Consider the following 452,513-nt stretch of genomic DNA (forward strand, 5'->3'; position numbering starts at 1 on the left):
GGACGCGCTGCGGGCCCAGCAGCGCGTTTTCGCCAGCACGGGCGGTCTGCACGCCGCCGGGTTGTTCCGCGCCGACGGGTCGCTGCTGGCCGTGCGGGAGGACGTGGGGCGGCACAACGCGGTCGACAAGGTGCTCGGCTGGGCGTTGCTGGAGGGCCGGGTACCGCTGTCGGACTGCGGGCTGCTCGTGTCCGGGCGGGCGTCGTTCGAACTGGTGCAGAAGGCCGCGATGGCGGGCATCCCGTTCCTCGCCGCGGTGTCCGCGCCGTCCTCGCTGGCGGTCGAACTGGCCGAGGAGAACGGCATGACCCTGGTCGGGTTCCTGCGCGGGACGAGCATGAACCTCTACACCGGCGACCAGCGCGTGCTGGAGCCGGCACGGGCGTGACGGTCAGATCCGGGGCATGACCTCGGCGGCGAGACGTTCCATCTGCTCGAACTGGTCGGCGAACGGGGTGAACAGGATCAGCTCGGCACCCGCCTCGGCCACCTCGCGCACCCCGGCCACGCACTCCTCCGGCGTGCCGGCGACCGCGACCGCCTCCAGCCCGCGCTTGCCGTAGATGGCGGCGAGACCGTCGGCCGCGTGGCGGCGCGCGGCGTCGCCGTCGTCGTCGATCGCGATGTAGACCCGCTTGGCGACCCGGAAGTCGTCGCGCCCGGCCTCGGCGAGCAGCTCGCGCACCGTCCGGACCTGACCGGCGAACGCCGTCGTGGTCGCGGAGCCCGCACCGAAGAAGCCGTGACCGAACCGGACGGCACGCTTGAGGGCATTGGGGTGGCTGCCGCCGAACCACAACGGCGGCCCGGGTTTCTGGAACGGTTTGGGTTCCATCGCCGCGCCCTCCAGCTGCCAGAAGCGCCCGCCGAAGTCGACCGTGTCCTCCGCCCACAGGGCTTTGACCAGGCGGATGCCCTCGGTGAACCGGGCGACGTGGGCGTCGCCGTCGATGCCGAACGCCCCGAAGGGCCGGTTGCGGCCGCCGCTGCCGACACCGACCTCCAGGCGGCCGCGGCTGAGCTGGTCCAGCGTCGCGAGGCTCTTGGCCAGGTGCACCGGGCTGTGCAGCGGGGTGACGTAGACGGCGCAGCCCAGGCGCAGCCGCTCCGTGCAGGCGAACGCGTAGGCCATCGTCTCACTGGGCGCGAGGTGCGGGAACCGGCCGAGCGTCTGCTCCTGGGTCCAGCCGCTGTCGAACCCCAGTTCCTCCGCCCGGCAGACATAGGCGCGGAAGGCGCCGGGGTCGAACGTGCCGTCGGCGACGAACTGCGGAATGGAAATCGCGAACCGCATGACGACGACACTAGCGGTACCGGGTGTATCACCGTGGGGATTTCGCGCGACAAGAGAGTCGAGACTGATGTTGAATGGCCCGGGAGGCCCAGGTGACCGAGGACGAAGCGACCGAGCCGCGCAGGCGGCCCAGCCGCCGTTCGGTGCTGATCGCAGGGGCTTCGGGCCTGGGTATCGCCGCGTTCGCCGCCGGTACCGCCACCGGGGTGCTACCGGTGAGCGAGGCCGTGCAGCGGGTGCTGGGGGTGACGTCGTCCTCGCCCGCCACGCAGATCGGCGTGGCGAAGGTCGAACGGGTGTGGTCGCGCTACCGCAACCGGATGGTCGACCTGGTGATGTTGCTGCCGTCGAAGTCGCCACCGCCGAACCTGCCGATGTCGCTGCTGCTGCACGGCCTGCACGGGCGGGCGCGGACGGCGGCGCCGACCGGGACGCTCGCCGAGCTGGCCAGCCAGGTCGCGCGCAAGCGGATTCCGCCGTACGGGTTCGTCGCGGTGGACGGCGGCGACAGCTACTGGCACGAGAACGTCCCGGGCGACGACCCGATGGGGATGCTGCTCGAAGAGGTCCCGCAGTGGCTCCGGGAACGCGGCCTGGGCGGCACCGACGGTCTGCCGTTCGCCTGCACCGGCATGTCGATGGGCGGTTTCGGCGCACTGCTGTACGCGCGCCGGCGCGCCGAGCGCCGGGAGCCGGCCGGGGCGCTGGCGTTGATGGCGCCGGCGCTCATCCTGTCGTGGCCGGAGATGAGCAAGCGGAACGCCTTCCACGACGAGGCGGACTGGGCGTCGATGGACCCGCTGAAACACCTCGACGCGACGGCCGGCACCCCGACCGCCGTGTGGTGCGGTACGGAAGACGCGTTCGTCGCCGGCGCCCGGCGCTTCATCACCGCGCTGAAGCCGGAGATCGGCTACACGGCGAAGGGCAAACACGGCGACTCGTTCAACCGCACCGTGGTACCCAGCCTGATCAGCTTCCTGGGCAGGCACCGCCCCACGGCATGACGAACCGGGCCACCGCCACGCGGCTCGCGTCGCGCCGTGGCGGTCGTCAGCGGACTGAGCGGCCCAGCGCCGAGATCAGCCACAGTCCGAGGAGCGTCGCCGTGAAGAGCAGGCTCGTCCAGGTCAGCAGGGGACGGAACTCGGTGCCCGCCCGGCGCACCCGGGTCAACGCGTAGAACCCGAAGCCGAGCACCGGGAGCGGGATCGCGGGCAGCACCGACAACCGCACGGGGGCGGCGACCACGCACGCCAGCGCCATCAGGCTCAGCAGACCGAGCATGACGCGGTGCAGCACCACACTGCTGAGGTACGGCGCGATGATCCGGAAGGTGAGGTCAGTGATGCCGCGCACGTCGTCCCGCCCCTCCGGAACGACGTTGTCCCCGGCCGTCACGACCGGAGCGGTGCCTTCACCGGCACCCGAACGGCCAGCCCCCTCCACGCTCATTCGGCTAGCTTAGCGAGCGCGGAGCGGACCGTTGCACAGAGATCAGGCAGTCTTCTCGCCGCGCTCGCTGCTGCGACGACGGGACGGCTGACGCGACACGATCGTGGGATTGACGTTCTCCCGCACCGTCTGTTCGGTGATCACGACCTTGGCGACGTCGGTGCGGCTCGGGATGTCGTACATCACCGGCTGCAGCACCTCTTCCATGATCGCGCGCAAACCACGTGCACCGGTGCCCCGCAGCACCGCCTGGTCGGCGATCGCCTCGAGCGCGGTCTTGGTGAACTCGAGCTCGACGTTGTCCATCTCGAACAACTTCTTGTACTGCTTCACCAGGGCATTGCGCGGCTCGGTCAGGATCCGCACCAGCGAGTGCTTGTCCAGGTGCGTCACGTTCGCGACCACCGGCAGACGGCCGATGAACTCCGGGATCAGCCCGAACTTGATCAGGTCCTCGGGCATGGTCTCGGAGAAGACGTCGCTCTCCTCGATTTCGGACTTCGTGCGGATCTCGGCGCCGAAACCCAGCCCGCGCTTGCCGACCCGCTCGTTGATGATCTTCTCCAGGCCCGCGAACGCACCTGCCACGATGAACAACACGTTCGTGGTGTCGATCTGGATGAACTCCTGGTGCGGGTGCTTGCGCCCGCCCTGCGGCGGCACCGAGGCCGTCGTGCCCTCCAGGATCTTCAGCAGCGCCTGCTGCACACCCTCACCGGACACGTCCCGCGTGATCGACGGGTTCTCCGACTTGCGGGCGATCTTGTCGACCTCGTCGATGTAGATGATGCCCGTCTCGGCGCGCTTGACGTCGTAGTCGGCCGCCTGGATCAGCTTGAGCAGGATGTTCTCGACGTCCTCGCCGACGTACCCGGCCTCGGTGAGCGCCGTGGCGTCCGCGATCGCGAACGGCACGTTCAGCATCTTCGCCAGGGTCTGCGCCAGGTAGGTCTTGCCGCACCCGGTGGGCCCGAGCAGCAGGATGTTCGACTTGGCGAGCTCGACCGGCTCGTCCTTGGCGTCCTTCGGGCCGGACTTGTCCTCGGACTGGATGCGCTTGTAGTGGTTGTACACCGCCACGGCGAGCGTGCGCTTCGCGTCGCTCTGGCCGATGATGTACTGGTCGAGGAACTCGTGGATGTCGAGCGGCTTCGGCAGCTCGTCGAGCTTGACGTCGCCGGCCTCGGCCAGCTCCTCCTCGATGATCTCGTTGCACAGGTCGATGCACTCATCGCAGATGTAGACGCCAGGTCCGGCGATGAGCTTCTTCACCTGTTTCTGGCTCTTCCCGCAGAAAGAACACTTCAGCAGGTCCCCGCCGTCGCCGATCCGTGCCATGACCGTTGACCTGTTCCCCTCCGGTGCGCCTGCCCGGCACACCTGATCGTGTTCCTGCCCTCGCCGCCGAGCCAGCGGGAAAAACGTGGCCGCTGCCCCTAGACGGTACCCGCCCGGAGCGCCGCGCGGGAGGACCTGCGGGCGCCGGGCGCCCCGAGACCCTAAACCGGGGGCCGGGGCGCACCGGGTAGGACACGCACCGGCCCCGCGGCGAGGACTCAGCCGATCTGCGACGCCTTGCGGTACGGCAGCACCTCGTCGATAATGCCGTACTCCTTGGCCTGCTCGGCGGTCAGGATCTTGTCGCGCTCGATGTCCGCACGGACCTCTTCGGCGCTCTTGTTCGTGTGCTTGGCCAGCGTGGTCTCCATCAGACGGCGGACCCGCTGGATCTCGTTGGCCTGGATCTCCAGGTCCGAGACCTGCCCGTAGGTGCCCTCGGTGGCCGGCTGGTGGATCAGCACGCGGGCGTTGGGCAGCGCGAGCCGCTTGCCCTTCGTGCCGGCCGCCAGCAGGACCGCAGCCGCCGAGGCGGCCTGACCCAGCGCGACGGTCTGGATGTCCGGCCGCACGAACTGCATCGTGTCGTAGATCGCCATCAGCGAGGTGAACGAGCCACCCGGCGAGTTGATGTAGATCGTGATGTCGCGGTCCGGGTCCTCGTGCTCGAGGTGCAGCAGCTGGGCCATCACGTCGTTGGCCGACGCGTCGTCCACCTGCACGCCGAGGAAGATGACCCGCTCCTCGTACAGCTTGTTGTACGGGTTGGACTCCTTGACGCCGTAGCTGGTGCGCTCCACGTACGACGGCAGGATGTACCGGGACTGCGGAAGCTGGAAGTTGTTCATGAGAGCTTTCTCCTCGTCAGGCCCGGTCAGCGGCTGCCGTTGCTGGACGGGAGCTGGTTCTCCCGGGTGAGGACGTGGTCGACGAAGCCGTACTCCCGCGCCTCCTCGGCGGTGAACCAGCGGTCCCGGTCGCCGTCGGCGATGATCTGCTCGACCGTCTGGCCGGTCTGCTCGGCGGTGATCCGCGCCAGCTCCTGCTTCCACTTGCCGAAGACCTCGGCCTGGATCGCGATGTCGGACGCGGTGCCGCCGACGCCGGCCGACGGCTGGTGCATCAGGATGCGCGCGTGCGGGAGCGAGTAGCGCTTGCCGGGGGCACCCGAGGACAGCAGGAACTGCCCCATCGAGGCGGCCAGGCCCATCGCGTAGGTCGCCACGTCCGGCTCGATGAGCTGCATCGTGTCGTAGATGGCGAAGCCGGCCGTCACCGAGCCGCCGGGCGAGTTGATGTAGAAGCGGATGTCGGACTCGGAGTCCTCCGCGGACAGCAGCAGGAGCTGCGCGGTGATCCGGTTCGCCACCTCGTCGTTGACCTCGGAGCCGAGGACGACGATGCGCTCCTGGAGCAGCCGCTCGTACACCGAGTCGGTCAGATTGAGGCCCGCGGTCGAGCTGCGTGCCTCTGCCTTGTGCTGCGTCACGTCTGCCTGCCTTTTCACCGCTGTGGCTCTCCGCCAGGAGATCCACTGTGCACTGTCGAAGATGCTGAGATCTTGTAACCGACCCTAACGAACTCGGGCGGCCCGGCATGCCCGGTACCGCCCAAGTTCGCTGACAGCTTTATTTCTCGGAAGCAGCCGCGGGTTCCTCGGTGACCTCGGTCTCAGTGGCGGCCTCGGTGGCCTCCTCCTCCTCGCCGAAGAGGTCGCCCAGGTCGAGCTCGGCGCCGGAGGCGTCGGTGACCGTCGCCCGGCGCACGATCGAGGCCAGCGCCTTGCCGCGGCGCACGTCGGCGAAGATCGCGGACAGCTGGCCGGACTGCTGGGCCCGCTGCACGTACTCGTCCGGGCTGATGCCGAAGCGCTGGGCCTGGTAGATGATCCGCTCGGTCAGCTCGGCGTCACCCACCTGGACCTGCTCGGCGTCGGCGACGCTGTCCAGCAGCAGCTGGGTGCGCACCGCCTTCTCGGCCTCGGTCCGCAGCTCGGCGTGGAACTCCTCGAGGGTCTTGCCCTGGGTCTCCAGCACCTTCGCGAGGTTCTCCTCGCTGTGGTCCAGGTCGTGGATCGCGTCGTGCTTGCGGTTCTCGACCTCGGCCTCGAGGACCTTCTCCGGCAGCGGGACCTCGACCGACTCCAGCAGCTCGTCCAGGATCTTGTCCCGGGCCTGCACACCCTGCTGGACCTTCTTCATCTTGGCCAGGCGCTCGCGCAGGTCGGCCTTGAGCTCGTCGATGGTGTCGAACTCGCTCGCCAGCTGGGCGAACTCGTCGTCGGCCTCGGGGAGCTCGCGCTCCTTGACGCTCTGCACCGTCACCGACACCTCGGCGTCGCGGCCCGCGTGCTCACCGGCCACCAGCTTGGTGGTGAAGGTCTTCGTCTCGCCCTCGCCGGCGCCGATGATGGCCTCGTCGATGCCGTCCACCAGCTGGCCCGAGCCGATCTCGTAGGACAGGCCGGTGGTGGCGGCCTCCTCGACCTCCTCGCCGTCGACCGTGGCGGACAGGTCGATCGACACGAAGTCGCCGTCCTGGGCGGGACGCTCGACGCCCTTGAGGGTGCCGAAGCGGGCGCGCAGGTTGTCCAGCTCGGCGTCCACCTCCTCGTCGGTCACCTCGACGTCGTCGACGCTGACCGACAGCCCGTCGAAGTCCGGCAGGGTGATCTCCGGGCGGATGTCGACCTCCGCGGTGAACTCCAGCACCTCGCGGTCCTCGAGCTTGGTTACCTCGAAGTCGGGCTGGCCGAGGGTGCGCACCTCGCCGGCGCGGACGGCCTCCAGGTACTTCGCCGGGATGGCCTCGTTGACGACCTCATCGAGCACCGGCGCGCGGCCGATCCGGCTCTCCAGGACGCGAGCGGGCACCTTGCCGGGGCGGAAGCCCGGGATGCGCACCTGCTGGGCGATCTTGGAGTAGGCGCGGTCGAAGTTCGGTTTGAGTTCGTCGAACGGCACCTCGACATTGATCTTGACTCGCGTCGGGCTGAGCTGCTCGACGGTGCTCTTCAACGTGTTCTCCTCGAGCCGTGAAAACCTGGTTTTCGGGTGGTAGCCGACAAGCGGGCACGGCGGTGCCCAAAGGCCGAGTCTAGGCCAGCGACTTGACAGCACCGGCCCGGCCCTGCTTGCCACGCGGCGCGGCCGCGGCGGGGACTCTCCGTTTACATTCTCCCACGCATTGTCTACCGTCGTGATCCGCAGTCCCGCAGTCCCGCCATCCCCAGGAGCGCCGGTCCGTGACAGCCGATGCCCAGGTCCAGGGTCGTTCCCCGGAACTGGCGGAGACCCCCACGCGGCTGCCGGCGGTCGTCGTGCCGACCGTCGCCCTGCTGGTGGGCGGCCTCGGTGTGTGGGCGTGCGCGCTCTGGCTGGCGCTGGTCCGGCACGCACCGGCCGCGGTGACGATCCCCCTGCACACGGTGGCGGTGCTCGCGCTGTTCACCGTCCTGCACGAGGCCGCGCACCACGCGGCGGGCAGCCTGACCTGGGTGAACGGGGCGCTGGGGCGGGTGGCGCTGCCGTTCGTGTCGCCCTTCGGCGGCTTCCCCGCGGCCCGCTACGTGCACCTGACCCAGCACCGCTCCGGCTCGCCAGCGCACCTCACGCCGTGGAACACGCGCGGACCGGCGTGGACGCTGCCGCTGCGCTGGGCGACCGTCGACCTCTGGCACGTGTGGCGCTACCTCGGCACACCGCGGCGGCCGACCGCGGAGAGCGCCGAGATGCTCGGCATGCTGGTGTTCCTGCCGTGCGTGCTCGCCGCGGTGGTCGGCACCGGGCACGGGCAGGAACTGGCCGTGGTGTACCTGGTGCCGCAGCGGCTCGCGCTCGCGCTCGCTTCGTGGTGCCACGACTGGCGCCCCCGGCGGCGGCCGAGCGGCTACCAGCGGGTGCACGCGGAGCGGCCCGGCCGGCCGTTGTTCCACCACGCCCCCACGATCCCGTCGCCCCGTGCACCCGAGCCGGGAGCGCCCGCGCCGGCGCAGTTCCACCCGCTGACCGTCACCGGGGTGCGATGGCTCACCGGCGAGGCGGTCGCGGTGACGCTCGCGGTGCCGCCCGGGCTGCGCGAGGTGTTCCGGTTCACGCCCGGACAGCACCTGGTGCTGCGAGCCCAGATCGACGGTGCACCGGTGGACCGCCGTTACGCGATCTGCGCCGGCCCCGCCGAACCGGAGCTGCGGGTGGCGATCAAGCGGGTGCCCGGCGGCCGGTTCTCCGAGCACGCGATGGGGTTGCGGCCCGGAGAGACTATCCTGGCCCGGCCGCCGTCAGGAACGTTCACCATGCGGGCCACGCCGCGGCACGTGGTGGCCGTCGCCGCCGGGTCGGGCATCGCGCCGGTGCTGCCGGTCGTGGTGCACCTGCTCGGCACCTCGCCACGCAGCCGGGTGACGTTGCTGTACGTGAACCGATCGGGGGACGACACCCTCTTCGCGGCGGAGCTGTCGGAGTACGCGCGCCGCTTCGAGGGGCGGCTGCGGGTGACGCACTACCGCACCGACGAGCGCGACCCGTGGCTGCGGCACTCCCGTGGCGACCGCCCGTTCGAAAGCATCGGCAAGGCGCTGGCCATCTCCTACGAGCGGTACGTACCGGGCGGGCTGGACGCCGGGCGCATCCGGGACCTGCTGGAGGCCCGGTTGCACCCGGCGAAGGTGGACGAGTGGCTGGTGTGCGCGCCGCCCACGGTCTCCGGACCGGTGTGCGAGGCGCTGGCCGCGCACGGCGTGCCCGCCGCCGTCGTCCACGTCCAGCACTTCCACCGGCCGGCTTAGCCGCGTGCTGGTGCGCGGGCTGGAACGTGGGCCCGGGCGGGCAGCCCGTGCCGCCGGCCCTCAGTTGCCGGCTCCGGCCAGCTCGCGCTCCAGCAGCCACGCGCACAGGCCGATCCCGGCGGTGCAGCCCGCACCCGCCGCGGCAACGACCTGGGCGCGCGGGCTGACGACGTTCCCGGCCGCCCAGAGCCCGGGGACGGACGTGGCCCCGCGGGCGTCGACGGCGACGAGCCCGGTACCCGGGTCGCGGGTGGCGCCCAGTGCGGTCAGGATCGCGTCCCGCGGCACCGGGGTGGGCGCCACGAAGATCGCGTCGCACGGGATGGTTTCGCCGTTGTCGAGTTCGACGTCCCCGGTGGCGCGCGTGACGCGGGCGTCGATCACGCGCACGCCGTACGCGGTGAGCCGCTGCCGCTCGGCATCGCTGAGCTCGGCGCCGCACAGCGTCACCGAGGGGCTCTGACGGCGCAGCAACGCGGCGAGGTGGGCGTTGCCGATCACCACGATGGCCTGGTCGCGCACCTCGTAGCCGTGGCAGTGCGGGCAGTGGTGCACATCGCGCGCCCACCGCTGCGCCAGTCCCGGAATCTCCGGCAGCTCGTCGGTCAGCCCGGTGGCGACCAGCACCGACCGGGCACGCAGCACCCGGCCGTCGCCGAGGCGGAGCTCGAACGTGCCGTCCGCGGCCCGGTGCGCTCCCGCCACCGGGGCGTGCTCGAGGATGCCGCCGTAGCGGGTGAACTCCTCCTGCCCGGTCGCGAGGAACTCCTTGGGCGCCATGCCGTCCCGCGTGAGGTACCCGTGCATGTGCGCGGCCGGCCCGTTGCGCGGCTCGCCCGAGTCCACCAGGAGGGTGGCGAACCGCGCCCGGGCGAGCGCCACGCCCGCCGACAGGCCGGCGGCTCCACCACCCACGATCACGCTGTCCCACAGTGTTGTCTCCATACCCGCACCATCCGCGCGGCGGCACGGTTATGACAAACAATCTTGCCGAAACCGGGACGGATTGCTTTCCTGTGTGGTGTGGACGCAGAACCGACGGTGGGTGCCGTGCTCGAGCAGATCGGCCCCCGGCTGCGGCGCGCACGGGAACGGAAGAGCGTCAGCCTGGCCGACCTGGCGCGCCGCACCGGCATTTCGACCAGCACGTTGTCGCGGCTGGAATCGGGTCAGCGGAAACCGGGCCTGGAACTGCTGCTGCCGATCACGGCCGCGCTGGGCATCCCGCTCGACGAGATCGTGGCCGCGCCGCGCATCGTCGACCCCCGCGTACCGCAGGAGCCGACGCGGAAGGACGGGCGGGTGGTGGTCCCGCTGTCCCGGCACCAGGGCGAGCCGCGTGCGTACAAGCTGATCATCCCCGCGCACGACGAGGAACCACACCTGCGGACCCACGCCGGGTACGAGTGGGTCTACGTGCTGCGCGGGCGGCTGCGCGTCCGGCTCGGCGAGCACGACTTCGTGATGGGCGCGGGTGAGGCCGCCGAGTTCGACTGCCAGATCCCGCACTGGTTCGGCGCGGCGGGCCGCGGCGCGGTCGAGGTGCTCAGCCTGTTCGGCAAACAGGGTGAACGCATCCATCTCCGCACCGCGCGCCCCTGAGCCGGCGCACCTCCGGGCGGCGCGGGCGAAAGTCCGATGCGGACCGTGTCAGCCCGGGCCGGAGCCGTGCGCAGCGACCGCACAACGCCGCCGGCTGTCCGGCGAGCACCGTGCGCAGTGCCAGGGTGTACGGCCTCACCGCCCAGGGGTCGTAGGGGCATTCACAGGCGGGCATCACGGCTGTCTCAGGCCGCCCACAGGCGCGGCGCGGACAGTGGAAGCAGGACAGCAGGAAGGAGGCCGCCATGCACCGCCTCGCCACCGGCCCCCGGTGGGGCGCCGCCACCGCCCGCGGACCCCGCTCGGTGAACGCCGACGCCACTGCCGCGTACACCGACCCCACCACCGGCGAGGTCGTGTTCGCGCTGGCCGACGGCGTCGGCGACGAGAGAACAGCGGCCCGGGCCGCCCGCATCGCCGCGGCGGCCGCTGTCCGGGTGCCCGCGTCGCAGGGGCCCGCTGCCGCGCTGGCGGCCGCGCAACGGGCGGTCCGGACCGAGCCGGGTGGTGACTGCGCGCTGGTGGTCGCGATGCCGGCCGACGGTGGTTACCGGCTCGGCTGGGTCGGGGACGTGCGGGCCTACGCCTGGGACGGCGACTCGCTGCGGCAGCTCACCCGGGACCACACGCTGGCGCAGTACTTCCGCGAGCGCGGCCAGGTGCCCACCCCCAGGATGGAGCACCTGGTCACCACCACCGTGCGGACGGCACGCCCGGCCGAGTTCGGTGCCGCGGAGGCGCCCGTCCCCGCCGGCCTGCTGCTGACCAGCGACGGCGTGCACAAGACCCTGACCCGCGCCGCGATGGCCGAGCTGCTGCGCCTGCCGTCGAACGGTGCGCACGACCTCGTGACCGCCGCGCTGGCCGCGGGAGGCCGGGACAACGCGACCGCCCTGATGGCCGATTTGGCGCCGCGCCTGCCCGGGGCGGCGACCACCAAGCTGCCCACGGTCACCCCGGCCTGACAGAATCTGCGGAATGACCACGGAGATCGTCGTCCCCGATCAGGCCCTCGTCGAGAAGCTGCTGAACAACCTGGAGCTGGAGTACGTCCTCGACGAAGACGGTGATCTCGGCGTCCCGTTCGAGCACTTCCGGATGTACTTCATGCTCCGCGGTCCGGACGAGGGACATTCGTTCGCCGTCCGCACCTTCTACGACCGCCGCCACGCGATCGAGGCCAAGCCGCACCTGCTGGAACTCGTCGACGACTGGAACCGCCGGAGTCTGTGGCCGAAGGTCTACAGCTACACCGGCGACGACGGCGCGGTCACGCTGGTCGGTGAGGCGGTGATGCTGATCGGCGCCGGCGTCACCCTCGAGCACTTCGCCACCAGCACCGCGACCTGGATCCGCGCGTCCGTCGCGTTCGACGGGTGGCTCGTCGAACAGCACCGCCTGCTGGCCGACGAGACGTAGCACCGTCACCCCCGCACCGGCGGCACCGCGTTGTCCCGGATCACCTGCGCGTAGAAGTGCGCGCTCCGCTTCGGGGTGCGGACCTGCGTGCGGTAGTCGACGTGCACCAGCCCGAACCGTTTCGAGTAGCCCTCGGCCCATTCGAAGTTGTCCAGCAGCGACCAGTACGAGAACCCGCGCAGGTCCACGCCCTGCGCGAGCGCTGCGTGCGCGGCACGCAGGTGGGCGGCCAGGAACTCGACCCGGTCGGTGTCGTCGATCCACCCGTCCGGCCGCACCGCATCGTCGTATGCCGCGCCGTTCTCCGTGACGTACAACGGAACCGCCGGGTACTCCCGGTGCACCCGCACGAGCGTCTCGGTCAGCCCGTCCGGCTGCACGGACCATCCCGAGTGGGTCACCGAGGCCGCGGCGTCGGGCACGAACCCGACGCCGTCCGCGCCGACCCACTCCAGCCCGCCCGGCTCCACCCCCGGCCGCAGCGAGGCGGTGACCTCGTAGCCGCGGTAGTAGTTGATGCCCATCTGGTCGATGGGCGCACCGATCAGCGCCAGGTCGCCGTCGCGGACGTGGGAGCCCAGGCCGAACGGCTCCAGGTCCGCCAGCAGGTCGTCCGGGTACCGCCCGCGCAGCACCGGGTCCAGGAACAGCCGGTTCTGCAGCCCGTCCACGCGGCGCGCGGCGTCGGTGTCCGCGGCCGAGCCGGAAGCCGCCCGCACCGGGTACAGGTTCAGGGTGATCCCGGCCTGGACGTCCGCGGCGCGCCGGATCTCGGCCAGCCCGAGGCCGTGCGCGAGCAGCAGGTGGTGCGCCGCCGCGACCGCCGCCCGCGGTTCCCGCCGTCCGGGCGCGTGCAGACCACGGGCGTACCCGAGAAAGGCCGAGCACCACGGTTCGTTCAGCGTCGACCAGAACGGCACCCGGTCGCCGAGCCGGTCGGCGGCGGTGGCCGCGAACTCGGCGAACCGGTACGCGGTGTCCCGCGACGCCCAGCCGCCGCGCTCCTCCAGCGCCTGCGGCAGGTCGAAGTGGTACAGCGTCGCCCACGGGGTGATTCCCCGCTCCAGCAACGAATCCACCAGCCGCTCGTAGAAGTCCAGCCCCTCCGGGTTCGGTGCGCCCCCGTCCGGCCGGACCCGGGACCAGGCCAGCGAGAACCGGTACACCCCGACGCCCAGCTCGGCCATCAGCGCCACGTCCTCGGGGAACCGGTGGTAGTGGTCGGCCGCCGGTTCCCCGGTGTCGCCTCCCGCCACCGCGCCCGGACGGCGGCAGAACGCGTCCCAGATCGACTCGGTGCGACCGTCCACAGTGGTCGCGCCCTCGATCTGGAAGGCCGCCGTGCTGACTCCCCACGCGAACCCGGGCGGGAACTCCAGCCCCGCGGTGACCTCTTCGCCCACAACCGACATGCTCACCCTTTCACCGCGCCCTGCATGATCCCGGCCACGATCTGGCGGCCGAGCAGCAGGAAGACGATCAGAACCGGAATGGTCGCCAGCGTGGTCCCGGCCAGCACCAGCGAATAGTCGACGTAGTGGCCGCTCTGCAGCTTCTCCAGCGCCACCTGCACGGTGGGGTTGCCGGCGTCGAGCACGATCAGCGGCCACAGGAAGTCGTTCCACGACATCATGAACGTGAACATCGCGAGCACCGCGGCTGCCGGGCGGATCGCGGGCAGGCAGACGTGCACGAAGGTGCCGAACACGCTGCACCCGTCCACCCGCGCCGCCTCGATCAGCTCGTAGGGCACGGCGTCCACTATGTACTGGCGCATCCAGAACACGCCGAACGCGGTGACGAGGTTCGGCACGATCACCGCCTGCACGTGCCCGGCCCAGCCCAGCTCGGACATCATGATGAACAGCGGGATCACGCCGAGCTGCGTGGGCACCGCGAGCGTGACGACGATGAACGCGAACAACCCGTTCGAGCCGCGGAAACGCATCTTGGCGAAGGCGAACCCGGCCAGTGCCGAGAACAGCACCGTCGTCACCGTGACCGTGCCGGAGACGATGACGCTGTTGCCCAGCGCTCTCCAGAACGGCACCGAGTCGAACACCCGGCCGGCGTTGGACCAGAAGTTCCCGCCCGGCAGCACCGGCGGCAGGTGGTCGGACAGCATCCCGGTGTCGCGGCTGGCCACCAGGAACGACCAGTAGAACGGGAACAGCGAGCCGAGGACGAACGCGACCAGCGTGGCGTAGACGAAGAAGCGCGAGCTGCCGCGGCGCGAGCGCAGTCCCAGTGCGGTCATCGTTTCGGTCCCGTCGTCGTGGCGAGCCGCCGGGTGATCAGGAAGTTGACCAGCGCGATGAGCACGATCAGCAGGAACAGCAGCCACGCGATCGCCGACGCGTACCCGAGGTCGAAGCCCTCGAACGCGGACTGGTACAGGTACAGCGTCAGCGTCTGGAACTGGTGCTGCGAACCGCCGTTGTTCGACCCCGGCATCGCGTCGAACAGCTTGGGCTCGGTGAAGATCTGCAGCCCGCCGATCGTCGAGGTGACCACCACGAAGATCAACGTGGGCCGCAGCATGGGCAGGGTGATCGAGAAGAACCGGCGGACCGCGCCCGCGCCGTCGACCACCGCCGCCTCGTACACGTCCCGCGGCAGCGCCTGCATCGCCGCGAGCACGATCAGGGCGTTGTAACCGGTCCAGCGCCAGTTCACCATCGTGGCGATGGCCAGGTGGCTGGCGAACCGGTTGGCCTGCCACTCCACCCGGTCCAGCCCCACCGCCTCCAGCATCGCGTTCACCAGCCCGTAGCGGGGGCCGAACAGGTTGGCGAAGATGATGCCGAGCGCGACCAGGCTGGCCGAGTACGGCAGCAGGATCCCGACCCGCCAGCCGGCCGGGAACCGCAGGCGCAGCGACAGCAGTGCCGCCAGCAGGACCGCGATGATCACCTGCGGCACGCTGGAGAGCAGGAATATCGAGATCGTGTTGCCGACGGCGTTCCAGAACTGCGGGTCGCCGAGCAGGGCCGTGAAGTTCGCCAGCCCGATGAACTTCGGGTCGTCGTCGCCGACCTCCCAGTCGAACAACGACACGTAGCCGGTGTAGAGCAGGGGGAACAGGCCGGTGAGGCCGAACACCACGAAGAACGGTGCGATGTAGAGGTACGGCGAGAACTTCACGTCCCAGCGCGACAACCGGTGCCGCAGCGACGGTTTCGCCGGTTCCCGCGGCGAATCCTGCCGCGGGAGCTGTTCGGCCACGGTGGTCATCGGCCCGCTCCCCCTCGGCTCACTTCACGATCTTCTTGGCGCCGTCGACCACCTGCTGCCACGCCTGGTCCGGCGGCGTCCCCTGCTCGACCGCCTGCAACGCCGGGCTGGTGACGTTCTCCTGGATCTGACCGTCCCCGGGGCCCTTGTACTGCGCCCGCGTCACCTTCCTGGCCTGATCGGCGTAGAGCTGGCCGACCTTGGCGTCGCCGAAGTAGGGCTCGGTCTGCTGCAGCAGTTGCGGTGAGGTCAGCGCCTGCACCTGGCTGGGGAAGTTGCCGCGTGCCTGGAACGCCTTGAGTTGCTGCTCCGGCGCGGTAAGCCACGCCGCCAGCTCCGCCGCCTCCTTCGGGTGCTTGCTCTGCTTGGGCACGGTCAGGTACGAACCGCCCCAGTTGCCGCCGCCGTTGGGGAAGGCGTCGGTGACCGCCCACTTGCCGGCGTTGCCCGGTCCGGCGTTCTCCTCGACCACCCCGAGCATCCACGATGGACAGACGGTGGTGGCGAAGGTGCCCTGCTGGAAACCGGTTTTCCACTCGTTGCCGAACGCGATGAGCTTCGCGGACTGCCCGTGCCGGATGGCGCCGGTGATGCGGTCCCAGGCCGCCTTGATGCCCGGGTTGGTCTCGATGGTCAGCTTGTCGGAGCGGTCGAGGTATCCCGTGTCGAGCTGGTTGACCATGGAGTTGTACAGCTGCGAGGACGCGTCGAACCACGCCTTGCCGCCGGTGCGCGCCACGTACTCATCGCCCGCGGCGAAGTAGGAGTCCCAGCTGGCGAACAGCGTCTTGACGCCCTCGGGGTCCGACGGCAGCCCGGCTGCCTGCAGCAGGTCCGTGCGGTAGCACAGGGCGAGCGGGCCGATGTCGGTGCCGTAGCCGATGAGCCGGCCGTCGCGGTCCTTGCCGGCCTCGTACTTCCAGGTCAGCCACCGGTCCGGGGTCGCGTCCGCGGGCCCGATCGCGGTGAGGTCGTTGAACTTGGACGACTTGTCGATGATGTCGGAGAAGTGGCCCTCCTCGACCGCGACCACGTCCTCCAGCCCGTTGCCCGCGGCCAGCTTGGTGATCAGGTTCTGGTGGTAGGGCCCGCCCTCGCCGGTCTTGTGGTGGGTGATCTTGATGCCGGGGTGGAGGCGTTCGTACTCCGGGATCAGGTTCTCGTAGCCGAACTCGGTGAAGGTGCCGATGGACAGCTCGATCGGGCCGTTGCCGGCGGACCCGGCGGTCCCGCCGCCACCGCAGGCGGCCAGGCTCGCGCCCAGCACCGCGAGTCCGATCGCGAGGCTCACGCCCTTGTGAAGGTGTCGCACGTCGATTCCCTTGCTCGTGGGGTTCGAGGGAGAAGGATTTTGGGAGCGCTCCCAGAACGAGCTTGAGTGTGTCCCCAGTCACGAGCCGTGTCAAGGTGCGCTATTCTTGGAAGCGCTCCCAGGCTTGGCGGAAGGTGACCCGGTGACCGCACACGGCAACCACGACGGCCGTCCGACGCTGGAGGACGTGGCCGCCTTCGCCGGGGTGTCCCGATCCACGGCCTCGCGGGTGCTCAACGACGACCCGAACGTCAGCGCCCGCGCGCGCGAGGCGGTGCGTGCGGCGGTCCGCGACCTGGGCTACTCGCCGAACCAGGCGGCGCGGTCACTGGTGACGCGCCGCACCGGCGCGGTGGCGGTGGTGCTGTCGGAGCCGGAAGAGGCCCTGCTCGGCGACCCGTACCGGACGGCGGTCATGCGCGCCGGGTACCGCGAACTGGCCGCGTCGGGCATCCAGATGGTGCTGATGTTCTGCGACGGGCGCGACGACCTGACGCGGACGTTGCGGTTCCTGGAGGGCGGCCACGTGGACGGCGCGCTGGTGTTCGCCCCGCACCAGTCGGACCCGCTCCCCCGCGCGCTGCGGTTGCTGCGGCTGCCGGTGGTGTTCGGCGGTCCCGCCGGCGGAGTGGCGCGCGGGGTGCACGTGATCGACTTCGACAACGAGTCCGGCGCCCGGCTGGCGGTGGAGCACCTGGTGAGCCTGGGCCGCCGCCGGATCGCGACGGTCGCCGGGCCGCAGGACCAGACCGCGGCGGTGCACCGGCTGGCCGGCTGGCGCCGGACGCTCGCCGACGCCGGCCTGGACACGACCGGCCTGGCCGAGGAGGCGGACTTCACGCTCGACGGCGGCCGGGAGGCGATGGACCGGCTGCTGGCCCGGCAGCCCGGCCTCGACGCGGTGTTCGTGGCGAGCGACGTGATGGCGGCCGGGGTGCTGCGGTCGCTGAGCGCAGCCGGGCGGCGCGTTCCCGCGGACGTGGCCGTGGTGGGGTTCGACGACCACCCGGCGCTGGCCGCGGCGATGAACCCGCCGCTGACCACGGTCCACCAGGACCCGGCAGCCCAGGTGCGCCGCATGGTGGCGACGCTGACGGCACTGCTGGCCGGGGAGACGCTGCGGCCGCGCCGCCAGGTGCTCCCGGTGTCGCTGACCCGCCGCGAGTCGGCGTAGGCGCGCGGGGAGCGCGACGGCTCCCCGCGCGCCGGGTTCATCCGCCGGCCAGTCCGATGTGGACGACCTTCGTCACGGTCATCTCGTCCAGCAGTTCCGGTCCGTACCCGAAACCCTCACCGCTGGCATTGCGCGGATGGGCCGCTCCGGCGGGCGCGCCACCGAAGACGTCGTTCACCTTCACCGTCCCGACCGGCAGCTCGCGCCACGCGCGCTGGGCGTGCGCCATCGAATTCGTCAGCACGGTCGCGGTCAGGCCGTACCGGTCGTCGGCCGCCTCCGCCAGCGCCTCGTCGAAGTCGCCGACCACCTGCACCGGCGCGACCGGCCCGAACGTCTCCTCCGTCATCACCCGCATCGACCGGGTGCACCCGGCCAGCACCGTTGCCGGGTAGTACGCGCCCGGTCCGTCCGGCAGCGTGCCGCCGGCCAGCACCTGCGCGCCCCGCTCGACGGCATCGCGGACCTGGTCGTGCACGTGCGCGCGCTGACGCTCGTCCACCAGCGGGCCCATCGGGACCTCGGTGGGCCGCTTGCGGGCCTCCTCGGCCAGGGCATCCAGGAACTCGCGCGCGAGGTCGCGGTGCACGTAGATCCGCTCCACGGACACGCAGATCTGCCCGGCGTTGGCGAACGCACCCACCGCGGCCTGCGACGCCGCCAACCGCGGATCGACGTCGGCGTCCACGATCAACGCGTCGTTCCCGCCGTTCTCCAGCAGCACCTTCGCCCCGGTCCGCGCCGCCGCGGCGGCCACCGACCGCCCGGTCGCGGTGCTGCCCACGTGCGCGATCACATCCACGCCGTCGCACTCCGCGAGCCACGCACCCACGGAACCGTCGCCGTCCAGGCACTGCAAGACGTCCAGCGGCAGGTGACGGGCGATCAGCTCGCTGAGCATCCGCCCGACGTGCGGGCACCGCTCGCTCGGCTTGTGCACGACGACGTTCCCGGTCGCCAGCGCCGCACCCAGCAGCCCGCAGGCGACCGCGACCGGATCGTTCCACGGGGTCAGCGCCACCACCACGCCGCGGGGTCCGGGGACCATCAGGTCCGTCGCGTCCCAGCCCCCCTGCAAGCTGCGCCCTCGGTGCGCCGGTCCGAGCTCCGCGTACTGCTCCAGCGTGCCGGCACCGGCGAGCACCCCACCGCGCGCGTCGTCCGGCAGTTTGCCGGTCTCCCGCGTGTTCATCTCCGCCAGCTCGTCCGCTCGCTCGCGCAGCTCCTTCGCCGCGGCCTTGAGCGCCTCCGCGCGCTCGCCCGCCGGCGTGCGCGCCCACACCGCGAACGCCGCACGCGCGGCGCGCACCGCACCGGCGACCTCCTGCTCGGTGGCGGCGGTGACACGTCCCACCAGCTCGCCACTGGCCGGGTCGTGCACCTCGAGGGTGCCCGGGACGTCCTCACGGGTCATCAGCTCAGTCATCGCACCTCCTGTCCGCGGTGCGAGTACCCCTGCTGCTCCGCTGCGACACCCGGGACTCAGCCCTCCGCGATCTGCTGCGCCTTCGCGTACGCCAGCTGCAGGAAGTCGGCACCGGTCAGGGCGGACAGCGCGGCCGTGACCAGCCGGGTGAGCCGGGGCGCGAAGACGTGGCCGATCGTGAACGCGGTCACCACCCACATGTCCAGGCAGAACGGGCAGGTGAGCAGTTCACCGATGCTGTGCCGGAGCCCGGAGGGCTTGCGCACTTCTTCCATCACCTCGGCCGGACCGCCGGTGTCAGCGTATCGGGTGAACGGGGCGCGCAGTGGGCTGGTGACGGCGTCCTTGCTGAGGGTGCGGGCCAGCTTGTGGGTAGCCATCGCGGTCAGGACGATATCGGAAACACGCAGGTCCCGCGGGAGTCTCCGGCCGGTGACGGCCGCCGCGACCGCCGCCGCCGCAACGAGCGAGGTGTAGACGAGCATGACGACCAGGTAGCCGCCCAGCGGACGATCGTTGGACCCGCGGTAGGTGTCCGCCTCGGCACGGCCCGCGGCGGCGAGGTCCCGGATTCCGGCGTGCTGCGCCATACGCTCTCCTGATGCTCGGCTGTTCGTGCGAGCACCGGGTACCCCCCGAGGTCCACGGGCAACCGCCAGGCCGCGAAGGAGGAGAAATGCCGCACCACAAGTACCTCTTCCGCCGCGCGACGCCCGATGACGCCGCCGCGATCCGCGAGCTGGTCCACGCCGCCTACGCCAAGTGGGTGGACCTGATCCGGCGGGAACCCCTCCCGATGCAGGCCGACTACCGGCAGGCCGTGACCGCCCACCAGATCGACCTGCTCTACGACGACGACGAACTGGTCGCGTTGATCGAAATGATCCCCGCGGTGGACCACCTGCTGATCGAGAACGTGGCGGTGCGGCCGTCGGCTCAGGGTGCGGGCTACGGGCGGCTGCTGATGCGGCACGCCGACCTGGTGGCGCAGACGATGGGCCTGCCCGGCGTGCAGCTCTACACCAACGCCCTGTTCACCGAGAACATCCGCTTCTACCGGCGGCTGGGCTACCGGGTGGACCGCGAGGAGCCGTTCCACGACGGGGCTCTGGTGCACATGAGCAAGGCGGTGTGAGCCGCTCACCTGCCCTTGTGCGGCTTCTTGTGCTGCCCCTTGGCCTTGCCGTTTCCGTTGCCGTTGCCCGGGTTGCCCTTGACGTGGGAGTCCTGCGGCGCCACGGGCGCCGCCTCGGTGCGCGCCGGGGCGGTGTCCACGACCGGCGCCGGGGCGTCGCTCGTCATCGGCGGAGCGACCACCGGCGCGGCCACGGCCGGGGCCGGGGCGGAGGCCGGGGCTTCGGCGGTGGCGCCGCCGAGGAGGACCAGCGAGCACGCGGCCGCGGCGGCCGTCGACGCGAACCCGGCCGCCACCCGCAGGCGCCGCCGGGGCCGGGTACGGGGCAGCGGGCGCGTCACCCCGCTCAGCACGGCCGCGACCTCGTGCGCCGGCGGTCGCGCCTGCGGATCCCGGTCTCCCATCCTGCGCAGCAGATCCGCGACGTGCGCGGGCAGCCCGTCCGGCACGACCGGTGGCCGCAGCAGCCGCGCCACCGCCGATTCGGTCAGCGATCCCGGGTACTCGCGCCGCCCGGACAGGCATTCGAGCAGGACCAGCGCGAGTGAGTACACGTCCGCAGCAGGACCGACCTGGTCACCGCGGACCTGCTCGGGCGCCATGTACGCGGCGGTACCCACCACCGTTCCGGTCGTGGTGAAGCGTGTGCTGTCGTGGCCCTGCGCGATGCCGAAGTCGCCGAGCACCGCGCCGTCCGGGGAGAGCAGCACGTTGGCGGGCTTGACGTCCCGGTGCGTGATGCCCGCCCGGTGCACGTAGGCCAGCGCGTCCGCCAGGCGCGCCCCCAGCTCGATCGTCTCGTCCACGGTGAGGGGTCCCTCGGCGATCCGTTCCGCGAGGGTCGGGCCGTCGACGAGCCGCATCACGAAGAACGGGCGCCCGTCCCGCACGCCGGAGTCGTACAACGGCACCAGAGCGGGGTGCCGCAGCCGGTCCAGGATGCGGAACTCCTGCGCCTGCCGCCGCTGCTGCGTGCGGGTGGCGCCGGCGGGGAAGATCTTGATCGCGACCTCGCGTCCGGCCACGCTGTCCCAGGCGCGGTGCACATCGGCACTGCCTCCGCCACCGATCCGCTCCTCCAGCCGGTACCGCTCGCCCGTCTCCACATCGGAGCGCTACCCCGGCGCGGGTTCCGGCAAACCCAGGAGTGGCCCCAGCGCTGCGCTTCCGCGAGAGTGGTTTCCATGAGCAGCACTGAGGTGCGCGACGGGGTGTCGTTGACCAACCTCGACCAGTCACTGTTCGCCGATGCGGGTGCCACGAAACGCGACCTGGTCGACTACCTGGACGCGGTCGCCGACCGGATCCTCCCGGCGCTGCGGGACCGGCCGCTGTCGGTGATCCGGCTGCTGCGCGGGCAGGACGCGTTCATGCAGAAGAACCTGCCGAAGTACACGCCGGAGTGGGTGCCGCGGGTTGGCCTGTGGGCGGAGAGTTCGCACCGGCAGGTCACCTACGGGTTGTGCAACGACCGCCGCACACTGCTGTGGTTCGCCAACCAGCGGGCGATCGAGTACCACCCGACGCTGGCCGTCGCGGGGCAGCTGGACCGGCCCACGCACCTGGTCCTGGACCTCGACCCGCCCGAGGGTTCGGCGGCGTTCGGCCTGGCCGTGCGTGCGGCGTTGCTGGTCCGCCAGGCGCTGGCCGACTGCGGTCTGGCGGGTGCGGTGAAGACCAGCGGCGCGAAAGGGGTGCACGTCGTGGTACCGGTGCGCGGTGCGGACGCGGAGCAGGCCGCGGCGTCGACCCGGGCGCTGGCGGCGCGGGCCGAGAAGCTGGACCCGGACCTGGCGACGACGGCGTTCATCCGGGAGGACCGCGGCGGGAAGGTGTTCCTCGACTCGACGCGCGCCGGCGGGGCGACGGTCGTCGCGGTGTACAGCCCGCGGGTGCGGCCGGGCCTGCCGGTGTCGTTCCCGGTGCCGTGGAGCGACCTGACGAACGTCACCCCGGCCGATTTCGTGCTGCGCGAGGCGTTGCGGCTGCTGGACGGGCAGGACCCGTGGGCCGCGTCGCTGCCCGCGCCGCAGGAGCTGCCCGCGGACCTGATCGAGCACGGCCGCACGATTCCGATCGCGCGCGTCCAGGCCATGCACGAGGGCAAACGGAGAGCCCGGGCACGCCGCGAGCACGGCGGCTGAGGCCGGTGCGCGGGCAGCCCGATCATCGGGTGCCAGACACCCGGGCCGGTGCGCAAGAGAGCGGGCGACGGGAATCGAACCCGCACCACCAGTTTGGAAGACTGGGGCTCTACCATTGAGCTACGCCCGCATGCACCCGCATCGCACGGGCGCGTCTGCGAGTCTAGCGGCTCGCGCTAGAGTGATCGCACCGCCCCGGCCTCTGGGGCGACCGGGATGTGGCGCAGCTTGGTAGCGCATCCGCTTTGGGAGCGGAGGGTCGCAGGTTCAAATCCTGTCATCCCGACCAGTTCGCACCGCCGGTGCGGGTCGAAGCGGCTTGTGCCCCGCGTGTCGGGGCCCGCCCGGCACCGCGCAGCGTTGGTACGGTCGGTGACGTGCCGGCGTTGATCCTGCTCAACGGCCCGCCCGCGTGCGGCAAGTCGACGCTCGCCCGGCGGTACGCCACCGATCATCCGCTGGCGCTGAACCTGGACATCGACCTGGTGCGGAGCCTGATCGGGCGGTGGCGCGATGATCCGCACACCGCAGGCCGGCTCGCGCGCGAAATCGCTCTCGCCGCCGCGCGTGCGCACCTGGCGTCCGGGCACGACGTGGTGATCCCGCAGTTCCTCGGCCGCCCGCCGTTCATCGAACAACTCGAGTCGCTCGCGCGCGAGGTGGGCGCCACCTTCCACGAGGTGGTGCTGCTCGACAGCAAGGAGAACACGGTGCGGCGCTTCGCCGACCGCGCCCGTGCCGCGGCCGATCCGCTGCACGTCGAAGCCCAGGAGATGATCGGGCGCGGATTCGACGACGTGCCGGCGATGTACGACCGGCTGATGGCGGTGATACCGGCGCGGCCCGGGGCACGGATCGTGCACGTCGAAGACGGCCACGTGGAGCGGACCTACCAAGCCCTGCTGCGCCACCTCGCCTGACGGCTACCCGCCCACTTGCCGCGCCGTTGCCATGGCGCGGTCGGTCTCCCAGAACGCGCGCATCGACATCACCAGCCCATCGGCGTTCACCCGGTACACGAACACGCCGTCGGCGTCGACGCGGTACCCGCCGGGCAGGTACGTCGTGATCGTGCCGACGTTCGCCACCTCGTCGCCCGCCGCGAACGAATCCTTGATCACGAACTCGAACCGCTCGACCTTCGCGATCGCCAGGTCCCAGAACGCCGAGATCCCCGCGTGCCCGTGGTGCCCGCGGCCCTCCTCGTCGAACATCGACGGCCCCACCGGGTCCTCGACCACCGCGTCTTCGGCGAACAGCGCCAGCCACTCGTCCTTCGCGCCGCGGCAGGTCGCGTTCATCGATCGCCACGACGCGGCCCGTGCCGGGGGCTGCTCCGCCGCGACGTCCCAGCAGACCGAAACACCCATGATCGCGAACCCCCTCAGAACCGGGAAATGATCTCGTCGGCGAACCTGCGGATGGCGTCCTTCTTCGGCCCGACCGGATCGCCGAACCCGATGCCCTCGAACACCCACGGCTGCGTGACGATGTCGGTGACCCCGATCTCGCCCTGCTCGCGGTAGCCGTCCAGCCCGAACCTGTCGATGCACACCGCCTGGATCTCGAACGGCTCCCGCTCCCGCCCGTACTCCGCGCGCAACTCCGACAGCCGCGCGATCGTGGTGCGCAGGTCGTCGAACTTCATCATCGCCGAGGACCAGCCGTCGCCCGCGCGCGCCGCACGTTTCAACGCCACCTCGGTGTGGCCGCCGATGTAGAACGGGACGCGTTTCGACGGCGCTGGGCTCATCTGCAGCTTGTCGAAGTCGAAGAACTTCCCGTGGTATTCGACCATCCCGCCGCCGAGGATGAGCCGCAGCACCTCGATCGCCTCGTCCACCCGCTTGCCCCGGTTCGCGTACGGCGCACCGCACCATTCGAACTCCTCGGGTGACCAGCCGACACCCAGCCCGAGCCCGAACCGGTCACCGGACAGCACCGCGACCGACCCGACCTGCCGCGCGAGCAGCACCGGGTTGCGGGACCCGAGCTTGAGCACCGAGGTGTAGAACTCGATCCGCTCGGTCACCGCGGCCATCGTCGCGACCGCGACGAGCGGGTCCGCCCACGGCGTGTCCGCAGTCCAGAACCGGCTGCCGTCCGGGGTGTAGGGGTACTCCGCGGACACGTGTTCGGAGTAGAACAACGAGTCCGGCAGCGCGATCGCGGAGAAGCCGCATTCCTCCGCGGTGCGCGCGAGCTCGGTGAACTGGTCGAGGGGGTTCATCGCGACCGAGAGCGTGAACTTCATCCCCCGAGACTATAACGTGTTCTAGTTTTCGTCGAGTTCCGCGGACCGCTCCGTGACGGGCAGGCACTCGGCGAGCACGCCCACGACGTCACGCCAGGCTCGCTGCGCGTGCCGCGGGTGGTAGCCGACGCCGGGAACCACCGGCTGGTCGACGGGCGGGTGGTGGAAGGCGTGCAGGGCACCGCCGTAGACGACCAGACGCCAGTCGACGCCCGCGTCCTGCATTTCGGCGGCGAACGCCTCGCGCTGCGCGGGTGCCATGATCGGGTCTTCCGAGCCGACCCCGGCCCACACCGGGCAGCGGATGCGCGCCGCCTCACCCGGCCGCCCCGTGGTTGTCGCGTTGACCGTCGCGATCGCCCGCAGGTCGACGCCGTCGCGCCCGAGTTCCAGCCCGATGGCGCCGCCGGTGCCGTAGCCGATGGCGGCGACCCGGCCGGGGTCGGTGCGCGGTTCGGCGCTCAGCACCTTCAGCGCCGCATGACCGATGTCGCGCATCCGCTCCGGGTCGGCGAGCAGCGGCATGCACCGGGCCAGCATCTCCTCCGGGTCGGCCAGGTAGCGCCCGCCGTGGATGTCGAAGGCGAGTGCCACGTATCCCAGCTCGGCGAGCGCGTCGGCGTGGCGGCGCTCGACGTCGCTGAGCCCCGGCCCCTCCGGCCCGACCAGGACCGCGGGCCTGCGACCGGTACCAGCCGGAAGCGCGAGGTGCCCGATCATCGTCAGGCCGTCGGCCGGGTACTCGACCGTGCGCGTGGCAATCGTCATGAGTCCCGACGGTACTGATCATCGAGCGCGCCCGGGCCGGTGTTCACTGCCGGCGGAACCGCGGTGACCGGCCCCGAACGAGTGGCCGTGCGGCCCGGGAACCATTGCGGCGGCGTCCGCGTTGTCCGGTTCAAGACACCGAACTACCTGGAGTGAGCCATGGGCACCGCGATCACCGTGATCGTGCTCCTCGTCCTCGTCGTCGGCGGCATCGCCTACTTCGCCAAGGGCCAGGCCAAGACGCGGCAGCGTCAGCTCGACGACGCCAAGGCCGACGCCCGGCGTCTCGTGGAGCGCCTGGGCGGCCAGGTGCTCAACCTCGTGGGGTCGAACGAGCCGGCGAAGCAGGCGCTGGCGGACGCGTCCGAGCGGTACAACGCGGCGGGCTCACAGCTGGAGCAGGCGCAGACGGCCGAGCAGGCCAAGCTGGTCAAGGAGACCGCGCTGGAGGGCCTCTACTACGTGCGCGCGGCGCGTGAGGCGATGGGCATGGACCCGGGACCCAAGCTGCCCGAGGAGGTCGAGCGCGAGCGCGCCGGCAAGGTCACCGAGGAACGCAGCGTCGACGTCGAGGGGCGCCGCCTGCACGCCTCGCCCCAGCCGGGTGACGAGACGCCGTACTACTACCCGGGCGGACGCGTGGCCGGCCGTCCGGTGCCACAGGGGTGGTACAGCGAGCCGTGGTGGAAGCCGGCGCTCGTCGCGGGCGCCTGGGGGCTGGGCTCGGCGCTGCTGTTCAGCGCGATGTTCAGCGGCATGTCGGGTATCGCGAGCGCTGCGGCCTGGGAGTCCGGTTACGACGCCGGCCAGGAGGACGCGATGGCCGACGCGGGCGGCGACTTCGGCGACGGCGGTGACCCGGGTGACCCGGGCTCCGACGGCGGCGGGGACTTCGCCGGGTATGACGGCGGCGGCTTCGACGGCGGCGGGGACTTCGGCGGGTTCGACGGCGGCGGGGACTTCGGCGGCGGCTTCGACATCTGACGCATCAGCGAACAGCGGGCCAGGCACCACGTCCGGCCCGCTGCGTCACGCCGCCTGGCAGACCGGGCACCAGTAGAGGTTCCGTCCGGCCAGCTCGCTGTGGGCGATCGGCGTGCCGCACACCAGGCAGGGCTGTCCGGTGCGCCGGTAGACGTAGACCTCACCGCCGTGCCGGTCCTGCCGCGGTGCACGGCCAGTGACCTCGGGCAGGTGCTCGTCGTCGACGGTGTCGATGCGGCCGATCCGCACGCCCTTGCGCATCAGCGCGACGAGATCCGCCCACATCTCCTTCCACTGCACGGAATCCACCGCACGGCCGGGCACCATCGGGTTGATCCGGTGCCGGAACAAGACCTCCGCGCGGTACACGTTGCCCACCCCGGAGATCACCGACTGGTTCATCAGCAGCGCGGCGATCGACGTGCGGGACGCGGAGATCCGTTGCCACGCCTCGTCCGGGCGGGCGTCGCGGCGCAGCGGGTCGGGCCCGAGCCGCGCCGTGATGGCGTCCACCTCACCCGGGGTCAGCAGTTCGCAGCGGGTGGGGCCGCGCAGGTCCGTCCAATGTGTCCGGCCGGAGAACCGCAGCCGGACCTGTCCGACCGGCGGCGTTTCCGGCAGCTCCGCCTCGGTGAACGTGCCGTACAGTCCCAAGTGGACGTGCACGGACCCGATCGCGCCGAAGTCGTGGAACAGGTGCTTGCCGTACGCCTCGGCGCGGAGCATGACCTGACCGTCCAGAAGGGCCGCTTCGCGCGCGAAGCGGCCCTGCGGACTCGATACGCCGACCGGTGCGCCCGCGTAGCGCCGCTGGTGCAGGCGGGCGAGCCGGTGGAGGGTGTGCCCTTCGGGCATCAGTGGGGCAGCGGCGGCGGGGTGCCGGTGCGCTCGTAGTCGAGCATCTGCTGGATCCGGCGGACGTGCCGCTCGTCCTCGGACGGCGGGGTCGACAGGAACGCGTCGACGATCGCGGTGGCCTCGTCGACGGTGTGCATGCGGGCGCCGATGCCGATGAGCTGCGCGTGGTTGTGCTGGCGGGCCAGCTCGGCGATCTCCGGCTTCCAGGCCAGCGCCGCCCGGGCGCCCGCCACCTTGTTCGCGGCGATCTGCTCACCGTTGCCCGAACCGCCGATGACGATGCCCAGGCTGCCCTCGTCGGCCACCACGCGGCGGGCGGTCTCGATGCAGAAGGCCGGGTAGTCGTCGGCGGCGTCGTAGACGGCCGGGCCGATGTCGGTGACCTCGTGGCCCTGGCCCTTCAAGTACTCGACCAAGTGGTTCTTCAGCTCGAAACCGGCGTGGTCTGATCCCAAGTAGACGCGCACGGGTTGGAGTCTCGCATCCGGGCCGGACCCCGGCATGCCGGGGGTGTGGACACCTTCGCCCGAGCCGGGCACGAGCTGAGGCGGGAGTGGGGCCGTGGCACGGACGGGCGGCACTGCGAGAATGCTCGGCGGGCCGCGAACTGATCGCCCACCGCCACGTGCGCGACGGCCCCGGTACTCGTCGGCGATCTGCTGGAGGCGGCATGACCTGGCTCGAACTCGCCGACGGGGTGCACGCCCGCCGCTACGAGCACCTCGACCAGACGCTCGGCCTGGTCGTCGGCGACGAGCGGTGCCTGGTGATCGACACCGGGGGCGACGAGGTGCAGGGCGCGGAATTCGCGGCGGAGGTCCGGCGGATCACTCCCCTGCCGTGGACCGTCGTGATCACCCACGCCCACTTCGACCACCACTTCGGCACCGCGGCCTTCCTGCCCTGCCCGATCTGGGCGCACGAGCGTTGCCGGGACGCCCTGGCGCGCGAAGGTGAGGCCGACCGGGAGGCGTGGACACGCCGCTTCCACGACGAAGGCCAGCCGGAACGCGCCGCACGGCTGGCCGTCGCGCGCCTGGTCCTGCCGGACCACCTGCTCACCGATCGTGCCGAACTCGACCTCGGTGGCCGGACGGTCGAGCTGGTCCACCCCGGCCCGGCGCACACCAACCACGACGTTGCCGTGCACGTGCCGGATGCCGGGGTGCTCTTCGCCGGTGACCTCGTCGAGCAGGGCGCGCCGCCCTCGATCGGGCCGGACGCCCATCCGCGGAGCTGGCCCGCCGCGCTGGACCTCCTGCTCGCCCTGGGCCCCGGCACGGTCGTGCCGGGGCACGGGGACCCGGTGGGACGCGAGTTCGTCGCGGCCCAGCGGGACGAACTCAGTCGAAGTTGAGCTCGCCGCTGCGGGTGCGCTTGAGCTCGTAGAAGTCGGAGTAACCGGCCAGCAGGCGGGCGCCGTCGAACACCTTGACGGCGTCCTCGCCGCGCGGGATCGAGCTCAGCACCGGGCCGAAGAACGCCACCCCGTCGATGTGGATGGTCGGGGTGCCGACGTCCATGCCGACCGGGTCCATGCCCTCGTGGTGGCTCTTCTTCAGGGCCTCGTCGTACTCGGTCGACCCGGCCGCCGCGGCCAGGTCGGCGGACGCGCCAACAGCCTCCAGCGCCTGCTTGGTGACCGACGGGATGTCCTTGTCGCCCTGCTTGTGGTAACGCGTGCCGAACTCGGTGTAGAAGTCCCGCAGGATCGCCTCGCCCTTCTCCTGGGCGAGCGCGGTCGCCACGCGCACCGGACCCCACGCCTTCTCCAGCAGCTCCCGGTAGTCCGCCGGCAGGTCGCGGCCCTCGTTGAGGACGGCGAGGCTCATCACGCGGAAGTTGAGATCGAGGTCGCGCTGCTTCTCGACCTCGAGGATCCAGCGCGAGCTGATCCAGGCGAACGGGCACACCGGGTCGAAGTAGAAGTCCACGCGCGTGCGCTCGGTCATCGATGTTCTCCCTGTGGGAAGTGGGGCTGGCTCTCCACCGGCCCAACACCGAGCGCACGGCGCTTGTTCCCCTGCGCGGGCATGATTGGATAGCGGGATCACCGAGAATGACAACCGCGAGCGTTTCCGAGGTGCCTGTGCCCGCCCCTAATCTGACCCGTGACCAAGCCAAAGAGCGTGCCGAGCTGCTCGAGGTCGAGTCCTACGACATCGCCCTCGACCTCACGGACGGTAACGGCGGCCCGGGCGAGAGAAGCTTCGAGTCGAAGACCACGATCCGGTTCGCCGCCACGAGACCGGGCGCGAGCACGTTCGTCGACATCGTGGCCGGTTCCGTCCGCTCGGCCACGCTGAACGGCCAGGCGCTCGACGTCTCCGGCTACGTCGAGGACGACGGGATCACGCTGCCCGGCCTCGCCGAGACCAACGAGCTGGTCGTCGAGGCCGACTGCCGCTACATGAACACCGGCGAGGGCCTGCACCGGTTCGTCGACCCGGTCGACGACGCGGTCTACCTGTACACGCAGTTCGAGACGGCCGACGCCAAGCGCATGTTCGCCTGCTTCGACCAGCCCGACCTCAAGGCCACCTACCGGCTGACGGTCACCGCACCGAGTGACTGGAAGGTGGTGTCCAACGCGCCGGTGGAGAGCACCGAGAAGACCGCCGAGGGCGCCACTCGGACGGTGTTCGCGGTGTCCGAGCGCATCTCCACCTACCTGGTCGCGCTGATCGCCGGCCCGTACGCGGAATGGCACGACCAGTACACCGACGAGCACGGCACCATCCCGCTGGGCATCTACTGCCGCGCCTCGCTCGCCGAGCACATGGACGCCGAGCGGCTGTTCACCGAAACCAAGCAGGGTTTCGGTTTCTACCACGAGGCGTTCGCCACGCCGTACCCGTTCCGCAAGTACGACCAGCTGTTCGTGCCGGAGTTCAACGCGGGCGCGATGGAGAACGCGGGCGCGGTGACGTTCCTGGAGGACTACGTCTTCCGCAGCCGCGTCACCCGCTACGCCTACGAGCGGCGTGCCGAGACGCTGCTGCACGAGATGGCGCACATGTGGTTCGGTGACCTGGTCACCATGCGCTGGTGGGACGACCTGTGGCTGAACGAGTCGTTCGCGACGTTCGCGAGCGTGCTGGCGCAGGCCGAGGCCACCGAGTACGAGCACGCCTGGACCAGCTTCGCCAACATCGAGAAGTCCTGGGCCTACCGGCAGGACCAGCTGCCCTCGACGCACCCGATCGCGGCCGACATCGTGGACCTGCAGGCGGTCGAGGTGAACTTCGACGGCATCACCTACGCCAAGGGCGCCAGCGTGCTCAAGCAGCTGGTCGCCTACGTCGGGCTGGAGCACTTCATGGCCGGGCTGCGGGTGTACTTCGGCAAGCACGCGTGGGGCAATGCCACGCTGGCCGACCTGCTCAGCGCGCTGGAGGAGGCGTCCGGCCGCGACCTGTCCGGCTGGAGCGCGCAGTGGCTGGAGACCACCGGCCTGAACTCGCTGCGGCCGAAGTTCGACACCGACGACGAGGGCCGGTTCACGTCCTTCGCCGTGCTGCAGACCGGGGCCAAACCGGGTGCGGGTGAGCTGCGCACCCACCGCATCGCGGTCGGCGTGTACGACGACGAGGGCGGCAAGCTGGTCCGCAAGCAGCGGGTGGAACTGGACGTCGAGGGCGAGCGCACCGAGGTGCCGGAGCTGATCGGCCGGCCGGCGGGCAAGCTGGTGCTGGTCAACGACGACGACCTGACCTACTGCACGATGCGCCTGGACACCGGTTCGCTCACCACGCTGGTGGACCGGATCGCCGACATCACCGAGCCGCTGCCGCGCACCCTGTGCTGGTCGGCGGCGTGGGAGATGACCCGCGAGGCCGAGCTGAAGGCGCGCGACTTCGTGCAGATCGTGCTGCACGGCATCCACGCGGAGACCGAGGTCGGTGTCGTGCAGCGGCTGCTGCTGCAGGCGCAGACCGCGTTGAACTCCTACGCGCAGCCGTCGTGGGCGGCGGCGCAGGGCTGGCCGCAGTTCACCAGCACGGTGCTGGAGCTGGCCCGGGGCGCCGAGCCGGGCTCGGACCACCAGCTGGCGTTCGTCAACTCGCTCACCGGTTCGGTCCTCGACGAGGCGACGCTCGACGTGCTGGCCGGCTGGCTGGACGGGTCGAACCCGCTGGAGGGCCTGGTCGTGGACGCGGACCTGCGCTGGCGGTTGCTGAACGCGCTGGTGGCGCACGGCCGGGCGGGCGACGCGGAGATCGACGCGGAGCTGGCGCGCGACGACACGGCGACGGGCCGCCGCCACGCCGAGCACGCCCGCGCCCTGCGGCCCACCGCCGAGGCGAAGGCGGACGCCTGGCAGCGCGCGGTCTACGACGACGACCTGCCGAACGCGATGAGCAACGCCATCATCGGTGGCTTCTCGCACCCCGGGCAGAAGGGCCTGCTCACCGGCTACGTGAGCACCTACTTCGGCGCGATCGACGAGGTCTGGTCCCGCCGGTCGAGCGAGCGGGCGCAGCCCACGGTGGTCGGCCTGTTCCCGGCCTGGGCGGTCGAGCACTCGACGGTCGAGGCGGCCGACGAGTGGCTGGCCGGCGAGCACCCCGCTGCCCTCCGGCGGCTCGTTTCCGAGGGCCGGGCCGGCATCGTGCGTGCCCTGGCCGCGCGGGAGTTCGACGAGGCCCAGTAGGAAATGGCCCGGTAGGAAAGACCCAGTACGAAGACGGGGGCGCCGGCAACACAGCCGGCGCCCCCGGCGCAGTAGCAGAGGGGCGGCCGCGCACGCGACCGCCCCTCTGCTACTGCTTCTGCTCCTACCGCCGGGATCCGGCCTGGTCGGCCAGCATGCGCAGGCCGGAGACCAGACCGCCGATGAGGTCGCCCTCCTTGAAGGACGCGACCATGCTCATCACGGCCAGCTTCGCGCCGCGGTCCGGGAGGCGCCGCACCGCCTCGGAACCGGTCACGATCTCCACGACCCGCTCGCCCGGCGACACCGCGATCAGCACCGCGTCCGCGGAGCTGGGCTGGATCGTCGAGTGCAGCTCCTCGGCGCGGGCGCGGCTCTCGGCGCCCAGCTCGCCCAGGTAGACGCTGAAGTCGATCCCGGTCTCGCGGCTCGCGAGCGTCAGGGCCTCGTCGAGACGGGCCAGCTGAACGGTGGTGAATGGGCTGGATGGAGCAGCGGGCTCGTACATCCGCGCCACCGAGCGGCGGCCGGTCGCCGTAATGGCGACCCCGACCTCCTGCTCCTCGTCCGATCCTCGCTGTCGGGTCAGCTCACCAGCTGCCACGGGCTCCTCCTGCCGCCGTCACGCTCACGTTCCCGCTCGCGTCCTTGTCCTCCACCGGTGCGCCGGAGTGCGTGTCGTGCACCGTCCCGATACCGTCCGGGTTGCCGCTCCACCACATCGGCGGGTGCTCCCAGGCCTGCCCGGGCCGGTAGCGCGGTGTGCCGGTCAGCTTCGACCGCAGGGTGAGCAGGGCGATCACCCCGTAGATCGCGGCCGGGATCAGCGCGAAGATCAGGATCGTCTCTCCGATGTTCACGTCAGCAGGGTAGCCCGGCCGGCCCGGACACGCCGCAGCCGGTCACGACCGCTCGTCGCCTCCGGGACGCCGTCCGCCGAGCGTCGTGCCGGCGTTGGCGCGATGGGCTGAACAGCGGTCCAACGAAAGGTTGCAACTCCACGTACAGCCGGCGGTACCCGGCGCCATTGCCTTGTTCGCCGCGACAGTTCCTCGTAGCTTTTTCACCTGTACGGGCCTTGCGCCCCGCTCCCCTTCCCCATGAGTAACCGCACAGGTCCCGGGAGGACACATCATGAATCTGCTCCGTACCCTCGCTCAGACCAACGACGAGCACGCTCAGTCACTGATCGACGCGTTCAGCGCCTGCACCACCCGGGGCACGCGTGTGACCCGTGGCACGCGCGTCACCGCCGGTACGCGAGTCACCCGTGGAACCAGGGTCACGCGTGGCACCCGGGTGACCGCCGGCACCCGCGTCACGCGAGGGACGAGAGTCACCCGGGGCACGCGCGTCACCGCGGGTACCCGAGTGACCCGCGGCACCCGGGTCACCAGGGGTACGCGCGTCACCAGCGGTACGCGCGTCACCGCCGCCTGACGGCCCGGACCACCACCGAGACGCACCACGTCGGAACGCCCCGGCTCACGACAGCCGGGGCACCGGGGTGTCCCGGAATCAGGCGGCGACACCCAGGTAGGGCTGCCACAACGGATCCGCGTCGCCCGAGTGCACCAGCAGCCGCCAGTGCGGGCCGCGCGGCGCGGTCGGCACGACCCGGAGCCGCCAGCCCAGCTCCTCCAGGAGCCGGTCGGCCTTGCGGTGATTGCACTTCGCGCAGCACGCGACGCAGTTCTGCCAGCTGTGCGGGCCGCCCCGGCTGCGGGGCAGCACGTGGTCGATCGTCTCGGCCCGGGCGCCGCAGTAGGCGCACTTGTAGCGGTCCCGGTGCATGAGCCCGGCCCGCGTCAGCGGCACCTGCGCCCGGTAGGGCACCCGCACGTACGTCGACAACCGGATCACCGACGGCACGGGCAGCGACAACGTCGCCGCGTGCAGCGTCAGCCCGGCCGGATCGCCGTGCACGACCTCCGCCTTCCCGCACATGACCAGCACCACGGCCCGCCGCAGCGGGAGCGCGGTCAGCGGTTCGAACGTGGCGTTGAGCAGCAGCACGCGCCGCCGGCCCATGGCGAACGCCCCGGGGGTGCCGGAACCGGCCGGATCCCGCCCTCTACGCTGACCCGAGGGTCGGCTCACGCGGCCGCCTCGGGGGGGTGGCCCACTGGGCTGAGGTCCGCCGCCGGGCGGCCCCTGACCCTGATGAGCGCACAGGGCTACCTCCGGCGCCTGCCCGCCCACCGTCTGGTCGGGGGCGCCGAGGGGGATCGGTTGTCGGTCTGGCACTCGACCACCTCCACCGGTGCAGCCATAGTCGACCACAGATCACACCCGATGCGCACCTGTGTTAGAAGACGTGTCCTGTGAAATTCGTTCGACGTCCGCGTGACGACGGGCGGAAACGGCCAGAAAGGGATCCCCGAACCCCGTGACGCCGCTGCTCGACCAAGCACCCGAGTGCATCAACCAGACCGGTACCTGGTGCTATCAAGTGTTCCAGATCACCCACAACGAGTGGCTGGCGGCCTCCGCCAACTGGCTGATCGCCAAGCCGCTGACGATCATCCTGATTCTCCTGGTCGCCCTCCTCATCCGCTTCGCGCTGCACAAGCTGATCGACCGGATCACCACGATGCCGCGGAGCAACGGCGGCAAACTGCCCACGATCCTGCGCCCCCTGCGCGAACGGGCCCCCGACATCCTCGGCCCGGTCGTGGCCGAACGGCGCCGCCAGCGCGCCAAGACGATCGGGTCGGTGCTGAAGTCGCTGACCTCGTTCGTGGTGCTCGGTCTCGCAGCCATCTACATCCTCGGCGAGCTGGGCATCAACCTCGGCCCGCTGCTCGCCTCGGCCGGTGTGGTCGGTATCGCACTGGCCTTCGGCGCGCAGAACCTGGTCAAGGACTTCCTGTCCGGCATGTTCATGATGCTGGAGGACCAGTACGGCGTCGGCGACGTCGTGGACATCGGGCCGGCCACCGGCACGGTGGAGTCGGTCGGCCTGCGCATCACCACGATCCGGGACGTCAAGGGCACCGTGTGGTACGTGCGCAACGGCGAGGTCACCCGGGTCGGCAACTCCAGCCAGGGCTACGCGATCGCCCTGGTCGACGTGCCGCTGAGCTACAGCGCCGATGTGGAACGCGCCACAGCCGTGCTGACCGAGGCCGCCCGCGCGGCCGCCGCCACCGAGTCACTGGCGGTCGACCTGCTCGAGGAGCCGGAGGTGCTCGGCGTGGAGAAGGTGACGCCGGAGACCATCGAACTCCGGCTGACGGTCAAGGTGCGGCCGGGCCGCCAGTGGGCCGTCCAGCGCCAGTTGCGCGCGGCGTGCCTCACGGCGCTGGAGGAATCCGGCGTCCTGTCCGCCACGGCCACGGCACAATGAGGGGGTGACCGGTATGAGCGAGCCCCAGTCCTTCTACGACGCCGTCGGTGGCGAACCGACGTTCCGCAAGATCGTCGCCCGGTTCTACGCCGAGGTGGCGAAGGACGAGGTGCTGCGGCCGATGTACCCGGAGGAGGACCTGGGGCCGGCCGAGGACCGGTTGCGGCTGTTCCTGATGCAGTACTGGGGCGGCCCGCACACCTACTCCGACCAGCGCGGACATCCCCGCCTGCGGATGCGGCACGCGCCGTTCAAGATCGGTCCGATCGAACGGGACGCGTGGTTGCGCGCGATGCGCGTCGCCGTCGACGAGGCGGCTCTGCCGGAACCGCTGGAGACCCAGCTGTGGAACTACCTCGAGATGGCCGCGCACAGCATGATGAACTCCTGGGTCTGACCGGCTCCCGTGCCCGTCCGGGACGGGCACGGGAGGTCCGGCGTCAGCCCAGCTTCGCCAGCTCGTTCGCCAGCGGCTCCAGCACCTCGGGCGTGTGCGGCGGCGGCAGGTAGATGATCGCGAGGTCCAGTCCCTGCTCACCGAGCGCGGCAGCCTCGTCCGCAACCTTGGCGTAGTCGAGGTCCGTGTCCAGCCGCACGTGGCTGGACAGCATGATCTCCTTCGGGTCGCGGCCGACGTCCGCGCAGTGGGCGTGCAGCACATCGCGCTTGCGGGCGAACTCCTCCGGGGTACCGCCGACGAAGTTCCAGTGCTGCGCGAACCGGGCCGCGGTGCGCAGGGTGCGCTTCTCGCCGCTGCCGCCGATGCAGATCGGCGGGTGCGGGCGCTGGATCGGCTTCGGCTCACACCGGGCGTCGGTGAGCTGGTAGTACTCGCCCTTGACGGTCGTCGTCTCCTGCGTCAGCAGGCCGACGAGCACCTCGCACGCCTCCTCGAACCGGTCGCTGCGCTGCTTGACGGTGCCCAGCTCCATGCCGTAGGCGCCGGACTCCTCCTCGTTCCAGCCGGCGCCGATGCCGATCTCCAGCCGCCCGCCGGAGACGATGTCGAGCGTGGCGGCCATGTTCGCCAGCAGCGCCGGGTGCCGGTAGTGGATACCGCTGACCAGGGTGCCGAGGCGCAGCCGCCGCGTGGCCTGCGCGAGCGCGGTCAGCGTCACCCAGCCCTCCAGGCACGGGCCGGCCGGGTCGGAGAAGATCGGGTAGAAGTGGTCGAAGGTCCAGCCGGACTCGAAGATCTCGATGTCGTCGGCCGCCCGCCACACGGCGAGCATGTCCGGCCACTCGGTGTTCTGGGGTGAGGTCTTGAATGCGAAGCGCATGACCCGACCCTAATGACCTGGAGCAGCTCCAGCGCAAGTCAGAAAAGCAGCGGCAGCAGCGCGTGCCGCCGCCGCACGACGGCGCCGTAGCGGGCGTCCAGCCGCATCCACGAAGTCGTCGCCGTCACCCGGACGACGTCGTCCGGAATGGACGAGTCGAAGAACCCCATGCCGGACAGCGCAAACAGGCAGCGCATCTGGACCTTGACCTCGAGGTCACCGGCGCTGACCGTCAGCACGGCCTGATCCATCAGCGACGCCGGCGGCGTGCCGTGCGGGCCGGCGTTCTCCCTGGCGAGCGCCACCCCGCGATCGGTGAGGTCGCTGATCACCGTCGTGGGCAGCTCGTCGACCAGCTGCCACCCGGCACCGGCCGGAAGTTCCCCGTGCCACAACAGATCCCGCGGCGGCCCCGGGTCCATCCGCTCGCCGCCGGCGACGGTCAGCGCCGCCAGCAGCTCGTTACCGGACACCGTTACGTCGCCCGGCTCGACCTCGCCGTGCACGGCACGCGTCGCCAGGCAGTCGAACGGTGTGGACACCCAGGCCTCCACGACGCCGGTGCCGCGGTTGCGCAACCGCACCGCAGCCTGGCCGTCCAGCCGCACCGCCCGGGCCACGAAGGCCCCGAGCGTCTCGCGGTCGCCCCGGTCGGGGATGCGCAGGTCGGTCACGCGCCCGCCTCCGTCAGCCGGGTCTGCAGGAACTCGCGTTCCTCCAGGGTCAGGCGGCGCGGCCGGCCGGTGGTGACGTCGTAGGGCGCGAGGACGGTCTCGGCGGTGACCGCGACCGGGGCCCCGGCGTCCGGACCGTCGTGCACCCGGTAGTCCAGGGTCAGCGACGCGAACTTCAGGTCCTTCAACGAGATCTCCACCCGGATCTCCTGCCCGTCCACCACGATCGGGGCTCGGTAGTGCACGGCCAGCCGGACGACGACCATGCCCTTCGCGAACTCCGCGAGCCCGGCGCGCCCCGCTTCGTCGAACAACAACGGCACCCGTGCCTCTTCGAGCAACGTCACCATGTTCGCGTGGTTGACGTGCCCGAACACGTCCATGTCCGACCAGCGGGGCCGCACCTTCGCTACGTACACCCCGATATTCCTACCTCACCGTGCTCCGCAGCTGGCGGGCGGCGACGGACAGCGTCGCGAGGTCGAGACGGCCCGACTGGTTGATCTCGTCGAGCGCGACCCGCGCCCGGGCCAGCCGGGACGCGTTCGTCTTCTCCCACTGCGCGATCTTGCTGTCGGTGTCGTCCTCCGGATCGCTGTGCCGCAACGCGTCCAGCGTGATCGCCCGCAGCGAGGAGTACACGTCGTCCCGCAGCGACAACCGCGCCAGCGCGTGCCAGCGGTTGCCCCGCTCCAGCGCGCTGATCGACGTGAGCAGCCGGTCGACGTCCAGGTGCGCGGACAGCGCGTAGTACAGCCGCGCCGCGTCCTCCGGACTGCTCTCCGCGTCCACCCCGGCCTCCCGGACGGCCAGCTCGGCCACCTCGACGACGTCGAGCAGGCCGTAGGCGTCGAGCAGCGCGCCCACCCGCAGCGCCAGCTCACGCGGCACCCCGGCCTCCGCGTACCGGTCGGCCTGCTCGCGCACCGCATCGGCCTCGCGGCCACGCAGCAACGTATCGGCCTTCGGCGCCAGCGCGGCGACGACCGGCCCGAACCGCGAGATCTCCGCGCCGACGGCCAGCGGTTGCGGGCGGTTGGCGAGGAACCAGCGCGCGGCGCGGTCCAGCAAGCGCCGCGACTCCAGCATCATCGCGTCCTGGACCTCGGTGGGCACCGCGTTGTCCAGGGCGTGGATGTCGTTCCACAGCTCGTTGAGGTTGAACACGCGCGTGACGATCGTGTACGCGCGCACCGCGTCGGTAGCGGTCGCGTTCATCTCCTCGGCCAGACGGTACGCGTAGGACACGCCCGCACCGTCGACCACTTCGTTCACCAGCAGCGTGGTGATGATCTGCCGGCGCAGCGGGTGCTCACCGATGCGGTCGCCGAACCGTTCCCGCAGCGGTTGCGGGAAGTACTCCGGCAGGCGCCGCGCGAACACCTCGGCGTCCGGCAGGTCGCTGGCCAGCAGCTCGTCCTTCAGCTCCAGCTTCACGTGCGCCAGCAGCGTCGCCAGCTCCGGCGAGGTGAGGCCCTGACCGGCCTTCTCCAGCGCCTGGAACTGCTGCTTGCTGGGCAGCGCCTCCAGCTTGCGGTCCAAGGCCCCGGCCTGCTCCAGGCTCGCGACCAGCCGCGCGTGCACCGGCAGCATCGGCACCGCGTGCGCCCGGCTGACGCCGAGCACCCCGTTCTGGTGGTAGTTGTCCGCCAGCACCAGACGGCCGACCTCGTCGGTCATCTCGTGCAGCAGGGCGTTGCGCTGCTCGCGGTCCAGCGCACCGCTGCTCACCAGGTGGTCGAGCAGGATCTTGATGTTGACCTCGTGGTCGGAGCAGTCCACGCCGGCCGAGTTGTCCAGCGCGTCCGTGTTGATCTTGCCGCCGGTGCGGGCGAACTCGATGCGCCCCCGCTGCGTCAGGCCCAGGTTGCCGCCCTCACCGACCACCTTGACGCGCAGCTCGTTGCCGTTCACGCGCACCGCGTCGTTGGCCTTGTCACCGGCGTCGGCGTGGCTTTCCGTCTCTGCCTTGACGTACGTGCCGATGCCGCCGTTCCACAGCAGATCCACCGGCGCCAGCAGGATCGCGCGGATCAGGTCGGCCGGCGCGAGCTGCGTGACGTCGTCGGCCAGGCCGAGCGCCTGACGCACCTGCGGCGACACCGGGATCGTCTTGGCACTGCGGGAGAACACCCCGCCACCCTCGCTGATGAGGGAACGGTCGTAGTCCTCCCACGACGACCGCGGCAGCTCGAACAGCCGCTTGCGCTCCCGGAACGACGACGCCGCATCCGGGTTCGGGTCGAGGAAGATGTGCAGGTGGTTGAAGGCGGCCACCAGGCGGATGTGCTCGGACAGCAACATGCCGTTGCCGAACACGTCCCCCGCCATGTCGCCGATGCCGACGACCGTGAAGTCCTCGCTCTGGGTGTCCACACCCAGCTCGCGGAAGTGCCGCTTCACGCTCTCCCAGGCGCCACGCGCAGTGATGCCCATCGCCTTGTGGTCGTAGCCGATCGACCCGCCCGAGGCGAACGCGTCGCCCAGCCAGAAACCGTACTGCGCGGACACCTCGTTGGCGATGTCGGAGAACGTCGCGGTGCCCTTGTCCGCGGCGACCACCAGGTAGTTGTCGTCACCGTCGTACCGGACCACCTCCTTCGCCGGTACCGTGCGGCCCTCGACGAGGTTGTCGGTGAGGTCGAGCAGGCCGGAGATGAACATGCGGTAGCAGGCGATGCCCTCGGCCAGGTGCGCGTCGCGATCCACCCCCGGGTCACCGGTGGGCACCGGCGGCCGCTTCACCACGAACCCGCCCTTCGCGCCGACCGGCACGATGACCGCGTTCTTCACCGCCTGCGCCTTGACCAGGCCCAGGATCTCGGTGCGGAAGTCTTCCCGGCGGTCCGACCAGCGCAGGCCACCGCGGGCGACCGAACCGAACCGCAGGTGCACGCCCTCCACGCGCGGCGAGTACACGAAGATCTCGAACCGCGGCCGCGGCTCGGGCAGGTCCGGAACGCGCTGCGGGTCCAGCTTGAGCGCCAGGTACGGGCGGGGACGACCGTCGCCGCCGGTGACCCGGTAGTTGGTGCGCAGCGTCGCGCAGATCACCGACAGCAGGCGCCGCAGGATGCGGTCCTCGTCCAGGCTGGTGACGCCGTCGATCATCGTCGAGATCTCGTCGACGAGCGCGTCGGTCTGCGAGTCCTCGGCCGGGTCGGTGGCCAGGTCGAACCGGTGCTCGAACAGCCGCACCAGCTCGGTGGCGATGTCGGTGTGGGCGAGAACGGCGCGCTGGATGTACTCCTGCGAATACGGCGTGCCGGCCTGGCGCAGGTACCGGGAGTAGGCCCGCAGCACCGCCGCCTGACGCCAGGTCAGCCCGGCGCGCAGCACGAGGGCGTTGAAGTCGTCGACCTCGCAGTCGCCCCGCCAGGCAGCGGCGAACGCGTCCTGGAACCGTTCCCGAAGGTCGTGCTCGGCGTCGCCGAGATCGGTCAGGCCGATCCGCAACCCGAAGTCGTACACCCAGGATCGGGTGCCGTCCCAGCGGCGCAGCTCGTAGGGCCGCTCGTCGACGACCTCCAGGCCCATCCGCTGCAGCACGGGCAGCACGGCCGACAGCGTGACCCCCTCACCGAGCAGGTAGAGCTTGAACCGCCGCTCCCCCGGCTCGGCACCCTCCGGTGTGTAGAACGACATCGCCAGGTCGTCCGGGCCGGACAGGCCCTCCAGCTTGCGCAGGTCCGCCAGCGCCTCGACCGCGGTGAAGTCCTCCTTGTACGCCTCCGGGAAGATGCCGGAGTAGCGCTGGCCCAGCTCGGTGGCCGACTCCTCGCCCAGGGTGGCGGTGGTGCGGCCGGCCTCGCCGGCCCGCTCGCGCCGTTCCGCGAGGATCGCCTCGACCATCAGGTCGTCCCAGTTGCGCACCGCGGCGTTGAGCCGCTCCTGGATGCGCAGCACGTCCGGCTCGACGCGGCTGGCCGGGTCGGTGTGCACGATGAAGTGCACCTGCGCGAGCGCGGTCTCGCCGACGCGTGTGCCGTACTCGAGGTGGGTGCCCTCGAGCTCGGCGAGCAGGACCTCCTGCATCGCCAGGCGGGAGCGGGTGGTGTAGCGGTCGCGCGGGAGGAACACCAGGCACGAGTAGAAGCGGCCGAACGTGTCCCGGCGCAGGAACAGCCGCAGCCGACGGCGGTCGGACAGGGTGATCGCGCCGACCGCGGTCGAGTAGAGCGAGTCGAGGTCGGCGGAGAACAGGTCCGCGCGCGGCCAGTTCTGCAGGACCTCCAGCATGCGCTGACCGGAGTAGGACTCCATCGGGAAGCCGGCGCGGTGGATGACCTCACGCACCTTGCCGGTCACCACGGGCACGTCGAGGACGTCCTCGTGCAGCGCCGAGGTGGTGAACATGCCGAGGAACCGGTGCTCGCCGGTCACGTTGCCGCGGTCGTCGAACGTCTTCACGCCCACGTAGTAGGGGTAGACCGGGCGGTTCACCGTGGACGGCGCGCTGGCCTGGGTGAGGACGAGCAGGTGCGGCGCGAGGGCGGTGGCGGCGCTGTCCGGGCCGGCGGTCAGGCTGCGCGCAGCGAGGCTGTCCTGGCGGAGGACGCCGAGGCCGGAGGCGAGGACGGCCCGCAGGGCCGGCTCGTCGGTGCCCGGGTCGGGGTCCTCGACCAGTTCGTAGCGGCGGTAGCCGAGGAACATGAAGTGGCCGCGGGCGAGCCACCGCAGCAGGGCGGCACCCTCGCCCACCTCGTCGGCGGGCAGCGGCGGTGGCGTGGCGTCGAGTTCGGCGGCGAGGCCCTCCGCGGCCTGGATCATCTTGTCGGTGTCCTCGACGACCTCGCGGACGTCGCCGAGCACGGACGCGAGGTGGGTGTCCAGCTCGCGAGCGCGGTTGTGGTCGGTGATGAGGTCGATCTCGACGTACATCCAGGACTCGAGCATCGCCCCGTCCGGCGGGTCCGCGACGTCGGCCGCCGGGTGGACCTTGATCAGCTCGCCGGTGATGTCCCGGGTGACGGCGACGATGGGGTGCACGAGACGCTGCACCTGGACGCCGTCGCGGGCGAGCTTGGCGGTGATCGAGTCGACCAGGTAGGGCATGTCGTCGGTGACGATCTGCACCACGGTGGCGTCGCGGGTCCAGCCGTCCTCGGCGGTCGTGGGGTTGAGCAGCCGCACCGCGGGCCGTCCCGGCATGCGCTTGCGGGCGAACTCCTGGTGCGAACGCACCGCGCCGACGAGGTCGACCGGGTCGTCGCCCAGGATCTCGTCGGCGGGGATGTGGCGGTAGTAAAGGTGGATGAGGTCGGCGATGTCCGGCGCGTGCCGGGCGGCGGCTTCGATCAGCTCGTCCCGGATCTGCTCCGGGCTGGCGGGTCGCTGGCGGTTGTCGGGGGCTGTTCCGGACGTGGCTCCGGGGCGGACGGACACTCTTGACGAGCTCATCTCAGGCAACTCTCCACCGAGTCTGATCGCGCGCGTGACGCTGAACGAACACCACCATAACCAGATCGTAAATCGTGCTCACGCCGGACCATCGGATCGTTGAATCGATGCACAATCGAGGCACCGATGCGGGGTACTTCTGCCGTGCCCGTACCCGGGTCGGCCGTCGCTCGGCTCCCGGGTGAACCGCTGCCTGCTCACGCCCGACGGCTCGTTATTGCGCCACGAAGTACGTGCCCCCGCCCCACCCGCCTCGTGCTCGGGTAGGTGTGCAGAGCGTCACCCGGCCGCATCCACGGCGCGGCCGACGACGTGGCCAGAGCCACAACCGGCCGTCCCAACGGCTCGCGCCTCAGCACATCTGACGCCCCGCACCCGGCCACTTGGCCCCGCGTGTTCCCGGCCGCAGCGATCTCCGGGTGGCGCACGGCCCACCGGCGCGGCGCAACCGCCCGGACCGAAGCGCGGGCGTCCCGGTGCCACCGGCTCGGCGCCGCGCCGCCACCACCGATCCGGCTTCGCGGCCGCCCCAGCAGCACCGCAAGCCGGGTAGCGGCGCGGGTCAGCGGTCGCCGCGGTGGCGGCCGTTCCCGGGCTCCGCTCCGTTGCGCCCGTAACCGTTGACGGGCCGCGGCTCGGACACCGATTGGTTACCGAGTCGCTTCACGAGTGCCGCCGCACTGGCCGTGCCGGCCTGGTGTTCCGCGAGGGCGCGGGCAAGCAGGTCGGCGAGGCCCGCGTCCTCGGGCAGGTCGTCGTCGGGCACCCCGGACAGCTCACGGCCGAACGGTTCGCCGAGATCGTCGTCCCGGAGCACGGGTGCGCTCGTGAACGGGGTGCCGGACGCGCCGGTGGTCGTTCCGGTGTCCGAATCCCCGGACTCGTCCCACGGTGCCAGCGACGGTGGCAGCCGCAGCCGCGGCAACCAGTTGTCGATGACCGGCATGCCCGGCGCGGGCTCGGTCGTGCCGCGGGTCTTCCCCTCCGGCTCGTCCTTGCGCAGCGGAGACACCTCGGCGCGGCCGACCGGCTCGGCGTCCGCACTCAACCAGGACTCGACGGCCGAGGGGCTGCCCCGCCCGTGCGAGGCACGCGCATCGCCGGCTTCCCGCGCGGCCTGTCCGCGCCCGAGGAAGTCCAGAATGGATTCGACCCGTCCCGTCGGCTCCCAGTTCGCCTGCGCCGCGGCGAGGTGCCTGCGCGGCTCAGCGCTGTCCGCGGCGCCCGTCGCCGCACGCCCCTCGGAACCCGGATGCGCCTCAGCACCAAGCCGGCTCGACTCCCCATCGGCTGCTTCCCGCCGGGCGGCTCCGAGGTCGGCCTCATCATGCCCGGCAGGCCCGAACGACGCCTCCTCCCGCACTGGGACCGCCGCGCCCGGCCCGTCACGGCCGGTGGTCTCGTCGCTCGCCGGGGCGGTCAGACCACGGCTCAGCTCGTCGTGGGCAGCGGACCGGGCGCTTTCGGTGCGCGCCGCGGCTTCCTGGCCGTCGTCCTCGGCACGGCGGCGGCCACGGGATTCCGGCCGCTCCGGCTCTCCGGAACCGGCTGCCCGGCGGCGGCCCCCGCCCGCGCCGCCGCTGACGCCGAGCCGGTCCAGCACACTCCGCGCCGCGACGGACCCGTGCTCCGCATCGTGCCGGGTCTTCCGGGGCACCCGTGCGCCGGATCCCGGGTCTGCGTCGGCCGAGGCGACCGATTCCGCGGATTGCTGCCGCTCGTCCGCTCGCCGGCGGCCGCCCGGTGCCGACGGCACGGCTTCCGCGGCGTGCTCTGCTCGTGCGGCCGGTATCCCGGGCCGGGGGACCTCCGCGACGACGTCCGACCGGTGACGCCGCGCCTCGCCCGCGCGCGCTGTCCCGGGTACGTCCATCCGCCGGGCCTGCTCGACCACCGCGCTCTCGGCCGGGCGCGCCGGGTGCACGGCCTCCGTCGATGGCTCCTGCGCCGCACGCTCGTCAGCGGGCTCGGGTGCCAGGGCCCACCGGGACCGTCCGCCTGCCGCGGTCTCCACCGCCTCCTGGGGCCCGGACGCCGCTGCTTCCACCTCGGCACCCGGTTCCCGGCTCGCCACGACCTTCGGCTCGGGCACGGAGAGCGGCGCGACCGAGACCGAAGCCGTCGCACTCCCGGACGCCGAACCCAGCACGAGGTCCAGGTCGACCTCGGCGTGCCCGCCGCCACCGAACTCGCCCGCCAGCAGGCCCACCGCTTGACGCCGGGCCCGCGCGTGCACGTGCTCGGCGGCCCGTGCCAGTTGGAGGCACTCGATCGCCTCGGCGTAGCGGCCGAGACGCTCCTCCACGTGCGCCAGCTCCGTCCACAGCCGCGCCGTCAGCGCGTACAGCTCGTGCCGCTCGGTGGCGTGCACGGCGTCACGCAGCATCCGCGCGGCTGCCTCCACACTCCCGGCGGGCAGCAGCACGCGGGTGGCGACCGCCATCCGCAGCCACCCCGCCGGAGCGACGGACGCCGCCCGCGCCGGCTCGTCGAGCAACGGCTGCGCGATCTCCAGCGCGTTCGCGCCGTCACCGCGATCCAGTAGTGCGCACACGAGCTGCAACACCAACCGGATCCGCACCACCCCACCGTCGTGCTGCGCATCCTCGAGCTGATCGAGGAAACCGAGCCCGGTCCGCGCCGCGTCGGCGGCACCGATGACGTCCCCGTGCCGGCGACGGTGCGCCGCCACCGCAACCCGCAGCAACGAGCGCGCCAGCAGGCGGCCGTCGCCGTCCAGGTCTTCGTCGACGCCGCACAACCGGTCGGCCTCCGCCAGTGTCCGGTCCAGTTCGGGTTTGCGCCCGAACTGCGACAGGCAGCCGACCAGCTGGCTCAACGCCGCCGCCTTGCGGACACCACCGAACTCCGGCGCGTCCAGCACCGGTCGCAACGCGGCGAGCCCCGTCAAGGGTGCGCCGACGCTGCGGGCGCAGATCGCGAGGTCGGTGCGCAGCTGCGCGGCCAGGGTCGTCTGCCCCGTCTCCTCCGCAGCACGCAGAGCGGCCACGGCCCGGCCCACCGTCGGTGCCCGGAGACCGAGCCGCACCCGGGCGGACACCGCGAGCCCCTCACCCCGGACCCACAGCTCCTCCGTCCCGGCAGTCTCGGCCAGAGCCGCGGCCCGCTCACCGAGCACGAGCGTCAGTTCGGGTGCACGCACCTCGAAGTCGGCGGCCTGGTCGAGCAGGTGCTCGACCGCCGCGATCTCCGTGCTCCGGCCACCGCCCTGGAGGCGCGGCCGGCTGTGGTGGGTGGCTGCCAAGAGGACTCCGCTTCCGTGTCGGCTCGAGCGTGCTAGCACGGGCTCACCCGCTCAGTCGCGTGTCAGCTTGCGGTGCGTCACCCGGTGCGGCCGGGCCGCGTCCGGCCCCAGCCGCTCCACCTTGTTCTTCTCGTAGCCTTCGAAGTTGCCCTCGAACCAGAACCACTTGGCCGGGTTCTCGTCCGTGCCCTCCCACGCGAGGATGTGGGTCGCGACGCGGTCCAGGAACCACCGGTCGTGCGAGATGACCACGGCACAGCCGGGGAACTGCTCCAGCGCGTTCTCCAGCGAGCCCAGGGTCTCCACGTCCAGGTCGTTCGTCGGCTCGTCCAGCAGGATCAGGTTCCCGCCCTGCTTGAGGGTCAGGGCCAGGTTCAGCCGGTTGCGCTCGCCACCGGAGAGCACACCCGAGGGCTTCTGCTGGTCCGGGCCCTTGAACCCGAACGCGCTGACGTACGCCCGCGACGGCATTTCGGTCTGCCCGACGTTGATGTAGTCGAGCCCGTCGGACACCACCTCCCACACCGTCTTGGCCGGGTCGATCCCGGCACGGTTCTGGTCCACATAGGACAGCTTGACGGTCTCGCCGATCTTGACCTCGCCGTCGTCCGGCTTCTCCAGCCCGACGATCGTCTTGAACAGGGTCGTCTTGCCGACACCGTTCGGCCCGATCACACCGACGATGCCGTTGCGCGGCAGCGTGAAGGACAGGTCGTCGATCAGGACGCGATCCTCGAAGCCCTTCTTCAGGTGCGAGACCTCGACGACCACACTGCCCAGCCGGGGTCCCGGCGGGATCTGGATCTCCTCGAAGTCCAGCTTGCGGGTGCGCTCGGCCTCCGCGGCCATCTCCTCGTAGCGGTCGAGACGGGCCCGCGACTTGGTCTGGCGCGCCTTGGCGTTCGACCGCACCCACTCCAGCTCGTTCTTCAGGCGCTTGGCGAGCTTGGCGTCCTTCTTGCCCTGGACCTCGAGGCGTTCCCGCTTCTTCTCCAGGTACGTGGAGTAGTTGCCCTCGTAGCCGACGACGCGGCCACGGTCGAGCTCCATGATCCATTGCGCGACGTTGTCCAGGAAGTACCGGTCGTGGGTGACCGCGAGGACGGCGCCGGGGTAGGTGGCCAGGAACTGCTCCAGCCACAGCACGCTCTCCGCGTCCAGGTGGTTGGTGGGCTCGTCGAGCAGCAGCAGATCCGGCTTGGACAGCAGCAGCTTGCACAGCGCCACCCGGCGGCGCTCACCACCGGACAGGTGCGTCACCGGCTCGTCCGGCGGCGGGCACCGCAACGCGTCCATCGCCTGCTCGAGCTGCGAGTCCAGCTCCCACGCGTCGGCGTGGTCGAGATCCTCCTGGAGCCGGCCCATCTCCTCCATCAGCTCGTCGCTGTAGTCAGTGGCCAGCAGCTCGGCGATCTCGTTGAAGCGGTCGAGCTTCACCTTGATCTCGCCGAGCCCCTCCTCGACGTTGCCGCGCACCGTCTTGTCCTCGTTGAGGGGCGGTTCCTGCTGGAGGATCCCGACGGTCGCACCCGGCTGGAGGAACGCCTCTCCGTTGCTCGGCTGATCGAGTCCCGCCATGATCTTCAGCACGGTGGACTTGCCGGCACCGTTCGGACCCACGACGCCGATCTTGGCGCCCGGGTAGAACGCGGTGCTGACATCGTCGAGGATGACCTTGTCCCCGACGGTCTTGCGCACCTTTTTCATGGTGTAGATGAACTCGGCCATGCCCACGATCGTAGAGCCGCGCCGGCCACGACCGAACGCCGGTCACCATCCCGCGACGCAGAGTCAACCCTCGGTCACCGTCAAGCACCGGAGGCGTCACGGGCCCAGGCCTCCGCCCGGCGCGGCGAGAGCCGGCCGCGGCGCACGTACCGACCCGTTCGCCAGGGCGTCGACGGTGGCGCCGGAAGGGTCCCACGACGGGATCCCGGACGGCACAACGGGTTCGGGTCGTGGCGGCCGCCGCAGGGAGACGTCGCAGTGGGCGAGCTTGGGTCCGATCGCGAAAGCCTCGAGTTCGAGTTGAGCACGAGCCGCGCCGGTCTCCGCATCGCCGCCGCGCAGCCGGCCGTGGACCACGACCGGATCGCCCCGGCGCAGCGCGCTTGCCACCGAAGACGCCGGGCCCCGCCGGCAGACGACCCGCACCGAGAACCGCCTGCCCGGCCCCCATTCCGGTCTGTGCCGGTCGAACCGGCGCTCGTCGCTGCGCGCCCGGAAGATCGCCAGGTCGTGCCCGTCCCGTCCCACCCGCTCGACCGTGACGTCGCTGGTCATCGTGCCCACCACGGTCACCGTCATCTCCCCGATCGCCATCGCCGTGCTCCCTTCCTCGTCGTTCCCGGCCTCTCACCAGGGTGCCCCGGAAACGCACGATCGGAAGGAAGCGCGCAAAATCGATGGAAATCTGTGGATGATTTCGAGCGATGTGGACAACTCGCCGGGAAAACCGGCGACGTCGGCGAAACTGTCGCAGCGTCGTGCTACGAGCGCGGCTTGCCCTGGTCCGCCATCTGCTTGAGCATCGCGTTGTAGGCCGCCAGCTCCTGCTCCCCGCTGGCCTCCTCCCGGCGGTCCTTCCGCTTCGCCTCCCGCGCGTCGGCGCGTGCCCACTGCAGCAGCAGCGCGATCAGCACCAGCAGCGCGGGCACCTCGCCCGACGCCCACGCGATCCCGCCGCCCAGCCGCTGGTCGGCCAGCAGATCGGACACCCACGGCAGGTGCAGCGCCCGGTAGAAGTTGTCGCCGATGACGGTCTGCTTCGACATCAGGATCACGCCGAAGAAGGCGTGGAAGGGCATGGCGGCGAACATCATGCCGAGCCGTCCGAGGTGCGGCAGCCGCCGCGGCGCCTGGTCCACCCCGATCACCGGCCAGTAGAAGACGTACCCGGTGAGGAGGAAGTGGACGTTCATCAGAAGGTGCGCCCAGTGGTAGTTCAGCGCCGCGCCGAACAGGCCGGAGAAGTACAGAACGTAGAACGAGCCGACGAACAGAACCAGCGCGACGACCGGATGGGTGAGCACGCGCGAGATCGGCGAATGCACTGCGGCGAGCAGCCATTCCCGCGGACCCGGCGGGGCGTCCCGGCCGGCCACCGGCAGCGCCCGCAGCGCGAGGGTCACCGGGCCGCCCAGCACGAACAGCACCGGCGCGACCATCGACAGGAGCATGTGACTGCCCATGTGCACGCTGAACATCGCCGGCGAGTAGCGCCCGATGCCGGACGACGTGGCGATCAGCAACACGAAGCACCCGCCGAGCCACGCGGCCGTCCGGCCCGCGGGCCATGCGACCCCCTTGCGCCGCAGCCGCCGCACGCCCGCCAGGTACGACACCGCCAGCACGATCGCCGCGGTGCCGAAGACCAGGTCGAACCGCCAGTCGAACAGCAGCCGCAGCACGGTGGGCGGGCCCGGCAGGTTGTAGCCGATGAGCAGTTCCGTCGTCGAGGGCTGCACGGCTTCCTGCGGCGGCGGGGTGCGGCCCAGCGCGGTGGCGATGCCGATCGTGACGAACATGATCAGCACCTCGATCGCGGCCAGGCGCAGCAGCTGCCCACCGCCCTGGCCCTCGACCACCGCCCGCACACCGCGGGAACGTTGTTGCTGGCCGAACACCCCGAGCACGAGCAGGGCAACGACCTTGGCCACGACGAGCAGGCCGTACTCGGTGGTGAACAAATCGGACAGCGGCAGCCGGACCAGCGCGTTGATCACGCCGGACACCGCCATCACGATCCAGCACACCAGGGCGAGCCACGAGAACCGGCGCGCGGCGAGCGCCAGGTGATCGCCGCGCCGCCAGCCGAGGGCGAGCAGCGCGACCAGGCCGCCGACCCACAGCGACGCGGCCACCAGGTGGTAGAGCAGGCTGTTCGTGGCGAGGTCGTGGGAGCCACCGCTCGCGGAGTGCCCGGTCACCGCGACCGGGACGAGCCCGGCGAGGGACACCCCGAACAGCACCGCGGTCCATCCCCAGGACAGGGCGAGGCGGCAGCCGAGCACCAGCAGCAGCGCGATACCCGCGGTCCACAGCCAGGCCTTGGGCTGTTCGATCGCGTCGACGAGGTCGAGCAGGACCTGCGGCGAGAACAGCTCGGTGACCGGCTTGCCCGCCGCGTCCGCTGCGGTGAACAGGACCGAGGCGAGCGCCGCGAAGAACCACACCCACGCCGCGGCCCCGGCGGTGCGCAGGGCGGCGTACCCGTCCCGGTCCAGGATTCCGGACTTCTGCGGCGGCACCAGGAACGTCGCCAGCAGCAGCGACCCCACGCACACCACCGAGGCGGCGTCGGCGAGCACCCGCACCACGCCGACGCCGTACTGCGTCACGAGGCCGGGGTCGGGCAGGCCCACGATCTGGTACGTGGCGCCGCCCGACAACGCGAGCAGCGCGACGGCCACCACCGCCGCCAGCAACCCGCACACCAGCAGCAGCGGGAGAACACTCGCCCGGCGGGAGGTCGCGGGCTCGGAAACTTCGGAGGGCACGTGTCGAGGGTAGGCCCGCCTCACACGGGCAGCTCAGCAGCCGCCCGTTCGCGGTGACGTGCGCGACTCGCCCCCGCCGCGGCCGGAGCGATCAACGCCGCCAGAACCGCGACCAGCACAAACGAAGCGGACAACGAGGTCACCTGAGCGAGTCCGCCGATCAGCGGCGGGCCGGCCAGGAAACCGGTGTACGCGACGGTGGTGACGAACGCGATCTCGCGTTCCCCGCCGCTGCCGTCGGCCCGCTTACCGGCCGCACCGGCGAGGCTCAGCGCGACCGGGAACGCCGCGGCGAGCCCGGTGCCGGCCAGGACGAACCCGGCGAAGGCCGGACCCGCGGCCGGCACGACGGCCGAGGTCAGCAACCCCGCCCCGGCCACGACGGCGCCGGCCACCAGGGTGCGGGTGGCGCCGAAGCGGCGCTGCATCCACGCGCTGCCCAGACGGGTCACCGCCATGGCGAGGGAGAACGCGGTGAAGGCCAGCGCGGCCGCACCCTGCCCCGTGCCGTGCTCGGTCACCAGCAGCAACGCCGACCAGTCCGAGCTGGCCCCCTCGGCGACGGCGGAACACAGCGGGACCGCGGCGAGCAACCACAGCACCGGACGGCGGGCCGGGGCCGTGCGGGGCTGGCCCACCCGCCGCTCCACACGAGGAGCCGATCGGGGCAGACCGCGGTGGACGAGGACCAGCACGAGCGCGGCCACGACCGCGGCTACGAGGAAGTGCCGGTCGGTTGACCAGTGGCGGGCCGCGGCGAGCCCGGCGGCGGCCGACGCGACCAGGCCGCCGAAGCTGAATCCCGCGTGGAACACCGGCATGATCGCCGTGCCGCGGCGCCGCTCCACGGCGACCCCGCCGACGTTCATCGCCACGTCCAGCGCGCCGCTCGCGAAGCCGAGCCCGAACAGGGCGATCGCGAGCCACGCGACCGACCCGACGAGCCCGGTCACCGCCAGCACGGCGCAGCTCAGCAGCGTCGAGGCGATCATCACGCGGCGTGCCCCGAACCGCTCCGACCAGCGCCCGGACAACGGGGCCGCCAGCAGAAGCCCGGCGGTGCCGCCGAGCAGCGCCAGCCCCAGCGTGCCGGGGCCGGCGCCGGCCTGGTCGGCGAGCGCGGGCACCCGCGGTGCCCACGATCCGTAGACCGCGCCGTTGAGCGCGAACACGACGAACACCGCTACCCGGTCGCTGATCCCGATCACCTCTCCCACAATGACTTAAGCGCTTCAGAAGGTCAACCGGGTTCCGGGTCCGTCTACACTCCCGCGCATGACCGGTACCCGTCGGCGGCGCCCGACGCTGGACGACGTCGCCACCGCCGTGGGTGTCTCGCGGGCGACCGTGTCCAACGCGTACAACCGGCCCGACCAGCTCTCCGCCGACCTGCGCAACGAGGTACTGCGGGTCGCGAAGCGCCTCGGCTACGCGGGTCCCAACCCCGTCGCGCGGAGCCTGGCGACCCAGCGCACCGGCGCGATCGCGTTCATGCTCGACACCGGGTTGTCGGCGGCCTTCTCCGATCCGGCGCTGTCGATCACCCTCGACGCGCTGGCGAGCCGGGTCGACCGGGAAGGTCACGCGCTCCTCCTCCTGCCCGGCGGGCACGATGGCGGGCCGCGCGCCGACCGGGTGCTCGCAGCCCAGGCGGATCTCGCGGTGGCCTACTCCCTGGCGGACAACGCACCGGCGCTGCGAGCGGTCAAGCAACGCGGGCTGCCGCTGGTGGTGATCGACCAGCCGATCGTGCCCGGTGCCGCGCGGGTGTCGACCGACGATCGTGGCGGCGCGACGGCCGCAGCCCGGCACCTGCTGGAACTGGGACACCGGCGGTTCGCGATCCTGTCCGCGCAGTGCCTGTCCGAACCCCGGGGCGGTCCCCTGACGGCCGCCGAAGCCGCGCGGAGCCGGTTCCGGGACAACCGGGAGCGGCTCGCCGGTTACCTGGAGGCGCTGGGGGCGGCCGGCATCGACCCGGGTGCAGTGCCGATCTGGGAGGTGTCCGGGGTGTCCCGCGACGCGGCGATGCCTGGCGCGGCCCGCCTGCTCGACGACGAGCCGACCGCGATGCTGTGCATGTCCGACGAACTGGCACTGGCCGCGCTCGCCGTCGCGCGGCGACGCGGCCTGCGGGTGCCCCGGGACCTGTCCGTCGTCGGGTTCGACGACACCCCACCGGCCGCCTGGTCGGATCCGCCGTTGACGACCGTGCGGCAGGACCTGGTGCGCAAGGGGCAACTGGCCGGGGAGCTGGCCCTGCGCCTGCTCGCGGGCCATCGCGCGCCGGCGGCGACCACATTGGACGTCGAGCTGGTGGTGCGCGGTTCCACGGGGCCCGCCAAATAGCAGAGAAATCTTCCCTTCGGCAAGAACCAGTTTCCGCACCTGTGGACAAGTGCGTCCCGGGGCCCCGATCGAGTTAACGGGAACTACTTATCCACAGAAGTAGAAATGCCCGCTGACAAGATCGCCGGGACACGCCACTGTGGAACCCGGAACCGCCAAGGGCGGCAACCACAGGCACCTCACAGGGGAGATGAGAAATGTTTGGGAAAGTTCGCGCGTACCTGCCCAAGGCGCTCGTTCTGGCCGCGCTCGGATTGCTGACCACCGGAGGAATCGCCGAAGCGGAAACCGCTCCGGCCATTCCCAACGGCTGCGAGCAGGGCGAATTCTGCGCCTGGTCCGGAGGGCTCTACGCCGGCACGGTGCAGTTCCTCGACCTCCGCACGGCCAATCCCGGCGAATGCATCCCGCTCGGCGGGGCCACGCGCTCGTTCGTCAACCGGCTGGACCGCGAAGTGACCGTGTACCAGGGCGAGGACTGCTCCACAGAGGGCGACTTCAGCACGTACCCGGGCCACGGGACGTTCGTACCGCAGGCACCGTTCGTGGTGCGCGCCATCCAGATCTGGGACTACTAGCCCGGAGTCCCGCAGACGAGACCAGTTGTCCGCTCGCTCCTGGGGACGTGAGTCCGAGCGGCGACCGGTCCGGGATCCGCATCCGCGGTTCCCGTCCGCGGGCGCGGCGCGGGCACACGTCGCGCCCGCGGATCCTCACGCGTGTTCGGGCAGCTCGTTGCCGCTCTCGCGGCCGGTCAACGGTCGTCGTCCTGGCCTCGCTGCCTGTGAAGGTGCGAGCGTGCACGTTCGAGGAACTGGCCGAGGAAGCCGGGGGCACCGGCGGGAACGCGGGTCGCTTCGGTTGCGAGGGGCAGGGACCACAGCCCGGATCCGCAGCACTCGACCTCGGACAACGCGCTCATCGGCGCCGGCGGGTGATAGAGCCGACCTGGCGCCCGCAGGGGTGCTGTCCGCGGCAGGGCACCCCCGCGCCGGCCCAGGTGCTCCGCGGAGCCGCGAGGGCCTGCGCCGCGTGGAGTGTCGCCCTGGCGGCGCGGGCACGGCGTGCCGGCCGGTGACGGCGGCTGGGAAGAGGCCGGCCCCGCGTCAACCGCTGCCGTGGTCGCCTCGCTGGTCAAGTGCGCTCACGGAAGGGGTTGAGCTCCTCGGGCGGGATGGCCGCCGCGGGGCGGGTGAGGATCGCCCGGATCCGGGCCGGATCGACCTTCGGCGTCCGGTCCGCGGTGAGCAGACCGTTGCGTTCCTGCTCGGTGTCGGTCAGCTGGGTGTAGCAGAAGCCGGCGAGCGCGGGCGAGGCGAGGACGGTGGTGACGAGCTGCTCCAGGCGGGCGACCAGGTCTTCGTCATCCGTCACGGTGGCGTAGCCGAACCACTTCTCGTCCTCGGCGGGCACGTAGGACAGGCCACCGAACTCGGTCAGCATGACCGGGCGGCCGGGTGCGGCGGCGTCGAGCAGGAGGCGACGACCGCCGGGCCGTCCGTTGGTCACGGTGTCGTGCACGGCGTCGGGATCACCGTAGCGAGTGGACAGTGAGGCGCCCGCGGGGGCGTAGTCGTGCACACCGACGATGTCGGCTTCGGGGATCTCCCAGCCGTCGTTGCCGATCACCGGCCGGCTCGGATCGACGCTCTTGGTGAGGTGGTAGAGGGATCGCGCGAAGTGAGCTTGGGCCCGGTCCATGGCGATGTCCGGGACGCCCCAGCTCTCGTTGACCGGTACCCAGGTGACGATGCAGGGATGGCTGCGGTCGCGGCGCAGGATCTCCAGCCATTCCCGGGTGAACCGCTCGACGGCTTCCGGAGCGAACTCGTAGGCGTTCGCGGTCTCACCCCAGACCAGCAATCCGAGCCGGTCGCACCAGTAGAGGAACCGGGGGTCCTCGGCCTTCTGGTGCACCCGGACACCGGTGAAGCCCAGCTCCTTGACGAGCTCGACCTCCCGGCGCACCGCGACCGCGTCCGGCGCGGCGAGGTGCGACTGGGGCCAGTAGCCCTGTTCCAGAACCATCCGCGGGTAGTACGGGAGGTGATTGAGGAGGAAACGACCATCAGCCGCACCGACATCACGCAGACCGAGATAGCTCGACACCGTATCGGTGGGCGCTTCGGCGACGTGCAGTTCGACTGCGGCGTCCACCAGCACGGGGTTCTCCGGAGACCACAGCAGCCGGTGCCGATCCTGTCCGTGCCGCAGCGCGGGTACGGCGACATCGAACCGGAACCGCCGCCGGTCGACCCGCACGGCCTGTTCGGCCAGGATTTCGTCGCCGAGCCGCAACGCCACGCGAATCGTGACGGCTTCCGCGGGTGCCACGGAGAGCTCGCCCTCGCAGACGACGGATGCCCGGCTGATCTCGGGCGTCCAGTGCAGTTCACGCAAATGCAGGTCGGGCACCACTTCCGCCCACACCGGCTGCCAGATTCCGGTGGTGCGGTGGTACCAGATGTCGTGCGGCTCGGGATGCCAGTCCTGCTTGCCCCTGGGCTGAGTGCCTTCGTCCGGCCGGTCCTCCGCCCGCAGGACGACGACCTGCGGACCGTCCGCCCGCAACGCCGGAGTGATGTCGAAGGAGAACGGTGTCTGCCCACCTTCGTGGCCGCCGACCGGATTTCCGTTGATCCACACGGATGCCGCGTAGTCGACCGCGGCGAAGTGCAGGACCAGGCGGTGTCCGTGCGGGATCGACGGCGCGTCGAACTCGCGCCGGTACCAGACGACGGCGTGCGGTTCGGTCGCACGCACGCCGGAGAGCTCCGATTCCGGCGGGTACGGCACGGTGATCGTCCGGTCGAACGGTTCCGGCTCGGCGAACCACCGGTCGGCGAGGCCGCGGTCGTCATCGTCGAACGCGAAGCCCCAGGTGCCGTCCAGTTCGAACCACTCGGACCGGACGAGTTGCGGTCGGGGGCACAGGCGGTCCGGGTCGGCGACGATCATGGCGAGAACCCTACGACAGGAAGGAGGATCGAGCATGGCGCCCTGAGCTGGTGAACACCGCGCTCCGGTCCGCCGGCCGCGTGCGAAGGATCCGGCGACCGAGGGAGGGGCTTCGAACCAGCCCGCCCAGGTCACGCCCGAACGGACCGGCGCACCTCGGACCACGCCCCGGCGAACCAGCCCACTCTGGAATCCCCCGGGCGAACCAGCGCAACCGGGAACCACACCCACCAGCCCATCCTCGAGCCACACCCGGCAGGCCGCACCGCCCCACGGCCACTCCCGACGAACGAGCCCGATCTGCAATCACCCTCAGCGAACCAGCCCGCCCCACGGCCACGCGCCGGCAAACCAACCGAGCCCATGCTCACACCCCAGCGGACCGGCCGCCGCCTCACGCCCCGGCGAACGACCCGTCGGCTGCCGGGCGTGCCTCGGCAGGGCGTCCGTAGGCGCGGCCGTCGTTGCTGCGCTGGAGCAAACCTTCGTCAACGAGGAAACGGCGGAGCGCGGCGTGGTCGTCGTGGATGGGCGCGAGCTTCTCGCGAACCTCGCGCTCCGTGTAGATCCGGCCCGGCTCGAACTTTCCGGCGAGTTCCGTGAGCAGGGCTCGACGCAGCTTGCCCGGCCGTGGGATCGCCGTGAGCCGTCCGCGGCGGAACAGCGCATCGAGCGGATCGGCCGGTCGCCTCGCCAGCGCATCGCGGAAGGCTTCGGGGACGGGCCGGTAGCGACCCTCGGCAAGGGTGACGAGCCCAGCTGAGACGAGCCGGTTCGCGAGCTTCGCCGTGCGCCGGTCGTCGCCGGGCAGGCCGTCGGGCTCCGTGCAGATCCTGGCGAAGAGCATCAGGCGTTCGGGATCCGCCAGCGCGGAAACCAGCGCTTCCGGTGAGGCCATGACCCCGACCGTACCGCCCGATCGCCCCGCCGGTGAACCCGTTTTCCTGATCACTCCGCGCACCGGCAGCCCCACCGGGGAGGCGCCCGCCAGGCAGCGCACAACCGACACGGCCGGACGCCGGGCGCACACTCCGGCCGCCAGGGGCCCGGCCGGGGGTGCTGCATCGACCGCACTCGCCGCCGACCGCCGCTCAGCATCCAGATCAACGTTGTCGTCCCCCGCCCACCGAGCCGGCGACCCGTCGCTCCCGCGCTCAGCTGGACGGGTCGGCACCACGGTCACCCGCAGATCTGCGGGCCGGCACTCCAGCGACGGCAGTGTCCGCACCGAGCGCCAAACCGCCAGGCGCACCGGGCCGGTACGCCGCCGGGCAGGGAGATCCGCCGGCACCCGCGACGCGGCCGCCGGCCGCGTGGTGTCAGTCCCGGACGTCGGCGACGACGCAGCTGATGTTGTCCGGTCCGCCGCCCGCGTTGGCGAGCTCCACCAGCCGCCGCACCGCTTCGTCGGGTTCGGGCACGGTGCTCAGGACCTCGCTGAGCTGGTCGGGTGACGCGACGTCCGACAGGCCGTCCGAACAGATCAGGTACCGGTCGCCGGCCCGGGCGTCCAGCACGAACAGATCCGGCTCCGGCTCCCCGGCGCCCTGCAGGGCCCGCGTCAGCACCGACCGCTGCGGGTGGTTCATCGCCAGTTCCGGCGAGATCCGCCCCTGGTCCACCAGCTCCTGCACCACCGTGTGGTCCCGCGTCACCTGCACCAGCTCGCCCTCGCGCAGCCGGTACGCGCGGGAATCACCCACGTGCGCCACGGCGAACGAATCACCGTTCCACGCCAGGACCGTCAGCGTGGTCCCCATGCCCTGCAGCCGGCTGTCCTCCTCGACGAGCGCCCGCAACCGGCGCCCCGCATCGGACACCGCACCGGCCAGCGCCTCCAGGTCGACCTTCGCCGACTCGGCCGCCACGCGCTCGTCCAGGGCGGCGATCGCGGCGACCGCGCCCGAACTCGCGACCTCACCGGCGACGTGGCCGCCCATCCCGTCGGCGACCGCCAGCAGACGCGGACTGGTGTAGACCGAGTCCTCGTTCGCTTCGCGTCGCTGCCCGACGTCGGAAGCCACGGCGTAGGAAATCGTCAGCGGCCCAGGTTCCATACGTGAAGTAAAGCAGCGGCCCGCGAAGCCCGGCACAGCCTCACCCCGTCCGAGGCGCCATGGGCCACAATCACGGGGTGTGGTTCGCCGTCCTGGGTCCGGTCGAGGTGCGCTCCGCGGCCGGAAACCCGGTGGCCCTCGGCGGGCCACGACCCCGGTCCCTCCTCGCGCTCCTGCTGCTCGACGCGGGTCGCGTCGTCGGCACCGGGCGGCTCGTCGAGGGCCTCTACGGCGACGACCCGCCGCGCGACGCGGCCAACGCGCTCCAGGCACAGGTGTCCCGGCTGCGCCGCAAGCTCGGCGACGAAGCGCGCATCGAGTCCCACCCGGCCGGCTACCGGCTCGCGGTCGACCCGGACCGCGTCGACGTCCACCGCTTCACCCAGCTCGCCGTGGCGGGCCGGAAAGCCCTCGCCGCCGGCGACCACACCCGTGCCGCGCGGCTCCTGGATGAGGCCCTCGCACTGTGGCGCGGCCCGGCGCTGGCCGACGTCCGCGACGCGCCCTTCGCCGGAGCGCAGGCCGTCCGGCTGGACGAGCTGCGCACCGCGGCGATCGAGGACCGTGCGGAAGCCGACCTGGCCCTCGGCGAGTCCCGCGGCGTGATCGACGAGCTGACCGCGCTGTGCGCCGCCCACCCCCTCCGCGAGCGCCCGCGGGTCCTGCTCATCCGCGCGCTCGCGGCCGACGGGCGCCAGGCCGAGGCGCTCACCGTCTTCGCGGACGCACGCCGCGCGCTCGCCGAGGAGCTGGGCGCCGACCCGTCGCCGGAACTCGCCGCCGCCCACCTCGCGGTGCTGCGCGCCGAACCGGTGCCGGAACCACGGAAACTCCCCGCCCAGCTCACCAGCTTCGTCGGCCGGGAACCGGAACTGGCTCGGATCGCCGCTCTGCTGGCGGACAACCGCCTGGTCACGCTCACCGGTCCCGGTGGCGCGGGGAAGACGCGGCTGGCCGTCGAGGCCGGCAGCCACGCCGACGGCGACGTGTGCTTCGTGGACCTGGCGCCCGTCGCGAGCGGCACCGAGGTCGCCCAGGCCGTCCTCACCGCGCTCGGCCTGCGGGAGACCGGGATGTTCCCCGCCGCGGCCGCGCCGGATCCGGTCGAGCGCGCGGAGGTGGCCCTGGCCGACCGTCGCGTACTGCTGATCTTCGACAACTGCGAGCACGTCATCACCGGCGCCGCCAAGCTCGTCCACCGGCTGCTCGCGGCCGGCCCCGGGCTGCGGGTGCTCGCCACCAGCCGGGAACCGCTGGGCATCACCGGTGAGGCGTTGTGCCCGGTGCCGCCGCTGGCGTCGCCGCCGCCGGGCACGGCCGCGGACGAGGCTCTCGGCTACGAGTCGGTGCGGCTGTTCGCCGAGCGCGCAGCGGCAGTGCGGCCCGGGTTCCGGCTCGACGACCAGACCGCACCACAGGTGCTGCGGATCTGCGCCGCGCTCGACGGGTTGCCGCTGGCGATCGAGCTGGCCGCGGCCCGCCTGCGGACCCTGCCGCTGGACCAGCTCGAGTCCCGGCTCGGCGACCGGTTCCGCCTGTTGTCGAAGGGCAGCCGCACCGCCGCACCGCGGCACCAGACGTTGCGCGCGGTGGTCGGCTGGAGCTGGGACCTCCTCGAACCGGACGAACGGGACCTGGCACGGCGGTTCGCTGTCTTCGCGGGCGGCGCGACCGCGGATGCCGTCGCGGGCGTTTGTGGACTGTCCGAAGCGGACGCCGAGGACCTTCTCGACAGCCTTGTCGACAAGTCTCTCGTGGAGTTCTCCGGGGACCGGTACCGGATGCTGGAGACGATCCGGGCGTTCAGTACGGAGCTTCTGGACGAATCGGGCGAACGCGAAGAGCTCGCCCGCGCGCACGCGGGGTACTTCCTCGCGCTAGCCCGGACCGCCGACCCGCACCTGCGCCGCAGCGAGCAGGTCGAGTGGCTCGCGCGGCTGACCGCGGAGCGGGCGAACCTGAACGCCGCTCTGCGCTGGGCGGTCGAGGCGGACACGACGCTGGCACTGCAGCTGGTCGGGGCACTGTCGTCGTACTGGCGCCTGCAGGGTGTACGGACGGAGATCGCTCCGCTGGCGGTGCGCCTGCTCGCCAACCTCGGCCCCGAGCCGCTCACGGAGGCCGGGGAGCTCACGGAGGAATACACACTGGCCGTGCTCAACGCGGCGCCCGCGGAGCCGCCCGGGCTGGACGAGCACCTGCGCCGGGCGGATTCGATCATGAGCTCGCTGCGCTGGCCGGTGCGACAGCCGTACCTGCTGGTCTACTGGGCGTTGTTCGCCGGGCCACCGGCGCCCGCGCGCCAGCCGACCGAGCTGGAGCTGGCGATGTCGGGCGATGCCGATCCCTGGTTCGGCGCGCTGCGGGACTTCTCCCTCAGCTACCTCCAGCTGTTCAACGGGGACATCGCGGGCGCCGAGCAGACCTTCCACCAGGCGCTGGAGTCGTTCCGCACGGTCGGCGACCGGTGGGGTGCGGCGCAAGTGCTCGACGGGCTCGGCGAGCTCGCGGACCTGCGCGGGGACCGGGACCGGGCGCTGGCGCTGGTGGACGAGGCGATCGGCCTGCTCGGCGAACTCAACGCGACGGAGGAGCTGGCCGAGCTGACGCTGCGGCGAGCCGACCGCCTGCTGCGCGCCGGCGACCTGAGTGACGCGGAAGCCGGCTACCAGAGCGGCGCGGAGCTGGCGCGGCGGGCCGGTGCCTCGACGCTGCTCGCGCTGGCCGAGCGCGGGTTCGGCGATCTGGCGCGCCGCCGCGGCGACTTCGCGCCGGCGCAGGCGCGGTACGAACGCGCGCTGCGCGGGCTGGGCGCGGACTGGCAGAGCGGCGCGGCCAGCGCCCAGACGCTGACCGCGCTCGGCCGTCTCGCCGAGGCCACGGGCGACCTGACCGATGCCCGGGCGCGGCACCGGCGGGCGCTCGGGATCGCCCTGGCGCAGCACTTCCGGTCGAACATCGCCGACGCGCTGGAAGGGCTCGCGGGGACCACGTTGCTCGACGGGGATCCGGACGCGGCTGCCGAGCAGCTGGGGATGGCTGTCGCACTGCGTGGCGCGGCCCGGCGGGGCGACCAGGACGTGGCGGCGGTGGCGGCGCGGTGCCAGCAGCTGCTCGGTACGGACGCATTCGCCGCCGCCTACGAGCGCGGCGCGGAGATGCCGTACGACGAAGTCCTCGCCCGGCTGACCGCTGCCGCGGACCGCACGCCGCACGAAGCGCGGTGATCCTCCCCGCTCCCGCGCGGCCGTGGCCTCAGAGGCCGTAGTCCTTCAGCCGGAGGGTGTTGGCCGCCTTCACGGTCATCTTGTCGAAGACCCCGGAGAACAACCGGGTGGTCAGCAGGCGGTGCGACTGGTTCCGCACCCACAGCCCCCGCGCCGTCCGGGGTGCGAGGAACGGACCGGTGCCCTTGGCCTGCTTGGCGCCCGCCTCGGCGGCCGGGCGCACCTCCGACTCGTACCGCGGGAACGCGACGGTGTGGTCCCCGCCCGCCGCCGCCAGCTCCCCGGCGAGCACGTGCGCGGCCATCATCGCCAGGCCGGTGCCGCTGCCGCCCGGTCCGACGCCCCAGCCCGCGTCACCGACCAGAGCGACCCGGCCGCTCGTGTACGCAGGCAGACGGATGTGCGCGAGCTCGTCGAAGTACAGGTCGTCCGCCTCGCGGAGGGCGGCCAGCAGCCGCGGCACCTCCCAGCCGACCCCGGCGTAGACCTCGGTGATGAGCCGCTTCAGCTGGGCCTCGTCCTTGCGGTCGTAGCTCGGCCCGTTCACGGCGAACACGAAACCGACGCTCGCGGGGCCGTCCGGGTCCTGCGCCGCGTACGTCACGCCCCGGCCGGGCACGTTGTAGATCAGCCCGGTGTGGTCGAGGCGCAGGTGGTTCGGCGCGCTGCACCCGGCGTAGACGTAACCCATGTCCGTCCGGAACCGTGACTCCGGCCCGAACGTCAGTGCCCGCACCGCCGAATGCAGGCCGTCGGCACCGACGACCAGGTCCACGGTGCGCGGCGCGCCGTGCGCAAAAGCCACCTCGACCGCGGATCCGGTGTCGGTCAGCGCCGTGATCCAGTCGCCGAAGACGTACTCCGTGTCGGCACGGGTCGCCTCGTACAGCACGCGGCCCAGGTCGCCGCGCTGGATCTCGACCTCACCGCTGATCATCGCTGCCGGCAGGCTCGCGATGCGGTTCCCGGACGCGTCGAGGATGTGCTGCTCCCCCATCGACGTCCGCCGCGCCCGGACCTCCTCCAGCAACCCCATGCGGCGCAGGATCTCCATCTGCTCACCGCGGAAGTCCACGGCCTGCCCGCCCTCGCGCAGCGCGGGTGCCCGTTCCACCACGGTGGTCGAGTAGCCAAGGCGGTTCAGCCAGAAGGCCACGGACGGCCCGGCGATGCCGGCACCGGAGATCAGCACGGTCTTGCTCATGGTCGCTCTCCTCGTCGTCTCGGATGAGGTGAGCTTCGCCGGGTGCACTGACCGTCGGCTGACCGTCCGCTGACCGGGTGACCCGCCGCGCGTTACCCTGCTGCCGTGCTGGTGCTGCTGCCTCCGTCGGAGACCAAGGCCGCCGGTGGGGACGGGCCGCCGCTGGATCTCGGCGCGCTGTCGTTTCCCGACCTGAACCCGCTGCGCCGCAAGCTGGCCGACGCGCTGACGGACCTGGCGGGGAGCGTTCCGGAAAGCCGGAAGGTGCTCGGTTTGTCAGCGAGGCAGGTGGACGAGGTGGCGCGCAACGCCGAGCTGTGGGCCGCGCCCACCCTGCCCGCGCTCGAGCGGTACACCGGGGTGCTCTACGACGCACTCGGGTACGGCTCGCTGCGGTCGGCCGCCCGGGCGAAGGCGGATCGCCGGCTCGCCGTCGCCTCGGCGTTGTTCGGTGTCGTCCGCGGCACCGACCGCATCCCGGCCTACCGGCTCTCCGGCGGCACCGCACTGCCCGCGCTGGGCAGCCTGCGGTCGCTGTGGCGCCCGGTGCTCGAACCCGCACTGGCCGAAGTGGACGGTCTGGTCGTGGATCTGCGTTCCGGCGCGTACGCCGCGCTGGCTCGCGTCCCGCACGCGATCACCGTCCGCGTGGTCTCGGCCAGCGGTCAGACCATCAGCCACTTCAACAAGGCGTACAAGGGAAAGCTCGCCGCCGCGCTGGCGACCGCCGGGCGCGAACCCGCCACGGTGGAAGGGCTGATCGGCACCGCCGAGCGCGCCGGCATCACCCTGGACCGGGTCGGCGAGCAGGAACTGGAGCTGATCACCGACCGGTGAACCGCTCCGGCCGGTAGGGCGCCAGGTCCACCGGCACCTCCTCGCCCAGCGCGAGGCCGGCGACGAGCCGTCCGGCGAACGGTCCCACGGTGAGCCCACCGGGACCGAAGCCGGTGGCGAGCAGCACGTCCGGGCGATCCTCGAGCGGGCCGAGCAGCGGCAGGCCGTCCGGCGAGGCCGGCCGGAACCCGATCCGCGTTTCCAGCAGCGTTGCCTCCGCCAGCCCGGGCGCGACGGTCAGCGCGTGGTCGAGCACCTCCCGCTGGCCCGCCGCGGTGATCCGGTGGTCGAACCCGGAACCGGTCTCGCGGGTGGCGCCCGCCACGACGCGGGAACCGGGGAAGGCCAGCAGATAGTGGCTGGACACCGGCAGCACCACCGGCCAGCGCGCGGTGTCCACCCCGGGCAGCTCGAAGTGGCTGATCTGGCCGCGCTGCGGCGCCACCGGCACCGACGGCACCAGCTCGCTGGTCCACGCGCCCGCCGCCACGACGACCCGGTCCGCGGCCAGTTCCTCACCGGCGACCCGCACGCCGCGTGGCGTCAGCTCGGCCGCTCCCGCGACGATCCGCGCGCCCCGCCTCACCGCGGCGCCGAGCAGTGCCTGCCGGAGGCGCCGCCCGTCCACGCGGCCGCCGCCGGAGACGTGCACGGCGGCCAGCTCGGGCGCCAGGACCGGGAAGAGCTCGCTCGCCTGCGCGGGATCGAGCCGGGTGACCTCGCCCGCGGCCGGCTGGCCGGCGGCACGCTCGCCGACCCGGCGGTACGCCTCGTCCAGTTCGGCCTCGTCGGCCGACACCACCATGCCGCCGACGACCTCGAACGAGGTGTCCTCCGCGCCGTCCTCGGCCAGCTGGCCGAGCAGTTCCGGGTAGTACGCCGCCGCGGACGCGGCGAGCCGGTACTCGTCGTCGCCCCGGCGGCTGGCCCACGGGCACACGATCCCCGCACCGGCGGACGTCGCCACCCTCTCGCGGCCGGCGTCGACCACGACCACCTCGGCGCCGCGACGGGCGAGCTGGTGGGCGGTACTCGACCCGGCGATCCCGGAGCCGATCACGATGACACGCACGTCCGTCAGTGTGCCCGACAAAATCGGTTGCGGCCGCGGTTGCGCCGCGGGCAGGATCATGCCCACGCCGGTGCGCTGGGCCCGGTGGTGAGCGGAGGAGGTGCGTCGTGTCCGTCGTTGTCCTGGGCTGTGCCGTCACCGCCTGCACTGTCCTCACCGCCCGTCCCGCCCCACCCGCCTGATCCCGGCGCCGGTGGGGCACCTCATCCAGGAGACCCACCAGTGCGCCAGCACGATTTCGAAGACTTCACGCCCCGTCGCCGACGTTCCCGGTTCGACGACGAGATCAACCCCGTCCGCCGCGGCCGCCTCACCGAGGGCGAACGGGAGCGGCTCGCCCGCCTGCGCGAGGACGCCTACGCCGAGCCCGAGATCCCGGGCGGCGCCGACCGCTACTCCACCTGGGACAGCGCCGAGCACGGACCACGCCCGCACCCGGTGTGGGTGGTCACCGACCTGGCCGCCGTCGACACCGAGCTCGGTGTCCTCAAGACCGGCAAGGAAGCCGACGTGCACCTGCTGCGCCGGGGCCTGCCCGGCGGCGGCACGGACTGCCTGCTCGCCGCGAAGCGTTACCGCTCCAGCGAGCACCGCCAGTTCCACCGCGACTCGGGCTACCTCGAAGGCCGGCGCATGCGCCGGTCCCGGGAGACCCGGGCCATGGCGCAGCGAACCTCGTTCGGCCGCAACCTCATCGCCGAGCAGTGGGCGGCCGCCGAGTTCGCCGCGCTCAGTCGGTTGTGGACGATCGGCGCGCCGGTGCCGTACCCGGTGCAGCGGGACGGCACGGAACTGCTGCTGGAGTTCGTCGGTGACGCCGACGGCACCGCGGCGCCGCGCCTGGCACAGCTGCGGCCCGGGCCGGACGAACTACGCGTCCTGTGGTTCCAGACACTCGGGGCGCTCGACGTCCTGGCGTCGGACGGGCTCGCGCACGGCGACCTGTCGGCCTACAACATCCTCGTCCGCGACGGCCGGATCGTGCTGATCGATCTGCCACAGGTCGTCGACGTAGTGGCGAATCCGCGGGGAACCGAGTTCCTCGATCGTGACGTCCGCAACATCGCCGGGTGGTTCGCGGCACGAGGATTGCAGGTGGAGACCGAGGAGACGGCCGCCGGCCTGCGGGAGCGGGCGGGGCTGACGTGAAGGCCACTCCGGTCTTCAGGTAGCCTGATCACAGTCCGCAATCGGGCGACGTGAATTCGGGTCGCCCCCTTCCTGGGACGCGGACACACCACCGATGGCGCAGCCGCGCCGGGTTCGTCCATGTGAAAGCCCGCCGAACTTGTTCTTCCGCCTGCCTGCGCGCAGGCACACCGGGCCTCCCTTGCGACGTACCACCACGTCCGAGAGGCAGTGCGTGAGCATCACCCTTGAGTCCACTTCCACCGTGCAGTCGTTTGCCGACCTGAACCTGCCCGAGCCGCTGCTCGGCGCGTTGCGCAAGGCCGGCATCGACGCACCCTTCCCGATCCAGTCGGCGACCCTGCCGGACGCGCTCGCCGGGCGCGACGTGCTCGGCCGGGCGCAGACCGGGTCCGGGAAGACCCTCGCCTTCGGGCTGGCCCTGCTGGCCCGCCTCGACGGCGGCAAGGCCCGGTCGCGGAAGCCCCGCGGCCTGGTCCTCGTGCCCACCCGCGAGCTGGCCCTCCAGGTCAGCGACGCGCTCACCCCGCTGGCCCGCGCGCTGGGCCTGTGGTGCCGGACCGCCGTCGGCGGGATGGCTTTCCCCCGGCAGGCCGACGCGCTGCACCGCGGCGTCGACCTGCTGATCGCCACGCCGGGCCGTCTGTCGGACCACGTCCGGCAGGGCACCGCGGACCTCAGCGAGGTCCAGTTCGTCGCCATCGACGAGGCCGACCAGATGGCCGACATGGGCTTCCTGCCCCAGGTCCGGGAGATCCTGGACCTGACCCCGGCGGACGGGCAGCGGCTGCTGTTCTCCGCGACGCTGGACGGTGACGTCGGGCAGCTGGTCAACCGCTACCTGCACGACCCGGTGGAGCACTCGGTCGCGCCGGCCACGGCCAGCGTCGACACGATGGACCACTACGTGTTCCAGGTCTCCCGCCAGGAGAAGCAGTCCGTGATCACCGAGATCGGTGCCCGTGAGGGCCGCACGATCATGTTCGTGCGCACCAAGCACCACGTCGACCGGTTGACCGACCGGTTGCGTGAGCGCGGGGTGCGGGCCGGTGCGCTGCACGGCGGCAAGTCGCAGGGCCAGCGCAACCGGGTGCTGCAGGACTTCCGCGACGGCCACACCACGGTGCTGGTCGCCACGGACGTCGCCGCTCGCGGCATCCACGTCGACGACGTCAGCCTGGTGCTGCACGTCGACCCGGCCGCCGACCACAAGGACTACCTGCACCGCGCCGGCCGCACCGCGCGCGCCGGGGCGTCCGGCACGGTCGTCACGCTGATCACCCCGGACCAGCGGCGCACCGTGCGCCGGATGACCGACCAGGCCGGCGTCCGCGCCGACCAGCTGGTGGTCCGTCCCGGTGACGCGAAGCTGTCCGACATCACCGGAGCCCGCGAGCCCAGCGGTGTTCCGGTGGTCGACCGTCCGCGTGACACCGCGCCGCGGCGGGGTGGCTCGCGCGGGTTCGGCGGGCCGCAGCGCCCGCGCCGCAGTGGCTACGGTGACCGCGACCGCGGGCACGGCGGCGGGTACCGGCAGGGGCGTCCGGGCCGCGGCCCCCGCCGCAGCACGTCGTCCGCCGGCTGACCCGGGGCGTTGAGAACCGCCGCGACCCGATCCGGGTCGCGGCGGTTTTTCGTTCCAGGTGCCGGACCCAGGTTCGAACCACCCTCAGGCGGGCTGTTCTGCGAGTGCGGCGTCGTAGGCGGCACGCAGCTGGGCGAACACCGACTCGCGTCCTGCCGGGCGGGGGATCCCCAGGTGCTGCTCGCGCAGTTCGTCCATGAAGTCGTCCCACAGCGCCGGGCCGCCGCGCTCCAGCAGCTCGGCCCGGACGGCCAGCTCCCGCGTGACCGGCAGGTGCCGGCAGCCCCACGCGCCGAGGTGGGCCATGATCGGTACGAGCTGGATCGCCGGCTCGGTCAGGCTGTAGATCACCTTCTGCTTGTGCGCCGGGTCCGGGGCACGCGTCACCAGCCCCAGCCGGGTGAGCCGCTGCAGTCGCGACGCGAGGATGTTCGACGCGATCCGCTCCTCCGAGTTGTGCAGCAGCTCGCGGAAATGACGCCGGTTGCCGAACATCATGTCCCGGATGACCACCAGCGACCACTTGTCGCCGAGCACCTCGACCGAGAGGTTGATCGGGCAGCCCGACCGGCGTTCGTCCGTCACACCCGGCACCCCCTTCCGCTTGCAGTTTACAACCGGTTCTTCGTGCCTTACAGTTCCCAAAACCGGTTGCAATCCGCAATCAGTAAGGGAGGCGTGATGAGCACGGTGTACAGCAATCTGAGCGTGTCGGCGGACGGGTTCCTGGCGGGGCCGCGGCAGAGCCGGGAGAACCCGCTCGGCGAAGGCGGTCTGGCCCTGCACGAGTGGCACCTGGAGCGGGCGGCGGACAACCGGGCCGAAACCGACGCGATCGTGGACGCCGGCGCCTTCATCATGGGGCGCAACATGTTCGGCCCGGTCCGCGGCGAGTGGGACGAGGACTGGCGCGGCTGGTGGGGCGAGGAGCCGCCGTACCACGGCCCGGTGTTCGTGCTGACCCACTTCCCGCGTGAGCCGGTGGTCATGGCGGGCGGCACCACGTTCCACTTCGTCACCGACGGCATCGAGTCCGCGCTGGCGCAGGCCCGCGCCGCGGCCGGGGACCGGGACATCTCGATCGCCGGCGGCGCGTCCACGGTGAACCAGTTCCTGGCCGCGGGGTTGCTCGATGAGCTGCGCCTGCACATCGCCCCGATCGTCCTGGGCGAGGGCGAACGGCTCTTCGCGGGCCTGCGCGGTCTGGACATGGAGGGCACCTCGTCCCGCACCGGGGCGCGCGCCATCCACGTGACCTACCGCATCCGGCGCTAGACCTCGAACAGTTCGAAGGTGCAGGCGAGCGGCACCCCGGCCGACTCACCCGCGGCGGCCGCGAACCGCCGCAGGAACGGCTCCGGTTCGGCCATCTCGCCGCCGCCCAGCGCGGCCAGGTACGCCTTGTGCTCGCGCAGGGACGCGACGGCCAGGTCGAACGTGCCGGTGATGTCCACGGCGTGCGTCGGCGAGGGCGAACCGCTCACCGCGATCCACCGCACGCCGCCCCACGGGTCGAGCCCCAGATCGCGGAACAGCCAGCGGTTGGCCGCGTCCCGGACCGCGTCCAGGGTCGCCGCGCCGACGTGGCGGTGGTCGGCCATGTTGAACCCGCCCCCGTCGAACGTGTCGCGGTGGTTGATCGTCAGGACCAGCTCCGGGCGGTGCCGCCGGATGGCCGCGGCGATGTCGCGCCGCAGCGGGATGCCGTTTTCGATGAGGCCGTCCGGGTGGTCCAGGAACTCGACCTCCTCGACGCCGACGACCCGGGCCGCGGCCCGTTGCTCCCGCGTGCGCAGCGGCCCGGCCTCCTCGGGTGGCATGCTGTCGATCCCGGCCTCCCCGTGCGAGGCGAGCAGGTACACCACGGACTTCCCCTGGCGCGTCCACCGCGCGATCGCCCCGGCGGTGCCGTACTCGAGATCGTCGGGGTGGGCGACCACCGCGAGCGCCCGGTTCCAGTCCTCCGGCATCGCGGCCGGTCTGGTCTCGGTCATGGCCCCTCCACTGTCCGGCCCGGGTGCGGTGCGACACTGCGTCACGTGAACGTACCGGCACCCTCCCCAGCGCAGGTTTTCGACTGGCTCGACGTCGCGGCGGAGAAGCGCGCTGCTGCCGGACTGTCCCGCCGGTTGCGGCCGCGCACAGCTGCCTCACGGGAGCTGGATCTCGCCGGGAACGACTACCTGGGCCTGGCCCGTGACAAGCGCGTGGCCGGTGCGGCCGCCGCGGCCGCGCTGCGCTGGGGTGCGGGCGCGACGGGTTCCCGGCTGACGACCGGGTCGACGGAGCTGCACACGGAGCTGGAGTACGAGCTGGCCCGGTTCTGCGGCGCGCAGGCCGCGCTGGTGTTCCCCTCCGGGTTCACGGCCAACCTGGGCGCCGTGACCGCGCTGTCCGGCACCGAATCGGCGATCGTCAGCGACAAGCACATCCACGCCTCGTTGATCGAGGGCTGCCGGCTGTCCCGCACGGATGTCGCGGCGATCAACCACGTCGATCCGGCGGCGGTCGAGCACGCGCTCGCGACGCGCCGCAAGCCACGCGCGCTGGTGGTCACCGATTCGGTGTTCTCGATCGAGGGGGATCTCGCGCCGCTGCGCGAGCTGTCCCAGGTGTGCCGCAAGCACGGCGCGGCGCTGCTGGTGGACGACGCGCACGGGTTCGGGGTGCTCGGTGACGGCGGCCGCGGCGCGGTGCACGCGGCCGGGCTGGCCGGCGAGCCGGACGTGGTCACCACCATCACGTTGTCCCACTCGCTCGGCGCGCAGGGCGGCGCCGTCCTCGGGCCGCGCCGGGTGATCCGCCACCTCGCCGAAACGGCCCGCAGCTTCGTCTCCGGCACCGGCCTCGCCCCGGCCGGCGCGGCGGCGGCGCTGGCCGCGCTCGGGGTGCTCAAGTCCGAGCCCGGCCTGCCGGAGAAAGTCCTCACCCACGCGATGACGCTGGCGAACGGGCTCCGCGCGGCCGGGTTCCGGGTGAGCAGCCCGGAAGCCGCGATCGTCTCGGTGCAGGCGCCCTCCGCCGAGGCGGCCGCCGAGTGGGGGGCCCGCTGCGCCGAGCAGGGCGTGCTGGTCGGCTGCTTCCAGCCGCCGTCGGTCCCCGACGGGGTGTCCCGACTGCGCCTGACCGCCAGGGCCGACCTCGCCGAGTCCGATGTGGACACCGCGGTCAAGGTGATCAGCGAGTCGGCACCAGCCGGCGCCGCATCCTGATGTGCGGAATGCCGTCCTCGTCGAACTCGTCCCCCTCGGCGACGTAGCCGAACTTCTCGTAGAAGCCGCGCGCGTAGGTCTGGGCGTCGAGCACGCTGTCCGCGTCGCCGACCGAGATCAGCGCCGCCGTCATGAGCCGGGCGGCCAGCCCCCGCCCCCGCGCGCGCTGCGCGGTGACGACCCGGCCGATGCGCTGGACCCCGTCGCATTCGTCGAGAACGCGGAGGTAGGACTCGACGCCGTCGGGCCCCTCGATCCAGAAGTGCCGGGTCGTCGGGAGCAGATCCCTGCCGTCCAGCTCCGGATACGGGCAGTCCTGCTCCACGACGAACACATCCACCCGGAGCCGGAGGATGTCGTACAGCTGCTGCGTGGTGAGGTCCGGTCCGCGGACACCGCTGTCGGGGTTCACGAACTCCTGATTACCAGAACACGAGCCGCGACGATTCGGCTTCGCTGCGAATCTCGCCGGCGTAGGTCAGCACCCGCGTGTAGACGCCCGGCTTGCCCGGCCGCGCGCAGCCGTCGCCCCACGACACCAGCCCGATCAGCGTGTCGCCGACGACCAGCGGGCCGCCCGAGTCGCCCTGGCACGCGTCCACCTGGCCCTGCGGGTATCCGGCGCACACCATCGAGCGGGAGTCGTAGTTGGAGTAGCTGGCCCCGCAGCCGGCGTCGCTGACCACCGGCACGTCGGCCTTGCGCAGGTAGTCGGAACGGGCGCCGCCGTCGGCGGTGCGGCCCCAGCCCAGCACGGTCGCCTGCGTGCCCTCGGCGTAGGGCGAGTCGTCCGCGGGCAGGTTCACCGGCCGGTAGGGCAGGCTCTGGGCCAGTTTCAGGACCGCGACGTCGTCGCCCTTGCCCGGATCGGAGAAGGAGTCCGGCACCCACACCTCACGCACCGGCACGACCTTGCCGTCGTTCGTGCGCTTGTCCTGCCGGCCGGCCACGACCCGCAGGTCCGACCGCTGCACAGCCTTGGCGCAGTGGGCCGCCGTCGCGACCGCCGTGGAGCTGACGAGGACACCGCCGCAGAACTGGTTGCCGTTCTTGTCGGTCAGGTACACCGCGTACGGGTAACTGCCGATGGACGCCTCGGTGCCGCCCACGATGTTCGGGCGGGCGCCGCTGCTCGGCATGGCCACCGCGGCCACCGGCAGGAAGGCGGCGGCGGCGATGGCCGCGGTCAGCGCCAGGCGGAACTTGCGGTCGCGTCGACGGTGCTTCGCCATGCGCGCTCCCTTCGAGAAGGCTGGTGGTCCCCCGGGTGGCAACATCTCGTCGCCGGCCGACTCCGGGCCGTGAGATTGCCGCACATACAGTAATGGACAAGCGCCCGGACGCATGTCACCGGATCGGGTGGTCCTCCGTCTGGGAAGCTGGACGGGTGCGAGGAATCGTGGCGCTGCTGCTGGCGCTCGGGCTCGTGGCGTGCGGCGCCCCGCCCGGGCCGCCGCCTCCGCCGCCCGCGCCGTCGCCCCCGGTGACCACGACCACCACCGCACCGCCGGCCTCCGGCACCACCACTTCCGCCGCTCCCCCGTCCTGGCAAGTGGGCGCCACCCCGCTGCCCCGCAGGCCGGACGGCTTCGGCGAGATCCGCCCGACGCCGGCCGCGCTGCGCGACCGCCGCCTGCCCAGCCAGGACTTCCTCCCGCCGCCCGCCGGCGGCCGCTACGCGTCCACGATCGCTCCGGTCCCGCCGGACGTGCTGGCCCGCAGCACGTGGCAGTCCGCGTGCCCGGTTCCCGCATCCGCGCTGCGGTACCTGACGATGTCGTTCTGGGGCTTCGACGGGCGGGCGCACACCGGCGAGATGCTGGTCAACGCCTCCGTGGCGGGAGACGTGACGCGGGTGTTCGGGCAGCTGTTCCAGGCGCGGTTCGCCATCGAGGAGATGCGGGTGACCTCCCCGGCCGAGCTGGACGCGCCCCCGACCGGGGACGGCAACAACACCAGCGCCTTCGTGTGCCGCCCGGTCCGGGGCCAGACGAACTGGTCCGCGCACGCCTACGGCCTGGCGATCGACCTGGACCCGTTCTGCAACCCGTACACCAAGGGCGATCTGGTGCTGCCGGAGCTGTCCTCGGCGTACCTGGACCGGTCGTGGGTACGGCCGGGCATGGTCGAACCGGGCGACGCGACCGTGCGGGCCTTCGCCGCGATCGGGTGGAGCTGGGGTGGCGCCTGGCGGGAGCCGACGGACCGGATGCACTTCACGGCCACCGGCGGGTAGCGACGGGAACAGATTCCGGGTCCGCACCGGTTGTACCGGATCGAACCGCTTTGGGAGGTTGGACACGTGCCGCATTACGACCTGGTGATCGTCGGGACCGGCTCCGGGAACTCGATCCTCGATTCCCGGTTCGCCGGCTGGCGGACGGCGATCGTCGAGAAGGGCGTGTTCGGGGGCACGTGCCTGAACGTCGGGTGCATCCCGACCAAGATGTTCGTGCACACCGCGGACCTGGCCGCGACGCCGGCGGTGTCGAGCCGCTTCGGTGTGGACGAGACGCTGGACAAGGTGCGCTGGACCGACGTCCGCGACCGGATCTTCGGCCGCATCGACCCGATCGCCGCGGGCGGGCGCGAGTACCGGCGCAACCACGAGGACAACGCCAACGTCACCGTGTACGAGGGGCAGGGGCGCTTCACCGGCCGCAAGGAGCTGACCGTGTCGTTCGCGGACGGGCGGCCGGACGAGGTGGTGACCGCGGACCGGTTCGTGCTCGCCGCGGGCGGGCGCGCGGTGGTGCCGGACCTGCCCGGGCTCGAGGACGTCCGCTACCACACCTCCGACACGGTGATGCGGCTCGACACCCTGCCCGCGCGGATGGTCATCCTCGGCAGCGGGTTCGTCGCCGCCGAGTTCGCGCACGTGTTCCGCTCGTTCGGCGTCGAGGTGACGGTGATCGCCCGGTCCGGCGCCTTGCTGCGCAGCGAGGACTCCGACATCAGCAAGCGCTTCACCGAGCTGGCCGCGCAGCGGTACGACGTCCGGCTGGACCGCAAGACCGTGCGGGTCCGCCCCTCCGGCACCGGGGTGGCGCTGGACCTGGAAGGCCCGGACGGCGCGGAAACCGTGACGGCGGACGAGCTGCTGATCGCGATCGGGCGCCGGCCGAACACCGACCTGCTGGACGTGGCCGCGACCGGGGTCACCACGACCGAGGACGGGCACGTGGTGGTCGACGACCACCAGCAGACCGTGGTGGAGGGGATCTACGCGCTGGGTGACATCTCCTCGCCCTACGAGCTCAAGCACGTCGCCAACCACGAGGCGCGGGTGGTGCAGCACAACCTGCTGCACCCGGACGAGCCGATGACGGCCGACCACCGGTTCGTGCCGCACGCGGTGTTCACCTCGCCGCAGATCGCGTCGGTCGGCCTGACCGAGCAGCAGGCGCAAGCGCGGGGCGTGCGGTACGTGACGTCCACTCAGGACTACGCGGGCATCGCCTACGGGTGGGCGATGGAGGATCTGAGCGGGTTCGCGAAACTGCTCGCCGACCCGGACACCGGGCAGCTGATCGGCGCGCACATCATCGGCCCGCAGGCGCCAACGGTGATCCAGCCGCTGATCCAGGCGATGAGCTTCGGCCTCGACGCCAAGTCCATGGCACGCGGCCAGTACTGGATCCACCCGGCGATGCCCGAGCTGATCGAGAACGCGCTGCTGAACCTGCCGCTCTAGTCAGGTAGCGGCCGCGGGGCCGCCGGTGCTCAGACGTAGCGCGGGCGGCCCGCGAAGAAGCCGAAGACCATCACCATCGCCACGACGGCCAGCAGCATCGCGAACGACACGGTCCACCCGTGCGTCACGTCGTGCAGGAGGCCGAACAGGAACGGACCCACGGCGGCCAGCAGATAGCCGATCCCCTGCGCCATCGCGGACAGCTTGGCCGTCTCGGCGCCCGTGCGGGCTCGCAGCGCGATCGTGGTCAGCGCCAGCGAGAACACCGCCATGCCGATACCGAGGAAGATCGACCACACCAGCGGCGCGGCGGCCGGGGCGATCATCAGGCCGGCCACGCCCACGACGCCGAACAGCCCGAGCAGCACGATCCACCCGCTCTGGCTGCCCCGCCTGGCCGCCAGCGGCGGCACGACCAGGCTGATCGGCAGGCCGAGGAGCGACACCAGGCCCAGCATCAGCCCGGCGTCCCCGCGGCTGACCCCGGCGTCCATCAGCACCTGCGGCAGCCAGCCCATCACGATGTAGGCCAGGCACGACTGCATGCCGAAGAAGATCGTCACGATCCACGCGAGCGGGCTGCGGAACAGCGAACGGGCGCTCGCCGCGCTCTCGCCGGACGCCGGTCCGCCCGGCCGGGTGCGCGCGGCCGCCAGCCACAGCACGAGCGCCGCGGCCGCCAGTGCCGCCCAGCTGCCGAGCCCGGGCCGCCAGCCGCCGAACGCGCTGTCCATCGGCGGGGTCAGCGCCGAGCCGAGCGCACCGCCGGCCTGCAGCGCACCCGTGTAGAGGCCGGTCATCAGGCCGATCCGGGTCGCGAAGGACTCCTTCACCACGACCGGGATCAGCACGTTCGCCAGCGCGATGCCGGCGGTGCCGATCAGGGTGCCGCCCAGTACGACCAGCGGTCCGTCGAGCACCCGCAGCACCAGGCCGCCCGCCAGCAACGCGAGCGCGAGCGTCACCGCGGTCGCGATGCCCAGGCGCCGCGCGACCACGGGCGCGGTCAGCCCGGCGAACGCGAAGCACAGTCCGGGCACCGTCGTCAGCGCGCCCGCCCAGGTCGAGGAAGCGCCCAGCGTGTCGCGCATCTCGTCGAGCACCGAGCCGACACTGGTCACCGCGGGGCGCAGGTTCAGCGCCGCCAGCAGGACGGCCACCGCCAGCAGGCCGGTGCCGATGAGCACCCGGTGCGCGGGGACGGATCTGTGCTCCTGCACCGAGGCTTCATCGTGGACCGTCATGGCGCTAGTATGACAAACATAGGATGATCGGGTGAAGGGACTATCCCAGTGCCACTCGCCACTACCCGCCGGACCGGCCTGGTCGACCAGGTGATCGGGCAGCTCAGGGATGCCATCGCGCAGGGCGAATGGCCGATCGGGCAGCGGATCCCCACTGAACCGGCACTCGCCGAAAGCCTCGGCGTCGGCCGCAACACGGTGCGCGAAGCCGTCCGCGCGCTCGCGCACAGCGGGCTGCTCGAGGTGCGTCAGGGCGACGGCACCTACGTGCGGGCGACGAGTGAGGTGTCCGGCGCGATCCGCCGGTTGTGCGGCTCGGAGCTGCGGGAGGTGCTGGGCGTGCGGCGGGCGCTGGAGGTCGAGGCCGCGCGGCTCGCCGCGACCGTCCGCACCGACGACGAGCTGGCGATCATCCGCGCGCTGCTCGACCAGCGCGACGAGGCCTACCGCGCGGAGGACATCGAAACCTACGTGCGCGCCGACACCGAGTTCCACCTCGCGGTGGTGCGCGCCGGCCACAACGAACTGCTCACCGAGCTGTACCGCGGAATCCTGGAGGCGGTCACGGCGAGCGTCGCGGCCACCACCAGGCCGCACCTGCCGGAGACCGAGGCGATCGGCCACCGTGGCCTGCTGGCGGCCATCGCGGCCGGCGACGCCGACCGCGCGATGGCCGAGGCCGCCGGCTTCCTGGACGAACTGATCAGGGAAGCGTGAGGATCTCCGCGCCGTCCGCGGTCACCACGAGGGTGTGCTCGAACTGGGCGGTCCAGCTCTTGTCCTTCGTCGTGACCGTCCAGTCGTCGTCCCAGATGTCGTAGTCGATCGAGCCGAGTGTGATCATCGGCTCGATCGTGAACGTCATGCCCTCCTCGATGACCGTGCTCACCGACGGGTCCTCGTAGTGCAGCACGGTCGGCGCGGTGTGGAAGGCCGGGCCGACGCCGTGGCCGGTGAAGTCGCGCACCACGCCGTAGCCGAACCGCTTCGCGTAGGACTCGATCACGCGTCCGATGACGTTGAGCTGGCGGCCCGGGCGCACGGCCTTGATCGCCCGCATCGTCGCCTCGTGGGTGCGCTCGACCAGCAGGCGCACCTCCTCGGACACGTCACCGGCGCAGAACGTCGCGTTCGTGTCGCCGTGCACACCGCCGATGTAGGCGGTGACGTCGATGTTGCAGATGTCTCCGTCCTCGATCACCGTCGAGTCCGGGATGCCGTGGCAGATCACCTCGTTCAGCGACGTGCAGCAGGACTTCGGGAAGCCGCGGTAGCCCAGGGTGGACGGGTAGGCGTGGTGATCGAGCAGGAACTCGTGCACCACCTTGTCGACGTCGTCGGTGGTGTTGCCCGGCTTGACGGCCTTGCCGCCCTCCTCCAACGCCTGCGCGGCGATCCTGCTCGCCACGCGCATCGCCTCGATGACCTCGGGCGTGCGCACACCGTTGCCGGTGTCCCGCTTCGGCGCCGGCTTGTCCACGTATTCGGGACGCGGAATGCTGGCGGGAACGGGGCGGCGCGGCGTCTGGACGCCGGGGGTCAACGGAGCACGCTGGGACATGGCTCCACCCTACGACCACCGCGCCGGAGGCGGCCGTGAGCCCGGTCAGAACAGGACGGTCGCGTACCTGCCGACCTGACTGAACCCGATCCGCCGGTACGCGGCCAGCGCGGGGCTGTTGAAGCTGTTCACGTAGAGGCTCGCGGTGCGGCCGAGACCGTTCACGAGGCGGCTCACCACGGCCGCCGTCCCCGCGGCACCGAGCCCGCGCCCGCGCCGGTCCGGGCGCACCCACACGCCCTGGATCTGTCCGACACTGCGGGACAGCGCGCCGATCTCGGCCTTGAACACGACCTCACCGTTCTCGAACCGGGCGAACGCGCGGCCGCCGGCGATCAGCTCGGCGACGCGGGCGCGGTAGCTCGCCCCGCCGTCGCCGTCGCGCGGGTCGACGCCGACCTCCTCGATGAACATGGCGATCGCCGCCGGCAGGTACCGGTCGAGCTCGTCCGGCCGCACCGGCCGCACCATCGGGTCGGGCTTCACGACGGGCTCGGTGTCCATCGCCATCAGCGGCTGATCGTCGCGGACCTCGCGGGCCGGGCCCCACTCCGCCGCCAGCTCGTCCCACAGCCCGAGCACCTGCTCGGCCGGGCCGACCAGCGACGAACAGACGCGTTGCTTGCGCAGAGCTCGGTCGGCGAAGGAGCGCAGGGCCGCGGCGTTACCGCGCAGGGGAATCAGGTTGGGACCGGAGAAGCACAACCCCGGCAGCCGGCCGCCGCGCGTGCCCCGGTAGTCGGCGGCCCACAGCTCACCGCCGAGCCGCCACGGGTCCAGGCCCGCCACCTCGACGCGAGCGCTGACCATGCAACTGGCCACCGGGTCCGCCGCGAGCACGGCGCGGACGACGGCCTGATCCCGTTCACTGAGCAGCCGTGCACCGGCGAGCCGCAACACATCCACCAGATTGCCAGACGGAGTGGTGGAACGGGAAATCGTGGACGATCACGGTGCGCCGCGGTAGGTGCCGAAGGTCCACAGGTCACGTCGGCGTGCACACCGCCGGTGCGCCTGGTGCTGCCGTCAGCGGAAGCCGAGCACCGCGGTGACGAACTCCAGCGCCGAGCGGGTCCCGTCGTACCGGAACGCAGGCCGGACTATGGGCGGGTTTCCGGTCATGCTCCTGTGTCTGCGTCCGGCGTGGCCCCGGGGTCCGGAAGGAATGGGAACTCCTCGGTGATCCAGGTGCGGGGCGAGCAGCCGGCAAGAGCGCGCCACTCGTTGGACAGATGGGCCTGGTCGTAGAACCCGCACTCGGCGGCGAGCGTGGCGAGGTCGGCGGGACCGCGCCGGAGTCTCGCCGCGGCGCGTTCGAAGCGGAGCACGCGGGCAGCCTGTTTGGGCGGCACGCCCAGCTCGCGGCGGAAGCGTTCGGTGAAGTGGCGGCGGCTCCAGCCGATCTCCGCGGCGAGGTCCGCGACGCGGATCAGGCCGCCGGCCGCGGCCAGGTGGCGCCAGGCCCAGGCGACCTCCGCGGACGGTCCGGCCGGTTCGCGGTCCGCCCGGGCCCGGCGGAACACGTCGTCGAGGATCCGGAAGCGGTGCTCCCAGTCCGGTGCTGCCGCGAGTCGTTCGGGGAGGTGTGCCGGCCCCAGCTCGGCGAGGTCGACGACCTGGTTGCTGAGCTCGGCGGCCGGAACCCGGAACAGGGCGGGCAGCGCGAGGGGATCGATCTCGACCTGCACGCCGGACTGGAACCCCTGCTGCGCGATCACCGCGGGCGCGATGTGCAGGCCCCCGAGCGCGGCGCTGACCCGGATGGGTCGCTGCCCGGGCCGGGGCAGTCCGGTGAAGTGCAGCGGCTCGGCGAGGCTGACGACGAGCGTGACGTGCCGCGAGGGCAACGCGCGGTGCGTCCGGAGTGTCCCGCCGGCCTGGGTGTAACCGATGTAGCGGGTGATCAGCGGCCGCAACTCGGGATGCGGCCGGCGGACGGCCCACTCCGCGCCGGTCATGGCCTCAGAACCCGGCGGTCTCCAAGCGGATTCCGAACGGCTCACCGATCTCGGCGGGCTGCCCGAACGGGACCCGCACGGTGCGGCTGTAGACACCCTGGACCGGCTCGGTGAACAGCGAGACGGCCGGACCGTCCTCGTCGAAGGCGTCGATCAACAGGTACTGCGGGATGCCACCGTGGGCGTAGGCCCACTTCTTTTTCTTCCGGTCGTGTTCGCCGTTGCTGGGTGAGGTGATCTCGACGGCCAGGAGCACGTGCTCGGCCAGGACGGGATCGGAGTCGTCCGGGACGGCATCCCGCGGAACGACGCAGAGGTCCGGCACGTAAATGCTTCCAGTCGCGTGGATACCGACACCCAGAGTCTGGAAGATCCCGCACCCCGCAGGGCGAACCCGGCGTAGTGCATCGTCCACCAGATCCGCGATCAGGTTGTGCTTTCCCCCAGGCGGCGGCGTCATCTGAATCCCCTCGGCAGTGAGCTCCGGGCGCCAGCCCTCCGGCACCTGGAGTTCACGCCAGGTGTCCAGCAGCCGTTCCCAGGCCATCGCCGAACCCGCGAAAGCGGTGCTCATCGACCCACCCCGTTCCTGCCGTCCACGCGCGCGTCCCCCAAGGATAGCGGCCGGAGGGCCCGGACTGTGCCCTCTGCGACGGAGATTAGCTGACCGTCACGACCGGCTGACCGCTACCTTCCGCGTCACCCGACTCCTCGGCGATCCGCATCGCCTCTTCGATCAGCGTCTCGACGATCTGGTGCTCCGGCACGGTCTTGATGACCTGGCCCTTGACGAAGATCTGGCCCTTGCCGTTGCCGCTCGCGACGCCCAGGTCGGCCTCGCGCGCCTCACCGGGACCGTTCACCACGCAGCCCATCACGGCGACGCGCAGCGGGACCTCCATACCCTCCAGGCCCGCGGTCACCTCGTCGGCCAGCTTGTAGACGTCCACCTGCGCGCGGCCGCACGACGGGCACGACACGATCTCCAGCTTCCGCGGCCGCAGGTTCAGCGACTGCAAGATCTGGATGCCGACCTTGACCTCCTCGACCGGCGGCGCGGACAGCGACACCCGGATCGTGTCGCCGATGCCCTGCCGCAGCAGCGCGCCGAACGCCACCGCCGACTTGATCGTGCCCTGGAACGCCGGGCCGGCCTCGGTGACGCCGAGGTGCAGCGGGTAGTCGCACTGCTCGGCGAGGATCTCGTAGGCCCGGATCATGACCACCGGGTCGTTGTGCTTGACGGAGATCTTGATGTCGTGGAAGTCGTGCTCGGCGAACAGCGACGCCTCCCACAGCGCCGACTCGGCCAGCGCCTCCGGCGTCGCCTTGCCGTACTTCTTCATCAGCCGCGGGTCCAGGGAACCGGCGTTGACGCCGATCCGGATCGGCGTGCCGTGGTCCTTCGCCGCCTGGGCGATCTCCTTGACCTTGTCGTCGAACTTCTTGATGTTGCCCGGGTTGACCCGCACCGCGGCGCAACCGGCCTCGATCGCGGCGAACACGTACTTCGGCTGGAAGTGGATGTCGGCGATCACCGGGATCTGCGACTTCTTCGCGATCGCCGGCAGCGCCTCCGCGTCGTCCGCGGACGGGCAGGCCACCCGCACGATGTCGCATCCGGCGGCGGTGAGCTGCGCGATCTGCTGCAGCGTCGCGTTCACGTCGGCGGTGAGCGTCGTGGTCATGGACTGCACCGAGATGGGGTGATCGCTGCCGACGCCGACGGAGCCCACCATGAGCTGGCGCGTCCGGCGCCGCTCGGCGAGCACGGGGGGCGGGAGGGCGGGCATACCAAGCTCGACGCTCATCGAATCCTCTGCGGCCTGAGACGGGCTGCTGACGATGTCCAGCTTACTCACAGGCCGTGCCCCGCCCGGTGCGGACCGGCCGGGACGGCTGCTTCGGCGACTGGGACCTGACCTGCGCGAACGCGGCGCTACTGCAACTTGATGGGGTTGACGATGTCCGCGGTGACGGTGAGCAGGGTTACCGCGCCACCGATCAGCACCAGGACGACGGTGACCGCGGACAGCTTCGAGTAGTCGACGGGACCACCGGCGGCCTTGCCGCGCAGCTTGCGGATCCAGTCGCGCACGCGTTCGTACCAGACGATCGCGATGTGCCCGCCGTCCAGCGGCAGCAGCGGCAGCAGGTTGAACACGCCGACGAAGAAGTTCAGGCTCGCCAGCAGCAGCAGGAACAGCGACCACAGCCCGGCCTCGACCGCCTCGCCACCGATGCGGCTCGCCCCGACCACGCTGACCGGCGTGTTCGGGTCGCGCTCACCGCCGAAGATCGAGGACACCACGGCCGGGATGCGCTGGGGGAACTCGACCAGGCGCTGCCAGGTCTGCACGAACATGTCACCGGTGAACGTGGCGGCGCCGCCGAGCGCGGTGACCGCGTTGTAGTGCAGCGTGCCGGGGAAGGTGACGCCGATCGAGCCGACGGAGACGACCTTCTCCGGCCCCTTGGGGTTGGCCGGGTCCGGGACCGGGCGGTCGACCCGCACCACGTCGACCGTCAGCGGCACGATCCGCCCGTCGCGCTGCACTTCGAAGCGGGCCGGGCCGGACAACTGCTGGATCAGCGCGGTGACCTCGGCGTAGGTCTTGGTGGGCGTGCCGTTGACCGACACGATCTCGTCGCCCGGCTGGATACCGCCGGTCTTGGCGGGGGCCGCGTCGCCCGGACGGCACACCGGGTTGGCGAACTCCTGGTCGGTGGTCGCGCTGCGCACGCACTCGGAGACCGTGGCGATCTGCGGCTTGCCCACGACGGCGTTGGGCAGGCCCATCGTCGCGGCCATCAGGTACAGGACGACGAAGCCCAGGATGAAGTGGGTGACCGACCCGGCCGACATCACGACCGTGCGCTTCCACGTCTTGAACCGCCACATCGCGCGTGGCGCCTCGTCCGGCGTCACCTCGTCCAAGGCGGTCATGCCCGCGATGTCGCAGAACCCGCCGAGCGGGATCCACTTCAGGCCGTACTCCGTCTCGCCCCGCCGGAAGGAGAACACCTTCGGGCCGAACCCGACGAAGTAACGGCGGACCTTCATGCCGAACGCCTTGGCGGTCACCATGTGCCCCGCCTCGTGCAGCGCGACGGACACGCAGATGCCCAGCGCGAACAGCACGACCCCGAAAATGTAGGCGAGCACTCCGCTACTTCCCTCCGGTCAGGATCTCCGCGGCCCGGGCTCGCGCCCACTCCTCGGCCGCCAGTACCTCCGCGACGTCGCTCGGCGCACGACGCCACTCGTCGGCGGCCTCCACCACCTGGGTAACAGTGTCCACAATCGCCGTGAAGCCGGCGTTCTGCGCCAGGAAGGCGGCCACCACCTGCTCGTTCGCCGCGTTGTACACCGCGGGCAGGCAGCCGCCGACGGTGCCGGCGTGCCGGGCCAGTTCCACCGCCGGGAACGCCTCGTTGTCCAGCGGTTCGAAGGTCCACTGCGCGGCCTGGTCCCACCGGCAGGCCGGGGCGGCGCCGGGCACCCGGTCCGGCCAGTTCAGCGCCAGCGCGATGGGCAGGCGCATGTCCGGCGGGCTGGCCTGGGCCAGCGTCGAGCCGTCGGTGAAGGTGATCATCGAGTGCACGACCGACTGCGGGTGCACGACCACGTCGATCCGGTCGCACGGCACGCCGAAGAGCAGGCTGGCCTCGATCAGTTCCAGGCCCTTGTTGACCAGCGTGGCCGAGTTGATGGTGACGAGCGGTCCCATCGACCAGGTGGGGTGCGCCAGCGCGTCCGCGACCGTCACGTCCACCAGGTCGGCGCGCTTGCGGCCGCGGAACGGGCCGCCCGAGGCGGTGAGCACGAACCGGTCGACCTCCTCGGCACGGCCGCCGCGCAGCGCCTGCGCCATCGCCGAATGCTCGGAGTCGACCGGGACGAGCTGGCCGGGCCGGGCCTTCTCGAGCACCAGCGGCCCGCCGGCGATGAGCGACTCCTTGTTCGCCAGTGCCAGGGTCGCGCCGGTCTCCAGCGCCTGGAGCGTCGGTGCCAGGCCCTGGGAGCCGGGCATGCCGTTGAGGACGACGTCGACCCGCACCGCGCCGATCAGCTCGCCGACGGCGTCGCGGCCGGCGAAGATGCGCGGCAGCTTGAACTCGCCCCGCGAGTAGCCGCGCTTCTGCGCCTCCGCGTACAGCGCGAGCTGCAGGTCCTCGACCACCGTGGGCCTTGTCACTGCCACGGCGTCGACCCGGTGCGCCAGCGCCTGCGCGGCGAGCAGCGCCGGATCGGACCCGCCCGCGGCGATACCCGCGATGCGGAAGAGGTGCTGGTTGCGGGCGGCGACGTCCAGGGCCTGGGTGCCGATCGAGCCGGTCGAGCCGAGCACGAGCACGGTGCGGGGTGCGTTCATCGAGGCCATTGTCGCGAACGCGTCCGAGCGGGTCATCGGCGCGGGGCGCGTCGGGGTGTGGAATCATCCAGTTGGACGTTCGTGCAGGGCCTGGAGGAGTGATCGTGGCGAGCAAGGCGGTCGAGAAGCGGCAGCAGGCCGCTCCGGCGAAGGTGGACCCGCGGGACGAGCCGTCGGCCGAGTGGGGCTGGCACGGCAGGTTCCCGAAGGGCGGACGCATCGCGGGCTGGATCTCCGTCGTCGTGCTGCTGGCGATGATCTACAACAACCACGAGAACAACACCGAGAACGTGTGGCTGGTCGGCATCGCGATCGCCATCGTGATCGGACTGCTGCTGGACCTCCGGAAGAAGCGCACGGCCTGGCGCCGCTGACGCACCGGACACGATGAGGGGCCCCTCGGCGAGGGGCCCCTTTTTGCTGCTCAGGCGTCCCGCCGGGCGAAGAGGAAGCCGGTGACGGCGAGCGCGGCGACGAGCCACCCGGCCAGCACCAGGCCACCCAGCGCGGGTGGCAGGGGGCCCGGCCGGTAGAGCGCCGCCCCGGCCCGGTCGGGCAGGTAGGCGGCGGGCAGCAGCGGGGACACCACGTACACCAGCGTCACCACCGTCGCCAGCGCCCCGACGAGACTGCGCACCGCGAGGCCGACGGCGAGCGCGAGCAGGCCGATCAGGACCAGGTACGCGGCGGCTCCCGCCACCGGCACGCCGGACGACAGCGCGCCGGTCAGCGCGGCGGCCGGGGTGGCGACGGCGAGGTAGGCGAGCACCTTCCCGGTGAGCAGCACGAGCCGGTCCGGCACAGCGGCCAGGCTGGTGCGGATCTGCCCCCCGGCGTACTCGGTGGCCGCGGCCAGGACCCCGAGCAGCAGGAATCCCGCCTGACCGAACTCGACCGCGCGGTGGCCCAGCGGGGGCGCGACGACCACGGTGAGGGCTACCGTCCCCGGCACCACGCGCAGGGTCGCCAACTTGATCAGCTCGGCGAGGACGACGTGGCGGAGCGCGTTGCTGCCCGGCACGTCAGGCGTCCCGCCGGTGGAAGACCACCACGCCGATCCCGAGCGCGAGCACGGTCCACCCGGCCAGCACGAGACCGCCCGCGGTGGGTGACAGCGGCGCCGTCAGGGGGCTGTTCCGCACGAACAGTTGCGCCCCTGCCGCGTCGGGCAGGAACTTCGCCGGCGGGAAGACCTTGGCCAGCAGCAACGACACCGAGACCACCGTGGTGTTGGCGATGAGCACGACCAGCGGCACCACCCCGCCGCGCGTCACGGTGGCGACGGCGAGCGCGATCAGCGACATGCAGGTGCAGTAGAGGGAGACCCCGCCGATCCGCCAGCCGAGCGCGTCGAGCGCCTGCGCGGGCGACACGCCGTGGGGACCCAGCAACGGCTGTCCCACGACGACCCCCAGCACGACCGACGCGGCGGTCAGCGCGGCCGTCACCAGCGCCACGACCACCGCTTTCGCCGTGAACAGCCGGACGCGGCGTGGCTGGCTGGTCAGGCTCGGCGTGATCTGCCGCCCGCCACCGGCGTCGGCCGCGCCGGCGGTGTACTCGCTGCTGATGGCGACGACACCGAGCAGCACCCCGGCGGCGGCGCCGACGGCACCGGTCTCGATGCTCAGTTCGGTGAGGTTCCGGTCGCCGAGCGGATGGCCCTCGGCGAGCCGCGAGCGGATGGTGTTCGCGTTCAGACCGGTGATCGCCGGAGCGGCGACGAGGCAGATCCCGGCCGCGATCCGGGCCGGCCACAACGACACCAGCTTGCGGAACTCGGCGCCCAGGTACGTCATCGGCTCTCCCCGGTCAGCGCGAAGAAGGCGTCCTCCAGCGATGCGTGCCCGGCGGTGACCTCGGCCACGGATCCACTGTGGACGACCGTGCCGCGGTTGAGCACCACGAGGTGGTCGGCCGTGCTGGCCAGCTCGCTCATCAGGTGACTGGACAGCAGCACCGTCCGGCCCTCTCCCGCGTAGGCCCGCAGGAACTCCCGCAGCCACCGGATACCGTGCGGATCGAGGCCGTTCACCGGCTCGTCCAGCACCAGCACGTCCGGTTCCCCGAGCAGCGCCGCGGCGAGCCCGAGCCGCTGGTTCATGCCGAGGGAGAACGCGCCGACCCGCTTGCGCCCCGCGTCACCGAGCCCGACGAGGTCGAGCACCGCGGCGATCCGCCGCCGCGGGATGCCGTTGCTGGCGGCTACCCATGCCAGGTGGCCGCGCGCGGTTCGCGAGCGGTGCGCCCCGCTGCCCTCCAGCAGCGAGCCCACGGTCCGCAACGGATTCCGCAGCGACCGGTACGGCTTCCCGCCGATCAGCGCGGCGCCCGCGTCGGCCGAGTCGAGGCCGAGGAGGATGCGCAGCGTGGACGACTTGCCCGCCCCGTTGGGGCCGAGCAACCCGGTGACCTGACCGGCCTTCGCGGTGAAGCTGACCTCGCGCACCACGACCTTCGCGCCGTGCCGCTTGACCAGACCCGATATTTCGATCATGCCGCCAGCCTGTGGCCTGGCGGGGCCGGGCGGCATCGGCCAAAGGTTGACACTCAACGGCGCAGCGAGTCGACGAACCCGGTTTCATAGGCGAGGACGACGAGTTGTGTCCGGTCCCGGACGCCGAGCTTGTCGAACAACCGGCTGAGGTACGTCTTCACCGTCGCGCGGCTGAGGAACAACGCGGCGGCGATCTCGTCGTTCGACATGCCTTCGGCGATCGCCGCGACGACGTCCCGTTCGCGTTCCGTCAGCTCGTCGAACCGGGCGCGTTCCGGCTGGTCGCGGCGCCGGCCGAACTCCGCGATCACCCGGCCCGTCACCTCGGGCGCCAGCATCGCGTGCCCGTCGTGGACCGTCCGCACCGCGCGGAGGATCTCCGGCGGGCCGGCGTTCTTCAGCAGGAACCCGGAGGCTCCCGCGCGCAGCGCCTCGTACACGTACTCGTCGAGGTCGAAGGTCGTCAGGATCAGCACCCGGGCCGCGGAGGACGCGCACACCTCGCGGGTGGCCGCCAGCCCGTCCAGCACCGGCATCCGGATGTCCATCAGCACCACGTCCGGACGCAGCCGGCGCGCCGCGGCGACCGCGGCGGCGCCGTCCCGCGCCTCGCCCACGAGCACCAGACCCGCGTCGGCGGTGACCAGTTCGCACAGCGAGCCGCGCAGGAGGTCGTCGTCCTCGGCGACGAGAACGCGGATCCGCCCGCTCACCCGCGGGGCTCCGGCAGCACCGCGCACAGTGCGAAACCGCCGTCCGCGGTCGAGCCGGCCGTCAGTTCGCCGCCGAGCGACTCCACCCGCTCCCGCAACCCGATCAGACCGAACCCTCCCCCGGCGTGACGTCCGCCGCCCATGGTTCCACCGCTGTTGGTCACCTCCACGACGACCTCGCGGTCGAGCACCACGACGGACACCGCGCACCGGCAGCCCGGCGCGTGCGTGGCCGCGTTCGTCAGCCCTTCCTGCACGATCCGGTACACCGCCAGCCCCGTGCTCGGGGGCAGGCCGTCCGCGTTCCGCACAGCGAGGGTCACGTCGATGCCGGTGCCGCGCACCCGTTCGGCCACGGCTTCGAGGTCGGCGATCCCCGGCTGAGGCGCGCGTTCGGCGGGGCGAGCGCTGTCCCGGACCGCGCCGAGCACCGACCGGAGATCGGTCAGGGCGTCCTTGGCCGTCCGCTCGATACGGGTCAACCGGCTCGTCAGCTTCGCGGCGTCGTCCGAGCCGACGTGGGCCGCGACCCCGGCGGTGACCGCGATCGTGCCCAGCGAATGCGACACGACGTCGTGCACCTCCCGCGCCACCCGCAATCGCTCTTCGAGCACCGCACGGCGCGCGGCTTCCTCCCGCTCCCGCCGGATCGATTCGCCGAGCCGGAACGCGCCCGCCAGCACCAGCAGGCTCACCATGACGTACCGCAGGACGTCGTCCCACGCCGTCGATCCGGCCGTGAGCAGGACGGCCACGACCACGACGAGCGTCACCGGCGCGACCCGGGAGGAGCGTGCGCCGCCGGCCCGGACCACCAGCGGGTACAGCGTCCACGCCGCCGCGACGAACGGATCGGGCGTGAGGCCGAGCAGCGCGCCCGCGAGAGTCACCGTCGCGACGACGCCGAACGCCACCGCCGGCCACCGCGACCGCATCAGGACCCCGGCGACGAAGAGCGGCACGAGCACGACGACCGGTCCCGGTGGGAGCGGAAGCCAGAACACCGCCACGCACAGCACGGCGACAGCCCCGTCGGTCAGGACCTGCCGGGACGCACGTGGAATCGGCACGAGGCCCAGATTAGAGGCGGCCGGTCTGCGCAGCCCCGGGTGATCAGCCCTCGGCGGCCAGCTGCCCGCACGCGGCGGCGATCTCCTGCCCGCGCGTGTCCCGCACGGTGCAGGCCACGCCGCCCTCGTTGACGCGCCGCACGAACTCACGTTCCACCGGCTTCGGCGAAGCGTCCCACTCCGAGCCCGGCGTCGGGTTCAGCGGGATCAGGTTGACGTGCACCAGCCGGCCCAGGTGCCGGCGCAACCGCTTCGCGAGCAGGTCGGCGCGCCACGGCTGGTCGTTCACGTCGCGGATCAGCGCGTACTCGATCGACACGCGGCGGCCCGTGGTGTCGGCGTAGTACCGCGCCGCCTCCAGGACCTCGTCGATCGGCCAGCGGTTGTTCACCGGCACCAGGGTGTCGCGCAGCTCGTCATCCGGGGTGTGCAGCGACACCGCCAGCCGGACCTGCATCTTCTCGTCCGCCAGCCGGCGGATCGCCGGGGCCAGGCCGACCGTCGACACGGTCACGGAGCGCTGGGAGATGCCCAGGCCGTTCGGGGCCGGATCGGTGATGCGCCGGACCGCGGCGATCACCCGCTTGTAGTTCGCGAGCGGCTCGCCCATGCCCATGAACACGATGTTCGACAGCCGCCCCGGACCGCCGGGCATCAGCCCGTCCCGCATGACCGCGGCGGCCGAGCGGACCTGGTCGACGATCTCGGCCGTGGACAGGTTGCGGGTCAGCCCGGCCTGACCGGTCGCGCAGAACGGGCACGCCATACCGCAGCCGGCCTGACTGGAGATGCACAGCGTGGCCCGGTCGGGGTAGCGCATCAGCACGCTTTCCAGCAGCGTGCCGTCGTGCGCGCGCCACAGCGTCTTGCGGGTGGCACCGTCGTCGCAGGCCACCGCGCGCACCTCGGTGAGCAGCGGCGGCATCAGCTCGGACACCAGCCGCTCGCGCGCGGCGGCGGGGATGTCGGTCATCGCGGCCGGATCGGCGGTCAGCCGGGCGAAGTAGTGGTTCGACAGCTGCTTGGCGCGGAACGGCTTCTCGCCGAGGTCGCTGACGGCCGCCGCGCGTTCGGCGGCGGTCAGGTCGGCGAGGTGGCGAGGCGGCATCCCACGCCGGGGAGCCTCGAAGAGCAGCGGCAATGTCGACACAACCACACATTGTCCCACGCCCTCCCGCGTCCCGGCCCCGCGGCCCGGCCGGGCGCCGCCCCCTACTGCGGCCGGGTGGCCCGCAACGAGTACAGCAGCGGAACCCGGGGGCGCCCGGCCGGGAGCCGGTAGGCGACACCGTGCCGTTCCAGGACGGCGAACCGCTGCCAGAGCGTGAAGTCGTGCTCGTGCAGGAAGTCCAGGCGCAGGCCGGCGTCGAGCAGCGCCGTGACCACCTCGCCCAGGCCGTGGGCGAACTCCACCGACCGGGCGTGCTGGACGCGCGCCTCCCGGTCGGCGTAGGTGCTGTCGTTGTCCTCCCAGACCTGTGGCCCCTCGGCGAAGTAGTCGTAGGTGACCGTGCGGCCTTCGTCCTCATCGAGGACGTCGGCGAACGGGTGGAACTCCGCCAGGTAGAGGAACCCGCCCGGGCGCAGCAGTTCGGCGACCGTGCGGGCCCAGCGGCCGACATCGGGCAGCCAGCACAGCGAACCCAGTCCCGTGTAGACGATGTCGTAGGTCTCACCCAGCACGGACACGGCGTCGTACACGTCGGCCGCGACGAACCGCGCCGGCAGTCCGGCCTCCTGCGCGACCTCCCGGGCCGCGTCGATCGCCTTGCCGGAGAAGTCCAGACCGGTCACGCGGGCGCCGCGACGGGCCCAGGACAGGGTGTCCAGCCCGAAGTGGCATTGGAGGTGCACGAGGCTGCGGCCGTCGACCTCGCCGACCTCGGCCGTCTCGAACTCCCGCAGCGTCTGGCCGCCCGCCCGGAAGCCCGCCAGATCGTAGAAGTCGCTGTCCAGGTGGACCGGGACCCGATCGTCCCAGAGCGCCCGGTTGGTCGTGAGGTAGTCCGCGTCTGCCACGCCACGCAGCGTAACGATCACCGTGGGAGGTGGCGAACGGTTTTCCCCCGCTTGCACTCCGATAGTTTCCGATATATCGTGAACATGTCGGAACAGTACGGAAGGAGAACCGACATGAGACACCACCCATTCCCCCCGCACCGTGAGCGCCCGGCCTTCGGCCCCTTCGCCCGCGGCGGTTTCGGAGATTTCCCCCCGGGCTGGGGCCCGGGTGGACCGCGCGGCGAGTTCCGGGGACGCGGCGGTCCACATGGCCCGCACCGCGGGCGGCGAGGACGCCGGGGCGACGTGCGCGCCGCGATCCTCGCCCTGCTCGCCGAACAGCCCCGGCACGGCTACGAGATCATCAGTGAGATCGCCGAACGCAGCGGTGGCTTCTGGCGGCCGAGCCCGGGCTCGGTCTACCCGACGCTCCAGCTGCTGGCCGACGAAGGTCTGGTCGTGGCTCGCGAAGAGGGCGGCAAGCGCCTGTTCGAGCTGACCGACGCCGGCCGTGCGGCCGCAGAAGGCCAGGACGGGAAGCCGCCGTGGGAGCAGATCGCCCACGACGTCGACCCCACCGAGGTCGATCTGCGCAAGGCCGGCGGGATGCTGGCCGCCGCGGCGGTCCAGGTCTCCCAGGCCGGGACCTCCGGTCAGAAGCGGCGTGCGGCGGAGATCCTCAACGAAGCCCGCCGCTCGATCTACGCCGTGCTCGGCGAGATCGACACCGACGACGCCGACGGCACGGACGACACCGAGTGACCGGGCAGCACGAGGCCGGTGGGCTTGACGCGGACGAGCACGCGATAGCCCACCGGCACCGTGAACCCGGCCGCCGGGGAGTGCCGGCCCCGCGATCCGTTGTCCCGTAGGACTTCGTCGATGGCGCGGTCGGCCACTCCGGGGCTGAACTCGATGCGCAGCACCGCCGACAGGCTCTCCGCGTCGGCGAACCACCACCGGGCCGTCACCCGCCGGCACCGGAAACCCTGGGCCGCGAAGAAGTCGTCCACCGCGGCCGGGTCGTAGTCGGGCAGATCGGCCCGCATCCACCTCCCGTACGGCTCACTGGAGCCGTCCAGATCCACGATCGCGAGCGTTCCCCCGGGCCGCAGCACCCGGTCCGCCTCGCGCAGACCCGGTTCGCAGCCGGGCCCGAAGAAGTACGCGGTGCGGGCGTGCACCACGTCGGCACTGGCGTCCGGCACCGGGAGCAGCTGCGCGGAACCCCGCAGCACCCGCACTCCGGAGAGCTCCGCGACGCGGCGTTCGGCCCGGGCCACCAACGGTTCGTGTGGTTCCACGCCGATCACCGACCGTGCCGTCGCGGCGAAGTGCGGCAGGTGGAAACCATCCCCGCAGCCGACGTCGAGCACGTCCTTGCCGGCCCAGTCGCATTCCGCGGCCAGCACCCGCCAGATGTCGCCGCCCACGTCCTGGGCGCGGTTCTCCAGCTCGTAGGTGTCCGGGTAGTACCAGATGTTGGGGCTGGGCAGGACGTCCGCCCGGGACGTGGTCCGCTGCCCACGCCGGGCGATCTTCCACACACCACAAGGATAATCCAGCGGGTTTCCGGAAAGCGCTTCGTCTTCCGCTTAGACTGCTGCTTCCCCACCGATCGGAGGCGGTATGTCCCTCGGATCCTCGGCCCCGTCGCCACTCCCGTCCGGTGTGCCCTGCTGGGTCGAACTCGCCACCGTGGACGAGGCGGCGTCGCACCGGTTCTACGAAGGGCTCTTCGGCTGGACGTACCTGCTCAGCCGCGATCCCGCGACGCGCACCGGCCGGTACCTGATCGGCACGCTCGGCGGCGTGCCCGTCGGCGGGCTGTACCAGGCCGCGCCGGGGCAGTCGAGCGCGTGGATGATCAACATCTCGGTGCACAACGCCCACGCGGCGGCGAGCTGGGTGCAGCGGCTCGGCGGGACCGTCACCCTGGAGCCGACCGTGCTGCCCCACCGCGGCTGCATCGTGCACGCGATCGAACCCTCGGGGGCACCGTTCGTGCTGTGGCAGCCACCGCCGGACTGGGCGTTCGCGACCGGCCATCCGAACACCTTCGACGGCGCCGACCTCAACACCCGCGACGGCGGCGCCGCGGACCACTTCTTCTGCCGGCTCTTCCAGTACACGAGCCTGCAGGTGGGCGACAGCCGCGGCATCGACTACGCGGAATGGCGGCTGGAGCAGGAACCGGTGCTCTACCGGTACGTGATGGGCCCGGAGTACCCGCCGCAGACCCCGCCGCACTGGATGGTGTACTTCGCGGTCGACCCGGCGCGCGGCGCGGACGCCACCGCCGGGCACGCGCTGATGCTCGGCGGCACCGTGCTGGTCGAGCCCTACGACACGCCTTGGGGCCGCATCGCGATCCTGGCCGACCCGGCCGGCGCGGTGTTCTCGATCATCGACCACGCGCAGGTCGGTGAGGGCTGGGGCCGTGCCGAGGTGGACGACCCGTACGACGACTAGCGCTGTACCTACCAGTAGGTACAATCGGGAGATGCGGAACTCCGGGTCCTCCCCGCTGCACCGGGTGGTGGTGCTGGACCAGCTGCTGCCGGAACCGTTGCCGGTGCGTCGGGTGGAGATCCGGCGGATCACCATCGCACCCGGCTACGCGGCTGGGCTGCACATCCACAACGGCCCGGTGTTCGGCAGCATCGAGACGGGCTCGGCGATCTACCAGATCGAGGGCGGACCGGAGACCGTGCTCCGGCCGGGCGACGTGTTCTACGAGCCGGAAGGCGTGCGGATCGCCCGGTTCGACGCGCAGGAGGACGGCGTCACGTTCCTCGGGTACTTCCTGCTGCCCGACGGCGCCGACGCCGAACTCGTCTTCCCCGGCCCCCAACCGGGCTAGGGCAGGAACGCCGACAGCAGCAGGAACGACACCACGGCCGACGGCAGGAGCGAGTCCAGCCGGTCCATCAGGCCACCGTGCCCGGGCAGCAACGTGCCCATGTCCTTGATCCCCAGGTCCCGCTTCATCAGCGACTCCACCAGGTCGCCCAAGGTGGCGGTGAGCACGATCGCGACACCGAACACCACGCCCTGCCACACGTGCCCGTCCAGCAGCAGCGTCAGGGTCAGCGAGCCCGCGACGACACCCGCGACCAGCGATCCGGTGAACCCCTCCCACGTTTTCTTCGGGCTGATCGACGGAGCCATCGGGTGCTTGCCCTTGAGGACACCGGCGATGTACCCGCCGGTGTCCGACGCGACGACCCCGATCAGGAACGCCAGCACCCGGCCCACCCCGTCGGCGGGCGGGATGAGCATCGCCGCGAACGCACCGAACAACGGCAGGTACGCGGCGGTGAACACGGACGCGCTGATGTCCCGCAGGTAGCCCTCCGCACCGCCGGGCAGCCGCCACAGCAGGCACGCCAGGACGGTGACCGCGAACGCGATCAGCGCCCCCCGGTAGCCGAACGGCCAGGCGAGCCAGATCATCGCCTGGCCACCCACCAGCAACGGGACCAGCGCGAGGCGGATCTTCGCGGCCCGGCCGAGCGCCTGCGCGAACTCGTAGGTGCCGACGGCGATCGCCGCCGCGATGATCCCGATGAACAGGTACCGCACGGTGAGCAGCGACACGAGGATCGCCGCGCCCAGCAGCAGCCCGACGCCGATCGCCGCGGGCAGGTTCCGGCCGGCCCGGGACGTTTTCTTGGCCGGTTCAGCCGGCTCCGGAGAAGCCACGGGGGCCTTCTCGCGTTCTTCGCTCACCTGGGGCATCAGACCTCGAGCAGCTCGGCTTCCTTGTGTTTGACGAGCTCCTCGACCTTCGCCACGTAGTTGTCGGTCAGGTGCTGCAGTTCCTTCTCCGCGCGCGCGACCTCGTCCTCACCGGCCTCGCCGTCCTTGGCGATGCGGTCGAGCTCCTCCTTGGACTTGCGGCGCACACCGCGGATGGTGACCTTCGCGTCCTCACCCTTGGCCTTGACCATCTTCACCATCTCGCGACGGCGCTCCTCGGTCAGCTGCGGGATGGTGATGCGGATGATCTGGCCGTCGTTGCTCGGGTTGACCCCCAGGTCCGACTCGCGGATGGCCTTCTCGATCGCGCCGAGCTGCCCCTGGTCGTAGGGCTTGACGATCACCATGCGGGCCTCGGGGATGTTGACACCGGCCACCTGGTTCAGCGGCATCATCGAGCCGTAGGCCTCGACCATGATGCGGGCGAACATGCCCGCATTGGCCCGGCCGGTCCGCACCGACGACAGATCCTCCTTGGCGAAGGACACCGCTTTTTCCATCTTCTCCTCGGCATCGAGGAGGGTCTCGTCGATCACGGCTACTCCCGTTGTCTGTGCTGTTGTTCCCGGTCCGCGGCTGTCAGGCGCTCGGCCCGGCCACGGGGCTGCTCACCAACGTGCCGATCCTCTCACCACGCACCGCCCTGGCGATGTTCCCCTCGGTGAGAAGGTTGAACACGATGATGGGCATGTTGTTGTCCATGCAGAGGCTGAAAGCGGTGGCGTCGGCGACCTTCAGCCCGCGCTCCAGCACCTCGCGGTGGCTGATCTCGTCGAACATCTTCGCGCTCGGGTCGCTCTTCGGGTCGGCGGTGAAGACGCCGTCCACGGCTTTCGCCATGAGCACCGCGTCGCAGCCGATCTCCAGCGAACGCTGGGCAGCCGCGGTGTCGGTGGAGAAGTAGGGCATCCCGGTGCCGGCGCCGAAGATCACGACACGGCCCTTCTCGAGGTGCCGCTCGGCGCGCCGCGGGATGTAGGGCTCGGCGACCTGGCCCATGGTGATGGCGGTCTGCACGCGCGTGGGCACGCCTTCTTTCTCCAGGAAGTCCTGCAGCGCCAGGGAGTTCATCACGGTGCCGAGCATGGCCATGTAGTCGGCCCGGTCGCGGTCCATGCCGCGCTGGGACAACTCGGCGCCGCGGAAGTAGTTGCCACCACCGATCACCACGGCCATCTGGACCCCGGTGCGGACGACGTCCGCGATCTGCACCGCCACGGAGTGCACGACATCGGGGTCGAGGCCGAGCGCTCCCCCGCCGAACATCTCGCCACCCAGTTTCAGCAGCACCCGCCGGTAACCGCCGTCGGCTCGTTTCGCCTCACCCATGTCCGCCTCCGCCCGATCGGTGCCGCCCTGTGGTGCCTGCCTTCGCGAGTGTGCCCCGTCCCCGTGTTCACGGAGACGGGGCACCTCACGTCACTGCCGTCGCGTTACGGCTGGCCGACCTCGAACCGGGCGAACCGGGTGACGGTCACGCCGGCCGCGTCGAGCAGCGCCTTGACGGTCTTCTTGTTGTCGATCACCGACGGCTGCTCGAGCAGCACGGTGTCCTTGTAGAACGCGTTGACCTTGCCCTCGATGATCTTGGGCAGCGCCTGCTCGGGCTTGCCCTCGGCGCGGGCGGTCTCCTCGGCGATGCGACGCTCGTTGTCGACCAGGTCGGCCGGCACGTCCTCGCGGGTCAGGTACTTCGGCTTGAGGGCCGCGATCTGCAGCGCCGCGTTGCGGGCCGCCTCGGCCGCGCCGTCGCCACCGCCGGTGTACTCGACCAGCACGCCGACCGCCGGGGGCAGGTCGGTACCGCGGCGGTGCAGGTACGTCGCTACCTGGCCGTCGAAGGCCACCACGCGGCGCAGCACGAGCTTCTCGCCGATCTTGGCGGCCAGCTCCTGCACGGCGTCGCCGACCGACTTGCCGCCCTCGAGCTCGGCAGCGGCCAGCTTCTCGACGTTGTCGGTCTGCAGCGTCTGCGCGACCTTGACGATCTTGTTGGCGAGCTCCTGGAACTGCTCGTTCTTGGCGACGAAGTCGGTCTCGGAGTTGATCTCGACCAGCACGCCGCCGTCGCCGGCGACGAGGCCCTCGGCGGTGGCGCGCTCGGCGCGCTTGCCGACGTCCTTGGCACCCTTGATGCGCAGGAACTCAACGGCCTTGTCGAAGTCGCCGCCGCTCTCCTCGAGCGCCTTCTTGCAGTCCATCATGCCGGAGCCGGTGAGCTCGCGGAGACGCTTGACGTCCGCCGCGGTGTAGTTCGCCATCGTGCGGTGTCCGTTCCTCTCGGAAAGTGTGGGGGCCGCGCCTGCGCGGCGCGGCCGTGCCGGAAAGATTCAGGAGGCGGTGGTCTGCTCGGCCGGGGCCTCGCTGCCCTTGAGCAGGTCCTGCTCCCACTCGGCCAGCGGCTCGTCGGACACGCCCGGCTCGGGCTTGTCCTGGCCCTCGGCGGCCGGGGCGGAGCCGTTGCGACTGGAACGGGCCATCAGGCCGGCGGCGGCGGCCTCCGCGACCACCTTGGTGAGCAGCGCGGCGGAGCGGATCGCGTCGTCGTTGCCCGGGATCGGGTAGTCGACCTCGTCCGGGTCGCAGTTGGTGTCCAGGACCGCGACGACCGGGATGTTCAGCTTGCGCGCCTCGCCGACGGCGATGTGCTCCTTCTTGGTGTCCACGATCCAGACGGCGCTCGGCACCTTCTGCATGTCGCGGATACCGCCGAGGGTGCGCTCCAGCTTCTCCTTCTCGCGGGTCAGCGTCAGGATCTCGCGCTTGGTCAGACCCTGGAAGCCACCGGTCTGCTCCTGCGCCTCGAGCTCCTTCAGGCGCAGCAGCCGCTTGTGGACCGTCTGGAAGTTGGTCAGCATGCCGCCGAGCCAGCGCTGGTTGACGAAGGGCATGCCCACGCGCTGCGCCTCGCGGGCGATCGCCTCCTGGGCCTGCTTCTTCGTGCCGACGAACATGATCGTGCCGCCGTGCGCGACGGTCTCCTTGATGAACTCGTACGCACGGTCGATGTAGCTCAGCGTCTGCTGCAGGTCGATGATGTAGATGCCGTTGCGCTCGGTGAGGATGTAGCGCTTCATCTTCGGGTTCCAGCGGCGGGTCTGGTGCCCGAAGTGCACGCCGGAATCGAGCAGCTGCTTCATGGTGACGACGGCCATGGCCGGATTCGCACCTCTTCTGTGTAGCGCGCGCCCGTGGGCGCGCTGGCCGGTTTGCGTCGCCGTCGGCCGGGTGGCCGGCGACCCTGGTGCCGTGCCGATGCCCGGACCCCGTGGATCACTCCTCGGGGACCGCCGGGCGTCGTGGGTTCCGCGGACGGAACCTGCACGTGCACGCGAAGTCGACCTGTCGTGACAGGCCGCGCGAACAGTGTACGCCCTGGCGGCGTGCGGTTCACCAGGGGCAAGGATGCCGCCCCCGGTCGGGTGGTCCGGGCTGTCCCGGGCCCGGACGGGGCCTGGTTGTCCACAGGCGGCCGAGTTGTCCACAGATTTCGGTGGTGCCCGCTGCGGGAGCCGATCGTGGGCCAGGCTGGCGTGATGATCGTGGTGATTCGCCGATTGCTGGGGGCCCTACTGGGAGCGCTGCTGGTCAGCGCCGGTGCGCTGATCGGGGTGGCTGCTGCCGCGGGGCCGCCACCAGGGTCCGTGGCTGCCCCGCCGGACACCGGGGCGACGTTCGCGGCCGGCGCGGGTGGGCGGTCGTTGCGGACCGAGCTCGCCGCGGACGGCTCGGCGTCCCCGGCCGAGGCGGCCGGCGGGCCGGCATCGCCCGCCGCAGCTGCCGGCCCGCTGCTGCCGGCGTCAGCGGCGGACGGCTGGGCGGCGGACGGGTGGGCGGTGTCGGCCGCGTACGCCCGCCCGCTGGTGCCGCCGGCCGTGGACGGGTGGGTGCCGGCTACCGAGGTGATGGCCGATCGGCTCGAGCCGCGCTTCGGGTGGCCGTTGTCGCCGCCACCGGCCGTGGTGCGGCCGTTCCAGGCGCCCGCCGATCCCTACGGGCCGGGCCACCGCGGGGTCGACCTCGCCGCCGCGCCTGGCCAGCAGGTGCTCGCCGCCGGGCCGGGTGTGGTGGTGTTCGCGGGGATGGTCGCCGGGCGCCCGGTGGTCGCGGTGGACCACGACGGCGGACTGCGCACGACCTACGAGCCGGTCACGCCCACGGTTCCGGTCGGGACGCAGGTGTGGCAGGGGCAGCCGATCGGTGTCGTCGAAGCGGGACATCCGGGCTGCCCGGTCGAGGCGTGCCTGCACTGGGGAGTGCGCCGCGGCGAGGAGTATCTGAACCCGCTGACCCTGGTCCAGAACAACGCGCGGATCCGGTTGAAGCCCTGGGATGGCTAGGCGCGGCCCGGACGGCCCGGCTCAGACGCCCGCCTGCTCGGTCAGACGCGCCCGCAGCCGGAGGACCGCCCGGGTGTGCAGCTGGCTCACGCGCGACTCGGTGACCCCGAGGACCCGGCCGATCTCGGCGAGCGTCAGCCGTTCGAAGTAGTACAGGCTGACCACGATGCGGTCGCGTTCGGTCAGCTGGGCGATGGCCTCGGCGAGCTGGCGCCGGTTGTCCCGGTCGACGAGGACGGCCACCGGGTCGATGGCGTCGTCGTCGGGAAGGGTGTCCACCAGCGAACCGCTCTCCCGGCCGGCCGCCACCAGGTCCTCGAGCGCCACGACGCTGGTCAGCTGGAGCTGGCTGTAGAGGTCGCGGAGCTCGTCGAGGGTGATGCCGAGTTCCTCGGCGACTTCGTTGTCGGTCGGGGTGCGGCGCAGCCGTCCACCGAGCCGCTCCAGCGCCCGCTCCACCTCCCGGGCACGGCTGCGCACCACGCGGGGCACCCAGTCCTGGGACCGGAGGTCGTCCAGGATCGCGCCGCGGATCCGCTGCATCGCGTACGTCTCGAACCGGAGGCCACGCTCTGGCTCGAACTTCTCGATGGCATCGATGAGGCCGAAAATGCCGGACTGGATGAGATCACCGACGTCGACGTGCGTCGGCAACCCTGTGCCGACCCGGCCGGCGACGTACTTCACCAGCGGCGCGTAGTGCAGCACCAGCCGTTCCCGCAGCCGCTGCTCGGGACATGCGCGGAACTCGCGCCACACCGCCTGGATCGCGGAGTCGCCGTCACCCGGGCCGCGGGCGGGAGGAGCACTCGGCTGCGCACCATCGCCCGTCACCGCCGTGGTGCTCGCGGCACCAGCCGTGGCCGCCGCTGCGTCGTCGCCCGGCGCTCCAGCCGGGCGGGCACCCCGATCCGCGGCAGGCTCCGTCGGCTCGGCGGGGACGTTGTCGTCCGCGCGCGATGTCGGCAGCGTCGGGCGCCCCGCCTGGTCGCAGGCAGGGCGGGCGGTAGTCGCTCGCAACTCGGCCGTCACGCGGAAACCGTTCTCGGCAGCGGGCTCAGGTCGTTCTCCGGGCTCGTACGGGGTGAGCGGCGCCGACGATCCTGCCTGCCGTCCTCCGAGGTCATCGGGATCGGGGGTGGGCTTGGTCATGGATCGCCTTCAACCGCTCGACGGTCACGTGGGTGTAGAGCTGTGTCGTGGCAAGCGTAGCGTGACCGAGCAGCTCCTGAACGCTGCGAAGGTCCGCACCGCCCTCGAGCAGGTGCGTTGCCGCGGTGTGCCGCAGCCCGTGCGGGCCCATGTCCGCCGCCGCGGGCACCGCCTCGAGGGCTTCGTGCACCACCCGCCGGACCGTCCGCGGATCCAGGCGGCCCCCGCGCACGCCGAGGAACAGCGCGGACGGATGCGGCTTCGCCACCGCACTTGACACCGCCGGGCGGCCGTGATCGAGCCAGGTGCGCAGGGCACGGTCCGCGGGCGCGCCGAAGGGCACCATCCGCTCCTTGCCGCCCTTGCCGAGCACGCGGATCAGCCGGCGTCCGAAGTCCACGTCGTCGATGTCGAGCCCGCACAGCTCCGAGACCCGGACGCCGGTCGCGTACAGGAGTTCGAGGACGGCGTGGTCCCGCAGGGCGACCGGCTCCTGCTCGGCGGCACCACTTCCGGCGGCGGTGAGGACCCGCTCCGCCTCGTCCGGCCGGAGCACCGACGGCAGGGTCCGGTGCACCCGCGGCGCCACCAGCTTCGCCCCCGGGTCCTGATGCAGCGCGCCTTGCCGGCGTGCCCACGCGGTGAAGGTCCGGGCCGCGGCGGCCCGCCGGGCGAGCGTGGTCCGCCCTGCACCGGTGCTGCGCTGGTCGGCGAGCCAGGACCGGAGTGCGCCGATGTCCAGCCCGTGGAGGGCCGGGACGTCCGGTTGCGGCTCCTCCCCGTGCAGGAACGCGAGCAGCGACACCACATCCCCGACGTAAGCACGCACCGTGTGCGGCGACAGCCCCCGCTCGAGCCGGAGGTGCCGCTCGTAGTCGTCGACCAGACCCGCGGCGGAGCGCGGCAGGGTGTCCCGGAGGGCGTGCACAGCCACCTTCCGGCTCCGAGATTCCCGTGCGGACATGGTTGTTCACGCTGCGCGAAGGGTCGCGTCCGGTCAAGCATCGCCACACCGGCGGCCGATGACGATCGCATCACCTCCTCGTCCTGCCGCGCCACCCGCTGTCGCAGCGCTCGGCGAGCTCGTCGAGTTCGAGAGCGGGCAGCAGTGCCCGGACCCGGGCGACCGGCACCCCGGATTCCGTGGCGATCTGCTCGGCGGATTTGCCCTCGCGTTTGTGCAGCGCCTCGTGGACACGCAGGGCATCGGGACCGAGACCGTCCGTGGGCCGCTTCGCACGCACCTTCTCCGGCCGGGGCGTGCCGAGCCGTCCGACGGTCTCGATGACGTCCTCGACCGAGGCCACCAGCGCCGCGCCGGCATCACGGATCAGCTCGTGGCACCCGACCGACATCGCGGAAGCGATGGACCCCGGGACCGCCATCACGACCTTCCCGAGCGCCCGGGCCGTCGTCGCGGTGTTGCGGGCCCCGCTGCGGCGGCCGGCTTCGACGACTACGGTGCCCTCGCTCAGCGCTGCGATCAGGCGGTTGCGGACCAGGAAGCGGTGACGGGCCGGCGGCGTTCCCGGCGGGTACTCGCTGACCACCAGGCCGCCGAGCTCCGCGATCTTGTCGAGCAGGACGAGGTGGCCGGCCGGATAGCCCGCATCGAGGCCGCAGCCCAGCAGCGCGACCGTGGTGCCGCCCGCGGCCAGCGCTCCGCGGTGCGCGGCGCCGTCCACGCCGTACGCCGCACCGGAGATGATCGGCACTCCCCGGCCCGCCAGCGAGTAGGCCAGCTCCCCGGCCACGTGGTCGCCGTAGTCGGAGGCCGCGCGGGAACCCACGATCGCCACGGCCTGTTCGGTGGCCTCGTCCAGCCGGGTACGGCCGCGCACCCACAACGCGAGTGGCGGGGCGACGCCCGGCACACCGCGCGCGGCGGCGAGTTCGAGGGACAGCAAGGGCCAGCCCGGCCACGCGTCGTCCTCCGGCGTCAGCAGCCGCATCCCGAGACGTTCGCCCTCGTCGAGGTCGCGCTGGGCCTGGTCGTGCTTCCGGCGGGCTTCGGTCTCGTCACGCACCCGGCTCGGGCACTCGCCCGTGCGGATCGCTTCAGCCGCCGCGACCGGACCGTGCTGGGCGACGAACTCGACGACAGCCGGTGCCGGCGGTTCGGCGACGCGGAGGAGATAGGCACGGGCGAGGCGCACGGCAGCGGAGTCGGCGGCGCCGGCGGAGTCGAGGGGGCCGGGTGGTTCGGGCGGCGGAACCCGGGTGGTGCTCATGCCGCCCTCCGGTCCCGGAATTCCAGGGCGGCGGCCACGTGGTCGGCGTCCGGCTCGCCGGTTTCGGCGAGGTCGGCCAGCGTCCACGCGATGCGCAGGCACCTGTCCGCGCCGCGGGCGGTGATCGCCCCGCGTTCGAGGCTTCGGTCCAGCAGAGCGGTAGCCCCGGACGGCAGGGCGAACTCCCGGTGGAGGGCCGGACCCGGCACCTCCGCGTTGGTCCTCCACCCGTGCGCGCTCCAGCGAGCGGCAGCCCGGTCACGAGCCGCCAGGACCCGTTTGCGGACCACCTCCGTCGACTCCGGTTCGCGGCCGTCGTGGCGGCTCATGGCGGTCAGCGGGCGCAGCCGGACCCGCAGGTCGACGCGGTCGAGCAGGGGGCCGGACAGCCTGCTCAGGTAGCGGCGGCGTTCGGTCGGGGAGCACGAGCAGTCGGTCTCCCGGGGCGGGGCGCACGGGCACGGGTTGGTGGCCATGATCAGCTGGAACCGGGCCGGATAGCGGACCGAGCCGCGTGCCCGGGCGATGCGCACCTCGCCCTCCTCCAGCGCGGTGCGCAGCGAGTCCAGGCGTTGCGCCCCGAACTCCGCCGCTTCGTCCAGGAACAACACCCCGCGATGGGCCTGGCTGACCAGGCCCGGCGCGGCGATCCCGGCGCCGCCCCCGATCAACGCGGCTTCGGACACCGAGTGGTGCGGGGCGATGAACGGCGGGACCTTGATCAGCGGCGCGGTCGGCGACAACTGCCCGTACACCGAGTGCACGGCCGTGACCTCCAGCGACTCCTCCGCCGTGAGCATCGGCAGAAGCCCGGGCAGGCGCCTGGCCAGCATCGTCTTACCCACACCGGGCGGGCCGGTGAGCAGCAGGTGGTGCCCGCCCGCGGCCGCCACTTCCAGCGCCCAGCGGGCTTCGGGTTGTCCGATGACGTCGGCCAGGTCCGGCACCCCGGGTGGCGCGGCCTCGGCCGGTGGGTCCGGCCGGGCGAGGGCGTTCTCGCCCTCCAGCCAGGCCACGACGTCGCGGAGCCGGGCCGCGCCGTAGACCTCCACTCCGTCCACGAGTGCCGCTTCGACCAGCGAGTGCGACGGGACGATCGCCCGCTTGACGCCCGCCTTGCGCGCGGCGAGCAGGCCGGGCAGGACACCGCGGATCTCCCGGACCCGCCCGTCGAGCGCCAGCTCCCCCAGCAGCACGGTGCCGAGGAGGCGGGTGGCCGGGACCTTCCCCGCCGACGCGAGGACGGCCACCGCGATCGCGAGGTCGTAGCCCGATCCGAGCTTGGGCAGGTTCGCCGGGAACAGGCCGAGGGTGAGCTTGTCCTCGGGCCAGTGCTGGCCGGAGTTGCGGATGGCCGAGCGGACCCGGTCCTTGGCTTCGCGCAGACCCGCGTCGGGCAGGCCGACCAGTTTGATGCCGGGCAGGCCGCCGCCCAGATCGGCCTCCACCTCGACCAGGCGGCCGTCCAGCCCCACGAGCGCCACCGACCAGGCGCGTCCGATGGGCATCAGAACGCCCCGGGGATGTGCCGGACGCGGGGCTCGCCGCCCGGCTCGGCGTAGACGGCGATGACGTCGAACCGGACCCGGCACCAGCCGACGCGGTGGATGCTGAGCCACTGCCCGGTCAGGCGCCGGATACGGGCGATCTTGTCCGCCGTGACGGCCTCGGCGGGGTCGCCGAAGCTCTCCTGGGCGCGGGTCTTCACCTCGCAGATGACCAGGGTGCGGCCGTCGGTGGCGACGAGGTCGAGCTCGCCCTGGCGGCACCGCCAGTTCCGGGACAGCACGACGAAGCCGAGCTTCTGCAGGTGGCGGACGGCGATGTCCTCGCCCCTGCGGCCGAGTACGAGATGGCGAGCGGGTCTGGCCGCGGTGGTCATGGCAGGTCCCCCAGGGTCGGTGGTCGTTCACTGCCTCCGACGGTGCCAGGACCAGGGGTTTCGCCGACAGATGCCGTTGCCGGACCTGTGGACAAGTGGGGTGTTGTGGACAACCGCGGTGGACCGCGGCCTGGGACGGCGGAATTGTCGGACCCGTCTGGTATCCGCGCGGCGGGCCGGAAGCTCGCGTCACCGGGGCAGACAGCAGCGGGGACGTCCCCGCCTGGAGGACGTCCCCGCGCAACGCCGGACCGGCTCAGCCGGAGAAGGGCCCCTCCTCGGGGAGCCGCAGCTCGGGCTTTTCCAGCTCCTCCACGTTCACATCCTTGAACGTGATCACGCGAACGTTCTTCACGAACCTGGCCGGGCGGTACATGTCCCACACCCACGCGTCGGACATCCGCACCTCGAAGTAGACGTCTCCCCCGCTGTCCCTGACCTGCACGTCCACCGCATTGGCCAGGTAGAACCGCCGCTCGGTCTCCACCACGTACGAGAACTGGCTGACGATGTCGCGGTACTCGCGGTACAGCGACAGCTCCATCTCGGTCTCGTACTTCTCGAGATCCTCTGCGCTCATGAAATCCGCGCCCCTCCTCGCGAGTTCAACCGGTCTTCGGCGGCGGAACTCCCATTCTGAACCACGGCGCCCTCCAGAGCACGTACCGGAGCATCGGACTGCCCCAAGGCGGCGGCGGTGAGCATCACCTTCCGCGGCGGACGCATGCCGTGCGCGGCCGCCGCGGCCGCCACATTGGTGTACGACCACCGGTGTACCTCACACGGCCCGTGTTCGACGAGCGCCGCGCCGTGGTCCAGGGTCGTGTACCCCTTGTGCACATCGAATCCGTACACCGGGTACCGCCCGTGCGTCTCGGCCATGATCCGGTCCCGCGTCACCTTGGCGAGCACCGACGCCGCCGCCACGCAGGCGACCGCCCGGTCCCCCTTGATCACCGGCACGCTCGGTGCCGGCAACCCGGGCACCTTGAACCCGTCCGTCAGCACGTACCCGGGGCACTCCCGCAACCCGGCCACAGCCCGGCGCATGCCCTCGATGTTGGTGACGTGGATACCGAGCTGGTCCACCTCTTCGGGGGAGATGACGACGATGCAGTAGTCCAGGGCGCGGGCCACGATCCGCTCGTACACCCGCTCGCGGGCCGGCGCGGTGAGCAGCTTCGAGTCGTTCAGCTCCGCCAGCCGGGCCGCGTCCCCCGGCCGGAGCACGCACGACGCCACCACCAGCGGACCGGCACACGCCCCGCGGCCCGCCTCGTCGACCCCCGCCACCGGGCCGAGGCCCCGCCGATCCAGCGCCGATTGCAGACCCCACGCGGTCTCGCCCCGCACGATCGCCCTCGGCGGACGGAACGAGGCCGAGACCAGCGTGGCCGAAGACCTACCCAACCTGGTTACCGCTTTCGCTCGACCGCCTCGCGCACCTTGGCGCCCAGTCGCCGGCCGCCCCACAGCACGGGCCATGCGGCGACGGCCCCGAACCCGAGCGGGACGCCCTCCTGCCACGCCGGCGCGCTCATCCCGAGCGCCACCGGTTGCGCGGACGCCTGCGGGTCGTGGTCGCTGACCCCGCCCCACCGGCCGGGCGGCAACACGATGATCCTGGCCTTGCCGATGATGTTGTCCACCGGCACGGCCCCGCGGACCCCGCCGCCGCCCTGGCAGCGCGAGTCACACGAGTTGTTGCGGTTGTCGCCCATCACCCAAACGTAGCCCTGCGGCACCGTCACCGGATCGAACGACTCTTGGCGCTGGTGGTCCGGATCCTCCCAGTGGATGTACGGCTCGTCCAGTGCCTTGCCGTTGACCACGACCCGGTTCTGCGCGTCGCAGCACTGCACGGTCTGGCCGCCGGTCGCGATGATCCGCTTGACGAAGTCCCGCTCGTCCGGCGGCGCCAGGCCGAACACCGATCCGATGTTCTGGAAGAAGCGCACCACCGGGTTGGACGACCGCTCGCTGTCGGTTTCGTTCTCCACCCACGGCTCGGGGCCCTTGAACACCACGACATCACCCGGTTCCGGGTCGGTGAAGTCGTAGGTGATCTTGTCGACCAGAACCTTGTCGCCGTAGCACCCGGTGCACCCGTGCAGCGTGGTTTCCATCGATCCCGACGGAATCGTGTAGACCCGCGCCAGGAATTGCTGGAACACGAATGCGAGCACCAGCGCCACAACCACCAGAATCGGCAGCTCTACCCAGAACGAGCGCTGTTTCTTGGGTTTGCGGCGCCGCCTTTTCCGATTTGCACCGGCATCGCCGTGCTCGTCCGGATCGGGGCGTTCGGGCTCGTCCTCAGCAGCGCTGGAGGGCACAGGTTCGACCACTTCGCCAGGCTATCGGAGAGCGTCCGAGCGCTCAGGACGCGGTCGGAGCCTCGCGGCGCTCCTTGATCTTGGCGGCCTTGCCGCGCAGCTCACGCAGGTAGTAGAGCTTGGCGCGCCGCACGTCACCGCGCTTGTGCACCTCGATCTTGGAGATGTTCGGGCTGTGCACCGGGAAAGTGCGCTCCACGCCCACACCGAACGACACCTTGCGCACGGTGAAGGTCTCGCGAATACCGCCACCCTGGCGGCGGATCACGACGCCCTGGAAAACCTGGACACGCTCACGGTTTCCCTCGATAACGCGAACGTGCACCTTCAGCGTGTCACCCGGGCGGAAGTTCGGGATGTCGGAACGCAACGACTGAGCGTCCAGGGCGTCCAGGGTGTTCATCGGGAGTCCGTCCTCGTCCTTCGTCTGTCTGGCAGTCATCCGAGCACGCGCACGCTCACCAAGGGGCAGGCGACCCGGGGGCTTGTGGCAGGCGCGCACCACCGGTACGGCCAACCTGTCAAGTATGGCAGACGCGTCTGCGGCCGGATCACCCGGCCTGCCGCCGCTGCGACCGGACACGGTCGAGCACGGCGAGATCGCGCTGGTCCAGCGTACCGTCCGGCAACCGGTCGAGGAGATCGGGGCGGCGCAGCAGGGTCCGCTCCAGCGCCTGGTCGCGCCGCCACCGGTCGATCAGCGCGTGGTTGCCCGAGCGCAGCACCTCCGGCACGGCCAGGTCGCGCCACACCTCCGGGCGCGTGTAGCTGGGGCCTTCGAGCAGGCCGTCGGAGAACGAGTCCTGCTCGGCGGAGACCGGGTTCCCCAGCACGCCGGGCAGCAGGCGGACGGTGGCCTCGACCATCACCAGCACCGCGGCCTCGCCGCCGACCAGCACGTAGTCGCCGATGGACACCTCGTCGACCGGCATCCGGCGCGCGGCGTCCTCGATGACCCGCTGGTCGATGCCCTCGTACCGGCCGCACGCGAACACCAGGTGCTGCTCGCGGGCGTAAGCGCGCGCCGTCTCCTGGGTGAACGGCCGGCCCGCCGGCGTGGGCACCACCAGCCGGGTGTCCGGCCCGCAGACCGCGTCCAGCGCATCGCCCCAGACCTGGGGCTTCATGACCATGCCGGGGCCGCCGCCGTAAGGCGCGTCGTCGACCGCGCGGTGCACGTCGTGGGTCCAGTCCCGCAGGTCGTGCACCCCGACCTCGATCAGGCCCCGCTCGATGGCGCGGCCCAGCAACGCGGCCCGCAACGGGTCCAGGTACTCGGGGAAGATGGTGACGACGTCGATCCGCACGGCGCGAGCGTAACCAGCCGCTCAGCCGGCGTCGTCGAGCAGGCCCTCGGGCGGCTCGATGACGACGCGACCGCCCGCGACGTCCACCACGGGCACGATGGCCTGCACGAACGGCACGAGAACGGTGCGCCCCTCGCGGTCGAGCGCGAGCAACTCGCCGTGCGGCGCGTGCACGACTTCGGTGACGGTGCCGACGACCTGGCCGTCGCTCAGCTCGGCACGCAGACCCTCGAGCTCGTGGTCGTAGAACTCGTCCGGGTCGTCCGTGGGTGGCAGATCGGCGGTGTCGGCGAGGAGCAGGGCGCCACGCAGGGCCTCTGCGGCCTCACGCGTGACGACCTGCTCGAAGGTGACCAGCAGCCGCCCGCTGTGCGGGCGGGCGGCTGCGATGGTCAGCGGGCGCGTGGTGCCGTCGCGGAAACGCGCGGTCACCGGAGCGCCCTCGCGGAAGCGTTCCTCGGGCGAGTCGGTCCGGATGTCCACGGCGAGTTCGCCGCGCACACCGTGGGCCTTGGCGACCCGCCCGACGACGACGTCCACGGAGGGGTCAGCGGTCGGTGTCGACGACGTCCACGCGGACGCCGCGGCCACCGATGCCGCCCATGACGGTGCGCAGCGCGGTCGCCGTCCGCCCGCCACGGCCGATCACCTTGCCGAGGTCGTCCGGGTGGACGTGAACCTCGAGGGTGCGGCCGCGGCGCGTGGTGATCAGGTCGACCCGGACGTCGTCCGGGTTGTCCACGATCCCGCGCACCAGGTGTTCGAGGGAGTCCGCGAGGAAACTCACGCCTCGTCCTTCGCCGCCTCGTCGTCGGCCTTGCGGGCCGGCTTCTTCTTCGGCGTGGTGGCCTCGTTCGAGGGCTCGTCGCCGGCGGCCGCGAGGGCCTGGTTGAACAGCTCTTCCTTGGTCGCCTTCGGCGCGGCGACCTTCAGCGTGCCCTCGGCGCCCGGCAGGCCCTTGAACTTCTGCCAGTCACCGGTGATCTCCAGGATGCGCTGCACCGGCTCGGTCGGCTGCGCACCGACACCCAGCCAGTACTGGGCGCGCTCGGAGTCGACCTCGATGAAGCTCGGCTCCGACTTCGGGTGGTACTTGCCGATCGTCTCGATGGCCTTGCCGTCCCGGCGAGTGCGCGCGTCGGCGACGATGATGCGGTAGTACGGCGCACGGATCTTGCCGAGGCGCTGGAGCTTGATCTTGACGGCCACGGTGTGTGGGTACTCCTTGGTTCTCTGCGTGCTCGCGGGTGTCGGGTCACGATCCGTGTGGGGACACCGGACGAGTACCCGAAGCTTTCGGTCGCCACGGCACGGTGAGAGGGCCCGGCCGCAGCAGGCAAGCGACAATTGTGCCAGACGCGGTGGCGGGCCCCGCACCGGGCGTCTAGATGGCCATCACGCCGAGTGCGGTGAGCAGCATCGCCACGGCGGGCAGGAAGTTGTTCATCTGGTGGGCGACGATGCTGCCGAGCAGGCGGCCGGTGAACAACCGGGCCAGCCCGATCGGGATGGCGATCACCAGCAGCAACGTGGTGCGCAGCGGTTCCAGGTGGCTGGCCGCGAAGACCGCCGTGGACAGCAGGAACGCCGCCAGCCGCGCCCACTTCTCCTGCCCCCAGTGCAGCCGCTCGACCGCGCCCCACAGCAGGCCCCGGTAGATGATCTCCTCGCAGATCGGCCCGAGCAGCCACAGGTAGGCGAACATCACGATCGCCGCGCTCACCGACATGGGCTGCTCCTCGACCAGCGCGCTGATCGCCGACCCGGCGTTGGCCTCACCGACCGCCTGGGTCCAGATGAACGCGCTCACCGTGGTCAGGACCAGCCCGAAGGCGCCGAGCTTGAGCCCGAGCTTCACGTCCGCCCAGTGCCAGGACAGCCGCAGGTCGATCGCCGGCCCGTTGCCACGCAGCCGCGTGATCAGGATCGCGACCAGCGCGGCGAGGACCGTCGGGGCCATCGTCCCGATCAGCACGTCCCGCGCCGGCAGCGGCTCCCCCGGCGGGGCCGGGCCAAACAGGACGCTGACGAACGCGGCGGAGGCCAGCAGCACGGCCTCGACCACCAGGAAGGCGCCGAAGCCCCAGCGGTGCGCCGGCGCGGCCTCGGCGGCGGGCAGATCGGGCCGGTCGAGCTCGCCCGGATGTGCCGTCACGGCCTGCCTCCCTCTGATCCTCGCCCAGCACCTCCCGAGCCTAGTCGCCATGGTCGGCGCACTCAGGACCCGGTGAACAGCAGCAACGCCGGCACCAGGTTGTTCGCCGCGTGCGCGACGAAACTCGCCCCCACCCGGCCGGTCCGCCACCGGGCCACGCCGATCGCGAGCCCCTGGACGAGCAGCGCCAGCGTCCGGGTCGGTTCGCCGTGCAGGTAGGCGAAGACGACCGCGGTGAGCACCACGATCACCCATTGCGGCAGGCGGTGGTGCTCGAGCGCCCCCCACAGCGATCCCCGCACCAGCAGTTCCTCGGCCATCGGCGTGGCGATCACCACCACGACGGCGGCCAGGGCCAGCCACACCAGTTCGTCGCTGCCGCCGCTCTCGGCGAGGTCGGTGAGCGGGCTGTCGGAGACCCGGTCGGTGCCGTAGACGCCGAGCAGCACCAAGTTCACCAGGTAACCGGCCAGCAGCGCGAGCACGCCGCAGGCCAGGCCCACCTTCACGTCGCGCAGGGTCGGCAGCCACCCGAAGTCGGCGTGCGGCCCACTGCCCCACCGTTTCGAGGCGACCAGCGGCGCGAGGCCGAGCAGCAGGCTGGGCACGAACGCCAGCAGCAGGACCGGTCCGACGTCGAGCAGTTCCAGCGGGTCCACGCTGGCGTGCCCGGACCGCATCACGGTCATCACGACCGTGACGAGGTGGTACGCACCGAGACCGGCGAAGAACGCGAGAAATCCCCAGTGCGCGCCCAGAACCAGCCGGCTGCGCACATCCTCCCCGACGTCCTGGCTCAACCTCGACCCGCTCATGGACTTCAGGCTAGGTGGCTGGGCGCGATCGTTCGACCCCGGGCCGTGAGCGCTCAGCGGATGAGTGCACCACGCAGGACGATGTGCCGCGGTGACCGGAGCGCGGACAGGTCCTCGCGGGGATCGTGGTCCAGGACCAGGAAATCGGCGGGCGCGCCCTCGGCGATGCCCGGGTGACCGAGCCAGTCCCGTGCTGCCCAGGAGCCCGCAGCCAGCGCCTGCTCCGCGGTCATCCCGGCGCGCCGCAGCGCCGTCAGCTCGTCCACCAGGCGGCCGTGCGCGATCATGCCGCCGGCATCGCTGCCCGCGTACACCGGAACGCCCGCGTCGAGCGCGTTGCCGACCAGCTCGCCGACCCGGGCGTGCAGGGCGCGCATGTGCGCCGCGTACCGCGGGTACTTGCCGGCCTGGTCGGCGATACCCGGGAAGTTCTCGATGTTGATCAATGTCGGCACCAGCGCCGTGCCGCGGCGCGCCATCTCGGCCAGCAGCGCGGGGTCCAGGCCGGTGCCGTGCTCCAGGCAGTCGATGCCGGCGCCGATCAGCCCGGGCAGCGCGTCCTCGCCGAACACGTGCGCCGTGACGCGGGCACCGGCTTCGTGGGCGACCTTGATCGCCTCGGTGAGGACGTCGTCCGGCCACAACGGAGCCAGATCACCCACCGAGCGGTCGATCCAGTCACCGACCAGCTTGACCCAGCCGTCGCCGTCGGCCGCCTGCTCGGCGACCGCGGCGGGCAGCTCGTCCGGGTGCGCGAGGTCGAGGCCCAGGCCCGGGATGTAGCGCTTGGGCAGCGCGAGGTGCCGCCCGGACCGGATGATCCGCGGCAGGTCGTGGCGTGCCTGCAACGGCCGGGTGTCGATCGGCTGGCCGCAGTCGCGGATCAGCAGCGTGCCGGCGTCCCGGTCGGCGAGCGCGTTGGCCGCCGCGCCGTCGAGGCCGGTCGGCCCGTCCGGCCCGATCGCCGGGTGGCAGTGCGCGTCGACCAGTCCCGGCACCAGGAACCCGTCCTGGACGAGCGTCGCCGCGCCCTCGACGGGCGTGAACGTGATCGTGCCGTCGCTGATCCAGACATCGCGCCGCACGCCGTCCGGCAGCACCACCGCGCGCAGGTGCATCTACTTGTTCTTCGGCAGCTTGAACTTGGCCGGGTCGAAGCCCGGGACGTCGTTCATGCCGCCGCCCAGCTGGGACAGGTCGGGCATGCCGCCACCGGCGGGCGGGAGCATCGGCATGCCGCCGGGGAACCCGCCACGCACCTTCGGCTGGGTGGGGCCCTTGCCCTTCTTCCCCTTCTTGCCCTTCTTGCGCTTGGTGGCGCTGCCGCCGCCGAAGCCGAAGCGGCCGGCCATCTGCTGCATCATCTTGCGGGCTTCGAAGAACCGGTTGACCAGGTCGTTGACCTCGCGCACGGTGACACCGGAGCCGACCGCGATGCGCTGGCGCCGCGAACCGTTGATGATCTTCGGATCGGCCCGCTCGGCCGGGGTCATGCCGCGGATGATCGCCTGCAGCCGGTCCAGGTGCTTGTCGTCGACCTGGGCGAGCTGCTCCTTCATCTGCCCCGCGCCGGGCAGCATGCCCAGCAGGTTGCCGATCGGGCCCATCTTGCGGACCGCGAGCATCTGCTCCAGGAAGTCCTCCAGCGTGAGCTGACCGGTGCCCAGCTTCGCCGCGGCCTTCTCGGCCTGCTCCTGGTCGAACGCCTGCTCGGCCTGCTCGATCAGGGTGAGCAGGTCGCCCATGCCGAGGATCCGGCTCGCCATCCGGTCCGGGTGGAAGGTGTCGAAGTCCTCGAGCTTCTCACCGTTGGAGGCGAACAGGATCGGCTGGCCGGTGACCTGGCGCACGGACAGCGCCGCACCACCGCGGGCGTCGCCGTCGAGCTTGGTGAGGACCACACCGGTGAAGCCGACACCGTCGCGGAACGCCTCGGCCGTGGTGACCGCGTCCTGACCGATCATCGCGTCGACGACGAACAGGACCTCGTCGGGTTCGACCGCGTCCCGGATGTCGGCGGCCTGCTTCATCAGCTCCTCGTCGACACCCAGCCGTCCGGCGGTGTCGACGATGACGATGTCGTGCTGCGCGTGCCTGGCCTCCTCGACGCCGCGGCGGGCCACGTCGACCGGGTCGCCGACGCCGTTACCGGGCTCGGGCGCGAAGGTCGGCACGCCGGCGCGCTCACCGACCACCTGCAGCTGGGTGACGGCGTTGGGGCGCTGCAGGTCACAGGCGACCAGCAGCGGCGCGTGCCCCTGCTTCTTGAGGAACAGCGCGAGCTTGCCGGCCAGCGTCGTCTTACCGGAACCCTGCAGACCGGCGAGCATGATCACGGTCGGCGGGTTCTTCGCCAGGCTCAGACGGCGGGTCTCGCCACCGAGGATGCCGATGAGCTCCTCGTTGACGATCTTGATGACCTGCTGCGCCGGGTTGAGGGCCTCGGAGACCTCGGCGCCCTTCGCGCGCTCCTTGACGTGCGCGATGAACTCCCGGACGACGGGCAGCGCGACGTCGGCCTCCAGCAGCGCGATGCGGATCTCGCGCGCGGTGGCGTCGATGTCGGCGTCGGTCAGCTTCCCCTTGCCCCGCAGGTTCTGCAGGACCGAGGTGAGCCGGTCGGAGAGGGTGTCGAACACGGGTGTGCACGCTCCAGCTGGTCGTGGTTGTCCGCCTGCGGCGTCTCTCCAGGGTAGCCGCTGGGTGCGGGTGGCCTGTCAGGCCCGCCGCGCTCGGCCACGGCCGAGTGGGCCCGCCGCGTCGCGGGGAACGAAGTGCGGGTGGCCCGCCCCCTCGACGGGTCACCCGCACTCCTTCCTACCCCGGTGGCCCGCCCCCTCGCCGGCCCACCGGCAGACGCCGCGCCGCCGGTCTCCGGTGCTCGCCCACCCCCAGTACCAGCGAGAACCATCGGCCGTCCGTGGTGCGACGTCCTCAGACTGCCGGTTCCGGGGGCGGCAGGGCAGCGTGAGAACCCCCAAGTGGCGCTAGGTAGATCTACTCAGGGGTCCGGCCGGCCGTGCTCGCCGCGCGGTGGTGTGACCCGTCTCCACCGAGGGCATGACGCGGTTCCCGGGAAAAATTCCGCGCCGCGGTCCGCGACCGTTCGCATCCAGCCACGCTAGCGCGAGTAGAACATTGTTCAACAGCGTCGAACGGGTGATCACGCCGCCGCGGCAAGCACCGCCCGTTCGACCCGCTGCCGCCACCCCGGGTCCAGCCGGCCGGTGCGCGGCGAGACGGCGAAGGAGTCCACGACCGCGGCGCCGAGCGTGGCGACCTTGGCCCACTTCACCTCGGCGTCGCAGGACCGCAGCGCCCCGGCGACCCGGTAGAGCAGCCCGATCCGGTCCGTGGCCCGCAGTTCGAGCACGACCGTGCTCGATCCGCCGGTCTCCTCGTCGAACCACAGCACCTTCGGCGCGGCCGCCACGTGGGCGGACCGGTAGTCCCGTTCCTTCGCGGCGATCTTCGCCTCCAGCGGGAGCGCGCCGGAAACGGCCCGCGCGAGCTGTTCACGCAGCAACGCCGGATCGGGCGGCGATCCGAACTTCGGCGACGCGGTGAAGATGCCGGCCCGTCCGCCGTCGTGGCCGCGCAGCACCGCGGTGTGCACTTCCAGCGAGTGCAGCGCGAGGACCCCGGCCGCGGGCGCCAGCAGGTCCGTGTGTGCCGGCGCGGCGACCACGACGGTCACCACCTTGCCGTCGGAGGTGATCAGCACCTCGCCGCGGCCGGACGCGACGGCGGCCGCGACCAGCTCGCGCCGGCGGGCGTCCAGCGGCTCCGGCGGCCGGAACCCGTGGCCCTGCACGACCTGGCGGCACCGGTGGACCAGGCCCGCGACCAGGCCGGCCTTCCAGTCGGTCCACATGCCCGGGCCGGTGGCGAGCGAGTCGGCCTGCGTCAGCGCCTGCAGCAGCTCCAGCAGGACCACGTCGTTGCCGACGGTCGCGGCCACCCGCGCGATCGTGCCCGGTTCCTCGATGTCGCGCCGGGTCGCGGTATGCGCCAGCAGCAGGTGGTGCCGCACCGCGCCCGAGACGAGCGCGACGTCCGGACCGGACAGGCCGATTCGCCGGGCGACCTCGGCGGAGATCGCGGCGCCCAGCTCGGAGTGGTCGGCGTCGCGGCCCTTGCCGATGTCGTGCAGCAACGCGGCCAGCAGCAGCAGGTCAGGCCGGGACACCGTGGTGGTGAGCTTCGCGGCCTCGACCGCGGTCCGCACCAGGTGCCGGTCGACCGTCCACGAGTGCACCGGCTCACGCGGGGGCAGGTCCCGCACAGCGCCCCATTCCGGGAACAGCCGGGCCCACAAGCCGGTGCGGTCCAGCGCTTCCACCGCGTCGAGCAGGCCCTCCCCCGCACCGAGCAGTTCGGTGAGCGAGTCACGCGCTGCCGGCGGCCACGGCGTGCGCAGTTCCGGGGCCGACTCGGCAAGGGTGCGGAGGGTGCCGTGCGAGATCGGCGCGCGGGTGCGGGCGGCAGCGGCCGCGACCCGCAGCAGCAGCGCGGGGTCCTTGGCCGGCACCGCATCCCGGGCCAGAGCCACCTCGTTGCCGTGCAGCACGACGCCGTCGTCCAGCGGGGTCCGGCTCGGCCGCCGCCCGAAGCGGCCGCGCGGGGGTTCGGCGGTGGCGCGCAACGCCACGTCGACGGCATAGCCGACCGCCCGGCCGGCACCGGACAGCTTGCGCGCGAGCGCGAACCGGTCGCCGAACCCGAGCTCGGCGGCCACCGGTCCGGCGTCCACACCGGACAGCACGTCCCGGTCCCGCCGCAGTTCACGCCGCAACTCGGTGCGCACGTCCAGCAGCAGTTCCCGGGCCTGGCGCAGTTCCTCCCCCGGACGGTCGGTGAGCTGGGCGGCGGCCAGCGCCCGCAGCACTCCGAGGTCGCGCAGACCGCCCCGGCCGTACTTGAGGTCGGGCTCGGCGGACTGGGCGATCTCCCCGCTGCGCTCCCAGCGCCGCCGGGTCGACTCCGCCAGTTCCGGTAGGCGGGTGCGCGCGGTTCGCCGCCACTGGTCGCGCGCGGCCGCGGCGAGCCGGCCGGTGAGCTCGGCGTCCCCGGCGAGGTGCCGGGCGTCGAGCAGCCCCATCGCGGTGCGCAGGTCCGCGGAAGCGACCTGGAGCGCCTCCCCCGGCGTGCGGACCGAGTGGTCCAGGCCGATGCGCGCGTCCCACAGCGGGTACCACAGCGCGTCCGCGATGGTGGCGATGTCCGGGTGCTGGTCGTGCACCAGGACCAGGTCCAGGTCCGAGAACGGCACGAGCTCGCGCCGGCCGAGGCCGCCCACGGCGACCAGCGCGACACCCGGTCCGGCGCCCACGCCCGCCGCCGCGGCGGCCTTGCCGAGCCGGAACTCGTACAGGTCGACCAGCGCGGCACGCAGCGCGGACGCGCCCACCCGGCCTGCCAGCAACCGGTTCACCGCCTCGGCGAGCTCGCCCCCGGCCATCCGGTTCGTCCTAGATCGCGTCCGTACCGCGTTCGCCGGTACGGACCCGGACCACGGTCTCCACCGGGGTCACCCAGACCTTCCCGTCACCGATCTTGCCGGTGTGCGCGGCGTTGACGATCGCGTCGATCACCTTCTCCACGTTGGCGTCGTCGGTGAGCACCTCGACCCGCAGCTTGGCCACGAAGTCCACGGCGTATTCGGCACCGCGGTAGACCTCGGTGTGCCCCTTCTGGCGGCCGTAACCCTGGACCTCGCTGACGGTCATGCCGAGCGAACCGAGCTGCTCCAGCGCGGCGCGGATGTCGTCCAGGGTGAACGGCTTGACGATCGCGGTGATCAGCTTCATGCCTTGCTTCCTTCCAGGGCCGCCCTGTCCTTCGACGGGAGCGAAGCGGGGTTCGATCCACTGTGGCCGCCGATTCCGCCACCGGCGAAGTCGTACGCGCTCTCCGCGTGCTGCGCCTCGTCGATGCCGCTGGCCTCGTCCTCCTTGCTCACCCGGAAACCGCCGGCCACCTTGATGATCCCGCCGATGATCAGCGTCAGGACGAACGAGTAGCCGAGGACCGCGAAGGCCGCCGCGGCCTGCTTGCCGAGCTGGCTCCAGCCGCCGCCGTAGAACAGCCCGTCCGCGCCGAGGGGGTTCACGCTGGTGGTGGCGAAGAACCCGATCAGCAGAGTGCCGACGAGACCACCGACGAGGTGCACGCCGACCACGTCGAGTGAATCGTCCAGCCCGAGCCGGTACTTGAGGCTCACCGCCAGCGCGCAGAGCGCACCGGCCACGACACCGAGCGCGATGGCGCCGAGCGGGGTCACGAAACCGCAGGCCGGGGTGATCGCGACGAGACCGGCGACCGCGCCGGAGGCGGCCCCGAGGGTGGTCGGCTTGCCGAACCGCAGCTGCTCGACGAGCAGCCAGCCGAGCACCGCGGCGCCGGTGGCGACGGTGGTGTTGGTGAACGCGACACCGGCGAGGTCGCCGGCGCTCAGCGCGGACCCGGCGTTGAAGCCGTACCAGCCGAACCACAGCAGCCCGGCACCGAGCAGGACGAACGGCACGTTGTGCGGGCGGCCGGTGTCGCGCGGCCAGCCGCGGCGCTTGCCGAGCACGATCGCGAGCGCCAGGCCGGCGGCACCGGCGTTGATGTGCACCGCGGTGCCACCGGCGAAGTCGAGCGCCTTGAGCTTGTTGGCGATCCACCCGCCGGCCGCGTCCGGACCGAGGAAGCCGTTGAACGAGAACACCCAGTGGGCGACCGGGAAGTACACGATCGTCACCCAGACGACGACGAACAGCGCCCAGCCCCAGAACTTCGCGCGGTCGGCGATCGCACCGGAGATCAGCGCCGGGGTGATGATGGCGAACATCAGCTGGAACATGACGAACACGAGCATCGGGATCGCGTCGCCGCCCGGCCAGGCGACCGCGGGTGAGGTGTCCGTCGCGGCGGTGGCGAAGCCGACCAGCTTGCCCCACGTACCGGCCAGTCCCGCGTGGTCGAAGCTGCCCAGCAGGCCGCCGAACGAATCGTTGCCGAACGCCATCGTGAACCCGTAGAGCGTCCACAGCACGGCGACGATCGCCAGGCAGATGAAGTTCATCATCAACATGTTCAGCACGCTCTTCACGCGGACCATGCCGCCGTAGAAGAACGCCAGACCTGGTGTCATGAGCATGACCAGCGCGGCGCTGGCCAGCACCCATGCGGTGTCTCCCGCGTTCAGCACATCGTCCTCCCGTACCCGAGGTGGTGACGGCGAGTTTTGGAGTCCCGTGTTTCACCGGGCCGCACCCGGCGTTTCCCGCGGGTGAACTGTGGGGCCGCTCGTGTTACGAGCACGTTTCGCGCCGCCGGGACGCCGGGCGGCCGCCGGTCGCGGATGTGATGAGATGAGGGTATGACGAGGCCCGCACCGCTGCCGGACGCCGTCCTCGCGGCGTTGCGGTGCCCGCTGTGCGGCCGGCCCTGCACGCTCGACGGCCGCGCGCTCCGCTGTCCGTCGCGGCACTCGTTCGACCTCGCCAAGCAGGGGTACGTCAACCTCCTGCACGCCGGTGTCCCGGCGGGCACGGCGGACACCGCGGAAATGGTCGCCGCCCGGATGGCGTTCCTGGGCGCCGGGCACTACGCCCGGCTGCGCGACCTGATCGCCGGGATCACCGCGGAGGCGGCCGGTGACGGGCTGGTCGTGGACGCCGGTGCGGGCACCGGGTACTACCTCGCCGGGGTGCTCGACAGGCTGCCGGAGGCGACCGGGCTGGCGCTCGACGTGTCGGCGCTCGCGCTGCGCCGGGCGGCGAAGGCCCACCCGCGGCTGGGAGCCGCGGTGTGGAACCTGTGGGAGCCGTGGCCGGTGGCGTCCGGGGCGGCCGCGGTGGTGCTGAACGTGTTCGCGCCGCGCAACGGCCCGGAGTTCCACCGGGTGCTACGGCCGGACGGGACGCTGCTCGTGGTCTCGCCGGAACGGGGGCACCTGGCCGAACTCGCGTCGCTGGCGCCGGTCCTGGATGTGGACGAGCGGAAGGAAGAACGCCTCGACGCGGCGTTGTCGGCGCACTTCGCACTGGCCTCCCGGGAGGGACTGCGGGAGCGGGTGACGCTGAAACCGCAGGAGATCCGGGACGCGGTGCGGATGGGCCCGACCGGGCACCACCCGGAGCGGCTCACGGCGCTCGCGGACGTGACCGAACCGGCCGAGGTGACCCTCGCGTTCTCGCTGTCGGTGTACCGGAGGAAAACATGACGGCCGTGCCCGCGACGGCGATCACCGACCCGGACTGGCTGGCCGAGCAGCTGCGCCGCACCGCGGCCCTCTACGGCGACGGCGGCCCGGTCGTGACCGGCACGGTCTGGTGGTACTCGGTATCGGCGATGCTGGTGACGCCCGCGCTCGACCCGCTGGTCGCGACCGGCCGGGCGATGGACCCGGCGCTGGACGCGGTGACACTGGAGGTGGTGCCGGACGGCCGGGTGCTCGACGCCCGCTCGTCGCGGCCACTCGGGTCCGATGTGGACGAAATCGGCAAGGCACTGGGCGGCGCGCTGGACACCGGGATCGCCGCCGTGGCGGAGGCCAGCGGCGCCGGAACCCGCGCGCTGTGCGCGATCGCGACCGATGCGATCGCGAACGTCCTGGTGTGGGCCGCGAAGACCTCCGGTGATGCCGCGCGCGGGGTGGCGCTGGCCGGCCAGGTGGTCGCCGCGGTGGGCGACCACCTGCCGCGGCCGCGGTTCGTGGACGTCGGCGGGACACCGGTGGTGCGGCGGGCGTCGTGCTGCCTGATCTACCGCACCGGCGGGGCGGGCAAGTGCGTCAGCTGCCCCCGGCAGACACCCGCGGAACGGGCGCAGCGGTTGCGGATGACGTTCGGTTAACGGGTCAGGAAGCCGTCGAGCAGCTTGTTGACCGCGTCCGGCACCTCGAGGGCCGCGAGGTGGGCCGCGTCCTCGAGAAAGACCAGTTCGGCACCGGGAATGGCGGCGGCCACCTCCTCGAGTTCCCGCGGCGGGAAGGTCGCGTCCTCGCGGCCGCCGATGACCAGTACCGGGGTGCGGACCGAGGCGAGCAACGCCCGCTGGTCGGGCCGCCGGGAGACCACGCTGGTGACCGCGAACGTCAGGGACCGCACGTCGTTGCGCCGCGCCAGCTCGATCACGCGGGCCACCACGTCCGGGCGCGTGCGCAGTGAGGTGGGCCCGAGGAACGCCTTGCCGACGGACCGGGTGAGCGGCGGACGGATGCCGCGCAGGAGCTTCGCCATCGCGAGGAGCGCGGCGAACTCGGCCTTCTGCCGCCGTGGGGCCGCCGACGCGGTGCCGTTCATCAGGGTGCTGGTGAGCACCCGATCGGGATGACGCGCGGCGAACGTGGCACCGACCATCGCGCCCCACGAGTTGCCGAGGAAGTGCGTCCGGCCGAACCCGAGCGCGTCCAGCAGGTCGATGACCGCACCGGCGCACTCGTCGAGCGTGAAGGTCCTGCGCAGGGCGCTGCTCGCGCCGTGGCCCGGCGGGTCCACGGCCACCGTGGTGAACCGGTCCGACAGGTGCTCGACCTGCGCCTGCCACAGCGTGTGGTCCATGAGCAGGCTCGGCCACATCACGATCGGGTCCCCGGAACCCCGCAGGTGCACCCGGAGGGTGCCGAGCGCGGTCGGCACGCCGCGATCCTCGTCGATCATGCGGTCACGGTACGCGGCGCCCGCCGGTTCCACCTGCACCCGGATGCCGCACCGTCCGCGCCTCGGGAGAGCTGGCCCGGTCCGCGGGCGGGCAGGTAGCGTCGGCCCGGTGAGTGAGCGCAGCTGGGGCTTCCGCACGCGTGCCCTGCACGCCGGTGGGACGCCCGATCCGGTCACCGGGGCGCGTGCGGTGCCGATCTACCAGACCACCAGTTTCGTCTTCGAGGATGCCGCCGACGCGGCGAACCTGTTCGCGTTGCAGAAGTACGGCAACATCTACAGCCGGATCGGCAACCCGACCGTGGCGGCGTTCGAGGAACGCATCGCCAGCCTGGAGGGCGGCATCGGCGGCGTGGCCACCGGCAGCGGCCAGGCCGCCGAGTTCCTCACGTTCGCGGCGCTGGCCGAGGCCGGCGACCACATCGTCGCCGCCGGCGGGCTCTACGGCGGCACGGTCACCCAGCTCTCCGGCACGCTCGGCCGGTTCGGCGTGGAAACGACTTTCGTCGCCGGGGACGACCTCGACGACTACGCCGCCGCGATCACCGGGCGCACCCGGCTGATCTTCACCGAGGTGATCGGCAACCCGAGTGGTGACATCGCGGATCTGGCCGGGCTCGCCGACCTCGCGCACAGCCACGGCATCCCGCTGGTCGTGGACGCGACCCTGGCGACCCCGTACCTGTGCCGCCCGATCGAGCACGGCGCCGACATCGTGCTGCACTCGGCGACGAAGTTCCTCGGCGGGCACGGCACCACGCTCGGCGGCATCGTCGTGGAGTCCGGGAAGTTCGACTGGGGCAACGGCAAGTTCCCGCGGATGACCGAGGTCGTGCCCAGCTACGGCGGCCTGAAGTACTGGGAGAACTTCGGCGAGTACGCGTTCTGCACGCGGCTGCGGGCCGAGCAGCTGCGCGACATCGGCGCGGCGCTCTCGCCGCATTCGGCATTCCTGCTGCTCCAGGGCGTGGAAACGCTGCCGCAGCGGATGGACGCCCACCTGGCGAACGCCCGGGCCGTCGCCGAGTTCCTCGACGCCGACGACCGGGTGGCGTGGGTGAGCTACGCGGGGCTGCCCGGTCACCGGCACCACGACCTGGCGAAGAAGTACCTGCCGCTCGGCCCGGGTGCGGTGTTCTCGTTCGGGGTGCGGGGCGGCCGCGCGGCCGGGGAGAAGTTCGTCGAGTCGGTGGAACTGTTGTCGCACCTGGCCAACGTCGGCGACGCGCGGAGCCTGGTCATCCACCCCGCCTCCACCACCCACCAGCAGCTCTCCGACGAGCAGCTGACGGCCGGCGGGGTGGGGCCGGACCTGATCCGGCTGTCGATCGGCCTGGAGGACGCCGAGGACATCCTGTGGGACATCGACCAGGCGCTCACCGCGGCGGTGAAAGCCGCATGAGCACGGAGACCACGGAGACCACCGAGAACACCGTGCCCGCCGGAGCCGTCCGGTCGGCATCGCCGCTGTCCTGGACAGCGCCGTCGGCGCGGGAGCGGCTCGCGCTGCTGTCCCGCACGAAGTCGGTCACGATCGTCGGCGCGTCGGACAACCCGGCGCGGCCGAGCTACTTCGTCGCCACCTACCTGCTGTCCTCCACCGACTACCAGGTGAACTTCGTCAACCCGCGGCTGTTGTCGCTGCTGGGGAGGCCGGTGTACCCGGCACTGGCCGACGTTCCGGGCGAGCTGGACCTGGTCAGCGTGTTCCGCAAGCACGCCGACCTGCCCGGTGTGGCCGAGGAGGCCATCCGGGCGGGAGCCCGGACGCTGTGGCTCCAGCTGGGACTGTGGCACGAACCGGTGGCGCAGCGGGCCACCGGCGCCGGGCTGGACGTGGTGATGAACCGGTGTGTGAAGATCGAGCACGCGCGGTTCGCGGGTGGCCTGCACCTGGCCGGGTTCAACACCGGGGTGATCAGCTCGCGGCGGCGCCTGCGGCCGTGAATCTGCCCGCCGGACGGCGTTTTTCCGCCGGAGATGGTCCGCCTGGGACGGCCGCGCGTGTCAGACTCGGTGGTGTGACGGGAAGTTCGCCGGGCGAAGGTGGGTTGTGCTGGTCATGGCAGACGGTGTGAAGGTGACGTTCGTCGGCGGTCCGACGGTGCTGCTGGAGCTGGGCGGCAAGCGGTTCCTGGTCGATCCGACGTTCAGCCCCGCTGGCGTGCACGAGACGACGCCGGGGCGGCCGCTGACCAAGACCGAGGACCCCGCGCTGACCGCGGCGCAGATCGGGCCGGTCGACACGGTGCTGCTGTCCCACGACCAGCACGCCGACAACCTCGACCCGGCCGGGCGGCAGTACGTCGCGGAATCCCTGCTCACGCTGACCACCCCCGCCGGTGCGCGGCGGCTGGGCGGGACCGCGCAGGGACTGGCGCCGTGGCACCAGCTGCACATCGGGCGGGTCGCGGTGACCGCCGTGCCCGCTCTGCACGGGCCGAAGGGCAGCGAGGAGGTCACCGGTGAGGTCACCGGGTTCGTGCTGACCGGCCAGGACCTGCCGACGGTGTACGTGAGCGGCGACAACGCCTCGCTCGACGTGGTGCGCGACATCTCCCGGCGGCTGCGCAAGCTGGACCTCGCGGTGCTGTTCGCCGGCGCGGCCCGGACGTCCCTCTTCGACGGCGCTCCCCTCACCCTGACCAGCGAGGACGCCGCGGAGGCCGCGCACATCCTGCGGGCGCGCGCCATCGTGCCCGTGCACACGCGCGGGTGGGCGCACTTCAGCGAGGGTCCCGACGAGGTGCGCAAGGCGTTCGCGGGCGCCGGGTTGAGTGACCGGCTGCACGTGCTGGAGCCGGGTGAGAGCGTGGTGATCGCCTGACCCGGGGCACGTCCGCCTGCTTCCGGTTTCCGCGGACGGGCGGTTACGGTGCCGACGTGCAACTGGAAGCCGATTTCACCACCGAGCCGTTCCGCGGCGAGGGCGAACCACCCGAGCACGCCGTCCGCGCCCGCGAGGCCGCCGAGGCGGCCGGCCTGGCCGTGGACTTCGGCCCGCTCGGCACCACCGTCCGCGGCGAGGCGGACACCCTGATCGAGGCGCTCCCGGCGATCGCCAGGGCCGCGCTGACCGGCGGTGCGGACCGCCTCACCCTGCAGCTGTCCACCCCGGCCGCCGCACGCGAACCGGCCGGCGGCGCACCCACCTCGCTGGACCGGCTCATCATCGAGGTCGAGCGGGAGCTCGGGGCGCGCCTGGCCGATCTGGACCGGGCCGGCAAGCAACGCGCCGTGCGCCTGCTGGAGGAACGGGGCGCCTTCGCGCTCCGGCGCGCCGCGCCCACGGTGGCCGAGGCGCTCGGCGTCACCCGCTTCACGGTCTACAACTACCTCAACCGGGAGCCCTGATCCGCAGGCGAGCCGGGCACGCGAGCCGCCGCGCGGCGGTGGTGCCCAACCCCGGCTCCGGCTCGCGACCGGAACGAATTCCCCCAGCAGGTTCGTGAGCACCTCCGGCTGGTTCTCGGATACGGCGCGTGGATCGAAACCGGTACCCGGGCGTGCACGGGGTTCGGCCTGTCACGGTACGACGCGCGCCGCCTGGCGGTCGCCGGTGAGGCCGTGGTCGCGTCCGCACGAAAATTGTTGAGCGACCGATCCAGATAGTGTTTACTGATCACATGGCCCGCACGCGTGAGTTCGACACCGACGCCGCGCTCGAACGCGCGATGGAGGTGTTCCGCGAGAAGGGCTACGAAGGAGCGTCCACCCGGGATCTGACCGGCGCCATCGGCATCGGGCCGGGTTCGCTCTACGCGGCGTTCCACAACAAGGAGGGGCTGTACCTGGCCGCGTTGCGGCGCCACTGCGAGCACCTCGCCCACACGACGCAGCAGGCGCTCGCTTCGAAGCGGTCTGCGCGGACGGTGGTGCGCGGGCTGCTGCAGCTGGCGTTCACCGGCAGCGATCCGGCGCACTGGGGGCCGGGCTGCCTCCTCCTGCGCGCCGCGACCGAGCGCGCGGGAGCCAACCCGGAACTCGACCGCATGCTCCGCGACGCGTCCCGGGCGGTGGAGGCCGCCTTCGCCGAGATCCTCACGGATGGCCGGCGTCGCGGTGAACTCCCGCAGGACCTGGATGCAGCCGCGGCCGCGCACTTCCTCGTCACCACGCTGCAGGGACTCCGCGTGATGGCGCTGCTGGGCTCGGATCGGGCGAGCCTGTCCGCGACCGTGGAGACCGCCCTGCGGTGCCTCGGCTGATTCCTCCCGCTCAGATTATGGATCGATTGCTCAAGAAAGGTTGCCTGATGGTACGTGGACGCGAAGTCCGGCTGGTCACCCCGCTGGACGGCCTGCCGAAGCCGGCGAACTTCGAGGTCGCCGAGGTGACCGTGCCGGAACCGGGTCCCGGTGAGGTCGTCGTGCGGAACCGGTTCTTCGTACTCGAACCCGGGGCCCGCCTCGCGATGGAAGCCCTGAGCGCGGGCGTACCCGGGTTCGACGTGGACGGATTGCGGGCGCACACGATCGGCGAGGTGTTCGCCTCGGGCTCACCGGATTTCCGACCCGGGGACACGGTCACCCACGTGCTCGGCTGGCGCGAGTACTCGCTGGCCGGGACCGGCGGGCTCACCCGGGTCGATCCGGATGCCCTGCCCTCGCTCACCGCCCACCTCGCGGGCGGGCTCACCAGCTACGTCGGGCTCACCGAAATCGGCCGGATGCGGCCCGGCGACACGGTGTTCGTCTCCAGCGCGGCGGGCACGGTGGGCAGCCTCGCCGGTCAGATGGCCCGGCTGCTCGGCGCCGGGCGCGTCATCGGAAGCGCGGGCAGCGCGGCGAAGGTGCGGTACCTCGTCGGCGAACTCGGGTTCGACGCGGCGTTCGACTACCACGACGGTCGGCTCGCCGAGCAGCTCCTCGCCGCCGCACGGGGCGGTGTCGACGTGTATTTCGACAACGTGGGCGGTCCGCACCTCGAGGCCGCGCTCGAGGTGATGAACCCGCACGGCCGGGTCGTCCTGTGCGGTGCGATGTCCCGGCAGGGCAGCGACGAGGTGCCACCGGGACCGTCGAACCTGCTGCAGGCCATCGCGAAACGGCTCACCCTGCGCGGGTTCACCGTCAACGAGCACCTGGACCGCGCCGCCGAGTTCACCCCCGTCTTCGGGGAGTGGCTGCGCGCGGGGAAGATCCGCTATCGGGAAACGGTCGTCGACGGCCTCGACCGGGCACCGCAGGCGTTCGCCGATCTCCTGGCCGGCCGGTACACCGGCCGGGTCCTGGTGCGCGTCAGCTGACGATGTGCTCCGGGCGCACCGGCACCCGCGGCAGTTCCTTGCCGGTCGCGGCGCGGATGGCCGCCACGATCGCCGGGGTGGAGGAGATGGTCGGCGGCTCGCCGACGCCGCGGAGGCCGTACGGCGCGTTCGGGTCGGCCAGCTCCAGCACGTCGACGTCCATCGGCGGCATGTCGAGGACGGTGGGGATCAGGTAGTCGGTGAACGACGGGTTGCGGATCTTCCCCTCGTGCGTCTGGATCTCCTCCATCACCGCCAGCCCGAGCCCCTGCGCCGAGCCGCCCTGGATCTGGCCCAGCACGGCCTGCGGGTTCAGCGCGCGGCCGACGTCCTGGGCGCAGTCGAGCGCGACGACCTTGACCAGGCCCAGTTCGGTGTCCACGTCCACGACCGCCCGGTGCGCGGCGAACCCGTACTGCACGTGCGCGTTCCCCGCACCGGTCTCCGGGTCGAGCACGTCGGTCGGCCGGTGCCGCCACTCCACGGTCTCGTCGATCACGTCGTCGCCGAGGACGTCCACCAGGTCGGCGACCACACCGTCCCGCGTGGACACGACCTTCCCGCCGACCAGGTCCACCTCCCCGCCCACCCCGAGCCGCTTGACCAGCGCCGCGTGCACGGCCAGGCACGCGGCCCGCACCGCTCCCCCGGTGACGTAGGTCTGCCGGGACGCCGACGTGGAACCCGCGTTGCCGATCGAGGTGTCGGCGGGCAGGATCGCCACCTGCTCCACGCCGAGCTCGGTGCGCACGATCTGCTGCAGCACCGTCACCAGGCCCTGACCGACCTCGCACGCCGCGGTCTGGACCGTGGCCGCCGCCTCGCCGCCCACCACGCGCAGCTGCACGCGGGCGGTCGAGTAGTCGTCGAAGCCCTCGGAGAAGCAGATGTTCTTGATGCCGACCGCGTAGCCGACGCCACGCACGACACCCTCGCCGTGCGTGGTGTTCGAGACGCCGCCGGGCAGTGTCCGCAGGTCCCGCTCACCGGACGGCTCCGGCGGCAGCGGTTTCGCGGCCACCCGCCGCACCAGCTCGGCGACCGGTGCGGGCGAGTCCACGATCTGCCCGGTCGGCATCCGGGAACCCTCGCTCATCGCGTTGCGGACCCGGACCTCGACCGGGTCCAGTCCGCAGGCCGCCGCCACCTTGTCCATTTGGGACTCGTACGCGAACGCCGCCTGCACCGCCCCGAAACCGCGCATCGCGCCGCACGGCGGGTTGTTCGTGTACGCGCCCCAGCAGTCCACCACGACGTTGTGCACCTCGTAGGGCCCGACGCCGAGGGTGGCGGCGTTGGCGACGACCGCGCTCGTGGACGAGGCGTACGCACCGCCGTCGAGGAAGATCCGCGCCCGGACGTAGACCAGCTTCCCGTCGCGGTCGGCGCCGTGCTCGTAGTACAGCTTCGCCGGATGCCGGTGCACGTGGCCGTAAAACGACTCCTCGCGGTTGTAGACCATCTTCACCGGCTTGCCGGTGTGCAGCGCGAGCAGGCACGCGTGGATCTGGATGGACAGGTCCTCGCGGCCGCCGAACGCGCCGCCGACCCCGCCGAGTGTGAGCCGCACCTTGTCCTCCGGCAGCCCGAGCGCGGCCACGATCTGCCGCTGGTCGACGTGCAGCCATTGTGTGGCGACGTAGAGGTCGACGCCGCCGTCCTCGGCCGGGACGGCCAGTCCGGACTCCGGCCCGAGGAACGCCTGGTCCTGCATGCCCACCTCGTACACGCCCGACACCACCACCTCGGCGGTCGCCGAGGGGTCGCCACGGCGGATCGGCACGTGCCGCACGACGTTGCCGTTGGGATGGACCTTCGGGCCGTCGCCGCGCACCGCCTGCTCCGCGTCGGTGACCGGGTCCAGCACCTCGTAGTCGACGCGGATGCGCGCAGCCGCCCGCCGCGCGGTCTCCGGGTGGTCGGCCGCCACGAGCGCCACCGGTTCGCCCTGGTAGCGCACCACGTCGACGGCCAGCACCGGCTGGTCGGGGTGTTCCAGGCCGTACCGGTTCACGCCCGGCACGTCCTCGTGCGTCAGCACCGCCTCCACGCCCGGCACCGTGAGCGCGCCGGTGATGTCGATGCCGCGGATGCGCGCGGCGGGGTGCGGGCTGCGCAGCGTCACGCCCCACACCATGTCCTCGTGCCACAGGTCGGAGGAGTAGGCGAACTCGCCGCGCACCTTGACGACCCCGTCCGGGCGGCGCGGGCTGCTGCCGATCCCCTGCGTCGTCGTCGTCCGCTCGGCCGTGGTCATCGCAACCTCCTGCTCGCCGCGACCAGGTCACGGGCGATCGCGGCCTCGTCGCCGGTGCGCAGTTCGCCGTCGGCAACCACCGTCCGGCCGCCGACGAGCAGCAGCTTCAGCGGCGGGGTGGCACCGAGCACGAACGCGGCCACCGGATCGTCGATCCCGGCGTGGGGCAGGCCGGTCAGGTCCCACACCGCGAGGTCGGCGAGCTTGCCGGGCTCGATCGAGCCGAGTTCGCCGTGCCGGCCCAGGCACCGCGCGCCACCCATGGTGCCCATCCACAGCGCCTCGCGCACCGACAACGCGGTGGGCCCACCACGCTGCCGCGCCTGCAGCAACGCCTGGTGCAGCTCCTCGCCGAGCCCGCCGGACTCGTTGGAGGCCGCGCCGTCGGCACCGAGCCCCACCGGGGCACCGGCGTCGAGCAGGTCGCGCACCGGGGCGATGCCGGTGCCCAGCCGTCCGTTGGACGTCGGGCAGTGCGCCGACCCGGTGCGGGTCGCGCCGAGGCGGCCGACCGCGGCGCGGTCGAGGTGCACGGTGTGCGCGAGCCACACGTCGTCGCCGAGCCAGCCGAGTTTGTCGGCGTATTCCGCGGGCGTGCAGCCGTTCTCGGCGATGCACTGCTCCTCCTCGTCGAGGGTCTCGGCGAGGTGCGTGTGCAGCCGCACTCCCGTGCGCCGCGCGAGTTCCGCGGCCTCGCGCATCAGCGTCTCGCTGACCGTGAACGGCGAGCACGGCCCGGCCGCGATCCGGATGCGCGCATCCGGCGCCGGATCGTGGTGGGCCGCGATGGCCGCTTCCGTGCCGAGCAACGCGGCGTCGGTGGTCTCGACCAGGCTGTCCGGCGGCAGGCCGCCGTCGGATTCGCCGCGGTCCATCGAGCCGCGCACGAGGTGCGCCCGCACCCCGATCCGGTCCGCCGCGGCAACGAGCGCCTCGATCTGGTCCGGAGCGTCGCGGGGGAAGACGTAGTGGTGGTCGGCGACGGTGGTGCAGCCGGTCAGCGCGAGGCGCGCCATCCCGGCGGCCGCGGCGGCGTGGGTGACGTCCGCGTCGAGCCGCGTCCAGATCGGGTACAGCTGGACCAGCCACTCGAAGAGCGTGGCGTCGGCGGCGAGCCCGCGGGTGGCCCACTGGTACAGGTGGTGGTGGGTGTTGACCAGGCCGGGCGTGATCAGGCAGCCGGAGACGTCGATCCGCGGCCCCTCCGCCGCGGCCCGTCCGGGTCCGACGGCGGTGATGGTGGCGTCGTCGAGCACGACGTGCCCATCGCGGTACTCGGTGCCACCGGCATCGACGGTCGCGATGGCGGCGTGCTCCAGGATCAGCCTCATCGCCTCACCGCCCGCACGGCCTCCAGGATCTTCTCGTACCCGGTGCAGCGGCACAGGTTCCCGGCCAGCGCCTCCCGGATCTCCTCGTCGCCCGGGTCCGGCACCCGGTTCAGCAGGTCGTGCGCGGCGATCACCAGACCGGGCGTGCAGAAGCCGCACTGCACCGCGCCGGCGTCCACAAAGGACTGCTGCACCGGGTCCAGCCGGTCCCCCTCGGCGAGTCCCTCCACGGTGCGGACCTCGCGGCCCTCGGCCTGCCCCGCCGCGACCAGGCACGCGCACACCGGCGTGCCGTCCAGGTAGACCGTGCACGAGCCGCATTCGCCCTGTTCACACGCGTTCTTCGAGCCGGGCAGGCCGAGCCGCTCGCGCAGCACGTACAGCAGGCTCTCGCCCTCCCACACGTCGTCGGCCTGCCGCTCCTCGCCGTTGACCGTCACGTTCACGCGCACGTCCGTTGCCCTCCCAGGTAGTCCTGCCAGGCCCAGCCGAGCGTCCGGCGGGCGAGCACCGCCAGCGCGTGCCTGCGGTACTCCGCGGTGCCGCGCACGTCGTCGATCGGCGCCGCCGCTCCGGCGACCAGTTCGCCGAAGCGGCGCTGGACCGGATCCCCGAGCGGTGCCGGCGCGTCCCACGGCAGCTCGCCGGTGAGGAACTCCTCGGCGTCGTGCGCCCGGCGCGGCGTCGGCCCCGCCGACCCGATCGCGGCACCGGCCCGGCGCCGCCGCGGGTCCAGCGCGACGGCGAACGAGCAGACCGCGATCACCATCGCGTTGCGCGTGCCGACCTTGGCGAACTGCTGCGGCCCGGTCGCGACCGGCAGGTGCACGGCGACGATCAGCTCGTCCGGCGCCAGCGCGTGCTTCTTCACGCCGACGTAGAACTCGTCGGCCGGGATCATGCGGGTGCCGCGCACGGACGCGACCTCGACCCGCGCACCGGTGGCCAGCAGCACGGGGTGCGTGTCGCCCGCGGGTGAGGCCGCACCCAGGTTGCCGCCGACCGTGCCGCGGTTGCGGATCTGCGGCGAGCCGACCGTCCGCGCGGCCATCGCCAGGCCGGGCAGCTCATCACCCAGTTCAGTGATGACGCGGGTGTACGGAACTCCGGCGCCCAGCCGGACCGTGCCGTCGCGTGTGGTCCACGCGGCCAGCTCCGCGACCCGGGTCAGGTCGAGCAACGCCTCCGGGCGGCGGTGGTCGAAGTTGAGCTCGACCATGACGTCCGTGCCGCCCGCAAGGGGCACGGCCTCCGGGCGCTCCGCCTTCGCGGCGAGCGCCTCGGCGAGCGTCGCCGGTCGCAGGAAGTCCATCACAGCAGTAGACGCCCGGGACACGCGCACCGGCAACGGCGGCTCGGTACGAACCGACAGCGGCGGGACGCCGTCCGGTTGTGCTTTCCTACAAATCTGATGACCACCGTGCGGGCACTGCTGGAGATCCCGGAGCTGCGGCTGCGGCTGCGCACCGGCGCCGGGCGGCTCGGCTGCGCGGTCAGCCGGATCTACGTGACCGAGCTGCCCGACCCGAGCCGGTACGTCTCGGCGGGCGAAGTCGTCCTGACCGGGTTGCTGTGGTGGCGCGAACCGGGCGATGCGGAACCGTTCGTCGCCGCGCTCGACCGGGCCGGAGTCGCCGCGCTGGCCGCCTCCGGCGCGGACACCGGCGGCATCCCGCCGGACGTCGTGCAGGCGTGCACGCGGCACCGCATCCCGCTGCTGGAGGTGCCGGCCGATCTGTCGTTCGCGGTGATCACCGAGCGGGTGGTGCTGGAGCTGGCCGCGGCGCGGGGCCGGGAGCCGAGCGCGGCCCGCAAGCGCTTGCTGGCCGCCGCGACCGAGGACATCTCGCTGCCGGCACTGATGCGGCAGGGCGCGGTCGAACTGGGCGCGCCGTGCTGGGTCCTGTCGGCCACGGGACGAGTCGTCGCGGGACCGGCGGATCCACCCGATGACCTCGCCGGGCAGGTCGAGCACGTCGTGCCCGGCCGCGACCTGACCGTCCACGACGGGTGCGCGCTGATTCCCGTCGGCGGCAGCTTCGCGGTGCCGTGGCTGCTGGCGGTCGGCCACCCGGAACCGGGGGAGCTGGCCGGGGAGCTCGCCGATCTGGTGCGGCTGGCCCGGGCGCGGACGGACCAGGTGCGGCGCATGGCGGCCCGCCCGGCCGAACCGTTGCTGCACGCGCTGGCGGACGGTGGGCCGGTCACCGACGCCGTCGCCGCCGCCGGGTTGCCGGAGGACAGCGAGATCCGGGTGCTGCTCGCGCGGGCTCCCGACGACGGCCCGGACCTGGCGGCGGAGGTGCTGGCCGAGCTGCTCGCGGAGGCCCGGCCGGTGGTCGGCGTGGTCGGCGAGGACGCCTGCGCCCTGATCGCGGGCCCGGGCAACTGGATGCGCGTGGCGGCCGAGGGCCTGGCCCGGGCGGACCGGCTGATGTCGTGGTCAGGCTTCCGCCTGGGTTCCGGCGGCCCCGCGGGGGTGGACGGTCTGCACGGCGCGATGCAGGAAGCGCGGCACGCGGTCGAACTGGCGGCCCGCCGCGGTGGGCGGATCGAGCTGGTGGCGGGCGAGGACCTCGCGGTGCACCAGCTACTGGCCGCCGGTGCGCCGGACGAGCTGCGCCGCTCGGTGCGGGAGCGGGTGCTCGGGCCGCTGCTCGCCTACGACGCGGCGCAGGGCACGGACCTGGTGCACAGCGTGCGGGTCTACCTGGAGTGCTCTTCGTCGCCGACGGCGGCGGCGCGGGCGCTGCACGTCCACGTCAACACCCTGCGGTACCGCATCACCCGGGCCTCGGAGCTGCTCGGCGTGGACCTCAACGACTTCGTCACGCAGGTGGACGTCTACCTCGCACTGCAAGTTACCGTCTAGACACATCAACTGGTAACGTCCGCGCGATGGAGCGATTCGAGACGCCGGACGGCACGGTGCGCTGGACACGGTCCGGTGCGGGCTCGCCCGTGGTGCTGATGCACGGCACGCCGTTCTCCTCGTACGTCTGGCGTGATGTCGCGGCGGCACTGGCAGACCGGCACGAAGTGTTCGCCTGGGACATGCTGGGGTACGGGCAGTCCGAGAAACGGGCCGGTCAGGACGTGTCGCTGGGCACGCAGGCGAAGATCTTCACATCGCTGCTGGAGCACTGGGGCCTGGACGAACCGGCGGTGGTGGCGCACGACTTCGGCGGCGTGGTGTCGCTGCGCGCCCACCTGCTGCACGGCGCGCGGTACCGCCGGCTCGCGCTGGTGGACGCGGTGGCGATCGCACCCTGGGGCACGTCGTTCTTCCGGCTGGTGCGCGAGAACGCCGCTGTCTTCGAGCGCCTGCCGGCACACCTGCACGAAGCGATCGTGCGCACCCAGACGGCGACGGCGTCCCGGCCGGGCCTGCGTGCGGAGGTGCTGGACCGGCTGGCGGAGCCGTGGCTCGGCGATGACGGCCAGGCCGCGTTCTACCGGCAGATGGCGCAGGCGGACCAGCGCTACACCGACGAGATCGAGCCCCTGCTGGGTTCACTGGACCTGCCGGTGCTGGTGTGCTGGGGCGAGGCGGACGAGTGGCTGCCCGTCGAGCGGGGCAAGGACCTCGCGTCCCGCATCCCGGGCGCACAGCTCCGGCTGCTGCCGGGCGCGGGTCACCTGGTGCAGGAGGACGCGCCGGCCGCCCTCACCGCCACCCTGCTGGACTTCCTCCCCGCCTGACCGGGCGTGAGCGTGGGACTCGCGATCGCCGCGAGTCCCACGCTCCCGGCCGGGGCTACTTGATCCGCTCGTAGGCGGGCAGGGTCAGGAAGTCGACGAACTCGTCGGCGAGCGCGACCTCCTCGAACACCTCGATCGCCGGGGTCAGCAGGTCGGCCGGGATCTGCCCGTCGAGCTCCTTGCGGACGTCGTCGAGCACCGACCTGACCAGCTCGCGGGTGACCTTCTGGCCGTTGTCCAGCTCCGTGCCGTTCTGCACCCACTGCCAGATCTGCGACCGCGAGATCTCCGCGGTGGCGGCGTCCTCCATCAGGTTGTGGATGCCCGCCGCGCCGTTGCCGCCCAGCCACGAGGCGATGTAGCGGACGCCGACGTCGACCGCACCGCGCAGGCCGGCCTCGGTGGCGCTGCCCTCGGTGCTCGCCACGTCGAGCAGCTGGTCAGCGGTGACCGACACGTCCTCACGCAGCCGGTCGAGCTGGTTCGGCTTGTCGCCGAGGACCTTGTCGAACTCCTCCTTGCACAGCTCGACCATGCCCGGGTGTGCGACCCACGAGCCGTCGAACCCGTCGTTCGCCTCGCGCGCCTTGTCGGCGTGCACCTTCTTGGAGGCGTTCTCGTTGACCTCGGGGTCCTTGCTCGGGATGAACGCCGCCATGCCGCCGATCGCGAACGCACCACGCTTGTGGCAGGTGCGCACCAGCAGCTCGGTGTAGGCCCGCATGAACGGCGCCGTCATGGTGACGCTGTTGCGGTCGGGCAGCACGAACTTCTCGCCGGCGTCCCGGAAGTACTTGATGACGCTGAACAGGTAGTCCCAGCGGCCTGCGTTGAGGCCGGAGGCGTGCTCGCGCAGCTCGTAGAGGATCTCCTCCATCTCGAACGCGGCCGGGATGGTCTCGATCAGCACGGTGGCGCGGATGGTGCCGTGCTCGATGCCCAGCTCCTTCTCGGCCCAGGAGAACACGTCGTTCCACAGGCGGGCCTCGAGGTGGCTTTCCATCTTGGGCAGGTAGAAGTACGGGCCCTTGTCGTTGGCCAGCAGGGCGCGGACGTTGTGGAAGAAGTACAGGCCGAAGTCGACGAGCGCGCCGACGCCCTTGCGGCCGTCGAAGGTCAGGTTGTGCTCGTCGAGGTGCCAGCCGCGCGGGCGGACCAAGATCGTCGCCAGCGGGGCGTCCTTGCGCAGCTCGTAGTGCTTGCCGTTCGAGTCGAGCTCGATGGTGCCGCGGATCGCGTCGGACAGGTTGACCTGCCCGCCGACGACGTTGTGCCAGTGCGGGGTGTTGGCGTCCTCGAAGTCGGCCAGCCACACCTTCGCGCCCGAGTTGAGGGCGTTGATCGTCATCTTGCGCTCGGTCGGACCGGTGATCTCCACGCGCCGGTCGCGCAGGGCGGGAGGCGCCTCGGCGACCTTCCAGTCGCCCTCGCGGATCTCCTTGGTCTCGGGGAGGAAGTCCAGGCGCCCGGTGCGCTTGGCCTCCTCACGTCGCTTCGCGCGCGCGGCGAGCAGCTCGTCGCGGCGGGCCGCGAAGTTCGTGTGCAGCCCGGCCAGGAAGTCCAGCGCTTCCCGGGTCAGGATCTCGTCGCCTCGCTCGACGGCGCCGCCGAGCACCTGGACGTCAGCCATGCGGAACACTCCCAGAAGGACTTGCGGTTTGGTTTTTACATCCCGGACTATAGTTTCTGCATAGCGGAAGCTCAATGTGAGGAGACGCGGTGGCCGAAGAGAAGGTGGGACGAGACGGCGGGGTCGGTGGGGTCCAGTCGCTGCGCCGCGCGTTCGAACTGCTCGAGCGGCTGGCCGACACCGGCGGCGAGGCCAGCCTGTCCGAGCTCGCGGCCAGCTCCGGCCTGCCGATGCCGACGATCCACCGCCTGATCCGCACGCTCGTGCAGCTCGGCTACGTGCGGCAGAACACCAACCGGAGGTACGCGCTCGGCGCCCGGCTCATCCGCCTGGGTGAGAACGCGAGCATGCAGTTCGGCGCCTGGGCGCGCCCGCTGCTGGCCGAACTGGTCGAAGTGACCGGCGAGACGGCCAACCTGGCGGTCCTGGAGCGCGACGAGGTGGTGTACGTGTCGCAGGTGCCGTCGAAGCACTCGATGCGGATGTTCACCGAGGTCGGGCGGCGCGTCCTGCCGCACGGCACCGGGGTCGGGAAGGCGATCCTGTCGCAGCTGCCCACCGAGGAGGTGCGGGCGCTGCTGAGCCGCACCGGGATGCCCGCCTACACCGACCACACCTTCACCGATCCGGATGCGCTGCTAGCCCACCTGGCGCAGGTGGCGGCGCAGGGTTACGCCGTCGACGAGAGCGAGCAGGAGCTGGGGGTGCGGTGTGTCGCCGTTCCGCTGACCGGCACCCCGGCCCCGGCGGCGGTCTCGGTGTCCGGCCCGTCCGGCCGGTTGACGCTGGATGCGGTCTCGCGGATCGCCCCGCTGGTGCAAGCCACCGCGGCAACGTTGTCGACCTACCTGGAGGAGAGCGCCTGAACCGCCACCCGCCGGTGAACCGCCAACACGCCGCCCCCAGCGGCCAACACACCGCCCCCACCGGCCAACACGCCGCCACCAGCGGCGAACACGGCGCCCGGACCAGCCAACACACCGGGGCGCGGCGTGTTTGCCGCTTCGGGCAGCGTGTTTGCCGCTCCGGGCGGTGAGTTGGTCAGTCCGGGCGGTGAGTTGGCCGGTCCGGGTGGGGGCAAAAAGAAGCGCGCCGTCCTCCCCTGCGGCGCGCCTTTTTCACTCTGGCGCGCCCGGGGCCGGCTTGTACAGCGTTATCCGACGTCGTCACCCGAACGAGTGACGGTGCTCATCCCAGCAAGGCGTCGACGAAGGCGGCCGGCTCGAAGGGCGCCAGGTCGTCCGGCCCTTCGCCCAGTCCGACGAGCTTGACGGGCACGCCGAGCTCGCGCTGGACCTGGAACACGATGCCGCCCTTGGCGGTCCCGTCGAGCTTGGTCAGCACGATGCCGGTGACGTCCACGACCTCGCGGAACACCCGGGCCTGCATCAGGCCGTTCTGACCGGTCGTCGCGTCCAGGACGAGCAGCACCTCGTCCACCTTGGCCTGCTTCTCCACCACCCGCTTGACCTTGCCGAGCTCGTCCATCAGGCCGGTCTTGGTGTGCAGCCGCCCGGCCGTGTCGATCAGCACCGCGTCGACCCCGGCGGTCACGCCGCGCTTGACCGCGTCGAACGCCACCGATGCCGGGTCGGCGCCCTCCTTGCCGCGCACCACCTCGGCCCCGACCCGCTCCGACCAGGTCTGCAACTGGTCGGCGGCCGCGGCGCGGAAGGTGTCCGCCGCGCCGAGCAGGACCTCACTGCCCTGCGCGACCAGCACTCGCGCGAGCTTGCCGGTGGTGGTGGTCTTGCCGGTGCCGTTCACACCCGCGACCAGGACGACCGCCGGCTGCTTGGCGCCGTCCACGGTGTGCGCCAGCGCGCGCACCGAGCGGTCCCAGCCCGGGTGCAGCGCATCGGTCAGCACCGTCTTGAGCACGGTCCGCGCCTCCGCCGAGGTCCGCACGGCACGCGCGGTCAGCTCGGTGCGCAGCTTCTCCACGATCTCGGTGGTGGTGGCCGCTCCGAGGTCCGCCATCAGCAGCGTGTCCTCGACGTCCTGCCACGAGTCCTCGTCGAGGTCACCGGCGCCGAGCAGGCCGAGCAGGCTCTGCCCGAACATCGACCGCGACTTCGACAACCGGCCGCGCAGCCGCTCGATCCGCCCGCCGACCGGCTCCGGCTCCTCGACCGCGACGGCCGACGGCTCGGGTTCCCGGGCGGCCGGGACCTGCGGCGCCTCGGTGACCGGCGGCGCAGCCGGGGTCTCGGGCGCGGGCGGCACCGACGGGACTTCGATGTCCGGCGGTGCGGCTTCGGCCTCCGGCAGGCCCACGTCGACGATGCCGCGGCGGGGCGCGTCACGGGGCACGGACGCGTCGTCGCCGACACCGGGCTGCCCGTCGACCTCGGTGCGCTCGCCCGCGGGGTGCTCGGGTGGTTCGACCGTCTCCGTCTGCTGCCCGCCAGGCGCCAGGGCAATACCGCCACCGGCCTGGTAGCCCCCGCCTCTCGGCGGCTTCGTCTCGCGCTCGGCCTCGGCCTCGGTCAGGCTGATCTTCCGCCGGCGGGCGACGACCAGACCGCTGATGAGGAGGATCGCCAGCAGGACGACGACCACCAGAATGATCCAGAACCAGAGGTTTTCCGCCACGTCGTCATCCTCGCATCCGGCGACCGGCCGGGCAGGGCACCCCTCACAGACTCGGCTGGGACAAGAAATCACCGGATGTCTTGCGTTCCCGTCAAAAGTGGACTAGACCACTCGGTCATGCGCGTCGTCGGGCTGATCTCCGGCACGTCGGTCGACGGGATCGACGTGGCGGTCGCCGAGCTGGACGTGACCGGCGACGAGGTCGTGCTCGTCCCGCTCGGGCACTCCTCGCTCCCCTACCCGGACGACCTGCGGCGCGACCTGCTCGCCGCGCTGCCGCCGGCCGCGGCCACGGTGGAGCAGGTGACCCGGCTGGACACCCGGGTCGGGCAGGCGTTCGCCGAGGCCGCCGCCACGATGTCCGCCGGAGCCGACCTGGTCGCCTCGCTCGGCCAGACCGTGTTCCACTGGGTAGAAGACGGTCGCGCTCGCGGCTCCCTGCAACTGGGACAGCCGGCCTGGATCGCCGAGCGCACCGGGCTGCCGGTGGTCGCCGACCTGCGTGTCCGCGACGTCGCCGCGGGCGGGCACGGCGCTCCGCTGGCGAGCACCCTGGACGCGCTGTGGCTGCGGGACCTGGCGCCGGCGGTCGCGCTGAACCTCGGTGGCATCGCCAACGTCACCGTGGTGCGACCGGACGGGGTGCTGGCCTTCGACACCGGCCCGGCCAACGCGCTGCTGGACCTGGCGGCGCACGACGTCACCGGCGGCGCCCGGAGCAGCGACCTCGACGGTGCGATCGCCGCCCGTGGCCGGGTCCACCCCGAGCTGCTGGACCGCCTGCTCGCCGAGCCCTACTACGCGGCGCCGCCACCGAAGTCGACCGGCAAGGAGCTGTTCCACGCCGGTTACCTGCGCGCCGCGACCGCCGGCCTCGACGTGGCGGACGAGGACCTGCTCGCCACCCTCACCGAGCTGACCGCCGTCACCGTCGCGCGCGCCTGCGCCGGGGCCACCACGGTGATCGCCTCCGGCGGCGGCACGGACAACCCGTCGCTGATGCGCGCACTCGCCCGCCACCTGCCCGGCACCCGGCTGGCGACCAGCGACGAGTTCGGCCTGCCGCGCTCGGCGAAGGAGGCGTACCTGACCGCGCTGCTCGGCTGGCTCACCTGGCACGGCATCCCGGCGAACCTGCCGGCCGCGACCGGCGCCCGCGGGCCGCGCCTGCTCGGCAGCATCACCCCCGGCGCACACCCGCTCTCGATGCCCGCTCCCCATCCGGCGACCGTCACCCGTCTGCGGGTAGCGGCTGCCCCGGCCCAACCGATAGGAGTGCCAGATGCACCCAGTTGACCTGGCGATCATCGTGGTCTACCTGGCCGCGATGCCCGCGATCGGCGTGCTCGTGGGGCGCCGCCAGCGCTCGGCGCAGGACTACTTCATCGGCGAACGCAGCCTGCCGTGGTGGGCGGTGTGCTTCTCGATCGTCGCGACCGAGACCTCGACGCTCACGGTGATCAGCACGCCCGGTCTGATCTGGGCGGCGTCCGGCAGCTACAACGGGCTGACGTACCTGCAGCTGCCGTTCGGTTACATCATCGGCCGGACGCTGGTGTCGTTCGTGCTGCTGCCGCGCTACTTCAAGGGCCAGCAGACCACCGCGTACGCCTTCCTCGGGCAGCGGTTCGGCTCGACCATGCAGGGCGTGGCGTCGGTGGCGTTCATCGTGACGCGCCTGCTGGCCGAAGGCGTGCGGCTGTTCGCCGGCGCGATCCCGATCCAGGTCATCCTCAAGCACTTCGGGCTGCACACGTCCTACTGGCAGATCGTGGTGGTCCTGACGGCGCTGACCGTGATCTACGCGCTGGTCGGCGGCATCAAGGCAGTCGTGTGGGTGGACGTGATCCAGCTGTCGGTCTACATCGGCGGCGCGATCATCGCGATGATCGTCCTGGCGGGCAAGCTGCCGTCGGACTGGACCTCCCGCGCCGCCGACGCCGGGATCTTCCGGCTGTTCGACTTCAACTTCGACATCCTGCACCTGCTGACCAGCCAGTACGCGTTCCTGACGGCGGTGGTCGGCGGTGCGATCTTCACGATGGCCTCGCACGGCACCGACCAGCTGATCGTGCAGCGGTTCCTCGCCTGCCGCAGCATCGCCGACGGGCGCAAGGCGCTGATCGGCAGCGGGATCGCGGTGACCATCCAGTTCGCGCTGTTCCTGCTGGTCGGCGCGATGCTGTGGGCGCACAACGGGTTCCGCACGCTGCCCCAGCTGGGCATCAAGGGCGACGACGTGTTCACCAACTTCATCACCAGCGAGCTGCCGGTCGGCGTCGCCGGGCTGCTGATCGCGGCGATCCTGGCGTCCACGATGGGCGCGCTGGCGTCGGCGCTGAACGCGCTGTCCAACTCCACGGTGGCCGACCTCTACCAGCGGTTCACCAAGCGCCCGCCGGAGGATTCGAAGCTGCTGCGGCACGGCCGGATCTGGACGCTGGTGTGGGCGGTGGTGTTCGCGGTGTTCGGGTCGCTGTTCAGCAGCCGGAACAACCCAGTGATCGAGCAGGGCCTGTCGATCACCGGCTACACCTACGGCGCGATGCTCGGCGCGTTCTTCCTCGGCATGTGGGTCAAGCGGGCCCGCCAGCTGGACGCGATCATCGCGTTCGTGGTGACGGTGGCGGTGATGGCGGTCGTGGTGCTCGCGGTGAAGATCCCGCCCGCTCCCGGCGCGAAGCCGGTGGTGCTCGCGTTCCCGTGGTATACCCTGCTCGGCGTACTGATCACGCTCGTCGTGGGCGGCGCGCTGTCCCTGCGGCACCGCACCGCGGAGACCACGGCCCGGAAGGAACCGGAGCCGGTTTAGATGGACGCCAACGTCCTGCTCTCCACCGCGCAGACCTGTACGGAGTTCCTGTCCGCACACCTCGAACGGGACTGGTCCGTCCCGGTTCCGGAGATGGACCTGACCGTCGCCGGGGTGGTCGCGCACATCAGCGACTCCCTGCACTGGTACGCCTACGACCTGACCGCGGGACCGGTCGAGCTGTCGACGATGGAGTTCCACGTACGGGCGGGCTCACCGCCGGCGGAGCTGCTGGTGACGCTCGGCACGACAGCGAAGGTGCTCGCCGCGGTGGTGGCGACCAGCTCGCCGGAGGCGCGCGGTTTCCACCCGTGGGGCATCGCCGACCCGGCCGGTTTCGCGGCGATGGCGGGCGACGAGCTGCTGGTGCACACCTTCGACGCCGCACGCGGTCTCGGCGTCGAGTTCGAGCCGCCGGCCCGCCTCGCGGCCGCCGCGTTGTACCGGCTGTTCCCGTGGACGCCGATGGACACCGACCCGTGGCCCACCCTGTTGTGGGCCAACGGGCGGGCGTCACTGCCGGGCCATCCGAGGCTGCAGAAGTGGCGCTGGCACTGCGCGCCGCTGTCCGAATGGGACGGCAGCGCCCCGATCAGCTAGTCCTGAGCCGGTGACGGGGCCGCCTGCGAGAAGACCGTGTAGCGCGACGCCGACCAAGCGGGGGCGCCGGAAACCGGTTCCAGCCGCACCTGCACCGAGGTCTGACCGGCCGTGGCCGGGGCCGGGATGTCGAAGCTGTCCTCCAGCCACCGCGAGTACGTGTTGCCCAGCGGCTGGTACCACTCCCCGACGAGCCGGTCGTTGACGAACACCCGCGCGTCCTGGAACGCCTGCGCCTGGTCGGACACGCGGTGCAACCGCAGGCCGCCGTTCGCCTGATCCACGCGCGCCGTGAACGTCACCGGCTGGGTGGTCGACGTCGTGGTGGCGGTGACCGGGGTGGTGTCGCCCTTGCCCTCGAAGGTCGACGTCAGCGAGGCCCGGGTCTCACCCGGGGCGGAATACCCGTGCGCCACCCGGCTCGCGTCGTCGCCGGTCTCCACCACGTCGGTCTGGCTCAGCGATGGCGTGTCCTGCCCGTACCAGTAGGACGTCGAGCTGTACTCGGCCGGCATGGACGAGCGGTCGCCGTGCTCGATGTCGAACTCGATGCCGTTGCCGAACGGGGCCCCGTCGCCGAGCATCAGCCGGTAGGCGTTGACGCACACGTACCGGCAGCCGTCGGCGGCGTCCTCGCGGCTGACCAGCCCGGCCTGCGGCATGGCGTACGGCACGCCCTCCACGTTGCCGTCGCGGCCGTCCAGGAAGTACCAGCCGGACTCGTAGAAGTCCTCCGACCCGGTGCCGTGCATCGCCGGGCTCGCCGAGCCGTCCGGGTACATCCGCTCGTCGCCCTCGAGGAAGTTCAGCTGGTTCTGCCCCGGCGGGATGTCTCCGCGCATGGTGGTCGTGACCCCGTAGAACACGCCCCGGCCCTGGCTGGTGAGGAAGTTCCAGTCCTGCCCGGGCACGGTGTGCGCGCGGTGCTGGGTGGCGTGGAAGTAGCCGACCGAGCCGTCCCGCAGTCCGGCGGCCACCCCGGCGTCCGGCGCGGTGGTCACCTCGACGCTGCCGCCGGTGACCGTCACACCCGAGGTGTTGACCAGCTCCGCCACCGCGCTGCGCGCGTACGGCATCGGCCACCACGCGGTGTACGCGCCGTTGTCCGTGGTGTCGATGCTGTGCAGCAGGGTCCGCGACGCGTACTTGCCCAGGCCGGAACCGAAGAACTCGCCGACCGGGGCGTCCACCGTGGTCCGCCCGTCGAAGGTCAACCGCAACCGCAGACCCTCCAGCACCGCATCGGAAGCCGCGACCTGTCCCGGATCGGCCGCGTAGCGGAAGTGCCGCAGGCCCGCCCACTCCTGGCCGTCCACTGTGTACTCGTGTGCGGCCTCCTCGCCGGGGTGGTTGGGACCGATGTCGAGCACGTCGGTGCGCACCCATTGACCGCCCACCAGGCTGTGCACCTCGTAGCGGAACTCGTTGACGTCCTTGCTGGAAGAGACGAACCGGGTCGCGACCGGCAGCTGGGACCGGCCGCGGGTGAGGCCGGCGGGCACCTCGATGGTCTGGTCCAGCCAGCCGCCACCCGCCCGTGCCGGTCCGCTGGAGAACTGTCCGACGGTCTGGCCGCCGACGACGAGGTCGGCGCGCTGCTCGCCGATGCCGGCGTCGATGCGGCGGGTGATGCGCACGCCGTCGTTGTCCGGCGCGACGCTCGCCGTGAACGAACTGCCGCCGGGGCCGTACGCGCGACCGTCGTCGGACAGTCCGGGCGCGGCGATGACCTGTGGCAACCGGAGGCGGAGCTGGGTGATGCGCTGCGCGCCGGACGGCAGCGGGATCGAGGCGGCGGTGCCCGCCGGGACGTCGAACGAGGTGCCCTGGGTGCGCGCGCCCGGCGCGGCCGCTTTCGGGTCGCGCACCCCGAAGGCGCGCAGCCGCTGGATGACGTCGGCGGCGCGGTCGGCCGGGTTGAACGTGCGCACGCCCGCCGCATCGGCGAACTGGCGGTAGGTGACGTGGTAGAAGTGCGGGTTGTGCTCGGTGGTGATCCGCATCGAGCTGGTGTAGGGCATCGGCACCTTGATCACCGAGCCGCCCATGGTGTCGGCCGAGTTGCCGACCAGCGGCCACACGAACGGCGCGCCCTGGGCGCCGTTCACGACGTCCTGCAGCGAACGCTGGAGCACGACCCGGCCGTCCAGCTCGATGGTGATCCGGCCGATGTCCGCGACCGAGGTGGGTGCGTAGGTGAACCAGATCGACGAGATCTCACCGGCGCCGCGGGCGTCGGCCAGGACGCAGTCGCCGTCGGCTTCGTGACGCAGGCACGAGTACGTGCCGTCGAAGCCGTCGTCGTTGTGCCCGGTGCGGTCGAAACTGGAGAACTGCTTCACCTGCTCGCCGGGCCGCAACCGGGCCAGCCCGTCGAGCGATCGGTAGATGTCCCAGCCCACCGGTCCCTTGCCCGTGGCGGCCGGGGCGGGTGCGGCCTGGGCGGGAACTCCCGCGGTGAAGGCGAGCACGAGCGCGGCGACCGCCAGGAGAGACCCTTTTTTGCGCACGACGAAGAAACGTCCGGACACAGTGAAGACCCCCCAGCCTGGACTGGACCATTCGCGCGATCCCCGCGAGAAACCGGTTCCCTGAACATAGTGCAAGCCGCCACGGGCGTGTCCTACCGCGCTCGGACACTTTCGAGGGAAGGGTTCGGTCGGCATCCGTCAAGCGGCGCCCGCCGTTGATTGTTGAACGATCCTCTTGAAGGATCAGAGATCAGTGTGCTACTTTCCGGATCCGCTCCCGACTGGAAAGGCGGCACGATGAAACTCCGCGGAACTCTGCTCGCCGCAGGCGCCATCACCGCGACCGCCACCGCTGTCTTGGCCACCACGGGCGCCGCCGCGGCCACCACCTATACCCCGCCCGGGGGCTGGGACCACACCTGGTCGACGCCTGATCACAGCGCGACGGTCTACGTCGAGGAGCACGGCGACGTGATCAAGCTGTGCGACACGAAGGCGAACGGGAACTCGGCACAGGTGCTGGTGTTCCAGCACGGCTGGCGTAAAGCCTGGTGGACAGCGAAGGGGAACGGAACCTGCGTGATGCACCGGGCATCGGAGGGCGACCCCTACGATCTTGACGAAGTCGAGACCAAGCTCTATTTCCACGGTGCAGAAACGGAGGCAGACACCATACGCAGTTTCAGCAACGACCACTGAGCGGCCCGCGAGCACGATCCGCCGCGTCCACGGGAGGGCCTCCGCCCAGGACCAACCGGCCCGAGCAGCCCGAGGGACTTCCCCATCCTCCCGGAACCCGCCCGAAGAGCGAGCGGATGCCGCGATCGGAACTCCGGACGGAAGTGCGAAAACCAGGCTGGTCGACCGGAGCGTGGGCTGTTACGGGCGGGGCGGGGAAGAGCCCGGCCGGACCCCGATCTCCCGCTCGCACACCGCCGAGATGGCAAGCAGCCGGCCCTCGTCGAAGTGCCGGCCGGTCAGCATCACCCCGACCGGCAGTCCGCCGGACTGCGCGAGCGGCATCGACAACGCCGGGAGACCGGTGACGTTCGCGGGCGCGGTGTTGGTCAGCACGGCCCAGCCCCGCCGCACGCGCGCCGCGTCGGACGGTGCCGAGACGGTGTGCGGCAACCCGGGCGTGGTCGGCGACAGGAGCGCGTCGACCCCGGTGAGCGCGCGGACGTACCCCTGTTCGAGCCGTGCCCGCGCGTTTTGCGCCCTCGCGTACCACTCGCCGCGGTACGCCTCCTGCAGGTAGGCCCCGGCGAGCACCACCGCCTTGGCTGCGGTGCCGAGCTGCCCGGCACCGTCCCGCCAGCCCTGGGCGATCCCCTGCGCCAGCTCCGGCCAGTAACGCCCGCGCCACTGGTAGCCGTTGCCGCCCGCGGCCAGGAGCGCCGCCGTGCCTTCCACGGTGGTGCCGAAGCAGAGCGCGCCCGCGGCGGCGAGTTCGGGCAGATCCACGATGACGACCGTCGCTCCGAGTTTCGTCAGCCCGGTCAGCACGTCCTCGAAGGCAGCCCGCACGTCCGGCTCGGCACCGGCCACGCACTCCCGCACGACACCGAACCGCACCCCGGCCAGATCGGCGGGTGCATCCGCCACCGCCCGCGAGTAGCCGGACGGCGGGGGGAGGTCCCGCTGCCGGGGATCCGCTCCGTCGGGCCCGGCGAGCACGTCGAGCACCCGGGCCAGGTCTGCCGTGGTGCGGGCCATCGGTCCGAGGTGGTCGACCGTGTGGTCGATGCCCAGCGAACCCGTCGCGGGCACCAGCCCGTGGGTGGGTTTCAGGCCGAACACCCCGCACCACGCGGCCGGCACCCGGACCGAACCACCCTGGTCGGCGCCGACGGCGACGTCGACCGCGTCGTAGTGGAGCGCGGCCGCGCACCCGGAGGACGAGCCACCCGCGGTGCGGGCGTGGTCGAACGGGTTGCGCACCGGCCCGCCGAGCCCGGAATCGCCACCCGCGGCCAGCCCGAGCTCGTCCATCCGCGTGGTGGCCACGATGCGGGCGCCCGCCGCGCGCAACCGGGCGACGACGGTGCTGTCCGCATCCGGCCGGAACCCGGCGAGCAGCGCCGAACCCGCCGTCATGGGCACGCCGGACACCGCGATGCAGTCCTTCACCGCCACGCGGACCCCGTCCAGCGGACCGGATCCGGTCGGTTCGGCGTCCGTCCACAGGGTGACCGCGTTGAGCGGGTCGTCCGCGGTCGTCGGTGAGCGGGTGGGACGACCACTCGCCGGGCCGGGTTCCGGCGCCGGCAGCGCGCCGATGGTGTCCAGGATTTCGGTGACCAGTTCCCGCACCGCGGGCAGTTCGGCCGCGCCGACCGGCAGGCCGAGGCGGTCGGCCTGCCGGAGGGCGTCGGCGCCGGACAACGGCGAGCTCATCGCAGCGCCCGCCCGGCAGCCACCGCCATCGGGTCGCCGCCGCGGTGGGGCTCGCGCACCCAGCCCTTGTCCCAGCTCGACATCTGCTGCATGTCGATGTTGATGGCAGTGAAGTACCAGCGGCCGTCGATCTTGCGGAACTCGTCGTTGTACCAGCCCGTCATGAGGACGGGTTCGAACTCGCCCGAGCCGTCCGCGCGGGCCATCGTCGCGAATTCGAGCAGGTCCCAGCGCCCCGTCGCGGTGTCGCCGGAGGCCGCGACCTCGATCACCGGGTTGACCATGAAGTGCGCGGCCCACGGCATCATCCCGGCCACCCCGGAGAACCACTGGTGGATGGCGTCGTGCCCGTGGTGCTCACCGAAGACGTTGCTGCGCCACACGACGTCGCCGTCCGGCGCGAAGAGCGCCATCAGCGCATCGGGGTCGGCGCCGAGGTCGCAGGTCCGGGCGTAGTCGCTCTTGAGCTGCCGGATCGCTTCCAGGTCTTCCAGCCGCTGCAGGCGGGCGAGCAGGTCGTTCATGCGGGTGTCCTTTCGAGTTCGGCGGTGGTGTTCTTGCACAGGGAACGGCAGGAGCGTTCGGCGGCGCAGCAGACCGAGCAGATCGCGCCGCGGTGGAACGGGCAGGAGACGAAGTCGGCGGGCGCGTGCCGTTCGGAACACACGACGCAGCGCACGAGATCGTCACCGGGAACGACCTCCTCGGCGGTGGAGGCGACGGTGTAGTACCGGCCCTTGGTGGCCAGGGCGATCGCCGGCACGAGGACGAACGCCGCGGCTGCCGCCACGAACGGAGCCAACGTCATGCCCAGCGGCCCGAACAGTCCGAACGCCGGGGGAACCGACACGACGAGCGCGCCCGCGATGGCGCCCAGCCCAACCGGGTTGAGCGCGGGCAGCCGCGACCGGCGGTACTCGAACTGCGGCGGGGAAAGACGCAGCAGCCGCTTGTTGATCGTCATGTCCGCGACCACGCACGCGATCCACGCCAGCATGAAGACGCCACCGAACGTGAGAACCGCGTTGAGCCTGCTGTAGAGGTCACCGAACATCAGCGCGCCACCGAGGACCACGGTCAGCACGACGAACCAGTGCCGGCCGGGCGTCACCCCGAACACGCGGCAGAAGAACCCGGCGAACTGCAGCGACCCGGAGTAGGCGTTGCTGAGGTTGATCCGCAGCTGGGTGGTGACGACGAACAGCACACCCCACACCCCGAACACGCCGGGCAGGTACTTGCCGGGGTCGGTCTCACCGAACCGCAGCGACAGCCACGCACCGAGCAGCGTCGGGCCGAGGAACGTCACCGCGGCGAAGACCGGGCCCACCACGAACGACCCGAGCCGCCGGCGCCGGGCCGGGATGAACCGGCCGAAGTCCGCCGCGACGGGGATGGTCCCGGCGACACCGAAGGCCGCGGCGAGCAGCTGCAGCACCGGTGGCCCGGCATCCGGACCGGCACCGGCGGCCGGCCGGTAGGACCAGAAGCCGACGTCGACGGGCGTGTGCGCGGCATGCCAGATGGTCAGGGCCATGAACACCGCGAACACGGGAAGCGTCACCCACATCAGGATGTTCACCAGGCGCAGGCCGTACCAGGTCAGCGGGATGAACACGGCACCCGCACCGGCGTAGACCAGCCACCGCGGCACCGACGGCCACTGCGCCATCACCGCGTTCGCCATGATCGAGCCCTCGAACGCGAAGAACAGCAGCGAGTTCACGGCGAAGATCAGCGACGTCACCGTAGATCCGAGGAAACCGAACCCGGCGCCGCGGGTCAGCAGGTCGGAGCCGAGACCGCTGCGGGAAGCCGCGCTGGTCCACAGGTAGGCCAGCGCGCCGACGATCACGGTCGCGACGAGCAGCCCGACGACGAGGTTGACGGTGCCGTAGGCGTGCACGAGCGTGCCGCCCCAGGAGAAGAAGAACATCGCAGTGGTGATGCCGAACATGACGCCGAACAGGGACGGCACGCTCCACCGCTGGTAGCTCGAGGGCACCGGGCGCAGCGCGTAGTCCTCGCGGTTTTCGGCCCAGTTTTCGGAAACTTCGGTTGTGGTCATCGAGTCCTCCCGGACGGGAGCTGGGCCAGGTCTCCGGCGCGCGAAAACGCCGTGACCAGGCTCTTCGGTCACCCGCGGCGACTCGCCGCGCAGGTACTTCCCGGTCGCCCCGAGGTTCGCGGTGGCGACCAAGGCACGGCGCCGCCGGAGGCGACGATGCCGGTGGTGCAGGCCGAGCCCGGCCCCGCGGTAGCGGCGGGCGGCGGCCCCGCAAACTCTGCGCCACCGGCCTCGTCCGGTGCATCCCGGTGAACTCGCTTTTGGCCTATGTGAAAATCCGCGGGTACGCCGACGGTGGGCGGCAGGGGTTTCCTACGCCTCCTGGCGCAGGCGCTGGCTGATCACCTTCGTGATGCCGTCGCCCTGCATGCTCACGCCGTAGAGCGCGTCCGCGATCTCCATCGTCGGCTTCTGGTGCGTGATGATGATCAGCTGCGAGGACTCGCGCAGCTGCTCCAGCAGGCCGATGAGCCGGCGCATGTTGGTGTCGTCCAGCGCGGCCTCGACCTCGTCCATCACGTAGAACGGCGACGGGCGGGCGCGGAAGATCGCGACCAGCATCGCCACCGCCACCAGGGACTTCTCGCCACCGGAGAGCAGCGACAGGCGCTTGACCTTCTTGCCCGGCGGGCGGGCTTCGACGTCGACACCGGTGGCCAGCATGTCGTCCGGTTCGGTCAGCACCATCCGGCCCTCGCCGCCGGGGAACAGCACCGAGAACACCGTCTCGAACTCGCGCGCCACATCGTGGTAGGCGGACGCGAAGACCTCGAGGATCTTGTCGTCCACCTCCTTGATGACCGTCAGCAGGTCCTTGCGCGTCGCCTTCAGGTCCTCCAGCTGGGTGGACAGGAACTTGTACCGTTCCTCCAGCGCGGCGAACTCCTCCAGTGCCAGCGGGTTCACCTTGCCCAGCAGGGACAGGTCCCGCTCGGCCCGCTTCGCGCGCCGCTCCTGCGTGCTCCGGTCGTAGGGGATCGACGGCGGCGCGCTGACCTGCTCGCCGAGCGCCTTGGCCTCCTCGTACTCGGCCATCTCCTGCGCGCTCGGCGGCACCGGCACGTCCGGGCCGTACTCGGCGACCAGGTCGTCCAGGCCGATGCCGAAGTCGTCGGCGATCTTCGTCTCCAGCTGCTCCAGGCGCAGCCGCTGCTCGGCGCGCAGCACCTCGTCCCGGTGCACCGCGTCGGTCAGCTTCTCCAGCTCGTGGGTCAGCTCGCGGACCCGGTTGCGAACCTGGGTGAGCGCCGCCTCGCGCTGCTGCCGCACCACCTGGGCCTCGTCGCGCTCGGCCGCGGCCCGCTGCACGGACAACTCGATCCGCTCCAGGGCCAGCTCACCGGCGTCGACCACGGCGGCGGCGATCGCCGCACCGCGTGCCCGGGCCGCGCGGGCCTTCTCCGCCCGCTCCCGCGCCGCCCGCTCGGCGTGCGCGGCCCGGCGCAGCGATTCGGCGCGGCCGGCGATGCTGCGCGCCCGCTCTTCGGACGTGCGCAGTGCCAGCCGCGACTCGACCTCCTCCTGCCGCACCGCGGCGAGCCGTTCGGCGGCCTCGTCGCGGGCGCTGGTGTCCGGGTCCTCGTCCACCGGCTGTTCGGCCACCGCCGCCAGCCGCTCCTCCAGTTCGGCCAGGCTGGCCAGCGCCTGCTCGCGACTGGCCTCGACCTTCGCGCGCTGGTCCCGCAACCGGGTCACCTCGGCCTCGGCCGACCGGGCCGCCTGCTGCAGCCGGTTGAGCCGTTCCGACGACCGGGCCTGGCGGACCTTCGCCTCGGACAGCGCTTCCTTGGCCTGGCCCACCTCGTCGCGGCGGGCCTGCTGCTCGGCGCGGGCGCCCTCCAGCTCCGCGGCGGTCTGTTCCAGGCGCCGTTCCGCGGCCGCCAGCCGCTCCCGCGCCTCGTCGACCGCGGCCTGCACCTCGATGACGCTTTCGCTGCGGCCCGAACCACCGACGGCCCAGTGCGAGCCGAACACATCGCCCTCGGCGGTCACCGCGCTCACCTCGGGGTGCGCCGCGACCAGCCGCCGCGCGGCGTCGAGGGTATCGACCACGGCGATCCGGTCGAGCGCGCGCGCCACGGCCGGGCGCAGCACCTCGGGCGCGGTGACGACGTCACGCGCCCAGCGCGCACCGTCGGGCAGCGACGGCCAGGACGCGGTGCCCGCCGGGTGCGGCGCGCCGCCGAGCAGCACGCCCGCGCGGCCGGACTCGTTGTCCTTCAAGAACTTCAGCGCGGCGATGGCCTCCTCGCCGCCCTGGACGGCGACCGCGTCGGCGACCGGTCCGAGCGCCGCGGCGAGCGCCACCTCGTAACCCGGCTCGACGGACAGCAGCGCCGCGACCGAGCCGAGCAGCCCCGGCAGCCGGTCACCGGCGCCGAGCAGCTCGCCCGCGCCGTCCTTGCGCCGCAGGCCCATCGACAGTGCGTCCACCCGCGCCTTTTCCGACGCGATCTCGCGCTCGGCCTGCCGCTCCGCCTTGACGAGCTCCTCCACCCGGGCCTTCGCGGCCTGGTTGGCCTGCACCGCGCGGTCGTGGCGGTCCTGCAGGCCGGCGTCGTCGGACTCCTCGGCCCCGCCCTCGGCCCGGGCTTCCTCCAGCTCCTCGACGGCGATCTCGGCGCGGGCGGCGGCCTCGTCAATGGCTGCGGTCAGGCGGTCGATCTCGTCGGAGGTGGCGCTGTTCTTGCTGCGCAACGCCTCGACCTGGCCGGTCAGCTTCGCCAGGCCCTCCCGCCGGTCGGCGATCGCGCGGACCGCCGCCATGTGGGCTTTCTCCGCGGCCTGGACCTCGTGCTCCAGCTCCTCCCGGCGCAGCACGGCCTCGGCGAGGGTCTCGCGGGCCATCATGACGGCCTCGTTGAGCTCCGCCTCGCGTTCGGCGACCTGCTCGGCCTCGGCCAGCAGTTCTTCCGGATCGCGGCCGCCGGTCGAGGAGTCGACGTCGGCGGACAGGTGCCGCTGCCGCTCGACGGCCAGCCGCACGGTGCCGCGCAAACGCTCCGCCAGCGCGGACAGCTTGAACCAGGTGTCCTGGGCGGCGTTCAGGCGCGGGGCATCCTCCGCGACCATGGCCTCGAGCTGGGCCTCCTCGGCGCCGGCGAGCTCCAGCGCCTGTTCGACCTCGGCGCGGCGGGCGCGGGCGGCGTTCTCGTCCGCTTCCTCCCGCGCGATCGCCGCGCGCTGGGTGACCAGGTCGTCGGCCAGCAGGCGCAGCCGCGCGTCCCGCAGCTCGGCCTGCACGGCCTGCGCCTTGCGGGCGATCTCGGCCTGCTTGCCCAGCGGCTTGAGCTGACGCCGCAGTTCGGCGGTCAGGTCGTTGAGCCGGTCCAGGTTCGCCTGCATCGCGGTGAGCTTGCGCAGCGCCTTTTCCTTGCGCTTGCGGTGCTTGAGGACACCCGCGGCCTCCTCGATGAAGGCGCGGCGCTCCTCCGGCTTCGACTCGAGGATCTGCGACAGCTGGCCCTGCCCGACGATGACGTGCATCTCCCGGCCGATGCCGGAGTCCGACAGCAGCTCCTGGATGTCCAGCAGCCGGCACGAGCTGCCGTTGATCTCGTACTCACTGGCGCCGTCGCGGAACATCCGGCGGGTGATCGAGACCTCGCTGTACTCGATCGGCAGGGCGCCGTCGGCGTTGTCGATGGTCAGCGTGACCTCGGCGCGGCCGAGCGGGGCGCGACCGGAGGTGCCGGCGAAGATGACGTCCTCCATCTTGCCGCCGCGCAGGTCCTTCGCACCCTGCGTGCCCATCACCCAGCGCAGCGCGTCGAGCACGTTCGACTTCCCCGACCCGTTCGGGCCGACGACACAGGTGATGCCCGGCTCGAACCGCAGGGTGGTAGCCGAGGCGAAGGACTTGAAGCCCTTCAGCGTCAAGCTCTTGAGATGCACGTGGCGGGACCCTTCAACGCCTGGGTGATCCGCCGAGTCTATCGGTGGCCGGCCCGCGTCCCGGTCTTGACCGTGGGCGTGTTGTCCCCAGCCGCCCCTGCTGTCACTCCCGGCATAGCAGTCACTCCTCCACGAAACCGTCCAGCCCGCCCGCCGCCGGTGACCAGTGTTCGACGACATGATCCACACGACCGGGTGACGACGAGGACCGGAGGAGGTCGAGCAGCTGCTCACAGTGGCTCCGTGCACCCTCGGCTACCACCCGAACACGGCCGTCGTCGAGGTTGCGCGCGCTGCCCACCAATCCGAGCTCGAGCGCCCGGCACCGGGTCCACCAGCGGAAACCCACTCCCTGCACCCGCCCGGCGACCCATGCCGTGAGCCGGGCGGCATCCTTTTCACCTTCCACGGTCCCCATCCTGCCGGAAGCTTTCCGACTGCGGACAGTGATCATTTCGGCGCTCCTGGCGAGTCGGTCCTCACTCTTGGTGCTAATCTCACGGGCAGGCGCCACCATTCGGGCTCACTCGCCCGGGTGTGCTCAAGCCGCTTTCCCCGCCCAGTCAAGGAGCGACAATGGCCCATGTGGGGTCACGATCGGGTCGTCGGACCGAGATCTCGCAGGTCTCACCGCCGCGCGACTCCGCCACGCGCAGCCAGCGCAGCGGGTACGTGCTGCTCGCGGTGAGCGGCGCCGTGCTGGCCACCGCCTTCGGCGGGCTGGCCACGATCATCGCGCCGGATGCGGCACCGAAGCTCGCGGGCCCGGGTGGCGTCAACTCGAGCTCGGGAGCGCAGCTGGTTCCCGGCGTCGCGGCCCCCGGCCAGACACCGATGACGGTGAACGGCGTGGCGCTGCCCGCGGGAAACCGCACGGCCGTGGTCAGCACCAACCCGGACGGCACGCAGGTCGTGACGCTGCTCCCGCCGGCCGGATCGAACGAGGCCCCGATCGTGTTGCCGCCGGGCACCCCGCCGCCCCCGCGCAGCGACGAGCCCGGCGGGTCGTCCTCGACCAAGCCGAGCAACCCCCCGTCGAGCGCGAGCACGGCGCCGTCGTCGACCCCGAGCAGCAGCAGCTCCCCGCCGCCGTCGTCGACGAGCAGCAGCCCGAGCGAGACGGCGTCGAGCAGCGCTCCGCCGGCCTCGTCCAGCGAAGGCGGCAGCAACCCGTCCGCCGGGTGATCCACCGACCGCCGCGGACGGTCAGGCTTCGAAGCGGTAGCCCATGCCCGGTTCGGTGATCAGGTGCCGCGGTCGCGACGGTTCGCGCTCGAGTTTGCGCCGCAGCTGCGCCAGGTACACGCGCAGATAGTGCGATTCGTTCTCGTACCCCGGCCCCCACACCTCGCGCAGCAGCTGCTGCTGCGCCACCAGCCGGCCGCGGTTGCGCACCAGCAGCTCCAGCACGCCCCACTCCGTCTTCGTCAGGTGCACCTCGACGCCGTCCCGGTGCACCTTCTTCGCCAGCAGGTCGAGCGTGAACGACCCGGTCTCGACCACCGCCTCGCCCTCGGACGCCGGCACCGCCGACCGTCGCAACGCGGCCCGCAGCCGGGCCAGCAGCTCGTCCATCCCGAACGGTTTCGTCACGTAGTCGTCCGCACCGAGGTCCAGCGCCTTCACCTTGTCCGGCGACTCGCCGCGCGCGGACAGCACGATGATCGGCACCGTGGTCCAGCCGCGCAGGCCGCTGATCACGTCGGTGCCGTCGATGTCCGGCAACCCCAGGTCCAGCACCACCACGTCCGGCTTCGTCTCGGCCACCGCCCGCAGCGCTGCCGCGCCGTCGTGCGCCGTCACCACCTGGTACCCGCGCGCGGTCAGGTTGATCCGCAGCGCGCGCACGATCTGCGGCTCGTCGTCGACGACCAGGACCGTGCCGGTCTGCTCGGTCACGGAGCCACCTCCTTCAGCGTCACCGGCACCACGTCCGGAGCCTGGCACGCCTTGAGCGCCACGACCACCGTCAGTCCACCACCGGGGGTGTCCTCGGCGCGGACGGCGCCGCCCATCGCCTCGGTGAATCCTTTCGCGACGGACAACCCGAGCCCGACCCCCGGCGTGGCGTCCCGGTCGCCGAGCCGCTGGAACGGGGCGAACGCCGCGTCCGCCGCGCCCTTGCCCAGGCCCCGCCCGTGGTCGACGATCCGCAGCTCGACCCACTCCCCGTAGGCCGAGCCGCGCACCGCCACCGGCCCCGCACCGTGCCGCAACGCGTTGTCCAGCACGTTCGCGATCACCCGTTCCAGCAGACCGGGATCGGCCAGTACCGCGGGCAGTCGCTCGTCCACCTCGACGGCCACCGCCTCCGAACCGTCCACATTCGACAGCGCGTGCGCCACCACCTCGTCGTACCCCACGGGTCGCAGGTGGGTGCGCACCGCACCCGCCGCCAGCCGGGACGAGTCGAGCAGGTTGTTCACCAGCCGCGCCAGCCGGTCGGTGGACTCCTCCGCGGCCTCCAGCAGCTCCTCGGTGTCCTCCGGCGACAGGTCGATGTCACGCGCCCGCAGGCTCCCGATCGCCGCCTTGATCGACGTCAGCGGGGTGCGCAGGTCGTGCCCGAGCGCGGACAGCAACGCAGTGCGCAGTTGCGTCGCCTCGGCCTGCCGCTCCGCCTCGGCCTGCGCCGCGGCCATCCGCTGCTGCCGCAACGCGAGCAGCGCCTGCCCGGCCGCCGCCTCCAGCGCCCGCCGGTCCGCCGCCGGCAACGCACGGCCCCGCAGCGTCAGGTGCACGTCCGCGGTCACCGGGATGTCCACATCGGCCTCGTCCGGCTTGCCGCACGGGTTGACCCCGGCGTGCTCGACCACCTGCCACCGGCCGTCCCGCTTCTCCAGCAGCACCACGCACTCCATGCCGAAGTTCTCACGCACCTTGTCCAGCAGCCGCGGGAGCGGCTCGGCGTGGGTCAGCACCGTGCGCGCGTACGACGCCAGCAGCGACGCCTCGGTCCGCGCCTGCGCCGCCTGGGTGGCCCGCCGTGCGGCCCGGTCCACGACCAGCGCGACCAGCACCCCGACCAGCACCATCGCAACCAGCGTGATCACGTTGCTCTGCGCGTGCACCGTCAGGGTGTAGAGCGGCTCGGTGAAGAAGAAGTTGAGCAACCCGGCCGACAGCAGCGCCGCGACCAGAGCCGGTCCCAGCCCGCCGACCAGCGCGACCACGACCGCGGCGAGGAAGTAGTCGACCACGTCGGTGGAGAAGTCCAGGTCGCGGCGCAGCGCCATCCCGGTCACGGTGGCCAGGGCCGGTGCGAGGAACGCGAGCACCCAGCCGATCAGCAGCCGCGACGGCGCCAGCGGACTGCGCCGCCCGAGCCACGACCGGAGCCGCCCGCCGGCCTCGGCGTGGGTGACCATGTGCACGTCGATCTGCCCGGACCGCTGCACCACGCTGGCGCCGATGCCCTCGTCGAACAGCCGCGCTACCCGCGAGCGCCGGGACGTGCCCAGTACGAGCTGGGTCGCGTTGACGCCGCGGGCGAAGTCCAGCAGGGCGCTCGGGACGTCGTCGCCGACGACGGTGTGGAACGTGCCGCCCAGCTGCTCGGCGAGCTTGCGGTACCGGCCGGTCTCGACGTGCCCGAGCGGGGACAGCCCGTCGCCACGCAGGACGTGCAGCACCAGCAGGTCCGCCCCGGCGCGGGTGGCGATGCGGCTGCCGCGCCGGACGAGCGTCTCGCTCTCCGGACCGCCGGTGATGGCGACGACCACCCGCTCACGGGTCTCCCAGGTGTCGGTGATCCGCTGCTCGGCCCGGTACCGCTGGAGCGCCACGTCGACCTGGTCGGCCACCCACAGCAACGCCAGCTCGCGCAGGGCGGTGAGGTTGCCGGTGCGGAAGTAGTTGCCGAGCGCGGCGTCGATCCGCTCGGCCGGGTAGACGTTGCCGTGCGCGAGCCGCCGCAGCAGCGCCTCCGGCGTGATGTCGATCAGCTCGACCTGCTCGGCCCGGCGCACCACCTCGTCGGGCACGGTCTCCTGCTGCGCGACGCCGGTGATGCGCTCGACCACGTCGCCGAGGCTCTCCAGGTGCTGCACGTTCACCGTGGACAGCACATCGATGCCGGCCGCGAGCAGCTCCTCGATGTCCTGCCAGCGCTTCTCGTTGCGTGAGCCGGGCACGTTGGTGTGCGCGAGCTCGTCCACGACGGCCACCTCGGGGGCGCGGGCGAGCACCGCGTCCACGTCGAGCTCGCCGAACTCGCGGCCGCGGTGGCGGATCCGCCGCCGCGGCACCGTCTCGATCCCGTCGAGCAGCGCCGCGGTCTTGACCCGCCCGTGCGTCTCGACCAGGCCGACGACCACGTCCGTGCCGCGCTCCCGGCGGCGCCGCGCCTCGCCCAGCATGGCGTAGGTCTTGCCCACCCCGGGCGCCGCGCCGAGGTAGATGCGCAGCTCCCCCCGGCGCGGCGGGTCCTTCTCGACGTCCACGCGTTCAGTGTGCTCCTGCCCGCTGGACCGCGAGGTTGAGTGCGAGCACGTTCACCCCGGGAATGCCGATGCCGTGACCAGTGGTGTTGTCCTCGACCAGCCGCCGGACCCGCTCCTCGCTCAGGCCGGTGTTGCGCGCGACGCGCGGCACCTGCAGCTGCGCGTAGGCCGTGCTGATCGACGGGTCCAGGCCGGAGCCCGAGGCGGTGACCGCGTCGGCCGGTACCGCATCCGGCGCGACACCCTCGCGCTGCGCGACAGCCGCCCTGCGCTGCTCGATCGCGGCGACCAGCGCGGGGTCGAAGCCACCCTTGTTCGACCCACCGGAGACCGCCGGGTCACCGGCCGCAGACGGCCGGGTGTGGAAGTACGGGTCGTGCACCGGGTCGGCCGGCACGGGGTCGATCCCGATCAGCGCGGATCCCGCGACCCGGCCGTCCACCGTCACCAGCGACCCTTCGGCCTGGTCGTGCAGGCCGGGCAGGCGGGACACCGCCCACACGCCGAGGGGGTAGACCACCCCCAGCAGCACCGTGAACACCAGCAGGACGCGCAGGCCGGCACCGGCCTGGTTGAGCAGTGATTTCACCATGTCGGCTACCCGATTCCAGGGATGAGGCGGACCAGGAGGTCCACGAGCCAGATGCCGAGGAACGGCGTCACGATCCCGCCGGCCCCGTAGATCAGCAGATTGCGCCGCAGCAGCGCGGACGCGCTCGACGGCCGGTACCGCACACCCCGCAGCGCGAGCGGGATCAACGCGACGATGACCAGCGCGTTGAAGATCACCGCGGACAGGATCGCCGAGCGCGGCGTCGCCAGGTGCAGGATGTTCAGCGCGGCCAGCTGCGGGAAGATCGCCACGAACATGGCAGGCAGGATCGCGAAGTACTTCGCGAGGTCGTTGGCGATGCTGAACGTGGTGAGCGCGCCGCGGGTGATCAGCAGCTGCTTGCCGATCTCCACGATCTCGATCAGCTTCGTCGGGTCGGAGTCCAGGTCGACCATGTTGCCGGCCTCCTTCGCGGCCGACGTGCCGGTGTTCATCGCGACCCCGACGTCGGAAGCCGCCAGCGCGGGGGCGTCGTTCGTGCCGTCCCCGGTCATCGCCACCAGGCGGCCGCCCTCCTGCTCCCGGTGGATCAGCGCCATCTTGTCCTCGGGCCTGGCCTCGGCGAGGTAGTCGTCGACACCGGCGTCGGCCGCGATGGCCTTCGCCGTCAGCGGGTTGTCCCCGGTGATCATCACCGTCCGGATGCCCATCCGGCGCAGCTTGTCGAAGCGCTCCCGCATGCCGGGCTTGACCACGTCGGACAGCCGGATCACGCCCCGCACCACCGCCCGGCTGCCGGTCAGCTCGGCGACCACCAGCGGGGTGCCGCCCTGCTCGCCGATCTCGCCGGCGACGCGCTCGGTCTCGGCCGGGAACTCGCCGCCGTGCTCGGTGACCCAGGCGCGCACGGCGCTGACCGCGCCCTTGCGGACCTGGCGGCCGGGCAGGTCGGCACCGCTCATCCGCGTCTGCGCGGTGAACGGGACGAACTCGCCGCCGTCGGGGACCGGCGTCCCCTCGGTCAGTTCGACGACGCTGCGGCCCTCCGGTGTGCCGTCGGCCATGCTGGACAGCCGGGCAGCCTCGGCCAGCTGCTCCGGGGTCGTCGAGCCGACCGGGATCAGCTCGGTCGCCCGCCGGTTGCCGAAGGTGATGGTGCCGGTCTTGTCCAGCAGCAGCGTCGACACGTCCCCGGCGGCCTCCACCGCACGCCCCGACGTGGCGAGCACGTTGCGCTGCACCAGCCGGTCCATGCCGGCGATGCCGATCGCCGACAGCAGCGCCCCGATCGTGGTCGGGATCAGGCACACCAGCAGCGCGGTCAGCACGATCACCGGCTGCTCGCGGCCGGAGTAGGCGGCCATCGGCTGCACCGCGACGACCGCGAGCAGGAAGATGATCGTCAGCGTGGACAGCAGGATCGTCAGGGCGATCTCGTTCGGCGTCTTCTGCCGCGAGGCGCCCTCGACCAGGGCGATCATCCGGTCCACGAAGGACTCCCCCGGCTTGCTGGTGATCCGCACGACGATCCGGTCGCTCAGCACGGTGGTACCGCCGGTGACGGCCGACCGGTCGCCACCGGACTCGCGGATCACCGGCGCGGACTCACCGGTGATGGCGGACTCGTCGACCGTGGCGATGCCCTCCACCACGTCGCCGTCACCCGGCACGATCTCCCCGGCCTCGACGACCACCAGATCACCGGGCCGCAGCCCGGCGCCGGGCACGCGTTCCTCGCCGGCCGGGGTGATGCGCCGCGCGATCGTCTCCTTCTTGGTGCGGCGCAACGACTCCGCCTGCGCCTTGCCCCGGCCCTCGGCGACCGCCTCCGCCAGGTTGGCGAACACGACCGTGAACCACAGCCAGACCGCGATCAGGATGGTGAACACGTTCGGCTCGGCCACCGCGAACACCGTGGTCAGCAGCGATCCGGCCCACACTACGAACATGACCGGGTTGCGGACCTGATGCCGCGGGCCGAGCTTGCGCAGCGCCTCGGGCAGCGCGGTCAGCAGCTGCCGCCCGCTGAACACCCCCGCCCCCACGCGTTCCGGTTCCGCCGGTGTGGCGACGGGTTTCTCTTCGGTGAGGGTCATGCCAGGGCCTCCGCGACGGGACCGAGCGCGAGCGCGGGGACGAACGTCAGCGCCGCGACGAGAACGATGGTGCCGGTGAGCACCGAGCCGAACAGCGGCCCGGTCGTGGGCAGGGTGCCCGCGGTCCGCGGCACCTTCTGCTGGGCCGCGAGCGACCCGGCCAGGCACAGCACCGCGATGATCGGCACGAACCGGCCGACCAGCATCGCCACCGACAGCGACGACTGGAACCACCCGCTGGTGGCGGTGAGCCCGCCGAACGCGCTGCCGTTGTTGTTACCGGCCGAGGTGTAGGCGTAGAGCACTTCGGACAGTCCATGCGGACCGCTGTTGCCCATCGCCGGCACCGTGCCCGGCACGAGCAGGGCGGCGCCGGTCCCGAGCAGGACGACCGCCGGCATCGCCAGCATCGCGATCGCCGAGGCGGTGACCTCGCGCTTGCCGAGCTTCTTGCCCAGGTACTCCGGGGTGCGCCCGACCATCAGGCCGGCCAGGAACATCGCGATGATCGCCATCACCAGGATGCTGTACAGGCCGGTGCCGACCCCGCCGGGCGAGAGCTCGCCGAACAGCATGTGCAGCAGCGGCATCCCGCCGCCCAGACCGCTGAAACTGTCGTGCATGGCGTTGACCGCGCCGGTCGAGGTGCCGGTCGTGCTGGTGGCGAACAACGCGGACGAGCCGATGCCGAACCGCTGTTCCTTGCCCTCCAGGCCCGCCCCGGCCAGCAGCGCTGCGGGACCGTTCGGATGCGCCTCGGCCCACCAGGTCACCGCCAGCACGAACGTCCACAACAGACCCATCACCGACAGCAGCACGTACCCCTGCCGCGGATTGCCCACCAGCCGGCCGAACGTGCGGGTCAGCGACACCGGGATCACCAGGATCAGGAAGATCTCGACGAGGTCGGTCCAGGTGTTCGGGTTCTCGAACGGGTGCGCCGAGTTGGCGTTGAAGATGCCGCCGCCGTTGGTGCCCAGTTCCTTGACGACCTCCTGACTCGCCGCCGGCGCCAGCGCGATGGTGTTGCGCGCGCCGTCCGGCCCGGTGACGGCCACACCGGCGCGCAGGCTCTGCGTGACACCCAGCGCGACCAGCACGACCGCGAAGACGGCCGCGATCGGCAGCAGGATCCGCACGGTGCCGCGCGTCAGATCGACCCAGAAGTTGCCCAGCCGGTCGGTCTTCGCCCGCGTGATCCCGCGGACCAGGGCCATCGCGACCGACAGGCCGACCGCCGCGGACAGGAAGTTCTGCACGGTCAGCCCGGCCATGGCGACGAGGTGTCCCATGGTCGTCTCGGGCACGTAGGACTGCCAGTTGGTGTTGGTGACGAAACTGACCGCGGTGTTGAACGCGGTGCCCGGCCCGACCGGGCCGCGGCCGAGGCTCAGCGGCAGCGACGACTGGAGGCGCTGCAACAGGTACAGGACAACGACGGACACCAGCGAGAACCCGAGCACGCCGAGCGCGTAGGTGGGCCAGCGCTGCTCGGCGGACGGGTCCACCCGGCACACGCGGTACAGGCCGCGCTCGAACCGCAGGTGCCTCTCGCTGGTGAACACGCGCGCCATGTAGTCGCCCAGCGGCCGGTGCACGAGCGCGAGCGCCGCGAGCAGGATGCCGGCGGTGACCAGGCCGGAGGCTAGGTCGGACATCAGAACCGCTCCGGCCGCAACAGCGCGACGAACAGGTAGACGATCAGGCCCAGCGCCAGCACCCCGCCGGCCACGTTGGCCACCACCCCGGCGCCGTTCACAGCCGCTCCAGTCCGCGCAACGTCAGCACCAGCACCGCGAACACCGCGATCAGCAGCACCGCGTACAGCAGATCCGCCACTTCACACCTTCCGACAGGGTCACTCGTGGGTCACTCGATCGGTGACCGTTCCGGTGACAGCCTGCACTCGGGCGGGCTCGTTCCCGGCCTGCCTGACGGCACCTTGATACCGGTCCGGCGCGCGTTTACGAGTCATTGAGGTGCGTGTGCAACCGACCACAGTCCGTGCAACGCATCCGGTCAGAGCGGACCAATCGCGCAGACAGCTACCGAAGAGTTGTGTTACGACGGTGTTACACATAGTTGTAGTTGCTCAGTATCTGGAGGGGAGCACGTATGTGCGGCATCACGGGCTGGGTTTCCTTCGAGACCGACCTCACCCAGCGGCGCGAGGTGCTCGACGCCATGACCGAGACGATGGCCTGCCGCGGCCCGGACGATTCCGGGACGTGGCTCGCCCCGCACGCCGCCCTCGGGCACCGGCGGCTGGCCATCATCGACCTGCCCGGCGGCCGCCAGCCGATGTCGGTGGCCACACCGGCGGGCGAGGTCGCCATGGTCTACAGCGGTGAGGCGTACAACTTCGCCGAGCTGCGCCGCGAGCTCGAGAGCAAGGGCCACACCTTCCGCACGGACAGCGACACCGAGGTCGTGCTGCACGGCTACCTGGAGTGGGGCGAGCCCGTCGCCGAGCACCTCAACGGCATGTACGCCTTCGCGATCTGGGACGCGCGCGACGACGAGCTCGTCATGATCCGCGACCGGATGGGCATCAAGCCGTTCTACTACTACCCCACCCGCGACGGGGTGCTCTTCGGCTCCGAGCCGAAGGCGATCCTGGCCAACCCCGTGGCGAAGCGGATCGTCGACGCCGACGGGCTGCGTGAGCTGTTCTCGTTCACCAAGCAGCCCGGCTGGTCGCTGTGGCACGGCATGTCCGAAGTGGAGCCGGGCACGATCGTCCGGGTCGGCCGCGACGGCCTGCGCACCCGCACCTACTGGAAGCTCGAGGCGCGCGAGCACACCGACGACCGGGACACGACGGTCGCGCGGGTGCGTGAGCTGATGACCGACATCGTGCACCGGCAGCTGGTCGCGGACGTCCCGCGCTGCGTGCTCCTATCCGGCGGCCTGGACTCCAGCGCGATCACCGGTCTGGCCGCCGCGCGGCTGCGCGAGGAGGGCGAGCAGTTGCGCACCTTCTCGGTCGACTTCGTCGGGCAGGAGGAGAACTTCAAGCCCGACGAGATGCGCGACACCCCGGACGCCCCGTTCATCCGGGACGTGGCGAAGCTGGTCGGCTCGGCGCACCAGGACGTCGTCCTCGATCCCGCCGCACTGACCGATCCGGCCGTGCGGCGCGCCGTCCTCGCGGCCCGGGACATCCCGGTCGGCCTCGGCGACATGGACACCTCGCTGTACCTGCTGTTCAAGGCGATCCGCGCGGAGTCGACGGTGGCGCTGTCCGGCGAGTCGGCCGACGAGGTGTTCGGCGGGTACCGGTGGTTCCACGACGGCACCGCCCGTACCGCCGACACCTTCCCGTGGCTGGCGTTCCGCACCGGCGCCCACGACCGGGGCGGTCTGCTGCCCCGGGACGTGCAGTCCCGGCTCGACCTGGAGGGCTACATCGCCGACCAGTACCGCACGGCGCTGGCTCAGGTCGAGCACCTGGACGGCGCGAGCGCGCTGGAGCGGCGGATGCGCGAGGTGTGCCACCTGCACCTGACCCGCATGGTGCGGGCACTGCTGGACCGCAAGGACCGGGCGTCGATGGCAGTGGGGCTGGAGGTGCGGGTGCCGTTCTGCGACCACCGGCTCGTCGAGTACGTCTACAACACGCCGTGGTCGCTGAAGACGTTCGACGGCCGCGAGAAGAGCCTGCTGCGGCACGCCACCAGGCACGTGCTGCCGCAGTCCGTTGTGGACCGGGTGAAGAGCCCGTACCCGTCCACACAGGACCCGGGGTACGCCGCGGCGTTGCAGCAGCAGGCGAAGGAGGTGCTGGCTTCGCCCGACGACCCGGTGTTCGCGCTGGTGGACCGGGCCTGGGTGACCGGCGCGGTGGGACAGGACCCGGCGACGATGCCGTCGCGGACGCGCCACGGCCTGGATCGGCTGCTGGACCTGCACCACTGGCTCGACCTCCGCCGCCCGGAGCTGCGAATCTGAGGATTCGCTGTGAAATCCGGACATCGGGCACAAGTGGGTGTACGGCGGCGTTGGACAGGTCAGGAGAGGTGAGACAGATGACCCAAGCATTCACGCAGACCGCGTTCACCAGCGCGCGCACGAGCACGCGGCTCCCGACCCTGCCCACCGGCTGGCCGATCGGGTCCTACGAGTCCTACGAAGAGGCCCAGCGGGCGGTCGACCACCTCGCCGACAACGACTTCCCGGTGGCTGACGTCACGATCGTCGGGGTGGAGCCGATGCTGGTCGAGCGCGTCGCCGGCAAGCTCAGCTGGGGCCGGGTCCTCAGCAGCGCGGCGATGTCGGGTGCCTGGTTCGGTATCTTCGTCGGCCTGCTGCTGACGATGTTCACCCCGGGCGCCGGGCTGCTGCCGATCCTGTTCGGGCTCGTCGCGGGTGTGGCGTTCAGCATGGTGTTCGCCGCCATCAGCTACGGCGCCACGCGCGGTCGCCGCGACTTCGTGTCGCAGACCCAGCTGGTGGCGCGCCGCTACGACGTGCTGAGCCAGCCGCGCAACGCCGAGAAGGGCCGCGAGCTGCTGGCAAACCTCGCCGCGCGGGCGCACGTGTTCAACTGACCGGTCGAGCTCATGGCGAGCCCCGGGCCGGTTTCCGGCCCGGGGCTCTTCCGCGCCCGGGGTTCATCGGGGTGCGGCACCTGCCGCGAGGGCTTCGGCGAGCCGCGGCACCTGGAGCTGTGACCACGGGCTGAACACGAACGGCGTGCGGCTCATGCTCTCCACCAGATCGGCCCACCCGGCCCAGCGCCATTCGCACACCTCGTCAGGCGCCGGCAGCGGGTCGGACTCGGCCTGCGCGATCCACACCGGGCAGAACTCGTTCTCCACCACCCCGCCGGCGTCGGTCGCGGTGTAGCGGAAGTCCGGCAGCACCGTGCGCAGCCCGCCGACCGCCAGCCCGAGCTCCTGCTGCGCCCGGCGGACGATGGCCTCCGCCATGTCCTCGCCCGGCCCGGGGTGCCCGCAGAACGAGTTGGTCCACACCCCCGGCCACGTCTTCTTGCCGATCGCGCGCCGGGTCATCAGCACCCGGCCGGAGCGGTCGAAGACGTAGCAGGAGAACGCCAGGTGCAGCGGCGTGTGCGCGTCGTGCACCGTGCTCTTGGGCGCGGTGCCCACCGGCGCGAAGCGTTCGTCGAGCAACACCACGAGTTCTTCCTGGGGCACGTGTCCCGCCTTCCGTGGGGTCAATGGGTGCGCCGCGGCCGGGGCTGGCAACGCGGGCAGAAGTAGGACGACCGGTTCATGAACGGCTCCCGGCGGATCGGCGTGCCACAGCGGCGGCACGGGCGATCGCCCTGGCCGTACACGTTGAGCGAACGGTCGAAGTAGCCGGACTGGCCGTTGACGTTGACGTACAACGCGTCGAACGACGTGCCGCCCGCCCGCAGCGCCTCGTTCATCACCTCGGCGGCCGCTTCCAGCACCGCCGCGCCCTGCGCGCGCGTCAGCTTCTCCGTGGGGCGGGCCCAGTGCAGCCGCGCCCGCCACAACGACTCGTCGGCGTAGATGTTGCCCACCCCGGACACCAGCGTCTGGTCGAGCAGCGCGCGCTTGATCTCGGTGCGCCGGGAACGCAGCGCCGTGACCGCCGCGGCCGGATCGAACTCCGGGTCCATCGGGTCGCGTGCGATGTGCGCGATCGGCGCAGGCAGCAGCGTGCCGTCCGAGGTCACCAGATCCGCCAGCGCGAGCCCGCCGAACGTGCGCTGGTCGACGAACCGCAGCTCCGGACCGCCGTCGTCGAAGCGGATGCGCACCCGCAGGTGCTTCTCGTCGGGGGCGCCCTCGGGCTGGACGAGCATCTGGCCGCTCATGCCCAGGTGCGCGAGGATCGCCTCCTTGTCGGAGAGCTCCAGCCACAGGTACTTGCCGCGGCGGCGCGCCGCCTCCACGCGAGCCCCGGCGAGACGGCCGGTGAAGTCCTCCGGACCCAGCTCGTGACGGCGGATCGCGCGCGGGTGCAGCACCTCGACGCGCGCGATCCCGCGGCCCGCCACGTGGGCCTCCAGCCCGCGGCGCACCACCTCGACTTCGGGAAGCTCAGGCACCCCATCACCCTAACCGCCACCAACGACAGTTCCCGAGATCCGACCGGGTCGCCGCGTCACAACAGACGGTGACGGCCCTCCCGCACCAGCCAACTCACCACCCGCACCAGCAAACACAGCGTCACCAACGGCAAACACGCTGCCCGCACGGGTGAACACGCCGACCCCACCGGCAAACACGCCCCCGGCGGCGTGTTCGCCGCCCCCGGCGGCGTGTTCACCGCTCCCGGCGGCGTGTTCGCCCCTCCCGACGGCGTGTTCGCCCCTCCCGGCGGCGTGTTTGCCGCTCCCGGCGGCGTGTTTGCCGCTCCCGGCGGTGGGTTGGCCGCTCCCGGCGGTGGGTTGGCTGGGAAACGGCGAAGCCGGGCCGCCGCGCGTGGCGGCGACCCGGCTTCGCGGGAACGAAAACTACTCCGAGCCTCGGGAACTACTCCGAGCCCTCGGGCTTGAGCTCCTCGGAGAGCGCGCGCCAGGCCGTCTCGGCGGCCTTCTGCTCGGCTTCCTTCTTGGTGGTGCCGGAGCCGTTGCCGAAATCGCGCCCGGCCACCAGAACCGTGGCGCTGAACTCCTTGCGGTGGTCGGGCCCGGTGTCCTCGACCTTGTACTCCGGCACGCCCAGCCCGGCCGACGCGGTCAGCTCCTGCAGGCTCGTCTTCCAGTCCAGCCCGGCGCCGCGCAGCGGGGCCTCGGCCAGCAGGTCGTCGAAGAGCCGGTGCACGAGCGCGCGGGCCGCGTCGATGCCGTCCGCCAGGTAGACCGCGCCGATGACGGCCTCGAGCCCGTCGGCCAGAATGCTCGCCTTGTCGCGCCCGCCGGTGAGCTCCTCGCCCTTACCCAGCAGCAGGTGCGCACCGAGCCCGCCCGGGCCGAGCCCGCGCGCGACCCCGGCCAGTGCATGCATGTTGACCACGCTGGCCCGCAGCTTCGCGAGCTGGCCTTCCGGCAGCTCGGGGTGCGTGCGGTACAGGTGGTCGGTGACGACCAGCCCGAGCACGGCGTCACCGAGGAACTCGAGCCGCTCGTTCGGCGGCAACCCACCGTTCTCGTACGCGTACGAGCGGTGGGTGAGCGCCAGCGTGAGCAGCTCGGCGTCGAGTTCGACGCCGAGCGCTTCGAGCAACGGTTTCGGGTCGGCGGCCGGCCCTCCCGATCTCGACCTGCCCCCCATCCTGGTCAGCGACCTCAGGCGGGCTCGACGACCTGACGACCGTCGTACTGGCCGCAGGTCGGGCAGGCCACGTGCTGCGGCTTCGGCTGCCGGCAGGCCCGGTTCGAGCAGGGCACCAGCTGCACGGGCGTCGCCTTCCACTGCGCACGACGGTGGCGCGTGTTGGAGCGCGACATCTTCCGCTTCGGGACGGCCACGACTGAATCTCCTCATCCACGGTTCGCTCACGCGGGCGCGAGCGTGCTTACTCACTGCTTACGAGCTGCTGCCCGTTCAGGCTTGCCGGCCGGGCCCACCCGCGGACGAGTCGCCGAAGCGCTCGACCAGCGCGGCCCACCGAGGGTCTATCGTCTCATGCCCGTGTCCGGGGCCGAGATCGGCCCACTTCCCACCGCATTCGGGGCACAGCCCGGGGCAGTCCTCGCGGCACAGCGGGACCTGCGGCAGGGCGAGCACGACCGCGTCGCGAACCAGCGGCTGGAGGTCGATCCGGTCGTCGACCAGGCGCATGACCTCGTCTTCGTCGGTCGTCTCGTCGGTGGTGGAGTCCGGGTAGGCGAACAGCTCGGTCAGCTCGACCTCGACCTCGTCGTCGATCGGGTCGAGGCAGCGCGAACAGGCCCCGGTCGTCCGCACCGCGGCGGTGCCGGTGACCAGCACACCCTCCACGACCGACTCGAGCAGCAGGTCCAACTCGACCTCGGCGCCCTGCGGCACCACGATCACGTCGGGCACGCCCAGCTCGACGCCGGTCGGCGCGGTGCGCTGGATGGTGCGGCTCAGGCCGGCGCGCCGGCCCAGCTCACGGGTGTCGACGACCCACGGGTCGCGGGCGTCGGGGGAGACATTCTGCTGAGACATCGGTCCGTTGGGTAGAGGGTGTGCAGAGGGCTGCGGGCAACCTCACCACTCTACGCCCTCCCCCGGTCAGGGCTGGAAGTCGTACAGGGGCGTGGGCCGCTGGCCGCCGAGGCCGGACGGGGCGCGCAGGTGGTTGCGGCCGGAGTCGACCGTGCGCAGGGTCGTGGACAGCAGTTCGGAGAACTCGGCGAGCTTGCCGTCGACGTAGGCGTCGCAGTCGGCGCGCTGGCGGTCGGCCTCGGTGTGGGCCTCGTCCACGATCCGGGCGGACTCGGCGTGCGCGGCCTGCACGACCTCGGTCTGGGACACCAGGCGGGCCTGCTCGTGGCGGCCGTCCTCGACGGCGCGCTCGTAGGCGTCGCGACCGGCCTGCATCATGCGCTCGGCCTCGGCGCGGGCCCGCTCGGTCAGGTTGTGGTACTCGGCTTGGCCCGCGGAGATCATCCGCTCGGCTTCGGCGCGGGCGTCGGCCATGATCTGCTCGGCGCGCGCGTGCGCGTCGGCGACCATGCGCTCGGCCTCGGCGGCCGCCTCGGAGGTGACGCGGTCGGCCTCGGCGTTGGCGTCGGTCACCGTGGTCTCGGCCTGCGTGCGTGCCTTTTCGAGCAGGTCGTCCCGCTGGTCGAGGACGTCCTGGGCGTCGTCGACCTCGCGGGGCAGCGCGTCCCGCACGTCGTCGAGCAGTTCGAGCACGTCCCCGCGCGGGACCACGCAGCTGGAGGTCATCGGCACACCGCGTGCCTCTTCCACGATCGTGACGAGCTCGTCCAGCGCCTCGAACACCCGGTACACAGCAACTCCCTAGGTGGCCTGTCCCCATCCGGCTTGCCCCAAGTCTGCCCGGTTCGCGGCGCAAAGGGCGGGAGGCGCGATACCGGGCGTGTCCGAGTGGTGCCGCCGCGGTGGCCGGGAACGGGACCGACGGCCCCCGGGAGCCGTCGTCCGGTCAGGCGCGTCCGGCCAGCTTCGCCGTCAGCTTCGCGAACACGACGTCCGGGACCAGGTTCTTCACGTCCCCGCCGTAGGTGGCGACCTCCTTGACCAGCGAGCTGGACACGAAGCCGTAGGCGGGATTGTTCGACATCAGCAGTGTCTCGACGCCGGAGAGCTCGCGGTTCATCTGCGCCATCTGCAGCTCGTAGTCGAAGTCGCTGACCGAGCGCAGGCCCTTCGCGATGGCCACGATCTCGTTGCGCCGGCAGTACTCGACGAGCAGGCCGTGCCAGGAGTCCACGCGCACGTTCGGCAGGTGCGCGGTGATCTCCCGCAGCATTTCCATCCGCTCGTCGATGGAGAACAGGCCCTGCTTGGACTTGTTGATCATGACCGCGACCACGACCTCGTCGAACAGCTTGGCCGCCCGCTCGATGATGTCGAGGTGGCCGTTGGTCACCGGGTCGTAGGAGCCTGGACACACCGCACGCCGCATGGCGCGGACGCTATCAAGCTCTACCCGCCCTGGCGCGGTGAAGTGACGTACTCCGCCCAGTACAACGCCGTGTCGCCGTAGCGCGAGGTGCGCATGGGGTGGAACCCGGACGGCCAGTCCGGTTCGCCGTCGCGCAGCGCGCGTTCGACGATCAGCAGACCGTCCTCGGCGATCCAGCCGTTGGCGGCGAGCGTGGCCAGCACGGCCCCGATCTTCGCCGCGTCGACCGAGTAGGGCGGATCGGCCAGCACCAGCTGGAAGGGTTCGTCCGCCGGCTGCGCCAGCACGGTCTCCACCGGACCGGAGCGCACCGACCCGCCCAGCCCCAGCGCGGCCACGTTGGCCTTGAGCACCTGCGTGGCCCGCCGGTCGGACTCGACGAACACCGCCTCCGCCGCGCCGCGGGACAACGCCTCCAGGCCCAGCGCACCGGAACCGGCGTAGAGGTCCAGCACCCGCGCGCCGGTCAGCTCCCCCGCCGCCTCCAGCGCGTTGAACAACGCCTCCCGCACGCGTTCGGACGTCGGCCGGGTGCCCTGCGCCGGCACCTTGAGCCGCCGTCCGCTCGCCGCCCCGGCCACGATCCTCGTCACACCCCCATCATCGCGCTGTGTTCTGCGCGGTGTTTTGCCCAGGACCCGGTGAACGGTGCGCGCGGCACGCGTAGAGTCAATCTTCCTGTTGCCGGCGAGTGAGCTGTAGGAGCGCTGCGTGTCGGAACCTCGGGTCAGACGGGCCGAGATCGCCATCGAACAACACCACGTGGACCGCGTCTACACCCGGCTCGCCGAACTCCGGGTGCAGGCGGAGGCCATGCGGGCCAAGGGTTACGAGATCGGCCACGGCGCCCAGCGCGAAGCTGTTTTCGAGCAGGCGTCGATGCTGTTCGAGCGGGACATGATGGTCCACCACGCGACCCAGACGCTGCAGACCCTCGACGCCGAGTACGAGGGCCTGGTGTTCGGCCGCCTCGACCACACCACCGGCGAGAAGATCTACGTCGGCCGCCTGGGCATCCGCGACGCCGAGTTCGACAACCTCGTGACCGACTGGCGTGCCCCCGCGGCCGCCGCCTTCTACCAGGCCACCGCCGAGGAACCGATGGACGTGGTGCGCCGCCGCGTCATCCGCTGCTCCGGGCAGACGGTGCTCGACGTGGACGACGACGTGCTGATCCCGGACGCCGTCGGCGACGACATGCAGGTGGTCGGCGAGGGTGCGCTGATGGCCGCGCTGGGCCGGTCGCGCGGCGACCGGATGCGCGACATCGTCGCCACGATCCAGAAGGAGCAGGACGAGGTGATCCGCGCACCGTGGCGCGGGGTCACCGAGATCACCGGCGGGCCGGGCACCGGCAAGACCGCGGTCGCGCTGCACCGCGCGGCGTACCTGCTGTACCGGCACCGGCGGCAGCTCGGCGGGGCCGGTGTCCTGGTCGTCGGGCCGTCCGGCGTGTTCACGAACTACATCTCCCGGGTGCTGCCCTCGATGGGCGAGACGAACGTGGAGCTGCGTGCGCTCGGCGCGGTGCTCGACGGCATCGAGACCGACCGGCAGGACCCGGCGCCGCTGGCCGCCATCAAGGGGTCGCTGCGCATGCGCAAGGTCCTGCTCAAGGCGATGCGGGACACGCCGCCGGACGTGCCGGGCGAGATGCGGATCCTCTACAAGGGCGACGTCCTCAAGCTGGGCCGCAAGGAGCTGGAGAAGGTCCGCCGCAAGGTGCACGGGCACGGCGGGCCGCCGAACCGCTCGCGGGTGCGCGCGGCCGAGGCGCTGCTGGCGGCCCTGGCCGACCGTGCCGAGGAGAACGCGCGCACCGACGGCCGCACGGTCGACCGCGACGAGCTGATCCACGATCTCGGCGAACGGATCGACTTCCACCGCTTCCTCGTGGTGTGGTGGCCGGTGCTGTACCCGGGCGAGATCCTGCGGTGGCTGGGCGATCCGAAGCGGCTGGCCAAGGCCGCGCGCGGCGTGCTGACCCCGGACGAGGTCGACCTGCTGGCTGCGTCGTTCGCGGATCGCGAGCGCGAGTGGACGGTCGCCGACGTCGCCCTGCTCGACGAGTTGCGCGTGCTGGCTGGGCCGCCGCCCAAGCGGCGCCGCCGGGCGCAACAGGTCGAGCTGGACGCGGCACCGCCGGAGCGCGGGTTCCAGGGCAAGCCGCACCGGCCGGAGCACTACGACGAGTACTCGCACATCGTGGTCGACGAGTCGCAGGACCTCTCGCCGATGCAGTGGCGCATGGTCGGCCGCCGCGGCAAGTACGCGAGCTGGACGGTCGTCGGTGACCCGGTGCAGAGCTCGTGGCCGGATCCGGAGGAGGCCGCGCTGGCGCGGACCCAGGTGTTCGGCGCGCGGACCCCGGTCCGCCGCTACACGCTGCGCACCAACTACCGGAACTCCGCGGAGATCTTCGACCTGGCGGCGAAGGTGGTCGCCGGGCACGCCGCGGAGGGTGAGCTGCCACGCGCGGTCCGCACCACCGGGATCGAGCCCGACGTGCGCGTGGTCGAACCCGGCGGCGTGGAGAGCGCGGTGCCGGCCGCGGCGAAGGAGCTGCTGGACGCGGTCGAGGGCACGGTGGGCGTGATCTGCGCCATGGACCGGGTCGCCGAGGTCGCCGCGTGGGTGCGCGGCCAGGCGGACGAACGGCTCAAGGTCGTCGGCAGCCTCGACGCCAAGGGCCTGGAGTACGACGCGGTCGTGCTGGTGGAGCCGACCGAACTGATCACCGAGTCGCTGACCGGCCGCCGCGTGCTCTACGTCGCGCTGACCCGCGCCACGCAGCAACTGACCGTCGTGGCGTCCGACGACGACTGGCTGCCTGCGGAAAGGTAGGCGGACGCCCGGTCACATCGCCCCTTGTCGCCCGGCTCGGGACATCCCGGCGCGGGGTTCTCCTCCGCGGGGAAGAGGCGCGGCGTGCCGGGCGTTGGAGGTTGCCGTGAGTTCCCTGTCCGAGGTCGCGCTGTCCGTGCTGGACCTGTCCCCCATCCCGAGCGGCGCGGACGCGCGCACCGCGCTCCGCAACACCGTCGAGCTGGCCCGGCACACCGAGCGACTCGGTTACCGCCGGTTCTGGGTCGCCGAGCACCACAACATGCCGGGCATCGCGAGCTCGGCCACGACCGTCCTGATGAGCCACGTCGCCACCGCGACGGAGACCATCCGCGTCGGGTCCGGCGGCATCATGCTGCCCAACCACGCGCCGCTGGTGGTGGCCGAGCAGTTCGGCATGCTGGAGGCGTTCCACCCGGGCCGCATCGACCTCGGCATCGGCCGGGCGCCCGGCACCGACCATCGCACGGCGATCGCGCTGCGCCGGTCCGCGCAGGCGCTGGGCGCCGACGACTTCCCACAGCAGCTGACCGAGCTGATGGCTTACTTCGACGGCGAGGGCGCGGTGCGCGCGGTGCCGAGGTACCAGCCGCCGATCTGGCTGCTCGGATCGAGCGGGTTCAGCGCCCGCCTGGCCGGGGAGCTCGGGCTGCCGTTCGCGTTCGCGCACCACTTCAGCGCCCGCAACACGATCCCGGCCGTGGAGCTGTACCGCGAGTCGTTCCGGCCGTCCGCGGCGCTGTCCGAGCCGTACGTGATGCTCGGCGCGGCGGTGATCTGCGCCGAGACCGACGAGCGGGCACGGTGGCTGGCCGGTCCGAGCGGACTGCAGTTCCTCAGCCTGCGCCGCGGCAACCCGATCCCGCTGCCCACCCCCGAGGAAGCCGCCGGGTACGCGTATTCGGACCTCGACCGGCTCCTGGTGGACGAACGCCTGGGCACCACGATCCACGGCTCGCCGTCGACGGTGCGCAAGGGCCTGGAGACGCTCGCCGGCGACACCGGCGCCGACGAGATCATGATCACCACGATGGTGCACGGCGTGGCCGATCGGCACCGGTCGTACGAGCTGGTCGCGGAGCTGACGCGGGGGTGACACCGAGGACGGGCGTCACTCGGGTTTCACCGCGCAGAGGCGAGGGAGCCAGGCCGGCGCCCGGCCGGCCTGGCTCCCCGGTCAGGACAGCCAGGCGGTACGCACCGGCGGCATCCCGCTGCCGCCGCGCACCGTCGGCTTCACCGCGAGGATCTGGTTCACCCCGATGGCGCCGCGTTCGAAGCTCAGCGCCGACGCGGCCATGTACAGCCGCCACACGCGGGCGCGTCCGGGGCTGCTGAGGCGCACCGCCTCGTCCCAGTTCGCCTCCAGGTTCGCCACCCACGCGCGCAGCGTGCGCCCGTAGTGCTCACGCAGCGCCTCGACGTCCCGCACCTCGAAGCCAGCGTCCTCGAGCGCCCCGGCCATCACGCTGACCGGTTCCAGCTCGCCGTCCGGGAACACGTACCGGTCGATGAACGACGTCCGCTGGTCACGGGCCGGCGCGGACGGGTGCCGCGAGATGGCGTGGTTGAGCAGCCGCCCCTCCGGGCGCAGCAGCTCGAACAGCGACTTCGCGTACACCGGCAGCATCGAGGCGCCCACGTGCTCGGCCATCCCGATGCTGGAGATCGCGTCGAACGGCCCGTCGGACACCTCGCGGTAGTCCTGCACCCGGATCTCCACGAGATCCGAGAGGCCCTCCTCCGCGACCCGCTTGCGCGCGAAGTCCGCCTGCGCCTGCGACAGCGTGACGCCGACCGCGTGCACGCCGTACTCCTTGGCCGCGTGGAGGACGAACGTGCCCCAGCCACAGCCGACGTCGAGCACCCGCATGCCCTCGCGCAACCCGAGTTTGCGCGCCACCAGGTCGACCTTGGCGATCTGCGCCTGCTCCAGCGTCGTCTCCGGCTCGGCCCACACCGCGCACGAGTAGGTCATGGTCGGCCCGAGCACGAGCGAGTAGAAGTCGTTGCCCACGTCGTAGTGGTGCGAGATCGCCGCCGCGTCCCGCTTGCGCGAGTGCATCCGCCCGCCGAGCCGGATCTCCTCCGGCGGCGGCTTCGGCGGAAAACCCACCACCCCCAGCTTCAGCGCCGTGCGGGCGAGCTCCCGGCGCACGGCCCAGGTCAGGTCGAGGTCGAAACTGCCCTGGTGCACCAGGGCGTCGAGCCGTTCCAGCCCTTCGACGAACGGGCCCTCGAGGTCGATCTCCCCCGCGACGTACGCCCGCGACACGCCCAGCTCGTTGGGCTCGAACAGCAGGCGCCGCAACGCGCGCCGGTGTTTGATGTGCAGCAGCGGAGCGTCCGGCGGACCGGTCTCCGTGCCGTCCCAGCAACGAATCCGAATCGGGACATTCTGGCCCAGCGCCGTGTGCAAAAGCTTTCCTACGGCGCCGGCGACTCCGCCTGCGCTACCCACGAGGCTCATTCAAGCACGCGTCGCGGGAAATAGCTTGTATCAGCGAAGTAGTTCACCAATGCAGTGCATCACCGGAGCCAGGACCGCCAGTTCATCCGGTTTGCCGGAAACGCATTCGGTGATCGCCGCGCCCACGACCTCGAACTCCGCGAGTGCGGACAGCGCCGCGACGAGCTGGTCGATACGCATCCCGCCGGGTTCCGGATAATCCATGCCGGCGAACACAGTGGGATCCAGCACGTCGAGATCGAGGTGCACGTACAGCCGTTCGATTCCGGCGGCCCGCAGCTCGGCGACGATCCGCGACGGTTCCCCGTCCACCGAACGGACCAGCCCCGCCTCGATCGCGGCCCGCTCGGCCGGGTCGACCGACCGGGTGCCGACGAGCACCGCGCGGCCGGGCGCGATCGTCGGCACGGCCGCGAAAGCGGGGTCCCCGTCCCCCAGCAGCGACCGCAGAACCATCCCGTGGAAGCCGCCCGACGGCGAGCTGCCCGGCGTGTTGAGGTCGGCGTGCGCGTCGAACCACACCACGCCGAAACGTTCACCGTGCTTCGCGCGAGCAGCCGCGACCGGCACCAGATCGGCGGCGCAGTCGCCGCCGATCGTGAGCACCGGACCGTCGGCGAGCGCGCCGGTGTGCCGCTTCCGGTTGTCCAGCAACGCGTCCCGGTTCGCGATCCCGTCCACCACGGGCGTGCCACCGGGCGCCAGCGGCACCTCCCGCACCGGCACACCCAGCACGTCACCCGCCCACGCGGACAGGGCCCGGCACCCCGCGGGCAGATCGCCCGCCCGGGGTGTCCGGGCCCCTTGCCACTGCGGTACCGCCTGGATCAGCACGGCGCCGACTCTAGCCAGCGGCGCGCCGGCGGCGCCACGCGGTCGGTTTACTCGAGCACGATCAGCAAATCGCCACCCTCGACCTGCTGGACCGAGTTGATCGCCAGACGCGCCACCCGGCCCGACTCGGCCGCGGTGATCGCCGCCTCCATCTTCATCGCCTCGATGGTCGCGACCGTCGCGCCCGCGGACACCTCGTCGCCCTCGGCGACCTGCAGCGTGACCACCCCGGCGAACGGCGCGGCGACGTGCTTGGGGTTGGCCTTGTCGGCCTTCTCCGCCGCCGGCAGGTCCGCGGCCACCGACCGGTCGCGGACCTGGATCGGGCGCAGCTGGCCATTCAGCGTGGCCATCACGGTCCGCATGCCCCGCTCGTCGGCCTCACCGACGGCCTCCAGCTCGAACAGCAGCCGCACACCCGGCTCCAGGTCGACCGCGTACTCCTCGCCCGGGCGCAGACCGTAGAAGAAGTCCTTGCTGGGCAGCACGCTGGTGTCGCCGTAGGCGCGGCGGTGCTCCTCGAACTCCTTGGTGGGGCCGGGGAACAGCAGCCGGTTCAGCGTCGCGCGGCGGTCCTTCGCCAGGCCCTCGCGGTCCTCCGCGGACAGCTCGGTCTCCCGCTTCGGCTCGGCACGGCCCTCCAGCGCCTTGGTGCGGAACGGCTCCGGCCAGCCGCCGGGCGGGTCACCCAGCTCGCCGCGCAGGAACCCGATCACCGAGTCCGGGATGTCGTAGCGGTTCGGCTCGGCCTCGAACTTCTCCGGCTCCACGCCGGCACCGACGAGGTGCAGCGCGAGGTCGCCGACGACCTTCGACGAGGGCGTGACCTTGACCAGGTGACCGAGGATGCGGTCGGCGGCGGCGTACATCGCCTCGATCTCCTCGAAGCGGTCGCCCAGGCCCAGCGCCTTCGCCTGCGTGCGCAGGTTCGACAGTTGCCCGCCGGGGATCTCGTGGTCGTACACGCGCCCGGTCGGCGCGGCGAGGCCCGCCTCGAACGGCGCGTAGATCTTGCGCACGATCTCCCAGTACGGCTCGAGGTCACCGACCGCCCGCAGGCTCAGTCCGGAGGGCCGCGGCGAGTGGTCGGTCGCCGCGACGATCGCCGACAGCGACGGCTGGGAGGTCGTGCCCGCCATCGACGCGACCGCGCCGTCCACCGCGTCCGCACCGGCGTTGATCGCCGCCAGGTAGGTTCCCAGCTGACCACCCGCGGTGTCGTGGGTGTGGATGTGCACCGGGAGGTCGAACTCCTTGCGCAACGCGGAGACCAGCTTCTCGGCGGCGGGTGCGCGCAGCAGGCCGGCCATGTCCTTGATCGCCAGGACGTGCGCGCCGGCACCGACGATCTGCTCGGCCAGCTTGAGGTAGTAGTCCAGCGTGTACAGCTTCTCGCCCGGGTCGGACAGGTCCGAGGTGTAGCACAGCGCCACCTCGGCGACGGCCTTGCCGGTCTCGCGGACCGCGTCGATCGCCGGGCGCATCTGCTCGACGTCGTTGAGGGCGTCGAAGATGCGGAAGATGTCGATACCGGTGCTGGTGGCCTCCTCGACGAAGGCGTTGGTCACCTCGGCCGGGTACGGCGTGTAGCCGACGGTGTTCCGCCCGCGCAGCAGCATCTGCAGGCAGATGTTCGGCACGGCCTCGCGCAGCTGCGCCAGCCGCTCCCACGGGTCCTCGGCGAGGAACCGCAGCGCCACGTCGTAGGTCGCGCCGCCCCAGCACTCCAGGGACAGCAGCTGGGGCAGTGTGTGCGCCACGACCGGGGCGACGGCCAGCAGGTCCTTGGTGCGCACCCGGGTCGCGAGCAGCGACTGGTGCGCGTCCCGGAAGGTCGTGTCGGTCACGCCGAGCGTCGGCGATTCGCGCAGCCACCGCGCGAAGCCCTCCGGGCCCAGCTCGGTCAGCTTCTGCTTCGACCCCGCCGCCGGCTCGCCCGCGGGCAGCGACGGCAGCTTCGTGGCCGGGTCGATCAGCCGCGGCCGTTCGCCGTGCGGCTTGTTGACCGTGACGTCGGCGAGGTAGGTCAGCAGCCGGGTGCCGCGGTCGGCCGAGTGCCGCGCGGTCAGCAGGTGCGGCCGCTCCTCGATGAACGAGGTGGTGACGCGGCCGGCGGCGAAGTCCGGGTCGTCGAGCACGGCCTGCAGGAACGGGATGTTCGTGGACACGCCGCGGATGCGGAACTCGGCCAGGGCGCGCCGGGCGCGGCCCACCGCGGTCTTGAAGTCGCGGCCGCGGCAGGTGAGCTTCACCAGCATCGAGTCGAAGTGCGCGCTGATCTCGGTGCCGGCGAACGCGGTGCCGCCGTCGAGGCGGATGCCGGACCCGCCGGGCGAACGGTAGGCGCTGATCATGCCGGTGTCCGGGCGGAACCCGTTGGCCGGGTCCTCGGTGGTGATGCGGCATTGCATCGCGGCGCCGCGCAGGTAGACCTTGTCCTGCGACAGGCCGAGGTCGGCGAGCGTCTCACCGGCGGCGATGCGCAGCTGCGACTGCACCAGGTCGACGTCGGTGACCTCCTCGGTCACCGTGTGCTCGACCTGGATGCGCGGGTTCATCTCGATGAAGACGTGGTTGCCGTCCTTGTCGAGCAGGAACTCCACGGTGCCGGCGTTGCGGTAGCCGATCCGGCGGGCGAAGGCGACGGCGTCGTTGCAGATGCGCTCACGCAGCTCGGGGTCGAGGTTGGGCGCCGGTGCCAGCTCGATCACCTTCTGGTGCCGCCGCTGGACCGAGCAGTCGCGCTCGAAGAGGTGGATGACGTTGCCTTCCCCGTCGGCAAGAATCTGCACCTCGATGTGCCGCGGGTCGACGACGGCCTTCTCCAGGAACACCGTGGGATCGCCGAAAGCGGATTCCGCTTCGCGCATCGCGGCCTCGATCGACTCGCGCAGGTTCGCGGGGTCGTTGACGCGGCGCATCCCGCGGCCGCCACCGCCGGCGACGGCCTTGACGAACACCGGGAACCCGATCTCCTCGGCGGCCGCGGTCAGCTCGTCGAGGTTGGTCGACGGCTGCGACGAGCCGAGGACCGGCACGCCGGCCTCACGGGCGGCGGCGACGGCGCGTGCCTTGTTCCCGGTCAGTTCCAGGATTTCCGCGCTCGGGCCGACGAACGTGATGCCGGCGTCCTCGCACGCGCGCGCGAGATCGGGGTTTTCGGACAGGAATCCGTAGCCGGGGTAAACCGCGTCCGCGCCGGCCTTGCGCGCGGCGCGGACGATTTCGTCGACGTCGAGGTAGGCGCGGACCGGGTGTCCCGGCTCGCCGATCTCGTAGGCTTCGTCGGCCTTCAGACGGTGCAGCGAGTTGCGGTCCTCGTAGGGGAACACCGCCACTGTGCCCGCGCCCAGCTCGTAGCCCGCGCGGAACGCCCGGATGGCGATCTCCCCGCGGTTGGCGACCAGCACCTTGCGAAACATGCCCGGTCCTTCCCTGTTCACGGATCGGTGGTGCTGTGACGTTACCCTGCCGATCCCGCTTTTCGGGAGTTCAGTCCCGGGTGATGGACCTCATTCGCGCGCATGCGTATACCGCACGCCTGTGCGGGGAACTCAGCCTGCCGCCGCCGGGGTGCCGGACCGGGTGTAGAGCAGCCGGTTCGGGGTGCCCTGCGGTACGCCGGTCAGCACGTCCGGCGTCGCGTTGCGGATCAGGGCGTCGGTGACCTGCTGGGGCGTCGCCTCCGGGTGCTGGGCGCGGTAGAGTGCCGCGGCGCCCGCGGCGAGCGCCGCCGACATCGAGGTTCCGGAGAACGGCGACGCCGGCGTGCTGCCGGACGCGGTGGACGGCACGTCCACCCCCGGCGCCAGCAGGTCGACCCCCTGCCCGGAGTTGGACTTCGGGGCGAAGGCGTCCGCCTGGTCCACCGCGCCGACGGTCAGGACCTCGGGGATCCGCGCCGGGGAGGAGAACGACGAGTCCACGCCCGACCAGCCGGCCGCGGCGACCACCGGCATCGTCCCGGCGAGCCGGCGCACCGCGTTGTCCAGGGCGTCGCTGGCCGGGCCGCCGAACCCGATGACCGCGACCGCGGGCTGCTTCGCGTTCTGCGACACCCAGTCGACCCCCGAGATGATGTTGTTGAGCCGCCCGTTGCCCGCGTTGTCGAGCACCTTGACCGGCACGATCCGCGCGGCCTTGGCGACCCCGTACCGGGTGCCGGCGACGAGCCCGGCCATCCGGGTGCCGTCGCCGTTGCCGTCGGCCGCGTTGTCCGTGCCGTCCACCAGGTTGCGGCCCGGGCCCACCCGCCCGGACAGGTCCGGCAGCGCCGCGTCGACCCCGGTGTCGATCACGTAGACCGTCACGCCCTCGCCGGTGCTGTCGTAGTGGTAGACGTGGTCGGCGGCCTTGTCCCGCTGGTCGATCCGGTCCAGCGCCCAGCTGGGCGGGTCCTGCTGCGCACCCGGGGCCGCAGCGGCGGGTGCCGCGGCGGCGAGGACGAGGAGTACCGAACCGGCGACCGCGCGCAATCCTGAAAACAGCACGCCCCAGCGTTGCGCCGCTGTCGATCATGCACAACTCGGACCGTCGCCCGATCGTGCGTCAGGACTTCTCGAGGTACTCCGCGCGATCGGAGTCGACCAGGTCCGAGACCATCAGCGCCAGGCCGGGATGCCGCTCCAGGGCCGGGTCGCCGCTCACGATCTCCTGCGCCCGTTCCCGCGCCCGCGCGATGACCTCCTCGTCGCGCAGCAGGGACAGCAGCTTGAGCCCGGACCGCTTACCGGACTGGGCCGCACCGAGGATGTCGCCCTCCCGCCGCAGCTCCAGGTCCAACCGGGACAGTTCGAAGCCGTCCGTTGTGGACTCCACCGCGGCCAGCCGCTCCCGTGTCGCGGTGCCGTCCAGCGTTTCGGTGACCAGCAGGCACAAGCCCGGCACGCTGCCCCGGCCCACCCGGCCACGCAGCTGGTGCAGCTGGCTGACACCGAACCGGTCGGCGTCCATGATCACCATCATGGTCGCGTTCGGCACGTTCACGCCGACCTCGATCACCGTGGTCGCGACCAGCACGTCCAGGTCTCCCGCGGCGAACGCCCGCATCACCGCGTCCTTCTCGTCCGGCGGCATGCGGCCGTGCAGGATGCCGATCCGCAGCTGCGACAGCGGGCCGTTCGCCAGTTCCGCGGCGACGTCGAGCACCGCCAGCGGCGGCCGCCGGTCACCGCCGTTCGCGTTCGACGCCGGTTCGTCGCCGATCCGCGGGCACACCACGTACGCCTGGTGACCCTTGCGGACCTCCTCGATCAGCCGCTGCCACGCGCGGTCCAGCCACGCCGGCTTCTCCGCCACCGGCACCACGCTGGTCTTGATCGGCGAGCGGCCGACCGGCATGTGCCGCAGCGCCGAGGTCTCCAGGTCGCCGTACACCGTCATGGCGACCGTCCGCGGGATCGGCGTCGCCGTCATCACCAGCACGTGCGGGCTGCCGCCGTTCGCCGCGCGCGAGCGCAGCGCGTCCCGCTGCTCGACGCCGAACCGGTGCTGCTCGTCCACCACCACGAGCCCCAGGTCGGCGAAGGACACGGTGTCCTGGATGAGCGCGTGCGTGCCGACGACGATCCCCGCGGCACCACTGGCGGCGTCCAGCAACGCCTGCTTGCGTTCCTTCGCCGGCATCGACCCGGTCAGCAGCGTCACCTTCGTCGCGTTCTCCGCCGCACCCAGCTCCCCCGCCTGGCCCAGGTCGCCGAGCATCTCCCGCAGCGACCGGGCGTGCTGCGCGGCGAGCACCTCGGTGGGCGCGAGCATCGCCGACTGCCGCCCGGCGTCGACCACCTGGAGCATCGCCCGCAGTGCCACCACCGTCTTGCCGCTGCCCACCTCGCCCTGCAGCAACCGGTTCATCGGGTGCTCTCCCGACAGATCGGCCGCGATGTCCTCGCCCACCGCGCGCTGACCCTCGGTCAGTTCGAACGGAAGCCGCCGGTCGAACGCATCGAGCAGACCGCCGGTGGTGCGCGCGCAGGCCGGCGCCGGCCGCGACACCGCGGAGAACCGGCGCTGCGCGAAGATCAGCTGCACCGCCATCGCCTCGTCCCACTTGAGCCGCTTCTCCGCGGCTTCGCGGGCGGCGTGGTCCTTGGGGCGGTGGATGTTCTGCAGCGCGTCGAACAGGTCCATCAGGTGGTAGCGCTCGCGCAGCGCACGCGGCACCGGGTCCTCCTCCCGCTCCAGGGTGTCCAGCACCTGCCGCACACAGCGGGCGATGGACCAGGACGGGATGCCGGATGCCGCCGGGTAGACCGGGATGATCGCGCCGAGGAAGTCGTCGAGCGCGCTGTCGTCGTCGCCGTCGACCATCTGGTACTCGGGATTGGCCAGCTGCAACGTGTTGCGGAACGCGGTCACCTTGCCCGCGAACAACCCGGTGCGGCCCAGCCGCAGCTGCCGCTCGTGCTGGTGCGGGCGGCCGAAGAACGCGCAGGACAACCGGCGGTGGCCGTCGGTGATGACCAGCTCCAGGATGTGACCCGGCTTGTTGCGCATGCGGCGCATGGTGACCTTCTCCACCCGGGCCATCACGGTGGCGTGCTCGCCGATCTCCAGCCCCGCGATGTCGGTCAGCTCGCCGCGCTCGGCGTAGCGGCGCGGGTAGTGGCGCAGCAGGTCGGCGACGGTGTGGATGTCCAGCGACTCGGCGAGCGCCTTCGCGGTCTTGGCGCCCAGCAGCGGGGTCAGCTTGTCACGCAGTCCGGTCACGCGCGTTCACTCCACACCGATCAGCAGCACGGCGTCCGCCTGCCCGCCGGGGTAATCCACGAACTCCACCTCCGGTCGCCGCGCGCGCAGCCGCTCCCGCAGCTCGCCGGTCAGGCCCGCGGGCGCCGCCGTCCCGGTCAGCACCGTGACCAGCTCGCCACCGACGGCCAGCATCCGCTCCAGCACACCCATCGCGGCGTCCGCCGGGGAGGACCCTTCCGGTTCGACGAGCACGACCTCGCCGTCGACGAACCCGATCAGGTCACCCGCGTGGGCCCGCCCCACCCAGGTTATCGACTCCTCCGCGGCCACCACGAGCTCGCCACGCCGGGTCGCCGCGGCCGCCTCCGCCATGGCCACCACGTCGTCGTTCGCGCGGCGCTGCAGGTCGTGCACCGCCAGCGCGGCGAGCACCTGGACCGGGGAGGCGCACGGGATGACCACGACGTCCCGGTCGCCGATCATCGGGTGTCCCGCGGCGTCGTCGGCGGCCCTGGTCAGCCCGGCGCCGCCGGCCAGGACGGTGACGTGCCCGGCCGCCCGTTCGGTGATCAGGCCGAGCATCTCCTCGACGCTGGGGGTGGCGTGGTCCGGTACCGCGAGCACCGCGAAACCCTCGTCACGCAGCAGCGCGGCCAGCTCCTCGCCGTGCACCACGGCGACCACGGCGCGGTCCGGGCCGGACGGCGGCTCGATCGGCGTCGGGGTGATGAGCGGTTCGACGCGGATCCCGCTCGGACGGCCGGCCCGCAACCCGGCCTCGATGGCGGCGCCGATGTCCGCGCAGTGCACGTGGACCGCGTGTCCCCCGGCGCCGTCGCCGGCCACCGTGACGCTGTCACCGAGCTCGGACAGCGCGCGGCGCAGCACCGGCACCTCCGCGTCCGCGACGCCGTCCAGCAGGTACATGACCTCCCACGCGTAGGGGGCCGGGCCGGTGTCCGGTTCGCCGCCGCTGTGCGCTTCGCACGAGTGCGGGACCTCGGTCTCGCTGCCGGTGACCACGCCGGCGAGCGCGTCGAAGACGGCGACCAGCCCGCGCGCACCGGCGTCGACCACCCCGGCCGAGGCGAGGACGGGCAGCTGGTGCGGGGTCTGTTCGAGCGCTTCGGAGGCGGCCTTCGCGGCGACGGCCACGACGTCCGGCAGCTCCCCGGGCTGCACGGCGACCGCCTGGGCGACGGCCTGCAGGACGCTGAGCATCGTGCCCTGGACCGGCCGGGCGACGGCGTCGGTGGCGGCGCGGTGCGCGCTGGCCAGCGCCTTCGCCAGGGCCGGGCCGTCCAGTTCACCGGCGCTGCTGGTGCTGCCGGTGCTTTCGGCGAGACCGCGCAGGACCTGCGAGAGGATGACGCCCGAGTTGCCGCGCGCGGCGGCGACGGCCCCACGGGCGAGGACGGACAACGCGTGCGCAGCGCTCGTGACCGGCTCGGCGGCCAGCCGGGCGTGCGCACCGGACATGGTGTGCAGCAGGTTGGAGCCGGTGTCGGAGTCGGCGACCGGGTAGACGTTGATGCCGTTGATCGCCGGGCACAGCACCTCCAGGCTGTGCACGCAGGCCGCCGCCCACGCTGTGATGGCATGCTCGTCCAGAGCCCGCACCGTCGCCCTCCTCCCTGGTCAGGCCAGGGTAGCGACCCGGGCGCGGGGCGGCGAAGCACCGTCGTTTACTATGGTCACCAGTGTCCGGCCCGCGCCGGGCGTGTTTTGTCTTCCCTGATCGTCAAAGGAGTTCGACGTGGCTGCCGTGTGCGACGTCTGTGGCAAGGGACCGGGCTTCGGCAAGTCCGTCTCGCACTCCCACCGGCGTACCAACCGCCGCTGGAACCCGAACATCCAGACCGTGCACGCCAGGATCGGCGTGTCGCAGCGCAAGCGGCTGAACGTCTGCACGTCGTGCCTGAAGGCCGGCAAGGTCGTTCGCGGCTAGTTTCTGCAGACTTCACGAAACGGCGGGTGCCCTGAGGCATCCGCCGTTTTCGCGTGCCCGGGGTGGCGCTAGAGTACGCCGCCGTGGCTGGGAAACCGTTGCACGAAATCGTCGAGGCCGGCTGGGCGAAAGCACTGGATCCGGTGGCGGACCGCATCGCCGCGATGGGCGAGTTCCTGCGGGCGGAGATCGCCGCCGGACGCAAGTACCTCCCGGCGGGCGAGCACGTGCTGCGGGCGTTCCAGCAGCCGTTCGACGACGTCCGGGTGCTGATCGTCGGACAGGACCCGTACCCCACGCCCGGGCACCCGATCGGGCTGTCCTTCGCGGTGGCGCCGGACGTGCGGCCGCTGCCGAAGAGCCTGATCAACATCTACCGGGAGTACTGCGACGACCTGGGCCACCCGGCGCCGTCCAACGGTGACCTGACGCCGTGGGCGGAGCAGGGGGTGCTGCTGCTCAACCGGTCGCTGACCGTGCGGCCGGGCTCCCCCAACTCGCACAAGGGCAAGGGCTGGGAAGAGGTCACCGAGCAGGCGATCCGCGCGCTGGCCGCCCGCGGCAAGCCGATGGTGGCGATCCTGTGGGGCAGCAACGCGCGCAGCCTGAAGCCGCTCCTCGGTGGCGTGCCGTGCCTCGAGTCGGTGCACCCGAGCCCGCTGTCCGCGCACAACGGCTTCTTCGGCTCCCGCCCGTTCAGCCGGGCGAACGAGCTGTTGCAACGGCAGGGCGCCGAGCCGGTGGACTGGAAGCTCCCCTAATCCAGCCGCCGCAGGGCGCCGCGGAACCACTGCGCCCGCTCGACGTAGCCGTCCACCACCTGCTTGATCTTGTCCGCCCCGAAGGACTTGTTCTCCCGCACCTTCGCCGGCACACCGAGCGCGATGTGCCCGCCCGGCACGTGTGAGCCGTACGACAGCACCGCACCGGCGCCGACCATCGCGCCGTCGTCGAGCACGCTGCCGTTGAGCACCACCGAACCGGACGCGATCAGGCATCCGCTGCCGATCCGCGCGCCCTCGACGTGCACCGCGTGCCCGATCGCCGACGACGGGCCCAGGATCGTCGGGTCCTTGGCCGTGCAATGCAGCACGGATCCGTCCTGCACGTTGGACCGCGCGCCGATCTCGATGAACCCGTGGTCGCCGCGCAGCACCGCCTGCGGCCACACCGACGCGTCCGGCCCGATCCGGACGTCACCGATCACCGTCGCGTCCGGATGCACGAACGCGGACGGGTGGATCGACGGGGTCAGCTCACCGAGTGCGTAGATCGCCACGATCGTCCTCCAGGTCTTTGCCCAGGCACACCGAGAGCGGATCGTCCCGGTAGATGCCGAACTTCGGGATGCCGGTGTAGCCGGCGGACCGGTACAGCGCGATCGCCTCCGGCTGCTTGCGCCCGGTCTCCAGCACCAGCCGCCTGCGCCCGGCCACGCGCGCCGTCCGCTCCAGTTCGGCGAGCACCGCCCGGGCGAAACCCCTGCCCCGCGCGGAATCCACCACGTACATCCGTTTCAGCTCGGCCTCGTCCTCGCCGCGGACCCGCCAGCCACCGCACGCCACCGGTTCCCCGTCCACGTAACCGACCAGGAACAACCCGTGCGGCGGTGCGAACTCGGCCGGATCGACCGGGGTCGCGTCGGTGTCGCCGTACCGCACCACGTACTCCTGCTGCACGGCGTCGATCAGCTTGACCGCGTCCGGCTCGTCGTAGGCCACCACCCGGAGTTCCACGACGGCCAATCTAGAGAGCTAACGCCAATGCTCCCAGCCGCTTTCGCCGTGGTACTGCTCACCGTCCACGGTCACGCCGGAATCCGGCATGGTGACCGAGCCGATCCGGCGCCACCCGCCCGGCAGGTCCGCGAACGACGGGAACGTCGCCACCAGCGCATGGTCCTCACCGCCGGTCAGCACCCACGTCATCGGGTCGGCACCCAGCGCGGTGCCCACGTCCACCAGCTTCTGGTCGACCTCCAGGTGCTCGGTGAGCACGTCGATGCCCACACCGGACGCCTCGGCGATGTGACCGAGGTCGGCGAGCAGCCCGTCGGAGACGTCGATCATCGCCGTCGCCCCGGCCACCGCGGCCGCGGGGCCGGCCGCGTAGTCGGGCTCGGGCGCGCGCTGCGCGTTGACCACCGCGACCGGCGAACGGAACCCGCGGCCGAGCGTGGCGAGGCCCGCCGCCGCCCAGCCGAGCCGTCCGGACACCGCGACGATGTCACCGGGCCGCGCACCGGACCGCGTGACCGGCTCGCGGCCCTCCAGGTCGCCGAGCGCCGTGATGCTGACCACCAGCTGGTCGGCGCGCACCATGTCGCCACCCACCACCCCGGCGCCGGCGCGCTGAGCTTCCGCCCACAGCCCGTCGCTGAGCTCCTGGACGACGTTCGCCGGGGTGTCCGGCGGGCAGGCGAGCCCGACGAGGACGGCGGTGGGCACCGCGCCCATCGCGGCCACGTCGGCGAAGTTCTCCGCGACCGCCTTGCGCCCGACCTGCTCCGGCGAGGACCAGTCCAGCCGGAAGTGCACGCCCTGCACGAGGACGTCCGTCGTGGCGACGACGCGCCCGTCCACCGCGGCCACGACCGCGGCGTCGTCCCCCGGGCCGAGCAGGGTGGACCCGGGCTGCCTCCGGTTCCCGGTCACCGCCCGGATCAGGCCGAACTCACCCATCCCGGCGACGGTCCCGGAGCCGGATGCCTGGTTGCCTGACATGCGTCACCTCGGTCGCTCGACGGTCGGATGATGCGGCGCGTTCTGACCACGCACACGCAGGTTAATCGGCCCACCGCGCCGCCCGGGCAGGACGCGCCGGACACCCGCCGTGAGCCGTGGCCGGAGCCGCGGATAACGCGGGAAACGGGACACTGCGCCTTTTGACGTTGCGCCGGGCGCAAGAGGCACCCGCGAATGGTGATACGGGCCACATCTACTGCCTGCTAAGGTGTCGAGCGCGCAGCTGAGCGCCATGGGGAGGGAGCGCCACGGCATGGCCGACTGGACGGACACCGGCTTGACGGAAGTATTCGGCGACCGGGAACAGCTCAGAGAAATGGGCGATCAAGCTCGGCACTTGCTGGCCGAAGCCAAGTCCGGTGGCTGGGCCGTGGACGAAGAAACCGGCACCCATCTCCGCAACGCGATCGCCCAGGCCGAGGACCGGTTCTCGCGGATCGCGATCAACATCAACCGGTTGCGCCGTAAACCAAATTTCGGCCACGACGACTACGCCCAACAGGCAGCTGCTCACTTTCAGGCCGCGATGGACTCCGACCAGCAGTCGCTGATACCCGTTCTTGAAACAATGCTGGAAAATCTCGGGACCATTCGTGAAGCACTGGACGTAGCGACGAAAAACTACGACGCATCGAACCAGGTAGCCACGCAATACCTCGGCACATTCAGGGATGCGGAGCAGTGACCAGAAGAATGGCGATAATCGCGCTCACCTGCGCGGTAATTTCCACGGCCGGGTGCACCACCACCGTGTCTGGCATGCCATCCCCGGCGACAAGCGGGAAATCAACCTCAGCACACACCGACGATCCGTTCGGCGGAATGGTCGCCTGTCAAGTGTTGGACCAGCTCAATGCCAGTCAGGGCTTCAATCCCGGCGACAACATCAGCCATCGCAACGAGTGCACCGCGACAAAACCTGGTCTCGGCAGTAACGGACTGGCCCTTGATCCAGTGCAAGGGCTCGCCGAATTCCGCAGAACCGACCCGCAGGCGATCGACACCAACGTGAGCGGTCGCCGGGCACTACAGGTACAGAACCCACTCGATTGCACCATCGCGTTCGAGGTGAGCGAACACGCCCGTGTTCTCGCCCAGATGGCCATGTCGATGCCGGAACGCAACGCGGAGGCGTGCCCGCTGGCGCACGACCTGGCCGTGCGCGTGGAGGCGCTGTTGCCGCAGCGCTGAGAAGGGCGGGACCAGCCTGCCGCCGGCTCCCGGATCGGGCCGGACCCGCCCGTCTCCGGGTGGTTGACCTGCATCACGTCGGTCGCTCGATAGTCGGATGACCTAGATTCGTGCTCGGTGCGGTAGGTTCTGACCACGTTCCTACCTTGAGTTCAACGCCGGAGACGAAGGGGCGCGCGCCGTGGTCCACGCATACATCCTCATCCAGACCGAAGTCGGCAAGGCGGCCGCGGTCGCGGCGGAGATCGCCGGCATCCCCGGTGTCACCAGTTCCGAGGATGTGACCGGCCCCTACGACGTCATCGTGCGCGCCGAGGCCGACAACGTCGACCAGCTCGGGCAGCTGGTCGTCGCGAAGGTGCAGGGTGTCGAGGGCATCACCCGCACGCTGACCTGTCCCGTGGTGCATCTGTAAGCGATGCCGGAAACCGAGACCGGGGCACCGCCGCGGACACTGCTCGTGCTCGCGGCCGTGCTGGTCCTCGTCCTCGCGGCCGGGGTGGCGGTCGCTGGGCTGGTGATGCGCTCCGGCCGCGACGAGAACGGTGCGCTGGCGCTCGTGCCGGTGGACGCACCGCAGGCCGCAGCGCCCGAGTGCGCGCAGCTGATCCCGGCGCTGCCCGCCCAGCTGGACTCGAAGGGCACCGCGCTGACCCGCCGGACGATCGCGGAGCCCGCCCCGCCGGCCACAGTGGCGTGGGGTGCGCCGGACGCCATCGTCCTGCGCTGCGGTCTGGGCAAACCGCCGGAGCTGACCCAGACGAGCCAGCTGCGGCTGGTCAGCGGCGTGCAGTGGCTGCCGGTCGAGGGCCCCGGGTCCTCCACCTGGTACGTGGTCGACCGCGCGGTGTACATCGCGCTGACCGTGCCGGACTCCGCGGGCACCGGACCGCTGCAGGAAATCTCCGACACCATCGCGGCGACGCTGCCGCCGGTGCCGCTGCGGTTCTAACGCAGCCCGGTGCCGCGCGCCAGCGCCGTGTCGATCAGGGTCGTCAGCAGCGTGCGGTAGTCCACGCCGGTGACCTGCCACATCTTCGGGTAGGCCGAGGTCGCGGTGAACCCGGGCATCGTGTTGACCTCGTTGACCGTCAGGTCACCACCCGCGCCCACGAAGAAGTCCACCCGCGCCAGGCCCTGGCAGTCCAGCGCCCGGAACGCCTTCACCGCCTGCGCGCGCAGCTTTTCGGTGACCGAGTCGTCCAGCTTGGCGGGGATGTCCAGCTCGGCGTCCTCGCCGAGGTACTTCGTCTCGAAGTCGTACCAGGCGGACTCGTCGTCGGAGAGCACGCGCACCTCGGCCGGCAGCGACGCCTCCACCCGGCCGTCCGGGAACTCCAGCACCCCGCACTCGACCTCGCGCCCCGGCACCGCCGCCTCGACCAGCACCTTCGGGTCGGTCTCCCGCGCCAGTGCGATCGCGGCGTCCAGGTCCGCCCAGTCGGTCACCTTGCTGATGCCGATCGAGGACCCGGCCCGCGACGGCTTGACGAACACCGGCAGGCCCAGCCGTTCCCGGTCCGCGTCGTCCAGAGTGGACTGGTCGCGGCGCAGCTCGACGTACCGGCCGACCGGCAGCCCTTCGGCGGCGAGCAGCTTCTTCGCGTAGCCCTTGTCCATCGCCACCGCGCTGGCCAGCACGCCGGGCCCCACGTACGGGATCCCGGCCAGCTCCAGCAGGCCCTGCAGCGTGCCGTCCTCGCCGAACGCACCGTGCAGCACGGGGAACACGACGTCGACCCCGCCGAGCGCGTCGGCTCCGGGCTCGGTCACGACCAGCTCGCGCAGCGTCGGGTCCCCGGCCAGGACGAGCGACCGGCCACCGTCCACCGAGGGCAGCCGGCGGTCCTGGATGGTCAGGGTCTCCGGGTCGGCGGTGCCGAGCACCCAGCGGCCCTCGCGGGTGATGCCGATGGGCACGGCCTCGAACCGGTCGCGGTCCAGGTGCGCCAGCACGCTGCCGGCCGACACGCACGAGATCGTGTGCTCGGTGCTCCGGCCGCCGAACACCACGGCCACCCGCGTCTTCCTCATGGCCGGTCACCCTACCGGGCTCTTGCGTCGTCCGATCGCCGCAGTAAACCCATTAGCGTGTCCAGCGCACCGCCGAGCGCCGCGCGGGAACACCCGGCGTACCCGATCGCCAGCCCGAAGGCCGTCGGCGTGCCCGCGAAGTGCCGGGCCAGCCCGTCCAGGCGGATCCCCCGCGCCCGCCCGGCCGCCAGGCACTCCCGCTCCATCCGGGCCGAGGCGAACGGCACGACCAGGTGCGCGCCCGCGTCGTCCCCCAGCACCGGAACGCCATTTCGGCGCAGCGCCGAGACCAGCATCACCCGTCGCTCGGACAGCTCGCGGCGCAGTTTCCGCAGGTGCCGCCCCAGATCGCCGTGCCGCGCGAGCTCGACGAGCACCCGCTGACCGGCCGGGGAGGGCCGCGTCCCGGTGCGGTCGCGGTGCCCCAGCACGGACGAGGCAACGGCTCCGGGCGCGACCATCCAGCCGGCGCCGAGCGTGGGGGTGAGGATCTTGCTCGTGGTTCCCAGATGCACCACGACATCCGGGGCGAGCGCGGCGAGCAGCGGCAGCGGGGCGACGTCGAAGCGCAGCTCGCCGTCGTAGTCGTCCTCGATGATGAGCATGTTCTCGGCGCGGGCGCGCTCGACGAGCTCGACCCGGCGGGCCGCGTTGAGCCGCGAGCCCATCGGGTACTGGTGCGCGGGCGAGCAGTAGACCCCGCGCACGCCGGCCGGGATCGCGTCGGTGCGCAGGCCCTCGCCGTCCACCGGGACGCCGACGACCTTCAGTCCCGCGCTCAGGAACGCCTCCACCGCGCGCTGGTAGCCCGGTTCCTCCACGGCGACCGTGTCGCCCGCCCGGAACACCGCGCCGGCCAGCTCGAACACCGCGGCGGTGGTGCCGCCGGTGGCCAGTACCGAGTCGGTGCCGACGGCCAGCCCGCGGTGCCGCAGCAGGTGCTCGGCGATCGCCGCCCGGTACTCCGGCAGACCGGCGCGGTGCGCGTGGGTCAGCGGCGGGCTGTCCGCGGCCGCCCGCCAGGCCCGCCGCCACGCGGCGCGGTCGATGCCCGCCGCCCACGGCGCACCCGGGGTGAGGTCGAGCAGCTCGTCCGGCTCCGCCGCCTCGCCCGGCACCACGGGGTGGGCGGGACGGTCGCCGGGTGGTGAGGTGGTGACGTAGGTGCCGGACCCGTGGCGGCCGGTGATCCAGCCTTCGGCGTGCAGCTGTTCGTACGCCGCCGAGGTCACCGTGCGGCTGACGCCCAGCCGCGCGGCCAGTGCCCGGGTGGACGGCAGCCGGTCACCGCCGCGCAGGTGACCGGCCGCGGCGGCGTCGCGCAGCGCGTCCGCGAGTTGCACGGCCAGCGGGGTCACGGCCGCGCGGTCGAGGGTGACGGGCAGGGCCGCGGGCTGGGACACGACAGAAGTGGCCTTTCGGTTTGCTCTCCTGGTGGATCTTTCGAAAGTCCACTATACGCGGCAGGCTGACCGGCATGACCGTTCTCTCGCCGACTCCGCGCAGCACGCTGACCCGGAAGAAGGATCGGGCAGCCACCGATCGCGAGCGCCTGTACGAGGTGCTCGACGAGGGACTCATCTGCCACCTCGGGCTCGTGCTCGACGGCTCCCCCGTCGTGCTGCCGACCGGGTACGGCCGCGACGGCGACACGCTGTACTTCCACGGTTCGACCGGCTCCGGGAACGTGCGGGCCGCGGCGGTCGGCATCGACGTGTGCGTCAGCATCACGCTCCTCGACGGCCTCGTCTACGCGCGCTCGCTCAACAACCACTCGATGAACTACCGCAGCGCGGTGGTGCACGGCAGGGCGCGCGCGGTGACCGGCGAGGAGAAGGTGCACGGGTTGCGAGCGGTGACCGAACACCTGACGCCGGGCTCGTGGGACCACGCGCGCGCGGTGAACGCGAAGGAACTCGCGTCGGTGGCGGTGCTGGCGCTGGACCTCACGGAGGCCTCGGTGAAGATCCGCGCGGGCGAGCCGGTCGACGACCCGGAAGACATGGACAGCCACCAGATCTGGGCCGGCGTGGTTCCGGTCCGGACCACCTTCGGCGAGCCGGTCCCGGCCGGGTACACGCCCGCCGGGGCGCCGGTTCCGCCGCACGTGCGGTCCCGCCGCCGGTAGCCGTCCACCGGGTACCTCCGGTGGGACCCCGCAGGGGTCAGTCGCGGACCGGACCGTCGATCGGGTCCAGGTGGTAGGGCCGCATGACCCGCCCGCCGGTGCGGTAGACGTGCACGCTGATCGCCGGGTCCGGGCCGTCGTTGCGCACCTGGTGCACGTAGCCGGGCCCGAACACGCGGGACTGCCCGGCCGACAGCCGGTGCACCTCGGTGACCCCGCGCCGCGCGACGGTCTCGGACAACCGGCCGGTGACGACGGTGAACGCACCCGTCGAACCGCCGTGGTCGTGCAGGTCGGTCTGCTGGCCGGGCAGCCAGCCCATCAGCCAGATCTCTTCGTCGTCGCGCGCCTCGACGAGCGCGGAGAACCGCTTGTCCGGGTCGTAGCGCAGCAGCCGGCGCCAGCGGTCGCGGTCGGCGGCGAATTCGAGCGCGACCCGCACCGGGTGGCGCAGGACGGGCTTCTCGGCCAGGGCAACGGTGTTGTCCGGAACGGCGAACATGAAAAAGGTGTCCTCTGGGAAAAGGTGGTTGTCGGACTGGCTGGGCTGGGTCAGCGACAACAACAAGGACACAGCGCGGCGCCACGGCGGAGCTCCCGCCGGGTCATCAGGCCACGCGTCGTCATGGCGCCCACCCAACCAGCGGGCCGGGTGGGCGTCAACCTCGTTCCACTTGCTAGGACCACTCGTGTTTCTGACGGCGGCCGAGCAGCTCGGCGCCGACCCGGCGCGGGTCCGCACCCTCGTGGCACACGCGGTGCATCGCGTCCGTGATCGGCATGTCGACACCGTGCTTGCGGGCCAGTTCCCGGATCGAGGTGCACGACATCACGCCCTCGGCGACCTGACCGCCGGTGGCCCGCTGCGCCTGTTCCAGCGTCTCGCCCCGGCCGAGCCGTTCGCCGAAGGTGCGGTTGCGCGACAACGGCGACGAACAGGTCGCCACCAGGTCGCCGACACCGGCGAGCCCGGCGAACGTCAGCGGATCGGCCCCCAGTTTCGTGCCCAGCCGGGCCATCTCCGCCAGCCCGCGGGTGATGAGGGTGGCTGTCGTGTTGGCACCCAGTCCCATGCCGACGGCCATGCCGCAGCTCAGCGCGATGACGTTCTTGGCGGCGCCGCCGACCTCGCAGCCCACCACGTCGGTGTTGGTGTAGGGCCGGAAGTAGGAGTTGAAGCTCGCCTGCTGGATCGCCACCGCGCGGTCGTGGTCACTGCACGCGAGCACGGCCGCCGCCGGCTGCCCCTGCGCGATCTCGCGCGCCAGGTTCGGCCCGGACACCACGACGATCTCGTCCCCGGACACCACGACGATCTCGTCCCCGGACACCGCGGTGATCTCCGCGATCACCTCGCTCATCCGCTTCAGGGTGCCGAGTTCGACGCCCTTGGCGAGGCTGACCAGGATCGCGCCGCGCGGCAACAGCTCCCGCCAGCCCGACAGGTTCCTGCGCAGGCTCTGGCTCGGCACGGCCAGCACGACCGCCTCCGCGCCGGCCAGCGCCTCGGCCGGATCGGGTGTCGCGGTGAGACTGCCGGGCAACGTGATGTCCGGCAGGTAGCCGCTGTTGGTGTGCTTGTCGCGGATCTCCCCGGCGACCTCGGCGCGCCGGGCCCACATGGTCACGTCCCGGCCGGCGTCGGCGAGCACCTTCGCGAACGCGGTGCCCCAGGACCCCGCACCGAGCACGGTGATGCGCTGCACCATCGTCAGTCCGCCACCTCGGGCTTGCGTGCCGGGGGCTGTTCGCCCCGGATGTCGGTCAGCAGCCCGGTGACCCGTTCCATGAGCAGTTCCGTCACCTCCCGCAGCAGCGCCCCGGTCTGCGGCTTGCCGCGGTAGGCGGACAGGTCGACCGGCTCACCGACCTTGTGGGTCACGGTCGTGCGCGGCAGCAGCCGCACCTTCTTGTGGTAGAAGTCGAGGATCTGCTGGGTGCCCCAGCGCGCCACCGGGATCACCGGCACGTCGTTGTCCAGCGCGAGCCGCGCCACCCCGGTGTGCGAGCGCTTCGGCCAGCCCTCCGGGTCCTTGGTGATGGTGCCCTCGGGGTAGATGACGACGACCTTGCCCTCGGACAGCGCCTGGTGCGCGGCGCGGAGGCTGTCGCCGGCTTGGACGGAACCGCGGTAGACGGGGATGCTGCCGGCGCCCACCAGGATCTTGCCGAAGATCGGGGCGCGGGCGAGGCTGTCCTTGGCCAGGAACCGCGGCACGCGCTTCTGGCGGTGGATGAACACGGCGTCGACGGCGGGGTCCATGTGCGAGACGTGGTTCATCACCACCAGCGCGGGCCCCTCCCGCGGGATCCGTTCGGCGCCGAGGTAGACGCGCCTGCCGATCCAGCTCACCGGGTAGAACAGCACGGCGGCGGCTCCGACCCAGAACCCGCCCTTCTCGCGACCGGCCAAGACTCCTCCTGCTGTGGTGTGTGCTGCTGCGAGCTGATCCTAGGTGCATGATTGCGGAAAGATGGGGGTGTGCCCGTACCCGTCGAAATCTCCGGCCTGATCTTGCCCATGAAGCAGCCCAGCGTGGGCAAGTCCCGCCTGCGCGGCGCCGTCGACGAGCGCGACCACGCGGCGCTGGTGCTGGCCCTGGCCTGGGACACCCTGGCCGCGGCGACGGCGGCGGGGGTGCGGCGGGTGCTCGTGGTGGCCGCCGACCCGGCCGCGGTGGCCGGTCTGCGCCGTCCCGGCGTGGAGATCGTCGGCGAAGCCGGTCCCGGCGATCTGAACTCGGCGCTGCGGCAGGGCGAGGCGCTGCTGCGCGAGCGGGACCCCGCGGCCGTCGTCGGGGCGGTGCAGGCCGATCTGCCCGCGCTGCGTCCCGCGGAGCTGGCCGCCGCGTTCGCCGAAGCGGCCGGGCGCCGCGCGTTCACCGCGGACGCCGAGGGCACCGGCACGACCCTGTTGCTCTCCGCCGCCGGCGGCCCGCTGGATCCGCGCTTCGGTCCCGGTTCGGCGGCGGCGCACGCGGCGTCCGGTGCGGTGGCGCTGGAGCTGGCGGCACCCAGCCTGCGCCGCGACGTGGACACCCCGGCCGACCTCGCACAGGCGGGGGAACTCGGCGTGGGTGAGCGCACCCGGGCGGTGCTGCGTGCACGGGAGGTGGCGTGAACATCACCCGGCCGCTGGGCGAACTGCTCCGGGTGGTCCTGCGGAGCACGGGTGAACTGCTCAACCTCTCACTCGGTGTGTCGGCGGGCAGGCCCGAAGTGAGGAACAATGCCAGAGTGAGCAGCGACGAGAACAGCACCCCGCCAACGACCCCACCGGCGTCCGGCGAGACCGCCGCGCCCACGAGGTTCCGCGCGATCCCCTCCGCACCGCCGGCGGTGACCCCGTCCGCCGACGTCCCGCCCGCCTCCCTGCCCGACGACCGGTACTTCAACCGGGAGCTGTCGTGGCAGGACTTCAACGCCCGGGTGCTCGCCCTGGCCGAGGACGCCTCCCAGCCGCTGCTGGAGCGGGCCAAGTTCCTCGCCATCTTCGCGTCCAATTTGGACGAGTTCTACATGGTCCGGGTGGCCGGCCTCAAGCGCCGCGACGAGACGGGCCTGCCGGTGCGCAGTGCCGACGGGCTGACCCCGCGCGAGCAGCTGGCCTACATCGCCAAGCGCAACCAGGACCTGGTCGAGCGGCACACGGCCGCGTTCGAGGAGCACGTGCGCCCGGAACTGGCCAAGCACGACATCCAGATCGTGTCCTGGGCCGATTTGGAGGCATCCGACCAGGCGCGGTTGTCGGACTACTTCACCGAGCAGATCTTCCCGGTGCTCACCCCGCTGGCGGTCGACCCGGCGCACCCCTTCCCCTACATCTCGGGCCTGTCGCTGAACCTGGCGGTCACGGTGCGCGACCCGGAGCTGGGCACCGAACGGTTCGCCCGCGTGAAGGTGCCCAACAACGTGCCGCGCCTGATCCGCGTCGAGCAGCACCGGGAGAGCCGGGTGGCGACCTTCCTCCCGCTGGAGGAACTGATCGCCGCGCACCTCGGCGAGCTGTTCACCGGCATGGAGGTGACCGAGCACCACGTGTTCCGGGTGACCCGCAACGCCGACGTGGACGTCGACGAGGACCGCGACGAGGACCTGCTGCAGGCGCTGGAGCGGGAGCTGGCGCAGCGCCGGTTCGGCCCGCCGGTGCGGCTCGAGGTCGCCAGCGACATGAGCGAGCACGTGCTCGACCTGCTGCTGCGCGAGCTGGAGGTGGACCCGCACGACGTGGTCGAGGTGCCCGGTCTGCTGGACCTGACCTGCCTGCAGCAGCTCTCCAGTTTGGACCGCAAGGAACTGAAGGACCGCCCTTTCGTCCCGGCCACGCACCCGGCGTTCGGTGAGCACGAGACGCCGAAGAGCGTCTTCGCCACCCTGCGCGAGGGCGACGTGCTGGTGCACCACCCGTACGACTCGTTCTCCACGAGCGTGCAGCGGTTCATCGAGCAGGCCGCCGGGGACAGCAAGGTGCTGGCCATCAAGCAGACCCTGTACCGCACGTCCGGTGACTCCCCCATCGTGAACGCGCTGATCGACGCCGCCGAGGCCGGCAAGCAGGTCGTGGCGCTGGTGGAGATCAAGGCCCGGTTCGACGAGGAGGCCAACATCACCTGGGCCCGCACGCTGGAGCGGGCCGGGGTGCACGTGGTCTACGGGCTGGTCGGGCTGAAGACGCACTGCAAGGTCGCGATGGTGGTGCGCCAGGAGGGATCCACGATCCGGCGCTACTGCCACCTCGGCACCGGCAACTACAACCCGAAGACGGCCCGGCTGTACGAGGACGTCGGCCTGCTGACCGCCGACCCGGACATCGGTGCGGACATCACCGACCTGTTCAACGTGCTGACCGGGTACTCACGGCAGGACACCTACCGCAACATCCTCACCTCGCCGGCCGGGATCCGGCGGGGCATCCTGCGGCTCATCGACGAGGAGATCGAGCACAAGCACGCCGGCGCGGAGACCGGGATCCGGATCAAGTGCAACTCGCTCGTCGACGAGCAGATCATCGACGCGCTGTACCGGGCGTCCCGGGAAGGTGTTCCGGTGGAAATCGTCGTGCGGGGCATCTGTGCCCTGAAACCCGGGGTGCCGGGACTGTCCGAAAACATTTCCGTCCGCTCCATTCTCGGGCGGTTCCTGGAGCATTCCCGCATCTTCCACTTCCTCGGCGGCGGCACCTACTGGATCGGCAGCGCCGACATGATGCACCGCAACCTCGACCGCCGGATCGAGGCGATGGTGCAGGTCAAGGACGTGCGGCTGACCAGGCAACTGGACGACATCATGGACTCCGCACTGGACCCGGTCACCCGCTGCTGGGTGCTGACCGAGAACGGCGAGTGGGATCCGTCGCCCGCGGACACCTCGCAGGTCCGCGACCACCAGACCGAGTTGTTGAGGAAGCACGGGGCCAACGGGTGAGTTCTGTTCGTGTCCGCGCCGCGGGTGCGGTGCTGTGGCGCAGGGGTCCGCACGGCGCCGAGGTGGCGGTGGCGCACCGGCCGCGCTACGACGACTGGTCGCTGCCGAAGGGGAAGCTCGACGACGGGGAGACCGTTCCCGCCGCGGCGGTGCGGGAGATCGCGGAGGAGACCGGGTTCCGGGCGAAGCTGGGGCGGCACCTGCTGACGGTGCGGTACCCGGTGGCGTCCGGGCCGAAGAGCGTCGACTACTTCAGCGCGGCGGTCGTCTCGGGGGCGTTCGAGCCCAACGAGGAGGTCGACGAGCTGCGCTGGCTGGCACCGGCCGACGCCGCCGGGCTGCTGTCCTACGACAGCGACCGGTCGGTGCTGGCGGAGTTCACGGCGCTGCCCGCGGGGCTCACGACCTTGTTGCTCGTGCGGCACGCCAAGGCGGGCAAGCGGGACGACTGGAGCGGCGACGACGATCTACGGCCGTTGTCGCCGAGCGGGGTCCGGCAGGCGGGGGCGCTGCGGGTGCTGCTGCCGCTGTTCGGTCCGGACCGGGTGCTGGCGGCTCCGCGGTTGCGTTGCGAGCAGACCGTGCGGGGCCTGGCGGACGATCTCGGGCTGCCGGTGGAGCACGAGGACCTGATGACCGAGGAGAAGTACTGGGAGGACCGGCAGGCGGGACTGGCCCGGCTGCTGGCGATCGTGTCGGCGGGCGGCACGCCGGTCCTGTGCAGCCAGGGCGGGGTCATCCCGGACCTGGTGGCACACGTCGCCAACCGCGGTGGCGTCCGCCTGCCGGTCGACGAGGGCGAGAAGGTGCCGAGTAAGAAGGGCTCGGTGTGGGTCCTGTCCTTCCGCGCCGCTCCCGGTAACGGCGGTCCGCAGCTCGTCGCGGCCGACTACCTGCCCACCGCACTCCCGGTGCCCGCGGCGAGCCACGCCTGAGTCCGTCCGCGCCCGAGTCCGTCCGCAACGGTGCCCGATCGGGCACGCGGTTCCGTGCACCCCGGACAGCGCCCCCGGATCGGCTCACGCGGTTCGGCGCCAGGCGCTTCGCGCCGCTAAAGACATCGCTGTCTCCAGACATCGCTGTCTCCGGGCCAACACCGCGGACGTGAGGGGCGGGGACTTTTCCGGATGTAGCCGGCGCGCGGTCCGGCACCGTCGCGCCACGACCGGCCGGCGCCGGAAACCGCCCGGAACGCGGCAGGGCCCCCGCGAGACGGATCGCGGGGGCCCTGCCGAGAAGCAATGCGCTGACGGCCTACTTCTTCTTCCGGGTCGTGGTGGCCTTCTTCGCGGCCGTGGTCTTCGACGCCGTCGCCTTCGGGGCGGCCTTCGCGGCCGTGGTCTTCTTCGCCGTGGCCGACTTCGCCGCGGTGCTCTTCGACGCCGTCGCCTTCGGGGCGGCAGCCGTCTTGGTGGCGGCCGCGGCACGGGTGCGCGTGCTGGTGCTGCGGGTCGCGGTGGGACGGGTCGCCGTCGCCTTCGCGGTGGTGGACCGCGAGGAGGTGGCGCGCGAGGCGGTGGTACCGGTGCTGCGGGTCGAGGCCGCGGAGCTACGGGTCGAAGTCGTCGTGCGCTTCGCCGCCGTGGCCTTCGGCAGCTTCTTGGCACCGCTGATGACGTCCTTGAAGGTCGTGCCGGCGCGGAAGGCCGGAACGTTGGTCTTCTTCACCTTGACCGTCTCACCGGTACGCGGGTTGCGGGCGGTGCGGGCCGCGCGGGCGCGCTTCTCGAACACCCCGAAACCGGTGATGTTGACCTTCTCGCCCTTCTGCACGGTGCGAATGATGATGTCCACCAGGTTGTCGACTGCCTGGGAAGCAACCTTCTTGTCGCCCAGACGCTCGGAGAGCGCCTCGATCAGCTGGGCCTTGTTGGCCATTCCAGTCCTCCATGAAGAACTACGTGTCACACGGCCACATCGGCCGACTTCACGCACACGGTATTACCAACTCGCCCAAAATTCCAAACGGCGCGCGGAATTTTTCGGCAGGCGGGGCGTGGTTTCCGCCTCCTGAGCGACCCGGTGCGGGTCTTCCGCGCGCCGTTCGGCGTGGTGTGCCCGGCCGGTGGCCGGGTGCGAATCCCTTGCTGATCAGGGAATTCGTGTTATCCGGCGGCCGCCGGGGTGGTCACCGGCTTCCAGCTGGGACGCTGCTCCTCGAACCGGTCGATGTCCTCGGCGTGTCGGAGGGTGAGGGCGATGTCGTCGAGCCCCTCCAGCAGCCGCCAGCGGGTGTAGTCGTCGATCGAGAAGGTCGTCTGGAAGTCCTTGGCCCGCACGGTCTTCGACTCGAGGTCGACCGTGACCTCCGCGCCGGGGTCGTTCTCGAGGATCTTCCACAGCTGCTCGACGTCCGACTGCGCGCACTCGGCGGCCACGAGCCCCTGCTTGCCGGAGTTGCCGCGGAAGATGTCGGCGAAGCGGGAGGAGATGACGACCCGGAAGCCGTAGTTCATCAATGCCCAGACAGCGTGTTCGCGCGAGGACCCGGTGCCGAAGTCGGGCCCGGCGACGAGGACGCTGCCCGAGGAGAACGGCTCCTGGTTGAGGATGAAGTTCTCGTCGGCCCGCCAGGCGGCGAACAGGCCGTCCTCGAAACCGGTGCGGCTGACCCGCTTGAGGTAGACGGCCGGGATGATCTGGTCAGTGTCCACGTTGGACCTGCGCAGGGGCACTCCGATACCGGTGTGCGTCTTGAACGGCTCCATGGTGGCTGGCTCCTTCAGTTCAGGTCTTCGGGCGAGGACAGCGTGCCGCGGACCGCGGTGGCGGCCGCGACGAGCGGCGAGACGAGGTGGGTGCGGCCCCCCTTGCCCTGCCGGCCCTCGAAGTTGCGGTTGGAGGTGGAGGCGCTGCGTTCGCCGGGGGCGAGCTGGTCCGGGTTCATCCCCAGGCACATCGAGCAGCCGGCCTGGCGCCACTCGGCACCGGCGTCGAGGAAGACCTTGTCCAGTCCCTCGGCCTCGGCGGCCTGGCGCACCCGCATCGAGCCGGGCACCACGAGCATCCGGACCCCCTGCGCCACCTTGCGCCCCTGGAGCACCTCCGCGGCGGCCCGCAGGTCCTCGATCCGGCCGTTGGTGCACGAGCCGAGGAAGACGGTGTCGACCTTGATCTCCCGCAGCGGGGTGCCCGGCTCGAGGTCCATATAGGACAGGGCCTTCTCCGCGGCGATGCGCGCGGTCTCGTCGGCGATCGCGGCCGGGTCCGGCACCGACTCCGCCAGCGGCAGGCCCTGGCCGGGGTTGGTGCCCCAGGTCACGAACGGGGTCAGGGTGTCGGCGTCGAGGTCGACCTCGGCGTCGAACCGCGCGCCCTCGTCGGTGCGCAGCGACTTCCAGTACTCGACCGCGGCGTCCCAGTCGGCGCCCTTGGGGGCGTGCGGGCGGCCCTCCAGGTAGGCGAAGGTGGTCTCGTCCGGGGCGATCATGCCGGCGCGGGCGCCCGCCTCGATCGACATGTTGCAGATCGTCATCCGGGCCTCCATGGACAGCGCCTCGATGGCGCTGCCCCGGTACTCCAGGACGTAGCCCTGCCCACCGCCGGTGCCGATCTTGGCGATGACGGCGAGGATGATGTCCTTCGCCGTGACGCCGGGACGGAGCTTGCCGGTCACGTTGATCGCCATCGTCTTGAACGGCCTCAGCGGCAGGGTCTGGGTCGCCAGCACGTGCTCCACCTCGGAGGTGCCGATGCCGAACGCCATCGCACCGAAGGCGCCGTGGGTGGAGGTGTGGCTGTCGCCGCAGACGACCGTCATCCCCGGCTGGGTCAGGCCCAGCTGCGGGCCGATGACGTGCACGATGCCCTGCTCGGCGTCGCCCATCGGGTGCAGGCGGACGCCGAACTCCTTGCAGTTCTTCCGAAGCGTCTCGACCTGGGTGCGCGACACCGGGTCGGCGATCGGGAGTTCGATGTCGACGGTCGGGACGTTGTGGTCCTCGGTCGCGATGGTCAGGTCGGGACGCCGGACCTGGCGGCCGGCCAGGCGGAGACCGTCGAACGCCTGCGGGCTGGTGACTTCGTGCACGAGGTGCAGGTCGATGTAGAGCAGGTCGGGCTCCGCTCCTTCACCGCGGCGCACCGTGTGCGCCTCCCACACCTTCTCGGCCAGAGTGCGCGGCCGCGTGGTGGTCATCTGTCGCTCCTCCCACGAGGTTGATTGGGAGCAAAGGAACCTGAGCGGCGCCGCCGGGCGGCGTCCGGATCTCCGGTTCGATTTTCCCAGATTCTGGACTTCCCAAATCCCGGGAAGCTAGTATCGCGTCGTGGGACAGCATAGCTCTACTGACCAGCAGAGCGGTATCGGTGTGCTGGACAAGGCCGTCGCCGTGCTCCAGGCCGTCGCGGAAGATCCGTGCGGGCTGGCGGAACTGTGCAGCCGGACGGGCCTGCCGCGCGCGACTGCGCACCGGCTCGCCGTCGGGCTGGAGGTGCACCGCCTCCTGCGCCGCGGCCCGGACGGGCGCTGGCGCCCCGGCTCCGCGCTCGCCGAACTGGCCGGCGGCACCGCGGATCCGCTGCTGGACGCGGCGAGCTCGGTCCTGCCGAAGTTGCGGGACCTCACCGGCGAGAGCGTGCAGCTGTACCGGCGCGACGGGGTCCAGCGGGTGTGCGTGGCGAGCGCGGAACCGATGAGCGGCCTGCGCGACACCGTGCCCATCGGCACACGGCTGCCCATGACGGCCGGTTCCGGCGCGAAGGTCCTCGCCGCGTGGTCGGATCCGCACACGCAACGGACGGTCCTGGCCGACGCGGTGTTCGGGGAGCGGACCCTGCTCGAGGTCCGGCGCCGCGGCTGGGCGCAGAGCGTGGCCGAGCGCGAGCCGGGCGTGGCGAGCGTTTCCGCACCGGTACGGGATTCCGCGGGCAACGTCATCGCGGCCGTGTCGGTTTCCGGTCCGGTGGAACGGATCGGGCGCAAGCCGGGGGCGCGCTGGGCCGCGGATCTGCTCGCGGCGGCGGAGGCGTTGCAGGAACGGCTGTAGCGCCGAACTGTTCGCACATCCGTTCGATTCGGTGTAGCGTCGTGGTATGACCGCAGGGCTGCAGGGGTCGCTGTTCGGTCAGGCCGAGGAATGCTCGCTCGGGTCCCTGACCACGACGCGGCGCACGGAACTGGGCGACGGCGCGTGGATCGATCTGCGGCCGGGGTGGCTGACGGGTGCGGACGTCCTGTTCGAGCGCCTGGCGGCGGAGGTGCCCTGGCACGGGGAGCGGCGCCGGATGTACGAGCGGGTGGTCGACGTGCCCCGGCTGCTGTGCTTCTACGGCGAGGAGGACAGGCTGCCGGACCCGGTGCTGGACGCGGCCCGGGAGGCGCTGAGCCGGCACTACGCCGAGGAGCTCGGCGAGCCGTTCCGCACCGCCGGGCTGTGCTTCTACCGCGACGGCCGGGACAGTGTGGCCTGGCACGGCGACACGATCGGCCGCGGTTCGCGGGAGGACACCATGGTGGCCATCGTGTCGGTGGGCGCGCCGCGGAGCATGCTGCTGCGCTCCCGCGGCGGCGGCCCGGCCGTGCGGCAGCTGCTCGGCCCCGGCGACCTGATCGTGATGGGGGGTTCGTGCCAGCGGACGTGGGAGCACGCGATCCCGAAGACCAGCAAACCGGTGGGCCCGCGGATCAGCATCCAGTTCCGGCCCCGCGGGGTGCGCTGACCGCCGGGGCTCCGGTGAGGTCGGCCGAGGAGGAGGACGACCGGGAACAAGTCCCGGGAAAGACAGCAGCTTCTCCCCCAGTGCGGCCCGCGCGTGGCGGGCAGGTCCGTCGGCGGGGGCATACAGCTTCGGATGCCCTCAGCGACGTGTCGGCATCATCCCGGCAGGGATGTCAGTAGCGCGCCCAGCGGTCGCCGAGCGTGGCCCATTCGGTTTCCCACCGCGCCGCACGACGGCGGTCCAGCACCAGGCGCGTGATCCAGTACGCGGCGCTCAACGCGAGAGCGGCGACGAGCCAGGCGAAGAGTCCGGCCAGCACACCGGTCGTGGTCGCGTCCGTCTCGGTGATCGGCGCGGGCGTCGGGTTTCCGGCCTCGTCGATCCACACCGGGATCCGCGCCCCCGCGGTCGCGCCCGGGTCCGCCGGCACGATGCCCGTCTTCGGCTCCCCGCCGTTGTAGGTCCACGCCGCGCGCACCCCGGCCGAGGTGCTCGTCGAAAACGCGCCCTCGGTGGCCGGCACCGGCGCCGCCGCGTCCTCGACGACCGTCGCGGTCACCAGGTGACGAGAAGCGTGCTGCTGCTCGGACACCGCCAGCTGGCCCCCGTACGTCCGGGAACCGGTGAACACCGCCAGCGGAATCGCGACCAGGAGCCCCAGCACCACGACCAACAGCAACGCGGCTTCGACCCGGTCGGACGTTCTGGCCAACGGGTTGCGACCGATGTGCAGGCGCCGCCAGAAACGCCCGAGTGGTCCGGTCACGGTCAGATCCCCCTTCCTCAGCTACCTCGGCAAGCACAAACGCAATACCTACTGTGCCGCGCCCGTACCCGAATTGGCACCGAAACGAGACCAACACCGCTGTGAGTCGCCGCTCACAGCGGAACGAGATCGGGATGTATCCATGCTGGCACCGGACAACGCTTGACGGCATCGACCGAAAGGGCTTTCCGCGCCACACCAGTGCCACGCTGCGTGACCGCATCCACCTGGCGATCGGCGCCTCCGGACGATCAGGCAGCGGATTGCGCACCGGCGACCCCTGGCCACCCCGCCGTCGCCCCTGTTATCGTCCGGTTGATGTGACGCGGTGATTCCACGATCGCAGAATGCGCGCCCGCGTTACACAATTGCGCAACACTTTTCGTCACACGTTTTTCGTTTCTCCAGGTGATCGAAATCGGGCAGGATCACGCGTGAGCCTCCACCGAACGAGTGATGACGCGCGTGCCGGGGGCAGTCGGGGTCACCGCGCGTCTCGAGAACACCACTGGAGTCACTTTGCGTCAGCCCTTGGGCCGCCTCGCGGCGGCCGTGATCAGCGGTGCGCTGATCACCCTCACCGTGGCGCCGGCCGCGCTCGCCGAAGAGAGCACGACCCCGGCGACCACCACCACGACCACGGTCACCGCGCCGGAGACCACCACGACGACCAGCTCCGCCGCCACGACCACGACGTCCTCGGCCGCCACCACCACGACGACGACCCGGCCTTCGCTGACCAGCAGCCCGGCCACCTCGTCGAGCTCGACGACCCCGGGCACGACGCAGTCGCACGGATCGACCTCGTCCGGCAGCACGCCCGCGGAGCCGCCCTACGCCGACGACACCGCCTACGGCATCGACCTGGGCGACGGCACCGGTGTGCTGATCATCGCGTGCGCCGCCGGCGAGCCGGCCGGCGTGCGGTCCCCGGACTTCGACGTCGTCGACGGCCCGTACCAGGAGGAGCAAGACGGCCGGTACTGGGACTACCTGGTCCAGCTGCACGAGGGCAAGTCCTTCGCCGCCGGCGGCGTCCGGGCGGACTGGACGTGCGCGGGCGTCCCGCAGGGCGGCGGCGCCTCCGGCGGCGGCGTGACCCCCGTCCCGGGCTCCGGCGGCGCCGGTGACTGGCAGCAGAGCAACGGCGGCCACGCGCAGGTCTCGTTCGCACCCAAGGACGGTGTCGAGACCGGCTTCGGCGGCACGGCGCGGTTCTGACGCCATGCGCAACCCGTTCGCCGGCCGGGGCGGCCGCGTTCTCGCGGCCGCCCCGGCGGTCCTGCTCGCCCTCGCCCTCACCGGCTGCGGTTCCGATCCCGCACCGGCGCAGGCGGCACCGCCCGCCACGTCGGTCCCGGTGACCAAGCCCTACGACAAGCTGCGGCCCACCCAGGTCCGGATCCCGAAGATCGGCGCCGAGTCCTCGCTCATCTCGGTCGCGGTCAACAAGGACGGCCAGATCGCGGTGCCGTCGGTGGACAAGCCGATGCAGGCCGCCTGGTACCGCCTGTCCCCCGTGCCCGGGGACCTCGGCCCGGCGATCATCCTGGGCCACGTCGACGGCAACCACCAGCCCGGTGTCTTCGCCAAGCTCAAGGACGTCCGGCCGGGCGACGAGATCTTCGTCGAGCGCAGCGACGGACAGCAGCTGAAGTTCGTGGTCGACCACACCACGCAGGTGCCCAAGGACCGGTTCCCGCAGGACGCGGTCTACGGCAACACCGACCGGCCGCAGCTGCGGCTCATCACGTGCGGCGGCGTGTTCGACCACGCCGAGCACAGCTACGTCGACAACATCGTCGTCTACGCGAACCTGGCGTGACCTCCGGTGGTGCCGCCGCCCGCGCGGCACCACCGGCTCACCAGACGTCCCCGTCGCGCCAGTCGCACGTCAGCTCGCCATCGAGGTCGAGCGGTGCGGAGACCGGGAGCACGAAAACGCCACCCGCTTCCTCGGGGGTCGGCGTGGTCCCGGACGGCGTGAGCGCGGACAGCGGCCCGCGCCAGCACGACCAGCCGCGCGCGCGGTAGAACGGGATCGCCTCGTCCGCCGCACCGAGCGCACCCACCTCGTACGCCTCGCGAATCACCCGCTCCAGCGGCGCCATCACCGCGCCCCCGTGGCCGCGCCGCCGGCGGTCCGCGCGCACGCCGACCGCCTCCACGTACCCGGCGCGCCACGCGCGCCCCTGGTGCACCAGCCTGCGCTGCACGACGGACGCGTGGGCCACCAGCTCACCGCCTTCCCAGAGCACCGCGTGCACACCGCCCAGGGCGTGCTCCCAGTCGTGCTCGGACAGGTCGCCCTCGAAGACGTCGGACAGCAGCGCCCGGACCTGGCGGAGAACCGCGGCACCGAGATCGGCGGTGTGGGCGACGAGGAGCTCGGACATCTTCCGGACACCAATCGGGACGGTGGGGTCGCTCACCACGATTGTCCATCGTGGACGAGCGAACTCCCTTGCGGCGCAATGGAAAAAGGTCCGCCAGCCGCATGGCTGGCGGACCTTTTCGATGTACCCCCGATGGGATTCGAACCCACGCTACCGGCGTGAGAGGCCGGCGTCCTAGGCCGCTAGACGACGGGGGCTAGGTCTTCCGTGTTGCGAGAGAGATCTTACCAGAGCGGTTTTTCCCTCTTGCAGCTGGGGTACCAGGACTCGAACCTAGACTAACAGAGCCAGAATCTGTCGTGCTGCCAATTACACCATACCCCAACGGTTCGCCCCTCCGATTCGCGACTCGGAGCAGCTCCGCTGGGAAGAAATATAGCCCAGGCCCGTCAGCGGTGCGTAACCGGGGGGTGGGGTTCAGCGCTGCGCGGGCACCCCGATCATGGCGAACTCGCTGACCAGCAGCTGCGGGAGCTCGTCGAGGCCGCCGATGACGTGCACGCCGTCCGGCACCTCCGGCTCGCCGCCACTGCGGTCGAGCCAGATGCCCTCGAGCCCGGCGTCCCGGGCACCGACGGCGTCGGTGTGCAGCTTGTCACCGACGTGGGCGGCCTCACCCGGGTCGCAGTCGAGCACCGCGCAGACCGAGTGGAACATCACCGGATCCGGCTTGGCGGCACCCACCTCCCCCGCGATGGCCAGGTGGTCGAAGAACCGGGTCAGCCCGAGATCGGCCAGCTTGGCCCGCTGGTGCGCGCCCGAGGCGTTGGTCACCGCGGCGATGAGGACGTCCGCGGCGCGCAGCCACTCCAGGCACGGCAGGACGTCGTCGAACAGCCGCCACGACCGGCGCAGCACCTCCTTGCGACGGCACTCGAACCGGGTCACGTCCTCCGGTTCCACCACGATGCCGATCTCGGCGAGGAAGTACTGGGTGCGCCGGTGGTGCATGCAGGCGTAGTCGATCTCACCCGCGACGACCTGGGCGACGTGCCAGTCGGTGATCCGCTCCCACAGCGGCCACATGTCATCGCGGCCGAGGAGCAACGACAGCGCCCGCTTGCCGGCCGACGTGAAGTCGATCAGCGTGTCGTCGATGTCCAGGCACACCAGCCGCAGCCGGGACGGTCTCCACGGATCCGCCGGGTCCCCCAGACCAGGCTCGGGGACACGGACGCGGGTAGGTGTGCCGGGACGCGCGAAATCCACCCAGCGAGGCTAGGCGAGAACTACGCTGAGCGGTTCGGCCGACAAGGTGATTCAGCGTGTCGATTCCACGGCCGCTGCTTCTACTCTGCGTTGACGGGCAGAGCGTTACGCAGTCGTCCGAGTGAAACTTCGCGCCCGAGCAGCTCCATCGATTCATACAACGGCGGCGACACGGTGCGACCGGTGATCGCGACGCGAACCGGGGCGAAAGCCTTGCGCGGCTTGAGTCCGAGACCGTCCACCAGGGCGTCCTTGAGCGCCTGCTCGATCGCCGCGGTCTCCCACGACGGCAGTGCCTCCAGCGCCGCGATCGACGCGCGCAGCACCGGCTCGGCGTCCGGCTTGAGGTTCTTGGCCGCCGCGTCCTCCTCGGGCGCGAACTCCTCCTCCGGCACGAACAGGAACCGCACCAGCGGCGCAGCGTCGCCGAGCACCGTCACGCGCTCCTGCACCAGCGGCGCGATGGTGCGCCACTTGGTCATCTGCTCCGCGGACGGCTCGGCGGGCAGCACACCGGCGGCCTGGAGGTAGGGCACCACGCGCTGCACGAAGTCCTCGGCATCCAGCGCGCGGACGTGCACGCCGTTGATCGCCTCCGCCTTCTTCACGTCGAACCGGGCCGGGTTGGCGCTCACCTTGGAGATCTCGAACGCATGCACCAGCTCGTCCACGGTGAACGTGTCGCGGTCGTCGGCGATCGACCAGCCGAGCAGCGCCAGGTAGTTCAGCAGGCCCTCGCGGATGAAGCCGCGATCGCGGTAGTTGAACAGGTTGGACTGCGGGTCCCGTTTGGACAGTTTTCGGTTGCCCTCGCCCATGACGTACGGCAGGTGACCGAACTGCGGGGTGAACGCGGCGACACCGATCCGCTCCAGCGCCCGGTACAACGCGATCTGCCGGGGCGTGGACGGGAGCAGGTCCTCCCCGCGCAGCACGTGCGTGATGCGCATCAGGGCGTCGTCGACCGGGTTGGTCAGCGTGTACAGCGGATCGCCGTTCGCCCGCACCAGGACCGGGTCCGGAATCGATCCGGCCGGGAAGCTGATGTCCCCGCGCACCAGGTCGTGCCAGGCCAGGTCCTCCTCAGGCATCCGCAGGCGCAGCACCGGCGCGCGACCCTCGGCGCGGTAGGCCGCGCGCTGCTCGTCGGTGAGGTCGCGGTCGAAGTTGTCGTAGCCCAGCTTCGGGTCCTGACCCGCGGCCTTGCGGCGCTCCTCGACCTCCTCGTTGGTCGAGAACGCCTCGTACAGCTCACCGGCCTCGAGCAGCCGGCGCGCGACGTCGGCGTAGATGTCGCGGCGCTCGCTCTGCCGGTACGGGCCGTACTCGCCGCCGGCGTCCGGGCCCTCGTCCCAGTCCAGACCGAGCCAGCGCAGCGCCTCGAGCAGCTGCTGGTACGACTCCTCGCTGTCCCGGGCGGCGTCGGTGTCCTCGATGCGGAACACCAGGCTGCCGCCGTGGTGCCGGGCGAAGGCCCAGTTGAACAGCGCCGTGCGGATGAGCCCCACGTGCGGGGTTCCGGTGGGCGACGGGCAGAAGCGGGCGCGGACTGTCTCAGTCATAACCCGTTCAGCCTATCCCGCTTGACCAGTCATCCGGAGAGCGCCATGCTGGTGTTATTCAACATCAGATGAATTAAGGGGTTGTCCGGGATGGAAGAGCGCACGACCTGTCTCATCGCCGGTGGCGGACCGGCCGGAATGGTGCTGGGGCTGCTGCTCGCGCGGGCCGGGGTCGAGGTGACGGTCCTGGAAAAGCACGCCGATTTCCTGCGTGACTTCCGCGGCGACACGGTGCACCCGTCGACACTCCAGCTGCTGGACGAGCTGGGCCTTGGCGAGAAGTTCGGCAAGCTGCCGCAGAGCAGGCTGGACACCGTGTCGCTGCCGGGGCCGCCCGCGCTGACGATCGCCGACTTCCGCAAGCTCAAGGTGGCGCACCCCTACGTGGCGATGGTGCCGCAGTGGGACCTGCTGGACCTGCTGGCCGACGCGGGACGGGCCGAGCCGGCGTTCCACCTGCGGATGAACACCGAGGTGGTCTCGCTGATCCGGGAGGCCGGCCGGGTGGCCGGGGTGCGGTACCGGACGGCGGACGGGACGACCGGCGAGATCCGCGCGGAGGTCACCATCGGCTGCGACGGACGCTGGTCGGTGGTCCGGCAGGACGCCGGACTACGGCCGCGCGAGTTCCCGGTGCCGGTGGACACGTGGTGGTTCCGGCTGCCGCGGTACGACCACGACGAGGCCCGGCTGACACCCTCGATGCACCACGGTCATTTCGCGGTCGTCATCCCGCGGGACGGCTACTTCCAGGTCGCCTACCTGGCGGCGAAGGGGCTGGACGCGCAGTTGCGGGCGGACGGGGTGGCGGCGTTCCGCAACCGGATCCGCACGGTGCTGCCGCAGCTGGCGGACCGGGTGGACGCGATCACCGCCATGGACGACGTGAAACACCTGGATGTACGGCTGAACCTGGTGCCCCGGTGGCACAGTGCGGGCGTGCTGTGCATCGGCGACGCCGCGCACGCGATGTCGCCCGTGGGCGGGTTCGGGATCAACCTGGCGGTACAGGACGCCGTGGCCACGGCCCGGTTGCTGGCCGGCCCGCTGCGGCGCGGACGGGTGAGCGGACGGGACCTCGCGCGCGTCCAGCGCCGCCGGGTGGTGCCGACGATGCTGGTGCAGGCCATCCAGCGCGCCATGCACCGGGTGGTGATCCGCCCGGTGATCGAGGGCCGCCGGAACGGGCCGCCGCGCGCGCTGGTGGCGATGATGAACGCGGTACCGGCCGCGCGGTTCGTTCCCGCCTACCTGGCCGGGGTGGGCTTGCTGCCGGAGCACGCACCGGACTGGGCGCGACGCTGAACCACCGGGACATGGGGCGCCGGCTCAGCAGCCGCCACCCGCAGCAAGACGGCACCGGCCACGCACCGGACCTCTGCCGCCCCGATCTCCAGCCCGCGCCGCCCCCTGGCAACGAAAACGGAACGGCGGCACCCAGACCTCCCCAACCGCCATCCGGCAACCCGAACCAAGCCGTGCGGCGCCCCAGCCAACGGCCGGCGAAAAGATCAAGAGATCGTCCTCGCCGGACTTGGCGGGGTGGTCGCTGGGGTGGGGTTGCCCGCTAGGCGTTCTGGACCGGGTTGGTCAGGGTGCCGATGCCCTCGATCGTGATCGAGACGGCCTGGCCGTCGGTGATCTGGCCGACGCCGGCCGGGGTGCCGGTCAGGATGACGTCCCCGGGCAGCAGCGTCATCACGCCGGACACGAACTCGACCAGCTCCGGGATCTTGTGGATCAGCAGCGAGGTGCGTGAGTCCTGCTTGACCTCGCCGTCGACCTCGGTGCGGATCGCCAGGTCGGACGGGTCCACCGCGGTCTCGATCCACGGGCCCAGCGGGCAGAACGTGTCGAACCCCTTCGCTCGGCCCCACTGGCCGTCGCTCTTCTGCAGGTCCCGCGCGCTGACGTCGTTGGCGATCGTGTAGCCCAGGATCACCGCCGGCGCCTGCGCGGCTTTCACGTTGCGCACCGGCTGGCCGATCACCACGGCCAGCTCGCCCTCGAAGTCGACCCGCTGGGACGCGGCCGGCAGCTTGATGGCGGCGTTCGGGCCGATGACGCTCGTCGACGGCTTGAGGAACATCATCGGCGACTCGGGCACCTCGTTGCCGAGCTCCGCCGCGTGCTCGGCGTAGTTCCGCCCGATCGCGATGACCTTCGAGGGCAGGATCGGCGCGAGGAGCCGCACGTCGGCCAGCGCGAACCGCTTACCCGTGTAGTTCGGCTGTCCGAACGGGTGGTCGGCGATTTCCAGGAGCTCGTCGCCGTCGACGGACACGAAGGCGACCCCACCGGCATGAGCAACTCGAGCTAGACGCACACACCCAGCCTAACCAGCACCGCTCCCCCGCCACCGGGGTGGTGGCCACCCCGGACCGGCGAGTGCCAGTATCGGCGGATGGATCATCTCGTCGTCGCCGCGGAACCGGACCTGACCACGGACGAGCTGCTGCCGCTGTACGAGTCCGTCGGCTGGTCGGCCTACACCCGCCGCCCCGAACAGCTGCGCACCGCGATCGCGGGCTCGTCCTATGTGGTCACCGCGCGGCGGGCCGGGCGCCTGGCCGGCCTGGCCCGCGCGCTCTCCGACGACGCGACGATCTGCTACCTGCAGGACGTGCTCGTGCACCCGGACGAACAACGGCGCGGTATCGGCCGCGCGCTCGTGCGGGCGGTGCTGGACCGCTACGCCGCGGTGCGCCAGAAGGTGCTGCTCACCGATGACGAACCCGCGCAGCGCGCCTTCTACGAAAGCCTCGGCTACGCCGAGATCCGCGACTTCGGCGAGGGCACGCTGCGCGCGTTCGTCCGGTTCGACTGAGGACCGCGTCCCTCAGACCCGCAGGCTCTTGTGCACCAGCGCGTCGCACATCGCGAGCCAGCTCGCCTCCACGATGCTGCCGTGCACGCCGACCGTCGTCCATTCCTGGTCGCCGTCGCCGGACTTCAGCAGCACCCGGGTGACCGCGTCGGTGCCCGGGTCGCTGAGCAGGATCCGCACCTTGTAGTCGGCCAGCTCCACGCTGTCCAGCCAGGGCAGCGACGGCGACAGCGCCTTGCGCAGCGCGACGTCCAGCGCGTGCACCGGTCCGTTGCCCTCGGCCGTGGCGATCACCCGCTCACCACCGACGTGCACCTTCACCGTCGCCTCGGAGACGACCTCGCCGTCACCGCGGTGGTCGAGCACGACGCGGTAGGACTCCAGGGTGAACGGGGGCTCGACCGGGCCGTCGACCTCGTTGCGCAGCAACAGTTCCAGCGACGCGTCGGCGGCTTCGAACGACCAGCCCTCCGCCTCCATCCGCTTCACCTTCGTCACCACGCTGGTGACCGCGTCCGGCCGGCCGGCAAGGTCCACCCCGAGCTCACGTCCCTTGAGCTCCAGGCTGGCCCTGCCGGCCATCTCGGTGACCAGGACCCGCATGTCGTTGCCGACGGAAGCTGGATCGATGTGGTTGTACAACAACGGATCCACCTTGATCGCGCTCGCGTGCAGCCCCGCCTTGTGGGCGAAGGCCGACGCCCCGACGTAGGCCTGGTGGGTGTCGGGGGCGATGTTCGCGATTTCGGCAAGAGCATGGGAGACGCGGGTCAGCTCGGCCTCGGCTCCGGTCGGGAGCACGGGCATGCCGAGCTTGGCCACGAGGTTCCCCGTCACGGCGAACAGGTCGGCGTTGCCGGCCCGTTCCCCGTAGCCGTTGGCGGTGCACTGCACGTGCGTCGCGCCGGCCTGGACCGCCGCGATGCTGTTGGCCACCGCGCAGGACGTGTCGTCCTGGCAGTGGATGCCGAGCCGGAAGCCGGTGCGCGCGGCCACCTCCCGCACGGTGTCGGCGACCCCCAGCGGCAGCTGCCCGCCGTTGGTGTCGCACAGCACGACGACGTCCGCGCCGGCGGTGTACCCGGCGTCGAGGACGCGCAGCGCGGTGTCCGGGTCGAACGCGTATCCGTCGAAGAAGTGCTCGGCGTCGAGGAAAACGCGGCGTCCTTCCCCTACGAGGAAGGACACGGTGTCGGCCACCATCGCGCACGCCTCGTCGACGTCGACGCGCAGCGCGCGCTCGATGTGGCGGCGGTCGGCCTTCGCGACCAGCGTCACCACCGGGGCCCGCGAGTCGAGCAACGCCCGCACCTGGCCGTCCCGCGCCGCGGTCGTGCCGGCCTTGCGCGTCGATCCGAACGCGACGAGCACCGCGTGCTTGAGCACCAGCTCGCCGTCCGCGGCACGCGCGAAGAACTCGGTGTCCTTGGGCAGCGCGCCGGGCCAGCCACCCTCGATGAACCCGACACCGAGCTCGTCGAGCAACCCCGCGACCGCCAGCTTGTCGGCCACCGAGTAGGAGATGCCCTCACGCTGAGCACCGTCCCGCAACGTCGTGTCGTACAGGTGGAAGTCGTCACCGAGCGGCAGTCCGGCAGGCTCCGTGCGGGTCACGGTCATCTCCTTGCGGTAGTGGTCGGCTTCTCGGGCAACAAAAAAACCTCCCGCGGATGCGAGAGGTCTGCGCGCCAGGTGTCCGATGCGGACACTACCCGGCGCGCCTGCCGATAATGATCACGGCGGAAGAAGCCATACCGGCATCATGCCACATCCACGCGGTCGGAGGCAAAAAGCGGTGGAGGCCACCCCCGGGACCCGGGGATGGCCTCCACGTGGCGGGAACGGTCAGGCGACGGGCCGCGTGTTCGACGAGACCAGGGCCGCCAGCCGGTCGCCGATCGCCTGGGTGGTGCCGGGGTTGGCCTGGTCGCGGGTCGCCAGGTCGAAGGCGACGGACGCCTCGATCCGGCGGGCCGCCTCGCGCTGGCCCAGGTGGTCCAGCAGCAGCGACACCGACAGCACGGCGGCGGTCGGGTCGGCGATGCCCTGCCCGGCGATGTCCGGCGCGCTGCCGTGCACCGGCTCGAACATGCTCGGGTTGCGGCGCGTGATGTCCAGGTTGCCGCTGGCCGCCAGGCCGATGCCGCCGGTGACCGCGGCCGCGAGGTCGGTGATGATGTCGCCGAAGAGGTTGTCGGTGACGATCACGTCGAAGCGGCTCGGGTCGGTCACCATGTGGATGGTCGCGGCGTCGACGTGCGAGTAGGAAACCGTGACGTCCGGGTGCTCGAGCGACACCTCCTCGACGATCCGCGACCACAGCGACCCGGCGTGCAGCAGCACGTTGGTCTTGTGCACCAGCGTGAGGTGCTTGCGCGGCCGCTCCTCGGCCCGCTTGAACGCGTCGGAGACCACGCGCCGGATGCCGAACGCGGTGTTGACGCTCACCTCGGTGGCGATCTCGTGCTCGGTGTCCTTGCGCAGCAGGCCACCGTTGCCGGCGTACGGACCCTCGGTGCCCTCGCGCACCACCACCATGTCGATCTCGGCGTTCGGGTCGGCCAGCGGGCCACGCACCCCCGGGTAGAGCTTGGCCGGGCGCAGGTTCACGTGGTGGTCCAGCTCGAACCGCAGGCGCAGCAGCAGGCCCCGCTCCAGGATGCCGCTGGGCACGGTCGGGTCACCGACCGCGCCGAGCAGGATCGCGTCGTGCTGCCGGAGCTCGCCCAGGACCGACTCGGGGAGCAGCTCACCGGTGGCGTGCCAGCGGGCCGCGCCGAGGTCGTAGTTCGTGTACTCCACTGTCGGAGCGACCTCGCCGAGTACCTTCAGGGCCTCGGTGATCACTTCGGGTCCGATCCCATCACCTGGGATCACCGCCAGCCGCATCAGACACCTCCGTCGATCAGGGCCACGGCGCTCGTTCGCGCCCGTTTGCCCACATACTCCAGCGACGGCAGGTTACCGGCTGTCGCCAACGGACCGAAGTGGCACCACCCTTATGACGGAATCTCCCGATAAGTGAGACACCCGGACGGCGGAGTCACCCGCCGGCCGGGGGCCACCGTCAGCCCAACGGACCTCCGTCGACCCGGATCACGCTCACCCGGTTGCCGTTGCCGTCGTGGTGTTTCAGCGCCAGCAGCCCGAGCACCGCATCCTGCTGCGCGGACACCGGGTTGCGGGTGACGGCCAGCGACGTGCCCGGCTCCGCCGCATAGCTCAGCGCGGCACCGCCGGTGCCGGACACCGAGTAGCCCGGGGCCAGCGCGTCGAACGTCATCGGCGTCTCGATCGAGTCGATGAGCCTGTTCTCACTGCTGGGAGCCACGTAGAAGCCGGTGGTGCCGACCGCGTAGCCGATCCGGTGCGAGGCGGCGTTCGGGTCGATGCCCAGCGCGGCGATGCTGACCGGCAACAGCACGACGTTGGTGTCGAACACGTTGGTGTCCACGTCGCCGAGCTGGCCGTTGACCGCTTGGACGTCCACGGCCGGATAGCCCTCGGCGTTGAGGTCCACGGTCTTGACCAGCCACACGTCGGTGCCGCTCGGCTTCGTCACGTAGGACTCGAAGTCGGGCTTGCCGTCACCGGTGGTGTCGATGTCGACGAACGGGATCGTGTTGCTGCCCAGGTTCGCCCAGTTGCCCCAGGTCGAGATTCCGAAGGCGAGCAGCGCCTGATCCGGGTGGCCCTCCTGCCGGGCCTGCACGATGTTCGACGCCACACCGGCGTACTGCAGATCGCCGCCCTTGGCGGTGTCGTTGATCGTGCAGCCGCCGGTGATCCGCCCGCGGCACTCCGGCAGCCGCGGCGACTGGCCCTGCAGCTCCAGGACGCTGATCAGCGACTCGTACCGCTGACTGCCGGTGCCCTGGTCGATCCCGCGGCCGCGGAGGGTGAACCGCGCGCTGTCGCCGCGGAAGTTCAGCGATCGCGGGGTGTCGATCGCGGACACCGGCTTCGGCGCCGAGTACACCGGTACCCGCAGCGCGGGACCGGCGCCGCCGGCCGGGGTCAGCACGACCCGTCCGGAGGCGTCGGCGACGAACTGCCGGGCCATCCCGCGCTGCTCGGTCGCGACCGTCGGATCGATCACCTTGCGCAGGGCCGCCGGATCGGTGATCCGCAGCGTGACGCGGACGCTCGCGGTGCCGTGCGGACGCAGCTGCACGGACTTGTCCGACAGCTGGTACTGCACGCCGGGCAGGGTGGTGATGCCCTCGTAGGCCACCGAGTAGCGGGCCGGCTGGTCGCCCTTGTTCACCACCTGGATCGTCTTGGTGAGAGTGGTGGCACGGTCGGCCTCGACGGTGCCGAAGGTGACGCTCACCGCGCCCCGGTCGTCCCGCGAGTAGGCCAGCACCTGGTCGGTCAGCGCGGCCTGCGTGTCCACCCGGCCGGCACCGGCGCGCTGCGGTGCGTAGGTCTTGCCGCCGGCCACGATGTCGTGCCCGGCGGTGTTCATCACCAGGGCCTTGATCTCCTCGACGGACCAGCCGGGGTGGGCCTGCCGCAGCAGCGCGGTGACGCCGGCGGTCAGCGGGGTGGCCATCGACGTGCCGGACAGGACGGTGCGATTGTTGCCGCTGCCGCGCAGGGCCGACGAAATCGTGTCACCGGGCGCCGACACGTCCGGCTTGACGGCCGGGCCGCGCACCCCGCGCGAGGTGAACGAGCTCGGGGTGTCCACAATCGACGGATCGGACGTCGGCAGGCTCGTCCGGCCCGCACCGGAGAGGCGGACGGTCAGCGTGCCCGCGTCCAGCGCCGGGCGGATCTGGTTCGTCGCCGAGGCGGTGAACTGGAACATCGGGATCGCCTCGTTGCCCGCGATGCCGGCGCCGAAGTGCTCGACACCCGAGGACAGCAGCACCCCCTTGGCGCCCGCGGCCTGCGCGTTGCCGGCGCGAGCGGCCGAACCGCAGGCGCGGGTGGCGTCGTTGTCGTCCCACTCCAGCCACGCGAACTTGCCCGCCACCGCGGCCTTGTCGGCGTCGGAGTAGGGCGCGCAGCCGTCCGCGTCGGCCGCGGACAGCTTCACCACCGGCGCGGTCACATCGAGCGTGTCGTAGCCGGTGAAGTTCTGGCTGTACTGGCCGCCCTTCGGGCCGGCGACCCCGGCGGGCGCGGTCACGTCCGCCGCGTCCCGCAGCACCGAGGCGTCCCGGCTGGACGCGACGGTGAGCGCCTCCGGCGTGTTGCCCGGCGAGCCGCCCACGTCGTAGAGGTCGCCACCGTTGCCCTCGGCGATCACCGGCAGCACGTTGTTCGCGGCGAGCTTGCGCACGAACAGCGAGTCCGGGTCGTCCGGTGCACCGAAGTCGCTGCCCAGCGAGAGGTTGACGATGTCGAGGTGGTCGTCGAAGTCACCGTCGCCGTTCGGGTCCAGCGCCCAGTCCAGGGCCTGCGAGGTGGCGTTCGTGGAACCGTGGCAGCCGAACACCTTGATCGCGTACAGCGACGCCTTCGGCGCCATGCCCGGGCCGATCTTCAGCGCGGTCAGCGAGTCGGCGGTGAGCCTGCCGTAGTCGCCGGTGAAGGTGCTGCCGTCGGCGTTGACGCCGTACCCGGCGATCGTGCCGGCCACATGGGTACCGTGCTCACCGCAGGCGAGCGGGTTCGGGTCCGGCTTCGGGGTGTCCGCGCCGGCAGTAGCCGCGTCGTAGTCGTCGCCGACCAGGTCGGTGCCGCCGACCACCTTGGCGTTGGGGAACAGCGGGTTCGGGGCGGCCCGGTCCACGGCGTCGTAGGCCGCCTTGGTGCCCGGGCCGCCGAAGTCCGCGTGGGTGTAGTCGATGCCGTCGTCGATGACGCCGACCCGGACGCCGTCGCCGAAACGGCCGGTCTGCTGCCACGCGGTCAGCGTGCCGGTCAGCTGCGCGGTGCTGGAGTTGCTGCGGGTCTTGGGCACGACCGGGCGGATCGACGCGACGTCCGGCCGCGCGGCCAGTTCGCGGATCTTGGCGGCGTCGGCGGTCACCACCACGCCGGACACGGCGTTGGCGGTCGAGTACCGGACCTGGGTGCTCGCGTCCAGTGAGCGCAGCTGGCCCAGCACCGAGTTCACCGCCCCGGCCACCCCGGCCTTCGCGTTGTTCGCCGCCTGCTTCGCGCGGTCCTTGCCCGCGCCGCGCTCGGCGTTGAAGGCGTCCACCGCGGGCTGCTGGGTGAGCTCGACGAAAGCGGTCGTGCGGCCCTGTGCCGCAGCGAGCCGGGGTGGCAGCTTGCCCGGCAGACCGGTCCCGGCCACCTTGGCCGCGGGCACGCCGGGCGCGAGCGGCTCGTCCTGAGCCGCCGCGCTGCCCGTCGCGAAACCGGTGGCGGCCAGCGCGGCGGCGAAGACGGCCGCGAGCGACCGCCGGGTCCCGATTCTCATGCTTGTTCGCACCCTCACTCCGATCAACGCGAGGGTGCGAACTTAGCCGGTGCGCCGCGGACGCGACTAGAGCGGATCGGAGTAATCAGACTTTGGGAGGTATCCCGCGTCAGGCGAACGTGACGGCACGGATCGTGCGCGCCCCGACCGTCGCCGCGATCGGCTCCAGCAGGTGGGAATCCACCTCCCGGTCGACGCGGAGGATCATCACCGCGTCCGAACCGTCCGTGGTCTGGCTGATCTGCGCCGCCTCGATGTTGACCGACGCCTCGCCCAGCAGGGTGCCCACGCGGCCCATGATGCCCGGGCGGTCCGGGTACTCCAGGAGCAGCATGTGGCCCTCGGCCCGCAGGTCGAAGTGGCGGCCGTTGACCTCGACCAGCTTCTCCACCTGGTTGTTGCCGGTGACCGAACCCGACACCGACAGCACACTGCCGTCCTCGTGCACCGCGCGGACGGTGACCAGGCTGCGCCAGTTCGGGCTCTCCGGCTCGGTGACGATCTCGGTGCGCACGCCGAACTCCTCGGCCAGGCGCGGCGCGTTGACGAACGTGACCTGGTCCTCGACCACCCCGGAGAACACGCCCCGCAGCGCGGCCAGCGACAGCACGCCGACGTCCTCCGAGGACAGCTCGCCGCGGACCTCGACGGTGACCGCCGACGGCGCCTTCTGGCTCAGCGCGGCCAGCACGGTGCCCAGCTTCTGGGTCAGCGGCAGGTACGGGCGGACCTCCTCGCCCACCACGCCACCGCTGGCGACGTTCACCGCGTCCGGCACGAAGTCGCCGCGCAACGCCAGCAGCACCGACCGGGCCACGTCGGTGCCCGCACGGTCCTGCGCTTCGGCGGTCGAGGCGCCGAGGTGCGGGGTGACGACGACGTTGGGCAGGCCGAACAGCGGGCTCGCGGTGGTCGGCTCGGTGAGGAACACGTCGATGCCGGCGCCGCCGACGTGACCGCTGCGGATCGCCTCGGCGAGCGCCTCCTCGTCGACCAGGCCACCGCGCGCGGCGTTGACGATGATCACGCCGGGCTTGGTCTTCTTGAGCGCCTCGGCGTCGATGAGGCCCTTGGTCTCCGGGGTCTTGGGCAGGTGGATCGAGATGGCGTCGGCGCGCTGGAGCAGCTCGTCCAGGCTCACCAGCTCGACGCCGAGCTGGGCAGCGCGGGCGGCCGAGACGTACGGGTCGTAGGCGACGATCTTGGTGTCGAACGCCGCCAGCCGGGCCGCGAACAGCTGGCCGATCTTGCCGAAGCCGACCACGCCGATGGTCTTGCCGTTGATCTCGACACCGCTGTACGACGAGCGCTTCCACTCGCCGGCCTGGAGGCTCTGGTTCGCGGCCGGGACCCGGCGGGCGACGGCGAGCAGCAGCGCGACGGCGTGCTCGGCGGCCGAGACGATGTTCGAGGTCGGCGCGTTCACCACGAGCACACCGCGCGCGGTCGCCGCCGGCACCTCGACGTTGTCCAGTCCGACACCGGCCCTGGCGACGACCTTCAGCCGCGTCGAAGCACCCAGCACCTCGGCGTCCACCTTGGTCGCGGAGCGGACCAGCAGCGCGTCGGCGGCCTTCACCGCCTCCAGCAGCGCCGGGCGGTCGGTGCCGTCCACGTGCCGGACCTCGACCTCGTCACCGAACACGGCCAGCGTGGACGGGGCGAGCTTTTCGGCGATGAGGACGACCGGCTTGCTGGGGTTGGTCACGATCAGGCTCCCGTGGACGCAGCTGGGGTCAAACGACGCCCGCGAGTCTAGTCGCGCAGCTCACCGGGGCCGTCAACGGGAGCACAACCCGGCGAAGACGAGATCGAGCAGCCGCTCCGGGTCGCCGGCGTGCTCGCTGGCCCAGCCGGCCGCGTGCACCATCAGCAGCACCTCGTCCGGCGCCAGGTCCGCGCGCAGCTGGCCGGATTCCTGGGCGCGGGCGACGAGCCGGGCGGCGGCCGAGCGCATCCCGCGGCAGGCGCGGTAGAGGTCGGAGGTCTCGTCGTTGAGCGCGTCGGCGGTCGCGGCGGACAGGCCGCGGAACGTGGTGGCGGTGCCGAGCATGCCCCGCGCGAAGGTGCGCAGGGCGGCGAGCGGGTCGTCCTCGCCGAGCAGCGCCTCCGCGGCTTCGGCCTGCGCGTCGAACCTCGCCCCGAGCAGAGCTTCCAGCAGCACCTCGCGGCTCGGGAAGTGCCGGTAGAGCGTGCCGATGCCGACTCCTGCGCGCCGCGCGATCTCCTCCAGGGACGCGTCGATGCCGGACTCGCCGAACACGGCGCGCGCCTCGGCCAGCAGGCGCTCGTAGTTGCGGCGGGCGTCGGCGCGCAGGGGTCGGGTGCTGCTCATCACGATCCACTTTAGGCGTGACAAACCGGAGGCACCCTCCGTATAGTGAACCGGAGGACCCCTCCGAAAGGACCGGTAGATGAAATCAGTAGGTGTGTGGCTCTACGGTGGCTACCCCGCCACCGTCGACGTCGAGCGGGAGCAGCTCGCCCGCATCGACGCGCTCGGCTACGCGTCGGTGTGGATGGGCGAGACCATCGGCGGGCGGGACGCGTTCGTCCGGTCCGCGGTCTTCCTCGGCGCGACCAGCCGGATCGCGGTCGGGACGGGGATCGCGAACGTGTGGGCGCGGCCCGCGCCGACCGCACAGGCAGCGGCGCGCAGCGTCGCCGACGCCCACCCCGGGCGGTTCGTGCTCGGCCTCGGCATCGGGCACCCCTACCAGGCCGAGAGCACCGGGCAGTCGTACGCGAAACCGCTCACCGCGATGCGGGAGTACCTGTCGCGAATGGACGACGAGGCGGCCGCCAACCCGCCCGCGGCGCCGTTCTCCCGGGTGCTGGCCGCGATCGGGCCGAAGATGCTGGAGCTGTCCCGGGACGCGGCCGACGGCGCCCATCCGTTCGCCATGCCCGTGGAGCACACCGCCTTCGCGCGGAAGATCCTCGGACCGGGGAAGCTGCTGATCCCGCACCAGGCGGTGCTGCTGTCCACCGACCCGGCGCAGGCTCGCGCGAAGGCCCGCGAGATGGCCCGCCAGATCCTGCAGGTCAAGGCGTACGCCAAGGCGTGGCGTGACTTCGGCTACGGCGACGAGGTGACCGACCGGCTGGCGGACGCACTCGTCGCCTGGGGCGACGAGGAGACGATCGCGCGCCGGGTGCGGGAGCAGCTCGACGCGGGTGCGGACCAGGTCCTCATCTCCCCCACCGGCGTGGATCTGCCCGGCGCGGCGGACCAGCTGGCCCGGCTGGCGCCGGCGCTGACCGCGCAGACGGCGCTGACGGCGCTGCCGGAGGTGTCGGCATGAGTGTCGGCATCTGGACGTTCGCCTTCGACGGCGCGCCGATCGGCCAGGTTCGCGAGGCCGCCGCCGAGATCGAGGAACTGGGGTTCGACGCGCTGTGGTTCGGCGAATACCCGGGGCGCGAAGCGCTGACCCAGGCAGCGCTGCTGCTGGGCGCCACCTCGCGGATCACCGTCGCCACCGGAGTCGCCCGCTTCGACCGGCGCAGCCCGGCCGGCGTCGCGGGCGGCGCGCGCACCCTGGCGGAGGCCTACCCGGGACGGTTCGTGCTCGCTCTCGGCGGCCACGCCAGAGGCGGGAAGCCGGTGGAGACGATCCGGAACTACCTGGACGAGATGGACGCGACGGAGTTCACCAGCCCCGAGCCGGTTCCGCCACCGCGACGCTTGCTCGCCGCCCTGGGCCCGCGGATGCTGCGGCTCGCCGCCGAACGCGCCGACGGCGCCCACCCGTACTTCGTGCCACCCGAGCACACCGCGCTGGCGCGGGAAATCCTCGGCCCGGACGCCTACCTCGCGGTCGAGCAGGGTGTGGTGCTCGACGGCTCGCGCGGCCTGGAGATCGCCCGCGCCGAGGTCGGCACGTACCTGGGGATGGCCGCACACCACCGCGTCAACCTCAAGCGCCTCGGCTTCACCGACGACGACCTCGCCGGCGGCGGCAGCACGCGTCTCGTGGAGGCGGTCATCGCCATCGGCGAGCAGACGGCCGCCGACCGGATCCAGGCGCACCTCGACGCCGGCGCGGACCACGTGTGCGTGCAGGTGATCACCGGCGAGCCCGGACTGCCGCTGGCGGGCTGGCGGCAACTGTCCGGACTGGTGCGCTGAGGCCGGCCGCTCAGTCCGCGGTCAGCCCGGCCAGGTCGTGGAACTCGCCGTCGCGGGCGCCGGCGACGAACGCGTCCCACTCGGACGGTGTGAACACCAGGAGCGGACCGTCCGGATCGGTGGCCTTGCGCAGCACGGTGTAGACGAGCCCGTCGGTGTGCCCGACGTGGGCGAACTCCAGTTCGCCGCCGGTGGCCTGCCACCGCGCCCCGGTGAGATCAAGTGCGGTGCGCACCCGGGCCTTGTTGGCCGCGTTGGCCGCGTCGTCCTCCACCGGGCCACGGTAACTCCGCACGAACGCAGGGACCTCCCCGGGGCGCGCCCCGGGGAGGTCCCTGTGCGTCCGGCCGGACTCAGGCCGTCTCGGTGATCGGCCGGTCCACCCACGACATCAGGCCGCGCAGCTTCTTCCCGGTCTCCTCGATCGGGTGCTGCTCACCGGCCTCCTGCAGCTTGCGGAAGTTCGGCCGGCCCTGCTCGTCCTCGGACACCCACTCGCGGGCGAAGGTGCCGTCCTGGATCTCGCCCAGGATCTTGCGCATCTCCTCCTTCACCGCGGGGGTGATGACCCGCGGGCCGCGGGTGAGGTCGCCGTACTCGGCGGTGTCGGAGATCGAGTAGCGCATCCGGGCAATGCCGCCCTCGTACATGAGGTCGACGATGAGCTTGAGCTCGTGCAGCACCTCGAAGTAGGCGATCTCGGGCGCGTACCCGGCCTCGGTCAGCACCTCGAACCCGGTCTGCACCAGCGCGGACGCACCACCGCAGAGGACGGCCTGCTCACCGAACAGGTCGGTCTCGGTCTCCTCCTTGAAGGTGGTCTTGATGACACCGGCGCGGGCACCACCGATGGCGGCGGCGTAGGCCAGCGCGAGCGCCTGCGCGTTGCCGGACGGGTCCTGCTCGACCGCGATCAGGCACGGCACACCCTTGCCGTCGACGAACTGGCGGCGGACCAGGTGGCCCGGGCCCTTCGGCGCGACCATCGCCACGTCCACATTGGCCGGCGGCTTGATCAGCTCGTAGCGGATGTTGAAGCCGTGGCCGAAGAACAGCGCGTCGCCGTCCTTGAGGTTGGGCTCGATGTCCTCGGCGTAGATGAAGCGCTGCTTGGTGTCCGGCGCGAGGATCATGATCAGGTCGGCCTCGGCGGACGCCTCCGCCGGGGTGAGCACCCGCAGGCCCTCCTCCTCGGCCTTCGCGCGCGACTTCGACCCCTCCGGAAGACCGATGCGCACATCGACCCCGGAGTCACGCAGGCTCAGCGCGTGCGCGTGGCCCTGGCTGCCGTAGCCGATCACCGCGACCTTGCGACCCTGGATGATGCTGAGATCGGCGTCGTCGTCGTAGAAGATTTCGACTGACATGAGGGGACTGAATTCCTTTCGGGTTCTAAAACTTCAGCGGGGCGCGGAGGCGGTGATGGACCGGGGACCCCGGCCCACCGCGACCATGCCGGACTGCACGATCTCACGCACGCCGTACGGCTCGAGCATGCGCAACAGGGCACTGAGCTTGTCGCCGGTGCCGGTGGCCTCGATCGTGAGCGCCTCGGGCGAGACGTCGACCACCTTCGCACGGAACAGCTGGACGGTCTCCAGCACCTGGCTGCGCACCGTGGCATCGGCCCGGACCTTGACGAGCAGCAGTTCACGCTGCACCGACACGGCGGGCTCGAGCTCCACGATCTTGATGACGTTGACCAGCTTGTTGAGCTGTTTGGTCACCTGTTCGAGCGGTAGCTCCTCAACGGCGACCACGATCGTCATCCGGGACACCTCGGGGTTCTCCGTGGGCCCGACGGCGAGGGACTCGATGTTGAAACCGCGGCGGGAGAACAACCCGGCGACTCTCGCGAGCACCCCGGGGACATTCTCCACCAACACGCTCAGGGTATGCCTGGTCACTGCGAAACCTCGTCGTCGTCGAACAGCGGGCGGATGCCACGCGCGGCCATGATCTCGTCGTTCCCGGTGCCCGCCGCCACCATCGGCCACACCTGGGCGTCCTTGCCGACCACGAAGTCGATCACGACCGGGCGGTCGTTGATCTCCATCGCCCGGCGGATGACGTCGTCGACCTCGTCCTGGGTCTCGCACCGCAGCCCGGCGCAGCCCAGTGCCTCGGCGAGCAGGGTGAAGTCCGGGATCCGGTGCTTGTGCGTACCGAGATCGGTGTTGGAGTACCGCTCGGCGTAGAACAGGTTCTGCCACTGGCGGACCATGCCGAGGTTGCCGTTGTTGATGACGGCGACCTTGATCGGGGCGCCCTCGATGGCGCAGGTGGCCAGCTCCTGGTTGGTCATCTGGAAGCAGCCGTCACCGTCGATGGCCCACACCTGCTTGTCCGGCACGCCGAACTTGGCGCCCATCGCGGCCGGCACGGCGTAGCCCATGGTGCCCAGCCCGCCCGAGTTGAGCCAGGTTCGCGGGTTCTCGTACTTGATGAACTGCGCGGCCCACATCTGGTGCTGGCCGACACCGGCGGCGTAGACCGCGTCCGGGCCGACGATCTGGCCGATCCGCTCGATGACGTACTGCGGCGACAACGTGCCGTCCGCGGGCCACTCGTAGCCGGCCGGGAACGTGTCGCGCCACGAGTCGATCTGGGTCCACCACGGGGCCAGGTCCGGCGCGCCGGACCGCTCGGTCTCGGCCTGCACCGCGTCGATCAGCTCCGTGATGATCTCCGCGCAGTCACCCACGATCGGCACGTCGGCCTTGCGGTTCTTGGAGATCTCGGCCGGGTCGATGTCGGCGTGCACGACCTTGGCCTCCGGCGCGAACGACTCCAGCTGACCGGTCACCCGGTCGTCGAAGCGGGCGCCCAGCGCGACCAGCAGGTCGGCGCGCTGCATCGCGGCGACCGCGGCGACCGACCCGTGCATGCCGGGCATGCCCAGGTGCTGGCGGTGCGAGTCGGGGAACGCGCCGCGCGCCATCAGCGTGGTCACCACCGGGATGCCGGTCAGCTCGGCCAGCCGCTTCAGCTGCGCCGACGCCTGGGCCTTGATCACACCGCCGCCGACGTAGAGCACCGGGCGGCGGGCCTGCGCGATGAGCCGCGCCGCCTCGCGGACCTGCTTGCCGTGCGGGCGCAGCGTCGGCCGGTAGCCGGGCAGGTGCATCTCCGGCGGCCAGGAGAACGACGTGGTCTCCTGCAGGACGTCCTTGGGGATGTCCACCAGCACCGGGCCGGGACGGCCGGTCGAGGCCAGGTGGAACGCCTCCGCGATCACGCGCGGGATGTCGACCGGGTCGGTCACCAGGAAGTTGTGCTTGGTGACCGGCATGGTGATGCCGCAGATGTCGGCTTCCTGGAAGGCGTCGGTCCCGATCAGTGGACGGCTCTGCTGGCCGGTGATCGCCACGACGGGCACCGAGTCCATGTTCGCGTCGGCCAGCGGGGTGACCAGGTTGGTCGCGCCCGGACCGGAGGTCGCCATGCAGACCCCGACCTTGCCGGTGGCCTGCGCGTAGCCGGTGGCCGCGTGGCCCGCGCCCTGCTCGTGGCGCACGAGGACGTGCCGCACCTTGGTCGAGTCCAGAAGCGGGTCGTACGCCGGCAGGATCGTGCCGCCCGGAATCCCGAAGACCACCTCCACGCCCATCGCCTCGAGCGACCGCACCAGCGACTGCGCTCCGGTCACCCGGACCGGGGTGCCGGCAGGGGGAGCGGGCTTGGGGCGGCTGCCCAGCTGGGCGGGCGACGCGGCCGACGGAGTTCCTCCGGCTTTCGGTTCCGATCGCGACGTGGCGCTTGTCATCAGTTCTGCCTCGTGGGTCTCGTGGGGCTTCTCGTCAGTGGTCTGGTGGTCTCGGGGCTGTCTGGGCTGCGGGGCACTGCCTGGGCAACAAAAAACCCCCGCCGACCGGGAAGGTCGCACGAGGGTCGCGCGTCGACGCAGGTGGGCTCGATCGGTCCCTACGCGTCGACGCGCGGGAGAAGTACGAGGCCAATCTGCGGTGTCACAGCGCTGACGGTAACCGGTCGTCGCGCACGGTGTCAACTCTGCGGGATGGTGATCCCGGATACTGGGCACACCCGGGGGAACGGTCCCGGTCCGCGAAAGGCACCATAGGCCACGTGGCCGAAAACCAGCACCGGGACCGGAAGGCCGTTTTCCGCATCCCGCTGATCGCGTTGCTCGCCGTGGTGTTCCTGGCGGTGTGCATGATCCCCGCCGCGTTCGCCGACGTGCCCGGGCTGTGGGTCATGTACGTCGTGCCGGTCGCGCTGGCCGTGTTCATCGTGCGCACCCGCACCGTCGCGTCCACGCGGGGCCTGAGCGTGCGGACCGTGTTCGGCCACCGCGAGCTGCCGTGGTCCGCGCTCAAGGGACTCGCGATCAGCGACAAGGCGAAGGTGCGGGCCGTGCTGACCGACGGCAGCGAGATCCCGCTGCCGTCCGTGCGCACCCGTCACCTGCCGGTGATCTCGCTGGTCAGCGAGGGCCGGATGAAGGACCCGACCGGGCTCACCGACGACTTCGACGCCGACGGCGCCGATCCGGGCGGCACCGGCGGCACCGACGTGGGCGAGGACACCGCTCAGGACTGATCACGGCGGGCGTAACCTGACGGACATGCCTGCTCTGCGCTCCCGAACAACCACCCACGGCCGCAACGCCGCGGGCGCCCGGTCCCTGTGGCGGGCCACCGGGCTGACCGACAGCGACTTCGGCAAGCCGATCGTCGCGATCGCCAACTCCTACACCCAGTTCGTGCCCGGGCACGTACACCTCAAGGACCTCGGCGACATCGTGGCCGGGGCGATCCGCGAGGCCGGCGGGGTGGCGCGCGAGTTCCACACGATCGCGGTGGACGACGGCATCGCCATGGGGCACAGCGGCATGCTCTACTCGCTGCCCTCGCGCGAGATCATCGCCGACTCGGTCGAGTACATGGTCAACGCGCACCAGGCCGACGCGCTGGTCTGCATCTCCAACTGCGACAAGATCACGCCGGGCATGCTCAACGCCGCGATGCGGCTGAACATCCCGACCGTGTTCGTCTCCGGCGGCCCGATGGAGGCCGGCAAGGCGGTCGTCGTCGACGGTGTCGCCCACGCGCCGACCGACCTGATCACCAGCATCTCCGCCTCGGCCAACCCCGCCGTCGACGAGGACGGGCTGTCCATCGTGGAGCGGTCCGCGTGCCCGACGTGCGGGTCGTGCTCGGGCATGTTCACCGCGAACTCGATGAACTGCCTCACCGAGGCGCTGGGCCTGTCGCTGCCGGGCAACGGCTCGACACTGGCCACGCACGCCGCGCGGCGCAAGCTGTTCGAGGACGCCGGCCGCACCGTCATGGAGCTGTGCAAGCGCTGGTACGGCGAAGACGACGACAGCGCGCTGCCGCGCTCGATCGCCAACCGCAAGGCGTTCGAGAACGCGATGGCGCTGGACATGGCGATGGGCGGCTCGACCAACACGGTGCTGCACATCCTGGCCGCGGCGCAGGAGGGCGAGGTCGACTTCACGATCTCCGACATCGACGCGATCGGCCGCCGCGTGCCGTGCCTGTCGAAGGTCGCGCCGAACTCCGACTACCACATGGAGGACGTGCACCGCGCCGGCGGCATCCCGGCGATCCTCGGCGAGCTGTACCGCGCCGGACTGCTCAACGAGGACGTCACTTCCGTGCACTCCCCTTCCCTCGAGCAGTGGCTGTCCACCTGGGACATCCGCGGCGGTTCGGCCTCGGCGGAAGCGATCGAGCTGTTCCACGCCGCGCCCGGCGGGGTCCGCACCACGGAGGCGTTCTCGACGTCGAACCGGTGGACCGAGCTGGACACGGACGCGGCGAACGGCTGCATCCGGGACATCGAGCACGCCTACACCGCCGACGGCGGCCTGGCGGTGCTGCGCGGCAACCTGGCCGAGAACGGCGCGGTGATCAAGTCCGCGGGCATCGAGGAGGAGCTGTGGCGGTTCCAGGGCCCGGCGCGCGTGGTGGAGAGCCAGGAGGAGGCCGTCTCGGTCATCCTGGGCAAGAAGGTCCAGCCGGGTGAGGTGCTCGTGGTGCGCTACGAGGGTCCCGCGGGCGGCCCGGGCATGCAGGAAATGCTGCACCCGACGGCGTTCCTGAAGGGCGCCGGGCTGGGCAAGAAGTGCGCGCTGATCACCGACGGCCGGTTCTCCGGTGGCTCGTCGGGCATCTCGGTCGGGCACATCTCGCCGGAGGCGGCGGCCGGCGGCACGATCGGCCTGGTCGCCGACGGTGATCAGATCCTGATCGACGTGCGCGAGCGCAAGCTGGAGCTGCTGGTGGACGACGACGTGCTGGCCGAGCGCCGGGCGAAGATGGAGGCGTCCGAACGGCCGTGGCAGCCGGTGGACCGGCAGCGTCCGGTCACGGCGGCGCTGCGCGCCTACGCGCGGATGGCCACCTCGGCCGACACGGGTGCGGTCCGCGACCCGAACCGGTAAAGCGGTGTGGTGGAGGGTCCCGGCGGTTTCCGCCGGGACCCTTCGTCGTTCCCGGTCGCCGGCACGCCGGTGGGTGCCAGAATGACCCGGATCGGTACGCGAGATGGGGGTGCGGTGCTCCGCGACGTAGATCTGACCGACCTCGAGCGCGAGCTCGTCCTGGCGATGGACAAGGACGATCAGGCGCAGCTGTACGCGAAGACCGGTGATCCCGCGGCCGACGACCCGGCCAATGGTGCGGATTGGCCCGCGTCGCGGCAGATCCGGGCCGAACTCCTCGCGGAGTTGCTCACCGGCGCGCGCCCGGTGCAGCGGGGCCGGGTGGTCATGCTGATGGGCGTGCGCGTGGTCGGCTCGCTCAACCTCACCTCCGCCACCCTGAGCCGCGTGCTGATCCTGGCGCAGTGCCACGTGGACGAGACGATCGAGCTCATCGACGCGCGCACGTCGCGCATCGCCCTGATCGAATCCCACCTCGGCGGGCTGAACGCACAGCGGGCGCGCATCGACGGTTCGCTCAACCTGCGCCGCAGCCGCACCTCCGACGCGGTGATCGACCTGCTCGGCGCGCACATCGACGGTCAGCTGATCCTCAGCGGCGCCCACCTGCGCAACTCGCGTGGCCCGGCGCTGCGCGCGAACGGGGTGACCGCGGTGCAGGGCATCTTCCTCGGCACCGATCTGCTCGACGACCGTGAGTCGCAAGCGTTTTCCGCCGAGGGCCTGGTGGACCTGTCGAACGCGTCCAGCGGGTGGGGCCTGGACCTGTCCGGTGCGCGCCTGAGCTCGCCGCGGCAGTACGCGCTCCTGGCCGAGCGGGCCTCCCTCACCGGGGAAGCGGTGTTCGAGAACGCCGAAATCGACGGCGCGATCAGCTTGCAGGACGCGCGGATCAGCGGTTCGCTGTTGCTGACCGGCGCCCGGATCACCTGCTTCGGCTGGTCCGCGCTCTACGCGCCGCGGCTGGCGGTCGGCCAGGACGTGCGCGGTAACCCGGTCGTGCGCGGTGGCGTGGAGCTCACGGACGCGCGCATCGACGGCAACCTCGACCTGCGCGGTGCCCGCGTCAAGCAGCGCGGCGGCACGGCGCTCGCCGCGCAGCACCTCGTCGTCGGCCGGTCGGTGTTCTGCGCCGACGGCTTTCACGCCACGGGCGTGGTCAACCTGCGGGGCACCCGGGTCGGCGGCTCGCTGGACCTCGGCGGGGCGCGGTTCACCAACCCCGGTGGCATCGCGCTGAACGCGAACCGCGTGACCGTGCCGGGCGAGCTGCACGGCGACAAGTCCACTTTCCGGGGCGAGGTCCTGCTGCGCAACGCGCAGGTGGCCACTGTGGACCTCAGCGGAGCGCGCCTGCTCAACCCGGGCGGCTCCGCGCTGTCCGCCGACACCCTCCGGATCGATCGCTGCCTGTTCGGCCTGAACCGGTTCACCGTCCGGGGCAAGATCGTGCTGACCGGCTCGTCGATCCAGGAGATGCAGCTCACCGGCGCGCGGCTGTCGAACCCGGGGGGTGCCGCGGTGGTGGCGCGGGGGCTCACGGTCCACGACGACCTCAAGGCCGACGACCTGATCGCGCGCGGCGCCGTGGAGTTGCCGGACGCCCGGCTGGGTGTGCTGGACCTGACCGGCGCCGAACTCGCCGGGAGCCCCCGGAGCCTGGCGCTCGACCGGGCGCGGATCGGCCGGTTGTCACTGCGGTTGCGGCGGGCACCGGAGGGCGCCGTCGATCTGGGCAACGCGAGCGCCGAGGTCCTCGACGACGAGCCGCGCACCTGGCCGCGGTACCTGCGGCTCAACGGGTTCACCTACCGCTGGCTGGCCAACGACGACGTGCCGGTCGCCCAGCGCCTGGACTGGCTGGACCGCAACGAGGGCCGGTTCGCGCCGGGCACTTACGACCGGCTCGCCGCGTGCTACCGCGAGTCCGGTCGCCTCGAGGACGCGCGCCGCGTCGCGTACGCCAAACAGCGACGGCGGCGGCGCGAGCTGCACCGGCCGGGCAAGGTGTGGAACGCCCTGCTGCAGGTGACGGTGGGTTATGGGTACCGGCCGTGGCTCGCCGGGGTGTGGCTCGGCGCCCTGCTGGCCGTCGGCGCGGTGGTGTTCGGCCTGACCTACCCCGGCGGTTTCGTCGCGAAGGGCGTGGACGTGCCGCGGTTCAACGCCTTCGCCTACGCGCTGGACGTGGTCCTGCCGGTGGACCTCGGTCAGCAGACCGGGTGGTTCCCGCAGGGCCTCGCGGTGACCACGAGCTGGGTGCTGCTGGTCGGCGGCTGGATCCTGGCCGCGGCGCTGATCGCGGGCGTCACCAACGCGCTGAAACGGGACTAGCGGGCCAGCACGATCACCACGACGGCCGCGGCGGCGGCGACCAGCAGGAAGAACAAGCCGAACGGCACCGGACGGCGGCGCCAGGGCGTGTTCAGGTCCAGCGCGAGGCGGCCGGATCCGGTGAACAGCAGCGCGAACGCGACACCCGCGAGCAGCAGCTCGAACTCGAAACCGCGCGGCTCGAAGAACCCGCCGCGCCACTGCGCGTAGACGGCGTTCGCGGTGACGCCGAGCAGCGCGGCGGCACCGGCCTGGGTGAACAGGCCCAGCACCACCAGCAGGGCGCCGACGAGCTCGCTGAGACCGGTGATCCACGCCAGCAGCGTCGGCTGGGCGGTGTAGCCCAGCGATTCCAGCATGCGGGCCGTGCCGTCGATGCCCGGGCCCTGGAACAGGCCGAACACCTTCTGCAACCCGTGCGCACCCATGATCGCCGCGAGCAGGACCCGCAGCACGAGCAGCGCGAAATCGAAACCGCCGTGGTAGCGGTTCACCGGCGGCGACGGCCGGTCCTCGACACCGGAGAGCACGCTGGTGCTATCGGCGTCCGGTGCAGGGTAGTACCCGGACTCGGTGAACGGGTTGCGGGCCGGTGGATCGTCCTGCGGGCTGGTCACCCCGCGCAGGGTAGCTCAGGCGGACGGTTCCCGGCTCTCGCCGAGCCGGCCGGCCAGGTCCGCCAGGTCGCCGGCGTGCAGGTCGAACCGGTCCGCGGGGGCGGGCGGATCACCGACCGGGCGGGCGACGTAGGCGGTGCGCAGGCCCAGCGCCTGCGCACCGCGCAGGTCCCAGGCGTGCGCGGCGACCATCAGCAGCCGCTCCGGCGGTCGCCCGGACACGGCGACGGCCAGCTGGTAGACCGCCGGATCCGGTTTGTACGTCCGGGCATCCTCGGCGGACAGCGCCTGGTGCCAGCGCAGTCCGGCGTGGGCGTTGAGTTCGAGCAGCGCCGTCCGGCTCGCGTTGGACAGCCCGATCAGCGGGAACCGGTCGGCGAGCCGGGCGAGCCCCGCCACGGTGTCCGGCCACGGCGGGAGCCGGCGAGCCGAGCGGGCCAGCTCCGCCACGGCGGCCGGGTCGTCGACCCCGGCGGCGGTGGCGACCAGCTGGGCGGCCTCCCGGTCCAGGTCTTCGGTGGTGAGGTAGGGCCGGTCACCGTCGAGAACGCGACGCTGCTCGCCCTCGATGTGCTGCTGCCACATCGACAGCAGCTGCTCGATGCGGGGCTCGTCGAGCGCCGGGTCGAGCGCCCGGATACCGGCGCGGATACCCGCGGGTTCGTCGACGAGCGTGCCGAGCACGTCGAACACGATCGCGTCGATCTCCAGCTGGGGCATGGGCCACGGTCTCCTGTAAGGGTTAAAGTTACGATTAACCGAGAACGTAGGGGAGGCTCGCCACGGATGCAAGTTGTGCTGGACGAGTACGCCTGGGCGGCGGGAGTGGCGACCGAGCTGGTCAACACGACCGCCGAGGTCTGGCGCGGCGACGACCACCTGCCCGATCTGGCCGCCCTCGTCGCGTTCGCCGACCGGCACGGCCCGGGGAACGGCGGCGGCTCCCGCGCGCTGTCCGAACTCGCCCGCCGCGCACGCGAAACCGACCTCCAGGCCGTCCACGCACTGCGGACGACCGTGCGCGACCTCATCGATCACCCCGAACGGGATCGCCTCGTCGCCGGCGCCACCGCGCTCACCGCCCCCGCCCAGGGCGTCACCCTCGTTCCCGCTCCCGCACCCGGCAGCGGCACGCAGTGGGCCACCCGCCTCCGCGCCGACGGCACCGTCGCCGACGCGCTCTCGGTGATCTGCGGCGTCGGCATCCTCGGGGTCGTGCACGTCCTCGGCGCGCCGCGGTTCCGCCAATGCGGCGCACCGACCTGCCGGGGAGCCTTCATCGACACCACCCGGCCGGGCCGTCGCCGCTACTGCATGCCGGGCCTGTGCGGCAACCGCACCAACGTCGCCAACCACCGCGCCCGGAGGGCCGCGGCCCGCGGCCCGGAGCAGACCGGCTCCGGCGACGGGTCCGGTCAGGACACTTGACGCTCACCCGTGCCGCGCTCGACGCAGAACTCGTTGCCCTCGGGGTCGCGCAGGGTGACCCAGCCGAGCCCGTCGGCGGTGCGGTGGTCCTCGTGCGGTTCCGCGCCGAGGGCGGGTAGCCGCGCCACCTCCTCGTCCCGCGTCCGGCCGTCCGGCATCCAGTCGAGGTGGACGCGGTTCTTCGCGGCCTTGCCCTCCGGCACGCGGATGAACAGCAGGCCAGGCACCTCGCTCGGCCTAGTATTCCCCGCGCACCAGGTTGTTCGGCAGCTCCCCGCCGGCGTAGCGGGCGATTTCCGCCGCCACCACCGCGTACGAGCGGCGCTGGCTGCCCGTCACCGAGCCGGCCACGTGCGGGGTCAGCACCACGTTCGGCGCCGTCCACAGTGGATGGTCCGGGGGCAGCGGTTCCGGGTCGGTCACGTCGAGCGCGGCGCGCAACCGGCCGGCCCGCAGCTCGGCGAGCAGCGCGGCGGTGTCGACCACCGGCCCGCGGGCGGCGTTGACGAGGATCGCGCCGTCCGGCATGGCGGCGAGGAACTCCGCGCCGGCCATCCCCCGGGTGCGGGAGGTCAGCGGCACCACCAGGACGGCGACGTCGTGCCCGGGCAGCAGCGCGGGCAGCTCGTCCACCGCGTGCACGCCGTCCCGCCCGGTCACGCCGACCATCGTGACGCGCGCGTCGAAGGCCACCAGCCGGCGCTCGAGCTGCCGCCCCAGGTCGCCGGCGCCGATCACGAGCACCCGCTTGTCCTGCAGGGTGCCGGTGGCGTGCGGGTCCCACCGGTGCGCGGCCTGACCGGCGGCGAAGCCCGGCAGCTCACGGTAGATCGACAGCAGCACGGCCACGACCCATTCGGCTGTGCTGCCACCGTGCGCGCCCCGGCAGGTGGACAGCAGGACCCCGTCCGGCACCGTGCCGATCCAGTTCTCCGCGCCGGCCGACAGCAGCTGGATCAGCTTCAGGTTGGGCAGCGCGCCGAGCACGGCGGCGCGCTCCTCGGGCCGGTGCGCACCGGGCACGAGGACCTCCGCCTCGGCGGCCCCGGCCGGCAGCGGCTCGCGCCAGCTGTAGCGGACGGGTCGCACCCCGGCGAGCTCACGCAGCGCGCGCACGCCGTCTTCGTCGGGAACCAGCACGGTGACGGGCATGATCGCCACGGTACTTACCCGTCGTTCACCAGGCGGCACCTAGGCTGGGCGGGTGCGCGTCGGGATGGGGAAGGCGCCGCGGCGGCCGTGGTGGCTGCTCGCGGCCTGCGGGCTGCTGCTGAGCGGCTGCGCCCAGTTCGACGACCGGGCCGCGAACCAGACGTTCGAACCGGCGCCCGAGCTCACCGCGCCGGCCGGTCCCCAGCCCCAGGTACCCGAGGCCGGCGGCGGTGCCGACCCCTCGCGGCCGAGCACCCCGCAGACGTCGATCCCGCCGCCCCAGGGCTGCACCGATTACGACCAGTCGGTCATCGCGACCTGCCTGGACACCGTGTCCGCCGTCGCGGCCCTGCCGAACACCGGGGCGGCGCCGGGCGCGCTGGCCGCCGAGCGGAAGACCGGCCGGGTCGTGCAGGTCACGGCGGGCGGCCCGGCCACCGAGGTGACGCGCCTGGACGTGCAGGCGACGGGCGACGGCGGTCTCACCGGGCTCGCCCTGTCCCCCACCTACCCCGAGGACCAGCTGGTGTTCGCCTACGTCACGACGGCGACGGACAACCGGGTGGTCCGGTTCACGCGCGGCCAGCAGCCGAAGCCGGTGCTGACGGGCATCCCGAAGGGCGCGACGGGCAACCGCGGCGCGATCATGACCGACGGGAAGGGCGCGCTGCTCGTCGCGACCGGCGACGCCGGCAACCCGTCCGCCGCGGCCGACCCGCGATCGCTGGCCGGAAAGGTGCTGCGTATCGACACGACCGGCAACGCGGCCGAGGGCAACCCGGCGCCCGGGTCGCGGGTCTACGCCAGCGGGGTGCACTCCCCCGGCGGTCTGTGCCAGGCGACGGACGGCTCCCGCACCTGGATCACCGACCGCGGCGCCGACGTGGACGCGCTGTACGCCGTCACCCCCGGCGCGTCGCTCGCCGTGCCGACCTGGACGTGGCCGGAGAAGCCGGCGCTGGCGGGCTGCGCGGACAGCGGCGCGTCGATCGTCATCGCCTCCTCGGTGGGCGCCAACCTGCAGGAACTGCCCATCACGCTGGACGGCTCGGTCGGCGGCAAACCGAAACCGCTGATGGACGGCAAGAACGGGACCGCCTACGGCCGCTACGGCGGCCTGGACCAGATCGACAGCCAGTTCGCCCTGGTGGGAACCGTCAACAAGGACGGCGGCCAGCCGGTGTCCAGCGACGACCGGGTGGTGCTGATCTCACTGCAGGCCACCCCCAGCGGCGGCAGCGGCAAGGACTAGCGCCGGCACACCGACCGCCGGGCGTTCAGATTCGCGCGTGACGCCCCGGATCCAGGAACCCCACGGATCCCTCGCCACGCAGCACGAGATCCGCGGCCACCCGGCCGATGGCGGGCGCCATCTTGAACCCGTGCCCGGAGAACCCGCCCAGCACCACCACGTTCGGCACGCCCGGCACGGCCCCCACCAGCGGATGCCCATCGGCGGTGTAGCCGTCCATGTGCACGGACACCCGGTGCGGATAGGGATGCAGCTCCGGCAGGCAGTCCTCCACCAGTGAGCTGATCGCCGACAGCGCGGACGGCCGCACGTCCCGGTCGAGCGCGTCCGGATCGGCAACCGGATCCTCCGCGACCAGCGCCACCTTCACCGAGCCCCCGTCGAAGGTGGGAATGCCGAAGACGTGCCGCTCCCCGCTCTGCCGGATGAAGACCGGGAACCGCTCCGGGCCGTACCGCGCCGGGTCGGTGGTCGCGAACCACGTCATGACGATCCGCCGCACGTGCACCGCGTCCGCCAGCGCCGGGACCAGCCGGGCGGTCCACGGCCCACCGGCGACCACCACCTGCCGCACGGTGAAGCGCCGCTCCCCGGCCACCACCACGACGTGGTCGTCGAACGGCTCGATCGCGGTGACGGCCGTCCCGCGGTGCACGCGGGCGCCCAGCGAAACCGCCCGGGTCACGGCCGCGATCACCGCGAACTCCGGCCGCAGCACCCCGGCGGTGTGGTCGAGCACCGCCATCTCGCCGTCGGCCAGCCGGTGCTGCGGGTACCGCCACGCCATCGCCGCGGCGTCGAGCACCTCCGCGGGCAGCCCGAAGCGTTCGATCGAGGCCAGCACGTTGGCCATCGCCTCGGTGCCCTCGGCGCCGATGGTGAGCCCGCCGGTCGCGGTCAGCAGCCGGCTGCCCGATTCCACCTCGAGCTCCCGCCACAGCCGGTGCGCCTCCCGCAGGAGCGGCACGTACTCGGGCCCTTCCTGGTAGGCGGTGCGGAAGATCCGCGACTCGCCACCGGCGGCGGACCGGTCGTGCCCGATGCCGAACTGCTCGAACCCGAGGACGTCCGCCCCGGCGCAGGCGAGCTGCCACGCGGTCATCGACCCCATGGTGCCCAGCCCGACCACCGCCACGTCGGCGTCGACTGCCATGACCACCCCCATCAGCGGCGCCGCAGCGCCCGCACGTCCAGCACCGCGGCGGCCACCGAAGCGACACCGCCGAGCATGCCCAGGTACCGCCCGATCCCCGCGTACCACACGATGCCGCCCTGGCCGAGCAGCGCGCGGGTGTCCTCGTCGAACTGCCGGCCCATCGCGAACCACGCGAGCAGCATCAACACCAGCGCCACCGCCGCACAGATCAGCCACAGGTGCGGCAGCCCAGCCGTCCGCACCTTGCGGAACTGCCCGCACGCCACCACGGCGACCCCGGCGACGAGCAGCAACAGCGGCCCGCACCAGGCCAGGAACCCGCCGGTCCACGCGTCCCGCGCCACGTCCGAGGACGGCAGGTCCCGCAACGCCTCCTCGACGACCTGGTCCTGCGCCGACAGGTTCGTCCACGGCAGGAACAGGGCGAGCGCGGCCAGCACGCCCGCCCCGAACCCCGTCCATTCGCGCCAGCTGACGCGCGCGAACGAAAACCGCGCCGGCTCCGCGGACACCTTCGGCGGCATCCTCAGGCGCCCACCCGCTCGATGATCAGCTCACGCACGCGCTTGGCGTCGGCCTGGCCCTTGGTCGCCTTCATGACGGCACCGACGATCGCGCCCGCGGCCTGGACCTTGCCGCCGCGGATCTTGTCGGCGATGTCCGGCTGCGCGGCCAGCGCCTCGTCGACCGCGGCGAGCAGCGCCGAGTCGTCCGACACGACCTTGAGGCCCCGCTTCTCGACGACCTCGTCCGGCTCGCCCTCACCGGCCAGCACACCCTTGACCACCTCGCGCGCGAGCTTGTTGGTCAGCTCGCCGGAGTCGACCAGCGCGGCGACGCGGGCGACCTGCGCCGGGGTGATCGGCAGCGCGGCGATCTCGACCTCGCGGGAGTTGGCCTCCTGCGCCAGGAAGTTGACCCACCAGCTGCGCGCGTCGTTCGGCTTCGCACCCGCGGCGACCGTCGCCTCGACCAGCTCGACCGCGCCGGAGTTGAACAGGTCCCGCAGTTCCTCGGCGGAGAGGTTCCACTCGGTCTGGATGCGCTTCCGGCGGGCGGCCGGCATCTCCGGCAGCGTCCCGCGCAGCTCCGCCACCCATTCCCGCGACGGGGCGATCGGCACCAGGTCGGGCTCGGGGAAGTACCGGTAGTCCTCGGCGGTCTCCTTGGTGCGGCCGGGCGAGGTGGTGCCGTCGGCCTCCTGGAAGTGCCGGGTCTCCTGGGTGACCGTGCCACCGGCGACGAGCACCGCGGCCTGCCGTGTCATCTCGTAGCGCACGGCCCGCTCGACACTGCGGAAGGAGTTGACGTTCTTCGTCTCGGTGCGGGTGCCGAACTCGCTCGCCCCCTTCGGCATCAGCGACACGTTGGCGTCGCAGCGCAGCGAGCCCTGGTCCATCCGCACGTCCGACACGTCCAGCGCACGCAGCAGGTCCCGCAGCGCGGTCACGTACGCACGCGCGACCTCGGGGGCCCGCTCGCCCATGCCGACGATCGGCTTGGTGACGATCTCGATCAGCGGTACACCGGCCCGGTTGTAGTCGAGCAGCGAGTGCTCCGCACCGTGAATCCGCCCGGTCGCGCCGCCGACGTGCAGCGACTTGCCGGTGTCCTCCTCCATGTGCGCGCGCTCGATCTCCACGCGCACGACCTCGCCGTCGTCCAGGGTGACGTCCAGGTAGCCGTTCACCGCGATCGGCTCGTCGTACTGCGAGGTCTGGAAGTTCTTCGGCATGTCCGGGTAGAAGTAGTTCTTCCGGGCGAACCGGCACCACTCGGCGATCTCGCAGTTGAGCGCCAGGCCGATGCGGATCGCGCCCTCGACACCCTTGCCGTTGAGCACCGGCAGCGCGCCGGGCAGGCCGAGGCAGGTCGGGCACACGTGGGTGTTGGGCTCGCCGCCGAACTCGCTGGGGCAGCCGCAGAACATCTTGGTCTTCGTGTTCAGCTCGACGTGGACCTCGAGCCCGAGCACCGGGTCGAACCGCTCGACGACCTCGGCGTAGTCCATGACTTCGGCAACGGCGGTCACGCCGAGACTCCCTTCAGCTCCGGAACCCGGTCGATGATCGGGCCGCGCGCGACCTCGTAGGCGGCGCCGACCCGGTAGAGCCGGTCGTCGGCCAGCGCCGGAGCCATGATCTGCAGCCCGACCGGCAGCCCGTCCTCATCGGACAGTCCACTGGGCACGCTCATGGCGGCGTTGCCCGCCAGGTTCGCCGGGATCGTGCACAGGTCCGCGAGGTACATCGCCATCGGGTCGTCGACCCGCTCGCCGATCTTGAACGCGGTGGTCGGGGTGGTCGGCGAGACCAGCACGTCGACCTTGGCGAACGCGGCCTCGAAGTCCCGGGCGATCAGCGTCCGCACCTTCTGGGCCGAGCCGTAGTAGGCGTCGTAGTAGCCGGACGACAACGCATACGTGCCGAGCATGATCCGGCGCTTGACCTCGGCGCCGAAACCGGCCTCCCGCGTGGCCGACATGACCTCTTCGGCGCTGTGCGTGCCGTCGTCGGCGACCCGCAGGCCGTAGCGCATCGCGTCGAAGCGGGCCAGGTTCGACGACGCCTCGCTCGGCGCGATCAGGTAGTACGCCGGCAGCGCGTAGACGAAGTTCGGGCAGGACACCTCGACGACCTCGGCGCCCAGCGCCGTCAGCTGCGCGACCGCCGCCTCGAAGGAACGCTGCACGCCGGCCTGGTAGCCCTCGCCGCTGAACTCCTTGACCACGCCGACCCGGACACCGGTGAGGTCACCCCGCAGGCCCTCGCGGGCCGCGGCGACCACCGGCGGCACGGGCGCGTCGATCGAGGTCGAGTCGAGCGGGTCGTGCCCGGCGATGACCTCGTGCAGCAGCGCCGCGTCCAGCACCGTCCGGGCGCACGGCCCGGCCTGGTCGAGCGAGGAGGAGAACGCCACCAGCCCGTACCGGGACACGCCGCCGTAGGTCGGCTTCACGCCGACGGTGCCGGTGACCGCCCCCGGCTGGCGGATCGAGCCGCCGGTGTCGGTGCCGATCGCCAGCGGCGCCTCGAAGGCGGCCAGCGACGCGGCCGAGCCGCCGCCGGAACCACCCGGGATGCGGGCGTGGTCCCACGGGTTGCGCGTGGGACCGAACGCCGAGTTCTCGGTGGAGGAACCCATCGCGAACTCGTCCATGTTCGTCTTGCCCAGGATCGGCACGCCCGCCTCGCGCAGCTTGCGCGTGACCGTCGCGTCGTACGGCGGGATCCAGTGCTCCAGGGTCTTCGACCCGCAGGTGGTGGGCAGGCCCGCGGTGGTCAGCACGTCCTTGAGGGCGAGCGGGACGCCGGCGATCGGCGAGGCCGGGGCCTCGCCCTGCGCCAGCGCGGAGTCCACCGCCCGCGCCGCCGCCAGGGCGCCCTCGGCGTCGACGGTGAGGAACGCGTGCACGGCCTCGTCGACCTCGCCGATGCGGTCCAGGTGCGCCCGCGTGACCTCCTCCGAGGTCACCTCGCGCGCGTGGATCTTCCCGGCCAGCTCGGCCGCGGACAGGCGTGTTAGGTCGGTCACTGTTCCTCCCCCAGGATCCGCGGCACCCGGAAGCGGCCTTCTTCGGCGGCCGGCGCACCGGCCAGGGCCTGCTGCTGGGTCAGCCCGGGCCGGACCACGTCCTCGCGGAAGACGTTCGTGAGCGGCACGGCGTGCGAGGTCGGCGGCACGTCGCCGTCGGCGACCTCGCTGACCTTGGCCACCGCGTCCAGAATCTGGTCGAGCTGACCTGCGAAGACGTTCAGCTCCTCGTCGGTGACGGCGAGCCTGGCGAGCTTGGCCAGGTGCGCGACCTCGTCGCGGGAAATGTTGGGCACGCGGGTGACTCCCGGGGTGTGCGGATCGGTGTTTCGGTGAGACACAAGTCTATGGCGGCGGGGCTTGCGACCTCGACCGGGTTGTGAACGGAGCGCGCGCAATCCGGTCTCGGTAGGCAGACGATGGCTCCCCGTGACGGGCTTCGTCTGTCACAATCAGCGGCCGGTTGCGCTCCCCGGCGAGGCGGGAGCGCCGGACCCGAGAGGGGTTCACGTGTCCTTCCTGATCCGGGTGCAGCTCCCGGACACGCCAGGAACCCTCGGAGCGGTCGCGACGGCTCTCGGCACGATCGGGGCGGACATCCTCTCGGTGGACGTGGTCGAGCGCGGCGGAGGGGTGGCGATCGACGACATGGTCGTCGAGCTGCCGTCGGGCCGGCTGCCGGACGCGGTGATCACCGCCGCGGAGAGCGTGGAGGGCGTCGAGGTCGACGCGGTGCGCCCCTACGCGGGAGTGCTGGACACCCACCGCGAGCTGGAACTGGTCGAGGAGATCGCCGACCGGCCGGCGTCCGGGCTGGCGGTGCTGGTCGAAGGCGTGCCGCGGATCATCCGCGCGGGATGGGCGATCGTGGTGTCGGTCGGCGCCGGCGGTGTGCAGCGGCTGGCCTCGTCCAGCGCGGCGCCCGAGGTGCCGATCACCCACCTGCCGTGGTTGCCGCTGGAGCGGGCCACGATCCTCGACGCCGAGGACACCTGGGTCCCGGAGACGTGGCAGGAACTGGGCACCGAGCTCGCCGCCACCCCGTTGGGCAAGCCGGACAAGGCCCTGCTGGTGGGACGCCCCGGTGGGCCCATGTTCCGCGCCGCCGAGGTCGCCCGGCTGGCCCACCTGGCCGGGATCGTCGCCGTCGTGCTGGACGGCTGATCACCGCAGTTTCGACGGCCACCAGATGCGGCGGCCGACGTCCAGGGTCAGCGCGGGCACCAGCAGCGACCGCACGATCAGCGTGTCGAGCAGGACGCCGAAGGCGACGATGAACGCGATCTGCGCCAGGAACAGGATCGGGATCACCGCCAGGCTGGCGAAGGTCGCCGCGAGCACCACCCCGGCGGAGGTGATGACGCCGCCGGTGAGCGTGAGCCCGCGGAGCGTGCCGTCCCGGGTGCCCGCTCGGACGGCCTCCTCCCGCACCCGGGTCATCAGGAAGATGTTGTAGTCGATCCCGAGCGCCACCAGGAACACGAACCCGAACAGCGGCACCGCCGGATCGGCACCCGGGAAACCCAGCAGGTGGTTGAACACCAGCGCGGACACGCCCATGGTGGCGGCGAAGGACAGCACGACCGTCGCGATCAGCAGCAGCGGCGCCAGCAGCGCCCGCAGCAGGAGCGCGAGCACCGCGAAGATCACCACCAGGACGATCGGAATGATCACCGCGCGGTCCCGTTCGGAGGTCCGCTGCGTGTCGAGCTGCGTGGCGGTGGTGCCGCCCACGACCGCGTCCGCTCCGGGCACGGCGTGCACCGCGGTGCGCACGCGGCCGACCGTGTCCACGGCCGGCTGGGAATCGGCCGCGTCGGTCAGGGTCGCGAGGATCTGCACCCGGCCGCCGACCTCCTTCGGCGCCACGGCGACCTGCGCAACGCCGTCCACCCGGGCTGCCTGGGCGACCGCCGGGGCGGCACTCGCGTTGGCGATGATCACCGTCGGGGAACCGGAACCGCCGGGGAAGTGCCGGACCAGGACCTCCTGCCCGGCGACCGAGTCGACCGGGGTGAGGAACAGGTCGGTCTGCGCGACCCCGCCGGCCTTGAGCTGCGGGACGAACGCGGCGCCCGCGAGCAGCAGCACCGTGGTGCCGATCCAGATCGCCCGCGGCCTGGCCCCGACGGCCGTGGCGATGCGGCCCCAGATCCCGCGGGACTCCGGGTGCGGTGAGCCGAACTTCGGCCGGATCGGCCAGAACGCGGCCCGGCCGAGCAGGGCCAGCGCGGCGGGCAGGAACGTGACCGAGGCGAGGAACGCGCAGGCGATGCCGATCGCGGCGACCGGGCCGAGCCCGCGGTTGGACTGCAGGTCGGAGAACAGCAGGCAGAGCACACCGAGCACGACGGTGCCCGCGGACGCGGCGATCGGGGGCAGGGTCGCGCGCCAGGCCCGGCGGATCGCCTCGAAGCGGCTTTCGGTGTCGCGAAGTTGTTCCCGGAACCGCGAGACTTGCAGCAGCGCGTAGTCGGTGGCGGCGCCGAAGACGAGGATGAACAGGATGCCCTGGCTCTGGCCGTTGAGGGTCAGCACGTCGTGGTCGGCGAGGACGTAGACGGCCAGGCTGGCCAGGCCGAGCGCGAACACCGCGCAGAGCAGCACGACCAGTGGCAGCAGCGGGCTGCGGTAGACGACCACCAGGATGAGCGCCACGACCAGGCCGGCGACCAGCAGCAGGAGGCCGTCGATGCCGCCGAAGGCGGTGACCAGGTCGGCGATCTGCGCGGCGGGGCCGGCGACGAGGACGGTCAGGCCCGCCGGGGGTTGCGCCACCTCGGCGCGGATCCGTCCGACGATCCCGCCGGGCTTGCCACCGATCCGGACGGGAACGGTCAGTTCGAGAGCCTGACCGTCGGGCTGGGACAGCTGCGGTCCGGTCGCGCCGGTGACGCCGGGGACGGCTTTCAGACGCTGGGCGGCCGCGGTGAGGAAGGCGGTGTCCGCGGGCGGGATGCCGGAGGTCCGCTCGGCGACGACGATCGCCGGGAGGGTCTGGTCGGCGGCGAAGGCCCGTTGTTCCGCGAGGGCACGGGTGGACTCGGCCGAGGCGGGCAGGAAGGCGGAGTTGTCGTTGGTCGAGACCTCGCTCAGCTTGCCGGCGTACGGCCCGCCGAACGCGCCGACCGCGAGCCAGGCGATCACGAGCAGAGCGGGGACGAGCCAGCGTGCGATCCTCATCGGCTACTGCAGCCCTGGGGTCGGGGAACTGTTCAGCAGGCTGAACGTTACCGGGAGGCGCGGTTGCCCGCAGAGCACGATCCGGCGAACCGGAGCACCGGCTGGTCCGCGGAGGAGACGATGGCGTCGTGGCCGACCGGCCGGTTGCTCTCGGCCGCGGCGCGGCTCGTGGAACCGCGGTGGACCGCGCGCCTGGCGGTGCTCGGGCTGTCGCACGCGCGGTTGATCGCGCGGCGGGCCGCTGTCGCAGCGGGAACTGGCGCGGCGGGTACCAGGTCACGGTCCAGACGATGAGCCGGACGTTCGAGCGGCTGTCCAGGTCGGCCTACCTGACGCGGATCCCCGACCCGCGCGACGGGCGCCGCTCGCTGGCCCGGCTGATCCCGGCGGGCGAGAGCGTGCTGGCGGTGGCGGAGCAGATCGCGCGGGACGACTCCCCGGTGATCGGCGCGCTCGGGCACGACGCGGCCGTCCGGCGGCGGCTCATCGAGCTCATCGGGCAACTCGGCGAAGGGTCATGACAACTGTCATAACTCCGCGCTAGGGTGCTGTCCATGAAGGCGGGCTTCCTGGGGCTGGGCGTGATGGGCACGCCGATGGCGCTCAACCTGGCGCGGGCGGGCACGCCGCTCGTGGTGTGGAACCGGACGCCGGCGAAGGCCGCGGTACTGGCGGCCGCGGGCGCGGAGGTCGCCGACAGCGCGGCCGAGGTGTGCGGGCGGGTGGACGTCGTGTTCCTCATGCTCGCCGACGGCGCCGCGGTGGACGCGGTGCTGGGCCGCGGCACGAACGAGTTCGCGGCGAACGTCGCCGGGCGGATCGTGGTGCACATGGGCACGACGTCACCGGAGTATTCACGTGCGCTGGGGGCGGATGTCTCCGCGGCCGGGGGCCGGTACGTCGAGGCACCGGTGTCCGGGTCGCGCAAACCGGCCGAAGCGGGACAGCTCGTGGCGATGCTCGCGGGCGAACCGTCGGCGGTCGCCGCGGTGCGGCCCTTGCTGCGGCCGATGTGCCACCAGGTGGTGGAGTGCGGACCGGCGCCGGGTGCGTTGCTGATGAAGCTCGCGGTGAACCTGTACCTGATCACCATGGTGACCGGCCTGGCCGAAGCGGTGCACTTCGCCGAGCGGCAAGGCCTGGACCTGGCCCGGTTCGTGGAGGTGCTGGACGCCGGCCCGATGGCCAGCAGCGTGTCCCGGATCAAGGCGGCGAAACTCCTGGCGGGCGATTTCACGGTGCAGGCGTCCATCGCGGACGTGCTGAAGAACAACCAGCTGATCGCCGAGGCGGCCCGCTCGGCGCGGCTGGCGTCGCCGCTGCTGGACGTCTGCCACGCCCTCTACGGGGAGACGCTGGACCTGGGCCACGGCGCCGAAGACATGGCGGCGGTGGTGCGCGCCATCGAACAGCGCACCGACGCCGCCTGACCGCTGAGCGAGACCGGCGACGCCGCACTCAGCGGCGAATCCGCCGCCCGCGCTCAGACCCGCCCGCGCCGCAGTTCGACCATCGCCACCCGCCCGGCTCCACACGCACCCCGCGATCCCCGGCGCGGCCCGTCCCGATCATCGCGACCCGCCCGGCTCCACACGCACCCCGCGATCCCCGGCGCGGCCCGTCCTGACCATCGCGACCCGCCTGGCTCCGTACGCACCCCGCGATCCGCGGCGGGTCCCGATCAGCAGACCAGCCGGAAGGCCCGCAACCACAGGCCCGGCCGCGGTTCCCAGTCGCGCTCCGGCCGGCGTGTGAACCCGAGGCGCGCGTAGAGCCGGTGCGCGCTGCGCATCGCGTCCAGACTGCACAGCACAACCGCCTCGGCGCCGGTCGTGCGCGCCCGGTCCAGCACCGCCCGCACGAGCGCCTCGCCGACGCCCCGGCCGCGGGCCGCGGGCGCGGTGGCCAGCATGCGGAACTCCAGCTCGCCCTCCCGGGCGATCTCCGAGTAGCGCGAACCCGGCTGCACGATCGTCACCGAACCGAGCAGGCCGTTCGCGTCCGCGGCAACCAGCAGCTCCGCGTGCTCGGCGCGGCGGGCGGCATCGGCCAGCTCGCGGGCGTAGTCGTCGTCCTGGCCGATCAGGCCGTCGGCCACGTACGCCGCCGCGGTCAGCGCGCCCACGGCCGGGTACTCCGCCGGCCACGCCGGTCTGACGGTGAACTCACTCACCGGCTTCCTCCCCCGCCGGAAGCGCCACCTCGGCCGCGGCCTCGGGGCCGCGATCCAGCAGGACCTGGAACCCGTTCTCGTCCAGGACGGGGACCTTGAGCTGGACCGCCTTGTCGTACTTGGACCCCGGCGCGTCACCGACCACGACGAACGCCGTCTTCTTCGACACCGAACCGGCGGCCTTGCCGCCGCGCGACATGATCGCCTCCTTGGCCTCGTCCCGCGAGTACGTCGACAACGAGCCGGTCACCACGATCGACAGGCCCTCCAGCGTGCGCGGCACCGACTCGTCGCGTTCCTCCGCCATGCGCACCCCGGCGCGGCGCCACTTCTCCACCACCTCGCGGTGCCAGTCCACAGCGAACCACTCGCGCAGGGCGTTCGCGATGGTCGGGCCCACCCCGTCCACATCGGCCATCGCGGCCTCATCGGCCTGCTCGATCGCCTCCAGCGAACCGAACTCCCGCGCCAGCGCCTGCGCCGCCGTCGGCCCCACGTGCCGGATCGACAGCGCGACCAGCACGCGCCACAGTGGACGGTCCTTCGCACTGTCCAGGTTGGCCAGCAGCTTGCGCCCGTTCGCCGACAGCTCGCCCGCCTTGGTGCGGAACAGCTCGACCCGTTTCAGCTTCTCCTCGTCCAGGTCGAAGATGTCGCCCTCGTCGACGACCACACCGGACTCCAGCAGGGCAGTCGCCGCCTCGTAGCCGAGCATCTCGATGTCGAACGCGCCGCGTCCGGCCAGGTGGAACAGCCGCTCCCGCAGCTGCGCCGGACAGGACCGGGCGTTGGGGCAGCGGATGTCGACGTCGCCCTCCTTCTGGTGGGCGAGCTTCGTGCCGCACTCCGGGCAGAACGTCGGCATCACGAACTGGCGCTCGTCCCCGGTGCGCACGTCCACCACCGGTCCGAGCACCTCGGGAATCACGTCGCCCGCCTTGCGGATCACCACCCGGTCGCCGATCAGCACGCCCTTGCGCTCCACCTCCTGCGCGTTGTGCAGCGTCGCCATCGCGACGGTCGACCCGGCGACCTTCACCGGCTCCATCACCGCGAACGGTGTGACCCGGCCCGTCCGCCCCACGTTGACCTGGATGTCGAGCAGCCGCGTGGTGGCCTCCTCCGGCGGGTACTTGTAGGCGATCGCCCACCGCGGCGCGCGGGACGTGCTGCCCAGCCGCCGTTGCAGCGACACCTGGTCGACCTTCACCACGATGCCGTCGATCTCGTGCTCGGCGTCGTGCCGGTGCTCACCCCAGTACCGGATGTGCTCCAGCAGCTCCGCGGCCTCGTCGACCACCTTCGTGTGGCCGGACACCGGCAGCCCCCAGGCGGCCAGCGCCTCGTACGCCTGCGACTGGCGCACCGGCTCGAAGCCCTCGCGCTTGCCGAGCCCGTGGCAGATCAGCCGCAGCTTGCGGCTTCGGGTGACCTTCGGGTCCTTCTGCCGCAGCGAACCGGCCGCGGTGTTGCGCGGGTTGGCGAACGGCGGCTTGCCCGCCTCCACCAGCCGCGCGTTCAGCTCGGCGAAGTCCTCGACCCGGAAGAACACCTCGCCGCGCACCTCGACCAGGTCGGGCACCGGGTACTCGGCGGTGCCGGTCAGCGTCTCCGGCACCTGCTCCAGCGTGCGGACGTTGAGCGTGACGTCCTCACCCGTGCGCCCGTCGCCGCGGGTGAGCCCCCGCACCAGCCGCCCCTTCTCGTAGAGCAGGTTGATGGCCAGCCCGTCGATCTTGAGCTCGCACAGGTACTGCGTGGACCCGCCGACCTCGCGCTCCACCCGCTCGACCCACGCCAGCAGCTCGTCCTCGGCGAAGACGTTGTCCAGGCTCATCATCCGCTCGAGGTGGTCGGCCGCGACGAAGTCGGTGGAGAACGTGCCGCCGACGTTCTGCGTGGGCGAGTCCGGTGTGGCCAGCCCCGGGTACTCCGCCTCCAGCCGCTCGAGCTCCTTGAGCAGCTCGTCGAACTCGCCGTCGGTGATGACCGGCGAGTCCAGCACGTAGTACCGGAACTGGTGCCCGCGCACCTCGTCGGCGAGCGCGCCGTGGCGCTCGCGGACCTCGGCGGGAACCTCGGTGACGTCCTGTGCGGCGGGAGTCTCACTCACAGTCGGTCAGCTTAGTCAGCACCCCCGACACTTTCCGGGCGTTCGCGGTCCAGGCCGCGGACCAGGTCACGCAGTTGCCGGAGGGTGAGGGCACCCGCCGGTTCGCTCTCGGCCGTCTCCACGCGGCGCAACCGCCGCGCGGCCAGCCGTTCACCGAGCGTCGCGTCCAGCGGCAGGAACGTCATGGCCTCGCGGGCGGCTGCGTCGAGTTCACCCAGCAGCGGGTGGTGGACCGCGACGTCGACCACCCCTTCGGCCTCGTCGACCTGCGCCGCGACGCGGACATCGGCCAGCGCGAACGAGCGCGAGCCCAGGTTCACGGTCACCCCGGACGGGTCGGGCACCGGCGGCACCGAGTCGTGGAACTCCCAGATCGCGTCCTCCGGCGGGGCCGCCGCCCGCCACGCGTCGGTGAACGGCCGCAGCGCCGGGTCCTCCTGCCCGCTCACCACGAGGGCGTAGATCGCGCGTTGCCCGCGTTCCAGTGACACGTGCAGGTCCGGGTGCAGCTCCGCGACCGCGCCGGCCAGAACCGCCTCGGCCCGCTGCGGTGCGCGGTCGCCGAGCGCGGCGCTGATCTCCGGCAGCATCTCCGACCAGCGGCGCCAGAACCGCTCGGCCGCGGCTGCCGGATCGTCCGGGACCGCCTGTTCGGGCCACGCCGTGCGCGGATCGGGCAGGGCGTCCTCCCGGTTGGAGCGTCGGAACCACCGCATGGCCGGACTCCTACCAGCCCTCCGGTGGCTCCACGAACGCCTTGCCCAGATCCGTGGTCAGCTTCAACGCGCGGCGCACCCAGGCGGTTGTGGCACCGGCGAATCCGCAGGTGGGTGTCGGCACCACGCGGTCGGCCAGGGTCGACCGGCCGAACCCGAGCCGGTCCGCCAGCGCCAGAGCGGGCTGCGCGAGCTCGCGCAGAGCCGGCCGGCGCTCCGGTTCCAGCGCCGGCACCAGCCCCAGGAAGAGCACGGTGCCGCTGTCCCACGCCTCCCCCAGCTCGTCCAGCAGCGTCGACGGCGCCCCGGCCAGCAGGGTCGCGTCGATCGCGAGTGCGCCCGCGCCCGCCGCGTGCAGCAGGCCGACCGGCGGCCGCGCGGCGCAGCAGTGCACGACGACCGGCTGGCCGGTGAGCTCGCCCGCGCGCTCGACGACGCGGCTCAGCAGTTCACGTGCCTCCGGCTCGGGCACGGCAGGCACCGTGCCGTAACCCGAGGGGGTGGGCAGGCTCCCGGCGAGCACGGCGGGGAGCATCGGCTCGTCGAACTGGACGACCACTTCGGCCCCGGTGCGGGCCGTGAGCTCCGCGACGTGCGCGGCCAGGCCCTCCAGCGCCGATTCGGTGAACTCGCGCACGGCGCCGCGGTCGGTGAGCACGCGGTGGCCGCGGGGCAGCTCGATCCCGGCGGCCAGCGTCCACGGCCCGGCCAGCTGCGTCTTGATCACCGGGGCGCCGCCCGCCTCGGTGACCGCGTCGAGGTCCCAGCGCAGCAGGTCCACGGCGCGCCGGTGGTCGCGCCCGGGCCGCGCGGCGACCCGGTACCCGCTCGGCACGACCTCGATCGCCAGGTCGACCAGCATCGCGGCGGTCCGTCCGATCAGGTCCGCGCCGGCCCCGCGGGCCGGGAGCTCCGGCAGGTGCGGGAAGGCGGGCAGTTCGCCGAAGACGACCGCGGCCGCCTCGGCCGGGTCGGTACCGGGCATCGATCCCACCGCGGTGGCCGCGCCGGGGGGCCAGACGTGTTCGCTCACGCCCCTGATTCTGCAAGGCCGCGCACCCGCGCGCGCCGCAGCCCCGCGGGCGCGGCGGGAAATGGCACCGGCCCGATTAGCCGGAAAGGCGCCGGCGCCACGAATCCGGTTAACCAGGACATTTCCGCGTAATTCACCGGCCGCCTCCCGTTCGGGATTTTCCCTGGCTAACCTTGGTGTGCATGACGAGCGGTTCGCGGCACGCGGGCGGTGGAACGCTGTTCACCGAGCCCTACCTGCTGGTCGGCCGGCCGGCGGGGGCAGACGGCGGCTTCGGGGTCCGGGACCGGTACGGGCGGCCGCTGGGCACCGTCGTGGCCACCGGAGCCGGCCCGCTGCGTAAACTGCTGCGGGCCCTGACGAATTCCGCCCGGTTCCGCCCGCGTTGTTTCGAAGTGCGTGACTCGGGCGGAAGTGTCGTGCTCAAAGTGCGCTCGCACGACTCGCGATTCCTGGTGACGCGCGCGGACGGCACCCCGATCGGTGACATCACCCGGCGCGGGCGGGACTGGTTCGCCCTGTCCGCGCAGGGCCGCAGCGTCGGCACCCTGGAGAGCCCCGGCGGGCCGGACTTCGCCATCACCGGCGCGGACGGTACCGAGGTGGCGCGGACGTCGAAGGGCCGTCGGCCCGGGGAGCTCGACGGATCCGTCCCGGGCGCCGGTGAGCACGTCGTGGAGGTGCTGGCACAGCTCACCGACCCGATGGCGAGCCTGGTGATCGCCGCCGCGCTGACCCTGGACCCGGTGTTGCGCCACGGGTGACGCGGGTCTCAACGCCACGAGGTGGACATCCCGCCCGGGAAGTTCCAAAGTGAAATATCCCGGGTTGGAAAGGACGATGAGGTCTCGTGGAACCGATCCCCGAAGGCAGCGCCGAGTGGAGCGAGCCGGGCCTGTACGCCGTGGCGCCGGGCGTGCACCGGATTCCGTTGCCGCTGCCGAACGACGGGTTGCGGGCCGTCAACGTCTACGCCCTGACCGAGGGCTCCGACCTGGTGCTCATCGACTCCGGCTGGGCACTGGCCGAGGCCCGCGAGCAACTGGCCGCCGCGCTCAAGGGCCTGGGCGCCGAGCTCGGTGACGTGAGCCAGTTCCTGGTCACCCACGTGCACCGCGACCACTACACGCAGGCCGTGGCGCTGCGGCGCGAGTTCGGCGGGCGCATCGCGCTGGGCGAGCTGGAGGAACCGTCGCTGCGCCTGAGCGCCGACCCGGACGTCCTGCCGCTGATCGGCCAGATCCGCGCGCTGCGGGCGAGCGGCGCGGGTCCAGTGGCCGACGAGCTGGTCCGGGTGTTCGAGATCCACGGCCGCAACACCGAGGCCGGCACCTGGGAGCTGCCCGACGAGTGGCTCACGGCCGGGCGGCGCACCGTCCTGCCCGGCCGCGCCCTCGACGTGGTGCCCACCCCCGGGCACACGGCCGGCCACGTGGTGTTCGACGACGGCGCCGCCGGGCTGATGTTCACCGGTGACCACGTGCTGCCGCACATCACGCCGTCGATCGGGTTCCAGCCCGTGGTGGCGGAGATGCCGCTGCGGGACTTCCTCGATTCGCTGCGGCTCGTGCGCGGCATGCCGGACCGCCGGATGCTGCCGGCGCACGGCCCGGTGACCGACAGCGTGCACGCCCGGGTCGACGAGCTGCTGGACCACCACGCCCAGCGGCTGGACGTCATCGCGACGACCATTGTGGACGGTGCGGGCACCGCGTACGAGGCCGCGTTGCGGATGGGCTGGACGCGGCGGCAGCGCAAGCTGGGCGAGCTGGACATCTTCAACCAGATGCTCGCGGTACTGGAGACCGCCGCGCACCTCGACCTGCTGGTGCACCAGGGCAAGCTCGGGCTCGCCGTCCAGGACGGGGTGCGCCACTACTCCGTAGCGTAGGGTGGGGGGTACGGGCAGGCCCGATTGCGGTTCACGCCGGTTGCCGCCCGTCTGCCGAGGAGTCGCATGACCCAGCACCACCCCGCGCCGCGTGCGCAGACCGCCCTGTTCAGCCACCCCGACACGCCGGAACCGGTGACCGCGCCCGGCGAGACTGCCGACGCGCGGGAGGTCCGTTTCCAGCCTCCCGCGCAGCGGACCGGAACGCCTAGGCGAACCGGTCGCGCAGCTCGCGCTTGAGGATCTTGCCGGACGCGTTGCGCGGCAGGTCCGGGACGAACCGGACCGCCTTCGGCACCTTGAAGGCGGACAGCCTGCCGCGCACGTGGGCGATCAGCTCGTCCGGCGTGACGTCCTCTTTGGACACGACGACCGCGGTGATGGCCTCGATCCACTTCTCGTCCGGCACCCCGATCACCGCGGCCTCGGCCACCGCCGGGTGGGTGTAGAGCGCGTCCTCCACCTCCCGGGACGCCACGAGCACGCCGCCGGTGTTGATCACGTCCTTGATGCGGTCGACGACGTAGATGTAGCCCTCCTCGTCGATCCGCACCAGATCCCCGGAGTGGAACCAGCCGTCCCGGAACGCCTCGGCGGTCTCCTCCGGCTTGTCCCAGTAGCCCTCGCACAGCTGCGGGCTGCGGTAGACGCACTCCCCGGACTCGCCGGGCGCGACGTCGTTGCCGTCGGCGTCCACCACACGCAGCTCAACGAACAGCGCGGGCCGGCCGGCCGAGTCGGGGCGTTCCGCGTGGTCCTCCGGCCGCAGGATCGTGGCCAGCGGGCCGATTTCCGACTGCCCGAAGCAGTTGTAGAACCCGAGGCCGGGCATGGCCTGGCGGAGGCGGTCCAGCACCGGGCCGGGCATGATCGAGGCGCCGTAGTACGCCTTGCGCAGGGCGCTGAGGTCCCGCGCCCCGAAGTCCGGGTGGTTGGCCAGCGCAACCCACAGCGTGGGCGCGGCGAAGAACGCGCCGTGCCGGTCCTCGGCCAGGCGGCGCAGGATGTCGGCCGGGTCCGGGGTCTCGACGAGGGTGTTCGTCGCGCCGACGGCTAGCCACGGCACGAGGAACACGTGCATCTGCGCGGAGTGGTACAGCGGCATGACGTGCAGCGGCGCGTCGTCGGCGGTGAGGTCGAGGCCGGCGATGCACGACAGGTACTCGTGGACCAGTGCCCGGTGCGTCATCATCGCGCCCTTCGGCCGCGAGGTCGTGCCCGAGGTGTAGAGCAGCTGGACCAGGTCGCCGTCGCCGACCTCGACGTCCAGCTCGGGCACCTCGCCGGACAGCGCGACGAGCGAGCCGTCGGCGTCGCGCAGCGGCACGATCCGGTCGACGGGCGGCAGGTTCCCGGCCAGTGCCGGATCCGCGAGCGCCACCCGGCTGCCGGACTGCTCGACCAGGTAGGCGAGTTCGCCGCCGGTGAGGTTGTAGTTGACCGGGACGTGCACCAGCCCGGCGCGGGCGCAGGCGAGGAAGCCGATCAGGTAGGCGTCGGAGTTCTTGCCGTAGGCGGCGACCCGGTCGCCCTTGACGAGCCCGAGGCCGAGCAGGTGCGCCGCGGCGCGGGTCACGGCCGCGTCGAGTTCGGCGTAGGTCCACTGCCGGCCGGCGAACCGCAGGGCGATGCGGGCGGGCCAGCGGGCCGCGCTGCGGCGGAGGATGTCTGCGACGGTGCTGGAGCGGAGCGTGGTCAAGGGGAACTCCTCCTTCGGCGCCGGTGCCATACTCGACTGTCGTGAGTGAGATCCACATTAGACGTGCCCGGCGCTCCGATGTCGAGGTGATCGTCGCGATGCTCGCCGACGACCACCTCGGGGCGGGACGGGAGACGCCCGGCGACCCGGCCTACCTGCGGGCGTTCGACGCGATCGACGCCGACCCGAACCAGCTGCTGGTGGTGGCCGAGCAGGACGGGGATGTGGTGGGCACGCTGCAGCTCACGATCATCCCGGGCCTGTCCCGCCGCGGCGCCACGCGGGCACTGGTCGAGGCGGTGCGGGTGCGCTCGGTCCGGCGGGGCGGCGGGCTGGGGGCCACGCTGCTGACGTGGGCCGTCGACGAGGCCCGGCGCCGCGGCTGCGCGCTGGTGCAGCTCACCTCGGACGCCGCACGCGTGGACGCGCACCGCTTCTATGAACGGCTCGGCTTCCAGGCCAGCCACGTGGGCTTCAAGATGATGCTCTAGCGATCCGGTACGGGAGAGGTACTGCCCGGCATCGATCACGGGTCAGCGATTTGTCAGGTAGTTCGTCTACCGTGCGCCGGATGAAGATGATCCAACGGGTGGCCGTCATCGGCGCGGGCGTGGCCCTCACGGCCGCAGCCACGCTGTCCACCGCCGCCGCGAGCAGCTACGTGGAGGTCCGGCACGGCGATGACCACGCTTATGTCATAGGGAACCATCCGAACACTTTGATCATTTTCGACTCCGAGCGCGACGGACATTCGGTAACCGGATACGCGCAGTACTGGCATCCCGTCCTCAAGGAGTGGCGGACCGCGTCCGCCACGACCGGTCGCGGCAAGAATCCCGTCGAGGCCGACGGGGGCTACCGGATCAGCAAGATCAAGATTTGCGAGAACTCCAGCCCACGCGATTGCAGCGCCTGGAAATCGGTCTGATCGCGGACGCGGAGTCGTTCCCCGGTAGCCGGGTGAGCGCCTCCGCGTCGTACACCTGCCAGGGCGGCTCAGGCCGAAGGCTCCCAGTTCCGCACCAGGTCCGGCACCCACGACGGTGCTCGCCGGCACCGGCCAGGGCATGGGCCAGTTCGGCGGCCTCACGTCGATCAACGCGGCCGTGCCGGCGAACCGGCTGGCGGAGGCGACCGCCGCGCAGAACGTCGGCGGCTACCCGCCGGCCGCGATCCTCCCGCTGGCCGCGGGATTCCCCAGCGATGCCATCGTCTGGCCGCCGCGACCACGGCGTTCGGGATCGTCGTGATGGCCGCCGCGGTGGCGGGCGGTCCCGTCGCGGCGCGACGGGACCGCCCGCACGGTCAGCCCGCCGCCTCCACCGGGCTGCCGAACTGCGCGGAGTACAGCCCGTAGTAGGCGCCGCCCGCGGCCAGCAGCTCCTCGTGCGTGCCCTGTTCCACGATCCGCCCCGACTCCATGACCAGGATGAGGTCGGCGTCGCGGATCGTGGACAGGCGGTGTGCGATGACGAAGCTCGTCCGGTCCGTCCGCAGCGCCGCCATGGCCTGCTGCAGCAGCGCCTCAGTGCGGGTGTCGACCGAGCTGGTGGCCTCGTCCAGGATCAGCAGCGACGGGTCGGCCAGGAACGCGCGGGCGATGGTGACCAGTTGTTTCTCGCCCGCGCTGAGGTTGGTGCCCTCGTCGTCGATGACCGTGTCGTAGCCGCCGGGCAGGCTGCGCACGAACCGGTCGACGAAGGTGGCCCTGGCGGCCGCCTCGATCTCCTCGCCGGTCGCGCCCGGGTTGCCGTAGGCGATGTTGTCCCGGATCGTGCCGTGGAACAGCCAGGTGTCCTGCAGCACCATGCCGGTCTGGCCGCGCAGCTCGTCCCGGGACATCTCGGTGATGTCGACGCCGTCCAGCGTGATCCGGCCCGCGTCCAGCTCGTAGAACCGCATGATGAGGTTCACCAGCGTGGTCTTGCCGGCCCCGGTCGGGCCCACGATCGCCACCGTCTGGCCCGGCTCGGCCACCAGCGACAGGTCTTCGATCAGCGGCCGCTCGCGGTCGTAGGAGAAGTCCACGTGCTCGAACTCGACGCGGCCGCAGCGCCGCTGGGGCACCGTGGGCGAGGCGGTGTCGGGCTCCTGCTCCGGCGCGTCGAGCAGCTCGAACACGCGCTCCGCGGAGGCGACGCCGGACTGCAACAGGTTCGCCATCGACGCGGCCTGCGTCAGCGGCTGGGTGAACTGGCGCGAGTACTGCAGGAACGCCTGCACGTCGCCGAGGGTCATCGTGCCCGTCGCCACGCGCAGCCCGCCGACGACCGCCAGCACGACGTAGCTGAGGTTGGACAGGAACATCATCGCCGGCATGATGATCCCGGAGACGAACTGCGCGCCCATCCCGGCCTGGTAGAGGTTTCCGTTGCGGCGTCCGAACTCGGCCTCGACCTCGCGACGGCGGCCGAACACGGTGACCAGTTCGTGGCCGGTGAACGCCTCCTCGATGTGCGCGTTGAGCGAGCCGGTGTGCTTCCACTGCGCCACGAACAGCTTCTGCGAGCGCTTCCCGATCGCCCGCGTCAGCAGGATCGACACCGGTACCACCAGCAACGCGATCACCGCGAGCAGCGGCGAGACGACGAACATCATCACCAGCACGCCGACCAGCATCAGCAGCGAGCTGAGCAGCTGGCTCAGGGTCTGTTGCAGCGTCTGGGAGATGTTGTCGATGTCGTTGGTGACGCGGGACAGCAGTTCACCGCGCGGCTGCCCGTCGAAGTACCGCAACGGCAGCCGGTGCAGCTTCGCCTCGACGTCCTCGCGCAGCCGGAACACCACCCGCTGCACGGCCCCGTTGAGCAGGTACCCCTGCAACCAGCCGAACACCGACGCGGCGACGTACAACGCCAGCACCCACGCCAGCACGGTGCCCAGCGCGCCGAAGTCGATGCCCTGCCCGGGCACCAGGTCCATGCGGGCGAGCATGTCGGCGAGGTTGTCGTTGCCCGCCGCCCTGGCCGCGGCGACCGCCTGCTCGGTGGTCGTGCCCGCGGGCAGGCGGCTGGAGATGAAGCCGCCGAAGATGATGTCGGTGGCGTGGCCGAGGATCTTCGGTCCCACGACGGACAACGCGACGCTGATCACGCCGAGGGCGACGACGGACGAGATCGTCAGGCGTTCGGGGCGCAGCCGCCCCAGCAACCGCCGCGCCCCGTCGGCGAAGCTCTTCGGCTTCTGGCCGGGCGCACCGGCCGCGGCTCCGGGAAAACCTGGTCTGGTCACGCCGCTTCCTCCGCGGTGAGCTGGGACTCCACGATCTCGAGGTAGGTGGGGCAGTCACGCAGCAGCTCGTCGTGCGTGCCGAGGCCGACGATTTCGCCGTTCTCCAGCACGACGATCTGGTCGGCGTTGACGATGGTGGACACCCGCTGCGCCACCACGAGCACCGCGGCGTTCGCGGTGTGCGGTGCGAGCGCGGCCCGCAACCGCGCGTCGGTCGCCAGGTCGAGGGCCGAGAACGAGTCGTCGAACAGGTAGACCTCCGGTTTGCGGACCAGTGCCCGCGCGATCGCGAGCCGCTGCCGCTGTCCACCGGAGACGTTCGTGCCGCCCTGGGCGATCGGGGCGTCCAGCCCGCCGGGCATCTCCGACACGAACTCCCGGGCCTGCGCGATCTCCAGCGCCTCCCACAGTTCCTCGTCGGTGGCGTCCGGGTTGCCGTACCGCAGGTTGCTCGCCACCGAGCCGGTGAACAGGTACGGCCGCTGCGGCACCAGCCCGATGCGGCCCCACAGCAGGTCGGGGTCGAGTTCGCGGACGTCCACGCCGTCGACGAGCACCCGTCCGGCCGTCGCGTCCACGAGCCGGGGCACCAGCGACAGCAGCGTGGTCTTGCCGGCGCCGGTGCTGCCGATGATGGCGGTGGTCCGGCCGGCCGCCGCGCGGAAGCTGATGTCCCGCAGCACCGGCGCGTCCGCACCCGGGTAGCGGAACTCCACCCCCTGGAACTCGACCGCACCGTGCTCGGGCACCTCGCGGACCGGCCGCAGCGGCGGGCGCACCGACGGTTCGGTGTCCAGCACCTCGGCGATCCGCTCGGCGCACACGGCCGCGCGCGGGATCATCGTCGCGATCATGGTCGCCATCGTGACCGACATCAGGATCTGGATCAGGTAGGTCAGGAACGCCGTCAGCGCGCCGATCTGCATCGCCCCGCTCGCCACGCGGTGCGCGCCGAACCACAGCACCGCGACGCTGGAGGCGTTGAGCACCAGCATGACCGTGGGGAAGATCAGCGCCTGCAGGCGGCCCACGCGCAGCGCGGTGACCGTGAGCGCGTCGTTGGCGCCGGCGAAGCGCCGCGCCTCGTCGCGTTCGCGGACGAACGCCCGCACCACGCGGATCCCGGACAGCTGCTCCCGCAGCACCTGGTTGACCCGGTCGATGCGGGTCTGCATGAGCCGGAACTGCGGCACCATGCGCGACACGATCAGCAGGATCGCGGCGAGCAGCACCGGGATCGCGACCAGCAGCAGCCAGGACAGCCCGACGTCCTGCTGGAGCGCCAGCACGATGCCACCGATGCACATGATCGGGGCCATGATCAGGATGGTGCAGCCCATCACCACGATCATCTGCACCTGCTGCACGTCGTTGGTGGTGCGCGTGATCAGCGACGGCGCGCCGAACTGCGCGACCTCGCGCGCGGAGAAGCCGCCCACGCGGTGGAAGACCGCGGCGCGCACGTCCCGCCCGAACCCGGCCGCGCTGCGGGCGCCGAAGTAGACCGCGCCGATGGAGCAGGCGATCTGCAGCAGCGTCACGGCGAGCATCCAGCCACCGGTGGAGAAGATGTAGCCGGTGTTCCCGGTCGCCACCCCCTTGTCGATGATGTCGGCGTTGAGGCTCGGCAGGTACAGCGACGCGATGGTGCCGACGAGCTGGAGCACCACCACGCCCGCCAGCGCGCGCCAGTACGGACGCAGGAAGGTCCGCAACACGCGGTTGAGCACGATCCCCCCTTGAGAAACGGTCGGTATCTCCTGTGTAGACTACCCCCATAAGAAACGCAACGTATTTTGGAGGGCGGGTGCCGGAGCCGAAGTCGAGGCGTCACGGGGCGGAGCTGGAGTCGGCGATTCTGGACGCGACCTGGGCCGAACTCGTCGAAACCGGCTACGCGAAGCTCACCATCGAGGGCGTGGCAGCCCGCGCCGGCACCAGCAAACCGGTCATCTACCGGAGGTGGCCCGGCCGGGCCGAACTCGTCCTCGCCGCCTGGCAGCGACGCGTGCCGAACGAGGGCGACCTGCCCGACACCGGCGAACTCCGGTCCGACCTGCTCGCGCTGATGCACCGGCTGGTGCACCGGTTCGACGACACCCCGCGCGACATCCTCGTCGGACTGATGACCGAGACCTTCCGCGATCCGGAGGTGTACGGCCTGCTGCTCAGGCAGATCGCCGCCTCCCGGCAGCGCCCCACCCTCGAGATCCTGGTCCGCCGGGCGGTCGAGCGGGGCGAGATCCCGCCGGTGGAGCTCACGCCCCGGGTCGCGGAGGTTCCCCTCGACCTGCTCCGCGCGGAATCGATCTTCCACCACCACGACGTCGGCGAGCAGGTGATCACCGAGATCATCGACGAGGTCTTCCTGCCGTTGTTGCGCGGATTGGCGCGCGGATAGTCCGGCGGGAGGAATGTCCGGCCCGCCGCCGGGGTATGCGGGCACAGACGGCGACCAAAACGAGAAGTGGCGGAGGCGGTGTCGGGGTCATGAACACCGCTGGGGAGGTCTCGATCCGGCCACGGCAGGCCGGCGGCTGCACCATCGCCGGCCTGACCGGGCGGCTCGACGGCCGGAGCTACGGTGAGCTGCGGGACGGCCTCATCCGGCTGACCCTGGACCAGCCGCGGGCCCTGATCGCCGAGGTCGACGGTCTGGAAATCACCAGCGAGCCCGCGCTGACCGTGTTCTCGGCGGTCCGCACCCGCACGAACTCCTGGCCCGGTGTGCCGGTCCTGCTCGTCGCCCGCGATCGCGAGCGGCGCGCCATGATCACCGCGAGCGCGGTCCACCGTTTCGTTCCTCTGCACTCGTGTGTCGAAGCGGCGGTCGGCGCGGTCGCGGAACCACCGTCGCGGCGGCGGCGGAGCACCGGGTTCCCGCCGGTCGCCGCCAGTTCACACGCCGCCCGCCGGTTCACGCGGGAGACCTGCCGCGGGTGGAACATCGGGCACCGGCAGGAGGACGCGCTCGGCGTCGCCACCGAGCTGGTCGAGAACGCGGTCACCCACGCCGGCAGCCCGCTGGAGCTCCGGCTGGAGCTCCGCGACGGTCGCCTGACCATCGCCGTCCGCGACGAGGATCCGCGGCCCGCGGTGCTGCGCCAGCAGCCGGGCGGCGCGCTGTCCGGTTACGGCCTGCAGGTGATCGCCGCGCTGTCCGACACCTGGGGCTGCGCACCGGCGCCCGGCGGGAAGATCGTCTGGGCGGTGCTGCGGGTCGGCCCGCGCCACCTCGCGCCGTTCCGGGTGCGCTAGCCGGATCAGGCGCCGAGCGCGTCGGCCAGCTCCTCGAACCGGGAGACCACCGCCGTCACGCCGGTGAGGTCGAGCACCCGGCACACCTGGGTGCCCCGCGGCGCGACCAGGCACAACTGACATCCCCGCGCGCACACGTCGAGCACCACCTGCACGCCGGCCGCGCTGAGGAACCCGACCCGGCTCAGGTCGAGCACGACCGGACCGGGCTGCCCGGCGAGCGTCTCGGCCAGCCGGGGCGCGGTGCACAGGTCGATCTCGCCGGCCGCGTGCACCACCGATACCTCCGGGCGGTGCTCGACGGCGAGCTCCAGCAGCCGCTCGGTGATCGGCGTGCACGGCTCGTCGGACACCAGGTTCGCCCCCTCGGCACGTGGTCGTGTCACCGGCCGGAACCGGACCACGATGCTAACGTCATCCGCTCCCGCGTGCAGCCACGCGTTCACCGGAACGTGGGTCAGCGAGCGGTCGCCACGATCTTCGCGCTACCCAGGACGAGATCACCGGCGGCGTCCGGCCGGTACAGCACCGCGACCTGCCCGGGCGCGACCCCGGTGAGCGGCTCGCGCAGCTGGATGCTCACCTGGTCGCCGTCGAGATCGGCAACGGCCCCGGCGAGACCACCGTGGGCGCGGACCTGGACCACGCACTCGGTGGGGCCGTCCAGCGGACGGGCCGGCCAGACCGGGCGATCGGCGCGGATCTCGCGGACCGTGAGCGCGTCGGCCGAGCCGACCTTGACCGTGCCGGACACCGGCTCCAGCGCCAGCACGTACCGCGGCTTGCCGTCCAGCACCGACCGGTCGATGCCCAGCCCCTTGCGCTGCCCGACGGTGAAGCCGTGCACGCCGGTGTGGCGGCCGAGCACGGCGCCGGTCTCGGCGTCCACCAGGTCGCCCGGCCGCTGTCCCAGGCGCTTCTCCAGGAACTTCTTGGTGTCGCCGTCGGGGATGAAGCAGATGTCGTGGCTGTCCGGCTTGCGCGCCACGGCGAGGCCACGGCGTTCGGCCTCCGCCCGGATGTCCGGCTTGCGGGTGTCGCCGACCGGGAACATCGAGTGCCGCAGCTGCTCGGGGGTCAGCGAGGCCAGCACGTAGGACTGGTCCTTGTCCTCGTCCACCGCCCGGCGCAGCTCCGGTTTGCCGTCCACAATGGACAGGCGGGCGTAGTGGCCGGTGGCGACCGCGTCGAAGCCCAGCGCCACCGCCTTGTCCAGCAGCGCCTCGAACTTGATCTTCTCGTTGCAGGTGACGCACGGGTTGGGCGTGCGGCCGGCGGCGTACTCGCCGACGAAGGTCTCGATGACCTCCTCGGTGAACCGCTCGGCGAAGTCCCACACGTAGAACGGGATGCCGAGGATGTCCGCGGCGCGGCGCGCGTCGTGCGAGTCCTCGATCGTGCAGCACCCGCGCGAACCGGTGCGCAGCGTGCCGGGCTTGGCCGACAGCGCCAGGTGCACGCCGACCACGTCGTGACCGGCCTCCACGGCGCGGGCCGCCGCCACGGCCGAGTCCACTCCCCCGCTCATCGCGGCCAGTACCCGCATCACACCTCCTGCTTGTTCTTGCGCAGCCCGGACAGGCCGGCTTGCCGCGCCCGCGCGACCACCGCGCCGATCTCCCGCGCCACCGCCGCCACGTCGTCCGGCGTGGACGTGTGGCCGAGCGAGAACCGCAGCGAGCCGCGGGCCGACGCCGCGTCGGCACCCATCGCGAGCAGCACGTGGCTGGGCTCCGCGACCCCGGCGGTGCACGCCGACCCGGTCGAGCACTCGATGCCCTTGGCGTCCAGCAGCATCAGCAGGCTGTCGCCGGCGCACCCGGGGAACGTGAAGTGCGCGATGCCGGGCAGCCGGCCTTCGCCGGTGGGCACGCCGTTGAGCACGGCATCGGGCACCTCGCGCCGGACGGCCTCGATCAACGCGTCCCGCAGGCCGCCGACCCGTTCGGCGTAGCGCGGCTGCTCACGCACCGCCTCCTCGACGGCCGTGGCGAACGCGCGGATGGCCGGCACGTCGAGCGTGCCCGAGCGGACGTCGCGCTCCTGCCCGCCGCCGTGCAACAGCGGCACACACGCGACCTCGCGGGACAGCACGAGCGCGCCGACGCCGTACGGGCCGCCGAGCTTGTGCCCGGTGAGGGTCAGCGCGGACACGCCGCTGCCGGCGAAGTGCACGGGCACGGCGCCCACGGCCTGCACGGCGTCGGTGTGCAGCGGGATGTCGTGCTCGGCGCAGATCGCGGCGAGGTCGGCCATCGGGTTGACCGTGCCCACCTCGTTGTTCGCCCACATGATGGTGACCAGTGCCACGTCGTCCGGATCGGCCTCGATGGCCTTGCGCAGCGTCTCCGGCAGCACACGGCCGTGCTCGTCCACGTCGAGCCAGGTCACCTCGGCCCTGGCGTGGTCGGCCAGCCACTGCACCGCGTCGAGCACGGCGTGGTGCTCCACGCTGCTGGCCAGCACCCGGCGGCGGTTCGGGTCGGCGCCCTGGCGTGCCCAGAAGATGCCCTTGACCGCGAGGTTGTCGCTTTCCGTGCCACCCGCGGTGAAGATGACCTCGGACGGGCGGGCACCGAGCGCCTCGCCGATGACCTCCCGCGCCTCCTCGACGGCGCGCCGGGCGCGGCGGCCGGAGGAATGCAGCGAGGAGGCGTTGCCCACGGTGGACAGCGCCTCGCTCATCGCCGTGATGGCGGACGGCGACATCGGTGTGGTCGCCGCGTGGTCGAGGTAGGTCATCGCTCCACCAGGGTAGACCGTGACGCGTCACCCCTGCCGGGGCCACCGCCGGGTGACCACGACGCCGAGCAGCGCGAGCGCGGCGAGCGTGAGCGCCAGCACACCGAGCGCCGGTGCGGGGTGGCCGGCCGAGGCGAGCAGACCGAGCAGGACACCGCCGAAACCGACGGTCAACGCCGAGGTGACCCAGTCGCCCAGCTGCATCGCCGACGTGTTGAACCCGCGCTCGTGCTCCGGCGAGAACCGCATCAACAGCACCGTGATCGACGGGTAGGCGATGCCCATGCCGGCCCCGGTGATCAGGCAGGCGACGAACGCGAGCCAGCCCGGGAACCACGGCTGCGCGGCGAACCCGAACAATGCGACACCGGCCGCCACCATGCCGAACCCGGTGCGCAGCAGCGTCTCGCGCGACCAGTCGGGGCGACGGCCCTGCACCGCCGAGGCCGCCGACCAGCTCAGCGCGCTCGCGGTCAGCGGGAGCCCGGCCAGCGCCGGGCTGTAGCCGTGCACCCTGGCCATCGCCAGCGGCAGGTACGCCTCCATCCCGGCGAACGCCCCGCCGAGCAGGGCGCGGGAGGCGACCACCGTGGGCAGGCCGGGGCGCGCGGTGACCGTCCCCGGCGGGACGAGACGGCGCACCGCGAGGGCGAGCACGACCAGACCGGCGGCGCCGTAGCCCAGCGCGCCCGGGCTGGGGTGCTGGGCGGCCCAGGTCAGCGCCGCCACCCCGGCTGCGGCACCGAGGGCCACGACGAAGCCCGCCCGGCGCTGTTCCGGCGCGGCGACGTGGGTGAGCCTGCGGGCGACCGGGACCAGCATGGCGAGCCCGAGCACGGCGAGCGGGGCGAGACCGAGGAACACCCAGCGCCAGCCGAGGTGCTCGGTGACCAGCCCGGCGACGGTCGGGCCGACGACAGCCGGGAGCACCCAGGCCGCCGCATTGGCCGCGTACATCACCGGCCGTTCGCGGTCGGTGTAGACGAGCGCGATGAGCAACGCGACGGCGACGAGGACGGTGCCCGAACCGAGGCCCTGCAGGACCCGCCCGGCGAGCAGGAGCGCCATGTGCGGTGCCGTGCCGGCGACGACCAGGCCCGCGAGGAACAGCGCGGGCCCGGCGAGCATCGGGATCGCGGGCCCGCGCCGGTCGCAGAACCGCCCGGACAACACGGTCGCCACCACGCTCGCGACCAGGAACGCGGTGAACGGCCAGGCGTAGAGGCGCTGCCCGTCCAGGTCGGCCACCATGGTGGGCATCGCGGTCGCGACACCCATGCTCTCGAAGGCGATCAGGGTGACGACCAGCAGGCTGGCCACGGTGGTCGTCCGGTGTTCGGCCGTCCACAGCACCCCCGGCCGCCGGGTTTCGGCGATCATGCGCCCAGACAAACACTTCCAGCGCGGTGGAGGTCAAGGACCAGCCCTGGCCCGCGAAGGTTCAGACGCGCGCGTAGCGCGGCGCGGGCAGCCGCCGTCGCGTCTGGGCCGGGACGGTGACGTTGCCCAGCGCCGCTTGCACGGACGCCTCCGCCAGCGCGGCCAGTTCCCGCCGGTCGCCCGCCCGCCCGGGCGCGATCTCCCCGCACACGGTCACTTCCAGCACCAGCCCCCGCAACGCGGCGACCCGCTTCAGCGAGTCGATCAGCGACTCCGGCCCGATGAACGCCGGCTGGGTCGTCTCCCGCCCGTCGGCGAGGCGGTAGCGCAGCGCGAGCGGGCGCACCGGGACACCGGCGTCGAGTGCGGCCTGGAAGGCCGCCGGGCGGAACCGGCCGGAGGCCCGGCCGCACCAGGTGGTGCCTTCCGGTGTGACGTTCACCAGCGAGCCGCCGCGCAACGCCGACGCCAGCTCGGCGACGGTCGCCGGCAACGTGGACAGCCGTTCCCGGTCCAGGAAGATGCTGCCGCCGCGCGCGACGAGCGTGCCGAGCACCGGCCAGCCCGCGATCTCCTGCTTCGCCAGCGCGCGCATCGGCCGCACGGCGCCGATCGCGACGACGTCCAGCCACGAGATGTGGTTGTTCACCACGAGCGCACCGCGCCCGCTGCCGTCGAGCCGCTCCCCGCGGACGACCAGCCGCACGCCGAACGCCCAGAGCACCCCGCGGAACACCAGGCGCGCCACCGGCTCGCGCAACCGCGGCACGAACAGCACCGGCAGTGCCGCGAACGCCAGCAGCACCACGGAGATCGCGGCGGCGAAGCGCAGCACCCGGCGCGGCCCGCCGACCGCCGGTGCGCCCGGCGTCAGGCACCCGGCACCGCACGGCGAAGCCGGCATCCAGGCGTGGCTCATGCCTGGTTCCCGAGGAAGAACTTGAGGTAGCGCTCGTCGAGCTGCTGCAGGTCGAGCAGCGTGAAGAAGTCGGCCACACCGAAGTCCGGGTCGTGGGCGGCCGGCCCGCACACCTTCGCGCCGAGCCGGGTGTAGCCCTTGATCAGCGGCGGCAGCACCGACCGGGACGGCCGCGGGATGCCCGCGTCCTGCCACGGGTTCAGCGGCGTCACGCGCTGCGAGCCGGGCGCGTAGTGCTTGGCGCGCAGGACGTCCCACACCCCGGCGGCGTAGGAACCGCCGTCGGTGAGCGGCACCGACGCGCAGCCGCCGAGGTAGCGGTGCCCGGACAACAGCATGTAGCGCCCGATCCCGGCCCACACCAGGCTCACCACCGCACCCGAGCGGTGGTCGGGGTGCACGCACGACCGGCCGGTCTCGACCAGGGAACCGCGGATGCCGGCGAGGCTGGACAGGTCGAACTCGGTCTCGGCGTAGAGGCGCCCGGCCTGCCGCGCGCGGTCCGGCGGGAGCATCCGGTAGGTGCCCACGATTTCGCCGGTGTTGTCGTCGCGGACCACCAGGTGGTCGCAGAACTCGTCGAACTCGTCGGCGTCCAGCCCGGGCGCGGAATGCAGCCGCGCCCCCATTTCCTCGGCGAAGACCCGGTAGCGGAGCCGCTGGGCGGCGACGACCTCGTCGTTGTCGTAGGCGACGAGGAGGGAGTAGCGGGCAGCGCCCTCGGGCGACTGGCCGTCCTGGCTGTCGGTGCTGACGAGCAACTGGGACCGCGTCATACCTGTAGGTGTACCGGCGGGAAGGAAACCGTCAGGAGGGTCATCGCGTGTCCACCTCGTGCACGTTCGGTGAACCACCGGTTCTCAGGCTTCTCTCAGAAACCCCGCGTGATCTTGCTCAAGTCATGAGATCCACTCGATCGGGGTACGTCGGCTCGGGACGTGATGCCTACCGGAAGTGAGAGGGATGGCCGGCAGCTGGTTGCGGATCGTGGTGGCGCTGGGAGCGGCGACGGTGGTGTTCGGCCTGTTCCTGGCCGTGGAGTACGTGCTGCGGCGGGCCCTGCGCCGGCTCGGCCGGCGCGCGGTCGTGCTCGGCGAGCTCGCCGTGCACATCCACCGGCCGCTGCGCTGGTTCGGGGCGATGGTGGTCCTGCGCATCACCGTGCTCGTCGCCCTGCCCACCGGCTCGTGGCGCGACGTCACCTCGCACCTGCTGACTCTGGCCCTGATCGGGACCGGGGCGTGGCTACTCGCCGGGGTGCTGACCGCGATCGAGCAGACGATGCTCAACCGCTGGCGCGTCGACGTCGCCGACAACCGGCACGCGCGCCGCATGCAGACCCAGATCCGGCTCGTGCGGCGCGTGATCGTGGCCGCGATCGCGGTGCTCGCGCTGGGCGCGATGCTGATGACCTTCCCCGGGCTGCGCACGGCGGGCACCAGCCTGCTCGCCTCCGCCGGGGTCATCGGCGCGATCGCGGCGCTGGCCGCGCAATCCTTGCTGGGCAACGTGTTCGCCGGGCTGCAGATCGCGTTCAGCGACGCGATCCGGCTGGACGACGTGGTGATCGTGGAGAAGGAGTGGGGCCGCGTCGAGGACATCACGCTGACCTACCTGGTGGTGCACCTGTGGGACGACCGGCGCCTGGTGATCCCGACCGCCCAGTTCATGTCGCAGCCGTTCGAGAACTGGACCCGTCGTGACGCCGCGCTGCTCGGCACGGTGGAGCTGGACGTGGACTGGACCATGCCGGTCGACCAGATGCGTGCGGAGCTGCGCCGGATCGTGGAGTCGACCGACCTGTGGGACGGCCGGGTGAGCGTGTTGCAGGTGACCGACGCGACGCACACGCTGGTGCGGGTGCGTGCGCTGGTGAGCGCGGTGGACGCGCCGACCCTGTGGGATCTGCGGTGCCTGGTGCGGGAACGGCTGGTGCACTGGGTCCGCGGCAAGCACCCCTACGCGGTGCCGCGGCTGCGCGCCGAGCAGGTGCCGGGCACTCTGGCCCACCGGGTGGAGGAGCAGCCGCCCGGCCACGACGCCCGGGTGTTCGGCGACAGCGTCGACGGCGTGGTGCGCGAGCACGCGTTCAACGGGCCGGGGAAGTCCTGACGCCCCGCACGCGGGCACGCGGGCGACCAACCGTCCACAGTGTCCACGTGTCGGTAGTGGCCCGGCGAACGCCGGAGGGCCACCGCCGGATGCCGGCGATGGCCCTCGGGCAGTGCGCGAGACGTCAGCTCTTGCGCTTGGTGACCTCTTCGGTCAGCTGCGGCGCGACGTTGAACAGGTCGCCCACGACCCCGAAGTCGGCGATCTCGAAGATCGGCGCCTCCGGGTCCTTGTTGACCGCGACGATCGTCTTCGAGGTCTGCATGCCGGCCCGGTGCTGGATCGCGCCGGAGATGCCCAGCGCGACGTACAGCTGCGGCGAAACCGTCTTGCCGGTCTGGCCGACCTGGAACTGCGCCGGGTAGTAGCCGGAGTCGACCGCGGCGCGCGAGGCACCGACCGCGGCGCCGAGCGAGTCGGCCAGCTTTTCCACGACCTCGAACTTCTCGGCCGAACCGACACCGCGGCCACCCGAGACCACGATGGTCGCCTCGGTCAGCTCAGGCCGGTCACCGCCGACGACCGGCTCGACACCGGTGATCTTCGCGGACTTGGCGGCGTCCACCGCGGGCAGCTCGACGGTCTCCTCCGCCGCCGCGCCCTCGGCCTGCGCGGCCTCGACCGCACCGGGCCGCACCGAGATGATCGGCAGCCCCTGGGCCTTCGACTTCACCGAGTACGCGCCACCGAAGATGGACTGCTCCACGGTGCCGTCGGAGTTCACGCCGACCGCGTCGTAGACCAGGCCACCGCCGACGCGGATCGCCAGGCGCCCGGAGACCTCCTTGCCCTCGGCGGACGCCGTGACGAGCACCGCCGCCGGGGAGGTCTGCTCGACCAGCTTGGCCAGCGCGTCGACCTTCGGGGTCACCAGGTAGTTCGCCGCGTCCTCGGACTCGGCCACGTACACCTTCTGCGCGCCGTAGGCGCCCAGCTGCTCCTTGAACTTGCCGGCGGTGCCCGGGGCACCGACGACGACGGCCGACGGCTCGCCCAGCTCACGGGCGGCGGTCAGCGCTTCCAGCGTGGTCTTCTTCAGCTCGCCGTTCAGGTGGTCGACGAGAACCAGAACTTCAGCCATTGCTCCGTTGCTCCTGCCTCAGATGATCTTCTGGCCGACCAGGTACTCGGCGATCTTGACGCCGCCGTCGCCCTCGTCCTCGACGCGCTCACCCGCGGTGCGCGGGGGCTTCGGCGCCGCTTCGACCACAGTGGACAGCGCGCTGCCCAGGCCGACCGCACCCGCGTCCACGCCGAGGTCGGCGATCGTCAGGGTCTCGACCGGCTTCTTCTTCGCGGCCATGATGCCCTTGAAGGACGGGTACCGCGGTTCGTTGATCTTCTCGGTGACGCTGACCACCGCCGGCAGGCTCGCCTCGAGGTGGGTCAGGCCGTCGTCGGTCTCCCGGTCCGCCTTGACCGTGCCGCCCTCGACGGTCAGCGACCGCACCTGGGTCAGCTGCGGCAGGCCGAGGAGTTCGGCCAGCATCGCGGGGATCGCACCGGCGCGGCCGTCGGAGGCCTCGTTGCCGGCGATGACCAGGTCGAAGCCCTCGACCTTGCCGACGGCGGCAGCGAGCACCTTGGCGGTGGCCACGGCGTCGGAGCCGTGCAGTGCCTCGTCGGAGACGTGGATCGCCTTGTCCGCACCCATGGACAGGGCCTTGCGGATGGCGTCGGTGGCGCGGTCCGGGCCGACCGAGATCACGGTGACCTCGCCCTCGCCGGCTTCCTTGATCTTCAGCGCCTCCTCGACGGCCTTCTCGTTGATCTCGTCGAGCACGGCGTCCGCGGATTCGCGGTCAAGCGTGTGGTCACCGTCGGAGAGCTTGCGTTCCGAATAGGTGTCCGGTACCTGCTTGACCAGGACAACGATGTTCGTCATTGGTCCCCTTCGACCTCCCTGAACCAGCCTTACTGGTCGGTAGCGTAGGGAGATTTCGCTGTCCTGACGCCCCGAGGTGACGGCATTCACCCGGAATCCCGACTTACCGGGACGATCGTTCAGCTTTATCTCCGACCCCCTCAGGCTACCCGGGTGCCGGCCGGCGCGGACGGGTTACCCGCATGGCGCTTTCCGTCTAACCTCACATCCCGTGTCCCACGTCGCCATCGTCACCGATTCGACCGCATCCATCCCGGAGCAGCTCCGCAGGCAGTGGGACATCACTGTGATCCAGCTCCAGCTGCAGGTCGGGGACCACGCCGACGCGGAGAACCGCTTCGACCGCGGCGATCTCGCGGCCGCCTTGCGGGCCGGCCGGCGGATCAGCACCAATCCCCCGGATCCCGGGGCGTTCTTCTGGGCCTACCAGCAGGCCGCGAGCGCCGGGGCGAGCGCCGTGGTCAGCCTGCACATCTCGCAGCGCATGTCCGGGACCCTGCAGGCCGCGCAGGAGGCGGCCCGGCAGGCGCAGATCCCGGTCTACCCGGTGGACAGCGGCACGACCGGGATGAGCCTGGGGTTCGCGGTGCTGTCGGCGGCCAGGGCCGCGGCCGCGGGCGGGCGGGTCGAGCGGGTGCTCGAGGCGGCACAACGCCGGTTTTCCACCAGCAGCGAGCTGGTCTACGTCGACACGCTGGAGTACCTGCGCCGCGGCGGCCGTATCGGGGGCGCGGCGGCGCTGCTGGGGACCGCGCTGTCGATCAAGCCGCTGCTCACCGTGCGCGACGGCGAAGTGGCCCCGCTGACCCGGGCGGTCGGCAGCAGGCGGGCGCTCGCGAAGCTGGTCGACCTGGCTGCCGAGCGGGCCGGGAACCGCCCCGCCGACCTGGCGATCTCGTGCTTCCGCCCCAGCGAGCGGGAGCTGGCGCTGGTGCAGCAGCTGCGGGAACGGGTCCGCAATCTCAAGGAGCTGAGCATCGTCGAGGCCAGCACCGTGATCGGCGCGCATGTCGGCCCGGGTGCGCTGAGCATCACGGTCTCCGCGGGGTAGCCGCGGAACCGGCGGGGTAACCGGTTCGTTGACCCGGTGACGAAACCGGCAAATCGCCCCGGAGGACTCCATGGCTTCACTGTTCGGCAAGATCGCCCGCTTCGCCGGCTCGCCGCAGGGCCGGCGCGCCATCCAGCAGGCGAAGGAGTTCGCGAACGACCCGCGGCGCCGCGCGCAGGCGAAGTCCGCGTTCGACAAGCTCAAGGCCCGGGTGAACGGACGTGGTCCCCGGCCGCACTGACCCTCCCCGGCATTACCACCCAGTAGGGTCGCCTGGGTGAGCACGTCACGCGCCGAAGCACTGCACCTGACCGGGGAACGCACCGTTCCCGGCGTCGCCGAGGAGAACTACTGGTTCCGGCGGCACGAGGCGGCCTACCACGCGCTGCTGCCGTGGTGCGCGGACGCGGTCGTCCTGGAGGCCGGGTGCGGTGAGGGCTACGGCGCCGGCCTGATCGCCACCACGGCGCGCACCGTGCTCGCGCTCGACTACGACCAGCCGACGATCGAGCACGTCGCCCGGCGCTACCCCCAGGTGTGGACGGCGCGGGGAAACCTCGTGCACCTGCCGGTGCGCGAGGCGTCCGTCGACGTGGTCGCGAACTTCCAGGTCATCGAGCACCTGTGGGACCAGGGCGCGTTCCTCGCCGAATGCCGGCGGGTGCTGCGGCCGGGCGGCCGGCTGCTGGTGACCACGCCGAACCGGCTCACCTTCACCCCGGACAGCGACACGCCGCTGAACCCGTTCCACACCAGGGAACTCGCGCCGGCCGAGTTGCATTCGCTGTTGCGCGAGGCGGGTTTCGCGGTCGAGTCGATGCACGGGCTGCACCACGGCCCGGGTGTGCGGGCACTGGACACCCGCTACGGCGGATCGGTCATCGACGCGCAACTGGAGGTCGTGATGGGCCACCTGCCCGGACAGGCTCCGTGGCCGCCGGAGCTGCTCGCCGACATCGCGTCGATCCGGGCGGCGGATTTCGAGATCCACGATCAGCGTCTGGACGAGAGCCTGGACCTGGTCGCGGTGGCGGTGCGGCCGTGACCGGCGAGGGGACGTTCTGCCTGGTCCTGCACAGCCATCTGCCGTGGCTGCCGCACCACGGGTCGTGGCCGGTCGGCGAGGAGTGGCTGTACCAGGCGTGGGCCCACTCGTACCTGCCGGTGGCGGACCTGTTGCACCGGTTCGCGGCCAAGGGCAGGCGGGACGTGCTGACGCTGGGTGTGACGCCGGTGCTGGCGGCGCAGCTGGACGATCCGTACGCGTTGCGGGCGTTCCACGAGTGGCTCGGGCACTGGCAGCTGCGGACGGTGCAGGCGGGGACGTTGTGGCGTGCCGACCCGTTGCTGAGTGAGCTTGCCGCGGTGGAGTACCGCACGGCGACGCGCGCGTTGGCGGACTTCGAAACCCGGTGGCGGCACGGCTTTTCCCCGTTGCTCCGGTCGCTTGTGGACTCCGACGTGATCGAGCTGCTGGGCGGCCCGTACGCGCACCCGTTCCAGCCGTTGCTGGAACCGCGGATCCGGTCGTTCTTCCTGCGGGGCGGCCTCGCGGACACAGCGCTTCGCACCGGGCACCGGCCGGCCGGGATCTGGGCGCCGGAGTGTGGTTACGCGCCCGGTATGGAGGACGGCTACGCGGCGGCCGGGGTGCGGTGGTTCCTGGTGGACGGTCCGGCGCTGCACGGGGACACCGCGTTCGCGCGGCCGGTGGGTTCGTCGGACGTGCTGTGCTTCGGGCGGGACCTCGACGTCACCTACCGGGTGTGGTCGCCGCGCGCGGGCTATCCGGGGCACGCGCACTACCGGGATTTCCACACGTGGGCGCACGAGGTGGGGTTGAAACCGGCGCGGGTGACGGGCAAACAGGTGGAGCCGGCGGACAAGGCACCGTACGACCCGGCGCTGGCGGCGGACACGGTGCGCACCCACGTGAAGGACTTCGTCGAAACCGTGGTGTCGAGGCTGCGCGCGTTGCGCTCGGCGCACGGCCGGGAAGCGATGGTGGTGGCGGCGTACGACACCGAGTTGTTCGGCCACTGGTGGCACGAGGGCCCGGCGTGGCTGGAGGGCGTGCTGCGGGCGCTGCCGGAGGCAGGGGTGCGGGTGACCACCCTGCGGGGCGCGGTGGAGGCCGGGCTCGTCGGAGCGCCGGTGGAGCTGCCCGCGTCGTCGTGGGGGTCGGGCAAGGACTGGCGCGTCTGGGACGGCGAACAGGTGGCCGACATGGTGGCCGACAACGCCGCGTTGCAGCAGCGGCTGCTGGCGCTGCCCCGTCTGGACGCGCGCGACCGGGTGGCGGACTGGGCCGTCGGCGAGGCGATGATGGCCCTGTCGAGCGACTGGGCGTTCATGGTGACGAAGGACAGCGCAGCGGACTACGCCCGCCGCCGCGCCGCCGTGCACACGTCCCGCTTCGACGAGCTGGCCGGGTGGATCGGCCGCGGCCCCCTGCCGGCCGCCGTGGAGCGCTGGGCACGTCAGGACAACCCCTTCGGCCAACTGGACGCACGACTGCTCTGACGGAAACCGCGGAACCGGCCACCGATCGTGGCCTCGGCCGAGCTGGTCGGGTTTCGCCGCCGCGGCCGACTGTTTGCCGCCCACCGCAGCGTGTTCGCCACCCCGGCCAGCGTGTTCACCGCTCCGGCCGGCGTGTTGTTCACCGCTCCGGCCGGCGTGTTTGCCACCCCGGCCGGCGTGTTCGCCGCTCCGGCCGGCGTGTTCGCCACTCCGGCCAGCGTGTTCCCCACTCCGGCCAGCGTGTTTGCCACCCCGGCCGGCGCGTTTGCCGCTCCGGCTGGAGTGTTCGCCACCCCGGCCGGCGTGTTTGCAGCTCCGGCTGGAGTGTTTGCCGGCCGGGCCGGCGTGTTTGCCACCCCGGCCATCCCTCGCCGGCCATCCCTCGCCGCTCCCACCGGTCCCACCGCCGCTCCCACCGGTCCCACCGCCGCTCCCACCGGTCCGCCGCGGCTCCCGGCTGCCGCACCACCCTGGTGCAGCTCCCGGCGCCCCTCGGTCACCAGAAGCCGGACGCCAGCCATGACTTGTGATCGACATCACGCTCGCCCACGCGGGTCGTTCAGGCGGTTCTGTTCTTAGTTGACCAGTGAGTAACCTCCTGGCATGCGCGTGCTGATGCTGTCCTGGGAGTACCCGCCCGTCGTGGTCGGCGGGCTCGCTCGCCATGTGCACGCGCTGGCCCGGCACCTCGCCGGGGACGGGCACGAGGTCGTGGTGCTCTCCCGCCACCCGGCCGGCACCGACGCCCACACGCATCCCACGACCGACCTCGTGGTCGAGGGCGTGCGGGTGATCCGGGTGGCCGAGGACCCGATGCACGTGACGTTCGAGCGCGACCTGGTGGCGTGGACGCTGGCGATGGGTCACGCCATGGTCCGCGCCGGGCTCGAGCTGGCGCGGACGTGGCAGCCGGACGTCGTGCACGCCCACGACTGGCTGGTGGCGCACCCGGCGATCAGCTTGGCGGGCACCCTGCGCCGACCGCTGGTGGGGACGGTCCACGCCACGGAAGCCGGCCGTCATTCCGGGTGGTTGTCGCAACCGCTCAACCAGCAGGTGCACTCGGTGGAGTGGTGGCTGGCGAACCGGTCGGACGCGCTGATCACCTGCTCCCAGGCGATGCGCGCCGAGGTCGCGAAGCTGTTCGACGTCTCCGCGGACGAGATCACGGTCATCCACAACGGCATCGAGGAACGGGGCTGGCAGGTCGCGGCGGACGAGATCTCGCGGGCGCGGGAGAAGTACGTGCCGGGCGGTGAGCCGTTGTTGTTGTTCTTCGGGCGCCTGGAGTGGGAGAAGGGGGTCCAGGACCTGATCGCGGCGCTGCCGAAGATCCGGCGTGCGCATCGCGGGACGCGGCTGGTCGTCGCCGGGCGGGGACGGCATCTGGACGAGCTGGTCAAGCAGGTGCGGCGGATGCGGATGCAGCACGCGGTGGAGTTCGCCGGCCATCTGCGGGACCGCGAGTTGCGTGCGGTGCTGGCGGCGGCGGACGCGGTGGTGCTGCCCAGCCGGTACGAGCCGTTCGGGATCGTCGCGCTCGAAGCGGCGGCCGCGCGGGCACCGCTGGTGGCTTCGACGGCAGGCGGACTGGGCGAGGTCGTCGTCGACGGTGTCACCGGGTTGTCGTTCTCCCCCGGGGACGTGGCTGCACTGACGACGGCGGTGAATTCGGTGCTCCGCGATCGCGACGCCGCGGCGAGGCGGGCCCGCACCGCGCAGGCCCGCCTCGCCGACGACTTCGACTGGGCCCGGATCGCCGCGACGACCGTGGAGGTTTATCGCCGGGCGCGGGTCCGCGATCACGGTGAGCTCGGCCGCCCCAAGATCCCGACGGGCAACGTGCTCAACCCGGAACCGCCGCAAGCCCCCGCGCCCCGGAACACCCCGGCAGCGCGGAACACGCCGACGCCGCGGAAGCGCGTGCCGCACGGAACATCAGCGGGGGCACGCAAGTCCGTGCGCTGACCATCCCCCCGTCCCACCGCGGCCGGCGCCCGGATCACCCGGCCGCCGGCTGCCGCGGTCCGGCCTCACCCGTCCGCACCGATCACCCGCCGCTCAGAACACCGGTAGTGAGCGGCCCCGTTCGGACTCCGGGCGGGGACCGAAGATGCGGCGCTCGGACTCAGCGATGGGCAGGTCGTTGATGCTGGCCTCGCGGCGGCGCATCAGGCCGTTGTCGGTGAACTCCCACAGTTCGTTGCCGTAACTCCGCCACCACTGCCCGGCGGCGTCGTGGCATTCGTACTGGAAGCGCACGGCGATCCGGTTGCCGCGGAAGCCCCACAGTTCCTTGCGCAGCGCGTAGTCGAGCTCGCGTTCCCACTTCCGGCGCAGGAACTCGACGATGGCGTCGCGGCCGACGACGTGCTGATCACGGTTCCGCCAGACCGAATCGGGCGTGTAGGCGAGCGCGACCTTCTCCGGGTCCCTGGTGTTCCACGCGTCCTCGGCGGCTTGGACCTTCTGGGCGGCGGTGTCCTCGTCGAACGGCGGGAACGGCGGGCGGTCGGACATAACGGCTCCTCGGGGAAGGTGAAGAACGATCGTTCTCCGTTGATGCGATACAGTAGAGAACGAACGTTCTCCACGCAAGGACCGGTGTGATGGATCACGACGAGGCACGGACCAAACTGCTCGACGCGGCGGAAGCGTTGTTCTACGCGCGCGGAATCCAGGCGGTGGGTATGGACGCGATCCGTGCGGCGTCGGGTGTGTCGCTGAAGCGGCTGTACCAGTGTTTTCCGGCGAAGGGCGACCTGGTCGAGGCGTACCTGCGCCGCCGGGACGAGCGGTGGCGGAAGTCGCTGGCGGAGTACGTCGAGACCCGGCCACCGGACGAGCGGGTGCCGGCGGTGTTCGACTGGCTGCGGCGGTGGTTCAGCGAGGACGGGTTCCGGGGGTGCGGGTTCATCAACTCCTTCGGTGAGCTGGGCGATGCAGCGCCCGGTGTCGTGGCGGTGGTGCGGGAGCACAAGGATCTGCTGCGGGACTACCTGCGATCCCTTGCTGGTTCCGCCGCGCTCGGCGACCAGATCTTCGCGCTGGTGGAGGGCGCGACGGTGATCGCGGGAATCACCGGCGACCCGGCCGCGGCCGACAGCAGCAAGACGGCGGCGGAGACCCTGCTGCGGACGGCTTCCTAGCGCAGCGCTAGCCGGACCCCGCGCCGGTGCGCCACCGAAGGAGCTGCATCGAATCGGGGACAGCCGGCCGATCGAGCTGCCCACCAGCCGACGCCAAGTCCCACCCGAGCGTTCGGCCGACCACCCGGACTGCCAGCCGAGGGAGTGCGCGGGTCAGCGCCAGCCAGCCGGCTCTCCCACCGACCGAAGCAGCCCGCCGAGTTGGCCACCGACCCAGGCAAGCCCGGCCGAGACGGCCATCCTCCACAGCAGTCCCGTTCAGTTCACCAGTGACCCCAAGCCTGCCCGGCCAGGCGGACTACCCACGCCAGCCGGGCCAGGCCGACCACAAACGAGGCGAGGCGAGCTGGCCGCGCCGCCGACGGCGCCACCCCCATTGGCCACCTGGCCGCCGGACCAGCCGACCACACCGCCGGAACCGGCCCAGCGCAGGCTGCTCCCCGCGCCGCCGCAACGAAGACCGGGAAGTGCCCAGGAGACCGCGCGCCGCACCCCGCAAGACACCACGAGTCCGCGCGCTCCCCAGCCCCGCAAGAACCCCGAGACCGTGGGCAGCCGCAAGTCCCGAAGTGGCCAGGAAGCCACGGGCAGCTCTGGCGTGGATGCGCGCAGGGTCCAGACCGGCAGCGCCGCAGGTTAAGGCAGCACCTCCGGCGGGGTCAGTTGCGCTTGCAGTTCGTCGTGGTAGGAGCCCACGCGGGCATAGACGCCGGGCTTCCCCGGTTCGGCACAGCCCTCGCCCCAGGAGACGACGCCGATAAGGTGCCCGCCGGCCACCAGGGGACCTCCGGAGTCACCCTGGCAGGTGTCCACCCCGCCCTGCGGGTAACCCGCGCACACCATCGCCGTGGGGATGTACTGCGAGTAGGCCTTCGCACAATAGTCGTCGCTCGTGATGGGGACCGTGGCCTTCAGCAGGACGTCCGACGAGTCGCCCATCGGCGCCGTGTTGCCCCACCCCAGGATCGTCGCCTCCGTACCCGCCTGGTAACCGGGATCGTCCTTCGTGGCCAGTGGCAGCGGCTGCCCGGACACCGGTTGCGTCAGGGACAGCACGGCCACGTCGTAGCCCTTCGTGGCGTCCTTGAACTTCGGGTGCACCCAGACGTGGGACACAGTGGACACTGTGCCGTCGCGTCCGCTCAGGCGCGTCCGACCGCTCACGACCCGCAGCGCGGACGGGCTCTCCCCCTGTGCGCAGTGCGCCGCCGTCAGCACCTTGTCCGGCGCGACCAGCGTGCCACCGCAGAACTGGAGGCCGGAGGGATCGGTCAGCGCCACGGTGAACGGGTAGTCGGCGATGTTCGCGGGTACGCCACCCACGACCCCCGGCTCCGCCTGTGCGGCCGGCGCGACGGCACACGCGGCGATCACGGCTGCCAGCGCGGCCATCGAACGGGTGAAACGGCGGACTACAGGGATCATGACCAGCTCCTTCGGCACCCCTGGATCAACATTGCTGCACTCCAGGATTGCGCTTCGAGCCGGTTCTACACATCTACCGAAAGACAGAAATTTCGTGGCACGAGTCGGGCCCGGTAGGCGGAGCATACCTACCGGGCCCGAGTGTCCGCGCTGTCCGGCCACAGCCAGCGCGAGCCGGCTTTCCCCGTCAGGAGAGGGAAAACCGGAGTCCCTCTACACCAGATCGGTCAGATAACGCGCGTACGCACCGGTGGTGAGGAAGTTCGGCAGCTTCTCGCCGAGAGCCGTCTCGACGAAGATCTCCCGCGCGTCGTCCAGTTTGGCCTCCGCACCCAGGTCGGCGCGGATCCCCGCGAGCTCCTCGTCCAGCATGGACCGGACCAGTTCCGGGGTGATCGCGGTGCCGTCGTCGAGCTTCGTGCCGTTGCGGATCCACTGCCACACCTGCGCCCGGGCGATCTCCGCGGTCGCCGCGTCCTCCATCAGGTTGAAGATCGCCGCAGCGCCCGTCCCCCGCAGCCACGAGTCCACATAGCGCAGAGCGATGTTGATGTTGGACCGCAGACCCTTCTCGGTGACTTCGCCACCCGCACTGGCGACGTTCAGCAGATCCGCGGCGGTCACCGAGACGTCCTCGCGCAGCCGGCCGAGCTGGTTCGGCCACCCGCCCAGCTCCTCGTCGAAGACCTCGCGGCAGACCGGCACCAGACCGGGGTGCGCGACCCACGAGCCGTCGAACCCGTCGTGCGCCTCGCGCTCCTTGTCCTGCCGGACCTGCTCGAACGCCAGCGCGTTCGCCTCCGGGTCCTTGCTCGGGATGAAGGCCGCCATGCCGCCGATGGCGTGCGCACCGCGCTTGTGGCAGGTCTGGACCAGCAGCTCGGTGTACGCGCGCATGAACGGCGCGGTCATCGTCACCTGGGCGCGGTCAGGCAGGACGAAGTCCGCGCCCGCGTCCCCGAAGTTCTTGATGATGCTGAAGATGTAGTCCCAGCGCCCGGCGTTCAGGCCGGCCGCGTGCTCCCGCAGCTCGTAGAGGATCTCGTCCATCTCGAAGGCCGCGGTGATCGTCTCGATCAGGACGGTCGCCCTGATCGTGCCCTGCGGGATGCCCAGTTCCTGCTGCGCGAAGCGGAACACGTCGTTCCACAGCCGCGCCTCCAGGTGGTTCTCCAGCTTGGGCAGGTAGAAGTACGGCCCGCTGCCCCGCGCCAGCAGCTGGCGCGCGTTGTGGAACAGGTAGAGCCCGAAGTCCACCAGGCTGGCCGAGACCGGCCGGCCGTCGATGCGCAGGTGCTTCTCGACCAGGTGCCAGCCCCGCGGCCGGACCACGATGGTCGCCGGGTTGTCGCCGATCGTGTACCGCTTGCCCGACTCGGTGGTGAAGTCGATGTTGCGCCGGATGGCGTCGTACAGGTTCAGCTGCCCGCCGATGACATTCGGCCAGGTCGGCGAGGTCGCGTCCTCGAAGTCGGCCAGCCACACCTTCGCGCCGGAGTTCAGCGCGTTCACGGTCATCTTGCGGTCGGTCGGGCCGGTGATCTCCACGCGGCGGTCCTCCAGGCCGGGTGCCGCGGGCGCCACGTGCCAGGAGTCGTCGTTGCGGATCCACCGGGTCTCCGGGCGGAAGTCGAGGGGCTCCTCGCCGCTGGCGAGCTTCTCCCGCCGCAGCCGCCGCTCGTCGAGCAGTTCGCACCGCCGTCCGGCGAACTCGTTGTCCAGCTGCGCGATGAAGGCCAGCGCCGCCGGGGTGAGGATCTCGTCGTACCGCTCGCCGGCCGGGCCGGCGACCTCGATCTGCGAGGTGAACCTGTGAGACATGGCAAGCCTTCCTGGAGGGGCCGCGAGCGGCCAGGGCGAGCGCACCCCGGCCGCTCGCGACTCTTTCTAGAACTGGGCTTCTTCGGTGGAACCGGTGAGCGCGGTGGTCGAGCTCTCCGGGTTCAGCGCAGTGCTGACCAGGTCGAACCAGCCGGTGCCGACCTCGCGCTGGTGCTTCGTGGCGGTGTAGCCGCGCTCCTCCGAAGCGAACTCGCGCTCCTGCAGGTCGACGTAGGCGGTCATGCCCTCCCGGGCGTAGCCGTGCGCCAGGTCGAACATCGAGTAGTTCAGGGCGTGGAAGCCGGCCAGCGTGATGAACTGGAACTTGTAGCCCATGTGGCCCAGCTCCCGCTGGAACTTCGCGATGGTCGCGTCGTCCAGGTGCTTGCGCCAGTTGAACGACGGCGAGCAGTTGTAGGCGAGCATCTGGTCCGGGTACTTCGCCTTGATCGCCTCGGCGTACTGGCGGGCGACCTCGAGGTCCGGCGTGGAGGTCTCCATCCACAGCAGGTCGGCGTACTCGGCGTAAGCCAGGCCGCGGTCGATGCACGGCTCGATGCCGTTGCGGACCTTGTAGAAGCCCTCGGAGGTGCGCTCACCGGTGATGTACTTCTGGTCGCGCTCGTCGACGTCGCTGGTGATCAGCGTGGCGGCCTGCGCGTCGGTGCGGGCCACGACCAGGGTCGGCACGTTCAGCACGTCCGCGGCCAGGCGAGCCGCGTTCAGGGTGCGCTCGTGCTGCTTGGTCGGGATGAGCACCTTGCCGCCGAGGTGGCCGCACTTCTTCTCGGACGCGAGCTGGTCCTCCCAGTGCACGCCCGCGGCGCCGGCGGCGATCATGCCCTTCATCAGCTCGAACGCGTTCAGCGGGCCACCGAAGCCGGCCTCCGCGTCGGCGACGATCGGCGCGTACCAGTCGATATCGGTGTTGCCCTCGGCCCAGTTGATCTGGTCGGCGCGGCCGAGCGCGTTGTTGATGCGGCGGACGACGGCGGGAACCGAGTTGGCCGGGTACAGGCTCTGGTCCGGGTAGGTCTGCCCGGCGAGGTTCGCGTCCGCCGCGACCTGCCAGCCGGACAGGTAGATGGCCTTGAGGCCGGCCCGCACCTGCTGAACCGCCTGGTTACCGGTCAGGGCGCCGAGCGCGTGGATGTAGTCCTCGCTGTGCAGCAGGTTCCAGAGCTTCTCCGCGCCGCGGCGGGCGAGCGTGTGCTCCTCGACGACGCTGCCGCGCAGCTTCACCACGTCGGCCGCGCTGTAGGAGCGCTTGACGCCCTTCCACCGCGGGTTGGTCGCCCACTCCTGCTCCAGCTTCGCGGCTTCCTGCTGCAACTCGTTGGGCTGCTCTGCCATGGGAGTTCTCCACCTTTGCGAACGTTGCGATGACTCGCTTGCTTGTCTCGACCATGACATGCGCTGCGCAAACACCGCCAGCGCTCCAATTTGCCAATTTCTGCGAATTTTGGCGTAGCATGTTGTGAAGGTTGCGAAACGACGTTTCGCAGCCGCCGCAAAGTCCGGCGACTGAATCGGTCACGTGATCGGTGCGGTCTGGAAAAGCTCTTCGGAAAGGGCCTGTCGTGGAGAAGACTTTCGCCGGCGCGAAGCTGCGCCACCTGCGGGAGAGCCGGTCGATGAGCCAGGCGGACCTGGCCAGGTTGCTCGAAATCAGCCCCAGCTACCTCAACCAGATCGAGCACAACTCGCGTCCCTTGACCGTTCCGGTGCTGCTGCGGATCACCGAGGCGTTCGGCGTCGACACCGAGTTCTTCGCCAACAACGACACCAGCCGCCTGGTCGCCGACGTGCGCGAAGCCCTGCTCGACGAGGCGATCGGCATCGACGCGACGACCAGCGAGCTCAACGAGCTGGCGAAGAACCTGCCCACGATCGCGCAGGCCCTGGTCCGGCTGCACCGCAGCTACCGGGCGGCGGTGGAGAGCACGGCCGCGCTGGTCACCGAGAACGGCCTGGGGCCGCACGGCAGCGCCGCCGCCCCCCTGCCGCACGAGGAGGTCCGCGACTTCTTCTACGAGCGGGAGAACTACGTCGCCGAGCTGGACGAACGCGCCGAACGCATGGCCGAGGACATCGGCCTGCGGCGCGGAGCCGTGCACAACACCCTGCAGGAGCGGCTCGCCAACCACTACGGCGTGCAGGTGACCAGTGAGGGCATCGACGAGGCCGCCGGGCAGCAGCACCGCTACTCCCCGGACGCGAAGATCCTGCGGCTCGCGCCGAGCCTGCGCGTCGGCCAGCGGGCGTTCCGGATGGCTTCGCAGATCGCGCTGCTCGAGTACGACGACCTGATCACCGAGCTCGCCGACTCGTGGGCGTTCTCCGGCCCGGCGGCCCGGTCGCTGGCCCGGGTGGGGCTGGCCAACTACTTCGCCGGGGCGCTGATCCTGCCGTACGGGCCGTTCCTGTCGACGGCGGAGAGCTTCCGCTACGACATCGAGCGGCTGTGCGACCACTTCGGAGTCGGCTTCGAGACGGTGTGCCACCGCCTGTCCACCCTCCAGCGGCCGAAGCGGCGCGGCGTGCCGTTCTCCTTCGTGCGGGTGGACCGCGCGGGCAACATGTCGAAGCGGCAGTCGGCGGCCGGCTTCCACTTCTCCCGCGTCGGCGGTTCGTGCCCGCTGTGGAACGTCTACGAGGCGTTCAGCTCGCCCGGCAAGATCCTCACCCAGATCGCGACGCTGCCGGACGGCAAGAGCTACTTCTGGATCGCGCGGACGGTGTCGCGCAACATCGGCGGGTACGGCAGCCCGGGCAAGATGTTCAGCGTCGGGCTCGGCTGCGAACTCCGCCACGCCGGCCGGCTGATCTACTCGACGGGCCTGGACCTGGACGCCAGGGCGGCTGCCACGCCGATCGGCATGGGCTGCAAGGTGTGCGAGCGCCCGGCCTGCCCGCAGCGCGCGTTCCCGACGATCGGCAAACAGCTCACGGTCGACGAGAACACCAGCACCTTCGTCCCGTACCCGGCGGTGCCCAAGGGCTAGCGTGGCAACATGACGAAGATCTTCCGGATCCTGGCGGTCAGCGGGAGCACGCGGGCGGGCTCGGCCAACTCCGCGATGCTCGCGACCGCGCGGGCCGTCGCACCCGACGGCGCGGTGGTGGACATCTACGAGGGACTGCGGTCACTGCCGCACTTCGATCCGGATGACGACCGGGATCCGTTGCCGGCGGCCGTCGCCGACCTGCGCGGGCGGCTGACGGAAGCGGACGCGGTGCTGTTGTGCACCCCGGAGTACGCGGGCGCGCTGCCCGGGTCCTTCAAGAACCTCCTCGACTGGGCGGTCGGCTCGGCGGCGATGGACGCCAAGCCGGTGGCGTGGATCAACGTGTCGTCCTCGATCACCGGCGCCGCCGGGGCGCACGCGTCGCTGCGCACTGTGCTCGGCTACCTGGGAACGCGGATCGTCGAAGACGCGTGCGTGCACATCCCCGTGCGACGGGACGCGGTCGGCGCGGACGGGCTCATCCACGACGATGCCGTGCGCGACCAGGTGCGAGCAGCACTCATCGCGCTGGCAACCACCTGAACCGGCCAATACGGCGCCCGCAACAGCGAACACGGCGCCACGAGCGGCAAACACGCGCACCTGCCGGCGTGTTTGCCGCTCCGGCCGGCATGTTGGCCGGCTGCGGCGGGCGTGTTTGCCGGCTGCGGCGGTGGGCGCTAGTGCTGTTCGAGCGTTTTCTGGAGCGCCTTGCTCGCCTTGCGGGCCATGTCCGCGACGGCCTCGCGACGGGCGGCGTCGGCTTCGTAGTCGGCCCGCCGGTCCCGCACCACGCGGGCCGGGGAGCCGACCGCGATGGCGTAGTCCGGGATGTCACCGCGCACGACCGCGTGGGCGCCGAGCACGCAGCCGCGGCCGACGCGGGTCCCGCGGAGGACCGACACCTTGGTGCCGATCCAGGTGTCCGGTCCGATCCGGACCGGGGTCTTCACGATGCCCTGGTCCTTGATCGGCAGGTTGATGTCCGCCGTGACGTGGTCGAAGTCACAGATGTAGACCCAGTCGGCCACCAGGGTCGCCGCGCCGAGCTCGATGTCGAGGTAGCAGTTGATGACGTTCTGGCGCCCGAAGACCGCCTTGTCGCCGATCCGCAGCGAACCTTCGTGGCAGCGGATGGCGTTGCCGTCGCCGATGTGCACCCAGCGGCCGATCTCCAGGCGGCCGTACCCGGGCCGGCAGTGGATCTCCACGTCCTTGCCGAGGAAGACCATGCCGCGCAGGATGATGTGCGGGTTGGCGAGCCGGAACTTGAACAGCCGCCAGTACCGCACGAGGTACCAGGGCGTGTAGGCCCGGTTGCGGAGAACCCAGCGCAGGGACTCGGCGGTCAGGAACCTCGCCTGCCGCGGGTCGCGCCGGGCGCGGCGCCACGCCTGCACCCGGGACAGCACCGGCGATCCCCACATCGATGTCATAGGTTGACAGTATGCCGCTCCCGTTGATCATCGATACGGACCCGGGCGTGGACGACGCCTTCGCGATCGCCGTGGCGGCGCTGAGCGAGGACGTGGATCTGCTCGGGATCACCACGGTGTTCGGCAACGTCCCGCTCGAGGCGACCACGCTCAACGCCCGCCGGGTACTGGCGTTGTGCGGGCGTGCCGACGTGCCGGTGGCCGCCGGTGCCGCGCGCCCGCTGGTGCACGCCCAGCTGCGGCGGGCCAGTCACGTGCACGGCCCGGACGGGCTGTCCGGGCGTTCGGCGACGCTGCCCGAGCCGCACCGGGCGGTGGAGCCGGGCGGCGCGGTGCGCCTGCTGGTGTCGCTGCTCGAGGCGGCCGAGGAGCCGGTGACGATCGCGCCGATCGGCCCGTTGACGAACATCGCGCTGCTGCTGGCCGCGCACCCGCAGGTGCGGGAGAAGATCGGCCGGATCGTGATCATGGGTGGCGGCCTGGCCGGTGGCAACTCGACCGGCGCGGCGGAGTTCAACATCTGGAGCGACCCGGAGGCGGCGCGGCGGGTGCTGGTCGAGGAGACCGTGCCGTGCGTGCTGGTGCCGATGGACCTGACGTACCGGTGCGCGGTGGACAGCGCGTGGCTGGGCGAGCTCGCCGCGTCCGGCCCGGTCGGTGCCGCGCTGGCGGCCCTGACCCCGGACTACCGGGCGCACTACCGCACAGCTCTCGGCTGGGACGGGATCGTGCTGCACGACGCAGTCGCGGTCGCCGAGGCGATCCGGCCCGGCATCCTGCGCACCGAGCGGTATCCGGTGGAGGTCGAGTGCTCGCTGGGTCCGGCGCGCGGCGCGACACTGGTCGACCGGCGGCGGCAGGCGCTGCGCGCGGACGCGGAGGGCGACGTGGTGCCGGGCCGGGTCGAGATCGCGGTGGACACCGACCTGGACGGCCTGCGCGCGTTCATCCTGGAGCGACTGGCCCGGAGCTGAGTTCCCGGCGGCCGGACGGCGAGTCGCCGTCAGGGCTGGGCGGGGTGCGGGATCCGGATCGCGGCGAGACGGCGGTTGCGCGAGGAAACGCTTTCCCCGCTCTTGGACACGCTCGTGCAACGCGGGTAGTCCGCGTTCGGATCCGGGTCGAGGATCTTCTCGCACGTCACCACGTGCTCGGCGCCGCCGAGGACGAACTGCAGGCTCGTGCCCGGCCGCACCAGCACGTGGGACAGCCGGACGTCGTGGGAGTCCCGGTCCTCGCCGAGGCCGAAGAACGGGTCCGCGTACCGCACACCGTCGGCTTCGAACAGGTGCTCCTCGCCGGCCGCGTCGAGCGCTTCGGCCAGCACGCCGAGCGTCACGCTCGCCGGGATCAGCAACCGCCACCACCGCGGTGGCTTGCGGCCCGTCACCGTGATCTTCAGCTGGTACACGCTGAGCCGCACCGAGGCGGCGAAGGCGGCGAGCTCGCGCCGCAACGCCGTGGCTTCCGGCTCCAGCGCGTCCAGCCCGCCCCGGTCGCGGACGTAGTGGTACGCCTCCTCGACCCCGCTGCGCTCCCGCGCGGACAACGCGTACTCGGTGACCATGCGCCGGCGCTCCGCTCCGGTCAGCCCAGGACCCTCGTCAAACATCGCCAGCATCGCGGCGGCGTGCGGCCGGACGTTGCGGTAGCTCAGGGCGCTGTGCCACGCCGGCAGCACCTCGTCACCGAAGCCGGCGGTCACCTCGACGGCCGCGACGCGTTCGACGGGCGAGGCGAACTCGGCGGCGTGCAGCAGTTGCGCCGCGCCGTCCACCGGCCGCCGGCCCTCGAACCAGCGCAGCGCCTGGTGCCACGCCTCGTCGGCGGGCAGCGGCGCGAGACGGTTCAGCAGGTGCCCGGCCGGTAGATCGGGTGTGACCGGGCGCGGTTCCCGCGCGGCCCACTCGTCCAGCGCCCACTGGCCCAGCGGCGTGACCTTCCGGTCCCCGTCGAGGGCGCCGAACTCGGTGAGCACGTCGAGCGCCGCGTCCAGCGGGAACGGCTGGGTGCCGCCGAAACTCGCCGCGACGGCGTGGGCGTCCTCGCTGCCCTTGAGCAGCCGGTGCACCGAGAACACCAGATCGTCGAGCAGCGGCCCGTTGGCCAGTGCCGTGAGCACCGCGCGGCACAACGCGAACGCCCCCCGGCGCCGCGGGTCGGCCGATTCCGCGCGCAGCACCGCGTCCAGGCCCTTGAGCCACAACTGCGCCGGGTCGTCGTGCGCGGGCCGGGCGACCGCCTCCTCGACGCCGACTTCGATCAGCCCGGCGCCTTCCGCGGCCACCCACGGGCGGTGGATCGTGACGACGTCCGCTGCCGACCGCACCTTCTCGCCCACCTCGACGCCCAGCACCCCGGCGACCGAGGGCACGTCGGCGGGGCGCAGAACTCCTTTGGGCGTAACGGGTCTCCCATCGCCGACCCAGCTCGCCAGCGCCCTGGTGCGGGAGAGTGCGCGGCACTGACTGGCCAAGGTGGAGATTCCGGTACTCACCCGCAGGACTTTAGCGAGCGCGCCGCCGGACCCGGACGGGTGCTTTCCATCCACAGTAGCCCGAGCGATGTCGACAAGTCGATCTTGGGCGGCGCGGCTCCGCCCACGCACGCTAGTCCAGGTCGACCCGCACGGTCAGCGGCGCGATCCCCAGGCGGCGCACGACCCAGCTGTTGAACGACGGCAGTGTCTTCAACCGCTCGTCCGGGTTGTCGTCCGGCAGCAGGTGAGCCGTGCCGGCGCGCCAGGTCCGGCCCAGCCGCACCCGCACCTTGGGGTTCGCCTCGATGTTGCGGACGTAGGCCGCGTGCCGGCCGTCGCCCGCCACGAACCAGAACGAGTCCCCGGCAACCTTCCCACCGACCGGGGTCTGATGGGGCACGCCGCTGCGGCGCCCGATCGTCTCGAGCACCACCTGCCCGGGCATGCGCCTGGTCACCGGGTTGATCAGCCGGTGGAACGCGTCCGCCGCCCGCTTCTTCTCCTCTGCGCTCTTCGCCACCGTTCATGCTTACCAAGGTTTCCGATCACGCGCCGACGACTTCGCGGCCGTCCGGCCACTTCCGGCCGGTAATATGATGAGCATTGCTAATAGCTCCTAGACAGAGCTATCGTGAAAGCGTGCGGGACCTGGCCGAGAACCTCATGACGACCACCGCCGGACTGCGGCGGGTGGTGCGGCGCCGGGTGCGGGAAACCCTGCCGCACGCTCCCCTGCGCGCCGGTCAGGTCGAATTGCTCCGCGTGGTCGAGAGCCACCCCGGTATCGGCGTCGCCGCGGCCGCGCGAGCGTTGCACCTGGCCGGCAACTCGGTGAGCACGCTGGTCAACCAGCTCGTCGACGCCGGCCTGCTGGAGCGGCGCGCCGACCCCGCCGACCGGCGCGCGGCCCGCCTCGAGCTCACCGGCGCAGCCCGGACGAGGCTGGCGAGCTGGCGCCGCACGCGCACCGGGTTCGTCGCGTCGGCGGTCGCCACCCTGTCGTCCGCGGACCGCGACGCGATCGAGGCCGCGCTCCCCGCACTCGGCCGGCTGATCGACGCACTCCAGGAGGAGAAATGACCACACCCGCGGTGCGCTGCGCCGGCCTCCGGCACGCCTTCGGCGATACCGTCGCCGTCGACGGCGTCGACCTGGAGATCCCGGCCGGTCAGGTGTTCGGGCTGCTCGGCCCCAACGGGGCCGGCAAGACCACGACGATCCGGATGATCACCACCCTGCTGCCGGTCCGGACCGGCACGGTCGAGGTCTTCGGGCTCGACGTCACCCGCCGGAAGATGGCGGTGCGGCGGTTGATCGGCTACGTCCCGCAACAACTCTCCGCCGACGGCTCGCTCAGCGGCCGGGAGAACGTGTCGTTGTTCGCGCGCCTGTTCGACGTCCCCCGGCGTGAGCGCGCGGAACAGGTCCGCATCGCGCTCGGCGCCGTGGGCCTGCTCGACGACGCCGACCGCACGGCCGCGACGTACTCCGGTGGCATGATCCGCCGCCTCGAACTCGCGCAGGCGCTGGTCAGCTCGCCGCGGCTGCTCATCCTGGACGAGCCGACCATCGGGCTCGACCCGGTGGCCCGCAGCGGTGTCTGGGAGCGCATCGGGCAGGTTCGCGCCGAGACCGGGATGACGGTCCTGGTCACCACGCACTACATGGAGGAGGCCGAGCAGTACTGCGAGCAGGTCGCGCTCATGCACCGCGGCCGCGTCCGCGCCCTGGGCAGCCCCGCGGACCTGCGGGCGCAGCTGGGTCCGGGGTCCACTTTGGACGACGTCTTCCGGGCGGTCACCGGTGACGCGTTCGACGACACCGACAAGGGAGGGATGCGAGGTGTCCGCGCCGCTCGACGCACCGCCCGCCGCCTGGGCTGAACCCGATCCGGTCCGCCGCCTGCTGTCCCGCGTGGGCACGATGTGCCTGGTGGAGCTGCAGAAGCTGCGCCGCGATCGCTCCGAACTCGTCACCCGCGCGATCCAGCCGGCGCTGTGGCTGCTGATCTTCGGCGAGACCTTCACCCGGCTGCGCGCCATCCCGACCGGGGACACGCCCTACCTGGACTTCCTCGCGCCCGGGATCCTCGCGCAGTCCGCGTTGTTCATCGCGATCTTCTACGGCATCCAGATCATCTGGGAACGCGACGCGGGCGTGCTGGGCAAGCTGCTGGTCACGCCGACACCGCGCGCCGCGCTGGTCACCGGCAAGGCGTTCGCGGCCGGGGTACGGGCGTTCGTGCAGGCGGTGATCGTGCTCGTCCTCGCCGCGATCCTGGGTGTCGGCCTGACCGCCAACCCGCTGAAGCTGATCGGCGCCGCGCTCGCCGTGGTGCTCGGTTCGGCGTTCTTCTGCTGCCTGTCGATCGTCATCGCCGGACTGGTGCTGTCCCGCGAACGGCTGATGGGCATCGGGCAGGCGATCACTATGCCGTTGTTCTTCGCCTCCAATGCACTCTATCCGGTGGACCTGATGCCGCATTGGCTGCGCGTGCTCAGCCGCGTGAACCCGCTCAGTTACGAGGTGGACGCCCTGCGCGGCCTGCTCATCGGCACCGTCCACCACCTCTGGGTGGACTTCGCGGTGCTCGCCGGGTCCGCCGCGGTCGCCATCGCGGTCGCATCCGCCCTGCTCGGACGGCTCGTGCGGTGAGTTTGCCCACTCAACGCCGGGGGTAGCCCACCAAGCACATCACGCAACCGTGGTGACGTCGGACGAAGGGGACAGGCGCCATGTCTCGTACCGAACACGCCCGCGTCCGGGCTGCCGGCTTCCAGCCGGTCCAGGGACTCGCCGCGCTCGTCGGCCTGGTCTACCTCGCCGTGGGCATCGTCGGGTTCGTGCGGACCGGGCTCGGCAGCTTCACCGGCAACCAGCACCAGATGCTCCTGGGCTTCATGATCAACCCCTTGCACAACCTGGTCCACACGGTGATCGGTGTGCTCGGCCTGGTGTTCGCCGCGAGCTCACCCTCGGCACGCACCTTCGGCTGGATCCTGTTCATCGGGTACGGGCTGATCGGCATCTGGGGCCTGATGGTCACCGGGGTGATCTCGTCGAACCCCGTGTCCGGCCTCGGCAACCCGCTCAACCTGAACTCGGCCGACAACTGGCTGCACCTGGTGACCGCCGTCCTGGGTCTGATCATCGCGATCATGCCGGCACGCAAGAGGGCGCAGATGGAGTCCACGGACACCGGTACCACCGCCGCCACGGGCGGCGGGATGCAGCAGCCGGTGGTGACCGGGAACGACGTGCCGGGCAACGCGGACGTCCCGACCCGCCCGGTGCCGCAGCAGACCGGCGCGGACGAACCCGGCCGGCACCGCACCTCGCGCTGGCGGGCGCACCGGCCGGGACACACCACGCACTGATCGTCGGGCAGACTGCCGGGCGTGAGCGAAACAGTGCTGGTGCTCGGCGGGCGCAGTGAGATCGGCCTCGCCGTCGCGCGGAAACTCGCGGGTGGCGGAGGAAAGTTCGTGCTCGCGGCCCGGCGCTGCGGCGACCTCGACGACGAGGAGACGTCGCTGCGCCGGGCCGGCGCGTCGGAGGTGGCGCGGGTCGAGTTCGACGCCGACGACGTGGCCCGGCACCGCGGGGTGCTGGACGCGGTCGTCGCCGAACACGGTCCACTGGCGACCGTCGTGGTCGCGTTCGGCGTCCTGGGCGACCAGGAGCGGGCCGAACGCGACGCGGCGCACGCGATGGCCGTGATCCACACCGACTACGTGGCGCACGTGAGCATCCTGACCGAGCTGGCGAACCTGTTGCGGGCGCAGGGCCACGGCCGGCTCGTGGTGTTCTCCTCGGTGGCCGGCGTGCGGGTGCGGCGGGCGAACTACGTGTACGGCTCGGCGAAGGCCGGGCTGGACGGCTTCGCGAGCGGCCTCGCCGACGCGCTGCACGGCAGCGGCGTGCGGCTGCTGCTGGTGCGGCCCGGTTTCGTCATCGGCCGGATGACCGAGGGCATGTCGGCGGCCCCGTTCGCCAGCACACCGGAGCAGGTGGCCACGGCCACGGTCCGTGCCCTGCACCGCGGGCGTGGCGAAGTGTGGGTACCGCCTGTGTTGCGCCCGGTGTTCTTCCTGATGCGGCTGCTGCCGCGGCCGGTCTGGCGGCGCCTCCCCCGCTGATCGAACGGCGACGGCCACCTCGCGGCGAACGCGGGTGGCCGTCGGCACGAGGTCCGGGGTCAGCCGCCGAGGAGCCCGCCCACCAGGCCGCCGACGACCCCCAGCAGGCCGCCGTCGTTCTTCTTGGTGGTCGCCGTGGGCCGGGAGGACGAACTGGACGGCGGCTGAGAACTCGGCTGGGTCGTCGTGTCCTGCGCCGTGGTGGTCGTGGTCGTGGTCGTCGCCGCCGGGTGGCTGCTCGTGCCGGTCGTGCTGCGCGCCGCGGGAGCCCCGGGCTGCGTCGAAACCGGCGCGGCCACCGAGCCGCTGCTGGTGGACGACTGGCCCGTCCGCGCGCCGCTGCTCGTGCTGCTGGTCCCACCGGGCTGAGTGGCCGCGGACTGGGACGACGCACTGCCGGCCGGTGGCAGGTCCGGGCTCACCGGCATCGGAGTACTACTGGCCAGCAGCTGCTGCTGCGGCGCCGCGATGGTGCTCGTGCTGGTGCTGGTGCTCGCCGGCGCGTTTCCGGTGCTGGTGTCCAAGCCGCCGCCGCCCACGCCGCCCGGCGCGGCCGCGTCGTGCAGCTGTCCGGTGGTCAGCGTGGTCACCGCGACGCCGGCCAGCGCCGCCACACCGGCGGCGAGTGCGCCGATCCGGCCCGCCTTGCGCTTGTCCCACCGGCTGCCCGGTTCGCTCTCGCGCCGCAGGATGCTCGCCGCGGGGATGCGCACGGTCGGCGCCTCGGCCACCTCCGCGGTGATGCCGGGGTCGTCCGCCTGCGGCTCGGGATCCTTCGGCAGCTTGACGGCGGTGAACTCCTGCGTGACGCCTTCCCGGCGCAGCAACTCCGCGACACTGATCTGCCGTGTCGTGGCACTCGGTCGAGTGTCTTTGTCGTCGCTCGTCACGCTGAACCTCTCCGCTTCCGCTACTGCCCGCGACATAATGACGGTTGTTATCAGTTCGTTGCCTTCTATCGTGTCCGAGGTCACAACCAGTAGGCCAAATGTCGTACGGACCGTGACAGGCCGATCGCGGAACCGACCCGTTACTGTGAGCCCGATCGCGGGATGGCGGAGGTGACGAGCGTGGCGGGCCGCAACCCTCTTTCGTGGGTGAGCCGCGTGGCCGACTGGTTCGAGCAGCGCGGCGTCTACGTCCCCGGCGAGGACAACCACACGGTTGACCCGTGGCGCGATTTCGGCTGGTTGATCGTGGCCTGGCTGGTCGGATGCGGCACGTTCATCCTCTTCCTCGCTCTCGCGGTCTGATCCGGGGCGTGAGAGCCCGATCACGATCCGTGCCGCTCCGATCACGGATCGGCCACAGGCCGACACCAGGTCCGCGTCAACCCCGTGCGGTGACTCGCACGCGCACGGGAAGACCGACAAAGTGGAGCGCGCCCGGCGGAAATACCTACCCCGTTCGGACCAGTCGGGCGGCAGTTGAAGACGTGAGGAAGTGGCCCCTGTGCGCACCCCGAGGCACGCGATGGCCGCTCTCGTCCTGGTGGCGGTGACCGCGTGCGGTGCACCCGCGCAGGTCGGGAGCGGGTCGACGAGCACCGGTGGGGACATCGCGGCCCAGCAGGCGCTGCCTGCGCTGCGCACGCTCGATTTCGGCGGCCAGTTCCGGTTCGCCGACGGGATCGCCGTGTCGGTGTCCGCGCCCAAGCCGTTCAAGCCCAGCGACAGCGCGTACCCGCACAGCGATCGCGCGGTGGCGTTCGAGATCATCATCCGCAACGAGGGCGCTCAGCCGTACCGGCTGTCCGGCTTGAGCGTGTCCGCGACCGTCGGCGACGTCGCGTCCAAACAGGTCGTGGACTCCACCCAGGGCTACAGCGGGATCGTGGAGGCGGGCAAGGACGTGCAGCCCGGGCGCGACGTGCGGGTGAACCTGGCGTTCGCCGCGCCACCGCAGACGGCCGAGATGAAGCTGACCCTGCGGCCCACCGCGACCAGCCCGGTCATCGCGGTGTACTGCGGGCGCGCCTGAGTACGCTCGGGCCATGACTGACCCGCAGCGGCTCGCCCCCGGCGAGAAGGCCCCCGACTTCACCCTCCCCGACAGCACGGGCAAGCAGGTGTCGCTGTCCGACTTCCGCGGCAGCCACGTCGTCGTCTACTTCTACCCCGCGGCCGGCACGCCCGGGTGCACCAAGCAGGCGTGCGACTTCCGGGACAACCTCGCCGAGCTCGACGGCGCCGGTTACCAGGTGCTCGGCATCTCGCCGGACAAGCCGGAGAAGCTCGCGAAGTTCGCCGACGCCGAGGGGCTGACGTTCCCGCTGCTGTCCGATCCGGACAAGACCGTGCTCACCGAGTGGGGCGCCTTCGGCGAGAAGAAGAACTACGGCCGCGTCGTCCAGGGCGTCATCCGGTCGACCTTCGTGATCGACCCCGAGGGCACGATCGTCAAGGCGATGTACAACGTCCGCGCGACCGGCCACGTGGCGAAGCTGCTCAAGGACCTGCAGATCGCCGCCTGAGCCACATCGGCCAACACACCACCCGGAACCAGCCAACACACCACCCGGAGCGGCAAACACACTGCCCGGAGCAGCAAACACGCCGACCAGCGGCGTGTTTGCCGCCGGGGGCGCCGTGTTTGCTGGCGGGGGTGGTGGGTTGGCCGTCGCTACATGCCGGTCCGGTAGGCGGTGACCAGCTGGTTCTCCGCGTCGTCGAGGTAGGCGGCCAGCAGGCGCTCCGCGGCGGCGCCGTCACCAGTACGGAGCCGGTCCAGGATCTCCCGGTTGCGCTCCAGGTACGGCTCGTGGAACGGCTGCGGGTCGGCCATCACGTGGAAGACCAGCCGCAGCTCGGCGAGCAGCCCGCGCACCAGCTCGTCAACCCGGGGACTGCCGGCGAGCGTGATCAGCGCCTGGTGGAAGTGGATGTTGGCGGTGCCCAGCTCACGCCAGGCCTGGCGCTTCTTCGCGTCCTCACCGTCGGCCACCGCGGCCTCCACCGCCCGCAGCTTGTCCCCCGGCGGGCTGTCGATCTCCCGCAGCACCGCGCACTCGACGAGCTTGCGCACCTTGTACAGGTCGATCACGTCCTCGACCGAGAGGCGGCGCACGAACACGCCCCGGTTCAGCTCGTGGACCAGCAGCTTCTCGTGGGTGAGCAGCCGGAACGCCTCCCGCAGGGTGTTGCGGGAGACGCCCAGCGCCCCGCCTATCGCCTCCTCGGACAGCCGGCTGCCAGGCTCGAAGTAGCCCTCCGTGATGCGTGCACGCAGGATGTCCGCCAGGCGTTCGGCGGTGCTCGTGCGCCCGAGCAGCAGGCGGTCCGCTTCGAGCCCGGTGCTGAGCATCGAGCCCATGGACTCGGCGTCGGTGGTCACTCGAGGCCTCCGGTTTCTCAGGGTCGGACCGCGTAACGGAAACTTAACCATCCCTCGAAGGACGGTCCAACCTGCGACTTGTTCTACGAAAAGTCTATCCGGATGCTTCGAAGCCCGGTGCTTGCTCCTCGAAAGTATTGACGGATCGTTCAACAATCCCTAACTTCATGACCTACCTCACTCCCTTCGATGGATGGACATCGTGATGACCGCTTCAACTGAGACCACGGACAAGCGCTCCCTGCGCCGCGCGTTCGTGGCGAGCTTGTCCGGCACCACCCTCGAGTACTACGACTTCGCGGCCTACTCGGTGGCGGCCGCGACGCTGTTCGGCAAGCTGTTCTTCCCCTCCGGGGACGCGCTCGCCGGCACCATGGCGGCGTTCTCCACGTACGCGGTCGGCTACCTGGCCCGCCCGCTCGGCGGGTTCGTCTTCGGGCGGCTCGGCGACAAGCTGGGCCGCAAGCAGGTGCTCGTGTTCACCCTGCTGCTGACCGGTATCGCCACGTTCCTGATCGGTGTCCTGCCCACCCACGCCTCGGTCGGCGGCTGGGCCGCCGTGCTGCTGGTGCTGCTGCGCTTCGCGCAGGGTGTCGGTGTCGGTGGTGAATGGGGTGGCGCCGTGCTGCTCTCCAGTGAGTTCGGCGACCCGAAGAAGCGCGGCTTCTGGGCCTCGGCCGCGCAGATCGGCCCGCCGGCAGGCAACCTGCTGGCCAACGGTGTGATCGCGCTGCTGACCGCGCTGCTGAGCACCGCCGCCTTCGAGTCCTGGGGCTGGCGCGTCGCGTTCCTGCTGTCCGGTGTCCTGGTGCTGTTCGGCCTGTGGCTGCGGATGAAGCTCGAGGAGACCCCGGTCTTCAAGAAGATCGCCGAGAGCGGCGAGAAGCCGAAGGCCCCGCTCAGGGAGGTCTTCACGCAGGAGCCGCGGGCACTCATCGCCGGCATCCTGGTCCGCATCTGCCCGGACGTGCTGTACTCGCTGTTCACGGTCTTCGTCCTCACCTACATGACCAGCGAGCTGCACATGACCCGCAGCCAGGGCCTGACCGCGGTGATGATCGGTTCGGCGTTCCAGCTGTTCCTGATGCCGGCCGCCGGCGCGCTGTCCGACCGGTTCAACCGCCGCACGATGTACATGGTGGGCACGATCGCCGCGGCGGTCTGGCCGTTCCTGTTCTTCCCGCTGGCCGGCACCAAGTCCTACCTGGCCATCGCCGTCGGCATGGTCGTGGCGCTCGCGATCCACGCCCTGCTCTACGGCCCGCAGGCCGCGCTGATCACCGAGCAGTTCTCCGAGCGCCTGCGCTACACCGGCAGCTCGCTGGCCTACACCCTGGCCAGTGTGGTCGGCGGTGCGGTCGCCCCGCTGATCTTCACCGCGCTGATCGCCAGCTACCACTCCTGGGTCGCGGTGGCGCTCTACGTCGTGGTGACCGCGGTGCTGACCGGCATCGGTGTCACGCTCGCCCGGAAGACGCCCGTGGAGACTGTCGCGGTTCCGGCTCCGACGGCGGAAGTCGCACGATGAGCGCCCCCGCGACCACCGCCACCATCGATCTGAACTGCGACGTGGGCGAAGGGTTCGGCGCCTGGCGGATCGCCGACGACGAGGCCCTGCTGGACGTCGTGACCGGCGCCAACGTGGCCTGTGGCTTCCACGCCGGTGACCCCTCGACCATGCGGCACGTGTGCGAGGCGGCGGTGCAGCGCGGGGTCACCATCGGCGCCCACGTCGGGTACCGGGACCTGGCCGGGTTCGGCCGCCGGTTCCTCGACGTGGACCCCGTCGAACTCATCGACGAGATCCTCTACCAGCTGGGTGCGCTCGACGCACTGGCCGGCGCGTCGGGCGGCGAGATCGCCTACGTCAAGCCGCACGGCGCGCTGTACAACGCCATCGCCACGCACGAGAAGCAGGCGGGCGCGGTGGCCGAGGCGGTGTGGCAGTACGACCCGACGCTGCCGGTGCTCGGGCAGCCCGGATCCCGGTGGCTGGCGCGGGCTGCCGAGATCGGGCTGACCACGATCGCCGAGGCGTTCGCCGACCGCGGGTACTCGCCCGACGGGCGGCTCCTCCCCCGGCGCGAGCCGGGGGCGGTGCTGACCGACCCGGACGAGGTCGCGCGGCGGTGCGTCCGGCTGGTGCGGGACGGCGAGGTGGTGGCCGTGGACGGCACGGTCATCCCCCTCCAGGCGGGTTCGCTGTGCGTGCACAGCGACACCCCGGGCGCGGTGGCGCTGGCCACCGCGGCCCGTACCGCGCTGGTGTCGGCCGGGGTCGAGGTGCGGAGTTTCGCATGAACATCCGGCGATGCGGGGACCAGGCGCTGCTCGTGGACGTCGGCGACGGCGGGATCGATGCGGTGCTCGGGCTGTACTCCGCGCTGTCCGACCCCCGGCCCGACGGCGTGACGGAACTGGTGCCGGCGGCGCGCACCCTGCTGGTGCGCTTCGACCCGGCGATCATCGGGGCCGGTGAGCTGGCGGAGCTGCTGGCGGGCACCGAACCGGTGCCCGCCCAGGCGATGCGCGGCGAGCTGGTGGAGATCCCGGTGCACTACGACGGCGCGGACCTGGCCGAGGTCGGCGAACACACCGGCCTCGGCCCGGACGGTGTCGTCGAGATGCACACCGCCGCCGAGTACACAGTGGCGTTCGGCGGCTTCGCTCCCGGGTTCGGGTACCTGACCGGGTTGCACCCGAAGCTGCACCTGCCGCGGCGGGCCACGCCGCGGACGCACGTGCCCGCGGGTGCGGTCGCCATCGCCGGTGAGTTCACCGGCATCTACCCGCGGTCCTCCCCGGGCGGCTGGCAGCTGGTCGGCCGGACCGAGATCCCGCTGTGGGACCCGGCCCGTCGTCCGCCGGCCCTGCTGCGGCCGGGTACCCGCATTCGCTTCCGGGAGGTTCGATGATCGAGGTGGTGCGGCCCGGGCCGTTGACCACGGTGCAGGACCTGGGACGTCCCGGACTGGCCGCCCTGGGGGTCGGCCGGTCCGGGGCCGCGGACCGGCGGTCGGCGGCGCTGGCGAACCGGCTCGTGGGCAACTTGGACGACGCCGCCGTCCTGGAGACCACGTTCGGCGGTCTGGTGCTGCGGTTCCGGCAGGTGGCGCGGGTCGTGGTGACCGGCGCACCCTGCCCGGTGCGCCGGGGCCGCCGCGGCGAGGCGATGAACGCGCCGTTCACCGTGTGGCCGGGCGAGGAGCTGGTGCTCGGTGCGCCGACCTCCGGCCTGCGCACCTACCTGGCGGTGCGCGGGGGGATCGGGGTGGACAAGGTGCTGGAGTCCCGGTCGACCGACCTGTTGGCCGGGCTGGGGCCGGCCGCGCTGAGCGAGGGCGACGTCCTGCCGATCGGCCGCGACGAATGCGGTCCGCTGCCGTCGGTGGAGGTCGCGCCGGTGCCCGATCCGGCCGGGTTCGGGCTGACGGTGCGCGTGATGCCCGGTCCGCGGGACGACTGGTTCACCGCGGAGGCGCTGCGGACCTTCGCCACCGCGACCTACGAGGTCACCTCGGAGAGCAACCGCGTCGGCGTGCGGCTGACCGGTCCGGTGCTGGAGCGCGCGCGGGAGGGCGAGCTGCTCAGCGAGGGCATGGTGCCGGGCGCGATCCAGGTGCCGCCGTCGGGGCTGCCGCTGGTGTTCCTCGCCGACCACCCGGTGACCGGTGGCTATCCGGTGATCGGCGTCGTGCTGACCGACGACCTGCCGGTGATGGCCCAGGCGCGGCCCGGGCAGACCGTCTCGTTCCGGCTCGTGTCCGCCGCTCTCCCGGCGGCGGCCTGAAACTCCCGGGAGCCGTCCGCACGGGCGGCTCCCGGGTCTCCACTTCTCAGTGTCCGGCCAGCTCCCGCAGCGCGGGCAGCAGCGCCCGCAGCGCCCGTCCGCGGTGCGAGGCAGCGTCCTTTTCGGCCGGTGCCATCTCCGCCGACGTGCGGTTCTCCCCCTCCGGCCGGAAGATCGGGTCGTAGCCGAACCCGTTGCTGCCGCGGGCTTCCCGGAGCAGGGCGCCACGCCACTCACCGCGCACGACCGTCTCGGTACCGTCCGGCAGCACCAGTGCGGCCGCGCACACGAAAGCCGCGCCGCGCCGCTCGTCCGGCGTGTCGGTGAGCTGCGCCAGCACCAGGTCGAGGTTGGCCTGGTCGTCGCCGTGCCGTCCGGACCAGCGGGCGGAGAGCACACCGGGCATGCCGTTCAGCGCGTCGACCGTCAGACCCGAGTCGTCCGCCACCGCGGGCAACGACGTGGCGGCCACCGCGTCCCGCGCCTTGGCCAGCGCGTTCTCCTCGAACGTCGCGCCGGTCTCCGGCGCCTCGGGGAACTCCGGCACGTCCGACAGGCCCACGACCTCGAGCCCGCCGATGCCCTCGGCCGCCAGGATCCGCCGCAGTTCGCCGAGCTTCTTGGCGTTGCGCGTGGCCAGCAGGACGCGGCTCACTTCGCGCCCTTCTTCTTGCCGGTGGCCGGCTCGGGCAGCTCGTGCGGGTAGGGCTGCGCCAGCGCGGCCTGCTGCAACCGGGTGAGCTCCGCGCAGCCGGCCTGCGCCAGGTCCAGCATCTTGTCCAAAGTGGAGCGGGTGAAGGTGGCGCCCTCGCCGGTGCCCTGCACCTCGATGAGGGTGCCGGCGTCGGTGCAGACCACGTTCATGTCGACCTCGGCCCGCGAGTCCTCCTCGTACGGCAGGTCCAGGCGCACGCGCCCGTCCACCACGCCGACGCTGACCGCGGACACCATCGCCGACAGCGGTTGCGGATCGGCCAGCCGCCCGGCCGCGGCGAGCCAGGTGACCGCGTCGGCCAGCGCCACGTACCCACCGGTGATCGCGGCCGTCCGGGTGCCGCCGTCGGCCTGGATCACGTCGCAGTCGAGCTGGATCGTGTTCTCGCCGAGCGCCGACAAATCGATGCAGGCCCGCAGTGCGCGGCCGATGAGCCGGCTGATCTCGTGGGTCCGGCCGCCGACGCGGCCCTTCACCGATTCACGGTCGCTGCGGTCGTGCGTGGCCGAGGGGAGCATCGCGTACTCGGCCGTCACCCAGCCCAGGCCCGATCCGGCGCGCCACCGGGGCACGCCCTCGCTGACGCTGGCCGCGCAGAGCACCTTCGTGTTGCCGAACTCGATGAGCACCGAGCCGGCGGGCCACTGCTGGAATCCCCGCGTGATCTGCACGTCGCGGAGCTGGTCGTCGTTCCTGCCGTCTTTTCGCACCACGCGTGCAGCGTAGAACCCCGCTGCGGTGGCTGCTCATGCGCGCTGCCTTCGTGACCTTGCCCGCCTGCCTGCTGCGCCTGACCGCCGCGAGCACAACCACCTGCGCGAGCACCCTGACCTGCACCGCCGCGGACACCGTGGGCGTGCTGGAGTTCTTCGCCGACCGCGGACCCGGTGCGCCCGGCAGCTCGCTGTCCTATGTGGATGCGCGCATCCTGGAGGGCGCCGAACGGGGAATCGCGCTGTCTCAGATGTCGTAGACCGCGCCGCGCTCGACGAGCGCCGCGCCCGGGAACGCCGCGGTGGCCTCGGCGCGGATGGCGTCCCGGTCGCTCCACGGCGCGACGTGCGTGATCAGCAGCCGCGACACGCCGGCGTCGCGCGCCAGCTCGCCGGCCTGCTTCCCGGACAGGTGCACGCCCGGCGGCCGGTCCGCCGCGTCGGTCCAGGACGCCTCGGCGAGCAGCACGTCGGCGTTGCGGACCAGCTCGGTGAGGGCGTCGCACGGTCCGGTGTCGCCGGTGTAGGCCAGCGTCCGGCCGGCGTGCCGCACCCGCAGCCCGAACGCCTCGGTCGGGTGGGACACCGGAACCGCGGTGACCTCGAAGGGGCCGATCTTCACCGGATCGGTGGTCAACGCGTGGAACTCGTAGACGTCGGACAGGTCGGTCTCGGCCAGTTCCGTCTCGTTCGGTGCGTAGGCCATCGCCAGCCGCACCGGCGCGTTCGCGGGAGCGTGCACCGGCAGACGGCGCGCGGCCGGGTCGTACGGCGGTGCCGGGTGGTAGCGGCGCAGCACAGTCAGCGCGGTGAAGTCGGCGCAGTGGTCCGGGTGCAGGTGCGACAACACGAGCGCGCCGAGGTCAAAGGGGTCGTGCCGCGTCTGCAGCTCGGCGAACACGCCGTTGCCGAACTCGACACCCAGCAGGAAACCGTCCGCTTCGAGCAGGTACCCGGACGCGGGCTCGCCCGGGCCGGGCACACTGCCCGAACAGCCGAGGATCGTCAGTCGCACGAGATGACACCCTGCCAGCTCAGGCGCTGATGGGCGAGAGCACTCCGGGCGCGAAGCCCATGAACCGCTGCGCGAGCCGGACGAACGGTTCTGGAGAGCCGGTGGCGATGAACTCGTGCCGCGGCGGGGTGTCCCGTTCGGCGAGCATGTCCTGCTCGGTGAGCAGGCGGACGACGTCCTTGGCGGTCTCCTCGGCGCTGGAGACGAGCGTGACCTCCGGGCCCATCACGATCTGCAGGACTCCCGTCAGCAGCGGGTAGTGCGTGCAGCCCAGCACCAGCGTGTCCACCTCGGCGCGCAGCAGCGGTTCGAGGTAGCCCTGCGCGAGCCCGAGCACCTGGCGCCCGGAGGTGACGCCCCGCTCGACGAAGTCGACGAACCGCGGGCAGGCGACGGTGGTGATGGACATGTCGCGGGCCGCCGCGAAGGCGTCCTCGTAGGCGCGCGACCGGATGGTGCCCAGCGTGCCGATCACGCCGATCCGGCCGGTGTGGGTGGCGGCGACCGCCCGCCGCACGGCCGGCAGCACGACCTCGACGACCGGCACGTCGTAGCGCTCGCGTGCATCCCGCAGGCACGCCGCCGAGGCCGTGTTGCAGGCGATGACGAGGGCCTTCACCCCGCCATCGACGAGATCGTCCAGCGCTTTCAGCGCGAGTTCGCGCGCCCGCGCGATGGGCAGCGGGCCGTACGGGTTGTGCGCCGTGTCACCCACGTAGCGCAGCTGCTCGGACGGCAGCTGGTCGAGGATCGCGCGGGCGACCGTGAGGCCCCCGACGCCGGAATCGAACACACCGATCGGGGCCTCGCGATTGCTCACGGGTTCGAGGGTACCGTCCGCCGCCGTCCCGCCCGGGCGCCGAACCAGGCGGCGAGGATGCCGCCGAGCGCACCGAAGGCGTGCGCCTGCCAGGACACGCCCGGATGCCCGGGCAGCACGCCCCACAGCATCCCGCCCCAGCCGATCAGCAGCACTGCGGCCACCACGATCTGCGCGAACGCCCGGTTGAACAGGCCGCGGACCAGCAGGTACGCCAGCCACCCGAAGGCCAGTCCGGACGCGCCGATGGTGACCGTGCCCGGCTCCGCGGTCAGCCACACCCCCAGCCCGCTGACCAGCCAGATCGTCGCGGTCACCAGCACCCAGCGGACGAGGCCGGCCGCCATCGCGAGGAACGCGAACACGACCACCGGCACCGTGTTCGCCAGCAGGTGCGGCCAGCCGGCGTGCAGCAGCGGCGCCCACACCACACCGTCGAGCCCGCCCAGCGTGCGCGGCACGATGCCCTCGGCGTCGAGCCGGTGGTGCACGATCGTGTCCACGGCCTCGGCCAGGTACAGCAGCGCGGTGAACACCAGCACGACGAGCGCGGCGGTCTTCGGCTTCGCGGGCAGGACGCGGTTCGCCTGGTCGTTCCGGGGCGCGGGCAACGTGCTCATGCCCTCCACGGTACGAGCGGCACGGCCCGGTGGGATCGGGAGAAAACCCTGAGCCGCCGGGTGCGGATGCACTGCGCGCCGGGCCGGCGCCCCGCGGGCACAACCCCCTGGAACACGACGGCGCCCCGCTCCCGCACCGGGGAGAGGGGCGCCGTCCAGATCCGGTCAGGCCCAGAGCTGGCCGTCGAGCCGCTCGGCAGCCTCGTCCAGGGTGCCGCTGTAGGCGCCGGTGGACAGGTACTTCCACCCGGCGTCGGCGACGATGAACGCGATGTCGGCCTTCTCGCCCTTCGCCGCCGCCTTCTCGGCCACGCCGAGCGCGGCGTGCAGGACCGCGCCGGTGGAGATCCCGGCGAAGATGCCTTCGTGCTCCAGCAGCTCCCGCGTGCGGCGCAGCGCGTCGTAGGCGCCCACCGAGTAGCGGCCGTTGAGCACGTCCGGGTCGTACAGCTCCGGCACGAATCCCTCGTCCAGGTTGCGCAGCCCGTACACCAGTTCCCCGTAGCGGGGCTCGGCGGCGATGATCTGCACGTGCGGCTTCTGCTCGTGCAGGTACCGGCCCACGCCGACCAGCGTGCCCGTGGTGCCCAGGCCGCCGACGAAGTGCGTGATGGTCGGCAGGTCCTTGAGCAGCTCCGGGCCGGTCGTCCGGTAGTGCGCGTCCGGGTTGGCCGGGTTGCCGTACTGGTAGAGCATCACCCAGTCCGGGTTCTTCTCCGCCAGCTCCTTGGCGCGCCGCACGGCCTCGTTGGACCCGCCCGCGGCGGGTGAGAACACGATCCGGGCGCCGTAGGCCTGCAACAGCTGCTTGCGTTCGGCGGAGGTGTTCTCCGGCATCACGCACACCAGGCCGTAACCCTTGAGCTTCGCCGCCATGGCCAGCGAAATGCCGGTGTTGCCCGAGGTCGGCTCGAGGATCGTCGATCCCCGGCGCAGCCTGCCGTCGCGCTCGGCGGCCTCGATCATCGCCAGCGCGGGGCGGTCCTTGATCGAGCCGGTCGGGTTGCGGTCCTCCAGCTTGGCCCACAGCCGCACGTCGTGCGTCGGGGACAGCCTCGGCAACCCCACCAGCGGCGTGCCGCCGAGGGCTTCCAGCAGCGATTCGTACCGGGCCATGCCTAGCGGGCGCCGCCGGCGACCGCGGGCAGGATGGTCACGGTGTCGCCGTCCTTGACTTCGGCGTCCAGGCCGCCGGCGAAGCGCACGTCCTCGTCGTTGACGTAGACGTTCACGAAGCGGTGCAGCTTGTCCTCCTTGACCAGACGGCCCTTGATGCCGCTGTGCCGGGCCTCGATGTCGTCGATGACCTCGGCGACGGTCTTGCCGGACGCCTCGACCGACTTCTGACCACCCGTGTGCGTACGCAGGATGGTGGGGATGGACACGGTCACGGCCATGGGTAACTACCTCCGCTTGGGTTTCTTCCAGCTCTGACGTCCGGCTGCCCGGCGTTATTCCGTGAGATCGGCGATCTCCACCGGCTCCTCGGTGACGACACCGTCCACGATGCGGTACGACCGGAACTCGTGGGTCTCCGGGTCGCGGGTCGAGACCAGCACGTAGTGCGCGTCGGGCTCGGAGGCGTAGGACACGTCGGTGCGTGACGGGTAGGCCTCGGTCGCGGTGTGCGAGTGGTAGATGACGACCGGGACCTCGTCGTTCGCGTCCATCTCGCGGTAGAGCTTGAGCAGGTCGCCGGAGTCGAACTCGTAGAACGTCGGCGAACGCGCCGCGTTGAGCATCGGGATGAACCGCTCGGGGCGGTCGGAGCCGACGGGACCGGCGATCACCCCGCACGCTTCGTCCGGGTGGTCCCGGCGGGCGTGCGCGACGATCTCGTCGACGAGTTCACGGCGGATCCGAAGCACGCCGGTCATCTTACGTGCCGGACTCCAGGGGTTCACAGAGTGAGAGTGCGCACGCCAGCGCCACGGCGTCCTGCGCGTGCGACAGCCACTCGAGCGTGACGTCCCTGGCGCTGAGCGGGAAGCGTGCCCAGGCGCGCCCGTCCCGCCACCGGGGTTTGCGCAGGTAGAGCGTCTGGGCGTGGCCGAAGGTGATCATCCAGGCCCGCTGCCAGGCCGGATCGAGGGTGACCGCCGTCGCACCCGTCCATCCGCGCACCACCGCCCGGACCGCGGCCGTCACGCTCTGCCGCATCGCCGCACCGTGCCGCTCCCGGAACTCCCGGGCCTCGCGGATCAGCAGGTGAGCGTCGGGGAACAGATCCTCGTCCCGCAACGGGCGGCGGCCGTGCCGGCCGGTCTCCAGGGCGGTCAGCAGTTCACCGGCGATCGCGTGGAGGCACTCCCCGACGTTCGGCGACATCTCGACCAGGACCCGCCGGTCCGGCAGCGGGTGCGCGTCCAGGAAGTCCACGTCACCCGCCCTGCAACGTGGCGTGCAACCCGAGCACCTGCAGCTCGGCGACCAGCGCCTCGGCCTGCTCGCGAGAGGCGAACCGGGTGAGCTCCGCGGCGCCCCGGTGGTCCACCACGTGGGCGAACTCCAGAGCCCTCGCCGCGGAGAGCCCGAGCACGGCGTGCACCGCGCAGACCACTGTCTGGTAGGAGTTCACGTGGTCGTTGTGGACGACCACCAGCCACGCCCGCACACCCTTCACGGGCTCATGATCGCGGCCCGGCCGCCGCCGTTACGCGAACGCCTCCGGCCACACGTCCCGGTACGCCGGTACCCCGGCCACCCCCTCCGCACGCACCAACCCGTGCACACAGGCCCGCGCGAAGACCCGCGCCGCGGCGGTGCACAGTTCGTCCAGCGCTGCCGCCCGGGTCGTCACCCCGAACGGCCCCGCGGCCGCGGGCAGCTCCCGGGCGCCGGTGGCCAGCGCGAACACGGTGTCGCCGTCGAACATCGAGTGCGCCGGCCGCACCGCCCGCGCCAGGCCGTCCTGCGCCGCCACCGCCAGCCTGCGGGCCTCGGCCTTCGACACGTCCGCGTCGACCGCGACCACGCCGATCGTGGTGTTCAGGTCCGTCTCCCGCCGGGGCACCGAGGCGGCGCGCTCCGGCCACCGCACGCCGAACTCGCCCGCGACCTCGTGATCCGCCGCGAACGGCCGCCCGTTCTCGAACGACACCGCCTCACCCCGCGCGTTGACGACCGCCAGCGCACCGACCACGAACTCACCCACGCGCTCGCTCGCCGTGCCGATGCCGCCCTTGAGCGACCCCACGGCCGCCCCCGCCCCGGCACCGACCGAACCCTGTCCGACGGCGACCCCCGCGGCCTCGCACGCGGCGTACCCGAACGACGAGTCCGGCCGGTTGCCCCAGTCCCCGCGCGGCAGGTCGAAGATCACCGCGGCGGGCACGATCGGCACCACCTCGTGCGGCTCCGCGCCGACGGCGAACCCGCGATCCCGCTCCGCGAGCCAGCGCATCACGCCGTCGGCGGCGGCGAGGCCGTAGGCGCTGCCACCGGACAGGCAGATCGCGTCGACGTGCCGGACCAGGTTCTCCGGCTCCAGCAGGTTCGTCTCCCGGGTACCGGGCGCGCCACCGCGCTGGTCGACCGCCCCCGTGGTGCCCGGCGGTGCGAGCACCACCGTGGTCCCGGTGGCCCAGCCCGCACCGATCCGGTGGTGATGCCCGACGAGCACCCCCGGCACGTCCGTGATCACGCCCGGATCACCCGGTCAGCGCCTGGACGAGGCTTTCCTGCACCCACGTCAGCCAGTGGTAGACGCCCAGGTGCGGCGCCCGCGGATCGTCCTCGGGCAGCTCGTCGGGCATGTCCTCGGTGACGTCGAGCGCCGTGCCCAGTGCCAGCCGGACGTCGTTGATCGCGGCCAGCCACGCGTCCGCCTGCTCGTAGGTGAGCTGCACGTCGCCGCCGTCGCGCGGCAGCGTCTCCATGACCACCGTGGCCACGCCGACCTTCGCGTCGACCAGTTCGGGTTCGTGCAGCGACCGCAGGGCGCTCGCCGAGTCCAGGACCTCCTGGCTCGGCGTGTCCGGGTCGATCTTGTGGTAGTCCGGCAGCAACCGGGACAGCACCGGGTCGTCCGGTGACTCGGGCGATCCGGTGCGGATGCCGGTCAGCTCGGCCAGCGGGTCCTGCGGCGCCTCCTCGGCCCGCGCCCGCAGCATGTCCTCGAGCTGGCTCACCAGCCCGCGCAGCACCGCGGCCTCCTGCTGCTCGAACCCGGCGTGCACACGGCCGCCCGTTCGCTGCCAGCCCCTCACGAAGTGTGCTCCATCGTCGCCCACAGCCCCGCGGCGTGCAGTCTGGTCACGTCCGCCTCGACCTTCTCCTTCGTCCCCGAGGACACCACCGCACGCCCTCTGTGGTGCACGTCGAGCATCAGCTTGGTGGCGTGGTCCCGGCTGTAGCCGAACAGCTTCTGGAAGACGTACGTCACGTACGACATCAGGTTCACCGGGTCGTTCCAGACGATCGTCTGCCACGGCTCGTCCTCGGCACCGGCCTCGGTGCCGATGGGTTCAACCTGCGTCTGTTCGGATGCGACAGGCGTGGTCATGCGATCCATGGTGTCACGGAACCCACATGCCGGGGACCGGTGGTGGCTCTGTTCGGGTGATTCAGCCGAACGCGCAAGTACCTCATAGTCTGATCCCATGGGTTTTCCCGAGACGCACGGCAGCACGGCCCTGCTCACCGACCACTACGAGCTCACCATGCTGGGCAGTGCCCTGACCGACGGCACCGGCGACCGCCAGTGCGTGTTCGAGGTGTTCGCCCGCCGGCTGCCCGCCGGGCGGCGGTACGGCGTGGTCGCGGGCACCGGGCGGCTGCTGGAGGCGATCGCCGACTTCCGGTTCGCCGACGCCGAGCTCGACCTGCTCGCCACGACCGCGGTGGTCGACGACGACACCCTGTCGTGGCTCGCGAACTACCGGTTCAGCGGCGACATCGACGGCTATCCCGAAGGGGAGCTGTACTTCCCGGGCTCGCCGGTCCTCACCGTCCGGGGAACCTTCGCCGAAGCGGTCCTGCTGGAGACCCTGGCGTTGTCCATCCTCAACCACGACAGCGCGATCGCCTCCGCGGCCGCACGCATGTCCTCGGCCGCGCACGGCAGGCCGATCATCGAGATGGGCGGCCGCCGCACGCACGAGATGGCCGCGGTCGCCGCGGCGCGCGCCGCCTACATCGGCGGGTTCGCCACCACCTCCAACCTGGAGGCCGGCCGCCGCTACGGCATTCCCACCCGCGGCACGGTGGCGCACGCGTTCATGCTGTTGCACGACAGCGAAGAGGACGCCTTCCGCGCCCAGGTCGCGAAGATGGGCACCGACACCACCCTCCTGGTCGACACCTACGACATCACGCGCGGCATCGACACCGCGGTGCGCGTGGCCGGACCCGAGCTGGGCGCGATCCGCATCGACTCGGGTGACGTGGGCGTGCTGGCCCGCAAGGCGCGCGAACAGCTGGACTCCCTGGGCGCCAGGGACACCCGCATCGTGGTGTCCGGCGACCTCGACGAGCACGCCATCGCGGCCCTGCGCGCCGAACCGGTGGACGCCTACGGTGTGGGCACGTCCGTGGTCACCGGTTCGGGCGCGCCGACCGCGGGCATGGTCTACAAGCTGGTCGAGGTCGACGGCCGCCCGGTCGCCAAGCGCAGCGAGAACAAGGCGTCGCGCGGCGGCGAGAAGTCGGCGCTGCGCCGCCACAAGCCGACCGGGACGGCGCTGGAGGAGGTCGTGTACGTGGCCGGCCGGCGTCCCGAGCCCGGCGAGAACGACCGTGAACTGCCGATTCCGCTGATGCGCGGCGGCAAGCCGGTCGACGGCCTGCCCTCGCTCGACGACAGCCGTCAGCGGCTGCGCGACGGCCTGGTCAGCCTGCCGTGGGAGGGGCTGAAGCTCTCCAGCGGCGAACCCGCGATCCCCACTGTGTTCCCCCAGGAGGCGTGATGAGCCGGGCACTGATCGTCGTGGACGTGCAGAACGACTTCTGCGAGGGCGGTGCGCTCGCGGTCGCCGGTGGCGCCGAGGTGGCGACGAAGATCAGCGAGCACCTCGCGCGCGGCGGCTACCCGGCGGTGGCCGCGACCCGCGACTACCACATCGACCCCGGCGCGCATTTCAGCGACGACCCGGATTACGTGCGGTCCTGGCCGCGGCACTGCGTGGCCGGGACGCCGGGCGCGTCGTTCCACCCGGCGCTCGACGTCGGCCCGATCACCGCGGTGTTCTCCAAGGGCCAGTACAGCGACGGCTACTCCGGCTTCGAAGGGCACACCGATGCCGGCGAGAAACTCGTGGACTGGTTGCGGGACCGGGAGATCACCGACGTCGACCTCGTCGGCATCGCGACCGACCACTGCGTGCGGGCCAGCGCGCTGGACGCCGCGGCGGCCGGGTTCACGGTGCGGGTCCTGCTGGACCTGACCGCCGGAGTCGCGCAGGAGACCGTGGACGCGGCGCTGGACCGGTTGCGGGCGGCCGGGGTGGAACTCGTGGGCACCCCGCGGGTCGGCTGATGCGGACGGTGCTGCGCAAGCACAACAACCGCTTCCGGGAGCGCCTCGCCGCCGGCCGCGTCATGGCGCTGCTGCGCGCGGACTCGCCAGCTTGGTTCGCCGACGCCGGCCTCGTCCTGTACGACGCGGGCCTGCGGGTGATCGAGGCGGACCTGGCGACGCCGGGCGCGCTGGACGCGATCGCGGTGCTGCAGGCGGAGCTGGGGCCGGACGCGCTGATCGGCGCGGGCGGGGTTCGTACGGCGTCCGCCGTGGACCGGTGCGTGGCGGCCGGGGCCGACTTCGTCGCGACACCCACGTTCTCGCCCGAGGTGCTGTGGCGGGCGCAGGAGTACGCGTTGCCGATCGTGTGCGGCGCACTGACGCCGACCGAGATCGACGCGGCGTGGAGCCACGGACCGGCCGCCGTGCAAGTATTCCCGGTCACCACCGCCGGTGGCGCGCGGTACCTGGAGGAGGTCCAGTCCACCCTGCCGGAGGTGCCGCTGGTGCCGGCCGGCGGGGTGTCGTTGTCCGATGTGGACGACTACCTGGACGCGGGTGCGCTCGCGGTCGCGGTCGGCCCGGCCCTGCTCGGCGACGCGACCGAAGGTGGCCGCCTCGACGAGCTGGCCGAGCGGGCCACCCGGGTGGCGGCGGCCGCCGGCCGCTACGCCTGAGCCGTCAGAACCCGAACGGCGAGCAGCGGGCCGAGCCGACCAGGATGTCGCCGGAGGCCGGGCCACCCTGCGGGAACAGCTTGATGTGCATGGCGTTCGTGGTCAGGCTGCCGTCCGCGGGCACGGGCACGATCAGCTCGTTCAGGACGACCTCGGCCATCGGCGGCGCGCCGGGCGTGGTGCCCGGCACGGTGATCGTGTGGTTCGGCGGGATGTTCTGCGGAACGGTGATGCCGGTGACGTTGCCCAGCTCCATGGTGCCGTTGCTGCCGTTGGCGGTGGTGGTGCAGCCGGCGCCGAACGTCCGCACCTTGATCACCGGGCCGCCGAACTGCTGCAGCACGCTGGTTTCGAACCGCTGACCGGTCACCTTGACGCTCGCGGTGCCGTCCGCGTTGCGGGTGCACGTGCTGCTGCCCAGGCCGTATTTCGTGCGGGTGCCGACGGTGACCGGATCGGTGCGGCCCGCCGGCGTGGCGTCCACGACGCACGGCGCGATCGGGTCGGCGTGCGCCGGGGTGCCGTTCACGGCGATGTCGGCCGCGCCCACCGAACCGGCGCCGGTCGCGCCGGGCTGCGCCTGCGCACTCCCCGGGGCCGCCACCAGGCCCCCGCAGAGCACCGCTGCCGTCACGATCCGCCTGGCCCGCCTCATGAGCCGCTCCTTTCGCCTGGGAAATCCTCCTCGTCAATCGGCAGCACGCCGGGCCCGCCTGACCCACCCGGCCGGATGCCACCCGGACGGGTGGATCTCCCCGTGACCGGCAGCGGGACGGCGACCCGGTTCTGACAGTGGTCCCCGGTACCGTGTCCTGGTGGCCGTCCGAACTGCGTTCCCCGGTGTCAACGAGCTCCTCTCGACCGCTGTCGAGGCGCTCGGCGGTGCGGAGCGCGCCGGCCAGGTCACCATGGCCGAAGCGGTCGGGCGGGCCATCCGCACCGGCGAGCACCTGGCCGTGCAGGCGGGCACCGGCACCGGGAAGTCGCTGGCCTACCTGGTGCCGGCCATCCGGCACGCGGTCGAGAAGGACACCACGGTGGTCGTGTCGACGGCCACGATCGCGCTCCAGCGCCAGCTCGTGGACCGCGACCTGCCGCGGCTGGCGAAGGCGTTGAAGAAACCGCTGGGCCGCACCCCGACGTTCGCCATCCTCAAGGGCCGCCGCAACTACCTGTGCCTGCACCGGCTGGATTCGGGCGCCCCGGAGGAGCCGGAGGACCCGGCGCTCTTCGACCCGTTCGCCGTGTCGCGGCTGGGCAAGGAGGTCACGCGGCTGCGGGAGTGGGCGTCCGACACCGAGACCGGCGACCGGGACGAGCTGGTGCCGGGGGTGTCCGAGCAGGCGTGGCGGCAGGTGTCGGTCACCGCGAAGGAGTGCCTGGGGGTGGCGCGCTGCCCGATCGGGCAGGACTGCTTCGCCGAGCGGGCGCGCGGTGAGGCGGGCAGGGCCGACGTGGTGGTCACGAACCACGCCCTGCTGGCGATCGACGCGTTGCAGGGCTACCAGGTGCTGCCGGAGCACGACCTGGTGATCATCGACGAGGCGCACGAGCTGGTCGACCGGGTGACGTCCGTGGCCACCGGTGAGCTGACGTCGTCGGCGGTCGCGGTCGCGGTGCGGCGCTGCGGGAAGCTGATCGACGCGGGCACGGCCGACCGGCTGCAGGAGGCGAGCGAGGGCCTGGCGCTGATCCTGGAGGATCTGCCGGCCGGGCGGATGGACACCCTGCCGAAGGCGCTGGGCGGAGCGGTCGCCGCGGTGCGGGACGGGGCGCACGCCTGCCTGTCCGCGCTCGGGTCGGACCGCAAGGAGGACGTCGAGGAGGCCACCGCCCGCAAGCTCGCGCGGTCGCAGCTGGAGGAGGTGCACGACACCGCGGTGCGGCTGCTCGACGCGTTCGGCGAGGACGCGGCGCACCAGCGGGACGTGGTGTGGTTGTCCAACGACAAGTTCTCGTTCGGCAACCGGCCACCGACGCTGCACGTGGCGCCGCTGTCGGTGGCCGGGCTGCTGCGGGAGCGGGTGTTCGCGCAGAAGACCACGGTGCTGACGTCGGCGACACTGGCGCTGGGCGGTGCGTTCGACACGCTGGCGCGGCAGTGGGGGCTGCCGCCGTCGCAGGCGCGGGTGGTCAAGGCCGAGGGCACGGCGTCGGAGAAGGCGCCGCCGGCGGACGACGACGAGCTGAAGTGGTCCGGATTGGACGTCGGGTCGCCGTTCGACCACCGGCGCAACGGGATCCTGTACGTGGCCAAGCACCTGCCGCCGCCGGGGCGGGACGGCCTGGGCGAGAAGACGCTGGACGAGATCGCCGCGCTGATCGAGGCCGCCGGCGGCCGCACCCTGGGACTGTTCTCGTCGATGCGGGCGGCGAAGCAGGCGACCGAGGAGCTGCGGGACCGGATCGGGTTCCCGATCCTGTGCCAGGGTGAGGACGCGACGTCGCTGCTGGTGACGAAGTTCGCCGAGGACCCGCGGACCTGCCTGTTCGGCACGCTGTCGCTGTGGCAGGGCGTGGACGTGCCCGGGCCGTCGCTGCAACTGGTGATCGTGGACCGCATCCCGTTCCCGCGCCCGGACGACCCGGTGTCCTCCGCGCGCCAGCGCGCGGTCGAAGCCCGCGGCGGCAACGGTTTCCTGCAGGTGGCGGCCACCCACGCGGCGCTGCTGCTGGCGCAGGGCACCGGGCGGCTGCACCGGTCGGTGGGCGACCGGGGTGTGGTGGCGGTGCTGGACTCCCGCCTGGCGACGGCCCGCTACGGCGGCTTCCTGCGCTCCTCGCTCCCGCCCCTGTGGCCCACCTACGACCCGGAGGTGGCCAGAGCGGCGCTCCAGCGCCTCGACGCGGCCGCCGGCTGACCGCCGCCCGAGCCGGCTCCGTGCCCCGCTTCGGGCCGGCCGCAGGCACGCCTGCGGTGAAGCGCGCGCGGGTCTAGCCGGCGAACTCCTCGGTCACCGGAATGCCCTTCTTGAGGGTCCGGGACACCGTGCACAACCGCTCGATCGCCCGGTCGACCGACGTCACCAGCTTCTCGCGCTCCTCGGCGCCGAGGGCGGACAGGTCGACGTCGAAGAGCACGTGCACCGCATCCAGCTCGGAGGCACCCTCCCGGCGGTCGGCGCTCACCGCCACCCGCAACGGCGCGTCGGTCCGCCGGGTGATCAGCTCCTCGGCCGTCACCGCTGCGCACCCGGCCGCGGCGATCTGCAACAGCTCGGCCGGGGAGAACGCCCCCGCCGCACCTTTGCGGCCGATCCGCACCGTCGCGCCACGCTCATTGCGTCCCACGAACTCGTGCTCGCCTTCGCGGCGGACGTCCAGGTTCACCAGCACTCCTCGATCGGGGTCAGCGCCACTGGGCGAGGACCGTGACAGTCCCGGGCTCGACCTCGGTGAACCCGGCGTCCCGCACGGCGACCACGCGCCGCTCACGCCAGGCACCGGCGGGGTCGCCGCCCGGGTGCAGTTGCTTCCACTGGTCGATGGTGGCGGTGCGCACCGCGCAGGCGTAGCCGCGCTCCGCCCACGAGGCGAGCTCGGCGGCGCCGAGCAGCGACGCGAGGATCATGGTGCCGTGCCCGACCTGGGCAGCCGCCTTGCCGACGGTCATCGCGACCTCCGGGTTGAGCAGCAACAACGGCAGGTCGTCCGGCGCGGGACCCGGCTCGTCCGGTGGCAGGTCGCTGCCCGAGATCTGCAAGCGGCTGATCTCCTTGGGCACGTCGACGACCCGTCCCGGCACGAGGGCCCGGACCTCCGCCCCACCGGCCGTCACGGTGATCCCCGGGAAGTCCTGCGCCGCGGCCCAATGCGCGCCGCGCGCCCGGCGGGCGACCTTGCGGATGTGCCCGGACACCCAGTCGTGCACCGGCTCGTGCCACTCCCCGCCGGGCTGGGCACGCTGATCCAGGCAGACCCCCAGGGCCGCGGTGGCAGCGGCCTCCAGCAACGGGGTGCGCGCGGGCGGTTCGGCCTTCTCCAGCCGCAGGATCACCGGCATCGCCCGGACCTCGCCGGGCGCGGCCTCCGGCAGCGCCGTCTCCTCGGCGGGCAGCCCGAGCCACGACGCGTAGCGGGCGGCGAGCGGATCGAGAACGCTCATGGCCGGGCGAGGGAGAGACCGTCAGCCGCGTCGGCCGCTTCGACCTCCGCACGGCTGACCCCGAGGACGAACAGCACGGCGTCGAGGTAGGGGTGGGACAGCGCGGTGTCCGCGACCTCACGCAGGGCGGGCTTCGCGTTGAACGCGACACCCATCCCGGCCGCCTTGAGCATGTCGATGTCGTTGGCGCCGTCACCAACGGCGACGCACTGCACCAGGGGGATGCCGTAGTGGTCGGCGAACCGGCGCAGCGCCGTCGCCTTGCCGGCGCGATCGATGATCTCGCCGACCACCCGCCCGGTGAGCTTCCCGCCCACGACCTCCAGCTCGTTGGCCGCGACGAAGTCGAGACCGAGCTCGTCGGCGATCGGCCGGATGATCCGGCTGAACCCGCCGGAGACGACGCCACAGCGGAACCCGAGCCGCTTGAGCGTGCGGACCGTGGTGCGTGCACCCGGGGTGAGCTGGATGGCCTCGCCCACCTCGTCGAGCACCGACTCGGGCAACCCGGCCAGCAGGCCGACCCGGCGTTCGAGCGACTCGGTGAAGTTCAGCTCGCCGCGCATGGCGGCCTCGGTGATCTCGCGGACCCTCGGCTCGACCCCGGCGTGCGCGGCCAGCATCTCGATGACCTCGCCCTGGATCAGGGTCGAGTCGACGTCGAACACGATGAGCCGCTTGGCCCGCCGGGCGAGCCCGCCGCGCTCGATCGCGATGTCCACCCCGCCGCTGGACGCGACGTCCGCGACCGCGGCCCGCAGCTCGGTGTCCGCCTGCTCGGTGTCGTCGGCGACCGAGAGGTGCACCTCGAGCCCGGTGACCGGGTAGTCGGCGATGCGCCGGATCGCGTCGATGTTGGCACCGAGCGAGGCCAGCCGGCCGGCGAAGTCGGTGAACGCCCGGGCGGTCAGCGGCCGCCCGAGGATCACAGCTACGTGCGTCGAGCCCTGCCGGGCGGGGGCGAACGGGTCCTCCCCGATCTCGTCCCCGATCCGGACGTCGACGTGCATGGCGACGCTGGCCATCGCCTGCTCGACGGACTCCTGGAGGCCCTCCGGGTCCTCGGCCACCGCGACCAGCACACCGAGGGTGAGCCGGCCGCGGATGACGACCTGTTCGACGTCGAGCATTTCGACGCCGTGCCGCGTGAGGGCGGCGAAGAGGACGGACGTGACGCCGGGCTTGTCCGGCCCGGTGGTCGTGATCAGGACCGGCGTCATGATCTGCTACCTGCCCGGACGCCGTTGGTCACTGCTCGCTCGCGTTGTCCTTGTCGTGGTCACCCGGGATGACCGCGTCGGTGAGGGCCTGCGACGGGGCCTTGACCCCGGCGTGGACCTTCGGCTTGCCGAAGAAGCCGATCTCACCCTCGTGGTGCATCCGCTCGACCATGTGCGGGTAGTGCATCTCGAACGCCGGCCGCTCGGAGCGGATCCGGGGCAGCTCGGTGAAGTTGTGCCGCGGCGGCGGGCACGAGGTGGCCCACTCCAGCGAGTTGCCATAGCCCCACGGGTCGTCCACCGTGACGAGCTCGCCGTACCGGTAGCTCTTGAACACGTTGTAGATGAACGGCAGGGTCGACGCGCCGAGGATGTAGGCCCCGATGGTCGAGATGGTGTTCAGCGTGGTGAAGCCGTCGCTGGCCAGGTAGTCGGCGTAGCGGCGCGGCATGCCCTCGGCGCCCAGCCAGTGCTGGACCAGGAAGGTGCCGTGGAAGCCGAGGAACGTGGTCCAGAAGTGCAGCTTGCCGAGCTTCTCGTCGAGCATCCGGCCGGTGATCTTCGGGAACCAGAAGTAGATGCCGGCGAAGGTCGCGAACACGATCGTGCCGTAGAGCACGTAGTGGAAGTGCGCCACCACGAAGTAGCTGTCCGACACGTGGAAGTCGATCGCGGGCGCGGCCAGCAGGATGCCGGTCAGACCACCGAAGAGGAAGGTCACGAGGAAGCCGACCGAGAAGATCATCGGCGTCTCGAAGCTCAGCTGCCCCTTCCACATGGTGCCGATCCAGTTGAAGAACTTCACCCCGGTCGGGACCGCGATCAGGAAGGTCATGAAGGAGAAGAAGGGCAGCAGCACCGCGCCGGTGGCGTACATGTGGTGCGCCCACACCGCGACCGACAGCGCCGCGATGCCCAGCGTCGCGAAGACCAGGCCCTTGTACCCGAAGATCGGCTTGCGGGAGAACACCGGGATGATCTCGGAGACGATGCCGAAGAACGGCAGCGCGACGATGTACACCTCGGGGTGCCCGAAGAACCAGAACAGGTGCTGCCAGAGGATCACGCCGCCGTTGGCGGGGTCGAACACGTGCGCCCCGATGTGCCGGTCAGCCATCAGGCCCATCAGCGCGGCGGTGAGGATCGGGAACGCGAGCAGCACCAGGATGCTGGTGACCAGGATGTTCCAGGTGAAGATCGGCATCCGGAACATGGTCATGCCGGGCGCGCGCAGGCACACGATCGTCGTCACCATGTTGACCGCACCCAGGATGGTGCCCAGACCGGAGACCGCGAGGCCGGCGATCCACATGTCGGCGCCGATGCCCGGCGAGTGGATGGCGTCCGACAGCGGGGTGTAGGCGAACCAGCCGAAGTCCGCCGCACCGCCGGGCGTGAGGAAGCCGGAGACGGTGATCAGGCCGCCGAACAGGTACAGCCAGTACGAGAAGGCGTTCAACCGCGGGAACGCCACGTCCGGCGAGCCGATCTGCAGCGGCATGACGAAGTTCGCGAAGCCGAACAGGATCGGGGTCGCGTACAGCAGCAGCATGATCGTGCCGTGCATGGTGAACAGCTGGTTGTACTGCTCCTGCGACAGGAACTGCTGTCCCGGGCGCGCCAGCTCGGTGCGGATCAGCATCGCCATCGCGCCGCCCACCATGAAGAAGGCGAACGACGTGACCAGGTACATGATGCCGATCTGCTTGTGGTCCGTCGTGCGGAACAACCGCAGCAGCAACGAACCCTTGGCCTCCTGTCGCGCCGGGTAGGGACGCGTGACAATCGGCTGCGGGGCTACGGCTGTCACTCCTGCCTCCAAGTTCTGCTTTGGTGTGTCAGCGGCCGCGGCGGGGCGACCAGTCCGGATGGTATCCCTCGGCTCCGACACTGTTGCGCACCGGCTGGGAAGATCACGCCATGGGAGACCCGTTCGTCACCGCGGCGGTGGCCGCGGCGGTCGAGGTCGGGAACCGGTTCCACCTGCCGACCGAGTTCCCGGAAGTGCTGGCCACGCGGTCGAACGTGCTGGTGAGACTGGGTGCGATCGTGGCCAGGGTACCGGCGACGACGCTGGTCGCACGGCCGGAGGTGCAGCGGTCGCTGGTCCGCGAAGTGGCACTTTCGTCGTTCCTCCAGAGACGGGACGCTCCGGTCGTACCGCCCTTCGAGAGCCCGGGGCCACACCTCGCGCGGGACCTCCCCGTCACACTGTGGCGTTTCACACGTCACGATCCGGATCACGTCTTCTCCCCCGCCGAAGTGGCCTGGTCGCTCGCCGAGCTGCACGCGGCGCTGCGGGAGTTCCCGGACGAGCTGGACGCGCCCGGGCCGCTGGTCGAAGCCCGGAGCTGGGTCGAGCGGCTCGCCCTGCCCGCGGAGCTCGCGGACGAGCTGGCGGCGGCCGAGGCGGCCCTGCCGGCCACGTCCGGCCGGCCCCTGCACGGCGACGCGCACCCCGGCAACCTGCTGGCGACCGCGAGCGGGCCGCGGTGGATCGACTTCGAGGACACCTGGCGCGGTCCGGTGGCCTGGGATCTGGCGTGCCTCGTGGCAGCGCCGCAGCCGGACGGCCGGGCCGCGGCGGACGCCTACCCGCACGGCCCCGATCCGGATGAGCTGGCCCCATGGGTGCGCCTGCGCGAGCTGTTCGCAGTGTGCTGGCGGTTCGTGGTCGCGCGCCGGTTCCCCGGCCGGCTCCCGGACGCGCACGCCGGGCTCCGGCGGTTCCAGGCCGCCCGTGGCCCCCGCTAGCCCCGGCGACGCGGTCCCGCCCGGCTAGCCGAAGGGCCACCACCCGAGGATCGCCTCGGTGACCATCGCCGGTGCCTCGACCGGCGTGAGGTGCCCGGCCTGCGGCACCACCACCAGCTCGCCGCGGGGCAGCGACTCGGCCATCTCCTGCGCGGCGCCGGGCGGCGTGAGGGTGTCCTGCTCACCCACGACGACCAGCGCGGGAACTCCGGTCGCGGCGAGCAGGTCCGTCGAATCGGGACGGTCGGCCATCGCACGGGCGGCCCACGCCACGCCCGCCCCCGGCTGGCTCTCGATCAGGTCCCGCACCGACTCCACCACTTCCGGCCGTGTCTGGCGGGTCTCGGCGCTGAGCAGGTTCGGCACCATCGACTCGGCGAGCCAGCCGGACACCCCGTCGGACTCCGCACGCCCGGCGATCCCACGGCGGGCCTCGGCCGCCTCCGGGGTGTCGGCCGAGGCCTTGGTGTCGATGAGGACCAGCCCGGCGACCCGCTCGGGCGCGGCGCGCAACACCGCCATCGTGACGTAGCCGCCCATCGAGCAGCCGCCGAGCACGACCTGCTCGAGGCCGAGCTTGTCCAGCAGCGCGAGCACGTCCCGCGCGGCGTCGTCGAGGCTCGGCGCGCGGCCGGTCTCCGGCAGCGGTGTCCGGCCGAGGCCGCGCTGGTCGGGCGTGATCAGGCGGTGGCGCGTGGTGAGGCCGTCACGCAGCGGCCGCCACATGCGGGCGTCCACCGGGAACGCGTGCAGGAGAACCAGGGGAAGATCAGCCATGACCGCGATTGTGCTGGACGAACGCGGGTACCGTCGCCTCGTGAGCGTCCAGTGGCGGGACATCCGCACGGAGCGGCTGCTGCTGCGGCCGCTGCGCCCGGACGACCGGGACGACGTGGTCGCGATCCAGACCGACCCGCGCACCCACTGCCACGACCCGGCCGCGCCCACCCGCGGAGAGGCCGACGTCAAGTTCACGGCCTGGCTGGAGCACTGGAACGCGCACGGCTTCGGCTACCTCGCGGTGCTGCCGCTCGGCTCGGCCGAGCTGATCGGGGTCGGCGGGCTGCAGCACACGCAGTTCGACGGCCTGCCGCTGCTGAACCTCTACTACCGCCTGCGGCCCACCGCCTGGGGGCGCGGCTACGCGACGGAACTGGCCTCGGCCGTCGTCGAGTGGGCCGAGCGGGACCTGCCTGGGCTCCCGGTGCAGATCAGCGTGCACACCACCAACGAACCGTCACTGCGGGTCGCGGAACGGCTCGGCTTCACCGTCTGCGCCGAGAGCTTTTCCGACGGCACCACTTCCCAGCACTTCCGCAAACCGCGCTGAGTATCAGAACCGCTTCCGGGTGGGACCGCGGCGGGTGCGGGCCTGCCAGCAAGCGCGGTGCCAGTGGCGGCGGTCGGCGACGGACCCGAGTTCGTCGGCCGGCCAGGCGACCACGTGCGGCACGCCGGGCTGGATCTCGTGGTCGCAGCCAGGGCAGCGGTACACCTTGGTCGCCTGGCTGCCCGGCACGCTGCGCACCAGCCAGTCGCCGTCCGGGCCGGACTCCGCACGCGCCCACCCGGAAGCCGCCCCGGCGCGGTCGGCGTCGGGGCGGCCACGGTGTGGTCGGTGGCGGCGCGGCACCCGGCCACGGTATCGCCTACGCGGTGCGCTCGGGCTCGCGCCGGAAGGTGAGTGCCACCACGAAGGTGAGGCACGCGATGACGATCGATCCGGTGAACGCGGCCGTCATCCCGCTGACCATCACCTCGTGCGGTCCGCCGGTCGCGGCGCGGCCGGCCGTGCCGAAGATCGTGACCAGGATGGCCAGGCCGAGCGTGGAGCCGGTCTGCTGCAGCGTCTGCATCACGCCGCCGGCGGCCCCCGCGTCGGGCCCCGGCACGTTGCTCATGATGATCACGCTGAGCGGGGCGAACGCGAGCCCCATGCCGAGTCCCATGAGGATCATGGGGCCGAGCACGCCGCCGGCGTAGGTCGAGCCGGCCTCCAGCTGCGTCGCCCACGCCAGCCCGGCGATCATCGACAGGGTGCCCGCGATCGCGATCGGCTGGGGCCCGAACCGGGGCAGCAACCGCGGGATGATCCGGCTCAGCACGAAGACCAGCACCGCCATCGGCAGGAACGCGAACCCCGTGCCCAGCGCGCTCATCCCCCGCACGTCCTGCAGGTACTGCGTGAGGAAGAAGAACATCGACATGCCGATCATCGGCCCGAAGAAGAAGTTGGCGTAGGCGGCAGCGCGGTTGCGGTCGCGGAACAGGCGCAGCGGCAGCAACGGCTGCGCGGTCCGCGCCTCGACGGCGAGGAACGCCCCGATCAGCACCGCACCGGCGGCGAGCGCGGCCACCGTGAGCCCGTTCGTCCAGCCCACTTCGGCGGCCCGGATGAATCCGTAGACCAGCGCCGCGACCCCGAGCGTCCCCGTCACGGCCCCGGGCAGGTCGAGCCGGGCCGGGTGCCGCGGCGGTTCCGCCACGAACCGGGTGGCCAGCACGGCCACCACCAGCCCGAACGGCACGTTGATGAACAGCACGGCACGCCACGACAGCCATTCGGTGAGCAGCCCGCCGAGGATGAGGCCGACCGCGAACCCGGCGCTGGACATGCCGGCGAACAGGGCCAGCGCGCGCAGCCGGGCCCGGGGTTCGGTGATCGTGGTGGTGAGCAGGGCGAGCGTGCTCGGCCCCGCGGCGGCGGCGCCGAGGCCCTGCACGATCCGGGCGGCGATCAGCAGGGCGGCCGACCCGGCCAGCCCGCCGGCGAACGAGGCGACGGTGAACAGCAGCACACCGCCGATGAACAGCCGCTTGCGGCCGAACAGGTCGCCGGCGCGCCCGCCGAGCAGCAGCAGGCCGCCGAAGACCAGGGTGTAGCTCGACATGACCCAGCTCAGGGACGCCGGGGTGAACCCCAGGTCGGCCTGGATCCGGGGCAGCGCGACGTTCATGACCGTGATGTCGAGGACGAACATGACTTGGCAGGTGAGCAGGATTGCCAGCGCCACGCCGGTGCGTGGCCGCGCGGCGGTCGCAGCGCCTGCCGTGCGGGACGCGGGCAGCGTTGTCTCGGACAAGAGAAGACTCCAGTGGACGGACGGGAAATAAGCGGACAGACTCTCCGCTTCACTGGGGTTAGCATATGGAGAAGGTCTCCGGTTGCGCAAGAGTATCCGGAGAATGTGTCCGGTTTTGAGGTGAGGCGCATGATGGCACCGCGGCCGATGCGCGCCGATGCGCGGCGCAACTACGAGCGGCTCCTGGCCACCGCGCGCGAGGCGTTCCGCGAGCACGGCCCGGACGCACCCCTCGACGACATCGCCCGCCGGGCCGGTGTCGGCGCCGGCACCCTCTACCGGCACTTCCCCAACCGCGAGGCGCTGATCGAAGCCGTCTACCGCGACGACATCGAACGCCTCTGCGCAGGCGCGCACCAACTGCTCGCCGAGCACGAACCGGGCAAGGCGCTGGAGCTGTGGATGCGCGACCGGCTGGCGTTCGTGCTGCAGAAGCGCGGGGTCGCCCACACCCTCAAGGCCGCGATGGACCGGGATTCGGAAACGTTCGCCTACTGCCGCTCACTGATGAACGACGCCGCCGAGGAGGTGCTGCGGCACGCGCAGGAGGCCGGTGCCGTGCGGGCGGACGTGCAGCCACGCGACCTGCTGCTGCTCGGGCACGGGGTGTGCGTGGCCGCCGACGAGGACGAGGAGCTGGCCGGCCGCCTGCTGAGCGTGATGCTGGACGGCCTCAAGCCGCAGCCGGCCTGAGCCGCCTCAGGAGCGCGCGATCGCCAGCGGAACCAGTTGTTCGGCCGGGGTCAGCGAACCGTGCTGCCCGATCAGCGCGGACTCCAGCGGCTCGGCGGTGCGGCGCACCATCCCGAACTGGTCCCGGGCGGCCGCGATGACGTTGCCGAACCGGGGGCGCACCCGGTCGGTCACCCGTGGCCCGAACCACCCGGCGGCGATCGCCTCGGCGCGGGAGACCACCCACGCCCGGCTGCCCAGCGTCTCCCGCCAGGCGGCCAGCACGTCCTCCGCCGCGCCGGGCGCGGCGTAGACGTGCCGGATCCGCGGGTCCCCGCCCAGCTCGCGCACGCCCGCGGACAGCGCGGGCGCCCGGTCGAGGTCGATGACGTCGTCCAGGGCAACCATCCCGTGGTCGGCCACCACCGCCAGCAGACGGCCGGGCGGCAGACCGTCCACCAGCGACTCCACCAGGCGGTCGACCTGCCGCAGCTGCATCAGCCACGCCGGCGAACCCGGCCCGTAGCGGTGACCCAGCTCGTCGAGCTGTCCGTGGTAGGCGTAGCAGAACCCCGCTGGTTCGCGCAGGGCACGCAGGGTCTCCGCGGCGAGGTCGCCGATCGCGTACACGCCGCGGTAGTCCCCGCCGCGCTGGACCGCACGGGTGAGCGGCGACTTCGCGAACTTCGCCTCGGCGACCACCACCGCCCCGACACCGGCCGCGACCGCGCGCTCGAACGTCGTGGGCAGCGGCTGCACCTCCTCCGGCACCAGGTCCAGCTCACCGCCGCCGGGATGACGCCGCCAGCGCAGGGCGTTGAGCACGCCGCACCCCGGGACCTCGAACGTGTAGCCCGCCATGCCGTGCTCCCCCGGCGCCAGGCCCGTGCCGATCGCGGCCAGCCCGGCGACCGTGGTCGACGGGCACCCGACGGTGAGCGTGGCCCGCGTCAGCCCGGCCAGCACCGGCGCGTACTCGGCGTGGGTCCGCAGCAGTTCCGCGCCGAGGCCGTCGATGAGGAGCACGCACGCGCCGGCGGCCTCGGGCAGGGCGAGCGTGTTCGCGTACCCGGGGACGCCGAGAGTGGCGAGAACGGAGGGCACCACCTCGGCGAGGTGCCGCCGGCCGGACACGGTTGGCAGGTCCACGGGGTCAGCTTGGCAGGAAGGTGGCTGCCCGCGCACGCGCTGCCCGATAATGACGGCATGCCGACCTACGCCTACCGCTGCCGCGAATGCACGGGCACCTTCGAGGTGAACCGGCCGATGAGCGAATCGAGCGATCCGGCCCGCTGCCCGGAGGGGCACACGGACACCGTCAAGCTGCTCACGACCGTCGCGCTGACCGGCTCGGCCACCGGCGCACCGTCCGGCGGCGGGTGCTGCGGCGGCGCCTGCGGGTGCGGCCACTGAGCCGGTAGGCCGAGGCCGCCCGCCCGGGCGGCGCTGGACCGTGCGCCCAGGTGCACGTGGGACGGTCAGGCGGGTTCGCCGAAGTTGTCCGCCACCATCTCCTGCACGACGCGCAGCGCTTCGGCGGCCTGAGGGCCGGCGGCGCGGACCTGGATCCGGTCGCCCTTCCGCGCGCCCAGCGACATCAGCGCCAGCACGCTGTGCGCGTCGGCCTCCTGATCGCCCAGCCGGACGGTCACGTCGGCCTCGATGCCGGCCAGGCCGCGGGCCAGGACCGCCGCCGGCCGGGCGTGCAGGCCCACCTCGTTGCTCAGCGTCAGCTCCACGCTGTCCCCGGACGGTTCCGGCGCGGCGGACGCGAGTTCCGGTGGTGCCCCGGCCGCGGACGCGGCCTCCAGCACGCCGGCGCGGTCGGCCCCGTTCTGCGCCGCCACCGCGGCGGCGACCGTGCCCTCCACCAGCGGGGCGTCCGCGACCACCACGGCCTCCGGGTCGGCCAGCGACTCGACCGCGAGCTCCGCCGTCATCTGCGCGCTGCCCAGGTCGTAGAGCAGCACGACCCCGGACCCGGAATCCGCGCGCTGGACGGCGGCGACGACCGAGTCGTAGTCCGTGCCGATGCCACCACCGGGCATGCCGCCCGCCGGGACGATCGTCACGTCCGGCGCCATCTGCTCGGCGACCTCGGCAACCCCTTCGGCGAGCTTGGCGCTGTGCGACACCAGAACCAGGCCGACGCTCATCGGGCCGCCTTCGCGAACGCCTCGAGCAGCAACGCCGTCGAACGGGCGCCCGGGTCGAGGTGTCCCGCGCTGCGCTCGCCGAGGTAGGACGCACGCCCCTTCCGGGCGACCAGATCCACAGTGGACTCGGCACCGGCCGCGGCGCCCTCGGCAGCCGCGGCCAGGACCGCCGCGACATCGCCACCGGCCGCCTTCTCCGCGGCCGCGACCGCGGGCAGCAGGGCGTCCACCATCGTCTTGTCGCCCTCGACCGCCTTGCCCCGCGCCTGGACGCCCTCCAGCCCGGCCCGCAGCGCGGCGACGATCTCCGCCGCGCCCAGCTCCGGCTGGCTCGACACCACCGTGGCCGCACGCAGGAAAGCCGTGCCGTACAACGGTCCGGCGGCGCCGCCCACCTTCGAGATCAACGTGGTGGCCACGAGCTTGAGCACCGCGCCCGGGGTCTCGGGCGCCCCGCCATCCAGCGCGGCGACCACCGCCTGGAACCCACGGTTCATGTTCTCGCCGTGGTCCCCGTCCCCGATCGCGCGATCGAGGGCGATCAGCTCGGCGCGGTGCTCGGCGATCGTGGCCGCCGCGTCCCGCAGGGCGTTCACGACGCCGTCGGGCGTGCATCCCATGTCTTCATGCCTTCCAGCGCAGTGCGGCGGTGTTCACCGGCGCGTCCCACAGTTCCGTCAGCTCGTCGTCGAGTCTGAGCAGGGTCAGGCTGATGCCCTGCATCTCCAGGCTGGTGATGTACGGCCCCACCAGCCGGCGCTCGACCATGATGCCCCGATCGGCCAGCAGCCGCTCGGCGATCCCGTGCGCGAGGTACAGCTCGACCAGCGGGGTGCCGCCCATCGAGTTGGTGAACAGCAGCACCCGGTCGCCGCGCTCGAACGGCAGGTCGTCGACGATCGCGCCGACCATCCGCCCCACCAGGGCGTCGGCGGGCTCGGCGGGGATGCGCTCCCGGCCCGGCTCGCCGTGGATGCCGATGCCGAACTCGATCTCGTCGGCACCGAGGTCGAAGCTCGGCTCACCGACGTGCGGCACGACGGGAGCGGTGAGCGCGACCCCGATCGAGCGGACCTGGCCGACGATCTTGCGGGCCAGCGCCTCGACCGCGTCCAGCGAGTCGCCGCGTTCGGCCGCCGCGCCCGCGAGTTTCTCCAGCAGCACGGTGCCGCCGACACCGCGGCGCCCGGCCGTGTACGTCGAGTCCGCCACCGCCACGTCGTCGTCGATCACCACGCTGCGCACGTCCAGGTCCTCGGCCGCGGACAGCTCACCCGCGGTCTCGAAGTTCAGCACGTCCCCGGTGTAGTTCTTGACGATCAGCAATGCGCCCGCCTCGCCGGTGGTCGCCGAGATCGCGGCCTGCACGGCGTCGGGGGTGGGCGAGGTGAACACCGCGCCCGGTACGGCCGCGTCGAGCATGCCGGCACCGACGAACCCGCCGTGCAGCGGCTCGTGCCCGGATCCGCCGCCGGAGATGACCGCGACCTTTCCCGCCACGGGCGCGTCGGCGCGGACCACCACGTTCGGGTCCTCCTGGACCCGCAGGATGTCCGCGTGCGCGGCGGCCATCCCGCGCAGCGATTCGGTGACCACGTCCGCCGGATCGTTAATGATCTTCTTCATGCCCGCCTCCTGACTCCGTCGTCGCACTCTTCCTATCAGGCCCTGGGCAGCTTGGGCAGGATCGTGTCGACAATTCGCCGGGCTTTGCCACACGAATCGTCCCCGGCGGCGTCATCGTGGTAATTGTCGTACTCGAATTTGACGACCTCACCCTCGTCGCCGGTCTCCAGATGGGTCCAGGCAATGGTGCACCTGCTGCCAGACCTGGTCTCCTTCTTCTGGTACGCCGTGATGCCACCAGCGAGGGTGATGCGGGAACCGTTCTCGTCCTCGGACGGCTTGACGGTCTGCGAGATCCGCAGCCAGCCGTCGGCGGTGCCGCCGGTCCAGTTGCAGTCGTGCAGGCCGACGGGCTTGGCGGTGGCGCGGCCGAGGACCTCGGTCACCACGGCGGTGTCGGCGAGCGCGCACGGGTCGAGGGACACCGCGGAGTTCGCCGGGCGCCGCTGCTGGGGCGGCCCGGCGTGCACCTTGCGGACAACTTCGCGCAGCACCGTCAGCCCCGCACCGCAGGCGTCGCCGCCGACGTAGGTGACCTGGACGGCGATGCCCAGCCCGGCCACGCTGTCCGTGAGCACCGAGACGATGCACCCCTCGTTCTCCGGCGTGTCCGGGTCGTCCAGGTCATTTTCGACGACGGGCAGACCGTCGACCGCGCCGGCCTGCTGGGACGTCGAGTCGATGAGCTCGCCCATGGTGAGGGACAGCCGGGCTTCCTTCCCGCCGGCGTCGGTCACGTGGATGCCGCACCCGTCCAGGCCCCGGGGATAGAGGCTTTCGGCTACCGGTGCGCCGACGCCGGTGACCGTGTCGCCCTGCAAGATCTGGCACGGGTCGACGGTGCGCAGCGCGTCCAGCCGCACCGCCGGGTCGTCCACCGGCGCCGGGGCCACGCTGCTCTCGGTGACCGTGGTGCGGGGGAAGTTCTGCTTGGCCAGGTCGGGGCCGCACGCGGACACGGTCAGGGCGAGCAGGACCAGCAGCACGAAACGGCGGGGCCGGGCGACACGGAACACGCGATGCACCGTAGCCGCCCGGCCCCGCCGGCTCGTGGGGAACCTGCCTATTCCGCCCCGGTCTCGTCCCCTTCCGTCACCGGGACCCGGATCGGCCGCGTGAGAGCCCAGAGCGCCATCAGGGCGGTGAACACCAGCAGGCCGATGCCGGCCCACAGGTTGATGTTCACACCCGCCGCCTTGCGCAGGTCCGCGTCGTCGGTGAACGCGATGCCCATGACGGTGAGGACCACGCCGTACACGCCGGTCAGCAACGCGATGATCAGCCGGATGTCGAACGCGCCGGCCCGGCGCGTGCGCACGCGGGTTTCGCTAGCCATGTCTGCCAACCTCCTAGAAGGCGATGTTCAGCGCGATCGTGACGACCAGGACGATGCCCGCGAGCAGGCCCGGGTTGCGGTACCAGCCCGCGTCCGCACCGGTGGTGGCGTGCCGGCGCGACTCCTTCGGGGTCAGCGAGTAGACCAGGCCGACGAGTTCAGCGTCCGGGCGCGGCTGCGTCACCGCGGTGATGGCGACGCTGACGACGATGTCGACCACGAAGGCGGCACCGGCACCGATGAAGCTCGCGCCCTGGCCGGGCAGGTCCCACACGCCGGTCTCGGCGAGCAGGAACACCACGATGGCCGACGCGGTGCCGGCCAGCAGACCGATCCACGCGGCCTTCGGCGTCATCCGCTTCCAGAACATGCCCAGGATGAACGTGGCGAACAGCGGCGCGTTGAAGAACGAGAACAGCTGCTGCAGGTAGTCCATCAGGTTGGAGTACTGGGAGGCGATGGCGGCCGTGCCGATGGCCAGGACCGTCGCGCCCGCGGTCACCCAGCGTCCCATGTTCAGGTAGTACGAGTCCGGCTTGTCCTTCTTGATGTAGGTCTGCCAGAGGTCGTAGGTGAACACGGTGTTGAACGAGCTCAGGTTCGCCGCCATGCCGGCCATGAACGAGGCGAGCAGGCCGGCGATCGCGACGCCCAGCACCCCGTTGGGCAGCAGGTCACGCATGAGCAGCAGCAGCGCGTTGTTGAAGGTCGCGCCGCTGGGTGCGGAACCGCCGCCGAGCAGAGCCTGCTTGTTGGCGCCCTGCAGCTCGGTGACCGTGACCGCGGCGATCATGCCCGGGATGATCACGATGAACGGGATCAGCATCTTCGGGAAGGCACCGATGATCGGGGTGCGGCGCGCGGCCGACATGCTCTTCGACGCCATCGCGCGCTGGACCTCGACGAAGTTCGTGGTCCAGTAGCCGAACGACAGCACGAACCCGAGTCCGAACACCAGGCCGAGGACCGACAGGAAGTTGCTGCTGAACCCGGTCAGCTGGTTACCCGGCCAGGAGGTCAGCTGCTCGGCGCCGCCGGGGCTGTTCGTCACCTTGTCGACCAGGCCGCTCCAGCCGCCGACCTTGTAGAGGCCGACGATGGTCAGCGGCACCAGGGCGGCGACGATGACGAAGAACTGGAGCACCTCGTTGTAGATCGCCGCGGACAGGCCGCCGAGCGCGGTGTAGGCGAGCACGATGACCGCGGCGATGACGATCGAGAGCCAGATCGGCCAGCCGAGCAGCAGGTTCACCACGCTGGCCAGCAGGTACAGGTTCGCCCCTGCGATGAGGATCTGCGCCAGGGCGAAGCTGATGCCGTTGGTCAGGTGGGCGCCGGTGCCGAAGCGGCGGCGCATGAACTCCGGCACGCTGCGGACCTTGGAGCCGTAGTAGAACGGCATCATCACGATGCCGAGGAACAGCATCGCGGGGATCGCGCCGATCCAGAAGTAGTGGGCGGTCGGCAGGCCGTACTGCGCACCGTTGGCCGACATCCCCATCACTTCGATGGCGCCGAGGTTGGCGGAGATGAAGGCGAGCCCGGTGACCCACGCCGGCAGCGACCGTCCGGAAAGGAAGAAGTCGATGCTGCTCGACACCTGTTTGCGGGCCAGGTAGCCGATGCCGAGCACCAGCACGAAGTAGAACGCGAGCAACACGTAGTCGATCGCGTGCGCATCAAGTCGCAGGTTCGCTGCGGCTAGGACATGCACCGATGCACCTCCGGGAAGTCCAACATCTCCGAACAAAAATCACCACGATCGAGTGACAAACGCACATTACTACGCGGTAGCCCGGCTGTGCACATCAACAGGCGCGACTTGACCGTGTCGAAATCAAATTCGTGATCACCCAACCCCGCAGCGTTACCAGCCGCAACTCGGAACCCCCGGACGCACGACGGCCCCCGCGCGGCGCGGGTGCGCCGGGCGGGGGCCGCCGGGAGCCGGGTCAGAACAGCCGGAGGTCGTCGGACTCGGTGCCACGCAGGGCGTCGTAGTCCAGCGTGAGGCAGCGGATGCCGCGGTCCTCGGCGAGCGTGCGGGCCTGCGGCTTGATCAGCTGCGCGGCGAACACGCCCTGCACGGGGGCGAGCAGCGGGTCGCGGTTGAGCAGCTCCAGGTACCGGGTGAGCTGTTCCACACCGTCGATCTCGCCACGCCGCTTGATCTCCACCGCCACCGAACCGCCGTCGGCGTCCCGGGCGAGGATGTCCACCGGCCCGATCGCCGTCGGGTACTCCCGGCGGACCAGGGTGTAGCCCTCGCCGAGGGTGGTGATGTGCTCGGCCAGCAGCTCCTGCAGGTGCGCCTCGACACCGTCCTTCTGCAACCCCGGCTCGGCGCCGAGGTCGTGGCTGATCTCGTCGATCCGTTCCGCGATCGTGATGACGAGCTTCTCACCGGCCTTGTTCTGCACGGTCCAGATGTCACCGTCCTCGATCAGCCAGCACGGCGGGCTCATCCAGTTCAGGGGCTTGTAGGCGCGATCGTCGGAGTGCACCGACACCGAGCCGTCCGCCTTGATGAGCAGCAACCGGGTGGCCATGGGGAGGTGGGCCGTCAGCCGGCCGGCGTAGTCCACTTGGCATCGAGCGATCACGAGACGCACCCGGCGAGGGTAGAAGATGCTTCGGCAGACTGGTCGCGTGGATCCCATCGAACGGCTCGGCTCCCGCGAGGTGTACCGCAACAACTGGATGACCGTGCGCGAGGACGACATCCGCCGCCCGGACGGCTCGCACGGCATCTACGGCGTGGTGGACAAGCCCGACTACGCGCTCGTGGTCCCGCTCGACGGCGACCGGCTGCACCTGGTGGAGCAGTACCGGTACCCGCTGGGCCTGCGGCGATGGGAGTTCCCGCAGGGCACCGCGCCGGACCTGGCGGAGCTGGACACGCTCCAACTGGCCGCCCGGGAGCTGCGGGAGGAGACCGGACTGGTCGCCGGATCGCTGATCGATCTCGGCCGGCTCGACGTCGCGCCCGGCATGTCCAGCCAGCGCGGCCGGGTCTACCTCGCCACCGGCCTGATCGAGGGACCGCACGAGCGCGAGCACGAGGAACAGGACATGCGGACCGCCTGGTTCAGCCGCGCCGAGTTCGAGAAGATGATCGAGCGCGGGGAGGTCACTGACGCGCAGTCGATCGCGGCGTACGGGCTCCTGCTGCTGCACGAACGCCGCTCATCGCCAGAGCACCGAGCACCGGGCCGATCGACAGCAGGGCCACCGCGTCGCGCCAGCCCGTGACGTCGGCGAGCGGCGGGAGCAGCTGGATGGTGACCGCGCTGACGACGAACCCGGCGGCGGTCATCGCGGTGAGGGCGGTGCCGACGTAACGGGGATCGGCCACTTCGGACAGCGCCGCGGAGAACTGGGCGGAGTCGGCGATCACGGCCGCGCCCCAGAGGAACAGCAGCGGGACCAGCAGCGGGGTGCCCCAGGCCGCGACGGACAGCACGCCGCATCCGGCGCTGAGCAGCATGGCGCCGATGGTGACCGCGGTGCGTCCGGCGCGGTCGGACAGCAGTCCGCCGAGCAGCGAACCGGCCGCGCCCGCGAGACCGATGACGGCGAACGCGCTGCCGGTCCCGGCGGCCGCGAGGTAGACGGGCAGCCACGCCCACAGCGCGTACAGCTCCCACATGTGTCCGAAGTAGCCGAGGCAGACGAGCCGCTGCGACCGGGCGCGGACCATGCGCAGCAGGTAACGCGGTTCCCAGGGCGGGGCCGGCTGCCAGTCCGGGCCGGGCCGCACGCAGACGACGGCGACGAGGGCGGCGAGGAGCGCGAGCGCCGCGGCGACGTCCAGGACGGCCCGCCAGCTGCCGATACCGGTGAGCAGGCCGGGCAACGCCGAGCCCACGGTCAGCGCGCCGACCAGTACGCCGAGCGCGAGACCACGGGCGAGGCGGAACCAGGACACCACGATCTTCATGCCGACCGGGTAGACGGCGGCGAGCGCGAAGCCGGTCAGGAAGCGCAGTGGAGCGGCGGCGGCCGGACCGGCCAGCGGGAAGGCGGCCGTCGCGGACGCGCCCAGGGCCGCGCCGCCGGCGAGGAGCCGCTGCGGCTCGATGCGGTCGGCGAGGTTGAACGCGGCGGACACGACGGCCCCGGCGGCGAACCCGAGCTGCACGGTGACCGACAGCAGGATCCCCGCCTCCCGGGACAGGCTCCAGTCGACCCGCAACGCCGGCACGACGGTGGAGGCGGAGAACCACAGGCTCATCGCGAGAACCTGCACGACGGCGATGACAGCCAGCTGCGCCCCACGCCGTCGGAAGATCACCCGTCGTGCTTATGGCGGCAACTCGGCGAGGTCAACGCAGCGAGGTGCCGGTCATCCGATCGCGTGGATTCGATCCCACAGCGCGGAACCGCGCCCCCGGGCAGACTGTCCCCACCCGCGGACTGTCCCGGGTGGGGACACCCACGCCTGACGCTCGCGGGCCAACACGACGCCCGGAGCGGCCAACACGCCGACCGGAGCGGCGAACACGCCGACCGGAACGGCCAACACGCCGACCGGAACGGCCAACACGACGCCCGGACCGGCCAACACGACGCCCGGACCGGCGAACACGACGGCGGGGGCGGGGGGAGGTGCGCTGTCAGGCGGGCCACTCCGGCTTGCGCTTCTCCAGGAACGCCGCCATCCCCTCGCGGGCCGCAGGGGTCTGGGAGGCCGCGGCCATGACCTCGACCGCGATCGCGTACGCGTCCGCCTCCGGGCGGTCCAGCTGGGCGTAGAGGGTCTGCTTGCCGAGCGCCTTGCTGGCCCGGCTGCCGCGCGTCGCGCGGGCGAGCAGGTCGGTCACCGCCGAGTCCAGCTCGGCGTCCGGCACCACGCGGTTCACCAGGCCCCACTCCAGCGCCGTCGCCGCGTCCACGACGTCTCCGGTGAGCGCGAGCTCCATCAGCCGCTTGCGCCCGATCGCCCGCGCCACCGGCACCGCCGGCGTGTGGCAGAACCAGCCGCCCTTGCCGCCGGGCAACGCGAAACCCGCCGACTCCGCCGCGACGGCGAGGTCGCACGAGGCGACCAGCTGGCAGCCGGCCGCGGTCGCCAGCCCGTGCACCCGCGCGATGACGACCTGCGGCACCGACTCCATCGTCCGCATCAGGCGCGTGCACAGCGTCAGCAGCCGCCGCACGCCGTCGTGGTCGCGGGCGGCCACGTCACCGAAGTCGTGCCCCGCCGAGAACACCGGCCCCGCCCCGGCGAGGACGATGCCCGTCGCGTCGGTGGCGGCGGTCTCCTCGAACGCGGCCAGCAGCTCGGCCAGGTGGGCCTCCGACAGGGAGTTGCGCCGGGCAGCCCGGTTCATCGTGATCGTGACCGTGGCGTCGTCGCGCTTGACCAGGATGTGCTCGTACTCGGCCATGGTCCGACGCTACCCCGCGCGCCGGCGTCGCGCTTCCCCCTGGCGGCGGACGGGCGGTGCCGCTCAGCCCCGGTCCAGCACCGCGTGCAGGAATTCCCGGGTCCGCTCGTGGTCCGGGTCGGTGAACAGCTTCTCCGGCGGCGCGTCCTCGATGATCTGCCCGTGGTCGAACATCAGCACGCGGTCGGACACGTCCCGCGCGAACTGCATCTCGTGGGTGACGCAGAGGAACGTGATGTCCGTGGTCGAGGCGATCTCCTTGAGCACCTTGAGGACCCCCGCCACCAGCTCGGGGTCCAGGGCGGAGGTCACCTCGTCCAGCAGCAGCACCTCGGGCCGCATCGCGAGCGCCCGGGCGATCGCCACGCGTTGCTGCTGCCCGCCGGAGAGCTGGGACGGGTGGGCGTCCGCCTTGTCGCTCAGCCCGACCATCTCCAGCAGCTCCCGGCCGCGCTGCTCGGCGTCCACGCGCGGCAGCCCGAGCGCCCGGATCGGCGCCTCGGTCACGTTCTGCAGCACCTTCATGTTCGGGAACAGGTTGAACTGCTGGAAGACCATCCCGATCCGCCGGCGCATCCGGCGCTGGTGCTTCTCCCCCGCCGGCACGAACCGGCCGTTCTTCTCCACGTGCGACAGGCATTCCCCGCCGACGTAGATGCGGCCGGCGTTCACCTGCTCCAGCGTCATCAGCAACCGCAGGATCGTGGTCTTGCCCGACCCGCTGGGCCCGATCAGCGTCACGAACTCGCCCGGGCGCACCGTGAAGTTCAGCTCCCGCAACACCACCTGGTCGCCGAACTTCTTGACGACCCCCTCGAACCGGATCATCTCAGAGCTGTCCGACACGGCGTTCCAACCTTCGCACCAGGATCGACGACGGGTAGCTGATCAGCAGGAACAGGATGCCGGCCAGCGTGTACGGCTCGAGCACCTGGAAGGTTTGCGCGCCCTGTTCCTTGGCGCGGTTGAGCACCTCGAGCACGCCGATGCTGAGCAGCAGCGGGGTCTCCTTGAACATCGAGATCATGTAGTTGCCCAGCGCGGGCAGCACGCGCGGCACGGCCTGCGGCAGCACGATCCCGGTCCACACCCGGGCGCGCGGGATGCTCAGCGCGGTCGCGGCCTCCCACTGTCCTTTCGGGACCGCGTCGATGCCGGCCCGGTACACCTCCGCGGTGTAGGTCGCGTAGTGGATGCCGAGCGCGATCACGCCGGTGAGGAACGCCGACGGCGTCACGCCGAGCGCCGGCCAGAGCAGGTAGAAGATGAAGAACACCTGGATCAGCAGCGGAGTCGACCGCACCACCTCGATGAACAGGTACACCAGCTGGCTCAGCACCGGGATCCGCGCGCGCCGGAGCAGGGCGAGCACCAGCCCCAGCACGTAGGCGACCAGCGAGCCGAGCACGGTCAGCTCGACGGTGACCAGCAGTCCCATCAGCAGCAGCGGGATCGATTCGGAGACGTAGTCCCAGTGCCAGGTCATCAGGTGGTCACCCCCACCTTGGCGAACGCCTTGTCCCGCTTGGGCGGCTCCCGCCCGAGCCGTCCGGCGAGCACGCGTTCGGTCAGGCGCATGACCACGGTGATCACGACGGCGATCACCAGGTAGCAGATCAGCTCGACGCCGTAGATCAGCACCAGCTGGCTGCCGTACACCGGCCGCAGCAGCTCGCCCTTCTCGGTGATCTCCCCGGCCGAGATGAAGTACAGCAGCGCCGTGCTCTTCATCAGCTGGATGAAGAGGTTGTTGAACGGCGGCAGCATCTCCACGACGGCCTGCGGCAGGATCACCCGGACCATCCGCTGCGCCGGGCTGAACGACAGCGCGACCGCGCCTTCCCGCTGCGCGGGCGGCACGGACTGCACCGCGCCACGGACGACCTCTGCACCGTAGGCGCCGTGGTTCAGCCCCAGCACGATGATGCCGGCGAACAACGGGACCAGCTTGAACCCGACCAGGGCCGGCAGCACGAAGTACAGCCAGAACAGCTGCACCACCTCGGACGTGCCGCGGAAGCCCTCCACGTACACCCGGCTGACGAACCGCACCGCGCGCGACCGCGAGAGCATCGCGAGCCCGGCGAGGAAGGACAGCACGATGGTCAGCGCGATACCACCGGCCGCCGCGGCCACGGTCGCGCCGAGTCCACTGAGGATGGTGCTGATGATGTTGCCAGTCGAGCCGGACACGACGCGTCCCCGCTCTCGAGCGTCAGGCCGAGCAGAGTTTGTCGGTGGTCAGCCCGGCCTTGGGCAGGTTGCTCTGGTCGAACCCGAACGGCGACGCGATGCGGAGCCATTCCCCGTTGTCGTGCAGCGTTCGCAGTTGCGCGTTGAACGCGTCCCGCAGTGAGGTGTCGTCCTTGCGGAACACGAAACCACCCGCGGTCTGCACCGGCTGCCCGTTCTGCGTGGGCTGGAAGCCCGGGGTCACCTCGACCCCGGCGTTCGGGTTCTGCTTCACCAGCCACTTCAGTGAGATGTCGGTCAGCGCTGCGCAGTAAACGCGCCCGGTGGTCACCGCGCGCAACATGTTGTCCTGCGTGTCCAGGGTTTCGATCTGGTCGTCGGTCACCCCGGCTGCGGTGGCGAAGCCCTTCTCCACCGCAGCCGAGAGCACCGCGAGCTTGACCTTCTTGGCGGCGACGTCGGCGAGCGTGCTGATGCCCTGCGGGTTTCCCTTGGGCACCAGCAGCGCGGTGAGCGCCGAGTAGTCGGGATCGGAGAACAACGCCGCGTTGCAGCGCGCCGGCGTGATGTTCATGCCGGCGGCCACCACGTCGAACTGTTTGGCGTTGAGCGCCGGGATCAGCTGGTCGAACGGTACGACGTTGGCCTGCACCGTGTCGATCCCAATGCCCTTGAACACCGCGCGCGCCACTTCCGGCGCCTCACCCGTGGTGTTTCCGGAGGTGTCGGCGAAACCGTACGGCGCCTCGTTGGCAATGCCGATGCGGATCGTTTTCGCGTTCTTCGCCGATTGGAGCGTGTCACCGCTCCCCGTGCTCTGACAGGCCGCCAACAAGGTCGGCCCCGCGACCGCGGCGGCGCCCAGAACCGCCGATCGCCGGAAGAAGTCCCGTCGCGTCCACTGACCGTGCGTCATCTTCGTCGCACCCCTTGTTCGGTTCGGCCGGTTCACCGAACGTAGGTGCTCCGATCGGAACGGTCAAAAGAAGCAATGAGATCGCCACGTGCTGTTATCGGATAGAGATCAACGTTGGGTGTGGACAAGAGGTACGGACCGTGACAGAAGTGGCTCAGTCCTGGGGCAATTCGTGGCGTTCCCGGATCACCGTGACGATTTCGTCCATGATCCCGGTCAGCTCGTAGTCCTTCGGCGTGAAGACGCGGGCGACGCCGCGTTCGCGGAGCAGCCGGGCGTCCCCGGGCGGGATGATGCCGCCGACGATCACCGGGATGTCCCCGGCGCCGGCGGCGCGGAGCCCGTCGGCCACCTGCGGCACCACCTCGAGGTGCGAACCGGACAGCACCGACAGACCGACGACGTGCACGTCCTCCTGCACCGCGGCCGCCACGATCTGCTCCGGGGTGAGCCGGATGCCCTGGTAGATCACCTCGAACCCGGCGTCCCGGGCGCGCACCGCGACCTGCTCGGCACCGTTGGAGTGGCCGTCCAGCCCGGGCTTGCCGACGAGGATCCGCAGCTTCTCACCCAGCTCTTCGCCGGTCGCCCGCACCCGGTCGCGCACCCGGGACAGCTCGCCCGCGTCCCCGGACATCGCTGCCGCGGACACGCCGGTGGGTGCCCGGTACTCGCCGAACACCTCGCGCAGCGCCCCCGCCCACTCCCCGGTGGTCACGCCGGCCGCCGCGCAGGCGAGGGTGGCCTCGAACAGGTTCGCGGAGGTCTTCGCGACCTCCCGCAGGCGCGTCAGCGACGCGTCGACCACGGCCTGGTCACGCTCGGCACGCCAGCGGGCCAGCGCCGCGACGGCCTGCTCCTCCACCACCGGGTCGACGGTCTCGATCGCCTCGGCGCCCTCGGCCTGCAGCGGGCTCGGCTCGGTGGTGGCGAACCGGTTGACCCCGACGATGACCCGCTCACCGGACTCCACCTCGCGCCGGTACTCGGCAAGGGAGGAGACCAGCTGGGACTTCAGGTATCCGCTCTCCACCGCGGCCACCGCACCACCGAGATCCTGCACCTGCTCAATCTCGGCGCGCGCACCCGCGACGATCTCGTCTACTTTGGACTCGACGACGTGCGATCCGGCGAAGATGTCCTCGTACTCCAGCAGATCCGTCTCGTAGGCGAGCACCTGCTGCATGCGCAGCGCCCACTGCTGGTCCCACGGGCGCGGCAGGCCGAGCGCCTCGTTCCACGCCGGCAACTGGATCGCGCGGGCCCGCGCGTCGCGGGACAGCGCCACACCGAGCATCTCCAGCACGATCCGCTGCACGTTGTTCTCCGGTTGCGCCTCGGTCAGCCCGAGCGAGTTGACCTGGACGCCATAGCGGAGCCGGCGCGCCTTCGGGTCCGTGACGCCGTACCGGTCGCGCGTGATCTCGTCCCACAACCGGGCGAACGCGCGCATCTTGCACATCTCTTCGACGAACCGGGCACCGGCGTTGACGAAGAACGAGATCCGGCCGACCACCCTGGCCATGTCGGCCGGCTCGATCTGACCGGAGTCGCGCACCGCGTCCAGCACGGCGATCGCGGTGGACAACGCGTAGGCGACCTCCTGCGTCGGGGTCGCGCCCGCCTCCTGCAGGTGGTAGCTGCAGATGTTGATCGGGTTCCACTTCGGGACGTGGTGCACCGTCCAGGCGATCACGTCGGTGATCAGCCGCAGGCTCGGCGCGGGCGGGAAGATGTGGGTGCCGCGGGACAGGTACTCCTTGATGATGTCGTTCTGGGTGGTGCCGGTGAGCTGGGCGAGCACCTCGTCCCGGTCGCGGCCCGCCGCGTCGGCCTGCTCCCGCGCGACGGTGACGTAGAGCGCGAGCAGCCACATCGCCGGCGCGTTGATCGTCATCGAGGTGTTCGCCTCGGCCAGCGGGATGCCGTCGAACAGGCGGCGCATGTCGCCCAGGTGCGCGACGGGCACCCCGACCTTGCCGACCTCGCCCCGGGCGAGCGGGTGGTCCGGGTCGTAGCCGGTCTGGGTGGGCAGGTCGAAGGCCACCGACAGGCCGGTCTGCCCCTTGGCGAGGTTGCGGCGGTAGAGCTCGTTGGAGGCTGCGGCCGACGAATGCCCGGCGTAGGTGCGCATGACCCAGGGCCGGTCCCGGTCACGGTCGGTGGGGTAGGGCATTGGTGCACCTCCTGCGGAACGACACCCAGAGCGTACTGGGCGGTAACTTCGCGTGCAGCCCCGCAAGGACGCACGTCACTGGTGCAAAATGACCTGACGTCGCCCGGGGTGCTGGAGTTAGCCTGGCAGACGTGACGTGGAGTCTGTACCTGAGCTACCTGGTGTTCGCGCTGATCATCGCGGCGCTGCCGGGTCCGGACACGATGGTGGTGCTGAAGAACGCCCTGTCCGGCGGTGCGCGGGGCGGGCTGTTCACGTGCGCGGGCATCGCGCTGGGCAACTTCGTGCAGGCCACCGCCGTCGGGCTCGGGCTGGGCACGCTGATCGTGCAGGTGCGGCCGCTGTTCGAGGGCGTGCGCTGGGCCGGTGTGGCGTACCTGTGCTGGCTCGGGTTCCAGGCCCTGCGCGGGGCGCGGCGCGGCGACTACGAGACGCTCGACGCGCTGGAACGCCGCCGGGCGAGCGGCCTGCGCCGGTTCCGCGAGGGTTTCCTGTCGAACATCACCAACCCGAAGGTGATCGCGTTCTACCTGTCCGTGCTGCCGCAGTTCCTCGACCCGGCGACGACCGGGGCCGGCGAGGCGCTGCTGCTGGCCTACACCGTGCTGGTGGTGGGCACCGTGTGGCAGCTGATGCTGCTGGCCGTGGTGCGCCGGGTGAGCGGCTGGCTCAGCCGGCGACGCGTCCGCCGCACCCTGGACGGGCTCACCGGCACCGCGTTGATCGGCTTCGGGATCGGGCTGGCCGTGGAGTGAGTCAGAGCAGGGCGGCCAGGTCGAGCGTGACCGCGAACGGCTCGGCAACGGTCGCCTTGCCGGTGTCCACACCCGCCGGGGCGTAGACCCGCGTGGTCGGGTCGAGGCGGTAGCGGAACAGGGAAACCTCACCCCGGTCCACGCCCTCGACACGCCAGTAGGGCGGAACACCCGCCGCCGCATACTGCACCGGCTTGCCCCTCCGGTCCACGGTCGCGGAATCGCGGGACACCACCTCGGTGATCAGGATGCACCGCTCAGGCGCCGGCGCACCCCCGCGCGACGAACGGTGCACGACGAGATCCGGCCTGCGGTTGAGCAGCGGTCGCTCCCGGAGCCGGAGGTCGACGCGGATGGCGACCTCCCAATCGGGTCCGCAGACCTCCGTCAGCACAGTCGCCAGGCGGCCGAGAACCCGCTCGTGCTCGGAGGGCGGCGCCGGCCGGACGACGACCGCGCCGTCGACGACTTCGAGACACCGGCGCACCTCCTCCGGCAGCGCCTCGTATCCCGCGCGCGACAGTCCCTCCGGCGGCAGCGCCAGCCAGGCCGGCATCGTGCTCAGCAGCGCTCCGCCGCGCCGATCACCCGCTCCACGCGGGCGCCCAGCCGGTTCAGGTTCTCGACGAAGTACGGGTATCCGCGGTCGATGTGGAACACGTCCCAGATCTCGGTGATCCCGTCGGCGCACAGCCCGGCCAGGACCAGGCCCGCGCCGGCGCGGATGTCTGAGGCCCAGACCGGCGCGCTGGACAGCTTGTCGACCCCGCGCACCACGGCGTGGTGGCCGTCGGTGCGGGCGTCGGCGCCCAGGCGGACCATCTCCTCGATGAACCGGAACCGCGCCTCGTACACGTTCTCCGTGATCATCGACGTGCCCTCGGACACCGCGGAGAGCGCGACGGCGAACGGCTGCAGGTCGGTGGCGAACCCCGGGTAGGGCAGCGTGACGAAGTCGACCGACTTGGGCCGGTCGTTCTGCACGACCCGGAACCCGCTGTCGTCGAACGTGGTCACGTCGGCGCCGGCCATCCGCAGCTTCTCCAGCACCAGGTCCAGGTGGTGCGGGTTGACGCCCTTGACGGTCACGTCGCCCCGGGTCATCGCCGCGGCGAACGCCCACGTCGCGCCCACGATCCGGTCGCCGATCACCCGGTGCTCGGTCGGGTGCAGCTCGGACACGCCCTGCACGGTCAGCGTGGAAGTGCCGGCACCCTCGATCCGCGCGCCCATTTGGTTGAGCATCACGCAGATGTCGACGATCTCCGGTTCCCGCGCGGCGTTGTCGATCACCGTGGTGCCCTCGGCCAGCACCGCGGCCATCAGGATGTTCTCGGTCGCCCCGACGCTCGGGAAGTCCAGCCAGATCTGCGCGCCCTTGAGCTCGTCGGCCTTGGCCACCACACAGCCGTGCTCGATGGTGCTGGTCGCGCCGAGCGCACGCAGCCCGTTCTGGTGCATGTCCAGCGGACGCGACCCGATCGCGTCGCCACCGGGCAGCGCGACGACGGCCCGCTTGAGGCGCCCCACCAGCGGCCCGAGCACGCAGACGGAAGCACGCAGCTTGCCCATCGCGGGCGAATCGGCCCGGTGCGACAGCTCGGGCGGGGTCGTGATCTTCGCGGTGTCGCCGTCCAGGACCACCTCGCACCCGACGCTGCGCAGCACGTCCGCCATCAGGGGGACGTCGAGGATCTGCGGGCAGTTGGTGATCGTCGTGGTGCCCTCGGCGAGGAGGGCGGCCGCCATCAGCTTGAGAACGCTGTTCTTGGCCCCGACGACCTCGACCTCGCCCACCAGCCGCGCACCACCGTGCACGTCGAAGTGCTCGCTCATGGCCGCCATCATGCCTGCCGGTTCGGGCACTCGAACGGAGGGGCGGGACATAACGGAGGGCGACGGGGTTCGCACTATCGTGTCTCACACCGTGCTCTTTTCCGGCGATCATGTGCCCGGCTTCGCACCCGACTGGGGGACCCTTGAGCGAAATGTTGACCCCACCGGCGTCTCCGTCGCTGCCCGAGGTGCACCGCACCGAGATCGACGGGGTCCCGGTCTTCTGGACCGGCCAGCCCGGCAGGCTCAGCGCGAGCCTGCTGTTCGGGGTCGGCCTCGCGCACGAGTCGTTCCTCGAGACCGGCGTCACGCACCTCGTCGAGCACCTGGCGATGCGGCGCGTGCGCACCAGCCGCTACGAGAACAACGCCACCACCGGGGTCCTCTGCACCAGCTTCGACGTCAGCAGCGCGCCGGAGACCGTCAGCGGGCACCTGCGGCGCGTGTGCGAGTCGCTGGCCGAGCTGGACACCGGCCCGTTGCGGCTGGAGCGGGGAGTGCTGCTGGCCGAGGAGCGCGGCACCGACGGTCCCGGGGTGACCGCGTGGCTGCCGTCCGCGCTGTGGTTCGGCAACCGGGCGTTCGGGCTGGCCGGCAACGTCCAGCTGGCGGCCGTCACCGCCGGCCCGCAGCAGGTGCGTGAGTGGTGCGCGCGCTGGTTCCACCGCGGCAACGCCGCGCTCGTGCTGTCCGGGCCGCCCCCGGCGGATCTGACACTCCCCCTGCCCGACGGGCCGCCACGGCAGCCGGTCGATGTCCCGCCGTTCGACCTGCCCACGCCCGCCTACACGACCGTCCCCAACGGCGTGGTGGGCTGCGCGCTGGTCGACTGGACCGCGGAGACGGCGTGCGCGGCCGGGGTGCTCATCCACCGCCTCACCGACCGGCTGCGGCACCTCGAGGGCCTGGTCTACGACATCGCGTTCGACCACCAGATGGTCGGCCCGCGCCGGGCGGCGCTCGGGTTCGGCGCCGACGTGCCGGACCGGCACGTCGCGCGGGTGGCCGAGGCGATCCGCACCGAGCTGGCCGAGCTGGGCCGCGGCGGGCCGACGGAGGAGGAGCTGGCCGTGGACCGGGCCGGGCTCGCCGAGGAGATCGCGGACCGCGAGTTCGCGGTGTCCCGGGCGTTCGACGCGGCGATGAGTGAGCTGACGGGGTGGCCCTCGGCCGCCGAGCACCAGCGTCGCGTGCTGGCCGGCCTGGACCCGGCCGCGGTCGCGGCGGCGGCCCGTGACCTGGCCGGGCGGCTGGTGCTGTGCGTCCCGGAGTCGCACGTCCCGCGCGACCTGCCGGAGCTGCCCGGCAGCCCGCTGCCCGCGCCGCCCGGACGCGAGATGAAACGCGCGCTGGTCGGTGCCACGACGCCACGCGGCTACCGGCTCGTGGTGGGTGAGGACGGCCTGGCCACCTACTACGGCCCGAACACCGTGCCGGCGGCCGTCGTGCGGTTCGACGACCTGGCCGGCGCCGGGATCGAGCACACCGACGGGCAGTTGCCGATCCTGCACCTGTTCGGGCGCCACGGCGGGGCGATCAGCGTGCGGCCCGGCGACTGGCGCGGTGGCCGGGCGCTGGTGCGGGAACTGCGGGCCCGGCTCGATCCGGCGGTGTGTTTCGACGTGCCGGAGGCCATGCGGATGTTCGAACAGTCGTAGAGTTCTGCCCATGCCGGTACGGATCAACCGCGTGTACACCAGGGTCGGCGACAACGGAACGACGGCGCTCGGCGACGGGTCGCGCGTGCCCAAGACCGACCCGCGGCTGGCGGCCTACGCCGACGTCGACGAGACGAACTCGGTGGTCGGGCTGGCGCTCGCGATGGGCGGTCTGGACGAGGAGATCGCCGCGGTCCTGCGGCACGTGCAGAACGACCTGTTCGACGTCGGCGCCGACCTGTGCTCGCCGGTGGTGCCCGATCCGGAGTTCCCGCCGCTGCGGATCACCGGGGCCTACATCGAACGGCTGGAAGGCTGGTGCGACCGGTTCAACGAGCGCCTGCCCAAGCTGACGTCGTTCATCCTGCCGGGCGGCACGCCCGGCGCGGCGTTCCTGCACCAGGCCCGCACGGTGAGCCGCCGGGCCGAGCGGGCCGGCTGGGCGCTCGTCGAGGCCGATCCGGACCGGACGAACGCGCTGGCCGTGAAGTACCTCAACCGGCTGTCCGACCTGCTCTTCATCCTGGCCCGGTTGGCCAACCCCGAGGGCGACGTGCTGTGGAAGCCCGGCGGCGAGGACTGACGGCGCCGCCCCTCAGCAACACACCCTCATACCCGCCGTCGGCGCGGCGTTCTAGGTTGGTGCCGTGATCGACGATGCGACGCTGCCGGGAAGCATCCGGCTGCCGGACGGATCCTGGGTCCGCGGGCGCGGCCTGCGCCACCCACAACCCACTGGCCCGGCGCCCCGATTCGGCCTCTACCTGGGCTCTGCGCGGCTGCGCCGCGAGCACGACGCCCGCCTGGAGTGGCCGCACACCTGGCTGGACTGGCCGGACTTCCGGCTGCCCCGGGACCAGGACGCCGCCGTCCGGGAGATCCGCGCCCTGCACGAGCGGGCGCGCGCGGGCGAAGCGGTCGAGGTCGCCTGCGGCGGCGGGGTCGGGCGGACCGGCACGGTCATCGCCTGCCTCGCCGTGCTGAGCGGCGTCGACCCCGCTGAGGCCGTCGCCTGGGCGCGGCGGCACCACCACCCCCGGGCGGTCGAAACGCCGGGGCAACGCCGGTGGGTGCGCCGGTTCGCTCCGGGCTAGATCAGGAAGCTCGCGGCACCTGGCGGCCCGGCGGCGCGGACTCCAGCCAGGACAGGAACCCGGTGAGCGCGTCCGGGCCCATCGCGATCTCGATGGGCTTCTGGCCTGCGGACTCGCAGCGCAGGACCGTGGCGTCCGAGGGCACCGCGTACGCCTCGGTACCGACCGGGTCGCGCCGGTCGGCGATCATCAGCATTTCGCGTTCGAACACCCGGTCCGGGCCGCTGCGCAAGCCCCACACCCGGTACCAGGCGAACACTTCACCCTCGTAACGACCCATGCCCAGGTGCCAGCCGGCGCGCGTGTTGTCCGGGTCCCATCGCAACGCGACGCTCACACCGCCGTTGCGGCGCATCCGGACCCACCGCAGGCTGTACCAGAAGGCGAGAACGGCAAGACCGAGCAGGACGACCAGGACAACGAGGGCGATTTCCACGGCCGGCTCCCGCTCGTCGCCCGATCAGACCGACTGACCGGCCGCGCGGAGCCGAGCGGTCGCTCTGGCGCGCTCGGCCTCGTCCTCGGCGCCCAGCGCGGAGCGGGCGGCCTCGACGTCGATCTCCTCGGCCAGCTCGGCCGACTCGGCGAGAATGCTCACCCGCTCGGCGGTCACGGAGAGGAACCCACCGTGGACCGCGGCACGCACGGTCTCACCGTCCGTGGTCGTCACCTTGACGACGCCACCCTCGACGAGCTGACCGAGTACCGGCTCGTGGCCCGGCATCAAGCCGATCTCACCCTCGGTGGTCTGCGCGACCACGAACGTCGCCTGACCGGACCAGAGACGGCGTTCGACGGCGACAAGCTCGACGGTCATCTCAGCCACGTGGTTCTCCTTCGTTCCCGCGCGATGAGCGCAGTCTAATAGGTTCGCGACCGGTTACGACAACGGCGGGGTGGGAGTCCACAAAGGACCCCCGCCCCGCCGTCGTCCCGACATCACTTGCCGGTGAGTTCCTTGTACTTCTTCTCGAGGTCGTCGAGGCCACCGATGCCCAGGAACGCCTGCTCCGGGTAGTGGTCGAACTCGCCCTTGGCGATCTTGTCGAACGCCTCGACGGTCTCCGCGCGCGGCACGGTCGAGCCCGGCTGGCCGGTGAACTGCTCGGCGACGAGCATGTTCTGCGACAGGAACCGCTCGATGCGGCGGGCCCGCTGCACGGTCAGCTTGTCCTCTTCGGACAGCTCGTCCATACCGAGGATCGCGATGATGTCCTGCAGCTCCTTGTACTTCTGCAGGATCCGGATGACCTCGGACGCCACCCGGTAGTGGTCCTCACCGACGATCGCGGGGTCGAGGATCGTCGAGGTGGAGGCCAGCGGGTCCACGGCCGGGAAGATGCCCTTCTGGAACACCGACCGCGACAGCTCGGTGGTGGCGTCCAGGTGGGCGAACGTGGTGGCCGGGGCCGGGTCGGTGTAGTCGTCCGCCGGCACGTAGATCGCCTGCATCGAGGTGATCGACCGGCCCTTGGTCGAGGTGATCCGCTCCTGCAGCTCACCCATCTCGTCGGCCAGCGTGGGCTGGTAACCCACGGCCGACGGCATGCGGCCCAGCAGGGTCGACACCTCGGAACCGGCCTGGGTGAACCGGAAGATGTTGTCGATGAACAGCAGCACGTCCTGGTTCTTGACGTCGCGGAAGTACTCCGCCATCGTCAGCGCGGACAGCGCGACCCGCATACGGGTGCCCGGCGGCTCGTCCATCTGGCCGAACACGAGCGCGGTGTCGTTGATGACGCCGTCCTCGCTCATCTCCAGGAACAGGTCGGTGCCCTCACGGGTGCGCTCGCCGACACCGGCGAACACCGAGGTGCCACCGAAGTTGCGGGCGACACGGGTGATCATCTCCTTGATCAGCACCGTCTTGCCCACGCCGGCACCGCCGAACAGGCCGATCTTGCCACCCTGCACGTACGGGGTGAGCAGGTCGATGACCTTGAGGCCGGTCTCCAGCATCTCGGTCTTGCCCTCGAGCTGGTCGAACGCGGGCGGCTTGCGGTGGATGCTCCAGCGCTCCAGGTCAGCGCCGTACCCCGGCTGGTCGAGGCAGTCGCCCAGCGCGTTGTAGACGTGGCCCTTGACCTCGTCGCCGACCGGCACCGAGATCGGGGCGCCGGTGTCGATCACCTCGGCGCCGCGGACGAGACCGTCCTGGGGAGCCAGCGAGATCGTGCGGACGAGGTTGTCGCCGAGGTGCTGCGCCACCTCGAGGGTGACGGTCTTGCGCAGCTGCTCGAACTCGACCTCGACCTTGAGCGCGTTGAACAGCTCGGGCACAGCGCCGCGCGGGAACTCCACGTCGACGACCGGGCCGGTCACCGAGACGATCCGGCCCTTGGTCCGGGTTTCAGTGGTGGTCATCTACTCATCACTTCCTACAGCGGCGAGCGCATCGGCCCCACCGACGATTTCGCTGATCTCCTGCGTGATCTGGGCCTGCCGGGCCTGGTTGGCCAGCCGGGTGTAGGTGTCCACGAGGTCCTTGGCGTTGTCCGACGCCGACTTCATGGCGGTGCGGCGGGCGGCCAGCTCGGAAGCGGCCGACTCCAGCAGTGCCGAAAAGATCCGCGTGTTGATGTACTTCGGCAGCAGGGCCGACAGCAGCCGGTCCGCGCTGGGCTCGAACTCGTACGCGGGGAGGATGTCGCCCGGAGCGGGTTCGGCACCTTCCTCGGCGTACTCGATCTCCAGCGGTGCCATCCGCTTCGCGACCGGGGTCTGGGTCAGCATCGACTTGAACTCGGTGTACACGATGTGCACCTCGTCCACGCCGAGCACGCCGTCCTCGCCCGTACCGGTCCCGGTGTCGTCCGCACCGGCGAGGAACGCCTTGGTCAGGGTGTCCCCCGCCGCCGCGGCGTTCTCGTAGTGCGGCTGGTCCGAGAAGCCCGTCCAGCTGCCGGCCACCTCGCGGCCCCGGAACCGGTAGTAGTTCAGGCCCTTGCCGCCGATCACGTAGACCAGCGGTTCCTTGCCCTCGGACCGCAGCAGCGAAAGCAGCTCCTCGGTCGCCCGCAGCACGTTGGTGTTGTAACCACCGCACAGGCCCTTGTCACTGGTCACCACCAGCACGGCCGCCCGCTTCGGGTTCGGCCGCTGCACGAGGAACGGGTCGTCGAGGCTCGCGGCCCCGCCCGCCAGGGCGGAGAGCACCTTGGTGATCTCCGTGGCGTACGGGCGCGAAGCCTCGACCCGTGCCTGCGCACGGCCGATCCGCGAGGTGGCGATCAGCTCCATCGCCTTGGTGATCTTGCCGATCGATTTCGTCGCCCGGATCTTTGCCCGGAGCTCGCGAAGTTGCGCCATCAGCTATCCGGTCACTTCGTCGGGGCGGGCTTGTTGACCTTGACGGTCTCCTGCCCCACCTTGTCGGCGTCCATCGCCTCGGCCTCGGCCTCGTTCACGAGCTGCTCACCGGAGGAGGTGGTGAAGCCCTTCTTGAACTCGGTGGTCGCGGCGATGACGCGCTCGGCGAGCTCGTCGGTCCACTTACCCTTGTCGCGGATCTCGGCGAGGATGTCGTCGTGCTTGTGGCGGATGTTCTCCAGCAGCTCGGTGTTGAACCGGGCCACGTCCTCCACCGGCACGTCGTCGAACTGGCCCTTGGTGCCGAGGAACACCGTGACGACCTGCTGCTCCACCGGGATCGGCGAGTACTGCGGCTGCTTGAGCACCTCGTAGAGGCGGGCACCGCGGTCCAGCTGGGCGCGCGAGGTCGGGTCCAGGTCGGAGGCGAAGGCGGCGAACGCCTGCAGCTCCTGGTACTGCGACAGGTCGATCCGCAGCGAACCGGACACCGTCTTCATCGCCTTGATCTGCGCGTCACCGCCCACCCGGGAGACCGAGGTGGTCACGTCGACCGCGGGGCGCTGACCCGAGTTGAACAGGTCGGACTGGAAGAAGCACTGCCCGTCGGTGATCGAGATGACGTTGGTGGGGATGTAGGCCGAGATGTCGTTGGCCTTGGTCTCGATGACCGGCAGACCGGTCAGCGAACCCCCGCCCAGCTCGTCCGACAGCTTCGCGCACCGCTCGAGCAGCCGCGAGTGCAAGTAGAAGACGTCGCCGGGGAACGCCTCGCGGCCCGGCGGGCGGCGCAGCAGCAGCGAGATGGCGCGGTAGGCGTCGGCCTGCTTGGTCAGGTCGTCGAACACGATCAGGACGTGCTTGCCCTGGTACATCCAGTGCTGGCCGAGCGCAGACCCGGTGTAGGGGGCGAGCCACTTGAAGCCGGCGGAGTCCGACGCGGGGGCCGCGACGATCGTGGTGTACTCCAGCGCGCCCGCGTCCTCCAGGGACTTGCGGACACCGGCGATGGTGGAACCCTTCTGGCCGACCGCGACGTAGATGCAGCGGACCTGCTTGCTCGGGTCACCGGTCGCCCAGTTGGCCTTCTGGTTGATGATCGTGTCGACGCAGACCGCGGTCTTGCCGGTCTTGCGGTCGCCGATGATCAGCTGGCGCTGGCCGCGGCCGATCGGGGTCATCGCGTCGATGGCGGTGATGCCGGTCTGCAGCGGCTCGGACACCGGCTGGCGCTGCACGACCGAGGCGGCCTGCAGCTCGAGGGCGCGGCGGTCCTCCGCCACGATGTCACCGAGGCCGTCGATCGGCTTGCCGAGCGGGTCGATGACCCGGCCCAGGAAGCCCTCACCGACCGGGATCGAGAGGATCTGGCCGGTGCGCTTGACCTCCTGGCCCTCCTCGATCGACTCGTAGTTACCGAGGATGACGACACCGATCCGGCGTGGCTCCAGGTTCTGGGCCACACCCAGGATGCCGCCGGGGAACTCCAGCAGCTCGTTGGCCATCGTCGAGGGCAGACCCTCGACGTGGGCCACGCCGTCGCCGGTGTCCACGACGACGCCGACCTCTTCCCGGTTGACTTCGGGTGAGTAACTCGAGACGTAGTTCTCGATCGCGCTACGGATCTCGTCCGAGGAGATCGTCAGCTCCGCCATGTCGTTCCCGCTCTCTCGTTCCTGCAGGTGTGCAAAGTCTTGTTGTGGTGTCAGGCCAGCTGCCGGCGCAGCTCGGCGATCCGGCCCGCAGCGCTGCCGTCGATGACCTCGTCGCCCACGCGGACGACGAGCCCGCCACCGAGGCGGCGGTCGACCTCGACGTGCAGCCCGATCGGCCGCCCGTAGATCCGGTGCAGCTGCTCGGCCAGCCGCTCCCGCTGCTCCGCGGACAGCTCGCTCGCGCTCGTGACGTACGCGACCGAGCGCTCACGGCGCTGCGCGGCGAGCTTGACCAGCTCGTCCAGGTTGTACCCGACGCTGCGGCCCGCCGACCGGCCGACGACCTGCTCCACGAGGGCGAGGGTCACGTCGTCCACCTTGCCCTGCAGCAGCTCGCGCAGCAGCCTGCGCTTCGCGTCGCCGGATGCCGTCTGGTCGGACAGCGTCTGCTCCAGCTCCGGGTTGCTCACCACGATACGGGCGATGCGGAACAACTGGTCCTCGACGGCGTCCAGTTTTCCGGCCCGCTCCGCGGCGGTGAGCAACGCGTTGCGGCCGAGCGACTCCACTCCGTCAACCAGTTCCCGCGGGCTGGACCAGCGGGCCTCGACCACGGCGTCGAGCACGCGCAAGGTCTGCTCGGACACCTTCCCGGTCAGCACCGCGCGAACCAGCCGCGTGCGGGCCCGCGGGTCGGACGAGGCGTCGGCGACCGCGCGGCGCAGCCCGATCTCCCTGCCGAGCAGGTCGACCACGGCCAGCAGCTCGTTGCCGAGGGCGGCCGGGTCGGTGCCGGCCCCGCCGGTGACCTCGGCGAGCCGGGTCTCGGCCGAGGCGAGCGCCTCGCGGCTCGCGGCGTGCAGCGTCAGCGTCATCTGGACTACTTCCCCGCTCCGTTACCGGCGCTGCTGCCGAGCTCGGCGAGGAACCGGTCGACCGTGCCCCGGCGGCGGACCTCGTCCTCGAGGTGCTCCCCGACGATCCGGCTCGCCAGCTCGATCGAGTTCCGGCCCAGCTCGTTGCGCAGCTCCGTGACGATCTGTGCCTTCTGCGCCTGCAGCGCGGCGTGACCCTGCGCGATGATCCGGGCGGCCTCGTCCTGGGCCTCGGCCCGCAGCTCCTCCTTGATCCGCTCCGCCTCGAGACGGGCGTCGTCACGGATCTTGGCGGCCTCGGAATAGGCGTCCTTGAGCTGCGCCTGGTACTTCGCGAGCGCCTCTTCGGCTTCGGCCTGCGCCTTCTCCGCCTTGGCGATGCCACCCTCGATGGCCGCGGTGCGCTCTTCGTACATCTTCTCGAAGCGCGGCACGGCGAACTTCTTGAGCAGCCACAGCAGGATCAGGAAGGCGACCAGGCCGAGGATGATCTCGCTGACGTGCGGCAGCACCGGGTTCGGCGCTTCCTCAGCGGCCAGCACGATCTGGGTCTTCACCACAACGACTCCTTCAGCGGTGAGCGGTTAACTCAGGCGGCGGAGGCGATGAAGTAGACGACCAGACCGATCAGGGCGAGCACCTCGGTAAGCACGAAGGTGGTCCAGGCGATACCCATGAGCTTGCCCTGGGCCTCCGGCTGACGGGCGGTGCCGTTGATGACCGCGGCCCAGATCAGACCCACACCGATGCCCGGCCCGATCGCGCCGAGGCCGTAGCCGATGGCGGCGAGACCGGGGTTGATGCTGCTGGCGGCCTCGGCGAGAACGATGTTGCTCACTTGCGTTTCCCTTTCAGTCGGTCCGCTACCACGCGGATCGGGGGCTTCGGTTTCTTCTAGTGGTCTTCGGCGAGCGCGGCGCCGATGTAGTTCGCCGACAGCACGGCGAACACGTACGCCTGGATCACCTGGATCAGCGCTTCCACGAAGGTCATCAGGATCGCGAACGCCCACGAGACCACCGAGATCGGCTTGAACACGCCTCCGGCGTGGAGAAGCAGGAACTCACCCGCGACCGTGAACACCAGCAGGATCAGGTGGCCGGCGAACATCGCGGCGAACACCCGGACCGCCAGGGTGAGCGGGTTGAGGACGAACTTCTGCAGGAACTCGATCGGCGTCAGCAGCAGGTAGATCAGCGCCGGCGCGCCCGGCGGGACGGTCGCGTGCTTGAGGTAGCCGACGAAACCGTGCCGCTTGAACCCCACGTAGTGGTAGACCGGGTACACGACGAACAGCGACAGCGCGAGCGGGAAGCCGATGTGCGCGAAGGTGGGGAACTGGAAGATCGGGATGATCCCGAACACGTTGTTCACCAGCACGAAGCTGAACAACGTCAGCACCAGCGGGATGAACGGCTTGAAGTCCTTCGACCCGATCTGCTCACGGGCGATGCCGTTGCGCGCGAAGTCGTAGACGTACTCGGCGACGAACTGCCCCTTGCCCGGGACGACCTTCAGCTTGCGGGTCGCCAGCAGGAAGAAGGCCGCGATGATGACCACCGACAGCACGATGAGGATCATCGGCTTGGTGACGCCGAGGAAGATCGACGGCAGCTCGAAATCTCCGGCACCCGGGGGCGTGAACGTGTCGCCCGCGGCCAATACCAGCGCGCCCAACTGGGCTCCTTCCGGTTCTCCCGGCCGGCGTTCACTCCGCCGGGGGAATCGTCACGATCTGGACTTAACGTACCCGATACGTTTCGGGTAGTTGGAGGCGGATCCCCTGAGTGAACACCAGGTGTACGGTCAGCCACTTGGGGGTTTCGGTACTACGATCACCGACGGCAGAATCGGCCCTTCCGGTTCAGGGGCCATCCGTCTCGATCGCCACGTTGCCGGTCGGGGTTCCGCATCGGGAGCGCGGCCCGGGGGGCCCACCTCCACAATGCGGACGATACCAGCTGGTAAAACGACACCGTACGGGCGTACTCCTTAACGGCTCCGCACTCCGTTTCCGATCTGGAAAAAACCGCCCCGACCTGCGCCGATCAGCCGGGGATGATCGTCGGGATCTTGGTCTTGCGGAAGGCGAGGAATTCCGCGGCCGCCCACACCAGGATGACCGCGAGCGTGGTGAGCGCCAGGGCGTAGCGGTTGAACGCATCCACGCCCTTGAGCGCGGTCATCACCCCGAACAGCACGAGCACCTTGAGGATGTAGCCCCCGACGGCCACCGCCATCACCATGAACGGGTCCAGCGCCGCGGACTTGCGCATCATGAACAGCGTGACCAGCGAAGACGCGAAGGCGATGGCCCCGCCGACGAGCGAGCCGAGCAGGCCGGGGACACCGCTGAGCACCGTGGAGACGACCACGCCGACCACCACCGTGGCCACCGCGGGCCAGAGCGCGAAACGCAGCATCGCGTCGGCCAGCTTGAGCACCGACTGCGCGTGCGGGTTCTCGGTCTTGTCGGTCATGACACTCCCTGGTTCCGCGATCTCAGACGCGGAATGACGGACACGATTCCGGCGAGGACGAGGCCCGCGCCGACAATCCAGAGTACCGCCGTGGTGTCGAACAGCGTCACCGAGACCGCGCCGAAGCCGAGCAGGCCGGCCCACAGGTAGATCAGCAGCACCGCCCGGCGCTGCGAGTGCCCGATCTCCAGCAGGCGGTGGTGCAGGTGCATCTTGTCCGCCGCGAACGGGCTCTCGCCGCGCCGGGTGCGCCGCACCACCGCCATCAGCAGGTCGAGCACCGGCAGGAACAGCACCGCGACGACGACCAGCAGCGGCGACAGCAGAGCCAGCGCGTCCGAGCCGCCGAACCGGGTGTAGTTGATCTTCCCGGAGGCGGAGGTGGTGGCACCGGCCAGCATCAGGCCGATCATCATCGAGCCGGAGTCACCCATGAAGATCTTCGCCGGCTGGAAGTTGTGCGGCAGGAAGCCCAGGCACGCGCCGGCCAGCGTCGCGGCGATCAGCGCCGGCGGGTACACGCCGACGTCCCCGCCCTGCGAGCGGAGCAGGCCGAGCGAGAACGCGCAGGTCGCGGCCGCTGCGATGAACCCCAGCCCCGCGGCGAGCCCGTCCAGTCCGTCGACGAAGTTCAGCGCGTTGACCAGCAGCACGACCAGCAGCACCATCAGCAGGCCGCCCTGGTTGTTGTCCAGGGTGACCACGGAACCGAGCGCGTCGCCGTTGCCGCCCCACGGCACCCAGAAGACGTTCCACTGGACACCGAAGATGACCAGGATCCCGGCGCACATGACCTGTCCGGCGAGCTTGGTCCAGGCGTCGATCTCGAACCGGTCGTCCAGGGCGCCGATCAGGACGATCACGCCACCGCCGATCAGAACACCGACCGGGTCGAGCGAGAAGTCGAACGCGCGGCGCAGCACGGGCAGCTGGTGCGCCATCGCCATCCCGCCGACAACGCCCAGGTACATGCCGACGCCGCCCATTCGCGGGATCGGGATGACGTGCACGTCGCGGGCGCGCGGGTTGGCGATCGCACCGAGGCGGATCGCCAGGCGGCGGATGACGCCCGTGAGCAGGAAGGTCAGGGTCGCGGCGATGAGGCCGACCAGGATGTACTCCCGGATCGGGAGGCCGGCGGTCGTTACGGGGGTCATCAGGCCGCGGTCTTCACCGGCGCGCCGAGCACCTCCGAGATCGCCTCGGCGCCGACCGCGCCCGCCCGGAGCAGGACGGGCTCGGCCCCGGTCAGGTCGATGACCGACGAGGGCACCGGCTCACCGCTGGGCCCGCCGTCGAGGTAGACCGCAACCGACTCCCCCACCTGGTCCTGCGCCTCCGGCACGCTGGTCGGCGCGGGACGACCGGCGACGTTGGCACTGGAGACGGCCATCGGGCCGACGTCGCGCAGCAGCTCCAGCGCGACCGGGTGCAGCGGCATCCGCAGCGTGACGGTGCCGCGGGTGCTGCCCAGGTCCCAGCGCAGGCTCGGCGCATGCGGGAGCACAATGGACAGATCCCCGGGCCAGAACGCCTCGATCAGCGCCCGCGCCTGCGGCGGCACGCCGAGCACCAGACCGTCTACTGTGGACCAGGAGCCGACCAGGACGCCGACGGGCAGGTCCGGTCCGCGGTGCTTCGCCCGCAGCAGCGCGCCGACGGCGGACGAGTCGAAGGCGTCCGCGCCGATGCCGTACACCGTGTCCGTGGGCAGCACGACCAGGCGCCCCGAACGCACCGCGCTCGCCGCCGCGGCCAGCCCTTCCGCCCGCGTTTCCGGACGGTTGCAGTCGTACACCGCGCTCATGGGGTGAAGACTATTCCGGAGCGCGTAACGACTTGGTTGCGGGTCGCGGTCACGCTTCGGCCAACACACCGCCGCGACCGGCCGACACACCGCCCCATCCGGCCAACACACCGCCACGAGCGGCGAACACGGCGCGACGAGCAGCAAACACGCGGACGCGGCGTGTTGGCTGCTGCGGGCGGCGTGTTGGCCGCTCCGGGTGGTGAGTTGGCTGCTGCGGGTGGTGGGTTGGCTGCTGCGGGACGCGGGTGGTGAGGAGTCAGCCGCGGAGGGCGGTCACGAAACGGGGGCGTCCGGCGAGGTCGCGGTGGTCCTGGACGTCCGTCAGCACCTTGCGGGACGCCAGCAGCGCCGGCGCGGCCGAACCGTGCGTGTCGTCGTGTTCCACGGCCACCCCGCCGCCGGGCTTGAGCAGCCGGCAGGCGGTCGCGACGGCCTGCCGGACCACCGCCAGCCCGCCGTCCGGGGCGAAGACCGCCTGCGGCGGGTCGAAGTCGACCACCTCGGGCGGCAGGTCCCCGCCCGGCGGGACGTACGGCGGGTTGCACACCACCAGGTCGACCAGGCCGTCCAGCTCGGCGAAGATCGTGTTGTCCCCGACGTCGCCGGAGTACAGGCGGATCGGGGTGTCCCCCGCCGCAGCCTGCTTGTCGGCGTTGTGGCGCGCCCAGGCCAGCGCGTTCGGGTCGACGTCCACGGCGTAGACCACCGCGTCCGGCCGCTCGTGCGCGATCGCCAGCGCCAGCGCCCCGGATCCGGTGCACAAATCGACCACGACCGGGTACTGGCGGCCGTGGATGTGCCGCAGACCCCACTCGACCAGCAGTTCCGTCTCCGGCCGGGGGATGAACACGCCGGGACCGACGTCGAGGGTGATGCCGGCGAACCCGGCCCACCCGGTCAGGTGCTGCAGCGGCACGCGCTTGGCCCGCTGCGCGACGAGCTTGCCGATGGCCTCCACCACCGGCGGGTCGACGAGCGGCACCAGCGGCAGGCGGCCGCGCTCGACACCCAGCACGTGCGCGGCGATCAGCTCGGCGTCCGCGCGCGGGGACGCCACGCCCGCATCCTCCAGGATGCGCATCGCCTCGAGGATCGCCAGTCGCAACGGTTGCCGCTTCACGTACCCAACTTTTCCACAGCGCCCGCCCGGTGGTGGGGACGTGTGCCGCGAGCGGTCCGCGCGTCCGCGGGCTTGACCTTCACACCGGTATGAACGCTTACGTTCGCGGCATGACCGAACGTTTCTCGCATCTCGTCCGCGGGTCCGGCCCCGGCCTGCTGCTCGCGCACGGCGCGGGCGGCAGTGTCGAGGCCAACTTCGGCCCGATCCTGGACGACCTCGCCCGCACGCACACCGTCGTCGGCCCGGACTACCCCGGCACCGGGGCGACCCCGCGCAGCCGGCGTCCGCTGGACCTGGACGAGATGGCCGATTCGCTCGTGGCCACCGCCGTGGACGCCGGGGTGGACCGGTTCACCGTCCTCGGCTACTCGCTCGGCACCGCGGTGGCGGTGCGGGCGGCGACGCGGCACCCGGACCGGGTCACCGGCCTGGTGCTGACCGCCGGGTTCGCGCGCCTGTCGAACCAGATGCGGCTGGCCGTCGGCGTGTGGCGGGAGCTGCTCGAAGCTGGGAACCCGGAGCTGCTCGCGAAGTACATGACCTTCGTGGCGACCGGCCGGGACTTCCTCAACGCGCTGTCCCGCCCGGAAGTCGACGCCGCACTGGCCGGGCTGGTCGTACCGCCCGGCACACCGGACCAGGTGGATCTGGTGGCCGCCGTCGACACCCGTGCCGACCTGGCCCTGGTCACCGCGCCAACGCTGGTGATCGGTACCCGGCAGGACCTGCTGGCGCCGCTCGACCTGCAGCGCGAACTGGCGGCCGGCATTCCCGGCGCGGAGTACGTGGAGATCGAGTCGGGGCACCTGATGCAGATCGAGGCCCGCGACGACTGGCTCGCGCACATCCGGAAGTTCCTGGAGCGCGACCCGTCCTGAACCCGCCGGTGAGCTGACCCGTGCCGCCGCCGTCACTGGCCGGCGGCGGCCAGGCGCTCCTCGCGGTCGGCGGCGGCCAGCGCATCCAGCACGGCGTCCAGATCGCCGTCGAGGACCTGGTCCAGGTTGTACGCCTTGTAGTTGACCCGGTGGTCGGAGATGCGGTTCTCGGGGAAGTTGTACGTCCGCACCCGCTCCGAGCGGTCCACGGTCCGGACCTGCGACTTGCGCGCGTCGGCGGCCTTGGCGGCGGCCTCCTCCTCCGCCATGGCCTGCAGGCGGGCCTGCAGCACCTGGATGGCCCGCGCACGGTTCTGGATCTGCGACTTCTCGTTCTGGCAGGACACCACGATGCCGGTGGGCAGGTGGGTGACCCGCACCGCGGAGTCGGTGGTGTTCACGCTCTGGCCGCCGGGCCCGGACGACCGGAACACGTCGATGCGCAGGTCGTTGGGGTCGATCTCGACCTCGACCTCCTCCGGTTCCGGGTAGATCAGGACACCGGCCGCGGACGTGTGGATCCGGCCCTGCGACTCGGTGGCCGGCACGCGCTGCACGCGGTGCACGCCACCTTCGAACTTCAGCCGCGCCCAGACGCCGTCGGCATCGCCGGCCCTGCTCTTCACGGCCACCGTGACGTCCTTGTAGCCGCCCAGGTCGGAGTGCACGGCGTCGAGCACCTCGGCCTTCCAGCCGTGCCGCTCCGCGTACCGCAGGTACATGCGCAGCAGGTCGCCGGCGAACAGGGCCGACTCCTCACCGCCCTCACCGGACTTGATCTCCATGACGACGTCGGAGCCGTCGTAGGGGTCGCGCGGCAGCAGCAGCTCGGTCAGCCGCGACTCCAGCTGCGGGATGCGGGCGGCGATCTCGTCGGCCTCGTCGGCGAACCCCGGGTCCTCGCCGGCCAGCTCCCGGGCCGTGGTCAGGTCGTCACGCGCGCTGTCGAGCTCGGTGATGACCTTCACGATCGGGCTGAGCTCGGCGTACCGGCGGCCGAGCTTGCGCGCCCGGCCCTGGTCGGCGTGCACGGCCGGGTCCGCCAGCTGCTTCTCCAGCTCGGCGTACTCGTCGAGCAGCCCGTGCAGGGAAGACGAGTCCACGACCGTCCCTTCCTCTCGTCGCCGGAACACAAAAGCGGCGCCCACCCCCGATGCTCGGGAGCGGGCGCCGTCGGTGGAGCTACTTGGCGTCGGCCTGCTTCTGGCGCTTGCCGTAACGCGCCTCGAACCGCGCGACCCGGCCACCGGTGTCCATGATCTTCTGCTTGCCGGTGTAGAAGGGGTGGCAGTTCGAGCAGATTTCGACCGTGATGGCGCCGGAGGTCTTGGTGCTGCGGGTCGTGAAGGTGTTGCCGCAACCACAGGTGACCGTGGTGGGCACGTACTCGGGGTGGATACCGCTCTTCATGGAGTCCTCTCATCGTGGCCGCCGGGTCCCCGCGCCGATCTGTCAACACGTGGGGTGAACCGGAGCCGGACGTTAGCGGGTTGATTCTGCCAGACGCACTGACGTGCAGGTCAACGCACCCCGCACCGCGCATATTCCGGATACCGGGAGTGTACGGGTTTTGTACGGGAGCGCGGGAGCCTGCTCACCAGACCCGGACCCGCCGGGTAAGGAGGAGCCGATGTCCCGCACCGTCAAGTCCCTGGCAGTCGCCGCGCTCGCGGCCGCGGCGCTCACGCTGGTCCCGCTCACGAGCGAGGCCGCCACCACCACCGAGGCCGCGACCAGCGACCTGTCGGTTCTCAGCGCCGGTGACGGCACCGTCTCCGGCGCGATCGAGTGGTTCCAGAACCGCAACGGCAGCAGCGCCTACGAGGGCATGTGCGAGAAAGCCGTGGAGAACGCCTACGGCACCACCGGGGTGTGGTCGTCGGCCAACGCGCACTGGAACGGGGCGAGCAGCCGGCACGCCGGCGACCGCAACCCACCGCGCGGCGCGTTCGTGTACTGGGCGATCGGCGGGGGCTACGGGCACGTCGGCATCTCCGACGGTGCCGGCGGCTTCTGGTCGACCAGCGTCAACAACAAGATCGGGCACGTGACCAAGGCCATGGGCGGCTACGGCTACTTCGGCAGCTACCGCGGCTGGACGCCCGCGGCGGTGCCCAGCAAGTAGTGACGCGAAAACGGCCACCCTCCGCGCGGAGGGTGGCCGTTTTCGTCCGTCACCAGGCTCAGTCGTCGTCCGACGCCAGCGCCGTCTTGGAGACCTGCATCAGGAACTCGATGTTGGTCTTGGTCTTGCGCAGGCGGGACAGCAGCAGGTCGATGGCCTGCTGGGAGTCCAGCGCGTGCAGGACCCGGTGCAGCTTGTGCGTCACCGCCAGCTCGTCCGGCGAGAGCAGCAGCTCCTCCTTGCGGGTACCGGACGGGTTGACGTCCACCGCGGGGAAGACGCGCCGCTCGGCGATCTTGCGGTCGAGCTTGAGCTCGGCGTTGCCGGTGCCCTTGAACTCCTCGAAGATCACCGTGTCACCGGTGGATCCGGTCTCGACCATCGCCGTGGCGAAGATCGTCAGCGAGCCGCCGTTCTCGATGTTGCGCGCCGCGCCGAGGAACCGCTTCGGCGGGAACAGCGCGGTCGAGTCGACACCACCGGACAGGATCCGGCCGGACGCCGGGGCCGCCAGGTTGTAGGCGCGGCCGAGGCGGGTGATCGAGTCGAGCAGGACCACCACGTCCATGCCCATCTCGACCAGGCGCTTGGCCCGCTCGATGGACAGCTCGGCGACCGAGGTGTGGTCCGACGGCGGCCGGTCGAAGGTCGAGGCGATGACCTCGCCCTTCACCGAGCGCTGCATGTCGGTGACCTCTTCCGGACGCTCGTCGACGAGGACGACCATCAGGTGGCACTCGGGGTTGTTCGTGGTGATCGCGTTCGCGATGTCCTGCATGATCGTGGTCTTGCCGGCCTTCGGCGGCGACACGATCAGGGCACGCTGCCCCTTGCCGACCGGCATGACCAGGTCGATCACGCGGGTGGTCAGCTTGTGCGGTTCGGTCTCCAGGCGCAGCCGCTCGTTCGGGTAGAGCGGGGTCAGCTTGGTGAACTCGGGACGGCGCTTCGCCTCGTCCGGGTCCAGGCCGTTCACGCTGTCGACGCGCACCAGCGGGTTGAACTTCTGGCGCTGCTGCTCGCCGTCGCGCGGCTGCTTGACCACACCGGTGATCGCGTCACCGCGGCGCAGGCCGTGCTTGCGGACCAGGGACAGCGACACGTACACGTCGTTCGGCCCGGGCAGGTAGCCCGAGGTGCGCACGAACGCGTAGTTGTCCAGGACGTCCAGGATGCCGGCGACCGGCAGCAGGACGTCGTCCTCGCGGATCTCGGTGTCCGTGCCGCCCTCACCGCGGTTGCCGCGGCGGCGGCGGTCCCGGAACCGGCGGCCGCGGCGGCCGCCCTCGTCGTCGTCCCCGCCGCCGGAGTTCTGGCCGCCGCCCTGGTTCTGCTTGGGCTGGCCACCACCGGCGTTGTCGCGCTGGTTGTTCTGCTTGCGCTGGTCGCCACCGCCCTGCTGGGACTGGTCGCCACCGCGCTGGTCACGCTGGTCGCGCTGGTCGCGCTGGTCACCGCGCTGCTGGTCGTTGCCGCGGTTGTCCGGGCTGCCCCCCGCGCGGTTGGAGCCGCGGCGACGGCGGGCGCCGCCCTCCCGCCGGGGGCCGTCCTCGTGCTGCTGGGGCGCCTCGGCACCGTTCACGGGCTTCTCGGCCTGCGCCGGCTTGTCGGCCTTCTCCGCCGCGGGGGCGGTCTGACCGGCCGGCGCCTCCTCCTGCCGGGGCGCCTTCTCGACGGGCTTGCTCGGCGCCGGAGCCTCCACCTTCGCGGCGATGCCGTCGAGGGGCAGGGTCTCGTCGGCGGCGCGCTTGCGCGGGGCCTTGCCCTGACGCTCGCGGATGGCGGCGATCAGGTCGCCCTTGCGCATCCCCTTGGTGTCGCCGATGCCCAGCTGGGCGGCGAGTTCCCGCAGGTCGGCGATCACCATGCCGGACAGGCCGCCACTGCGGCGCTTCGGCGCGGCCGTACCGTTCTGCTCCCCTGGCTCAGCGTTCGACGGGGCGGTCGCCACGTCGCCGCTCAAAAGATCGGTGTTGCTCACACATGTCCTTCCTGACCGATCCACGCCTCCAGGTGGATCAGCGGACTACCGCCCGCGTCCGATCGCGGAACGGTCTGCTCCTGCCCGGTGTGGCTTCCCCGGCCGGGACACGCGGGTCACAGCGGCCGAGCCGCCACACGGGGTTCTCGCGTGTTCCAGGTGGAACGCGCCGAATTCGTGTCACCGTAGCTACCGGAAACCCGCCTAGGTCAATCCCTGCACCAGCTATGCGGAATTATCGACTCGACGAGAGAATGCGATCCGGGATGGAGCCCCCGGGACCGACACCGGGTGCGGATTGCCCGCGGTGATCGAACGCCCCCGAGGGTAGACCGACGCGGCACGTGGTGCAACAACCACCCCCCCGGCGCGCCGCGAATCTCCGCACGGAATCTACCGGCTCGTGACCCGGACCCCGGCCTGATCGACCGGCAGCTCGATGACTTCGAAACCCTCAACGCCCGCCACCGGCGGGATTATTCCGTCGATCGTCAGCGCCAGCACGGTCGGCCCCGCACCGGACACGGTGGCCGCGACGCCCGCGGCACGCAGGTCCCGCACCAGGCGGCCGGTCGCCGGATACGCGGGCTCGCGGTAGTGCTGGTGCAGGCGGTCCTCGGTGGCCGGCAGCAGCAGCGACGGGTCGGTCGTCAGCGCGTGCACCGCGAGCGCCGCGCGGCCCGCGGAGAACGCGGCGTCGGCGTGCGGCACCTCGGCGGGCAACAGGCCGCGCGTGGCCTCGGTCGACGACTTCACCGGCGGCACCGCCACGACCGGCCGGATCTCCGGGTGCGGCGTGAGCCGTTCCGCGTGGAAGCGGCCGTGGTCGCACCAGGCCAGCACGAAACCACCCAGCAGGCTGGCAGCCGCGTTGTCCGCGTGGCCCTCGAACTCCGCGGCCAGCTGCACCGCGTCCCCGTCGAGGGTGCGGCCGGCGAGGGCGTAGCCGGCCGCGATGCCGGACACCACCGCCGCGGCCGAGGAGCCCAGCCCGCGCGCGTGCGGGATCTTGTTGAAGCACCGCAGGTGCAGACCCGGCGGGGTGACGCCGAGGTACTGGCACGCGCGCCGCAGCGCGCGCACGACCAGGTGGGTCTCGTCCGTGGGGACGTCCTCGACCCCGCCGGCCCCGGAGTCGAACACCTCGACCTTGAGACCGGCGTCGGTCACCTGCACCTCGACGACGTCGTGCAGCCCGAGCGCCAGCCCGAGCGCGTCGAAACCCGGGCCGAGGTTCGCGCTCGACGCCGGGACGGTGACGCGCAGAGCGGTCACGCCAGCTCCAGCGCGGAGGCCACGGCGCGCGGGTCCACCGCCAGCGGCTCGACCTCGACGTTGCCCTCCAGCGCGGTGCCCGGGTCCTTCAGGCCATGGCCGGTGACCGTGCACACCACCGTCGAGCCCTTCGGGATGCGGCCGTCGGCGGCGGTGGCGAGCAGGCCCGCGACGCTGGTCGCCGACGCCGGCTCGACGAACACGCCCTCCTTGCTGGCCAGCAGCCGGTACGCGGCGAGGATCTTCTCGTCGGTCACCGCCTCGAACAGGCCACCGGAGCCGTTCTTCGCCTTGACCGCGCCCTCCCAGGAGGCCGGGCTGCCGACGCGGATCGCGGTCGCGATCGTCTCCGGCTCGGCCACCGGCTCGCCCCGCACCAGCGGTGCGGCTCCGGCGGCCTGGAAGCCGAACATGCGCGGCGTGTTCTTCACCACACCATCCGCGGCGTACTCGGAGTACCCGGCCCAGTAGGCGGTGATGTTGCCGGCGTTGCCGACCGGCAGGCAGTGGATGTCCGGCGCCTCGCCGAGGACGTCGCAGATCTCCCACGCGGCGGTCTTCTGGCCGATCAGGCGCACCGGGTTGACGGAGTTGACCAGCGTCACCGGGTGGTCGATCGCGGTCTTGCGGGCCAGCTCGAGGCAGTCGTCGAAGTTGCCGTCGATCTGCAGGATGCGGGCACCGTGCAGGATGGCCTGCGCGAGCTTGCCCATCGCGATCTTGCCCTGCGGGATGAGGACCGCGCAGGTGAGCCCGGCGCGCGCGGCGTAGGCGGCGGCCGAGGCCGAGGTGTTGCCGGTGGAGGCGCAAATGACCGCCTGCAGCCCGCTGGCCTTCGCGTGGGTGATCGCGACCGTCATGCCGCGGTCCTTGAACGAGCCGGTCGGGTTGGCCCCTTCGACCTTCAGGTAGACCGTCGAGCCGGTCAGCTCGGACAGGTGCGGTGCGGGCATCAGCGGCGTGTTGCCCTCACCGAGGGTCACGACCTCCGCCCCGGCCGGAACCGGCACCCGGTCGGCGTACGCCTCGATGATCCCGGGCCAGCCGGCCTTCGCAGTCATGAATCCTCGCCTTCCACCCGCATCACGCTGACGACCTCGTTGACGACGTCCATTGTCCCGATGGCCTCGACGGTGGCTTGCAGTGCCGCGTCCGGTGCGAGGTGCGTCACGATGACCAGGCTCGCCGTGTCGTTCCGGTCCCGCTGCCGGACCGCCGCGATGCTCACCTCGTGGTCCGCGAACACGTGCGCGACCTGGGCGAGCACACCCGGCTTGTCGGCGACGTCGAGGCTGACGTGGTAGCGGGTCGGGGTCTGCCCCATCGGCCGCACCGGCAGCGCGGCGTGCGCGGACTCGCGCGGGCCGCGTCCGCCGATCACCCGGTTGCGCGCCACCGCCACCAGGTCGCCGAGCACCGCGCTGGCGGTGGGCGCCCCGCCGGCGCCCTGGCCGTAGAACATCAGCTGGCCGGCCGCGTCGGCCTCGACGAACACCGCGTTGAACGCGCCGCCGACGCTCGCCAGCGGGTGGCTGCGCGGGATCATCACCGGGTGCACCCGCGCGGAGACCGACTCGGTGCCGTCCGCGCTCGCCACGCGCTCGCAGATGGACAGCAGCTTCACCGTGCGGCCCAGCGCCTTCGCCGCCGCGATGTCCGAGGCGGAGACGTTCGCGATGCCCTCGCGGTGCACGTCGGAAGCGGTGACGCGGGTGTGGAAGGCGAGCGAGGCGAGGATGGCCGCCTTCGACGCCGCGTCGTAGCCGTCCACGTCCGCGGTCGGGTCCGCCTCGGCGTAACCCAGCCGGCTGGCCTCGTCCAGGGTCTCGGCGTAGCCGGCACCGGTGGAATCCATCGCGGAGAGGATGAAGTTCGTGGTGCCGTTGACGATGCCCATCACCTTGGTGATGCGGTCACCGGCCAGCGACTCGCGCAGCGGGCGCAGCAGCGGGATCGCCCCGGCCACCGCGGCCTCGAAGTAGAGGTCGGCACCGGCGGAGTCAGCGGCCTCGAACAGCTCCGCGGAGTGCTCGGCCAGCAGCGCCTTGTTCGCGGTGACGACGGACTTCCCCTTGCGCAGGGCGGTGAGCAGCCACTCGCGCACCGGGTCGACGCCACCGATCAGCTCGACCACGACGTCCACATCGGACTCGACGAGCGCGGCCGCGTCGTGGGTCAGCAGGTGCTGCGGCAGCTCGGGGTGCTTGTCCGGGCGGCGCACCGCGATGCCGGCCAGCTCGACCGGGGCGCCGGCGCGGGCGGCCAGCTCGTCGGCGTGCTCGGTGAGCAGGCGGGCCACCTCGGTACCCACCGTGCCGCAGCCCAGCAGCGCCACCCGTACCGTTTTGCCGTCTACAGTGGACATTGCAGTCACGACACCTCCAGCTGCAGCATGTCGTCGATCGTCTCGCGGCGCAGCAGCAGCCGCGCGCTGCCGTTGCGGACCGCGACGACCGCCGGGCGCGGCTGCCGGTTGTAGTTGCTGGCCATGGAGTAGCAGTAGGCGCCGGTCGCGGCGACCGCGAGCAGGTCGCCCGGGGCGAGGGTGTCGGGCAGCCAGCAGTCGCGCACCACGATGTCACCGGACTCGCAGTGCTTGCCCACCACCCGGCTCAACGCCGCGCCGACCTGCTCGTTCGTCCCGTCGTCGCTCGCCCGCGAGACCAGGCGGACGTCGTACACGGCGTCGTAGAGCGGCGTGCGGATGTTGTCGCTCATCCCGCCGTCGACGCTGACGTACCGCCGCGACTCGGTGTCCCCGAGCGACACGTCCTTGATGGTGCCGACCTCGTAGAGCGTGACGGTGCCCGGGCCGGCGATGGCGCGACCCGGCTCGCCCGCGATGCGCGGCACCGGCAGGCCCGCGAACTCGCACTCCTTGCGCACGATCTCGCGGATCTGCGTGATCATCTGCGCCGGCGGTGGCGGGTTGTCCTTGTCGGTGTAGGCGATCCCGAAGCCACCGCCGAGGTCCACCAGCGACAGCTGCTCCAGCAGCCCCTCGCCGTGCTCCTTGACCAGCTCGGCCATCAGCCCGATCACCCGGCGCGCGGCGACCTCGAAGCCGTCGGCGTCGAAGATCTGCGAGCCGATGTGGCTGTGCAGGCCGACCAGCCGCAGCGACGGCGCGTTGAGCACGCGGCGCACCGCCTCGGCCGCGTCGCCGGCCGCGAGCGAGAACCCGAACTTCTGGTCCTCGTGCGCGGTGGCGATGAACTCGTGGGTGTGCGCCTCCACGCCGACCGTGACGCGGATGAGCACCTTCTGCTCGACATCGAGCCGCGCGGCCACATCGGCCAGCCGCGCGATCTCGTAGTAGGAGTCGAGCACGACCGTGCCGACCCCGGCGCCGACCGCGGTCTCCAGCTCGGCGACCGACTTGTTGTTGCCGTGGAAGGTGATCCGCTCCGGCGGGAACCCGGCCCGCAGTGCGACCGCCAGCTCACCGCCGCTGGCGACGTCCATGCTCAGCCCCTGCGCCGCGACCCAGCGGGCCACCTCGGTGCACAGGAACGCCTTGGCCGCGTAGTGCACCAGCGACGGGTCGTCGAACGCCTCCGCGTACTCGGCGCAGCGGGACTTGAAGTCCGCCTCGTCCACGACGAACAGCGGTGTGCCGTACGTCTCGGCCAGCTGCCGGACGTCGACACCGGCGATGCGCACGACACCGTCCGGGGCGCGGTAGGTGTTGCGGGGCCAGACCTTCGGGTAGAGCCGGTCGAGCTCCTCGGAACTGGAGGGTGGGAAACCGGAGGCGTCGGCGTGCGGGTAGACCTCCGCGTGCCGCGGGCCGGCGGGGTGAGCCATCAGAAGTTACATCCGTTCCGGAGCGGAGACACCGAGCAGGGCGAGACCGTTGGCGAACACCTGGCGCGCCGCCTCGCACAGGGCGAGCCGCGCGAAGGTGAGCGGCGTGGCCTGTTCGTCGCCCTTGGGGAGGACCTGCGCGACGGCGTAGAACTTGTGGAACGCGCCGGCCAGGCTTTCCAGGTAACGCGCGACCCGGTGCGGTTCCCGCAACTCGGCGGCGCGCTGCACGACCGTGGGGAACTCCCCGATCGTGCGGATCAGGTCACCCTCGCGGTCGAGGGTGAGCAGCCCGAAGTCGGCGTCGTCGCGGTACTCCAGTCCGAGTTCCGCGGCGTTGCGCTGCAGCGAGGCGAGCCGGGCGTGCGCGTACTGCACGTAGTACACCGGGTTCTCGTCGCTGCTCTTGCGCAGCAGGTCGAGGTCGATGTCCAAAGAGGAGTCCACCGAGTAGCGGGTCAGCTCGTACCGCGCGGCGTCCACGCCGACGGCCTCGACCAGGTCCTCCATCGTGATCACCGTGCCGGCGCGCTTGCTCATCCGGACCGGCTTGCCGTCGCTGACCAGGTTCACCAGCTGGCCGATCAGCACCTCGACCACGTCCGGGTCGTGGCCCATCGCCGACGCGGCGGCCTTGAGCCGGGCGATGTAGCCGTGGTGGTCCGCGCCGAGCATGTAGATGCACAGGTCGAACCCGCGGTTGATCTTGTCCTGCAGGTAGGCGATGTCACCGGCGATGTAGGCGGGGGCGCCGTCGCTCTTGATGACCACGCGGTCCTTGTCGTCGCCGAATTCGGTGGAGCGCAACCACCAGGCGCCGTCGGCCTCGTAGAGGCTGCCGTTCTCCTTCAGGCTCGCCACGGCCTTCTCCACCGCGCCACTGCTGTGCAGCGAGTCCTCGTGGAAGTAGACGTCGAAGTCGGTGCCGAACTGGTGCAGGCTGTTCTTGATCTCGGCGAACATCAGCTCGACGCCGACCCGGCGGAACGTCTCGTTCCGCTCGTCCTCCGGCAGCGACAGCGCGCTGGGCTCCTGGCGCAGGACCTCGGCGGCGATGTCGGAGATGTAGCCACCGGCGTAGCCGTCCTCCGGCGCGGGCTCGCCCTTCGCGGCGGCGATCAGCGACCGCACGAACCGGTCGATCTGCGCGCCGGCGTCGTTGAAGTAGTACTCGCGGGTGACCTCGGCGCCCTGCGCGGTGAGGACGCGGCCGAGCGCGTCGCCCACCGCGGCCCAGCGCGTACCGCCCAGGTGGACGGGGCCGGTCGGGTTGGCCGAGACGAACTCGAGGTTGATCCGGCGGCCGGCCAGCGCGGTGCCTCGGCCGTAGGTATCGCCGAGGGTGAGCACCTGGCGGATCTGCTCGCCCTGCGCGTCGGCGGCCAGCCGGAGGTTCACGAAACCCGGGCCGGCGATCTCGGCCGAGGCGATGCCGGTCGCTTCCGCGAGCGCGTCCGCGAGCTCCTGGGCGAACTCGCGGGGGGCGAGGCCGGCCTTCTTCGCCACCTGCAGCGCGACGTTGGTGGCGTAGTCTCCGTGCTCCGGGTTGCGCGGGCGCTCGACCGTCACCGCGGCGGGGAGCAGGGCGGTGTCGGCGCCGCGGGTGGAGAGCACCCGCTCGGCGGACGTACGGACCAGGTCAGCTAGGGCCTCGGGAGTCACCAGCCGAGTGTAAGGGCCACGACCTCGGGCGTTGACAGGGACCGAACACGGGGTCCCTAAACTCTACCCCGGTATATCCAGTTGACAGGAGACGCGGGAGCCATGGCCAGCGGCACGAAGAAGAAGGGCGCACCGAAGAAGGGCAGCGTGACGGCTGCCCGCGGTTCGGTGGTGTCCAAGAAGGGCGTGCCCTGGGGCACGATCATCTCGGTGGTCGCGGTCGTCGCGCTGGCCGCCGTGGTGGTCACCTACTACCTGGTCCAGTCGGCGCCCAAGCGCGCGCTGGCGAGCTGGGCGCCGACCGCGGACAACCCGGACCCGTCGCTGAAGATCTCCGGCATCGTCACCGCGCAGTACCAGGGCAGCGTGCACGTCCTGCCGACCGAGCGGGTGGCCTACGACCACTCGCCGCCCTTCGGCGGCCCGCACGACGGCTACTGGGCGGCGTGCAACGGCATCGTCTACCCGAAGGCGGTGCGCACCGAGAACATGGTGCACTCGCTCGAGCACGGCGCGGTGTGGATCGCCTACAACCCGGACCAGGTCACCGGTGACGCGCTGAACACGCTCAAGGGCAAGGTCGAGGGCAAGCCGTACACGATGATGTCGCCCTACCCGGGGCTGGACAAGCCGGTGTCGCTCCAGTCGTGGGGGCACCAGCTCAAGGTCGACTCGGCCGGCGACCAGCGCATCGACGAGTTCATCGCGGCCCTGCGAACCAACCAGAACACCTATCCGGAGGTCGGTGCCTCGTGCGACGCGCTCGGCCCGGGCGCGTTCGACCCGGACAACCCGCCGCCGTTCGACCCGGCCCCGCCGGGACCGGACGCCAAGCCGATGAACTACCAGGGCTCGACGGGCACGCAGCAGGACTCGGGCATGCCGCCGGCCCCGGCGCCGACGTCCTGATCGTGATGGCCGGCGAAGACGAGTCCCCGGCGGCGGACCGCCCGGGTCCCCGGCCGGTCGTCATCGGCGCGACGGTGGTCGTGGTGCTGCTGGTCGGTGCGGTGCTGGGGATGTTCCTGACGCAGCTCGCCCTGCGGCCGGACTCGTCGGCGACACCGGCCGCCGGGTCGGTGGAGGCCGGGTTCGCGCAGGACATGTCGGTGCACCACCTGCAGGCGGTGACGATGGCGAGCTGGGAGCGGGACCACACCACCGACCCGGAACTCAAGCAGCTCGCATTCGACATCGAGTCCACGCAGCGCGAACAGGTCGGCCGGATGAAGGGCTGGCTCATGCTGTGGGGCCAGCCGGAGCAGGCCACCGGCGCGCCGATGTCCTGGATGACCTCCGACGCGGGGCACGGCCACATGGCGATGGCGCCGACGACGGCCGCCGCGGGCGGGTCCGACGGGGCGGTGATGCCCGGGATGGCCACCAACACGGAGCTGGCCAAGCTGCGGTCGCTGTCCGGTCGTGAGCTGGACGTGTACTTCCTGCAGCTGATGCTGCGGCACCACCAGGGCGGCACGGAGATGGCGCAGTACGCGCACGACCACACCACGGTGGCGGCGGTCAAGGCGCTGACCCAGAGCATCCTCACCTCCCAGGGCGCGGAGATGACGCAGATGCGGACGATGCTCACCGCGCGTGGCGCGCAGCCGCTCCCCTACCCCTGACGCGCCGGCCCGTCACCAGCGGAGTTCGTTGCAGCGCGCCGCCGATTCGCGCGGTTCGCACTGGAGCGTGGCGTGTTTGATGGAGTACTCGTCCGCCAGGAGGGTCTGCGCGGCGGCGAGCACCTCGGCCGGCTGCGCGGCGCGTTCCAAGGTGAGGTGCGCCGAGGCGACCTCCATGCCCGACGTGAGCGTCCACACGTGCAGGTCGTGCACGTCGCACACCCCGGCAAGGGCGGCGAGGTCCGCGCTGATGCGCTCGACGTCGAGGTCCGCGGGGGCGTGCTGGAACAGGATGCGCAGTGCCCGCCGGGCCAGCGCGACGGTCCGCGGCAGCACGAACAGTCCGATCGCCACACCCACGATGGGGTCGGCGTAACGCCAGCCCGTGGTGAGCGTGATCGCGCCGCTGATCAGCACACCGATCGAGCCGATCAGGTCGGCGAGCACCTCCAGGTACGCGCCGCGGAGGTTGAGGCTTTCCGTGGCGCCCTCGCGCAGCAGCGCGAACGCGACGACGTTCGCGGCCAGCCCGCCGGCGGCCACGAGCAGCACCGGGAGCCCGGGCACCTCGGGTGGCTCCGCGATCCGCTGGACGGCTTCGAAGACCACGTAACCGGCGACCGCGAAGAGCAGGAGGGCGTTGGCCAGGGCGGCGAGCACCTCGGCGCGGTACAGCCCGAACGTGCGCCGGTACGTCGGCCCCGACCGGCGCGCCAGGACGATCGCCGTGAGCGCCATGCCGAGGCCGAGGACGTCGGTCAGCATGTGACCGGCGTCGGAGATCAGCGCGAGCGACCCGGTGGCCACCCCGACGACGACCTCGAGGACCAGGAACGCGACCCCGATCCCGAGCGCCGCGGCCAGCCGTGACTGATGGCGGCCCGACGCGCTGGCAGGCAGCTGGTGCCCGTGTCCGTGGCCGTGTCCCATGTTGCGCTCGTACCTCCTTCGCCCGCACCCGGAATATATAGTGATATGCGCATGTGTGCAATGGCAGGTGAGGCTTACCTTGCTCCACAGCTTAATCATCGCTGCCGGGATTAGGGGTAGCCGCTCGCCAGGCGGAAACCCGGGTGCGCTAGGCTGTACCACGTCGCACAGCGATGAAGCCCTCGTAGCTCAGGGGATAGAGCACTGCCCTCCGGAGGCAGGTGTCGCAGGTTCGAATCCTGCCGAGGGCACCCCTTCTCCACCTGTAAAAACCGGCCCCTGCCAGCGAAAACGCGGTAGGGGCCGATTCATGTGCTTCCCGGGCAACACGGCCGGCCGCGATCAAACCCGGGGATCGGCGTGCAATGCGTGTGTGCACGTCCATAGGCCTCCACTGAGCGCTCGCTCGACCGGACGATCACGCCGTAGGAGCTGCAGGCGTCAGACAGAGCGGCAACCTGTGCGCGACTCAGGGAGCGGTGGTCCGGAAGCGGCGGCCGGGGTTCGGCGTAAGCCCCGGGTCCTTGGTCCGCCCCGAGACCCAGGCCCGCCGGCGGATCGGACGAGCGTTGCCGCCCCCGGCACGGCGTGATCGAGACGCCATCAGGCGACGGCTGCACCGCTACCCAGGCCGTGGCGTGCGGAACCCGATCGTCGCCGCGGCCGACAGTGCGAGAGAGACGGGGACGGCGAGCAGAGCACCTGTGCCGAGCAAGAGCAGGCAGATCACCAGTAGGTCCGGCCCGTGCAGCGTTTGGACCAGCAGACCTACCGGCATCAGGATGCCCGCGACCGATGTGACGCCAAGATTGCCGAAGTCCATACCGGATCTGGTGACCGTGCGGACGACGGCGGCCGCCGCCACGACGAGGGCAAGTGCGCCGTGGCCGGTCAGTGAGACACCCAGCGCCACGGCCAAGCCTGCCCAGGCGGCCATGAACAGCATCAGCACGACGGCCGCGGTCACGCGGATCTCCCGGTCGCTGTGGCCGACCCACCGCCTCAGCCCGCGCGAGCGGGTCAGTGCGGCGAGCCCGCCCGCGAACGGCATCCCTGCACCGTAGGCACCCAAGCCCAACCACCACGCCGGATCGACCGCCGGGAACAGCACGTGCGCAAGTGCCGCGACGGCCACCAGCGCCAGGGCCACGGGCAGTGACCGGCCTCGCGCGAGCATCCCGGCGACCACGAACCGCACGACGAGCAGGCGTCCGCTCAGCACGGCGCGCCACGCCACTGCTCGACCGGACGGCAGCAGCGCCCACGGATCCAGGAACGCCCATGCCGTCCGCCGCACCATCCGCTCGCGAAAGCGGCGCACCAGATCGGCGCGCCCGGAATGGACACCGGGCCAGGCGACGACGAGCGCTGCGCCCGCCGCCAGCACGAACACCGAAGCCTGAGCGACCGGCCAGGACATGCCGAGCAGCAGCCCGACGACCACGGTCAGGTAGGCGACGACGGCGAACCGCGCTGCCCAGACGCGCAGAAGCCGGTGATACAGGACCCGCGTGCGAGACCCGTCGAAGTCCGACCAGGTCAACCATGCCGGGTCGGCCCACGCGAACCGTTTGCGGACCAACGACCAACCAGCGAGCAGCACGCTCACCGCGAGCACCGCGGCCCCCGCCCAATGCGGCGGCGCACCCGCGCCGAGGAATTGGGCACGAAGTTCCTGCACGTGGGTCACCGGCACACTGAGAAAACCCACGCCCAGCAGCGCGCACAACCACACGGTCACCCGGTCGTCGATCACGAGAGCCGCACCACCGCTGCGGCGACCGCGTCAACCAGCGGGTCGTGATGGCTCACCACGACGACAGCGGCACCCGCGGCAAGGCTGCCGCGCACGAGCTCCGTGAGCCACTCGCGCCCCGCTGCGTCGAGAGCGCGTTCAGGTTCGTCCAGCAGCAGGACCTCGTGTGGCCGGGCGATGCAGCCCAGCAGGAGCAAACGACGCCGCTGGCCGGCAGATAGCTGCCCGGCAGGCACGTCGGCGCGGTGATCCAGACCTGCCCACGCAAGCAGGTCATCGGGTTCGGGTCGGGCACCGGGGAAGGTGCGCAACAGATGGAGGTGCTGGCGCGGGCTCAGCTCATCGAACAGCGCCGAGTCCTCAAGCAGCACCGAAACGCGGCGCCGAAACGCGGGCGAGTGCTCGTCGGGTTGCTTACCGCCCACGGTCACCGAGCCTTCCGATGGCATCCGCGTCCCGTAGAGGCAGCCGAGCAGAGTGGACTTGCCGGACCCGTTCGTGCCGGTGACCGCGAGGCACTCACCGGGATTCACCGACAGGTCCAGGCTCTTGAAGAGCCATTCGCCCCCCACGGCGACGCCGAGCTGTTCGGTCACAATCGTCACAGCGGATGCAACTGTCGCGAGCCGGGCAAAGTTCCGCGCATTCCGCCGAGGCGCGTCTCCATGCCACAGGCGGCCGATACACAAGAAGGGCGCACGTCACCCTCTTGGCAAGCCTTGAGCCCCCGAGGTCGATGGTCCCGGCCATAAGCGGCCTCCGCGCAGCCGGAACACCGGGCGGAACGTCAATGCCGGCAGCCGCAGCCCGCGGCGGCCTTCGCCTGCGCGGCGGTGGTCGACGGGTCGGCCGCGCGCTCGCCGGGGGTGCAGCAGGAGGTCACGCCACCACCGGAGTCCGTGGCCGACGTGATCGCCGCGTCCTCAGCGGAGAGCGGCTTGGCGGCGCGGACGATGGCCGAGTGCATCCCGTCGGCCACGGCATGGGTCGGGGTGATCTCGATGCCCGTGAACCCGGCTGCTTGCAGGCCCTGGCGGTACTCGGTGAAGGACAGCGCGCCGGCGATGCAGCCGACGTGGTCGCCGCGTTCGGCACGCTGTGCCGGGGAGAGGGCATCGTCGGCGACGACGTCGGAGATTCCGATGCGGCCGCCGGGCTTGAGGACGCGGAAGGTCTCGGCGAACACGGCGGGCTTGTCGGTGGACAGGTTGATCACGCAGTTGGAGATCACGACATCGATCGTGCTGGCGGGCAGCGGGATCGCCTCGATCGTGCCCTTGAGGAACTCGACGTTCGTGGCTCCGGCCTTCGCGGCGTTCGCGAGGGCCAGGGCGAGCATCTCTTCGGTCATGTCCAGGCCGTAGGCCTTCCCCGTGGGGCCGACGCGGCGGGCGGACAACAGCACGTCGATGCCTCCGCCGGAACCCAGGTCCAGTACTCGCTCTCCGGGGTGCAGATCGGCTACCGCGGTCGGGTTGCCGCAGCCGAGGGAGGCGGCCACGGCCTCGGCGGGCAGGGCGTCGCGCTCATCGGCGGCGTAGAGCGTCGAGCCGAAGTTCTCGTTCACCTCGACCGGCTCCGGGCCGCAGCACGCGACTCCGCCTTCAGCGACCTGCACGGCCGCCGCGGCGTAGCGCTCCCGCACGGTCTCCCGCAGGTCAGTGGTCTGCTCACCCATCACACACTCCTCGCCCACACCGCCGATACCAGCAGGCTGTATTGGTGTTCGTGGATGCAAGCTTGTGCCTTGGATCGAAAAACGTCAAGATAGAAAGGTGTCGATGCAGGAAGTGGAGCTGGCCGACCAGTCCGTTGCGTGCTGTGCCGGACTGGCGTCCGCACCGTTGGGCGCTGGGGACGCCGTCGAGCTGGCCCGGGTGTTCAAGGCGCTGGGCGATCCGGTGCGGCTGCGGCTGCTGTCGATGATCGCCTCCCGGGAAGGCGGCGAGATGTGCGTGTGCGAGCTGACCCCGGCGTTCGAACTGTCCCAGCCGACCATCTCGCATCACCTGAAACTGTTGCGCCAGGCCGGCCTCATCGACGGCGAGCGGCGCGGCACCTGGGTTTACTACTGGGCAGTGCCCGCCACGATGAACCGTCTCGCCTCCGTGCTGCGTTCCCCGCCACGAGAGCGGGTGTGACCGGCGGTCCTGCCGTCGATGCGTTCGCGGAGCGGGTCGAACGCCTCAGGGATCGGCGCCGTCGACGGCGAGGTCCGCACCGCACAACGCCGTGAACCATGCGCGCTGGACACCGGTCAGGTGGCGGATCAGGCCGAGGAGCGAAAGGGCCGGCACGGCGCCGGAGCCGGTCAGCATCGCGCGCTCGTCCACATGTCAGGGCGTCTCCGCCCGGTCGTTCTCGTCCGTCCGGTGACGATCACTTCGCCGGTTCGGGGTTCGTGCGCTGCTTGGCGATGAAACGCGCTTTCTTCTGCCGATTCCCGCACGTGTTCATGTCGCACCACTTGCGGGTGCGGCTCTGGCTGGTGTCGAAGAAGGCGGCCCGGCAGGTCGGCGAGGCGCACAGGGCCAGTCGACCGTCTCGTTCGCCCGCGATGATGCTGATCGCGTCCGCGGCGATCACGCCGAGGGCATCCTCCACCGAGGAAGGCGAGCTGAGCTGCCATCGCCGGCTGCCGTCGGGCGTCAGGACAGCCGCGGCCCGGCCCTGAGCGCTGCGGTCGTTGATGACCCGGACCGGAGAGGCAGGAAGAGCCTCCTGCATCGCGGCCGCCGTCGCGGCGGCGTGGATCGACTCCCGCAGTTCCCGGGCGAGTTCGAGCTGCGCACTGGTGCAGGACGCCACGGCGAGGCCGTTCACCGCCAGCCAGTCGACGAGCCGCTGCGGGGTGGGAATGCGCTCCACCGGGTTGCCGTAACGCTCCGACAAAGTCCCCGTGAAGCTCGTCGCCAGCACGCTACCGAGGCGGAAGTCGGGGAACTCGGCGGGCATGGAACCACCTTAGCAGGTTGCCCGCGGACGGGACGGCGTGTTAGAACCGTCTTAGCCGGTTCTCAGCCGGTTCCGCGACGGACAGGAGGTCTCATGCCCACCGACGTACACGCGTTTGAAGCCCGTGCCACTGACGCTGACCTCGACGATCTGCGTGCGCGACTCGCCGCGGCGCGGCTACCGGAAGCCGAGACGGTCCACGGCGCCGCGCCCGGCCCGGCCCGATGGGACCAGGGCGTGCCGCTCGCCGACCTCGCCGATGTCGTGAACTACTGGCGCACCGGGTACGACTGGCGCTCGTTCGAAAAGCGACTCGACCGCATCGGGCAGTTCCGCACGACCATCGATGATCTGGGAATCCACTTCCTGCACCGCCGATCCGCGCGCGCAGACGCCACTCCGCTGATCTTGACGCACGGGTGGCCGGGCAGCGTCGCCGAGTTCGTCGACGTCGTGGACGAGCTGGCAGACCCGGAAAACGCGGACGCACCGGCGTTCCACGTCGTGGTTCCGTCGCTACCGGGCTTCGGCTACAGCGACAAGCCGGCCACCACCGGATGGGGAACCGAGAAGATCGCGGCCGCCTGGGTGGAACTGATGGGACGGCTCGGCTACGACAAGTTCCTCGCTCACGGCGGCGACTGGGGCGGTGTCATCACCACGCTGCTCGGCGGCCGGTTCCCGGAGCACGTTCTCGGCATCCACACGACGTTCGCGGCGGGACCGCCCGGGTTCACCACGGACGGACTGACGGCGCTCGAACGCGAGTGGGTCGAGCACACCCGCGATTTCTGGCACCACCGCGCCGCGTACGCGAAGCAGCAGGCGACCCGGCCGCAGACCGTCGGCTACTCGCTCGTCGACTCACCGGTCGGGCTTCTCGCCTGGATCCTGGACAAGTTCGCCGAATGGTCGGACACCGAGGACAGCCCGTTCGAGACGATCTCCCGGGACCGGGTTCTCGACGACGTGACCCTGTACTGGCAGACGCGGACCGGCGCATCGGCGGCGCGCATCTACTACGAAAGCCACAACTCGCTCGACCCCGACCTCCGGGTCGACGTCCCATCGGCGATCACCACTTATCCCCGCAACATCGAGAAGTACCCGCGCCCCTGGGCACGGGAGCGGTACCGCCAGATCGTCCGATGGCGGTCCCCCGAAACCGGAGGGCATTTCCCGTCGCTGGAGGTTCCCGAGTACTTCGTCAAGGATCTGCAAGAGGGCCTCGCGGCGGTGTTGGCCGCCAATCGGTGAACGCACTGACCGCTCCCGGGTCCGCTCGAACAGCGATTTCGCGTCATTCGTGCATCAATTGTTGGAGCACGTGCACCCAGCGGTATACCTTCGTCACCGCTTGTACTGCGTTCTTCCGGTGGTGCGGCGGCCGAATCGGACGGAGGTCCGGATGGAACTCGAAGACGAGCTTCGTTCACTGCTCATCGCTCACGCCGACGACCTCGAGGAGGGCCAATGGCCGCTCGAGTCGGCGCGCTGGGCCGAGCTGGTTTTCTGCGTCCTGAACGCATACGCGGACGGCGATGCCGGGCTCGCCCGGGAAATCGTCACCGCACTCGCCGGAATCGGGATGGTGGAGCCGGCCGCGCTGAACCGCGCCCGGAAACGGTCTAACGACGAACACCTCGTGCTCCGGCACGTCCTGACCCACTACGGTTTCGACGAGGCCGAGGGGCAGCGTGTGATCGCCGTCCTCGGGCAGCTGGGCCGCACCTTCACCCGCCAGTTCGACGGGAAGCTGCAACGCTACCTCCGGGCCAAGGCCGAAGAGCTGCGCGACGATCTGGTCGATCTCCTGGATGCGCCCGAGGAGTCGGCCGACGAGGTGCGCGGTGCGGTGACGCACTGGTTGCAGAACGCCCTGGCGCTGCCGCTGTCGGTCAACGACCGGCACGTCCGGGAGTTCTGCGACGAGCGCGGTATCAGCGTCGGCGAGCTGCAGGACACGGCCGACGACATCGATCTCAACGTGGCCGTCGTCGACGACCTGATCCGCGTGCGGAACACCGCCCGCGCCACGGCCGGCGCGGAGGCCGGAGCATGAGCGGGCCGCCGCCGAGGACCTGGGGCGGGACGTGGACCCCACCGGCCACCCATCCGTCCTCGTTCATCGAGGGGATGCGGTCGAAGGTGCACGAGATCGCCCGGATGTGGACGGCGGAACGGGTGCTCGACCAGCACGCGGCGGGCCTGGTCGGGCTGAGCCCCGACGTGCGCCGCCAGCTCCAGCAGGCCGCGGGCCGCGTGCCCGCCGCCAACGGCCGCCCCCGCCCCGGTGATCCCTCGGTGCTCAGCGATGCGCTGGCGCAGGGCCTCAACCGGTGGGTCGACGCGGCGGTGGATCGCCGGGCGAACCGGCCGGGGCGGGCCACCGGGAAGAATCCGGACTGGGACTTCGTCCTTGCCGGCCGGATCCACGGGAACGGCAGCTCCGTCGACCTGACCCGCTACGCCGGCCGCGACCTGCGATTCACCAGCAGCGCGCGGGACCAGGCCGAGGGAACCGCGCAGGCGTACCGCGATCTCATCGGCCGGGAGAACGGAGTCCAGGTACGCCCGGAAACCGACGCCCGCTTCTCCTTCGGTCTCACCCGGAACCTGAAAAGCGATCCCACCGGTGCCGAGAAGGACTACTTCGATCCGAAACACCCCGACAAGAAGCGGTACTACGACGGACAGTGGATCCACGACAAGCAACGGCAGTCGTCGCGGTTCTCCCCCGAGCTGAAACGGGAATACCAACGTGAGGCGGTCTTCTTCGGCAATGACGAGCCGGTGCTTTCCCCGGAGCGGTTCAACCAGAAGCCCGAAGCGGCCATCGAGGCCATGCGGCGCGGCCCGGGTCAGGCCCTGACCCCCGGCGGTGCCGCCCTGGCGCAGGTGCGCAAGGACGACGTCCACGGCCAGCTGGGCTGGCTGGCTTCGGACGGGCACGACCACCTGCACGTCCAGTTCGCGCACCAGCAGCGCAGCAACCTCAACTTCGCCGTGTCCCGGTCCGGGACGACGGCCCTGGCCCAGCACGCCGCCGGCCTGCAAACGTCGATCTTGCGTGCCGCCGCCCAGGCCTACCGGCCACCCCCGCCCAGCCCCATGGCACAACACGCCGCCGGCCTACAGACCTCGATCCTGCGCGCGGCCGCCCAGGCCTACCGCCCACCCCCGCCCAGCCCCATGGCACAACACGCCGCCGGCCTACAGACCTCGATCTTGCGCGCGGCCGCCCAGGCCTACCGGCCACCCCCGCAGGTATACCGGCCGCCGAGCACGATGAGCCGGTACGCGAGCGGCTTGCAGGCCTCCATCCTGCGCGCGGCGACGCAGGCGTACCGGCCACACGCCTGAGGGCTCGCCGGGGCCGCTGCACGCTCGCGGGGCAGGCACGTGTCGCGCAGCCCGGCGGAACACGCGAGGTCGCGACACAATGATCGACATGACGCTACCGACCCTGAGCCAGGTCGTCCTCGACTGCACCGAACCCCGCCGCCTCGCCGAGTTCTACCGCGAACTGCTCGGGCTGGTGTACCGGGCGGGCGACGAGGACGGCGATCTCGACTGGCTGGTGCTGCGGACCCCGGACGGCGTGCCCCAGCTGGCGTTCCAGCAGGTCGGCTCCCTGCCGGAGGCGACGTGGCCGGACGGCCCGGTCCCGCAGCAGCTGCACCTCGACATCACGGTGCCTTCGAAGCACGACCTGGACGCCCAGCACGAGCGGGTCCTGCGCCTGGGCGGACGGCTGCTGCGCGACCAGAGCGACGACCCCGTGGAGCCGCTGCGCGTGTACGCCGACCCGGCCGGCCATCCGTTCTGCCTCTTCGTGCCGCCGTCGCCGGCCGCTACCAGGTGACCGGGAGTTCGTGCACGCCGTAGATGTTCATGTCGGTGCGCAGCTTCACGTCACCGGCGGGCACGGCGAGCGCGAGGCCGGGGAACCGGCGGAGCAGCCCGTGGAAACCGGCGCGCATCTCGATCCGGGCCAGTTGCTGGCCGAGGCACTGGTGGACACCGTGGCCGAACGACAGGTGCCCGCGCGCCGTGCGGTGCACGTCCAGCACATCCGGGTTCTCGAAGCGCCGCGGGTCGCGGTTGGCGGCGAGCAACGAGACGACGACGGTCGATCCCTCCGGGATCAGTTCACCCCCGAGCTCGACGTCCTCGGTGGCGTAGCGGTAAAAGATGTCGGCGACGGACAGGTAGCGCAGCAGTTCCTCCACCGCGCCGGGCATCAGGTCCGGGTCGGCACGCAGTTCGGCCAGTTGTTCCGGGTGTTCCAGGAGCGCGAACGCGCCCAGCCCGAGCATGTTGGCGGTGGTCTCGTGGCCCGCGAGCAGCAGCAGGAAGGCGGCGCCGGTCAGCTCCTCGATCGTCAGGTCGTCGTGGCGGGCCAGGTCGGACAGGATGTCCTCGCCCGGGGCGGCGCGCTTGGCGGTGACCAGTTCGGACAGGTACGTCATCATCGCACCGTAGGCGGCCATCTTCTCCTCCAGCGGCTGGTCCCGGACCAGGAACCGCGCGGAGTTGACCTGGAAGGTGTCCCGGTCGGCGTAGGGCACGCCGAGCATCTCGCAGATCACCAGCGACGGCACCGGCAGGGCGAACTCCCGGACCAGGTCGGCCGGCGCGGTCAAGGACGCCAGGTGGTCCAGCTGCCGCTCGACGATTCCGGCGATGTGCTCCTCGAGCGCCTTCATGCGCTTGACCGTGAACGCGCCGGTCAGCCGGCGCCGCAGCCGGGTGTGCTCCGGCGGGTCCATGGCGATGAACACGCCCGGGATCGGCGGGGACGGCTCGGTCTGGACGGGCATACCGGGCACCCCGTACGGCACGTGGAGGACACCGATGTCCTGCCTCGAGCTGAACCGCGTGTCGGTCATCATCCGGCGGACCTCTTCGTAGCCGGTGACCAGCCAGCCCTCGTGACCGTCCGGGAAGATCAACGGACTGACCGGGCGGGCGTCCCGAAGCCGGGTGATCGCGGCGGGCGGGTCGAAGGGACCGGCGTCGCGCTCCGTCGGAAGGCCGTGCGGGACCGGAACCGGGTGGGTCATCGGGTGTCCTTTCGTGGCGGTTGTGCCACCACGATCATCGGCCCCCCTGACACGGCCCTGACACGGCTCTGACACCGGCCCCGCACGACGTGCACCGCGACCTACACGGTCAGGACGATCTTGCCCCGGGTCCGGCCCGACTGGCTGAGCCGCCACGCCTCAGCCGCCTCGGCGAGAGGCAGCGCCTTGTCGACGTGCACGGTCAGCTTGCCCTCGTCGGCGAGACGGGCCAGCTCGGCCAGCTCGGCGCCGTCCGGGCGGACCCACACGTAGTGGCCGCCGCGGGCCTCGGCTTCGGGATTGGCGACCGACGCCACCCGATCCGGGCGCACGAACTCCAGGGACACCTCGACCGCATCACCACCGACGAAGTCCACGGCCGCGTCGATCCCACCGGCCGTGCGCAGCCGCTCGGCCAGGCCCTCGCCGTAGGTGACCGGCTCGGCGCCCAGCGACCGCAGGTAGTCGTGGTTGCGCTCGCTCGCCGTGCCGATCACGCGGGCACCCAGCGCCACCGCGATCTGCGTGGCGAAGGACCCGACACCACCTGCGGCCGCGTGGATCAGCACCGTGTCGTCGGCCCGGACACCCACCCGCTTGAGCGTGCGGTACGCCGTCTGCCCCGCGAGCGGCACGCCTGCGGCCTGCGCCCAGTCGAGAGAACGCGGCTTCTTCGCGAGCATCCGGACGTTCGCCGACGCCAGCTCCGCGTACGCGCCCTGCTGCACCCAGTCCTTGCGGATGTACCCGAAGACCTCGTCACCGACGGCGAACTCGCCCGCGTCCAACCCCACCTTCTCGACCACGCCCGCGACGTCCCAACCGGGCACGAGCGGGAACCGGACCTCCATCAGGGCGTCCAGCCCGCCGGCGGCGAGCTTCCAGTCGACCGGGTTGACCGCGGCCGCCTTCACCCGGATGAGCACCTCGGCCGGGCCGACCTTGGGGTCCGGCAGGTCGATCAGCTGGAGGTCGTCCGCCGAACCGTACTTCTGCAACGCGATGGCTTTCATGGTCCAGGCAACGAGGCGGGCCGGAGCGGGTATTCCGCGCGGTAACTGCTCGCCACCGTGCCAGTGACCGTGGGCCGGCAAACCTCACCCGCGAACCGATGCTCCGTACCAGCTCAGCCGCACCCTCCGCACCAACGGCGACGCCCGCAGCATCAAGTTCGCGCACGGCTCGCTCTACATGGTCGTGCAGCAGCTGGTCAAGGCCGGCTTCATCGCCGCGCAGGAAACCCGGCGCGAGGGCCTCCGGCCCGAGCGCACCACCTACGCCCTCACCCCGGAAGGCCGCGCGGAACTGCGGGACTGGCTGCGGGAACTGGTCGAAGAACCCCGGCACGAGCACCCGCACTTCGTCGTCGCGCTGTCGCTGATCGGGGCGTTGCCGCCCGACGACGTGGTGACGCTGCTGCACAACCGCAACCGCCACCTCGGCGAGCAACGCGCCGAGATCACCGAGCTGATCGAGTCGGCGAAAGGCTGCTCGAACTGCCACATGAACTTCTCCGGCTTGGCGAACCGCATCGCGACCGCCATCAGCAGGTCGCGCAGGACGCGCGCGACCGGCCCAGCAGCCTTGGACCTTCGCCCACGTGTCCCGCCAGTCGCCGATCCGCTCTAGGAACAGGTCGACGAACGCGATCTCCGCGTCCAGCACCGCCAGCCGGTAGTCCTCCTTGACCAGGAACAGCGGATACACGCCGTCCCACATCGAGTGGGACTCCCCGGCGCCGGTGCCCGTCTGACCGGCCGTGCCGGGGGCCGGCCGGCCCCCGGCACCAGCACCGGTCAAGCGTTGGTCAGCATCCCGTGCGGGTCGAGCACGTACTTGCGCGCCGCACCCTTGTCGAACTCCTGGTAGCCGCGCGGAGCCTCGGCCAGCGGGATCGGCGTCGCGTTGACCGCCTTGGCGATCTGCACCCGGTCGTGCAGGATCGCCATCATCAGCCGCCGGTGGTAACGCATCACCGGGCACTGGCCGGTGGTGAACGCGTGCGACTTCGCCCAGCCCAGGCCGATCCGGATGGACAACGAACCCTGACGCGCCGCCTCCTCGGCAGCGCCCGGGTCACCCGTCACGTACAGGCCGGGGATGCCCAGGGCACCGCCGGCGCGGGTGATGTCCATCAGCGAGTTCAGCACCGTCGCCGGGTGCTCGGTCGCCGCCTCCTTGCCGTGCCCGCGCGCCTCGAACCCGACGGCGTCGACACCGCAGTCCACCTCGGGCACGCCGAGGATCTGCTCGATCTGGTCCTTCGGGTCGCCCTGCGACACGTCCACCGTCTCGCAGCCGAAACTGCGGGCCTGCGCCAGCCGCTCCTCATTGAGGTCGCCGACGATGACCACGGCCGCGCCCAGCAACTGCGCAGACGCCGCCGCGGCGAGACCGACCGGACCCGCGCCCGCGATGTACACCGTCGACCCGACACCCACGCCCGACGTGACGCAGCCGTGGAACCCGGTCGGGAAGATGTCGGACAGCATGGTCAGATCGAGGATCTTCTCCATCGCCTGGTCGCGGTCCGGGAACTTCAGCAGGTTCCAGTCGGCGTAGGGCACCATCACGTACTCCGCCTGGCCGCCGACCCAGCCACCCATGTCGACGTAGCCGTACGCCGAACCCGGCCGGTCCGGGTTGACGTTGAGGCAGATCCCGGTCTTGCCCTCCTTGCAGTTCCGGCACCGTCCGCAGGCGATGTTGAACGGCACCGAAACCAGGTCGCCCTCCTTGATGAACTCCACGTCCCGGCCCGTCTCGACCACCTCCCCGGTGATCTCGTGTCCCAGCACGAGCCCTTCCGGCGCGGTGGTGCGGCCGCGGACCATGTGCTGGTCGCTGCCGCAGATGTTGGTCGCGACGTTCTTCAGGATGACACCGTGGTTGACCTCGCGTCCCACGTTGGCCTGGTGCACGCCCGGGCCGTCCTTGAGCGAGAAGGTCGGGTAGTCGATCGTCTCGACCTCGACCTTGCCCGGCCCCATGTAGGTGACCGCCTTGTTGCCCGCCATGACTTCTGCCGCCTCGATTCCTCGTTCGCCGTTGAACGTCTGGATCCGATGCTAGGAACCCCGCAGGGGGCGGGCCTAGGGCCGGAAGACCATTCCGCAGCGCGATTTCCGGACGCCCACCGGGTGATCGGCGGCACCGGTGAGCAGGAACAGCGCGGCCGCCGCTGCGCCAGGCGGTCAGGGCAGCAGCACGACCTGCAGGGCGGTGAGCACACCCGCGCCCGCGACGGCGATCGAGGCCGCGGCGAGGACACGGCGGGAACTGCCGGTCCGGGGCGGGCGCCGCACCGCGACGAACCACAGCACCACGACGACGACTGCGCACCCCGCGGCGGCGAAGTCCAGCGGAGCGTCCCGGGTCAACCCGCTGCGCAGCAGCAACACGGCCGCCACGGCGGCGGCGAGCGCGGTGCGCTGCCAGGCCAGCTCGGTGCGCTCCGGCTGGAGCCCCGGATCGCTCATCGCACACTGGCCAGCACGACTACGAGGACGACGGCCCCGGTGGCCGCCGCGGCCCACCCGACGATGAACGGCAGCCACGTCATCGGCAGGGGCCGCTTGTGCCGCATCGCCCGCTGCACCCGCGCCCAGCGGCGGTAGCCGAACCCGGCGAGGAGGGTGCCGGTGACGGCGAGCAACGCGGCGAGGGCGGCCCGCAGCCCGGCGACGGAGAACTGCGGTACGAACTGCATGAGCGCCACGGACCCGGCGACGAGCGCGAGCGCGGTCCGCAACCAGGCGAGGAACGTGCGCTCGTTGGCCAGCGTGAACCGGTAGTCGGGCTCCTCCCCCTCTTCGTACCACCGTGGGCTCATGCGGCTCACGTTACTGTTCGGCCAGGTCGGGACCGGCGGGGGTGTCCCGGCACGCTGCGGCCGGGAGGATCTCGACGGCCGGCGCCGGGAGAGCGGGTCACCGTGCGCGGGGCAGCTGGACCGGTTCGCCGTGGAGGGTGGCGAACAGGTCGCCCAGTTCCGCGGTGCGGTCCAGGACGTCGTCGCTGCGGAACGTGAGCTGGGCGGGCCGGCGGCAGGCCTCGACCTCGTCCCAGGTGAGCGGCGTCGACACCGTCGGCTCCGCGCGGCCGCGCAGCGAGTACGGCGCGACCGTCGTCTTGTGCGGGTTGTTCTGGCTCCAGTCGATGAACACCTTTCCCGGTCGCAGGCTCCTGGTCATCGCGGCGGTGACCCGGTCCGGGGTCTCGGCGGCGAGTTTCTTCGCCGCCTCCCTGGCGAAGGCCGACGTGTCCTCCGGCGTCGCGGTGCGCACCGCCGCGTACAGCTGCATGCCCTTCGACCCGCTGGTCTTCGGGTACAACCGCAGCCCGTCCGCGGCCAGCAGGTCACGCAGCCGCTCGGCGACCCGGCAGCAGTCGACGATCGTCGCCGGCTCCCCCGGGTCGAGATCGAACACCAGCAGGTCCGGGTTGCGGCGCGCGCCTCGCGGACCCACCGTCCACTGCGGCACGTGCAGCTCCAGCGCGGCGAGGTTCGCCGCCCAGATCAACGTCGGCACGTCGTTGACCAGAGGGTAGGCGTTGACGTCCGCACTCTGCCCGCGGCCGCCGCCGGCGATCTTCGCGGTCCGGCCCCAGCTGGGCGCGTGCCGTCCGGCGTCCTTTTCGTAGAACGGGTCTGCCTGGACGCCATTGGGCCAGCGGCGGAAGGTCAGCGCGCGATCCCGCAGGTGCGGCAGGATCACCGGAGCGATCCGCGCGTAGTAGTCGATCACCTGCCCCTTCGTGAAACCGGCCTCCGGATAGAGGACCTTGTCCAAATTGGACAACACCAGCCGGCGCCCGTCGACCTGCACCGTCACCCTGTCCTCGGCCATGTCCCCCAGCGTGCCCCAGCACCACCCGCCGTGCACGGCGGCGCGCTGCCCGCCGGCTCAGGGCACCAGGACCAGGCGGATCGGGTTGCCCTCCTTCCGTTCCAGGTGCTCCACCGCCGTGACGGCGTCGGCGAGCGGGAAGGTGCCACTGATCGAGCGGCTCCACTCGACGCGGTGGTAGCGGGCCAGCTCGATGAGCTGCTCGACCGCGCCGGGCTGGGACCCGTAGTGGCCGAGCAGGCGCTGACCGCGGTAGCTGAACCCGACGCCGTCGGTGATGGTCAGCGGTTTCGCGGTCAGCCCGACGAGCACCAGACGCCCGCCGAGACCGAGGCAGCTCACCGCCTGCTCGCGCACGGACGGCACCCCGGCCATGTCGAAGGCCACGTCCAGCCCGGCTCCCCCCGTGACGGCGAGGACCTGCTCGCGAAGCGTCGGCTCCTCCGGGTCCAGGACCAGGTCGGCACCGAACTCCAGCGCCCGCTTCCGCGCCGCCTCCAGCGGATCGACCGCCACGATCGGCGCCGCGCCGACCAGCCTGAGCAGCTGGACCGCGTGCGCCCCGAGCCCGCCGGCGCCCCAGACGCCCGCCGGCCGCGCGGGCTGGGCCTGCCCGGTGCCGGTGATCGCACCCCACGGCGTGGACACCGCGTCCGGCACGATCGCCGCCTGCACGAACGGCAGGTCGTCCGGGATCGGGATCAGGGTGTGCTGGCTCGCGAGGGCGTATTCGGCCCACCCGCCGTCGTAGTCCACGCCCCGCGTCCGCACCTGGAGGCACGGGTCGCGGAACCGGACGCAGTTCGGGCACTGGCCGCACCGCTCGCCCGCCTCGATCGCCACGCGCTGCCCCTCCTGCCATCGGCTCGGCACGTCCGGCCCGATCGCGTCGATCTCGCCCGCCACCTCGTGGCCGAGGGTCACCTCGGGAGCGTCGAGGAAGAGCGGGGTGAGGCTGCCGTCGATCAGGTGCACGTCCGACAGGCACACCCCGGCCGCACGGACCTTGATCCGGACTTGCCCGGGGCCCGGTTCGGGTACCGGCACCTCCGTCACGCCGAACGTGCGCGAACCGATCTCCAGCCGGCCGGCCAGCATGGTGGCCATCGGTGTCCTCCCGTCGTCGCGGCCCGTGTCCACCACATGGTGTCCCGGCCGCGCGGACTTCACACGTGACCGCGGGCCACGATCGGTGACGGATGTCCGCCCTCGTGATCCCGCCTGGCGCGATCGGGCCGCCGGGCTAGGGCCACGGTGGGACCACGGCCTCCGCCACCACCGCACCGGCGCGCGGGCCGAGGACCGGCTGACGCCCGCCCGGGCCGTGCCAGCCGGGGCACCACGGCCATCGGCCCCGTGCATCGGCGTGGACGAGTTGTGTCGCGCGGATCTCCAGTCCGAACAGGTCGGCCGCGGTGCGCAGGTGGACCGGCGGCACCGCCACCGCGACCGCCTCCAGCAGCAGGTTGCCCGGGCCGGGCAGGCGCTCCCCCGGCGAGAGGTCCGGCTCGCCGGTGCGCAGCAGGTGCGCGGCCACGTCGTTCAGCACGTCACGCGCCGGCAGCGGCGCCATCGCGGTGACGACCAGCTCCGGTCTGCCCCGTGCCGTCAGCCCCACCGTGTAGGCCCACGGCGGCCGCGAACCGTTGCCCTCGAACGACATCACCGCCCAGCCGTGCACGCCGATGATCTCGCACACGTGGCGCAGGTGACCACCCCGCCGGTCGCACAGTCCGCCCATCGTCTCCCCCTCGGAATCGGGTCGCTGTGCGATCGACTATGCCGCCCGGCACCGACAAAAAGACAGGCCGACCGCCAAGGGGTTCACCCGATCGGGGAGACCGTCACCCGCTTCTTCCACAGTGGACGACGACCGGGCCGGCTACGTGCGGTGGAGGCGGGGGCTGGGACGCGGGCCGGTCAAGGTCTGCGGCGCGGGCCGGACCTCGTGGCGCCAGGCCGTCGCTTCGGCGTGGATCCGCGGCGCGTCGCGGTCCTCGACGTCGAAGCTGCCGGACATCCGCGGCGACCCCTGGCGGCGGTGCGTGCGGTTGAGACCGGCCACGACGAGGGCGATGAGCAGGACGAACATCAGCAAAGCGGTCATGGCAAGAATTATTCGCTGCCGAAGAAACTGCCAGAAGTGGCAGAACAGCCCTTGTTCGACAAAATCCCGCCAGCTACCCTGAGGCATGCTCCGCACCGTGGCCAGCGTGCTGGTGGACCGTTCCGCCGTCTTCGAGTTCGGCGTCGTCTGCGAAGTGTTCGGCATCGACCGGACCGACGATGGCGTGCCACCGTTCGAGTTCCGCGTGTGCGGCGAACGCGCCGGTGAGCCGATCCAGGCCAGCGTCGGCGTCCAGCTGATCCCCGAACACGGACTGGACGCGCTCGACGGCGCCGACCTGGTCGCCATCCCGGCGGCCATCGTCCGCGACGAGTACCCGGAGGTGGTGCTCGACGCGATCCGGAAGGCGCACGCGAACGGCGCCACCATCCTGACCGTGTGCAGCGGGGCGTTCCTGCTCGGCGCCACCGGCCTGCTCGACGGCCGGCCGTGCACCACGCACTGGAAGCACATCGACGACTTCAAGCAACGCTTCCCCGAGGCGTACCTCGACCCGGACGTGCTGTTCGTCGACGACGGCGACATCATCACCAGCGCCGGCACGGCCGCGGGCATCGACGCCTGCCTGCACCTCGTCCGCCGGGAACTCGGCTCCGCGCCGGCCACCGCGATCGCCCGCCGCATGGTGGTGCCGCCGCAGCGGGACGGCGGCCAGCGCCAGTTCATCGACCTGCCGATCCCGGAGTCCACAGCGGACAGTCTGGAACCGGTGCTGGCGTGGATGATCGAGCACCTCGCCGACGAGCACAGCGTGCCGGAGCTGGCCCGGCGCGCGCAGATGTCCGAGCGCACGTTCGCGCGCCGGTTCGCGGCGGCGACCGGCACCACACCGGTCAAATGGCTGACCACGCAGCGCGTCCTGCACGCCCGCACCCTGCTGGAAACCAGCCGGCTGGGCATCGAGGAGATCGCCCGCGAGTGCGGGTTCGGCACGGGAGCCCTGCTCCGGCACCACTTCCACCGGGTGGTCGGGGTGTCCCCGCACGATTACCGCCGCACCTTCGCCGCTTCCTGAGGCATGCTGGGCCACGTGACCTACGACGTGACCTCCGTCCGCACACACTTCCCCGCGCTCGACGAGGGCGCCGCGCACTTCGACGGCCCGGGTGGAACCCAGGTGCCCGACGTGGTCGGCGAAGCGGTCGCGGCGACCCTGTGCGCGGCGATCGCCAACCGCGGCTCGATCACCGCCGCCGAACGCCGCGCCGACCGCATCGTCGCCGAGGCGCGCCAGGCCGCCGCCGACCTGCTCGGCGCGCAGCCGGGCGGCATCGTCTTCGGGCGCAGCATGACGCAGCTGACCTACGACTTCTCGCGCACGCTGGCGAAGACGTGGCGGGCCGGCGACGAGGTGGTGGTGACCCGCCTCGACCACGACGCGAACATCCGGCCGTGGGTCCAGGCCGCCCAGAGCCGTGGGGTGACCGTGCGGTGGGCGGACTTCGACCCGGCGTCCGGTGAACTCGCCGTCGAGGCGGTCCGCGGCCTGCTGTCGGACCGCACGCGGCTGGTCGCGGTCACCGCCGCGTCGAACCTGCTCGGTACCCGCCCGGACATCCCGGCGATCGCCGCCGCGGTGCACGAGGCGGACGCGCTGCTCTACGTCGACGGTGTGCACCTGACCCCGCACGCGCCGGTGGACGTCACCGCCCTCGGCGCGGACTTCTACGGCTGCTCCCCGTACAAGTTCTGCGGCCCGCACCTCGGCCTGGTCGCCGCTTCGCCCGAGCTGCTGGCAACCCTGCACCCGGACAAGCTGGCGCCGTCGACGAACGCGGTGCCCGAGCGGTTCGAGCTGGGCACCCTGCCCTACGAGCTGCTCGCCGGAACCACCGCCGCGATCGAGTTCCTGGCGAACCTCGTCCCCGGCGAGGGCACTCGCCGGGAGCGGCTGCTGCGGTCGCTGACCGAGCTGGAGGAGCACGAACAGGCCCTGCTCGACCGGCTCGACAGCGGGCTCGCGCGGATCCCGGGCGTGACCCGGTACGGCTCTCCCGGCCGGCACCGCACCCCGACCGTGCTGTTCTCGGTCGCGGGCGTGCCCTCGCAGGTGGTGTACGAGCGGCTCGCCGCGCGCGGCGTGAACGCGCCCGCGAGCAGCTTCTACGCCTTGGAATGCTCCCGCCACCTGGGGCTGGGCGACACCGGTGCGGTGCGCGCCGGGATCGCGCCGTACACGACGGCCGGCGAGGTCGATCGACTTCTGGATGCGGTCCGCGAGCTCTGACCGGCCGAGGTGCACAGGTGAGGCGGCAAGACTGTGCACCTCGCACAGTGACCGGGGCGTTGGCGCTGTTTACGGTGCTGTGAACCGCATCTTCTCCGGATAAAGGAGGTCGCATGGCCTCGTCAGTCGGTGTCGACGACTACGCCCTGACCAGGGTCCCGGACAGCGCCCGCTACGCCTGGTGGTCGGTCGCGGTCCAACGGTTCGGTCAGGTCTCCGCACTGTCCCAGTTCCTGCTCGGCGCCACCATCGGCTTCGGCATGGGGTTCTGGCAGGCGTTCCTCGCGTTCACACTGGGCGCGGTCATCCTCGAACTGATCACGATCCTGGTCGGCGTGATCGGCATGCGCGAGGGCCTGTCCACGTCGATGATCGCCCGCTGGACCGGTTTCGGCCGCGGCGGCTCGGCGCTGATCGGGCTCGCGATCGGGATCAGCCTCATCGGCTGGTTCGGCATCCAGTCCGCCGTGTCGGCGCAGGGTCTGGTCTCGCTGATCGGCGGCCTGCCGGAATGGGGCTGGGCGCTGGTGTTCGGCCTGGTCGTGACCGCGATCGTGGTGCGCGGCTTCCACTCGATGACGTGGACGGCCTACCTCACCGTGCCGGCGTTCCTGATCCTGGTCGGCTGGTCGATCATCTCCGAGCTGTCCAGGCACGACGTCGGCGCGCTGGTGGCGTCGGCGCCGCCCGGGCCGCAGCTGAGCCTGCTGCAGGGCACCACCCTGGTCGCCGGCGGGTTCATCGTGGGCGCGGTGATCACGCCGGACATGACCCGGTTCAACCGCACCACCGGCGACGTGGTCAAGCAGACCCTCGTCGGCGTCACGCTCGGCGAGTACGTCATCGGCATGGCCGGTGTCCTGCTGGCCCACGCGGTGTCCTCCGCGGAGATCACCACGATCGTCACGTCGTCGGTCGGCTGGGTCGGGTTGCTCATCGTGATCGCCGGCACCATCAAGATCAACGACTGGAACCTGTACTCGTCCGGGCTCGGGGTCGTGAACTTCATCGGCACCGTCTCCGGGCGCAAGGCCCACCGCGGCCTGGCCACCGCACTCCTCGGCCTGGCCGGCAGTGTCCTCGCGGCGGCCGGGATCCTGAGCAAGTTCACCGACTTCCTCACCGTGCTCGGCGTCGCGTTCCCGCCGATCGCCGGGATCATGGTGGCCGAGTACTTCGTGGTCAAGAAGTGGCGCGGCGACCTGGAAGCGGCGCGCGCCAAGGACACCGTGCCCGAGGACGCACCGCTGTGGGTGCCCGCCACGATCGTGGTCTGGGTCGCCGCCGCGCTCATCGGCGAGTTCGCCGACTGGGGCCTGCCCAGCATCAACTCGCTGGTCGTGGCGTTCGTGCTGTACGTGGTCGCCGGCAAGCTCGGGCTGATCCGCGGTGTCGGCCGCAGCCGCACCGCCGACGCCGACCCCATCCCCGCTCCCTAGCACAACCAGGAAAGGAACCTCTCGTGCGCATCGGCATCGACGTCGGCGGCACCAACACCGACGCGGTCCTGCTCGACGGGCGCCAGGTGCTCGCCTCGATCAAGACCAGCACCACCGAGGACGTCACCTCCGGCATCGTCGCCGCGATCAACGGCCTGCAGCAGCAGCGGGCGTTCGACCCGGCCGCGGTGCAGGCCGTGATGATCGGCACCACGCACTTCATCAACGCGCTGGTGGAGGCGCACCGCCTGGCGCCGACCGCCGCGGTGCGGCTCAGCCTGCCCGCCGGGGCGTCGCTGCCGCCGATGGTGGACTGGCCGCAGCGGCTGGTCGACGCGGTGTCCGGGCGCAGCTACCTGGTGCACGGCGGGCACGAGTTCGACGGCCGCCACATCGCCGAGCTCGACGAGGGCGAGCTGCGCAAGGCGGCCGAGGACATGGGGCAGGCCGGGGTGCGCAGCGTGGCGATCACCTCGGTCTTCTCCCCCGTCAACGCCGAGTTCGAGGCCCGCGCCGCGGAGATCATCGCGGCCGAGCTGCCGGACGTGGCCATCTCGCTGTCCCACGAGATCGGGCGGATCGGCCTGCTGGAGCGGGAGAACGCGACGGTCATCAACGCGGCGCTGCGTGAGCTGGCCGCGCACATCGTGGACGGCCTCGCGGCGTCCGTGTCCGGTGCCGGCATCACCGCTCCGCTGTACCTGAGCCAGAACGACGGCACGCTGATGGACGTCGACTTCGCCCGCCGCTACCCGGTGGCGACCTTCGCGTCCGGCCCGACCAACTCGATGCGCGGCGCCGCCGTGCTGTCCGGTCTGGACACCTGCGCCGTGGTCGACGTCGGCGGCACCACCAGCGACGTCGGCGTGCTGCGGCAGGGTTTCCCGCGCGAGGCGACCACGGACGTCAGCGTCGCCGGGATCCGCACCAACTTCCGCATGCCGGACGTGCTGTCCATCGGCATCGGCGGTGGCAGCCGGGTCCGCGGCGGCGCGGGTGACCTCACGGTCGGCCCGGACTCGGTCGGCTACGAGCTGACCTCGAAGGCATTGGTCTTCGGCGGTGACACGCTCACCGCGACCGACATCGCGGTGGCCGCGGGCCGCGCCGAGATCGGGGACCCGGGCCTGGTCGCCCACCTCGATCGCGACCTGGTGCGGGCCGCGCTGGACAAGATCGCCGCGGACGTGGCCGACGTGGTCGAGCGGATGCGCACCTCGGCCGAGCCGCTGCCGGTGGTCGCGGTGGGCGGTGGTTCGGTGCTGCTGCCGGACGAGCTGGCCGGCGCCGGAACGGTGCACCGGCCGGAGAACTACGCGGTGGCCAACGCGATCGGGGCCGCCATCGCGCAGATCGGCGGCGAGGTCGACCGGGTGTACGCGATCGAGCCGGGACGCCGCGAAGCGGTGGTCGAGGAGGCCAAGCAGGAGGCCGTGGACCGCGCGGTCGCCGCCGGGGCCAGCCCGGCCTCGGTCGGGATCGTCGACTTCGACGAGGTGCCCATCCCCTACCTGCCCGGCAACGCCACCCGCATCCGGGTCAAGGCCGTCGGCGACCTGCAGCTGGGAGCGTGACGATGCACGAGATCACGATCGACCACCTGGACGACATCGCCCGCGGCGCGGCCATCCTCGGCACCGGCGGCGGGGGCGACCCCTACATCGGCCGGCTGCTGGCCGCCGCCGCGGTGCGCGACCACGGCCCGGTGCCGCTGGTGCCGCTGGACGAGATCGGCGACGACGCGGTGGTCCTGCCCGTCGCGATGATGGGCGCGCCCACCGTGATGGTGGAAAAGCTGCCCTCGGCCGAGCAGGTCGGGGTCGCCGCCCGGACCCTGGCCACCTACCTTGGCAAGGAACTGACGCACATCGCGTGCGCCGAGGCAGGCGGGGTCAACTCGCTCATCCCGGTGGTCGCGGCGGCGCAGCTGGGCCTGCCCCTGGTGGACGCGGACGGGATGGGCCGCGCGTTCCCCGAGCTGCAGATGGTGCTGCCCACGCTGTACGGCGTCCGCGCGACCCCGATGTCCATCGCCGACGAGAAGGGCAACCGCGGTGTCCTGGACACCGTGGACAACCACTGGGCCGAGCGGCTGGCCCGCTCCGCGACGGTCGACATGGGCTGCTCGGCGATGATCAGCAACTACGCGATGTCCGGTGCGCAGGCGCGCGAGTCGCTGGTGCCGGGCACCCTGAGCCTGTGCGCCGAGCTGGGCGCGCAGGTGCGGCAGGCGCGGGCCGAGCACGCCGACCCGGTCGCCCGCGTGGTCGAGCGGCTGGGCGGCCGGACGCTGTTCAGCGGCAAGGTCGTCGACGTCGCCCGGCGCACGGTGACCGGGTTCGCCCGCGGCGAGGCGAAGCTGTCCGGAATGGACGGTGACACGGGCAGCGAAATGGTGCTCAAGTTCCAGAACGAGCACCTGGTGGCCGAGCGCGACGGCGTCCCGGAGGCGTCGGTGCCGGACCTGATCTGCTGCCTGGACCGCGAATCCGGGGAGGCCGTCACCACCGAGGGCCTGCGCTACGGCCAGCGCGTCACGGTGATCGCCGCGCCCGCCGACCCGCGCTGGCACACGCCGGGCGGGATCGAACTCGCCGGGCCGCGCTACTTCGGCTACGACATCGACCCCGTCGGGGTGTTCGCGTGAGCTGGACGCTGACCGAGGACCACCTCGAAGACCTCGCGCGCGGTGCAGCCGTGCTCGGCACCGGTGGCGGCGGCGACCCGTACGTCGGGCGGCTGCTGGTGCGGCAGGCGATCCGCGAGCACGGGCCGGTCACCGTCCTCGACCCGTCCGAGGTCGGCGACGAGGACCTGGTCGTGCCGACCGCGCAAATGGGCGCGCCGACCGTGGTGCACGAGAAGCTGCCCAGCGGCGCGGAACCGGTGCTGGCGCTGCGCACCCTGGAGAAGCACCTCGGCAGGCGGGCGATCGCGACCATGCCGATCGAATGCGGCGGGATCAACTCGATGATCCCGCTGGTCGTCGGCGCGCGGCTGGGCCTGCCGGTGGTCGACGCGGACGGGATGGGCCGCGCGTTCCCGGAACTCCAGATGGAGACGTTCGGCGTCTACGGCGTGGCCGGGTCGCCGATGGCCATCGGCGGGGAGCGCGGCGAAACCACGGTGATCGACACCGGCACCGACAACCGGCGGATGGAGTGGCTGGCCCGCGGCATCACGATCCGGCTCGGCGGGGTGGCGCACATCGCCGAGTACGCGATGAGCGGCGCCGAGGTCAAGCGCACCGCGGTACCGCGCACGTTGTCGCTGGCGCTGACCGTGGGACGCACGATCCGGGAGGCGCGGGAACGCAACCTCGACCCGGTGGCGGAACTGGGCACGGCGCTGGGCGAGACGCTGTACGGCCACCTGCGCGTCCTCTTCCGCGGCAAGGTGTCCGACGTGGAACGCCGGACCGAGGCGGGCTTCGCGCGCGGTCGCGCGCAGGCGACCTCGTTCGACGGCGACCACAAGCTGGAGCTGCTGTTCCAGAACGAGAACCTGCTGGCACTGGTCGACGGCGAGGTGCGGTGCCTGGTACCGGACCTGATCTGCGTGCTCGAGTCGGAGTCGGGCGAGCCGATCACCACGGAGACGCTGCGCTACGGCCAGCGGATCGTGGTGGCCGGGATCTCCACCCCGCAGCTGATGCGCACCCCCGAGGCGCTGGCCACCTTCGGGCCGGCCGCGTTCGGCCTGTCCTACGAATTCACTCCCGTGGAGGAACTGCAGTGAGTCTGACCGAGCGCACCGTGGTGATCATCGGCGGCGGATCGGGGATCGGGTTCGAGGTGGCGCGCCGCGCGGCGGACGCCGGCGCCCACGTGTTCCTCGGCGGCCGCACCGAGTCGACACTGGCGGCCGCGGCCGAGAAGATCGGCGCGCAGTGGCACGTGGTCGACAACACCGACCAGGACTCGCTCGCCGAGTTCTTCGGCGCGGTACCGCGCGTGGACCACCTGTTCACCCCCGGCGCGTCCTACCGCACCGGGCCGATGCGCGAACTGTCCGACGAGGACGCGGCGAGCCCGTTCGTCACGAAGTTCTGGGGCCAGTACCACGCCGTGAAGCACGCCGCGCCGAAACTGTCCCCGGACGGGTCGGTGGTGCTGATGTCCGGTGCGGCGAGCGTCCGGCCACCCGGCCCGGCGCCCGCGTACATCGCGTGCAACGCGGCGATCGAGGGGCTCGGCCGCGGGCTGGCGGTGGAGCTGGCGCCGGTGCGCGTCAACGTCGTCGCGCCGGGCACGATCGACGGGAACCTGTGGTCGCAGCGGCCCGCCGAGGTGCGTGAGGCGAGCTTCGCGCAGTACCGGTCGGACACGGTGCTGCACCGCGTCGGCCTGGAGTCCGAAGTGGCCGACGCGGTGCTCTACCTGTTCGGCGCCACCTTCACCACGGGTTCGACGCTCTACCCGGACGGCGGCTACTCGTTCCGCTGAACCGGGACGCGGTACTCGCTGTCGGCGCGGTCGGTGATGAACATGTGGCCGGGCGAGTGGGTGATCGCGAACGGTGGTTTCGACGCCATCAGCGCCGCCTGTGGCGTGACCCCGCACGCCCAGAACACCGGCACGTCACCGGGGTCCGCCTCGACCGGTTCACCGAAGTCGGGGCGGCCCAGGTCGACGATCCCGAGCTCCCCGGGGTCGCCGACGTGCACCGGTGCGCCGTGCACCGCCGGCATCGCGCCGCTGATCGCGACGGCCTCGCCGACCAAACCGGCCGGGATCGGGCGCATCGACACGACCAGCGGGCCGTGCAGCCGTCCGGCCGGGCGGCACCGCCGGTTCGTCACGTACATCGGCACGTTGCGGCCCTGCTCCAGGTGCCGCAGCGGGACGCCGGCGGCACGCAGCCCGGTCTCGAACGTGAAGCTGCACCCGATCGAGAACGCGACCAGGTTCTCCTGCCACAGGCCGCGCACGTCCTCCACCTCCTCGGCCAGCTCGCCGTGCCGCCACACCCGGTACCGGGGCAGGTCCCGGCTCAGGTCGGCGCCCGGCGCGAGCACCGTCGAGGTGTCCCCCGGGTCGGTCACGTCGAGCACCGGGCACGGCCGTGGGTTGCGCTGGCAGAACAGCAGCACGTCGTAGGCCCAGTCGCGCGGCACGGCGATCAGGTTGGTCTGCGTGAAGCCGGGAGCCCATCCCGACGTCGGCGCCACGGTCCCGGCGCGGAACGCCGCGCGCGCCTGCTCCGGGGAAGTGGTCGCCGGATCGTCTACCCTGGTCATGCCCTCCAGCTCAGCACACGAAGGCCGGCATGCGCATCACCGCGGCGGACGTTCCCGCACTCGAACGGGGTGTCGCGCTGCTCGGCTCCGGCGGGGGCGGCGACACGATGACGGCGGCGGCGCTGTTGCGCCAGCACGTGATCCACGGACGCGAACCCGAGGTTCCCGCCGCACTCGACCCGGCGACCCCGGTCATGCCGGTCGGCATCGCCGGCTCGACCGCGGCGTTCACCGAAAAACTGCCGAGCGGGTCGGAGTTCGCGACCGCGGTGGCGGCCCTCGAACGCTGGACCGGCGCCCGCGCCGGCGCCCTGATGTCGATCGAGATCGGCGGCCTCAACGGGCTGATGCCGCTGGTGGCCGCCGTCGAGCTGGGCCTGCCGTGCGCCGACGCCGACCTGTCCGGACGCGGCCTGCCGCGGCTGAACCAGCTCGCCATCGCCGCGACCGGCCGCGGTCTCGCCCCGGCCGCGCTCGCCGAGCCCGGCGGCCAGGTGCTGCTGCTGGCGGCCGGATCGGACGAGGCGATCGAACGCGGCGCCCGCACGTTCGTGGCCGGTTCCGGTGGCTGGGCGGCGATGGCGTTCGCCCCGGTGCCCGCCGGTGAACTGCCCGGGTGCGCCGTCATGGGCAGTGTGCGCGCGGCGCTGGAGCTCGGCCGGCGCGTGCTCGCGGCCGGGGAGAGCCCGGACCCGGACCGGCTCGCCGCGGCCTCCGGTGGGCAGGTGCTGGCGATGGGCCGGGTGCTGGAGGTGTCCCGGCACATCGGCCCCGGGCGGCACGGCAGCGCCGGGTTCGGCCGCGGCAGCGCCACGCTGACCGACCACCGCACCGGCGCGCTGCTGCGGCTGGAGATGGAGAACGAGTACCTCCTCGCGCTGCGCGACGGGCAGCCGGTGGCCTCCACGCCGGACGTGCTCGCCGTCGTCGACCACCGCACCGGGGTCCCGGTGTCCTGCGACACGATCCGCGCCGGGATCGAGGTCGACGTGCTGCGGCTCGCCGCGGCGCCGTTCTGGACCGATCCGCGGCGGCTGCCGGTGCTGGAGCCGCGCGCCTACGGCATCGACTGCGATCCGGTGCTCGCACCATGATCCTGCGCCGCCTGCTGGCCCTGCCGTCGTGGGCCGCCGACGTCCGGGTCGTCGCCGGACAGTCCGGGCTGGACAGTCCTCTCAAGACGGTCCGGGCGACCCTGGACGCCGCGGACAGCCCGGGCCCCGGCGAGCTGCTGGTGCTGGCCCGCGAACTGCGCGGCACGGACTGGCAGATCGACGCCCTGCTGCGGCGCGGCGCCGACAGCGGCGCAGCCGGCCTGCTCCTGCCGGAGGTCGAACCGCAGACCGCGACCCGGCTGCTGGCCGACCGGCTGGCGATGCCGCTGCTGGTGACCACCGCCCGGCCACTGGACCTGCTGGTCGACGCCCGGCTCATGCTCGCCGCGCCCGACCTGGACCGGGCGAACCTGGTGCTGGCGACGCATCGCGCGCTCGGCGAGCGGCCCCGGTCGCCGGAGGAGGTCGTGACGGCGCTGCGCGGGCTGCTGCGGTCACCGGTGGCGTTGCTGGACGACCGGGGCGAGCCGGTGGCCGGGGAGCTGCCGTCGGCCGGGCGGCTCCGGGTGGCCGAACCGGTGCCGCAACGCGTCGAGCTCGACGACGGTGTCCTGCTCGCGCATCCCGCGCTGCTCGCCGGTCCGGTGCTGTGGGTGGCGGCCGAGCTGACCGGGGCGCACGCGGCGCGCGCGGACGTCGTGCCGCCCGCGCTGGCGGTCGCGGCCGGCGCGGTGCAGCGCTGGCTGCTGGCGAACCGGCTGGAGCTGGAGCGGGACGCGCGGTCGCGGACGGCGCTGCTCGGTGATCTGCTCCGGCTGGACGCGGAGCCCGGCGCGGACCTGCGGCGGCGCGCGGCCGACGCCGGGTGGCGGCTGGGCGGCTGGCACGTGGGACTGCGCATCGGCGTGCCGTCCGGTGTGGACACCGTGGCGCGGACGACCGAGGTGGTGCGCGCACTGCGCGCGGAACAGATCGAGGCCGTGGTCGTCGAGCACGGCGACGGGTGGACCGGGTGGGTGACGTTCGACCAGGAGCCGACGGCCGAGCGCGTCCGCACGCTGGCGGCCCGGCTGCGCGCAGCGCACAAGGCGCTGCGCCGCACCCTCGGCTCACACCTCGGGGTCGGCCGGCCGCATCCCCAGCCGGACGGCCTCGCCGCGACGGTCGCCGAGGCCACCGACGCCGCCCGGCTGGCCGCGACCCGGCCCGAATCGGGGCACTTCCTGCACGTGGACCAGCTCGGGATGGCGCAGCTGCTGCTGGAGTGGACACGCACGGACACGTTCGAGCCGGCGGCACGGGCCCTCGTCGCACCGTTGCGCGGTGCGCCCGGTGACCTGGTGCGCACCCTCGCCACCTATCTGGACGCGGAATCGTCGATCGCCGAAACCGCCGCCGTGCTCGGCGTGCACCGCAACACGGTCGCGGCACGGATCGCCCGCATCGAACAGCTCCTCGGGGTGGACCTGTCCCGCCCGGACGACCGTCTCGCCCTGCACCTCGCCTCACGCGCCATCACCCTCGGCGACTGAGCCGCCGCCCCCGCCCGACCGCCCCGGAACCGCCAACACACCGCCCCGCCCAGCAAACACGCCGCCACGAGCGGCAAACACGCGAGAACACCGGCGTGTTCGCCGCTCCCGCTGGCGTGTTTGCCGTTCGCGCGGGCGTGTTCGCCGCTCCCGCGCGCGTGTTCGCCGCTCCCGCTGGCGTGTTCGCCGCTCCTGTGCGCGGGTTGGCCGCCGCGGGCCTGGCGCCGGCTGGTGACCGGGCCTCAGCCCGGCACCCGGAAGCGCAGCCCCGGCTCGGCGTACTCCTCCAGCGCGTGCGCGATCCAGCCCGCGGTGCGGGCCACCGCGAAGATCGTCTCCCCGGCGTCCGCGCGCATGTCGAACGCGTGCATCATCGCGGCGAGCGCGAGGTCGATGTTGCAGAACATCTCCGCGCGCCCGGACAGCCGCTCCACCAGCTCGGCCACCACGGGGTCCGGCGGCAGCAGCGCCAGTAGCGCCTCCGCCCGCGGGTCGCGCCGCTGGTAGATCCGGTGCCCGAACCCGGGGACGCCGCCGGCGGTCCGCAGCCGCTCGGACAACGCACCCACCGGGTCCTCCCGCGCCTGCGCCAGGAACCGGTACGCCAGTGTGCTCGCCCCACCGTGGTAGTGCCCGTCCAGCGCGCCCAGCCCGGCCGACACCACCGCGTACACGTTGGCTCGCGCGCTCGCCGCCACCCGGGCGGCCACTGTGGACACCGCCAGCCCGTGGTCGGCGAGCAGGACCAGTGCGGCGTCGAGGAGATCCGGCTGCGCCCGGCGCGCGGTGAGCTTGGGCCACAGCCGCGCCCCCAGCGTTCCCCGTCCCGTGCGGCCCGGCAACGCGTCGGCCAGTACCCCGATCAGCCGCTCCCCCGCCGCGCGCACCGCCCCTGGCGCGAGGTCGAACCGCAGCGGATCCGCCGCACCCAGCACGGCCACCGCGACCCGCAGGTGATCGGTCAGGCGCGCGGTTGCGGGCAGCGCGCCGGTGGCCGACCGCACCAGGCCGACCAGTTCCGGCGATTCCGGGAACGGCGGGCGGTCGCCCGGCTCACCCGTCCACAGGAAGTGCGTGACCGACTCGAACGACCACTGCGGCGCCAGTTCGGCGACCCGCTTCCCGCGGTAGTACACCTCGTCACCGTCGAACCGGGTCAGCTGCGTGCGGACGCCCTCCACGACTCCCGGCTCGCGCCCACGCCCGGCCAGCCGGTCCACTTCCGCGGCCGCGAAGAGGCTGCCGCGCCGCCCGGGCTGTTTCACACTCGTCAGCAGCCCTCGGCTCGCGTATGCGTACACGGTCTCCGGCTTGACGCCCAGGCGCCGCGCGACCTCCGCCGTGGTCAGAAAGCCCTCGTCGCTCACTCTGCTCCGATTCACATTGATTCAATCAATATTGACAATACTCCGTCCACATAAGGACAGTAAGGCTATGACCGAACTCATCGACGTGCCCGCCGGACTGCGGAACGTCGTCGTCACCACCACCGAGCTGGGAGACGTGCGCGGGCGCGAAGGCTTTTACCACTACCGGCAGTACTCGGCCATCGACCTGGCCCGGGCCAAGACCTCCGAGGACGTCTGGTTCCTGTTCCTGGAGGGCCGTCTCCCCGAACCCGAGGAACGCACCCGCTTCGCCAAGGAACTGGCACCGCTGCGCATCCTGCCGGCGGAAGTGCGCGAACTCCTGCCGCTGGTCGCCCGCGCCGGCGATCACCCCCTGGCCGGGCTGCGCACCGCCCTGTCCGTGCTCGCCGCGGCGCGGAACCTGCCACCGCTGTGGGACGCCGATCCGGAGCGCCGCAAGGCTGACGCGATGCTCGTCTGCGCGGTGACGCCGACGATCCTGGCCGCGCTGCACCGCCTCCGCTCCGGGCAGGATCCGCTCGAGCCGCGCGCCGACCTCGGGGCGGCAGCCAACTGGCTGTACCTCGTGACCGGTGCGGAACCGGCGGCCGAGCACGCGCGGGCCATCGAGCAGTACCTGATCGCCACCGTGGACCACGGGTTCAACGCCTCGACCTTCACCGCACGCGTGGTGGCCTCCTGCGGCGCGGACCTGGTGTCGGCCGTCGCCGCCGCGCTCGGCGCGTTCAGCGGGCCGCTGCACGGCGGCGCACCCGACCGCGCCCTGGCGAGCCTCGACGAGATCGGCACCCCGGACCGCATCGACGACTGGGTGCGTGCCCGCATCGCCGCCGGTGACCGCATCATGGGCTTCGGGCACGCCGTTTACCGGACGCAGGACCCGCGTGCGGTGCTGCTGCGGGACATCGCGCTCGGCCTCGGCGGCGACCTCGTCGACTTCGCCACCACCGTCGAGCGGCGGGTGGTGGAGATCCTGGCCGAGCTGAAACCGGGCCGCGAACTGTACGCGAACGTCGAGTTCTACGCCGGGGTCGTAATGGCGCTGTGCGGCCTGCCGCGCGCCCTGTTCACCCCGACGTTCGCGGTCAGCCGGGTCGTCGGCTGGTGCGCCAACGTGCTGGAACAGGCCGCCGGGTCGAAAGATCATCCGCCCGGCGGCGCGCTACGTCGGCCCGCCCGCCCCTCAGCCCTTGAGCTGAGGCAGCACCTTCGACGACCAGGCGTCGAAGAACTTGTCCTGCTCCGGCCCGATCTGCGACACGTACACCTCGTCGAACCCGGCGTCGGCGAACTGGCGCACCGCCTGCGCGTGCGCGTCGGCGTCCGGGCCGCACGGGATCTGGCCCGCGACCTGCTCCTCCGTGACCACCGGGACGGCCTGCTCGAAGTCGCGCGGGGTGGGCAGGATCCGGCCGAGGCTGCCGGGCAGCAGGTCGCTCGCCCACAACCGGTGCGCCGTCTCGCGGGCTTGGTCGGCCGAGTCGGCCCAGCACACCTTGAACCCGCCCTGGACCGGCCCGCGGCCACCGGCCTCCCGGTAGGAGTGCACCAGCTCGCCGTCCGGCATCACCGTGGCGAAGCCGTCCGCGATCTTCGCGATCCGGCGCGCGATCTTGGGCCCGAACGCCGACACGTAGATCGGCACCGGCTGCTCCGGCAGCGTGTAGATGCGGGCCTGCTCGACGGTGTAGTGCTTGCCGTAGTGGGTGATCTCCTCGCCGGTGTGCAGCTTGCGGATCACCTCGACGGCCTCCTCCAGCATCTCCAGCCGCCGCGACCCGGGCGGCCACGGGTCGCCGAAGATGTGCTCGTTGAGCGCCTCCCCGGAACCGACACCGAGGACGAACCGGCCCTCGCACTGCACGGCCGCCGTCGCCGCGGCCTGCGCGATGATCGCCGGGTGGATCCGCACCGTCGGGCACGTGACCGCGGTCGTGATGGGCAGCGACACGGCCTGGGACAGGGCACCGACCACCGACCAGACGAACGGGCTGTTGCCCTGCTCGCCGGTCCACGGGTGGAAGTGGTCGGAGATCCACAACCGCTCGAACCCGGCCTGCTCCGCCTTCTTCGCCTGCTCCACCAGCTCGCGGGGCCCGTGCTCCTCGCTGGACAGGAAATAGCCGACACTCACCATGTGCCGGGACTACCCACACCGCTCACCGCTCACGCACCTTCGCCAACGGCTCGAAGCCGGACATCATCAGGACCCGGCGCACGGGTGATTCGGGTGCCACGATCAGGTCCAGACCCATCTGCAGCACCTTCAGCCGCCCGGCGAGCGTGAACAGCACCCGCAGACCGGAACTGTCCAGATAGGTCACCTCGGTGAGGTCGATCGAGACGTGGGACGCGTCGTTGCCGATGGCGGAGAAAACCTGTTCCTGAACGAGGTCGGCGTTGGCGAGGTCGATCTCGCCGCGGACCGTCAGCAGCACGTGCCCGCCGTCGTTCTCCGCGTCGATGGTCGCCGTGGTCATTGCGCTTGCCCGTCCACGATCGTCCGGCGAATCATGACCTCCGTCCCCTGGGGCCGATGGTCGATGCGGACCTCGTCCCCACAGCGGTGCATCAACAGTGTTCCCCGGCCGCGGTTCTCGCCCCGCGGGGGCCGCCAGCGGCCCTCGTCGCACACCCTAGCGATCACATCGGACCCGTGCAGTTCGAGCCGGACGCGGACCACGCCGCCGGCCGGCCCGTAGGCGTGCTCGACCGCGTTCGAGGTGGCCTCGCCGACCGCGACCAGCAGGTCGGACGTGGCGTCCGGGCTCGCCCCGATGAGGTTCAGCCACCGCCGCATCGCGGAGCGGACCTCCTTCAGCGACTCGGGTACCGCGGGCACGGCGAGGTCCAGCGGGCCGACCTCGCTGCCGTCCTGGCGGCGCACGGCGAGCAGCGCGACGTCGTCGTCCGGGTTGTCCTCGCCGATCATCGCGCCCATCACGTCGGCGCAGACATCGGTGACCGGTACCGGGCGCACGGCCGCGCACAGGCGGTCGAGCCCCTCGTCGAGCGGGACACCGCGTCGTTCGACGAGGCCGTCGGTGTAGAAGCAGACGACCGAGCCGGGCGGGATGTCCACCACGCTCACCCGGCGCCGCACGTCCCGCAACGCCCCGATCGGCGGGTCGACGGCGACGTCCAGCAGCCGGGCCGGTTCCCCGACCCGGCCCTGGACCGGCACCAGGTGACCGGCCGACGACACGTGCAGCCGCTCGAAGTTCGGCTCCACCACCGCGTAGAGCACGGTCGCCATCATGCCCGGCTCGAAGTGCTGCATCTTGCGGTCGAGGTTGACGAGCACCTCGGCCGGGTCGCCGCCTTCCAGCGCGAACGCCCGCAGCGCACTGCGCATCCGGCCCATCACGATCGCGGCCGGCAGGCCGTGCCCGACGACGTCACCGATCACCACGCCGAGCCAGTTGTTCGGCAACAGGAACACGTCGTACCAGTCACCGGCGATCGCACCCTGGTCGCCGGGCACGTAGCGGGCGGCGAGCTCGAGCCCCGGGACGACCGGCAGCTTGCTCGGCAGCAGGCTGCGCTGCAGCTCGGCCGCCGCGGCCCGCTCGGCCTGCGACCGCTGGGCGTGCGCGGCCAGCGCGATCCGGTCGGCGGCCAGCTGGAGCAGCTCGACGTCCTCCGGGGTGAACTCGCGCTTGCTCAGCGTCCCGACGTGCAGCACACCCAGCGGCTCACCGCCCACCAACAGCGGAACGCCCAGCAGCGTCTGGATGCCCTTCTCCCACAGCAACCGGTTGACCACCGTCGTGGAGTCGACCCGCCGCAGCTGCACCGGCTCACGGCGCGCGACGACCTGTCCCGCGAAACCCTTGCCGACCGGGACCCGCACGCCCTGCGCCACCTCGGTCTCGATGCCGCGCGCGGCGACGGCGAGGAGCTCCCGCCCGCCCGGTTCGAGCAGCAGCACGGCCGCGGTGTCGGTGTGCAGGACCTGGCGCACCCGGTCCAACAGCTCGGTCAGCAGGTCCTCGGCGGCCAGGTGGGCCAGCGCGCTGTCGCTCACGAGACCGATGCGCTGCAACTTCTGCTCGGCTTGCAGGCGCGTGCTGGCCGATGTGGACATGATGCGAGACTAGCCCCTGCCCTGGACGGAGAAACCTGTGGTTTTCAGCTGGTCGGAGCGGTTCCGCCACGGTTGTGCACCGGTAGGCCGCCCGAGCGGTGCGACAACGCCGCAGGCCAGCCCGTTCCGGGCGCGACGTGCACCACGATCCGCGCCGGGACCACGGCGCCCGCCACGCGGACCGAGATGACCTTCCCGGGTGATCATCGGCCGCCCCTCAGCCACGCTCGATGAGGTGCCCGACGACGTCCGGGCCCGGGTGCGGCGCACCGGACGCGTCGCGGCGGGTGGTCGGTTCCGGCAGCTCCACCGGGTCGCCGTTCTTCGCGGCACCGGCCGGCCGTGGGCCCACCCAGCCGACCGTCAGCCGCGTCTCGCCCTTCAGGAACCGGTGCGCACGCACGCCGCCGGTCGCCCGGCCCTTCGCCGGGTACTCCGCGAACGGCGTCATCTTCACGCTCTGCCCGGTGGCCGTCACGACCATCGGCTCGCCGTGCCCGGCGTCGTCGGTGCGGACGGCGCCGAAGAACACCACCTCGGCGTCCCCGGCCAGCTTGATGCCCGCCATGCCGCCGCCCTTGAGACCCTGCGGCCGCACCAGCGACGCCGGGAACCGCAACAACGACGCATCCGAGGACAGGAACGCCAGCGTCTCCTCGCCGCCGGCGAGCCACACCGCGCCGACCACCTCGTCCCCGTCCTTGAGGCCGATGACGTCGAACTCGTCGGAGCGCACCGGCCAGTCCGGTGCCACCACCTTCACCACACCCTGCCGGGTGCCGAGCGCGAGGCCCGGTGACCCGGCGGCCTGCTCGCCGAGCGGCGCGAGACCGACCACCTTCTCGCCCTTGTCCAGCGGCACCAGCTCGCGCGCCGCCATCCCGCCCCGCAGCGACACCGTGCCGGCCCGCTCGGGCAGCACCGGCAGGGGCAGCACATCCGTCTTGAACGCGCGTCCGCGGCTGGTGACGAGCAGGATCTGCCCGCGCGCGGTGGAGTGCACCATCGCCGCGACCGCGTCGTGCTTCACGCGCCCGTGGCGGCGGCGGCCCTCCGGCGCCTCCTCCGACTCCGCCGCCGTGCGCGCGACCAGGCCGGTGGCCGACAGGATCACCTGGCACGGGTCGTCGGCGACCTCCAGCGGCCCGGCCGGCTTGGACGCGGCCAGCACCTCCTTGAGGTCACCGTCGATCAGCGCGGTGCGCCGCTCGGTCGGGAAGTCCTTCGCGATCTTCGCCAGCTCGGCGGAGACGACCTTCTTCAGTTCCCGGTCGTCGTCGAGGATCCTGGTCAGCTCGGCGATCTCGGCGCGCAGCCGCTCCTGCTCGTCCTCGAGTTCGAGCTTGTCGTACTTGGTGAGCCGCCGCAGCGGCGTGTCGAGGATGTAGGCCGCCTGGATCTCGGACAGCTTGAACCGCTTCATCAGGCCGTCCTTGGCCTCCGCGGCGTTGTCGCTGTTGCGGATCAGCCGGATCACCTTGTCGATGTCCAGCAGCGCGACGAGCAGGCCCTCGACCAGGTGCAGCCGCTCCTCGCGCTTGCGGCGCCGGTAGCGGGTGCGCCGGGTCACCACGTCGTAGCGGTGGTCCAGGAACACCTCGAGCAGCTGCTTGAGCCCGAGGGTCTGCGGCTGCCCGTCGACCAGCACGAGGTTGTTGATGCCGAACGACTGCTCCAGCGGCGTGAGCCGGTAGAGGTCGGCCAGCAGCGGCTGCGGGTTGACGCCGACCTTGCACTCGATGACCAGGCGGGTGCCGTTCTCCCGGTCGGTGAGGTCCTTGACGTCGGCGATCCCGGTGAGCCGCTTGGACTTGTTGACCTCCTCGGTGATCTTCTCGATCACCTTCTCCGGCCCGACGCCGTAGGGCAGCTCGGTGACGGTGATGGCCTGGCGGCCGCGGCTGCCGGGGAGCGGGCCGATCTCGACCTTGGCGCGCATGCGGACCACGCCGCGGCCCGTCTCGTACGCCTTGCGCACCTCGTCCAGGCCGAGCAGCAGACCGCCGGTCGGCAGGTCCGGGCCCGGGACGAACTCCATCAGCTTGTCCAGCGTGGCGCCCGGGTGGTTGATCAGCCACCGGGCGGCCGCGATGACCTCGCCCATGTTGTGCGGGATCATGTTGGTGGCCATGCCGACCGCGATGCCCGAGGTGCCGTTGACCAGCAGGTTCGGGTAGGCGGCCGGCAGCACCGACGGCTCCAGCAGGGATCCGTCGTAGTTGGGCCGGAACTCGACCGTCTCCTCGCCCAGCTCGCCCACGAGCAGCATCGCCTCGGGCGACATGCGTGCCTCGGTGTACCGGCTCGCCGCCGGGCCGTCGTCCGGGCTGCCGAAGTTGCCGTGCCCGTCGATGAGCGGCGCGTTCATCGAGAAGTCCTGCGCGAGGCGCACCATCGCGTCGTAGATCGCCGTGTCGCCGTGCGGGTGGTAACGGCCCATCACGTCGCCAACCACGCGCGAGGACTTCACGTACGCGTGACTGGGCCGGTAGCCCGCCTCGTTCATCGCGAACAGGATCCGGCGGTGCACCGGCTTGAGGCCGTCGCGCGCGTCGGGCAGGGCGCGGGAGTGGATGACCGAGTACGCGTACTCCAGGTAGGAGTCCTCGATCTCGGTCTTGACCGGGTTCTCGAAGACCTGCGCGCCCGCCTGGTCGAACGCGGCCGGATCGACGCGGGTGACGGTGGTCTTGGATCGGCGTGCCATTGCTGTTGTCTCCTAGGAAAAGCTCAGACGTCGATCGCTTCGCGGTCCACCCGGGCGGCGGATTCGACGAGCCAGTTGCGCCGGGGTTCGACCTTCTCCCCCATCAGCAGTTCCAGCGCCGCTTCGGCGGCCTCGGCGTCGTCCAGGGTGATGCGGCGGACCGACCGGGTGGCCGGGTTCATCGTGGTCTCCCACAGCTCGTCGGCGTCCATCTCGCCCAGGCCCTTGAACCGCGGGACCGGCTTGACGATCTGCTTGCCGGCGGCCTCCAGCTCGGCGACCTTCTGCTCCATCTCGCGCTGCGTGAAGGTGAAGATCGTCTCCGGGTTGCGGCCCTTCGTCACGATCTTGTGCAGCGGCGGCATCGCGGCGAACAGGCGGCCGTCCTCGATCACCGGCCGCATGTACTTGGCGAACAACGTGATCAGCAGTGTCCGGATGTGCGAGCCGTCCACGTCCGCGTCGGCCATCAGGATGACCCGGCCGTACCGCATCGCGGACAGGTCGAACGTGCGCCCGGTGCCCGCGCCGAGCACCTGCACGATCGAGGCGATCTCGGCGTTCTTCAGCGTGTCGCCCAGCGACGCCTTCTGCACGTTGAGGATCTTGCCGCGCAGCGGCAGCAGCGCCTGGTACTCCGACACCCGCGCCATGCGGGCCGAGCCGAGCGCGCTGTCACCCTCCACGAGGAACAGCTCGCTGCGCGAGATGCCGGTGGTGCGGCAGTCGACGAGCTTCGGCGGCATCGCCGCGCCCTCCAGCGCGGTCTTGCGGCGCGCGGCGTCCTTCTGCTGCTTCTGCGTCAGCCGCACGCGCGCGGCGTCGACGACCTTCTGCAGCACCACCTTGGCCTCGGCCTTGGTCCGGCGGTGCTCCGTCCACTCCCTGAGGTGCCGCTCGACGACGCCCTGCACCACGCGCGTGATGCCGGTGGTGGACAGCTCGTCCTTGGTCTGCGAGGTGAACTGCGGCTCCGGGATGCGCACGTGGATGACCGCCGTCATGCCCTCGAGCACGTCGTCGAGCGTGGGCAGGTCCTCCTTGGCCTTGAGCAGGCCGCGGGTGCGGGAAATCGCTTCCTGCACCGCCTTGGTGACCCCGCGGTCGAAGCCGCGGCGGTGCGTGCCGCCGTGCACGTTGCGGATCGTGTTGGTGAAGGACTCGACGGTGCGCTCGTAGCCGGTGCCCCAGCGCAGCGCGATCTCCACCTCGGCCTGACGCTCCACATTGGACCGCATGACCCCGTTGGCGTCGGCCGCGTTCTCCTTGTACGTGCCCTCCCCGCGGATGATCAGCGTGCCGGACACCGGCTTCTCGTCCGACGGCGCGAGGTACTCCACCATGTCGGACAGGCCGTGCGGGAAGTGGAACGTCTCCTCGCTGATCGACCCCTCGGTGGCGGTGCGCAGCACGTACTCCACGCCGGGCACGAGGAACGCGGTGTTGCGCAGCTTGGTGCGCACCTGCTCGACGTCGAGCTCCGCGCCCTTTTCGAAGTAACGCGCGTCGTGCCAGTAGCGGATCGAGGTGCCGGTGCGCTCGCCGCGCTTCATCTTCCCGGCGACGCGCAGACCCGGCTGCGGCGTGAACTTCGCCTTCGGGCCGGGCCCGTCGAACACACCGGGCGTGCCGTGCGCGAACGACATCTCGTGCACCTTGCCGCCCTGCTTGACCGTGACGTCGAACCGGTGGGACAACGCGTTCACCGCCGAGGCACCGACGCCGTGCAGACCGCCGGAGGTCTTGTAGCCGGACCCACCGAACTTGCCGCCCGCGTGCAGCCGGGTCAGCACCAGCTCGACACCGGACAGACCGGACTTGGCGTGCACGCCGGTCGGGATACCGCGCCCGTCGTCGTCGACCTGGACGCTGCCGTCCGCGTGCAGCGTCACCACCACCCGGGTCGCGTGGCCCCCGACACCCTCGTCCGTCGAGTTGTCGACGATCTCGCTGAACAGGTGGTTGACGCCGCGGCTGTCGGTCGACCCGATGTACATGCCGGGGCGCTTGCGGACCGCTTCCAGGCCTTCCAGGTGGGTAAGGTCGTCGGCCCCGTAGAGAGGCTCAGCCGAAGCAGTCACAGGTTCTTCTCTCCCAGTAGCGATTGGGGTGATGTGGCGCCCGTGGCCCCACGAGAGTGCAGGGTAACCGAGGGCACCGACAACCCCGGGGATTGCGGCCCGCCGCCTCGCTGCGCGGACCGGCCGGCCACCTGGGGCGGAGGGAGCGCCTCCAGTGTAGGCGCCCCCGGCCCCGGCCGTCCGGCTCCGGTCCGAGCTGCGCGGACGTGGCGGCTACAGTGCTGGTCGATGAGACGCAAGCCGCCCCCGTCCCCGTTGCCGCCGCGCGACGGGGTCAACGCGGCGCGCATCCGGACCCCGCCGGCGGGCCCGTGGGCCACGATCCGCGACTACCTGGTGCGGAAGCTGACCAAGCTGCCGCCGGAGACGATCGACGCCATGCTCGCCGAGGGCGCGGTCGTCGGGGTGGACGGGCCGATCGGCACGGACACCCCGTTCACGCCCGGCACGTTCCTGTGGTTCCACCGGGACCGCCAGGACGAGGTGCCGGTGCCGTTCGAACTCACCGTGCTGCACGAGGACGACGCGCTGCTGGTGGCCGACAAGCCGCACTTCCTGGCGACCACGCCGCGGGGCGGGCACGTGCGGGAGACCGCGCTGGTGCGGTTGCGGCACGCGCGCGACCTGCCCGGCCTCTCCCCGGCGCACCGGCTGGACCGGCTCACCGCGGGCGTGCTGATGTTCGTCAAGACCGCGGAGCACCGCAGCACCTACCAGAACCTGTTCCGGGACCGGCTGGTGCACAAGGAATACGAGGCGATCGCACCGTACGCGCCGGACCTGGCGCTGCCGCGGACGGTGACCAGCCGGATCGTGAAGAAGCGCGGGGTGCTGACGGCGCGTGAGCTGCCCGGGCCGGCGAACGCGTCGACGTACGTGGAGCTGCTGGAGCACCGCGACGGGCTGGGCCGGTACCGGCTGGTGCCCGGAACCGGCCGCACGCACCAGCTGCGCGTGCACCTGAACTCGCTGGGGATCCCGATCCTCGGCGATCCGCTCTACCCGGTGGTCCGGGAGGTGCTGCCCGGTGACTTCTCCCGGCCGCTCCAGCTGCTGGCGAAGGTGCTCGCGTTCACCGATCCGCGGACGGGCCGCGAGCTGCGCTTCGAAAGCGCGCGCCGGCTGGGCGCGTGGGACTCCTACGCGGACTGGGCCGGCGGCTAGGACCGTCCACTCCGGAGTCACGACCCGCCGGCCGGCGGTGCCAGCGCGATCTGCCGGTCCAGCGTCGCGCGGAAGACGTCCCGCGCGGTCTCTCCCGAGCCGGTCGTTTCGACGACCACCACCCGGTCGTAGAGCACGTACGCCGTGCCGAACCGGGCCGGTGCGGTACCCATCGGGGTCCGGTGGACGATGACGCCCCGCAGCGACAGCTCTCGGTCGGTGGTCAGGCCCTGGTCCGCCATCCCCTGGCCGTAGGCAGCGACCGCGGCCGGCGCATCGGTGGTGACCAGGGCGAAGAGCGTGGTCGTCGCATCCGCCCGCACACCGGTCCGGCGTACCGCGTCGGGCAGGCCGGCCGTGGTGAGCACGTCGACCAGCGGCTGCGGCAGGAACACGGTGCTGCGCAACGCGGCGAGCTGGAACGGCCCGCCCGGGCCGGGTGCGCCGGGCGGTTCGACGAGCGCTCCCGCGCTGTCCGCGGGCGCCGGCTTGGCGTCCGGCGGGTCGGGCAGGCCGGCGTTGCTCGTGCGGAGGTAACCGGCGGCGGACACGGCGAGTCCCAGCGCCAGAACCACGACGATCGCGATCCCGAGGTTGAGCTCCCGGCGCTGGCGGCGGGCGAAAGTGGACACCGTCGGTTATTCCCTCCCCGCCGGAGATTACCGGGCATCGGTCACCGGACCACCTGCGGTACCGGTAGCCTTCCGGCCCATGGGTTCCCCGGGGAGCGTGTCCGGCGAGGTCCGGGTGATCTACGAGCAGTACCACCGCTACGCCCTCGCCGCCCGCTACGCGTTCGGGCGCCGCGTGCTCGACCTCACCGGCGGCGCCGGGCAGGGCAGTGCGCTGCTGGCGGCCAGCGCCGCCGAGCTGGTGCGGCCCGGCCCCCGCACCGGGGAGTTCGGTGCCGGGCAGTTCGGTGTCATCACCTGCTTCGACCTGGCCGGGCAGGACGCGGAGCCGGACGAGCTGGTCCGCGTGGTGCGCGAGCGGCTCGCCCCCGGCGGCCTCTTCTTCGCCGCCACGCCCGACACGTTGGCCACCGGGACACCGCGTTCCGGCGGCGGGCTCACCGAGCCCGCGTTCCGCGCGCTGCTCGGCGGCTCGTTCCGGCACGTGACGGTCCTGCGGCAGCACGTCGCGGTCGGCTCGGTGCTGACCGGCGATCGCGAGCACGGACCGGTGCTGTCGCAGCAGCTGCGCCACGCGGGCACCTGGTCGGCCGGTCCCGGCGCGCCGCACACCCACCTGGTCGGGATCGCCTCCGACGAGCCGGTGGAGCCGCCGGCGGCGGCCACCCTGCTCGACCCGGACGAAACGCTGCTCGCGGCCGCCGCCGAGGGCGCCGCGGAGCCCTTGCGCACCGAGATCGAGCGGCTGACCTCGGGCCGCGCCGGTGGGCCGCCGGCACGGCGGCTGATCGAGCGGTACCGGCCGCGCCGCCGCGCCCCCGAAGGCCCGGTCGCGGTGAGCACGAGCGACGAACCGCTGGTCACCATCGTGATCCCGGTGCACGGCCAGTGGAGCTACACGCGCCGCTGCCTCCGGTCGATCGAGGACAGCGGTGCGCAGGTGCCGTTCGAGGTCGTGGTGGTCGACGACGCCTCGCCCGACGACTCGGCCGCGCAGCTCGCGGCGAGCCCGGGCGTGCGGCTGGTGCGCACCCCGGAGAACACCGGGTTCGGCGGGGCCGTCAACCTCGGTGCCGCGCAGGCCCGCGGCGAGCTGCTGGTGCTGCTCAACAACGACACCGAGGTCCGGCCCGGGTGGCTGGACGCGCTCACCGGCGTGGTCCGCGGCGACGAGTCGGTCGGCCTCGCCGGGGCGAAACTGGTGTACCCGGATGGCCGGTTGCAGGAGTGCGGCGGCATCGTGTTCGCCGACGGCAGCGCGGCGAACTACGGGCACGGTGACGACCCGGACGACCCGCGCTACCAGGGCGTTCGCGACGTCGACTACTGCTCCGGCGCGGCCATCGCGGTGCGGCGCGACCTGTGGGAGCGGCTCGGCGGGTTCGACGAGCGCTACTCCCCCGCCTACTACGAAGATACCGACCTCGCGTTCGCGGTCCGGGACGCGGGCTACCGCGTCGTGGTGGTTCCGGACGCGGTCGTCGTCCACCACGAGGGTGTTTCGCACGGAACCGACATCACCCGGGGCACCAAGCGGTTCCAGGAGATCAACCGTACGGTGTTCGCGGAGAAGTGGGCGGCCGCCCTCGCCGAGCAGACCGACCCGGGCACCACGCTGTGGGTGGCGCGCCAGCGGACGCCGGGCCGTCCGCCGCGGGAGGCCGAGTTCGTCCTGGTCGCCGACGTCGTGGTGCCGGCGCCGGACCGCGACTCGGGCTCGGTGCGCATGCGCGCCCTGCTGGACGAACTGGTCGCGCTCGGGCACCGGGTGGTGTTCTGCCCGATGCACGACGCGCCCCGGCAGCCCTACCTCGACCAGCTGCGGCGCGCGGGGGTCACCGTCCTGCCCGATCCGGCCACCCGGGAACAGTTCCTGCACGAGGCAGGCGGCCGGATCCGGCTGGCGCTGCTGTCCCGGCCCACCGTGGCGTGGCACCTGGCGGACCGGCTGCGGATCTGCGCACCCCGGGCGCGGATCGTGTTCGACACCGTCGACCTGCACTTCGTGCGGCTGGCGCGGGAGGCCGAGCTGGTGGAGCGGCTCGGCGGCGCGCCGGAGACCTCGGCGATGCTGCACCACCGCGCCCGGCTGTACCGCGAGCTGGAGCTGGCGCTGGTGCGGGCCTGCGACCGCACGCTCGTGGTGTCGGAGGCGGAACGGGACCTGCTGGCCGAGCTGGCGCCCGGCGCGCCGGTCGAAGTGCTGTCCAATGTGCACAGTCCAGGGCCACCGGCGAGCCCGGCGGGGCGGCCGGGTGTGCTGTTCGTGGGCAGCTTCGAGCACGCGCCCAACCGGGACGCGGCCCACTGGCTGGCCGGGGAGATCTGGCCGCTGGTCCGCCGCGAACGGCCGGACGCGGTGCTGGACGTCGTCGGGCACGATCCGACGGACGAGCTGCGCGCGCTCGACGGGCACGGCGTCCGGTTCCGGGGGTGGGTGCCCGATCTCGCCGCGCTCTACGGGACGGCGCGGTTGTCGGTGGCGCCGTTGCGGTTCGGCGCCGGTGTGAAGGGCAAGGTCGGCGAGAGCCTCGCCGCCGGGGTGCCGGTGGTCGGCACGACGCTGGCGTTCGAGGGCATGCGGTTGCGGCACGCGGCCGAGGTGCTGGTGGGCGACAAGGCCGAGGAGATCGCCGCGGGAATCTTGTCGCTGCTCACCGACGACGAGCTGTGGCTGCGGTTGTCCCGCGCCGGTCAGGACGCGGTGGCCGCGCAGTTCGGCCCCGAAGCCGCCCGTGCCACGCTGACCGGGCTGCTGGGCTGAGCCGTGGTCGCGGTCGGCAACGCGGCGGAGCGCACCCAGGAGATCCGGCCCGCCCGCTACGCCAAGGCGGAGACCGGGTTCGCCTCGCTGCGGCTCATCGGTGCGAGCATGGTGGTGATCGAGCACTCGTTCCCGCTGGTGAACCCGGAGCGGCTGTGGATGCTGCCGCAGAGCTGGCAGATCTCGCCCGGCTACTTCGCGCTCATGGGCTTCTTCGCGATGAGCGGGTTCCAGATCACCGACAGCTGGACGCGGGACGCGTCGTGGTGGCGCTACGCCGTCAAGCGGGTGCTGCGCATCTGGCCGCCGCTGCTGGTGGTCGTCATGGTCACCGCGTTCGTGATCGGCCCGCTGGTCACGCTGGTGGATCAGGCGGAGTACTGGCGGGACCCGGCGACCTGGGGCTACGTGGTGCACAACGCGGCGATGTACCCGCTGCAGCACCTGCTGCCCGGCGTGTTCGCGAACAACCCGTACCCCTGGTCGGCGAACGGCTCACTGTGGACACTGCCGATGGAGACCACCGGGTACGCCCTGGTCCTCGTCGCGGGACTGGCCGGGCTGCTCGCCCGCGCCCGCGCGGGCCTGTTCGCGGTGCTCGCCGGCATCGTGGTGCTCGACGGTTTCCTCGGTGCCACCTATGCCTTCCAGGGCCGCGGTGGCTCGTTCCTGTCGATGCCGGTCGGTGCGACGGTCGCGTTCGGGGTGGCGTTCGTGACCGGGATGGTGCTGCACCGCTTCGCCGGCACGATCCCGTTGTCCCGCGGCGCCGCGTACGCGGGCGTCGCCCTGTACCTGGTGGTCAACTTCGTGCCGGTGCTGCACCCGTGCGCGCGGACCGTCCTGCCGTTCGCCGCGGGGTACGGCGCGATCGTGTGGGCGCACCACTGGCCGCGCCGGCTGGCGCGGTACGACAAGTGGGTCTACGGCAGCTACGGCATGTACATCTGGGCGATGCCGGTGCAGCAACTGATCGTGTTCGCCGGTGTGCGCGACCCGTTCCTGCTGATGGCGCTGGCGTTGCCGCTCGCGTACGCCTGCGGGCTGCTGTCCTGGCTGGTCGTCGAAGTCCCGACGCAGCGGTTGCGGGTCTTCCTCCGACCGCGGCCGGCCGCTCCCGACCGGCGGTGAGCCGGGCCGGCCGCCCGTTGCAGTGGGGGCGGCCGGCCCGGGTGTCACCGCTTCAGAATGCTCCGGATGGCGTCGCGCGCCCGGTCCATGAGCGCGGCGGGCGGGCCGAGCAGCATGTTCTTCGCGGCGCTTTCCGCACCGGGGTGCGGGCGGGTGGGGGCCACCGCCTCGGCCGCCCGCACGGTGTCGGCCATCGCCGCGAGCCGCGAGGCGTCGCAGTGCCGGCGCAGCAGGGGGAACTCGGCCCGCTCCTCGTGTTCGGCGTGGGCCAGCACGTCGTCCCGGAGCTGGATGAGCAGCGTGTCGAAGCCCTCCGCGTCCGGCCCCATATCGTCCAATGTGGACAGCAGTTCCTTGGCGCGGTGCTCCTCGCCGAGCCGTGCCTCCACGATCTGCTCGCCACCCTCCTGGCGGCGCACCTCGGGGTGGACCAGTTCTTCCTCGGCTGTTTCGTGCACCGACAGCAGGCGCACGAGCTCGCGGAACGCGTCCCGGCGTTCGTCGCCCTTGGCCCGTTCGACCTCGCCGAACAGTCGGCGGATCTCCTGGTGCTGGTCCTCCAGCAACGCGATGACGTCCTTGTTGTCCGTCGGCACGATGTCCTCCTTCGCTTCGCCGGGGGGCTACCCGGATCGGCGGCGGTTCACTCGCTCAGTGCCGGACGCGGACCACGACCTTGCCCACCTGGGCGTTGGACTCGAGGTGCCGGTGGGCCTCGACGATGTCGGACAGGTCGTCGAACACCCGGTCCACGGCGGGGCGCAGCGTGCCGAGGCGCAGTCCGGCGTTGATGAAGTGCTCCGACCGCCGGCGCCGTGCGGGATCGCGCTGGAGGTAGCTGACGTTGCCGTAGCCGAAGACGGTGACCTGCCGGTTCCAGTTCATCGGCAGCGGCGGCTTCCCGGCCACCCAGCCGTACTCGATGAGCAGGCCGCCGACGGCGGTGGCTTCCACCAGGTCCACCACGCCCGGGCCGCCCACGGAGTCGAACGTCAGCCGGGCACCCTCGCCGCCGGTGAATGCGCGCACCTCCTCGACCAGGTCCTGCGAGTCCAGGGTGACGACGTGCGCAGCGCCGGCGGCGAGCAGCTGGTCGCGCTTGGCGCTGGTGCGGGTGACCGCGATCGGCACCGCTCCGAAGTGGTTGGCGATCTGGATCGCGGCCAGGCCGACCCCGCTGGAGGCGGCGGTGAGCAGCACGGGGTCGCCGGGGCGCAGGCCGCCCCGTTCGACCAGCGCTCCGTACGCGGTCTGGTAGGTGAGCCAGACCGCGGCGCCGGTGACCTCGTCGACGGTGCGGCGGACCAGGCTGGACGCCGGTACGACGACGCGGTCGCCGTACACGCCGTACTCCCGCATGGAGAACGAGGCCATCGTGCTGATCTCGGTGCCCTCGGGGAAGCCCTCGACGGCGGTTTCCACCACGCCGGCCGCCTCGTAGCCCATACCCGAGCCGGGCAGCACCGGCTGCTCGAAATAGGTGCCGGCGCGGAACATCGCCTCGGCCCGGTTGAGGCCGATCGCGTCCACGCGGATGCGCACCTCCCCCGGTCCCGGTTCGGGGACCGGCCGGTCCTCGACCCGCAACACCTCGGGTCCGCCCAGCTGGTCGAACACCACCGCTCTCGCCACGACTGCTCCTCATCATCGTTCATTTACTACACGCCGTGTAGTGACTGCACGGGCGATAGTAGACCAACGCCGTACAGTGTCAAGGTGGGCGAAGTGCGGACGAGCCGCCGGGAACGACTGCGGGCGGAGACGGCGCGCGAGATCAAGACGATCGCGCTGGAGCTGATGGCCAAGGGCGGGCCGGACGCCATCTCCCTGCGCGCCATCGCGCGGGAGATGGGCATGACCGCCGGCGCGATCTACGGCTACTACCCCACCCGGGACGACCTGATCACGACGCTGATCTCGGACGTCTACACCTCGCTCCTGGACACCGTGGAGCGGGCGCGGGACGCGGTGCCCGCCGACGATCCGGGCGGGCGGATCCTGGCCTGGGGCCGGGCGCTGCGGCGGTGGTCGCTGGACAACCCGGAGGGGTTCCGCCTCGTCTACGGCGACCCGGTGCCCGGCTACCGCCCGCCGGACGGTGGCGCAGCGGCCGACGCCGGGCTCCGCGCGTGCGCGGGACTGACCGGGCTGGTCGCCGCCGCGTGGCCGTCGATGGGAGCGCCGCCGGACGAGTTCACCTGGGCGGACTTCGGCCCGGAGCTGGTGCGGCACATGCACGAGGAGTTCCCCGGCCTGCCGCCCGCCGTGCTGGCGCTGTCGCTGCGGACGTGGGGCCGGATGCACGGCCTCATCTCGCTCGAGGTCTACGGGCACCTCGGTCCGCAGGTCACCGACGTGGAAAAGCTCTACGAGTCCGAGCTGCGGCACCTGGTCCGCTCGCTGGGGTGGTGACCGCGCCACGCCGGTGGTCGTGCGCAGCCGGCTAGGACACCCCGGCCAGCCACACCCGCTCGGGCCGCGCCAGGGCCGTGATGTCGGTCAGCGGATCGCCGTCCACCAGCACCAGGTCGGCGTCGAAACCGGGACGGATACGGCCCTTGCGGCCACCCAGACCGGCCACGTCCGCGGCCACCGAGGTCGCCGAGGCGAGGGCCGCCGCGGTGTCGACACCGCCGTCCACCAGCCATTCCACCGAGCTGGCGACCATCCCGTGTGGTTTGCCCGGGGAGATGCCCGAATCGCCGCCGGACACGATCCGCACGCCGGCGGCCGCCAGCCGGGCCACCTGGCCGATCCGGTCGCGGATCGTCGAGCCCGTGCGAACCAGGAATTCCTGCAGGGCCGGTGGCGGCGTCATCGCGCCGACCGCCCCGAGCGTGGGGCACACCGTGATGTCCTGTCCGGCGATCGTGGCGGCCAGCTCGTCGCTCATCCGGATGCCGTCCGGCGTGAAGCAACTGCAGTGCTCGATCCCGTCCACCCGGGCCGCCACCGCCTGCTCGACGGCCGGGGTGCCGTGCGCGTGCGCGGTCACCGGCAGACCGGCCGCGTGCGCCTCCTCGACGATCAGCCGCAGCTCGGCGAGCGTGAACTGGCAGGCCATGATGTCGGTGCCCGGCGTCATGCCGCCGCCGCTGGCCATCACCTTCACGACGTCCACGCCGCGCTCGGCCCGCTCGGCCACGGCCGCCCGCAGCGCGTCCGGGCCGTCGGCCTCGCCGCCCATGTTCCAGCAGTGCCCGCCGACGCTGGTGATCGGCGGCCCGGCGGCGAGGATCGTGGGCACTCCGGGCCGGCCGCGCCAGCGCAGGGTCGCGTAGCGGCGGTCGCCCAGGTCCCGCACCGTGGTGACCCCGGCGGCGAGCTGGGCCCGCAGCGCACGCTCGATCACCTGGTCCAGCTCGTCGGCGGAGTAGCCGGCGAGCCGGTCGAGCGCGCCGGGCGCACCATCCCCGCAGAGGTGGGTGTGCATGTCGAACAACCCGGGCAGCAGCGTGCCGGGCGAGCCGACCACCGGCAGCCCGGCCGGCACCGGGCCGCCGACCGCGTCGATCCGCCCGTCCCGCACGACGACCGGCAGGTCGTCATGCGCCCGCTCGCCGTCGAACACGCGGGCGGCGCGGATCACGAACGCGTCCATCGCCGAGGTTCGCTTGCCGCGGCCGCTAGGCGCCGAGGGTGTCGATCTCGGTGGAGAGGATCGCCGCCTGCTCGTCGAGTTCGTGCTCGCCGGGCTGGTCCCCGGCCCGCTGCCGCAGCGCGTCACGCTCGATGACGGTCAGCGCGCCGCCCGGCGCGTCACCGGCCGGCAGCACCTCGAGCCGGCCCTCCTGCAGCACGAGCCGCGCTCCGTCGCCGGCCTCCAGCAGCGCCTTCAGATCCGCCGCGGTCACCTTCATCGGGTCTCCCTTCGCCGCGCGCCGGTTACCCGCTCGGTGCGGTAGTCACGCGTGCAGGGCGTGCACCCGCAGCGCGAGCTGGATCTCCAGCGCCCGGCCGGGCTCCTGCCAGTCGTCACCGAGGAGGGTCGCGACGCGGTCCAGCCGCTGCACCACCGTGTTCACGTGGACGTGCAGCGCCTCCTTCGCGCGCGTGGAGTTGCCGCCCGCCGCGAAGTAGGCCTGCAAGGTGCCGATCAGATCGGTGCCGCGCCGCTCGTCGTAGTCCAGCACCGGGCCGAGCGTGCGCCGCACGAACCCGGTCAGGTCCCCGCGATCGCCGAGCAGCACGCCGAGGAACCCCAGCCCGGCGGCCGACGCGCCGTCACCGGAACGGCCCAGCGCCAGCAGCGCACGCAGGCACCGGACGGCTTCCGCGTGGGCACCGGCGATCGCCACCGGACCACGGGCCGGGCCGGCCGCGCCCACCGTCACCGGGGTGTCCACGGCGGCCGTCAGCGCTTCGGCGGTGCGTGCCGCCACCGCGTCCGGATCGTCGCCGCGCACCAGCAGCACCACCTCCTCGGCGTGGATACCGGCCAGCGTGGCGTGCCGCGCGGCGGCCACCGCGAGCCGGGCCCGGGACACCGACTCGGCGTGCGCGACCAGCACCGCGTGCGCTTCGGTCAGGTCGACACCCAGCCGTCCGGCCCGGGTGAGCAGGGCGCCCGGGTTGCGGTCCGGCGCGGTCAGCAGGTCGGTGAGCAGCTCGCCGCGGACCTCCTCCTCGGCCTTCGCCACCGACCGGCGGAGCAGGAGCAGCAGCGCGGTCACGACGGCGGCCCGCTCGAACAGCCGCCGGTCGGCGTCGAGCAGCGCGTCCCGCCCGGCCAGCACCATGCTGCCGAGCAGTTCCGGACCGGCCTGCACCGCGCACACCAGCGAGTCGTCCCCGGCCACCGAGCGGCCGGTGCTGCGCGACGCCGCGACCACCTCCGGATCGGGCGCGGGCGGGGCGGTTCCGGCGTGTGCCAGTTCCTCGCCCGCCGCGTCGAACAACCCGATCGAGCCGTGCAGGACGCCGGCCAGCGCGGCGGCCACCTCAGGCACGTCACCGCCGCGCAGCACCAGGTCCATCAGCCGGTCGTGCGCCTCCTCCGCGCGGTGCATCGCCGCCGAGTGCGAGCTGATCTCGTCCAGCAGGCGGGCGTTGTCGAGCGCGATGACGGCGTGGTCGGCCAGCGACGACAGCAACGCGACCTCGTCCGGCGTGAAGTCGCGCGGTGTGCGGTCGGACGCGTACAGCACGCCGATCACCGTCCCGCCCAGCGACAGCGGAACGCCGAGGATCGCGGCCAGCCCCTCGTCGCGCACCGCCTCGTCGATCGGGCTGGTGTGCCGGAACCGCTCGTCCCGGAAGTAGTCCGGGGTCGCGTAGGGGCGCGCGCTCTGCGCCACCAGGCCGCCGAGCCCCTCGCCCATGCCCAGGATGACTTCCTTGAACAGCGGCGACACGCACCCGTCGGTGACGCGCATGTAGGTGCGCCCGGCGGTTTCGTCGTTGAGGCTGAGGTAGGAGACGTCGGCGCCGAGCAGCGTCCGGGCCCGGCGCACGATCGAGCGGAGCACGGCGTCCGGGTCACGCAGGCGGGCCAGGTCGCTGGCCGTGTCGAACAACGCGGTCAGCTCGGCTTCGCGCCGGCGGTGCGCGGTCAGGGTGGCGTGGATGCGCAGCGCCAGCTCGGTGGCCTTGGGGTCGGCGGCGCCGGCGTGCGCCAGCTGCTCGCTGCTCGCCCCGCCGGCGAGCAGGTCGAGCAGCCGGCGCACGTCGTGGTCCACGCCGGTCATCGTCTCACCGGGCGACGGGTTCCGCGGTGCTCCCGGTGGGCGCGGCGGCCTCGTCGTGCAGCGAGGTCCGCGCGGTCTCCTTGGCGCTGGTCACCGCGATCAGGGTGAGCACGCACATCGCCACCACGTACAAGGAGACCGCGAGCGTGCCGCCGAACTCCTTGAACAGCGCGACCGCGAGGATCGGAGCCAGCGCGCCGGCCGCGATCGAGGACAGCTGCCCGCCGATGGACAGGCCGGTGTAGCGGACACGGGTCGGGAACTGCTCGGCGAAGAACGCCGCCTGCGGCCCGTACATCGCGCCGTGCAGCACCAGGCCGACGGTCGCGGCGAGCACGATCATCGCGGGCGAGCGGGTGTCCATCAGCGCGAAGAACGCGAACGCCCAGCCGGCCATCGCCACGGTGCCGAACAGGTACACCGGACGGCGCCCGACCCGGTCGGACAGGGCACCCCACAGCGGGATCGTCACGAAGTGGATCGCCGAGCCGATGAGCACCGCGTTGAGCCCGGTGGACTTGCTCAGCCCGAGCGGTCCGGTGACGTAGACCAGGATGAACGCGGTGAGGACGTAGTAGGACACGTTCTCCGCCATCCGGGCGCCGATGGTGATGAGCACCCGTCGCCAGGCGGTGCGGAAGACCTCCACCGCCGGGGCGCCGTGCTGTTCGCCGCGCTGCCGCGCCTTCTCCTGCGCGGCCAGGAAGACCGGCGATTCGGTGACGGTGAGCCGGATCCACAGGCCGATCATCACCAGCACACCGGAGAGCAGGAACGGGATCCGCCACCCCCAGGAGATGAATGCGGCGTCGGACTGCACCGCGGCCAGCACGGCGAGCACCGCGGTGGCCAGCAGGTTGCCACCCGGGGCGCCGCACTGCGGCCAGGAGGCCCAGAAGCCGCGGCGGCGGTCGTCGCCGTGCTCGGACACGATGAGCACCGCGCCGCCCCACTCGCCACCGAGCGCGAAGCCCTGGATCAGCCGCAACGCGGTGAGCAGCAGCGGAGCGGCGACGCCCACCGTGGCGTAGGTCGGCAGCAGGCCCATCGCGCAGGTGGACGCGCCCATCAGCAGCAGGCTGAAGACCAGCAGCTTCTTGCGGCCCACCCGGTCGCCGAAGTGGCCGAACACCAGACCGCCCAGCGGCCGGGCGAGGAAGCCGATCGCGTAGGTCGCGAAGGACAGCAGGGTGCCGGTCAGCGGATCGCTGCCGGGGAAGAACAGCTTGTTGAAGACCAGGGCCGCGGCCGATCCGTAGAGGAAGAAGTCGTACCACTCGATCGTCGTGCCGACGAGGCTCGCGCCGACGACTTTCGCGATCGAGTGCTTCTCGGTGCGGGGCATGGGCAACACTCCTTTGTGCCGTGGCGGGAACGTCAGGCGGCGGTCCAGCCGCCGTCGAGGGGGAGGGAAACGCCGGTGATGTGGCCGGCGGACGGGCCGCACAGCCAGCGCACCGCGTCGGCGACCTCGGCCGGGTCGACGAGCCGCTTGATCGCGGCGCGCCGCAGCAGGACCTCGCCGACGATCTCGTCCTCGGGACGGCCGTGCGCAGCGGCCTGGTCGGCGAGCTGGCCGCGGACCAGGGGCGTGTCGACGTAACCCGGGCTGACGCAGTTGCTGGTCACCCCGTGCGGCGCGCCTTCCAGAGCGGCCACTTTGGACAGTCCTTCGAGCGCGTGCTTCGCGGAGACGTACGCGGATTTGAAGGCGCTCGCGCGCAGGCCGTGCACACTGGAGACGTTCACGATGCGACCCCAGTTCTGCGCGTACATGTGCGGCAGCACGTGGCGGATCAGCAGGAACGGCGCGGTGACCATGACCGCGTGCATGCGGGTGAACACCTCGGGCGGGAACTCGGTCAGCGGCGCGACGTGCTGGAAGCCGGCGTTGTTGACGAGGATGTCGACGTCGGCGGGCAGCCCGGCGGCGGCCGCCGGGTCGGCCAGGTCGGCGGTGTGCGCCCAGCCGCCGGTCTCGGCGGCGACCCGCTCGGCGGCGCCGGAGTCGATGTCCACGGCGTGCACCTTCGCCCCGGCCGCGGACAGCGCGACCGCACACGCCCGCCCGATCCCGCTGCCTGCGCCGGTGACCAGCGCGACCCGCCCGTCCCAGTACTCGCTCATGGCGACCGAAGGTAAGCGCCCGGCCGCGGTACGCCTATGTGTCTGTCCACCACAACTTCGCGGACAACCATGGGTCCGTCAACTACTGTCCGTGCCCGGCTCCTGCGCGGCTTCGGTGGCGCGACTCGCGCATCCACTTCGTGACGGCGCTCGCCGGAATAGGTCACCGGCCAGGGTTGTTGCGGTTGGGAAGGGATCTGCGAGGAGGTTCACGAATGGCGACGGTCACCCTGACCAAGGACAACTTCGAAGAGGTCGTCAACTCCGACGGCATGGTGCTCGTCGACTTCTGGGCGGCCTGGTGCGGGCCCTGCCGGATGTTCGCACCCGTGTTCGAGGGGGCGGCCGGCCGGCACGACGACATCGTGTTCGGCAAGGTCGACACCGAGGACCAGACCGAACTGGCCCAGGCGTTCGGCATCCAGTCGATCCCGACCCTGATGGCGGTGCGGGACGGCGTCGTGCTCTACGCGCAGCCCGGCGCGCTGCCCGAGGCGAGCCTGGAGGAGCTGATCGGCAAGCTGCGCGAGGTCGACATGGACCAGGTGCGCGCGGAGATCGCGAAGCAGCAGGCCGAGTGAGCGTTTGCCGCTGATCGCCGGCGGGCCGATGATGGTGCCATGACCTCCCGGGGCGGGCGCCGATGAAGTTCGAGACGGTCGCCGACGAGCTGTACGCCCTGCCCCGGGACGAGTTCACCGCCGCCCGCACGGAACGGGCCAAGGCGGCGAAGGCCCGGCAACCGGACCTCGCGAAGCGCATCAGCGGCCTGCGCAAGCCGACGGTCGCCGCGTGGCTGGTCAACCAGGTGGCGCGGCAGCACCCGCGGGAGATCGAGCAGCTGGACGATCTGGGGTCGCGGTTGCGGGCCGCGCACCAGAAACTCGCGGGCGACGAGCTGCGCACGCTGTCCCGGCAGCGCAACGAGCTGATCCGCCGGTTGAGCGGCCTGGCGAGCGCCATCGCCGCCACCGCGGGCGTGGCCTACGGCGACGCCGCCGAACGGCAGGTCGAGGACACGTTCGAAGCGGCCGTGTCCAATCCGGACTCCGCGGCGGAAGTGCGGGCGGGGCGGTTGTCCACCGCGTTGACACCGTCCTCTTCGGAGGACTGGCTCGCCGCCGCGCTCGCCGCGTCGCCGGCCCGCAAGGCCGCGCCGCAACCACCTCCCCCGGCCCGGGCGAAGCAGAAGCGGCCACGCGACCCCGAAGCCGAACGCCGGGAGGCGGCACTGGCCGAGGCGCGCGCGAACGCCGCCGCCGCAGCCGCCGCCCGCGACGAGGCCCAGCAGAACCTCGACGAAACCACCGCCCGCGCGGCGAAAGCTGCCGACACGGTTGCTGGCCTGCGCACCCGTTTGGACGAAGCCGTCCGGGCCGAACGCGCGGTGCGCAAGGAAGTGACGGCCGCGCGCAAGGCGGTCACGGCGGCGGAGAAGGCGGCTGGGGAAGCCGAACGGCGGGTCACCGAAATGACGTCGTTCGGCCGACGCTCCCGGCGGTGACCTTGTGCCACACTGGCGAGAACCCGTGACCGGAGGCTGGTGATCACCGATGACCCCGAAGGCACCGCGCGAACGCACCACCGCGACGGCCGCCGGCGTCTACGACTGGTACCTCAACGGGCATCACCACCTGCCCTGCGACGCGGAGGCGGCGATCGCCGCGCAGCAGGCGTTCCCCCTCGCCGGGCAGACCGCCCGCTACAACCGCGACTTCCTGCAACGGGCCGTCCGCTGGATGACCGAGCACGGCATCCGCCAGTTCCTGGACATCGGCTCGGGTTACCCGACGGCCGGCAACGTGCACGAGATCGCGCAGCGGTACGCGCCGGGTACCCGGGTGGTCTACGCCGACCTCGACCCGGACACCGTCGAGGTCAGCAACCGGCTGCTCACGGGCACCCCGGACGCGACCTGCCTGCAGGGCGACGTGCGCGATCCGGATGACATCCTCGGCCGGGCGGAGCTGCTGGACTTCGCACAGCCGGTGGGGCTGCTCCTGGTGTCGGTGCTGCCGTTCGTGCCCGGGGACGTGGGCCCGCTGGTGCGCCGCTACCTCGCCCGGCTCGCGCCGGGCAGCTACCTGGCGCTCACGCACCTCACGCCGGCCGACGACGAGCGGATCCGCCGGCGGCAGGCGGACGTGGAACAGACGTACAACGCGAAGGTGCAGCAGAACGTGCACATGCGCGACCCGGACGAGATCGCGGACCTGTTCGCCGGCACCGAGCTCGTCCCGCCCGGTCTCGTGCTCGCCACGCACTGGCACCCGCCCCGGGGTTACCGGCCCGGCCCGGACGACCAGGCGAGCGCCGTCCTCCTCGGTGGCGTGGGGCGGATTCCCTGACGCGGCCGGTCAGACCACCGGCTCCGCGCGCGCGGCCCACCGGCCGTCGGTGCGGGTGATGCGGACCGGGTGGTCGAAGCACTTGCTGATGTGGTCCGTCGTCACCACCTCGTCGGCGGAACCGGCGGCCAGGCACTGGCCCTCCCGCAGCAGCAGCGCGTGCGTGGTGCTCGCCGGCAGCTCCTCGAGGTGGTGGGTCACCAGGACCGTCGCCAGTTCCGGGTGTTCCCGGCGCAGTGCGTCCACACTGGACAACAGCTGCTCGCGCGCGGCGACGTCCAGGCCGGTGGCCGGCTCGTCCAGCAGCAGCAGGCGCGGCGCGGGCATCAGCGCGCGGGCGATCAGCGCCCGGCCCCGCTCGCCCTGGGACAGCGTCGGCCAGCGGGCGTCGCGCTGGGCCGTCAGGCCGAGCATGCCGATCAGGCCCTCGGCGCGGTCCCGCTCCACCGCCGCCGGCTGCCAGCGCGGCACCAGCTCGGTCGTGTTCGTCAGCCCGGTCAGCACGACCTCGAACACGGTCAGCGGCGAGCGCAGCGGGTGGCGGGGGTTGACGTGCCCGAGGAAGGACCGCAGCTTGCGCAGGTCCACCCTGCCCAGCCGGTGCCCCAGCACGTCGACCGTTCCGCGCGTCGGATGCGTGACCGCCCCGAGCAGGCCGAGCAGCGTGCTCTTGCCGGCCCCGTTCGCGCCGAGCAGCGCCCAGTGTTCACCTTCGCGCACGGTGAGGGAGATCGACCGGAGCAGGTACCGGCCGTCCCGGACGAGATCGACATCGCTCACCTGCAGCACCGGCGTCATGGCGGCACCGTACCAAGTCCTCAGACGTCCGACGAAAAGGGAGATCCGATAACGTCGGGGAATGGATCGGGTCGAAACACGCGAACTCGCCTACTTCGTGGCCGTCGCGGAGGCGCTGCACTTCGGCCGCGCCGCGGAGGGACTGGGACTGGCCCAGCCGGCGCTGTCGAAGGCTGTGCGGTCGCTGGAACGGCGGCTGGACGTGACGTTGTTCGAGCGCACCAGCAGGCGGGTCGAGCTCACCCCCGCCGGTGAGGTGCTGCTCGGCGAGGCCCGCAAAGCGCTCGCGGCGGTCGCCGCGGCGGCCCGGCGTGCCCAGCGAGCCGGGCGCGGCGTGCCCTACCTCGCCCTCGCCGCCAAGCCCGGCGGCGACGCCGGCCTGCTGGCCCGCGTCCTGCACCGCTACGAAACCGATCCGTCCGCGGTGCCCGTCGAACTGGTGCCCGCCCACGAGGACCGGGTGCCGATGCTGCACGACGGCCGGGCGGACGTGGCGCTGCTGCACACGCCCTTCGACGACGCCGCCGGGCTGGCGACCGAGGAACTGCGGGCCGAACCGCGGTCGGCCCTGCTGCCGCCGCAGCACCACCTCGCGCGGCGGGCGATCCTGCAGCTGGCCGACCTCCGTGGCGAACCGGTCGGGCGCTGGGGCGGCTATCCGGACGACGGTGGCGTGGAGATCACCGACCTGGCGAAGCTGCTGCGGGTGACGGCACGCGGCCGGGCCGTCGCGGTACTGCCGAAGTCGGTGCTGGACACGCTGGAGCACAACCTGGTCACCGTCCCGGTCGTGGACGCCGCGCCGGCCCGGCTGCTGCTCGCATGGCCACAGGGCAGCCCCTCCCCCGCGGTCGCGGCCCTGGTGCGGGCGGCGCGGGAGGTGGCCGCCGGCTACCGCTCGACGAACACCTCGGACAGGTCCTTGCGGCCGGTGGGAATGGCCGACCGCCCGCGCGGCCGCTGACCCGGCCAGCCCAGGGCGAGCGCGTGGTGCGCCCGCCACGGGTGCGCTTGGCCGACGAGCGCGGCGGCCTCGACGGCGTTGGCCTCGGGGTACAACGACACCGGGCAGCTGCCGAGCCCGGCGAAGTGCGCGGCGACCACGAGCGTCTGGCACACCCGGCCCAGGTCGAACTCGGTGTCGTGGCCGGCCTCGGCGTCGGAGAGCAGGACGAGCGCGACCGGCGCGGCGGCCAGCGGCAGCGCGTACTGGCCGAGCCGGGCGAGCGCGCGGCGCCGGTCCGGGTCGGTGACCGGGACGAACCGCCACGGCTGCCGGTTCCGCGCCGATCCGGTCCAGCGCGCGGTGTCGGCGAGCGCGGCGACGAGGTCCCGCGGCACCGGCCGGTCGGCGAACACGCGGGTCGCCCGGATCGCGGTGAGCGCGTGCAAGGCGTCGGGGAGCACGCCCCGATCCTGACATGCCGGAGACGACCTCCGGCCCTCGACCGCACTGTCCCGGCCGAGCGGGGCGGCGACGATTGCTAGCGTGTCGGGGTGGCCATCGGAGATCCCGCCGCTGAGGGTGTCCACGCCGGGAACGGGTTCATCCAGCGTGTCGCGGTGGCTCCGAACGCCGGCACCGGGCGCTATCCCTTCACGCTGCCCGCAGTGGAACACCTGGTTCGCTCGGGCGGGTTGCGGCTCAACCCCGGCGTGACGTTCCTGGTCGGCGAGAACGGCACCGGCAAGTCCACCCTCGTCGAGGCGCTCGCGGTCGCCGCCGGGTTCAACCCGGAGGGCGGCAGCCAGAACTTCCGATTCGCCACCCGCGCCACCGAGTCCTCCCTGGGCGACCAGCTGATCCTGACGTGGGGTGTGGCGAAGCCGCGCACCGGGTTCTTCCTGCGTGCCGAGTCGTACTACAACGTCGCCTCGGAGATCGAGCGCCTGGCCCGTGAGCCGGGACCGCCACTCCTACCGGCCTACGGCGGCGTGTCCCCGCACGAGCGGTCCCACGGGGAATCCTTCGTGGACCTCATCACGCACCGGTTCGGGCCACGGGGCCTGTACATCCTGGACGAGCCGGAAGCAGCGCTCTCGGTACGTAGCTGCATGGCCGTGCTGGCACGCCTCGCCGAACTCGCGAAGCAACACAGCCAGATCGTCGTGGCCACCCACTCCCCGGTGCTGCTCGCGCTGCCCGGCGCCACGATCTACGAGATCGCCGAGACGGGTGACATCGTCCCCGTGCCCTACGAGCAAGCGTTGCCGGTGCGACTGACGCGTGACTTCCTCACCGCACCGGAACGCTACCTCCGGCACCTTCTCGCCGACGATTGAAAACGCGACCTGGCTCGGGTAACCACAACTACTCGCGAGGCACCTCCCTCTCTCTTGCGGTTCACCGGGTTTGCGCGGCATCTCTCGAAACATCTCTGGACATGCGTACTCGTTGAGCGTTCAGCGTTCGGCTGCGGGCCGTCAGGGGATGACCGCCTCGGCGGCACCGGCCACCAGCCGCGCCGCGCGGTTGGTCTCCGCGAGGTCCTCGGCCGTCACCCGCGGTGGAACACCGTCGGCCAGCCACGCGGACAGCAGCAGCGCCACCTTGGCCCGCATCTCGGTCCGCAGCCGGTGGAACGAGTCGACCGGGTCGGCGCCCACCTGGCCCAGCAGCAGCCACCACGCCCACGCCGCGGCACCGGCGTTCGCCACGAAGTCCGGGATCACCGGCACCCCCCGGGCCGCCAGCATCGCCTCCGCCGCGGGCGTCGTCGCCGCGTTCGCCGCCTCCACGACCACCTTCGCGGCCACGTCCGCGACGTTGTCCGGCGTCAGCGCGTAGGAGATCGCGGCCGGCACGAAGACGTCCGCCGCCACGCCGAGCACCGCCTCCCGGGGCAGCCGCCGGACCCTCGCGGGCAGCCGTGACCGGTCCACCTCGCCGTAGCCGTCCCGCAGCTCCAGCAGCGCCGGCACGTCCAAGCCCGCCGGGTCGTACAGCGTCCCGGCCGCATCGGCCACCGCGACCACCCGCAGGCCCGCCTCGTGCAGGTACCACGCCGCGCCCCCGCCCATGGTGCCGATGCCCTGGATCGCGACCGTCGTCGCGGCCGGCTCCCAGCCCCACGCACTCACCGCGCCCAGGCACGCCTGCGCCACGCCGTACCCGCCGACCACGTCGCCCAGCAGCAACCCGCCCGGCACCGGGGCGTTCAGCCCGGCCTGCACCCGCCGCAGCGTCCGCTCCGGATCGGGCGACCGGCGGATCGCCGCGTGGTAGGACTGCTCGAGGCCGAGCCGCGCGAAGACGTCGTCGATGAGGTGCTGCGGAACCCCGAGGTCCTCCGCGGTCACCCAGTGCGCGTCCAGCCACGGGCGCATCGCCTGGCAGAACCGCTCCAGCACCCCGACCGCGCCCGGGTCCTTCGGGTCGAAGTCGATGCCGCCCTTCGCCCCGCCCACCGGCAGGTCGAACGCCGCGGTCTTGGCGGCCATCCCGCGGGCCAGGTCCGCCACCTCGGACAGCGTGCAGCCGGCCCGCATCCGGGTGCCGCCGGTGGCCAGACCGGACACCAGCGTGTGCACCACGAGGTAGCCGTGCGTGCCGGTGACCGGGTCGGTCCAGGTCAGCCGCAGCATCGGCTCCTGCGTGCGCGGCCGGGTCCCCTCGCCGGTGGCCCCGCGCGGGTCGTGCATCGTGGTCAACTGTCCCCTCCAAGCCTGGTTCCGGGCACAGCGCGGCCCGCCTCCGCCACGGGACGTGGCTTCGGTGACCGGTTGTGTGGATTCGGAAGATCCGCTCCCGCTGCCACCAGGGTGCGGCAGGGCCGCCGCGAACGTCCAGTTAGGGATCATGCACGGTTCCGTTCACGTTCCCTGCACAGCGGAAGATCCTTACCTACCCTGACCTCATGGAGCTTTCGCTGCACCGCTTGCGGATGCTTCGGGAGCTGCATCGCCGGGGCACCGTCACCGCGGCCGCGGCTGCCCTGCACTACACGGCCTCGGCCGTCTCGCAGCAGCTCGCGCAACTGGAACGGGACGTCGGGGGCAAGCTGTTCGAACGGCTCGGCAGGCGGGTGCAGCTCACCGAGCTGGGCGTGGTGCTGGCCGAACACGCCGAGGAGATCCTCAAGTCGGTCGAACGGGCGACGGCGGCCGTAGCGGAGGCGCAGGACGGGGTCACCGCGCGGCTGACCGCGGGTGTGTGGGCTTCGGTGGCGTCCGGGCTGCTGCCGTTCGCGCTGTCCGCACTGGCGAAGGAGCACCCCGGCATCGAGGTGCGCACGAAGGAGCTGGCGCCGGAGGAGACCGCGGGCGCGGTGCGCGACGGCGCGCTCGACTTCTCCTTCGTGATCGACTACTCCGACTACCCGATGCCGTGGGACCCCGCGCTGACCCGCGTGGTGATCGCGGTGGAACGGCTGCACGCGGCGGTGCCGCGCGGTGCCGTCCCAGCCAGCACCGTGGGCCTGCCCGACCTGGCCGAGCACCCGTGGATCCTGGCCGGACCGCGCTCGCACTTCGGCCGCGCGGTGCGGCTGGCGTGCCAGCGGCACGGGTTCGAGCCGAAGATCACCCACGAGGTCGGCGAGCAGGCGACGGCACTCGCGATGGTGGCCGCCGGGCTGGGCGTCACGCTGGTGTCCGATCTGGGGCTGTCGCTGCGGCCGCCCGGCCTCGACGTCGTGGCGCTGACCGAACCGCCGATGCGCACGGTGTCCATCGCCCACCGGACGGCCTCGACGCGACCGTCCCTGCAACTGGTGATCGACGCGGTGCGGGCCGCCGCCGCGGAGCGGGGCCTGGGCGCGGCGGCGCCACTGCCCTGACGCCGGGACCGCGGCTACCATTCACGGCGCAGAGCCGGTCACATCGGCGGGAGGGGATCCGTCAGAGCGGTATGACCGAGAACGAGTGGCTGGCCGAGCAGTTCGAAGCGCACCGGGGGCACCTGCGTGCGGTGGCGTACCGGATGCTGGGTTCGCTGGCCGAGGCCGAGGACGCGGTGCAGGAGACGTGGCTGAAGCTGAGCCGCGCCGACAGCGGTGAGGTCCGGAACCTGGGTGGCTGGCTGACGACCGTGGTGGGCCGGGTGTGCCTGGACATGCTGCGGTCGCGGACCTCCCGGCGGGAGGACTACTCCGGGCACCTGCCCGACCCGGTCGTCGACCGGGAGGACGGCACGCACCCCGAGCACCAGGCGCTCATCGCGGACTCGGTCGGGCTGGCGCTGCTCGTGGTGCTGGACACGCTCGACCCGGCGGAACGGCTGGCGTTCGTGCTGCACGACATGTTCGGCCTGCCGTTCGACGAGATCGCGCCGATCGTCGACCGCACCCCCGCGGCGGCCCGTCAGCTGGCCAGCCGGGCGCGGCGGCGGGTCCAGGGGACGCCGACGGCGCCGAACACGGATCTGCACCGCCAGCGCGCGGTGGTGGACGCGTTCTTCGCCGCCGCGCGGGACGGCGATTTCGCCGCACTGGTGAGCGTGCTGGATCCGGACGTGGTGCTGCGGGCCGAATCCCGCGAGATGCCGGCCGGTACGGCACGGCTGGTGCGCGGCGCGGAGGCGGTGGCGGGTCAGGCCCTCACCTTCCGGCAGGCCGGCGCGGGCGGCCGACCGGTCCCGACGCTCGTCAACGGCGCCGCGGGAACTCTCATCCTGCGCGACGGCCGTCCGCAGGCGCTCTTCGCGTTCACCGTGGTGGACGACCTCATCGCGGCGATCGACATCATCTCCGACCCCGACCGCCTCGCCGAGCTCCTCGGGCACCACGGCTAGGCGTGTTCCGGCGCACGCAGCCGAGGTTCACTGCTGAAGCAATCCCGTCACCACGTCCACCGTCCAGTGCCCCGCCACGCCGCGCAGCCCGCACAGGTACCGGGCCACCCGCGGGACCGGCCACCCGTGGGCCTCCCGCAACCCCTCGCCCAGCATCCGCAGGTACACCGCGGACGGCGGGTTCCACGCCACCTCGCGGGCCGACCACGGAGCGGTGAACGTCAGGACCGGGAATCCCTCGCGGTCCCCCACGTACAGCAACGTTTCGTACCGACCTGGGCCCAGCACGTCCCGCCCGGTCGACAGCACCGTCGTCAGGTCGAGGTCCCGGTCGGGTGGCCGGTACATCTCCTGCGCCGCCAGGTCGGAGAACTGTCCGCGGGTCAGCAGGTACGCGCGGGCCGCGGCCGTCCCCGGCAGCGACGCGTCGTAGAACGCGCGCCCGCCGCCCCAGGTGGCCGATTCCGTCGCGAAGTACACGCCGCCGCGCAGGCAGTGCGGCTCGATCTTCAGCGGCGGGCTGGAGTCACGGCAGCCCGGGCACGACCGCTGCCCGCCCGGCGGGGTACCACCTTCCAGGTAGTACCGCAGCCGCCCGGCGTGCAGGTTGGACCCGTACCCGACATACCAGACCGGCCCCGCCACGATCCGATTCTGCCGGGCTTTTTCCCGCCCCGCAGGGTGTTGTCCCAGGCAGAGGGGTCTGCGACGATGGATGGTCCGCGGTGGAGGGAGACCGGAAATGGCTTCGCGGCTCAACCCCTACATCACCTTCGACGGCGATGCCCGGCAGGCGATGGAGTTCTACCAGCAGGTGTTCGGCGGCGAGCTGAACATCAACACGTTCGGCGACCTCGGCGGCATGGCGGGCGAGAACGCCGACAAGATCATGCACGCGATGCTCGAGACCGAGCGCGGTTTCACCCTGATGGCGTCGGACACCGCGCCCGGCATGGAACGCACGGCGGGCAACAACATCGCCATCAGCCTCAGTGGCGACGACGCGGGCGAGCTGCGCGGCTACTGGGAGAAGCTGTCCGGCGGCGGCACCGTCACCGTGCCGCTGGAGAAGCAGATGTGGGGTGACGAGTTCGGCGCCTGCCTGGACCGGTTCGGCATTTCGTGGATGGTCAACATCGGTCAGAGCTGAAGATCGAAAAACGGGGCGCCGCCGGGTTACCGTGCGGTATGACCTCTCTCGACCACCGGACGCCGGTCCTCGTCGGCGTCGGCCAGGCGTCCGAGCGCATCGATGATCCTCGGTACCGCGGGCTGTCCCCGGTCGAGCTCGCGGCCGCGGCGGCCCGGGCGGCCCTCGTGGACACCGGCGCCGACGCACCGGCGATCGCGTCCGCCCTGGACACCGTCGCCGGGGTGCGTCAGTTCGAGATCTCCACGCCCGTCTCGCAGTCCCCGCTGGGCCGGTCGGACAACTTCCCCCGCTCGGTCGCCCGCCGCCTGGGCGCCACGCCCGCGCGTGCCGTCCTGGACGTCACCGGCGGGCAGTCGCCACAGCACCTGGTCACCGAGCTCGCCGGGACGATCGCCGCCGGCGGCGCCGAGGTCGCGCTCGTCGTCGGCGCGGAAGCGATCTCCACGGTCCGCCACCTGCGTCAGGCCGCGGACAGGCCGGATTTCACCGAGCACGTCGGCGGCGACCTGGAGGACCGCGGGTTCGGGCTGGCCGGTCTGGCCAGCCGGCAGATGCTCGCGCACGGCCTGGTCGAGCCGGTGAGCCAGTACGCGCTGTTCGACAACGCCCGCCGCGCCCGGCTCGGTCTGTCGCGCGCGGACTACGCGCTCGCGATGGGTGAGCTGTTCGCCCCGTTCACGAAGGTCGCCGCCGCGAACCCGCACGCCGCCGCCCCGGTGGTGCGCAGCGCGCCGGAACTGGTGACCCCGACCGAGCGCAACCGGCCCATCGTCGATCCGTACCCGCGGTTCCTCGTCGCCCGCGAACAGGTCAACCAGGGCGCCGCGGTGCTGATGATGTCGGTGGGCGCCGCGCGGCGGCTGGGGGTGCCCGAGGACAAGTGGGTCTTCCTGCACGGTCACGCCGATCTGGTGGAACAACCGCTGCTGGAACGCGAGGACCTCAGCGCCGCGCCCGCCGCGGTGTTCGCGGTGCGGCACGCGCTCGAGGTGGCCGGAATCGGCATCGGCGACCTGGCCACGCTCGACCTCTACAGCTGCTTCCCGATCGCGGTCTTCGCGGTGTGCGACGGGCTCGGGCTGGCGCCGGACGACCCGCGCGGCCTCACCGTCACCGGCGGCCTGCCCTTCTTCGGTGGCCCTGGCAACAACTACTCGACGCACGCGATCGCCGAGACCGTCGTGCGCCTGCGCGACCAGCCGGGTGCCTTCGGACTGGTCGGCGCGAACGGCGGCATGCTCAGCAAGTACTCCGCCGGCGTCTACTCGACCACGCCCGCGCCGTGGCGGCCGGACCGCAGCGGCGAGCTCCAGACCACGCTGGACGCCCGTCCCCGCGTGCCGACCGCGACCCACCCGGACGGCTGGGCCACGGTGGAGACCTACACGGTCCAGCACGCGACCCGCACCGCGGTGGTGATCGGACGGCTCGACGACGGCCGCCGGTTCATCGCCTCCAGCGACGATGCGGACATGGTCGGCCGGCTGCTCGAGGGCGAGCCGATCGGCAGCAGGGTCCACGTGCGCTCGTTCGGGTTCGGCAACCGCGTCACGGCGACCCCGGAGCGGATGGACGAGCTGTTCCCGCCCCGCGCGCCGGGGTTCCGGGACCACTACGAGCACGTGCTCGTGCGCCGGGACGGGCACCTGCTGGAGGTCACGATCAACCGGCCGGATTCCCGCAACAGCCTGCACCCGCCCGCGAACGAGGAGCTGGCCGAGATCTTCGACGCCTACTTCGCCGACCCGGACCTGTGGGTCGCGATCATCACCGGTGCCGGGGACAAGGCGTTCTCCGCGGGCAACGACCTGGTCTACGCGGCGAGCGGCCGGCCGATGTGGGTGCCCAAGTCCGGACTGGCCGGGCTGACGAGTCGCGAATCGCTGCCCAAGCCGGTGATCGCGGCGGTCAACGGGTTCGCGCTGGGCGGCGGTTGTGAGATCGCCCTCGCCTGCCACCTCGTGGTCGCCGACGAGACCGCGCAGTTCGGGCTGCCGGAGGTGCGGGTCGGGCTGGTCGCCGCGGCGGGCGGGCTGGTGCGGCTGCCGCGTGCGGTGCCGCCGAAGGTGGCGGCCGACGTGATCCTCACCGGCCGGCGGCTGTCCGCGGCGGAGGCCGAGTCGTACGGCCTGGTCAGCCGGGTCGCCCCGGCGGGCCAGGCGCTCGCGGTCGCGCGGGAGGTGGCGGCGGCGATCCTGGCGGGCTCCCCGACCTCGGTGCGCACGTCGCTGCGGATGATGGCGGAGGCGGATGCCGTCGCGGACACCACCGCGGCCGTCCGGCACCCGTCGCCCGCCCTCGACGAGCTGCTCGTCACCCACGACGCGTTCGAAGGGCCCGCCGCGTTCGCGCAGAAGCGGAAACCGGTGTGGCGCAACCGGTGAGACCCCTCGGTCAGGGGTCGTTCGACCCGGGGAACCCCCTTCCGGAACGGCCACGCCCGGTACAGACTGAACAGCGCAATTCCGCCTGACGGAAACTGGTTCCGGACTCCCTCCCGGAGGGCCCCATGCCTGAGGCCGCGCTGGTGCGGGTGGCCGCGCTGTCCCCGGCGCTGGCCGCCGCCCTGGGCACCCCGGACCTGACCGAACGGATGCGTCACCTGATCCGCGCCGAGACGGCGTACCGGGCGTGCGCGGCGGAGGTGGCCCGCCGGATGGGCGACGAGCTGGTCCCGGTGCTGCCGCGGACCCTGCGGTGGCAGGCCCTCGACGTGCGGCGGCGTCTGCACCGCGGCGAGGTGGTCCGGCCGGGCGACCTGGACTTCCCGCCGCTGTCCCGGATCGTGGCGTGGGGCGGCAGGCTGGCCGCGGAGACCGCCGCGCTGCAGGAAGCCGTGGCGGACGCCGATCGGACGCGGCACGACCGGATGTGGGCGGCGATCCGCCACGATCCGGAGGCGGTGCGCGTGCTCGACGCGGCCGCACCGGATGTCCTCGCCGATGTCCGCGCCCGCCTGGCCGCGGGTGAACCGTGGACGAGCAGGCACCTGCGCAAGCGCGGTGACCACCTGCTGCGCCTGTTGTTCCGCATCACCTTCGGCACCGGCCCGCGAGGCCGGCTCGCACCTGCCGCCCCTGTCGGTGGCGAGGCGGTCCACCGGCCCGGCACCGGCCACGACGACCGCCGACCGGGCACCGCCGGTGCGCGGCCCGACGGGTGGCTGAGCCTGACCCCGCTGCGGTGGACCGAGGACGACCGGCTCTGCTGGGAGTCCAGCCGCGGCCACCTGGGGGCGCCGCGCCGGGGCGAGGTCCAGCGCACGGCGGAGGTGGACGCGCTGTGCCGGGTGCTGGGCTCCCGGTCGATGCGGACCCGCGAGGTGGTCGACCTGCTCGCACCGGACGCGCGGCGCAAGCCGCTGGTGCGGGAGTCGTTGCAGCACCTTGCGCAGGCGGGGCTCGTGCAGGTGTCGTCCGCGCCATCCGGGCAGCGGCACCGCCCACCGGTCTCCGCCGAGCCCGGCGCGGTCGTGGTGCCGGCGCGGCTGCCCGAGCTGGTGGATCACGCGGGACGGCTGGCCGCGGTGCTGACCGGCCGCCGGACGCCGCCGGGGCTCGGCCTGATCGGCCCCGAACCACGGCCGGTCATGGAGATCGTCGCGCACACCGTGGACGCCGCGGACCCGCTGCCCGCACCGGCATGGCCGGAGCCGCGGCCCCGCACGCCCTACCAGCGGCTGTGCGAGTGGCTGGCGCGGCACGCCGACGACCGCGAGATCGAGCTGGGACCGGCGGTGCTCGACTACCTGGGCGCGCCGCCGGCGAAGCCGTCGCGGTGGCCGGTGGACTGCCTGCTGCGCCCGCTGCCCGAGGGCCGGGCCGTGCTGGAGGCCGTCACGCCGGCCGGGACGATGGACGCGTGGTTCGCGGCGCCGCTGGAAAGCCGGCCCGGCGAGCTGCCCCCGGTGAGCGCGTATCGCGCGTTCCTCGTCGAAACCGCGGCCCGGTGCGGCGCGGAGCTCGTCGAGATCCTCCCGCCGCCTGCGGGTGGCGACGCCACCCCGGCCCGCGGCCCGCGCTACACGCGGACCTGGACCGGCGCCGCCGATCCGGCTTCCACTGTGGACGATCCCGCGGGCCTGCACCGCTATCTGCCGCTGACGGAGATCACCCTGCGCCGTGAGGCGCGCCGGGTGATCGCCGAGGACCGGTCCGGCCGCGAGCTGTGGCCCCTCTACCACGGTGCCCGGCGCCCACCGCCGCCGTGGGACCTGGTGGTTTCGCTGCTCACCGCGGCCTCCCCGGCCTGGCGGCTCAGCACGCCGTGCGCGTTCGGCGATCCCCGGGCCGCGTTCCCCGGCCGGACCCGCACACCGCGCCTGCTGCTGGACCGGGACCTGGTGATCGCCCCGGCCACCGTGTTCGCCGGCCGGGACCTGTTGCCGGAGCCGGGCGGGGACCGGTTCGCCCGGGTGCGGGCGCTGGCGAACCTGCGGCTGGCGACCGGCGTGCCGCGCTGGGTGATCGCCCGGCGGGGGCGGGACTCCCGGCCGGTGGACCTGGACAACATCGCCACGCTGCGGGTCTTCGACCGGATGCTCGCCGATCCGGCCGTGCCGGGGCTGGTCCTGGAGGAGATGCTGCCCGGGCCGGAGGACCTGATCGTGTCCGATGTGGACGGTAGTCGGCGGGCAGCGCGCACCCTGGTGCGGTTGCCGTTCGGCACCACGCCGGCCGACCTGGCGGAGCGGGCTACGCACGCCTGGCAGCAGCTCACGCGCCGCACGCAGGGGGCGGCACCCGCACTCGCGGCACCGCGGTCACCGACGGCTCCTCCGGCACCGTCGAGGACGTCGCCGGCGTCCGCCGGGCGCCGCGGGAGCTAGCCGGTCCGACGAGCAACCGGATTCTTCCGATGCCGGGACGTGTTTGCCCCCGCTGGCCGACGGGAACGCACCGGGTCAGCCCGAGCCGCGGGTACGTCGTGCAAGGAGGAACCGCCGTGCGCCCCAAGGTCTTCGTCCGCGAGTTCCCGACGATCCACCTCACCATCGGCGTGACCGGGAACATCATCTTCTTCGTGGGCAGCGTGTTGTTCCTCTGGCACGCGGCCGAGCGCATCGCGATCTGGCTGTTCATCGTCGGCTCGTTCGGGATGATGGTGGGCGCCATCGGCCACGCGGTCTACATCCACGAGCGGCACCGCCTCAACGGCGCCCCCGGCCACCCGGCACCCCGGGAAAGCACGCAGACCCGCTCCTGACGCCCGGCCCGCCGGAGCCGGATCACCGCCTCGACGGCGAGCCGGCCGCGGTGGTCATCGGGCCGGCGTGGTGCGCCTGCCGGTGGCGAGGCCGAGGGCGATCATGCCCACGGCGAGACCGAGGTGGAGCCAGTTGTCCGCGGTGTTGACGGGGACGAAGTTGCCCGCGGAGTCGTGGTCGACGATCAGCCCGTAGATCCACAGGACCAGGTAGATCGCGCCGCCGGCGATGAGGAACGTGCGCGCGCCGGAAGCGGTGCGGGCCAGCGCCAGGCCGGCGACGCCGAAGGCCAGGTGGACCAGGTTGTGCAGGATCGACACGGCGAACACGCCGAGCAGCATCGCGCCGGAGTGGTGCCCGGCGAAGCTGAGCGTGTCGTAGTGGGTGGTCAGGCCGGGGATGAAGCCGGCGATGCCGACGAGCAGGAACACGACGCCCACCGCGGCGGCGACGACTTGCGCCGCGGTGCGCGACTGGGCGCTGGTGACGGAACGGGACATGCGCTTTCTCCTTCACGGAATTGGTGATGCCGAGAGCGATACCCGGCGGGCCCGGTCTCAACGCACAAACTGCATCGATTTTGCATCGTTTCGCAGTTCACTCGTTCGGGTAGCTGGGATGAGTGCGGTCCCGCCCCGGGGCCGCGGCCCGAAGGGATGACAACCGATGACGCAAACCAACCAGCACTACGCCCACTGGAGCGGACGCACGCTGTACGACAGCAGCGGCGCCAAGGTCGGCCAGATCGGCCAGTTGTGGGCCGACGACGCGGACGGACACCCGACCTGGCTGACGACGCGGACCGGCATGTTCGGCACCCGCGAGTCGTTCGTCCCGGTGCAGGGCGTGCAGGAACGCGACGACGGCAACCTGGAGACCCGCTACCCGAAGGAGCTGATCAAGGACGCACCACAGGTGGAACCGGCTCCCACCGAGCGCGGGCAGCACCTCGACGTGACCGAGGAACAGCAGCTCTACCGCCACTACCAGCTCGCCGGCGAGCACGGTGCGCAGGCCGGGCACGGCGGCGGCCGGCCCGCGGGCGCGGAAGGCCACGACGTCTCGGGACCCACGACCGACGAGGCGATGACGCGCTCGGAGGAGCGGTTGCGGGTGGGCACCGAACGGCGCGAGCGCGGGCGTGCCCGGCTGCGCAAGTACGTCGTCACCGAGACCGAGCAGGTCGAGGTGCCGGTCACCCGGGAGGAAGTGCGGGTCGAGCGGGAACCGATCACCGACGCCAACCGCGAGCAGGCGATGTCGGGACCGGGGATCTCCGAAGAGGAACACGAGGTCACCCTGCACGAGGAACGGCCCGTGGTGGCCACCGAAGCCGTGCCCGTGGAACGGGTCCGGCTGGCCAAGCACCAGGTGCAGGACACCGAAACCGTCCGCGGCGAGGTCCGCAAGGAACACATCGACACCGACACCGGTGCCGAGCACGGCCGCCGGGAGTGAGCCCGGCTCGCGTCATGGCGACCGCCTGGTGCCCCGGCCATCCGCGCCCGGCCGGGGCACCCCTGACCTCCCGCCCGACCGGACACCGGACGGGCGGGAGGTCAGGGAGGCCCGGCTCAGCTGCTGAGGCCCGGCCGATCGGTCAGCGTCAGCGAGGCACTCACGTCCCGCCCGTCGGGTCCGTGGAAGGTCAACGTGATCACCTGGCCCGGGTCCCGCCGTCGCAACTGGACCAGGAACTCCTCGGGCGTGGCGACCACGGCGTCGTCGACGCGGGTGATCACGTCACCCGGACGCAGCCCGGCGGTGGCCGCCGGACCGCCCGGGACGATCGCCGCCGCGATCACCCCGTCGGACCGGGACAGCCGCAGCTGCGCGGCGATCTGCGGGGTGAGCTGGGCGGGTTCGAGCCCGGCGAAGGCGTGCCGGGCGCGGCCGGTGGTCCGCAGCTGTTCGGCGACGTCGACCGCGGTGGCGGCCGGGATGGCGAACCCCAGCGACACCGCGCCTGCCTGGGGCGGGATGTAGGCCTCGCTGATGCCGACGACCTCGCCGCCGGCGTTGAACACGCCGCCGCCACTGCTGCCCGGGCTGATCGGCGCGTCGGTCTGGATGAGGTCGACCAGCGCCTGGGTCTCGACCGCACTGCCCGGGATCTCCCGGTGCAGGCCCGAAACCACACCGGCGGTGACACTGTTTTCGAACCCGAGCGGGCTGCCGATCACGATGAGGAGTTCACCCGTCTGCGGCAGTGCGGCCTGGAACCGGGCCGGTGGCAGCCCGGTGCGGGACACCGCGACGAGAGCCAGATCGGTCACGGCGTCGGCGGCGCGGACGGTTCCGCCGAGCCGCTGGCCGTCGGCGAAGGCGACCTGCACGGCGGACGCTCCGCGCACCACATGCTCGTTGGTGAGAATGAGACCGTCGGCGGTGTAGACGACCCCGCTGCCGTTGCCGCCCGGTGTGAGGATCTTGACCACGCGCGGCTGCGCCTGGCTCGCCACCCCGACCACACCGGCCGTGACCTGGGGCGACGGCGGCTGCGGCGCCGGTGTGGGTGACGTGCACGAGGCGAGGAGGAGGAGCACCGCGGCCCCAGCCGCGGCGGGCACACGAACCCGCCACGAGGTCATGCCCGGGAGCCACCCCGCACCGCTGTCGTGCGCGGGCGGCCGGGGCCGGCGGTCAACAGGGTCATCCCAGCGATGCTAGTGGCGGGCGATGGCCTCTGCTGTCTTCTGCCGACACGAACGGGCGTTCCCACCGCGCCCAGCACCGGCTTGCGGTGAACCGGGCGTTCGGGTGCCGGTCAGGCGCCGCTGGTTGCTGTGCGACGCGCCTCGACACCGTCGAGCATGCGGTCGATGGCGTAGTCGAACAGCGCGCGGAAGTAACCGGGATTCTCCTCCGGGCTCGTGGGCCGGTCCGTTACGCCCGCGTCGGCGCGGTGGTCCGTCGCCTTGCTCGCGCGGCGCTGGTCGTCCTGCAGCGTGGTGAACAGGCAAGCTTGACTCACCAGGATGCGGCACACCATCGCGGCCTCGTCCCGTTCGAATCCGGCCGCCAGGAGCGTCCGCATCGCACAGTCCACAATAGAATCCGCAAACGCACGCGATGGCCCGTGGGTTGCGACGTGCCGCGCCGTGCCGGGGAACTGGACGAAGACTGCACGCAGGTTGGTGAGGAATCCCCGCCACCAGTCCTGCCACGGCAGGTCTTCTTCGGGGAGCTGCTGGTACTCCGCGAGGACGCGGTCGACGACTGCGGTGGCCACCGTCGCGCGGTTGCCCATGTGGTGGTGGATCACCGCGGGGTAGACACCGAGGACTTTCGCGAGGTCCCGCATGCTCCAGTCATCCAGGCCCTTGTCGCGCGTCAGCTCGACGGCGGCCGTGATGATCGCGTCTTCGGTGATTCCCTTCGACCGCCGTGGCTTGCCAGGACGGGGAGACAAGCACGGCTTCCCACCGGAACAGTCCCGGTCCTCCGTTTCGGAGCTCGAGACCCGATGTGTCACACCGTCAATCCTCCCCGTGCCAGTGCCACCACTGATCGAGAACGTCCGCGCGCGGGTGCACCGAGCCGGGGCTACCGAGGTCGACGATGTGCACACCGCGCCAACGCCGGAAACCAGCTCTCTCCAGCTTCGCGGCGGCCCGGAGGGCGGTCGTTTCGGCGGCCTCGCGGGAGGCGCCGCCACCGCGGAATTCCTGCGGGGATACCCGGCACACGGCCAGCCGGGCGTGCGGGGCCATGATGCGTAGCGCACTCGCGGTGAGCGCCGCGCCGAGCCCGTGGCCGCGCCAGGGCTCCTCGATACCGATCGAGCGGAGGACGATCAGGCGAGGCGGGCCATCGCTGATCATGCTGTCCAGCTCGGGGTGCAGGCCGCCGCGGTCCGGGTCGATGACGGTCTCGGCGATGAACTCCAACGCCCACTCGCCGAGCACGACGGAGTCCAGCAGGTTCCGTTTCCTGGTGAGGTCGGCGACCGCGAACACGATGTCCCCCACGTGCCGGAGGTCGTCCCGGCAGCGCTCCAGGTGGGAAATGTCGGCGGAGGCGTCCCACTGCTCCGGTTCCTCGTCCTCGTCGTCGATCCGCCACCAGAACCGTCGGTGGGTCAGCGTCAGCTCGATCGAGAGCGGGTTCGCCGGGAGAGCAGGGACCATGACCGTCGCCCTTCACGTGGTGTCATGCCAGACCAGAAGAAGCGGTCCCGGCTAGGAACGGGCGGTCTGAGGCCTGTCGACCACGGTGAACTCTCGGGTCAGCTCGATGAGCATCACCCCGGCTTGGTCGACGGCAGGCATGTCCTCCGGCCGGAGATCCCTCCCCGCCGCCGGCGCCCGAACCGCCCGCGGTCCCGGCCCAGGCCGATACCTCAGGTGACGCATCGGCACCTCCGACTCGACGCGCAGGACGCCGGATACCGGAACGGTCGTTGACATGTTCACGTGATCCTCCACGCCGCCGCCGTGGGGGCGGGGCCGTCCGTGGTTCCTGCGCTGTCACATCGCTGGTCGTCGCTGGTCGCACTGACTTGACCGGCGCGGGCCGCCGCCCCGGCGGTTCACGGTGTTGTTCCGCTGCGCGCCGGAGCTCGGATCAAGCGCAGCAACTTGCTGCAAGTTAAGTATTACCGAGCCGACGGTATCCAAGTCAACTCAACCGCAAGTATTTACTCCATAGAGGTCAACTCAAGCCATTGCCACGGCCATGCTCATCCCCGTTTGCTTGCTACGCAGTTAAGTCCCGGCCGGAACCAACAGCAACACGTTTGCGGCCAGGGCGAGCAGCACTCGTGGTGACACCAGTGACCAATGCGGCCAGTCTCGTCCGAACCCAGGCCTCGGTCCACGTTGGACGGTACGCGTGCAGGAACATGTGTGGTGGCCTCGGCGGATGTGGCGCGCCGCGGTCCGGGCTGGGGGTAACGGCTCACACCGCCAGAGGTGCGCTCGCGGAGGCCCGGTCGTGGCGCGCCCATTCACGTAGCCGGGTCACTTCCGCATGCCGGAAAGCCCTGGCGAGCCGGATGAGCGGCAGGTCCTGGGCGATCTGGGCTTTCAGGGAAACCGGCTCCGCCGCGATGTCCGGCATGTCTTCGTATGTCTCGATGCCCGCCGGGGTGATCTTCACGAAGATCGTCGCTGTGTGTGGTGCGATGTCGGTGGCGTGCGCGAGGAGCTGACGTACCCGGTTGGCGCGCTGGGCGGCCGTGTCCGTCCGGCATTCGTCGTCGAAGGCGTCGAGCGCCGACGCGAGTTCCGCCGCTTTGACCAGTGCCTCGGTCTTTGCCCGGGACCGCCTCATCGGGGCGGCTCGCACCCGTTCCGCGATGCCGGGATGTACGTATGGCTCCAGCGCAATGCGAACGTCCTGGATCTCTCCGGTGATCCAGGTGCGCTGGACGCCGAGGTCGTCGTCGTCGCAGTCGAGCAGGAGATCCGCGGGCAGTGCATTGTGCAGGGGGGCCATGGCGTGGACGGCCCACCAGGCCCATCCGAGCAGAAGCCGCTCCATCACCGCGGGCGCCCACACCAGCCATGTCGCTCCGAGGACCATGGGCGCGAAGGTGGCCGCCGAGAGGATCTCGCTGATCGTGGTGTTGTCCAGCACGGCGTTGCCGCCGTACTGGTCTGCCCACGCACCCGCGATCTGCCGCCCGGCCAGGACGAAAGCGAGTACGCCTCCGCTGATCTCCAGCCAGACGCTGATCACGACCCGCCGCGGAGGTTCCTCCCGGCGGAGATACCTGCTGCAGATGACGAGGAACTCGGTGACGCCGACGGCGATGTACAGGGCGTAGATCGCCCGGATCCAGTCGAGGCGGGGCTCCCCACCGTGGGCTGGGAAAGTAGCGACGTTCGGCGGGTTGTGCAGGCCGATCGCCAGCACGGTCATGGCGATGATGCTGCCCAGGAGCGTCAGCACCCGCCGGATGGTGCGCCGCCGACCGCTGGAACCGTTCTCCTCGAGTGTGCTGGCCAGCATCGACAGCACCGAAAAGGTGGCGATGTTGGACAGGACGCAGCCGAGGAGGTAGACGACCGTTGGCGGCAGGCCGGCTTGCACGATCGTGTGGTTGGTGGCCGGGTCCCAGAAGAGCGCGGTAAGGCCGCCGGCGATGAAGACCGCGCAGAAAAAACCGAAACCCGGATCACCGGATCTCAGTCCGCGTGCCTGCAGAGCGACGACTGCCAGCACCGCTCCCGCGGCGGCGCCGGTGCCGTACCAACTACCCGACCGCACTCCCACTACCAGCACAGCGGCGACCGCCAGCAAGACTGCCACGCCGACACCGCGGCGACACCAGCTCCGCATGTTCATCCTCGCCGGCCGCGCCGGCTGGTGCTCCCGAGCAGCGACTCAAGGGCGGTACGGGGTTTCCACCGTCTCATCGCGTGAGCGACATCGGTCGTGTAGTGCTCCAGCAGGCGCGCCGACGCTTCGGCCTGCTGTTCGGTCGCCGTGTCGTAGACGTCCCGGCCCAGGATGGCGATGGGTTGTTCCCCGCGCACGATGGCGAGGAGTTCCTTGTCCTCGTCCACCAAGCCTGGCGCCACCCGCTGCCAGAACGTGCGCCGCTCCGCATCAGCTTCTTCGTCGGCGTGCGCATGCCCGGCATCCCCACCGGGATCCCCCGGCGTGGCTGGGCCGGCCGCTGCGTGGGTACCGATTTCACGGTAGTGGAAGTACTCGTGCCACCACACCCGCCGGCCGACGTCGGGGCCACCGCGCCCGGGCACCCGGTCACCGACCACGACCAAGTCGCACTCCTCGTACTGCACGGTGAACCCGCACGTGACACTGCCGATGGGGCCCCGAGCGAAGTAGATGGTGCGGCCGCGACGTTGCGACTCCAGCCAGAACAAGTCCTGGGGCCGCAGCGGCCCGTCGAACCGCTGCTCGTGCATCTCGATCACTGCCATCGCGGCCACCTTGGCGGCCTCGAGCACCCCGGGATCCACCCGGCGGAGAAAAGGGTCCGAAGACACCAGCCGAGCGCTGCCTGCAGAGGCGCGGTTGCCGGACACTCGTCATTCACCCCCCTCGTAGCGGGGCGCGAGAAACTCCGGTCCTGCTGCCGGGGGCAGCGATGACGCGGCTCGCGCCCGCTCCAGCTCCTTGACCACTTGAAGGAGCCCCGCCAGATCCATGTGCTCGGCTTGCCTGGCCGCCACCGGCACGCCATCGAGGCGCCAGCGCAGCTCCAGGAAATGACTGATCTCCGCCTCGTCGTACTCGGTCTCGCGACGGAACAGCTTGAGCGTCGCGTGGAAGAACTGCGCGATGGCGTCGAACGCCTCCGCACTGATCAGGCGAATCGGGTGCCGTCTTCCCTGGAGGAGGTCCGCCACTTCGGAGGCGGTCCACTGTTCGCCGGTCTTGTGACTGAGGTGGCCGGCCAGCTCCGGCACGGTGTAGCCACCGCCGCTGGGCCGCTCCTTGTCGGCGAACAGGCGGACGACGAAGTTGAGGCGGGTGACCAGCTCGTCGAAGCCGGCCGGCTCGTTGATCTCCAACGTCAGCTCGACGATGCGTGCGACCACCTCGTCGCCCGGCCACGGGCGCAGCTGGTTGAGCAAGTGGTCACCGATGCCGAAGTACAACGCCATGGCGCCGATGCCCCGGCTCCCGGGGTTGTCGATCTCTCCTTTGAGCAGCTTGCTGACCTGCGCCTCGGTCCACTGACCGGCGTGCTGCTGGACGAACTCCGCGCAGTTGCGCTGGTTGAAAGCCTTGCCGTCGGTCGGCCGGGTCCGTCCCCGGTAGCGGGCGAAGAAGAACCTCGCCCGTTCCGCGGTGGACAGAGGTCGGTAAGCCTCAGACATCAACGCCCCACCCCCCGTGGGCTCACACCCGATACGACCATCGGGAGGTTGCAGTGCGGTCGACTCCCCCTGGTAACGACAGCCGCCCGAGCTTAACCGAGACACAAGTCTCCGGAAAGGGGCCAGCGCGCACGCCCGTAGAACTTGACTGGAAGAGGAACTGGGCACTCCGAGCTGACCCACGGGAACCCGCCGATACCCCCGCGTGAGGTCGCCCGCCTGCTCGCCGAGGCTGAGCGCCGACCACGGGAGTCCGGGCTGGAGTGCTGGTCACCGGGTTATGGTGTGCTGGTCCCGTTCCGCGGAACGGGCTTCTGGTGCGGAAAGGTGGGCCCGGATGGACAAACCGTTCAAGGCGCCGCCGCCGTACGCTGTCGCCAGCGTGGACAACGCCCTGCGGATCGCGGCGATGTTGCAGCTCGAAGGCCCGCTGACGGTCACCGAGGTCGCCGAACGGATCGGCGTCGCGGCCTCGACCGCGCACCGGCTGCTCGCGATGCTCGTGTACCGCGATTTCGCGGTTCAGGACGCCAACCGGGCCTACCGGGTCGGTCCGGTGCTGGAGCTGGCCGCCCATTCGCAGTCCGCGGCCTCGCGGCTGCGCGCGGCCGCGCTCCCGCATCTGCGCCGCCTGGTCGACCTGCTCGACGAGTCCGCGAACCTGACCGTCCGCACCGGGGTCAAGGCGCGCTTCATCGCGAGCGTGGAGTGTTCGCAGGCGTTGCGCGTGGGCTCTCGCGAAGGGATGGTTTTCCCGGTCCACGAGACGACGGGCGGCCTGCTGCTGCTCGCCGAACTGCCACCCGAGCAGGTCGAGGAACTGTACGCGGTGAACGAGCCCGGCGACCGGCCCGACCTGGCCGAACTGCGGGCGGACCTGGCGCGCGTGCGCCGCAGCGGCTTCGCGCTCAACCAGGGCCGGTCCGAACGGGGAGTGGTCGCCGTCGGAGTCCCGGTGCACGGGGCCGACGGCGCGGTCGTCGCGGGGCTGTCGGTGTCGATGCCGAGCGTGCGGTACCGGAAGGATCAGCTGCCGGTGCTGGTGGCGACGCTGCGCACCACCGCGGTTGCGCTGGAGGCGGACCTGCGCGGCTAACGCGCGGCGATGACGCGCTCGGCGATGGCGACCATGGCTTCGGTGAGCAGTGCCATCTGGTCGCGCATGGACCGGTTCGGCTCTGCCTGCCAGGCGACGAACGCGCCGTCGAACCCGGCGATGCCGAAGTAGTCCAGCGCCTCGCCCACCGCGTCGGCGACCTCCGGTCCCAGGCCGGCCCACGACTGGCGGATCATCCGCCGCATGTGCCGGCGGCCGTCGGTGCGGACGCGCTCGATGATGTCCTTCACCTCGATGTCCTCAACCGCCTCGGCGCTCATCAGCAGGATCAGGTGCAGCCGCAGGAAGTCGGGCTTCGCGACGAAGACCTCGCCGGTGCGCTGGAGGAACCACCCGAGCAGTTCGGCCGGCGGCAGGTCCGCGGGTGGATCGGCCTGCGCCTCGCGCAGGTGCCGGAAGAACTCGTACGCGCCGCGCTCCATGACGGCCGACAACAGGCCGCCCTTGGAGCGGAAGTGGTGGTAGATCGCGCTCTTCGGCAGGCCGGTCTCGGCGCTCAGCACCGACATGGTCGTGGCGGAGTAGCCGCGTTCGGCCATGATCCGCGACGCCGCGTCGAGGATCTCCTCCCGGGAACGCCGTCCCCGCCGGTTCCCGGCCCGCGCTGTGTCCACAGCGAGCAGCATAGGGCCGCGCGTTTTCTGCGCACCGGAATCTTCGGCGAGGCGCTTGACGGATCCCGAGGTGAATGTGATCGTAACCACTAATGAACCGAACGACCGGTACAAAACTGTGCGGAGCCTGCGATGACTGAGCACTACGACGCCGACGTCGCTCTCGTCGGCTACGGCCCGACGGGCCTGACCGCGGCGCTGACCCTGGCCGGCAAGGGCGCGCGGGTCGTCGCGTTCGAGCGGGACCCGGACATCTATCCGCGGGCGCGGGCGGTCACGATCAACGACTGGACGATGCGGATCCTCCAGGACCTCGGCGTCGACGACCGCGTCGAGCGCGTGGTCGAGCCGCAGCGAGCACTGCGCTGGGTGACCTACGACGGCCACGAGGTGATGCGGGTCGAGCATCCGCCGAGCACGCTCGGCACCCGCGGGAGCAAGCCGCGGTTCTACAACATCTACCAGCCGGCTCTGGAGGCCGAGCTGCGCCGCTGCGCCGACGAGCGGGACAACCTCACCGTGCGCTTCGGAGCCGAGGTCGTCGCCGTCGATCAGGACGCCGACGGCGTGACCGTCACCGCGCGCGATCGCGTCACCGGGGAGGAGACCACCGTCCGCACCCGGTACGCGATCGCGGCCGACGGCGGCTCGTCGCCGGTGCGCAAGCTGTGCGGAATCCCGATGCACGGCGACACGGGCAACACGCTGTGGATCGTCATCGACTGCCGGGTCAAGCGCTGGTGGCCGGATCGCGATTTCCTCACGTTCTGGACCGACCGGGAACGCCCGGTCGTCGACATCGCACTGTCAGCGGGCAACCACCGCTGGGAAATCCCGCTCAAGCCCACCGAGACCGAGGCGGACTTCCCGACCGACGCCGAGGTGTGGCCGCTGCTGCGCGCGCTGGGCGTGACCGGGGACGACGTCGAGATCCATCAGTACGCGTTCTACCGGCACCACGTGCGGATGGCCGAAACCTACCGGCAGGGCAGGGTTTTCCTCGCCGGCGACGCCGCGCACCTGATGCCGCCGTGGGCGGGCGCCGGCATGCAGACCGGGATGCGCGACGCGTACGACCTCGGCTGGAAGATCGCCGGCATCGTCCGCGGCGAGCTCGGCGAGGAGTGGCTCGACACCTACGAACCGGAGCGCCGTCCGTCGGCCGAGTTCTACACCCGGATCGCGGTCGCGCTGGGGCGGGTGATCAAGCAGGAGGCGACCCCGGCGGAGATCGAAGCGATGAACGCCGTCCCGCCGAACCTGGTCACCCCCTGGGAACCGCCGCTGAACGCACCGCCGACGCTCACCGCCGGCTGGCTGCGCGGCGAGACGGGGGACGCGTCTGTCGTCGGCCGGTACCTCCCGCAGCCGCTCGCCTGCGACGCCGTTGGCCGGATGGACCGGCTGGATGCCTTGCTGCCCGGCGGTTTCCTCCTCCTCGGCAACGACGTCGACCCGGCCACCCTGCTGACCCCCGAGGAAAAGGCGGGCTGGGACGCGCTCGGCGCGTCCTACGTCGCCGTCCGCCCGCGAACCGCCTACACCCGCGCAGCCACCGACCTCGTGGACCTCGAGGACGCGTTGCTGCCGTGGCTCGACCGGTACGGCGTCCAGGCGATCGCCGTACGCCCCGACAAGTTCGTCGCGGCGGCCGACAAGACCGGCCTCGCCGTGCCGGGCCGCCCCTCTGCCACCGCATCCCACCAAGCGGCTGCGCCGCACCGAAAGGAAGAAATCCGATGACCGGAGTGAAGGAGCTCGCCTACGTCGTCTACGAGGTCCGCGACCTCGCCGAATGGGAACGCTTCGCGGTGTCCCTGCTCGGCATGCAGCTGGGCGAGAAGACCGCCGACGGCCTCACCCTGCGCACCGACGACAAGGCGCACCGCTGGATCCTCACCGAAGGGCCCGCGGACGACCTGGTCCGCAGCGGCTACGAGGTGACGTCGGCCGCGGAGCTCGACGCCCTGGTCGCGCGGCTGCGCGACGCGGGGATCGAGACCGTGGAAGGCGGCGCCGAGCTGGCCGCGGCGCGGAAGGTCGAGCGGATCGTGCTCGTCACCGACCCGCTGGGCAACGAACTCGAACTGGTCACCGGCCTGGCCGACGCCGCGACACCGTTCCACAGCGATGTGCTGCTCGGCGGTTTCGTCACCGGAGCCGGCGGCGCGGGACACCAGGTGCTGCTGTCCAAGGGCGTCCCGCGCGAGACTTACCTGGCCTTCTACCAGGGGCTGCTCGGTTTCAAGCTCAGCGACATCATCGTCGAGGAGCTCGCGCCCGGCATCGTCGCCGATCTGGCCTTCCTGCACTGCAATCCCCGGCATCACACGGTCGCGTTCGGGGACATGCCGCACCCGAAGCGGACGCACCACTTCATGATCGAGGTCACCGACATCCGCGACGTCGGCCTGGCCTACGACCGGTGCCTCGATGCGAAGCAGCCGTTCGAGATGACCCTCGGGATGCACCCGAACGACCACATGTTCAGCTTCTACGTCCGCACGCCGTCCGGCTTCTCCGTGGAATACGGCTGGGGCGGTCTGCTGATCGACGACGAGACCTGGGAGGTGCGCACGCTCGACCAGCTGCACTGGTGGGGCCACCGCGCCCCGGAGGTGGTTTCGGAGCTGCTCGGCGCGGCCGTCGTTCCCGGGGGTGAGCGCTGATGGCTTCCCGGTACGTGCAGACGCGTGACTGGAAGATCCACTACCACGAAGCCGGCGAGGGGCACCCGCTCGTCCTGCTGCACGGTGGCGGCCCCGGTGCGACCGGCTGGAGCAACTACGCGCCGAACATCGATGCGCTGTCGCGGCGTTTCCGGGTGATCGCCCCGGACATGCCGGGCTGGGGCGACTCCGACGGCGCGGACTTCGGCACGCTCGATCACGTCGAGGCCGCCTGCCAGCTCCTGGACGCACTCGGCATCGGCAAGGCCGCGTTCGTCGGCAACTCGATGGGCGGGCACACCTCGTTGCGCCTTGCCGTCGAGCGTCCCGAGCGGGTCTCGCACCTCATCACGATGGGGCCGCCGATCCAGATGAAGCCGTTCCTGTTCGGCGCGGGCGGCGGGCCGACCGAGGGCCTGAAGATCATGTTCGAGACGTACTCCGACGCATCGCCGGAGGGCATGCGCCGGCTGGTCGAAATCATGGTCTACGACAAGGCCCGGTTTGCGACGCCCGAGCTGTGCCAGGAGCGTTCGGACGCGGCACTCGCACGGCCCGAGCACCTGCGTGCCGTCGCCGCCGCCGTGCCGAAGGCGCCGATCCCGATCTGGCTCGATCTCGCGGCGGTCTCCCGGATCACCGCGCCGTCGCTGCTGATCCACGGCCGCGACGACCGTGTGGTGTCGTTCGAATCGACGCTGTTCCTGGCGGCGAACATCCCGGACTCGCGGGCGGTCCTGATCAACCGGTGCGGGCACTGGGCCCAGCTGGAACACGCGGACGAATTCAACCGCCTGGTGACGGATTTCGTTCTGCACCACTGACACCAGCGCGCCCGGCTGGGCCGGCCGCTGTCGATCGAGGAGGATCACATGTGCATGTCGGGTCACGCCGGCGAGGACGCAGGTGAACGCGGCACGCTCGGCCGGCGCGGGCTGCTGACGGCGCTGGGCGGCGCGGGCCTGGCCCTGGGGCTGGCGGCCGCGAGCGGCGGACCGCTCGCGGCCGCCGCGCCGCCGGGTCCGGCCCCGCGAAAAGCGCACCTCGAGGTGGTGCTGCTCGGGACCCAGGCCGGACCACCGCCGAAACCGGACCGGGCCGGCATATCCACCGCCTTGCTGGTGGACGGGAGCATCTACCTGATCGACTGCGGGCGGTCCTCGCTGACCCAGTTCATGCGGGCCGGCCTCGACCTCACCGCGATCCGGTCGATCTTCCTGACCCACCTGCACATCGACCACATCGCCGACTACTACAACTACGTCGCGCTGGGCGGCGCGCCGGTCAGCGGCGGGCTCGGCAGCACCGGGCCGGTCGGCGTGTACGGGCCCGGTTCCGCGGGCGGGCTGCCGCCCAAATTCGGCGGCGGTACCGCGCCGGTGGTGTCACCGCCGGATCCGGTTCCGGGCACCCGCGCGCTGACCCAGCAGTGGACGAACGCTGTCGCCTACTCCAGCAACCTGTTCATCCGCGACTCCGGCATCACCGATCCGACCACCCTGCTCGACGTCCACGAGATCGCGCTGCCCGACGTGGGAGCGAGCTTCACCAACACCGCCCCGGCGATGCGGCCGTTCCCGGTGATGAGCGACGACAAGGTCAAAGTGACCGCCATCCTCGTGCCACACGGTCCGGTGTTCCCCTCGTTCGCGTTCCGCTTCGACACCGCCTACGGATCGGTGACGTTCTCCGGCGACACCACCCGCAGCCCCAACCTCCTCGCCCTCGCCGAGAACACCGACCTGCTCGTGCACGAAGCGATCAACCTGGAGGGCGCCCAGCTCCCGCCCGCGCTGCGGAACCACATGCTGGAGTCGCACGTCGAGGTCCAGTCGGTGGGCTCCATCGCCGAGGCCGCGCACGCCAAACGGCTGGTCCTCAGCCACCTGGTCGACTTCGCGCACGATTCGATCGACGTGCCCCGGTGGCGGCGCTGGGCGCAGAACGGCTACACCGGCCCGGTCGCGGTCGGCACCGACCTGCAGCGGATCGCCATCGGGTGACGCCGGCGGGACAACCGGTTGCCACGGCGAAGTGCGCTCAGCCGGTGATCGGGTACGGGTCGCAGCCCCCAGCCCGGCGTTGTCGTACGGTTGACAGGAAAACGTGGTGCAAGCGCGCCGTGCCCGGGCGTCACCTGCGCCCTGGGTGTCTCCGGCAACGGCCGGTTCCTGCCCCGCTTCCGCGCCGACCGCCGACACGGGAGTTGACGATGTGGCAGGGCACGGTGGTTCTCCAGCCCGGCCGGCTGGTTTATGCCGGTCAGCTGGGTGCCGCGCACCAGCACCGGCATGCCGCGGTGCAGCTGGTGATCGCCACGGCGGGGACAGTGTGGTTGCGCGACAAGTCCGGCGCCGAACGGGAGGGCCAGGTGGCGGTCATCCCGTCCGGCGCGCCGCACGAGATGCTCGGCGGTCCGGCAGGGCTGATCTCGGCATGGCCGCCAAACCCCACTACCCCACCGGCTACCTCGCCCATCTCGCCGAATCGTTCCGGCCCAGCGGGGCCTGCACGGCCAGGGAACCACGACGACGAGCGGCGACGGAACGCACGACCGGCCCGGTGTCGCACTGACGTGCGGTGGACAGCCGTTGCCCGTGCGGGTGAGATGGCCTGATCCGCGAGTGCACGGGTGGTCCAGTCCGCGGCCTCACCTCTCGTCGCCGTACACCGGCAGCAGGCCGCGTTCGCCGAACACCTTCTTCGCCACGAAGGTCGCGTTCACCGCCTTCGGGAATCCGCAGTACACCGACGAGTGCAGCAGCGCCTCCACGATCTCCACCGGCGTCAGCCCCACGTTCAGCGCGGCGTTGATGTGCACGTCCAACTGCGCCTCACACCCGCCGAGCGCGGTCAGCATGCCCAGCGTGACCAACTGGCGGTCCCGCGGCGACAGTTCCTGTCGCGAATAGACTTCCCCGAAGCCCCACGCCACCACGTGATGGCCCAGCTCCGGCGAAATCGCGGCGAGTGAGTCGATAACCCGTTGGCCTGCCTCGCCATCCACCTCGTCCAGCACCTGCATACCGCGCTCGAACCGGTCCTGCCTGGTCTCTGCCTTCGTCATGCCGCAGACGCTAGTTGCTGGTGCGCGCTCCAGGGCAACACCGGAACCTCGCGGGTGAGGTCTTGGGTGACACGGAGGCGGACGTCGCGTCGTCTGCTCGCCCAGAACCCCAACCAGCTCGCTGGATCGCACCGCGGGTGGGCCCGTGCCACACTCCGGGCGGACCCCTGTCATGGTCGTCTACAGTGGATCAGACTGGCTTCCCCGCAACCTGACCCATTGCCGTGGTCGGGACCCTCGCGCGGATGTGGGTGCCGCGCTGCTCAGCACCTACCGTGGGCGGTTGAACCAGGCGCTGGCCTGTGTGGTGACCATCAATGCCAGGATGACGCCGCCACAGGCGAGCCCGATGACCGGCCCGCCCGTGAAGATGGGGCCGAAGCCGTCCCCGAGGCCCAGGCTGCCCAGGCAGGCCACGATCATCAGCGAGGCGTACACGATCGTGGTGACCCGGACACCTCCGCCGCGAGTGGCGAACTTCGTCCCCAGGACGATCGACAGCGCACCCAGGCCCAGCAGCACACTGACGATCGCGACGGCATCGGCGATGCTGCCGCCGTCGTTCGCAATGATGCCGGCCAAAAGACCAGCGACGAGCACACCGACGGTGAGCTGCATGCCACCCATGACGAACAGAAGTACCCGCACCCCCCTCATCAGTCCGGGCATATCCACGCCCGACGAGTCCCCGGAGAGCCGTAGGAGCTGTTCGGGGCACCAGATCTCATGGGGGCGTCTCCTCCGTCAGACGTCCGGGACGGGCGCAGTGTACGACGGAGGCAGGGGTCAGGGTGGTGCAGTCCTCAGCAGCCCGTCCCCCCGGTACTGCCCGCTACTCACCGCCCGTCACCCTGGTTAGCATGGCCCCGACGCCGGCGCCGAGAACGAGGGCTGTCAAGGTGTCCGAAGGGATCTGTCTCACCGCGCGGTGTCGCTGGGCAGGAGGTGCCCCGGCTCCGCTGCCCGTCCGGTCCGGGAAGAAGTCGACGGACTGTGGTTCTCCGTGACCGGTTCCAGTGGCACCCTCCTCGAATGATCAGACGCCAGGGGTGTACTCGGGGAGGGTGGGCGCCTGCGTCCGGTAGCGCCGCTCGACCGCAGCCGCCGCGCGCAGCAGCGGCAGCCGGGCGACCGCGTTGCGCACGGCGATGCCAGTCCGCGTTCCGGGCACCATGAGGCGCACGTTCGGCCCGATCTGTTGCCGCTTCAGGACTAGTGCGCGATGGCTGTCCTGATAGCGCGGGAAGGCGATCCGATGGTCGCCGGACGCGGCGACCAGTTCCCCGGCGAGCCGGTACGCCCCGACGAGGGCCAGTTCGGCGCCGGCTCCGGAGGCGGGGGAGGCACACCACGCGGCGTCGCCGACGAGGGTCACTCGCCCGGCCGACCAGGAGTCCATGCGCACTTGACTGACGGCGTCGAAGTAGAAGTCGGGATCGCCGAGCGCCGCCGCGAGCAGTTCCTGGACACGCCAGCCGGTCTCGTGCGCGAACGCGGCGTGGACCAGCCGCTTGTGCGCGGCTACGTCGCGGTGGTCGTAGGCGATGGGCGCGGAACGGAAGATGAAGTATGCCTTGGCCTGGAGGTGGTTGCCCGAGCGGTAGAGGCCCGCCATGTGGCCCGGCCGGTTGAACATGGTGACGCACCGGTCCTCACCCAGCGACGCGTCGGCGTTCGCGAACGCGAAGTAGTGGCCGCCGTGCGTGACGTGGTCGGCCTCCGGGCCGAACGCCAGTCGCCGCACCGTGGAGTGCAGGCCGTCCGCTCCGATCACCAGGTCGAACCGCCGGTCGGGCCCGTGCTCGAAGGCGACGGTCACGCCGTCGGCGTCCTGCGTCAGATCCCGCACACCGTCGCCGAAGACATACTCGACGCCTTCGGTGACATCGCGCAGCAGCGCGACAAGATCGCCTCGCATGATCTCGGGCTCGGTCGCGCCCGCGACATCCAGCCGTGCGACGGCGCGGTTGCGGGCGTCGACGAACTTCATGCTGCGCACGTCTGCGGCGGCCGCACGGATCCGCGTCAGGATGCCCATCCGGTCCACGACGTCGATCGCCTGTTCCCGGACGTCCACGCCGTTGCCGCCGGGCCGCGGGCCGGGCGCGCGTTCGACGACCGTCGGCCGGAAACCGTGCCGCGCCAGCCAGTACGCGGTAGTCAGGCCGCCGATGCCGGCCCCGGCGATGAGGATCTGCGCGTTCATGATGGGTCCCTTCCTGTATCTTAACTGAAGTGCACGTTCCAGATAATGATGTGGAAGAAGCGTTCCAGATGTCAAATGTGCCTGCTCATGGACGCCGAGCGGACGCCGTCCGCAACCGGCAGATCGCCCTCGATGCGGCCACCGCGTTACTCGGCGAACCCGGAACGGCGCTGACGGTCGAGGCCATCGCCAAACGCGCTGGACTCGGCGCGGCCACGGTCGTGCGCGCCTTCGGCGGAAAGGACGCCCTGCTCGACGCTGCCGTCGCGGAGCTGCTGCGGCCCGTGGTGCAGCGGGCCAAGGACCTGTCCGGCGCGTCTCAACCCGATCGCGCGTTGCGGACGTTCTTAGCCGAGCTGATGGACTTCCAGTCGGCGTACCACGGGATCAGCACCGAGCTGCGCGGCCTGAACGTGCCCGCGACAACGGCGCTGCGCGCGGAGCTGGAAGGCGTGGTGCGCGCGATGGTCGCCAGGGCGCAGCGCGCCGGGGTGATCCGCACGGACCTGGAGCCGGACGTGCTGACCGATCTCATCGGACAGACGGCGTTCGCGATCGCGCGCTTCGACGGCGATCTGGCCGGCGCCTACCTCACCGTTCTGATGGACGGCCTGTGCCCGTCCACGCGTTGATCATGTGCCCGCCACCGATCGGTTCGCCGAGCTCCGGGGTTGAAGAAGATCGGTACCCCAATCGTAAGCCGAGTACGCCGTTCCACATCGATGACAACGGAACACGGCTATCCGGTGACATAGCCACCACCTTGCAGCTCAGCAGCTTCGCGCGCGACTCACTCTGGGCGAGCCGACCGCGGTGGAACGGATGACGGAACGCGCGATCGAAATCGCCACCACACACGCCACCGCAGCCACCGAAGCCCGGCGCGCAGCGATGCCGGCTGTGTTCCGCACCTCCGCCGAGCACGAGCTGGCGTTCTTCCGCGCACCAACTGAAGCGAGCAGCTCATGAACAACCGTGAGCGGCACAACGCGTCGTCCGGGAAATGGCCGATCAAAAAGGATTGCGCGACGGGGCCGGTCTGCGATGCTGGCCCGGTGAGCGAAGCGATCTCCTACGCCTGGCGGGACCCCATCACCGACGACGAAATGGTCGATCTCGTCCGATCGCACGGCGGCAACGCCGTGGCCGGCTGGTGGAGCCGGATCCAGCAGCACAGCCTGGGCTGGGTGGGCGCCCGTGATGGCGAAGGGCTCCTGGTCGGCTTCGTGAACGTGGCCTGGGACGGTGGCGACCACGCGTTCCTGATCGACACGAAGACCCGCGGCTCGCACCAGCACCGCGGGATCGGAACGGCGGTCGTCCGGCTGGCGGCGGCGCAGGCACGTGCGGCGGGCTGTGAGTGGCTGCACGTCGACTTCGAGCCGGAACTGCGACGCTTCTACTTCGACGCGTGCGGCTTCCGCACCACTGATGCCGGGCTGATCCACCTGGTGGCAGGGCGCTGACCGGGCGATACCCCACCCGGTAGTAGCGAGTTGAATTCCGAGCCACAAGCGACATGATCGACACCGCCGACCTGAAGCGGGATGGCATCGTCGCGACTTCCGTCGACGTCGCCCTCGCCAAGTACAACCATTCCCATAACCCCACGAGCATCTGGTCGACCTGGCCACGGCATGAGAAGGCTTCGGTGCCGAGAACACCGCGCGATGTCGCTGCGACAGGAGGTGCCCCGGCTCCGCTGCCCGTCCGGTCAGGGAAGAAGTCGACGGACTGTGGTTCTCTGTGATCGGTTCCAGTGGCGCCCTCCTCAACTGATCAGACGCCAGGGGCGTACTCGGGGAGGGTGGGCGCTTGCGTCCGGTAGCGCGGCTCGACCGCAGCCGCCGCGCGCTTCCCGCCCCCAAACCCCTTAATTCAGGACGCTCCTAGTACGGCAGCCGCAGTTTGGCGATCTCGGCTGGTCAGGGTTGCGAGTGTCCCTGTTGATCAGTGGGCAACCGGCTCGCGATGATTCCACCTGCACGTCGAAGCGGGTGGCCGCCGATCGACACCGACCCCGAAAACCCCGGCCGAACCGATTCGCGCAGGTCGGAGCATGATGGATGCGTGATCGCGTTGCGGGTGTCCGGTGAACTGGCGTGCTCGGCCGAACGGGCCTGGGCACTGGTGGCCGACTACGGCCAGGACCCGCGCTGGCGGGCCGGGGTGACCACGATGAACCCACAGCCGCCGGGGATCGTGACGCCGGGCACCACGACCGAAGAGGTGCTCCGGTTCGGTGGCCGCACCTACCGCAGCGGCGGGCTGGTGACCTCGGTCGACCCGGGCCGGGAGTTCTCCTGGCGCACCACCTCGGGCCTGCGGGCCTCGGGCGGGCGCATCCTCGAACCGCTCGACGACCGACGAACCCGCCTGACGCTGCACGCCCAGGTCCGACCACCGGGCATCCTGCGCCTGTTCGAACCCGTTCTCACGCCGCTGTTGCGTCGCCAGCTGCTGGCCGACATCGGGCGCCTCACCCGTCTGGTCTGACCGCTCTACCACCGGGTCCGTGCGAGCAGCGGGTGTCTGTTGGCGGGCGGGCGGTCCAGCCCGATGGGGCGCCGAAGGCCCGCCTGGACGTACAGCTCCTCGGCGGAAATCCGCAATCCCTTGGCGATCTGCTGAAGAATCTCCGCGCTCGGCTTCCGGACAGACAACTGCTGCAGCGAGATCTTGGCGGTACTCCCCTGCTGCTTGATATGGGCGCCGATGCCCTTCCGAGATCGGCGACGCGGCGATCGATCCTTGACCTGTGGTTAGTTCGCGTCGGGCGCCGGTCCGGCCATCCGCTCACCTCCTCTCGACACCATCGACGGCATGCGCGCGTGCTAGCTATTGCAAGCGAAGCGCTTGCACCCCGGCCGCGAGGCCGGTTCCATTTCGATACGGCTGTTGCGTAATTAGCGCCGAGCGAGCTAACCTTCGGGCATTACGAAACAGCAGTAGCGGAAAGGGGGGTGACGTGGTCGAGGAGAAGCGTCGCGGACGGCCGAGGGACGAGCAGGTGGACGGCCGAATTCTGGACGCCGCCCTGGAACTGGTGCTGGCCGAGGGCTATGACCGGTTCTCACCCGACGGTGTCGCGGCGAAGGCCGGGGTCGCCAAGACCACGCTGTACCGACGCTGGCCTACCAAGGATCACCTGATCCTCGCCGTGGTCACCAGGATGCAGAACGAGGTCGAGGTGACTGACACCGGAGACCTCCCCCGCGACCTGACCCGCTATCTCGACGAGATCGCCGCCGGGCTGAATCGGATGCGCAAGGCCGGTCGCCCGCAACTGGCCGGCGACCAGTCCGCAGGGCTGATCGCCGAGATCGCCGCGGCCGCGGCACGGCACGCGGACATCGGCGCGGTGGTGCGTCAGATGTTCGCCCTGCGCAACAAGGTTCCGATCGGCCTGCTGGCCAGAGCGAGGGAGCGCGGCGACCTGCCAGAAGACGTCGACCCCGAAGTGCTGTTCGAACAACTCGCCGGCGCGCTCTACTACCGCGTGCTGATCACCGGAAGCCCCATCGGCCCCGCGTATGTACAACGCCTTGTCACCACCGCACTCAGCGCTACCCCCGCAGCGAACAGGAGAAAGTCATGACCGTCATCGACAGCATCGAAACCGCCCCACGTAAGCGGAAAGGGCGCCGTATCGCGATCATCGCGGGCACCGTGCTGGTGATCATCGCCGGCTACCTCACCTGGAGCAACCTGCGTCGAGACACGCTCACCACCTCGGTGGAAATCCCGGCGAGCGCGGATCGGGTGTGGCAGGTGCTCACCGACTTCGGCGCCTATCCAGAGTGGAACCCGTTCATCGTGTCGGCGGAGGTGACCTCGCCTGGCGGGCTCGCCAAGGATGCCGAGCTGCGCATTGTCCTGCGGGACGCGAGCGGCGACACCACGTTCAACCCCACCGTGCTTGCCGCCGTACCCGGCAAGGAACTGCGTTGGATCGGCAAGGTCCCGCCCGGCCTGATCTTCGACGGCGAGCACAGTTTCGAACTGCAGCCGCTCGGTCCCGGCCGCACCCGGCTGGTGCAGCACGAGCGATTCACCGGCGCGCTGGTCCCGTTCATGGCAGGAACCCTGCGAGCGAACACCCTTCCGCAGTTCGAGGCGATGAACCGGGCACTCGCTCAGCGCGCGAGCACAGGCTCGTAGCGTCAGCGGAGGTGGAGCAGGATCCACTCTCGGACCCGGTCGGCGACCTCTCCGACCGGGATTCCAGTGGTGTCGAGCAGAGTCACCGGCGTGGTCATGGCCGCCGCGCCTGCGCGCAGCCACTCGGTCCACTCAACGGTCTTGCCCGTTCTGCCCGATCATCGCGGCCATCCGCAGCCAGGCCGCGCGAAACGCGGGATGA

Annotated in this window: 442 protein-coding genes, 5 tRNA genes and 4 pseudogenes (1 of these 451 running past the window's edge); 168 read left to right on the top strand and 283 right to left on the bottom strand. The window is 71.7% G+C overall.

Translation table 11 applies throughout. The features are described from left to right. A protein-coding gene (gene fdhD / locus FHX46_RS21370) for a formate dehydrogenase accessory sulfurtransferase FdhD (protein ID WP_167117991.1) crosses the window boundary here: on the top strand, positions 1-388 show its final stretch. Its footprint begins 449 nt before the window's first position; 388 of the gene's 837 nt are visible here — the last part of the coding sequence; its start codon lies beyond the left edge, outside the window; the stop codon is at positions 386-388. 3 nt (positions 389-391) lie between these two features. On the opposite strand, the gene FHX46_RS21375 is transcribed toward fdhD, so the two are convergent. Then, positions 392-1,294 carry an LLM class flavin-dependent oxidoreductase gene (locus FHX46_RS21375; RefSeq protein ID WP_167117995.1) on the bottom strand — a complete coding sequence of 301 codons (903 nt, stop codon included), beginning with the start codon at positions 1,292-1,294 and terminating at the stop codon, positions 392-394. 74 nt (positions 1,295-1,368) lie between these two features. Between FHX46_RS21375 and FHX46_RS21380 the strand changes: the two genes are divergently transcribed. Further along, positions 1,369-2,301 carry an alpha/beta hydrolase gene (locus tag FHX46_RS21380; RefSeq protein ID WP_167117998.1) on the top strand — a complete coding sequence of 311 codons (933 nt, stop codon included), beginning with the start codon at positions 1,369-1,371 and terminating at the stop codon, positions 2,299-2,301. 46 nt (positions 2,302-2,347) lie between these two features. Here the strand turns inward: FHX46_RS21380 and FHX46_RS21385 are convergent, their stop codons facing one another. The 5 genes from FHX46_RS21385 to tig all read right to left on the bottom strand — a co-directional run bounded on the left by FHX46_RS21385 (position 2,348) and on the right by tig (position 7,104). Next, on the bottom strand, positions 2,348-2,749 hold the full coding sequence (locus tag FHX46_RS21385; RefSeq protein ID WP_167118001.1) for a hypothetical protein: 402 nt from the start codon (positions 2,747-2,749) through the stop codon (positions 2,348-2,350). Between the two features lie 42 nt (positions 2,750-2,791). After that, positions 2,792-4,087, bottom strand: a complete 1,296-nt coding sequence (gene clpX / locus FHX46_RS21390) for an ATP-dependent Clp protease ATP-binding subunit ClpX (protein WP_167118004.1) — start codon at positions 4,085-4,087, stop codon at positions 2,792-2,794. 218 nt (positions 4,088-4,305) lie between these two features. Further along, positions 4,306-4,935: an ATP-dependent Clp protease proteolytic subunit gene (locus FHX46_RS21395; protein WP_167098248.1), complete on the bottom strand. Its 630-nt coding sequence runs from the start codon at positions 4,933-4,935 to the stop codon at positions 4,306-4,308. Between the two features lie 26 nt (positions 4,936-4,961). Then, entirely contained in the window at positions 4,962-5,576 is a 615-nt protein-coding gene (locus tag FHX46_RS21400; protein ID WP_167098251.1) for an ATP-dependent Clp protease proteolytic subunit, read from the bottom strand. Positions 5,577-5,715: 139 nt separating this feature from the next. After that, entirely contained in the window at positions 5,716-7,104 is a 1,389-nt protein-coding gene (gene tig, locus FHX46_RS21405; protein ID WP_167118007.1) for a trigger factor, read from the bottom strand. Between the two features lie 227 nt (positions 7,105-7,331). Between tig and FHX46_RS21410 the strand changes: the two genes are divergently transcribed. Beyond that, complete coding sequence (locus tag FHX46_RS21410; protein ID WP_167118009.1) at positions 7,332-8,873, top strand: FAD-binding oxidoreductase; 1,542 nt, start codon at positions 7,332-7,334, stop codon at positions 8,871-8,873. Positions 8,874-8,933: 60 nt separating this feature from the next. Here FHX46_RS21410 and FHX46_RS21415 read toward each other — a convergent pair whose 3' ends face one another. Further along, positions 8,934-9,818, bottom strand: coding sequence for an NAD(P)/FAD-dependent oxidoreductase (locus tag FHX46_RS21415; RefSeq protein ID WP_208400226.1), 885 nt, complete (start codon positions 9,816-9,818; stop codon positions 8,934-8,936). A gap of 78 nt (positions 9,819-9,896) precedes the next feature. Here FHX46_RS21415 and FHX46_RS21420 point away from each other — a divergent pair, with 78 nt between their 5' ends. From FHX46_RS21420 to FHX46_RS21430, 3 genes are all read left to right on the top strand, one after another. Next, a complete protein-coding gene (locus tag FHX46_RS21420; protein WP_167118012.1) occupies positions 9,897-10,475 on the top strand; it encodes a helix-turn-helix domain-containing protein in 579 nt (192 codons plus the stop codon). 245 nt (positions 10,476-10,720) lie between these two features. Further along, on the top strand, positions 10,721-11,440 hold the full coding sequence (locus FHX46_RS21425; RefSeq protein WP_167118016.1) for a PP2C family protein-serine/threonine phosphatase: 720 nt from the start codon (positions 10,721-10,723) through the stop codon (positions 11,438-11,440). A 13-nt stretch (positions 11,441-11,453) separates the two neighbouring features. Then, positions 11,454-11,894, top strand: a complete 441-nt coding sequence (locus FHX46_RS21430; protein WP_167118018.1) for a type III secretion system chaperone family protein — start codon at positions 11,454-11,456, stop codon at positions 11,892-11,894. A 5-nt stretch (positions 11,895-11,899) separates the two neighbouring features. On the opposite strand, the gene FHX46_RS21435 is transcribed toward FHX46_RS21430, so the two are convergent. Genes FHX46_RS21435 through FHX46_RS21450 form a run of 4 tightly spaced genes read right to left on the bottom strand, consistent with a single transcriptional unit; the run spans position 11,900 to position 16,440 of the window. Further along, positions 11,900-13,306: a GH1 family beta-glucosidase gene (locus tag FHX46_RS21435; RefSeq protein ID WP_167121603.1), complete on the bottom strand. Its 1,407-nt coding sequence runs from the start codon at positions 13,304-13,306 to the stop codon at positions 11,900-11,902. Between the two features lie 2 nt (positions 13,307-13,308). Next, a complete protein-coding gene (locus FHX46_RS21440; RefSeq protein WP_167118020.1) occupies positions 13,309-14,151 on the bottom strand; it encodes a carbohydrate ABC transporter permease in 843 nt (280 codons plus the stop codon). Then, positions 14,148-15,128, bottom strand: coding sequence for a carbohydrate ABC transporter permease (locus FHX46_RS21445; protein WP_167118023.1), 981 nt, complete (start codon positions 15,126-15,128; stop codon positions 14,148-14,150). Before FHX46_RS21445 ends, FHX46_RS21440 begins: the two co-directional genes overlap by 4 nt. 19 nt (positions 15,129-15,147) lie before the next feature. Beyond that, positions 15,148-16,440, bottom strand: coding sequence for an ABC transporter substrate-binding protein (locus FHX46_RS21450; protein WP_167118025.1), 1,293 nt, complete (start codon positions 16,438-16,440; stop codon positions 15,148-15,150). A 178-nt stretch (positions 16,441-16,618) separates the two neighbouring features. Here FHX46_RS21450 and FHX46_RS21455 point away from each other — a divergent pair, with 178 nt between their 5' ends. Continuing rightward, on the top strand, positions 16,619-17,614 hold the full coding sequence (locus tag FHX46_RS21455; protein ID WP_167121604.1) for a LacI family DNA-binding transcriptional regulator: 996 nt from the start codon (positions 16,619-16,621) through the stop codon (positions 17,612-17,614). Between the two features lie 37 nt (positions 17,615-17,651). On the opposite strand, the gene FHX46_RS21460 is transcribed toward FHX46_RS21455, so the two are convergent. Next, positions 17,652-19,040: an aldehyde dehydrogenase family protein gene (locus FHX46_RS21460; protein ID WP_167118027.1), complete on the bottom strand. Its 1,389-nt coding sequence runs from the start codon at positions 19,038-19,040 to the stop codon at positions 17,652-17,654. 56 nt (positions 19,041-19,096) lie between these two features. Next, a complete protein-coding gene (locus FHX46_RS21465) occupies positions 19,097-19,630 on the bottom strand; it encodes a DUF1360 domain-containing protein (protein ID WP_167118028.1) in 534 nt (177 codons plus the stop codon). Between the two features lie 86 nt (positions 19,631-19,716). Here FHX46_RS21465 and FHX46_RS21470 point away from each other — a divergent pair, with 86 nt between their 5' ends. Then, positions 19,717-20,175, top strand: a complete 459-nt coding sequence (locus FHX46_RS21470; RefSeq protein ID WP_167118030.1) for a GNAT family N-acetyltransferase — start codon at positions 19,717-19,719, stop codon at positions 20,173-20,175. A gap of 5 nt (positions 20,176-20,180) precedes the next feature. On the opposite strand, the gene FHX46_RS21475 is transcribed toward FHX46_RS21470, so the two are convergent. Further along, on the bottom strand, positions 20,181-21,281 hold the full coding sequence (locus tag FHX46_RS21475; protein ID WP_167118032.1) for a serine/threonine-protein kinase: 1,101 nt from the start codon (positions 21,279-21,281) through the stop codon (positions 20,181-20,183). Between the two features lie 78 nt (positions 21,282-21,359). Here FHX46_RS21475 and FHX46_RS21480 point away from each other — a divergent pair, with 78 nt between their 5' ends. Beyond that, complete coding sequence (locus tag FHX46_RS21480; protein ID WP_167118036.1) at positions 21,360-22,319, top strand: DNA polymerase domain-containing protein; 960 nt, start codon at positions 21,360-21,362, stop codon at positions 22,317-22,319. A 59-nt stretch (positions 22,320-22,378) separates the two neighbouring features. On the opposite strand, the gene FHX46_RS21485 is transcribed toward FHX46_RS21480, so the two are convergent. Beyond that, positions 22,379-22,449: transfer RNA gene (locus FHX46_RS21485), tRNA-Gly, on the bottom strand. Between the two features lie 82 nt (positions 22,450-22,531). Between FHX46_RS21485 and FHX46_RS21490 the strand changes: the two genes are divergently transcribed. Further along, positions 22,532-22,608, top strand: a tRNA-Pro gene (locus FHX46_RS21490). Between the two features lie 88 nt (positions 22,609-22,696). Next, the gene (locus FHX46_RS21495; RefSeq protein ID WP_167118039.1) at positions 22,697-23,239 is read left to right on the top strand and encodes an AAA family ATPase; all 543 of its coding nucleotides are present in this window, start codon (positions 22,697-22,699) and stop codon (positions 23,237-23,239) included. A 3-nt stretch (positions 23,240-23,242) separates the two neighbouring features. On the opposite strand, the gene FHX46_RS21500 is transcribed toward FHX46_RS21495, so the two are convergent. From FHX46_RS21500 to FHX46_RS21510, 3 genes are read right to left on the bottom strand one after another with little or no spacing between them, the layout of a single operon-like run. Further along, positions 23,243-23,689, bottom strand: a complete 447-nt coding sequence (locus FHX46_RS21500) for a nuclear transport factor 2 family protein (protein ID WP_167118042.1) — start codon at positions 23,687-23,689, stop codon at positions 23,243-23,245. Between the two features lie 14 nt (positions 23,690-23,703). Continuing rightward, positions 23,704-24,573, bottom strand: a complete 870-nt coding sequence (locus tag FHX46_RS21505) for an LLM class F420-dependent oxidoreductase (protein ID WP_167118045.1) — start codon at positions 24,571-24,573, stop codon at positions 23,704-23,706. Between the two features lie 21 nt (positions 24,574-24,594). Continuing rightward, the gene (locus FHX46_RS21510; protein WP_167118048.1) at positions 24,595-25,341 is read right to left on the bottom strand and encodes a dienelactone hydrolase family protein; all 747 of its coding nucleotides are present in this window, start codon (positions 25,339-25,341) and stop codon (positions 24,595-24,597) included. Positions 25,342-25,500: 159 nt separating this feature from the next. Here FHX46_RS21510 and FHX46_RS21515 point away from each other — a divergent pair, with 159 nt between their 5' ends. Next, positions 25,501-26,325 (top strand): hypothetical protein, encoded by an 825-nt coding sequence (locus FHX46_RS21515; RefSeq protein WP_167118052.1) that lies wholly within the window; start codon positions 25,501-25,503, stop codon positions 26,323-26,325. Between the two features lie 45 nt (positions 26,326-26,370). Here FHX46_RS21515 and FHX46_RS21520 read toward each other — a convergent pair whose 3' ends face one another. Continuing rightward, on the bottom strand, positions 26,371-27,180 hold the full coding sequence (locus tag FHX46_RS21520) for an Fpg/Nei family DNA glycosylase (RefSeq protein ID WP_167118055.1): 810 nt from the start codon (positions 27,178-27,180) through the stop codon (positions 26,371-26,373). Continuing rightward, the gene (locus tag FHX46_RS21525) at positions 27,180-27,650 is read right to left on the bottom strand and encodes a ribose-5-phosphate isomerase (RefSeq protein WP_313886214.1); all 471 of its coding nucleotides are present in this window, start codon (positions 27,648-27,650) and stop codon (positions 27,180-27,182) included. The genes FHX46_RS21520 and FHX46_RS21525 overlap by 1 nt, the downstream gene beginning before the upstream one ends. Before the next feature lie 203 nt (positions 27,651-27,853). Between FHX46_RS21525 and FHX46_RS21530 the strand changes: the two genes are divergently transcribed. Then, positions 27,854-28,540, top strand: coding sequence for an MBL fold metallo-hydrolase (locus FHX46_RS21530; protein WP_167118061.1), 687 nt, complete (start codon positions 27,854-27,856; stop codon positions 28,538-28,540). Here FHX46_RS21530 and FHX46_RS21535 read toward each other — a convergent pair. After that, positions 28,527-29,135 carry a mycothiol-dependent nitroreductase Rv2466c family protein gene (locus FHX46_RS21535; RefSeq protein ID WP_167098322.1) on the bottom strand — a complete coding sequence of 203 codons (609 nt, stop codon included), beginning with the start codon at positions 29,133-29,135 and terminating at the stop codon, positions 28,527-28,529. The two genes, FHX46_RS21530 and FHX46_RS21535, sit on opposite strands and share 14 nt — an antisense overlap. Before the next feature lie 137 nt (positions 29,136-29,272). Between FHX46_RS21535 and pepN the strand changes: the two genes are divergently transcribed. Further along, a complete protein-coding gene (gene pepN, locus FHX46_RS21540) occupies positions 29,273-31,837 on the top strand; it encodes an aminopeptidase N (protein ID WP_167118064.1) in 2,565 nt (854 codons plus the stop codon). A 124-nt stretch (positions 31,838-31,961) separates the two neighbouring features. On the opposite strand, the gene FHX46_RS21545 is transcribed toward pepN, so the two are convergent. The 3 genes from FHX46_RS21545 to FHX46_RS21560 form a co-directional block, all read right to left on the bottom strand. Then, positions 31,962-32,441: a DUF5130 family protein gene (locus tag FHX46_RS21545; RefSeq protein ID WP_167118067.1), complete on the bottom strand. Its 480-nt coding sequence runs from the start codon at positions 32,439-32,441 to the stop codon at positions 31,962-31,964. Further along, positions 32,428-32,697 carry an aa3-type cytochrome oxidase subunit CtaJ gene (gene ctaJ, locus FHX46_RS21550; protein WP_167118070.1) on the bottom strand — a complete coding sequence of 90 codons (270 nt, stop codon included), beginning with the start codon at positions 32,695-32,697 and terminating at the stop codon, positions 32,428-32,430. Before ctaJ ends, FHX46_RS21545 begins: the two co-directional genes overlap by 14 nt. Positions 32,698-33,355: 658 nt before the next feature. Continuing rightward, entirely contained in the window at positions 33,356-33,853 is a 498-nt protein-coding gene (locus FHX46_RS21560; RefSeq protein ID WP_167121605.1) for an HNH endonuclease, read from the bottom strand. Positions 33,854-34,226: 373 nt separating this feature from the next. On the opposite strand from FHX46_RS21560, the gene FHX46_RS21565 reads away from it, so the two are divergent. Continuing rightward, positions 34,227-35,186 carry a mechanosensitive ion channel family protein gene (locus FHX46_RS21565; RefSeq protein WP_167118076.1) on the top strand — a complete coding sequence of 320 codons (960 nt, stop codon included), beginning with the start codon at positions 34,227-34,229 and terminating at the stop codon, positions 35,184-35,186. 13 nt (positions 35,187-35,199) lie between these two features. After that, entirely contained in the window at positions 35,200-35,583 is a 384-nt protein-coding gene (locus FHX46_RS21570) for a globin (protein ID WP_167118079.1), read from the top strand. Positions 35,584-35,626: 43 nt separating this feature from the next. Here FHX46_RS21570 and FHX46_RS21575 read toward each other — a convergent pair whose 3' ends face one another. The 9 genes from FHX46_RS21575 to FHX46_RS21615 form a co-directional block, all read right to left on the bottom strand. After that, a complete protein-coding gene (locus FHX46_RS21575) occupies positions 35,627-36,466 on the bottom strand; it encodes an LLM class F420-dependent oxidoreductase (protein WP_167118082.1) in 840 nt (279 codons plus the stop codon). A gap of 38 nt (positions 36,467-36,504) precedes the next feature. After that, entirely contained in the window at positions 36,505-37,140 is a 636-nt protein-coding gene (locus FHX46_RS21580; RefSeq protein WP_167118085.1) for a hypothetical protein, read from the bottom strand. Further along, entirely contained in the window at positions 37,137-37,559 is a 423-nt protein-coding gene (locus tag FHX46_RS21585; protein WP_167118090.1) for an acyl-CoA thioesterase, read from the bottom strand. Before FHX46_RS21585 ends, FHX46_RS21580 begins: the two co-directional genes overlap by 4 nt. Positions 37,560-37,569: 10 nt before the next feature. After that, complete coding sequence (locus tag FHX46_RS21590; RefSeq protein ID WP_167118093.1) at positions 37,570-42,540, bottom strand: NAD-glutamate dehydrogenase; 4,971 nt, start codon at positions 42,538-42,540, stop codon at positions 37,570-37,572. Positions 42,541-43,102: 562 nt separating this feature from the next. Next, positions 43,103-45,805, bottom strand: coding sequence for a hypothetical protein (locus tag FHX46_RS21595; protein WP_243871322.1), 2,703 nt, complete (start codon positions 45,803-45,805; stop codon positions 43,103-43,105). A gap of 51 nt (positions 45,806-45,856) precedes the next feature. Then, positions 45,857-47,533 carry an energy-dependent translational throttle protein EttA gene (gene ettA, locus FHX46_RS21600; RefSeq protein WP_167118096.1) on the bottom strand — a complete coding sequence of 559 codons (1,677 nt, stop codon included), beginning with the start codon at positions 47,531-47,533 and terminating at the stop codon, positions 45,857-45,859. Between the two features lie 96 nt (positions 47,534-47,629). Next, positions 47,630-48,127: a single-stranded DNA-binding protein gene (locus tag FHX46_RS21605; protein WP_167118099.1), complete on the bottom strand. Its 498-nt coding sequence runs from the start codon at positions 48,125-48,127 to the stop codon at positions 47,630-47,632. A 167-nt stretch (positions 48,128-48,294) separates the two neighbouring features. Beyond that, on the bottom strand, positions 48,295-50,304 hold the full coding sequence (locus FHX46_RS21610) for a cytochrome c oxidase assembly protein (RefSeq protein ID WP_167118102.1): 2,010 nt from the start codon (positions 50,302-50,304) through the stop codon (positions 48,295-48,297). A 20-nt stretch (positions 50,305-50,324) separates the two neighbouring features. Continuing rightward, a complete protein-coding gene (locus tag FHX46_RS21615; protein ID WP_167121607.1) occupies positions 50,325-51,503 on the bottom strand; it encodes an MFS transporter in 1,179 nt (392 codons plus the stop codon). A 76-nt stretch (positions 51,504-51,579) separates the two neighbouring features. Between FHX46_RS21615 and FHX46_RS21620 the strand changes: the two genes are divergently transcribed. Together FHX46_RS21620 and FHX46_RS21625 are read left to right on the top strand one after the other, a co-directional pair. Continuing rightward, the gene (locus tag FHX46_RS21620; RefSeq protein WP_167118105.1) at positions 51,580-52,653 is read left to right on the top strand and encodes a LacI family DNA-binding transcriptional regulator; all 1,074 of its coding nucleotides are present in this window, start codon (positions 51,580-51,582) and stop codon (positions 52,651-52,653) included. A gap of 197 nt (positions 52,654-52,850) precedes the next feature. Then, positions 52,851-53,231 carry a peptidase inhibitor family I36 protein gene (locus FHX46_RS21625; RefSeq protein WP_167118108.1) on the top strand — a complete coding sequence of 127 codons (381 nt, stop codon included), beginning with the start codon at positions 52,851-52,853 and terminating at the stop codon, positions 53,229-53,231. 556 nt (positions 53,232-53,787) lie between these two features. Here FHX46_RS21625 and FHX46_RS21630 read toward each other — a convergent pair. The 3 genes from FHX46_RS21630 to FHX46_RS21640 form a co-directional block, all read right to left on the bottom strand. Continuing rightward, a complete protein-coding gene (locus FHX46_RS21630) occupies positions 53,788-55,611 on the bottom strand; it encodes a glycoside hydrolase family 2 protein (RefSeq protein WP_167118111.1) in 1,824 nt (607 codons plus the stop codon). A 394-nt stretch (positions 55,612-56,005) separates the two neighbouring features. Next, on the bottom strand, positions 56,006-56,509 hold the full coding sequence (locus FHX46_RS21635) for a DUF2087 domain-containing protein (protein ID WP_167118114.1): 504 nt from the start codon (positions 56,507-56,509) through the stop codon (positions 56,006-56,008). 421 nt (positions 56,510-56,930) lie between these two features. Further along, the gene (locus FHX46_RS21640) at positions 56,931-57,668 is read right to left on the bottom strand and encodes a PP2C family protein-serine/threonine phosphatase (RefSeq protein WP_167118117.1); all 738 of its coding nucleotides are present in this window, start codon (positions 57,666-57,668) and stop codon (positions 56,931-56,933) included. Positions 57,669-57,745: 77 nt separating this feature from the next. On the opposite strand from FHX46_RS21640, the gene FHX46_RS21645 reads away from it, so the two are divergent. Beyond that, positions 57,746-60,895 (top strand): BTAD domain-containing putative transcriptional regulator, encoded by a 3,150-nt coding sequence (locus FHX46_RS21645; RefSeq protein WP_449224095.1) that lies wholly within the window; start codon positions 57,746-57,748, stop codon positions 60,893-60,895. Positions 60,896-60,923: 28 nt separating this feature from the next. Here FHX46_RS21645 and FHX46_RS21650 read toward each other — a convergent pair whose 3' ends face one another. Then, positions 60,924-62,099, bottom strand: a complete 1,176-nt coding sequence (locus tag FHX46_RS21650; protein WP_208400229.1) for an FAD-dependent monooxygenase — start codon at positions 62,097-62,099, stop codon at positions 60,924-60,926. A 105-nt stretch (positions 62,100-62,204) separates the two neighbouring features. On the opposite strand from FHX46_RS21650, the gene FHX46_RS21655 reads away from it, so the two are divergent. Beyond that, on the top strand, positions 62,205-62,936 hold the full coding sequence (locus FHX46_RS21655) for a YaaA family protein (protein WP_167118122.1): 732 nt from the start codon (positions 62,205-62,207) through the stop codon (positions 62,934-62,936). On the opposite strand, the gene FHX46_RS21660 is transcribed toward FHX46_RS21655, so the two are convergent. Further along, the gene (locus tag FHX46_RS21660; RefSeq protein ID WP_167118124.1) at positions 62,923-64,008 is read right to left on the bottom strand and encodes an NAD(P)/FAD-dependent oxidoreductase; all 1,086 of its coding nucleotides are present in this window, start codon (positions 64,006-64,008) and stop codon (positions 62,923-62,925) included. The genes FHX46_RS21655 and FHX46_RS21660 overlap by 14 nt on opposite strands. 222 nt (positions 64,009-64,230) lie before the next feature. Between FHX46_RS21660 and FHX46_RS21665 the strand changes: the two genes are divergently transcribed. Further along, complete coding sequence (locus FHX46_RS21665; RefSeq protein WP_167118127.1) at positions 64,231-65,157, top strand: serine protein kinase RIO; 927 nt, start codon at positions 64,231-64,233, stop codon at positions 65,155-65,157. Positions 65,158-65,371: 214 nt separating this feature from the next. Then, complete coding sequence (locus FHX46_RS21670) at positions 65,372-66,742, top strand: DEAD/DEAH box helicase (RefSeq protein ID WP_167118129.1); 1,371 nt, start codon at positions 65,372-65,374, stop codon at positions 66,740-66,742. An 84-nt stretch (positions 66,743-66,826) separates the two neighbouring features. On the opposite strand, the gene FHX46_RS21675 is transcribed toward FHX46_RS21670, so the two are convergent. Further along, a complete protein-coding gene (locus FHX46_RS21675) occupies positions 66,827-67,327 on the bottom strand; it encodes a winged helix-turn-helix transcriptional regulator (RefSeq protein ID WP_167118132.1) in 501 nt (166 codons plus the stop codon). A 96-nt stretch (positions 67,328-67,423) separates the two neighbouring features. Here FHX46_RS21675 and FHX46_RS21680 point away from each other — a divergent pair, with 96 nt between their 5' ends. Then, the gene (locus FHX46_RS21680; protein ID WP_167118135.1) at positions 67,424-68,017 is read left to right on the top strand and encodes a dihydrofolate reductase family protein; all 594 of its coding nucleotides are present in this window, start codon (positions 67,424-67,426) and stop codon (positions 68,015-68,017) included. Here the strand turns inward: FHX46_RS21680 and FHX46_RS21685 are convergent. Further along, entirely contained in the window at positions 68,014-68,736 is a 723-nt protein-coding gene (locus FHX46_RS21685; RefSeq protein ID WP_167118138.1) for a PIG-L deacetylase family protein, read from the bottom strand. The genes FHX46_RS21680 and FHX46_RS21685 overlap by 4 nt on opposite strands. Before the next feature lie 45 nt (positions 68,737-68,781). Between FHX46_RS21685 and FHX46_RS21690 the strand changes: the two genes are divergently transcribed. Continuing rightward, positions 68,782-69,954 carry an 8-amino-7-oxononanoate synthase gene (locus FHX46_RS21690; RefSeq protein WP_167118141.1) on the top strand — a complete coding sequence of 391 codons (1,173 nt, stop codon included), beginning with the start codon at positions 68,782-68,784 and terminating at the stop codon, positions 69,952-69,954. Here the strand turns inward: FHX46_RS21690 and FHX46_RS21695 are convergent. Together FHX46_RS21695 and FHX46_RS21700 are read right to left on the bottom strand one after the other, a co-directional pair. Next, entirely contained in the window at positions 69,920-70,366 is a 447-nt protein-coding gene (locus tag FHX46_RS21695) for a GNAT family N-acetyltransferase (protein WP_167118144.1), read from the bottom strand. The two genes, FHX46_RS21690 and FHX46_RS21695, sit on opposite strands and share 35 nt — an antisense overlap. 10 nt (positions 70,367-70,376) lie before the next feature. Continuing rightward, entirely contained in the window at positions 70,377-71,186 is an 810-nt protein-coding gene (locus FHX46_RS21700; RefSeq protein WP_167118147.1) for a S1 family peptidase, read from the bottom strand. 167 nt (positions 71,187-71,353) lie between these two features. On the opposite strand from FHX46_RS21700, the gene FHX46_RS21705 reads away from it, so the two are divergent. Then, the gene (locus FHX46_RS21705) at positions 71,354-72,190 is read left to right on the top strand and encodes a M15 family metallopeptidase (RefSeq protein ID WP_313886288.1); all 837 of its coding nucleotides are present in this window, start codon (positions 71,354-71,356) and stop codon (positions 72,188-72,190) included. Between the two features lie 66 nt (positions 72,191-72,256). Further along, a complete protein-coding gene (locus tag FHX46_RS21710) occupies positions 72,257-73,648 on the top strand; it encodes a mycothione reductase (RefSeq protein WP_167118150.1) in 1,392 nt (463 codons plus the stop codon). Positions 73,649-73,677: 29 nt separating this feature from the next. Here the strand turns inward: FHX46_RS21710 and FHX46_RS21715 are convergent, their stop codons facing one another. Further along, the gene (locus FHX46_RS21715) at positions 73,678-74,892 is read right to left on the bottom strand and encodes a CynX/NimT family MFS transporter (RefSeq protein WP_167118153.1); all 1,215 of its coding nucleotides are present in this window, start codon (positions 74,890-74,892) and stop codon (positions 73,678-73,680) included. 48 nt (positions 74,893-74,940) lie between these two features. Here FHX46_RS21715 and FHX46_RS21720 point away from each other — a divergent pair, with 48 nt between their 5' ends. Next, positions 74,941-75,609 carry a FadR/GntR family transcriptional regulator gene (locus tag FHX46_RS21720; protein ID WP_167118156.1) on the top strand — a complete coding sequence of 223 codons (669 nt, stop codon included), beginning with the start codon at positions 74,941-74,943 and terminating at the stop codon, positions 75,607-75,609. On the opposite strand, the gene map is transcribed toward FHX46_RS21720, so the two are convergent. From map to dxr, 7 genes are all read right to left on the bottom strand, one after another. Next, positions 75,596-76,453 carry a type I methionyl aminopeptidase gene (gene map, locus FHX46_RS21725; protein WP_167118159.1) on the bottom strand — a complete coding sequence of 286 codons (858 nt, stop codon included), beginning with the start codon at positions 76,451-76,453 and terminating at the stop codon, positions 75,596-75,598. The genes FHX46_RS21720 and map overlap by 14 nt on opposite strands. Before the next feature lie 45 nt (positions 76,454-76,498). Next, positions 76,499-77,353, bottom strand: a complete 855-nt coding sequence (locus tag FHX46_RS21730) for a GNAT family N-acetyltransferase (protein WP_167118162.1) — start codon at positions 77,351-77,353, stop codon at positions 76,499-76,501. Between the two features lie 218 nt (positions 77,354-77,571). Next, positions 77,572-78,411 carry a helix-turn-helix domain-containing protein gene (locus FHX46_RS21735; RefSeq protein ID WP_167118165.1) on the bottom strand — a complete coding sequence of 280 codons (840 nt, stop codon included), beginning with the start codon at positions 78,409-78,411 and terminating at the stop codon, positions 77,572-77,574. Positions 78,412-78,415: 4 nt separating this feature from the next. Further along, positions 78,416-78,985 (bottom strand): Uma2 family endonuclease, encoded by a 570-nt coding sequence (locus FHX46_RS21740; RefSeq protein WP_167118168.1) that lies wholly within the window; start codon positions 78,983-78,985, stop codon positions 78,416-78,418. A gap of 85 nt (positions 78,986-79,070) precedes the next feature. Continuing rightward, complete coding sequence (gene ispG, locus FHX46_RS21745; protein WP_167118171.1) at positions 79,071-80,222, bottom strand: flavodoxin-dependent (E)-4-hydroxy-3-methylbut-2-enyl-diphosphate synthase; 1,152 nt, start codon at positions 80,220-80,222, stop codon at positions 79,071-79,073. A 128-nt stretch (positions 80,223-80,350) separates the two neighbouring features. Then, positions 80,351-81,577, bottom strand: coding sequence for a M50 family metallopeptidase (locus tag FHX46_RS21750; RefSeq protein WP_167118174.1), 1,227 nt, complete (start codon positions 81,575-81,577; stop codon positions 80,351-80,353). A 4-nt stretch (positions 81,578-81,581) separates the two neighbouring features. Continuing rightward, positions 81,582-82,787 (bottom strand): 1-deoxy-D-xylulose-5-phosphate reductoisomerase, encoded by a 1,206-nt coding sequence (gene dxr, locus FHX46_RS21755; protein ID WP_243871323.1) that lies wholly within the window; start codon positions 82,785-82,787, stop codon positions 81,582-81,584. A gap of 104 nt (positions 82,788-82,891) precedes the next feature. Between dxr and FHX46_RS21760 the strand changes: the two genes are divergently transcribed. Beyond that, positions 82,892-83,161 (top strand): DUF2631 domain-containing protein, encoded by a 270-nt coding sequence (locus FHX46_RS21760; RefSeq protein WP_167118180.1) that lies wholly within the window; start codon positions 82,892-82,894, stop codon positions 83,159-83,161. Positions 83,162-83,211: 50 nt separating this feature from the next. Here the strand turns inward: FHX46_RS21760 and FHX46_RS21765 are convergent, their stop codons facing one another. The 7 genes from FHX46_RS21765 to FHX46_RS21795 all read right to left on the bottom strand — a co-directional run bounded on the left by FHX46_RS21765 (position 83,212) and on the right by FHX46_RS21795 (position 89,086). Beyond that, positions 83,212-83,808 carry an ABC transporter permease gene (locus tag FHX46_RS21765; protein WP_167118183.1) on the bottom strand — a complete coding sequence of 199 codons (597 nt, stop codon included), beginning with the start codon at positions 83,806-83,808 and terminating at the stop codon, positions 83,212-83,214. Position 83,809: 1 nt separating this feature from the next. Continuing rightward, complete coding sequence (locus FHX46_RS21770) at positions 83,810-84,586, bottom strand: ABC transporter permease (RefSeq protein WP_167118186.1); 777 nt, start codon at positions 84,584-84,586, stop codon at positions 83,810-83,812. Next, the gene (locus FHX46_RS21775) at positions 84,583-85,284 is read right to left on the bottom strand and encodes an ABC transporter ATP-binding protein (protein WP_167118189.1); all 702 of its coding nucleotides are present in this window, start codon (positions 85,282-85,284) and stop codon (positions 84,583-84,585) included. Before FHX46_RS21775 ends, FHX46_RS21770 begins: the two co-directional genes overlap by 4 nt. Before the next feature lie 53 nt (positions 85,285-85,337). Next, positions 85,338-85,997 (bottom strand): response regulator, encoded by a 660-nt coding sequence (locus FHX46_RS21780; protein ID WP_167118192.1) that lies wholly within the window; start codon positions 85,995-85,997, stop codon positions 85,338-85,340. Beyond that, entirely contained in the window at positions 85,994-87,067 is a 1,074-nt protein-coding gene (locus FHX46_RS21785; RefSeq protein WP_167118195.1) for a sensor histidine kinase, read from the bottom strand. Before FHX46_RS21785 ends, FHX46_RS21780 begins: the two co-directional genes overlap by 4 nt. Before the next feature lie 43 nt (positions 87,068-87,110). Then, a complete protein-coding gene (rlmN, locus tag FHX46_RS21790; RefSeq protein WP_167118198.1) occupies positions 87,111-88,217 on the bottom strand; it encodes a 23S rRNA (adenine(2503)-C(2))-methyltransferase RlmN in 1,107 nt (368 codons plus the stop codon). A 62-nt stretch (positions 88,218-88,279) separates the two neighbouring features. Then, positions 88,280-89,086 carry a class I SAM-dependent methyltransferase gene (locus tag FHX46_RS21795; protein ID WP_167118201.1) on the bottom strand — a complete coding sequence of 269 codons (807 nt, stop codon included), beginning with the start codon at positions 89,084-89,086 and terminating at the stop codon, positions 88,280-88,282. A gap of 288 nt (positions 89,087-89,374) precedes the next feature. Between FHX46_RS21795 and FHX46_RS21800 the strand changes: the two genes are divergently transcribed. Beyond that, the gene (locus FHX46_RS21800; RefSeq protein ID WP_167118204.1) at positions 89,375-89,830 is read left to right on the top strand and encodes a PadR family transcriptional regulator; all 456 of its coding nucleotides are present in this window, start codon (positions 89,375-89,377) and stop codon (positions 89,828-89,830) included. Here the strand turns inward: FHX46_RS21800 and FHX46_RS21805 are convergent. Next, positions 89,770-90,615 (bottom strand): class I SAM-dependent methyltransferase, encoded by an 846-nt coding sequence (locus tag FHX46_RS21805; RefSeq protein WP_167118207.1) that lies wholly within the window; start codon positions 90,613-90,615, stop codon positions 89,770-89,772. The two genes, FHX46_RS21800 and FHX46_RS21805, sit on opposite strands and share 61 nt — an antisense overlap. A gap of 82 nt (positions 90,616-90,697) precedes the next feature. Here FHX46_RS21805 and FHX46_RS21810 point away from each other — a divergent pair, with 82 nt between their 5' ends. Together FHX46_RS21810 and FHX46_RS21815 are read left to right on the top strand one after the other, a co-directional pair. Beyond that, on the top strand, positions 90,698-91,540 hold the full coding sequence (locus FHX46_RS21810; RefSeq protein WP_167118210.1) for a VOC family protein: 843 nt from the start codon (positions 90,698-90,700) through the stop codon (positions 91,538-91,540). Positions 91,541-91,571: 31 nt separating this feature from the next. Further along, positions 91,572-91,931, top strand: a complete 360-nt coding sequence (locus FHX46_RS21815) for a cupin domain-containing protein (RefSeq protein WP_208400235.1) — start codon at positions 91,572-91,574, stop codon at positions 91,929-91,931. On the opposite strand, the gene FHX46_RS21820 is transcribed toward FHX46_RS21815, so the two are convergent. The 5 genes from FHX46_RS21820 to rpsB form a co-directional block, all read right to left on the bottom strand. After that, positions 91,928-92,809 carry a phosphatidate cytidylyltransferase gene (locus FHX46_RS21820; protein ID WP_167118213.1) on the bottom strand — a complete coding sequence of 294 codons (882 nt, stop codon included), beginning with the start codon at positions 92,807-92,809 and terminating at the stop codon, positions 91,928-91,930. The two genes, FHX46_RS21815 and FHX46_RS21820, sit on opposite strands and share 4 nt — an antisense overlap. Continuing rightward, complete coding sequence (gene frr / locus FHX46_RS21825; RefSeq protein WP_167098467.1) at positions 92,809-93,366, bottom strand: ribosome recycling factor; 558 nt, start codon at positions 93,364-93,366, stop codon at positions 92,809-92,811. Before frr ends, FHX46_RS21820 begins: the two co-directional genes overlap by 1 nt. A gap of 43 nt (positions 93,367-93,409) precedes the next feature. Continuing rightward, positions 93,410-94,159 (bottom strand): UMP kinase, encoded by a 750-nt coding sequence (gene pyrH, locus FHX46_RS21830; RefSeq protein WP_167118216.1) that lies wholly within the window; start codon positions 94,157-94,159, stop codon positions 93,410-93,412. A 104-nt stretch (positions 94,160-94,263) separates the two neighbouring features. Next, complete coding sequence (gene tsf, locus FHX46_RS21835) at positions 94,264-95,091, bottom strand: translation elongation factor Ts (protein ID WP_167118219.1); 828 nt, start codon at positions 95,089-95,091, stop codon at positions 94,264-94,266. 69 nt (positions 95,092-95,160) lie between these two features. Beyond that, complete coding sequence (gene rpsB, locus FHX46_RS21840) at positions 95,161-95,985, bottom strand: 30S ribosomal protein S2 (protein WP_167098475.1); 825 nt, start codon at positions 95,983-95,985, stop codon at positions 95,161-95,163. A 750-nt stretch (positions 95,986-96,735) separates the two neighbouring features. On the opposite strand from rpsB, the gene FHX46_RS21845 reads away from it, so the two are divergent. After that, complete coding sequence (locus FHX46_RS21845; RefSeq protein WP_208401576.1) at positions 96,736-97,170, top strand: murein hydrolase activator EnvC family protein; 435 nt, start codon at positions 96,736-96,738, stop codon at positions 97,168-97,170. A gap of 21 nt (positions 97,171-97,191) precedes the next feature. On the opposite strand, the gene FHX46_RS21850 is transcribed toward FHX46_RS21845, so the two are convergent. The 20 genes from FHX46_RS21850 to FHX46_RS21945 form a co-directional block, all read right to left on the bottom strand. Continuing rightward, positions 97,192-98,004, bottom strand: coding sequence for a FliA/WhiG family RNA polymerase sigma factor (locus FHX46_RS21850; protein WP_313886215.1), 813 nt, complete (start codon positions 98,002-98,004; stop codon positions 97,192-97,194). Between the two features lie 289 nt (positions 98,005-98,293). After that, the gene (locus FHX46_RS21855; protein ID WP_167118222.1) at positions 98,294-99,286 is read right to left on the bottom strand and encodes a tyrosine recombinase XerC; all 993 of its coding nucleotides are present in this window, start codon (positions 99,284-99,286) and stop codon (positions 98,294-98,296) included. A 70-nt stretch (positions 99,287-99,356) separates the two neighbouring features. Further along, positions 99,357-100,553, bottom strand: a complete 1,197-nt coding sequence (gene dprA, locus FHX46_RS21860) for a DNA-processing protein DprA (RefSeq protein ID WP_167118225.1) — start codon at positions 100,551-100,553, stop codon at positions 99,357-99,359. Continuing rightward, the gene (locus FHX46_RS21865; RefSeq protein WP_167118228.1) at positions 100,550-102,061 is read right to left on the bottom strand and encodes a YifB family Mg chelatase-like AAA ATPase; all 1,512 of its coding nucleotides are present in this window, start codon (positions 102,059-102,061) and stop codon (positions 100,550-100,552) included. Before FHX46_RS21865 ends, dprA begins: the two co-directional genes overlap by 4 nt. Continuing rightward, complete coding sequence (locus FHX46_RS21870) at positions 102,061-102,435, bottom strand: YraN family protein (protein WP_167118231.1); 375 nt, start codon at positions 102,433-102,435, stop codon at positions 102,061-102,063. Before FHX46_RS21870 ends, FHX46_RS21865 begins: the two co-directional genes overlap by 1 nt. Before the next feature lie 256 nt (positions 102,436-102,691). Next, positions 102,692-103,015, bottom strand: coding sequence for a DUF2469 domain-containing protein (locus FHX46_RS21875; protein ID WP_167098488.1), 324 nt, complete (start codon positions 103,013-103,015; stop codon positions 102,692-102,694). Then, on the bottom strand, positions 103,012-103,791 hold the full coding sequence (locus FHX46_RS21880) for a ribonuclease HII (RefSeq protein WP_313886290.1): 780 nt from the start codon (positions 103,789-103,791) through the stop codon (positions 103,012-103,014). Before FHX46_RS21880 ends, FHX46_RS21875 begins: the two co-directional genes overlap by 4 nt. 59 nt (positions 103,792-103,850) lie before the next feature. Next, positions 103,851-104,783: a signal peptidase I gene (lepB, locus tag FHX46_RS21885; protein WP_167118236.1), complete on the bottom strand. Its 933-nt coding sequence runs from the start codon at positions 104,781-104,783 to the stop codon at positions 103,851-103,853. Between the two features lie 31 nt (positions 104,784-104,814). After that, on the bottom strand, positions 104,815-105,174 hold the full coding sequence (gene rplS, locus FHX46_RS21890) for a 50S ribosomal protein L19 (RefSeq protein WP_167108638.1): 360 nt from the start codon (positions 105,172-105,174) through the stop codon (positions 104,815-104,817). 148 nt (positions 105,175-105,322) lie between these two features. Further along, positions 105,323-106,078 carry a tRNA (guanosine(37)-N1)-methyltransferase TrmD gene (trmD, locus tag FHX46_RS21895; RefSeq protein ID WP_167118238.1) on the bottom strand — a complete coding sequence of 252 codons (756 nt, stop codon included), beginning with the start codon at positions 106,076-106,078 and terminating at the stop codon, positions 105,323-105,325. 21 nt (positions 106,079-106,099) lie between these two features. Continuing rightward, entirely contained in the window at positions 106,100-106,618 is a 519-nt protein-coding gene (gene rimM / locus FHX46_RS21900; protein WP_167118242.1) for a ribosome maturation factor RimM, read from the bottom strand. Positions 106,619-106,625: 7 nt separating this feature from the next. Beyond that, on the bottom strand, positions 106,626-106,865 hold the full coding sequence (locus FHX46_RS21905) for an RNA-binding protein (RefSeq protein WP_017987579.1): 240 nt from the start codon (positions 106,863-106,865) through the stop codon (positions 106,626-106,628). Beyond that, the gene (gene rpsP / locus FHX46_RS21910) at positions 106,862-107,287 is read right to left on the bottom strand and encodes a 30S ribosomal protein S16 (protein WP_167118245.1); all 426 of its coding nucleotides are present in this window, start codon (positions 107,285-107,287) and stop codon (positions 106,862-106,864) included. Before rpsP ends, FHX46_RS21905 begins: the two co-directional genes overlap by 4 nt. A 175-nt stretch (positions 107,288-107,462) precedes the next feature. Beyond that, positions 107,463-108,233: a CPBP family intramembrane glutamic endopeptidase gene (locus tag FHX46_RS21915; RefSeq protein ID WP_167118257.1), complete on the bottom strand. Its 771-nt coding sequence runs from the start codon at positions 108,231-108,233 to the stop codon at positions 107,463-107,465. Between the two features lie 62 nt (positions 108,234-108,295). Continuing rightward, positions 108,296-109,048 carry a CPBP family intramembrane glutamic endopeptidase gene (locus tag FHX46_RS21920; protein ID WP_167118260.1) on the bottom strand — a complete coding sequence of 251 codons (753 nt, stop codon included), beginning with the start codon at positions 109,046-109,048 and terminating at the stop codon, positions 108,296-108,298. A gap of 53 nt (positions 109,049-109,101) precedes the next feature. Further along, the gene (locus FHX46_RS21925; RefSeq protein WP_167118263.1) at positions 109,102-110,166 is read right to left on the bottom strand and encodes an amidohydrolase family protein; all 1,065 of its coding nucleotides are present in this window, start codon (positions 110,164-110,166) and stop codon (positions 109,102-109,104) included. After that, complete coding sequence (gene ffh, locus FHX46_RS21930; protein ID WP_167098513.1) at positions 110,167-111,687, bottom strand: signal recognition particle protein; 1,521 nt, start codon at positions 111,685-111,687, stop codon at positions 110,167-110,169. It abuts the gene before it with no gap. 524 nt (positions 111,688-112,211) lie between these two features. Next, positions 112,212-114,509 carry a [protein-PII] uridylyltransferase gene (locus tag FHX46_RS21935; RefSeq protein WP_167118266.1) on the bottom strand — a complete coding sequence of 766 codons (2,298 nt, stop codon included), beginning with the start codon at positions 114,507-114,509 and terminating at the stop codon, positions 112,212-112,214. 10 nt (positions 114,510-114,519) lie between these two features. Next, positions 114,520-114,858, bottom strand: a complete 339-nt coding sequence (locus tag FHX46_RS21940; RefSeq protein ID WP_167118269.1) for a P-II family nitrogen regulator — start codon at positions 114,856-114,858, stop codon at positions 114,520-114,522. Next, a complete protein-coding gene (locus tag FHX46_RS21945) occupies positions 114,855-116,243 on the bottom strand; it encodes an ammonium transporter (RefSeq protein WP_167118272.1) in 1,389 nt (462 codons plus the stop codon). Before FHX46_RS21945 ends, FHX46_RS21940 begins: the two co-directional genes overlap by 4 nt. A 171-nt stretch (positions 116,244-116,414) precedes the next feature. Between FHX46_RS21945 and FHX46_RS21950 the strand changes: the two genes are divergently transcribed. Next, the gene (locus FHX46_RS21950; protein WP_167118275.1) at positions 116,415-117,260 is read left to right on the top strand and encodes a putative RNA methyltransferase; all 846 of its coding nucleotides are present in this window, start codon (positions 116,415-116,417) and stop codon (positions 117,258-117,260) included. Further along, on the top strand, positions 117,257-117,892 hold the full coding sequence (locus FHX46_RS21955; protein WP_167118279.1) for a (2Fe-2S)-binding protein: 636 nt from the start codon (positions 117,257-117,259) through the stop codon (positions 117,890-117,892). Before FHX46_RS21950 ends, FHX46_RS21955 begins: the two co-directional genes overlap by 4 nt. Here the strand turns inward: FHX46_RS21955 and FHX46_RS21960 are convergent. Continuing rightward, on the bottom strand, positions 117,889-118,698 hold the full coding sequence (locus tag FHX46_RS21960; RefSeq protein WP_167118282.1) for an alpha/beta fold hydrolase: 810 nt from the start codon (positions 118,696-118,698) through the stop codon (positions 117,889-117,891). The genes FHX46_RS21955 and FHX46_RS21960 overlap by 4 nt on opposite strands. Positions 118,699-118,807: 109 nt before the next feature. Here FHX46_RS21960 and FHX46_RS21965 point away from each other — a divergent pair, with 109 nt between their 5' ends. The 6 genes from FHX46_RS21965 to FHX46_RS21990 all read left to right on the top strand — a co-directional run bounded on the left by FHX46_RS21965 (position 118,808) and on the right by FHX46_RS21990 (position 123,946). Further along, on the top strand, positions 118,808-120,100 hold the full coding sequence (locus FHX46_RS21965; RefSeq protein WP_167118285.1) for an O-acetylhomoserine aminocarboxypropyltransferase/cysteine synthase family protein: 1,293 nt from the start codon (positions 118,808-118,810) through the stop codon (positions 120,098-120,100). Then, positions 120,097-120,645 carry a CoA-binding protein gene (locus FHX46_RS21970; RefSeq protein WP_167118288.1) on the top strand — a complete coding sequence of 183 codons (549 nt, stop codon included), beginning with the start codon at positions 120,097-120,099 and terminating at the stop codon, positions 120,643-120,645. Before FHX46_RS21965 ends, FHX46_RS21970 begins: the two co-directional genes overlap by 4 nt. A 106-nt stretch (positions 120,646-120,751) precedes the next feature. Continuing rightward, positions 120,752-121,525, top strand: a complete 774-nt coding sequence (locus FHX46_RS21975) for an MBL fold metallo-hydrolase (RefSeq protein ID WP_313886216.1) — start codon at positions 120,752-120,754, stop codon at positions 121,523-121,525. A 56-nt stretch (positions 121,526-121,581) separates the two neighbouring features. Beyond that, on the top strand, positions 121,582-122,052 hold the full coding sequence (locus FHX46_RS21980) for a helix-turn-helix domain-containing protein (protein WP_167118294.1): 471 nt from the start codon (positions 121,582-121,584) through the stop codon (positions 122,050-122,052). A 272-nt stretch (positions 122,053-122,324) separates the two neighbouring features. Continuing rightward, on the top strand, positions 122,325-122,906 hold the full coding sequence (locus FHX46_RS21985; RefSeq protein WP_167118297.1) for a TetR/AcrR family transcriptional regulator: 582 nt from the start codon (positions 122,325-122,327) through the stop codon (positions 122,904-122,906). A gap of 47 nt (positions 122,907-122,953) precedes the next feature. Beyond that, the gene (locus FHX46_RS21990; RefSeq protein WP_167118299.1) at positions 122,954-123,946 is read left to right on the top strand and encodes an NADP-dependent oxidoreductase; all 993 of its coding nucleotides are present in this window, start codon (positions 122,954-122,956) and stop codon (positions 123,944-123,946) included. On the opposite strand, the gene pucD is transcribed toward FHX46_RS21990, so the two are convergent. The 4 genes from pucD to FHX46_RS22010 are packed head-to-tail and all read right to left on the bottom strand — an operon-like array spanning position 123,939 to position 128,846. After that, positions 123,939-126,203: a xanthine dehydrogenase subunit D gene (pucD, locus tag FHX46_RS21995; protein WP_167118302.1), complete on the bottom strand. Its 2,265-nt coding sequence runs from the start codon at positions 126,201-126,203 to the stop codon at positions 123,939-123,941. The two genes, FHX46_RS21990 and pucD, sit on opposite strands and share 8 nt — an antisense overlap. Further along, positions 126,200-127,534 carry an 8-oxoguanine deaminase gene (locus FHX46_RS22000; protein ID WP_167118304.1) on the bottom strand — a complete coding sequence of 445 codons (1,335 nt, stop codon included), beginning with the start codon at positions 127,532-127,534 and terminating at the stop codon, positions 126,200-126,202. Before FHX46_RS22000 ends, pucD begins: the two co-directional genes overlap by 4 nt. Next, positions 127,531-127,986 (bottom strand): (2Fe-2S)-binding protein, encoded by a 456-nt coding sequence (locus FHX46_RS22005; RefSeq protein WP_167118307.1) that lies wholly within the window; start codon positions 127,984-127,986, stop codon positions 127,531-127,533. The genes FHX46_RS22000 and FHX46_RS22005 overlap by 4 nt, the downstream gene beginning before the upstream one ends. Continuing rightward, the gene (locus FHX46_RS22010; protein WP_167118310.1) at positions 127,977-128,846 is read right to left on the bottom strand and encodes an FAD binding domain-containing protein; all 870 of its coding nucleotides are present in this window, start codon (positions 128,844-128,846) and stop codon (positions 127,977-127,979) included. The genes FHX46_RS22005 and FHX46_RS22010 overlap by 10 nt, the downstream gene beginning before the upstream one ends. A gap of 99 nt (positions 128,847-128,945) precedes the next feature. On the opposite strand from FHX46_RS22010, the gene FHX46_RS22015 reads away from it, so the two are divergent. Beyond that, positions 128,946-130,406: a PucR family transcriptional regulator gene (locus FHX46_RS22015; protein ID WP_167118312.1), complete on the top strand. Its 1,461-nt coding sequence runs from the start codon at positions 128,946-128,948 to the stop codon at positions 130,404-130,406. 26 nt (positions 130,407-130,432) lie between these two features. Continuing rightward, complete coding sequence (locus FHX46_RS22020; RefSeq protein ID WP_167118316.1) at positions 130,433-131,236, top strand: alpha/beta fold hydrolase; 804 nt, start codon at positions 130,433-130,435, stop codon at positions 131,234-131,236. Between the two features lie 55 nt (positions 131,237-131,291). On the opposite strand, the gene aceB (FHX46_RS22025) is transcribed toward FHX46_RS22020, so the two are convergent. Continuing rightward, positions 131,292-132,866, bottom strand: a complete 1,575-nt coding sequence (gene aceB / locus FHX46_RS22025; protein ID WP_167118319.1) for a malate synthase A — start codon at positions 132,864-132,866, stop codon at positions 131,292-131,294. An 89-nt stretch (positions 132,867-132,955) separates the two neighbouring features. Here aceB (FHX46_RS22025) and FHX46_RS22030 point away from each other — a divergent pair, with 89 nt between their 5' ends. Continuing rightward, entirely contained in the window at positions 132,956-133,732 is a 777-nt protein-coding gene (locus FHX46_RS22030; RefSeq protein ID WP_167118323.1) for an IclR family transcriptional regulator, read from the top strand. Between the two features lie 322 nt (positions 133,733-134,054). On the opposite strand, the gene ftsY is transcribed toward FHX46_RS22030, so the two are convergent. Beyond that, a complete protein-coding gene (gene ftsY, locus FHX46_RS22035; RefSeq protein ID WP_167118326.1) occupies positions 134,055-135,461 on the bottom strand; it encodes a signal recognition particle-docking protein FtsY in 1,407 nt (468 codons plus the stop codon). Positions 135,462-135,578: 117 nt separating this feature from the next. On the opposite strand from ftsY, the gene FHX46_RS22040 reads away from it, so the two are divergent. From FHX46_RS22040 to FHX46_RS22050, 3 genes are read left to right on the top strand one after another with little or no spacing between them, the layout of a single operon-like run. Next, entirely contained in the window at positions 135,579-136,757 is a 1,179-nt protein-coding gene (locus FHX46_RS22040) for an anhydro-N-acetylmuramic acid kinase (RefSeq protein WP_167118329.1), read from the top strand. After that, complete coding sequence (locus FHX46_RS22045; protein WP_167118332.1) at positions 136,744-138,273, top strand: sodium:solute symporter; 1,530 nt, start codon at positions 136,744-136,746, stop codon at positions 138,271-138,273. Before FHX46_RS22040 ends, FHX46_RS22045 begins: the two co-directional genes overlap by 14 nt. Continuing rightward, the gene (locus tag FHX46_RS22050; RefSeq protein WP_167118334.1) at positions 138,274-138,873 is read left to right on the top strand and encodes a hypothetical protein; all 600 of its coding nucleotides are present in this window, start codon (positions 138,274-138,276) and stop codon (positions 138,871-138,873) included. On the opposite strand, the gene FHX46_RS22055 is transcribed toward FHX46_RS22050, so the two are convergent. Then, entirely contained in the window at positions 138,870-141,404 is a 2,535-nt protein-coding gene (locus tag FHX46_RS22055) for a glycoside hydrolase family 172 protein (RefSeq protein ID WP_313886217.1), read from the bottom strand. The two genes, FHX46_RS22050 and FHX46_RS22055, sit on opposite strands and share 4 nt — an antisense overlap. A 162-nt stretch (positions 141,405-141,566) precedes the next feature. Here FHX46_RS22055 and FHX46_RS22060 point away from each other — a divergent pair, with 162 nt between their 5' ends. Further along, on the top strand, positions 141,567-142,043 hold the full coding sequence (locus FHX46_RS22060) for a hypothetical protein (protein ID WP_208400239.1): 477 nt from the start codon (positions 141,567-141,569) through the stop codon (positions 142,041-142,043). Between the two features lie 180 nt (positions 142,044-142,223). On the opposite strand, the gene FHX46_RS22065 is transcribed toward FHX46_RS22060, so the two are convergent. From FHX46_RS22065 to kdpF, 12 genes are all read right to left on the bottom strand, one after another. Continuing rightward, the gene (locus tag FHX46_RS22065) at positions 142,224-143,741 is read right to left on the bottom strand and encodes an amidase family protein (RefSeq protein ID WP_167118344.1); all 1,518 of its coding nucleotides are present in this window, start codon (positions 143,739-143,741) and stop codon (positions 142,224-142,226) included. Continuing rightward, positions 143,738-144,265, bottom strand: a complete 528-nt coding sequence (locus FHX46_RS22070) for a nuclear transport factor 2 family protein (RefSeq protein ID WP_167118347.1) — start codon at positions 144,263-144,265, stop codon at positions 143,738-143,740. The genes FHX46_RS22065 and FHX46_RS22070 overlap by 4 nt, the downstream gene beginning before the upstream one ends. Then, a complete protein-coding gene (locus tag FHX46_RS22075) occupies positions 144,262-145,809 on the bottom strand; it encodes a purine-cytosine permease family protein (protein ID WP_167118350.1) in 1,548 nt (515 codons plus the stop codon). The genes FHX46_RS22070 and FHX46_RS22075 overlap by 4 nt, the downstream gene beginning before the upstream one ends. Before the next feature lie 312 nt (positions 145,810-146,121). Next, on the bottom strand, positions 146,122-149,703 hold the full coding sequence (smc, locus tag FHX46_RS22080) for a chromosome segregation protein SMC (RefSeq protein ID WP_167118353.1): 3,582 nt from the start codon (positions 149,701-149,703) through the stop codon (positions 146,122-146,124). A 121-nt stretch (positions 149,704-149,824) separates the two neighbouring features. After that, positions 149,825-150,157 carry an acylphosphatase gene (locus FHX46_RS22085; protein WP_167118356.1) on the bottom strand — a complete coding sequence of 111 codons (333 nt, stop codon included), beginning with the start codon at positions 150,155-150,157 and terminating at the stop codon, positions 149,825-149,827. 109 nt (positions 150,158-150,266) lie between these two features. Next, a complete protein-coding gene (locus FHX46_RS22090) occupies positions 150,267-150,893 on the bottom strand; it encodes a hypothetical protein (protein ID WP_167118359.1) in 627 nt (208 codons plus the stop codon). 16 nt (positions 150,894-150,909) lie between these two features. Then, the gene (locus tag FHX46_RS22095; protein ID WP_167118362.1) at positions 150,910-151,602 is read right to left on the bottom strand and encodes a response regulator; all 693 of its coding nucleotides are present in this window, start codon (positions 151,600-151,602) and stop codon (positions 150,910-150,912) included. Then, positions 151,599-154,145 (bottom strand): DUF4118 domain-containing protein, encoded by a 2,547-nt coding sequence (locus FHX46_RS22100; protein ID WP_167118365.1) that lies wholly within the window; start codon positions 154,143-154,145, stop codon positions 151,599-151,601. The genes FHX46_RS22095 and FHX46_RS22100 overlap by 4 nt, the downstream gene beginning before the upstream one ends. Before the next feature lie 4 nt (positions 154,146-154,149). Further along, complete coding sequence (locus FHX46_RS22105) at positions 154,150-154,737, bottom strand: potassium-transporting ATPase subunit C (RefSeq protein WP_167118368.1); 588 nt, start codon at positions 154,735-154,737, stop codon at positions 154,150-154,152. A 5-nt stretch (positions 154,738-154,742) separates the two neighbouring features. Next, positions 154,743-156,794 carry a potassium-transporting ATPase subunit KdpB gene (kdpB, locus tag FHX46_RS22110; protein WP_167118371.1) on the bottom strand — a complete coding sequence of 684 codons (2,052 nt, stop codon included), beginning with the start codon at positions 156,792-156,794 and terminating at the stop codon, positions 154,743-154,745. Continuing rightward, on the bottom strand, positions 156,791-158,452 hold the full coding sequence (gene kdpA / locus FHX46_RS22115) for a potassium-transporting ATPase subunit KdpA (RefSeq protein WP_167118374.1): 1,662 nt from the start codon (positions 158,450-158,452) through the stop codon (positions 156,791-156,793). Before kdpA ends, kdpB begins: the two co-directional genes overlap by 4 nt. Beyond that, complete coding sequence (gene kdpF, locus FHX46_RS28615) at positions 158,452-158,553, bottom strand: K(+)-transporting ATPase subunit F (RefSeq protein WP_167118377.1); 102 nt, start codon at positions 158,551-158,553, stop codon at positions 158,452-158,454. The genes kdpA and kdpF overlap by 1 nt, the downstream gene beginning before the upstream one ends. Before the next feature lie 356 nt (positions 158,554-158,909). Between kdpF and asnB the strand changes: the two genes are divergently transcribed. After that, positions 158,910-160,745, top strand: a complete 1,836-nt coding sequence (gene asnB, locus FHX46_RS22125; RefSeq protein ID WP_167118380.1) for an asparagine synthase (glutamine-hydrolyzing) — start codon at positions 158,910-158,912, stop codon at positions 160,743-160,745. Positions 160,746-160,822: 77 nt separating this feature from the next. After that, positions 160,823-161,344, top strand: coding sequence for a general stress protein (locus FHX46_RS22130; RefSeq protein WP_167118383.1), 522 nt, complete (start codon positions 160,823-160,825; stop codon positions 161,342-161,344). Positions 161,345-161,407: 63 nt separating this feature from the next. Here FHX46_RS22130 and idi read toward each other — a convergent pair whose 3' ends face one another. From idi to rsmD, 8 genes are all read right to left on the bottom strand, one after another. Further along, positions 161,408-161,953 carry an isopentenyl-diphosphate Delta-isomerase gene (gene idi, locus FHX46_RS22135; protein ID WP_167118386.1) on the bottom strand — a complete coding sequence of 182 codons (546 nt, stop codon included), beginning with the start codon at positions 161,951-161,953 and terminating at the stop codon, positions 161,408-161,410. A gap of 20 nt (positions 161,954-161,973) precedes the next feature. Then, positions 161,974-162,837, bottom strand: a complete 864-nt coding sequence (mutM, locus tag FHX46_RS22140; RefSeq protein WP_167118389.1) for a bifunctional DNA-formamidopyrimidine glycosylase/DNA-(apurinic or apyrimidinic site) lyase — start codon at positions 162,835-162,837, stop codon at positions 161,974-161,976. 427 nt (positions 162,838-163,264) lie between these two features. Further along, entirely contained in the window at positions 163,265-164,005 is a 741-nt protein-coding gene (gene rnc / locus FHX46_RS22145) for a ribonuclease III (protein WP_167118393.1), read from the bottom strand. Between the two features lie 14 nt (positions 164,006-164,019). After that, the gene (gene rpmF / locus FHX46_RS22150; protein ID WP_167098616.1) at positions 164,020-164,202 is read right to left on the bottom strand and encodes a 50S ribosomal protein L32; all 183 of its coding nucleotides are present in this window, start codon (positions 164,200-164,202) and stop codon (positions 164,020-164,022) included. A 76-nt stretch (positions 164,203-164,278) separates the two neighbouring features. Beyond that, positions 164,279-164,866: a YceD family protein gene (locus tag FHX46_RS22155; RefSeq protein ID WP_167118397.1), complete on the bottom strand. Its 588-nt coding sequence runs from the start codon at positions 164,864-164,866 to the stop codon at positions 164,279-164,281. A 66-nt stretch (positions 164,867-164,932) separates the two neighbouring features. Then, complete coding sequence (locus FHX46_RS22160; protein ID WP_167118400.1) at positions 164,933-165,658, bottom strand: DivIVA domain-containing protein; 726 nt, start codon at positions 165,656-165,658, stop codon at positions 164,933-164,935. 154 nt (positions 165,659-165,812) lie between these two features. Beyond that, complete coding sequence (coaD, locus tag FHX46_RS22165) at positions 165,813-166,295, bottom strand: pantetheine-phosphate adenylyltransferase (protein WP_167098624.1); 483 nt, start codon at positions 166,293-166,295, stop codon at positions 165,813-165,815. A gap of 20 nt (positions 166,296-166,315) precedes the next feature. Further along, positions 166,316-166,888 carry a 16S rRNA (guanine(966)-N(2))-methyltransferase RsmD gene (rsmD, locus tag FHX46_RS22170; RefSeq protein WP_313886218.1) on the bottom strand — a complete coding sequence of 191 codons (573 nt, stop codon included), beginning with the start codon at positions 166,886-166,888 and terminating at the stop codon, positions 166,316-166,318. A 118-nt stretch (positions 166,889-167,006) separates the two neighbouring features. On the opposite strand from rsmD, the gene FHX46_RS22175 reads away from it, so the two are divergent. Continuing rightward, entirely contained in the window at positions 167,007-169,139 is a 2,133-nt protein-coding gene (locus FHX46_RS22175) for a HelD family protein (protein WP_167118403.1), read from the top strand. A gap of 106 nt (positions 169,140-169,245) precedes the next feature. Continuing rightward, positions 169,246-170,235, top strand: coding sequence for an LLM class flavin-dependent oxidoreductase (locus tag FHX46_RS22180; protein WP_167118405.1), 990 nt, complete (start codon positions 169,246-169,248; stop codon positions 170,233-170,235). 81 nt (positions 170,236-170,316) lie between these two features. Here the strand turns inward: FHX46_RS22180 and FHX46_RS22185 are convergent, their stop codons facing one another. The 6 genes from FHX46_RS22185 to FHX46_RS22210 form a co-directional block, all read right to left on the bottom strand. Then, positions 170,317-171,450, bottom strand: a complete 1,134-nt coding sequence (locus tag FHX46_RS22185; protein ID WP_313886219.1) for a cyclopropane-fatty-acyl-phospholipid synthase family protein — start codon at positions 171,448-171,450, stop codon at positions 170,317-170,319. A 189-nt stretch (positions 171,451-171,639) separates the two neighbouring features. Next, a complete protein-coding gene (locus FHX46_RS22190; protein WP_167118410.1) occupies positions 171,640-172,443 on the bottom strand; it encodes an arginase family protein in 804 nt (267 codons plus the stop codon). A 47-nt stretch (positions 172,444-172,490) separates the two neighbouring features. Then, on the bottom strand, positions 172,491-175,865 hold the full coding sequence (locus tag FHX46_RS22195) for a pyruvate carboxylase (protein WP_167118413.1): 3,375 nt from the start codon (positions 175,863-175,865) through the stop codon (positions 172,491-172,493). Positions 175,866-175,997: 132 nt separating this feature from the next. Then, positions 175,998-176,933, bottom strand: coding sequence for a S8 family peptidase (locus FHX46_RS22200; RefSeq protein ID WP_167118416.1), 936 nt, complete (start codon positions 176,931-176,933; stop codon positions 175,998-176,000). Positions 176,934-176,991: 58 nt separating this feature from the next. Further along, entirely contained in the window at positions 176,992-179,151 is a 2,160-nt protein-coding gene (gene recG, locus FHX46_RS22205; protein ID WP_167118418.1) for an ATP-dependent DNA helicase RecG, read from the bottom strand. Positions 179,152-179,157: 6 nt separating this feature from the next. Further along, positions 179,158-180,753 carry a DAK2 domain-containing protein gene (locus FHX46_RS22210; RefSeq protein WP_167118421.1) on the bottom strand — a complete coding sequence of 532 codons (1,596 nt, stop codon included), beginning with the start codon at positions 180,751-180,753 and terminating at the stop codon, positions 179,158-179,160. A gap of 136 nt (positions 180,754-180,889) precedes the next feature. On the opposite strand from FHX46_RS22210, the gene rpmB reads away from it, so the two are divergent. Then, on the top strand, positions 180,890-181,081 hold the full coding sequence (rpmB, locus tag FHX46_RS22215) for a 50S ribosomal protein L28 (protein ID WP_167118423.1): 192 nt from the start codon (positions 180,890-180,892) through the stop codon (positions 181,079-181,081). Between the two features lie 83 nt (positions 181,082-181,164). Continuing rightward, positions 181,165-181,842, top strand: a complete 678-nt coding sequence (locus FHX46_RS22220; RefSeq protein WP_167118426.1) for a uracil-DNA glycosylase — start codon at positions 181,165-181,167, stop codon at positions 181,840-181,842. Here FHX46_RS22220 and FHX46_RS22225 read toward each other — a convergent pair. The 3 genes from FHX46_RS22225 to FHX46_RS22235 are packed head-to-tail and all read right to left on the bottom strand — an operon-like array spanning position 181,839 to position 183,804. Continuing rightward, on the bottom strand, positions 181,839-182,360 hold the full coding sequence (locus FHX46_RS22225; protein WP_167118429.1) for a gamma carbonic anhydrase family protein: 522 nt from the start codon (positions 182,358-182,360) through the stop codon (positions 181,839-181,841). The genes FHX46_RS22220 and FHX46_RS22225 overlap by 4 nt on opposite strands. Further along, positions 182,338-182,817: a GNAT family N-acetyltransferase gene (locus FHX46_RS22230; protein ID WP_167118431.1), complete on the bottom strand. Its 480-nt coding sequence runs from the start codon at positions 182,815-182,817 to the stop codon at positions 182,338-182,340. Before FHX46_RS22230 ends, FHX46_RS22225 begins: the two co-directional genes overlap by 23 nt. 18 nt (positions 182,818-182,835) lie before the next feature. Further along, a complete protein-coding gene (locus FHX46_RS22235) occupies positions 182,836-183,804 on the bottom strand; it encodes a thiamine-phosphate kinase (protein ID WP_167118434.1) in 969 nt (322 codons plus the stop codon). 274 nt (positions 183,805-184,078) lie between these two features. On the opposite strand from FHX46_RS22235, the gene FHX46_RS22240 reads away from it, so the two are divergent. From FHX46_RS22240 to FHX46_RS22255, 4 genes are all read left to right on the top strand, one after another. Next, entirely contained in the window at positions 184,079-184,510 is a 432-nt protein-coding gene (locus tag FHX46_RS22240) for a hypothetical protein (protein WP_167118436.1), read from the top strand. Between the two features lie 74 nt (positions 184,511-184,584). Then, positions 184,585-185,016 (top strand): DUF3558 domain-containing protein, encoded by a 432-nt coding sequence (locus FHX46_RS28295; RefSeq protein WP_208400243.1) that lies wholly within the window; start codon positions 184,585-184,587, stop codon positions 185,014-185,016. Between the two features lie 181 nt (positions 185,017-185,197). After that, positions 185,198-185,431, top strand: a complete 234-nt coding sequence (locus tag FHX46_RS22250) for an Lrp/AsnC ligand binding domain-containing protein (protein ID WP_017987495.1) — start codon at positions 185,198-185,200, stop codon at positions 185,429-185,431. Between the two features lie 3 nt (positions 185,432-185,434). Continuing rightward, positions 185,435-185,968 carry a DUF3515 domain-containing protein gene (locus tag FHX46_RS22255; RefSeq protein WP_167118439.1) on the top strand — a complete coding sequence of 178 codons (534 nt, stop codon included), beginning with the start codon at positions 185,435-185,437 and terminating at the stop codon, positions 185,966-185,968. On the opposite strand, the gene FHX46_RS22260 is transcribed toward FHX46_RS22255, so the two are convergent. Both FHX46_RS22260 and pdxR read right to left on the bottom strand, forming a co-directional pair. Next, entirely contained in the window at positions 185,965-187,050 is a 1,086-nt protein-coding gene (locus FHX46_RS22260; RefSeq protein WP_167118440.1) for a D-alanine--D-alanine ligase family protein, read from the bottom strand. The two genes, FHX46_RS22255 and FHX46_RS22260, sit on opposite strands and share 4 nt — an antisense overlap. 11 nt (positions 187,051-187,061) lie before the next feature. Next, complete coding sequence (gene pdxR, locus FHX46_RS22265; RefSeq protein WP_167118443.1) at positions 187,062-188,453, bottom strand: MocR-like pyridoxine biosynthesis transcription factor PdxR; 1,392 nt, start codon at positions 188,451-188,453, stop codon at positions 187,062-187,064. A gap of 74 nt (positions 188,454-188,527) precedes the next feature. On the opposite strand from pdxR, the gene FHX46_RS22270 reads away from it, so the two are divergent. Further along, the gene (locus FHX46_RS22270; RefSeq protein ID WP_167118445.1) at positions 188,528-189,178 is read left to right on the top strand and encodes a pyridoxamine 5'-phosphate oxidase family protein; all 651 of its coding nucleotides are present in this window, start codon (positions 188,528-188,530) and stop codon (positions 189,176-189,178) included. A 37-nt stretch (positions 189,179-189,215) separates the two neighbouring features. Here FHX46_RS22270 and FHX46_RS22275 read toward each other — a convergent pair whose 3' ends face one another. From FHX46_RS22275 to FHX46_RS22285, 3 genes are all read right to left on the bottom strand, one after another. Continuing rightward, positions 189,216-189,680, bottom strand: a complete 465-nt coding sequence (locus FHX46_RS22275; RefSeq protein WP_167118448.1) for a cysteine dioxygenase — start codon at positions 189,678-189,680, stop codon at positions 189,216-189,218. A 175-nt stretch (positions 189,681-189,855) separates the two neighbouring features. Then, complete coding sequence (locus FHX46_RS22280) at positions 189,856-190,887, bottom strand: NAD(P)H-dependent glycerol-3-phosphate dehydrogenase (protein WP_167118451.1); 1,032 nt, start codon at positions 190,885-190,887, stop codon at positions 189,856-189,858. Between the two features lie 2 nt (positions 190,888-190,889). Continuing rightward, on the bottom strand, positions 190,890-191,591 hold the full coding sequence (locus tag FHX46_RS22285) for a lysophospholipid acyltransferase family protein (RefSeq protein ID WP_167118453.1): 702 nt from the start codon (positions 191,589-191,591) through the stop codon (positions 190,890-190,892). Positions 191,592-191,699: 108 nt separating this feature from the next. Here FHX46_RS22285 and cofC point away from each other — a divergent pair, with 108 nt between their 5' ends. The 3 genes from cofC (at position 191,700) to FHX46_RS22300 (ending at position 195,537) form a co-directional block, all read left to right on the top strand. Further along, complete coding sequence (gene cofC, locus FHX46_RS22290; protein ID WP_167121613.1) at positions 191,700-192,299, top strand: 2-phospho-L-lactate guanylyltransferase; 600 nt, start codon at positions 191,700-191,702, stop codon at positions 192,297-192,299. A gap of 116 nt (positions 192,300-192,415) precedes the next feature. Further along, complete coding sequence (locus FHX46_RS22295) at positions 192,416-194,602, top strand: RNA degradosome polyphosphate kinase (RefSeq protein WP_167118456.1); 2,187 nt, start codon at positions 192,416-192,418, stop codon at positions 194,600-194,602. Continuing rightward, on the top strand, positions 194,599-195,537 hold the full coding sequence (locus tag FHX46_RS22300; RefSeq protein ID WP_167118459.1) for an NUDIX hydrolase: 939 nt from the start codon (positions 194,599-194,601) through the stop codon (positions 195,535-195,537). The genes FHX46_RS22295 and FHX46_RS22300 overlap by 4 nt, the downstream gene beginning before the upstream one ends. A 319-nt stretch (positions 195,538-195,856) precedes the next feature. On the opposite strand, the gene FHX46_RS22305 is transcribed toward FHX46_RS22300, so the two are convergent. The 3 genes from FHX46_RS22305 to leuC all read right to left on the bottom strand — a co-directional run bounded on the left by FHX46_RS22305 (position 195,857) and on the right by leuC (position 198,740). Further along, positions 195,857-196,480, bottom strand: coding sequence for an HU family DNA-binding protein (locus FHX46_RS22305; protein WP_167118462.1), 624 nt, complete (start codon positions 196,478-196,480; stop codon positions 195,857-195,859). Between the two features lie 227 nt (positions 196,481-196,707). Then, positions 196,708-197,310: a 3-isopropylmalate dehydratase small subunit gene (gene leuD / locus FHX46_RS22310; RefSeq protein WP_167098693.1), complete on the bottom strand. Its 603-nt coding sequence runs from the start codon at positions 197,308-197,310 to the stop codon at positions 196,708-196,710. A 14-nt stretch (positions 197,311-197,324) separates the two neighbouring features. Then, positions 197,325-198,740 (bottom strand): 3-isopropylmalate dehydratase large subunit, encoded by a 1,416-nt coding sequence (gene leuC / locus FHX46_RS22315; RefSeq protein ID WP_167118465.1) that lies wholly within the window; start codon positions 198,738-198,740, stop codon positions 197,325-197,327. A gap of 130 nt (positions 198,741-198,870) precedes the next feature. Between leuC and FHX46_RS22320 the strand changes: the two genes are divergently transcribed. Together FHX46_RS22320 and FHX46_RS22325 are read left to right on the top strand one after the other, a co-directional pair. Beyond that, entirely contained in the window at positions 198,871-199,590 is a 720-nt protein-coding gene (locus FHX46_RS22320) for an IclR family transcriptional regulator (protein ID WP_167118468.1), read from the top strand. Positions 199,591-199,636: 46 nt separating this feature from the next. Further along, positions 199,637-200,263 carry an alpha-ketoglutarate-dependent dioxygenase AlkB gene (locus FHX46_RS22325; RefSeq protein WP_167118472.1) on the top strand — a complete coding sequence of 209 codons (627 nt, stop codon included), beginning with the start codon at positions 199,637-199,639 and terminating at the stop codon, positions 200,261-200,263. Positions 200,264-200,435: 172 nt separating this feature from the next. Here the strand turns inward: FHX46_RS22325 and FHX46_RS22330 are convergent, their stop codons facing one another. Beyond that, a complete protein-coding gene (locus FHX46_RS22330; protein ID WP_167118475.1) occupies positions 200,436-201,029 on the bottom strand; it encodes an Rv1733c family protein in 594 nt (197 codons plus the stop codon). A gap of 519 nt (positions 201,030-201,548) precedes the next feature. Here FHX46_RS22330 and FHX46_RS22335 point away from each other — a divergent pair. Continuing rightward, entirely contained in the window at positions 201,549-202,250 is a 702-nt protein-coding gene (locus tag FHX46_RS22335) for a hypothetical protein (protein WP_167118477.1), read from the top strand. A 4-nt stretch (positions 202,251-202,254) separates the two neighbouring features. Beyond that, the gene (locus tag FHX46_RS22340) at positions 202,255-202,854 is read left to right on the top strand and encodes a class F sortase (RefSeq protein WP_167118480.1); all 600 of its coding nucleotides are present in this window, start codon (positions 202,255-202,257) and stop codon (positions 202,852-202,854) included. 37 nt (positions 202,855-202,891) lie between these two features. Here FHX46_RS22340 and FHX46_RS22345 read toward each other — a convergent pair whose 3' ends face one another. The 5 genes from FHX46_RS22345 to gltX all read right to left on the bottom strand — a co-directional run bounded on the left by FHX46_RS22345 (position 202,892) and on the right by gltX (position 206,196). Beyond that, the gene (locus FHX46_RS22345) at positions 202,892-203,467 is read right to left on the bottom strand and encodes a GNAT family N-acetyltransferase (protein ID WP_390622657.1); all 576 of its coding nucleotides are present in this window, start codon (positions 203,465-203,467) and stop codon (positions 202,892-202,894) included. A gap of 82 nt (positions 203,468-203,549) precedes the next feature. Beyond that, a tRNA-Glu gene (locus FHX46_RS22350) sits at positions 203,550-203,622 on the bottom strand. A gap of 55 nt (positions 203,623-203,677) precedes the next feature. Continuing rightward, positions 203,678-203,749, bottom strand: a tRNA-Gln gene (locus FHX46_RS22355). A gap of 93 nt (positions 203,750-203,842) precedes the next feature. Beyond that, positions 203,843-204,535 carry an HAD family hydrolase gene (locus tag FHX46_RS22360; protein WP_167121614.1) on the bottom strand — a complete coding sequence of 231 codons (693 nt, stop codon included), beginning with the start codon at positions 204,533-204,535 and terminating at the stop codon, positions 203,843-203,845. A gap of 179 nt (positions 204,536-204,714) precedes the next feature. Further along, a complete protein-coding gene (gene gltX, locus FHX46_RS22365) occupies positions 204,715-206,196 on the bottom strand; it encodes a glutamate--tRNA ligase (RefSeq protein WP_167118486.1) in 1,482 nt (493 codons plus the stop codon). A 90-nt stretch (positions 206,197-206,286) separates the two neighbouring features. On the opposite strand from gltX, the gene FHX46_RS22370 reads away from it, so the two are divergent. Continuing rightward, complete coding sequence (locus FHX46_RS22370; RefSeq protein WP_167118489.1) at positions 206,287-207,501, top strand: FAD-dependent oxidoreductase; 1,215 nt, start codon at positions 206,287-206,289, stop codon at positions 207,499-207,501. Between the two features lie 262 nt (positions 207,502-207,763). On the opposite strand, the gene FHX46_RS22375 is transcribed toward FHX46_RS22370, so the two are convergent. After that, positions 207,764-208,522, bottom strand: coding sequence for a fumarylacetoacetate hydrolase family protein (locus FHX46_RS22375; protein WP_167118492.1), 759 nt, complete (start codon positions 208,520-208,522; stop codon positions 207,764-207,766). A 78-nt stretch (positions 208,523-208,600) separates the two neighbouring features. On the opposite strand from FHX46_RS22375, the gene FHX46_RS22380 reads away from it, so the two are divergent. Then, complete coding sequence (locus tag FHX46_RS22380) at positions 208,601-209,023, top strand: GNAT family N-acetyltransferase (RefSeq protein ID WP_167118494.1); 423 nt, start codon at positions 208,601-208,603, stop codon at positions 209,021-209,023. Between the two features lie 12 nt (positions 209,024-209,035). On the opposite strand, the gene cimA is transcribed toward FHX46_RS22380, so the two are convergent. From cimA to FHX46_RS22405, 5 genes are all read right to left on the bottom strand, one after another. After that, positions 209,036-210,637 carry a citramalate synthase gene (gene cimA, locus FHX46_RS22385; protein ID WP_167118497.1) on the bottom strand — a complete coding sequence of 534 codons (1,602 nt, stop codon included), beginning with the start codon at positions 210,635-210,637 and terminating at the stop codon, positions 209,036-209,038. A 231-nt stretch (positions 210,638-210,868) separates the two neighbouring features. Further along, complete coding sequence (locus FHX46_RS22390; RefSeq protein WP_167118500.1) at positions 210,869-211,912, bottom strand: 3-isopropylmalate dehydrogenase; 1,044 nt, start codon at positions 211,910-211,912, stop codon at positions 210,869-210,871. A gap of 178 nt (positions 211,913-212,090) precedes the next feature. Next, complete coding sequence (locus FHX46_RS22395; protein WP_167118503.1) at positions 212,091-215,402, bottom strand: S8 family serine peptidase; 3,312 nt, start codon at positions 215,400-215,402, stop codon at positions 212,091-212,093. A gap of 109 nt (positions 215,403-215,511) precedes the next feature. Further along, the gene (gene serA, locus FHX46_RS22400) at positions 215,512-217,110 is read right to left on the bottom strand and encodes a phosphoglycerate dehydrogenase (RefSeq protein WP_167118506.1); all 1,599 of its coding nucleotides are present in this window, start codon (positions 217,108-217,110) and stop codon (positions 215,512-215,514) included. 72 nt (positions 217,111-217,182) lie between these two features. Beyond that, positions 217,183-217,737: a TetR/AcrR family transcriptional regulator gene (locus tag FHX46_RS22405; protein WP_167118510.1), complete on the bottom strand. Its 555-nt coding sequence runs from the start codon at positions 217,735-217,737 to the stop codon at positions 217,183-217,185. Positions 217,738-217,816: 79 nt separating this feature from the next. Between FHX46_RS22405 and FHX46_RS22410 the strand changes: the two genes are divergently transcribed. Both FHX46_RS22410 and FHX46_RS22415 read left to right on the top strand, forming a co-directional pair. Then, positions 217,817-218,707 (top strand): TIGR03620 family F420-dependent LLM class oxidoreductase, encoded by an 891-nt coding sequence (locus tag FHX46_RS22410; RefSeq protein ID WP_167118513.1) that lies wholly within the window; start codon positions 217,817-217,819, stop codon positions 218,705-218,707. Further along, positions 218,704-219,534, top strand: coding sequence for a TIGR03620 family F420-dependent LLM class oxidoreductase (locus FHX46_RS22415; RefSeq protein WP_167118516.1), 831 nt, complete (start codon positions 218,704-218,706; stop codon positions 219,532-219,534). The genes FHX46_RS22410 and FHX46_RS22415 overlap by 4 nt, the downstream gene beginning before the upstream one ends. A gap of 10 nt (positions 219,535-219,544) precedes the next feature. Here FHX46_RS22415 and FHX46_RS28300 read toward each other — a convergent pair whose 3' ends face one another. The 4 genes from FHX46_RS28300 to FHX46_RS22435 all read right to left on the bottom strand — a co-directional run bounded on the left by FHX46_RS28300 (position 219,545) and on the right by FHX46_RS22435 (position 223,300). Then, the gene (locus FHX46_RS28300) at positions 219,545-219,808 is read right to left on the bottom strand and encodes a DUF397 domain-containing protein (RefSeq protein WP_167118519.1); all 264 of its coding nucleotides are present in this window, start codon (positions 219,806-219,808) and stop codon (positions 219,545-219,547) included. Positions 219,809-219,887: 79 nt separating this feature from the next. Then, on the bottom strand, positions 219,888-220,901 hold the full coding sequence (ilvC, locus tag FHX46_RS22425) for a ketol-acid reductoisomerase (RefSeq protein ID WP_167098753.1): 1,014 nt from the start codon (positions 220,899-220,901) through the stop codon (positions 219,888-219,890). A 33-nt stretch (positions 220,902-220,934) separates the two neighbouring features. After that, complete coding sequence (ilvN, locus tag FHX46_RS22430; RefSeq protein WP_167098756.1) at positions 220,935-221,441, bottom strand: acetolactate synthase small subunit; 507 nt, start codon at positions 221,439-221,441, stop codon at positions 220,935-220,937. After that, positions 221,438-223,300, bottom strand: a complete 1,863-nt coding sequence (locus FHX46_RS22435) for an acetolactate synthase large subunit (protein WP_167118522.1) — start codon at positions 223,298-223,300, stop codon at positions 221,438-221,440. Before FHX46_RS22435 ends, ilvN begins: the two co-directional genes overlap by 4 nt. Positions 223,301-223,620: 320 nt before the next feature. Here FHX46_RS22435 and FHX46_RS22440 point away from each other — a divergent pair, with 320 nt between their 5' ends. The 3 genes from FHX46_RS22440 to FHX46_RS22450 all read left to right on the top strand — a co-directional run bounded on the left by FHX46_RS22440 (position 223,621) and on the right by FHX46_RS22450 (position 228,298). Then, the gene (locus FHX46_RS22440; RefSeq protein WP_167118524.1) at positions 223,621-224,094 is read left to right on the top strand and encodes a PH domain-containing protein; all 474 of its coding nucleotides are present in this window, start codon (positions 223,621-223,623) and stop codon (positions 224,092-224,094) included. A gap of 25 nt (positions 224,095-224,119) precedes the next feature. Next, positions 224,120-225,964, top strand: a complete 1,845-nt coding sequence (gene ilvD, locus FHX46_RS22445; RefSeq protein ID WP_167118527.1) for a dihydroxy-acid dehydratase — start codon at positions 224,120-224,122, stop codon at positions 225,962-225,964. A 114-nt stretch (positions 225,965-226,078) separates the two neighbouring features. Further along, positions 226,079-228,298, top strand: a complete 2,220-nt coding sequence (locus tag FHX46_RS22450) for a hypothetical protein (RefSeq protein WP_167118531.1) — start codon at positions 226,079-226,081, stop codon at positions 228,296-228,298. Here the strand turns inward: FHX46_RS22450 and FHX46_RS22455 are convergent. Both FHX46_RS22455 and FHX46_RS22460 read right to left on the bottom strand, forming a co-directional pair. Then, on the bottom strand, positions 228,295-228,915 hold the full coding sequence (locus FHX46_RS22455; protein ID WP_167118534.1) for a DoxX family protein: 621 nt from the start codon (positions 228,913-228,915) through the stop codon (positions 228,295-228,297). The genes FHX46_RS22450 and FHX46_RS22455 overlap by 4 nt on opposite strands. 15 nt (positions 228,916-228,930) lie before the next feature. Further along, positions 228,931-229,635, bottom strand: a complete 705-nt coding sequence (locus FHX46_RS22460; RefSeq protein WP_167118536.1) for a haloacid dehalogenase type II — start codon at positions 229,633-229,635, stop codon at positions 228,931-228,933. A 66-nt stretch (positions 229,636-229,701) separates the two neighbouring features. Here FHX46_RS22460 and FHX46_RS22465 point away from each other — a divergent pair, with 66 nt between their 5' ends. After that, positions 229,702-230,343, top strand: a complete 642-nt coding sequence (locus FHX46_RS22465; protein ID WP_167118540.1) for a CGNR zinc finger domain-containing protein — start codon at positions 229,702-229,704, stop codon at positions 230,341-230,343. On the opposite strand, the pseudogene FHX46_RS22470 reads toward FHX46_RS22465, so the two are convergent. Further along, positions 230,331-230,597, bottom strand: a pseudogene (locus FHX46_RS22470) (VOC family protein); the annotation flags it as partial. The gene FHX46_RS22465 and the pseudogene FHX46_RS22470 sit on opposite strands and share 13 nt — an antisense overlap. Then, positions 230,581-231,495, bottom strand: coding sequence for a 2-hydroxyacid dehydrogenase (locus FHX46_RS22475; RefSeq protein WP_167118546.1), 915 nt, complete (start codon positions 231,493-231,495; stop codon positions 230,581-230,583). The pseudogene FHX46_RS22470 and the gene FHX46_RS22475, both read right to left, overlap by 17 nt. A 52-nt stretch (positions 231,496-231,547) precedes the next feature. Here FHX46_RS22475 and FHX46_RS22480 point away from each other — a divergent pair, with 52 nt between their 5' ends. Beyond that, positions 231,548-232,747 carry a PQQ-dependent sugar dehydrogenase gene (locus FHX46_RS22480; RefSeq protein WP_313886220.1) on the top strand — a complete coding sequence of 400 codons (1,200 nt, stop codon included), beginning with the start codon at positions 231,548-231,550 and terminating at the stop codon, positions 232,745-232,747. Positions 232,748-232,772: 25 nt separating this feature from the next. On the opposite strand, the gene solA is transcribed toward FHX46_RS22480, so the two are convergent. Genes solA through gatC form a run of 5 tightly spaced genes read right to left on the bottom strand, consistent with a single transcriptional unit; the run spans position 232,773 to position 237,733 of the window. Beyond that, a complete protein-coding gene (gene solA, locus FHX46_RS22485) occupies positions 232,773-233,900 on the bottom strand; it encodes an N-methyl-L-tryptophan oxidase (protein ID WP_167118549.1) in 1,128 nt (375 codons plus the stop codon). Between the two features lie 11 nt (positions 233,901-233,911). After that, positions 233,912-234,427 carry a hypothetical protein gene (locus FHX46_RS22490; protein WP_167118552.1) on the bottom strand — a complete coding sequence of 172 codons (516 nt, stop codon included), beginning with the start codon at positions 234,425-234,427 and terminating at the stop codon, positions 233,912-233,914. A gap of 2 nt (positions 234,428-234,429) precedes the next feature. After that, the gene (gatB, locus tag FHX46_RS22495; protein WP_167118556.1) at positions 234,430-235,935 is read right to left on the bottom strand and encodes an Asp-tRNA(Asn)/Glu-tRNA(Gln) amidotransferase subunit GatB; all 1,506 of its coding nucleotides are present in this window, start codon (positions 235,933-235,935) and stop codon (positions 234,430-234,432) included. Further along, positions 235,932-237,437, bottom strand: coding sequence for an Asp-tRNA(Asn)/Glu-tRNA(Gln) amidotransferase subunit GatA (gene gatA / locus FHX46_RS22500; RefSeq protein ID WP_167118559.1), 1,506 nt, complete (start codon positions 237,435-237,437; stop codon positions 235,932-235,934). The genes gatB and gatA overlap by 4 nt, the downstream gene beginning before the upstream one ends. Then, positions 237,434-237,733, bottom strand: a complete 300-nt coding sequence (gene gatC / locus FHX46_RS22505; RefSeq protein ID WP_167098794.1) for an Asp-tRNA(Asn)/Glu-tRNA(Gln) amidotransferase subunit GatC — start codon at positions 237,731-237,733, stop codon at positions 237,434-237,436. The genes gatA and gatC overlap by 4 nt, the downstream gene beginning before the upstream one ends. Positions 237,734-237,947: 214 nt before the next feature. Here gatC and FHX46_RS22510 point away from each other — a divergent pair, with 214 nt between their 5' ends. Further along, positions 237,948-238,601, top strand: a complete 654-nt coding sequence (locus FHX46_RS22510; protein ID WP_167118561.1) for an amino acid-binding protein — start codon at positions 237,948-237,950, stop codon at positions 238,599-238,601. Here FHX46_RS22510 and FHX46_RS22515 read toward each other — a convergent pair whose 3' ends face one another. Further along, on the bottom strand, positions 238,602-240,620 hold the full coding sequence (locus tag FHX46_RS22515; protein WP_167118564.1) for an MMPL family transporter: 2,019 nt from the start codon (positions 240,618-240,620) through the stop codon (positions 238,602-238,604). It abuts the gene before it with no gap. Between the two features lie 290 nt (positions 240,621-240,910). Here FHX46_RS22515 and FHX46_RS28620 point away from each other — a divergent pair, with 290 nt between their 5' ends. Next, a complete protein-coding gene (locus FHX46_RS28620; RefSeq protein WP_243871324.1) occupies positions 240,911-241,141 on the top strand; it encodes a hypothetical protein in 231 nt (76 codons plus the stop codon). A gap of 33 nt (positions 241,142-241,174) precedes the next feature. Next, entirely contained in the window at positions 241,175-242,050 is an 876-nt protein-coding gene (locus tag FHX46_RS22525; protein ID WP_167118565.1) for an NAD(P)-dependent oxidoreductase, read from the top strand. Between the two features lie 251 nt (positions 242,051-242,301). On the opposite strand, the gene FHX46_RS22530 is transcribed toward FHX46_RS22525, so the two are convergent. The 4 genes from FHX46_RS22530 to FHX46_RS22545 are packed head-to-tail and all read right to left on the bottom strand — an operon-like array spanning position 242,302 to position 246,655. Then, positions 242,302-242,793 carry a GNAT family N-acetyltransferase gene (locus FHX46_RS22530; RefSeq protein ID WP_167118568.1) on the bottom strand — a complete coding sequence of 164 codons (492 nt, stop codon included), beginning with the start codon at positions 242,791-242,793 and terminating at the stop codon, positions 242,302-242,304. After that, on the bottom strand, positions 242,786-244,906 hold the full coding sequence (gene ligA, locus FHX46_RS22535) for an NAD-dependent DNA ligase LigA (protein WP_167118571.1): 2,121 nt from the start codon (positions 244,904-244,906) through the stop codon (positions 242,786-242,788). The genes FHX46_RS22530 and ligA overlap by 8 nt, the downstream gene beginning before the upstream one ends. 11 nt (positions 244,907-244,917) lie before the next feature. Continuing rightward, positions 244,918-245,622 carry a hypothetical protein gene (locus FHX46_RS22540; RefSeq protein WP_167118574.1) on the bottom strand — a complete coding sequence of 235 codons (705 nt, stop codon included), beginning with the start codon at positions 245,620-245,622 and terminating at the stop codon, positions 244,918-244,920. Positions 245,623-245,632: 10 nt separating this feature from the next. Further along, positions 245,633-246,655: a methionine synthase gene (locus FHX46_RS22545; protein ID WP_167118578.1), complete on the bottom strand. Its 1,023-nt coding sequence runs from the start codon at positions 246,653-246,655 to the stop codon at positions 245,633-245,635. Between the two features lie 182 nt (positions 246,656-246,837). Here FHX46_RS22545 and FHX46_RS22550 point away from each other — a divergent pair, with 182 nt between their 5' ends. Together FHX46_RS22550 and FHX46_RS22555 are read left to right on the top strand one after the other, a co-directional pair. Continuing rightward, positions 246,838-247,419, top strand: a complete 582-nt coding sequence (locus FHX46_RS22550) for a hypothetical protein (RefSeq protein ID WP_167118581.1) — start codon at positions 246,838-246,840, stop codon at positions 247,417-247,419. A gap of 86 nt (positions 247,420-247,505) precedes the next feature. Continuing rightward, positions 247,506-248,546, top strand: a complete 1,041-nt coding sequence (locus FHX46_RS22555) for an MBL fold metallo-hydrolase (protein WP_167118584.1) — start codon at positions 247,506-247,508, stop codon at positions 248,544-248,546. 208 nt (positions 248,547-248,754) lie between these two features. Here the strand turns inward: FHX46_RS22555 and FHX46_RS22560 are convergent, their stop codons facing one another. Then, entirely contained in the window at positions 248,755-250,245 is a 1,491-nt protein-coding gene (locus tag FHX46_RS22560) for an acyl-CoA synthetase (RefSeq protein WP_167118587.1), read from the bottom strand. Between the two features lie 50 nt (positions 250,246-250,295). Between FHX46_RS22560 and FHX46_RS22565 the strand changes: the two genes are divergently transcribed. The 3 genes from FHX46_RS22565 to FHX46_RS22575 all read left to right on the top strand — a co-directional run bounded on the left by FHX46_RS22565 (position 250,296) and on the right by FHX46_RS22575 (position 251,495). Next, complete coding sequence (locus FHX46_RS22565) at positions 250,296-250,736, top strand: GNAT family N-acetyltransferase (protein ID WP_313886291.1); 441 nt, start codon at positions 250,296-250,298, stop codon at positions 250,734-250,736. Positions 250,737-250,816: 80 nt separating this feature from the next. Next, positions 250,817-251,173: a hypothetical protein gene (locus FHX46_RS22570; protein WP_167118593.1), complete on the top strand. Its 357-nt coding sequence runs from the start codon at positions 250,817-250,819 to the stop codon at positions 251,171-251,173. 115 nt (positions 251,174-251,288) lie between these two features. Beyond that, positions 251,289-251,495 carry a hypothetical protein gene (locus FHX46_RS22575; RefSeq protein ID WP_208400245.1) on the top strand — a complete coding sequence of 69 codons (207 nt, stop codon included), beginning with the start codon at positions 251,289-251,291 and terminating at the stop codon, positions 251,493-251,495. A gap of 55 nt (positions 251,496-251,550) precedes the next feature. Here the strand turns inward: FHX46_RS22575 and FHX46_RS22580 are convergent, their stop codons facing one another. Both FHX46_RS22580 and FHX46_RS22585 read right to left on the bottom strand, forming a co-directional pair. Further along, positions 251,551-253,476, bottom strand: a complete 1,926-nt coding sequence (locus FHX46_RS22580) for an ABC transporter ATP-binding protein (protein ID WP_167118596.1) — start codon at positions 253,474-253,476, stop codon at positions 251,551-251,553. Next, positions 253,473-255,206, bottom strand: a complete 1,734-nt coding sequence (locus FHX46_RS22585; RefSeq protein ID WP_167118599.1) for an ABC transporter ATP-binding protein — start codon at positions 255,204-255,206, stop codon at positions 253,473-253,475. The genes FHX46_RS22580 and FHX46_RS22585 overlap by 4 nt, the downstream gene beginning before the upstream one ends. 77 nt (positions 255,207-255,283) lie before the next feature. Between FHX46_RS22585 and FHX46_RS22590 the strand changes: the two genes are divergently transcribed. After that, a complete protein-coding gene (locus tag FHX46_RS22590; protein WP_167118602.1) occupies positions 255,284-255,877 on the top strand; it encodes a TetR/AcrR family transcriptional regulator in 594 nt (197 codons plus the stop codon). Between the two features lie 89 nt (positions 255,878-255,966). Next, positions 255,967-256,734, top strand: a complete 768-nt coding sequence (locus tag FHX46_RS22595) for an ATP-binding protein (RefSeq protein ID WP_167118605.1) — start codon at positions 255,967-255,969, stop codon at positions 256,732-256,734. A 5-nt stretch (positions 256,735-256,739) separates the two neighbouring features. Here the strand turns inward: FHX46_RS22595 and FHX46_RS22600 are convergent, their stop codons facing one another. From FHX46_RS22600 to FHX46_RS22625, 6 genes are all read right to left on the bottom strand, one after another. Beyond that, the gene (locus tag FHX46_RS22600) at positions 256,740-257,120 is read right to left on the bottom strand and encodes an STAS domain-containing protein (protein ID WP_313886221.1); all 381 of its coding nucleotides are present in this window, start codon (positions 257,118-257,120) and stop codon (positions 256,740-256,742) included. A gap of 71 nt (positions 257,121-257,191) precedes the next feature. Continuing rightward, the gene (gene mnmA / locus FHX46_RS22605; RefSeq protein WP_167118611.1) at positions 257,192-258,280 is read right to left on the bottom strand and encodes a tRNA 2-thiouridine(34) synthase MnmA; all 1,089 of its coding nucleotides are present in this window, start codon (positions 258,278-258,280) and stop codon (positions 257,192-257,194) included. Continuing rightward, on the bottom strand, positions 258,280-259,476 hold the full coding sequence (locus FHX46_RS22610) for a cysteine desulfurase family protein (RefSeq protein ID WP_167118614.1): 1,197 nt from the start codon (positions 259,474-259,476) through the stop codon (positions 258,280-258,282). The genes mnmA and FHX46_RS22610 overlap by 1 nt, the downstream gene beginning before the upstream one ends. Positions 259,477-259,503: 27 nt before the next feature. After that, positions 259,504-260,856 (bottom strand): MFS transporter, encoded by a 1,353-nt coding sequence (locus FHX46_RS22615; RefSeq protein WP_167118617.1) that lies wholly within the window; start codon positions 260,854-260,856, stop codon positions 259,504-259,506. 61 nt (positions 260,857-260,917) lie between these two features. After that, complete coding sequence (locus FHX46_RS22620) at positions 260,918-261,775, bottom strand: lysophospholipid acyltransferase family protein (RefSeq protein ID WP_167118620.1); 858 nt, start codon at positions 261,773-261,775, stop codon at positions 260,918-260,920. Continuing rightward, on the bottom strand, positions 261,772-262,551 hold the full coding sequence (locus FHX46_RS22625) for a GNAT family N-acetyltransferase (protein ID WP_167118623.1): 780 nt from the start codon (positions 262,549-262,551) through the stop codon (positions 261,772-261,774). The genes FHX46_RS22620 and FHX46_RS22625 overlap by 4 nt, the downstream gene beginning before the upstream one ends. A 187-nt stretch (positions 262,552-262,738) precedes the next feature. On the opposite strand from FHX46_RS22625, the gene FHX46_RS22630 reads away from it, so the two are divergent. After that, complete coding sequence (locus FHX46_RS22630) at positions 262,739-263,887, top strand: mechanosensitive ion channel family protein (protein ID WP_167118626.1); 1,149 nt, start codon at positions 262,739-262,741, stop codon at positions 263,885-263,887. Positions 263,888-264,011: 124 nt separating this feature from the next. Here the strand turns inward: FHX46_RS22630 and FHX46_RS22635 are convergent, their stop codons facing one another. Together FHX46_RS22635 and FHX46_RS22640 are read right to left on the bottom strand one after the other, a co-directional pair. Further along, positions 264,012-264,968, bottom strand: coding sequence for an electron transfer flavoprotein subunit alpha/FixB family protein (locus FHX46_RS22635; RefSeq protein ID WP_167118630.1), 957 nt, complete (start codon positions 264,966-264,968; stop codon positions 264,012-264,014). Between the two features lie 18 nt (positions 264,969-264,986). Then, a complete protein-coding gene (locus tag FHX46_RS22640; protein ID WP_167118632.1) occupies positions 264,987-265,772 on the bottom strand; it encodes an electron transfer flavoprotein subunit beta/FixA family protein in 786 nt (261 codons plus the stop codon). A gap of 211 nt (positions 265,773-265,983) precedes the next feature. Here FHX46_RS22640 and FHX46_RS22645 point away from each other — a divergent pair, with 211 nt between their 5' ends. The 5 genes from FHX46_RS22645 to FHX46_RS22665 all read left to right on the top strand — a co-directional run bounded on the left by FHX46_RS22645 (position 265,984) and on the right by FHX46_RS22665 (position 271,314). Then, entirely contained in the window at positions 265,984-266,823 is an 840-nt protein-coding gene (locus FHX46_RS22645; RefSeq protein ID WP_167118635.1) for a DegV family protein, read from the top strand. Between the two features lie 70 nt (positions 266,824-266,893). Continuing rightward, entirely contained in the window at positions 266,894-267,064 is a 171-nt protein-coding gene (locus tag FHX46_RS22650) for a hypothetical protein (protein ID WP_167118638.1), read from the top strand. A gap of 36 nt (positions 267,065-267,100) precedes the next feature. Next, positions 267,101-267,868, top strand: a complete 768-nt coding sequence (locus tag FHX46_RS22655; RefSeq protein ID WP_167118641.1) for a class I SAM-dependent methyltransferase — start codon at positions 267,101-267,103, stop codon at positions 267,866-267,868. After that, positions 267,865-269,346, top strand: coding sequence for a 1,4-alpha-glucan branching protein domain-containing protein (locus FHX46_RS22660; protein ID WP_167118644.1), 1,482 nt, complete (start codon positions 267,865-267,867; stop codon positions 269,344-269,346). The genes FHX46_RS22655 and FHX46_RS22660 overlap by 4 nt, the downstream gene beginning before the upstream one ends. Positions 269,347-269,949: 603 nt before the next feature. Then, positions 269,950-271,314 (top strand): glycosyltransferase family 4 protein, encoded by a 1,365-nt coding sequence (locus FHX46_RS22665; protein ID WP_243871325.1) that lies wholly within the window; start codon positions 269,950-269,952, stop codon positions 271,312-271,314. 93 nt (positions 271,315-271,407) lie between these two features. On the opposite strand, the gene FHX46_RS22670 is transcribed toward FHX46_RS22665, so the two are convergent. Then, positions 271,408-271,866 carry a nuclear transport factor 2 family protein gene (locus FHX46_RS22670; protein WP_167118647.1) on the bottom strand — a complete coding sequence of 153 codons (459 nt, stop codon included), beginning with the start codon at positions 271,864-271,866 and terminating at the stop codon, positions 271,408-271,410. An 89-nt stretch (positions 271,867-271,955) separates the two neighbouring features. Here FHX46_RS22670 and FHX46_RS22675 point away from each other — a divergent pair, with 89 nt between their 5' ends. After that, positions 271,956-272,495, top strand: a complete 540-nt coding sequence (locus tag FHX46_RS22675) for a TetR/AcrR family transcriptional regulator (RefSeq protein ID WP_167118650.1) — start codon at positions 271,956-271,958, stop codon at positions 272,493-272,495. Positions 272,496-273,131: 636 nt separating this feature from the next. On the opposite strand, the gene FHX46_RS22680 is transcribed toward FHX46_RS22675, so the two are convergent. The 3 genes from FHX46_RS22680 to aceA all read right to left on the bottom strand — a co-directional run bounded on the left by FHX46_RS22680 (position 273,132) and on the right by aceA (position 277,094). Next, positions 273,132-273,920, bottom strand: coding sequence for a S1 family peptidase (locus FHX46_RS22680; protein WP_167118653.1), 789 nt, complete (start codon positions 273,918-273,920; stop codon positions 273,132-273,134). A gap of 213 nt (positions 273,921-274,133) precedes the next feature. Continuing rightward, complete coding sequence (gene aceB, locus FHX46_RS22685; protein WP_167118656.1) at positions 274,134-275,741, bottom strand: malate synthase A; 1,608 nt, start codon at positions 275,739-275,741, stop codon at positions 274,134-274,136. A 66-nt stretch (positions 275,742-275,807) separates the two neighbouring features. Beyond that, on the bottom strand, positions 275,808-277,094 hold the full coding sequence (gene aceA / locus FHX46_RS22690) for an isocitrate lyase (RefSeq protein ID WP_167118658.1): 1,287 nt from the start codon (positions 277,092-277,094) through the stop codon (positions 275,808-275,810). A 227-nt stretch (positions 277,095-277,321) separates the two neighbouring features. Here aceA and FHX46_RS22695 point away from each other — a divergent pair, with 227 nt between their 5' ends. Both FHX46_RS22695 and FHX46_RS22700 read left to right on the top strand, forming a co-directional pair. Continuing rightward, positions 277,322-278,746, top strand: coding sequence for a short-chain fatty acyl-CoA regulator family protein (locus FHX46_RS22695; protein ID WP_167098883.1), 1,425 nt, complete (start codon positions 277,322-277,324; stop codon positions 278,744-278,746). Between the two features lie 9 nt (positions 278,747-278,755). After that, entirely contained in the window at positions 278,756-279,292 is a 537-nt protein-coding gene (locus tag FHX46_RS22700; protein ID WP_167118661.1) for an NADPH-dependent FMN reductase, read from the top strand. Between the two features lie 137 nt (positions 279,293-279,429). Here FHX46_RS22700 and FHX46_RS22705 read toward each other — a convergent pair whose 3' ends face one another. Beyond that, a complete protein-coding gene (locus FHX46_RS22705; RefSeq protein WP_167118664.1) occupies positions 279,430-280,185 on the bottom strand; it encodes an acyltransferase in 756 nt (251 codons plus the stop codon). Positions 280,186-280,196: 11 nt separating this feature from the next. On the opposite strand from FHX46_RS22705, the gene FHX46_RS22710 reads away from it, so the two are divergent. Next, positions 280,197-281,159, top strand: coding sequence for a nucleoside hydrolase (locus FHX46_RS22710; RefSeq protein WP_167118667.1), 963 nt, complete (start codon positions 280,197-280,199; stop codon positions 281,157-281,159). 29 nt (positions 281,160-281,188) lie between these two features. Here FHX46_RS22710 and FHX46_RS22715 read toward each other — a convergent pair whose 3' ends face one another. After that, positions 281,189-282,682, bottom strand: a complete 1,494-nt coding sequence (locus FHX46_RS22715) for a plasmid pRiA4b ORF-3 family protein (protein WP_313886222.1) — start codon at positions 282,680-282,682, stop codon at positions 281,189-281,191. 112 nt (positions 282,683-282,794) lie between these two features. Further along, on the bottom strand, positions 282,795-283,184 hold the full coding sequence (locus tag FHX46_RS22720; protein WP_167118668.1) for a nitroreductase/quinone reductase family protein: 390 nt from the start codon (positions 283,182-283,184) through the stop codon (positions 282,795-282,797). A 119-nt stretch (positions 283,185-283,303) separates the two neighbouring features. Here FHX46_RS22720 and FHX46_RS22725 point away from each other — a divergent pair, with 119 nt between their 5' ends. The 5 genes from FHX46_RS22725 (at position 283,304) to FHX46_RS22745 (ending at position 286,803) form a co-directional block, all read left to right on the top strand. Further along, positions 283,304-283,744 (top strand): MarR family winged helix-turn-helix transcriptional regulator, encoded by a 441-nt coding sequence (locus FHX46_RS22725; protein WP_313886223.1) that lies wholly within the window; start codon positions 283,304-283,306, stop codon positions 283,742-283,744. After that, positions 283,741-284,547, top strand: coding sequence for an ABC transporter ATP-binding protein (locus FHX46_RS22730; protein WP_167118671.1), 807 nt, complete (start codon positions 283,741-283,743; stop codon positions 284,545-284,547). Before FHX46_RS22725 ends, FHX46_RS22730 begins: the two co-directional genes overlap by 4 nt. Next, the gene (locus FHX46_RS22735) at positions 284,507-285,319 is read left to right on the top strand and encodes an ABC transporter permease (RefSeq protein ID WP_167118674.1); all 813 of its coding nucleotides are present in this window, start codon (positions 284,507-284,509) and stop codon (positions 285,317-285,319) included. Before FHX46_RS22730 ends, FHX46_RS22735 begins: the two co-directional genes overlap by 41 nt. Before the next feature lie 80 nt (positions 285,320-285,399). Further along, complete coding sequence (locus tag FHX46_RS22740; RefSeq protein WP_167118677.1) at positions 285,400-286,041, top strand: DUF4383 domain-containing protein; 642 nt, start codon at positions 285,400-285,402, stop codon at positions 286,039-286,041. Positions 286,042-286,062: 21 nt separating this feature from the next. After that, on the top strand, positions 286,063-286,803 hold the full coding sequence (locus FHX46_RS22745; RefSeq protein WP_167118680.1) for an SDR family NAD(P)-dependent oxidoreductase: 741 nt from the start codon (positions 286,063-286,065) through the stop codon (positions 286,801-286,803). A 59-nt stretch (positions 286,804-286,862) separates the two neighbouring features. On the opposite strand, the gene FHX46_RS22750 is transcribed toward FHX46_RS22745, so the two are convergent. Then, positions 286,863-287,693 carry a hypothetical protein gene (locus FHX46_RS22750; protein WP_167118684.1) on the bottom strand — a complete coding sequence of 277 codons (831 nt, stop codon included), beginning with the start codon at positions 287,691-287,693 and terminating at the stop codon, positions 286,863-286,865. A 180-nt stretch (positions 287,694-287,873) separates the two neighbouring features. Between FHX46_RS22750 and FHX46_RS22755 the strand changes: the two genes are divergently transcribed. The 3 genes from FHX46_RS22755 (at position 287,874) to bcp (ending at position 289,276) form a co-directional block, all read left to right on the top strand. Continuing rightward, complete coding sequence (locus FHX46_RS22755) at positions 287,874-288,056, top strand: hypothetical protein (RefSeq protein WP_313886292.1); 183 nt, start codon at positions 287,874-287,876, stop codon at positions 288,054-288,056. A gap of 199 nt (positions 288,057-288,255) precedes the next feature. Further along, entirely contained in the window at positions 288,256-288,783 is a 528-nt protein-coding gene (locus tag FHX46_RS22760) for a hypothetical protein (protein ID WP_313886224.1), read from the top strand. Between the two features lie 13 nt (positions 288,784-288,796). Further along, a complete protein-coding gene (gene bcp, locus FHX46_RS22765) occupies positions 288,797-289,276 on the top strand; it encodes a thioredoxin-dependent thiol peroxidase (RefSeq protein WP_167118690.1) in 480 nt (159 codons plus the stop codon). 149 nt (positions 289,277-289,425) lie between these two features. Here the strand turns inward: bcp and FHX46_RS22770 are convergent, their stop codons facing one another. Next, entirely contained in the window at positions 289,426-290,115 is a 690-nt protein-coding gene (locus FHX46_RS22770; protein WP_208401632.1) for a GntR family transcriptional regulator, read from the bottom strand. Positions 290,116-290,341: 226 nt separating this feature from the next. Between FHX46_RS22770 and FHX46_RS22775 the strand changes: the two genes are divergently transcribed. Genes FHX46_RS22775 through FHX46_RS22790 form a run of 4 tightly spaced genes read left to right on the top strand, consistent with a single transcriptional unit; the run spans position 290,342 to position 293,926 of the window. After that, the gene (locus FHX46_RS22775) at positions 290,342-291,664 is read left to right on the top strand and encodes an MFS transporter (protein WP_243871326.1); all 1,323 of its coding nucleotides are present in this window, start codon (positions 290,342-290,344) and stop codon (positions 291,662-291,664) included. Further along, on the top strand, positions 291,661-292,437 hold the full coding sequence (locus FHX46_RS22780) for a LamB/YcsF family protein (RefSeq protein ID WP_167098920.1): 777 nt from the start codon (positions 291,661-291,663) through the stop codon (positions 292,435-292,437). Before FHX46_RS22775 ends, FHX46_RS22780 begins: the two co-directional genes overlap by 4 nt. Then, positions 292,434-293,051 carry a 5-oxoprolinase subunit PxpB gene (pxpB, locus tag FHX46_RS22785; protein ID WP_167118699.1) on the top strand — a complete coding sequence of 206 codons (618 nt, stop codon included), beginning with the start codon at positions 292,434-292,436 and terminating at the stop codon, positions 293,049-293,051. The genes FHX46_RS22780 and pxpB overlap by 4 nt, the downstream gene beginning before the upstream one ends. Next, entirely contained in the window at positions 293,048-293,926 is an 879-nt protein-coding gene (locus FHX46_RS22790) for a 5-oxoprolinase subunit C family protein (protein ID WP_167118702.1), read from the top strand. The genes pxpB and FHX46_RS22790 overlap by 4 nt, the downstream gene beginning before the upstream one ends. A 46-nt stretch (positions 293,927-293,972) precedes the next feature. Here the strand turns inward: FHX46_RS22790 and rdgB are convergent, their stop codons facing one another. After that, a complete protein-coding gene (rdgB, locus tag FHX46_RS22795) occupies positions 293,973-294,581 on the bottom strand; it encodes an RdgB/HAM1 family non-canonical purine NTP pyrophosphatase (RefSeq protein WP_167118705.1) in 609 nt (202 codons plus the stop codon). Next, the gene (rph, locus tag FHX46_RS22800; protein ID WP_167118708.1) at positions 294,578-295,354 is read right to left on the bottom strand and encodes a ribonuclease PH; all 777 of its coding nucleotides are present in this window, start codon (positions 295,352-295,354) and stop codon (positions 294,578-294,580) included. The genes rdgB and rph overlap by 4 nt, the downstream gene beginning before the upstream one ends. A gap of 35 nt (positions 295,355-295,389) precedes the next feature. Between rph and FHX46_RS22805 the strand changes: the two genes are divergently transcribed. Beyond that, complete coding sequence (locus tag FHX46_RS22805) at positions 295,390-295,614, top strand: hypothetical protein (protein WP_243871327.1); 225 nt, start codon at positions 295,390-295,392, stop codon at positions 295,612-295,614. Here FHX46_RS22805 and FHX46_RS22810 read toward each other — a convergent pair. The 11 genes from FHX46_RS22810 to clpS all read right to left on the bottom strand — a co-directional run bounded on the left by FHX46_RS22810 (position 295,602) and on the right by clpS (position 302,313). After that, positions 295,602-296,369 (bottom strand): MBL fold metallo-hydrolase, encoded by a 768-nt coding sequence (locus FHX46_RS22810; RefSeq protein WP_167118711.1) that lies wholly within the window; start codon positions 296,367-296,369, stop codon positions 295,602-295,604. The two genes, FHX46_RS22805 and FHX46_RS22810, sit on opposite strands and share 13 nt — an antisense overlap. Positions 296,370-296,388: 19 nt before the next feature. Further along, positions 296,389-297,189 carry a glutamate racemase gene (gene murI / locus FHX46_RS22815; RefSeq protein ID WP_167118714.1) on the bottom strand — a complete coding sequence of 267 codons (801 nt, stop codon included), beginning with the start codon at positions 297,187-297,189 and terminating at the stop codon, positions 296,389-296,391. Beyond that, complete coding sequence (locus tag FHX46_RS22820; protein ID WP_167118717.1) at positions 297,186-297,809, bottom strand: rhomboid family intramembrane serine protease; 624 nt, start codon at positions 297,807-297,809, stop codon at positions 297,186-297,188. The genes murI and FHX46_RS22820 overlap by 4 nt, the downstream gene beginning before the upstream one ends. A 165-nt stretch (positions 297,810-297,974) precedes the next feature. Then, positions 297,975-298,925: a PLP-dependent cysteine synthase family protein gene (locus FHX46_RS22825; protein ID WP_167118720.1), complete on the bottom strand. Its 951-nt coding sequence runs from the start codon at positions 298,923-298,925 to the stop codon at positions 297,975-297,977. Positions 298,926-298,927: 2 nt separating this feature from the next. Next, positions 298,928-299,206 carry a MoaD/ThiS family protein gene (locus FHX46_RS22830; protein ID WP_167098944.1) on the bottom strand — a complete coding sequence of 93 codons (279 nt, stop codon included), beginning with the start codon at positions 299,204-299,206 and terminating at the stop codon, positions 298,928-298,930. A 54-nt stretch (positions 299,207-299,260) separates the two neighbouring features. Beyond that, positions 299,261-299,686 carry a M67 family metallopeptidase gene (locus tag FHX46_RS22835; protein WP_167118722.1) on the bottom strand — a complete coding sequence of 142 codons (426 nt, stop codon included), beginning with the start codon at positions 299,684-299,686 and terminating at the stop codon, positions 299,261-299,263. A 1-nt stretch (position 299,687) separates the two neighbouring features. Further along, on the bottom strand, positions 299,688-300,188 hold the full coding sequence (locus tag FHX46_RS22840; protein ID WP_167118725.1) for a DUF2017 family protein: 501 nt from the start codon (positions 300,186-300,188) through the stop codon (positions 299,688-299,690). A 1-nt stretch (position 300,189) separates the two neighbouring features. Next, positions 300,190-300,432 (bottom strand): ATP-dependent Clp protease adaptor ClpS, encoded by a 243-nt coding sequence (locus tag FHX46_RS22845; RefSeq protein ID WP_167118728.1) that lies wholly within the window; start codon positions 300,430-300,432, stop codon positions 300,190-300,192. Between the two features lie 30 nt (positions 300,433-300,462). Further along, positions 300,463-301,452, bottom strand: coding sequence for a P1 family peptidase (locus tag FHX46_RS22850; protein ID WP_167118731.1), 990 nt, complete (start codon positions 301,450-301,452; stop codon positions 300,463-300,465). Between the two features lie 7 nt (positions 301,453-301,459). Continuing rightward, positions 301,460-302,017 carry a DUF2017 domain-containing protein gene (locus FHX46_RS22855; RefSeq protein ID WP_167118734.1) on the bottom strand — a complete coding sequence of 186 codons (558 nt, stop codon included), beginning with the start codon at positions 302,015-302,017 and terminating at the stop codon, positions 301,460-301,462. Then, positions 302,014-302,313, bottom strand: coding sequence for an ATP-dependent Clp protease adapter ClpS (gene clpS, locus FHX46_RS22860; RefSeq protein ID WP_167098960.1), 300 nt, complete (start codon positions 302,311-302,313; stop codon positions 302,014-302,016). Before clpS ends, FHX46_RS22855 begins: the two co-directional genes overlap by 4 nt. Positions 302,314-302,410: 97 nt before the next feature. Here clpS and FHX46_RS22865 point away from each other — a divergent pair, with 97 nt between their 5' ends. The 3 genes from FHX46_RS22865 to FHX46_RS22875 are packed head-to-tail and all read left to right on the top strand — an operon-like array spanning position 302,411 to position 304,943. After that, entirely contained in the window at positions 302,411-303,715 is a 1,305-nt protein-coding gene (locus FHX46_RS22865) for a nicotinate phosphoribosyltransferase (RefSeq protein ID WP_167118737.1), read from the top strand. After that, positions 303,715-304,284 (top strand): isochorismatase family protein, encoded by a 570-nt coding sequence (locus FHX46_RS22870; protein ID WP_167118740.1) that lies wholly within the window; start codon positions 303,715-303,717, stop codon positions 304,282-304,284. Before FHX46_RS22865 ends, FHX46_RS22870 begins: the two co-directional genes overlap by 1 nt. After that, positions 304,284-304,943 carry a bifunctional 4-hydroxy-2-oxoglutarate aldolase/2-dehydro-3-deoxy-phosphogluconate aldolase gene (locus FHX46_RS22875; RefSeq protein WP_167118743.1) on the top strand — a complete coding sequence of 220 codons (660 nt, stop codon included), beginning with the start codon at positions 304,284-304,286 and terminating at the stop codon, positions 304,941-304,943. Before FHX46_RS22870 ends, FHX46_RS22875 begins: the two co-directional genes overlap by 1 nt. A gap of 4 nt (positions 304,944-304,947) precedes the next feature. Here the strand turns inward: FHX46_RS22875 and FHX46_RS22880 are convergent, their stop codons facing one another. Next, positions 304,948-305,598, bottom strand: a complete 651-nt coding sequence (locus tag FHX46_RS22880; protein ID WP_167118746.1) for a choice-of-anchor P family protein — start codon at positions 305,596-305,598, stop codon at positions 304,948-304,950. 160 nt (positions 305,599-305,758) lie between these two features. Between FHX46_RS22880 and FHX46_RS22885 the strand changes: the two genes are divergently transcribed. After that, complete coding sequence (locus tag FHX46_RS22885) at positions 305,759-307,804, top strand: ATP-dependent DNA helicase (protein WP_313886226.1); 2,046 nt, start codon at positions 305,759-305,761, stop codon at positions 307,802-307,804. A 73-nt stretch (positions 307,805-307,877) separates the two neighbouring features. Here the strand turns inward: FHX46_RS22885 and FHX46_RS22890 are convergent, their stop codons facing one another. From FHX46_RS22890 to ctaD, 4 genes are read right to left on the bottom strand one after another with little or no spacing between them, the layout of a single operon-like run. Beyond that, on the bottom strand, positions 307,878-308,273 hold the full coding sequence (locus FHX46_RS22890) for an OsmC family protein (protein WP_167118749.1): 396 nt from the start codon (positions 308,271-308,273) through the stop codon (positions 307,878-307,880). Positions 308,274-308,292: 19 nt separating this feature from the next. Then, positions 308,293-309,048, bottom strand: a complete 756-nt coding sequence (locus FHX46_RS22895) for a peptidyl-tRNA hydrolase (RefSeq protein ID WP_167118752.1) — start codon at positions 309,046-309,048, stop codon at positions 308,293-308,295. Further along, positions 309,045-310,268 (bottom strand): phosphoserine phosphatase SerB, encoded by a 1,224-nt coding sequence (gene serB / locus FHX46_RS22900; RefSeq protein WP_167118755.1) that lies wholly within the window; start codon positions 310,266-310,268, stop codon positions 309,045-309,047. The genes FHX46_RS22895 and serB overlap by 4 nt, the downstream gene beginning before the upstream one ends. Positions 310,269-310,296: 28 nt before the next feature. Further along, the gene (ctaD, locus tag FHX46_RS22905; protein WP_167098982.1) at positions 310,297-312,078 is read right to left on the bottom strand and encodes an aa3-type cytochrome oxidase subunit I; all 1,782 of its coding nucleotides are present in this window, start codon (positions 312,076-312,078) and stop codon (positions 310,297-310,299) included. 110 nt (positions 312,079-312,188) lie between these two features. Between ctaD and FHX46_RS22910 the strand changes: the two genes are divergently transcribed. Beyond that, entirely contained in the window at positions 312,189-313,022 is an 834-nt protein-coding gene (locus FHX46_RS22910) for a phosphotransferase (protein ID WP_167118758.1), read from the top strand. Positions 313,023-313,046: 24 nt separating this feature from the next. Here the strand turns inward: FHX46_RS22910 and FHX46_RS22915 are convergent, their stop codons facing one another. Next, entirely contained in the window at positions 313,047-313,799 is a 753-nt protein-coding gene (locus FHX46_RS22915; RefSeq protein WP_167118761.1) for an alpha/beta fold hydrolase, read from the bottom strand. On the opposite strand from FHX46_RS22915, the gene FHX46_RS22920 reads away from it, so the two are divergent. Then, positions 313,798-314,352: a GNAT family N-acetyltransferase gene (locus tag FHX46_RS22920; protein ID WP_208400248.1), complete on the top strand. Its 555-nt coding sequence runs from the start codon at positions 313,798-313,800 to the stop codon at positions 314,350-314,352. The genes FHX46_RS22915 and FHX46_RS22920 overlap by 2 nt on opposite strands. 3 nt (positions 314,353-314,355) lie before the next feature. On the opposite strand, the gene FHX46_RS22925 is transcribed toward FHX46_RS22920, so the two are convergent. Both FHX46_RS22925 and FHX46_RS22930 read right to left on the bottom strand, forming a co-directional pair. Further along, positions 314,356-314,655 carry a hypothetical protein gene (locus tag FHX46_RS22925; RefSeq protein WP_167118764.1) on the bottom strand — a complete coding sequence of 100 codons (300 nt, stop codon included), beginning with the start codon at positions 314,653-314,655 and terminating at the stop codon, positions 314,356-314,358. A 16-nt stretch (positions 314,656-314,671) separates the two neighbouring features. Then, complete coding sequence (locus FHX46_RS22930; protein ID WP_243871328.1) at positions 314,672-316,105, bottom strand: MFS transporter; 1,434 nt, start codon at positions 316,103-316,105, stop codon at positions 314,672-314,674. 129 nt (positions 316,106-316,234) lie between these two features. On the opposite strand from FHX46_RS22930, the gene FHX46_RS22935 reads away from it, so the two are divergent. Further along, positions 316,235-316,798, top strand: coding sequence for a TetR/AcrR family transcriptional regulator (locus FHX46_RS22935; protein ID WP_167118766.1), 564 nt, complete (start codon positions 316,235-316,237; stop codon positions 316,796-316,798). Positions 316,799-316,804: 6 nt separating this feature from the next. On the opposite strand, the gene FHX46_RS22940 is transcribed toward FHX46_RS22935, so the two are convergent. Then, the gene (locus FHX46_RS22940) at positions 316,805-317,926 is read right to left on the bottom strand and encodes an alkaline phosphatase family protein (RefSeq protein WP_167118769.1); all 1,122 of its coding nucleotides are present in this window, start codon (positions 317,924-317,926) and stop codon (positions 316,805-316,807) included. A 57-nt stretch (positions 317,927-317,983) separates the two neighbouring features. On the opposite strand from FHX46_RS22940, the gene FHX46_RS22945 reads away from it, so the two are divergent. Further along, positions 317,984-318,190 (top strand): FmdB family zinc ribbon protein, encoded by a 207-nt coding sequence (locus FHX46_RS22945; RefSeq protein WP_167118772.1) that lies wholly within the window; start codon positions 317,984-317,986, stop codon positions 318,188-318,190. 65 nt (positions 318,191-318,255) lie between these two features. Here FHX46_RS22945 and dhaM read toward each other — a convergent pair whose 3' ends face one another. From dhaM to nucS, 7 genes are all read right to left on the bottom strand, one after another. After that, positions 318,256-318,933, bottom strand: coding sequence for a dihydroxyacetone kinase phosphoryl donor subunit DhaM (dhaM, locus tag FHX46_RS22950; RefSeq protein ID WP_167118775.1), 678 nt, complete (start codon positions 318,931-318,933; stop codon positions 318,256-318,258). Further along, a complete protein-coding gene (dhaL, locus tag FHX46_RS22955; RefSeq protein WP_167099009.1) occupies positions 318,930-319,553 on the bottom strand; it encodes a dihydroxyacetone kinase subunit DhaL in 624 nt (207 codons plus the stop codon). The genes dhaM and dhaL overlap by 4 nt, the downstream gene beginning before the upstream one ends. A 4-nt stretch (positions 319,554-319,557) precedes the next feature. Beyond that, on the bottom strand, positions 319,558-320,559 hold the full coding sequence (gene dhaK / locus FHX46_RS22960) for a dihydroxyacetone kinase subunit DhaK (protein ID WP_167118778.1): 1,002 nt from the start codon (positions 320,557-320,559) through the stop codon (positions 319,558-319,560). 35 nt (positions 320,560-320,594) lie between these two features. Beyond that, positions 320,595-321,575 carry a DUF3558 domain-containing protein gene (locus FHX46_RS22965; protein WP_313886227.1) on the bottom strand — a complete coding sequence of 327 codons (981 nt, stop codon included), beginning with the start codon at positions 321,573-321,575 and terminating at the stop codon, positions 320,595-320,597. 47 nt (positions 321,576-321,622) lie between these two features. Further along, on the bottom strand, positions 321,623-321,895 hold the full coding sequence (locus tag FHX46_RS22970; RefSeq protein WP_167118781.1) for a hypothetical protein: 273 nt from the start codon (positions 321,893-321,895) through the stop codon (positions 321,623-321,625). Positions 321,896-321,908: 13 nt separating this feature from the next. Beyond that, positions 321,909-323,609 (bottom strand): sodium:solute symporter family protein, encoded by a 1,701-nt coding sequence (locus FHX46_RS22975; protein WP_167118784.1) that lies wholly within the window; start codon positions 323,607-323,609, stop codon positions 321,909-321,911. A 238-nt stretch (positions 323,610-323,847) separates the two neighbouring features. Continuing rightward, positions 323,848-324,507 carry an endonuclease NucS gene (nucS, locus tag FHX46_RS22980; protein WP_167099020.1) on the bottom strand — a complete coding sequence of 220 codons (660 nt, stop codon included), beginning with the start codon at positions 324,505-324,507 and terminating at the stop codon, positions 323,848-323,850. 46 nt (positions 324,508-324,553) lie between these two features. Between nucS and FHX46_RS22985 the strand changes: the two genes are divergently transcribed. Beyond that, the gene (locus tag FHX46_RS22985; RefSeq protein WP_313886293.1) at positions 324,554-325,147 is read left to right on the top strand and encodes an NUDIX hydrolase; all 594 of its coding nucleotides are present in this window, start codon (positions 324,554-324,556) and stop codon (positions 325,145-325,147) included. A gap of 43 nt (positions 325,148-325,190) precedes the next feature. Here FHX46_RS22985 and FHX46_RS22990 read toward each other — a convergent pair. From FHX46_RS22990 to FHX46_RS23020, 7 genes and pseudogenes are all read right to left on the bottom strand, one after another. Beyond that, positions 325,191-326,189 (bottom strand): annotated as a pseudogene (locus tag FHX46_RS22990) (MFS transporter); the annotation flags it as partial. A gap of 322 nt (positions 326,190-326,511) precedes the next feature. Then, a complete protein-coding gene (locus FHX46_RS22995; protein ID WP_167118790.1) occupies positions 326,512-327,285 on the bottom strand; it encodes an enoyl-CoA hydratase-related protein in 774 nt (257 codons plus the stop codon). A 63-nt stretch (positions 327,286-327,348) separates the two neighbouring features. After that, a complete protein-coding gene (ehuA, locus tag FHX46_RS23000; RefSeq protein WP_167121623.1) occupies positions 327,349-328,113 on the bottom strand; it encodes an ectoine/hydroxyectoine ABC transporter ATP-binding protein EhuA in 765 nt (254 codons plus the stop codon). Between the two features lies 1 nt (position 328,114). Further along, entirely contained in the window at positions 328,115-328,771 is a 657-nt protein-coding gene (gene ehuD, locus FHX46_RS23005) for an ectoine/hydroxyectoine ABC transporter permease subunit EhuD (protein ID WP_167118792.1), read from the bottom strand. Next, positions 328,771-329,478: an ectoine/hydroxyectoine ABC transporter permease subunit EhuC gene (gene ehuC / locus FHX46_RS23010; protein WP_167118795.1), complete on the bottom strand. Its 708-nt coding sequence runs from the start codon at positions 329,476-329,478 to the stop codon at positions 328,771-328,773. Before ehuC ends, ehuD begins: the two co-directional genes overlap by 1 nt. A 22-nt stretch (positions 329,479-329,500) precedes the next feature. Next, on the bottom strand, positions 329,501-330,394 hold the full coding sequence (ehuB, locus tag FHX46_RS23015) for an ectoine/hydroxyectoine ABC transporter substrate-binding protein EhuB (RefSeq protein ID WP_167118798.1): 894 nt from the start codon (positions 330,392-330,394) through the stop codon (positions 329,501-329,503). A gap of 154 nt (positions 330,395-330,548) precedes the next feature. After that, positions 330,549-332,570, bottom strand: a complete 2,022-nt coding sequence (locus FHX46_RS23020) for a protein meaA (RefSeq protein WP_167118801.1) — start codon at positions 332,568-332,570, stop codon at positions 330,549-330,551. Positions 332,571-332,701: 131 nt separating this feature from the next. Here FHX46_RS23020 and FHX46_RS23025 point away from each other — a divergent pair, with 131 nt between their 5' ends. Then, the gene (locus FHX46_RS23025; RefSeq protein ID WP_167118803.1) at positions 332,702-333,325 is read left to right on the top strand and encodes a LysE family translocator; all 624 of its coding nucleotides are present in this window, start codon (positions 332,702-332,704) and stop codon (positions 333,323-333,325) included. A gap of 1 nt (position 333,326) precedes the next feature. Here the strand turns inward: FHX46_RS23025 and FHX46_RS23030 are convergent, their stop codons facing one another. Beyond that, on the bottom strand, positions 333,327-333,881 hold the full coding sequence (locus FHX46_RS23030) for a Uma2 family endonuclease (RefSeq protein ID WP_167118805.1): 555 nt from the start codon (positions 333,879-333,881) through the stop codon (positions 333,327-333,329). Between the two features lie 5 nt (positions 333,882-333,886). Beyond that, positions 333,887-335,161, bottom strand: coding sequence for a UDP-N-acetylglucosamine 1-carboxyvinyltransferase (gene murA / locus FHX46_RS23035; protein ID WP_167118809.1), 1,275 nt, complete (start codon positions 335,159-335,161; stop codon positions 333,887-333,889). A 152-nt stretch (positions 335,162-335,313) separates the two neighbouring features. Between murA and FHX46_RS23040 the strand changes: the two genes are divergently transcribed. The 3 genes from FHX46_RS23040 (at position 335,314) to FHX46_RS23050 (ending at position 337,913) form a co-directional block, all read left to right on the top strand. Then, entirely contained in the window at positions 335,314-336,819 is a 1,506-nt protein-coding gene (locus FHX46_RS23040) for a M16 family metallopeptidase (protein ID WP_167118811.1), read from the top strand. 10 nt (positions 336,820-336,829) lie between these two features. After that, positions 336,830-337,402, top strand: a complete 573-nt coding sequence (locus FHX46_RS23045; RefSeq protein WP_167118813.1) for a cob(I)yrinic acid a,c-diamide adenosyltransferase — start codon at positions 336,830-336,832, stop codon at positions 337,400-337,402. Positions 337,403-337,466: 64 nt separating this feature from the next. Further along, positions 337,467-337,913, top strand: a complete 447-nt coding sequence (locus FHX46_RS23050) for a protein-tyrosine phosphatase family protein (protein WP_167118816.1) — start codon at positions 337,467-337,469, stop codon at positions 337,911-337,913. A 1-nt stretch (position 337,914) separates the two neighbouring features. Here FHX46_RS23050 and FHX46_RS23055 read toward each other — a convergent pair whose 3' ends face one another. From FHX46_RS23055 to prmC, 13 genes are all read right to left on the bottom strand, one after another. Next, on the bottom strand, positions 337,915-338,349 hold the full coding sequence (locus FHX46_RS23055; RefSeq protein ID WP_167118818.1) for a DUF2550 domain-containing protein: 435 nt from the start codon (positions 338,347-338,349) through the stop codon (positions 337,915-337,917). Between the two features lie 24 nt (positions 338,350-338,373). Then, entirely contained in the window at positions 338,374-338,739 is a 366-nt protein-coding gene (locus FHX46_RS23060) for a F0F1 ATP synthase subunit epsilon (protein ID WP_167099057.1), read from the bottom strand. A 113-nt stretch (positions 338,740-338,852) separates the two neighbouring features. Then, complete coding sequence (gene atpD / locus FHX46_RS23065) at positions 338,853-340,277, bottom strand: F0F1 ATP synthase subunit beta (RefSeq protein ID WP_167099060.1); 1,425 nt, start codon at positions 340,275-340,277, stop codon at positions 338,853-338,855. After that, positions 340,278-341,225: a F0F1 ATP synthase subunit gamma gene (locus FHX46_RS23070; protein WP_167121624.1), complete on the bottom strand. Its 948-nt coding sequence runs from the start codon at positions 341,223-341,225 to the stop codon at positions 340,278-340,280. Between the two features lie 8 nt (positions 341,226-341,233). Continuing rightward, on the bottom strand, positions 341,234-342,877 hold the full coding sequence (atpA, locus tag FHX46_RS23075) for a F0F1 ATP synthase subunit alpha (RefSeq protein ID WP_167118821.1): 1,644 nt from the start codon (positions 342,875-342,877) through the stop codon (positions 341,234-341,236). A gap of 50 nt (positions 342,878-342,927) precedes the next feature. Then, a complete protein-coding gene (locus FHX46_RS23080; protein WP_167121625.1) occupies positions 342,928-343,746 on the bottom strand; it encodes a F0F1 ATP synthase subunit delta in 819 nt (272 codons plus the stop codon). Positions 343,747-343,757: 11 nt separating this feature from the next. Next, complete coding sequence (locus tag FHX46_RS23085) at positions 343,758-344,312, bottom strand: F0F1 ATP synthase subunit B (protein ID WP_167118823.1); 555 nt, start codon at positions 344,310-344,312, stop codon at positions 343,758-343,760. A gap of 29 nt (positions 344,313-344,341) precedes the next feature. Beyond that, a complete protein-coding gene (locus FHX46_RS23090; RefSeq protein WP_167099069.1) occupies positions 344,342-344,590 on the bottom strand; it encodes an ATP F0F1 synthase subunit C in 249 nt (82 codons plus the stop codon). Positions 344,591-344,646: 56 nt separating this feature from the next. Then, positions 344,647-345,429 carry a F0F1 ATP synthase subunit A gene (gene atpB, locus FHX46_RS23095; RefSeq protein ID WP_167118826.1) on the bottom strand — a complete coding sequence of 261 codons (783 nt, stop codon included), beginning with the start codon at positions 345,427-345,429 and terminating at the stop codon, positions 344,647-344,649. A gap of 371 nt (positions 345,430-345,800) precedes the next feature. After that, the gene (locus tag FHX46_RS23100) at positions 345,801-346,232 is read right to left on the bottom strand and encodes a hypothetical protein (protein WP_167118828.1); all 432 of its coding nucleotides are present in this window, start codon (positions 346,230-346,232) and stop codon (positions 345,801-345,803) included. Then, entirely contained in the window at positions 346,229-347,389 is a 1,161-nt protein-coding gene (locus FHX46_RS23105; RefSeq protein WP_167118831.1) for a glycosyltransferase family 4 protein, read from the bottom strand. The genes FHX46_RS23100 and FHX46_RS23105 overlap by 4 nt, the downstream gene beginning before the upstream one ends. After that, positions 347,389-348,039, bottom strand: a complete 651-nt coding sequence (locus tag FHX46_RS23110; RefSeq protein ID WP_167099081.1) for an L-threonylcarbamoyladenylate synthase — start codon at positions 348,037-348,039, stop codon at positions 347,389-347,391. The genes FHX46_RS23105 and FHX46_RS23110 overlap by 1 nt, the downstream gene beginning before the upstream one ends. Before the next feature lie 259 nt (positions 348,040-348,298). Continuing rightward, on the bottom strand, positions 348,299-349,162 hold the full coding sequence (prmC, locus tag FHX46_RS23115; protein WP_167099084.1) for a peptide chain release factor N(5)-glutamine methyltransferase: 864 nt from the start codon (positions 349,160-349,162) through the stop codon (positions 348,299-348,301). 110 nt (positions 349,163-349,272) lie between these two features. Between prmC and FHX46_RS23120 the strand changes: the two genes are divergently transcribed. Further along, the gene (locus FHX46_RS23120; protein WP_167118833.1) at positions 349,273-350,043 is read left to right on the top strand and encodes an alpha/beta fold hydrolase; all 771 of its coding nucleotides are present in this window, start codon (positions 349,273-349,275) and stop codon (positions 350,041-350,043) included. A 32-nt stretch (positions 350,044-350,075) separates the two neighbouring features. On the opposite strand, the gene prfA is transcribed toward FHX46_RS23120, so the two are convergent. Both prfA and rpmE read right to left on the bottom strand, forming a co-directional pair. Continuing rightward, entirely contained in the window at positions 350,076-351,146 is a 1,071-nt protein-coding gene (gene prfA / locus FHX46_RS23125; protein WP_167118836.1) for a peptide chain release factor 1, read from the bottom strand. A 79-nt stretch (positions 351,147-351,225) separates the two neighbouring features. Then, positions 351,226-351,453, bottom strand: coding sequence for a 50S ribosomal protein L31 (rpmE, locus tag FHX46_RS23130; protein WP_167099093.1), 228 nt, complete (start codon positions 351,451-351,453; stop codon positions 351,226-351,228). A 220-nt stretch (positions 351,454-351,673) separates the two neighbouring features. Here rpmE and FHX46_RS23135 point away from each other — a divergent pair, with 220 nt between their 5' ends. Then, on the top strand, positions 351,674-352,168 hold the full coding sequence (locus tag FHX46_RS23135; protein WP_167118838.1) for a CHAP domain-containing protein: 495 nt from the start codon (positions 351,674-351,676) through the stop codon (positions 352,166-352,168). Between the two features lie 58 nt (positions 352,169-352,226). Here the strand turns inward: FHX46_RS23135 and rho are convergent, their stop codons facing one another. The 6 genes from rho to argS all read right to left on the bottom strand — a co-directional run bounded on the left by rho (position 352,227) and on the right by argS (position 360,893). After that, on the bottom strand, positions 352,227-354,149 hold the full coding sequence (rho, locus tag FHX46_RS23140) for a transcription termination factor Rho (RefSeq protein ID WP_167118842.1): 1,923 nt from the start codon (positions 354,147-354,149) through the stop codon (positions 352,227-352,229). 393 nt (positions 354,150-354,542) lie between these two features. Beyond that, positions 354,543-355,424, bottom strand: a complete 882-nt coding sequence (gene thrB / locus FHX46_RS23145) for a homoserine kinase (protein WP_167118845.1) — start codon at positions 355,422-355,424, stop codon at positions 354,543-354,545. Beyond that, positions 355,421-356,485, bottom strand: coding sequence for a threonine synthase (gene thrC / locus FHX46_RS23150; protein ID WP_167118848.1), 1,065 nt, complete (start codon positions 356,483-356,485; stop codon positions 355,421-355,423). The genes thrB and thrC overlap by 4 nt, the downstream gene beginning before the upstream one ends. Beyond that, positions 356,482-357,789, bottom strand: a complete 1,308-nt coding sequence (locus FHX46_RS23155) for a homoserine dehydrogenase (protein ID WP_167118851.1) — start codon at positions 357,787-357,789, stop codon at positions 356,482-356,484. Before FHX46_RS23155 ends, thrC begins: the two co-directional genes overlap by 4 nt. 5 nt (positions 357,790-357,794) lie before the next feature. Further along, entirely contained in the window at positions 357,795-359,231 is a 1,437-nt protein-coding gene (gene lysA / locus FHX46_RS23160) for a diaminopimelate decarboxylase (protein WP_167099111.1), read from the bottom strand. A 6-nt stretch (positions 359,232-359,237) separates the two neighbouring features. After that, positions 359,238-360,893 carry an arginine--tRNA ligase gene (argS, locus tag FHX46_RS23165; protein WP_167118854.1) on the bottom strand — a complete coding sequence of 552 codons (1,656 nt, stop codon included), beginning with the start codon at positions 360,891-360,893 and terminating at the stop codon, positions 359,238-359,240. A gap of 102 nt (positions 360,894-360,995) precedes the next feature. Between argS and FHX46_RS23170 the strand changes: the two genes are divergently transcribed. Continuing rightward, entirely contained in the window at positions 360,996-361,802 is an 807-nt protein-coding gene (locus FHX46_RS23170; protein ID WP_167118857.1) for a DUF3105 domain-containing protein, read from the top strand. A 5-nt stretch (positions 361,803-361,807) separates the two neighbouring features. Continuing rightward, on the top strand, positions 361,808-362,518 hold the full coding sequence (locus FHX46_RS23175; RefSeq protein WP_167118860.1) for a DUF305 domain-containing protein: 711 nt from the start codon (positions 361,808-361,810) through the stop codon (positions 362,516-362,518). A gap of 12 nt (positions 362,519-362,530) precedes the next feature. Here FHX46_RS23175 and FHX46_RS23180 read toward each other — a convergent pair whose 3' ends face one another. Next, complete coding sequence (locus tag FHX46_RS23180) at positions 362,531-363,448, bottom strand: cation diffusion facilitator family transporter (protein ID WP_167118863.1); 918 nt, start codon at positions 363,446-363,448, stop codon at positions 362,531-362,533. A gap of 178 nt (positions 363,449-363,626) precedes the next feature. Here FHX46_RS23180 and FHX46_RS23185 point away from each other — a divergent pair. Beyond that, positions 363,627-363,699, top strand: a tRNA-Arg gene (locus FHX46_RS23185). Between the two features lie 371 nt (positions 363,700-364,070). On the opposite strand, the gene FHX46_RS29070 is transcribed toward FHX46_RS23185, so the two are convergent. The 3 genes from FHX46_RS29070 to arsM all read right to left on the bottom strand — a co-directional run bounded on the left by FHX46_RS29070 (position 364,071) and on the right by arsM (position 366,882). Beyond that, positions 364,071-365,204, bottom strand: a complete 1,134-nt coding sequence (locus tag FHX46_RS29070) for a DUF6297 family protein (protein WP_167118866.1) — start codon at positions 365,202-365,204, stop codon at positions 364,071-364,073. Then, positions 365,201-365,809: an ABC transporter ATP-binding protein gene (locus FHX46_RS23195; protein WP_313886228.1), complete on the bottom strand. Its 609-nt coding sequence runs from the start codon at positions 365,807-365,809 to the stop codon at positions 365,201-365,203. The genes FHX46_RS29070 and FHX46_RS23195 overlap by 4 nt, the downstream gene beginning before the upstream one ends. Positions 365,810-365,991: 182 nt before the next feature. After that, entirely contained in the window at positions 365,992-366,882 is an 891-nt protein-coding gene (gene arsM / locus FHX46_RS23200) for an arsenite methyltransferase (RefSeq protein WP_167118869.1), read from the bottom strand. Positions 366,883-366,985: 103 nt separating this feature from the next. On the opposite strand from arsM, the gene FHX46_RS23205 reads away from it, so the two are divergent. Further along, entirely contained in the window at positions 366,986-367,345 is a 360-nt protein-coding gene (locus tag FHX46_RS23205) for an ArsR/SmtB family transcription factor (protein WP_208401651.1), read from the top strand. A 45-nt stretch (positions 367,346-367,390) separates the two neighbouring features. Here the strand turns inward: FHX46_RS23205 and FHX46_RS23210 are convergent, their stop codons facing one another. After that, positions 367,391-367,537: a DUF664 domain-containing protein gene (locus FHX46_RS23210; RefSeq protein WP_167118875.1), complete on the bottom strand. Its 147-nt coding sequence runs from the start codon at positions 367,535-367,537 to the stop codon at positions 367,391-367,393. Between the two features lie 46 nt (positions 367,538-367,583). Beyond that, positions 367,584-368,159: a CGNR zinc finger domain-containing protein gene (locus FHX46_RS23215; protein ID WP_167118878.1), complete on the bottom strand. Its 576-nt coding sequence runs from the start codon at positions 368,157-368,159 to the stop codon at positions 367,584-367,586. A 93-nt stretch (positions 368,160-368,252) separates the two neighbouring features. Between FHX46_RS23215 and FHX46_RS23220 the strand changes: the two genes are divergently transcribed. The 4 genes from FHX46_RS23220 to FHX46_RS23235 all read left to right on the top strand — a co-directional run bounded on the left by FHX46_RS23220 (position 368,253) and on the right by FHX46_RS23235 (position 372,024). Further along, positions 368,253-369,416, top strand: a complete 1,164-nt coding sequence (locus FHX46_RS23220; RefSeq protein WP_167118881.1) for an epoxide hydrolase family protein — start codon at positions 368,253-368,255, stop codon at positions 369,414-369,416. A gap of 151 nt (positions 369,417-369,567) precedes the next feature. Then, on the top strand, positions 369,568-370,221 hold the full coding sequence (locus FHX46_RS23225) for a hypothetical protein (RefSeq protein ID WP_167118884.1): 654 nt from the start codon (positions 369,568-369,570) through the stop codon (positions 370,219-370,221). Next, positions 370,218-371,522 carry a hypothetical protein gene (locus FHX46_RS23230; protein ID WP_167118887.1) on the top strand — a complete coding sequence of 435 codons (1,305 nt, stop codon included), beginning with the start codon at positions 370,218-370,220 and terminating at the stop codon, positions 371,520-371,522. Before FHX46_RS23225 ends, FHX46_RS23230 begins: the two co-directional genes overlap by 4 nt. Positions 371,523-371,601: 79 nt before the next feature. Further along, positions 371,602-372,024: a VOC family protein gene (locus tag FHX46_RS23235; protein WP_167118890.1), complete on the top strand. Its 423-nt coding sequence runs from the start codon at positions 371,602-371,604 to the stop codon at positions 372,022-372,024. Here FHX46_RS23235 and FHX46_RS23240 read toward each other — a convergent pair. Both FHX46_RS23240 and FHX46_RS23245 read right to left on the bottom strand, forming a co-directional pair. Further along, positions 372,014-373,225, bottom strand: coding sequence for a cytochrome P450 (locus FHX46_RS23240; RefSeq protein ID WP_167118893.1), 1,212 nt, complete (start codon positions 373,223-373,225; stop codon positions 372,014-372,016). The two genes, FHX46_RS23235 and FHX46_RS23240, sit on opposite strands and share 11 nt — an antisense overlap. Before the next feature lie 101 nt (positions 373,226-373,326). Continuing rightward, a complete protein-coding gene (locus FHX46_RS23245) occupies positions 373,327-374,238 on the bottom strand; it encodes an NADP-dependent oxidoreductase (protein WP_167118896.1) in 912 nt (303 codons plus the stop codon). Positions 374,239-374,389: 151 nt separating this feature from the next. Here FHX46_RS23245 and FHX46_RS23250 point away from each other — a divergent pair, with 151 nt between their 5' ends. After that, positions 374,390-374,854 carry a PadR family transcriptional regulator gene (locus tag FHX46_RS23250; RefSeq protein WP_390622658.1) on the top strand — a complete coding sequence of 155 codons (465 nt, stop codon included), beginning with the start codon at positions 374,390-374,392 and terminating at the stop codon, positions 374,852-374,854. A 167-nt stretch (positions 374,855-375,021) separates the two neighbouring features. On the opposite strand, the gene fdhA is transcribed toward FHX46_RS23250, so the two are convergent. From fdhA to FHX46_RS23285, 7 genes are all read right to left on the bottom strand, one after another. Then, positions 375,022-376,242 (bottom strand): formaldehyde dehydrogenase, glutathione-independent, encoded by a 1,221-nt coding sequence (fdhA, locus tag FHX46_RS23255; RefSeq protein WP_167118900.1) that lies wholly within the window; start codon positions 376,240-376,242, stop codon positions 375,022-375,024. A gap of 177 nt (positions 376,243-376,419) precedes the next feature. Further along, on the bottom strand, positions 376,420-376,704 hold the full coding sequence (locus tag FHX46_RS23260; RefSeq protein WP_167118903.1) for a DUF202 domain-containing protein: 285 nt from the start codon (positions 376,702-376,704) through the stop codon (positions 376,420-376,422). Next, positions 376,701-377,057, bottom strand: coding sequence for a YidH family protein (locus FHX46_RS23265; protein ID WP_167099160.1), 357 nt, complete (start codon positions 377,055-377,057; stop codon positions 376,701-376,703). The genes FHX46_RS23260 and FHX46_RS23265 overlap by 4 nt, the downstream gene beginning before the upstream one ends. 97 nt (positions 377,058-377,154) lie before the next feature. After that, positions 377,155-378,075: a non-homologous end-joining DNA ligase gene (gene ligD / locus FHX46_RS23270; RefSeq protein ID WP_167118906.1), complete on the bottom strand. Its 921-nt coding sequence runs from the start codon at positions 378,073-378,075 to the stop codon at positions 377,155-377,157. Between the two features lie 57 nt (positions 378,076-378,132). Next, complete coding sequence (locus FHX46_RS23275) at positions 378,133-379,182, bottom strand: zinc-binding dehydrogenase (protein WP_167118909.1); 1,050 nt, start codon at positions 379,180-379,182, stop codon at positions 378,133-378,135. A gap of 136 nt (positions 379,183-379,318) precedes the next feature. Beyond that, the gene (locus tag FHX46_RS23280) at positions 379,319-379,816 is read right to left on the bottom strand and encodes a DUF4262 domain-containing protein (protein ID WP_167118912.1); all 498 of its coding nucleotides are present in this window, start codon (positions 379,814-379,816) and stop codon (positions 379,319-379,321) included. 141 nt (positions 379,817-379,957) lie between these two features. Then, positions 379,958-380,182 carry a hypothetical protein gene (locus FHX46_RS23285; protein WP_167109613.1) on the bottom strand — a complete coding sequence of 75 codons (225 nt, stop codon included), beginning with the start codon at positions 380,180-380,182 and terminating at the stop codon, positions 379,958-379,960. An 85-nt stretch (positions 380,183-380,267) separates the two neighbouring features. Here FHX46_RS23285 and FHX46_RS23290 point away from each other — a divergent pair, with 85 nt between their 5' ends. The 7 genes from FHX46_RS23290 to FHX46_RS23320 all read left to right on the top strand — a co-directional run bounded on the left by FHX46_RS23290 (position 380,268) and on the right by FHX46_RS23320 (position 388,314). After that, on the top strand, positions 380,268-381,218 hold the full coding sequence (locus tag FHX46_RS23290) for a GlxA family transcriptional regulator (RefSeq protein WP_167118916.1): 951 nt from the start codon (positions 380,268-380,270) through the stop codon (positions 381,216-381,218). A gap of 15 nt (positions 381,219-381,233) precedes the next feature. Continuing rightward, positions 381,234-382,430, top strand: coding sequence for a cysteine desulfurase-like protein (locus FHX46_RS23295; RefSeq protein ID WP_167118919.1), 1,197 nt, complete (start codon positions 381,234-381,236; stop codon positions 382,428-382,430). Between the two features lie 113 nt (positions 382,431-382,543). Continuing rightward, positions 382,544-383,869, top strand: coding sequence for a purine-cytosine permease family protein (locus FHX46_RS23300; protein ID WP_167118922.1), 1,326 nt, complete (start codon positions 382,544-382,546; stop codon positions 383,867-383,869). 23 nt (positions 383,870-383,892) lie between these two features. Continuing rightward, on the top strand, positions 383,893-385,443 hold the full coding sequence (locus FHX46_RS29075; RefSeq protein ID WP_167118925.1) for a hydantoinase/oxoprolinase N-terminal domain-containing protein: 1,551 nt from the start codon (positions 383,893-383,895) through the stop codon (positions 385,441-385,443). Beyond that, positions 385,440-386,516: a DUF917 domain-containing protein gene (locus tag FHX46_RS23310; RefSeq protein WP_167118928.1), complete on the top strand. Its 1,077-nt coding sequence runs from the start codon at positions 385,440-385,442 to the stop codon at positions 386,514-386,516. The genes FHX46_RS29075 and FHX46_RS23310 overlap by 4 nt, the downstream gene beginning before the upstream one ends. After that, entirely contained in the window at positions 386,513-387,607 is a 1,095-nt protein-coding gene (locus FHX46_RS23315; protein ID WP_167118931.1) for a DUF917 domain-containing protein, read from the top strand. Before FHX46_RS23310 ends, FHX46_RS23315 begins: the two co-directional genes overlap by 4 nt. Then, complete coding sequence (locus tag FHX46_RS23320) at positions 387,604-388,314, top strand: SDR family oxidoreductase (RefSeq protein WP_167118934.1); 711 nt, start codon at positions 387,604-387,606, stop codon at positions 388,312-388,314. Before FHX46_RS23315 ends, FHX46_RS23320 begins: the two co-directional genes overlap by 4 nt. Here FHX46_RS23320 and FHX46_RS23325 read toward each other — a convergent pair. After that, positions 388,299-389,108 (bottom strand): putative hydro-lyase, encoded by an 810-nt coding sequence (locus FHX46_RS23325; RefSeq protein WP_167118937.1) that lies wholly within the window; start codon positions 389,106-389,108, stop codon positions 388,299-388,301. The genes FHX46_RS23320 and FHX46_RS23325 overlap by 16 nt on opposite strands. A gap of 29 nt (positions 389,109-389,137) precedes the next feature. On the opposite strand from FHX46_RS23325, the gene FHX46_RS23330 reads away from it, so the two are divergent. Beyond that, positions 389,138-390,202 carry a DUF917 domain-containing protein gene (locus FHX46_RS23330; RefSeq protein ID WP_167118939.1) on the top strand — a complete coding sequence of 355 codons (1,065 nt, stop codon included), beginning with the start codon at positions 389,138-389,140 and terminating at the stop codon, positions 390,200-390,202. After that, positions 390,199-391,695 (top strand): helix-turn-helix domain-containing protein, encoded by a 1,497-nt coding sequence (locus tag FHX46_RS23335; protein WP_167118943.1) that lies wholly within the window; start codon positions 390,199-390,201, stop codon positions 391,693-391,695. Before FHX46_RS23330 ends, FHX46_RS23335 begins: the two co-directional genes overlap by 4 nt. Positions 391,696-391,937: 242 nt before the next feature. Here the strand turns inward: FHX46_RS23335 and FHX46_RS23340 are convergent, their stop codons facing one another. Then, positions 391,938-393,062 carry a citrate synthase gene (locus FHX46_RS23340; RefSeq protein WP_167118947.1) on the bottom strand — a complete coding sequence of 375 codons (1,125 nt, stop codon included), beginning with the start codon at positions 393,060-393,062 and terminating at the stop codon, positions 391,938-391,940. A gap of 67 nt (positions 393,063-393,129) precedes the next feature. Between FHX46_RS23340 and FHX46_RS23345 the strand changes: the two are divergent. After that, positions 393,130-394,146, top strand: a pseudogene (locus tag FHX46_RS23345) (citrate/2-methylcitrate synthase); the annotation flags it as partial. A gap of 102 nt (positions 394,147-394,248) precedes the next feature. On the opposite strand, the gene FHX46_RS23350 reads toward FHX46_RS23345, so the two are convergent. The 5 genes from FHX46_RS23350 to FHX46_RS23370 form a co-directional block, all read right to left on the bottom strand. Beyond that, a complete protein-coding gene (locus FHX46_RS23350) occupies positions 394,249-395,202 on the bottom strand; it encodes a TIGR03557 family F420-dependent LLM class oxidoreductase (protein WP_167118950.1) in 954 nt (317 codons plus the stop codon). Between the two features lie 22 nt (positions 395,203-395,224). Next, positions 395,225-395,545: an STAS domain-containing protein gene (locus tag FHX46_RS23355; RefSeq protein WP_167118952.1), complete on the bottom strand. Its 321-nt coding sequence runs from the start codon at positions 395,543-395,545 to the stop codon at positions 395,225-395,227. Next, positions 395,542-397,152, bottom strand: a complete 1,611-nt coding sequence (locus FHX46_RS23360) for an ATP-binding SpoIIE family protein phosphatase (RefSeq protein WP_167118955.1) — start codon at positions 397,150-397,152, stop codon at positions 395,542-395,544. Before FHX46_RS23360 ends, FHX46_RS23355 begins: the two co-directional genes overlap by 4 nt. Positions 397,153-397,369: 217 nt before the next feature. After that, positions 397,370-399,859 carry a DNA gyrase/topoisomerase IV subunit A gene (locus FHX46_RS23365; protein WP_167118958.1) on the bottom strand — a complete coding sequence of 830 codons (2,490 nt, stop codon included), beginning with the start codon at positions 399,857-399,859 and terminating at the stop codon, positions 397,370-397,372. A gap of 23 nt (positions 399,860-399,882) precedes the next feature. Continuing rightward, complete coding sequence (locus FHX46_RS23370; protein ID WP_167118961.1) at positions 399,883-401,940, bottom strand: DNA gyrase/topoisomerase IV subunit B; 2,058 nt, start codon at positions 401,938-401,940, stop codon at positions 399,883-399,885. Between the two features lie 228 nt (positions 401,941-402,168). Between FHX46_RS23370 and FHX46_RS23375 the strand changes: the two genes are divergently transcribed. After that, positions 402,169-403,104 carry a pseudouridine synthase gene (locus FHX46_RS23375; protein WP_167118964.1) on the top strand — a complete coding sequence of 312 codons (936 nt, stop codon included), beginning with the start codon at positions 402,169-402,171 and terminating at the stop codon, positions 403,102-403,104. A 17-nt stretch (positions 403,105-403,121) separates the two neighbouring features. Here FHX46_RS23375 and FHX46_RS23380 read toward each other — a convergent pair whose 3' ends face one another. Then, entirely contained in the window at positions 403,122-403,736 is a 615-nt protein-coding gene (locus FHX46_RS23380; protein WP_167118967.1) for a hypothetical protein, read from the bottom strand. 79 nt (positions 403,737-403,815) lie between these two features. Between FHX46_RS23380 and FHX46_RS23385 the strand changes: the two genes are divergently transcribed. Both FHX46_RS23385 and FHX46_RS23390 read left to right on the top strand, forming a co-directional pair. Next, positions 403,816-406,500, top strand: coding sequence for a glycosyltransferase (locus FHX46_RS23385; RefSeq protein ID WP_167118970.1), 2,685 nt, complete (start codon positions 403,816-403,818; stop codon positions 406,498-406,500). Between the two features lie 3 nt (positions 406,501-406,503). Beyond that, complete coding sequence (locus tag FHX46_RS23390) at positions 406,504-407,631, top strand: acyltransferase family protein (protein WP_167118973.1); 1,128 nt, start codon at positions 406,504-406,506, stop codon at positions 407,629-407,631. A 44-nt stretch (positions 407,632-407,675) separates the two neighbouring features. Here the strand turns inward: FHX46_RS23390 and FHX46_RS23395 are convergent, their stop codons facing one another. Both FHX46_RS23395 and FHX46_RS23400 read right to left on the bottom strand, forming a co-directional pair. Then, positions 407,676-408,227, bottom strand: a complete 552-nt coding sequence (locus FHX46_RS23395) for a hemerythrin domain-containing protein (protein WP_167118975.1) — start codon at positions 408,225-408,227, stop codon at positions 407,676-407,678. Positions 408,228-408,282: 55 nt separating this feature from the next. Then, entirely contained in the window at positions 408,283-409,263 is a 981-nt protein-coding gene (locus tag FHX46_RS23400; RefSeq protein ID WP_167118978.1) for a zinc-dependent alcohol dehydrogenase family protein, read from the bottom strand. A gap of 84 nt (positions 409,264-409,347) precedes the next feature. Here FHX46_RS23400 and FHX46_RS23405 point away from each other — a divergent pair, with 84 nt between their 5' ends. Beyond that, positions 409,348-410,043: a TetR/AcrR family transcriptional regulator gene (locus FHX46_RS23405; protein WP_167118981.1), complete on the top strand. Its 696-nt coding sequence runs from the start codon at positions 409,348-409,350 to the stop codon at positions 410,041-410,043. Positions 410,044-410,074: 31 nt separating this feature from the next. Here FHX46_RS23405 and FHX46_RS23410 read toward each other — a convergent pair whose 3' ends face one another. The 5 genes from FHX46_RS23410 to FHX46_RS23430 are packed head-to-tail and all read right to left on the bottom strand — an operon-like array spanning position 410,075 to position 415,445. Further along, entirely contained in the window at positions 410,075-411,232 is a 1,158-nt protein-coding gene (locus FHX46_RS23410; RefSeq protein WP_167118984.1) for an amidohydrolase family protein, read from the bottom strand. Positions 411,233-411,257: 25 nt separating this feature from the next. Next, entirely contained in the window at positions 411,258-411,491 is a 234-nt protein-coding gene (locus tag FHX46_RS23415) for a hypothetical protein (protein ID WP_167118987.1), read from the bottom strand. Between the two features lie 45 nt (positions 411,492-411,536). After that, on the bottom strand, positions 411,537-413,318 hold the full coding sequence (locus tag FHX46_RS23420) for a helix-turn-helix domain-containing protein (protein ID WP_167118991.1): 1,782 nt from the start codon (positions 413,316-413,318) through the stop codon (positions 411,537-411,539). Positions 413,319-413,322: 4 nt separating this feature from the next. Next, entirely contained in the window at positions 413,323-414,663 is a 1,341-nt protein-coding gene (locus FHX46_RS23425) for an MFS transporter (RefSeq protein WP_167118994.1), read from the bottom strand. A gap of 32 nt (positions 414,664-414,695) precedes the next feature. Beyond that, positions 414,696-415,445 (bottom strand): 3-hydroxybutyrate dehydrogenase, encoded by a 750-nt coding sequence (locus tag FHX46_RS23430; protein WP_167118997.1) that lies wholly within the window; start codon positions 415,443-415,445, stop codon positions 414,696-414,698. A 215-nt stretch (positions 415,446-415,660) separates the two neighbouring features. On the opposite strand from FHX46_RS23430, the gene trxA reads away from it, so the two are divergent. The 3 genes from trxA to FHX46_RS23445 all read left to right on the top strand — a co-directional run bounded on the left by trxA (position 415,661) and on the right by FHX46_RS23445 (position 417,793). Further along, entirely contained in the window at positions 415,661-416,026 is a 366-nt protein-coding gene (gene trxA / locus FHX46_RS23435) for a thioredoxin (protein WP_167118999.1), read from the top strand. A gap of 62 nt (positions 416,027-416,088) precedes the next feature. Beyond that, positions 416,089-416,949, top strand: a complete 861-nt coding sequence (locus FHX46_RS23440; protein ID WP_167119001.1) for a hypothetical protein — start codon at positions 416,089-416,091, stop codon at positions 416,947-416,949. Positions 416,950-416,998: 49 nt separating this feature from the next. Then, positions 416,999-417,793, top strand: a complete 795-nt coding sequence (locus tag FHX46_RS23445; RefSeq protein WP_167119004.1) for an SAM-dependent methyltransferase — start codon at positions 416,999-417,001, stop codon at positions 417,791-417,793. 9 nt (positions 417,794-417,802) lie between these two features. On the opposite strand, the gene FHX46_RS23450 is transcribed toward FHX46_RS23445, so the two are convergent. Next, the gene (locus FHX46_RS23450) at positions 417,803-418,591 is read right to left on the bottom strand and encodes an ABC transporter ATP-binding protein (RefSeq protein ID WP_167119007.1); all 789 of its coding nucleotides are present in this window, start codon (positions 418,589-418,591) and stop codon (positions 417,803-417,805) included. 61 nt (positions 418,592-418,652) lie between these two features. Here FHX46_RS23450 and FHX46_RS23455 point away from each other — a divergent pair, with 61 nt between their 5' ends. Further along, positions 418,653-419,555, top strand: a complete 903-nt coding sequence (locus FHX46_RS23455; protein ID WP_167119010.1) for a LysR family transcriptional regulator — start codon at positions 418,653-418,655, stop codon at positions 419,553-419,555. Here FHX46_RS23455 and FHX46_RS23460 read toward each other — a convergent pair. Further along, entirely contained in the window at positions 419,483-419,998 is a 516-nt protein-coding gene (locus tag FHX46_RS23460) for a nitroreductase family protein (protein WP_313886229.1), read from the bottom strand. The genes FHX46_RS23455 and FHX46_RS23460 overlap by 73 nt on opposite strands. Before the next feature lie 90 nt (positions 419,999-420,088). Between FHX46_RS23460 and FHX46_RS23465 the strand changes: the two genes are divergently transcribed. Next, the gene (locus tag FHX46_RS23465) at positions 420,089-420,874 is read left to right on the top strand and encodes an AAA family ATPase (protein ID WP_313886230.1); all 786 of its coding nucleotides are present in this window, start codon (positions 420,089-420,091) and stop codon (positions 420,872-420,874) included. Positions 420,875-421,015: 141 nt separating this feature from the next. Here the strand turns inward: FHX46_RS23465 and FHX46_RS23470 are convergent, their stop codons facing one another. Beyond that, positions 421,016-422,233, bottom strand: coding sequence for a Glu/Leu/Phe/Val dehydrogenase (locus FHX46_RS23470; RefSeq protein WP_167119013.1), 1,218 nt, complete (start codon positions 422,231-422,233; stop codon positions 421,016-421,018). Between the two features lie 215 nt (positions 422,234-422,448). Here FHX46_RS23470 and FHX46_RS23475 point away from each other — a divergent pair, with 215 nt between their 5' ends. Together FHX46_RS23475 and sigJ are read left to right on the top strand one after the other, a co-directional pair. Beyond that, positions 422,449-423,369: a LysR family transcriptional regulator gene (locus tag FHX46_RS23475; protein WP_167119016.1), complete on the top strand. Its 921-nt coding sequence runs from the start codon at positions 422,449-422,451 to the stop codon at positions 423,367-423,369. Positions 423,370-423,440: 71 nt separating this feature from the next. Next, positions 423,441-424,322: an RNA polymerase sigma factor SigJ gene (sigJ, locus tag FHX46_RS23480; RefSeq protein ID WP_167119019.1), complete on the top strand. Its 882-nt coding sequence runs from the start codon at positions 423,441-423,443 to the stop codon at positions 424,320-424,322. A gap of 27 nt (positions 424,323-424,349) precedes the next feature. On the opposite strand, the gene FHX46_RS23485 is transcribed toward sigJ, so the two are convergent. After that, on the bottom strand, positions 424,350-424,967 hold the full coding sequence (locus tag FHX46_RS23485; RefSeq protein WP_167119022.1) for a histone deacetylase: 618 nt from the start codon (positions 424,965-424,967) through the stop codon (positions 424,350-424,352). A gap of 97 nt (positions 424,968-425,064) precedes the next feature. Between FHX46_RS23485 and FHX46_RS23490 the strand changes: the two genes are divergently transcribed. The 4 genes from FHX46_RS23490 (at position 425,065) to FHX46_RS23505 (ending at position 430,680) form a co-directional block, all read left to right on the top strand. After that, a complete protein-coding gene (locus FHX46_RS23490) occupies positions 425,065-425,472 on the top strand; it encodes a VOC family protein (protein ID WP_167119025.1) in 408 nt (135 codons plus the stop codon). Between the two features lie 38 nt (positions 425,473-425,510). Further along, positions 425,511-427,859, top strand: coding sequence for an acetyl-CoA acetyltransferase (locus FHX46_RS23495; RefSeq protein ID WP_167119028.1), 2,349 nt, complete (start codon positions 425,511-425,513; stop codon positions 427,857-427,859). Positions 427,860-427,984: 125 nt separating this feature from the next. Further along, entirely contained in the window at positions 427,985-430,303 is a 2,319-nt protein-coding gene (locus tag FHX46_RS23500; RefSeq protein WP_208400253.1) for a hypothetical protein, read from the top strand. Positions 430,304-430,419: 116 nt separating this feature from the next. Then, positions 430,420-430,680 carry a YrhK family protein gene (locus FHX46_RS23505; protein WP_313886231.1) on the top strand — a complete coding sequence of 87 codons (261 nt, stop codon included), beginning with the start codon at positions 430,420-430,422 and terminating at the stop codon, positions 430,678-430,680. A 54-nt stretch (positions 430,681-430,734) separates the two neighbouring features. On the opposite strand, the gene FHX46_RS23510 is transcribed toward FHX46_RS23505, so the two are convergent. Next, positions 430,735-431,181 carry a DUF4383 domain-containing protein gene (locus tag FHX46_RS23510; protein ID WP_167119035.1) on the bottom strand — a complete coding sequence of 149 codons (447 nt, stop codon included), beginning with the start codon at positions 431,179-431,181 and terminating at the stop codon, positions 430,735-430,737. Positions 431,182-431,347: 166 nt separating this feature from the next. Between FHX46_RS23510 and FHX46_RS23515 the strand changes: the two genes are divergently transcribed. Continuing rightward, the gene (locus FHX46_RS23515) at positions 431,348-432,139 is read left to right on the top strand and encodes a DUF2382 domain-containing protein (RefSeq protein ID WP_167119038.1); all 792 of its coding nucleotides are present in this window, start codon (positions 431,348-431,350) and stop codon (positions 432,137-432,139) included. Positions 432,140-432,255: 116 nt separating this feature from the next. Here the strand turns inward: FHX46_RS23515 and FHX46_RS23520 are convergent, their stop codons facing one another. The 6 genes from FHX46_RS23520 to FHX46_RS23545 form a co-directional block, all read right to left on the bottom strand. Beyond that, positions 432,256-433,272: a S1C family serine protease gene (locus tag FHX46_RS23520; protein WP_167119041.1), complete on the bottom strand. Its 1,017-nt coding sequence runs from the start codon at positions 433,270-433,272 to the stop codon at positions 432,256-432,258. Positions 433,273-433,448: 176 nt separating this feature from the next. Further along, complete coding sequence (locus FHX46_RS23525) at positions 433,449-434,093, bottom strand: TetR/AcrR family transcriptional regulator (RefSeq protein ID WP_243871330.1); 645 nt, start codon at positions 434,091-434,093, stop codon at positions 433,449-433,451. A 67-nt stretch (positions 434,094-434,160) separates the two neighbouring features. Then, on the bottom strand, positions 434,161-434,811 hold the full coding sequence (locus tag FHX46_RS23530) for a hypothetical protein (protein WP_167119044.1): 651 nt from the start codon (positions 434,809-434,811) through the stop codon (positions 434,161-434,163). Between the two features lie 769 nt (positions 434,812-435,580). Continuing rightward, the gene (locus tag FHX46_RS23535) at positions 435,581-436,936 is read right to left on the bottom strand and encodes a DUF6545 domain-containing protein (RefSeq protein WP_167119047.1); all 1,356 of its coding nucleotides are present in this window, start codon (positions 436,934-436,936) and stop codon (positions 435,581-435,583) included. A 32-nt stretch (positions 436,937-436,968) separates the two neighbouring features. Beyond that, on the bottom strand, positions 436,969-437,574 hold the full coding sequence (locus FHX46_RS23540) for a hypothetical protein (RefSeq protein WP_167119050.1): 606 nt from the start codon (positions 437,572-437,574) through the stop codon (positions 436,969-436,971). A gap of 108 nt (positions 437,575-437,682) precedes the next feature. Further along, the gene (locus FHX46_RS23545; RefSeq protein ID WP_167119053.1) at positions 437,683-438,477 is read right to left on the bottom strand and encodes a hypothetical protein; all 795 of its coding nucleotides are present in this window, start codon (positions 438,475-438,477) and stop codon (positions 437,683-437,685) included. Between the two features lie 337 nt (positions 438,478-438,814). On the opposite strand from FHX46_RS23545, the gene FHX46_RS23550 reads away from it, so the two are divergent. After that, positions 438,815-439,573, top strand: a complete 759-nt coding sequence (locus tag FHX46_RS23550) for an IclR family transcriptional regulator (protein WP_167119055.1) — start codon at positions 438,815-438,817, stop codon at positions 439,571-439,573. On the opposite strand, the gene FHX46_RS23555 is transcribed toward FHX46_RS23550, so the two are convergent. Further along, complete coding sequence (locus FHX46_RS23555; RefSeq protein ID WP_208400254.1) at positions 439,570-440,208, bottom strand: TetR/AcrR family transcriptional regulator; 639 nt, start codon at positions 440,206-440,208, stop codon at positions 439,570-439,572. The two genes, FHX46_RS23550 and FHX46_RS23555, sit on opposite strands and share 4 nt — an antisense overlap. Before the next feature lie 132 nt (positions 440,209-440,340). Here FHX46_RS23555 and FHX46_RS23560 point away from each other — a divergent pair, with 132 nt between their 5' ends. From FHX46_RS23560 to FHX46_RS23575, 4 genes are read left to right on the top strand one after another with little or no spacing between them, the layout of a single operon-like run. Next, entirely contained in the window at positions 440,341-441,951 is a 1,611-nt protein-coding gene (locus tag FHX46_RS23560) for a bifunctional 3-(3-hydroxy-phenyl)propionate/3-hydroxycinnamic acid hydroxylase (protein WP_243871331.1), read from the top strand. After that, positions 441,948-442,877, top strand: a complete 930-nt coding sequence (locus FHX46_RS23565; protein WP_167119061.1) for a VOC family protein — start codon at positions 441,948-441,950, stop codon at positions 442,875-442,877. Before FHX46_RS23560 ends, FHX46_RS23565 begins: the two co-directional genes overlap by 4 nt. Beyond that, a complete protein-coding gene (locus FHX46_RS23570; protein ID WP_167119064.1) occupies positions 442,877-443,701 on the top strand; it encodes an alpha/beta fold hydrolase in 825 nt (274 codons plus the stop codon). The genes FHX46_RS23565 and FHX46_RS23570 overlap by 1 nt, the downstream gene beginning before the upstream one ends. Before the next feature lie 48 nt (positions 443,702-443,749). Then, complete coding sequence (locus FHX46_RS23575; RefSeq protein WP_208400255.1) at positions 443,750-444,880, top strand: MBL fold metallo-hydrolase; 1,131 nt, start codon at positions 443,750-443,752, stop codon at positions 444,878-444,880. A 647-nt stretch (positions 444,881-445,527) separates the two neighbouring features. Here FHX46_RS23575 and FHX46_RS23590 read toward each other — a convergent pair. The 3 genes from FHX46_RS23590 to FHX46_RS23600 all read right to left on the bottom strand — a co-directional run bounded on the left by FHX46_RS23590 (position 445,528) and on the right by FHX46_RS23600 (position 448,150). Beyond that, entirely contained in the window at positions 445,528-445,944 is a 417-nt protein-coding gene (locus tag FHX46_RS23590) for a carboxymuconolactone decarboxylase family protein (protein WP_167119067.1), read from the bottom strand. A 270-nt stretch (positions 445,945-446,214) separates the two neighbouring features. After that, entirely contained in the window at positions 446,215-446,562 is a 348-nt protein-coding gene (locus FHX46_RS23595; RefSeq protein WP_243871332.1) for a hypothetical protein, read from the bottom strand. 418 nt (positions 446,563-446,980) lie between these two features. Then, on the bottom strand, positions 446,981-448,150 hold the full coding sequence (locus FHX46_RS23600) for an FAD-dependent monooxygenase (RefSeq protein WP_208400256.1): 1,170 nt from the start codon (positions 448,148-448,150) through the stop codon (positions 446,981-446,983). Between the two features lie 77 nt (positions 448,151-448,227). Here FHX46_RS23600 and FHX46_RS23605 point away from each other — a divergent pair, with 77 nt between their 5' ends. The 4 genes from FHX46_RS23605 to FHX46_RS23620 all read left to right on the top strand — a co-directional run bounded on the left by FHX46_RS23605 (position 448,228) and on the right by FHX46_RS23620 (position 450,646). Next, positions 448,228-448,782, top strand: coding sequence for a TetR/AcrR family transcriptional regulator (locus tag FHX46_RS23605; protein ID WP_167119071.1), 555 nt, complete (start codon positions 448,228-448,230; stop codon positions 448,780-448,782). Positions 448,783-448,972: 190 nt separating this feature from the next. After that, positions 448,973-449,119 carry a hypothetical protein gene (locus FHX46_RS23610; protein WP_167119074.1) on the top strand — a complete coding sequence of 49 codons (147 nt, stop codon included), beginning with the start codon at positions 448,973-448,975 and terminating at the stop codon, positions 449,117-449,119. After that, positions 449,116-449,616 (top strand): GNAT family N-acetyltransferase, encoded by a 501-nt coding sequence (locus FHX46_RS23615; protein WP_167119077.1) that lies wholly within the window; start codon positions 449,116-449,118, stop codon positions 449,614-449,616. The genes FHX46_RS23610 and FHX46_RS23615 overlap by 4 nt, the downstream gene beginning before the upstream one ends. Positions 449,617-450,220: 604 nt before the next feature. After that, on the top strand, positions 450,221-450,646 hold the full coding sequence (locus FHX46_RS23620; protein WP_167119080.1) for an SRPBCC family protein: 426 nt from the start codon (positions 450,221-450,223) through the stop codon (positions 450,644-450,646). A gap of 74 nt (positions 450,647-450,720) precedes the next feature. Here the strand turns inward: FHX46_RS23620 and FHX46_RS28630 are convergent. After that, positions 450,721-450,899 (bottom strand): annotated as a pseudogene (locus tag FHX46_RS28630) (helix-turn-helix domain-containing protein); the annotation flags it as partial. A 219-nt stretch (positions 450,900-451,118) separates the two neighbouring features. On the opposite strand from FHX46_RS28630, the gene FHX46_RS23630 reads away from it, so the two are divergent. Both FHX46_RS23630 and FHX46_RS23635 read left to right on the top strand, forming a co-directional pair. Continuing rightward, a complete protein-coding gene (locus FHX46_RS23630) occupies positions 451,119-451,748 on the top strand; it encodes a TetR/AcrR family transcriptional regulator (protein WP_167119083.1) in 630 nt (209 codons plus the stop codon). Beyond that, positions 451,745-452,311 carry an SRPBCC domain-containing protein gene (locus FHX46_RS23635; RefSeq protein ID WP_167119086.1) on the top strand — a complete coding sequence of 189 codons (567 nt, stop codon included), beginning with the start codon at positions 451,745-451,747 and terminating at the stop codon, positions 452,309-452,311. Before FHX46_RS23630 ends, FHX46_RS23635 begins: the two co-directional genes overlap by 4 nt. Positions 452,312-452,513 lie beyond the last annotated feature (202 nt).

Origin of the sequence: Amycolatopsis viridis, from assembly GCF_011758765.1 — a bacterium.
In the GTDB taxonomy this organism is placed as follows: domain Bacteria; phylum Actinomycetota; class Actinomycetes; order Mycobacteriales; family Pseudonocardiaceae; genus Amycolatopsis_E; species Amycolatopsis_E viridis.

Coding starts and splice junctions, on each gene's coding strand:
- FHX46_RS21375 (WP_167117995.1), bottom strand. CDS start 1,294: ATGCGGTTCGCGATTTCCATTCCGCAGTTCGTCGCCGACGGCACGTTC.
- FHX46_RS21380 (WP_167117998.1), top strand. CDS start 1,369: ATGGCCCGGGAGGCCCAGGTGACCGAGGACGAAGCGACCGAGCCGCGC.
- FHX46_RS21385 (WP_167118001.1), bottom strand. CDS start 2,749: ATGAGCGTGGAGGGGGCTGGCCGTTCGGGTGCCGGTGAAGGCACCGCT.
- clpX (WP_167118004.1), bottom strand. CDS start 4,087: ATGGCACGGATCGGCGACGGCGGGGACCTGCTGAAGTGTTCTTTCTGC.
- FHX46_RS21395 (WP_167098248.1), bottom strand. CDS start 4,935: ATGAACAACTTCCAGCTTCCGCAGTCCCGGTACATCCTGCCGTCGTAC.
- FHX46_RS21415 (WP_208400226.1), bottom strand. CDS start 9,818: ATGGAGACAACACTGTGGGACAGCGTGATCGTGGGTGGTGGAGCCGCC.
- FHX46_RS21425 (WP_167118016.1), top strand. CDS start 10,721: ATGCACCGCCTCGCCACCGGCCCCCGGTGGGGCGCCGCCACCGCCCGC.
- FHX46_RS21430 (WP_167118018.1), top strand. CDS start 11,454: ATGACCACGGAGATCGTCGTCCCCGATCAGGCCCTCGTCGAGAAGCTG.
- FHX46_RS21435 (WP_167121603.1), bottom strand. CDS start 13,306: ATGTCGGTTGTGGGCGAAGAGGTCACCGCGGGGCTGGAGTTCCCGCCC.
- FHX46_RS21440 (WP_167118020.1), bottom strand. CDS start 14,151: ATGACCGCACTGGGACTGCGCTCGCGCCGCGGCAGCTCGCGCTTCTTC.
- FHX46_RS21445 (WP_167118023.1), bottom strand. CDS start 15,128: ATGACCACCGTGGCCGAACAGCTCCCGCGGCAGGATTCGCCGCGGGAA.
- FHX46_RS21460 (WP_167118027.1), bottom strand. CDS start 19,040: ATGACTGAGCTGATGACCCGTGAGGACGTCCCGGGCACCCTCGAGGTG.
- FHX46_RS21465 (WP_167118028.1), bottom strand. CDS start 19,630: ATGGCGCAGCACGCCGGAATCCGGGACCTCGCCGCCGCGGGCCGTGCC.
- FHX46_RS21470 (WP_167118030.1), top strand. CDS start 19,717: ATGCCGCACCACAAGTACCTCTTCCGCCGCGCGACGCCCGATGACGCC.
- FHX46_RS21480 (WP_167118036.1), top strand. CDS start 21,360: ATGAGCAGCACTGAGGTGCGCGACGGGGTGTCGTTGACCAACCTCGAC.
- FHX46_RS21500 (WP_167118042.1), bottom strand. CDS start 23,689: ATGGGTGTTTCGGTCTGCTGGGACGTCGCGGCGGAGCAGCCCCCGGCA.
- FHX46_RS21505 (WP_167118045.1), bottom strand. CDS start 24,573: ATGAAGTTCACGCTCTCGGTCGCGATGAACCCCCTCGACCAGTTCACC.
- FHX46_RS21510 (WP_167118048.1), bottom strand. CDS start 25,341: ATGACGATTGCCACGCGCACGGTCGAGTACCCGGCCGACGGCCTGACG.
- FHX46_RS21515 (WP_167118052.1), top strand. CDS start 25,501: ATGGGCACCGCGATCACCGTGATCGTGCTCCTCGTCCTCGTCGTCGGC.
- FHX46_RS21520 (WP_167118055.1), bottom strand. CDS start 27,180: ATGCCCGAAGGGCACACCCTCCACCGGCTCGCCCGCCTGCACCAGCGG.
- FHX46_RS21530 (WP_167118061.1), top strand. CDS start 27,854: ATGACCTGGCTCGAACTCGCCGACGGGGTGCACGCCCGCCGCTACGAG.
- FHX46_RS21535 (WP_167098322.1), bottom strand. CDS start 29,135: ATGACCGAGCGCACGCGCGTGGACTTCTACTTCGACCCGGTGTGCCCG.
- FHX46_RS21570 (WP_167118079.1), top strand. CDS start 35,200: ATGAGCGAGCCCCAGTCCTTCTACGACGCCGTCGGTGGCGAACCGACG.
- FHX46_RS21575 (WP_167118082.1), bottom strand. CDS start 36,466: ATGCGCTTCGCATTCAAGACCTCACCCCAGAACACCGAGTGGCCGGAC.
- FHX46_RS21590 (WP_167118093.1), bottom strand. CDS start 42,540: ATGAGCTCGTCAAGAGTGTCCGTCCGCCCCGGAGCCACGTCCGGAACA.
- ettA (WP_167118096.1), bottom strand. CDS start 47,533: ATGGCCGAGTTCATCTACACCATGAAAAAGGTGCGCAAGACCGTCGGG.
- FHX46_RS21605 (WP_167118099.1), bottom strand. CDS start 48,127: ATGGCGATCGGGGAGATGACGGTGACCGTGGTGGGCACGATGACCAGC.
- FHX46_RS21620 (WP_167118105.1), top strand. CDS start 51,580: ATGACCGGTACCCGTCGGCGGCGCCCGACGCTGGACGACGTCGCCACC.
- FHX46_RS21625 (WP_167118108.1), top strand. CDS start 52,851: ATGTTTGGGAAAGTTCGCGCGTACCTGCCCAAGGCGCTCGTTCTGGCC.
- FHX46_RS21630 (WP_167118111.1), bottom strand. CDS start 55,611: ATGATCGTCGCCGACCCGGACCGCCTGTGCCCCCGACCGCAACTCGTC.
- FHX46_RS21635 (WP_167118114.1), bottom strand. CDS start 56,509: ATGGCCTCACCGGAAGCGCTGGTTTCCGCGCTGGCGGATCCCGAACGC.
- FHX46_RS21640 (WP_167118117.1), bottom strand. CDS start 57,668: ATGGAACCTGGGCCGCTGACGATTTCCTACGCCGTGGCTTCCGACGTC.
- FHX46_RS21650 (WP_208400229.1), bottom strand. CDS start 62,099: ATGAGCAAGACCGTGCTGATCTCCGGTGCCGGCATCGCCGGGCCGTCC.
- FHX46_RS21680 (WP_167118135.1), top strand. CDS start 67,424: ATGAGCACGGTGTACAGCAATCTGAGCGTGTCGGCGGACGGGTTCCTG.
- FHX46_RS21685 (WP_167118138.1), bottom strand. CDS start 68,736: ATGACCGAGACCAGACCGGCCGCGATGCCGGAGGACTGGAACCGGGCG.
- FHX46_RS21700 (WP_167118147.1), bottom strand. CDS start 71,186: ATGGCGAAGCACCGTCGACGCGACCGCAAGTTCCGCCTGGCGCTGACC.
- FHX46_RS21715 (WP_167118153.1), bottom strand. CDS start 74,892: ATGACGGTCCACGATGAAGCCTCGGTGCAGGAGCACAGATCCGTCCCC.
- map (WP_167118159.1), bottom strand. CDS start 76,453: ATGTCCCAGCGTGCTCCGTTGACCCCCGGCGTCCAGACGCCGCGCCGC.
- FHX46_RS21735 (WP_167118165.1), bottom strand. CDS start 78,411: ATGACCGGCGCGGAGTGGGCCGTCCGCCGGCCGCATCCCGAGTTGCGG.
- FHX46_RS21740 (WP_167118168.1), bottom strand. CDS start 78,985: ATGAGCACCGCTTTCGCGGGTTCGGCGATGGCCTGGGAACGGCTGCTG.
- ispG (WP_167118171.1), bottom strand. CDS start 80,222: ATGAGCGTCGAGCTTGGTATGCCCGCCCTCCCGCCCCCCGTGCTCGCC.
- dxr (WP_243871323.1), bottom strand. CDS start 82,787: ATGAACGCACCCCGCACCGTGCTCGTGCTCGGCTCGACCGGCTCGATC.
- FHX46_RS21770 (WP_167118186.1), bottom strand. CDS start 84,586: ATGACGTACCTGGGCGCCGAGTTCCGCAAGCTGGTGTCGTTGTGGCCG.
- FHX46_RS21775 (WP_167118189.1), bottom strand. CDS start 85,284: ATGATCGAAATATCGGGTCTGGTCAAGCGGCACGGCGCGAAGGTCGTG.
- FHX46_RS21810 (WP_167118210.1), top strand. CDS start 90,698: ATGTCCCTCGGATCCTCGGCCCCGTCGCCACTCCCGTCCGGTGTGCCC.
- FHX46_RS21815 (WP_208400235.1), top strand. CDS start 91,572: ATGCGGAACTCCGGGTCCTCCCCGCTGCACCGGGTGGTGGTGCTGGAC.
- FHX46_RS21820 (WP_167118213.1), bottom strand. CDS start 92,809: ATGCCCCAGGTGAGCGAAGAACGCGAGAAGGCCCCCGTGGCTTCTCCG.
- pyrH (WP_167118216.1), bottom strand. CDS start 94,159: ATGGGTGAGGCGAAACGAGCCGACGGCGGTTACCGGCGGGTGCTGCTG.
- tsf (WP_167118219.1), bottom strand. CDS start 95,091: ATGGCGAACTACACCGCGGCGGACGTCAAGCGTCTCCGCGAGCTCACC.
- rpsB (WP_167098475.1), bottom strand. CDS start 95,985: ATGGCCGTCGTCACCATGAAGCAGCTGCTCGATTCCGGCGTGCACTTC.
- FHX46_RS21845 (WP_208401576.1), top strand. CDS start 96,736: ATGGCCGATCGGCTCGAGCCGCGCTTCGGGTGGCCGTTGTCGCCGCCA.
- FHX46_RS21855 (WP_167118222.1), bottom strand. CDS start 99,286: ATGTCCGCACGGGAATCTCGGAGCCGGAAGGTGGCTGTGCACGCCCTC.
- dprA (WP_167118225.1), bottom strand. CDS start 100,553: ATGAGCACCACCCGGGTTCCGCCGCCCGAACCACCCGGCCCCCTCGAC.
- FHX46_RS21865 (WP_167118228.1), bottom strand. CDS start 102,061: ATGCCCATCGGACGCGCCTGGTCGGTGGCGCTCGTGGGGCTGGACGGC.
- FHX46_RS21870 (WP_167118231.1), bottom strand. CDS start 102,435: ATGACCACCGCGGCCAGACCCGCTCGCCATCTCGTACTCGGCCGCAGG.
- FHX46_RS21875 (WP_167098488.1), bottom strand. CDS start 103,015: ATGAGCGCAGAGGATCTCGAGAAGTACGAGACCGAGATGGAGCTGTCG.
- rplS (WP_167108638.1), bottom strand. CDS start 105,174: ATGAACACCCTGGACGCCCTGGACGCTCAGTCGTTGCGTTCCGACATC.
- FHX46_RS21920 (WP_167118260.1), bottom strand. CDS start 109,048: ATGAGCGGGTCGAGGTTGAGCCAGGACGTCGGGGAGGATGTGCGCAGC.
- FHX46_RS21925 (WP_167118263.1), bottom strand. CDS start 110,166: ATGCACCTGCGCGCGGTGGTGCTGCCGGACGGCGTGCGGCGCGATGTC.
- FHX46_RS21935 (WP_167118266.1), bottom strand. CDS start 114,509: ATGGCCGGGGGCGAGCTCGCCGAGGCGGTGAACCGGTTGCTGGCAGGC.
- FHX46_RS21940 (WP_167118269.1), bottom strand. CDS start 114,858: ATGAAGCTGATCACCGCGATCGTCAAGCCGTTCACCCTGGACGACATC.
- FHX46_RS21950 (WP_167118275.1), top strand. CDS start 116,415: ATGACGAGGCCCGCACCGCTGCCGGACGCCGTCCTCGCGGCGTTGCGG.
- FHX46_RS21955 (WP_167118279.1), top strand. CDS start 117,257: ATGACGGCCGTGCCCGCGACGGCGATCACCGACCCGGACTGGCTGGCC.
- FHX46_RS21960 (WP_167118282.1), bottom strand. CDS start 118,698: ATGATCGACGAGGATCGCGGCGTGCCGACCGCGCTCGGCACCCTCCGG.
- FHX46_RS21970 (WP_167118288.1), top strand. CDS start 120,097: ATGAGCACGGAGACCACGGAGACCACCGAGAACACCGTGCCCGCCGGA.
- FHX46_RS21985 (WP_167118297.1), top strand. CDS start 122,325: ATGGCCCGCACGCGTGAGTTCGACACCGACGCCGCGCTCGAACGCGCG.
- FHX46_RS21990 (WP_167118299.1), top strand. CDS start 122,954: ATGGTACGTGGACGCGAAGTCCGGCTGGTCACCCCGCTGGACGGCCTG.
- pucD (WP_167118302.1), bottom strand. CDS start 126,203: ATGACCACGGCCGAGCGGACGACGACGACGCAGGGGATCGGCAGCAGC.
- FHX46_RS22000 (WP_167118304.1), bottom strand. CDS start 127,534: ATGAGGCTGATCCTGGAGCACGCCGCCATCGCGACCGTCGATGCCGGT.
- FHX46_RS22010 (WP_167118310.1), bottom strand. CDS start 128,846: ATGGACTTCCTGCGACCGGCGACGCTCGCCGAGGCGCTCGCCGCGAAG.
- FHX46_RS22015 (WP_167118312.1), top strand. CDS start 128,946: ATGACCACCGTGCGGGCACTGCTGGAGATCCCGGAGCTGCGGCTGCGG.
- FHX46_RS22020 (WP_167118316.1), top strand. CDS start 130,433: ATGGAGCGATTCGAGACGCCGGACGGCACGGTGCGCTGGACACGGTCC.
- aceB (WP_167118319.1), bottom strand. CDS start 132,866: ATGGCTGACGTCCAGGTGCTCGGCGGCGCCGTCGAGCGAGGCGACGAG.
- FHX46_RS22040 (WP_167118329.1), top strand. CDS start 135,579: ATGCGCGTCGTCGGGCTGATCTCCGGCACGTCGGTCGACGGGATCGAC.
- FHX46_RS22045 (WP_167118332.1), top strand. CDS start 136,744: ATGCACCCAGTTGACCTGGCGATCATCGTGGTCTACCTGGCCGCGATG.
- FHX46_RS22050 (WP_167118334.1), top strand. CDS start 138,274: ATGGACGCCAACGTCCTGCTCTCCACCGCGCAGACCTGTACGGAGTTC.
- FHX46_RS22065 (WP_167118344.1), bottom strand. CDS start 143,741: ATGAGCTCGCCGTTGTCCGGCGCCGACGCCCTCCGGCAGGCCGACCGC.
- FHX46_RS22070 (WP_167118347.1), bottom strand. CDS start 144,265: ATGAACGACCTGCTCGCCCGCCTGCAGCGGCTGGAAGACCTGGAAGCG.
- FHX46_RS22075 (WP_167118350.1), bottom strand. CDS start 145,809: ATGACCACAACCGAAGTTTCCGAAAACTGGGCCGAAAACCGCGAGGAC.
- FHX46_RS22085 (WP_167118356.1), bottom strand. CDS start 150,157: ATGATCACTGTCCGCAGTCGGAAAGCTTCCGGCAGGATGGGGACCGTG.
- FHX46_RS22105 (WP_167118368.1), bottom strand. CDS start 154,737: ATGGTGAAATCACTGCTCAACCAGGCCGGTGCCGGCCTGCGCGTCCTG.
- kdpB (WP_167118371.1), bottom strand. CDS start 156,794: ATGACCCTCACCGAAGAGAAACCCGTCGCCACACCGGCGGAACCGGAA.
- kdpA (WP_167118374.1), bottom strand. CDS start 158,452: ATGTCCGACCTAGCCTCCGGCCTGGTCACCGCCGGCATCCTGCTCGCG.
- asnB (WP_167118380.1), top strand. CDS start 158,910: ATGTGCGGCATCACGGGCTGGGTTTCCTTCGAGACCGACCTCACCCAG.
- FHX46_RS22130 (WP_167118383.1), top strand. CDS start 160,823: ATGACCCAAGCATTCACGCAGACCGCGTTCACCAGCGCGCGCACGAGC.
- rnc (WP_167118393.1), bottom strand. CDS start 164,005: ATGGGGGGCAGGTCGAGATCGGGAGGGCCGGCCGCCGACCCGAAACCG.
- FHX46_RS22155 (WP_167118397.1), bottom strand. CDS start 164,866: ATGTCTCAGCAGAATGTCTCCCCCGACGCCCGCGACCCGTGGGTCGTC.
- coaD (WP_167098624.1), bottom strand. CDS start 166,295: ATGCGGCGTGCGGTGTGTCCAGGCTCCTACGACCCGGTGACCAACGGC.
- FHX46_RS22195 (WP_167118413.1), bottom strand. CDS start 175,865: ATGTTTCGCAAGGTGCTGGTCGCCAACCGCGGGGAGATCGCCATCCGG.
- FHX46_RS22235 (WP_167118434.1), bottom strand. CDS start 183,804: ATGTCAGGCAACCAGGCATCCGGCTCCGGGACCGTCGCCGGGATGGGT.
- FHX46_RS22240 (WP_167118436.1), top strand. CDS start 184,079: ATGGCCGACTGGACGGACACCGGCTTGACGGAAGTATTCGGCGACCGG.
- FHX46_RS28295 (WP_208400243.1), top strand. CDS start 184,585: ATGCCATCCCCGGCGACAAGCGGGAAATCAACCTCAGCACACACCGAC.
- FHX46_RS22255 (WP_167118439.1), top strand. CDS start 185,435: ATGCCGGAAACCGAGACCGGGGCACCGCCGCGGACACTGCTCGTGCTC.
- FHX46_RS22260 (WP_167118440.1), bottom strand. CDS start 187,050: ATGAGGAAGACGCGGGTGGCCGTGGTGTTCGGCGGCCGGAGCACCGAG.
- FHX46_RS22270 (WP_167118445.1), top strand. CDS start 188,528: ATGACCGTTCTCTCGCCGACTCCGCGCAGCACGCTGACCCGGAAGAAG.
- FHX46_RS22275 (WP_167118448.1), bottom strand. CDS start 189,680: ATGTTCGCCGTTCCGGACAACACCGTTGCCCTGGCCGAGAAGCCCGTC.
- FHX46_RS22280 (WP_167118451.1), bottom strand. CDS start 190,887: ATGGTGCAGCGCATCACCGTGCTCGGTGCGGGGTCCTGGGGCACCGCG.
- cofC (WP_167121613.1), top strand. CDS start 191,700: ATGAAGCAGCCCAGCGTGGGCAAGTCCCGCCTGCGCGGCGCCGTCGAC.
- FHX46_RS22305 (WP_167118462.1), bottom strand. CDS start 196,480: ATGGCCAACAAGGCCCAGCTGATCGAGGCGCTCTCCGAGCGTCTGGGC.
- leuD (WP_167098693.1), bottom strand. CDS start 197,310: ATGGAGCCGTTCAAGACGCACACCGGTATCGGAGTGCCCCTGCGCAGG.
- leuC (WP_167118465.1), bottom strand. CDS start 198,740: ATGACCACCACGCGGCCGCGCACTCTGGCCGAGAAGGTGTGGGAGGCG.
- FHX46_RS22325 (WP_167118472.1), top strand. CDS start 199,637: ATGACCGCAGGGCTGCAGGGGTCGCTGTTCGGTCAGGCCGAGGAATGC.
- FHX46_RS22340 (WP_167118480.1), top strand. CDS start 202,255: ATGCGCAACCCGTTCGCCGGCCGGGGCGGCCGCGTTCTCGCGGCCGCC.
- gltX (WP_167118486.1), bottom strand. CDS start 206,196: ATGACTGAGACAGTCCGCGCCCGCTTCTGCCCGTCGCCCACCGGAACC.
- FHX46_RS22370 (WP_167118489.1), top strand. CDS start 206,287: ATGGAAGAGCGCACGACCTGTCTCATCGCCGGTGGCGGACCGGCCGGA.
- FHX46_RS22380 (WP_167118494.1), top strand. CDS start 208,601: ATGGATCATCTCGTCGTCGCCGCGGAACCGGACCTGACCACGGACGAG.
- FHX46_RS22390 (WP_167118500.1), bottom strand. CDS start 211,912: ATGCGGCTGGCGGTGATCCCAGGTGATGGGATCGGACCCGAAGTGATC.
- FHX46_RS22395 (WP_167118503.1), bottom strand. CDS start 215,402: ATGAGAATCGGGACCCGGCGGTCGCTCGCGGCCGTCTTCGCCGCCGCG.
- FHX46_RS22405 (WP_167118510.1), bottom strand. CDS start 217,737: ATGAGCAGCACCCGACCCCTGCGCGCCGACGCCCGCCGCAACTACGAG.
- FHX46_RS22410 (WP_167118513.1), top strand. CDS start 217,817: ATGAAATCAGTAGGTGTGTGGCTCTACGGTGGCTACCCCGCCACCGTC.
- FHX46_RS22415 (WP_167118516.1), top strand. CDS start 218,704: ATGAGTGTCGGCATCTGGACGTTCGCCTTCGACGGCGCGCCGATCGGC.
- ilvC (WP_167098753.1), bottom strand. CDS start 220,901: ATGTCAGTCGAAATCTTCTACGACGACGACGCCGATCTCAGCATCATC.
- FHX46_RS22435 (WP_167118522.1), bottom strand. CDS start 223,300: ATGACAAGCGCCACGTCGCGATCGGAACCGAAAGCCGGAGGAACTCCG.
- ilvD (WP_167118527.1), top strand. CDS start 224,120: ATGCCTGCTCTGCGCTCCCGAACAACCACCCACGGCCGCAACGCCGCG.
- FHX46_RS22460 (WP_167118536.1), bottom strand. CDS start 229,635: ATGCCCCAGCTGGAGATCGACGCGATCGTGTTCGACGTGCTCGGCACG.
- FHX46_RS22465 (WP_167118540.1), top strand. CDS start 229,702: ATGCAAGTTGTGCTGGACGAGTACGCCTGGGCGGCGGGAGTGGCGACC.
- FHX46_RS22475 (WP_167118546.1), bottom strand. CDS start 231,495: ATGCCCGTCACCGTGCTGGTTCCCGACGAAGACGGCGTGCGCGCGCTG.
- solA (WP_167118549.1), bottom strand. CDS start 233,900: ATGGCAGTCGACGCCGACGTGGCGGTGGTCGGGCTGGGCACCATGGGG.
- FHX46_RS22490 (WP_167118552.1), bottom strand. CDS start 234,427: ATGCCGCCGAAGGTGTCCGCGGAGCCGGCGCGGTTTTCGTTCGCGCGC.
- FHX46_RS22515 (WP_167118564.1), bottom strand. CDS start 240,620: ATGAGGATCGCACGCTGGCTCGTCCCCGCTCTGCTCGTGATCGCCTGG.
- FHX46_RS28620 (WP_243871324.1), top strand. CDS start 240,911: ATGAGCCGGACGTTCGAGCGGCTGTCCAGGTCGGCCTACCTGACGCGG.
- FHX46_RS22525 (WP_167118565.1), top strand. CDS start 241,175: ATGAAGGCGGGCTTCCTGGGGCTGGGCGTGATGGGCACGCCGATGGCG.
- FHX46_RS22540 (WP_167118574.1), bottom strand. CDS start 245,622: ATGCGGTGGTTCCGACGCTCCAACCGGGAGGACGCCCTGCCCGATCCG.
- FHX46_RS22550 (WP_167118581.1), top strand. CDS start 246,838: ATGACGAGCGGTTCGCGGCACGCGGGCGGTGGAACGCTGTTCACCGAG.
- FHX46_RS22570 (WP_167118593.1), top strand. CDS start 250,817: ATGAAGATGATCCAACGGGTGGCCGTCATCGGCGCGGGCGTGGCCCTC.
- FHX46_RS22595 (WP_167118605.1), top strand. CDS start 255,967: ATGAACACCGCTGGGGAGGTCTCGATCCGGCCACGGCAGGCCGGCGGC.
- mnmA (WP_167118611.1), bottom strand. CDS start 258,280: ATGCGGGTACTGGCCGCGATGAGCGGGGGAGTGGACTCGGCCGTGGCG.
- FHX46_RS22610 (WP_167118614.1), bottom strand. CDS start 259,476: ATGACCTACCTCGACCACGCGGCGACCACACCGATGTCGCCGTCCGCC.
- FHX46_RS22615 (WP_167118617.1), bottom strand. CDS start 260,856: ATGATCGCCGAAACCCGGCGGCCGGGGGTGCTGTGGACGGCCGAACAC.
- FHX46_RS22620 (WP_167118620.1), bottom strand. CDS start 261,775: ATGAGCCACGCCTGGATGCCGGCTTCGCCGTGCGGTGCCGGGTGCCTG.
- FHX46_RS22625 (WP_167118623.1), bottom strand. CDS start 262,551: ATGACGCGGTCCCAGTTGCTCGTCAGCACCGACAGCCAGGACGGCCAG.
- FHX46_RS22630 (WP_167118626.1), top strand. CDS start 262,739: ATGGCCGGCAGCTGGTTGCGGATCGTGGTGGCGCTGGGAGCGGCGACG.
- FHX46_RS22635 (WP_167118630.1), bottom strand. CDS start 264,968: ATGGCTGAAGTTCTGGTTCTCGTCGACCACCTGAACGGCGAGCTGAAG.
- FHX46_RS22640 (WP_167118632.1), bottom strand. CDS start 265,772: ATGACGAACATCGTTGTCCTGGTCAAGCAGGTACCGGACACCTATTCG.
- FHX46_RS22650 (WP_167118638.1), top strand. CDS start 266,894: ATGGCTTCACTGTTCGGCAAGATCGCCCGCTTCGCCGGCTCGCCGCAG.
- FHX46_RS22665 (WP_243871325.1), top strand. CDS start 269,950: ATGCGCGTGCTGATGCTGTCCTGGGAGTACCCGCCCGTCGTGGTCGGC.
- FHX46_RS22670 (WP_167118647.1), bottom strand. CDS start 271,866: ATGTCCGACCGCCCGCCGTTCCCGCCGTTCGACGAGGACACCGCCGCC.
- FHX46_RS22675 (WP_167118650.1), top strand. CDS start 271,956: ATGGATCACGACGAGGCACGGACCAAACTGCTCGACGCGGCGGAAGCG.
- FHX46_RS22680 (WP_167118653.1), bottom strand. CDS start 273,920: ATGATCCCTGTAGTCCGCCGTTTCACCCGTTCGATGGCCGCGCTGGCA.
- aceB (WP_167118656.1), bottom strand. CDS start 275,741: ATGTCTCACAGGTTCACCTCGCAGATCGAGGTCGCCGGCCCGGCCGGC.
- aceA (WP_167118658.1), bottom strand. CDS start 277,094: ATGGCAGAGCAGCCCAACGAGTTGCAGCAGGAAGCCGCGAAGCTGGAG.
- FHX46_RS22700 (WP_167118661.1), top strand. CDS start 278,756: ATGACGAAGATCTTCCGGATCCTGGCGGTCAGCGGGAGCACGCGGGCG.
- FHX46_RS22705 (WP_167118664.1), bottom strand. CDS start 280,185: ATGACATCGATGTGGGGATCGCCGGTGCTGTCCCGGGTGCAGGCGTGG.
- FHX46_RS22710 (WP_167118667.1), top strand. CDS start 280,197: ATGCCGCTCCCGTTGATCATCGATACGGACCCGGGCGTGGACGACGCC.
- FHX46_RS22730 (WP_167118671.1), top strand. CDS start 283,741: ATGACCACACCCGCGGTGCGCTGCGCCGGCCTCCGGCACGCCTTCGGC.
- FHX46_RS22740 (WP_167118677.1), top strand. CDS start 285,400: ATGTCTCGTACCGAACACGCCCGCGTCCGGGCTGCCGGCTTCCAGCCG.
- bcp (WP_167118690.1), top strand. CDS start 288,797: ATGACTGACCCGCAGCGGCTCGCCCCCGGCGAGAAGGCCCCCGACTTC.
- FHX46_RS22770 (WP_208401632.1), bottom strand. CDS start 290,115: ATGGGCTCGATGCTCAGCACCGGGCTCGAAGCGGACCGCCTGCTGCTC.
- FHX46_RS22775 (WP_243871326.1), top strand. CDS start 290,342: ATGACCGCTTCAACTGAGACCACGGACAAGCGCTCCCTGCGCCGCGCG.
- FHX46_RS22780 (WP_167098920.1), top strand. CDS start 291,661: ATGAGCGCCCCCGCGACCACCGCCACCATCGATCTGAACTGCGACGTG.
- pxpB (WP_167118699.1), top strand. CDS start 292,434: ATGAACATCCGGCGATGCGGGGACCAGGCGCTGCTCGTGGACGTCGGC.
- FHX46_RS22790 (WP_167118702.1), top strand. CDS start 293,048: ATGATCGAGGTGGTGCGGCCCGGGCCGTTGACCACGGTGCAGGACCTG.
- FHX46_RS22805 (WP_243871327.1), top strand. CDS start 295,390: ATGCGCGCTGCCTTCGTGACCTTGCCCGCCTGCCTGCTGCGCCTGACC.
- FHX46_RS22820 (WP_167118717.1), bottom strand. CDS start 297,809: ATGAGCACGTTGCCCGCGCCCCGGAACGACCAGGCGAACCGCGTCCTG.
- FHX46_RS22825 (WP_167118720.1), bottom strand. CDS start 298,925: ATGGCCCGGTACGAATCGCTGCTGGAAGCCCTCGGCGGCACGCCGCTG.
- FHX46_RS22830 (WP_167098944.1), bottom strand. CDS start 299,206: ATGGCCGTGACCGTGTCCATCCCCACCATCCTGCGTACGCACACGGGT.
- FHX46_RS22835 (WP_167118722.1), bottom strand. CDS start 299,686: ATGACCGGCGTGCTTCGGATCCGCCGTGAACTCGTCGACGAGATCGTC.
- clpS (WP_167098960.1), bottom strand. CDS start 302,313: ATGACCACGCCTGTCGCATCCGAACAGACGCAGGTTGAACCCATCGGC.
- FHX46_RS22865 (WP_167118737.1), top strand. CDS start 302,411: ATGGGTTTTCCCGAGACGCACGGCAGCACGGCCCTGCTCACCGACCAC.
- FHX46_RS22870 (WP_167118740.1), top strand. CDS start 303,715: ATGAGCCGGGCACTGATCGTCGTGGACGTGCAGAACGACTTCTGCGAG.
- FHX46_RS22875 (WP_167118743.1), top strand. CDS start 304,284: ATGCGGACGGTGCTGCGCAAGCACAACAACCGCTTCCGGGAGCGCCTC.
- FHX46_RS22880 (WP_167118746.1), bottom strand. CDS start 305,598: ATGAGGCGGGCCAGGCGGATCGTGACGGCAGCGGTGCTCTGCGGGGGC.
- FHX46_RS22895 (WP_167118752.1), bottom strand. CDS start 309,048: ATGAGCGTTCTCGATCCGCTCGCCGCCCGCTACGCGTCGTGGCTCGGG.
- serB (WP_167118755.1), bottom strand. CDS start 310,268: ATGACGCCGGTCCTGATCACGACCACCGGGCCGGACAAGCCCGGCGTC.
- FHX46_RS22910 (WP_167118758.1), top strand. CDS start 312,189: ATGGGAGACCCGTTCGTCACCGCGGCGGTGGCCGCGGCGGTCGAGGTC.
- FHX46_RS22920 (WP_208400248.1), top strand. CDS start 313,798: ATGACCGCGATTGTGCTGGACGAACGCGGGTACCGTCGCCTCGTGAGC.
- FHX46_RS22915 (WP_167118761.1), bottom strand. CDS start 313,799: ATGGCTGATCTTCCCCTGGTTCTCCTGCACGCGTTCCCGGTGGACGCC.
- FHX46_RS22935 (WP_167118766.1), top strand. CDS start 316,235: ATGATGGCACCGCGGCCGATGCGCGCCGATGCGCGGCGCAACTACGAG.
- FHX46_RS22945 (WP_167118772.1), top strand. CDS start 317,984: ATGCCGACCTACGCCTACCGCTGCCGCGAATGCACGGGCACCTTCGAG.
- dhaM (WP_167118775.1), bottom strand. CDS start 318,933: ATGAGCGTCGGCCTGGTTCTGGTGTCGCACAGCGCCAAGCTCGCCGAA.
- dhaL (WP_167099009.1), bottom strand. CDS start 319,553: ATGGGATGCACGCCCGACGGCGTCGTGAACGCCCTGCGGGACGCGGCG.
- dhaK (WP_167118778.1), bottom strand. CDS start 320,559: ATGAAGAAGATCATTAACGATCCGGCGGACGTGGTCACCGAATCGCTG.
- FHX46_RS22970 (WP_167118781.1), bottom strand. CDS start 321,895: ATGGCTAGCGAAACCCGCGTGCGCACGCGCCGGGCCGGCGCGTTCGAC.
- FHX46_RS22995 (WP_167118790.1), bottom strand. CDS start 327,285: ATGGCCGAGTACGAGCACATCCTGGTCAAGCGCGACGACGCCACGGTC.
- ehuA (WP_167121623.1), bottom strand. CDS start 328,113: ATGATCCGGTTCGAGGGGGTCGTCAAGAAGTTCGGCGACCAGGTGGTG.
- ehuD (WP_167118792.1), bottom strand. CDS start 328,771: ATGACCTGGCACTGGGACTACGTCTCCGAATCGATCCCGCTGCTGCTG.
- ehuB (WP_167118798.1), bottom strand. CDS start 330,394: ATGACGCACGGTCAGTGGACGCGACGGGACTTCTTCCGGCGATCGGCG.
- FHX46_RS23020 (WP_167118801.1), bottom strand. CDS start 332,570: ATGCCCTACCCCACCGACCGTGACCGGGACCGGCCCTGGGTCATGCGC.
- FHX46_RS23030 (WP_167118805.1), bottom strand. CDS start 333,881: ATGCCGGCCTGGCTGGCGCTGCCGCCGGAGGGACTGTCGCGCGCGGGA.
- murA (WP_167118809.1), bottom strand. CDS start 335,161: ATGAGCGAGCACTTCGACGTGCACGGTGGTGCGCGGCTGGTGGGCGAG.
- FHX46_RS23040 (WP_167118811.1), top strand. CDS start 335,314: ATGTTGACCCCACCGGCGTCTCCGTCGCTGCCCGAGGTGCACCGCACC.
- FHX46_RS23045 (WP_167118813.1), top strand. CDS start 336,830: ATGCCGGTACGGATCAACCGCGTGTACACCAGGGTCGGCGACAACGGA.
- atpD (WP_167099060.1), bottom strand. CDS start 340,277: ATGACCACCACTGAAACCCGGACCAAGGGCCGGATCGTCTCGGTGACC.
- atpA (WP_167118821.1), bottom strand. CDS start 342,877: ATGGCGGAGCTGACGATCTCCTCGGACGAGATCCGTAGCGCGATCGAG.
- FHX46_RS23100 (WP_167118828.1), bottom strand. CDS start 346,232: ATGACCGACAAGACCGAGAACCCGCACGCGCAGTCGGTGCTCAAGCTG.
- FHX46_RS23105 (WP_167118831.1), bottom strand. CDS start 347,389: ATGACCCCCGTAACGACCGCCGGCCTCCCGATCCGGGAGTACATCCTG.
- FHX46_RS23110 (WP_167099081.1), bottom strand. CDS start 348,039: ATGAGCGCGGTGTACGACTGCAACCGTCCGGAAACGCGGGCGGAAGGG.
- FHX46_RS23120 (WP_167118833.1), top strand. CDS start 349,273: ATGACCGAACGTTTCTCGCATCTCGTCCGCGGGTCCGGCCCCGGCCTG.
- rpmE (WP_167099093.1), bottom strand. CDS start 351,453: ATGAAGAGCGGTATCCACCCCGAGTACGTGCCCACCACGGTCACCTGT.
- FHX46_RS23135 (WP_167118838.1), top strand. CDS start 351,674: ATGTCCCGCACCGTCAAGTCCCTGGCAGTCGCCGCGCTCGCGGCCGCG.
- thrC (WP_167118848.1), bottom strand. CDS start 356,485: ATGACTGCGAAGGCCGGCTGGCCCGGGATCATCGAGGCGTACGCCGAC.
- FHX46_RS23155 (WP_167118851.1), bottom strand. CDS start 357,789: ATGTCCACTGTAGACGGCAAAACGGTACGGGTGGCGCTGCTGGGCTGC.
- lysA (WP_167099111.1), bottom strand. CDS start 359,231: ATGGCTCACCCCGCCGGCCCGCGGCACGCGGAGGTCTACCCGCACGCC.
- FHX46_RS23170 (WP_167118857.1), top strand. CDS start 360,996: ATGGCCAGCGGCACGAAGAAGAAGGGCGCACCGAAGAAGGGCAGCGTG.
- FHX46_RS23175 (WP_167118860.1), top strand. CDS start 361,808: ATGGCCGGCGAAGACGAGTCCCCGGCGGCGGACCGCCCGGGTCCCCGG.
- FHX46_RS23180 (WP_167118863.1), bottom strand. CDS start 363,448: ATGGGACACGGCCACGGACACGGGCACCAGCTGCCTGCCAGCGCGTCG.
- arsM (WP_167118869.1), bottom strand. CDS start 366,882: ATGGGTGAGCAGACCACTGACCTGCGGGAGACCGTGCGGGAGCGCTAC.
- FHX46_RS23205 (WP_208401651.1), top strand. CDS start 366,986: ATGCAGGAAGTGGAGCTGGCCGACCAGTCCGTTGCGTGCTGTGCCGGA.
- FHX46_RS23215 (WP_167118878.1), bottom strand. CDS start 368,159: ATGCCCGCCGAGTTCCCCGACTTCCGCCTCGGTAGCGTGCTGGCGACG.
- FHX46_RS23220 (WP_167118881.1), top strand. CDS start 368,253: ATGCCCACCGACGTACACGCGTTTGAAGCCCGTGCCACTGACGCTGAC.
- FHX46_RS23225 (WP_167118884.1), top strand. CDS start 369,568: ATGGAACTCGAAGACGAGCTTCGTTCACTGCTCATCGCTCACGCCGAC.
- FHX46_RS23230 (WP_167118887.1), top strand. CDS start 370,218: ATGAGCGGGCCGCCGCCGAGGACCTGGGGCGGGACGTGGACCCCACCG.
- FHX46_RS23235 (WP_167118890.1), top strand. CDS start 371,602: ATGATCGACATGACGCTACCGACCCTGAGCCAGGTCGTCCTCGACTGC.
- FHX46_RS23240 (WP_167118893.1), bottom strand. CDS start 373,225: ATGACCCACCCGGTTCCGGTCCCGCACGGCCTTCCGACGGAGCGCGAC.
- FHX46_RS23245 (WP_167118896.1), bottom strand. CDS start 374,238: ATGAAAGCCATCGCGTTGCAGAAGTACGGTTCGGCGGACGACCTCCAG.
- fdhA (WP_167118900.1), bottom strand. CDS start 376,242: ATGGCGGGCAACAAGGCGGTCACCTACATGGGGCCGGGCAAGGTCGAG.
- FHX46_RS23260 (WP_167118903.1), bottom strand. CDS start 376,704: ATGAGCGATCCGGGGCTCCAGCCGGAGCGCACCGAGCTGGCCTGGCAG.
- FHX46_RS23265 (WP_167099160.1), bottom strand. CDS start 377,057: ATGAGCCCACGGTGGTACGAAGAGGGGGAGGAGCCCGACTACCGGTTC.
- ligD (WP_167118906.1), bottom strand. CDS start 378,075: ATGGCCGAGGACAGGGTGACGGTGCAGGTCGACGGGCGCCGGCTGGTG.
- FHX46_RS23275 (WP_167118909.1), bottom strand. CDS start 379,182: ATGGCCACCATGCTGGCCGGCCGGCTGGAGATCGGTTCGCGCACGTTC.
- FHX46_RS23280 (WP_167118912.1), bottom strand. CDS start 379,816: ATGGGCGGACTGTGCGACCGGCGGGGTGGTCACCTGCGCCACGTGTGC.
- FHX46_RS23285 (WP_167109613.1), bottom strand. CDS start 380,182: ATGACCGCTTTGCTGATGTTCGTCCTGCTCATCGCCCTCGTCGTGGCC.
- FHX46_RS23290 (WP_167118916.1), top strand. CDS start 380,268: ATGCTCCGCACCGTGGCCAGCGTGCTGGTGGACCGTTCCGCCGTCTTC.
- FHX46_RS23300 (WP_167118922.1), top strand. CDS start 382,544: ATGGCCTCGTCAGTCGGTGTCGACGACTACGCCCTGACCAGGGTCCCG.
- FHX46_RS23325 (WP_167118937.1), bottom strand. CDS start 389,108: ATGACCAGGGTAGACGATCCGGCGACCACTTCCCCGGAGCAGGCGCGC.
- FHX46_RS23330 (WP_167118939.1), top strand. CDS start 389,138: ATGCGCATCACCGCGGCGGACGTTCCCGCACTCGAACGGGGTGTCGCG.
- FHX46_RS23335 (WP_167118943.1), top strand. CDS start 390,199: ATGATCCTGCGCCGCCTGCTGGCCCTGCCGTCGTGGGCCGCCGACGTC.
- FHX46_RS23350 (WP_167118950.1), bottom strand. CDS start 395,202: ATGGTGAGTGTCGGCTATTTCCTGTCCAGCGAGGAGCACGGGCCCCGC.
- FHX46_RS23355 (WP_167118952.1), bottom strand. CDS start 395,545: ATGACCACGGCGACCATCGACGCGGAGAACGACGGCGGGCACGTGCTG.
- FHX46_RS23360 (WP_167118955.1), bottom strand. CDS start 397,152: ATGTCCACATCGGCCAGCACGCGCCTGCAAGCCGAGCAGAAGTTGCAG.
- FHX46_RS23365 (WP_167118958.1), bottom strand. CDS start 399,859: ATGGCACGCCGATCCAAGACCACCGTCACCCGCGTCGATCCGGCCGCG.
- FHX46_RS23375 (WP_167118964.1), top strand. CDS start 402,169: ATGAGACGCAAGCCGCCCCCGTCCCCGTTGCCGCCGCGCGACGGGGTC.
- FHX46_RS23385 (WP_167118970.1), top strand. CDS start 403,816: ATGGGTTCCCCGGGGAGCGTGTCCGGCGAGGTCCGGGTGATCTACGAG.
- FHX46_RS23410 (WP_167118984.1), bottom strand. CDS start 411,232: ATGGACGCGTTCGTGATCCGCGCCGCCCGCGTGTTCGACGGCGAGCGG.
- FHX46_RS23415 (WP_167118987.1), bottom strand. CDS start 411,491: ATGAAGGTGACCGCGGCGGATCTGAAGGCGCTGCTGGAGGCCGGCGAC.
- FHX46_RS23420 (WP_167118991.1), bottom strand. CDS start 413,318: ATGACCGGCGTGGACCACGACGTGCGCCGGCTGCTCGACCTGCTCGCC.
- FHX46_RS23425 (WP_167118994.1), bottom strand. CDS start 414,663: ATGCCCCGCACCGAGAAGCACTCGATCGCGAAAGTCGTCGGCGCGAGC.
- FHX46_RS23430 (WP_167118997.1), bottom strand. CDS start 415,445: ATGAGCGAGTACTGGGACGGGCGGGTCGCGCTGGTCACCGGCGCAGGC.
- trxA (WP_167118999.1), top strand. CDS start 415,661: ATGGCGACGGTCACCCTGACCAAGGACAACTTCGAAGAGGTCGTCAAC.
- FHX46_RS23440 (WP_167119001.1), top strand. CDS start 416,089: ATGAAGTTCGAGACGGTCGCCGACGAGCTGTACGCCCTGCCCCGGGAC.
- FHX46_RS23445 (WP_167119004.1), top strand. CDS start 416,999: ATGACCCCGAAGGCACCGCGCGAACGCACCACCGCGACGGCCGCCGGC.
- FHX46_RS23450 (WP_167119007.1), bottom strand. CDS start 418,591: ATGACGCCGGTGCTGCAGGTGAGCGATGTCGATCTCGTCCGGGACGGC.
- FHX46_RS23455 (WP_167119010.1), top strand. CDS start 418,653: ATGGATCGGGTCGAAACACGCGAACTCGCCTACTTCGTGGCCGTCGCG.
- FHX46_RS23470 (WP_167119013.1), bottom strand. CDS start 422,233: ATGCACGACCCGCGCGGGGCCACCGGCGAGGGGACCCGGCCGCGCACG.
- FHX46_RS23475 (WP_167119016.1), top strand. CDS start 422,449: ATGGAGCTTTCGCTGCACCGCTTGCGGATGCTTCGGGAGCTGCATCGC.
- sigJ (WP_167119019.1), top strand. CDS start 423,441: ATGACCGAGAACGAGTGGCTGGCCGAGCAGTTCGAAGCGCACCGGGGG.
- FHX46_RS23490 (WP_167119025.1), top strand. CDS start 425,065: ATGGCTTCGCGGCTCAACCCCTACATCACCTTCGACGGCGATGCCCGG.
- FHX46_RS23495 (WP_167119028.1), top strand. CDS start 425,511: ATGACCTCTCTCGACCACCGGACGCCGGTCCTCGTCGGCGTCGGCCAG.
- FHX46_RS23500 (WP_208400253.1), top strand. CDS start 427,985: ATGCCTGAGGCCGCGCTGGTGCGGGTGGCCGCGCTGTCCCCGGCGCTG.
- FHX46_RS23510 (WP_167119035.1), bottom strand. CDS start 431,181: ATGTCCCGTTCCGTCACCAGCGCCCAGTCGCGCACCGCGGCGCAAGTC.
- FHX46_RS23515 (WP_167119038.1), top strand. CDS start 431,348: ATGACGCAAACCAACCAGCACTACGCCCACTGGAGCGGACGCACGCTG.
- FHX46_RS23520 (WP_167119041.1), bottom strand. CDS start 433,272: ATGACCTCGTGGCGGGTTCGTGTGCCCGCCGCGGCTGGGGCCGCGGTG.
- FHX46_RS23530 (WP_167119044.1), bottom strand. CDS start 434,811: ATGGTCCCTGCTCTCCCGGCGAACCCGCTCTCGATCGAGCTGACGCTG.
- FHX46_RS23540 (WP_167119050.1), bottom strand. CDS start 437,574: ATGGCAGTGATCGAGATGCACGAGCAGCGGTTCGACGGGCCGCTGCGG.
- FHX46_RS23545 (WP_167119053.1), bottom strand. CDS start 438,477: ATGTCTGAGGCTTACCGACCTCTGTCCACCGCGGAACGGGCGAGGTTC.
- FHX46_RS23550 (WP_167119055.1), top strand. CDS start 438,815: ATGGACAAACCGTTCAAGGCGCCGCCGCCGTACGCTGTCGCCAGCGTG.
- FHX46_RS23560 (WP_243871331.1), top strand. CDS start 440,341: ATGACTGAGCACTACGACGCCGACGTCGCTCTCGTCGGCTACGGCCCG.
- FHX46_RS23565 (WP_167119061.1), top strand. CDS start 441,948: ATGACCGGAGTGAAGGAGCTCGCCTACGTCGTCTACGAGGTCCGCGAC.
- FHX46_RS23570 (WP_167119064.1), top strand. CDS start 442,877: ATGGCTTCCCGGTACGTGCAGACGCGTGACTGGAAGATCCACTACCAC.
- FHX46_RS23575 (WP_208400255.1), top strand. CDS start 443,750: ATGTGCATGTCGGGTCACGCCGGCGAGGACGCAGGTGAACGCGGCACG.
- FHX46_RS23590 (WP_167119067.1), bottom strand. CDS start 445,944: ATGACGAAGGCAGAGACCAGGCAGGACCGGTTCGAGCGCGGTATGCAG.
- FHX46_RS23595 (WP_243871332.1), bottom strand. CDS start 446,562: ATGCAGCTCACCGTCGGTGTGCTCGTCGCTGGTCTTTTGGCCGGCATC.
- FHX46_RS23600 (WP_208400256.1), bottom strand. CDS start 448,150: ATGAACGCGCAGATCCTCATCGCCGGGGCCGGCATCGGCGGCCTGACT.
- FHX46_RS23610 (WP_167119074.1), top strand. CDS start 448,973: ATGACGGAACGCGCGATCGAAATCGCCACCACACACGCCACCGCAGCC.
- FHX46_RS23615 (WP_167119077.1), top strand. CDS start 449,116: ATGAACAACCGTGAGCGGCACAACGCGTCGTCCGGGAAATGGCCGATC.
- FHX46_RS23635 (WP_167119086.1), top strand. CDS start 451,745: ATGACCGTCATCGACAGCATCGAAACCGCCCCACGTAAGCGGAAAGGG.